This is a genomic window from Aeromonas sp. S19(2024) (genome assembly GCF_041402625.1).
In the GTDB taxonomy this organism is placed as follows: domain Bacteria; phylum Pseudomonadota; class Gammaproteobacteria; order Enterobacterales; family Aeromonadaceae; genus Aeromonas; species Aeromonas caviae.
This window is the reverse complement of the sequence record NZ_JBGLQU010000004.1, coordinates 55,897-407,759: the sequence shown is the minus strand read 5'-3', so window position 1 is coordinate 407,759 and position 351,863 is coordinate 55,897. Positions and strand designations below refer to the sequence as shown.

General features: G+C 62.3%; 344 protein-coding genes, 7 tRNA genes, 1 rRNA gene, 1 pseudogene and 1 riboswitch (1 of these 354 running past the window's edge). Of the genes and pseudogenes, 145 read left to right on the top strand and 208 right to left on the bottom strand.

Translation table 11 applies throughout. The features are described from left to right. Nucleotides 1–99: ribosomal RNA gene (locus tag ACB037_RS11520) — 16S ribosomal RNA — on the bottom strand; the annotation flags it as partial. Nucleotides 100–263: 164 nt separating this feature from the next. On the opposite strand from ACB037_RS11520, the gene ACB037_RS11515 reads away from it, so the two are divergent. The 3 genes from ACB037_RS11515 (at nt 264) to rluA (ending at nt 4,329) form a co-directional block, all read left to right on the top strand. Next, on the top strand, nt 264–644 hold the full coding sequence (locus tag ACB037_RS11515; RefSeq protein WP_371175346.1) for a hypothetical protein: 381 nt from the start codon (nt 264–266) through the stop codon (nt 642–644). 48 nt (nt 645–692) lie between these two features. After that, nucleotides 693–3,560 (top strand): RNA polymerase-associated protein RapA, encoded by a 2,868-nt coding sequence (rapA, locus tag ACB037_RS11510; RefSeq protein WP_323951055.1) that lies wholly within the window; start codon nt 693–695, stop codon nt 3,558–3,560. Nucleotides 3,561–3,672: 112 nt separating this feature from the next. After that, entirely contained in the window at nt 3,673–4,329 is a 657-nt protein-coding gene (gene rluA, locus ACB037_RS11505) for a bifunctional tRNA pseudouridine(32) synthase/23S rRNA pseudouridine(746) synthase RluA (RefSeq protein WP_371175345.1), read from the top strand. Nucleotides 4,330–4,393: 64 nt separating this feature from the next. On the opposite strand, the gene ACB037_RS11500 is transcribed toward rluA, so the two are convergent. The 5 genes from ACB037_RS11500 to ACB037_RS11480 all read right to left on the bottom strand — a co-directional run bounded on the left by ACB037_RS11500 (nt 4,394) and on the right by ACB037_RS11480 (nt 9,161). Continuing rightward, entirely contained in the window at nt 4,394–4,582 is a 189-nt protein-coding gene (locus ACB037_RS11500; RefSeq protein WP_010673139.1) for a hypothetical protein, read from the bottom strand. A gap of 58 nt (nt 4,583–4,640) precedes the next feature. Continuing rightward, nucleotides 4,641–6,572, bottom strand: a complete 1,932-nt coding sequence (locus ACB037_RS11495) for a bifunctional diguanylate cyclase/phosphodiesterase (protein ID WP_029313817.1) — start codon at nt 6,570–6,572, stop codon at nt 4,641–4,643. A gap of 25 nt (nt 6,573–6,597) precedes the next feature. Then, nucleotides 6,598–7,095, bottom strand: coding sequence for a molybdopterin-binding oxidoreductase (locus tag ACB037_RS11490; protein WP_029313815.1), 498 nt, complete (start codon nt 7,093–7,095; stop codon nt 6,598–6,600). 94 nt (nt 7,096–7,189) lie between these two features. After that, nucleotides 7,190–8,824 (bottom strand): chaperonin GroEL, encoded by a 1,635-nt coding sequence (gene groL, locus ACB037_RS11485; protein ID WP_010673136.1) that lies wholly within the window; start codon nt 8,822–8,824, stop codon nt 7,190–7,192. A 43-nt stretch (nt 8,825–8,867) separates the two neighbouring features. Then, entirely contained in the window at nt 8,868–9,161 is a 294-nt protein-coding gene (locus tag ACB037_RS11480; protein ID WP_005309514.1) for a co-chaperone GroES, read from the bottom strand. A gap of 242 nt (nt 9,162–9,403) precedes the next feature. On the opposite strand from ACB037_RS11480, the gene ACB037_RS11475 reads away from it, so the two are divergent. Then, complete coding sequence (locus ACB037_RS11475) at nt 9,404–10,738, top strand: MATE family efflux transporter (RefSeq protein WP_223919970.1); 1,335 nt, start codon at nt 9,404–9,406, stop codon at nt 10,736–10,738. 22 nt (nt 10,739–10,760) lie between these two features. Here ACB037_RS11475 and ACB037_RS11470 read toward each other — a convergent pair whose 3' ends face one another. Continuing rightward, nucleotides 10,761–11,240, bottom strand: coding sequence for an FxsA family protein (locus ACB037_RS11470; RefSeq protein WP_039040009.1), 480 nt, complete (start codon nt 11,238–11,240; stop codon nt 10,761–10,763). 449 nt (nt 11,241–11,689) lie between these two features. Between ACB037_RS11470 and aspA the strand changes: the two genes are divergently transcribed. Further along, on the top strand, nt 11,690–13,132 hold the full coding sequence (gene aspA / locus ACB037_RS11465; RefSeq protein ID WP_010673133.1) for an aspartate ammonia-lyase: 1,443 nt from the start codon (nt 11,690–11,692) through the stop codon (nt 13,130–13,132). 130 nt (nt 13,133–13,262) lie between these two features. Beyond that, complete coding sequence (locus ACB037_RS11460; protein WP_041210978.1) at nt 13,263–14,582, top strand: anaerobic C4-dicarboxylate transporter; 1,320 nt, start codon at nt 13,263–13,265, stop codon at nt 14,580–14,582. A gap of 118 nt (nt 14,583–14,700) precedes the next feature. Here ACB037_RS11460 and gshA read toward each other — a convergent pair whose 3' ends face one another. The 4 genes from gshA to ACB037_RS11440 are packed head-to-tail and all read right to left on the bottom strand — an operon-like array spanning nt 14,701 to nt 20,605. Next, nucleotides 14,701–16,299, bottom strand: a complete 1,599-nt coding sequence (gene gshA, locus ACB037_RS11455; RefSeq protein WP_371175344.1) for a glutamate--cysteine ligase — start codon at nt 16,297–16,299, stop codon at nt 14,701–14,703. Between the two features lie 58 nt (nt 16,300–16,357). Next, nucleotides 16,358–19,171, bottom strand: a complete 2,814-nt coding sequence (locus ACB037_RS11450) for a M16 family metallopeptidase (RefSeq protein WP_371175343.1) — start codon at nt 19,169–19,171, stop codon at nt 16,358–16,360. Nucleotides 19,172–19,196: 25 nt separating this feature from the next. Beyond that, nucleotides 19,197–19,634: a YqaA family protein gene (locus tag ACB037_RS11445; RefSeq protein ID WP_029313803.1), complete on the bottom strand. Its 438-nt coding sequence runs from the start codon at nt 19,632–19,634 to the stop codon at nt 19,197–19,199. Next, nucleotides 19,631–20,605 carry an NADP-dependent oxidoreductase gene (locus tag ACB037_RS11440; RefSeq protein ID WP_202044606.1) on the bottom strand — a complete coding sequence of 325 codons (975 nt, stop codon included), beginning with the start codon at nt 20,603–20,605 and terminating at the stop codon, nt 19,631–19,633. The genes ACB037_RS11445 and ACB037_RS11440 overlap by 4 nt, the downstream gene beginning before the upstream one ends. A 56-nt stretch (nt 20,606–20,661) precedes the next feature. Here ACB037_RS11440 and ACB037_RS11435 point away from each other — a divergent pair, with 56 nt between their 5' ends. Continuing rightward, nucleotides 20,662–20,829, top strand: coding sequence for a hypothetical protein (locus ACB037_RS11435; protein ID WP_005308905.1), 168 nt, complete (start codon nt 20,662–20,664; stop codon nt 20,827–20,829). A gap of 29 nt (nt 20,830–20,858) precedes the next feature. Beyond that, the gene (fos, locus tag ACB037_RS11430) at nt 20,859–21,260 is read left to right on the top strand and encodes a fosfomycin resistance glutathione transferase (protein WP_039040005.1); all 402 of its coding nucleotides are present in this window, start codon (nt 20,859–20,861) and stop codon (nt 21,258–21,260) included. 7 nt (nt 21,261–21,267) lie between these two features. Here the strand turns inward: fos and ACB037_RS11425 are convergent, their stop codons facing one another. Next, nucleotides 21,268–22,263: a hypothetical protein gene (locus ACB037_RS11425; protein WP_045523277.1), complete on the bottom strand. Its 996-nt coding sequence runs from the start codon at nt 22,261–22,263 to the stop codon at nt 21,268–21,270. Nucleotides 22,264–22,509: 246 nt separating this feature from the next. Between ACB037_RS11425 and ACB037_RS11420 the strand changes: the two genes are divergently transcribed. Both ACB037_RS11420 and ACB037_RS11415 read left to right on the top strand, forming a co-directional pair. Beyond that, on the top strand, nt 22,510–22,788 hold the full coding sequence (locus ACB037_RS11420) for a hypothetical protein (RefSeq protein ID WP_174722078.1): 279 nt from the start codon (nt 22,510–22,512) through the stop codon (nt 22,786–22,788). 25 nt (nt 22,789–22,813) lie between these two features. Next, a complete protein-coding gene (locus ACB037_RS11415; protein WP_010673122.1) occupies nt 22,814–23,158 on the top strand; it encodes a hypothetical protein in 345 nt (114 codons plus the stop codon). A 54-nt stretch (nt 23,159–23,212) separates the two neighbouring features. On the opposite strand, the gene ACB037_RS11410 is transcribed toward ACB037_RS11415, so the two are convergent. From ACB037_RS11410 to rpsF, 4 genes are all read right to left on the bottom strand, one after another. Next, nucleotides 23,213–23,956, bottom strand: coding sequence for a ferredoxin--NADP reductase (locus tag ACB037_RS11410; protein WP_041210971.1), 744 nt, complete (start codon nt 23,954–23,956; stop codon nt 23,213–23,215). 101 nt (nt 23,957–24,057) lie between these two features. Beyond that, nucleotides 24,058–24,504, bottom strand: a complete 447-nt coding sequence (gene rplI / locus ACB037_RS11405; protein WP_010673120.1) for a 50S ribosomal protein L9 — start codon at nt 24,502–24,504, stop codon at nt 24,058–24,060. Nucleotides 24,505–24,556: 52 nt separating this feature from the next. Beyond that, nucleotides 24,557–24,787 carry a 30S ribosomal protein S18 gene (rpsR, locus tag ACB037_RS11400; protein ID WP_005313392.1) on the bottom strand — a complete coding sequence of 77 codons (231 nt, stop codon included), beginning with the start codon at nt 24,785–24,787 and terminating at the stop codon, nt 24,557–24,559. Between the two features lie 32 nt (nt 24,788–24,819). Beyond that, nucleotides 24,820–25,206, bottom strand: a complete 387-nt coding sequence (gene rpsF / locus ACB037_RS11395; RefSeq protein ID WP_005331771.1) for a 30S ribosomal protein S6 — start codon at nt 25,204–25,206, stop codon at nt 24,820–24,822. Between the two features lie 236 nt (nt 25,207–25,442). On the opposite strand from rpsF, the gene ACB037_RS11390 reads away from it, so the two are divergent. Continuing rightward, the gene (locus tag ACB037_RS11390) at nt 25,443–26,666 is read left to right on the top strand and encodes an Nramp family divalent metal transporter (RefSeq protein WP_319859520.1); all 1,224 of its coding nucleotides are present in this window, start codon (nt 25,443–25,445) and stop codon (nt 26,664–26,666) included. Nucleotides 26,667–26,766: 100 nt separating this feature from the next. Continuing rightward, the gene (locus ACB037_RS11385; RefSeq protein WP_180907168.1) at nt 26,767–27,615 is read left to right on the top strand and encodes a hypothetical protein; all 849 of its coding nucleotides are present in this window, start codon (nt 26,767–26,769) and stop codon (nt 27,613–27,615) included. 188 nt (nt 27,616–27,803) lie between these two features. Here the strand turns inward: ACB037_RS11385 and ACB037_RS11380 are convergent, their stop codons facing one another. The 5 genes from ACB037_RS11380 to rnr form a co-directional block, all read right to left on the bottom strand. Further along, the gene (locus ACB037_RS11380) at nt 27,804–28,259 is read right to left on the bottom strand and encodes a GNAT family N-acetyltransferase (RefSeq protein ID WP_268451686.1); all 456 of its coding nucleotides are present in this window, start codon (nt 28,257–28,259) and stop codon (nt 27,804–27,806) included. A 67-nt stretch (nt 28,260–28,326) separates the two neighbouring features. After that, a complete protein-coding gene (locus tag ACB037_RS11375) occupies nt 28,327–29,529 on the bottom strand; it encodes a lysozyme inhibitor LprI family protein (protein WP_201969735.1) in 1,203 nt (400 codons plus the stop codon). Between the two features lie 94 nt (nt 29,530–29,623). Further along, complete coding sequence (locus ACB037_RS11370; protein WP_128271564.1) at nt 29,624–30,187, bottom strand: Crp/Fnr family transcriptional regulator; 564 nt, start codon at nt 30,185–30,187, stop codon at nt 29,624–29,626. Nucleotides 30,188–30,194: 7 nt separating this feature from the next. Then, nucleotides 30,195–30,944, bottom strand: coding sequence for a 23S rRNA (guanosine(2251)-2'-O)-methyltransferase RlmB (rlmB, locus tag ACB037_RS11365; RefSeq protein WP_010673115.1), 750 nt, complete (start codon nt 30,942–30,944; stop codon nt 30,195–30,197). Next, nucleotides 30,941–33,334, bottom strand: coding sequence for a ribonuclease R (gene rnr / locus ACB037_RS11360; protein WP_010673114.1), 2,394 nt, complete (start codon nt 33,332–33,334; stop codon nt 30,941–30,943). The genes rlmB and rnr overlap by 4 nt, the downstream gene beginning before the upstream one ends. 133 nt (nt 33,335–33,467) lie before the next feature. On the opposite strand from rnr, the gene ACB037_RS11355 reads away from it, so the two are divergent. Next, nucleotides 33,468–34,490, top strand: a complete 1,023-nt coding sequence (locus ACB037_RS11355; protein ID WP_045523267.1) for a GGDEF domain-containing protein — start codon at nt 33,468–33,470, stop codon at nt 34,488–34,490. Between the two features lie 61 nt (nt 34,491–34,551). On the opposite strand, the gene luxS is transcribed toward ACB037_RS11355, so the two are convergent. Genes luxS through ACB037_RS11335 form a run of 4 tightly spaced genes read right to left on the bottom strand, consistent with a single transcriptional unit; the run spans nt 34,552 to nt 37,699 of the window. Next, a complete protein-coding gene (luxS, locus tag ACB037_RS11350) occupies nt 34,552–35,061 on the bottom strand; it encodes an S-ribosylhomocysteine lyase (protein ID WP_010673112.1) in 510 nt (169 codons plus the stop codon). A gap of 18 nt (nt 35,062–35,079) precedes the next feature. After that, the gene (locus ACB037_RS11345) at nt 35,080–35,682 is read right to left on the bottom strand and encodes a transglycosylase SLT domain-containing protein (protein ID WP_049636455.1); all 603 of its coding nucleotides are present in this window, start codon (nt 35,680–35,682) and stop codon (nt 35,080–35,082) included. 46 nt (nt 35,683–35,728) lie between these two features. After that, complete coding sequence (gene glnB / locus ACB037_RS11340) at nt 35,729–36,067, bottom strand: nitrogen regulatory protein P-II (RefSeq protein ID WP_005308848.1); 339 nt, start codon at nt 36,065–36,067, stop codon at nt 35,729–35,731. 9 nt (nt 36,068–36,076) lie between these two features. Then, nucleotides 36,077–37,699, bottom strand: coding sequence for an NAD+ synthase (locus tag ACB037_RS11335; protein ID WP_371175342.1), 1,623 nt, complete (start codon nt 37,697–37,699; stop codon nt 36,077–36,079). Nucleotides 37,700–37,836: 137 nt separating this feature from the next. Here ACB037_RS11335 and ACB037_RS11330 point away from each other — a divergent pair, with 137 nt between their 5' ends. Then, entirely contained in the window at nt 37,837–38,340 is a 504-nt protein-coding gene (locus tag ACB037_RS11330; RefSeq protein WP_010673109.1) for a GspH/FimT family pseudopilin, read from the top strand. Nucleotides 38,341–38,353: 13 nt separating this feature from the next. On the opposite strand, the gene ACB037_RS11325 is transcribed toward ACB037_RS11330, so the two are convergent. From ACB037_RS11325 to murJ, 12 genes are all read right to left on the bottom strand, one after another. Further along, on the bottom strand, nt 38,354–38,638 hold the full coding sequence (locus ACB037_RS11325; protein WP_010673108.1) for a TapY2 family type IVa secretion system protein: 285 nt from the start codon (nt 38,636–38,638) through the stop codon (nt 38,354–38,356). Further along, the gene (locus tag ACB037_RS11320) at nt 38,635–42,156 is read right to left on the bottom strand and encodes a pilus assembly protein (protein WP_233463034.1); all 3,522 of its coding nucleotides are present in this window, start codon (nt 42,154–42,156) and stop codon (nt 38,635–38,637) included. Before ACB037_RS11320 ends, ACB037_RS11325 begins: the two co-directional genes overlap by 4 nt. 65 nt (nt 42,157–42,221) lie before the next feature. Continuing rightward, nucleotides 42,222–42,665, bottom strand: coding sequence for a type IVa pilus pseudopilin TppD (gene tppD, locus ACB037_RS11315; RefSeq protein ID WP_069652206.1), 444 nt, complete (start codon nt 42,663–42,665; stop codon nt 42,222–42,224). Beyond that, complete coding sequence (locus ACB037_RS11310) at nt 42,662–43,663, bottom strand: PilW family protein (protein ID WP_080988614.1); 1,002 nt, start codon at nt 43,661–43,663, stop codon at nt 42,662–42,664. Before ACB037_RS11310 ends, tppD begins: the two co-directional genes overlap by 4 nt. Continuing rightward, entirely contained in the window at nt 43,660–44,223 is a 564-nt protein-coding gene (pilV, locus tag ACB037_RS11305; RefSeq protein ID WP_134997696.1) for a type IV pilus modification protein PilV, read from the bottom strand. Before pilV ends, ACB037_RS11310 begins: the two co-directional genes overlap by 4 nt. A gap of 3 nt (nt 44,224–44,226) precedes the next feature. Then, nucleotides 44,227–44,634 (bottom strand): type IVa pilus pseudopilin TppA, encoded by a 408-nt coding sequence (gene tppA, locus ACB037_RS11300; protein ID WP_039039991.1) that lies wholly within the window; start codon nt 44,632–44,634, stop codon nt 44,227–44,229. A 110-nt stretch (nt 44,635–44,744) separates the two neighbouring features. Continuing rightward, nucleotides 44,745–45,680, bottom strand: a complete 936-nt coding sequence (gene ispH, locus ACB037_RS11295; protein ID WP_042878840.1) for a 4-hydroxy-3-methylbut-2-enyl diphosphate reductase — start codon at nt 45,678–45,680, stop codon at nt 44,745–44,747. Further along, nucleotides 45,680–46,132, bottom strand: a complete 453-nt coding sequence (gene fkpB / locus ACB037_RS11290; RefSeq protein WP_010673101.1) for an FKBP-type peptidyl-prolyl cis-trans isomerase — start codon at nt 46,130–46,132, stop codon at nt 45,680–45,682. Before fkpB ends, ispH begins: the two co-directional genes overlap by 1 nt. Beyond that, on the bottom strand, nt 46,129–46,632 hold the full coding sequence (gene lspA / locus ACB037_RS11285) for a signal peptidase II (RefSeq protein WP_010673100.1): 504 nt from the start codon (nt 46,630–46,632) through the stop codon (nt 46,129–46,131). The genes fkpB and lspA overlap by 4 nt, the downstream gene beginning before the upstream one ends. After that, entirely contained in the window at nt 46,632–49,493 is a 2,862-nt protein-coding gene (gene ileS / locus ACB037_RS11280; protein ID WP_346199364.1) for an isoleucine--tRNA ligase, read from the bottom strand. The genes lspA and ileS overlap by 1 nt, the downstream gene beginning before the upstream one ends. Beyond that, nucleotides 49,493–50,467, bottom strand: a complete 975-nt coding sequence (gene ribF, locus ACB037_RS11275) for a bifunctional riboflavin kinase/FAD synthetase (RefSeq protein WP_010673098.1) — start codon at nt 50,465–50,467, stop codon at nt 49,493–49,495. Before ribF ends, ileS begins: the two co-directional genes overlap by 1 nt. Nucleotides 50,468–50,677: 210 nt before the next feature. Further along, nucleotides 50,678–52,240, bottom strand: coding sequence for a murein biosynthesis integral membrane protein MurJ (gene murJ, locus ACB037_RS11270; RefSeq protein ID WP_052814606.1), 1,563 nt, complete (start codon nt 52,238–52,240; stop codon nt 50,678–50,680). Between the two features lie 191 nt (nt 52,241–52,431). Here murJ and rpsT point away from each other — a divergent pair, with 191 nt between their 5' ends. Beyond that, nucleotides 52,432–52,695: a 30S ribosomal protein S20 gene (gene rpsT, locus ACB037_RS11265; RefSeq protein WP_005308808.1), complete on the top strand. Its 264-nt coding sequence runs from the start codon at nt 52,432–52,434 to the stop codon at nt 52,693–52,695. 48 nt (nt 52,696–52,743) lie between these two features. On the opposite strand, the gene ACB037_RS11260 is transcribed toward rpsT, so the two are convergent. The 8 genes from ACB037_RS11260 to rppH form a co-directional block, all read right to left on the bottom strand. After that, the gene (locus ACB037_RS11260) at nt 52,744–53,046 is read right to left on the bottom strand and encodes a metalloregulator ArsR/SmtB family transcription factor (protein WP_042878863.1); all 303 of its coding nucleotides are present in this window, start codon (nt 53,044–53,046) and stop codon (nt 52,744–52,746) included. A 48-nt stretch (nt 53,047–53,094) separates the two neighbouring features. Then, nucleotides 53,095–54,027, bottom strand: a complete 933-nt coding sequence (gene nhaR / locus ACB037_RS11255; protein ID WP_010673095.1) for a transcriptional activator NhaR — start codon at nt 54,025–54,027, stop codon at nt 53,095–53,097. Next, the gene (locus tag ACB037_RS11250) at nt 54,014–54,394 is read right to left on the bottom strand and encodes a hypothetical protein (RefSeq protein ID WP_175429470.1); all 381 of its coding nucleotides are present in this window, start codon (nt 54,392–54,394) and stop codon (nt 54,014–54,016) included. Before ACB037_RS11250 ends, nhaR begins: the two co-directional genes overlap by 14 nt. A 20-nt stretch (nt 54,395–54,414) precedes the next feature. Next, nucleotides 54,415–55,605 carry a Na+/H+ antiporter NhaA gene (gene nhaA / locus ACB037_RS11245; RefSeq protein WP_049636461.1) on the bottom strand — a complete coding sequence of 397 codons (1,191 nt, stop codon included), beginning with the start codon at nt 55,603–55,605 and terminating at the stop codon, nt 54,415–54,417. Nucleotides 55,606–55,884: 279 nt separating this feature from the next. Continuing rightward, the gene (thyA, locus tag ACB037_RS11240; protein WP_039039983.1) at nt 55,885–56,679 is read right to left on the bottom strand and encodes a thymidylate synthase; all 795 of its coding nucleotides are present in this window, start codon (nt 56,677–56,679) and stop codon (nt 55,885–55,887) included. Further along, entirely contained in the window at nt 56,679–57,503 is an 825-nt protein-coding gene (gene lgt, locus ACB037_RS11235; protein ID WP_043153049.1) for a prolipoprotein diacylglyceryl transferase, read from the bottom strand. The genes thyA and lgt overlap by 1 nt, the downstream gene beginning before the upstream one ends. 66 nt (nt 57,504–57,569) lie before the next feature. Then, nucleotides 57,570–59,849: a phosphoenolpyruvate--protein phosphotransferase gene (gene ptsP, locus ACB037_RS11230; protein WP_069784304.1), complete on the bottom strand. Its 2,280-nt coding sequence runs from the start codon at nt 59,847–59,849 to the stop codon at nt 57,570–57,572. 13 nt (nt 59,850–59,862) lie between these two features. Continuing rightward, nucleotides 59,863–60,390, bottom strand: coding sequence for an RNA pyrophosphohydrolase (gene rppH / locus ACB037_RS11225; RefSeq protein ID WP_010673089.1), 528 nt, complete (start codon nt 60,388–60,390; stop codon nt 59,863–59,865). A 731-nt stretch (nt 60,391–61,121) separates the two neighbouring features. Between rppH and mutH the strand changes: the two genes are divergently transcribed. Together mutH and ACB037_RS11215 are read left to right on the top strand one after the other, a co-directional pair. Continuing rightward, nucleotides 61,122–61,796: a DNA mismatch repair endonuclease MutH gene (gene mutH, locus ACB037_RS11220; RefSeq protein WP_221437170.1), complete on the top strand. Its 675-nt coding sequence runs from the start codon at nt 61,122–61,124 to the stop codon at nt 61,794–61,796. An 83-nt stretch (nt 61,797–61,879) separates the two neighbouring features. Then, nucleotides 61,880–62,209, top strand: coding sequence for an isoamylase early set domain-containing protein (locus ACB037_RS11215; RefSeq protein ID WP_010673087.1), 330 nt, complete (start codon nt 61,880–61,882; stop codon nt 62,207–62,209). A 102-nt stretch (nt 62,210–62,311) separates the two neighbouring features. Here the strand turns inward: ACB037_RS11215 and rplS are convergent, their stop codons facing one another. From rplS to ffh, 5 genes are all read right to left on the bottom strand, one after another. Further along, entirely contained in the window at nt 62,312–62,659 is a 348-nt protein-coding gene (rplS, locus tag ACB037_RS11210) for a 50S ribosomal protein L19 (protein WP_005313505.1), read from the bottom strand. 32 nt (nt 62,660–62,691) lie between these two features. After that, on the bottom strand, nt 62,692–63,441 hold the full coding sequence (trmD, locus tag ACB037_RS11205; protein WP_010673086.1) for a tRNA (guanosine(37)-N1)-methyltransferase TrmD: 750 nt from the start codon (nt 63,439–63,441) through the stop codon (nt 62,692–62,694). Between the two features lie 34 nt (nt 63,442–63,475). Further along, the gene (rimM, locus tag ACB037_RS11200) at nt 63,476–63,997 is read right to left on the bottom strand and encodes a ribosome maturation factor RimM (RefSeq protein ID WP_039039979.1); all 522 of its coding nucleotides are present in this window, start codon (nt 63,995–63,997) and stop codon (nt 63,476–63,478) included. A gap of 24 nt (nt 63,998–64,021) precedes the next feature. Then, entirely contained in the window at nt 64,022–64,270 is a 249-nt protein-coding gene (gene rpsP / locus ACB037_RS11195; protein WP_010673084.1) for a 30S ribosomal protein S16, read from the bottom strand. Between the two features lie 179 nt (nt 64,271–64,449). Continuing rightward, nucleotides 64,450–65,829: a signal recognition particle protein gene (gene ffh, locus ACB037_RS11190; RefSeq protein ID WP_010673083.1), complete on the bottom strand. Its 1,380-nt coding sequence runs from the start codon at nt 65,827–65,829 to the stop codon at nt 64,450–64,452. A gap of 285 nt (nt 65,830–66,114) precedes the next feature. Here ffh and ACB037_RS11185 point away from each other — a divergent pair, with 285 nt between their 5' ends. Both ACB037_RS11185 and ACB037_RS11180 read left to right on the top strand, forming a co-directional pair. Further along, nucleotides 66,115–66,906, top strand: coding sequence for an inner membrane protein YpjD (locus ACB037_RS11185; RefSeq protein WP_039040017.1), 792 nt, complete (start codon nt 66,115–66,117; stop codon nt 66,904–66,906). A gap of 39 nt (nt 66,907–66,945) precedes the next feature. Next, nucleotides 66,946–68,226 carry an HlyC/CorC family transporter gene (locus tag ACB037_RS11180; RefSeq protein ID WP_371175341.1) on the top strand — a complete coding sequence of 427 codons (1,281 nt, stop codon included), beginning with the start codon at nt 66,946–66,948 and terminating at the stop codon, nt 68,224–68,226. Between the two features lie 30 nt (nt 68,227–68,256). Here the strand turns inward: ACB037_RS11180 and ACB037_RS11175 are convergent, their stop codons facing one another. Further along, nucleotides 68,257–68,724 carry an Rrf2 family transcriptional regulator gene (locus tag ACB037_RS11175; protein ID WP_039039978.1) on the bottom strand — a complete coding sequence of 156 codons (468 nt, stop codon included), beginning with the start codon at nt 68,722–68,724 and terminating at the stop codon, nt 68,257–68,259. Between the two features lie 111 nt (nt 68,725–68,835). Here ACB037_RS11175 and hmpA point away from each other — a divergent pair, with 111 nt between their 5' ends. Then, nucleotides 68,836–70,029, top strand: coding sequence for an NO-inducible flavohemoprotein (hmpA, locus tag ACB037_RS11170; RefSeq protein WP_371175340.1), 1,194 nt, complete (start codon nt 68,836–68,838; stop codon nt 70,027–70,029). Between the two features lie 82 nt (nt 70,030–70,111). Here hmpA and ACB037_RS11165 read toward each other — a convergent pair whose 3' ends face one another. The 6 genes from ACB037_RS11165 to ACB037_RS11140 form a co-directional block, all read right to left on the bottom strand. Next, complete coding sequence (locus tag ACB037_RS11165) at nt 70,112–70,660, bottom strand: tetratricopeptide repeat protein (protein WP_010673078.1); 549 nt, start codon at nt 70,658–70,660, stop codon at nt 70,112–70,114. Between the two features lie 438 nt (nt 70,661–71,098). Further along, nucleotides 71,099–72,034 carry a malate dehydrogenase gene (mdh, locus tag ACB037_RS11160; RefSeq protein WP_010673076.1) on the bottom strand — a complete coding sequence of 312 codons (936 nt, stop codon included), beginning with the start codon at nt 72,032–72,034 and terminating at the stop codon, nt 71,099–71,101. Nucleotides 72,035–72,276: 242 nt separating this feature from the next. Then, complete coding sequence (artM, locus tag ACB037_RS11155) at nt 72,277–72,939, bottom strand: arginine ABC transporter permease ArtM (protein ID WP_039039976.1); 663 nt, start codon at nt 72,937–72,939, stop codon at nt 72,277–72,279. A gap of 2 nt (nt 72,940–72,941) precedes the next feature. Beyond that, nucleotides 72,942–73,592: an arginine ABC transporter permease ArtQ gene (gene artQ, locus ACB037_RS11150; protein WP_042014905.1), complete on the bottom strand. Its 651-nt coding sequence runs from the start codon at nt 73,590–73,592 to the stop codon at nt 72,942–72,944. 3 nt (nt 73,593–73,595) lie between these two features. After that, on the bottom strand, nt 73,596–74,333 hold the full coding sequence (locus ACB037_RS11145) for an arginine ABC transporter substrate-binding protein (protein ID WP_010673073.1): 738 nt from the start codon (nt 74,331–74,333) through the stop codon (nt 73,596–73,598). Between the two features lie 24 nt (nt 74,334–74,357). Continuing rightward, nucleotides 74,358–75,098, bottom strand: coding sequence for an ATP-binding cassette domain-containing protein (locus tag ACB037_RS11140; RefSeq protein WP_010673072.1), 741 nt, complete (start codon nt 75,096–75,098; stop codon nt 74,358–74,360). 200 nt (nt 75,099–75,298) lie between these two features. Between ACB037_RS11140 and argR the strand changes: the two genes are divergently transcribed. Then, entirely contained in the window at nt 75,299–75,769 is a 471-nt protein-coding gene (argR, locus tag ACB037_RS11135) for a transcriptional regulator ArgR (protein ID WP_005308670.1), read from the top strand. Between the two features lie 79 nt (nt 75,770–75,848). On the opposite strand, the gene ACB037_RS11130 is transcribed toward argR, so the two are convergent. The 5 genes from ACB037_RS11130 to glnK form a co-directional block, all read right to left on the bottom strand. Beyond that, the gene (locus tag ACB037_RS11130) at nt 75,849–76,754 is read right to left on the bottom strand and encodes a Dyp-type peroxidase (protein WP_371175339.1); all 906 of its coding nucleotides are present in this window, start codon (nt 76,752–76,754) and stop codon (nt 75,849–75,851) included. A gap of 89 nt (nt 76,755–76,843) precedes the next feature. Continuing rightward, a complete protein-coding gene (locus tag ACB037_RS11125; protein ID WP_104451894.1) occupies nt 76,844–77,878 on the bottom strand; it encodes an ABC transporter ATP-binding protein in 1,035 nt (344 codons plus the stop codon). A gap of 40 nt (nt 77,879–77,918) precedes the next feature. Beyond that, nucleotides 77,919–79,544: an iron ABC transporter permease gene (locus ACB037_RS11120; RefSeq protein WP_042014910.1), complete on the bottom strand. Its 1,626-nt coding sequence runs from the start codon at nt 79,542–79,544 to the stop codon at nt 77,919–77,921. 39 nt (nt 79,545–79,583) lie between these two features. Continuing rightward, nucleotides 79,584–80,591 (bottom strand): Fe(3+) ABC transporter substrate-binding protein, encoded by a 1,008-nt coding sequence (locus tag ACB037_RS11115; protein ID WP_042864454.1) that lies wholly within the window; start codon nt 80,589–80,591, stop codon nt 79,584–79,586. A gap of 228 nt (nt 80,592–80,819) precedes the next feature. Further along, on the bottom strand, nt 80,820–81,158 hold the full coding sequence (glnK, locus tag ACB037_RS11110; protein ID WP_005332325.1) for a P-II family nitrogen regulator: 339 nt from the start codon (nt 81,156–81,158) through the stop codon (nt 80,820–80,822). Between the two features lie 201 nt (nt 81,159–81,359). On the opposite strand from glnK, the gene arfB reads away from it, so the two are divergent. Then, the gene (arfB, locus tag ACB037_RS11105; RefSeq protein WP_010673067.1) at nt 81,360–81,776 is read left to right on the top strand and encodes an alternative ribosome rescue aminoacyl-tRNA hydrolase ArfB; all 417 of its coding nucleotides are present in this window, start codon (nt 81,360–81,362) and stop codon (nt 81,774–81,776) included. A 26-nt stretch (nt 81,777–81,802) separates the two neighbouring features. After that, entirely contained in the window at nt 81,803–82,297 is a 495-nt protein-coding gene (locus ACB037_RS11100; protein ID WP_279990119.1) for a methylated-DNA--[protein]-cysteine S-methyltransferase, read from the top strand. 608 nt (nt 82,298–82,905) lie between these two features. Here ACB037_RS11100 and ACB037_RS11095 read toward each other — a convergent pair. The 7 genes from ACB037_RS11095 to ACB037_RS11065 form a co-directional block, all read right to left on the bottom strand. Beyond that, a complete protein-coding gene (locus ACB037_RS11095; RefSeq protein ID WP_041214468.1) occupies nt 82,906–84,102 on the bottom strand; it encodes a NupC/NupG family nucleoside CNT transporter in 1,197 nt (398 codons plus the stop codon). A 182-nt stretch (nt 84,103–84,284) separates the two neighbouring features. Continuing rightward, on the bottom strand, nt 84,285–85,220 hold the full coding sequence (locus ACB037_RS11090; protein ID WP_069652342.1) for a LysR family transcriptional regulator: 936 nt from the start codon (nt 85,218–85,220) through the stop codon (nt 84,285–84,287). An 82-nt stretch (nt 85,221–85,302) separates the two neighbouring features. After that, nucleotides 85,303–85,839, bottom strand: coding sequence for a glutathione peroxidase (locus ACB037_RS11085; protein ID WP_010673063.1), 537 nt, complete (start codon nt 85,837–85,839; stop codon nt 85,303–85,305). A 59-nt stretch (nt 85,840–85,898) separates the two neighbouring features. Next, nucleotides 85,899–86,462 carry an NnrU family protein gene (locus tag ACB037_RS11080; protein WP_371175338.1) on the bottom strand — a complete coding sequence of 188 codons (564 nt, stop codon included), beginning with the start codon at nt 86,460–86,462 and terminating at the stop codon, nt 85,899–85,901. 260 nt (nt 86,463–86,722) lie between these two features. Beyond that, nucleotides 86,723–87,856: a glycerate kinase gene (locus ACB037_RS11075; RefSeq protein WP_371175337.1), complete on the bottom strand. Its 1,134-nt coding sequence runs from the start codon at nt 87,854–87,856 to the stop codon at nt 86,723–86,725. A gap of 9 nt (nt 87,857–87,865) precedes the next feature. Further along, a complete protein-coding gene (locus tag ACB037_RS11070; protein WP_041214465.1) occupies nt 87,866–89,128 on the bottom strand; it encodes a GntP family permease in 1,263 nt (420 codons plus the stop codon). 119 nt (nt 89,129–89,247) lie between these two features. Further along, complete coding sequence (locus ACB037_RS11065) at nt 89,248–90,363, bottom strand: sugar diacid recognition domain-containing protein (RefSeq protein WP_039039965.1); 1,116 nt, start codon at nt 90,361–90,363, stop codon at nt 89,248–89,250. A gap of 206 nt (nt 90,364–90,569) precedes the next feature. On the opposite strand from ACB037_RS11065, the gene ACB037_RS11060 reads away from it, so the two are divergent. The 3 genes from ACB037_RS11060 to ACB037_RS11050 all read left to right on the top strand — a co-directional run bounded on the left by ACB037_RS11060 (nt 90,570) and on the right by ACB037_RS11050 (nt 92,276). After that, nucleotides 90,570–90,944, top strand: a complete 375-nt coding sequence (locus tag ACB037_RS11060) for a YacL family protein (RefSeq protein ID WP_371175336.1) — start codon at nt 90,570–90,572, stop codon at nt 90,942–90,944. 49 nt (nt 90,945–90,993) lie between these two features. Further along, nucleotides 90,994–91,284, top strand: coding sequence for a hypothetical protein (locus ACB037_RS11055; protein ID WP_039039963.1), 291 nt, complete (start codon nt 90,994–90,996; stop codon nt 91,282–91,284). A gap of 161 nt (nt 91,285–91,445) precedes the next feature. Then, nucleotides 91,446–92,276 (top strand): lysostaphin resistance A-like protein, encoded by an 831-nt coding sequence (locus tag ACB037_RS11050; RefSeq protein ID WP_371175335.1) that lies wholly within the window; start codon nt 91,446–91,448, stop codon nt 92,274–92,276. 75 nt (nt 92,277–92,351) lie between these two features. Here ACB037_RS11050 and ACB037_RS11045 read toward each other — a convergent pair whose 3' ends face one another. From ACB037_RS11045 to ACB037_RS11025, 5 genes are all read right to left on the bottom strand, one after another. Further along, nucleotides 92,352–92,771, bottom strand: a complete 420-nt coding sequence (locus tag ACB037_RS11045; protein ID WP_049636470.1) for a DUF4426 domain-containing protein — start codon at nt 92,769–92,771, stop codon at nt 92,352–92,354. A gap of 18 nt (nt 92,772–92,789) precedes the next feature. After that, nucleotides 92,790–93,089, bottom strand: coding sequence for a DUF167 family protein YggU (gene yggU, locus ACB037_RS11040; RefSeq protein ID WP_371175334.1), 300 nt, complete (start codon nt 93,087–93,089; stop codon nt 92,790–92,792). Continuing rightward, nucleotides 93,089–93,640 (bottom strand): YggT family protein, encoded by a 552-nt coding sequence (locus ACB037_RS11035; RefSeq protein WP_010673053.1) that lies wholly within the window; start codon nt 93,638–93,640, stop codon nt 93,089–93,091. The genes yggU and ACB037_RS11035 overlap by 1 nt, the downstream gene beginning before the upstream one ends. 23 nt (nt 93,641–93,663) lie before the next feature. Continuing rightward, the gene (gene proC, locus ACB037_RS11030; protein ID WP_371175333.1) at nt 93,664–94,488 is read right to left on the bottom strand and encodes a pyrroline-5-carboxylate reductase; all 825 of its coding nucleotides are present in this window, start codon (nt 94,486–94,488) and stop codon (nt 93,664–93,666) included. A gap of 123 nt (nt 94,489–94,611) precedes the next feature. Next, on the bottom strand, nt 94,612–95,313 hold the full coding sequence (locus tag ACB037_RS11025; protein WP_045523233.1) for a YggS family pyridoxal phosphate-dependent enzyme: 702 nt from the start codon (nt 95,311–95,313) through the stop codon (nt 94,612–94,614). Between the two features lie 39 nt (nt 95,314–95,352). On the opposite strand from ACB037_RS11025, the gene tapT reads away from it, so the two are divergent. Genes tapT through yaaA form a run of 3 tightly spaced genes read left to right on the top strand, consistent with a single transcriptional unit; the run spans nt 95,353 to nt 98,326 of the window. Beyond that, a complete protein-coding gene (gene tapT, locus ACB037_RS11020; protein ID WP_010673050.1) occupies nt 95,353–96,387 on the top strand; it encodes a type IVa pilus ATPase TapT in 1,035 nt (344 codons plus the stop codon). Between the two features lie 23 nt (nt 96,388–96,410). Further along, nucleotides 96,411–97,520: a PilT/PilU family type 4a pilus ATPase gene (locus ACB037_RS11015; RefSeq protein ID WP_041214461.1), complete on the top strand. Its 1,110-nt coding sequence runs from the start codon at nt 96,411–96,413 to the stop codon at nt 97,518–97,520. A 32-nt stretch (nt 97,521–97,552) separates the two neighbouring features. Then, on the top strand, nt 97,553–98,326 hold the full coding sequence (yaaA, locus tag ACB037_RS11010) for a peroxide stress protein YaaA (protein WP_128296114.1): 774 nt from the start codon (nt 97,553–97,555) through the stop codon (nt 98,324–98,326). A 188-nt stretch (nt 98,327–98,514) separates the two neighbouring features. On the opposite strand, the gene srmB is transcribed toward yaaA, so the two are convergent. Next, complete coding sequence (srmB, locus tag ACB037_RS11005; RefSeq protein ID WP_041210934.1) at nt 98,515–99,735, bottom strand: ATP-dependent RNA helicase SrmB; 1,221 nt, start codon at nt 99,733–99,735, stop codon at nt 98,515–98,517. A gap of 127 nt (nt 99,736–99,862) precedes the next feature. On the opposite strand from srmB, the gene ACB037_RS11000 reads away from it, so the two are divergent. Next, on the top strand, nt 99,863–100,573 hold the full coding sequence (locus ACB037_RS11000; RefSeq protein ID WP_371175332.1) for a tRNA1(Val) (adenine(37)-N6)-methyltransferase: 711 nt from the start codon (nt 99,863–99,865) through the stop codon (nt 100,571–100,573). A gap of 235 nt (nt 100,574–100,808) precedes the next feature. Further along, on the top strand, nt 100,809–102,071 hold the full coding sequence (gene brnQ, locus ACB037_RS10995) for a branched-chain amino acid transport system II carrier protein (RefSeq protein WP_045523295.1): 1,263 nt from the start codon (nt 100,809–100,811) through the stop codon (nt 102,069–102,071). A 90-nt stretch (nt 102,072–102,161) separates the two neighbouring features. Here the strand turns inward: brnQ and ACB037_RS10990 are convergent, their stop codons facing one another. The 3 genes from ACB037_RS10990 to zur are packed head-to-tail and all read right to left on the bottom strand — an operon-like array spanning nt 102,162 to nt 103,304. After that, nucleotides 102,162–102,389, bottom strand: a complete 228-nt coding sequence (locus ACB037_RS10990; RefSeq protein ID WP_128344179.1) for a hypothetical protein — start codon at nt 102,387–102,389, stop codon at nt 102,162–102,164. A gap of 5 nt (nt 102,390–102,394) precedes the next feature. Then, a complete protein-coding gene (locus ACB037_RS10985; RefSeq protein WP_010673043.1) occupies nt 102,395–102,856 on the bottom strand; it encodes a chemotaxis protein CheX in 462 nt (153 codons plus the stop codon). Further along, a complete protein-coding gene (zur, locus tag ACB037_RS10980) occupies nt 102,846–103,304 on the bottom strand; it encodes a zinc uptake transcriptional repressor Zur (protein WP_049636537.1) in 459 nt (152 codons plus the stop codon). Before zur ends, ACB037_RS10985 begins: the two co-directional genes overlap by 11 nt. A gap of 136 nt (nt 103,305–103,440) precedes the next feature. Here zur and dusA point away from each other — a divergent pair, with 136 nt between their 5' ends. Beyond that, a complete protein-coding gene (gene dusA, locus ACB037_RS10975) occupies nt 103,441–104,427 on the top strand; it encodes a tRNA dihydrouridine(20/20a) synthase DusA (RefSeq protein ID WP_052816269.1) in 987 nt (328 codons plus the stop codon). 2 nt (nt 104,428–104,429) lie between these two features. Further along, nucleotides 104,430–104,579, top strand: a complete 150-nt coding sequence (locus ACB037_RS10970) for a hypothetical protein (protein WP_139737104.1) — start codon at nt 104,430–104,432, stop codon at nt 104,577–104,579. 83 nt (nt 104,580–104,662) lie between these two features. Here ACB037_RS10970 and ACB037_RS10965 read toward each other — a convergent pair whose 3' ends face one another. Both ACB037_RS10965 and hupA read right to left on the bottom strand, forming a co-directional pair. After that, entirely contained in the window at nt 104,663–105,088 is a 426-nt protein-coding gene (locus tag ACB037_RS10965; RefSeq protein ID WP_371175331.1) for a hypothetical protein, read from the bottom strand. A 113-nt stretch (nt 105,089–105,201) separates the two neighbouring features. Further along, a complete protein-coding gene (gene hupA, locus ACB037_RS10960; protein ID WP_005305063.1) occupies nt 105,202–105,474 on the bottom strand; it encodes a nucleoid-associated protein HU-alpha in 273 nt (90 codons plus the stop codon). Nucleotides 105,475–105,812: 338 nt separating this feature from the next. On the opposite strand from hupA, the gene ACB037_RS10955 reads away from it, so the two are divergent. Beyond that, nucleotides 105,813–106,295, top strand: a complete 483-nt coding sequence (locus tag ACB037_RS10955) for an Rsd/AlgQ family anti-sigma factor (RefSeq protein WP_029313757.1) — start codon at nt 105,813–105,815, stop codon at nt 106,293–106,295. Nucleotides 106,296–106,397: 102 nt separating this feature from the next. Further along, nucleotides 106,398–106,784 carry a PilZ domain-containing protein gene (locus tag ACB037_RS10950; RefSeq protein WP_029313755.1) on the top strand — a complete coding sequence of 129 codons (387 nt, stop codon included), beginning with the start codon at nt 106,398–106,400 and terminating at the stop codon, nt 106,782–106,784. A gap of 53 nt (nt 106,785–106,837) precedes the next feature. Here ACB037_RS10950 and radA read toward each other — a convergent pair whose 3' ends face one another. After that, nucleotides 106,838–108,202, bottom strand: coding sequence for a DNA repair protein RadA (radA, locus tag ACB037_RS10945; protein WP_139737105.1), 1,365 nt, complete (start codon nt 108,200–108,202; stop codon nt 106,838–106,840). A gap of 100 nt (nt 108,203–108,302) precedes the next feature. On the opposite strand from radA, the gene ACB037_RS10940 reads away from it, so the two are divergent. Then, nucleotides 108,303–110,678, top strand: coding sequence for a PilZ domain-containing protein (locus ACB037_RS10940; RefSeq protein ID WP_139737106.1), 2,376 nt, complete (start codon nt 108,303–108,305; stop codon nt 110,676–110,678). Between the two features lie 56 nt (nt 110,679–110,734). Here ACB037_RS10940 and ACB037_RS10935 read toward each other — a convergent pair whose 3' ends face one another. Further along, entirely contained in the window at nt 110,735–111,640 is a 906-nt protein-coding gene (locus ACB037_RS10935; protein WP_041214455.1) for an alpha/beta fold hydrolase, read from the bottom strand. Between the two features lie 28 nt (nt 111,641–111,668). Then, complete coding sequence (gene serB / locus ACB037_RS10930; protein WP_279987027.1) at nt 111,669–112,673, bottom strand: phosphoserine phosphatase SerB; 1,005 nt, start codon at nt 112,671–112,673, stop codon at nt 111,669–111,671. A 193-nt stretch (nt 112,674–112,866) separates the two neighbouring features. Between serB and ACB037_RS10925 the strand changes: the two genes are divergently transcribed. Further along, the gene (locus ACB037_RS10925; RefSeq protein WP_010673032.1) at nt 112,867–113,475 is read left to right on the top strand and encodes an AhpA/YtjB family protein; all 609 of its coding nucleotides are present in this window, start codon (nt 112,867–112,869) and stop codon (nt 113,473–113,475) included. 65 nt (nt 113,476–113,540) lie between these two features. Then, nucleotides 113,541–115,787, top strand: coding sequence for a PAS domain S-box protein (locus ACB037_RS10920; RefSeq protein ID WP_371175330.1), 2,247 nt, complete (start codon nt 113,541–113,543; stop codon nt 115,785–115,787). Nucleotides 115,788–115,851: 64 nt separating this feature from the next. Here ACB037_RS10920 and deoD read toward each other — a convergent pair whose 3' ends face one another. The 7 genes from deoD to ACB037_RS10885 all read right to left on the bottom strand — a co-directional run bounded on the left by deoD (nt 115,852) and on the right by ACB037_RS10885 (nt 123,071). Continuing rightward, entirely contained in the window at nt 115,852–116,568 is a 717-nt protein-coding gene (deoD, locus tag ACB037_RS10915) for a purine-nucleoside phosphorylase (RefSeq protein WP_005341325.1), read from the bottom strand. Between the two features lie 133 nt (nt 116,569–116,701). Then, a complete protein-coding gene (locus tag ACB037_RS10910) occupies nt 116,702–117,910 on the bottom strand; it encodes a phosphopentomutase (protein ID WP_039039948.1) in 1,209 nt (402 codons plus the stop codon). Nucleotides 117,911–117,924: 14 nt separating this feature from the next. After that, entirely contained in the window at nt 117,925–119,256 is a 1,332-nt protein-coding gene (deoA, locus tag ACB037_RS10905; protein WP_043153005.1) for a thymidine phosphorylase, read from the bottom strand. An 82-nt stretch (nt 119,257–119,338) separates the two neighbouring features. Beyond that, complete coding sequence (deoC, locus tag ACB037_RS10900) at nt 119,339–120,112, bottom strand: deoxyribose-phosphate aldolase (protein ID WP_039039946.1); 774 nt, start codon at nt 120,110–120,112, stop codon at nt 119,339–119,341. A 388-nt stretch (nt 120,113–120,500) separates the two neighbouring features. Beyond that, a complete protein-coding gene (locus tag ACB037_RS10895; RefSeq protein ID WP_010673027.1) occupies nt 120,501–120,671 on the bottom strand; it encodes a XapX domain-containing protein in 171 nt (56 codons plus the stop codon). 123 nt (nt 120,672–120,794) lie between these two features. Next, a complete protein-coding gene (locus tag ACB037_RS10890) occupies nt 120,795–122,069 on the bottom strand; it encodes a NupC/NupG family nucleoside CNT transporter (RefSeq protein ID WP_010673026.1) in 1,275 nt (424 codons plus the stop codon). A gap of 213 nt (nt 122,070–122,282) precedes the next feature. Continuing rightward, nucleotides 122,283–123,071: a TatD family hydrolase gene (locus tag ACB037_RS10885; RefSeq protein WP_161653085.1), complete on the bottom strand. Its 789-nt coding sequence runs from the start codon at nt 123,069–123,071 to the stop codon at nt 122,283–122,285. Nucleotides 123,072–123,111: 40 nt separating this feature from the next. Here ACB037_RS10885 and tppF point away from each other — a divergent pair, with 40 nt between their 5' ends. Next, nucleotides 123,112–123,726: a type IVa pilus pseudopilin TppF gene (gene tppF / locus ACB037_RS10880; protein ID WP_371175329.1), complete on the top strand. Its 615-nt coding sequence runs from the start codon at nt 123,112–123,114 to the stop codon at nt 123,724–123,726. A gap of 220 nt (nt 123,727–123,946) precedes the next feature. On the opposite strand, the gene ACB037_RS10875 is transcribed toward tppF, so the two are convergent. From ACB037_RS10875 to amt, 3 genes are all read right to left on the bottom strand, one after another. Beyond that, nucleotides 123,947–124,456: an N-acetyltransferase family protein gene (locus ACB037_RS10875; protein WP_371175348.1), complete on the bottom strand. Its 510-nt coding sequence runs from the start codon at nt 124,454–124,456 to the stop codon at nt 123,947–123,949. A 188-nt stretch (nt 124,457–124,644) separates the two neighbouring features. Then, a complete protein-coding gene (rlmD, locus tag ACB037_RS10870; RefSeq protein ID WP_371175328.1) occupies nt 124,645–125,997 on the bottom strand; it encodes a 23S rRNA (uracil(1939)-C(5))-methyltransferase RlmD in 1,353 nt (450 codons plus the stop codon). A 232-nt stretch (nt 125,998–126,229) separates the two neighbouring features. Beyond that, the gene (amt, locus tag ACB037_RS10865; protein ID WP_010673021.1) at nt 126,230–127,657 is read right to left on the bottom strand and encodes an ammonium transporter; all 1,428 of its coding nucleotides are present in this window, start codon (nt 127,655–127,657) and stop codon (nt 126,230–126,232) included. A 533-nt stretch (nt 127,658–128,190) separates the two neighbouring features. Between amt and ACB037_RS10860 the strand changes: the two genes are divergently transcribed. Then, a complete protein-coding gene (locus ACB037_RS10860) occupies nt 128,191–128,559 on the top strand; it encodes a VOC family protein (protein WP_371175327.1) in 369 nt (122 codons plus the stop codon). Nucleotides 128,560–128,792: 233 nt separating this feature from the next. Here the strand turns inward: ACB037_RS10860 and ACB037_RS10855 are convergent. Then, nucleotides 128,793–128,877, bottom strand: a tRNA-Leu gene (locus ACB037_RS10855). 143 nt (nt 128,878–129,020) lie between these two features. On the opposite strand from ACB037_RS10855, the gene ACB037_RS10850 reads away from it, so the two are divergent. Next, complete coding sequence (locus ACB037_RS10850) at nt 129,021–129,533, top strand: RDD family protein (RefSeq protein WP_161470421.1); 513 nt, start codon at nt 129,021–129,023, stop codon at nt 129,531–129,533. Between the two features lie 144 nt (nt 129,534–129,677). Here ACB037_RS10850 and lptG read toward each other — a convergent pair whose 3' ends face one another. Then, on the bottom strand, nt 129,678–130,748 hold the full coding sequence (gene lptG / locus ACB037_RS10845) for an LPS export ABC transporter permease LptG (protein ID WP_010672962.1): 1,071 nt from the start codon (nt 130,746–130,748) through the stop codon (nt 129,678–129,680). Nucleotides 130,749–130,773: 25 nt separating this feature from the next. Further along, a complete protein-coding gene (lptF, locus tag ACB037_RS10840) occupies nt 130,774–131,886 on the bottom strand; it encodes an LPS export ABC transporter permease LptF (protein WP_029313726.1) in 1,113 nt (370 codons plus the stop codon). Between the two features lie 172 nt (nt 131,887–132,058). Between lptF and pepA the strand changes: the two genes are divergently transcribed. The 6 genes from pepA to pbpG all read left to right on the top strand — a co-directional run bounded on the left by pepA (nt 132,059) and on the right by pbpG (nt 140,261). After that, complete coding sequence (gene pepA / locus ACB037_RS10835; protein ID WP_010672960.1) at nt 132,059–133,570, top strand: leucyl aminopeptidase; 1,512 nt, start codon at nt 132,059–132,061, stop codon at nt 133,568–133,570. Between the two features lie 169 nt (nt 133,571–133,739). Further along, nucleotides 133,740–134,195: a DNA polymerase III subunit chi gene (locus ACB037_RS10830; RefSeq protein WP_010672959.1), complete on the top strand. Its 456-nt coding sequence runs from the start codon at nt 133,740–133,742 to the stop codon at nt 134,193–134,195. A 65-nt stretch (nt 134,196–134,260) separates the two neighbouring features. Further along, nucleotides 134,261–137,113, top strand: a complete 2,853-nt coding sequence (locus tag ACB037_RS10825; RefSeq protein WP_323957485.1) for a valine--tRNA ligase — start codon at nt 134,261–134,263, stop codon at nt 137,111–137,113. A gap of 207 nt (nt 137,114–137,320) precedes the next feature. Further along, nucleotides 137,321–138,613, top strand: coding sequence for a hemolysin family protein (locus ACB037_RS10820; RefSeq protein WP_029313724.1), 1,293 nt, complete (start codon nt 137,321–137,323; stop codon nt 138,611–138,613). A gap of 18 nt (nt 138,614–138,631) precedes the next feature. Next, the gene (locus ACB037_RS10815; RefSeq protein WP_010672956.1) at nt 138,632–139,297 is read left to right on the top strand and encodes a DedA family protein; all 666 of its coding nucleotides are present in this window, start codon (nt 138,632–138,634) and stop codon (nt 139,295–139,297) included. Nucleotides 139,298–139,475: 178 nt separating this feature from the next. Next, nucleotides 139,476–140,261, top strand: coding sequence for a D-alanyl-D-alanine endopeptidase (pbpG, locus tag ACB037_RS10810; RefSeq protein ID WP_371175326.1), 786 nt, complete (start codon nt 139,476–139,478; stop codon nt 140,259–140,261). Between the two features lie 329 nt (nt 140,262–140,590). On the opposite strand, the gene ACB037_RS10805 is transcribed toward pbpG, so the two are convergent. The 12 genes from ACB037_RS10805 to pncC all read right to left on the bottom strand — a co-directional run bounded on the left by ACB037_RS10805 (nt 140,591) and on the right by pncC (nt 148,092). Further along, a tRNA-Arg gene (locus ACB037_RS10805) sits at nt 140,591–140,667 on the bottom strand. 27 nt (nt 140,668–140,694) lie between these two features. After that, nucleotides 140,695–140,771 (bottom strand) — tRNA-Arg (locus tag ACB037_RS10800). Nucleotides 140,772–140,798: 27 nt separating this feature from the next. Beyond that, nucleotides 140,799–140,875: transfer RNA gene (locus ACB037_RS10795), tRNA-Arg, on the bottom strand. A 25-nt stretch (nt 140,876–140,900) separates the two neighbouring features. Further along, nucleotides 140,901–140,977 (bottom strand) — tRNA-Arg (locus tag ACB037_RS10790). A 94-nt stretch (nt 140,978–141,071) separates the two neighbouring features. Next, nucleotides 141,072–141,148: transfer RNA gene (locus ACB037_RS10785), tRNA-Arg, on the bottom strand. A gap of 4 nt (nt 141,149–141,152) precedes the next feature. Then, a tRNA-Ser gene (locus ACB037_RS10780) sits at nt 141,153–141,245 on the bottom strand. Between the two features lie 212 nt (nt 141,246–141,457). Then, complete coding sequence (csrA, locus tag ACB037_RS10775) at nt 141,458–141,646, bottom strand: carbon storage regulator CsrA (RefSeq protein WP_005315760.1); 189 nt, start codon at nt 141,644–141,646, stop codon at nt 141,458–141,460. A 93-nt stretch (nt 141,647–141,739) separates the two neighbouring features. Further along, complete coding sequence (locus ACB037_RS10770; RefSeq protein ID WP_010672822.1) at nt 141,740–142,987, bottom strand: aspartate kinase; 1,248 nt, start codon at nt 142,985–142,987, stop codon at nt 141,740–141,742. A 16-nt stretch (nt 142,988–143,003) separates the two neighbouring features. Then, complete coding sequence (gene alaS / locus ACB037_RS10765) at nt 143,004–145,628, bottom strand: alanine--tRNA ligase (RefSeq protein WP_371175325.1); 2,625 nt, start codon at nt 145,626–145,628, stop codon at nt 143,004–143,006. A gap of 279 nt (nt 145,629–145,907) precedes the next feature. After that, on the bottom strand, nt 145,908–146,414 hold the full coding sequence (locus ACB037_RS10760; RefSeq protein ID WP_049636522.1) for a regulatory protein RecX: 507 nt from the start codon (nt 146,412–146,414) through the stop codon (nt 145,908–145,910). Between the two features lie 41 nt (nt 146,415–146,455). Further along, a complete protein-coding gene (recA, locus tag ACB037_RS10755; RefSeq protein ID WP_043154135.1) occupies nt 146,456–147,520 on the bottom strand; it encodes a recombinase RecA in 1,065 nt (354 codons plus the stop codon). 80 nt (nt 147,521–147,600) lie between these two features. Next, nucleotides 147,601–148,092 carry a nicotinamide-nucleotide amidase gene (gene pncC, locus ACB037_RS10750; RefSeq protein ID WP_029313644.1) on the bottom strand — a complete coding sequence of 164 codons (492 nt, stop codon included), beginning with the start codon at nt 148,090–148,092 and terminating at the stop codon, nt 147,601–147,603. 199 nt (nt 148,093–148,291) lie between these two features. On the opposite strand from pncC, the gene ACB037_RS10745 reads away from it, so the two are divergent. Both ACB037_RS10745 and mutS read left to right on the top strand, forming a co-directional pair. Next, complete coding sequence (locus tag ACB037_RS10745) at nt 148,292–148,699, top strand: Spy/CpxP family protein refolding chaperone (RefSeq protein ID WP_010672817.1); 408 nt, start codon at nt 148,292–148,294, stop codon at nt 148,697–148,699. A 263-nt stretch (nt 148,700–148,962) separates the two neighbouring features. Then, complete coding sequence (gene mutS, locus ACB037_RS10740; protein ID WP_214003108.1) at nt 148,963–151,533, top strand: DNA mismatch repair protein MutS; 2,571 nt, start codon at nt 148,963–148,965, stop codon at nt 151,531–151,533. Between the two features lie 70 nt (nt 151,534–151,603). On the opposite strand, the gene ACB037_RS10735 is transcribed toward mutS, so the two are convergent. Beyond that, nucleotides 151,604–153,202, bottom strand: coding sequence for a BCCT family transporter (locus ACB037_RS10735; protein ID WP_223924628.1), 1,599 nt, complete (start codon nt 153,200–153,202; stop codon nt 151,604–151,606). A 9-nt stretch (nt 153,203–153,211) separates the two neighbouring features. Next, nucleotides 153,212–153,739, bottom strand: coding sequence for a hypothetical protein (locus tag ACB037_RS10730; RefSeq protein WP_010672814.1), 528 nt, complete (start codon nt 153,737–153,739; stop codon nt 153,212–153,214). Between the two features lie 163 nt (nt 153,740–153,902). Between ACB037_RS10730 and ACB037_RS10725 the strand changes: the two genes are divergently transcribed. Further along, nucleotides 153,903–154,382, top strand: a complete 480-nt coding sequence (locus tag ACB037_RS10725) for a MarR family winged helix-turn-helix transcriptional regulator (protein ID WP_010672813.1) — start codon at nt 153,903–153,905, stop codon at nt 154,380–154,382. A gap of 61 nt (nt 154,383–154,443) precedes the next feature. Here ACB037_RS10725 and ACB037_RS10720 read toward each other — a convergent pair whose 3' ends face one another. After that, nucleotides 154,444–155,025 carry a YjaG family protein gene (locus ACB037_RS10720; protein ID WP_042864483.1) on the bottom strand — a complete coding sequence of 194 codons (582 nt, stop codon included), beginning with the start codon at nt 155,023–155,025 and terminating at the stop codon, nt 154,444–154,446. A 161-nt stretch (nt 155,026–155,186) separates the two neighbouring features. Here ACB037_RS10720 and ACB037_RS10715 point away from each other — a divergent pair, with 161 nt between their 5' ends. Then, nucleotides 155,187–156,131 (top strand): D-2-hydroxyacid dehydrogenase, encoded by a 945-nt coding sequence (locus ACB037_RS10715; RefSeq protein WP_371175324.1) that lies wholly within the window; start codon nt 155,187–155,189, stop codon nt 156,129–156,131. 63 nt (nt 156,132–156,194) lie between these two features. Here ACB037_RS10715 and mepM read toward each other — a convergent pair whose 3' ends face one another. Further along, nucleotides 156,195–157,532, bottom strand: a complete 1,338-nt coding sequence (gene mepM, locus ACB037_RS10710; protein WP_041212320.1) for a murein DD-endopeptidase MepM — start codon at nt 157,530–157,532, stop codon at nt 156,195–156,197. 270 nt (nt 157,533–157,802) lie between these two features. On the opposite strand from mepM, the gene ACB037_RS10705 reads away from it, so the two are divergent. Together ACB037_RS10705 and ACB037_RS10700 are read left to right on the top strand one after the other, a co-directional pair. Continuing rightward, nucleotides 157,803–159,104, top strand: a complete 1,302-nt coding sequence (locus tag ACB037_RS10705; RefSeq protein WP_371175323.1) for a LapD/MoxY N-terminal periplasmic domain-containing protein — start codon at nt 157,803–157,805, stop codon at nt 159,102–159,104. Beyond that, the gene (locus tag ACB037_RS10700; RefSeq protein ID WP_042014953.1) at nt 159,101–160,042 is read left to right on the top strand and encodes a TAXI family TRAP transporter solute-binding subunit; all 942 of its coding nucleotides are present in this window, start codon (nt 159,101–159,103) and stop codon (nt 160,040–160,042) included. The genes ACB037_RS10705 and ACB037_RS10700 overlap by 4 nt, the downstream gene beginning before the upstream one ends. Here ACB037_RS10700 and ACB037_RS10695 read toward each other — a convergent pair. Together ACB037_RS10695 and znuA are read right to left on the bottom strand one after the other, a co-directional pair. Next, nucleotides 160,037–160,711: a transglutaminase-like cysteine peptidase gene (locus ACB037_RS10695; RefSeq protein WP_041212317.1), complete on the bottom strand. Its 675-nt coding sequence runs from the start codon at nt 160,709–160,711 to the stop codon at nt 160,037–160,039. The two genes, ACB037_RS10700 and ACB037_RS10695, sit on opposite strands and share 6 nt — an antisense overlap. A 76-nt stretch (nt 160,712–160,787) precedes the next feature. Further along, entirely contained in the window at nt 160,788–161,726 is a 939-nt protein-coding gene (gene znuA / locus ACB037_RS10690) for a zinc ABC transporter substrate-binding protein ZnuA (RefSeq protein WP_128296331.1), read from the bottom strand. A 94-nt stretch (nt 161,727–161,820) separates the two neighbouring features. On the opposite strand from znuA, the gene znuC reads away from it, so the two are divergent. Continuing rightward, entirely contained in the window at nt 161,821–162,585 is a 765-nt protein-coding gene (gene znuC, locus ACB037_RS10685) for a zinc ABC transporter ATP-binding protein ZnuC (protein WP_202044571.1), read from the top strand. Between the two features lie 9 nt (nt 162,586–162,594). Beyond that, a complete protein-coding gene (gene znuB / locus ACB037_RS10680; RefSeq protein ID WP_010672803.1) occupies nt 162,595–163,374 on the top strand; it encodes a zinc ABC transporter permease subunit ZnuB in 780 nt (259 codons plus the stop codon). 104 nt (nt 163,375–163,478) lie between these two features. Here the strand turns inward: znuB and ACB037_RS10675 are convergent, their stop codons facing one another. Beyond that, nucleotides 163,479–164,396 (bottom strand): LysR substrate-binding domain-containing protein, encoded by a 918-nt coding sequence (locus ACB037_RS10675; protein ID WP_010672802.1) that lies wholly within the window; start codon nt 164,394–164,396, stop codon nt 163,479–163,481. Nucleotides 164,397–164,487: 91 nt separating this feature from the next. On the opposite strand from ACB037_RS10675, the gene ACB037_RS10670 reads away from it, so the two are divergent. Next, nucleotides 164,488–165,345, top strand: coding sequence for a DMT family transporter (locus ACB037_RS10670; protein WP_010672801.1), 858 nt, complete (start codon nt 164,488–164,490; stop codon nt 165,343–165,345). Here ACB037_RS10670 and ACB037_RS10665 read toward each other — a convergent pair. Next, on the bottom strand, nt 165,342–165,932 hold the full coding sequence (locus ACB037_RS10665) for a uracil-DNA glycosylase family protein (protein ID WP_041214394.1): 591 nt from the start codon (nt 165,930–165,932) through the stop codon (nt 165,342–165,344). The genes ACB037_RS10670 and ACB037_RS10665 overlap by 4 nt on opposite strands. A gap of 102 nt (nt 165,933–166,034) precedes the next feature. On the opposite strand from ACB037_RS10665, the gene rarD reads away from it, so the two are divergent. Both rarD and ACB037_RS10655 read left to right on the top strand, forming a co-directional pair. Beyond that, nucleotides 166,035–166,928 carry an EamA family transporter RarD gene (rarD, locus tag ACB037_RS10660; protein WP_113069038.1) on the top strand — a complete coding sequence of 298 codons (894 nt, stop codon included), beginning with the start codon at nt 166,035–166,037 and terminating at the stop codon, nt 166,926–166,928. Beyond that, a complete protein-coding gene (locus ACB037_RS10655) occupies nt 166,925–167,260 on the top strand; it encodes a GIY-YIG nuclease family protein (protein WP_050498264.1) in 336 nt (111 codons plus the stop codon). Before rarD ends, ACB037_RS10655 begins: the two co-directional genes overlap by 4 nt. Nucleotides 167,261–167,310: 50 nt before the next feature. Here ACB037_RS10655 and pspG read toward each other — a convergent pair whose 3' ends face one another. The 4 genes from pspG to ACB037_RS10635 form a co-directional block, all read right to left on the bottom strand. Next, the gene (pspG, locus tag ACB037_RS10650) at nt 167,311–167,529 is read right to left on the bottom strand and encodes an envelope stress response protein PspG (protein WP_371175322.1); all 219 of its coding nucleotides are present in this window, start codon (nt 167,527–167,529) and stop codon (nt 167,311–167,313) included. Nucleotides 167,530–167,576: 47 nt separating this feature from the next. Further along, complete coding sequence (locus tag ACB037_RS10645; RefSeq protein ID WP_010672796.1) at nt 167,577–167,783, bottom strand: PspC domain-containing protein; 207 nt, start codon at nt 167,781–167,783, stop codon at nt 167,577–167,579. Between the two features lie 2 nt (nt 167,784–167,785). After that, entirely contained in the window at nt 167,786–168,448 is a 663-nt protein-coding gene (pspA, locus tag ACB037_RS10640; protein ID WP_202043195.1) for a phage shock protein PspA, read from the bottom strand. A 207-nt stretch (nt 168,449–168,655) separates the two neighbouring features. After that, on the bottom strand, nt 168,656–169,384 hold the full coding sequence (locus tag ACB037_RS10635; RefSeq protein WP_039039739.1) for a 1-acylglycerol-3-phosphate O-acyltransferase: 729 nt from the start codon (nt 169,382–169,384) through the stop codon (nt 168,656–168,658). A gap of 163 nt (nt 169,385–169,547) precedes the next feature. Here ACB037_RS10635 and ACB037_RS10630 point away from each other — a divergent pair, with 163 nt between their 5' ends. The 4 genes from ACB037_RS10630 to ACB037_RS10615 are packed head-to-tail and all read left to right on the top strand — an operon-like array spanning nt 169,548 to nt 173,305. Then, nucleotides 169,548–169,928 (top strand): hypothetical protein, encoded by a 381-nt coding sequence (locus tag ACB037_RS10630; RefSeq protein ID WP_045523195.1) that lies wholly within the window; start codon nt 169,548–169,550, stop codon nt 169,926–169,928. Between the two features lie 55 nt (nt 169,929–169,983). Further along, a complete protein-coding gene (locus tag ACB037_RS10625; RefSeq protein ID WP_371175321.1) occupies nt 169,984–172,026 on the top strand; it encodes a protein-disulfide reductase DsbD family protein in 2,043 nt (680 codons plus the stop codon). Between the two features lie 10 nt (nt 172,027–172,036). Next, on the top strand, nt 172,037–172,777 hold the full coding sequence (locus ACB037_RS10620; protein ID WP_042877715.1) for a DsbA family protein: 741 nt from the start codon (nt 172,037–172,039) through the stop codon (nt 172,775–172,777). Nucleotides 172,778–172,780: 3 nt separating this feature from the next. Further along, nucleotides 172,781–173,305 (top strand): protein disulfide oxidoreductase, encoded by a 525-nt coding sequence (locus ACB037_RS10615; protein WP_324040580.1) that lies wholly within the window; start codon nt 172,781–172,783, stop codon nt 173,303–173,305. A 76-nt stretch (nt 173,306–173,381) separates the two neighbouring features. On the opposite strand, the gene ACB037_RS10610 is transcribed toward ACB037_RS10615, so the two are convergent. Next, on the bottom strand, nt 173,382–173,792 hold the full coding sequence (locus ACB037_RS10610; RefSeq protein WP_010672789.1) for an EF-hand domain-containing protein: 411 nt from the start codon (nt 173,790–173,792) through the stop codon (nt 173,382–173,384). A gap of 267 nt (nt 173,793–174,059) precedes the next feature. Here ACB037_RS10610 and ACB037_RS10605 point away from each other — a divergent pair, with 267 nt between their 5' ends. From ACB037_RS10605 to ACB037_RS10590, 4 genes are read left to right on the top strand one after another with little or no spacing between them, the layout of a single operon-like run. Next, a complete protein-coding gene (locus tag ACB037_RS10605; RefSeq protein ID WP_042079392.1) occupies nt 174,060–174,344 on the top strand; it encodes a DnaJ domain-containing protein in 285 nt (94 codons plus the stop codon). Nucleotides 174,345–174,367: 23 nt separating this feature from the next. Further along, entirely contained in the window at nt 174,368–174,910 is a 543-nt protein-coding gene (locus ACB037_RS10600; RefSeq protein WP_128296340.1) for a hypothetical protein, read from the top strand. A gap of 12 nt (nt 174,911–174,922) precedes the next feature. Further along, nucleotides 174,923–175,690 (top strand): hypothetical protein, encoded by a 768-nt coding sequence (locus tag ACB037_RS10595; RefSeq protein ID WP_010672787.1) that lies wholly within the window; start codon nt 174,923–174,925, stop codon nt 175,688–175,690. An 11-nt stretch (nt 175,691–175,701) separates the two neighbouring features. Beyond that, complete coding sequence (locus tag ACB037_RS10590) at nt 175,702–176,604, top strand: hypothetical protein (protein WP_371175320.1); 903 nt, start codon at nt 175,702–175,704, stop codon at nt 176,602–176,604. An 85-nt stretch (nt 176,605–176,689) separates the two neighbouring features. Here ACB037_RS10590 and ACB037_RS10585 read toward each other — a convergent pair whose 3' ends face one another. Beyond that, nucleotides 176,690–177,013 (bottom strand): hypothetical protein, encoded by a 324-nt coding sequence (locus tag ACB037_RS10585; RefSeq protein WP_113069045.1) that lies wholly within the window; start codon nt 177,011–177,013, stop codon nt 176,690–176,692. A gap of 247 nt (nt 177,014–177,260) precedes the next feature. On the opposite strand from ACB037_RS10585, the gene ACB037_RS10580 reads away from it, so the two are divergent. From ACB037_RS10580 to ACB037_RS10565, 4 genes are all read left to right on the top strand, one after another. Continuing rightward, entirely contained in the window at nt 177,261–177,512 is a 252-nt protein-coding gene (locus ACB037_RS10580) for a hypothetical protein (RefSeq protein WP_039039818.1), read from the top strand. 148 nt (nt 177,513–177,660) lie between these two features. Beyond that, a complete protein-coding gene (locus ACB037_RS10575) occupies nt 177,661–178,035 on the top strand; it encodes a hypothetical protein (RefSeq protein WP_371175319.1) in 375 nt (124 codons plus the stop codon). Between the two features lie 109 nt (nt 178,036–178,144). After that, nucleotides 178,145–178,939: a CPBP family intramembrane glutamic endopeptidase gene (locus ACB037_RS10570; RefSeq protein WP_371175318.1), complete on the top strand. Its 795-nt coding sequence runs from the start codon at nt 178,145–178,147 to the stop codon at nt 178,937–178,939. 262 nt (nt 178,940–179,201) lie between these two features. Further along, nucleotides 179,202–180,743, top strand: coding sequence for a hypothetical protein (locus tag ACB037_RS10565; RefSeq protein WP_371175317.1), 1,542 nt, complete (start codon nt 179,202–179,204; stop codon nt 180,741–180,743). A 124-nt stretch (nt 180,744–180,867) separates the two neighbouring features. On the opposite strand, the gene parC is transcribed toward ACB037_RS10565, so the two are convergent. From parC to nudF, 11 genes and pseudogenes are all read right to left on the bottom strand, one after another. Beyond that, the gene (gene parC, locus ACB037_RS10560) at nt 180,868–183,162 is read right to left on the bottom strand and encodes a DNA topoisomerase IV subunit A (protein WP_371175316.1); all 2,295 of its coding nucleotides are present in this window, start codon (nt 183,160–183,162) and stop codon (nt 180,868–180,870) included. A 254-nt stretch (nt 183,163–183,416) separates the two neighbouring features. Further along, on the bottom strand, nt 183,417–185,327 hold the full coding sequence (parE, locus tag ACB037_RS10555) for a DNA topoisomerase IV subunit B (protein WP_042015440.1): 1,911 nt from the start codon (nt 185,325–185,327) through the stop codon (nt 183,417–183,419). A gap of 113 nt (nt 185,328–185,440) precedes the next feature. Beyond that, the gene (locus ACB037_RS10550; protein ID WP_069785437.1) at nt 185,441–187,444 is read right to left on the bottom strand and encodes an FUSC family protein; all 2,004 of its coding nucleotides are present in this window, start codon (nt 187,442–187,444) and stop codon (nt 185,441–185,443) included. A gap of 1 nt (nt 187,445) precedes the next feature. Continuing rightward, the gene (locus tag ACB037_RS10545; RefSeq protein ID WP_069651983.1) at nt 187,446–188,312 is read right to left on the bottom strand and encodes an HlyD family secretion protein; all 867 of its coding nucleotides are present in this window, start codon (nt 188,310–188,312) and stop codon (nt 187,446–187,448) included. Continuing rightward, nucleotides 188,305–188,547, bottom strand: a complete 243-nt coding sequence (locus tag ACB037_RS10540) for a DUF1656 domain-containing protein (RefSeq protein WP_039039819.1) — start codon at nt 188,545–188,547, stop codon at nt 188,305–188,307. Before ACB037_RS10540 ends, ACB037_RS10545 begins: the two co-directional genes overlap by 8 nt. Before the next feature lie 171 nt (nt 188,548–188,718). Continuing rightward, nucleotides 188,719–189,123, bottom strand: a complete 405-nt coding sequence (locus ACB037_RS10535) for a GFA family protein (RefSeq protein WP_371175315.1) — start codon at nt 189,121–189,123, stop codon at nt 188,719–188,721. A 36-nt stretch (nt 189,124–189,159) separates the two neighbouring features. Continuing rightward, nucleotides 189,160–189,782 (bottom strand): annotated as a pseudogene (locus ACB037_RS10530) (NUDIX hydrolase). Nucleotides 189,783–189,784: 2 nt separating this feature from the next. Further along, entirely contained in the window at nt 189,785–190,372 is a 588-nt protein-coding gene (locus ACB037_RS10525; protein WP_041214383.1) for a YqiA/YcfP family alpha/beta fold hydrolase, read from the bottom strand. A 9-nt stretch (nt 190,373–190,381) separates the two neighbouring features. Continuing rightward, nucleotides 190,382–191,200 carry a 3',5'-cyclic-AMP phosphodiesterase gene (gene cpdA / locus ACB037_RS10520; protein WP_039039757.1) on the bottom strand — a complete coding sequence of 273 codons (819 nt, stop codon included), beginning with the start codon at nt 191,198–191,200 and terminating at the stop codon, nt 190,382–190,384. A 27-nt stretch (nt 191,201–191,227) separates the two neighbouring features. Beyond that, nucleotides 191,228–191,674: a DUF1249 domain-containing protein gene (locus ACB037_RS10515; protein WP_039039758.1), complete on the bottom strand. Its 447-nt coding sequence runs from the start codon at nt 191,672–191,674 to the stop codon at nt 191,228–191,230. Nucleotides 191,675–191,773: 99 nt separating this feature from the next. After that, nucleotides 191,774–192,415 carry an ADP-ribose diphosphatase gene (nudF, locus tag ACB037_RS10510; RefSeq protein WP_010672772.1) on the bottom strand — a complete coding sequence of 214 codons (642 nt, stop codon included), beginning with the start codon at nt 192,413–192,415 and terminating at the stop codon, nt 191,774–191,776. Nucleotides 192,416–192,721: 306 nt separating this feature from the next. Between nudF and tolC the strand changes: the two genes are divergently transcribed. After that, the gene (gene tolC, locus ACB037_RS10505) at nt 192,722–194,047 is read left to right on the top strand and encodes an outer membrane channel protein TolC (RefSeq protein WP_029313618.1); all 1,326 of its coding nucleotides are present in this window, start codon (nt 192,722–192,724) and stop codon (nt 194,045–194,047) included. Nucleotides 194,048–194,201: 154 nt separating this feature from the next. On the opposite strand, the gene hldE is transcribed toward tolC, so the two are convergent. Next, nucleotides 194,202–195,629, bottom strand: coding sequence for a bifunctional D-glycero-beta-D-manno-heptose-7-phosphate kinase/D-glycero-beta-D-manno-heptose 1-phosphate adenylyltransferase HldE (gene hldE, locus ACB037_RS10500; RefSeq protein WP_039039759.1), 1,428 nt, complete (start codon nt 195,627–195,629; stop codon nt 194,202–194,204). 248 nt (nt 195,630–195,877) lie between these two features. Between hldE and lpxL the strand changes: the two genes are divergently transcribed. Beyond that, a complete protein-coding gene (lpxL, locus tag ACB037_RS10495) occupies nt 195,878–196,801 on the top strand; it encodes an LpxL/LpxP family Kdo(2)-lipid IV(A) lauroyl/palmitoleoyl acyltransferase (RefSeq protein ID WP_010672769.1) in 924 nt (307 codons plus the stop codon). A 114-nt stretch (nt 196,802–196,915) separates the two neighbouring features. Here lpxL and ACB037_RS10490 read toward each other — a convergent pair whose 3' ends face one another. The 3 genes from ACB037_RS10490 to ACB037_RS10480 all read right to left on the bottom strand — a co-directional run bounded on the left by ACB037_RS10490 (nt 196,916) and on the right by ACB037_RS10480 (nt 200,688). Continuing rightward, nucleotides 196,916–198,895 carry a bifunctional 2',3'-cyclic-nucleotide 2'-phosphodiesterase/3'-nucleotidase gene (locus ACB037_RS10490; RefSeq protein ID WP_371175347.1) on the bottom strand — a complete coding sequence of 660 codons (1,980 nt, stop codon included), beginning with the start codon at nt 198,893–198,895 and terminating at the stop codon, nt 196,916–196,918. Nucleotides 198,896–199,022: 127 nt separating this feature from the next. Next, nucleotides 199,023–199,643: an L-lysine exporter gene (gene lysE / locus ACB037_RS10485; protein WP_039039761.1), complete on the bottom strand. Its 621-nt coding sequence runs from the start codon at nt 199,641–199,643 to the stop codon at nt 199,023–199,025. A 262-nt stretch (nt 199,644–199,905) separates the two neighbouring features. Next, a complete protein-coding gene (locus ACB037_RS10480; protein ID WP_010672766.1) occupies nt 199,906–200,688 on the bottom strand; it encodes a LuxR family transcriptional regulator in 783 nt (260 codons plus the stop codon). Between the two features lie 64 nt (nt 200,689–200,752). Here ACB037_RS10480 and ACB037_RS10475 point away from each other — a divergent pair, with 64 nt between their 5' ends. From ACB037_RS10475 to ACB037_RS10440, 8 genes are all read left to right on the top strand, one after another. Continuing rightward, the gene (locus tag ACB037_RS10475; RefSeq protein ID WP_239052851.1) at nt 200,753–201,382 is read left to right on the top strand and encodes an acyl-homoserine-lactone synthase; all 630 of its coding nucleotides are present in this window, start codon (nt 200,753–200,755) and stop codon (nt 201,380–201,382) included. Between the two features lie 233 nt (nt 201,383–201,615). Continuing rightward, nucleotides 201,616–202,515: a LysR family transcriptional regulator ArgP gene (locus ACB037_RS10470; protein ID WP_010672764.1), complete on the top strand. Its 900-nt coding sequence runs from the start codon at nt 201,616–201,618 to the stop codon at nt 202,513–202,515. Between the two features lie 86 nt (nt 202,516–202,601). Continuing rightward, nucleotides 202,602–204,623 (top strand): exoribonuclease II, encoded by a 2,022-nt coding sequence (locus ACB037_RS10465; RefSeq protein WP_371175314.1) that lies wholly within the window; start codon nt 202,602–202,604, stop codon nt 204,621–204,623. A gap of 642 nt (nt 204,624–205,265) precedes the next feature. Next, on the top strand, nt 205,266–207,194 hold the full coding sequence (locus tag ACB037_RS10460; protein WP_128313829.1) for a PTS mannitol transporter subunit IICBA: 1,929 nt from the start codon (nt 205,266–205,268) through the stop codon (nt 207,192–207,194). A 37-nt stretch (nt 207,195–207,231) separates the two neighbouring features. Continuing rightward, nucleotides 207,232–208,377: a mannitol-1-phosphate 5-dehydrogenase gene (locus ACB037_RS10455; protein ID WP_052815685.1), complete on the top strand. Its 1,146-nt coding sequence runs from the start codon at nt 207,232–207,234 to the stop codon at nt 208,375–208,377. Between the two features lie 97 nt (nt 208,378–208,474). Beyond that, nucleotides 208,475–208,996, top strand: coding sequence for an MltR family transcriptional regulator (locus ACB037_RS10450; RefSeq protein WP_371175313.1), 522 nt, complete (start codon nt 208,475–208,477; stop codon nt 208,994–208,996). Nucleotides 208,997–209,090: 94 nt separating this feature from the next. Further along, nucleotides 209,091–210,881 carry a cation:proton antiporter gene (locus ACB037_RS10445; protein WP_371175312.1) on the top strand — a complete coding sequence of 597 codons (1,791 nt, stop codon included), beginning with the start codon at nt 209,091–209,093 and terminating at the stop codon, nt 210,879–210,881. Between the two features lie 69 nt (nt 210,882–210,950). Next, nucleotides 210,951–211,199 (top strand): hypothetical protein, encoded by a 249-nt coding sequence (locus ACB037_RS10440; RefSeq protein WP_010672757.1) that lies wholly within the window; start codon nt 210,951–210,953, stop codon nt 211,197–211,199. Between the two features lie 36 nt (nt 211,200–211,235). Here the strand turns inward: ACB037_RS10440 and ACB037_RS10435 are convergent, their stop codons facing one another. Continuing rightward, entirely contained in the window at nt 211,236–211,754 is a 519-nt protein-coding gene (locus ACB037_RS10435) for a mechanosensitive ion channel domain-containing protein (RefSeq protein WP_039039767.1), read from the bottom strand. 9 nt (nt 211,755–211,763) lie between these two features. Then, nucleotides 211,764–212,729 (bottom strand): zinc transporter ZntB, encoded by a 966-nt coding sequence (gene zntB / locus ACB037_RS10430; RefSeq protein ID WP_171865294.1) that lies wholly within the window; start codon nt 212,727–212,729, stop codon nt 211,764–211,766. 131 nt (nt 212,730–212,860) lie between these two features. Here zntB and ACB037_RS10425 point away from each other — a divergent pair, with 131 nt between their 5' ends. The 3 genes from ACB037_RS10425 to ACB037_RS10415 all read left to right on the top strand — a co-directional run bounded on the left by ACB037_RS10425 (nt 212,861) and on the right by ACB037_RS10415 (nt 214,310). After that, complete coding sequence (locus ACB037_RS10425) at nt 212,861–213,313, top strand: YaiI/YqxD family protein (protein ID WP_039039769.1); 453 nt, start codon at nt 212,861–212,863, stop codon at nt 213,311–213,313. Nucleotides 213,314–213,434: 121 nt separating this feature from the next. Beyond that, nucleotides 213,435–213,704 carry a PepSY domain-containing protein gene (locus ACB037_RS10420; protein WP_010672753.1) on the top strand — a complete coding sequence of 90 codons (270 nt, stop codon included), beginning with the start codon at nt 213,435–213,437 and terminating at the stop codon, nt 213,702–213,704. Nucleotides 213,705–213,752: 48 nt separating this feature from the next. Further along, nucleotides 213,753–214,310, top strand: a complete 558-nt coding sequence (locus tag ACB037_RS10415; RefSeq protein WP_041214375.1) for a cytochrome b/b6 domain-containing protein — start codon at nt 213,753–213,755, stop codon at nt 214,308–214,310. Between the two features lie 105 nt (nt 214,311–214,415). On the opposite strand, the gene ACB037_RS10410 is transcribed toward ACB037_RS10415, so the two are convergent. Continuing rightward, nucleotides 214,416–215,621: a NupC/NupG family nucleoside CNT transporter gene (locus ACB037_RS10410; protein WP_371175311.1), complete on the bottom strand. Its 1,206-nt coding sequence runs from the start codon at nt 215,619–215,621 to the stop codon at nt 214,416–214,418. Nucleotides 215,622–216,148: 527 nt separating this feature from the next. Here ACB037_RS10410 and dbpA point away from each other — a divergent pair. Both dbpA and ACB037_RS10400 read left to right on the top strand, forming a co-directional pair. Further along, nucleotides 216,149–217,528 (top strand): ATP-dependent RNA helicase DbpA, encoded by a 1,380-nt coding sequence (gene dbpA, locus ACB037_RS10405; RefSeq protein ID WP_039039771.1) that lies wholly within the window; start codon nt 216,149–216,151, stop codon nt 217,526–217,528. 86 nt (nt 217,529–217,614) lie between these two features. Then, entirely contained in the window at nt 217,615–217,905 is a 291-nt protein-coding gene (locus ACB037_RS10400; protein ID WP_039039772.1) for a YkgJ family cysteine cluster protein, read from the top strand. Nucleotides 217,906–217,914: 9 nt separating this feature from the next. Here the strand turns inward: ACB037_RS10400 and ACB037_RS10395 are convergent, their stop codons facing one another. After that, complete coding sequence (locus tag ACB037_RS10395) at nt 217,915–218,307, bottom strand: hypothetical protein (protein ID WP_124813004.1); 393 nt, start codon at nt 218,305–218,307, stop codon at nt 217,915–217,917. Nucleotides 218,308–218,592: 285 nt separating this feature from the next. Between ACB037_RS10395 and ACB037_RS10390 the strand changes: the two genes are divergently transcribed. Continuing rightward, nucleotides 218,593–219,987 (top strand): PepSY domain-containing protein, encoded by a 1,395-nt coding sequence (locus tag ACB037_RS10390; protein ID WP_045523081.1) that lies wholly within the window; start codon nt 218,593–218,595, stop codon nt 219,985–219,987. A gap of 203 nt (nt 219,988–220,190) precedes the next feature. On the opposite strand, the gene ACB037_RS10385 is transcribed toward ACB037_RS10390, so the two are convergent. Continuing rightward, entirely contained in the window at nt 220,191–221,096 is a 906-nt protein-coding gene (locus ACB037_RS10385; RefSeq protein WP_029313608.1) for a 1,4-dihydroxy-2-naphthoate polyprenyltransferase, read from the bottom strand. Between the two features lie 210 nt (nt 221,097–221,306). Here ACB037_RS10385 and ACB037_RS10380 point away from each other — a divergent pair, with 210 nt between their 5' ends. From ACB037_RS10380 to ACB037_RS10345, 8 genes are all read left to right on the top strand, one after another. Further along, nucleotides 221,307–222,638 (top strand): isochorismate synthase MenF, encoded by a 1,332-nt coding sequence (locus ACB037_RS10380; RefSeq protein ID WP_275873790.1) that lies wholly within the window; start codon nt 221,307–221,309, stop codon nt 222,636–222,638. Nucleotides 222,639–222,671: 33 nt separating this feature from the next. Continuing rightward, nucleotides 222,672–224,417, top strand: a complete 1,746-nt coding sequence (menD, locus tag ACB037_RS10375) for a 2-succinyl-5-enolpyruvyl-6-hydroxy-3-cyclohexene-1-carboxylic-acid synthase (RefSeq protein ID WP_275873789.1) — start codon at nt 222,672–222,674, stop codon at nt 224,415–224,417. Beyond that, a complete protein-coding gene (gene menH / locus ACB037_RS10370; protein ID WP_275873787.1) occupies nt 224,407–225,171 on the top strand; it encodes a 2-succinyl-6-hydroxy-2,4-cyclohexadiene-1-carboxylate synthase in 765 nt (254 codons plus the stop codon). The genes menD and menH overlap by 11 nt, the downstream gene beginning before the upstream one ends. Then, nucleotides 225,164–226,024 (top strand): 1,4-dihydroxy-2-naphthoyl-CoA synthase, encoded by an 861-nt coding sequence (gene menB, locus ACB037_RS10365; protein ID WP_039039779.1) that lies wholly within the window; start codon nt 225,164–225,166, stop codon nt 226,022–226,024. The genes menH and menB overlap by 8 nt, the downstream gene beginning before the upstream one ends. Next, on the top strand, nt 226,024–226,953 hold the full coding sequence (gene menC / locus ACB037_RS10360; protein WP_103858691.1) for an o-succinylbenzoate synthase: 930 nt from the start codon (nt 226,024–226,026) through the stop codon (nt 226,951–226,953). The genes menB and menC overlap by 1 nt, the downstream gene beginning before the upstream one ends. Nucleotides 226,954–226,956: 3 nt before the next feature. Next, nucleotides 226,957–228,357 carry an o-succinylbenzoate--CoA ligase gene (menE, locus tag ACB037_RS10355; RefSeq protein WP_275873785.1) on the top strand — a complete coding sequence of 467 codons (1,401 nt, stop codon included), beginning with the start codon at nt 226,957–226,959 and terminating at the stop codon, nt 228,355–228,357. Between the two features lie 176 nt (nt 228,358–228,533). Then, nucleotides 228,534–231,281 carry a collagenase gene (locus ACB037_RS10350; protein WP_275873783.1) on the top strand — a complete coding sequence of 916 codons (2,748 nt, stop codon included), beginning with the start codon at nt 228,534–228,536 and terminating at the stop codon, nt 231,279–231,281. Between the two features lie 156 nt (nt 231,282–231,437). Then, nucleotides 231,438–232,376 (top strand): vancomycin high temperature exclusion protein, encoded by a 939-nt coding sequence (locus tag ACB037_RS10345; RefSeq protein WP_111896545.1) that lies wholly within the window; start codon nt 231,438–231,440, stop codon nt 232,374–232,376. 53 nt (nt 232,377–232,429) lie between these two features. On the opposite strand, the gene ACB037_RS10340 is transcribed toward ACB037_RS10345, so the two are convergent. Then, complete coding sequence (locus tag ACB037_RS10340) at nt 232,430–233,044, bottom strand: superoxide dismutase (protein WP_111896553.1); 615 nt, start codon at nt 233,042–233,044, stop codon at nt 232,430–232,432. A gap of 23 nt (nt 233,045–233,067) precedes the next feature. Beyond that, entirely contained in the window at nt 233,068–233,493 is a 426-nt protein-coding gene (locus tag ACB037_RS10335) for a hypothetical protein (RefSeq protein WP_029313599.1), read from the bottom strand. Nucleotides 233,494–233,786: 293 nt separating this feature from the next. On the opposite strand from ACB037_RS10335, the gene ACB037_RS10330 reads away from it, so the two are divergent. Both ACB037_RS10330 and ACB037_RS10325 read left to right on the top strand, forming a co-directional pair. Then, complete coding sequence (locus ACB037_RS10330; RefSeq protein WP_039039783.1) at nt 233,787–234,698, top strand: triacylglycerol lipase; 912 nt, start codon at nt 233,787–233,789, stop codon at nt 234,696–234,698. Further along, the gene (locus ACB037_RS10325; RefSeq protein ID WP_371175310.1) at nt 234,695–235,435 is read left to right on the top strand and encodes a lipase secretion chaperone; all 741 of its coding nucleotides are present in this window, start codon (nt 234,695–234,697) and stop codon (nt 235,433–235,435) included. Before ACB037_RS10330 ends, ACB037_RS10325 begins: the two co-directional genes overlap by 4 nt. Before the next feature lie 54 nt (nt 235,436–235,489). Here the strand turns inward: ACB037_RS10325 and ACB037_RS10320 are convergent, their stop codons facing one another. From ACB037_RS10320 to sgrR, 3 genes are read right to left on the bottom strand one after another with little or no spacing between them, the layout of a single operon-like run. After that, on the bottom strand, nt 235,490–236,203 hold the full coding sequence (locus ACB037_RS10320; protein WP_128296363.1) for a hypothetical protein: 714 nt from the start codon (nt 236,201–236,203) through the stop codon (nt 235,490–235,492). A gap of 30 nt (nt 236,204–236,233) precedes the next feature. Further along, nucleotides 236,234–236,629 carry a thioesterase family protein gene (locus tag ACB037_RS10315; RefSeq protein ID WP_202044547.1) on the bottom strand — a complete coding sequence of 132 codons (396 nt, stop codon included), beginning with the start codon at nt 236,627–236,629 and terminating at the stop codon, nt 236,234–236,236. A gap of 33 nt (nt 236,630–236,662) precedes the next feature. Beyond that, entirely contained in the window at nt 236,663–238,417 is a 1,755-nt protein-coding gene (gene sgrR, locus ACB037_RS10310) for an HTH-type transcriptional regulator SgrR (RefSeq protein ID WP_371175309.1), read from the bottom strand. Between the two features lie 100 nt (nt 238,418–238,517). Here sgrR and ACB037_RS10305 point away from each other — a divergent pair, with 100 nt between their 5' ends. The 3 genes from ACB037_RS10305 (at nt 238,518) to ACB037_RS10295 (ending at nt 240,840) form a co-directional block, all read left to right on the top strand. Continuing rightward, complete coding sequence (locus tag ACB037_RS10305; protein ID WP_080767934.1) at nt 238,518–238,694, top strand: hypothetical protein; 177 nt, start codon at nt 238,518–238,520, stop codon at nt 238,692–238,694. 139 nt (nt 238,695–238,833) lie between these two features. Beyond that, the gene (locus ACB037_RS10300) at nt 238,834–240,102 is read left to right on the top strand and encodes an O-acetylhomoserine aminocarboxypropyltransferase/cysteine synthase family protein (RefSeq protein ID WP_104451963.1); all 1,269 of its coding nucleotides are present in this window, start codon (nt 238,834–238,836) and stop codon (nt 240,100–240,102) included. A gap of 108 nt (nt 240,103–240,210) precedes the next feature. Continuing rightward, a complete protein-coding gene (locus ACB037_RS10295) occupies nt 240,211–240,840 on the top strand; it encodes a glutathione S-transferase family protein (protein WP_371175308.1) in 630 nt (209 codons plus the stop codon). A gap of 77 nt (nt 240,841–240,917) precedes the next feature. Here the strand turns inward: ACB037_RS10295 and ACB037_RS10290 are convergent, their stop codons facing one another. Then, a complete protein-coding gene (locus ACB037_RS10290) occupies nt 240,918–242,093 on the bottom strand; it encodes an iron-containing alcohol dehydrogenase (RefSeq protein ID WP_371175307.1) in 1,176 nt (391 codons plus the stop codon). 185 nt (nt 242,094–242,278) lie between these two features. On the opposite strand from ACB037_RS10290, the gene ACB037_RS10285 reads away from it, so the two are divergent. Further along, on the top strand, nt 242,279–242,863 hold the full coding sequence (locus ACB037_RS10285; RefSeq protein ID WP_336592532.1) for a hypothetical protein: 585 nt from the start codon (nt 242,279–242,281) through the stop codon (nt 242,861–242,863). Nucleotides 242,864–242,944: 81 nt separating this feature from the next. Here ACB037_RS10285 and ACB037_RS10280 read toward each other — a convergent pair whose 3' ends face one another. The 4 genes from ACB037_RS10280 to ACB037_RS10265 form a co-directional block, all read right to left on the bottom strand. Further along, nucleotides 242,945–243,370: a hypothetical protein gene (locus ACB037_RS10280; RefSeq protein WP_336592533.1), complete on the bottom strand. Its 426-nt coding sequence runs from the start codon at nt 243,368–243,370 to the stop codon at nt 242,945–242,947. A gap of 224 nt (nt 243,371–243,594) precedes the next feature. Then, nucleotides 243,595–244,341 carry an SDR family oxidoreductase gene (locus tag ACB037_RS10275; protein ID WP_253584191.1) on the bottom strand — a complete coding sequence of 249 codons (747 nt, stop codon included), beginning with the start codon at nt 244,339–244,341 and terminating at the stop codon, nt 243,595–243,597. 42 nt (nt 244,342–244,383) lie between these two features. After that, the gene (locus tag ACB037_RS10270) at nt 244,384–244,620 is read right to left on the bottom strand and encodes a DUF3624 domain-containing protein (RefSeq protein WP_041212265.1); all 237 of its coding nucleotides are present in this window, start codon (nt 244,618–244,620) and stop codon (nt 244,384–244,386) included. Then, nucleotides 244,617–245,090, bottom strand: coding sequence for a GNAT family N-acetyltransferase (locus ACB037_RS10265; protein WP_371175306.1), 474 nt, complete (start codon nt 245,088–245,090; stop codon nt 244,617–244,619). The genes ACB037_RS10270 and ACB037_RS10265 overlap by 4 nt, the downstream gene beginning before the upstream one ends. 187 nt (nt 245,091–245,277) lie before the next feature. Between ACB037_RS10265 and ACB037_RS10260 the strand changes: the two genes are divergently transcribed. Next, nucleotides 245,278–246,720, top strand: coding sequence for a RimK family protein (locus ACB037_RS10260; RefSeq protein WP_048208957.1), 1,443 nt, complete (start codon nt 245,278–245,280; stop codon nt 246,718–246,720). 24 nt (nt 246,721–246,744) lie between these two features. After that, the gene (locus ACB037_RS10255) at nt 246,745–247,275 is read left to right on the top strand and encodes an MgtC/SapB family protein (RefSeq protein WP_039039793.1); all 531 of its coding nucleotides are present in this window, start codon (nt 246,745–246,747) and stop codon (nt 247,273–247,275) included. A gap of 55 nt (nt 247,276–247,330) precedes the next feature. On the opposite strand, the gene ACB037_RS10250 is transcribed toward ACB037_RS10255, so the two are convergent. Both ACB037_RS10250 and ACB037_RS10245 read right to left on the bottom strand, forming a co-directional pair. Then, nucleotides 247,331–248,947 carry an alpha-amylase family glycosyl hydrolase gene (locus tag ACB037_RS10250; RefSeq protein WP_371175305.1) on the bottom strand — a complete coding sequence of 539 codons (1,617 nt, stop codon included), beginning with the start codon at nt 248,945–248,947 and terminating at the stop codon, nt 247,331–247,333. A 117-nt stretch (nt 248,948–249,064) separates the two neighbouring features. Beyond that, nucleotides 249,065–249,343: a DUF2442 domain-containing protein gene (locus ACB037_RS10245; protein ID WP_039039795.1), complete on the bottom strand. Its 279-nt coding sequence runs from the start codon at nt 249,341–249,343 to the stop codon at nt 249,065–249,067. A gap of 258 nt (nt 249,344–249,601) precedes the next feature. Here ACB037_RS10245 and ACB037_RS10240 point away from each other — a divergent pair, with 258 nt between their 5' ends. Continuing rightward, nucleotides 249,602–251,566, top strand: coding sequence for an LTA synthase family protein (locus ACB037_RS10240; protein ID WP_103243822.1), 1,965 nt, complete (start codon nt 249,602–249,604; stop codon nt 251,564–251,566). Nucleotides 251,567–251,621: 55 nt separating this feature from the next. On the opposite strand, the gene ACB037_RS10235 is transcribed toward ACB037_RS10240, so the two are convergent. Then, nucleotides 251,622–252,092: an Lrp/AsnC family transcriptional regulator gene (locus ACB037_RS10235; RefSeq protein WP_010672715.1), complete on the bottom strand. Its 471-nt coding sequence runs from the start codon at nt 252,090–252,092 to the stop codon at nt 251,622–251,624. A 149-nt stretch (nt 252,093–252,241) separates the two neighbouring features. On the opposite strand from ACB037_RS10235, the gene ACB037_RS10230 reads away from it, so the two are divergent. Next, complete coding sequence (locus ACB037_RS10230) at nt 252,242–252,760, top strand: protein tyrosine phosphatase (protein ID WP_371175304.1); 519 nt, start codon at nt 252,242–252,244, stop codon at nt 252,758–252,760. Between the two features lie 6 nt (nt 252,761–252,766). Here the strand turns inward: ACB037_RS10230 and metA are convergent, their stop codons facing one another. Continuing rightward, complete coding sequence (gene metA, locus ACB037_RS10225; protein WP_010672713.1) at nt 252,767–253,714, bottom strand: homoserine O-succinyltransferase; 948 nt, start codon at nt 253,712–253,714, stop codon at nt 252,767–252,769. A gap of 144 nt (nt 253,715–253,858) precedes the next feature. Between metA and ACB037_RS10220 the strand changes: the two genes are divergently transcribed. Then, on the top strand, nt 253,859–255,103 hold the full coding sequence (locus ACB037_RS10220; protein WP_041212363.1) for an HD-GYP domain-containing protein: 1,245 nt from the start codon (nt 253,859–253,861) through the stop codon (nt 255,101–255,103). Nucleotides 255,104–255,131: 28 nt separating this feature from the next. After that, nucleotides 255,132–256,307: a competence/damage-inducible protein A gene (locus tag ACB037_RS10215; RefSeq protein WP_371175303.1), complete on the top strand. Its 1,176-nt coding sequence runs from the start codon at nt 255,132–255,134 to the stop codon at nt 256,305–256,307. Here the strand turns inward: ACB037_RS10215 and ACB037_RS10210 are convergent. Then, a complete protein-coding gene (locus ACB037_RS10210; protein ID WP_010672710.1) occupies nt 256,304–256,819 on the bottom strand; it encodes a metal-dependent hydrolase in 516 nt (171 codons plus the stop codon). The two genes, ACB037_RS10215 and ACB037_RS10210, sit on opposite strands and share 4 nt — an antisense overlap. Before the next feature lie 37 nt (nt 256,820–256,856). Here ACB037_RS10210 and ACB037_RS10205 point away from each other — a divergent pair, with 37 nt between their 5' ends. The 4 genes from ACB037_RS10205 (at nt 256,857) to ACB037_RS10190 (ending at nt 260,935) form a co-directional block, all read left to right on the top strand. Then, a complete protein-coding gene (locus ACB037_RS10205; RefSeq protein ID WP_371175302.1) occupies nt 256,857–257,096 on the top strand; it encodes a hypothetical protein in 240 nt (79 codons plus the stop codon). Between the two features lie 117 nt (nt 257,097–257,213). Then, a complete protein-coding gene (locus ACB037_RS10200; RefSeq protein ID WP_342041037.1) occupies nt 257,214–258,878 on the top strand; it encodes a FapA family protein in 1,665 nt (554 codons plus the stop codon). Nucleotides 258,879–258,991: 113 nt separating this feature from the next. Then, nucleotides 258,992–259,801 carry a sugar-phosphatase gene (gene yidA / locus ACB037_RS10195; RefSeq protein WP_139736936.1) on the top strand — a complete coding sequence of 270 codons (810 nt, stop codon included), beginning with the start codon at nt 258,992–258,994 and terminating at the stop codon, nt 259,799–259,801. A gap of 363 nt (nt 259,802–260,164) precedes the next feature. Next, on the top strand, nt 260,165–260,935 hold the full coding sequence (locus ACB037_RS10190) for a gamma-glutamyl-gamma-aminobutyrate hydrolase family protein (RefSeq protein ID WP_113978141.1): 771 nt from the start codon (nt 260,165–260,167) through the stop codon (nt 260,933–260,935). Nucleotides 260,936–261,086: 151 nt separating this feature from the next. Here ACB037_RS10190 and ACB037_RS10185 read toward each other — a convergent pair whose 3' ends face one another. The 7 genes from ACB037_RS10185 to ACB037_RS10155 all read right to left on the bottom strand — a co-directional run bounded on the left by ACB037_RS10185 (nt 261,087) and on the right by ACB037_RS10155 (nt 266,463). Further along, a complete protein-coding gene (locus ACB037_RS10185) occupies nt 261,087–261,491 on the bottom strand; it encodes a hypothetical protein (RefSeq protein WP_043154050.1) in 405 nt (134 codons plus the stop codon). A 71-nt stretch (nt 261,492–261,562) separates the two neighbouring features. Then, a complete protein-coding gene (locus tag ACB037_RS10180; RefSeq protein WP_371175301.1) occupies nt 261,563–262,273 on the bottom strand; it encodes an HAD-IA family hydrolase in 711 nt (236 codons plus the stop codon). A 95-nt stretch (nt 262,274–262,368) separates the two neighbouring features. Further along, a complete protein-coding gene (gene xerC, locus ACB037_RS10175; RefSeq protein ID WP_371175300.1) occupies nt 262,369–263,346 on the bottom strand; it encodes a tyrosine recombinase XerC in 978 nt (325 codons plus the stop codon). Further along, on the bottom strand, nt 263,339–264,019 hold the full coding sequence (locus ACB037_RS10170; RefSeq protein ID WP_010672702.1) for a DUF484 family protein: 681 nt from the start codon (nt 264,017–264,019) through the stop codon (nt 263,339–263,341). Before ACB037_RS10170 ends, xerC begins: the two co-directional genes overlap by 8 nt. A 79-nt stretch (nt 264,020–264,098) precedes the next feature. Further along, on the bottom strand, nt 264,099–264,929 hold the full coding sequence (gene dapF, locus ACB037_RS10165) for a diaminopimelate epimerase (protein ID WP_029313578.1): 831 nt from the start codon (nt 264,927–264,929) through the stop codon (nt 264,099–264,101). Nucleotides 264,930–264,991: 62 nt separating this feature from the next. Then, nucleotides 264,992–266,242 (bottom strand): diaminopimelate decarboxylase, encoded by a 1,251-nt coding sequence (lysA, locus tag ACB037_RS10160; RefSeq protein ID WP_010672700.1) that lies wholly within the window; start codon nt 266,240–266,242, stop codon nt 264,992–264,994. A gap of 20 nt (nt 266,243–266,262) precedes the next feature. After that, the gene (locus ACB037_RS10155; protein WP_010672699.1) at nt 266,263–266,463 is read right to left on the bottom strand and encodes a lipoprotein; all 201 of its coding nucleotides are present in this window, start codon (nt 266,461–266,463) and stop codon (nt 266,263–266,265) included. Between the two features lie 73 nt (nt 266,464–266,536). Here ACB037_RS10155 and cyaY point away from each other — a divergent pair, with 73 nt between their 5' ends. Together cyaY and ACB037_RS10145 are read left to right on the top strand one after the other, a co-directional pair. Continuing rightward, nucleotides 266,537–266,851 (top strand): iron donor protein CyaY, encoded by a 315-nt coding sequence (cyaY, locus tag ACB037_RS10150; protein ID WP_010672698.1) that lies wholly within the window; start codon nt 266,537–266,539, stop codon nt 266,849–266,851. Then, nucleotides 266,848–267,501, top strand: a complete 654-nt coding sequence (locus ACB037_RS10145) for an alpha/beta hydrolase (protein ID WP_371175299.1) — start codon at nt 266,848–266,850, stop codon at nt 267,499–267,501. Before cyaY ends, ACB037_RS10145 begins: the two co-directional genes overlap by 4 nt. 187 nt (nt 267,502–267,688) lie before the next feature. Here ACB037_RS10145 and ACB037_RS10140 read toward each other — a convergent pair whose 3' ends face one another. Further along, a complete protein-coding gene (locus tag ACB037_RS10140) occupies nt 267,689–270,208 on the bottom strand; it encodes a class I adenylate cyclase (RefSeq protein WP_042879398.1) in 2,520 nt (839 codons plus the stop codon). 322 nt (nt 270,209–270,530) lie between these two features. Here ACB037_RS10140 and hemC point away from each other — a divergent pair, with 322 nt between their 5' ends. The 4 genes from hemC to ACB037_RS10120 are packed head-to-tail and all read left to right on the top strand — an operon-like array spanning nt 270,531 to nt 274,488. Next, complete coding sequence (gene hemC, locus ACB037_RS10135; RefSeq protein ID WP_171865284.1) at nt 270,531–271,460, top strand: hydroxymethylbilane synthase; 930 nt, start codon at nt 270,531–270,533, stop codon at nt 271,458–271,460. 46 nt (nt 271,461–271,506) lie between these two features. Next, complete coding sequence (locus ACB037_RS10130) at nt 271,507–272,241, top strand: uroporphyrinogen-III synthase (RefSeq protein WP_039039810.1); 735 nt, start codon at nt 271,507–271,509, stop codon at nt 272,239–272,241. Further along, nucleotides 272,238–273,314: a uroporphyrinogen-III C-methyltransferase gene (locus tag ACB037_RS10125; protein WP_039039811.1), complete on the top strand. Its 1,077-nt coding sequence runs from the start codon at nt 272,238–272,240 to the stop codon at nt 273,312–273,314. Before ACB037_RS10130 ends, ACB037_RS10125 begins: the two co-directional genes overlap by 4 nt. Before the next feature lie 10 nt (nt 273,315–273,324). Further along, complete coding sequence (locus tag ACB037_RS10120) at nt 273,325–274,488, top strand: heme biosynthesis HemY N-terminal domain-containing protein (RefSeq protein ID WP_371175298.1); 1,164 nt, start codon at nt 273,325–273,327, stop codon at nt 274,486–274,488. A gap of 168 nt (nt 274,489–274,656) precedes the next feature. On the opposite strand, the gene ACB037_RS10115 is transcribed toward ACB037_RS10120, so the two are convergent. Both ACB037_RS10115 and glpX read right to left on the bottom strand, forming a co-directional pair. After that, nucleotides 274,657–274,908: a YkgJ family cysteine cluster protein gene (locus tag ACB037_RS10115; protein WP_010675884.1), complete on the bottom strand. Its 252-nt coding sequence runs from the start codon at nt 274,906–274,908 to the stop codon at nt 274,657–274,659. Nucleotides 274,909–275,263: 355 nt separating this feature from the next. Continuing rightward, entirely contained in the window at nt 275,264–276,274 is a 1,011-nt protein-coding gene (gene glpX / locus ACB037_RS10110; protein WP_039040467.1) for a class II fructose-bisphosphatase, read from the bottom strand. 218 nt (nt 276,275–276,492) lie between these two features. Between glpX and ACB037_RS10105 the strand changes: the two genes are divergently transcribed. Then, nucleotides 276,493–277,551, top strand: coding sequence for a porin (locus ACB037_RS10105; protein ID WP_029313567.1), 1,059 nt, complete (start codon nt 276,493–276,495; stop codon nt 277,549–277,551). Nucleotides 277,552–277,636: 85 nt separating this feature from the next. On the opposite strand, the gene ACB037_RS10100 is transcribed toward ACB037_RS10105, so the two are convergent. Further along, nucleotides 277,637–278,116, bottom strand: coding sequence for an N-acetyltransferase family protein (locus ACB037_RS10100; RefSeq protein WP_371175297.1), 480 nt, complete (start codon nt 278,114–278,116; stop codon nt 277,637–277,639). A 272-nt stretch (nt 278,117–278,388) separates the two neighbouring features. Here ACB037_RS10100 and ACB037_RS10095 point away from each other — a divergent pair, with 272 nt between their 5' ends. From ACB037_RS10095 to ACB037_RS10085, 3 genes are all read left to right on the top strand, one after another. Continuing rightward, a complete protein-coding gene (locus tag ACB037_RS10095; protein ID WP_371175296.1) occupies nt 278,389–280,431 on the top strand; it encodes a TonB-dependent receptor in 2,043 nt (680 codons plus the stop codon). A gap of 65 nt (nt 280,432–280,496) precedes the next feature. Continuing rightward, nucleotides 280,497–281,117: a PepSY-associated TM helix domain-containing protein gene (locus ACB037_RS10090; protein ID WP_042015357.1), complete on the top strand. Its 621-nt coding sequence runs from the start codon at nt 280,497–280,499 to the stop codon at nt 281,115–281,117. A gap of 176 nt (nt 281,118–281,293) precedes the next feature. Beyond that, on the top strand, nt 281,294–282,331 hold the full coding sequence (locus tag ACB037_RS10085) for an acyltransferase (protein WP_201872990.1): 1,038 nt from the start codon (nt 281,294–281,296) through the stop codon (nt 282,329–282,331). Here ACB037_RS10085 and ACB037_RS10080 read toward each other — a convergent pair. Further along, on the bottom strand, nt 282,303–282,659 hold the full coding sequence (locus tag ACB037_RS10080; protein WP_371175295.1) for a winged helix-turn-helix transcriptional regulator: 357 nt from the start codon (nt 282,657–282,659) through the stop codon (nt 282,303–282,305). The genes ACB037_RS10085 and ACB037_RS10080 overlap by 29 nt on opposite strands. Before the next feature lie 121 nt (nt 282,660–282,780). Here ACB037_RS10080 and ACB037_RS10075 point away from each other — a divergent pair, with 121 nt between their 5' ends. Continuing rightward, nucleotides 282,781–283,086, top strand: a complete 306-nt coding sequence (locus ACB037_RS10075) for a monooxygenase (protein WP_052814439.1) — start codon at nt 282,781–282,783, stop codon at nt 283,084–283,086. A 12-nt stretch (nt 283,087–283,098) separates the two neighbouring features. Here the strand turns inward: ACB037_RS10075 and ACB037_RS10070 are convergent, their stop codons facing one another. Beyond that, nucleotides 283,099–283,713 (bottom strand): outer membrane beta-barrel protein, encoded by a 615-nt coding sequence (locus ACB037_RS10070; RefSeq protein ID WP_052814438.1) that lies wholly within the window; start codon nt 283,711–283,713, stop codon nt 283,099–283,101. A 201-nt stretch (nt 283,714–283,914) separates the two neighbouring features. On the opposite strand from ACB037_RS10070, the gene ACB037_RS10065 reads away from it, so the two are divergent. Next, nucleotides 283,915–284,553 carry an exopolysaccharide biosynthesis protein gene (locus tag ACB037_RS10065; protein ID WP_010672675.1) on the top strand — a complete coding sequence of 213 codons (639 nt, stop codon included), beginning with the start codon at nt 283,915–283,917 and terminating at the stop codon, nt 284,551–284,553. Nucleotides 284,554–284,616: 63 nt separating this feature from the next. On the opposite strand, the gene ACB037_RS10060 is transcribed toward ACB037_RS10065, so the two are convergent. Together ACB037_RS10060 and ACB037_RS10055 are read right to left on the bottom strand one after the other, a co-directional pair. After that, nucleotides 284,617–285,507 (bottom strand): diguanylate cyclase, encoded by an 891-nt coding sequence (locus ACB037_RS10060; protein ID WP_371175294.1) that lies wholly within the window; start codon nt 285,505–285,507, stop codon nt 284,617–284,619. Between the two features lie 328 nt (nt 285,508–285,835). Beyond that, complete coding sequence (locus ACB037_RS10055; RefSeq protein ID WP_010672673.1) at nt 285,836–286,420, bottom strand: hypothetical protein; 585 nt, start codon at nt 286,418–286,420, stop codon at nt 285,836–285,838. Between the two features lie 222 nt (nt 286,421–286,642). On the opposite strand from ACB037_RS10055, the gene ACB037_RS10050 reads away from it, so the two are divergent. The 5 genes from ACB037_RS10050 (at nt 286,643) to ACB037_RS10030 (ending at nt 290,591) form a co-directional block, all read left to right on the top strand. Continuing rightward, nucleotides 286,643–287,275: a Vat family streptogramin A O-acetyltransferase gene (locus tag ACB037_RS10050; RefSeq protein ID WP_371175293.1), complete on the top strand. Its 633-nt coding sequence runs from the start codon at nt 286,643–286,645 to the stop codon at nt 287,273–287,275. 121 nt (nt 287,276–287,396) lie between these two features. Then, nucleotides 287,397–287,828, top strand: a complete 432-nt coding sequence (locus ACB037_RS10045; RefSeq protein WP_041997343.1) for a GNAT family N-acetyltransferase — start codon at nt 287,397–287,399, stop codon at nt 287,826–287,828. 156 nt (nt 287,829–287,984) lie between these two features. Continuing rightward, nucleotides 287,985–288,401, top strand: a complete 417-nt coding sequence (locus tag ACB037_RS10040; protein WP_371175292.1) for a GNAT family N-acetyltransferase — start codon at nt 287,985–287,987, stop codon at nt 288,399–288,401. Between the two features lie 186 nt (nt 288,402–288,587). Then, on the top strand, nt 288,588–289,901 hold the full coding sequence (locus ACB037_RS10035; RefSeq protein WP_371175291.1) for a DUF3644 domain-containing protein: 1,314 nt from the start codon (nt 288,588–288,590) through the stop codon (nt 289,899–289,901). 99 nt (nt 289,902–290,000) lie between these two features. Further along, nucleotides 290,001–290,591, top strand: coding sequence for a hypothetical protein (locus tag ACB037_RS10030; protein ID WP_371175290.1), 591 nt, complete (start codon nt 290,001–290,003; stop codon nt 290,589–290,591). 640 nt (nt 290,592–291,231) lie between these two features. Here ACB037_RS10030 and thiH read toward each other — a convergent pair. The 8 genes from thiH to ACB037_RS09990 form a co-directional block, all read right to left on the bottom strand. Continuing rightward, nucleotides 291,232–292,503, bottom strand: coding sequence for a 2-iminoacetate synthase ThiH (thiH, locus tag ACB037_RS10025; RefSeq protein ID WP_371175289.1), 1,272 nt, complete (start codon nt 292,501–292,503; stop codon nt 291,232–291,234). Then, a complete protein-coding gene (locus ACB037_RS10020) occupies nt 292,500–293,267 on the bottom strand; it encodes a thiazole synthase (protein WP_371175288.1) in 768 nt (255 codons plus the stop codon). The genes thiH and ACB037_RS10020 overlap by 4 nt, the downstream gene beginning before the upstream one ends. 85 nt (nt 293,268–293,352) lie before the next feature. Continuing rightward, entirely contained in the window at nt 293,353–293,553 is a 201-nt protein-coding gene (gene thiS / locus ACB037_RS10015) for a sulfur carrier protein ThiS (protein WP_041212233.1), read from the bottom strand. Between the two features lie 2 nt (nt 293,554–293,555). Continuing rightward, the gene (locus tag ACB037_RS10010) at nt 293,556–294,335 is read right to left on the bottom strand and encodes a ThiF family adenylyltransferase (protein WP_371175287.1); all 780 of its coding nucleotides are present in this window, start codon (nt 294,333–294,335) and stop codon (nt 293,556–293,558) included. Next, a complete protein-coding gene (thiE, locus tag ACB037_RS10005) occupies nt 294,325–295,932 on the bottom strand; it encodes a thiamine phosphate synthase (RefSeq protein WP_371175286.1) in 1,608 nt (535 codons plus the stop codon). The genes ACB037_RS10010 and thiE overlap by 11 nt, the downstream gene beginning before the upstream one ends. Next, entirely contained in the window at nt 295,929–297,920 is a 1,992-nt protein-coding gene (gene thiC / locus ACB037_RS10000) for a phosphomethylpyrimidine synthase ThiC (protein WP_128297194.1), read from the bottom strand. The genes thiE and thiC overlap by 4 nt, the downstream gene beginning before the upstream one ends. 263 nt (nt 297,921–298,183) lie before the next feature. After that, nucleotides 298,184–298,297: riboswitch (TPP riboswitch) on the bottom strand. Between the two features lie 62 nt (nt 298,298–298,359). Further along, on the bottom strand, nt 298,360–298,848 hold the full coding sequence (locus tag ACB037_RS09995; protein WP_039040448.1) for a hypothetical protein: 489 nt from the start codon (nt 298,846–298,848) through the stop codon (nt 298,360–298,362). Between the two features lie 78 nt (nt 298,849–298,926). Further along, the gene (locus ACB037_RS09990) at nt 298,927–299,355 is read right to left on the bottom strand and encodes a hypothetical protein (RefSeq protein WP_039040447.1); all 429 of its coding nucleotides are present in this window, start codon (nt 299,353–299,355) and stop codon (nt 298,927–298,929) included. A gap of 90 nt (nt 299,356–299,445) precedes the next feature. Between ACB037_RS09990 and ACB037_RS09985 the strand changes: the two genes are divergently transcribed. Next, the gene (locus ACB037_RS09985) at nt 299,446–300,114 is read left to right on the top strand and encodes a response regulator transcription factor (RefSeq protein WP_010672659.1); all 669 of its coding nucleotides are present in this window, start codon (nt 299,446–299,448) and stop codon (nt 300,112–300,114) included. Continuing rightward, nucleotides 300,111–301,367, top strand: a complete 1,257-nt coding sequence (locus ACB037_RS09980) for a HAMP domain-containing sensor histidine kinase (protein ID WP_319894490.1) — start codon at nt 300,111–300,113, stop codon at nt 301,365–301,367. The genes ACB037_RS09985 and ACB037_RS09980 overlap by 4 nt, the downstream gene beginning before the upstream one ends. Before the next feature lie 154 nt (nt 301,368–301,521). On the opposite strand, the gene rimK is transcribed toward ACB037_RS09980, so the two are convergent. From rimK to metH, 3 genes are all read right to left on the bottom strand, one after another. Next, the gene (rimK, locus tag ACB037_RS09975) at nt 301,522–302,418 is read right to left on the bottom strand and encodes a 30S ribosomal protein S6--L-glutamate ligase (protein WP_010672657.1); all 897 of its coding nucleotides are present in this window, start codon (nt 302,416–302,418) and stop codon (nt 301,522–301,524) included. A gap of 204 nt (nt 302,419–302,622) precedes the next feature. After that, entirely contained in the window at nt 302,623–303,690 is a 1,068-nt protein-coding gene (locus ACB037_RS09970) for a Gfo/Idh/MocA family oxidoreductase (RefSeq protein ID WP_371175285.1), read from the bottom strand. A gap of 67 nt (nt 303,691–303,757) precedes the next feature. Continuing rightward, nucleotides 303,758–307,453 (bottom strand): methionine synthase, encoded by a 3,696-nt coding sequence (gene metH, locus ACB037_RS09965; protein WP_371175284.1) that lies wholly within the window; start codon nt 307,451–307,453, stop codon nt 303,758–303,760. 204 nt (nt 307,454–307,657) lie between these two features. On the opposite strand from metH, the gene ACB037_RS09960 reads away from it, so the two are divergent. Both ACB037_RS09960 and ACB037_RS09955 read left to right on the top strand, forming a co-directional pair. Further along, a complete protein-coding gene (locus tag ACB037_RS09960) occupies nt 307,658–308,935 on the top strand; it encodes a sodium:proton antiporter (RefSeq protein ID WP_042880492.1) in 1,278 nt (425 codons plus the stop codon). Nucleotides 308,936–309,406: 471 nt separating this feature from the next. Further along, nucleotides 309,407–309,583 carry a hypothetical protein gene (locus tag ACB037_RS09955; RefSeq protein ID WP_010672653.1) on the top strand — a complete coding sequence of 59 codons (177 nt, stop codon included), beginning with the start codon at nt 309,407–309,409 and terminating at the stop codon, nt 309,581–309,583. A 101-nt stretch (nt 309,584–309,684) separates the two neighbouring features. On the opposite strand, the gene ACB037_RS09950 is transcribed toward ACB037_RS09955, so the two are convergent. Then, on the bottom strand, nt 309,685–310,206 hold the full coding sequence (locus ACB037_RS09950) for a GNAT family N-acetyltransferase (protein WP_151027574.1): 522 nt from the start codon (nt 310,204–310,206) through the stop codon (nt 309,685–309,687). A gap of 141 nt (nt 310,207–310,347) precedes the next feature. On the opposite strand from ACB037_RS09950, the gene ACB037_RS09945 reads away from it, so the two are divergent. Together ACB037_RS09945 and ACB037_RS09940 are read left to right on the top strand one after the other, a co-directional pair. Next, nucleotides 310,348–310,611: a hypothetical protein gene (locus ACB037_RS09945; RefSeq protein ID WP_371175283.1), complete on the top strand. Its 264-nt coding sequence runs from the start codon at nt 310,348–310,350 to the stop codon at nt 310,609–310,611. A 74-nt stretch (nt 310,612–310,685) separates the two neighbouring features. After that, the gene (locus tag ACB037_RS09940; RefSeq protein ID WP_371175282.1) at nt 310,686–311,537 is read left to right on the top strand and encodes a neutral zinc metallopeptidase; all 852 of its coding nucleotides are present in this window, start codon (nt 310,686–310,688) and stop codon (nt 311,535–311,537) included. 60 nt (nt 311,538–311,597) lie between these two features. Here the strand turns inward: ACB037_RS09940 and ACB037_RS09935 are convergent, their stop codons facing one another. After that, nucleotides 311,598–311,720, bottom strand: coding sequence for a hypothetical protein (locus ACB037_RS09935; protein ID WP_319861892.1), 123 nt, complete (start codon nt 311,718–311,720; stop codon nt 311,598–311,600). After that, nucleotides 311,684–312,076 (bottom strand): hypothetical protein, encoded by a 393-nt coding sequence (locus tag ACB037_RS09930; RefSeq protein WP_371175281.1) that lies wholly within the window; start codon nt 312,074–312,076, stop codon nt 311,684–311,686. Before ACB037_RS09930 ends, ACB037_RS09935 begins: the two co-directional genes overlap by 37 nt. A gap of 165 nt (nt 312,077–312,241) precedes the next feature. Between ACB037_RS09930 and ACB037_RS09925 the strand changes: the two genes are divergently transcribed. The 5 genes from ACB037_RS09925 to ACB037_RS09905 are packed head-to-tail and all read left to right on the top strand — an operon-like array spanning nt 312,242 to nt 318,738. Next, nucleotides 312,242–313,462 carry a PAS domain S-box protein gene (locus ACB037_RS09925; RefSeq protein WP_128297504.1) on the top strand — a complete coding sequence of 407 codons (1,221 nt, stop codon included), beginning with the start codon at nt 312,242–312,244 and terminating at the stop codon, nt 313,460–313,462. Between the two features lie 17 nt (nt 313,463–313,479). Continuing rightward, complete coding sequence (locus ACB037_RS09920) at nt 313,480–313,854, top strand: anti-anti-sigma regulatory factor (RefSeq protein WP_043154645.1); 375 nt, start codon at nt 313,480–313,482, stop codon at nt 313,852–313,854. A gap of 6 nt (nt 313,855–313,860) precedes the next feature. After that, nucleotides 313,861–314,931, top strand: coding sequence for a SpoIIE family protein phosphatase (locus ACB037_RS09915; protein ID WP_371175280.1), 1,071 nt, complete (start codon nt 313,861–313,863; stop codon nt 314,929–314,931). Beyond that, on the top strand, nt 314,932–317,598 hold the full coding sequence (locus ACB037_RS09910) for a response regulator (RefSeq protein ID WP_371175279.1): 2,667 nt from the start codon (nt 314,932–314,934) through the stop codon (nt 317,596–317,598). Nucleotides 317,599–317,607: 9 nt separating this feature from the next. Next, nucleotides 317,608–318,738 carry an HD-GYP domain-containing protein gene (locus ACB037_RS09905; protein WP_043154351.1) on the top strand — a complete coding sequence of 377 codons (1,131 nt, stop codon included), beginning with the start codon at nt 317,608–317,610 and terminating at the stop codon, nt 318,736–318,738. On the opposite strand, the gene ACB037_RS09900 is transcribed toward ACB037_RS09905, so the two are convergent. Next, complete coding sequence (locus ACB037_RS09900; protein WP_371175278.1) at nt 318,735–319,409, bottom strand: ATP-binding protein; 675 nt, start codon at nt 319,407–319,409, stop codon at nt 318,735–318,737. The genes ACB037_RS09905 and ACB037_RS09900 overlap by 4 nt on opposite strands. Nucleotides 319,410–319,563: 154 nt before the next feature. On the opposite strand from ACB037_RS09900, the gene ACB037_RS09895 reads away from it, so the two are divergent. The 7 genes from ACB037_RS09895 (at nt 319,564) to ACB037_RS09865 (ending at nt 326,631) form a co-directional block, all read left to right on the top strand. Next, nucleotides 319,564–320,880 (top strand): MFS transporter, encoded by a 1,317-nt coding sequence (locus ACB037_RS09895; protein WP_371175277.1) that lies wholly within the window; start codon nt 319,564–319,566, stop codon nt 320,878–320,880. 120 nt (nt 320,881–321,000) lie between these two features. After that, complete coding sequence (locus ACB037_RS09890) at nt 321,001–321,723, top strand: MarC family NAAT transporter (protein WP_045522936.1); 723 nt, start codon at nt 321,001–321,003, stop codon at nt 321,721–321,723. A 159-nt stretch (nt 321,724–321,882) separates the two neighbouring features. Further along, nucleotides 321,883–322,086: a hypothetical protein gene (locus ACB037_RS09885; protein WP_041212219.1), complete on the top strand. Its 204-nt coding sequence runs from the start codon at nt 321,883–321,885 to the stop codon at nt 322,084–322,086. Nucleotides 322,087–322,352: 266 nt separating this feature from the next. Then, nucleotides 322,353–323,249 (top strand): N-acetylmuramic acid 6-phosphate etherase, encoded by an 897-nt coding sequence (gene murQ, locus ACB037_RS09880; protein WP_371175276.1) that lies wholly within the window; start codon nt 322,353–322,355, stop codon nt 323,247–323,249. A gap of 98 nt (nt 323,250–323,347) precedes the next feature. Further along, entirely contained in the window at nt 323,348–324,802 is a 1,455-nt protein-coding gene (gene murP / locus ACB037_RS09875) for a PTS N-acetylmuramic acid transporter subunit IIBC (protein WP_371175275.1), read from the top strand. A 102-nt stretch (nt 324,803–324,904) separates the two neighbouring features. Continuing rightward, complete coding sequence (locus ACB037_RS09870; protein ID WP_371175274.1) at nt 324,905–325,978, top strand: porin; 1,074 nt, start codon at nt 324,905–324,907, stop codon at nt 325,976–325,978. Nucleotides 325,979–326,025: 47 nt separating this feature from the next. After that, nucleotides 326,026–326,631, top strand: a complete 606-nt coding sequence (locus ACB037_RS09865; protein WP_371175273.1) for a DUF2057 family protein — start codon at nt 326,026–326,028, stop codon at nt 326,629–326,631. 88 nt (nt 326,632–326,719) lie between these two features. Here the strand turns inward: ACB037_RS09865 and ACB037_RS09860 are convergent, their stop codons facing one another. The 21 genes from ACB037_RS09860 to ACB037_RS09760 all read right to left on the bottom strand — a co-directional run. Next, nucleotides 326,720–327,583 (bottom strand): SIS domain-containing protein, encoded by an 864-nt coding sequence (locus tag ACB037_RS09860; RefSeq protein WP_010672641.1) that lies wholly within the window; start codon nt 327,581–327,583, stop codon nt 326,720–326,722. 32 nt (nt 327,584–327,615) lie between these two features. Further along, nucleotides 327,616–329,064: a metalloprotease TldD gene (tldD, locus tag ACB037_RS09855; protein WP_323926909.1), complete on the bottom strand. Its 1,449-nt coding sequence runs from the start codon at nt 329,062–329,064 to the stop codon at nt 327,616–327,618. A 57-nt stretch (nt 329,065–329,121) separates the two neighbouring features. Continuing rightward, nucleotides 329,122–329,928 carry a carbon-nitrogen hydrolase family protein gene (locus ACB037_RS09850; RefSeq protein ID WP_371175272.1) on the bottom strand — a complete coding sequence of 269 codons (807 nt, stop codon included), beginning with the start codon at nt 329,926–329,928 and terminating at the stop codon, nt 329,122–329,124. 185 nt (nt 329,929–330,113) lie between these two features. Further along, a complete protein-coding gene (locus ACB037_RS09845; protein ID WP_371175271.1) occupies nt 330,114–334,013 on the bottom strand; it encodes a YhdP family protein in 3,900 nt (1,299 codons plus the stop codon). Continuing rightward, a complete protein-coding gene (gene rng / locus ACB037_RS09840) occupies nt 334,014–335,483 on the bottom strand; it encodes a ribonuclease G (protein ID WP_010672637.1) in 1,470 nt (489 codons plus the stop codon). Nucleotides 335,484–335,562: 79 nt separating this feature from the next. Then, the gene (locus tag ACB037_RS09835; protein WP_010672636.1) at nt 335,563–336,150 is read right to left on the bottom strand and encodes a nucleoside triphosphate pyrophosphatase; all 588 of its coding nucleotides are present in this window, start codon (nt 336,148–336,150) and stop codon (nt 335,563–335,565) included. A gap of 52 nt (nt 336,151–336,202) precedes the next feature. Continuing rightward, the gene (gene mreD, locus ACB037_RS09830; RefSeq protein ID WP_010672635.1) at nt 336,203–336,688 is read right to left on the bottom strand and encodes a rod shape-determining protein MreD; all 486 of its coding nucleotides are present in this window, start codon (nt 336,686–336,688) and stop codon (nt 336,203–336,205) included. Then, nucleotides 336,688–337,596 (bottom strand): rod shape-determining protein MreC, encoded by a 909-nt coding sequence (gene mreC, locus ACB037_RS09825; RefSeq protein ID WP_029313545.1) that lies wholly within the window; start codon nt 337,594–337,596, stop codon nt 336,688–336,690. Before mreC ends, mreD begins: the two co-directional genes overlap by 1 nt. Before the next feature lie 41 nt (nt 337,597–337,637). After that, the gene (locus ACB037_RS09820; RefSeq protein ID WP_005308111.1) at nt 337,638–338,678 is read right to left on the bottom strand and encodes a rod shape-determining protein; all 1,041 of its coding nucleotides are present in this window, start codon (nt 338,676–338,678) and stop codon (nt 337,638–337,640) included. 216 nt (nt 338,679–338,894) lie between these two features. Next, on the bottom strand, nt 338,895–343,241 hold the full coding sequence (locus tag ACB037_RS09815) for a DUF6701 domain-containing protein (RefSeq protein WP_371175270.1): 4,347 nt from the start codon (nt 343,239–343,241) through the stop codon (nt 338,895–338,897). A gap of 25 nt (nt 343,242–343,266) precedes the next feature. Next, nucleotides 343,267–343,731, bottom strand: a complete 465-nt coding sequence (locus tag ACB037_RS09810; RefSeq protein WP_069652312.1) for an MSHA biogenesis protein MshP — start codon at nt 343,729–343,731, stop codon at nt 343,267–343,269. After that, nucleotides 343,721–344,578, bottom strand: coding sequence for a type II secretion system protein (locus ACB037_RS09805; protein ID WP_336582842.1), 858 nt, complete (start codon nt 344,576–344,578; stop codon nt 343,721–343,723). Before ACB037_RS09805 ends, ACB037_RS09810 begins: the two co-directional genes overlap by 11 nt. Beyond that, nucleotides 344,578–345,150 carry a prepilin-type N-terminal cleavage/methylation domain-containing protein gene (locus ACB037_RS09800; protein ID WP_264817999.1) on the bottom strand — a complete coding sequence of 191 codons (573 nt, stop codon included), beginning with the start codon at nt 345,148–345,150 and terminating at the stop codon, nt 344,578–344,580. The genes ACB037_RS09805 and ACB037_RS09800 overlap by 1 nt, the downstream gene beginning before the upstream one ends. Further along, the gene (locus ACB037_RS09795) at nt 345,137–345,616 is read right to left on the bottom strand and encodes a Tfp pilus assembly protein FimT/FimU (protein WP_201969622.1); all 480 of its coding nucleotides are present in this window, start codon (nt 345,614–345,616) and stop codon (nt 345,137–345,139) included. The genes ACB037_RS09800 and ACB037_RS09795 overlap by 14 nt, the downstream gene beginning before the upstream one ends. Before the next feature lie 64 nt (nt 345,617–345,680). Continuing rightward, complete coding sequence (locus tag ACB037_RS09790) at nt 345,681–346,139, bottom strand: prepilin-type N-terminal cleavage/methylation domain-containing protein (protein WP_041214309.1); 459 nt, start codon at nt 346,137–346,139, stop codon at nt 345,681–345,683. 19 nt (nt 346,140–346,158) lie between these two features. Beyond that, the gene (locus ACB037_RS09785; protein WP_041212210.1) at nt 346,159–346,818 is read right to left on the bottom strand and encodes a type II secretion system protein; all 660 of its coding nucleotides are present in this window, start codon (nt 346,816–346,818) and stop codon (nt 346,159–346,161) included. A gap of 76 nt (nt 346,819–346,894) precedes the next feature. Further along, the gene (locus ACB037_RS09780; protein ID WP_041214307.1) at nt 346,895–347,353 is read right to left on the bottom strand and encodes a hypothetical protein; all 459 of its coding nucleotides are present in this window, start codon (nt 347,351–347,353) and stop codon (nt 346,895–346,897) included. Nucleotides 347,354–347,607: 254 nt separating this feature from the next. Further along, nucleotides 347,608–348,828 (bottom strand): type II secretion system F family protein, encoded by a 1,221-nt coding sequence (locus tag ACB037_RS09775; RefSeq protein ID WP_043154386.1) that lies wholly within the window; start codon nt 348,826–348,828, stop codon nt 347,608–347,610. Nucleotides 348,829–348,875: 47 nt separating this feature from the next. Continuing rightward, nucleotides 348,876–350,588 (bottom strand): MSHA fimbrial ATPase MshE, encoded by a 1,713-nt coding sequence (mshE, locus tag ACB037_RS09770; protein WP_043154387.1) that lies wholly within the window; start codon nt 350,586–350,588, stop codon nt 348,876–348,878. A 74-nt stretch (nt 350,589–350,662) separates the two neighbouring features. Continuing rightward, a complete protein-coding gene (locus tag ACB037_RS09765) occupies nt 350,663–351,799 on the bottom strand; it encodes a tetratricopeptide repeat protein (protein ID WP_103244110.1) in 1,137 nt (378 codons plus the stop codon). Beyond that, nucleotides 351,796–351,863: the end of an ExeA family protein gene (locus ACB037_RS09760; RefSeq protein ID WP_010672622.1), read on the bottom strand. 823 nt of this gene lie beyond the right edge of the window; 68 of the gene's 891 nt are visible here — the last part of the coding sequence; its start codon lies off the right edge, out of view; it ends in the stop codon at nt 351,796–351,798. The genes ACB037_RS09765 and ACB037_RS09760 overlap by 4 nt, the downstream gene beginning before the upstream one ends.

Genomic DNA, 351,863 nt, shown 5'->3' with positions numbered 1-351,863 from the left:
CGGCAAAAGTAGCAAGCTACTTTCCCGCTGCCGCTCGACTTGCATGTGTTAGGCCTGCCGCCAGCGTTCAATCTGAGCCATGATCAAACTCTTCAATTTAAGTTTGGTTGCCACTCTTTGTTACCAAGGAGTTGGCGGCTCAATGAATTGCTGAATTAACTGCTGCAACTTTCGTTGCTTTGGTCACTTCATCAGACATTGATATCAAAAATTGTTTTTGATGCTCGATGCTGCGAGTGCCCACACAGATTGCTTGATTCAAATTGTTAAAGAGCGATGCAGCTTTTGGCTGCTGCGGGAGTGGCATTCTACTCAACCGCCTTCTCGAGTCAAGCCTTATTTTTACAGGCTTTTCGAGGCTACCGACCGGCTTGTTTGCGTTGCCGCTTGCCCTGTCGATGGAGGCGCATTATAGGGAGCGAATTCGTTCTGGCAAGGAGATAATTGCAAAAAGATGGCTTTCATCGTTCAACCGATTACAAAGCGACCGCAGTGATGAATTAATGCACGAAAAGGATCTGCAGATTGGTATTCCGGATGCTGTATTGAGGCTGGCAGGTTGGCAGGTTGGCAGATCAAGCTTGTATCGATTTGGCTTTCCCCTGCTGCACAACCATGATGATCGGCTTTCCGCCTTCGGGTAACATAGCGCCCCTTTGCGATTCTCACACTCTTGGGCTTTGGAGAGTTTAATGCCTTTTGCACTTGGCCAGCGTTGGATTAGTGATACAGAGACGGATCTGGGATTGGGGACTGTCGTTGCTGTTGAAGGACGCATGGTTACCCTGTTGTTTCCGGCTACCGGTGAAAACCGCATGTATGCCAAAGAAGAGGCACCGGTCACCCGGGTCAGCTTCAATGTGGGCGATCAGATAGCCAGCCACGAAGACTGGACCATGACAGTCGATGAAGTGCAGGAGAAAGATGGCCTGCTTATATATGTAGGTGTTCGCACCGACAATGGTGAGCCGATTGCCCTCAAGGAAGTGTTTCTCAACAACTTCATCAAGTTCAACAAGCCGCAGGATCGCCTGTTCGCCGGCCAGATTGACCGGATGTCCCGCTTTACCCTGCGCTACGAAGCGCTGGTCAACCAGCACCAGCGTCGCCGCAACCCGACTCGCGGCCTGGCTGGCGGGAAAGTCAGTCTGATCCCGCACCAGCTCTACATCGCCCATGAAGTGGGTCACCGCTACGCCCCGCGCGTATTGCTGGCAGACGAGGTGGGTCTGGGCAAGACCATAGAAGCGGGCATGATCATTCACCAGCAGTTGCTCTCCGGCCGCGCCCATCGGGTGCTGATCCTGCTGCCCGAAACGCTCCAGCACCAGTGGCTGGTCGAGATGCTGCGCCGTTTCAACCTGCACTTCTCCCTGTTTGACGAGGAGCGCTGCATCGAGGCGTTCGCCGATGCGGAGAACCCCTTCGAGACCGAACAGCTGGTGATCTGCAGCCTCGACTTCCTGCGCAAGAAGCGTCGTCGCTTCGAGCAGGTACTGGAAGCCGAGTGGGATCTGCTGGTTGTCGATGAAGCGCACCATCTGGAGTGGAGCGAAGAGGCGCCGAGCCGTGCCTATGAAATGGTGGAAGCGCTGGCCGAACAGGTGCCGGGCGTGCTGCTGCTGACCGCGACCCCGGATCAGCTGGGCCACCAGAGCCACTTTGCCCGTCTGCGCCTGCTCGACCCCGAGCGTTTCTACGACTACGAGGCCTTCCTCGCCGAGGAGCAGGCCTACGGTCAGGTCGCCAGCGCGGCGCAAGAGCTGCTGGATGGCGAGACCCTGAGCAATGAAGCCAAACAAATCCTCGCCAGCCAGCTGGAAGGGCTGGACTTGAGCGATGCGACTGCCCGTAAGCAAGCGGTCGCCAAGCTGCTGGACCAACACGGCACCGGCCGGGTGCTGTTCCGCAACAGCCGCGCCAATATTCAGGGCTTCCCGGAGCGTCATCTCAACGTCTACCCCATGCCGCTGCCGGAGCAGTACAAGACCGCCATCAAGGTGATGGGCATGATGGGTGGCAATGGCGGCGATCTGCAGACCCGCGCCTTGTGCTACCTCTATCCCGAGAAGATCTTCCAACAGTTCGAAGGCGACAACGCCAGCTGGACCCAGTTCGACCCGCGCGTCGAATGGTTGCTGGAGCTGCTGCTATCAGCCCGTCAGCAGAAGGTGCTGGTGATCTGCTCCGAAGCAGCCACCGCCATCGCGCTGGAGGAGGCGCTGCGCACCCGTGAAGGGATCCGTGGCGCCGTGTTCCACGAAGGGATGTCGATCCTCGAGCGGGACAAGGCCTCCGCCTATTTCGCTCAAGCTGAGGGGGGCGCTCAGGTGCTGCTCTGCTCCGAGATCGGCTCAGAAGGCCGCAACTTCCAGTTTGCCAGCCATCTGGTGCTGTTCGATCTGCCCCTCAATCCGGATCTGCTGGAACAGCGTATCGGCCGACTGGACCGTATCGGTCAGCAGAATACCGTCGAGATCCACGTCCCCTATCTGGAAGGTACTGCCCAGCGCGCCCTGCAGCTCTGGTATCACGATGGTCTGGATGCATTCGAGCAGACCTGCCCGACGGCCCGCCCGGTGTTCGAAGCGGTACGTGACGAGCTGTTCGAGCTGCTGGCCGCCAACACCGGCGAGCAGGGCCCCCTCGACGCCCTGCTGGTCAAGACCCGCGAACTGCATGAGCCGCTCAAGGCCCGACTGGAACAGGGTCGCGATCGCCTGCTGGAAATCCACTCCAGCGGTGGCACCGCCGCCCAGCAGCTGGTCGACAAGCTCGCCGCCGAAGATGACGACACCGGCATGATCTCCTTCGCTCTCAAGATGTTCGACGAGATCGGCGTCAACCAGGATGATCGTGGTGAAAATGCGCTGGTGCTGACTCCCGGGGATCACATGCTGGTGCCGAGCTTCCCGGGCCTGCCGCAAGACGGCATGACCATCACCTTCGATCGCAACACCGCCCTGTCGCGGGATGACATGGCGCTGCTCTCCTGGGATCACCCCATGATGCGCGGCGGTATCGACCTGATCCTGGGTTCCGAGATCGGTGCCACCTCGGTGGCTCTGCTCAAGAACAAGGCGCTGCCGGTGGGGTCCATCCTGCTGGAGCTTATCTTCGTTGCCGAGTCGGCGGCTCATCCCCAGCTCTACCGCTTCATGCCGCCGACACCGATCCGCCTGCTGATGGACAAGAACGGCCAGAATCTGGGCGAGAAAGTGGCGTTTGATGCCTTCAACCGCCAGCTGACACCGGTCAACCGCCACCTTGGCAGCAAGCTGGTTACCGCATCCCAGCCGGTGATCCACGGCCTGATTGGCAAGGGCGAGGTCATTGCCGAAGAGCTGAAGGCCGGGATTGTCGACAAGGCCCGTGCCCAGATGGCGCAGACCCTGCAACAGGATCTGGACAGGCTGGAGGCACTCAAGGCGGTCAACCCGAACGTGCGCGACAGCGAGCTGGAATATCTGCGCAATCTGCAGGCAGAATTGCACCACCTGATCGACCAGACCCAGCTCAAGCTGGATGCCATCCGCTTTATTGTGGTTACCCATAACTGATAAAACGGTGAAATGGTCAAACCCAACGCGAGTTGGCTGCCATGCACTTTTATCGTGGTAATCCATAACTAATGGGGGCTTGCCCCCGCTTTGACCAAAGATGCGAGACGCTATGTTTGTATACTCACCGCCCCTGGAACCCTGGCTCGATATCCTGTTCAAGGACAAGGACATCATGGTGGTCAACAAGCCCACTGGCCTGCTGAGCGTCCCCGGACGCGGCCCCGAGAATGAAGACAGCGTGCTCCATCGGGTCAAGCAGCAGCACCCCAAAGCGGCGGCTGCCCATCGCCTCGACATGGCGACTACCGGCGTGCTGGTGATCCCGCTCACCCCCAACTCCCACCGGGAGCTGAGCCGGCAATTCCGAGAGCGGGAGACCGAGAAGCACTACCTCGCCTGGGTGTGGGGTGAACCGGCGCTGGATGCGGGTGAAGTGGATCTGCCGCTCTGCGTCGACTGGCCCAACCGGCCGAAGCAGAAGGTGGATTTTGAGGAGGGGCGTCATGCCCTGACCCTGTGGCAAAAACTGAAGGTGGAGAACGGCAACAGCCTGATCAAGCTGACCCCGATTACCGGTCGCTCCCATCAGTTGCGGGTACACATGCTGGAGCTGGGTCACCCCATCCTCGGCGACAACCTCTACGCCAACCCGGATACGCTGACGGCTGCACCGCACCTTTATCTTCATGCTGCCAGCCTGACCATCAGCCACCCCCGCAGCGGCGAGCGGATGACCTTCGAGGCACCGGCCCCTTTCCCGGTCTGAGCCTGACAGGTAACAGCCCAATAAAAAGAAAGCCCCCATCGAGAGATGGGGGCTTTTTTATCGCTCAGACGCGGATATCGATCTTGCTTCCGAGGGAAGCGCTGGCCGATGTCGGCGCTGCCGGAGCGGATTGCGCTGCTGTTTCCAGCAGTTTCAGTGCGGATTCGCCTTCCTGGGTCTGCTGCTTTTTGGCCAGGCTGGCCACCATCAGTGCAGAACCGAACGACGCATTTGCAGAACTAGAAATATCCATTGTGTACCTCCTGCCAAGAGACTATCGGCCGGGACCGGTGAGACATGAGCCATATCGTTCAACGCAGATATGCCTTGTCCGGCGAGCGCCGGGCCAACCAGCGCTCTTCCATCTCCAGCAATGTCTGATAGGCCTTTTCAGCATGCTCCGGGCGACTGAACAGATATCCCTGCCCATACAGATGTATGTCGGTCAATGAGCGCAGCACATCGAGCTGCCCCTGGGTCTCGATCCCTTCACATACCAGTTTCTTGCCAAGCATGGAGCCCATACGGCAGATGTTGGCGACCAGTTCGGCCGCCTCGATGGAGGTGTCGATACCCTGAATGAAGGACCTGTCTATCTTCACCTTGCTCACCGGCAGCTTCTGCAGATAGCTGAGGGAGGAGTAGCCGGTGCCGAAGTCGTCAAGGGCCAGATGTACCCCCTGCTGGCTGAGATCCTGCATCAACTGCAGCGAGTTCTTGACCTCGCGCATGGTGGTGTCTTCCGTCACCTCCAGCACCAGGCTGGATGCAGGGATATGGTGCTCCATCAGCGCTCTGGCCACCAGCTTCAGCAGGTTGCGCTGGTACATGCCCGGGGAGATATTCACGCACATCTGCAAGTCCACCAAACCCAGGTGCTGCCACTGATGCAGTTGTTCACATGCGGTATTCAATACCCAGCCACCCAGTTTCTCGGCCAGCTGGAACTCTTCCGCCACCTGGATCACCTCGTTGGGGGGAATAAAGCCAAGCTCGGGATGGCGCCAGCGCAGCAGCGCCTCCACGGCTTCACAGCGGCCACTCTCCAGATTGACGATGGGCTGGTAATAGAGCTCGAGAGCATTGTGCTCCAGCGCCATCACCATGTCAGACGCAAGATGCTTGCGCCTGGCCGTCTCGTTGAGCAGGGAACTGTCATAGATGACATAGGGAACATGGGTCTTGCGGCTGTGAGAGAGGGCCTGCTCCGCCCGGCTGAGCAACTCCTGGGTCTGGTTGCTGTCGGTCGGGAAGAAGGCGATACCAATACCGACCTCAAGCCGGAAAGGGTAGTTGTCGATGATGATGTCTTGCTTGATGGAGTGGAGCACTCTGGCCACGAGCTCCCTGACCTGACGAAGATCGCTCCCCTCCCGTTGCAGCATGGCAAGCTGATCTCCCCCCAAACGCGCCACCCACTCCCCGTTTTCGCACAGGGCGCGCAGCCGCTTTGCCACCTCCTGCAGCAGGAGGTCCCCTGTGTTGTAGCCAAACTTGCTGTTGATATCACGAAAGTCGTTGATGTCGACCAGCACCAGTCCGAAGGAGGTGTCACGGGTGACATAGGCATCCATCTTTTCCAGCAGCGCCAGCCGGTTGGCGAGCCCGGTGAGGGGATCGATCCTAGCGGTCCTGAAATGGCGCCTGGCTTCTCGCACCAGCAGGCCGCTGAGCAGAATGACGGACACCACCAGCCCCGACACCATGAACAACAGGGCATTGCGCAACTGGCCAAAACGCGCGTCGTTGCCCGTATAGACGTTGATGTTGTTCTGCATGACAGAAGCAAGAGAGTAAGAGAGGGGTTCCTGCAAGGGCGCCAGTGTCATCATGACTTGCTGGTAATCCGGCGTCCCCGGTTTGAGCCTGACCAAATCAGGCTCCAGCTTGCGGATACTGCTTTCGGTCAGTTTCACCAGCCGCAGCGTCTTCGGATTGTCCGCGAGGCTTTTTCTCAATTGGCCGCTCAGGAGGATGGGGGTACGACTCCAGAGAATGTCATAGCGGAGCAGCAGGGCTTCCTGGTCTATGCCACCATAGTGGTAAATCTCGACGGCATTGAGAAAGCGGCCCAGCTCGAGCTGCAACTGCATCAATGCCCAAGAGACGTCATAGGTGTACTTCTCCATCACCCGGGTCGCATTTTGTATCTGCACCAGGCAATAGAGGGTGCTACCCGTGAACAACAGAATGGATAGATAAAGAACGCCGAGTAAGGGCCAGGCCCTGGTCTTCGCTTTCACCCAGTACTCCCGTAAACCACCGTTTTTACTGCTGAATGTCGATCGCACTCAGTTGCCAGATCATCATGTCGGTGAACTCGGAACGCCTGAGTTCGGGATGCTGATCCAGTGGCAGGATAAACCAGAGCGGCCCCTTGTCACGTACCCGCATGGTCATCCCGTCATCCTGCCAGGCCAGGATAGGATCGTATTGCTTGACCTTATCCCAGTTGATCCGGATCTGGAAACTGTTCAGGGCGGTGAGCGTGATGCTCTTGCCGTTGGCCTTCACCTCAGTCAGCACGTCCGCCAGTTTCGGCCCCACATATTTGTGCGGTTTGTCCACCCAGGGATTGCTCGTCACCACCTCATGCTGCGGCAGCGCCTGGATCATGGCCATATCGAACAGCACCTCTCCATCTGCCGGGTCGGCAGGGTCCAGATTCCCCGTCACCTTGAGAATGACCGGCCCCTGCGGTGTCGCCTGCGCCATGCCCGGCAAGGCCAGGGAAAGGAGTAACGGGAGAAGCCCTAAGTATCGCATGTTCACCTCAGATCATTTCACTATCAACAACTTCAGCTTAGTAGCACTAAAAAAAACGGCCCGCAAAAGCGAGCCGTTTGATGACTTGACGGGATTACATCATACCCATACCGCCCATGCCACCCATATCAGGCATGGCAGGTGCATCTTTCTTCGGCAGCTCGGAGATCATGCACTCTGTGGTGATCATCAGGCCAGCGACGGACGAGGCGAACTGCAGGGCAGAACGGGTTACCTTGGTCGGATCCAGGATACCCATGGCCAGCATGTCGCCGTACTGTTCGGTGTAGGCGTTGTAACCGTAGTTGCCTTCACCGTTCTTCACGGCATTGGCGATGACGGAGGCTTCTTCGCCGGCGTTGATGACGATTTGACGCAGCGGGGCTTCCATGGCGCGCAGGGCAACCTTGATACCGACGTTCTGGTCTTCGTTGTCACCACGCAGGGAGGCCAGCTTGGCAGCAACGCGCACCAGCGCTACACCACCACCGGCAACCACGCCTTCTTCCACGGCTGCGCGAGTGGCGTGCAGGGCATCGTCAACACGGGCTTTCTTCTCTTTCATTTCAACTTCAGTGGCAGCACCCACCTTGATCACGGCAACACCGCCGGCCAGCTTGGCCACGCGCTCTTGCAGCTTCTCACGGTCGTAATCGGAAGAGGTCTCTTCGATCTGCTGACGGATCTGGGCCACGCGGCTTTCGATCAGGGCAGCATCACCCACGCCATCGATGATGGTGGTGTTCTCTTTGGTGATGACGATGCGCTTGGCACGGCCCAGATCTTCCAGGGTCGCTTTTTCCAGCTCCATGCCCACTTCTTCGGAGATCACGGTACCACCGGTCAGGATGGCGATATCCTGCAGCATGGCCTTGCGGCGATCACCGAAGCCCGGCGCCTTGACGGCGGCCACTTTCACGATGCCACGCATGGTGTTGACCACCAGGGTCGCCAGCGCTTCGCCTTCCACGTCTTCGGCCACGATGATCAGCGGTTTGCCCGCCTTGGCCACACCTTCCAGCACCGGCAGCATTTCGCGGATGTTGGAGACTTTCTTGTCCACCAGCAGGATGAAGGGGTCATCCAGCTCGACGGAGCCGGTTTCCGGCTTGTTCACGAAGTAAGGGGAGAGGTAGCCGCGGTCGAACTGCATGCCTTCTACCACAGCCAGTTCGTCGTCCAGGCCCTGACCGTCTTCCACGGTGATGACGCCGTCACGGCCGACCTTGTCCATGGCTTCGGCAATCAGCTTGCCGACCTTCTCGTCGGAGTTGGCGGAGATGGTGCCTACCTGGGCGATGGCATTGTTGTCGGCACAGGGAGTGGACAGAGCTTGCAGCTCGGCAACGGCAGCCACAACGGCCTTGTCGATACCACGCTTCAGATCCATGGGGTTCATGCCGGCGGCAACGGCCTTCAGGCCTTCGTTGACGATGGCTTGAGCCAGTACGGTGGCAGTGGTGGTACCGTCACCGGCGGCGTCATTGGCCTTGGAAGCGACTTCCTTGACCATCTGGGCACCCATGTTCTGGAACTTGTCTTCCAGTTCGATTTCACGGGCAACGGAGACGCCATCCTTGGTGATGGTCGGGGCGCCGAAGGACTTGTCCAGCACCACGTTGCGGCCTTTCGGGCCCAGGGTCACCTTGACGGCATCGGCCAGGATGTTGACGCCTTCCAGCATTTTGATGCGAGCTTCGTTGCCAAACTTAACTTCTTTAGCTGCCATGTTCTTCAATCCTTAAATCAATTCGGGAAAAGAGGGAGGGTGATTACTCTTCGACAATCGCCAGGATGTCGGTCTCGGACAGGATCAGTACGTCCTGGCCATCCAGCTTTTCGGTCTTCACGCCGTAGCCTTCGTTGAAGATCACCTTGTCACCCACCTTGACGGCCAGTGCTTTGACATCCCCATTGTCCAGAATTCGACCAGTCCCCACGGCAAGAACTTCACCACGGGTGGACTTCTGGGCCGCAGTGCCAGTCAAGACGATGCCGCCAGCGGATTTGGCTTCAGCTTCGATGCGCTTGATGATGACGCGGTCGTGCAGTGGACGAATTTTCATCGATAACTCTCCCAAAATGAGTCTCTGTGTTGCTTGAGGAATGGCCGCAATCGGCCAAATTTGTCATGCCCCTGATCTGGGGCAACAGGGCTAGCCCTTCAAGGGCAAATACAAAAAAAATATTTTCACGTACTATGAACACCTTCGATGGATCACCCATCCCCAATCAGGAAGGCGGATGGAGACGGCCAGCATTCAGGCCCAAAGCACCTAGAGACTCTGCCTTGAGCCGACCCAATCCCATGCTGACCGCTCCCATGACGCCCATGCTGCTGCGCATGACGGGCCCCATGATCCTGGGCATCATCGCCATCCTGGCCTTCAACCTGGTCGATACCTTCTTCATCGGCATGCTGGGTACCCAGGCGCTGGCCGCCATCAGCTTCACCTTCCCGGTCACCTTCGTGGTCACCTCCCTGACCATGGGGCTGGGCGCGGGCCTGTGCGCCCTGCTCGGTCATGCCCTGGGGCAGGGTCGCCACGACGAGGCAGCCCGCATCACCACAGACTGCCTGTTCCTCGCCGTCATCCTGGTGAGTCTGCTCGCCGGGCTGGGGGCAATGACCATTACCCCTCTGTTCACCCTGCTGGGGGCCAGCCCCGAGCTCATCTCCCTCATCCACGATTACATGCTCATCTGGTATCTGACCGTCCCCATGCTGGTCGTGCCCATGGTCGGCAATGCGGCCATCCGGACCACGGGGGATACCAAGACCCCCAGTCTGGTGATGGGGGTCGCCGGTCTGGTCAACGGCGTGCTGGATCCTCTGCTCATCTTCGGGCCGGGCCCCTTCCCCGAGTGGGGCATTCGGGGAGCCGCCATCGCCACTTCCCTCTCCTGGTTGATGGCCATGCTGGTCAGCCTCCATCTGCTGCGCAAGCGGGAGACGCTGCTGACCTGGCGCCTCTCTCCCCGCCCTCAGCTGTTGGCCCATTGGCGCGCCCTGCTCCATGTGGCTGTGCCCGCATCGTTTACCAACATGCTCAACCCACTGGCCAACGCCGTGTTGATGATCATTTTCGCCGGGCTCGGAACCGAGGTGGTCGCCGCCTACGGCGCGGCATCCCGGGTCGAGGCCTTGCTGCTCATCGTGATGATGGCGCTCTCTTCCGTGCTGGCCCCCTTCATCTCGCAGAACTGCGGCGCCGGGAATCCGGCCCGAGCCAAGGCCGCCCTGCTGCTCTGCATGCGCTTCGCCCTGCTGTTCCAGCTTGGGGTCTACGTGCTGACCTGGCTTCTCGCCCCCTTCATCGCCGATCTGTTCAGCGATCATCCGCAAGTGGTGCGACTCATCGTGCTCTATCTGCATCTGGTCCCCATTGGCTACGGTTTTCAGGGCATGGTGATGCTGCTGGCCTCGGCCCTCAACGGCGTCAGGGCATCGGCGGTGTCACTGCTGATAAACGGCATCAGACTGTTTGTCTTCTTGCTGCCAGGGGCCTGGCTGGGGGCAAAACTGGGGGGAGAACAGGGGATCTATCTGGGGATGCTGCTGGCGAACCTGGCCGCCGGATTGCTGGCATGGGGGTATGCCCGCCACAGATTCGAGCGGCTGTGCCATCAGGGGAGATCCTGACGGCACAGCCCGAGGCTCGCGATTACTCTTTGCGTTCGAACTCCCCTTCGATGGTGTTGCCACCCCCTCGCGGGGATTGTCCGGGCCTGTCATCGCCGGGACCCGGCTCGAACGGCTGCTGGCGAGCTTGGAAGCCCCCCATCTGCATCCTGAACTGATTGCTGCCAATCAGCTTGTCGGCCAGCATGTTGCGCAGCCAGGGCTGCAGCAGCAGGATGCCGACAATATCGCTCACAAATCCCGGGATAATCAGCAACAAGCCCGCCAGCGCCAGCATCATGCCACCCATCACCTCGCGGCCGGGCATCTCCCCCAGCTGCATCTTCTGCTGGGCAGTGAGCAGAGTCTTGATCCCCTCGCTGCGCACCAGCGACGATCCCAGCACGGCGGTCAGCACCAGCAAGCCAACGGTCGGCAAGGCCCCGATCACGGAGCCCACCTTGATCATGACGGTGAGCTCCAGCAATACCAGCCCGACCAACAACAGTAACAACTTGCCCATACTAACCTCGGAGCGATGAATGAATGGACCCGGGGTGTCCGGCCGGCAGCCGCACATCGCTGATGCTGACGCGCCGGGTTCAGGTCTTCTGACATTAAAATGGGGCTGGTTGATCATTTTTCAAGCCTCTCCTGCCGCAGGCCCCGGAATACTGATAAATATTTGTCCGCCCAACTGGGATTGAGGTGGTTGTTCTGTCAAAGTTAATCGCCCGATTGCAATATCTGTTTAATGACCACAAGAAATTTGAGGTTGCCTCAAATTTAGTGATCCAGGTCTAATACCGGATACCTCAATTGGGGTAACATCAACACCAGTCATTGCACAGGGAGCAACTGGCTCCCAACTGCCCCACCCGATGTGTGGTGCTTCAGGATGAAATGTGCGTAGGGAAATCGCGACCACTCGGTGAGGATCGTTTCCATTTATTTGATTTCTGAGGCATAACAATGAGCGACATCAAGAACGTCCGCATTGAAGAAGACCTGCTGGGCACCAAAGAAGTTTCCAACGACCTCTACTACGGCGTGCACACCCTGCGCGCTGTTGAAAACTTCAAGATCAGCACTCAGAAGATTTCTGACGTTCCCGAGTTTGTTCGTGGCATGGTCCTGACCAAGAAGGCGGCTGCACTGGCCAACGGTGAGCTGGGCACCATCCGTCCCGAGATCGCAGACAAGATTGTCGAAGCCTGCGACCTGATGCTGAACACCGGCAAGTGCTTCGATCAGTTCCCGGTCGATGTCTATCAGGGCGGCGCCGGTACCTCCGTCAACATGAACACCAACGAAGTGCTGGCCAACATCGCCCTCGAGCTGATGGGACTTGAAAAGGGTCGCTACGACGTCATCAACCCCAACGATCACGTCAACAAGTGCCAGTCCACCAACGATGCCTACCCCACCGGTTTCCGCGTGGCCGTGGTCAACAGCACCGACACCACCCTGCACGCTCTGGAAGCCCTCATCGCCGCCTTCGATGTCAAAGCCAAGGAATTCAAACATATCCTGAAAATGGGCCGTACCCAGTTGCAGGACGCCGTGCCCATGACCCTGGGTCAGGAGTTCCACGCCTTCGCCGTCACCCTGCGTGAAGAGATCAAATCCATCAAGCGTTGCCAGGAGCTGCTGCTGGAAGTGAACCTGGGCGCCACCGCCATCGGTACCGGTCTGAACACTCCGCCCGAGTACTCCGGTCTTGCCATCAAGCGTCTGGCCGAGATCACCGGTCGTGCCTACGTGCCGGCAGAGGACCTCATCGAAGCGACCTCCGACTGCGGCGCCTATGTGATGCTGCACGGTGCGGTCAAGCGCCTGGCCATGAAGCTCTCCAAGATCTGTAATGACCTGCGTCTGCTCTCCTCCGGCCCGCGCACCGCGCTCAAAGAGATCAACCTGCCGGAAATGCAGGCTGGCTCCTCCATCATGCCGGCCAAGGTCAACCCGGTCATTCCGGAAGTGGTCAACCAGTCCTGCTTCAAGGTATTCGGCAACGACGTCACCATCACCTTCGCCGCCGAGGCCGGTCAGCTGCAGCTGAACGTCATGGAGCCGGTGATTGGTCAGGCCATGTTCGAATCCCTGAGCCTGATGGAAAAAGCCTGCATCTCCCTGCGCGAGAAGTGCGTGGAAGGCATCACCGCCAACCCGGACATCTGCATGAACCACGTGCTGAACTCCATCGGCATCGTGACCTACCTGAACCCCTTCATCGGTCACCATGAAGGCGATATCGTCGGCAAGATCTGTGCCCAGACCGGCAAGAACGTCCGCGAAGTCGTGCTGGAACGCGGCCTGCTGACCGCCGAACAGCTGGACGAGATCCTCTCCATCGAGAACCTGATGAACCCGCAATACAAAGCCAAGCGTTACACCCGCGAAGCCACCGTATAAGCGAGCAGATGGGCCGGGGTTATCCCGGCCCATTTAAAGTCAATTCCCGAGCGGTCTCTCCACAGCCCCATCGGGAATTGGCTTTTCAGCCTAATAAAACCTAAAAAAACTGGAAAATGGAGTGTTCGCTATGATTGGAATCGAGTTACTTGTCGTGCTCGCCGCTATCTATCTGGGGGCCCGGATAGGCAGTATAGGTATCGGCTTTGCCGGTGGTCTTGGGGTACTGGTACTGACCTGGGGGCTGGGCATGCCCATCCCGAGCGATCAGCTGGTGACCTATCTCCCGTGGGACGTGATCATGATCATCGCGTCCGTCATCTGCGCCATTGCCTGTATGCAGCTGGCTGGCGGGATGGATTATCTGGTGCACCTGGCCGAAAAAGCCCTGCGCAAGAATCCCAAGCACATCACCTTCGCCGCGCCGGTCGTCACCTACCTGATGACCATGCTGGCCGGTACCGGTCACACCGCCTTCTCCACCCTGCCGGTGATCGCCGAAGTGGCCAAGGAGCAGGGCATTCGCCCCTCCCGTCCGCTCTCCATCGCGGTCGTTGCCTCCCAGATTGCCATCACCGCCTCCCCCATCTCGGCGGCCGTGGTCGCCTTCTCCGGCATGCTGGAGCCGCTTGGCGTCGACTACCTGACCCTGCTGGCCATCTGCATCCCGTCCAGCTTCATCGCCTGTCTGCTGGGGGCCTTCATCGCCAACCTGCTGGGCAAGCCGCTGGATCAGGACGAAGTCTATCTGGAGCGCAAAGCCAAGGGACTCATCAAGCTGCGCGGTACCAGCCAGGTTGAGATCAAGCCTTATGCCAAGCTCTCCGTCGGCATCTTCGTCGCCTCCATCGTGGCCGTGATGGCCTATGCCACCGCCATCTCCGGCAACGTCGGCCTCATCAGCAGCCCGCCGATCCCCCGCGATGGCGCCATCATGGGCATCATGCTCTCCGCCGCTACCCTGATGGTCCTGTTCTGCAAACTGGACGCGGCCCAGATCACCAACATGCCGACCTTCAAGTCCGGTATGTCCGCCTGTATCTGCGTGCTGGGCGTGGCCTGGCTGGGCAACGTCTTCGTGAAGGGCAACATGGTCGAGATCCAGGCGTTCGCCGGCGATCTGCTGAGCCAATACAGCTGGCTGCTGGCCGTGGTGCTGTTCTTCTCCTCCATGCTGCTCTACTCGCAAGGTGCCACCACCAAGGCCCTGATGCCTGCCGCCCTGGCACTGGGTGTCAGCCCGCTGGCGGCCATCGCCTCCTTCGCCGCCGTGAGCGCCCTGTTCGTACTGCCGACCTACCCGACCCTGCTGGCCGCGGTCGAGATGGACGACACCGGCTCCACCCGCATCGGCAAGGCCGTGTTCAACCACCCCTTCTTCATCCCGGGTGTGGCCACCATCGCCATGGCAGTGGCGCTCGGCTTCTTCTTCGGTGGTCTCATCCTCTGACCGGTGAACCACCCCATGTAAAACGGCCCGAACGGGCCGTTTTTTTATGCCAGGCCACCGCCGGGCTCCCATGAAAAAGCCGCTCCCGGGAGCGGCTTTCGTCATCTTGGCGGCATCCTCAGGCCGTGGTCTGGCGGGTACCGAAATAGTCAGCCAGGAAGTCGTCGAACGACAGGCTGTCACTGCGTTCCCGCTCCCGCTGCTTGGCCAGGGAGTCCCGTGCCTCGCCAGCAAAGTAGGCCTCGTCCCAGTACTGCAGCTCGCCGGCCAGCATCTCTTCCCGGTAGCGGCTCGCCAGCGCATCGCCGAAGCAGCCGTTGTCCTGGCCGCTTGAAAGCAACTGCTTGAGCAGGCGGGCGGAGTAGGTCTGCTCGGGGTCGAGCAGCTTCTCACGGTGCATCGCCAGCGTCTCCCGGTAGCGATTGCGACCACAGCAGCGATCCAGCAGCCCGGCCACCTGCTCCAACTCGTCGAACAGCTTGAGACCGAACTCCTTGAGGCCGATGGGGTTGCCCTGCTCATCTTCAAGCGTCAGGCCGGGGCGACGCCCCTCCAGCACCACCTTGTTCTGGTTGCGGCGGTTGCGGGCAACCTCGTCATCCGAGAGCTCGGGGGACGGGCGCAACAGGCACCAGACCAGGAAGAGATCGAAGAAGCGGATCTGATCCACCTCGATACCGAACGGGGTGAAAGGATTGACGTCCACCGTGCGCAGCTCGATGTATTCGATGCCGCGCTGCTCCAGCGCATCCGAGGGCTTCTCGCCGCTGCGGGGGGTGCGCTTGGGGCGGATCGGCGCGTAGAGCTCGTTCTCCAGCTGCAGCACGTTGTCGTTGAGCTGGCGGTACTCGCCGTTCACCTTGACCCCTATCTTGGCGAAGTCGGGATCATGGGTGTTGATGGCCCGGCGCAGGCTGCTCACATAGGCGGGCAGGCTGTCATGACTGATCTTGAGCCCCGCCTGGGCGCTGTTGGTGTAACCGAGATCGGACAGGCGCAGAGCCGTGGCATAGGGCAGGTAAAGGGTGCCCTTGCCGGTCTTCTGGAACGGCAGGCTGCTCTTGCGCCCCTTGAGGAAGGAGTCGCAGATGGCCGGAGACGCGCCGAACAGATAGGGCACCAGCCAGCCGAAGCGGTAGACGTTGCGAATAAGCCCCATGTACTTGTCGGAGATGAAGCGCTGGCTGCAGCAGCCCTCTCCCACCAGATCCTGCCACTCGCACCAGAAGCTGTCCGGCATGGAGAAGTTGAAGTGCACCCCGGCGATCACCTGCATCAGGCTGCCGTAGCGGTTCTTCAGACCCTGGCGATAGAGGGTCTTCATCCGCCCGATGTTGGAACTGCCGTACTGGGCCAGGCGGATGCTCTCCTCGTCACCGACGAAGCAGGGCATGGAGAGGGGCCAGATCCGCTCCTCTCCCAGATGATGAATGGTGTGGCGGTGAATGTCGCCGAGCTGCTCGATCAGGCTCTCGATGGAGTCGGTGGCCGGCGTGATGAACTCCAGCAGGCTCTCGGAGTAATCGGTAGTGATGTTGGCATGGGTCAGGGCCGACCCCAGGCTTCTGGGGTGATCGGTCTGGGCCAGGGTCCCTTCGGGGGTGATGCGCAGACATTCGCGCTCGATCCCGCGCCGGATCCCCTTGAGGGCGGTCACCCGTTCCGGGGTGCCCAGCGCAGCCAGCAACTCGGTGAGAGACAAGCTAGTAGTGGTCATATTCACGGCTCATGTGTGGCCGCCCCACCCGGGGCGGCACTTATTGTTGCGACGCCCCTCAGGGCAGTTGCAGTGGATAGATGGGAAGATGAAGCTCGCTCAGGGTTTTTTCAAGCTTTTGCTTGTCTCCCACCACCACAATCACCATCTCGGCCGGATCCAGCCAGCGGGCTGCACTGGCCTTCAGCGTCTCGGGTGACACCGTTTTGATCAGGTTGTTCTGGGCCTGCACATAGTCCGGCTTCAGGTCGTACATGATCATCTGCAGCAGGAAGCCAGCCTTCTGCCCCAGGGTCTCGTAGGAGAGCGCATCCTGCTGGGAGACGGCGCTGCGCATGTAGGCCAGCTCCACCGGGGTAGGCCCGCTCTTGCGGTAGCCGTCCATCTCCTTGAGGAACTGGCGGATGGCATCCACGGTCGCATCGGTGCGCACGTTGGCGCCGGTCGCGAAGACACCCGCCTCGCGGTTGGCCTGGAAACCCGAGCTGGCACCATAGGTGTAGCCCTTGTCTTCCCGCAGGTTGAGGTTGATGCGGCTGTTGAAGTTGCCACCCAGGTTGAAGTTCATCAGGTTGGCGATGAAATAGTCTCCCGTGGTGTCAAACGCCATGGCGCGGCGGCCGATGCGGATCACCGACTGGGGGGCCCCCGGCTTGTCCACCAGATAGATGCCTGGCTTGGCCTGCTCTCCCCCGGGCTTGAGATCCCCGAGGGTCGGGGCGGCCCCCTGCCACTGGGTCAGGAAGGCGAGACCGGATTCCACCTGCTGGGCGGTCACATCGCCTGTCACCACCACCTTGGCATTGGTCGGATTGTAATAGGCCTCATAGAAGCGCTTCACATCCGCCAGGGTCAGCTTCTCCACGTCCGCCAGCACCCCGTCAGAGGGTTGGCCGAGGCGGTTCTGCTTGCCATAGACCAGTTCGCGGAACGCCTGACCCGCCAGCCACTCGGGTTGCTGCTCGCTCTGTTTCATGCCTTGCAGCATCTGGGTCTTGAGCCGCTCGAAGTCCGCTTCCCGCAGGCCGGGTTGCAGCAGCACTTCCCGTACCAGCGCCAGGGTTTCGGGCAGCTTGTCCGCCAGACTGCTGATGGTGATGAGGTTGTTGTACTGGGCGCTGGATACGCTGATGCTGGCGCCGAGTTTTTGCAGCTCGTCGCTCAGCTCGGCCTCGGAGAGGCGCGTCGTCCCCTGCTCCAGCATGGCGGCGGTAAGACTCGCCAGCCCCAGCTCTCCCTTGCCTTCGGCCCGGATGCCACCCGGCAGGGCGATCATGATGGACACGGCCGGGATCTCGTCGCTGTGGGTGCCGATGATCTCGATCCCCTTGCCGAGCTTGCCACGCCAGATGGCGGGCACCTTGACACTCACCGCATCGGCCGCCTTGGGCTGCACGCTGCGATCGAAGTCATCTTTCACCGGCCGCTCGGCCAGCACCTTGTCATGCTTGCTGTAATCCGGCAGCTCCCGCTTGGCGGGAGTGAAGTTCGGGGTCGCGGCCTGCCAGTCGCTCTTGCCCTTGGGCACCACGCTCAGCACCACGGCAGGCTTGTTCTGGATGAACTTGTCGTAGGCAGCCTTGACGTCAGACCCCTTGACCCGGGCGATGGCATCCAGATTCTTGAACACATAGTCGGGATCCCGGGCCAGCACCTGCCCCATGGCAAGCTGGCTGACCTTGCCCTCGATGCTGTCGAGTCCCCAGATGGCGGACGCGCGATAGCTGCTGATGGCCTTCTCCAGATCCGCGGGCTTGATGCCGCGCTGGGCGAACTCGCCGATCACCTTGTCCACCTCGCCCTTGAGGGTCTTGAGGCTGCCATCCGCCGCCGGATTGGGGTAGGCATAGACCGTCAGGGTACAGGCAAGCTCTTCGCAGGAGTGGGAGGCACCCGCCTCGATGGCCTTGCCGGTTTTCACCAGGGACTGGTAGAGCATGGAGCTGGCAGAACCCCCCAGCACATCGGCAAAGATGTCCAGCGCCGGCTCCTGCGGGTCACCCAGGGAGACGGTCGGGTAGCTGATATACAGGAGCGGCAGATGCACCTTGTCTTCCAGCGTCACGTAACGGGTTGCCGGCAGGGTGGCAGGCTGGGGCGTCGGTTCTGCCACATCCGGACCGCGCGGGATGGAACCGAAGTACTGCTCAATCCAGGCCAGCGCCTGCTTGGTATCAAAGTCGCCGCCCAGGGTCAGGGTCGCGTTGTTGGGACCGTACCAGCGCAGGAAGAACTGCTTGAGGTCGTTGACGTCGACCCGGTCGAGATCCTCCACATAACCGATGGGTTGCCAGGAATAGGGGTGGGTGCGCGGATAGAGTGCCTCCCCCACCCGCTCGCCCACCAGGCCATAAGGCTGGTTGTCGATACGCTGGGCCCGTTCGTTCTTGACGGTGGCGCGCTGGATCTCGAACTTCTTCTGGCTCACCGCATCGAGCAGGAAGCCCATGCGATCCGCCTCCAGCCAGAGCACCTTCTCCAGCTGGTTGGCCGGCACGGTTTCGTAGTAGTTGGTACGGTCCTTGTTGGTGGTGCCGTTCATGTCACCGCCCGCCTCGTTGATGATCCGCATGTGTTCCTGATCACCAACGTGCTTGGAGCCCTGGAACATCATGTGCTCGAAGAAGTGGGCAAAGCCCGACTTGCCCACGGTTTCCCGGGAGGAGCCGACGTGATAGGTGACGTCCAGATGCACCAGGGGATCGGAGTGGTCGGGGGCCAGGATCACGGTCAAACCGTTGTCCAGCTTGTACATCTGGTAGGGAATGCCGAGCTTGCCCTCCTGCTTGACCTGCTCGGACACCAGGGTCGGGGCCGCCAGCACGGGAAGGGAGAAGCCCAGCAGCATGCTTAATGGAATGAGTTTGTTCACGGGTACCTCGTGAGTGACAAAAGGGCTAGAAGATCTGACTGGCCAGTAGAAACACCAGGGCATAACGAAGCAATTTGCCGAGCCCGATCAAGATGAGTGAGCGCCAGAAGGAGAGGCGCAGCCAACCAGCCAGCAGACAGAGACCATCGCCGACCACAGGCGTCCAGGCAAGCAGCAGACACCAGTGGCCATGACGTTTGAGCCAACCAAGGGCTTTTTGTTCCCCACGGCCTTGAAAATCTTCCGGTTTTTTCTTGTGGGTGGCGAGCCAGCCGAGCCACCAGGTGGTCATGGAACCCAGGGTATTGCCCAGCGTCGCCCAGAAAAGCAGGCTGGTCATGCTCCACTCCCCCTTGACCGCCATGGCGCCCAGCAGCACTTCCGAGCTGCCGGGCAACAGGGTGGCGGAGGTGAAGGCGCTCAGAAACAACCCTCCCAGCCCCATCCCGGTGAAGTCTATCATCCGGGCTGGCCGTCTGCGGCGGACATGCGCAGCAACAGCTTGCCGCGCACATGGCCCTGCTCGATGGCCTGATGGGCCAGCGCCCCTTCTGCCAGCGTGTATTCACCAGAGACAGTGATCTTCACCTCCCCCTGGCGAAGCAGCGTCAGCATCTGGGTCAGCTGCGTTCGATCGGGATGGACCAGCATGCCGACAACCTCGACGCCAAGCTCGGCCCCCGCGTCCTTGATCTGCTGGGCCGTGATGGTGGGGACCGTCACCAGACGGCCGCCCGGCTTGACGCAGGCCAGCGCCGCCTTGCCGCTCTCGCCCCCCACCAGATCCAGCACCAGATCGAACGGACCATCGGTGATCGCTTCGGTGCACCACCCGGCCTGGTGGTAATCCACCATCCGGCTCGCCCCGAGACTATGAAGGAAGCTGTGATTGTCGCCGCTTGCCGTGGCAACCACGTGGGCACCATAGGCGGCGGCAAACTGCACCGCCAGGTGGCCGACGCCACCGGCACCGGCCAGGATCAGTACCCGTTGCCCCGACTGCAGGCCACCGTGCTCCAGCAGCCCCTGCCAGGCGGTGAGACCCGCCAGCGGTAGGGCCGCTCCCTGCCTGAGGCTCACCCCATCGAGCTTGACCAGCTCCTCCTCGCGGGCCACCACGGATTCGGCATATGCACCGGCGGCGAGGGGGAAACCCACCATGCCGCACACCTGATCCCCCTCGGCCAGGGAGGTCACGCCGGGCCCCACCTTTTCCACCACGCCGGAGACGTCATAACCCGGCGTCCAGGGCAGGTTGTCCTTGTTCTGGGCGGCCGCCCAGCCGAGACCGGCCCGGGTCTTGGCATCGATGGGGTTGACCCCCGAAAAGCAGATGCGCACCCGGACCTCTCCCTCCGCGGGCACCTTGTCCAGGGAAGGGTTGAGCCTGAGTACCGAGGGGTCGCCGAATGCGGTAATCTGTAGCTGCGTCATTGCACAATCCATCCTGTTGATTGATCAAGGGTCAACAGAATAACAGCGAGGACACCATGGCTCGAATGTTTCTTATTCCTCTGTTGCTGGCCCTGGGGTGGTGGGCGTTTCTGCTCTACTTCCGCATTCCGCTCAAACAGGGGGCCAAGGGCTTTTACTGGATCATCGGCATCGGCGGCGGGCTTGCCGCCTTCCTCAGCCTGATGATGGTGCTCACTCACTAGGGTTCGGGGACAAGGGGGAAGAAGAGAAGATGCTGCATGGACTGAACCATCTCACGCTGGCAACCGGCGATCTCGACAGCAGCGTTGCCTTTTATGTCGACTTGCTGGGATGTCGCCCCAGGGTGAGATGGGCACGGGGAGCCTATCTCACCCTCGGCGATCTCTGGCTCTGTCTCTCCTGCGATCCTCCCCAACCGGCCAGAGATTACAGCCATGTCGCGTTTGGCATCTCGCCTGAACAGTTTCCAGCCTTCTGCGCCCGTCTGCGCGCGGCGGGCGTCGTGGAGTGGAAGAAGAACAGCAGCGAAGGGGATTCACTCTATCTGCTGGATCCCGACGGGCACCGACTGGAAATCCATGCAGGCAACCTGGATAGCCGCCTCGCCTCTCTCAGACAGCAACCCTATGAGGGTCTTATCTGGTTCGACTGAGCCGGATTCACCCCTGCTCGGCACGAAGATGGTAGTGACGATTGCTGCCCTGCCCCAGCACGCCCTGCGCCAGCAGATGCTGGAACACCCGGTCCACCTCCTCCAGAGACAGTGACAATGCCTCTGCCACCTTGCGTTTGCTGCATTTGAGCTCGCCGCTCTCCAGCGCGTCGCGCACCTGGGCGACCACGGCTGGCTCGGGCATGGGTCTGCTGATGGCTGGCGGCTCCGGGGTCGGCACTGCGACCCGGGCCTCGGCTTGCGCCTTCTCCCGTTGCCACATCCATTGACGGCGGAAGCGGTTCTCCTCACCGATCAGGCTGACGAAAAAGGCACCAAACGCATCGAGCAGGATAGACAGGAAGCAGACCAGCAGGAACTGCACCTGGCCGATGCTCATGCCCACCCCGTCCGCCAGACTGCTCATCAGCCCCAGCATGGAGGACTGCTCCCCCAGCGGCTTGGCGTCCCGCTCCTGGCGCAGCTCGTCCTGACGCAGCCTGAGCTTGGTGTTGGCCTGCTGCAGACCGCTGACGCCGCTCGAGATACGCGCCATCTCGATGTATTTGCGTGCCGCCTCTTCGTTGAGCTGGATCTGCCGCTCTATGCTGGCTATCTGCTCGTCGAAACGGGCTATCTCCCGCTCGTGACGCGCCTGCTGGCTCAGGATGGTGTTGGTGGCGCTGTTGATGCCGCCGATACTGCCCCCGATGGAGATGGCGGCCAGCACGCTGTAGAACAGCAGCGACCAGAAGGCGCCGCCCAGATCCCGCCTCGCCTTGCACTCGCCGTACTCGTACCAGACGTAGAACTTGCCCAGCTCGAAGATGATGGCCAGCCCGCCGAACAGCCACTTCATCAGGGGGTTTTCGTCGATGGAGAGAAACAGCAGCAGGGAGAAGACAATGGAAGCCAGAATGGCCAGCCCGGTAAAACTGTAGACTGTCGTGAGGGCGAACCATCCCTTGGGGTAACGCAATGCGGCGCAAGCCTGTGTAGTCATGATGAAGCGGGAAACATCTGCAGGAAAAGTTGGCTGCCGATTATAGTCACCACTCCCCCGGAGAGAAGGGCAAATCCCCGAATTCCCGCCGATGGACGATCAGCTGCCCAGAGTGCGACCAAAACGTGCAAATCGGCAGCAGAAAAACACTACAATCGACCCCGCACCTGAAGGACATCTGCGGTTATGCTCGGGTTAAGCCCGCCGCATTACACTCATTTCCACCGAACACGACTCGAGGACATCATGAACAGAACGACGGCTTTGTTGCTCTCTCTTTTTCTGATCACCGGTAGCGCCCTGGCACAGGACGAAGGGAGCCAGACCTTCTCCGTGGATGCGCTGACCTTCAATCTGGACTGGAATGACACGCAGTTTGACTGGTCCCAGAGCAACTGCTTCGATCTCGGGAGCGGTGACACGGCCGCCGCCGACTGCAAGAGGATCAACCTCAGTCTGGAGGACGAGACGCAGCGCAACCAGCCCCCCAGCACCAACCAGATCAGCACGCAACCGGATCAATGATCCCCCTGACAGGAGCCTTGATGCGATGACCCACATGACCATGACTTCCCGCGGCGCACTGCTGCTCTCCCTGCTTCTGGTTCAGGGAATGGCCTTTGCTGCCCCCCCTTCCAAACACGATGACGACATCCGGATCTCCACCGACCAGGGCCGGGTAAGCCTGGATTGGGACGACAAGGAGTACGAGTGGTGGCAGCACAACTGCCTGGATGTCAGCACCCGGACCAGCCGCATCCAGCTCAACTGCGACAACATGGATGGAAAATACCGCGACCATTACAACCGCAGCATTCACAGTGGCAACAACCCGGGTCAGGGCCATGACAAGCCCAGGAACAAGCACGGCGGCAACGGCCACCAAAAACACTGACCAGCATGCCCATGGACATGGTTGAGGGGCCTGTGGCCCCTGGAGTCATGTCCCCTACCAGTAGTTTTCCATGCTGATATTGCCGGGGGCGCGACGCAGGTTCTTGGCAAGCCCCAGCCCGAGCAGGGTCTGCTGAGTCTCTTTCACCATGGCGGGGTTGCCGCAGATCATCACCTGGCTCAACTCGGGGGAGAAGTTCAGCCCCACCCTTGCCTGCAAGCTGCCATCGACGATGGCTGCCGGGATACGCCCTGCCATCGCCCCCGGCCAGGTCTCACGACTGACGAAGGGAACATAGCGAAAACGCTCGCCATGCTGCTCGGCAAAACTGGCGATAAGCGGCTGATAGCTGAGCTCTTCCCCTTTTCTCACCCCGTGTACCAGCACCAGATGCTCGAAGCGGTCGAAGACCTGTCCCTCGGCCAGCATGGCGAGGAAGGGGCCGATGGCGGTGCCGGTTGAGAGCAGCCACAGGTCCCGTCCCGGGGGAATCTCATCCAGGGTCAGAAAACCGGTGGCCTGGGACTGCACCAGCAGGCCGTCGCCCACCTGCAGGGAACCGAGAGAGGGGCTCAGTTCACCGCCGGGGATCTCCACCAGATAGAATTCGTGATAGGGCGTGCCGGGAGGATTGACGAAGGAGTAGGCACGCTGGACTCGACGCTCGCCCTGCTCCAGGGCCAGCTTGGTGAATTGACCCGCCTTGTAGGGGGCAAGTTCCGCCTCCACACGCAGGGAGAGCAGGGTGGGTGTCCACTCGATGCGCTCGATGACCCGACCTTCAACCCAGGCAGCCATAAAGGTTCTCCTCCAGAGGAACAGACCTTCACTTTACCCCTTGATCTGAAAATAAAAAACCCGCGCATATGCGCGGGTTTTTCTGCAAGAGCGGAACGCTATTACAGAGCAACAACCTGGATTTGTACGGTTGCTTTGACGTCAGCGTGCAGCTGAACAACAACTTCGTACTCACCGGTGTTACGCAGAACGTTGCCCATGCGGACTTCGCTCTTGGCAACGGCTACGCCGGCAGCAGTGATGGCTTCAGCCACGTCACGGGTACCGATGGAACCGAACAGCTTGCCTTCGTCGCCAGACTTGGAGGCGATGACAACGGCAGCCAGCTCACCCAGCTTGGCAGCGCGCTCTTCGGCAGCAGCCTTGTTGGCAGCCAGTTTGGCTTCCAGCTCAGCGCGACGAGCACCGAAGGCTTCGATGTTGGCCTTGGTGGCCATAACAGCTTTGCCTTGCGGGATCAGGTAGTTACGGGCATAACCAGCTTTTACGGAAACTTGGTCACCCAGACCGCCCAGTTTGGCGATCTTATCGAGCAGGATAACTTGCATTACCTTTCCTCTATAAATTTCGTTGAGTTAGGCGTAAGCGCCGGGCCGATTCTTACTTGTTGTGCAGATCGGTGTACGGCAGCAGAGCCAGGTAACGAGCACGCTTGATGGCGCGTGCCAGCTGACGCTGATACTTGGCGCGGGTACCGGTGATACGGCTCGGTACGATCTTGCCAGATTCAGTGACGTAGTTTTTCAGAGTAACGATATCTTTGTAGTCGATCTCGGTAACGTTCTCGGCGGTGAAGCGGCAGAACTTACGACGACGGAAATAACGTGCCATGGCCTTTATCCTCTAATGCGGTGATCTAAGAATTACTCTTCGGAAGACGCTTCAACAGCATCTTCGCGACGCTCGTCGTCACGACGGGTGAAGCGCTCTTCCTTGGCCTTGGCCATCGGAGAAACTTCAGTCACGGCGTGCTTGGTGCGCATGATCATGTTGCGGATAACGGCATCGTTGAAGCGGAAGTTGGTTTCCAGCTCATCGATAACGGCCTGTTCAGCTTCTACGTTCATCAGAACGTAGTGAGCCTTGTGCAGCTTGTCGATCGGGTAAGCCAGTTGACGACGGCCCCAATCTTCCAGGCGATGAATGGTACCACCAGCGGTGGTGATAGCGCCGGTGTAACGCTCGATCATGCCAGGTACTTGCTCGCTCTGGTCCGGATGAACCATGAAGACGATTTCGTAATGACGCATTTTAGCTCCTTACGGATTAATTCAGCCTCCGCCCAGGTGCAGCCAGACCTCGGAGGCAAGGAACATAGTGATGTTTAGACGCTGCTTTCTAGGGCGGCGTATTGTACGAAATCACCTCTCCCACTGCAACTGGCGAAGCGAGATGTTTTTCTCGATGAGCCCGATACAAAACTTTAATTGATAACAATTATCATTTAGATCCATACTCTCCTCATATCCCCACGGAGGATGACAGTATGCAACCTGCGCTCACCACGGCCATCCCGGCCCGCAAATTCAAGCTGACCCTGCTCGGCCCCGCCTTCATCGCCGCCATCGGTTATATCGACCCGGGCAATTTTGCGACCAATATCCAAGCCGGCTCCACCTTCGGCTATCAACTGCTGTGGGTAGTGGTGTGGGCCAATCTGATGGCCATGCTGGTGCAGACCCTCTCGGCCAAGCTCGGTATCGTCACTGGCAAGAACCTGGCGGAACACATTCGCGACCGGCTGCCCAAGCCGGCGGTCTGGGCCTACTGGGTACAGGCGGAGATCATCGCCATGGCCACCGATCTGGCGGAATTCATCGGCGCTGCGGTCGGCTTCAAGCTGCTGCTCGGCATCACCCTGCTGGAAGGTGCCTGCATCACCGCCGTGGTCACCTGGGGGATCCTGATGCTTCAATCCCGCGGCCAGAAGCCGCTGGAGTTCGTGGTGGGGGGCCTGCTGCTGTTCGTGGCCGCCGCCTACATCGTCGAGCTGGTGTTCTCGCGCCCCCATCTGCCGAGTCTGCTGGAAGGGGTACTCTTCCCCGGTCTCCCCAATGGTGATGCTGTCTATCTTGCTGCCGGCGTGCTTGGTGCCACCGTGATGCCCCATGTCATCTATCTCCACTCGGCCCTGACCCAGCACACCCAGGAGCAGGGCACGGTGACCCAGCGACTGCACAGCACCCGGGTCGACGTGGCCATCGCCATGACCATCGCCGGCTTCGTCAACCTGGCCATGATGGCCATGGCGGCTGCCGCCTTCCACAGCTCCGGCAACCAGCAGGTTGCCGAGCTGGAATCGGCCTACCAGACCCTCACGCCCCTGCTGGGACCGGCAGCCGCCACCCTGTTCGGCCTCTCCCTGGTCGCCTCCGGCATCTCCTCCACCGTGGTTGGAACGCTGGCAGGGCAAGTGGTGATGCAGGGCTTCGTGCGCTTCACCATTCCGCTCTGGCTGCGCCGAGCCATCACCATGGCTCCCGCCTTCGTGGTGATCGCCATGGGTCTCAACACCACTGAAATCCTGGTGTTGAGCCAGGTAGTGCTGAGCTTCGGCATCGCCCTCGCCCTTATTCCGCTGCTGATCCTGACCGGTGATCGCGCCCTGATGGGGGCACATCGCAATCACCCCGTCACCCAGGCCGTGGGGCGCCTCATCGTCGCCCTGGTGATCGGCCTCAATGCCTATCTGCTGGTCACCACCCTCTAACGCCATCTTGAGGCTCATTGACCCGGGTTGATGAGCCTTTTCGCACTTTCGCGTATGCTGCCCCTTTCCCTTCTCATCATCTCGTTGCGGGAGCCCTGCCATGGAACATACCCGAGCCAGCTTCGTACTGGGCCACCATCAGGAACAGGCCAGCGTCGTCTGTTGCAAACAGGGGGATCCGACCCTGCTGGTCACCGACCTCACCCCCTTTCATCCCCAGAGCCACCTCTGGCCCGATCAACCCGGTGACGTGGGCACTGTGCGCTGGGAAGGGGGGGAAGCGGCCGTGGGCCCCTGCCGCATGGGCGCCATCAGTCCCGAGGGCGAGCTGTTCGTGGATACGGAGATTCCGGTCAAGCGGGGGGCGGATGGGTGGGCTTTCGTGGTGGTGCATCCCCTCGCCGGTTCCCATCACCTTGCCATTGGCTCGCCTGTGGAACTGACAGTGGATGCCGAGGCTCGCCATGCCCTGAGCCTGGGCCACAGCGCCTGCCACCTGGTGGCACTGGCCCTCAATCGGGCGCTCACGCCCTATTGGCGAAAGGAGACGAGCGAGCTGGACGCTCTCGGGCAGCCGGATTTCGACCGCCTCGCCATCCAGCACTCCCGGGTCGAGCCCAGAGGATCAAAGGAGCAGTACCGGATCGGCAAGAGCCTTCGGAAAAAGGGAATCAACAGCGAGGCATTACTGGCCGACCTCGACAGGATAGCGCTCCAGGTCAACGAGCAGCTGATGCGCTGGCTCAAAGAGGGAGGCGAGATCCGCCGCAGCCGGGCCGGTGATGCCATCATCGATTCCCGCTACTGGCATGGCATGGTGGACGGTCGGGAGATCACCATTCCCTGTGGCGGCACCCATGTGAGCAGTCTGACCGAGTTGGGCCAGGTTCAGGTGACGCTGGCCTCCAGTGAAGAGGGATTTACCCTCACCACCCGGGTCACCCCCTGAACCACCCCAGCCCTCCTGATGCCGCACCGCCCTGACCGGGGCGGTGTCCCGACAGAGAGACCGCAGGCAGATCAGCGCGGCGGTATCTCACCCCGGTCTGACGACCACATGGCCACGGGGTAGCAAAAAAACCATGCGATGCACCACGGATGAGGGGCCACTTGCCCCTTTCCTGGCGCCTGACGATGTCAGGCAGGCTCCCTTCGCATCCCCATGTGAGGGATGTCATCTTCCAGATACCCTTCCCCTTCGGCCACGAAACCATGCTGGCCGTAAAAACTTTGCAGGTGGGCCTGTGCACCGAGCCAGATGCTGTGTGCAGGCCAGCGTGCCTCGCACTCTCTGACCGCTTGCGCCAGCAGGCGGTGACCCAGTCCGCCCCCCCGCGACGTGGGAGAGGTGACCACGCGGCCGATGGCAGCGCCGCTGTCATCACCAATGCCGGGCGCCATGATGCGGGCATAGGCCGCCAGGTGATCCCCCTCACGACCGAGCAGATGCAGCACGCCGTCACGGCGATCCAGCCCGTCCAGATCCTGGAAGGGACAGGTCTGCTCCACCACGAACACCTCGGCGCGCAGGGCAAGCAGCTCATACAATTCATCCGTGGTGAGCTCACACCAGGGTTTCAGGATCCAGTTCATCCGCGACTCCATGTAAGGGGGAAAGGCGCAGCATAATCGATGCACCAACCTCCTTCATTAACCATTGTTAATGTGCAACACCCTCATCCCGGTCCCATTCTTCGATAAAATCGAGGCGCTGATTCAGCCAGATGGCCACGATGTTGTTCGCGGCGATGGCAGCGTTATGGACCGACATCCCCTTATCTTCTTGCAGCCAAGTCAATGTAATCTGGCGCGCCTCCGCAATTGCCTTGAGCATGGCCTCACGCTCGGCGACTGGCCATGCCTTCGCATCCCCATTGCGTATCCGTGGTTCAGCGAACGCGATAGACCTTCCAGCCTTCTCGAAGGTAATAAAATCTTCGGGGGCAAGATTGATGTGCAGCTCGTCTATCCGCCAATCGGCGAAGGTACCGAAAACCATGGTACCAAAAGAGGACGAAATGCTTTCCACCTGTGTATTGAAGAGCTGGCGAAGATGTTGCCAGGCCGGACGCAGGAACAGATCATTGGGAAGGGTGCAGTAAGGCGCCATGTTATCGCGGCTTGATCCCCAGAGCCCGCCAAAGGCGTCATATGCAGGCCAGCCAATGCGTTTAAAGATAAAACAGTGTCGCAGTGAGTCGGGATTGGATCGCTCTTCCAGCACCAGACGCAGCAGGGTCAAGGTTGCGCTGGCCCGGGTTGCGGGCTTCTCGTATCCCAAATCTGCGGCCATAGACGCGGTGTATTCGTCATTGAATCTGGCCAGTACTTGGGCATAGCGAGCACGCGCCTGCTTGTCGCTGACCCCGCTCGCTGGCTCAAACTGATGGAGATAGAGTAGCCACGCCGAGGCCTCAGCACTGCGGTAATCATTCAGCTTGACCGCCGCGGCGGCTGGATCGACCGGGATCAGTTGCACCGTATCGGTGAACACCTTGTCTTGTTGTGCGACCTGCTCGTCAAGCACTTTGATGCGGTGCGCCATGCTGTCTCGCAAACACTCTGGCAGTTGCGATGTCATCTTACTGCAGGCGTTACGCAGTTTAAGCCACTGACGCTGTTCGGCAAGCAGTGCATCCGCTCGAGATGAATCGGCACTATCACGAGCCTGTTCATAGCGATCGGCCAGCTGGCTGTCGAGTGCGCCTAGAGCATCTTGTTGGCAAATCGTGTGTTCGATGACTGTATTGGCCACCCCGCAATCAAACGAGGCAGCCTGTGCGGTGGCCGAACCAACACACGCCCCTGCAGTAGTCAGCAACCACAACAGATAAAAAGCAGATTGGGTAACAAACCTTCTCATATGTGCACTCCAGGACTCATAACGAACCGTGCACATCATACGGAGATTCTCGAGTAGCAACAGCGCTGTATGCCTGCAATACGCCATACGATGATCAGGGTGTATTTCGCATTCTCTTGCGGATGCGGCTCAGGCTGATGGGGGTGATCCCCAGATAGGCGGCAATCTGGTGATCCGGGACCCTGGCATCCAGCGCGGGGAAGCTTCGCAGAAAATGCTGATAGCGCGCCTCTGGACCCCCGGTCAGCAGCAACAGCTCTTTCTCCTCCTTGATGCGCAGTTGCACTTCAAGGAGATGGTGATACCAGGCGGGCCAGCAAGGGAGTCGGCGCAGATCCGCCAGCGGAAGAAGCTGCAGCCGGCAAGGCTCCAGCGCCTCCACGCTGTAGCGGGCGGGCTCACCGCTGAGCAGGTGGTGGAAGTCGAGAAACTCGTCCCCCTCCCAATAGAATTCCTTGATGTACTCGCGGCCATCCGCCAGCACCACCTTGGCCCGCAACAACCCCTCCTCCACCCTGACCAGCAGTGCCGGACTGTCACCGGCATGCCAGAGGCAGGTGCGAGGGGGCAAGGTCAGGGAGCGGGCAAAAGAGAGGAGGCGCTCGGCCTCCTGCTCATCTGCAACCCGTTCCCAGACAAAGGGGGGTCTGTCGGTCATCGTCTTGTCAGACGCGGCGCTGGCGCACGGCTTCGAACAGGCAGACACCGCTCGCCACCGAGACGTTGAGGCTGGATACTGCCCCCGCCATCGGGATGCTCACCAGCTCGTCGCAGTGCTCGCGGGTCAGACGGCGCATCCCCTTGCCTTCGGCGCCCATCACCAGCGCCATGGGGCCGGTGAGTTTGGCCTGATAAAGATCGTGATCCGCCTCGCCAGCGGTACCCACGATCCAGACGCCGCGCTCCTGCAGCTCGCGCAGGCTGCGGGCCAGGTTGGTGACCTGGATGAGCGGCACCACTTCGGCGGCGCCACAGGCGACCTTGCGCACCACGGACGTGAGGCCTGTGGCCTTGTCCCGCGGCACGATCACCGCATGCACCCCGGCGGCATCGGCACTGCGCAGACAGGCGCCGAGATTGTGCGGATCGGTCACCCCGTCCAGTACCAGCAGGAAGGGCGCTGTCTCTTGCGCCGCCAGATCGTCCAGCAGGCTGGCCAGGTCGTGCTCGGCCAGCTTGGGCGCTTCAATCACCTTGGCCATGATGCCCTGGTGATTGTTGCCTTCCGCCTTGTCATCCAGCGTCTTGCGGTTCACGCTCTGCACCCTGATACCGAGGGACTCCAGCTCGGCCAGCAGGGGATGCAGCCGCTCGTCATCGCGGCCCTTGAGAGCCCACACCTCGATGAAGCGCTCGGGGGTGCGCTCCAGCAGCGCGGAGACGGCGTGAATGCCGTAGATCAGTTCAGTACTCATTTAGTGCTCTTGGCCTTGTCGCGAGCCTTTTTGCTCGGTCGTCTGTTGCTGGGCTTGGCACGGCCACCCTTGTCGGATTTACCGCTCTCCTTGCCCTCTTTGCGTTTCTCGTGGCGCTGGGCGCTCTTGGCCTTCTCTTTCTTGATCTCGGCCTGCTTGCGCGCCATCTCCTTGGCGTTCTTGCCGGTGGCCTTGAGGGGCTCTTCCACCATCACGAAGTCGATCTTGCGATCGTCCAGGTTCACGCCCATCACCTTGACCCGCACCTTGTCACCCAGACGGTAGCGACGGCGGAAGTTCTCGCCGATCAGCTGCTGGTGCAGGGGGTCGAACTGGTAGTAGTCGTTGGTGAGGGTGCTGACGTGCACCAGACCGTCGATGTGGATCTCCGCCAGACGCACGAAGAAGCCAAAACCGGTGACGCTGGCGATGACGCCGTCAAACTCGTCACCCACGTGATCCAGCATGTACTCGCACTTGAGCCAGTCTGCCACGTCGCGGGTGGCATCATCGGCACGGCGCTCCGTCATGGAGCAGTGCTCGCCCATCGGGTCCACTTCTTCCAGCTGGTAGTGGTAGCCACCGCTCGGCGTCCACTTGTGGCGCAGGTTGCCCTGCTGCTCCTTGGCGGTCTGGTACTTGATCGCCCGGTGCAGGATGAGATCCGGGTAACGACGGATTGGCGAGGTGAAGTGAGCGTAGGACTTCAGGGCCAAGCCGAAGTGACCGATGTTGTCGGCCTGATAGATGGCCTGACGCATGGAGCGCAGCAGCATGGTGGAGAGCAGTTCCGCATCCGGGCGCCCTTCGAATTTGGCGGCCAGGTCGGCAAAGTCCTTCGGCTCGGGCTCCAGGCCCCCCTTGAGCTCCAGACCCAGTTCGGCCAGGAAGTCACGGAAGCCGGTGAGACGCTCCTCGCCCGGGCGGTCGTGCACCCGGAACAGGGCGGCGGCCTCGTTCTTCTCGATGTAGCGGGCGGCTGCCACGTTCGCCTGGATCATGCACTCTTCGATGATCTTGTGGGCGTCATTGCGCACCAGCGGTACGATACGGTCGATCTTGCGCTGGGCGTTGAAGATGAAGCGGGTCTCCTCGCTTTCGAACTCCACCGCACCGCGTTGATGACGGGCATGCTTGAGCGCCTTGTAGAGGTTGCTCAGCTCCTCGATGTGGCCCACCAGCGGATCATACTGCTGACGCAGCTTGGGATCCCCGTCCAGGATCGCCGCTACCTTGGTGTAGGTCAGGCGAGCGTGGGAGTTCATTACCGCTTCGTAGAACTTGTAGCCGGACATGCGACCAGCGGCGGAGATGGTCATCTCGCACACCATGCAGAGCCGGTCGACCTGCGGGTTCAGGGAACACAGACCGTTGGAGAGCACCTCCGGCAGCATGGGCACCACGAACTCGGGGAAATAGACCGAGTTGCCGCGCTGATAGGCTTCGGTGTCGAGGGCCGTGCCCGGTTTCACATAGGCAGAAACGTCGGCGATGGCGACCCACAGGCGCCAGCCGCCTCCGCGCTTGGCTTCACAGAAGACAGCGTCATCGAAGTCACGGGCATCTTCCCCGTCGATGGTGACCAGCGGCAGGGCGCGCAGGTCGATGCGGCCCTCTTTGGCCTTCTCCGGTACCTGCTCGCCGAGACCGGCGACCTCCTTGGTCACCTCTTCCGGCCAGGTGTGCGGAATACCGTGGGTACGCAGGGCGATCTCGATCTCCATACCGGGCGCCATGTTCTCACCCAGGACTTCCAAGACGGTACCGACCGCATTGAAGCGGGCAGTGGCGCGCTGGTTGATGCGCACGACCACGACCTGGCTCTGGCGAGCCCCCTTGTTCTCCCCTTCCGGGATGATGATGTCCTGGCCGATGCGGCTGTCATCGGGTACCACAAAACCGACGCCGTTCTCGACGAAGTAACGACCGACGATGTCCGCCTCGCGGGATTTGAGCAGGCGCACCAGACGCGCTTCCTGACGACCCTTGCGATCGATCTCGGTCGGCTGCACCAGGGCATAGTCGCCATGCATCAGGCGCTGCATCTCGCGGTTGTTCAGGAAGAGATCCGCTCCACCACCCTCGGGGCGCAGAAAACCGAATCCATCTTTGTGGCCAAGCACATAGCCTTTGACCAGATTCAGGCGATCCGGCAGGGCGTAACATTGGTTGCGGGTGAACACGAGCTGCCCGTCGCGCTCCATGGCGCGCAGACGACGTCGCAAGGCTTCCAACGGCTCTTCATCGGTCAGCTTGAGGACCTTGGCCAGCTCTTCCCGGGACATGGGTTTCTCATGGCCCTTGATGAGCTCCAGCAGCATCTCGCGACTGGCGATGGGGTTTTCGTATTTTTCGGCCTCGCGTTGGAGGAAAGGATCTTTTTGAGACATAAGCAGGCCTTAGGGTAGGTAATAACGCAGACATTATATCGGAGGGGGGAGCTAATGGCATCCATCGACTGCCTTTTGGCCATTCTCTCTGTCATACTGGACACAGTTTGCAGGTATGTGAGACTCGGAACTCATGAGCAAGGACTCGTTCGCCCAATCTGCCGCCTATTTGAAACAGGCGGTTCCCCTGATGATCAAGTATCAAATTCCCACCACGCCGAACAACTATCACCTTTGGTACAGCTATGTCTCCGGCGACATGCCCGAACTCAACCATGCCGTCGATCAGGCGATAAAACAACAGGGGACCTTCTCCCTGACCACCTGTGAGCGTCTCTACCACCAGCACCTTGCGGCTCAGGACGAGCAGCAGATCGAGGCGATGAAACTCAACCTGGCGGCCATGGCCAGCGAGCTGAGTCACTCGATGCAGGATGCCATCTCCGATACCGGGCTGTTTCAGGAGATGCTCGACAAGAGTTTCGACAAGCTGAGCAAGATAGACGACGAGGGGCTCAGCCTGGAAGACACCATGGGGATCCTGCGGGATCTCGTGCGCGAGTCGCGTGACGTACGCATGTCCACCCTCCACTTTCGCAACCAGCTCAGCAGCGCCGAGAAAGAGATAAAGGAACTGAAACAGGCCCTGAACGAGACGAGGAAGCTGGCCACCGAGGACCCGCTCACGTCTCTGCTCAATCGACGCGCCTTCGATCTCGAGATGGACAGCCTCATCCGCAGCAAGCAGCCCTTCTCCCTGATCCTGACCGATATCGATCGCTTCAAGAACTTCAACGACGAATACGGACATCTGCTGGGGGACCAGGTGCTGCGCATCGTCGGCAAGCGCCTGCGAGAGGCCAGCAAGGAGGGCATAACCGCCTATCGCCTGGGGGGTGAGGAGTTTGCCCTCTTGGTGCCAAACCGCGCCCTGGCTCTGACCCGCCAGATGGCCGAGAGCCTGCGTCGCGTCATCGAGCGGATGTCGATTCTGGATCGCAAATCCGGGCGACGCATCGATCACATCACCGCCTCGTTCGGCGTGGGGGAATACACCCCTCAGGAGACGGCAGACACCCTGATCGAGCGTACCGACAAGCTGCTCTACAAGGCCAAGGAGCTGGGACGCAATCGGGTGATGCCACTGCCCTCATGATCCCACCAGATGCAAAAAGGCCGGTCATTGACCGGCCTTTTTCATGCTTCCCTTCTCGGGATCAGAGGCTTTTCAGCTTCTCTTCCGGCAGGGCCAGCTCGTCATTGTGGTTGACACCGATACCGCGCTCCAGCACATGGCGGGCGATGGCATGGGCCTCTTCCAGCGAATGCATGCTGTAAGTACCGCACTGGTATTCGTTCAGCTCGGGGATCTTGCCCTGATCCTGCACGGTCAGCACGTCGCTCATGGCGGCCTGCCAGGCAGCGCCAACACGGGCTTCATCCGGCGCACCGATCAGGCTCATGTAGAAGCCGGTGCGGCAACCCATGGGAGAGATGTCGATGATCTCCACCCCATTCCCATTGAGGTGGTCACGCATGAAGCCGGCAAACAGATGCTCCAGGGTATGGATGCCGCGCTCGGAGAGGATCTCCTCGTTCGGCACGCAGAAACGCAGGTCGAACACGGTGATGGTGTCCTTGTTCGGGGTCTGCATGGTCTTCGCCACCCGCACTGCCGGGGCGGCCATGCGGGTATGGTCGACGGTAAAACTGTCCAATAACGGCATTTCTGACTCCTGATTTGGTTACCAGAACCAGCCCCCGCTGGAGAGCTGATCCTTGCATTGTCGATACTGGGCACCGTAGCGTTGGGCACGGGCCTCCACCTTGCGGGAGACCTTCATCAGCCATCCCTTGCTGCGGTAGCTGCCACGTCGATAGCCCCCCCAGCCTTCGTGATAATTGAGATACTGGCCATAGGCATCCCACTTGGACGTGCCATTGAGCCGCTGTGCCTTGTGAGTGTACCAGCCCATGAAATCGATGGCGTCGGCAAAGTCGTCGCGATCGCTCCAGCTGTTGCCGGTTTCCCGCTGGTAGTCGGCCCAGGTTTCGTCTTTCACCTGGGCATAGCCGTAGGCTGAACTGGCCCGCCCGGTGGGGATGAAGAGGAAATACTGCATCGGCGGCTGGGCATCATGCACGAAGGAGGACTCCTGGTACATCATGGCCATCACTACCTGGACAGGTGTCCCCCACTTCTCGTTCATCTTGAGCGCCGCCTCGTGCCATTCGGGTTTCTCCCGAAAGATCTGGCACAGGTTTTCCGGCTGGGCCGGCGGCCGGGTACTGCACGCGGTGAGTGCCATCAAGCACGCCGCCACGACCCCGATACGGTACAACGACATCAGAACGACAGACTCTTGCTGTTCATCACAGGGCACATCCACCACATCAGATCGCGTCTTCGTTCTCTTCACCAGTACGAATACGAATGACGCGTTCCACCTCGCAGACGAAGATCTTGCCATCGCCGATCTTGCCGGTACGCGCTGTGTTCTGGATGGCTTCCAGGCAGGCATCGAGATCCTCGTCCTGCACCACCAGCTCCACCTTGACCTTGGGCAGGAAGTCGACCATGTACTCGGCACCGCGATAGAGCTCGGTATGGCCCTTCTGGCGGCCGAACCCCTTGACCTCGGACACTGTCATGCCGTTGATGCCGATCTCGGCCAGGGCCTCGCGTACATCGTCCAGCTTGAACGGTTTGATGATGGCTTCAATCTTCTTCATGGTGACTCCTTACCAGTTCTGTTTGCCGAACCCGGACGTGATGGGATAGCGGCGGTCCTTACCAAAGTTGCGAGCAGTGATGCGGGGGCCGACGGCGGCCTGACGGCGCTTGTATTCGTTGAGATCCACCAGGCGGATCACCTTGCGTACCACCGCCTCTTCGAAACCTTCCGCCACCATGTCGGCGACAGACGCATCCTCTTCCACGTAGCGCTTGAGGATGGCATCCAGAATGTCATAGGGGGGCAGGCTGTCCTGGTCCACCTGATCCGGTGCCAGTTCGGCCGACGGGGGACGATCGATGACCCGCTGCGGGATCACGTACTCCACGCTGTTGCGATATTCGCACAGCTTGAAGACCAGGGTCTTGGGGACGTCCTTGAGCACATCAAAGCCACCCGCCATGTCGCCATACAGCGTGGCGTATCCCACGGCCATCTCGCTCTTGTTGCCAGTGGTCAGCACGATACGGCGGCGCTTGTTGGACAGCGCCATCAAGAGCACACCGCGGCAGCGGGCCTGCAGGTTCTCTTCGGTGGTGTCGCGGGCGGTGCCTTCAAACAGAGGTGCCAGCTGGGTCATGAAGCCTTCGAACATGGGTTCGATGGAGATGATGTTGAACTCCACCCTCATCCGCTCGGCCTGCTCCTTGGCATCCTCCACGCTCATTTGGGCGGTGTAGCGGAACGGCATCATCACCGCCTGCACCTTGTTCGCCCCGATGGCGTCGGCCGCAATGGCCAGGGTCAGCGCCGAGTCGATGCCGCCGGAGAGGCCCAGCACGGCGCCCTGAAAACCGTTCTTGGTGACATAGTCGCGCACCGCCAGCACCAGGGCCTGATAGGTCTCGGCCAACGGCTCCAGCGGCGCGGCGGGTTCCCGCTCCTTCACCGGCTGACCATCGGCAAAGCGCACCAGCGCCAGCTCTTCGGCAAACGGAGCAAGCTTGTGGGTCAGCTCGCCCTGGCTGTTGAACACTTTGGAGCAGCCGTCGAAGATCAGCTCGTCCTGGCCGCATACCTGGTTGAGGTAGATGAGCGGCAGACCGGTCTGATCGCAGCGTTCCGCCATCAGTTCGCGGCGGATCCAGGGTTTTTCCTGATCATAAGGAGAGGCATTGATGGTGAGCAGCAGCTCGGCCCCCGCCGCCTTGGCGGCCAGCGCCGGACCCGGCTGCCAGAGATCTTCGCAGATGAGCAAACCCAGCTGATGGCCACGGAACGGCACCACACAGGTATCGGTCGCCGCAGTGAAGTAGCGCTTCTCGTCGAACACCCCGTAGTTGGGCAAGTCCTGTTTGAAATAACGTGCCCGCAGTTGACCGCGCTCATAGAGAGAGGCCGTATTGTAAAGCGCCCCCTCTTCGCGCCAGGGATGGCCCACCAGAATGGCACATTGTCCCTGCCATGCCGCGATGCGGGACAGAGCGGCCTCGACCCGGATCATCAGGTCGGCGCGCAACAGCAGATCCTCAGGCGGGTATCCTGTCAAGGCCAGCTCGGAGCAAACCAGCAGATCGGCCCCTTGCTGATCGGCCAGGGCTGCTGCCGCCAGTACCTTGTCACAGTTATCTTCGATGGCGCCTACCGTCAGATTTAACTGGGCAAGCATCAGAGAGAGGGCTTTTGCCATGGCGATGCATCTTGAATTCGAAAATGATGGGGAATGATAAAGAAAAGGCGCTGGCTGTGCCAGCTCAACACTTGGGCTTTGCGCTGGTGTTCTGGCTGTCTGGAGATAAGATGTAACTAATCGAGGGAGATATTGCCATGATCAAGGACGAGAAAGGATTCACCCTGCTGGAACTGATGATCGCCGTCAGTCTGGGGGTCATCTTGCTTGGTATTGGTGCACCGGCCATGTCGAGCCTGCTCAATGAGAATGCCTTGAAATTTGAATCTCGCACACTCTTGAAATATCTGCGTTTTGCTCGTAGCCAAGCCATCGACAACCAGCAATCTGTCACTGTGTGCCTTGCCAATGCCAGTGACAATTGTGTCACCGCCAATCCGACCCAATTCCTCGTGTTCGTCGACGGTAATGGCAATGACATTTTCAATAACGGTGAGCAGATTCTGGCAAGAAGCCCTCAGCTATCTGACTCGCTGACTGCTGCAAACAATCGAACTTCCACTACCTTCAGCCCTGATGGCACCAGCCTGGGTACCAATGCCACCATCACGCTGTGTCGTTCAGGAAATGCCCAGATAAATCTGGTCATCTCTCCCTCCGGCCGCACCACCCAATCTACCCAGGCAAATATCTGCCTCTGAATGAAGTCCTTCGCTATCGCAGTTGACGGGCATCCTGTTGCTGACCCTCTTTTGACTGGAAATTTTCCTCCGCAGTGCGGCATTCCAGGATTTTCTTCACAGGCTGTACCGCACCATCCACCTCGTATCCTCTTTGTTTGAATTTATCCTGCACCGCCTTTGGCGTGTTGTCTGCCACAGTACCGTGCAGGACAACCTTCTGGCCGTTAACCAGCTCGACATAACACTTGATGTCCTCTGCCAAGACGGACCCGGATAACAAGAGGCACAAACCCAACACCCCGCTGCGTGTTTTCATTGCGCCTCTCCTTCGTAGAGGTAAATTTTCTTGGGCGACATATCCATCTCAGCCTCCTCTGCCCCCTGGTTGCACTCTCCTGCTCCGGTACAACGCTCAGGCTCACCATCCCCTTCATCTTTCAGGATGACCTCTTCCCCGACACCGCCTCCAATAATGCGGATCTTGGCATCGTCTCCTGCATGCACCACCAAATCGTCGGCAACCTTGTTCTGTACTTCGACATAACGCTCAGGTGTCTGGTTGCCTTCAAGATCAACCACATAACGGAAGGAACTGCCATAATGCATGTCTACCATGTATTGGCGTGCAGCCCCGATGGATTGAATGGTGCATTGCTGGAACGACTGCACTTGCGGCAGGAACGAGGTGAAGTAAAGCTTGCCCTGAAGTACGACCCCGGCCCCCATGGATTTCTCACCCGGTTCGTTCAACCAATTGACCCACCCTTTGGCAGTGGTAATTCCCGCCTTGGTCGCCAATATTCCATCCGTGTTTGTCTGGGCAGACAAAGGATCAGAGGTCACATCATAAAGATCAGTAATCAAGATGGGGCTTCTCGCCTGCGCATTGGCGGCACGCGGCACGACATCATAATCACGCAACATGAAATAGCCATTGCGGACGGTCGCTTCCGATGAGGGGCGATTGCGGTCTCCACTCCCAATCAGCACTGCATCAAAGGGACGATCCTGATAGGAATAGACCACATTCCCCCCCACAACGGTGCGGGTGACCTGCTTGTTGATGGTACGCACCACGATAGGCTGGGTGAAGAAACGGCGATCATCTGCTTGAGTGACATCCGACCCCAGGCTGGCAAATTTGAAGACGCTCCAGTCAGATTTGTTGGTGCCTGGGAGATCCATGCGCCAGATATTGCCCCCCGTATCACCCACATAGATGCGATCGACTTTGCCATCACCATCGCTGTCAAGCGTAGCTACCGACCCGGGCATACTGTCGGTCATCCCCGTGACTCTGAGGTTGCTGGTTGAAGTCGCAGCAGGGGTCGCACTGAATATCAGCGCCCCAGTATCGGCATTGACGATGTAGATACCTCTCCCCATGCTGTCACTGGTTCCCAATCCCAGCACGCTCTTGTTCACGTCATAACCGCCAGCAAAGATAAGCACGGGATCACTGACTCCCGGCACAAACGCGACTTCCGGCACCGACCAGGTCAGCCCCAGCTCACCAAAACCAGTCGTCAGACTGTTCAGACGCCACTTCAGTGTCGGCGTATCCGGGCTGGAAACGTTGAATGCATAATAGGCTTTGCCGCCGCTCCTCAAGCCGGTAAATACCCAGACAAAATCGCTCTCCGAGGATTTCAGCACCCCGTTGCGATTGGCATCTTTGATAAGGGCCACCGGAGAAGAGTCAACACCGTAGATATGTTCGGCTGATTCCGCATTGAGACGCAGCGCCTTCTGATTGGCCATGAACTCATAAGGTATCGCCGCCCAGCTTTCGTCTATGGTGCTCCCCATGTCCTTGAACATATGCAGGAAACCGGCATTGGTCCCAAACAGAATACGCAAGTCCGGTGCATCTGTCGGGTTACCGGATTGCGGGCCATAGTTCAGCACCAGGGGACGTGAGTGCAGGGGGTCACCCATGATATGGGCGCGGATCAGGGTTGATGTATCAAAGTCCTCATCGTCGACATCCAACCCCTTAGTCCAGTTGATCAGGGAATCGAGTTCAGTCGTCGTAACAGCCTGCATGAAGGTCATGAGCGCGGCTTCACTGCCAGCCTGCGTTACCAGATTTGCCTTGGTCAGCTGATCGAGACGGTTCTGGGCATTGTTGATGACATAGAGGCTGCGGTTGCTTTTCCCCGCCAACATCTCTTGCGCCCCACCTTCGGCCACAACGTTCCCGTCACGGCCGGATGACCAGAAAGTCTGGGCACTGTCGATGATGGTGCCATCAAACTTGATAGCAGGCAGTCCCCGGCTGTCAGCCACATAACCGTCAGGAGAAAAAATCAGTTTTTTCAGATTGCCCCGCCATCTGGGACCATCATCTGGCTCAAACATGGCGTAATAGATGTTGTTGAGACTGCGAGTCCGGTCAAAGTTGTTGCTGGCAATGGCGGGGGACACCAGCGAGGTATTGATCCGCAGGATCGCTAGCAGCGATGCCTTCAACGCATCACTCAAGGCAGAGGCGTTGGTTGCCGGATAATAAACGCCGCCACCACGACGGGCAGTTTCAGCAAGCAAATTACCGGCCCCGCTTATCGCCTCGTCACCAAACCCGACGGTAAAGGTCGTGACTGTCTGGGTACCAGGGGAAACGGCATTCACATCCTTGTGTTTCATATAACCCGCCAATGCGGCCAGATAGCTGCTGGACCTGTTCCCTGACCCATAAGTAACGGTAGTGCCATAAGCCGCTTTTTCATCGCTGGACAATGTATTTATCAATCCCTGGACAAAGGTATTGGCATCCCCATCCTGAGTCGGCTCTCCATCGGTGATGTATATGACGTAACCGTTGTTTGAGCAGTTGTCATAGGGGGCTTGATAGGTACCTGTTGGGCTTTCGGCGGTCGTATCTCTCGTGCCTCCTTGCAAGCCATAAACAACGCTTCGTCCCCCGAAGAAGCGATACGCCTCACTCAACGTCTCGCATAATGGTGTGTTGGTACTGGCAGTCAGTCCTTCGACCCTGTCGAGCAGGTCTTGTTCTCCGGTCTTGCCATTCGACAACGTGATCTCGCTACCCAGAATATCCCGGACAACTCTGCCGCCATTGGTACTGCTACTGTCATTCCTGTTGAAAATAGCCAGACCAAAATCAACCCCGGGGGCAGATGATATCAATCCTTTGACTGCATCTTTGGCAATACGCAGCCGGGATTCTATAGAGTAACCCGTAGGCCCGTAATACCACCTGATATAGTTGGCAGAATAAAGCACCACGGCCGTATTGCTGGCATTAACAGAGTCTCTTGTTGCCGCTGTATAAAACCATGAGCCTTGATTATTGCTGGTTTTATTGACCGGATACCCGGTGCCAACACTCCAAGTACCTGTGTATGGGTTGGCAGGGTTATTTGCGGTCACATCCTGCTTGCAATCGACCAAGTCGATGTTGTTTTCCTGATAACCACTAATTGAATACCAGCTTCCCCTCCCTCTCCCGGGAGGGTTGCCACTTGTCACTTCATAAGTCCAGACTTGCGACTGAAAATAACCGATACTTGCAAGAGGTCCCTTGGAGGTGGCACAAGCGTTCAGTTTGTCGGAGAAACGCTTGTTGCTATTAATAGCGGGAATGCTCCCATCTGTTGAAAAATAGATATATCGTTTAGTATTGCTTGTGTCGGGATCATTGCTCAAGGCTGGATAGACAGTCGCTGGATTATAAGCTTCCTTTATCTGTTCCATGGTGTCAGCCATACTGCCGGAGTTATCAAATATCAACAGCACTTTAGGTCTGAAATCACCAGCCTTATTAAAGTCGTATATAAAAAGCTCGGTGTCATCGGCTCGTGTTGACGTCATGCCAAAAACAAGACTGCACCAGCATAAAATTGAACCGAATCGTTGTAACCACATATCCTTCGCTCCTATTTTGTGAGCAGTGGCTGTTCCACACCCGCAGTCCAGGTCAGCGGGCGAGAATATTTTCCATAATTGACACCGGCCTGTAGCTCGACGTATTTGCATACAGGAATCACATTGTTGCTGCTGGCATCCACCTTGCGTTTGCAGACGGTTTCTGTGCGATTGGTGAGGGCAACATTGGCTGAATTGTTGCTGCTATTGACACTGATGGCAGCACTCGCCCCCAGCGCAGAACCCATGCCTGCAATCACCGTCGATATGTTATTGCTCTGTACAGCCGCTTCGATGATGCCTTCCAGTCTGTGCTCTGCCTGCCTGAAATTGGCCGCAGAACCTGCCATCTTGAGATCCTGCCCGGAGGACTGCATCACCACCACGGCGATCAGCGTCAGAGGTACCAGGATGATCAGAGCGACGATCAGGGCTACGCCATGCTGTGATTTCATGAACCACCTCCAGTCATGACCACCGGGTTGCGTAGCGACACGCTGCTCTCCAGCAGCAAACGACGAAACCCATCCCCATTGCCTGATACGCTGGTACTGCCTACCTGATAGATGTTGTTGTTCACATAGCTGCTGGATGCTTGCGATGATCGCACCAGAATAAAGACACGGGCAGCAACGACACGCCCTTCACTCCATTCCTGCTCGGTCACGTTTGTAGACGCGACATAGCGATCAATAACCCCATCGGCAACAGGAGTGTCGTCAACACCAAACAACACCGTCATGCGCTCAATCCCTTCCGCCATGGGGCCTCCGATCAGAACCGAGCCCCCATTGGCTGTCAGATAACGCTTTCTCAGTTCCGGGTTGCCTGCGGCATTGGGAGCGAGATAATAGATAAAGTGCTGATATTCCCAGAGCTGACGAGCCGGCATATCTGTCATCGTGGGCACTGTTTCTCCCCCTTTGAACATCAGCGCCGCTTGCGTCGTAGTAGCAAGATAGAAGCGATTACCAGTAGCTGCGGCATCGGCCAGGGGCTGCCCAATCAATCTCTTGATGCTGATGACATCCGTATTGGCAATACGTGACGTCACGGGAATACAGGCAAAAGCCCCCCCGTTAATCGCCCTGTTGTTGTCCACCCGAGCGACCCAGACCCCCCGATTTGTTCCCACGCTGGGTGGCAAGCTGCCACGCCCCAAATTGTCCAGACAATCGTTCGCCGAAAGCACCGTAGACCCGCTGCTGAGAGTCACGCCTTGCCCCGTTGCCATGGGGGAACCGGTGTAGTCCCCCCAGAAGCCCGCCCACTTCAGGTCCTGGGTCACCAGACGCATCGCAATACGTCCATTCTCCTGCAACTCGCTCTGATCGAAAGCATCCTCCGTTGTGGCACGGGAAGCCACGAAGATGCTCAAGCCGCCACCGACCAGAAATACGCCAATCAACATGGCAATCAACCATTCAATCAGGGTGAAGCCGCGGGCATTCATAGTGTGGTCGTCAGTACGAACTGACGCCTCTGTCTGTCTGCCGCATTGCCCAGCCCACAACTGTTGCGCACCGCAGCAACTGCACCGGCACCATCGGACAAAGACTCCCGCCCCTGCCAGAAGATCCCTATGGTCAAACTGTTGTTGGCGCCACGAATCACGCAGCCGACCGGAGATTGCAGAGGTGACGCGGCACCGGATACCGCGGTTCCCAGCAGGGACTGCTGCCAGTAGAAGAGGTCCAGTGCCTGCCGCTCTGTCCTGCTGCAATCTGACATGGTGCCATTGTTGTTGGCACAGCTCGGCATATCCAGGATCGCGTTGCCGGATACCACTGTCGTTCCCTGACCAGCCCAGCTGTCTTTGTTGATCCTGGCGCGTTCCACCAGATCATTGGCCAGCCAGTTGGCGATGGTGCGCTGACGCGCTTCGTAGCTGGAAAACTTGGCGGTAACCTGCATGGCAACCAATCCCAGCAAGCCGAAAGAGAGCACCACGGCCGCAATCATCACCTCCAGCAGGCTGAATCCCCTCGTGTGTCGATGGCGCAGTGGTTTCATCGCCTAGTCCCAGCAAGCATTGTTGACGGTATCCCCGAGCCGGGTGGCACTCCGGGTGCCATCCTGGTCGATGGAGAAAATGATGCAGTCGCTGTCTGACCCCTGCGCACCAGAGGCCGTGGCAAACAGGATGTATGTATTGACCCCGGCCGAGATGACCAGGTGATAGAAGCCGGATTCGGAGTTCTCCGAGATATTCAAATCGGCTGCGGATGAGGTATACCGATTGAAGTCCATAAAATAGGTTTCTTGTCTGTTGGCGGCGTCCAACAGCATTTTTTTGGCATCAATTCGGTGGCTGGACAGCAGGTAACGCTGATAGGAGGGATAGGCAATAGTGCCAAGAATCGCCACGATTGCGACGACAATCATCAATTCAATGAGAGAAAAGCCTCGATAGAACCCAATCATAACCCATCCTTGGTGACTGGCGGTTCATATAGTCTAATGCCGGATAGGTCGCAACGACAAATCCGGCATCAGGAACATAACTCTTTATTCTCAGGCCATCCTGGCCACATTCAAATAATTCTAAGCTCGGGCGGCACTTCAAACACCACATTCTCTTCTCGGCCAGGATGCTCGGTCACTATCTTGCCTCCCAGCTCGCGCAGACGAGCAATGACATTCTGAACCAGCACATCGGGGGCTGACGCACCCGCCGTGACCCCGATACGGACAACCCCGTCCAGCCATTGCGGCTCAATCATGGAGGCATCGTCGATGAGGTAGGCCTTGGCGCCCACCTTCTCGGCCAGCTCCCGCAGACGGTTGGAGTTGGAAGAGTTGCGCGACCCCACCACCAGCATGGCGTCCACCAGCCCGGCCATCTCCCGCACCGCATCCTGGCGGTTCTGGGTGGCATAGCAGATGTCATCCTTGCGCGGCCCCTGGATCTTGGGGAAGTGCGCACGCAACGCATCGATGACATCCGAGGTCTCGTCCACGCTCAGGGTGGTCTGGGTGACGAAACAGAGATCGTCCGGGTTCTTCACTTTGAGTTTGGCCACATCTTCCGGCGTCTCCACCAGATACATGCCCCCCTCACTGTTCTCGTACTGTCCCATGGTGCCGATCACCTCGGGGTGGCCGGCATGGCCGATGAGCACGGCTTCGGAGCCCTTGCGACTGGCGCGATGGACCTCCATGTGCACCTTGGTCACCAGCGGACAGGTGGCATCGAACACCTTGAGGGCGCGGGATTTGGCCATCTCGCGCACGACCTTGGCGACACCGTGGGCAGAGAAGATGACGATGCTGTCATCCGGCACCTCATCCAGCTCCTCCACGAAGACGGCGCCCGCCTCCTTGAGCTTGTTCACCACGTAGCGGTTGTGCACCACCTCATGGCGGACATAGATGGGGGCACCGAACTTCTCCAGCGCGCTCTCGACGATGCTGATGGCCCGGTCGACACCGGCACAGAAGCCACGGGGGTTAGCCAGCAGAATATCCATCAGTGAACCTTCTCCTCGTCATCAACTCCCAGGATCTCCACCTCGAAGGTGACGGTGTGACCGGCCAGGGGGTGGTTGAAATCGACCGTAACCGACATCCCTTCCACCGCCCGGATGATCCCGGGCAGTTCGCTGCCGTTGGGCTGGTCAAACAGAATGATGGTACCCACCTTGGGCTCAACTTCGTTACCGAATTTGGCGCGATCGAGATGGTAGATGTTGTCAGGATTGGAAAGGCCGAACGCCTCTTCCGGCGCCAGGGTAAAGCTCTTGCTCTCCCCTTCGCGCAGCCCCAGCAGGCATTGCTCGAAGCTCGGCGTCAGGCTGCCGTCTCCCATCCGCAGACGGGCAGGCTTGCCGTGCAGCGCCGTGCTGTCGGCCACCGAGCCATCTTCCAGTTTGATAGAGAAATGGAACAGCACGCTGCTGTCCGCAACAATTAGCTGGCTCATGAGGTCGCGTCCTGTTTTTTCTCGCCACGGAAGCCGTCCAGCACGATCATGGCGGCACCGATGAAGATGAAGCTGTCAGCCAGGTTGAACGCCGGCCAATGGGCGCGCTGCCAATAGAAGTCGAGGAAGTCGACCACATGACCCAGCACCAGCCGGTCAAACACGTTGCCGAGCGCCCCGCCGATGATCAGGCTGTAGGCGATACCGCTCCAGCGCTGGGTGACCGACTGCTTGCGCAGCCAGTGGATCAGCAGGCCACAGATGGCGAACGCCAGCACGGCGAAGAACCAGCGCTGCCAGCCTCCCTGATCCGCCAGGAAGCTGAAAGCAGCGCCCTTGTTGTAGACATGGACCAGGTTGAAGAAGGGGGTGATCTCCACCCCCGGGTAGCCAAATGGCAGCAACTTGACCACGGCGAGCTTGCTCGCCTGGTCCAGTACGAAGGCCAGCACTGCCAGCCACAGCCAACGCAGGCCGCTTTTATGTTGAGTCATGTTCATCAGGCAAATTGACGCGTTTCGCCGTCACCCTCGACGTTGGTGACGCAGCGGCCACAGATCTCTTCGTGACCCGCAATGGTGCCCACGTCTTCCACATGGTGCCAGCAGCGGTCGCACTTGGCGGCGGCAGACTGGGCCACGCAGAGCCACAGGTCATCGCGCTCGGTCGCCACCGCGTCTGCCGGTGCGGCATCGACGCTGACCACCCTGGCCTTGGAGGTGAGCAGCACGAAGCGCAGCTCATCGGCCAGGGCATTCAGACGCGCGGCCAGCTCAGGCTTGGCGAACAGAGTCAGCTCGGCCTGCAGAGAACCGCCGATGCGCTTCTCGCCACGGGCCACTTCCAGCGCCTTGTTCACTTCACCGCGCACGGTGAGGATCTCGGCCCAGAACTCGTCGTTCAGCACTTCGCCCGCTTCCAGCCCGAACAGGCCGTCGTACCACTCCTCGGTGAACACGAACTCACCGCGCTCACCCGGCAGCAGCGCCCAGATCTCGTCGGCGGTGAAGCTCATGATCGGCGCCATCCAGCGCACCATGGCCTCTGCGATGTGATAGAGGGCGGTCTGGCAGGAGCGACGGGCCAGGCTGTCAGCCTTGGCGGTGTACTGACGGTCCTTGATGACGTCCAGATAGAAGGAACCCATCTCGATGGAGCAGAACTGCATCAGCTTCTGGGTCACACCGTGGAAGTTGTACTCATCGAACGCGGTCACGATCTCGGCCTGTACCGCCTTGGCACGACCCACGGCCCAGCGATCCACCACCACCATGTCGGCAGGCGCCACCATGTCGGTCACCGGATTGAAACCGTTCAGGTTGGCCAGCAGGAAGCGGGCGGTGTTGCGGATGCGGCGATAGGCGTCGGCAGAGCGCTTGAGGATCTCGTCGGAGACGGTCATCTCGCCGGTGTAGTCAGTGCTCGCTACCCACAGACGCAGGATGTCGGCACCCAGCTTGTTCATCACATCTTGGGGGCTGACCACGTTGCCGATGGACTTGGACATCTTGCGGCCCTGACCATCCACGGTGAAGCCGTGAGTCAGCACCTGGTTGTAGGGAGCCTTGTCTTTCATCGCCACGCCGATCATGAGCGATGACATGAACCAGCCACGGTGCTGGTCAGAGCCTTCCAGATACATGTCGGCCGGCTTGCCGTTGAACTCGGGACGGGCGTCGACCACGGAGGCGTGGGTAGAACCGGAGTCAAACCAGACGTCCAGGGTGTCGGGCACCTTCTCGTAGTTGTCGGCATCGGCGCCCAGCAGTTCGGCCTTGTCCAGATCCCACCAGGCCTGGATGCCGGACTGCTCGACCCGCTTGGCCACCTCTTCCATCAGGCGCACGGATTCCGGGTGCAGCGCCTGGGTATCCTTGTGAACGAACAGGGAGATGGGCACGCCCCAGGTACGCTGACGGGAGATACACCAGTCGGGACGGTTCTCGACCATCGCCTGGATGCGATTCTTGCCCCAGGCCGGGACCCAGCCGCTCTGGCCGTGTTCGGCAATGCCCTGAGTCTCGATACGCTCGATCTCTTCCAGGGCGCGCTTGCGCAGACCCTTCTGCTCCATGCTGATGAACCACTGGGGGGTGGCACGGAAGATGATCGGGGTCTTGTGACGCCAGCAATGCGGATAGGAGTGGTTGAATACCTTGTGATGCAGCAGGGCGCCGCGCTCGGTCAGCACCTCGACCACGGCCGCATTGGCCTTGAACACGTGCTGGCCGGCAAACAGTTCGGTATCCGGCAGATAGACGCCGTTGCTGCCAACCGGGTTGGCCACTTCCAGACCGTACTTCTGACCGACCACGAAGTCTTCCTGACCGTGACCAGGGGCGGTGTGCACCGCGCCGGTACCGGCGTCCAGGGTAACGTGGTCACCCAGCACCACAGGTACGTCGAAGCTGTAGAAGGGGTGGTTGAAGCGCAGCAGCTCGAGTGCGGCACCCTTGGCGTAACCCAGGTTGTGGAAGTGCTCGATGCCGGCGCGATCCATCACATCCTTCACCAGCTCAGCGGCCAGGATCAGACGCTCGGGATTGTTGCCCTCAACCTGCACCAGTGCGTAGTCGAGATCGGCGTGCATGGCGATGGCGCGGTTGGCCGGCAGGGTCCACGGGGTAGTGGTCCAGATCACGGCAGAGAGCGCGCCCTTGCCGGTGTGGCCTTCGGCGCAATCAAACTTGGCGGCAACGGCAGCCTCGTCGACGGCCTTGAAGCGCACGTCGATGGAGGGGGAGTTCTTGTCGTAGTACTCCACTTCCGCTTCAGCCAGCGCGGAGCCGCAATCGGTACACCAGTGCACCGGCTTGGAGCCTTTGTGCAGGTGGCCGTTTTCAACGATCTTGGCCATGGAACGGATGATGTTGGCTTCGGTCCCAAAATCCATGGTCAGGTAGGGGTGTTCCCAGTCACCCAGCACGCCCAGACGGATGAAGTCGGTCTTCTGCGCTTCGATCTGGGTTTTGGCGTATTTGCGGCACTCGGCGCGGAACTCGGCGGCGGAAACCTTCTCGCCCGGCTTGCCGACCATGCCTTCCACTTTCAGCTCGATGGGCAGACCGTGGCAATCCCAGCCCGGCACATAGGGGGAATCGAAGCCAGAGAGGCCCTTGGACTTGATGATGATGTCTTTGAGGATCTTGTTGACCGAATGACCGATGTGAATGCTGCCGTTCGCATAGGGGGGGCCATCGTGCAGAATGAAAGAAGGCTTACCCGCTTTGGCGCGGCGAATGGCGCCGTAAAGATCCTGATCGTACCAACGTTTCAACATGTTGGGTTCGCGTTTGGCCAGATCGCCACGCATCGGAAACTCGGTTTCCGGCAGATTCAGGGTGTGTTTATAGTCGCTCATCAGTCCTGGGTTCCCTTCTTTTCTAAAAGAGTGCTGGGTAAATGAAATTGTGGCAGCCCGAACCAGGCTCGGGCCGCCAGGGCATCTCGTTCGATCTGCTCTTTCAAGGCGGTGAAAGAGTCAAATTTCTGCTCTTCGCGCAGCTTGTGGCGAAGCAGCACCTTGACCTGCTGACCATATAGATCACCAGAAAAATCAAATAGATGTACTTCCAATCTGGCTTGTGTACCGCTCAAGGTAGGACGTACACCCACATTGGCGACACCGGGGAAAGTCTTGCCGGAACATATCACTTCCACCGCAAACACGCCACCGACCGGGACAACCTGGCGTTTGAGGGCCAGATTCGCGGTGGGAAAACCTATGGTGCGCCCCAGCTTGTCGCCATGGGCCACCCGGCCGCTGATGGCATAGGGGCGACCGAGCATCAGCTCCACCTCCGCCATGCGACCCGCTTTGAGGGCCTCGCGCACCAGGGTACTGCTGACCCGCTGGCGGGAAAGCTGGAAACTCTGGGTGCTGATCACCTCGAACCCGAAGCGCCGACCGGCCTCCTCCAGCAGGTGGAAGTCCCCTTCCCGCCCCTTGCCGAAGCGAAAGTCGTCGCCGACCACCAGATAGTGCACGCCGAGTTTCTCCACCAGCAGTTGCTCGATGAAGGTGCTGGCCGCCTGCTCGGCAAAACGATGGGTGAAACGCACGCAGAGCATGCGATCGATCTGCATTCCCTTGAGGGCTTCGTACTTCTCCCGCCAGCGGCTGAGGCGGGCGGGCGCGGCACTGCCCGCAAACAGCTCCAGCGGCTGGGGTTCGAACAACATGACGCAGGCCGGCAGGCCAAGTTGGGCGGCCTTCTCCTGCAAACGGGCCAACACCGCGTGATGCCCCTGATGAACCCCATCGAAGTTGCCTATGGTCAATACACAGCCCCGGTGACGGGGCTTGATATTGTGAATGCCGCGAATAAGCTCCATCAGTGCCTTGTGCGTTGCTGCCATGGAAATCGGCGGATTATATATCAGGCAGCAGGCAGGGTCAGCCCTGCCGTTGACCCGATTTAGCCATCCCGCCCGCTTCTCGGACTCGGCCAGGAGCATCGCACCTCGTTGGCGGGCCAACCCGACAGCCCCTGAGACCGCTCCCCCATCTCCCCTGTACTGTCCCCCTCCCTTGCAGCTGACTCCTTATTGCTGACCGGCTCTCAGATGCCGTGGCCGGATCCCCAATGCCAAGAGGACAATGCCATACAACGCTCCGCCCAGGCAGAGCAGCAGGGTCAACTCCAGGCTGGCCTTGCCCATACTCCAGGCACCCCATTGGGTGAGATCCGGCGACAGATAGGCCAGAAGCCCCCCCATCAAGACCGTGGCCGCCAAGAGCTTGAGGCAGAACAGCCCGGTGTTGCGGGAAGGGCGATAGACATCCTGCTGATAGAGCCCCTTGAACAGCAGTACGGCGTTCAGCGTGCCGGAGCAGGCGGTCGCCAGCGCCAGCCCGACGTAGCCGAGCGGATAGATGAAAATGAGGTTGCACACCATGTTGGCTACCATGGCCATGATGCCGATACGCACCGGCGTCCTGGTGTCCTGGCGGGCGTAATAACCGGGGGCCAGCACCTTGATGAGCATCAAGGAGAGCAGCCCCGTGGTGGAGGCCAGCAGGCTCGCACTGGACATGCTCACCTCATGCAGACCGAACTCACCGCGCATGAAAAGTACCCGCAGTATGGGCTCGCGCAGCACGGCGATGCCGACCATGGCTGGCAAGCCGAGCAGCATCACCATGCGTACCCCCCAATCCATGGTGCGAGAGAAATCAGCCGGATCCGCATCCACGTGTTTTCTGGCCAGGGCAGGCAGGATCACCGTGCTGATAGCCACCGCAAAGAGGCCGAGGGGAAACTCCAGCAACCTGTCCGAGTAATAGAGATAGCTGATGGCACCGGTAGCCAGGAACGACGCCAGCATGGTGTTGATCAGCAGGTTGATCTGGCTGACCGAGACGCCGAACAGGGCCGGGATCATCAGGGTACGGATCTTAACCACCCCGGGATGGTGCCAACCCCACTTGGGCCAGACCAGCATGTTGAGCTGGCGCAGAAAAGGATACTGGAACAAAAACTGGACCAGACCGCCGAGGAAGACACCGATCGCCAGGGATATTTCGGGGCGCTCCATCAAGGGCGCGATCCACCAGGCCGCCGCAATCATGGTGATGTTGAGGAATACCGGCGTGAAGGAGGACACGGCAAAACGGCCAAAGGTATTGAGAATGGCCCCCGCCATGGCGGTGAAGGTGATGAACCAGAGGTAGGGGAAGGTGATCTTGAGCATCAGACTGGCCAGCTCGAACTTCTCCGCCGCCGGTCCGCCATGCAGCCAATCCCAGAACCAGCCCCAGCCAAAGAGAGCCGTCAGGACACCGGAACCCAGCACCCCGAGCAGGGTGACCACGGTGACGATGCCACCCAGGGTGCCCGCCACCGCCGCTAGCAGCTCCCGAACCGCCTGCTCGTCACCATTTTTCTTGTACTCCGTCATCACGGGCACGAAGGCCTGGTTGAATGCCCCTTCGGCAAAGAGCCGGCGCAAGAAGTTGGGAATGCGATTGGCGAAGAAGAAGACGTCTGCGGCCACCCCGGCACCGAGCAAATTGGCGATGACCACATCGCGCACCAAGCCCATCACACGGGATGCCAGCGTCATTCCGGACACTATCATGCCGGATTTGATCAATTTCTTACTCAAGACGAGGCCTCTGGAACTGTCGGAAAGAAAAGAATGCTGTTAGAATCGGCCGACAGTTTAACCGTCTCCCATCTGACACACCACCGGGGGGCGGTGTTTATTTGCACAAATCATTTGACAATATGTGGTTGGGAAGGCATATTTCCGGGCCTTTTCAATACACTCGCTAAGACAGTTTTAGGAGTTTTACCTTGGCTAACATCAAATCTGCTAAGAAGCGTGCTCTTCAGTCAGAGAAACGTCGTCAGCACAACGCCAGCCGTCGTTCCATGACCCGTACCTACCTGAAGAAAGTGATCGCTGCCATCGCCTCTGGTGACAAGGCTGCTGCCACTGCCGCTTTCGCTGTTGCTCAGCCGATCATGGATCGTATGGCGACCAAAGGCCTGATCCACAAGAACAAAGCTGCTCGTCACAAGAGCCGCCTGTCTGCCCAGATCAAAGCCATGGCTTAATCAGCATCCGCTGATGAAAGCTGAAAAAACCGGCCTAGTGCCGGTTTTTTATTTGGGGTCGCTACAGTACAGTCTGTGCAACAATCCGATCATCTCGCGCACCTCATGGCTGCGCAGGGAGTAATAGACCGTCTGGGCTTCCTTCCTCGTCGCCACCAGCTCATCCCGACGCAACACCGCCAGATGCTGCGACATGGCTGACTGGCTCAATCCCAAGACCTCGTTCAGCTCGCCGACCGACAGCTCCCTATCCAGTAACTGGCACAAGATAAACAGCCGTCGCTCATTGGCCAATGCCTTGAGCAGGGTGACGGCACGCCCGGCATTCGCTTCCATCTCTTCCAATCGCATCTCACCCTCCTCTTCCAAGACTGGCATCATAGCGCCGTCACCCTCGATTTAAAACGAGAGGCTTGCCGGCTGAATGGCCGTGAAATCCTCCTGCCCCGCAAAGAGGAAGGAGAAATCACTCTCGCATACTCGCTTGACCGCAGGATGTTGGATCATCCGCTCGGCAAAGATGACGTAATACTCCTCCATCAGATCCTGGGTTTCACCCAGCAGCATCACCTCCTCCCCCTCCAGGATCTCCTCCCGATAAATGGTCGGTGCCATGAAGATGCCCTGGTTGAAGAAGCCGAACGCCTTCATCAGCGCCGCATCATCGAATTCTCCCAGAATACTGGGGGAAATCCCCTGCTGCTCGAACCACTGGGTCAGTTGACGACCCATGGCGGTACGGCGGCCCGGGATGAGCAGCTTGCGCTCTTCCAGGCAAGCAGGGAAAGGCTGGGAGGGCAGAGGCGCCTTGCAGAAGAAACTGACGCCGCATCCCCCCAGGCGCTTGGACAGCAACCCGGCATGCTGGCTGGAGTCCACCGGGCAATCAGAGAGGATCATGTCGAGCTTGTGCTCGCTCAACTGCTCCAGGAGCAGTTCATGGGTCGACTCGAAGCAGCGCAGGTGAATGGAACCATCATTGGGGATCACGGAGAGCAGTACCCGGCTGGCGAGACGCTTGGAGAGAGCGTCGGCGATGCCCACATCGAACAGGATCTGGCTCTCCTTGCGGTAGTTGACGATATCCAGCATCTCGTAGGAGAGGCTGAACATCTTGTCCGCATAGCGAAACACCAGTTGGCCAAGCTCGGTGGCCTCAAGGGAGCGTCCCTTTCTGATCAGCAACTTGCCGCCAAGACGCTGTTCGAGCAGCTTGATCTGACCGGTCACGGTCTGCGGAGTCAAAAAGAGGGCTTCCGCCGCCTGCGTGACGGAGCCCTTCTTCTGAGTCATCCAAAAATAGTAGAGATGGTTGTAGTTAAGGTGTGACATCCGATGGGGTTCCCGCGCCAGGCGGGCTCCGGTAGCAGCTGAGTTCAACCGCCAGAATGTCATACATGTCGCTGATCGAGTCAACCTTGTTCGCGTCGAACTGTGCCTGCAGATGGGCCTTGAGACGACCGGCATCCGGCATTCGCTCGGTACAATAGCGCTTGTTGGACAGCTTGACTCGCTCGCCGGCACGACTGCTCAGTGCCCGTTCGGCGAAGGTCTCTCCGAACCGGGCTTTTACCTGAGAGTCTCCCAGCATGAGTGCGCTGTCGACCACCCCGTTGAGATAGGCAGAACAACTTGCCGAGGTGGCATCCCGCTGACAATCGGCCAGACTATCTGCCCAGAGTGCGGGGCTCGCCAGCATGACTAACCATCCTAGTTTTCTCATAACCCCTCCGTACTTTGATTCGCCTCCCGATTGGGCAGCGATATCCGCAGGGCGATGTAACCGATCACGGCCGCGAGTGTGGAACCTGCCAGGATCCCGAGGCGCGAGTAGCTGCCGTAGTCCAGTCCGCCATGCTCGAATGCCAGCGATGCGATAAACATCGACATGGTGAAGCCGATGCCACACAGGATGCTGACGGCAAAGATCTGTCTGAAGTTCACTCCTTGCGGCAATTGGGCAATGCCTGATTTCACTGCCAGCCAGCTGATGGTGAAAATCCCGAGCGGCTTGCCGACGAAGAGCCCCAGGATGATCCCCATGGGGAGCGGATTGAGCAGAGCCGAGAAGTAGACCCCCTCCAGCGATACCCCGGCGTTGGCGAAAGCGAACAGCGGCAGGATCAGGAAGGCGCTCCAGGGGTGCAGCACATGCTCCAGATGCTTGAGTGGCGATGCGTAACGCTTGCCGTTGAGGGGGATCATGAAGCCCACGATGACCCCCGCCAGGGTCGCATGGACACCGGACTTGAGCACGGCAACCCAGAGCACCAGGCCGACTAGCATATAGAGTCCAATCCTGTCCTCACCACGGCGATTCATCCAGAGCAAGGTCAGGGTGGCCACCACACCTATCGCCAGCGCAGTCAGCGACAGTTGCTGGGTGTAGAAGAGGGCAATGATGATGATGACCCCCAGATCGTCCATGATGGCCAGCGCCAGCAAGAAGACCTTGAGGCTGGTCGGTACCCGCTTGCCCAGCAGCGCCATGACCCCGAGAGCGAAGGCGATGTCGGTTGCGGCCGGAATCGCCCAGCCAGCACGGGTAGCCTCGTCTCCGTAGTTGAAGAAGCTATAGATGAGGGCCGGTGCCAACATCCCACCCACGGCGGCAATGGCCGGGAAGGTTGCCTGCACCCGGGAGGAAAGCGCCCCCTCCAGCATCTCTCGCTTCACCTCGAGACCCACCAGAAGGAAGAAGATCGCCATGAAGCCATCGTTGATCCAGAGCAGCAGCGGCTTGTTGATGTCGAGCGCCGCGATGCGAACCTGCACCTCGGTATTGAGGAAGCTCTGATAGTGTTGCGCCAGTGCCGAATTGGCCAGGCCGATGGCAAGCAGGGCGGCCAGGATCAGAATGATCCCGGAAGCAGACTCCAGTTTGAGAAAACGCTTGAATACATCGCTCATATCTAACTACCCATAAGATTCCATTTTTTCAGTCTAGGGCCCGAGTAGCTCAATGAAAAATCGTTTCTAACGGCTGATAACAACGAAAAAACCGAAAGCAAAACAGATAATGCCTGCTATAAGCAGGTTATTTCCCCTTTCCAGGAGCCATCTCTCCACCCGGAATATTGCATATTAATTCACAAAAAATGCAAAAAGGCGCCCGCAGGCGCCTCTAACAGCTGAGTGTCGATTCATCGTCACCTGAGAGGCGGGACTCGCCCCAGGCTCACTACTTACTCAAATAGCGACAGGCGCCTTGATCCCAGGATGGGGATCATAGCCCTGGATCTCGAAATCCTCGAATCTGTAATCGAAGATGGAGTCAGGTTTGCGCTTGATCACCAGTTGCGGCAGGGGGCGCGGCTCGCGGGTGAGTTGCAGTGCAGTCTGCTCCATGTGGTTGGAATAGAGGTGCACATCGCCACCGGTCCAGACAAAGTCCCCCACTTCCAGATCGCACTGCTGCGCCATCATGTGGGTCAGCAGCGCATAGCTGGCAATGTTGAACGGCAGGCCAAGGAAAACATCACAACTGCGCTGGTAGAGCTGGCAGGAGAGCTTGCCATCCGCCACATAGAACTGGAAGAAGGCGTGGCAGGGTGCCAGCGCCATTTTGTCCAGCTCGCCCACGTTCCATGCGGAGACGATGATGCGGCGGGAATCCGGGTTGTGCTTGATGTCATCCACCGCTTTCTGGATCTGGTCGATGACAGATCCATCGGCCGCTGGCCAGGAGCGCCACTGGGCACCATAGACAGGCCCCAGATCACCGTGCTCGTCGGCCCACTCATCCCAGATGCTGACACCGTGCTCTTTCAGATAGGCGGTGTTGGTATCGCCATTGAGGAACCAGAGCAGCTCATGAATGATGGAGCGCAGGTGGCACTTCTTGGTGGTCACCAGCGGGAATCCTTCCGCCAGATTGAAGCGCATCTGATGACCGAACAAGGAGACTGTCCCGGTGCCGGTGCGATCGGATTTGACGGTCCCTTCATCCAGAATTTTCTGCATCAGGTCGAGATAGGCACGCATTACTTCGCCTCCTTCGGTGCATTGCCGAACAGACGGGGCTGCTTGTAGGCGGCCCAGACCATGAGCCCACCCGCCACTATCATCGGGGTAGAAAGGATCTGACCCATGCTGATCTCGTTGAAGTAGAGACCCAGCTGGCTGTCTGGTTGACGAACAAACTCCACCAGGAAGCGGAACAGGCCATAGAAGAGCAGGAACATCCCGGAAATGGCGCCACGGGGTGGGTGCTTGCGCCAGAACAGGTTCAGGATGATGAAGAGCACCACCCCTTCCAGCGCGAACTGGTAAAGCTGGGACGGGTGACGCGGCTCGGGACCAGCCTCGGGGAAGATGATGGCCCAGGGGACATCGGTGACCCGACCCCACAACTCGCCGTTCATGAAGTTGCCGATGCGGCCAACACCGAGGCCGAACGGAATGAGCGGCGCCACGAAATCCGCCACGGTGAAGAAGTGGCGCTGGGTTTTGTGGGCAAACCAGATCATGGCGGTGATCACCCCGATGAGGCCGCCGTGGAACGACATGCCACCGGTCCATATCTTGAACAGATAGGTCGGGTCGGCGAGGAAGAGATCGAAGTTGTAGAACAGCACATAGCCGATACGGCCACCCAGGATCACCCCAAGGAAGCCATAAAACAGCAGGTCGGATACCTCGTTGCGGGTCCAGCCGCTGTTGGGTGCATCGGCACGGCGACCTGCCAGCCACATGGCGAAGGCAAAACCGAACAGGTACATGAGACCATACCAGCGTACCGATAATGGTCCCAAACTGAATGCTACGGGATCAATCTGCGAGAAAACCCAATATCCGTCGTGCTGCATAGGCGGCCCCAATCATAAGAAAAGCCGCATTCTCCGATCATTCTTACGCAGTAACAAGACGGAATATCAATCGGGCAGCCTGACCTTGTGCCCAGCCCGCAGCAAGCCTCCCAGACCGTGCTCTTCCAGATAGCGGGCAAACAGGCCGCGCAGCACGTGAGGATTGTCATGCTTGAGACCATCCGCCATCAGCGTCTTCAACTCACCAAGGTCGGATTGCCGCAGCACGTATTTGATACGGGAGATGTTGTGGGTATTCATGCTGAAACGGCGATAGCCCATGGCCAAGAGCAGCAACACTCCGACCGGATCGCCAGCCAGCTCGCCACAGACAGAGACCGGCTTGTGATAGCGCCGGGAGGCATCGACCAGCAGTTGCAAAGCGCGGATCACCGCGGGATGGAAGGCATCGTAGATGCTGGCGACACGGGCATTGTTGCGATCCACCGCCAGCAGGTACTGGGTCAGGTCGTTGCTGCCCACCGACCAGAAGTCGATGAGCGGCGCCATCTCCGGCAGGATGTACAGCGCGGAGGGGACTTCGATCATCACCCCGAGACTGGGGTAGCGGATCACCGCATCGCGGCTGGCCGCTTCTTCCGACACCTCGCGCCACGCCTGATCCAGCAGACGACGGGAGGCCTTGATTTCACTGACGCTGCTGATCATCGGCAGCATGATGGCCAGATTGTCCAGCCCTTCGCTGGCCCGCAACATGGCCTTGAGCTGCACCAGGAAGAGTTCGGGGTGATCCAGGGTGAGCCGGATCCCCCGCCAACCAAGGAAGGGATTTTCCTCCACGATGGGGAAATAGGGCAGTTGCTTGTCCCCCCCCACATCCAGAGTCCGCATGCAAACCGGGCGATCCCGATAGGTTTCCAGGATCCCGCGATAGCGGGCAGTCTGCTCCCACTCCGAAGGGAAGCTGTCCTGCAGCATGAAGGGGATCTCGGTGCGATAGAGCCCCACCCCATCCGCCAGATGATTGAGGGAAATCTCGGTATCCGCACTCAGCCCTGCGTTGAGCAGCAGGGAGACCTTAGTGCCGTCGGCAGTCTCGGAGGGCTGGTTGTCGACGCTGCGCACCAGGGTGTCGAGTGCCCGCTCCTCACTCAGCAGTTGCCGGTACTCGGTCAGGATCACCTGGTTGGGTTCGATGAAGAGATCGCCGCTGTAGCCATCGATGACCAGAGTGCGCCCGCCGATGTCACCGAGGGGCAGATCCACCCCCATGATGGCCGCCACCCCCATGGCACGGGCCAGGATGGCGGCATGGGAGTTGGTCCCGCCCTTGAGCGACACCACACCGCTCAGAAATTCCCTCGGGATCTCCGCAAGGATGGTGGCCGTCACTTCATCGGCGACCAGCACCACGGGTTCGCCTATGGTGAGCTGCTCGGGTTCGTCCTGCACCAGCCGGCTGATGAGCCGCTGGGCGATATCTTTCACATCGGTGGAGCGCTCCCGCAGATAGGGATCTTTCATCCCCTTGAACTGCTCTATCAGCCGATCGCTGATGAGTTTAACCGCCGAGATCGCCGTCCAATGTTCCTTGCTGACCTTGTTGCGGATGGGCTTGATGTAGCCGGGATCGTTCAACAGGTGCAGATAGATGTCGAAGATGGCGACCGAGTCCTGGCTGTAGCTCTCGCGAAAGCGCAGTGCCAGGCTCTCCAGATCGTGGCGCACTTCCTCCACCGCCAGCTCGAGACGGGCAAGCTGCTTGGCATGATCCTCGTCCTTGCGTGGCGTGATGGTATTGAGCGCTTTGCGCGGACGCCACACCCAGGCCTTGGCGATGGCGATGCCACTCGCCCCGGCAATACCGCGCAGCGGCTTGCTCCAGTCGGTCTTCTGCAGCCACCCCTTGGCCTGGGCCTGGGCGATGCGGGCAGCCAGCTGAGCCGCCAGGGTGACCATGAAGGACTCCTCCCCCTCATCGAAGAGGCGGCTCTCCTTCTGCTGCACGACCAGAATCCCCACCACCTGACGCTGATGCATGATGGGAGCGCCGAGGAAGGAGCGAAATGCCTCTTCCGCCACATCGGGCAGGAACTTGAAACTGGGGTGAGAGGGGGCATCGGCCAGGTTGATCAGCTCTTCACGCTGACCCACCAGGCCGACGATGCCCTGCTCGAACGGCAGGGTGGCCTTGCCCACGGCCGATTCGGCCAGACCATCGGTCGCAGCCAGTCGATAGCGGCGCATGTCGGGCTCGGCCACGTAGACGGAGCAGCAGTCCACCGTCATCGCGAGCCGGGTCTGGCTCACCAATGCTTGCAAGGCCTGTTCGAGGGTGTTGGCCTCGGCCATGCTTTCCACGATGCGTCTGAGTTCCGTCAGCAACTAGTTGTGCTCCTTAACGCGAGCGGTTGCGCCGCCCATCTTTTCGGTTAGCCTGCACCACGGGGACTGGCATGGCCAGCGGGGCAAACTCCTTCATCACCCGGCGGTAAACCTCCCGCTTGAAGGAGACGACCTGACGAACCGGGTACCAGAAGCTGACCCAACGCCAATCATCAAATTCCGGGTGACCATGACAGCCAAACTGGATCCTGGACTCTTTGCCAGGATCGAGCTGCAACAAAAACCATTTCTGCTTCTGGCCAATACAGACCGGTGAACTGTCCCAGCGGACGAGTCGTTTGGGTAAGCGATACTTCAGCCAGTTGCGACTGGTCGCCAGTATGGTCACATCGTCCTGCTTGAGGCCTATCTCCTCATACAGCTCACGATACATGGCCTGTTCCGGCGATTCACCATCATCAACCCCCCCCTGCGGAAACTGCCAGGAGTGCTGCCCATAGCGCTTAGCCCACAATACTTGTCCGTCACGGTTACAGATCACGATGCCGACATTGGGACGAAATCCGTCACCATCTATCACGTGATCACCTTATAAAGGCTGAATCTATAACGAGATTGTTCCACATTCACCCCGTGGCGGCAAACAGGGACTGTCATCTTCCATTCATGAATAACTTGGCTTTTCAAGCAAAGTTATAAACAAATTGAAGGTTCATGCTAGGCAAGTTGCCCACCCAGACTGTGCATAAACCTGTGATCAAGCAGGTATATACAGTAGTTTTATACTGTGGCATTGCACGGAAGCATATCATACCCGATTCACTTAAAAACAAAATATACATTTAAATACATAAGGTTATAGTTTAATTGCTGGATCAAGATCCATGTCTTTTGCCTAAGAGGATCCAGCCTGTCAATTGTGAACAAGTTCGACTGTTCAAAGATCCACCAAGACGGATTTATCCACAGATATGGCGCATTATCTGCACCGAAATGGCGCTGAAAATCGGCGTACTCTCACATTTATTTCTGGTGCCACGCTTCCTTTCACCACTTTACGCCAGTTATCCAAGATTTCTGTGGATAACTGTGTGCAACAGCTCGCACAAACCCTTGGACAACTCGTTTATGCGGGGATCCGGCGGGCCGATATACTGGATAAAGAAAGTAAATCCCTTTAAAATCATTTGGATATGTTGAATTTGGCCATCCATGTCTCCCTGTGTATAGTCGGGCGAGGATCGGTTATAAAATCAGCGATACCATGCAAGGATCCGTATTGCGACGTCTATTATCTCCAGAGGAGCCCTCATGCCCGCCAATCCCCAGTCAGAACAAGAGCTGCTCAATCGAGCCTACGCCATGGCGGGCTTCACTCTGGCCCAGCTTGCCGCAACGGCGGGCATCCCCGTACCGCGGGATCTCAGACGTGACAAGGGCTGGACAGGGCAGTTGATCGAGTGGCAGCTGGGTGCCAGTGCAGGTAGCCGTCCCGAGCAGGATTTTCCGGATCTCGGTATCGAGCTCAAGACGATCCCCGTCGATCCTCAAGGGCGCCCGCTGGAAACCACCTTTGTCTGCGTGGCCCCCCTCATCGGGGTCAGCGGCCAGCGCTGGGAGGAGTCGAACGTGCGCAACAAGCTGTCGCGGGTGCTCTGGATCCCGGTGGAAGGCAGCCGCGACATCCCTGTCGGCGACCGTCGCGTCGGCATGCCGCTGCTATGGAGCCCGAATGAAGAGGAAGAAGGACTGCTGCGCCAGGACTGGGAAGAGCTGATGGACATGATAGTGCTGGGGGAAGTGGAGCAGATCAGCGCCCGCCACGGCCAGGTATTGCAGCTGCGCCCCAAGGCGGCCAACAGCAAGGCGCTGACCCGCGCCATCGGCCGCAATGGCCAACCCATCATGACGCTACCACGGGGCTTCTACCTCAAGATCGAGTTCACCCATCAACTCCTGCAGCGCCATTTTGCCCTCCCCCTTTGATCCTGCTTATCAACATCCTTGTCATAAAGTGATATAAAAATAACCAGCGCTACTTTCTTCGCAGCCAGTGACAAGGAGTCCATATGCCGATCAACAAGCAATTCCTCAAATCCCGTCCCGAGGTCAAGGTGACCTTTGCCGTCGAAAAGGAGGCCGCCGGTGATGCCGAGCAGGTCTTGCTGCTGGGTGAATTCAGCCAGTGGCAGCCCATTGAACTGAAGAGGATGAAAAACGGGGAGTTCAAGGCGACACTCAACCTGCCGACCGATGGCCCCAGCCATTTCGAGTATTGCTATCAGCTAGTGCAACCCGATGGTGAAACCCTTTATGACAACGACTGGGAGGCGGACGACTATGTGCCTGGCCCCTTCGGGCGTGACAACTCGGTGGTGCGGGTCAGCCAGCCCGGTTGAGCCAATACCCCGCACACGGATACAAAAAAGGCTCGCCATTGGCGAGCCTTTTCACTACCTGTCGAGCTTTTCGCCGACATACCGACACCAATTCGAATCGAATTAGTTGAGCTTCTCTTTGATACGAGCAGCTTTGCCGGACAGGTTGCGCAGGTAGTACAGTTTGGCGCGGCGAACATCACCACGACGCTTCAGTTCTACACTGTGGATCAGCGGAGAGTGAGTCTGGAATACACGCTCAACACCTTCGCCGTTGGAGATCTTGCGAACGGTGAAAGCAGAGTGCAGACCGCGGTTACGCTTGGCAATCACGATGCCTTCGAAAGCCTGCAGACGCTCTTTACCACCTTCTTTAACACGAACTTGAACACGTACGGTGTCGCCCTGGGCAAAAGCCGGGATGTCGGTACGCAGTTGCTCTTGTTCAAGCTGCTGAATAATCTTGCTCATTGTCTTTCCTTACCTAGGATAAACTGAAAACTCTACTTAACGCTGTCACGCACTTCGCGGACATACTCGGCAAGAAGTGATTCTTGCTCGTCAGTCAGAGCTAGGTTGTTAATAAGTTCCGGCCTTCTCTGCCAGGTTCGTCCGAGCGATTGCTTGAGTCGCCAGCGCCGAATCACTTCGTGATTGCCGCTTGTCAGCGCCTCGGGCACCGTCAGCCCATCCAACACCTCCGGCCGAGTATAGTGGGGATGATCCAGCAGCCCATCCGTGAAGGAGTCCTGCTCGGCACTGGCCTGATCACCCAAGACCCCCGGGACCAGACGCGAAACCGCATCGATCAGGGTCATGGCAGGCAACTCGCCACCACTTAACACGTAATCCCCGATAGACCACTCTTCGTCGACTTCGGTTTGTATCACGCGCTCATCGATACCTTCGTATCGACCGGCGACCAGAATCAGTTTCTGATTCGTCGCCAACTCGGTCACGCCCGCTTGAGTCAGCTTGCGTCCCTGAGGAGAGAGATAGATGACTTTCGCCCCGTCTCCCGCCGCTTGCTTGGCTGCATGAATGGCATCACGCAGCGGCTGAACCATCATCAACATGCCGGGCCCACCACCATAAGGACGATCATCGACCGTACGGTGTTTGTCGTGGGTGAAGTCCCGAGGGTTCCAGCACTCAATCTGCAGCAGGCCACTCTTGACGGCCCGACCCGTTACCCCGTGCTCGGTAATGGCTCGGAACATTTCCGGGAAGAGGCTAATGACCCCAATCCACATAAGAAACCTCCGGCACCCGTGTTAGCGCGGGAAACTAGAAACCAGGATCCCAATCAACTTCGATTGTTCGAGCAGTCAGATCAATATTCTTGATCACCTGCTCTTCCAGGAACGGTATCAACCGCTCCTTTGCACCAAAGGCATCTTTTACATTGGCCTCAACCACCAACACATCGTTGGAGCCGGTTTCCATCAATTCGGTCACCTTGCCCAGGTCGTATCCCTTGGTGGTTACCACGGTGCAACCAATGAGGTCACGCCAGTAGAACTCCCCTTCGGGCAACGCAGGCAACAGATCGGCGGGGACGCCAATCTCGACGTTGGTCAATGCCAGGGCATCCTCACGCACATCGATACCATCGAGTTTGCAGATCAGACCCTTGTTGTGACGCTTCCAGGATGACACCCGGATTTCACGCCACGCCCCGTTCTGATTGATCAGCCAGGGGTTGTAATCGAAAATCGCTTCGGCAACATCGGTGAAGGAGTTCACTTTAAGCCAGCCCTTGATCCCGTAAACGGTTCCCAGGGTGCCCAGAACTACAGGTTTTTCCACCTTAACTCCCTACCGTTTGGCTGATTAAGCAGCTTTGGCAGCGTCTTTGATCAGCTTGGCAACGCGGTCAGAAACAGCGGCACCAGTAGCAACCCAATGCTCGATACGAGCCAGGTCCAGGTTCAGCTTTTCAGCGTTACCAGCAGCAACCGGGTTGAAGAAACCGACGCGCTCGATGAAACGACCGTCACGGGCGTTACGGCTGTCAGCAACTACTACCTGGTAGAACGGACGCTTTTTCGCGCCACCACGTTGTAAACGAATGGTTACCATATCGTCCTCATAAACATCTAATGAACAAGGCCTGCAAATACGCAGACCCTAGCTTAAAATAAGCCGCGTAATTCTACTTGGATTCGTAATAATTGCAACCAAGCCAGCTATTTTTTGCGCAGGGATTGGCATGAAAAAGGCTCACCAGGGTGAGCCTTTCTACCTGACCAGCAGGAAAATCAGAACGGACCGCGACCGCCACCACCGAATCCGGGGGGCAGCATGTTCTTCATCTGGCCCATCATCTTGCGCATGCCGCCCTTGCCGGACATTTTCTTCATCATGCGCTGCATCTCGGTGAACTGCTTGAGCAGCTTGTTCACATCCTGGACCTGCATGCCGGAGCCCGCAGCGATGCGGCGCTTGCGGGAGCCCTTGATGAGATCGGGATGGGCACGCTCTTTCGGCGTCATGGAGCTGATGATGGCCTCCATCCGCACGGTGAGCTTGTCATCCATCTGATCCTTGATGTTGTCCGGCAGGCCGGACATGCCGGGCAGCTTGTCGAGCATCCCCATCATGCCACCCATGTTGCGCATCTGGGCCAGCTGCTCACGAAAGTCTTCCAGATCGAAGCCCTTGCCACTCTTGACCTTGCTGGCCAGCTTGGCCGCCTTCTCTTTATCGACGTTGCGCTCCACCTCTTCGATGAGAGAGAGCACATCCCCCATACCGAGGATGCGGGAGGCGAGACGATCCGGGTGGAACGGCTCCAGCGCGTCGGTCTTCTCGCCCATACCGATGAACTTGACCGGTTTGCCGGTGATGTGACGCACCGACAGTGCGGCACCACCCCGGGCATCACCGTCTGCCTTGGTAAGGATCACACCGGTGAGCGGCAGCGCCTCGTTGAAGGCCTTGGCGGTATTGGCAGCATCCTGGCCTGTCATGGCATCCACCACGAACAGGGTTTCGACCGGCTTGATGGTGGCGTGCAGATCCTGGATCTCCGCCATCATTTCGCCATCGACGTGCAGACGACCGGCAGTATCGACGATCACCACGTCATAGAACTTCTTGCGCGCCTGATCGATGGCAGCAGTGGCAATGGCGATCGGTTTCTGGCTGGCATCACTCGGGAAGAAGTCGACACCGATGTCGCCCGCAAGGGTCTCAAGCTGCTTGATCGCCGCCGGACGGTAGACGTCCGCACTGACCACCAGCACCTTCTTCTTGCTGCGCTCCTTGAGCAGTTTGGCCAGTTTGCCGACCGTAGTGGTCTTACCGGCCCCCTGAAGACCTGCCATCAGGATGATGGCCGGCGGCTGGGCAGCCAGGTTGAGCTGTTCGTTGGCCTCCCCCATCACGGTGACCAGTTCGCCATGGACTATCTTGATGAAGGCCTGGCCCGGGCTCAGGGATTTGGCCACTTCCTGGCCCACGGCTCGTTCCTTGACGCGCGCCACGAAATCGCGCACCACCGGCAGGGCGACGTCCGCCTCGAGCAACGCCATGCGGACTTCGCGCAGGGTATCCTTGATATTCTCTTCGGTCAGACGGCCGCGGCCGCTGACGTTGCGCAGGGTGCGCGAGAGTCGTTCAGTCAAATTCTCAAACATGACGCTTTCCGGTTCTTGGCGTGACACTGGGGGCATTATACCCCGGTCAGCACTCTAGGGACGATTACTCGCCGCTTGCCGCGGCGGCCTGCCATCGAACGGGCAGGTCAACAAATGGAGGGCAGTATACCCCAGTCAACGCCGGAGGACGATTATTCGCCGCACGGTGACCATCAACGCCTACTTATATGTGGGCAGTTAGCCTCTGGCACAACTGGCGAGCATATCTTGTGCAAGGTATACTGCCCCTCTTATCCATAAAGCTTGTTTGACAACGACCTGGTTATGATCGTGATCTCTGTTCTGGCCCTGGCGTTTTACCTGCTGGCCATCATCGCCTCACTGCACCTGCTGCTCAGCGCCAAGCCCGTCGGGCAAGTATCGCTGTTCGCCTGTGTCGGCCTGGCCCTGACCGCCCATGGCATGGCGGTGGGCAGCGAAGTGCTGGCCACCCATTCCGGCCAGAATCTCAGCATGTTGAACGTGGCGTCCCTGGTCAGCCTTATCATCAGTTGCTTCATGACCTGCGTCACCCGACGCTTCAACGGCTGGATCCTGCTGCCCGTCGTCTACAGTTTTTCAGCCCTGCTGCTGGCAGCCAGCGCGCTCATTCCCGGGCGCTACATCACCCATCTGGAAGCGCACCCCCAGTTACTGCTGCACATAGGCCTCGCGCTAATGGCCTATTCGGTACTGATGATCGCCTGCTTGTTTGCCCTCCAGCTTGCCTGCCTGGACAGGCAACTGAAATCCAGAAAGATCAGTCACCTGCCAGCTATGCCACCCCTGATGACGGTGGAGAAGCGTCTGTTTCAGCTCATTTCCGCAGGTCTGCTGCTGCTGACTCTCTCCATCGCATCCGGCCTGTTCTTCCTGGAAGACATGTTTGCCCAGGGCAAGTCCCACAAGGCCATCCTCTCTATCCTGGCCTGGTGCGTCTACGCTCTGCTGCTCTGGGGTCACCATACCCGTGGCTGGCGCGGCCGCAAGGTCATCATGCTGAGCCTCATCGGCAGCTTCATCCTGACACTGGCCTATTTTGGCAGCCGTTTCGTCAAGGAAGTGCTGCTTAGCTGACACACGAACATTCCCCAACCATCCTTACAGGAGCCCTTCTTGGACAGTATCTCAACGAGTACATTGCTGATTGTTCTCGTTATCTTGATCCTTTTGTCAGCCTTCTTCTCCAGTTCCGAAACAGGTCTGATGTCGCTCAACCGCTACAAGCTGCGGCATCTGGCCCAGACCAAGCACAAGGCTGCCCGCCGGGTCGAGAAGCTGCTGGCCAGGCCGGACCGCCTGCTTGGCCTCATTCTCATCGGCAACAATCTGGTCAACATCCTGGCCTCCGCCATCGCGACCATCGTCTGCATCCGGCTGTTCGGGGATCTCGGCGTCGCCATTGCCACCTTCGGGCTGACCCTGGTGGTACTGGTATTCGGGGAAGTCACCCCCAAGACACTGGCGGCCATGTTCCCCGAGCGGATAGCCTACCCTGCCTCCTGGATCCTCAAGGGGATGATGGTGCCGTTCGCCCCCCTTGTCTGGCTCATCAACAGCATCACGAACCTGCTGCTGAAACTCTTGCGTCTCGAGCACAACAAGGATGACTCCCTCAATTCCGAAGAGCTGCGCACCATCGTCAATGAGGCGGGCAATCTCATTCCCAAGCACCACCAGGAGATGCTGATAAGCATTCTGGATCTCGACAAGATGACGGTGGAGAACATCATGGTCCCGCGCAGCGAGATCTCCGCCATCGACATCAATGACGACTGGAAGATCATACTGCGCCAGCTGGCCCACTGCGCCCACACCAAGATCCTGCTCTATCGCGACAACATCGATGACGTCGTCGGCTTCCTGCACTCACGGGACGCCCTGAGACTGGTCGCCCGGGATCAGTTCAGCAAGTCCAGCCTGCTGCGGGAAGTCGACCCCATCTATTTCATCCCCCAGGGGACCCCCCTCAACGTGCAGTTGGCCAAGTTCCAGCGCAACAAGGAGCGAATTGGCCTTATCGTCGACGAATATGGCGATATTCAGGGGCTGATCACCCTGGACGACATCCTGGAAGAGATTGTCGGTGACTTCACCACCTCCATGACACCGACCCCGAGTGACGAGATCCATCCCCAGCCGGACGGCTCCTTCCTGGTCGAAGGCTCCGCCAGCATCCGCGAGCTGAACAAGGAGATGGACTGGCACCTGCCCATGGACGGCCCACGGACCCTCAATGGCGCCATCCTGGAGTACCTTGAGGAGATCCCCCAACCCAACATCAGTGTCAGGCTGGCGGGCTACCCTATCGAAATTCTCGAAGTGGAGAACAACATGGTGAAGATGGCGAGGATCATGCCTCACCTGTACCGGGACGATTCAGGGTACGAGGATTGAAAAAAGGCTGCCAATGGCAGCCTTTTTGTTTCACTCGCTCTCGTCATCCGGCTCCAGCACCAGAGTGGGGATGAGCTCACCGAACACCTGCTGCAACTCGTCACGGTTTGCCAGCAAATCCTGCAGCGTATAACCATCCATCACCGCGAGGAAGGCGTTCATCGCCTCCTTCAAGGCACTCTTGAGCAGACAGACGGAGACGATATGGCAGACCGGGGAGCTGCAGTCGATCCCGTCCAGATTGCCTTCCAACGCCCGGATCACTTGCCCGATATTGATCTCGTCGGGGGAGCGCGCCATGCGGATGCCACCATTCTTGCCGCGTTGTGACTGCAGATAGCCCAGTTTTACCAACTGGTTCACCACCTTCACCATGTGGTTGCGGGATACGTCGTACAAGGCGGATACCTTGGCCACGCTCGACAGTTCCCCCTCCGGCAGGGTGGCCAGATAGAGCAGGGCTCTCAATCCAAAATCGGTATAGCTCGTTAGTCTCATAGTGCCTGTAGCGCCTAGCGCGAAGAATTGATGATTGATCCAGATCAATTAAACATTTAGGATGCAACTTAATAAGTGACATTCCAGATGTTCAATTAGAAAGGACCTCCTATGTTAGACCAAGCCACCATCGCCGTCATCAAGAGCACCATTCCTTTGCTCGAATCGGCGGGCCCTGACCTCACACGGCACTTTTATCAGCGCATGTTCAGCCACAATCCCGAGTTGAAGGATGTCTTCAACCTGGCTCACCAGCGTAGCGGGGGACAGCCTTTGGCACTGTTCAGTGCGGTGGCGGCCTATGCCAGGAACATCGACAATCTGGGGGCACTGGCCGGAGCCGTTGAACGCATCGCCCACAAACACACGGGTTTCCTGATCCAGCCGGAACAATATCACATTGTGGGTAGTCATCTCTTGGCCACGCTCAAAGAAATGGGTGGCAACGCTGTCACGGAGGAGGTACTTACCGCCTGGGGCAAGGCTTACGGTGTGCTGGCCGACATCTTTATCGGCCGGGAGAGCGAGCTCTATCGGGAGAAGGCAAGCCAGGACGGTGGTTGGCAGGGAACCCGCCCTTTCATCATCAAGGAGAAGCGTCAGGAGAGTGAACTCATCACCTCTTTCGTCCTGGCCCCCCTCGATGGCAACCCCGTCTTGCGTTTCAAACCGGGGCAATATCTCAGTATCAAGCTGGTTCATCCCGCCCTCGAGCATCAGGAGATCCGCCAGTACTCCCTCTCGGACGCCCCCAATGGCCGCGACTACCGCATCAGCGTCAAGCGCGAACCCAGGGGTCAGGCCTCCAAACTGTTGCATGATCATCTTCACATCGGTGACACGCTCGACATCATGCCGCCGGCCGGCGACTTTTTCCTGCAAGAGGAGACAGACACGCCTGTGGTGCTGATCTCCGCCGGGGTCGGCCTCACCCCCATGCTGAGCATGCTCAACCACTTGCTGGCCGATGGCCCGGATATGGATATTCGCTGGCTTCACGCCTGCGAACATGGCGCCCACCACGCGTTCAGGGACGAGATCCGGGCAAAGAGCAGGCAACACGGGAAACTGGAGAGCCGGATCTGGTATCGGGAGCCGGGGGAGCAGGATGTCAAAGGAGAGGATTACGACTTCAGCGGCACTCTGGCACTGGAGCAGGTCACCGACCTCATTCCGGCCGACGCCCACTACTATTTCTGCGGCCCTGTCCCGTTCATGAAGGCAGTCAAAGCTCAGCTGGAGAATGTGGGCGTGCCTGCCGAGCGGATGCACTACGAGGTCTTCGGCCCCCATCAGGGCCTCTGATCCCTCCCCTGACCGGGAAAATGCACAAGGCCCACAAGCACAGCTTCGTGGGCCTTGTAATATCAAAGCGGGCTACCAGAACTCAGTGCATCGCCTTGGCACGGGCGATGGCATTGGCGGGCATCCGGTTGCCGAGCCTGCTGAGCAGGCTCGCCGCCTTCTGGTGCATGGCCTTGTCACCGATGACGGCGCCGTGCAGCCAGTGATACGCCTCCTCGTAATCCAGCGGACTCCCCATGCCCTGCAGCAACATCTCCACCCACTCCATCTGTGCCCGTAAGAAGCCGAGGCTCGCGGCTTCCCGCATCAGGGTCTCGGCCCTCACCAGATCCTTCTGGACCAGGATCCCCTTCCAGTAATAGCGGCCAAGCTGTTCCAGCGCCGGTGCCAGCCCCTGGTTGGCGGCCTCCCACATGTACTGCACTCCGATCTGGGCGTCCGGCTTGGTGCAAACCCCCCACGCCAGCATGTCCCCCCAGAGGAACTGATAGGCAGGGATCTTCATCACCGAGGCCCGCGCCTCGATATCCTGGGTGAGCTGGCACCTGTCCTGCTTCACCCGGGCCAGATGGCGCCCCTGCTCTATCCAGTTGAGCAGTTCGTCCTGGCGATAGAGCGGCACGGCCTGCAACTCTCCCGCAGCAGCGGATGCCTGCGTCGTCGCCCTGGGCAGCGGCGCAGCTGCAGGTGCGGACGGTACAGGTATGGATGCGGATGGCGCCTGGGCTAGCACTGCTGACACAGGGAGGGATGACGTGGCGACAGAAGAAGCTGGCGTCAGGGCTGGCTGGGCCGATGATGAGGCCGGTGACAAGGGTGCAGACGCCGCGGATGGCGGCGCGGCTGCAGCCGCCACCGCCTGGGGTTGCGCAGCGGCCGAGGTGGGCTCCGCACCCTGCAAAGGGAAGCTGCACACACCGATAATGGCGATGAGGGTTCTTGGTTTTATCATAGGGATCTCCTGCTGCCTTCTGTTATCGGCAGCCAGGGCCATCTCCTTAGCCCGCCACACCCAGCCCCGAAAATGACAAAGGGGAGCCTGGGCTCCCCTTGCGGTCGACGTAGAGACTTACTTGACGAAGTCGACGCCCAGCTGGATGTCGGCCTTCAGGGTGGCCAGCATGCTGTCCATCGCTTCCTGCTCGAAGGCGCTCAGCTTGCCGTAGTCCAGCACGGTTTCGACACCGTTCTTGCCGAGCAGCACCGGCTGCGCGAAGAAGGTGGCGTGCTCTCCGTTGCCTTCCACATAGGCACACTCGATGACGTTGGCTTCCCCTTGCAGACCCTTGATGAGCGACAGACCGAAACGGCAGGCTGCCTGACCCATGGAGAGAGTGGCGGAACCGCCACCGGCCTTGGCTTCCACCACTTCGGTACCGGCATTCTGGATGCGCTTGGTCATGGCAGCCACTTCCTCAGCGGTGAAGCTGGCGCCTTCAACCTGGGAGAGCAGCGGCAGAATGGTCACGCCACTGTGACCGCCGATGACGTTGACACGTACCTTGTCAACGTTCAGGCCCTTGGCTTCGGCCACGAAGGTCTCACCGCGGATCACATCCAGGGTGGTCACGCCGAACAGGCGACGCTTGTCATAGACACCGGCTTTCTTCAGCACTTCGGCGGCGATGGCGACCGTGGTGTTGACCGGGTTGGTGATGATGCCGATCAGTGCTTTCGGGCAGGAAGCAGCACACTTTTCCACCAGATTCTTGACGATACCGGCGTTGATGTTGAACAGGTCGGAACGGTCCATGCCGGGCTTGCGCGCCACGCCGGCAGAGATCAGCACGACATCGGCGCCGACCAGAGCCGGGCTCGGATCTTCACCGCAGAAACCTTTTACTTTCACGTCAGTCGGGATGTGGCTCAGGTCCGCCGCCACGCCCGGAGTGACCGGGGCAATGTCATACAGGCTCAGTTCGGAACCGGCAGGCAGGCGGTTTTTCAACAGCAGAGCGAGGGCTTGGCCGATGCCACCGGCGGCACCCAGAACGGCAACTTTCATGATCAACTCCATGTCTAAGCGTAGGTTTAAGGTTGTTTCTAGTTGGGTTAACGCTGATTCTTATTGTGCGCCTCACCTTAAAGGATCCCCTCCTAAAAAACAATCTGATAACAGTTGTAATCACGGGTTCTGTGAGCCAGGGAACAAGCGGCGATGAAAGCGGAGAGGAATATGCGATAAATGGGAGGAAAGACACAGATTTCCTGTGCTCCCCTTACCATTAAGAGGTAAATGTGACTGCTTCAGGACTGGAAAGCCAGTGCCCGACGCTCACACCAGCGGAAACCAATTGTTAACAATCCATTCATGGTCAGGTAGAGGGCCCCGGCCACGGTGAACACCGCCAGGGTGTCATAGGTCTGGGCGTTGAGACGCTGGGCCAGCCCCATGATGTCCATGATGGTGATGGTACTGGCGAGCGAACTCCCCTTGAGCACCAGGATCACCTCGTTGGAATAGGCGGGGACCAGCCGACGGGCGGCATGGCGGGTCTTCATCCACAGGGTCTGTCCGGCCGAGAAGCCGAGCGCACGGCAGGCTTCCACCTCGCCGGCGGGGATGGCGTCGAGCGCCCCCTTGAACAGCCGGGTGGAGTAGGCTGCGGTATTGAAACCGAGCGCCAGCACGGCGCAGAACCAGGGTTGCTTGAGCAGCGGCCAGAGCGGCCCCGCCTTGAGCCATTCAAACTGGCCAGGCCCGTAGTAGATGAGGAAGATCTGGATGAGCAGCGGCGTACCGGTAAAGACCAGTACCCAGAGCTGCACCAGCTGGGTCGCCACCGGAATGCGACGCTCCAGCACCCAGGTCATGCCGGCCGCCATCAGCACGCCCAGCAACAAGCTGAACACGGTGAGCTGCAAGGTGATCGCCAGCCCTCCCAGCAGGGTCATCAGGTAATCCTGCATGGTCAGCCTCCGTAACGGCGGGTATAGCGGGACGCCTGCTTCAAGCCGAATTCACTCACCAGACTGATGGCCAGATAGATGAGGGCGGCAGCGGCGTACCAGGTGAAGGGTTGATAGGTGCTGGCCGAAGCCATCTGTGCCTGACGCATCATCTCGTTCACCCCGATGAGGGAGACCAGGGCGGTGTCTTTCAGCAGCACCAGCCACTGGTTGCCGAGCCCGGGCAGGGCGTGACGCCAGGCCTGGGGCAGCACGATGCGAAAGAAGGTGTGCCCCTTGCCAAGGCCGAGCGCCTGCGCCGCCAGCCGCTGCCCAGGGGGCACCGCATTGAGGGCGGCACGCAGGGTCTGGGTGGCGTAGCTCGCAAACAGCAGGGAGAGCGCCAACACACCGCAGGCGAACGGGCTGAACTCCACATACTCCCCGGTGATGAGGAACAGCACCTGGGTCGAGCCGAAGTAGATGAAGAGCACCACCAACAACTCGGGCAGACCACGGATCAAGGTGGTCAGGGTGGCCACGGGCCACACCAACGCACGCTGCTTGCTCAACTCAGCCGCACTGAATGCCAGTGCCAGCACCATGCCACCGACCAGGGATGCCAGGGCCAGCCCGAGGGTCATCCAGGCTGCATCCAACAACAGGCTCAACATGGCTTACTGCGCGAAGTACTTGTCATAGATCTTCTGATAGGTGCCGTTGGCCTTGATCTCGGCCAGCCCCTTGTTCAGCTGGGTCAGCAGCTCCTGGTTGCCCTTGGCCACCGCGATGCCAAAACCGGTACCGAAGTACTTGGCGTCGGTCACCGGGGTACCGACCACGGCGTATTCCTTGTGCTGCTTGAGCCAGTCCGCGGCCACCGCCGTATCGGCAAACACGCCGTCAGTGCGGCCATTCATCATGTCGAGGAAGGCGCTCTGGTAGCTGGCGTAGGGCACGGTCAGCAGACCCTTGCTCACCCAGTTGTCCACCAGATAGGACTGGTGAGAGGTGCCGTTCTGCACGCCGACTGTCTTGTCCACCAGATCGTCCGGCCCCTTGAAGGTCTCTTTCTTGGCGACGAACACCGCGGAGTTCTCGTAATAGATATCGGAGAAGTCGACCTGGGCAGCCCGCTCCGGGGTCACGTCCATGGCGGCGATGACGGCATCATAGCGACGGAACTTGAGGCTGGGGATCAGGCTGTCGAAGGCCTGGTTGTGGAAGCTGCACTCCAGCTTGGCCTGCTCGCAGACCGCGCGGGCCAGATCGATGTCAAACCCCTGGAACTCGTTCTTGTCATCCAGGTATTCGAACGGCGCATAGGTTGCCTCGGTGGCGAACTTGATCTCTTTGGCCAGCACAGAAGTGCTCAGCAGACCCATGGCGGCGATCAGCAACAGACTCTTTTTCATGACAGCTTCCTTATCGACTCAATATCAATGCATCAAGAATTCGGCAAACCGGCTGGTTTGCGGGGACTGGAAGATGGCGGCGGTGCCGGATTCGATGATCCGCCCCTTCTCCAGATAGATCACCTGACTGGCCACCTTGCGGGCGAACTCCACCTCGTGGGTCACCACCACCTGGGTGATGCCGGTCTGGCTCAGGGTGCGGATGATCTCCGCCACCTCTTTGGTAATTTCGGGATCCAGGGCAGCCGTCGGTTCGTCAAACAGCAGCACCTGGGGATCCATCATCAGGGTCCGGGCAATGGCGACCCGCTGCTGCTGGCCACCGGAAAGCCGTGCGGGCCAGGCGTCCCGTTTGTCGGCCAGTTGCAGCTGGGCCAGCAGATAGGCCCCTTTCTCGATGGCCGCGTCGCGGCTCATGCCGAGCACCTTGACGGGCGCTTCAATCAGATTCTCCATCACGGTGAGGTGCGGCCACAGATTGTACTGCTGGAACACCATGCCCACCTTGCGGCGCAGCGCCTGTGCCTGACGGTTGAATTCGGCAGTAGAGAGGCTGGACGGGAAAGAAAATTCACTGTCTGCGATGCGCAACACACCGGCATCCGGCGTGTCCAGCAAGTTCATCATGCGCAGCAGAGAGCTCTTGCCTGCCCCGCTCGGGCCCAGCAATACCAAGGTCTCGCCGGGAGCAGTCCGAAAGCTCACCTGCTGCAGTACCGGCACCTTGTGCCAGGATTTTTCGATGCCGATTAATTCGATACCCATACAGCCCAATTGAATAAGTTTTCAAAATTTCGTCCTGATTCTAGCGCCAGCATAAGTTGATGCAAGCTATATTTGAATCAATATGCAGAACAAGCGCCGCTTCCTTGCCAAAACAGGCATATGAATGCAAAATAGCAGCGCTGTTCGTATCTGCCGCCTGAGCGTGACAGGCGGTCACTCCCCTCATTCGTGAGTCCAAGATGAAACATAACGACAAGCAAGAAAAACTGGCCAAGGCCTTTAAAGCCTTGCTGAAAGAGGAGCGTTTCGGCTCCCAGGCAGAGATAGTGACTGCCCTGCAAGAGATGGGCTTCGAGAACATCAACCAGTCCAAGGTCTCGCGCATGCTGAGCCGCTTCGGCGCCGTTCGCACCCGCAATGCCAAGATGGAGATGGTCTACTGTCTGCCGGTGGAACTGGGCGTACCCACCACCTCCAGCCCCCTAAAGAACCTGGTGCTGGATGTCGACCACAACGGCGCTCTGGTGGTGATCCACACCAGCCCGGGTGCAGCCCAGCTGATCGCCCGCCTGCTTGACTCCCTCGGCAAGGCCGAAGGGATCCTCGGCACCATCGCCGGTGATGACACCATCTTCATCACCCCGACCAGCGATACCGACATCGAGGAGCTCTACCTCTCCGCCCTCGAGCTGTTCGAGCAGACGCCCTGATCCGGTCGCCTTGGGCGATCCGCACAAAAATCCCGGCCTTGGCCGGGATTTTTTGTTTTGAGCGGTCGGCAGGCCGGGCTTATTTGCCCTCGGCCACCAGAAAATCGACGGAAGGGGCGAAGAAGGCCGCGCCGGTCACCGCCCGGGTGAAGCGCAGCAGGTGGTCGAAGTGGCTGCCTTCCCCTTTGTACATGCTGGCCAGCATGGCGTTGAAGTGCAGCGGCGTGCGGCAGCAGGAGATGAAGTAGAGCCCCTGCTCGCTCATCGTGCCCCAGGGCATGCTCTGGCGCAGGATCTCCATGGACTCCCCCTTCGGGGTCTTGAGGTTGACCCGCTTGATGTGGGCAGTGAGCGGCTTGTCGGCGGACTCGTATTCGATGTTGTCGACCTTGGTGCGGCCTATGATGTCTTCCTGCTCCTTCAGGGCCAGCTTCTCCCAGTCGCTCATGGCGTGGACCCAGCGCTGCACGTGGATATAGGAGCCACCGGCGAACTCGCCGCCGTCCAGCAACGCCACCTCGGCGCGGTGCTCATCCTGCGGGTTCTCGGTGCCGTCGACGAAACCGGTCAGATCCCGGCAATCCTGGTTGCGAAAACCGCGGACTTCCTCGGCCAATTCAACAAGCCCGGCCAGCAGGGCCATGACGCGATGACCGGCATGATGCAGCACGTCCACCCGATCAGCACGCAATTGTACGAAGAGATCGAACGGGGTATTGGGGGCCTCCTGACCGTTGGCGGATTGCGCCATGAAACCGCGGAACTGGGGCGGCCGAGCGGCAGGATAGAGATCATCCCAGGCGTCGGCCCCGACGGCGACCAGACCGCTGAAGGCCGCATCGGGGAAGTCGGCGCTCACCGCCTCCCAGAGTGCTGGCAGGCTGGCCAGGCGGGAGGTCAGGGCAGCGGCGTCACCGGTGCGATTGAACATCAGATAGAGGGCGTGCAGATTCGGCTCTGCGCAGATCCCGGCTTGGGCTTTCATGTCTCTCTCCAAGTGCGTTGGCTATGGGCGTGGCGCGATTATAAACCAGCGCGCTTCCAGTTCATTGATTTCACGACAATACCACGCACTCATGGCAAGGGGTCAAACAACACCAGGGCATGAGGAGCCACGGTCACCCGCGCGCGCTCCCCTTCCAGGGGCTCACCGATGCTGGCTTCCAGTTGCTGGCCGCCACACTCCACCAGTACCCGGCAGTGATGGCCCAGGAACTGTTGCTCACGCACCCGGATCTCACCGTCATCCGCCGCCGTCAGCGCCAACTGCTGGGGTCTGAGCATGAGCTGCAACCGCTCCCCCACCGCGCGGCCATGGGGCTCCTGACCGCAGATGGTTCCAAGGAGGGTCTGCACGCAGTGGCTGTCCACCACCTCGGCCGCCAGATAGTTGACCCCGCCGAGAAACTCCGCCACGAAGCGGTTCCCGGGGCGGCGATAGAGCTGCTCCGGCTCCCCCACCTGTTCGATGCGACCGGCGCGAAACAGAGCCAGCCGGTCGGCGAAGGCGAAGGCCTCTTCCTTGCTGTGGCTGACGAAGATGGCACCAATGCCTTGCTGTTTGAGCAGGGCGCGGATCTCGAGGATCAGTTTCATCCGCACCTGGGTGTCGATGTTGGAGAAGGGCTCGTCCAGCAGCATCAGGCGCGGCTTGCACACCAGGGCGCGGGCGATGGCCACCCGCTGCTGCTGGCCGCCGGAGAGCTGATGGGGATAGCGCTCCCCCAACCCCTGCAGGTTGACCAGCGCCAGCGCCTCTTCCACCTGCTGCTGGCGGCTGCCGCGATCCTGCCCGGTCAGGCCGAAGCCGACGTTCTCGGCCACCGTCAGGTGAGGAAAGAGAGCGTAATCCTGGAAGATCATGCCGATATGGCGGGCCTCCGGCGGCACACTCACTCCGGGGGCATCGAGCAGGGTCTCTCCCAGCCGGATCTCCCCCTGGGCCAGGGGCAGCAGACCGGCCACCGCCTTGAGCAGCGTGGTCTTGCCACAGCCGCTGGCCCCCAGCAGACAGACGATCTCGTTGTCGGCCACCTGCAGGGAGAGCTGCTCCAGCACGGGGCGGCCATTGTAGTGACAGCTGACCTTCTCGATATTCAGGCAGGACAAGGTTCTTTTCCTCTCGCGTAGTGATGCCGGACGGGGCCGCTCAATGGCCTGGACCATCCAGGGTACGGTTGATCCACAGCAGGGGAACCAGCCCCACCAGCACGATGACGATGGCACCGAGCGCCCCCCGCTCCAGCATCTCGTCCGAGACGAACTGATAGACGTGGGTCGCCAGGGTTTCGAAGTTGAACGGCCGCAGCAGCAGGGCGGCGGGCAGCTCCTTCATGGATTCGATGAACACCAGCATGGCGCCGGCAAAGAGGCCGCGCCGTACCAGCGGCAGGTGAATGCGACGCAGCATGCCGCCCGCCCCCTGCCCCAGAGAGCGGGCCGCCATGTCGAGGCTGGGGGAGATCTTGCTCATGCTGCTCTCCACCGACCCGATGGCGATGGCCACGAAGCGCACCAGATAGCCGAACACGATGGCGGTGAGGGTGCCGGTCAGGAGCAGACCGGGGCCCGGCATCCCGAGCCACTCGGCCAGATCGTTGATGCCAAAATCCAGGGCCGTGAGCGGCACCAGCACGCCGATGGCCAGCACGGTCCCCGGCATGGCATAGCCCATGGCGGCGAGGCGCAGGGGCAGCAGGCTGCGAGTCCCCCCATCGAGGCGACGGAAGAAGCCGAGCAGCAGGGCAATGGCCATGGCCAGCAGGGCGGTCAGGGCCGAGATGGCGAGGCTGTTGCCCGCAAAGCGCACGAATTCGGGCGTCCACGACAGCGCGAAGTAACGCACCCCATAATCGAGCAGGATGACGAACGGCAGGGCGAACCCCGCCAGCACCAGGCCCCAGCACCAGAGCCCGGCCAGCACGCCCCTCAGGCCCCCGAGGGGGTAACGCAGGGGCTGCTCGAAGCCCATGGACTTCTGGAACACCTGCTGGCGCTGGCGGGAGCGGCGTTCCAGCGCGATGAGCAGCACCACCGCCAGCAGCATCAGACAGGAGAGCTTGGCGGCGGTCGCCAGGCTGCCGTAGCCGAGCCAGGTGTCGTAGATGGCGGTGGTCAGGGTGTTGATGGCAAAGAAGTGGACGGTGGCAAAGTCCGCCAGAGTTTCCATCGCGACCAGAGATGCCCCCACCATGATGGCCGGGCGGGCCAGGGGGAGGCTCAGGCGGCGAAAGCTCTGCCAGGGGGTGCAGCCGAGCAGACGGCTGGAGTGAATGAGGCTGACCGACTGCTCCAGGAAGGAGGCCCGTGCCAGCAGATAGACATAGGGGAAGAGCACCAGCGCCAGCACCCAGGCGGCGCCCCCGAGGGAGCGAATGGCCGGGAACCAGTAGTCGGCCGGTCCCTGCCAGCCAAACAGGGCACGCAGCCCCGCCTGCAGCGGGCCCGAGTAGTCGAGCAGGTCGGTATAGACGTAGGCAACGATATAGGAGGGCATCGCCATGGGCAGCATCAGCGCCCATTGCAGGGCGCGGCGCCCCGGCACCTCGCACATGGCCACCAGCCAGGCGGTGGGCACTCCGAACAGCAGGCTGAGGCAGACCACCCCCAGCACCAGACCGGACGTGTTTCGCAGATAGTCGGGCAGTACGGTATCGGCGAGGTGGGCAAACAGTTCCCCATCAGCCGAGAAGGCGGAGAAGACCAGGGCGAGTACCGGCAAACCCAGCAGCAGGGCGGTGGCCCAGCTGCCGGCAATCCATCCAAAATGTTTCATGAGTCCACAGAAGTTGATGGGGCCGTTGGCCCCATCTGATTACAAGTCGAATTTCACTTCATCCAGCAGTTGCAAGGCGTCCTTGCGGTGCTTGGCATAATCGCTGACCGGCATGGGGTCAGACTTGAACGTGCCCCAGGACTTGACCATGGCAGAAGGCTCGACCCCCGCCTTGACCGGGTACTCGGCATTCACATCAGCATACATGTGCTGGGCGGTATCCCCGGAGAGGAACTCCATCAGCTTCTGTGCTGCTTCCTTGTTCTTGGCATACTTGGTCATGGCCACGCCGCTCACGTTGACGTGGGCACCGCGATCACCCTGGTTCGGGAAGTTGATTTCCACCGCGTCGGCCCAGGACTTCTGCGCCGGGTCCTTCAACATGGCACCCAGGTAGTAGCTGTTGCCCAGGGAGACATCACAGATGCCGTCCTTGATCGCCTTGACCTGATCACGGTCGTTGCCCTGGGGCTTGCGCGCCAGGTTGGCCTTGACCCCTTCCAGCCAGGTCTTGGTATCCGCCATGCCGTGATGGGCAATCATGGACGAAACCAGCGCCACATTGTACTCGTGCTTGCCACTACGGGTACAAATTTTTCCTTTGAATTCAGGCTTGACCAGATCTTCGTAGCGGATGGTGTCGAGCTTGCCAAGACGCTCCTTGCTGGAGTAGATGGCACGCACCCGGGTGGTCAGGGCGAACCAGCGGTTGTCCGGATCGCGATAGATGGAGGGGATGTTCTCCTGCAGCGTCTTGCTGTCCACCGGCTGCACCAGGTCCTTGTCCACCAGCTCGGTCAGACGGCTGATGTCCACGGTCAGCATCAGATCGGCCGGAGAGAGCTTGCCTTCCCGTTCCAGACGCTCGTTCAGCCCCTCTTTGGCAAACACCACATTGACCTTGATCCCGGTCTCCTTCTCGAACTGCTGGATGATGGGCTTGATCAGCTCATCCTGACGGTTCGAATAGACGTTTACCTCCTGGGCGGCGAACGCCGACTGGGCGACAAGCGTGGAGAAAGCCAGTGCCAACATCTTCATTTTCATCATCCGTTCCTTGTCTGCGTAAAGAGTGATAACCATTTTCGTTTGCATTCTGCATGAATCGGGAGGAGAGGATCAAGGCGGTTTGCTGGGTTGGAACGATCTATTTAATCAGCGGCCAAACAAAAAGACCGGATGGAATCCCATCCGGTCTTTCGACGACCACCCATTCACACTGTCGGCAGAACCTGCCCGGACCTTTGCCCGACCCGGCCGGGCAAAGGAGCGTACTCAGAGCGCCTCGTCGTCGCTCTCACCAGTACGAATACGCACCGCTTGCAGCAGGTCATAGACGAAAATCTTGCCGTCACCGATTTTGCCGGTATAGGCAGCCTTGCAGATGGCCTCGATCACCCCTTCGACGTTCTCGTCTGCGGTGGCGATCTCCAGCTTCACCTTCGGCAGAAAGTCGACCTGGTACTCGGCCCCCCGGTATAATTCGGTGTGCCCCTTCTGGCGACCAAAACCCTTCACTTCGGAGACGGTCAGGCCTTCCACCCCCAGGTTGGCGATGGCCTCGCGCACGTCGTCCAACTTGAAAGGTTTGATAATCGCAGTAATCAGCTTCATCTGGTTGCTCCCAATCCATGGTATGTCACGAATGGGTCATCAATTCTTGTGCCAAGTATTTTTATCGTTTATTTTCATATAGATAGACATGACACTCTGAGCCAGAAAGGCTCAGGATCACCAAGGAAGCGCATCTCGCCCCATAATGAGGCACCAAGCTGCACCAGACTCCCTTGATGCACCAAATGAGAGCATCACCCCATGTTAGTCATCTCCAACAGCGTGATCATCCCCTGGCATGAACTGCAATTCCAGACCATGCGGGCCCAGGGCAATGGCGGCCAGCACGTCAACAAGACCGACTCCGCCGTCTGGCTGCGCTTCGATTATCGCGACTCCCCCAGCCTGCCGCCGCTCTACAAGGAGGGACTGGAGCGGCTCAGCGACAGCCGGGTTCACGACGGCTTCATCCAGATCAGGGTCGAGACCCATCGCAGCCAGGACATGAATCGCAAGGAGGCCATGAGCCGCCTGACCGAGCTGCTGAAAAAAGCCGCGTGGCGCCCCAAGGCCCGCCACGCCACCAAGCCGACCCGCAGCTCCCAGCGCAAGCGGGTCGATGCCAAGAAACGCAAGGGAGAGATCAAATCCACCCGCGGCAAGCCCGTGCTGGAGTGACCTGCCACAACCCCGAGGACAAGAGAATGCAGTACAGCTTTTGTGAATGTGCCAAGGGGCCCCTGCTCATCGCCATCGATGGGGCCGGGCTGCGCCACGTGGAATTCATGCAAGGGGAGCGCCCCGTCCTGCCGCAACCGGAGTGGCAGCGGGATGATGTCGCCCTGGCCCCCTTTGTCGAGCAGTTTGCCGCCTACTTTGCCGGCCGCCTGCGGCGCTTCGATCTCCCCCTGGCCGCCACGGGCACACCATTCCAGCAGGCCGTGTGGCAGGCGTTGTGCGACATTCCCTACGGCGAGACCGTCAGCTACCTCCACATTGCAGAGGCCATCGGCAACCCCAGGGCCGTGCGGGCAGTAGGCGCCGCCAACGGCCGCAATCCCCTCAGCATCATAGTGCCCTGCCACAGGGTAATAGGGCGCAGCGGTGAACTGACCGGCTACGGGGGAGGCATCCCCATCAAGCGCTGGTTGCTGGCACTGGAGCAGGAGACCGCAGACCACTTCGCGCTGACCCCATGAAAGCGTGCGCCTCCTGTCAAATGCGGGTTGCGGGTGCAGGCACCACAGACCGCAGGCCACTCGCGCGGATCCTCTGACGAGCGGCATCTTCATCACATACGAGTTGCTGGGCCCAACAGCAGACCGCAGGCGGCGTTGCACTGCCCATGACGGACAGCATCTCCATCACATGCTGGTTGCTTGCCATCTGGCAGTATGGTTGCGTGATGTGTTGAGCCTGCACCGGGATAATCTGCCGCCGGATCCGCCCCATGGCAGGAGCATGCCCACCGCCCCGATTCATCTTTCCTTTGAGCCGCACGACAAAATAAATCACTGATTATTTATTTTATTTCAGCATCAATCATTTAAAAATCACATTGCAGCAGCATTTTGAAAATGAACACAGTATGAAGAATCGCCTCAGAAGCGCTTCAGAGAGTATCATGCATCATGGCTTCACACTTGGATGGGACGGCTCATCCCTCATTCAGGTGGCACCCATGTGACGCTTCCAATCTGTCTTTTCCCCGCGCCTCCCCAGAGGCGCTTTTTTTTTGCCTGCAACCGGGTGCAAAAAAGCCCGCCGAAGCGGGCAATGACCGGAAGGTGCTGACTTCCAGGGTCTATCAGAGGGCGAGGAACAAGCCTGCCAGGGAGGCGCTCATCAGGTTTGCCAGCACCCCCGCCAGGATGGCGCGCATGCCGTAGCGGGCGATGAAGGACTTGCGCTCCGGCACCATGGCCCCCAGGCCGCCGATGAGGATCGCCATGGAAGAGATATTGGCGAAACCGCACAGGGCGAAGGTGACGATGGCCTTGCTCGACTCGTTCAACGTCTGATCCTGCACCAGGGCGATGAAGGCGACGAACTCGTTGATGACGATCTTGGTGCCGATCAGGGCACCGGCCGCCTGGGCCTGATCCCAGGGGACGCCGATGAGCCAGGAGACGGGGGCAAACAGCCAGCCCAGGATGATCTGGAAGCTCAGCTCCAGCCCCACCAGGTCGCCGGCCCAGCCAAGCAGGCCGTTGAGCAGGGCGATCACGCCGACGAAGGCCAGCAGGGTCGCCCCCACGGCGACGGCGATGTTGAGACCCGCCATGGCGCCATCGGCGGCCGCTTCAATGACGTTGGTGGCGCGGGGGATCTCCACGTCTTCGTGGTGATCTTCCTCTTGCGCGGCGGGCGGCACCAGGATCTTGGCCATGGCAAGCCCGGCAGGGGCGGACATGAAGGCCGCCGCAATCAGGTATTTCAGCTCGACCCCGATGCTGGCGTAGCCCACCAGGGTGCCGCCAGCTACCGAGGCCAGTCCGCAGCTCATCACCGCAAAGAACTGGGAATCGGACATCCTGGAGAGATAGGGTTTGACCACCAGCGGCGCTTCCACCATGCCGACAAAGATGTTGGCGGTGGCAGAGAGGCTCTCGGCGCGGCCGGTGCCCAGCAATTTCTGCAGGCCGCCGCCGAGCAGGGCGATCACTTTGGGCATCAGGCCGATGTGATAGAGGATGGCGATCAGCGCGGAGAAGAAGATGATCACCGGCAGCACGTTGAAGGCGAAGATGAAGCCCAGCTTGAACTTGGCCAGATCCCCGAACAGGAAGGCAATCCCCTCCTGGCCGTAGCCGATGACGCTGCTGACGCTCTCGCTGACACCGTTCAATACCTGCTGACCGGCGGGCAGCCAGAGCACCAGGGCGGCGAAGAGCACTTGCAGGCAGAGGGCAAAGCCCACTGTTCGCAACGGGATACGACGACGATTATCAGAGCAGAGTGCGGCCAGGGCCAGGATGCTCAGGATACCAAGCAGGGCAATCATGGGGATTCCATCCAGTGAGGCTGAAGATGGGCGCGGATTCTGCTCCCCTCCCCTCACCGCCGCAACCCCGCCGGGTTACAACCCTGTTAGCAAAAACGTTTGCACGATATCGGTTGCGCCAACTGACTGATTTGACACAACTTTGAAACCGCACTCACGCCAGTGTTCTTGTATGGAAACGATTATTCCTCGGTGCAGGACAATTTCCCCCCGAGCCAGGGTGCGAGTCGCTGCGCCCAGTAGGGCCCGGGTCCGAAGCTCTCCTTGAGGAAGTCGATGAAGAGGCGGATCTTGGGATCCAGATGCTCTCGCCTGGCATAGACGGCGTGCACCGCCATCTTCTGGTTCGGTTGCCACTGGGGCAGCAGAGGGATGAGCTGACCAGATTGCAGCTCCTTGTCCAGCAGGTAGTTGGCCACGTAGGCGATGCCGAGCCCGGCCAGGGCGGCGTCCCGCACCGCTTCAGCCAGATCCACCCGATAGTTGCCCGCCACCTGCACCGTCTGGCGCTCCTTGCCCTGGCGAAATGACCACTCGTGGTAGCGCCGCTCCCGGCTCTGGTAGGTGATGCAATTGTGATGGGCCAGATCCCTGGGGTGCAGTGGCGTGCCGTGACTCAGCAGATAATCCGGCGAGGCCACCAGCACGAAACCGATGTCTGCCAGTCGCTGCCCTACCAGGGACTCGGGTTTGTCCTCGTAGGTGGTGATCCAGAGATCCAGCCCCTCATCCACCAGATTGGTGCGGTGATCGAACAGGGACACCTCCAGCTCCAGATCCGGATAACGTGCCTGAAACGCCTTGAGGCGCGGGATCACGTGCAACCGCCCGAAGGATTGACCCACCCCCAGATGGAGCACGCCGCTCACCTTGCCACGGCGCTCCGCTACCATGGACTCCGCCTCCAGCGCCACCGCCACCAGAGCGCGGCAGTGGCGGGCATACTCCTGACCCAGTTCGGTGAGCCCGAAACGGCGGGTAGTGCGCTGTACCAGCTGGGCGCCGAGCGCGGTTTCCAGCAGGGCGAGCTGCTTGCTGATGTGGGATTTGGAGACCCCGAGGCGGCGCGCAGCCGCCGAGATGCCCTGTTCACGAACCAGGGCATCGAAGATCACCATTTGGGGAAGACGTTGCAGCACGGTGTCACCGGAGTGGATGGCGGGGCCGCATTATTCCAGAGTGGCCCGCCATGGGGTAGGGTCAGTGTCCCAGGGCATCGATGATCTGCTGTTTGAGAGGATCATCCGACGGATTCTGGTTGGCACCATAGCTCGCAATCAGCTTGCCGTCCCGCCCGACCAGGTACTTGTGGAAGTTCCAGTTGGGCGCATCACCGTCGGCAGCCGCGGCCAGCCCCTTGAACAGCGGCACCGCATCCGAACCCCGCACCGCCACCCGGTTGAACATGGGGAAGGTCACCCCGTAGTCCCGGCGGCACACCTCGGCGGTTTTGTTCTCGTTGCCCGCCTCCTGCCAGAAATCGTTGGAGGGGAAGCCCAGCACCATCAGTCCCTTCTCCTTGTAGCCCTGATAGAGGGCTTCCAGATCCCGGAACTGACCGCTGTAACCGCAGTAGGAGGCGGTGTTGACCACCAGCACCACCTTGCCCTCGGTCAACTGGCAGAGGTTGTGGCGCTGGGTGCTGTTGAGCTCCCGCATCTCCACGTTGAAGTAATCGGGGCAGGCGGCGGAGACCGCCCCCGAGCCGAGCATCAGCAGCAGGGTGAACCATTTCATCGACGTGACTCCCATTGTTTTGTCCATCATACGCAAGACCCCGGAATCTGGTTCAGGGATCAGTGCAGGGGGATCCCGGTCAGCCAGCCGTGTCCCCAGAAGATAAGCAGAGCCGTGAGCGCCAGCCCCGCCCCCAGACTGATCCCCGTCCCCTGCCAGGTGGCGGCGGCACGGGGGTGACGACCCCACTCCCGCATCGAAATCCAGACGATGCTGATGAGAGCCCAGAGACCGAGCCCGCCAAACAGCACCAGAGAACGCGCCTCGCTGTTCACCGCCAGATGGGCCCCCGACCAGAGCAGCACCCCGAGCAGCTGGGGATGCACCAGCCAACGGCGGAAATGGTTCGCCCCCTGCCCCGCACACAGCAGGACAAGGGCGATCGGCATGACCCCCATGACCAGGGTGGGCCCCCAGACAGGCAGAAAATAGAGGGGCATGGGGCTGGCACTGCGCCAGCCTGCGAGGATGCCGCCGATGGCGACGAACACCAGCAGCGAGAAGAGCCCCTTGTAGCGGTTCTCCCCCAGCCGCTCCCGCAGACGGGCGCGGTGCTGTGCCGCGAAACAGGGGTAAAGATGAGTCAGGGTGAACAACACCACCCCAAGGGTCAGCAGGATCATGGCTCGCTCCTCGCATATTGCCCCCCGGAATGGGAAGCCCTCCCTCAGGCGGGCCTTGTTTTTCGTGGCTCCCTCACTGTCGGGAGATCACTATGCCGCAAAGCCCCTTGTCAGAATACAAAAACCATATGAAAGACAGCAGGATAATAAAAAAGCCGACCCAAGGATCGGCAAGTGCGTCAGAGGTGCCACGTCGGGCCGCTCACTCTGCTGCACGGGGCAGGGTCAGGCCGATGCACCGCATCGGCCAGGAGAGAGGGTCATTTGCGCAGCAGGTAGAGAGCCGCCACGTTGCGGGCCGTGAGCTGCAGGTTGGTGGTGGCGGTGGCCAGCGCCTCCGGCAGGGACATGGCCCGATTGACCACGGCGAACACCGCATCGAGCCCATGCTCATGCACCACGCCGCAGTCATCGGTGAGGCATCCGGCGATGCCGATCACCGGCTTGCCGAACTGCTTGGCGCAGCGAGCCACCCCGATGGGCGTCTTGCCATGGATGGTCTGGCTGTCGATGCGGCCCTCGCCGGTGATGACCAGATCCGCATCGGCCACCGCCTCGGCCAGGTTCAGCGCCTCGATGACGATCCGGATGCCGGGTTTGAGCTCGGCCCCGAGCAGCCCCACCAGGGCTGCCCCCATGCCGCCTGCGGCCCCCGTTCCCGGGATCTCCTTCACCTGCTTGCCAAGCGCCTGCTCGATGCAGTCCGCGTAACGGGCCAGATTGGCATCCAGCTCGGCCACCATCTCGGGAGTTGCCCCCTTCTGTGGACCGAACACGGCGGACGCCCCTTTCGGGCCGCACAGCGGATTGTCCACGTCGCAGGCCACCTCGATGGTGAGCCCGGCCAGACGGGAGTCCAGCCCGCTCAGGTCAATGGTGGAAAGCTCGGCCAGACCAGCGCCGCCCAATGCGATGGGGCTGCCATCCGCCTTCAGGAGCTTGCCGCCGAGGGCCTGGATCATGCCGGCGCCGCCGTCATTGGTGGCGCTGCCGCCGATGCCGAGGATGAGGTGGTTCACCCCCATCTCCAGCGCGGCCAGGATCAGCTCGCCGGTGCCGACGCTCGAGGTGAGCCGCGGATTGCGCAGCTCGGGCGCCACCAGATGCAGGCCGGAGGCCGCCGCCATCTCGATGACGGCGCGCTTGCCATCCCCCAGCAGGCCCACGAAGCCCTGCACCCTGTTGCCGAGGGGGGCGGTCACCTCGACCGGCAGGATGCGACCACCGGTGGCATCCACCAGAGACTGCACCGTCCCCTCGCCGCCATCGGCCATGGGCAGCTTGACGTAGGTGGCATCCGGCAGCACCTGCTTGAATCCGGCCTCGATGGCATCGGCCACCGCCATGGCGCTCAGGCTCTCCTTGAATGAATCGGGGGCGATCACAATTTTCATATCAGTTCCTTAGGCGAGGCCAAACACGCCAAACATCAGGGTAGAGACAACGGCGATGGTCAGACCGACCGCGGTTTCGTAGGGGATGAGCTTGAGTCGCTCGCCGACGCCCATGTGGACGCTGCCGCCGGTGGCATGGAAGAAGGAGCCGTGGGGCATGTGGTCAAACACGGTGGCGCCGGCGTGGATCATGGCGGCCCCTGCCAGGCTGCTGATCCCCAGTTCAATCAGAGTGGCGCTGAACACGTTGGAGGCCACCACGGTCCCGGCCGTGGTCGAGGCGGTCGCCAGCGACATCAGGGCACCGGAGATGGGGGCCAGCAGATAGGAGGGCAGACCGGAGGCGGTCAGGCCGCTGATGAGCACATCTTTCAGGCCGGAGTTGGCGATGATGCCCGCCAGGGTCCCCGTCCCCAGCAGCATGATGGCCACCGGTGCCATGCGGGCCAGGCCCGAGACGGCAAACTGGTTCACCTTGCTGAACTTGCCCATCATCAGGGCACCGACCAGGCCGCCGAGGGGCAGCGCAATGAGCGGGTCCACCACGATGCCGGCGATGGGACGCAGGGCCAGCAGCAGGATGGCGACCAGGGGCGCACTGATGGCGGCGGCAAAGCCGGGCAACTTGGCACCGTCAAAGCTCACCACCTCGTCGGCGGCCACCTTGCTGCCCCGGTTGTTGAGGCGCTTGGCGAGCCAGTAGGCCATCACCAGACCGAACAGGCCGGGAATGATGCCCGCCGCCATCACCGAGGTGAGAGGCAGGTGGAAGGCATCGGCTGCCGCAATGGCGTTGGGGTTGGGAGACATAACGTTGCCCGCCTTGCCACCGCCTATCATCGCCAGCAGGATGGCCGCCTTGGAGAGATCGGCACGGCGGGCGATGGCCAGCGCAATGGGGGCGACCGTGATGACGGCCACGTCCACGAAGACGCCGACCGCTGTCAGGATCAGGGTGGCCAGCGCCAGGGCCAGCAGGGCGCGGGTTTCGCCGAGTTTCTTGACGATGGTCTCGGCGATGGTGGTGGCGGCGCCCGATTCGATGAGCACCCCGGCCAGCACACCCGCCGCCAGGATCCGCATCACCGCCGTGGTGATCCCCTGGGCGCCGCCGATCATCAGGGCGACGGTCTGGGTCAGGTCGGCGCCACCGATCAGGCCACCGGCCAGGGCACCGACGATCATGCCGTAAGCGGGCGGCACCTTCTTCAGGATGAGGAAGATGGCGATGGAAAGCGCGGCGAGCGCGCCGAGCGCGGAGACTGGGATCATGACGGGCACCTTGTTGTTGTAATGAGTGGCGCCATTATGGGGATCCCCGCCTGGAATGCTTTGGCCATAAAACCAAAAAAAGCATTTACCGGCCTTGTATTTTTGTTGGAAAAGACAAATCAGCTATCGAGACTGAGCCCGAGATAGAGCAGAAACTTGTCATCTAACTTGTTGAAATTCAAGCCGGTTATCTGCTCTATCCGGGTCAGTCGATAACGCAGGGTGTTGGGGTGAATGAACAGGGCTTCGGCACAGGGATGCAGATCACAATCCTGCAAGAAATATTGGCGCAGCGTCTTTTGCAGCGTTCCCTTTGTGTCCTCCTGCGCCAGCTTTTGCAGCGGAGCCCGTAGCTGATCCGCCTGCCAGGAGTCCGCCAGGGTGCCGAGCAGCACTGAAAGCCGGTAATCCTCGAAGAAATAGACCTGCTTGCGGGGCGACTGGCGCATGCCACGGCGCAAGGTGTCTCGCGCCGTCTGGTAGGAGAGCGCCAGCCCGGGGATGCCGGCGAAGTAATCACCCACCCCGATGCGAACCTTGAAATGGGGAATACGGGAGAGCAGCTGCCGGATCCGGCTGCGCTCCTGCGCCGACTGCCAGACGCCGTCGCTGAGCTGGGCGGGTTTGAGCACCACTATCTCGTCCAGGCCGTTGATGGCCACCAGGTTGTCCCGCTCCGGGTTTTCCAGCAGGTGAACCAGCTCCCTCACCTGGGCGGGCTCGGCCTCCTCCAGCGCCAGCACGGCCACCACCCGGGGCTGGGCGAGATCCAGCTCGAGGAAGCGGGCCACCTGTTGCAGTTGATCGGCCCGCCCTTCGCCGCGAATGAGCTGCAACACCAGCTCCTCCTTGTGGCGCTTGTCCCACTGCAACTGCTCGGTGAGTGCCGCCTGTTCCAGGATGAGCTCGGCGGTCATGCGCACCAGCTCGGCGTAAGCACGCACGATGTCCGGATCGCCCGAGATGCCGATGACGCCGAGCAGCTCCCCCTGATAGGCGATGGGCAGGTTGATGCCAGGCCTCACCCCCTTGAGCTCCCGGGCGGTGGCCTCGCTTATCTCCACCACCCGGTTCTCGGTCAGGGCCAGCACGGCCCCCTCGTGGCGCTGGTGCAGCCGCTCCGGATTGCCGGACGCAATGATGAGTCCCCGTTCATCCATGACGTTGACCGAGAACGAGAGGATCTTCATCGCCCGGCTGACTATCTGATGCGCGAGCGCGTCGTTGAGCTGCATTGCCTCTCCATACCATTCGTTGACAGGGTCCCCGGCGTGCGCCATCACCGGGATCACCCGTTAAAGATCCCACATCATCAAGACAAGCGCGGGGGGGATCGCTAGAATAGGCCACTTTACGCTATCAGTGCCCCACCATGGATCAAGGATCCGGCATCATGCCGCTTTGCGCCGTGGTGGTTTCACCCTCCGATATGGACTCCGCTATGGATTATGAATTTCGCCGCGACCCGTTCGGTGGCTATCGCGCCCGGTTCTCCATGGGCCATGAAGCCATCGGCCAGTGGTTGATCGACGAGGTGGGCAAGGACGAGGAGAAGCTCGACGAGCTGTTCGCCATCATCGACCAGCTCTCCAGCCGGGCCCGCACCGAATACCGGCTGCTGGGGGGCGACTACTCCCTGCTGCTGACCCACGAGGAAGCCGAGGTGAAGGCCAATGTCATCAATATCGAGCAGGACGAGGATCTCGACGATCTCGCCTACTACGATGATGAACAGCTGGCCATGTGCGGGCTGGAAGATTTTGCCCAGGTACTCGGCTCCTGGCGCGCCTTTATCCGCAACGAGGATATGGGCTGATTACCCCCATTCGGGCGAGCATGCCCCTTGCAACCCAACAGGATTGACTATGTCCATTTACGATTTTGATGACGAACTGCCGGAAGACGAGCTGGATCAACCGAAGAAACCCGCCCAGCCCAAGAAGAAGGGCAAGCAGGTGCTGAACACCCAGGTCAACCTGAGCCCGCGCGATGCCAGCCGCCTGAACGGCATGCACGTCGAGGCCATCACCACTCTGGATGACGTCAGTCTGCCGAAGAACGTCATCTTCAAGGCCGGTCTCATCGCCCTGGGCGAGCTGGAAGCCAGCAAACGCGCCGACATCATCGCCCGGGTCATCGCCGAGTCCGGTCGCTGATACGGGAAGGCCATCGCCTCTCTCGGTGGCATCTTGCCGCCGCTCAAGCCGGAGCCCAGCTCCGGCTTTTCATTGCGCGTCTTCTGCCGGCCAGTCCCTTTTCCTTGAACCAGACCATGGGGATCGTTAAGGTGCGCCCTTCATTCATACAAGGAGACTCGATGTTACCACTCCCCGATATTCTCATCTGGCTCGTCCTGGGGCTCGCCGTACTCTGCTGCCTCGCCCGCCGGACCAGGCCCGGCATGCTCCTGCTGGGACTAGCCCTGCTCACCGCCCTCTGGCTTGAGCGACTCGCGCCCCTCGCCGCTCTTGTCAGCCTCGCCGGTCTGCTGCTGGCCTGGCGTACCCCCACCCTGCCCCCACCCTGGCGCGGCGTCGCACTGACGCTGGTACTGCTGTGGTCCCTCGCCCTGACGCTGCATCTGGTGCCCGGCTTTGACAATCTCAGGGTGCTCGACAAGGTACAGGCGGGCCCGGCCAGCGTGCCCTTCACCCTCTACCTCAATCTGGACAAGCCGCTCATTTTCTTCGCCCTGCTGCTGGCCGTCCCCGGCCTGCTCGGCCCGGGTGGAACGATACGCTGGCGGCCGCTGGCCCTGCTCATCCTGCCGCTCGCGGCCCTGCTCATCACCGCCTGGCAACTGGGCGCCCTCAAACCCGAAGCGGGACTGCCCCACTGGTGGTGGCTGTTCGCATTCAACAACCTGCTGTTCACCTGTGTGGCGGAAGAAGCGCTGTTCCGGGGATGCATCCAGCAAGGGGTGGCAAGCCGAAGCACGCCCTGGGCAGGTCTCCTGGTCGCCAGCCTGCTGTTCGGCGCAGCCCATCTTGCCGGTGGCCCGTCGCTGGTGTTGTTCGCTGCGCTGGCGGGGGCCTGCTATGGCCTGGCGTTCCAGCTGAGCGGGCGCCTCAGTGTCGCCATCCTGCTCCACTTCCTGTTCAACTTCGCCCACCTGGCCCTGTTTACCTATCCCCTGGCCAGCCACTGACGTCGAGCACAGGTTCACCGGGCAAAAAAATGCCCCGCCCCCGTGGGGGCAGGGCATCTGCATTCACCCTGCAATCTAGTCGACGTAGAAGGTCTGCTGGAAGGTCAGCGTCTGCTGCTGCCCCTCCCCCATGATCTTCAGGGTGAACTGGTAGGTGTCCTCATTGCGATAGGGCAGCACTGCCAGGTAATAGATGGCATTCCCCTCTTTCACCTCCTGAAAATTCAGGGGGCGAAGGGTGCCGGTCAGATTGCGGGCTTCGCCGCTGATCCCCACCGCCTGTGCCACCCCCTGCTTGTTCTGCACCGCGATATTGACGATGCCGTTATAGCGGCTGCGCTCCAGGCCATAGGTCCTGGCTACCTCGGGGGTGAGGAAGCTGGAGTTGAACGCGCTGTAGTGCACTTTCCAGGGGCCCAGCTCCTGCATCTGCTCAGCCCGCAGCGGCAGCGTCATCAGGAGTGCCAGCAGGCAACTCATCCAGGCTGTTTTCATGATGTCATCCCTCTCGTATCAACCCTGATTATCGAGCAGAGCGGCAATCTCGGCGGGGATCTGCTTTGGCGCGTCGATGGCGATCGTCTTGTGCCGACCCAGCTCCCCCCGCAGGATGCGAACCTGCCCCTTGGCCACCTTGCACTGCTTGGCCAGGTACTTGATCAGGTGACTGTTGGCCTGACCATCCACCGGCGGTGCCGTGATGGCCACTTTCAACTCGTCACCGTGCAATCCGATGATCTGATCCCGGCTCGCCTTGGGCTGGATCATCAGATGCAACACCAGCTCGTCCCCTTCCAGCAGGACGGCGGGCATCAGATCATCCACCACAACTGGCCGAACAGATCCCCCATCAGGTAGTTGATAGCCTGCAGCGCGATGAAGGCGACCAGCACGGAGAGATCCAGCCCGCCCAGTGCAGGCAGGATGCGGCGAATGGGGGCCAGGAAGGGTTCAGTGAGCTGGTGCATCACGTATTCAATGGGGTTGCGACCCTGGCTGACCCAGCTCAGGATGGCGCGGATCAGCAGGATCCAGAAGATCATGGAACCCGCCTTCTTCAACACGGTGAGCGTCGCAAACAGACAGAGAGTGAGCCAGTCCGCCTGCAGCACATTCATGCTCTTGAGCAGGACCAACTTGCCAAAGGCGATCAGCAGCGCCAGCAGCACAGAGGCCATGTCCAGCCCGCCAAAACCCGGGATGACGCGGCGCAGGGGCACCACCAGCGGGTTGGTCAGCTTGACCACCATCTGGCTCATGGGGTTGTAGAAGTCGGCCCGCGCCCACTGGAGCCAGACCCGCAGCAGCACCACCATGAGGTAGAGATCAAAGACAGTGTTAATCAAAAAGTAAGCCGTGTTCATCCGGGCTCCTTGCTAAAAGGGATTCAGAAAAGGGTTTCCATTTCGCCGGCCCGGGTAACGGCCGCCTGCATGGCTCTTGCGGTCAGCGGCATCAGCCCCTGCTCCTGGAATGTCTTGACGGCCTCGGCCGTGGTCCCGCCCTTGCTGGTCACCTGCTCGCGCAGGGTCTGCAGCGACAGCTCGGGATTTTGTTCCACCATGGCGGCCGCCCCCAGGGCGGTTTGCTGCACCAGCAGGCGAGCCTGCTCCGGCGTAAAGCCCATGGCCTCGGCCTCCTCGGCAATCGCTTGCATGAACAGGAAGAAGTAGGCCGGGGCACTGCCCGCCGCCGCGATGACGCCGTTGATGCCGACCTCCTGCTCCACCCAGAGGGTCTTGCCCACGGATTGCATCATCTGTTCGGCCACCGCCCTATCGGCCTGCCCGATGGCGGGCGGTGCATAGAGCCCGGTCATCCCCAGCCCCAGCAAGGAGGGGGTGTTGGGCATGGTGCGAATGATGCGATCGTGACCGCCTGCCATCTCCTGCAAGCGTGCGACGCGAATGCCGGCAGCGATGGAGATGAGCAACTTGCCATCCAGCGAGCCAAGCTCGGCCACCAGTGCCGTCAGCATGCCCGCCATCAGCTGGGGCTTGACCGCCAGCACGATCACCTCGGCCTCCCGGGCCGCCTCGGCGTTGTCCTGGGTGATACGGATGCCGAACTGGCTGGCCAGTTCGTCCAGCTTGGGACGGCTGGGATTGGCGGCGATGATACGCTCTGCCGGGTAACCCGCCTGGATGAGGCCGGCAATGATACTGCGGCTCATGTTGCCTGCCCCGATGAAGGCGAGGGTTCTCTGCTGCATCAAACACTCCTGTTACTGACATCGCAGCGGATGCCGACCCAGCCTGTGCGGGCTGACAGCATCACACGCGCCTGTTTACCTGAAAAAAAGCACGACCGGGATGTTTCTCGCCCCGGCTCTTGCTCATGAATAGTCACGGGCCCCGAAGATGGCGGTCCCGACCCGCACCATGGTGCTGCCATGGGCAATGGCCGGCTCAAGATCCTCGGTCATCCCCATCGAAAGGGTGTCGACGCTCGGGTATTGTTGCGCAAGTTCGGTGAACAGAGCCTGCATGCGCGCCATCTGGGCCGCCAGCACCCTCTCGTCGCGGGTATGCTCGGGGATGGCCATCAGACCGCGCAACCGCAGCCGCTCGCTTTGGGCCACCAGAGAGGCCAGGCGGAAAATCTCTTGCTCCGACGTACCGGATTTGCTGCTCTCTCCGCTAATATTGATTTGCAGACAGATATTTAGCGGCGCGAGCCCACCCGGTCTCTGATTGTTGAGGCGTTCGATGAGCTTGTCGCGATCGACACTTTGAACCCAGTCGAACCGCTCCGCCACCAGCTTGGACTTGTTCGATTGCAGCGGGCCGATAAAGTGCCACTCTATGTCTGTACAGGCGTTCTGCTCGCGCAAGGCATCAATCTTGAGCGCGGCCTCCTGGGCGTAGGATTCGCCAAAGCGCCGCTGACCGGCGGCGTAGGCAGCCTGAATGTCCCCCAGCGGCTTGGTTTTACTGACAGCAAGCAACTGGATGTGATCTGGGCTGCGGCCAACACGCCGTGCAGCCTCTACAATACGTTCCTTTACCTGAAGCAGGTGCTGGGCAATCTGGCTCATATTTCGTTCGTAATCTTGTGATGGGAGAATAACAAATCTATGGATATCACAGAGTTATTGGCATTCAGTGTAAAGCATAAGGCCTCGGATCTACACCTCTCGGCCGGGGTCCCCCCGATGATCAGGGTTGATGGGGAGGTTCGCAAGATCAATTTGCCCGCCCTGGATCACCGGGAAGTCCATGCCCTCATTTACGACATCATGAATGACCACCAGCGCAAGGAGCTGGAGGAGAACTTCGAGGTGGACTTCTCCTTCGAAGTACCCGGCATGGCACGCTTTCGGGTCAACGCCTTCCAGCAGGCGCGCGGCTCGGGCGCCGTGTTTCGTACCATCCCGAGCACCGTTCTGACCCTGGACGATCTGGGGGCGCCAGAGATATTTCGCAAGATAGCGGAGTACCCTCGCGGCCTGGTGCTGGTGACTGGGCCCACCGGCTCGGGCAAATCCACCACCCTGGCCGCCATGGTCGATTACATCAATGACAACTTCCACCACCACATCCTCACCATCGAGGACCCCATCGAATTCGTGCACGAGAACAAGCGCTGCCTGGTGAACCAGCGGGAAGTACACCGCGACACCAAGAGCTTCAGCAACGCCCTGCGCTCGGCCCTGCGGGAAGACCCGGATATCATCCTGGTAGGTGAAATGCGGGACCTCGAAACCATCCGCCTCGCCATGACCGCCGCCGAAACCGGTCACCTGGTGTTTGGCACCCTGCACACCTCCTCGGCTGCCAAGACCATCGACCGTATCATCGACGTCTTCCCCGGCTCGGAGAAGGACATGGTGCGATCCATGCTCTCCGAATCCCTGCGGGCGGTCATCTCCCAGACCCTGCTCAAGCGTATCGGTGGCGGCCGGGTGGCGGCCCACGAGATCATGCTGGGGATCCCGGCGGTGCGAAACCTCATCCGGGAAGACAAGGTGGCCCAGCTCTATTCCGTCATCCAGACCGGGATGACCCACGGCATGCAGACCATGGACCAGAGCCTCAAGCAGCTGGTCAACCGGGGGGTCGTCGCCTCCCTCGATGCCAAGGCCAAGGCGGTCGATCCCAATACCATTTAAGCTCGCACACCCAAGGAGTCGCCATGAACATGGATGTTCTGCTCGCCGCACTGGTTGAACAAAAGGGCTCGGATCTCTTCATCACGGTCGATGCCCCCCCGACCCTCAAGGTCAACGGGCGTCTGGTGTCGCTCGGGCCGGCTCCCCTCGACAAGACGACGGCGCTGGCGTTGATCAGAGAAAGCCTGGACGAGACCCACTTCGAGCGCTTCCTGCACACCCGCGAGGCCAACTACGCCATCCAGCGAGGCTCGCTGGGGCGCTTTCGGGTCAGCGCCTTCTGGCAACAGGATATGCCGGGCATGGTGCTGCGCCGCATCGAGACCCGCATCCCCACCTTTGACGAGCTGGTGCTGCCTCCCATCCTGCAGGAGGTCGCCATGGCCAAACGCGGGCTGGTGCTCTTCGTCGGCGCCACTGGCGCCGGCAAGTCCACCACCCAGGCGGCCATGATCGGCTTTCGCAACCAGCACGGTGACGGCCACATCCTGACGGTGGAGGATCCGGTGGAGTTCGTCCATCAGCACGATCGCTGTCTGGTGACCCAGCGGGAGGTGGGGATCGACACCGCATCCTTCGATGTCGCCCTCAAAAACTCCCTACGCCAGGCCCCAGATGTCATCCTCATCGGTGAAATCCGCTCCCAGGAGACCATGGAGTTCGCCATCCAGTTCGCCGAGACGGGGCACCTCTGCCTCGCCACCTTGCACGCCAACAATGCCAACCAGGCGCTGGATCGCATCCTGCATCTGGTCCCCCAGGAGAAGCACCGCCAGTTCCTGTTCGATCTCTCCTTCAACCTGCGCGCCATCGTCGCCCAGCAGCTGCTCCCCTCCGCTCACGGGCAGCGCCGGGTCGCCGCCTTCGAGATCCTGCTCAACACCCCGCTCGTCACCGACATCATCCGCAAGGGAGAGATGCACAGACTCAAGGAGGTGATGACCAAATCCGGCGAGCTCGGCATGCAGACCTTCGATCAGGCGCTGTTCGGCCTGTTCTGCGCCGGCCAAATTGGCTACAGTGAGGCCCTTGCCCATGCCGACTCCGCCAACGACCTGCGACTGCTCATCAAGCTGTCGGGTCGCGAGCAGCTGGGCGCAGGCACTCTCGACAACGTGACCCTGGATGAATGAGGGGCGTGCGTCATCGCTAGTAAAGGACAGTTATGCTGATTGTGGTTTCCCCGGCCAAGACGCTGGATTACGAGTCACCCCTGGTGACCTCCCGTTTCACCCAACCCGAACTGCTGGACCACTCCGCAGCACTGATCACCCGGGCTCGTCAACTGAGCCCGGACCAGATCGCCAGCCTGATGAAGATCAGCGACAAGCTCGCCGGCCTCAACGCCGCCCGCTTTGCCGAGTGGCGGCCTGACTTCACGCCGGCCAACGCCCGCCAGGCGCTGCTGGCCTTCAAGGGGGACGTCTACACCGGTCTGGCCGTAGAAGATTTCAGCGAGGCCGACCTCGACTTCGCCCAGGCCCACCTGCGCATGCTCTCCGGCCTTTATGGCGTGCTGCGGCCGCTTGACCTCATGATGCCCTACCGCCTGGAGATGGGGATCCGCCTCGACAACCAGCGCGGCAAGGACCTCTACCAGTTCTGGGGCGACATCATCACTGAGCACCTGAACAAGGCGCTGGCAGCCCAGGGGGACGACGTACTGATCAACCTCGCCTCCGACGAGTATTTCAAGTCGGTGCGCCCGAAAGCCCTGCAGGGGCGCATCATCACCCCGGTCTTCAAGGACGAGAAGAACGGCCAGTTCAAGATCATCAGCTTCTACGCCAAGAAGGCCCGCGGCATGATGGCACGCCATATCATCAAGCATCGGCTCACCCGGGTGGAACAGCTGACCGGCTTCAATGCCGACGGCTACTACTTTGTACCGGAAGAGTCCGACGCCAATACCCTGATGTTCAAGCGCGCTGAAAATTAATTACACATTCAAGGGAACCAAGTCGGAGATCCTCGGGTCTGACTCTGTGAATCCTCTGTTGTAAGCACTTTTTGTTGGCCGACGTCCTTGCGTCGGCTTTTTTCTGCGCCTCTCTCAGGCCACTCCCCCAGGCAGCAGACAGCAAAACGGCCATCCTGGGATGGCCGTTTCAACTGTGCTCGGGGGCATTACTTCTTTTTCTTCTTTGCCGACTTCTTGGCATCCTTCGGCTTTTTCTTCTTCACCGGCACCCGCGCTTCCTTGTGTCTGGGGCGCAGCTCATCGATCACCCGACGCTTGAGGCGCTCCTCGGTGTAGCGTTCGATCTTGGCGACCATGGCCATGTCGTGAGCTTCCACCAGGCTGATGGCGCAGCCACGGTTGCCGGCACGACCGGTACGACCGATGCGGTGCACATAGACATCCGCGCCGTAGGGCATGTCGTAGTTGATGACATGGCTGACGTTCGGCAGGTCGATGCCGCGGGCGGCCACGTCGGTGGCGATGAGGAAGGGCACCTCCCCTTCGTGGAACTTGCGGATAGACTCGATGCGCTTGGCCTGCTCCATCTCGCCACGGATCCAGGCGCAGGGCACGCCTGCCGCCTGCAACTGGCCGGAAAGCTCCGCCAGTCGCTCACGGGTCTTGACGAAGATGATGGCCTTCTGGGTTTCCGGGTTTTTCAGGATGTGCACCAGCAGAGCCAGCTTGTGGGCGGCATCATCGGCCAGGTGGATCCACTGGGTGATGGGGCGGCGCTCGCTGCGGGGCGGCTCGGCGTGCAGCTCAACCGGGTCTTTGAGGATCTCGCTCGCAAACTTCTCGAGGCCGGCCCCTTCCAGGGTGGCGGAGAAGAGCATGGTGTGCTTGCGGTAGCGCGCCTCTTCCACGATGCGGTTCACGTCCTTGATGAAGCCCATGTCCAGCATCCGGTCCGCTTCATCCAGCACCAGCACCTCGATGTCGTGGCTCTCGAACTCCTCTTTCTCGATGTACTCGAGCAGACGGCCCGGGGTGGCCACCACGATGTCGGTGGTCTTGGTCAGGGCAGGCAGCTGCTCTTCATGGCTGACACCACCGATGATGGTCTCGATGCTGAGATGGGTGTGCACCGCCAGGGCCTTGGCGTGAGCACTCACCTGCAGCGCGAGCTCGCGGGTCGGAGTCAGGATCAGCATGCGGCACGGACCCGGCTTGCGACGCGGGAAGTCCAGCAGGTGCTGCATCGCGGGCAGCAGGAAGGCGGCGGTCTTGCCGGTTCCGGTCGGCGCAGAAGCCAGAATATCGCGGCCGTCCAGGGCTGGCTCCAGCACCATCTGCTGGATGGTGGTGGGGCGGGTGAATCCCATCTCGGCCAAGGCCCGACTGAGGGCTGGATTCAGGTCGAAATCATCAAAGGACTGGCTCATGGCAATACTCGGTCATTAAGGAAGCGGCAGATTATAGGCGATTATGCCGCCGGCTCCTATGGTGACTGTGGCTTAGCCGCTATAATCGCCGGCCATTTTCCGCGGGCAGGCACAGGAGGAGGGCCGAATGGGGCGCAACAACGGTTTCACGTTCAAGCAATTTCACATCGATCACGACCGCTGCGCCATGAAGGTCGGTACGGACGGCATTCTGCTGGGAGCCTGGGCGCCGGTCGACAGCGCCCGCCGGGTGCTGGACATCGGCACCGGCAGCGGCCTCATCGCCCTGATGCTGGCCCAGCGCAGCACGAACGACTGCCACATAGACGGGGTGGAGCTGGATAAGGATGCAGCCATGCAGGCCCATGAGAATGTGACGGCCTCCCCCTGGCGTGAGCGGGTCACCATCATAGAGAGCGCCATTCAGGATCACCTCGCCCCCCCTTACGATCTCATCGTCTCCAACCCGCCCTATTTCCCGGCAGGCCAGACACTTCGCGATCCGGCCAGGGCTCTGGCCCGTCATACCGGGGGGCTCGACCCAAGGGGATTGCTGGCCGCCAGCGATCGCCTGCTGAGCCGTACCGGGCAACTGGCCCTGGTACTGCCCACGGCGATGGCGGATGAAATTTTATGCATTTCGTCGAGTTATGATCTGTATGAGCGTTGTTATCTGGCTGTTACTACCAGAGAGGGGAAAGAGGCAAATCGTGTTTTATTGCTGCTTAGCAGAGGATTAAACAAGTGCGAGAGGGGTGAAATTGTGATCCATTCTGCCACAGGAGGCTATTCCGACAGATATATCCAACTAACCAGCCCCTTCTATTTGAAGATGTAAATTTTGCCTTGAACTATTTTTTCACATCATTATGCTGACTGCTAAATGAGCGCCCGCTCAAGACCAGTTCAAACCACTGGTCGCGATGAAAAAACCAGCGGGGCTCTTTTTTTTACCCCCGGAAAGTGCCGGTCACTGACAAATAAAAAACTATAACAAGCAATAGTTTACAAGACAGACGAGGTTGAACTTGACGAAATCACTCACATTGTCCGATGTACTCGGATTGGGCTTCATGACCTTTGCGTTCTATCTGGGCGCAGGCAACATCATCTTCCCGCCCCTGGCCGGCTTCATGGCGGGTGAGCACCTCTCCCTGGCCATGCTGGGCTTCCTGGTCACCGCCGTGGGCCTGCCCCTCATCACCATCATCGCCGTCGCCAAGGCTGGCAACGGCTGGGCCGGCATGACCAAGCTGCTGCCGGCCGGCGTGGCCACCGCACTGGCCGTCGCCATCTACATCATCATCGGCCCGGCCTTCGCCGCCCCCCGTACCGGCCTGGTGGCCTACGAGATGGGCCTCAAGCCCTTCCTTGGCGACATGGGACCATCCGGTCTGGCTGCCTACACAGTACTGTTCTTCGGCGTGGCCATCCTGGTCTCCCTGAACCAGGGCAAGCTGATGGATGCCATCGGCAAGTACCTGACCCCGCTGCTGATGCTGCTGCTGCTGACCCTGGCCATCGGTGTCTTCGTCGCACCGCAAGGAAGCATGCCTGCCGCATCCGGTGACTACCAGAGCACCCCCTTCGTGAAGGGCATTCTGGAAGGCTACAACACCATGGACACCCTGGCGTCCCTGATGTTCGGCGCCCTGATCGTCGACCTGCTGCGCCAGAAAGGCATCCATGACTACCAGAGCCAGTTCAAGTACCTGGCCATCGCGGGCATCATCTCCGCCATCGGTCTCTCCGTGGTCTATGTCTCCCTGTTCCAGCTGGGCAACACCGCTGCCGGCGTCGCCACAGACGTGAGCAACGGCGGTGCCATCGTCAACGCCTACGTGCTGAGTCTGTTCGGCCAACCGGGTCAGTTCATCCTGGCAGCCATCATCACCCTGGCCTGCTTCACCACGGCCGTCGGCCTCATCTCCGCCTGCTCCGACTTCTTCCACAACCTGACCGGCATGAGCTACAAGAAGCTGGTCGTGTTGCTGGGTGTCATCTGCGGCATCGTGGCCAACGTGGGCCTGAGCCAGCTCATCAGCCTCTCCATTCCGGTGCTGGTCGCCATCTACCCGGTTGCCGTGGCGCTGGTACTGGTCACCTTCCTGAAGGGTTACTTCGGTCGCCCCCGCCTGGTGTTCCGCTCCGTGCTGCTGGTCGCCTTCCTGTTCGGCTGCCTGGACGGCCTGGGCGCCGCCGGTATGAAGATGGATGCTTTCGCCTTCCTGCCGCTGTTTGACAAAGGCCTGGCCTGGTTGCTGCCGACCCTGCTGGCCTGTGGCCTCGGTGTCATGGTGCGTGGCAATGGCAAGCTGGCTGCAGAAGCGGCCTGATAACAGATCTTGACCAAATGAAAGAGGCCAGCATTTGCTGGCCTCTTTTTTGTTGGTGCAATCTGGTTCATCCGTTGTGGAGAGCGCTCTTCAGAGGACGGTTGCTGGCTTGGGTTTGCCTGCAAGACCGTACCAGTGATGCTCAAACCGGCCCGCATGCCAGCGCAGGGTGCACCAGGGCTGGTCAGCCTGCCAGCGCGGGAAGTTGATCTCCACGCGGTTGTCTTCGTACTTGTAGAGAGAGGTGCTGATCTCGATATCCGACAGGATAAGCAGCACCACCCCACCGATGACACTCCATTTCAGCATCTTCCACATGGCGATTACTCGAAGCAGATCTCGATGGTGGCACGGCCATACTCCGATTCGAACGGCATCATGATCTTGGCGCCGTCTGCCCGGTGAGTGATGGTGTGATTGGGACCGGAGACGATGACCGGGGTCGCCATGTCGAACTCATAGCCCTTCTCCCCCAGCATGCGTTTGGCGCCGCCCGTCACCATGTTGGTGATCTCGCCCACCATGTCGGTCACTTCCTCGTTGATGGTGGCCGGCGCCTCCCCCAGCATGCGACGCATGATCTCCAATGCCAGCCCCTTCTCGAAACTGATGGAGAGGGAGCCCCGGGTCTGCGGACCCACCATGCCAATCAGGCCGGAGACATCTCCCCGAGCCAGCTCGTCCGTCTTGCGCTTGGGCGCGCCCGGTTTGAGTTCCAGCTGTGCCATGGTGGAGAGCACGTTGAGCAGGGAGAGCAGGAACGGGTTTACAAAATCAGCCTTCATCTTGACTTCCTACGGTAACGGAACAGCGGGCACATTGACCATGGGCTTCTATGGTCTTGTTGGTAATAGTAAAACCATGCTGATGAGCCTGCTCGGAAAAGGCGCCGTCGATGGCGGGATCGTGCAGCTCCACTACCTCACCGCAACGATCGCAGATCAGCAGTTGCATCGGGTGGGCATGGTCGAAGTGGCAGCAGAAGATGAAGGCGTTGAGCGACTCCACCTTGTGGGCAAAGCCCTGTTCGAGCAGGAAGTCGAGCGCCCGATAGACGGTAGGCGGTTTGGCATGAGCCTCGGTCTGCTGCAACTGGGCCAGCAAATCATAGGCACTGATGGCATTGCCGTGGGCGGCAAGCAGCCGGAACACCTGGCGCCGTGTCGGGGTGAAACGGATCCCTCGCTGCTCGCAGAGGCGTTCCGCTCGTTGTAGAAGTTGGTCTTGATTCATGTTCACGCAGATACCCTGTCAATTAGCCGGATACTATCACAGGGCCCCCAGTGCGCGGCGACAAAATTCATTTTCTGGGGCTGTCTCACGTTGTGATAGAATCCCGCCCCTTGTTTGGCCAACCCGGATGATTTTTATGCAGGCGCAGCGCTTTTCCATCGCCCCCATGCTGGACTGGACCGATCGGCATTGCCGTTATTTCCACCGTCTGATGACCCGCCAGACCCTGCTCTATACCGAGATGGTGACCACGGGCGCCATCATCCACGGCAAGGGCGACTATCTGGGCTACAGCGAGCAGGAACACCCTCTCGCCCTGCAACTGGGTGGCAGCAACCCGGCAGACCTGGCCCGCTGCGCCAGGCTCGCCGAGGAGCGCGGCTATGACGAGGTCAACCTCAACGTCGGCTGCCCTTCCGATCGGGTGCAAAACGGCCGTTTCGGCGCCTGCCTCATGGGCGAACCCGCGCTGGTGGCCGATTGCGTCAAGGCGATGCGCGACGTAGTCGACATTCCGGTCACCGTGAAGACCCGTATCGGCATCGACGAGCAAGACTCCTACGAGTTCTTGCAGGCCTTCATCGAGCAGGTTAGGGACGCCGGTTGCGATACCTTCATCGTCCATGCCCGCAAGGCCTGGCTGAGCGGCTTGAGTCCGAAAGAGAACCGCGAGATCCCGCCCCTCGATTATCCTCGCGTCTACCAGGTCAAGCAGGATTACCCGGATCTGACCATTGCCATCAACGGCGGGGTGACCAGTCTGGAACAGACTCTTGAACATCTGCAGCACCTCGACGGGGTCATGATGGGCCGCGAAGCCTACCAGAATCCCTACATTCTGGCCCAGGTGGACAATCTGGTGTTCGGCGAGAACCATGCCGTACCAAGCCGCCACGAGGTGGTGCGGATGATGCTGCCCTACATCGAACAGGAGCTGGCCAAGGGCAACTACCTCTCCCACATGACCCGCCACATGCTGGGGTTGTTCCAGAACATGCAGGGGGCGCGCGCCTGGCGTCGCCATCTGAGCGAGAATGCCTGCAAGCCGGGGGCCGACATCCAAGTGGTGCTGGACGCCATGGCCAAGGTGCCGGAGTTCGCGCCGGCCGACGCGGTGGAGTGATCATGTACCGCTTCACCGGATCCTGGCTGCACAAGGCCCTGGTGCGTCTGTGCGCCAGCCTGCTCACCATTCTCGGCATCAAGCTCAGCGCCTTCTATTTCATCGGGCTGCTGATCGTGCTGGGGCTGCACCGGGACCAGATCCTGGGCTAAGCGCCCCACGCTCCCGAACAAGAAAAAGCCGGCGCCCCTGCGCCGGCTTTTTTGTCACCACGGAGGTGACCCGACAGTCTGGCTTACTCCTCCTGAATCATGAACTGGAGTTCAGGGGGAGAAGAGGTCAGCACATCGGCACAGTAATCCCAGGTCGAGATGCGGTAGTGCTGCAAATCTTCATCCAGGTGCAGTCCATCGGATTCCTGATGGAACCAGCTGGCGAAACGGGACGGGGTGATGAGCTGGATCTGCTCCTCGATGACGTGGCTGTCACGCCCCTCCGCCAGATCGCAATCCTCCATCACCCGCACTGCGAAGATGTGGCGAAAACTCACCCGGCACAGGGGCAACGGAGGCAGATCGATGCTGCGAGCACGCCCCAGCATGACGGTCAGGGTGTCGCTCCAGATATCCTGATGCAGTTCGGCCACGACCAGGCCGGGAGGGAGTTGACGAGAGGGTGCCCAGGGGACGGCTACCTGCCGAATGGCATTTTTCTGTTCCATATCCACCTCGCTACAGCGCATGCCATATTCTGAGTGTATCTGAAACAAATTTTGACGAAGATGGCAAGAAAAAACCCGGCACAAGCCGGGTTTCATTTGATTACAAGACGATCTTATTTGACGGCGTCTTTCAGCGCCTTGCCAGCCACGAAGGACGGCACATTGGCGGCTGCAATCTGGATCTCTTTACCGGTTTGCGGGTTGCGACCGGTACGGCCCGCGCGATGGTTGACCTTGAAGGTACCAAAACCCACCAACTGAACGGCATCGCCCTCTTTCAGGCTCTGGGTAATACCATTGATGATCTCTTCCAGAGCGACTTTGGCCTGAGCTTTGCTCAGGTCTGCTTTGGCGGCAATTGCATCGACAAGTTGAGCTTTGTTCATAACATTTCCTTTATGATCGGGCATTTAGCACCGGGCCACTCTATTCAAAAAAAAACACTCAGGCAAAGGCTTTATCAGCCGGATTGGCTTGAATGCTGGGGTTTTCATCAAGATCTGCGGAAATAGTCACATATATCGCCCCCTTGTCCCCTGGATGGGCGACAGGATGCGAAGTACCGGTGGGGAGAGGCATGCAAATCCCCGCCTGATGTAACAATATCCCTACACTCCTATTGACGGTCAACTGGATTTTCCCTAGTTATAGGAGTGTCGTCAGTCGATAAGAATGACCGAAGGCATGCGACCCGAGAGCCGCATGTCATGCCCATGGAGGGACTATGTTAACTGAACTGGAAAAAACCAAGCGCGCACTGGCAGGCAAGCACAGAGCAATAGATGACTGGCTGGATGCCAGACAGGCGTTGCTGGTCGAGTACATGCGACTGGCAGGCCTCATGCCCGCCAAGTGCAAGCAACGCACCCTCCCAGGCCACGTCGAACTGCAACGTTTTTGCGAACAACTGGTCGATTACGTCAGCGCAGGCCATTTCGAGATCTACAACCATGTCGTCACCGCCTTTGAGCAAGCCAGCGGGGACAAACTGGAGCTGGCCAAGCGCATCTACCCCCATATCCGTGCCTGTACCGAATTCGCGCTGGAGTTCAACGACAAGTACAGCAACGCCGACGAAGCCCAGTTGCTGCAACTGGACGAGGATTTGAACCAGCTCGGCCCCGTGCTGGAGGACAGGTTCAAACAGGAGGATCGGCTGGTCAAGGCGCTGCAGGTGGTGGAATCCCTCAGCCATCAGCAGGTCTGATATTCAATATCGGAGCCAGTTCAATATCCTGGCGTGCCAGCTGGATTACACTCTGCAACATGAAGGATGAGCATCTTGCTCGCACGCAGACCGGAGACGACCATGGCCGAGCGCCGCCACTTTACTCGGATTTTCTATTTGACCGCCGCCAAGCTCACCCAGGGTGAACACCAGTGGCGCACCCAGCTGGTCGATGTCTCCCTGCAGGGAGCCCTGCTGCTCAGACCCGAGGATTGGGTCGCCAGCGAGGACAAGGAGTACGAAATCTGCTTCGTGCTCGGGGGCAGCGACATCGAGATCAAGATGCAGGTCGAGCTGACCCACGAAGCCAGCAAGAAGCTGGGGTTTTACTGCCACCACATCGACATCGACAGCGCCACTCACCTCAAGCGGATGATCGAGCTGAACATCGGAGAGGAGCAACTGCTCCATCGCGAGCTGGAGCAGTTGCTGCAAGAGCACCGAGACCACGTCCCCCCCGAATCCTGAGCGGGCGGGCAGAAAAACAAAGGAGCGTTCATACGCTCCTTTTTCATGGTTGGTTACAGGGCCTCGAGGGCATCGGAGAGTTTCTTCACCGGCACCACCTCCATCCCCTCGATGGGATGTTTGGGCGCATTGGCATGCGGGACGATGGCTCGGCGGAAACCGTGCTTGGCCGCCTCCTGCAGTCGCTCCTGACCCGAGGGCACGGGCCGTATCTCGCCGGAGAGTCCCACTTCGCCAAAGACCACCAGATCCTTGGGCAGGGCCTGATCCCGGAAGCTCGACACCATGGCCAGCAGCAGCGCCAGATCCGCGCTGGTCTCCTCGACTTTGACGCCACCCACCACGTTGATGAACACATCCTGATCCGCCATCTGCAACCCGCCGTGACGATGCAGCACCGCCAGCAGCATGGCGAGACGGTTGTGGTCCATCCCCACCGCCACCCGGCGCGGATTGGAGAGCTGGGAATAATCCACCAGCGCCTGCAACTCCACCAGCAGGGGGCGCGTGCCTTCCCAGATCACCATGACGATGGAGCCCGGAGCCTGCTCCTCCCCGCGGCTGAGGAAAATCGCGGAAGGGTTGCTCACCTCCTTCATTCCCTGCCCGGTCATGGCGAAGACCCCCAGTTCGTTGACCGCACCGAAGCGGTTCTTGTGGGAGCGCAGGGTGCGAAAACGCGAGTCGTGCCCGCCATCCAGCAGCACGGAGCAGTCGATGCAGTGCTCCAGCACCTTGGGGCCCGCCAGGGTGCCGTCCTTGGTGACGTGGCCCACCATGAAGATGGCCACATGATTCTGCTTGGCATAGCGTGTCAGCAGCGCCGCCGACTCCCGCACCTGGGAGACGGACCCCGGCGCAGACTGCACATCCGCCACGTGCATCACCTGGATGGAGTCGATGACCATGATCTGAGGCTGCTCCTGCTGGGCGATGAGGCAGATCTGCTCGACACTGGTCTCGGACAACATGCGCAGCTTGTCCGTGGGCAGACCCAGCCGACTGGCCCGCATCGCCACCTGTTGCAGTGACTCCTCACCGGTCACATAGAGGGTCTTCATGCGCTGCGCCAGGCCGCACATGGTCTGCAGCAACAGGGTCGATTTGCCGGCCCCGGGGTTGCCGCCGATGAGAATGGCCGAACCGGGGACCACGCCGCCACCGAGTACGCGGTCCAGCTCCTTGAAGCCCGAGCTGAAACGGGGGATCTCCGTGGTGGCGATCTCCGCCAGGGTCTGCACCTGGCTGCCGACGGCGCCCGCATAACCGGTATAGCGAGCGCCCTTGCCGGGTGTCGTCACCCCCAGTCGCACCTCGGTGATGGTGTTCCATTCCTTGCACTCGCTGCACTGGCCTTGCCAGCGGGTGAAGTCGGCTCCACATTCGGAACAAACATAGGCGGTTTTGTTTTTGGCCATGGATAACTCGGGGACAGGATGAATTCCTGCTTGATATACTTGTTTGCGACCGGCAGATCAAACCCAGAATCGGAAAAGTGACTTTCCGCGGCAGGAATACATGGATTCAGAACAACCACTACATCTGATAGAACAACTTGTCCCCCTGCTCCGGGAAAAGGACTTCGACGAAATCTTCAACCGTCTGACCCAGAACGAAAATACCAACAGTCGGTTCCTGCTGAAGATGGAACTCAAACGCAAGTGCACCCCCTGCCGGCGCGTCATCGACATGCGCAACGAGCTGGGCGCCCTCTGTCAGGTGCATGAGTTCGACGGGGTGACCCACTTCATGCCCGCCGAGGCCATCGAGCTGTTTCAATCCCAGTGCTACCTCTACCGGGACAGCTACACCCTGGGGGTCTACGAGGCGCTGCAAGCCTGGTACAAACTCAACCAGGGGCGCAGCGACAATCTGGCACTGCCCATCAGCCCGTTTCGTCCGTTCGATGTCAGCGCCATCCCCTTCGCCAGCCATTACGGGCGACAGGAAGAGCGCATGCACTTCAGCTCTCCCATGGTGCTCCAGCTCGCCAACGGCGAGAAGATCCTCGCCAAGAGCTCCGACATCTCCCTCGGCGGCATCCGGGTATCCGTGCCCTATCTGCCCGACTACCAGACAGGCGACCTGATAGCCGTCTTCTTCACCGGACTGGAACGCGATCATCCCCATCCCCTGCTGCGTGACCCGGTCAGCTACCAGATCCTGGGGGAGGAGAGAAAAGAGGACAAATTCTGGCTCAGGCTGCTCAAGAACGGCGAGCATCCGGTGTTCGACGAGTTCCTGCGCGACTTCATCGAGCGCAACCGCAGCCGCTATCGCGTCAGCGTCGACTACCTGCTCTCCGCCGCCGTCATCAAGGGGTATGAGCAGTTCTATCTGCCGCGCATGACCGGCATGCCCCTCTATTTCGGCAAGGGCAGCGTCCCCGCCCTCGAGATCGCCCTGCGCACCGAGAACAACCAGCACATTCTCGAATACTGGCGCGACGCCAAAAACCGCGACATGCTCGCCAGCCTCTTCACCGCTGCCCGCATGCCCTCGTTGCTCCCAGGCAAAGAGGGGCTGTGCGAGACGCTGATCTACAGCTTTACCCATGCGGTACGCAGCCACCTCTACTTCTTCTCCGCGACCCGGGAGGAGCTGGAACAGAGCGGACTGACCGCGCTCTTCTTCCAGATCGGCGCCCGCCGCCCCAGTTGGCGGGTGTACAAGTTCAGCATGGAAGCCTGCACCCTGCGGGAGGCCGACCTCGACAACCCCCAGGGCGGGGCGAGCCAGTTGCAGGACAGGCTGCTGCGCGAGCGCCTGGCCCAGCTCGGATACGTGGGCATGCTGCAGGAGATAAACCTGGACAACCAGCGCGACGAGTTCCAGCGAGAGACGGGTCAGGATCCGCTCAACGCCAACGCCTTGCAGCGCTTTGGCCATGACATCCATGCCGCCCCCTTCGAGATAGAGACGCTGCACTATGTGCAACTGCGCAAGGAGGCGCGCTACATGCACAAGACGGCCATCGTCTTGCATCACAAGGAGCGATCCTGGGTCGGCTGGACCCGAGACATCTCTGCCCACGGCATGCAAATCGAGCTGGAGGAGCCGTTCGACGGGGAGAAGGGAGACATTATCACTGTGGCCCTGCCCCGTTTGCAGGAGCTCGCCAGGAACATGGACCTGCAACGCCTGCCCTATCGGCTGGTCAGCCTCAACCTGAGCAGAACCGTGCTGCATCTGTGCATCGAGGGGACGGCTGAGCGCCATACCGGCCACCAGTTCTTCAGCCTGCTTATCGAAAGCAACCAGAACAAGCTCAAGACCACCCGGGAGTTCAATCGCTATCGCGGCATGGCCAGGGCGCTGCGCAACCTCTACACCCACCACCTGTTCAACACCCCCGTCTATGTGAACAAGCTCAAGGCCGCCCCGAAACTGGCCGCGGCCGGCCTCTCGCCACAGCCACGCAGCCTTTCCCGTCTGCTGCGCATCTGTGCCGAGCAGGATCAGCAGTTGAACCTGTATCCCCTGTTCCAGGGGGCACTGCTCAAGGCCCTGCTGCTCAATCCCCTGCGCGCCATCGAGCGGGAAGACAAGCCGGAAGAGGAGGAGGTCTACATCGCCGCCCTCCACTCCCAGGGGGGAACCCCCCTGTTTCGCAGCCACCTGGCCAGCAGCTTCAGCTCACCGGATCAAAAGCGCCGCTTCATCGAGCTGGCCCGGCAACAGGGAGAGTTCTATTCAGTACTGGTGGGTATTTCGCGCACTGGCCGCCCGGACACCAGCTTCATCGCGGGTGAACTGGACTATATCGCCAAGTTCGCCATTCACAAGGCCAAGAAGCTGGAAGAGGAGCTCTGGAGTGTCGTGGGCGTGGGTGAACTGACCGATACCACCGAGGCGACCCTGTTCCGCCTTGGCATACCATCCGGGTCCCGCTAGCCAGCAGGGCCGGGAGACAACAAAAAACGGGCACGCAAGTGCCCGTTTTTTGTCTATCAGGCAGCCTGGGGGTTGCGCAGCCAGGCGAGGATGTCGGGGAAGTGATCCTCCTGTGCCTGGGGGGCCGTCAACATGTTGATGTGGTCGTAATCGAGGCGGTTGCCGTTGTCCCGCCCAAGGCGGGTGTGGCGGGCGGCCGAGCCCATCTCGTCGCTGAAGCGGCGCACGTCGACGGGGTGGCCAAGGACCTTGTCCGCCTTGGCGGAGATCATCCAGAGAGGGGGCCAGTTGACCCGGCTCGCCGCCTCGTCATAGGCGAAGCCGTCAAAGGGATCCTGCCAGGGCCCGCACTTGACCCAGGGGATGGTCTCCTGCAAGTAGCGCAGAGGCTCATCATCGGCCCCTATCTTCAAACGGCGGGCGGCCAGAAACCCCCGGCGGCGCGCCAGCCAGGGGGCAAGCCGGTTCCAGATCAGATCCACCTTCAACCAGCGCTCCGGGTTCTGCACCGAGACCCCCCGCTTGGTGCCGAAGAACACCAGGCTGGCAACCTGCTCCGCCAGCTCGGGGAAGCGCACCAGGGTCGAGGCCATGATGACGCCGCCCCAGGAGTGGGCCATCCAGTGCACCCGGGCACCGGCATGGCGGGCCGATACCCAGCGCTGCAGGGCGGGCAGATCCTCGGTGATCAGCTCATGCTGACCGTGGCCGGCCCGCTCGGCGATGGTCGGTGTGCTCAGACCCCGACCACGCAGATCCGCCACATAGACCTGATACCCGTGGCGAGCCAGAAAGCAGGCAAGCCCCTTGCCCGATTCGGTGTAGAAGATGCGGCCGTTCTCGATGGCCCCGTGCACCATCAGGATGGGGTCGGCATGCACCGCGACACCGGGCTGGATATGGCGCACATGGAGTCGATGCTCACCGCAGGGGACAAACAGGGATTGCTGTAACAGTTCCATCTCGTGATCGGCTCCTCCTTGAGCGGGATCAGCACCAGCGTCGGTCGCGACAAGCCAAGGCGCCGAGCAGGCAGAGCACCCCTTCCAGATCGTGGTGATTGAGGGTCGCCGCCGCCTGGGCACGTACCAGGGGTTTGGCATGAATGGCAATACCAAGCCCCGCCACCGCCATCATCTTGAGATCGTTGGCACCATCGCCGACCGCGACCGTCTGGGATGCAACCACCCCGTACTCCGAGGCCAGCTGTTGCAGCGCCTCGGCCTTGGCGGCGGCATCGACGATGGGGCCGCTCACCTTGCCGGTCAGCAGGCCCCCTTCCACCGCCAGCTCGTTGGCGAAAATGGCATCCAGACCCAGAGCACGCTGCAACTCGCCGGCAAAGCGGGTGAAGCCACCGGAGGCGATCGCCACCTTCCAGCCAGCCTGCTTGAGGGTATCGACCATGAGTGGCAGGCCCGGCATCCAGGGCATGTCGGCCGCCACCTCGTCGAGGATGGTGACCGGCGCCCCTTCCAGCAGCGCCACCCGGGCACGCAGACTGTCGGCAAACTCCAGCTTGCCCTGCATGGCTGCCGCGGTAACGGCCGCCACCTGCTCACCGACCCCGGCCAGCCGCGCGATTTCGTCGATGCACTCTATCCTGATCGCGGTGGAATCCATGTCCATCACCAGCAGACCCGGCTCACTCAGGGTAGGCAGGGCGGCCAGATGACACAGGTCGATGTCCCACTCCTGGGCTTTGAGCGCCTGCACCAGCTCGGGGGAGAAGCGGTTGGTGCCAAGCAGCAGCAGTGGAATACCTGCCTGCTCCCCTGCGGGATAGAGGCTGGCCTCGAGCCCCAGGGCATCCAGCTGCTGGGCCAGGCGGGCCAGATGACCGGCCTCCAGCCCCTTGCCAAACAGGACAATCCAGGCGCTGTCGTGGGCGTTGGCCGCGGGCAGCAGGGCTTCGTTGGTGAGCTGCCAGCAGGGGGCACAGCTCAGGGCCCCGGACCAGTCGTGCAGGGAACGGGGAAGTTGGGACAACAACATAAGAGAGACGCCTTCCTTGGAAATCATGGGGTTCATCATGCGGGCCCAGAGTAGCGTATTGCTTTTTGTACAGGCAAGCGCCAAGATCCCGCCTGCGGTGCGGGCAGACATGGAAACAGACCACCCTGTTTCCCGCTTCGCGGCACCGGGGCACCAGCCAGCCCCGCTCATCCATTACCAGAGGCCCGGTTCTGTGCGTCATCTTCCCATCAAACGTGTTGTCAGTCTGGCGGCGGGAGTCCTGCTCGGTCTCTGGGTGCTGGTGCTGCTCATCCACATGCAGGGAGAGAGCCAGGCCGCCCTGCACGCGGCGGCACGGGACAGGGCACAGGCGCTGGTCGCCTATGCCGCCCGGGACATGCGCCGCTGGATCAAGGAGGACAAGGAGAGCGAACTGGAGAGACTGGCGCAGGATCTGGCCGCCGAGCCTGACATTCTGGACGTCACCCTCTATGACGCCCGCGGCATTCCCCTCGCCCAGTCGGACAACGCCCTGCCGCTGGACAGCCTGCTGCCCATCGGCAGCGACAACAAATCCCTGCCGGAGCAGGGCAAGGGGCGCATCCAGTTCGTCCAGGAGATCCAGGACGGAAACCTGACCCTGGGCTATCTGAGGATCACCCTGGAAGAGCAGAAACTGCTGGCCGCACAGGATACCCATCTCAAGGTCAACCAGGAGAAACAGCGCCTGATGCTGCTGGTGATGCTGCTGGCCGGCCTGCTCATCTCCTACGGGGTGCGTCGCAACTACATGCGGGTGCGCAAGCACAAGAAACAGAGCAAACCCGCCGCTCCGCAATAAGCGGGAGTGGATCACATCCTCCGGCTTGTATATAACACTGGCAAGATCACTGGCAGGAGAGCCACATGATTGCCCCCCCCTTGCCGCGGGATGAACACAGTCGACTGGAACGACTGCGCATCCTCGGCCTGCTCGACCACGAGCCCATCGATCAGCTTGATCGCCTCACCCGGCTCATCACCCGGCATTTCGCACTCCCCATCGCCATGGTCTCCCTGACCGACGTGAACAGGCAGTGGTTTCTCGCCCGCACCGGGGTCGATATGTGCGAGATCAACCGGGAACACTCCTTCTGCGGTCATGCCATTTTGCGCCCCGACATCATGCAGGTGCCGGATGCCAGACGGGATCTCCGCTTTGCCGACAATCCGCTGGTGACCGATGATCCCGGTGTGGTCTTCTACGCCGGCCGACCCCTGCGCGCCCTCGATGGCGTGGTGCTCGGCACCCTCTGCCTGGTGGACCATGTGCCGCGCCATCTCGACGAAGATGCCTGCCGGGATCTCGACGACTTCGGCCGCCTGGTGGAGAACACCCTGCACGATTTGGAGCGGCGCCACCAGGTGCGCACCCTCAACCAGGTGCTGGAAGACAAGGAGCATCTCTTCACCCTCACCTTCAACCAGTCGTCGGTGGGCATGGCCCTCTCCTCCCTCGAGGGGAAATGGCTGAGAGCCAACCCGGGGCTGGAGCGGCTACTCGGTTACAGCGAGCACGAGATGCTGAGCCGGACCTGGCTCGCCATGACCCATCCCGAAGATCTGCAACGGGAGCAGCCCCTGTTCGATGCCCTGATCGCGGGGCAACGGCAGGATTACCGGCTGGAGAAGCGGATGATCCGGGCCGATGGCACCCAGTGCTGGGTCCAGCTCAGCGTGACCCTCTGCCAGAGCCGCACCATGGCCCCCCACATGATCGCCGTGTTTGCCGACCTCACCGAGCGCAAACAGGCCGAGGCCGAACTCGTGCGGCTGCAGCAAGGGCTCGAGCAGCAGGTGCAGTCACGGACCCGGGAGCTCTCCCGCACGGTGGAACAGCTGCATCAGGAGATGCGCGAGCGCGGCGCCATGCAGCAGCAGCTGTGGCAGGAGCAGCGCCGCCTGCAGCACATGCTGGAGCACACCAGCAACGCCTTCCTCGAGCTCGATGCCGATTTCATCATCACAGGCTGGAACCCGGCCTCCACCACCCTGCTCGGCTGGCACGCCGACGAGATGCTGGGCCGTCCCCTCTTCGGGCTGCTCGGCGCCGAGCATCCCCTGCTGAGCCTGTCAGGCAACCCGCAGAGTCCGCCACGGCGGCTGGAGTGCGACATCATCACCCGCGCAGGCCGGCACATCCCGGTCGAGGTGATTGCCGAGCGTTACCAGTTCGACGGCAAGGTGCGCATCGCCCTGTTTTTGCACGACATCACGGCCCGCCGCCAGGTGCTCGCGGAGATCGAGCGTGGCCGTGCCCGACTGCGGGCCATCACCGATGGCCTGCCGGTCACCATCAGCATGGTGTCGCCCGAGGGGCGTTACCTCTTCGCCAACCAGGCCTATTGCCGCTACTTCGGGCTCGATACCGAACAGATGCGGGAAATGAGCGTGCGGGACGTCATCGGCGAGGAGGCCCACGGCAGGGCCATGGCCTATGTGGCAAAAGCCCTCGCCGGTGAGCAGGTGAGTTTCGAGCACCGTTTCGATCTCCCCATAGGCCGACGCGACCTCAGGATCACCATGATCCCGAGCCGGGGCGACGAGCCCGGGGTCTACATCCTCGGCAGCGACATCACCGAGTTCAAGGCGCTGCAAAGCCAGCTGGAACACGAGGCGGCTCACGACCCCCTCACCGGCCTGCCCAACCGGCGCGCCTTCACCCTGCGCCTCTCCCGGGAGCTGGAGCGGGTGCGTCAGAATGCCGAACCCCTGGGCCTGCTGTTCCTCGATCTCGACGGCTTCAAGGGGATCAACGACAGGCTGGGACACCACGTCGGCGATGCCCTGTTGCAACGCTTCGCCCAGGTGCTGAGTGCCGAGGTGCGCCCGGGGGACATGGTGGCGCGCCTGGCCGGCGACGAGTTCACCATCATACTGCCCGCCTTGCGCCAACCGGCGCAGGAGCTGCCCGCCCTGTGCGAGCGGCTGCTGGCGGCCATGGCGGTTCCTGGAGACGTGGCCGGTCATCGGCTGCCCCTTGCCGGCAGCATAGGGGGCGCCCTCTGCCACTCGGGCCAGTATTGTCACATCGATGATCTGCTGCACCGGGCCGATGCCGCCATGTACCAGGCCAAGCAGTCGGGCAAGGGGCGCTTCGCCCTCGATCTCTGACCGTGCTTCGCAAAAATGCAAAACGGCGGCCCGAGGGCCGCCGTTTTTTTATGCGCGAGGGGGATCAGTTGTCACCCAGCAGGACGGAGTCCAGCGCGATTTCGATCATGTCGTTGAAGGTCAGCTGACGCTCTTCGGAGGTGGTCTGCTCACCAGTACGGATATGGTCGGAGACGGTGCAGATGGTCAGCGCCTTGGCACCGTACTCGGCGGCCACGCCATAGATACCGGCGGCTTCCATCTCGACACCCAGGATGCCGTATTTTTCCATGACGTCGAACATGGAGGGGTCCGGGGTGTAGAACAGGTCGGCGGAGAAGATGTTGCCCACGCGCACGGCCACACCCTTGTTCTTGGCGGCCTGAACGGCATTGGCCACCAGGTCGAAGTCGGCGATGGCGGCGAAGTCGTGATCCTTGAAGCGCAGACGGTTCACTTTGGAGTCGGTGCAGGCTCCCATGCCGATCACCACGTCACGCAGTTTCACGTCTTCACGCACGGCACCGCAGGAGCCCACGCGGATCAGGGTCTTCACGCCGTAGTCGGTGATCAGCTCTTTTGCGTAGATGGAGCAGGACGGGATGCCCATGCCGTGACCCATGACGGAGATGCGACGACCCTTGTAGGTGCCGGTGAAACCGAACATGTTGCGCACGTCGCACACCTGCTCGACGTTCTCCAGGAAGGTTTCGGCGATGTACTTGGCACGCAGGGGGTCGCCCGGCATCAGCACGGTATCAGCAAAGGCGCCATCTTTCGCATTGATATGAGGAGTTGCCATTCTCTTTATTCCTTCACACTAGGTTGAGTTTTATTGTCTTTATGGATTGTCCGCTGCCTGCGCGGCGGCGGTACATTACAGGAAACCGGGGCCCTGTGGCACCCCGGGCAGGCGAACCGGCCCGGGGTCACCATCACAGGAAGCTGGTACCGTATTGCAGCTTGGGCAGGCCGTGGTAGGCCGCGATGCTCTGGCCGATGTCGGCGAAGGTCTCGCGACGACCGACGGAGCCCGCCTTGACCGGCTTGCCGTAGAACAGTACCGGAATGTATTCGCGGGTGTGGTCGGTACCGCTCCAGGTCGGGTCACAGCCGTGGTCGGCGGTCAGCACCACCACGTCGCCATCCTGCAGCAGGTCGAACAGCTCCGGCAGGCGGGAGTCGAAGTACTCCAGCGCATCGGCGTAGCCCTTGACGTCACGGCGGTGACCGTAGGAGGAGTCAAAGTCCACGAAGTTGGTGAAGACGATTGTCTGGTCACCGGCCGCTTTCACCTCTTCCAGAGTCCTGTCCCACAGCTCGGTCAGACCGGTCCCCTTCACCTGCTTGGTGATGCCCTGCTGGGCATAGATGTCGGCGATCTTTCCGATGGAGACCACCTGGCCACCCGCTTCCTTCATGTAGTCCAGCACGGTCGGCGCCGGCGGCAGCACGGAGTAGTCGTGGCGGTTGCCGGTGCGCTTGAAGTTGCCCTTGCCGCTGCCCACGAACGGACGCGCGATGACGCGGCCGATGTTGTAGGGCTCCAGCAGCTCGCGCACGATGTGGCACAGCTCATAGAGCTTCTCGAGGCCATAGGTCTCTTCGTGGCAGGCGATCTGGAACACGGAGTCGGCAGAGGTGTAGAGGATCGGCTTGCCGGTGCGCATGTGCTCTTCGCCCAGATCGTCCAGCACCTGGGTGCCGGAGGCGTGGCAGTTGCCCAGATACCCGGGCAGACCGGCCTTCTCGACGATGGCATCCAGCAGCTCCTGCGGGAAGCTGTTGTGATGGTCGTGGAAATAACCCCACTCGAACAAGACGGGCACGCCGGCAATCTCCCAGTGACCGGACGGGGTGTCCTTGCCGGAGGAGAGCTCCTGGGCAAAGCCGTAGGCACCGATCACCTCGACATCCTTGTTCAGTCCGGCCGGGAAGGTGCCGCTGGCGAGTTCGCCCGCGTGGCCCAGACCCAGCTTGCTGAGGTTTGGCAGGTTGAGAGCGCCACGGCCCTCGATCTCACCGGCGGCGCACGCCTTGGCGATATGGCCAAGGGTATTGGCACCCACGTCGCCGAACTTGTCGGCATCGGCGGCAGCACCAATACCGAAAGAGTCCATCATCAGAATAAAGGTACGTTTCATGGGACTTCCCCTTGTTACAAATCAGCCAGACCGATGCGACGGTAAACCTCGGGCAGCGCCTCTGGTCGGGTGTCGCCGATCTTCACGGCAGCCTGCACCATGCGGGCAGCCTCGGCAAATTGAGCTTCTGTCTGAGCGTGGATCAGGGCGAGCGGCTTGTCAGCATCGACGCTCTGACCCAGGCGGATAAAGTCGGTCAGACCGACCGCATAATCGAGTTTGTCGGCGGCGGCGCGGCGACCACCGCCCATGGCGACCACCGCCAGGCCCAGTTCACGGGTGTCCATGGCGGTGACGAATCCGCTGTGGGCCGCGTAGACGGGGCGCACGATGGCGGCTTTGGGCAGGTAGGCGTCGTAGCGCTCCATGAAGTCGGCGGGACCACCGAGGCCGGTCACCATGCGCCCGAAGATCTCGGCTGCCTTGCCATTGTCCAGCACCGCCTGCAGCTTGGTGCGGGCATCGCCGTCATCGCTGGCAAGACCGGCGGAGATCAGCATCTCGGCGCACAGGGCCATGGTCACTTCGTGGATGCGCGGGTTGCGATACTCACCGGTCAGGTAGCGCACCGCTTCGCGCACTTCCACGGCGTTGCCGGCGCTGGAGGCCAGCACCTGGTTCATGTCGGTCAGGAGTGCAGAGGTGCGGCAGCCGGCCCCGTTGGCCACGGCGACGATGCTCTTGGCCAGTTCCTCGGAGGCTTCAAAGGTCGGCATGAAGGCGCCGGAGCCCACCTTCACGTCCATCACCAGCGCTTCGAGCCCGGAGGCAAGCTTCTTGGAGAGGATGGAGCCGGTGATCATGGCAATGGACTCGACGGTGGCGGTGATATCCCGTACCGCATAGATACGCTTGTCCGCCGGGGCGAGATCGCCGGTCTGGCCGATGATGGCGACACCCGCCTCTTTCACCACTTTCAGGAAGCGGTCGTTGTCGACCGAGGTCTGGTAGCCGGGGATGGCATCCAGCTTGTCCAGGGTACCGCCGGTATGGCCGAGACCACGGCCGGAGATCATGGGCACGAAACCGCCACAGGCGGCGACCATGGGGCCAAGCATCAGGGAGACGACGTCACCCACGCCGCCGGTGGAGTGCTTGTCGACGATGGGGCCGCCCAGATTGAGGTGGTCCCAGGTCAGCACCATGCCGGAGTCGCGCATGGCGCAGGTCAGGGCGACCCGCTCATCCATGGTCATGTCCTTGAAGTAGACCGCCATCGCCAGGGCCGCGATCTGCCCCTCACCGATGGTGTTGTTGGTTATGCCCTGGACGAAGAATTGAATCTCTTGGGTACTGAGCGCTTCACCGTTGCGCTTCTTGCGAATAATTTCTTGAGGCAAAAACATCTTTCATTCCCTCCGTGCATCACGCACGAACACAGACCGAACCAGATCCGGAAGGGGGCGGCGCACCGCCCCCTGCCACCGCTTAGTAACCGCTGGTATTGGCAGGCTTGTCGCCATGCCCCAGGGTCGCCAGCAGGCTGGCCAGCAGGCTGGAGGCGCCGAAGCGGAAGGTGCGGGCGGATACCCAGTCCTTGCCCAGGATCTCTTCGGCCATGGCCAGGTACTGACCCGCCACGGCGGCGTCTTTCACGCCACCGGCCGGCTTGAAGCCCACTTTCGGGTTCTTGGCCTTGATCACTTCCATCATGATGCGGGCAGCTTCCGGGGTCGCATTGACCGGCACCTTGCCGGTGGAGGTCTTGATGAAATCGGCACCGGCGTCGATGGAGATCTCGGAGGCGCGACGGATCAGCGCCTCTTCCTTCAACTCGCCGGTCTCGATGATCACTTTCAGCAGTACCTTGGCGCCGCAGGCTTCCTTACATGCTTTGACCAGATCGAAGCCGACCTGTTCATTGCCGGCCATGAAGGCGCGGTACGGGAAGACCACGTCCACCTCGTCGGCGCCGTAGGCCACGGCGGCGCGGGTCTCGGCCACGGCGATCTCGATGTCGTCGTTGCCGTGGGGGAAGTTGGTCACGGTCGCGATGCGCACGTCGGCGGCGCCGATGTCACGCAGGGTCTTGCGTGCGATGGGGATGAAACGGGGGTAGATGCAGACGGCGGCGGTCAGGCCGGCCGGAGACTTGGCCTTGTGGCACAGGTCGATCACCTTCTGATCGGTGTCGTCATCGTTCAGGGTGGTCAGGTCCATCAGGTTCAGGGCGCGTTGGGCGGCCACTTTCAGATCAGTCATGCTATGTCTCCAAAGTCTTGTTAAGCCCCATCACCCGCGATCGGCTTCACCGAACACCAAGGGTCGGCAGAGACGTTCCCGGAGCAACGGGATATGGAATTGCAGCGCAAATGCACAGGCAATACGGCTGCAAATAAGGCAAGAGCCCTGTCACTTTCTTACAAAAGTGCGGACTTGGTTCCATGAAGACTTGAGAAAGGCCGACTACGCAGACCCGACTTCCCAATCAATTCCATTTGACCGCCAACACCCGGATTCACCGGGCATTAGTCAATGCCAGCACCCTGCTGGCATCGCCTATTTCAGCCGAGATACCCTGTGTTTGCAAGCCGGATTTGCCAATTTCAGAGGTACCTCACACCCGGCAAATCCAGCACTGTAAGGTGCTTTAGGAGAAGAAGCGGGTCAGGATCCAGGAGTAGGCAATGCCCCCCAGATAGACCCCCACGATCCCCATGACGCCGGAGAGGACGGGCGGCGCCGGTATCGGCAACTTGAGGAAAGAAAACAACACCCCAACGATAAAGCCGGCCGCCATAGCCAGTAGCACTTCATTCATAGAACCTCCGATTTGACTCACTTTATTATTAGTCTTGACAGGAAAACGGTTGTCACCACCCCAAACGAGAACGCCACAGCAAATCGCTGTGGCGTTCGTCTTTATCCTGTCAGTCAGGCGATGTTACATGCCGGACAGCGCCAGGAAGAAGCCTGCGATGGTCGCAGACATCAGGTTGGACAGGGAACCTGCCAGCACGGCCTTCAGACCGAACTTGGCGATGGTGCCGCGACGGTTCGGTGCCATGGAGCCCAGACCACCCAGCAGGATGGCGACGGAGGACAGGTTGGCGAAGCCGCACAGGGCGAAGGAGATGATCGCCTTGGTGTGCTCGGACATGGCCACACCGTTGATCAGCACTTCATCCTTCAGGTAGGGGGCAAAGTTCAGGTAAGCCACGAACTCGTTGACCACCAGCTTCTGACCGATGAAGGAACCGGCCACGACCGCTTCGCTCCAGGGCACGCCGATCAGGAAGGCCAGCGGGGAGAACAGCCAGCCCAGCAGCAGCTCCAGGGAGAGTTGCGGGTAACCGAACCAGCCGCCCACACCGGAGAAGATGCCGTTGATCATGGCGATGAGGCCGATGAAGGCCAGCAGCATGGCACCCACGTTCAGGGCCAGTTGCAGACCGGCGGAGGCACCGGCGGCAGCAGCGTCGATCACGTTGGCCGGCTTGTCGTCCAGCTCACCTTCTGCGGTGTTCTCGTCGTAGCTCGGGGTCTCGGTTTCCGGTACCAGCAACTTGGCGAACAGCAGACCACCCGGGGCAGCCATGAAGGAGGCGGCGATCAGGTATTCCATCTTGACGCCCATGGAGGCGTAACCGGCCAGCACGGAGCCGGCAACGGAAGCCAGACCACCACACATGACGGCGAACAGCTCGGAGTCAGTCATCTTGGAGATGAAGGGACGTACCACCAGCGGGGCTTCGGTCTGACCGACGAAGATGTTGGCAGTGGCGGAGAGGGATTCGGTACGGGAGGTGCCCAGCACCTTCTGCAGACCGCCGCCCAGCAGCTTGATCACCCACTGCATGATGCCGAGGTAGTAGAGTACCGCGATCAGGGAAGAGAAGAAGATGATGACGGGCAGGACGCGGAAGGCGAAGACGAAGCCACCGCCACCGAACACTTCGAACATCTTGTTGCCAACCAGACCACCGAACAGGAATTCGATGCCGTTCTGGCCATAACCGATGACGCTGGAGACGGCGTCGGACACGCCCACCAGGATGTCACGACCGACCGGCACGTAGAGCACGAAGGCCCCCAGACCGGCCTGGATGGCAAAGGCGCCACCTACGGTACGAATTTTGATTGCCTTGCGGTTGCTGGAGAACAGCACCGCAATAAGGATGAGCGTCGCCATCCCTACCAGACCCATTATCAGATTCATTATTAACACTTCCTCTTTAGTAGCACCTGCCAGCTTGTTAACGATTTGTGTATTGAAGCCGCTAATCAAGGGTGCGCATTATACTAATTACGGTGCGACAAAATAGAATACTGGTCACATTTTATAAGCCACAAACGGCCTGAACATCGTTTAATTAGACCGCAAACGATTTTTATGGGCCCTGTTTTTTATCACTCGGTCATCATTTGATAATCAAATGTTAATTTCATGATTTCCTGGGGGGAACAGCCGCCGGGTGGAGTCATGTAACACCGAAATAACATCCTCCAGCGGTTGCTGCCGCAATTGTGCCAACAAGCGGGCTATGGTCGGCAGGCTGGCCGGCGTGTTCACCTCCCCCTGCTGGCCTTGCAGCGGCATGTCGGGAGCGTCGGTTTCCAGCAGCAAGGCCTCCAGCGGCATCTGGCGTATCGCCTCCCGGGTCTTGTTGGCCCGCTCATAGCTGATGACCCCCCCGATCCCCAGCCTGAAACCCAGTTGCCAGAACACCTCCGCCTGATGCAGGGAGCCGCTGAAGGCGTGAATGACCCCCCCTTGTGGCGGAGTGAAGCGCCGCAGGATCTTGGCGACCGTGTCGTTGGCCCGCACCGAGTGGACGATGAGGGGCAGCTCATGCGCCATGGCCAGCCGCACCTGCGCCTCGAACATCTCGACCTGCCCCTCCTGCGGCACATGGGAGCGCAGATCCAACCCGCACTCCCCCACGGCCACCAGCCCACGGGGCCGACTCGCCAGCAGGGTCTCCAACCGGGTCAGTGCATCCCGAGGCTGCTTGCCCACATACCAGGGATGGATCCCCAGGCCATAGCGGATGTCGTCGTGGCGCTCGGCCAGCGCCATCACCCGCCCCCAGTTTTCCTCTCCCACGGCGGGGATGATATACTCGCCCACCCCCAGCTGGCGCCACCGGGTCAGCAGCGCCTCCCTATCGGCGTCAAAGACCGGAAAATCGAGGTGGCAGTGGGTGTCTATCAATTCCATGTCGCGCTTACCTGTCTGTCGTACTCAATGGGTTCATTCCATGCCAACACACGTTTCCCGAGGCTTTACCCTGATAGAACTGGTGCTGGTCATCATCGTGCTGGGGATCCTGGCCGTGACCGCCCTGCCCCGCTTCATCAACATCCAGGACGGCGGGCTCAAGAGCAGCGTCTCGGCCACGGCGGGCAGCTTTGCCAGTGCCGCCCGGCTCGCCCACGCCGGCTGGGCGGTCAAGGTAAAGGGGGAGCCCCTGGCACTCTACAACTTTAGCGGCATGGGCAGGCAGGATCTCGACATCAACAGCCATGGCTGGCCGGTGGGCACCAAGGAGGACCAGGGAGGTCAGGGGCCCGATACCGTCTTCCCCGGTGGCGACAGCGATCAGATCTCCGTCAGCAGCCGGGACGACTGCGAGAGCCTGTTTGGCGCCCTGCTCGATACCGATCTGACGGTGGCCGATGAGTTGCACCAGGATTCAGACAGTGACTACATCTCCCGGCTCATCCCGGCAGACGCTCAGGCTGACGGCGCCCTTCGTCACGACAACTGCCGCTATACCCTGCGCAGCTCCGTTGGCCGCTTCCCGGCATACCCCGACGGGCTCTCGTTCGACTACAACAGCGTCACTGGCGCCGTGACCCGCCAGTTCCAGTGAGGTCGTCGCCCTTCTCCGGGCGCTTCTCGTCTTCATCATGGAGAACCGGCGCGCAGCAGCGCCGGTTCTCCGGTGTGAGTCCCCACTCCTGGCACCAGGCATCGTAGCGAGCCAGCCAACGCAGCAATATCCCCTTCATGGGCGCCTCCTTGTCTTGATGGTTTCCCCACAAGCCTGCCCCAATCCAGCGCCCCAGACCAGCATCTCGGGGCCAGCGGCGTCATGGCCTGTCCAGCGGCAGCAGCAGCCCCATGGCAATCTCGTCCACATAGCCCTCGTCCAGCCGATAGGCCTGCCGTCTCACCCCCTCCTCCACGAACCCGCACTTGCGATACAAGGCGTGGGCCACCTCGTTGTGGGCCATCACTCCCAGCTCCAGCCGGTGGATACCGAGATCCCTCGCGGTCGCGATCAGGGTACGCAGCAACCGTTCCCCCCATCCCTGCCCGCGCGCCCCCGAACGCAGCCCCATCACCACCAGGGCGCAGTGGCGGTTGCGTGCCAGGCCGCCACCAAGGAGCGCGGCAAACCCTTGCACCTCCCCCGCCAGCTCCAGCAGCCACATGGCCTGATTGGGGGCCGCGGCCATGGCCTCGAGCCGCCTGCGCTGCCCCTCGATGTCCGAGGGGCGCTCTCCCGCTTCATACAGCATGAAGCGGGTCTCCCTGTCCAGTTGCCCGAAGAAGCGATCCAGCGCCGCCGCATCCTCCACCCCTGCCATACGAATCATCACGCCGACCTCCCTGCCTGGTGGTTCTGCCGACCACGACCATAAAAAAAACGACTCCCTCAGGAGTCGTTTTTATCAGGGCCATCTGGCTAACGCCACGCCCTCGGCCCGATCAGGCTTTCGCTGGCAGGCTCAGGCTGGCGACCGCTTCCACCTGCATCGCGCGAGGGGAAGATCCCGAGCGACGATCAGGCCTTCGCTGGCAGGCTCAGGCGAGCAACCGCTTCCACGTGCATGGAGTGCGGGAACATGTCCACCGGCTGCACCTCGTCCAGCACGAAGCCCTGCTTGACCAGCCAGGCGAGATCCCGGGCCAGGGTCTGGGGGTTGCAGGAGACATAGACCAGACGGCGCGGCGCCATGGCCACCAGGGTCTGCAATACCGCCTTGTCACAGCCCTTGCGGGGCGGATCCATCACCACCACGTCGGCACTCACCCCGTCGGCATGCAGGGCAGGCATCAGCTGCTCCGCCTTGCCCACGTGGAACTCGGTCTGCTCGATGCCGTTGAGGGCCGCATTGCGACGGGCGTCGCTGATGGCGCTCTCCACCGACTCGATCCCCACCACCTTGGCGGCCTTGCCTGCCAGGAACAGGGAGATGGTGCCGATGCCGCAATAGATGTCGAACACCGTCTCGCTGCCGGTCAGCTCGCAATACTCCAGCGCCTTGGAGTAGAGCACGTCGGTCTGGCTCGGGTTGTTCTGGAAGAAGGAGAGGGGCGAGATCTCGAATTCGAGCTCGTGGATCTTGTCGCGGATCACCCCGCTGCCCAGCAGCACCCGGTTCTTGTCACCCAGGATGCGGTTGGTGCGCACCTCGTTGATGTTCTGCACCAGAGTAGTGACCGGCAGATCCGCCAGGGCCGCCAGCAGCTCGACTTCGAACGGCAGCGCTTCGCCCAGGGTCACCAGCACCACCATCAGCTCGCCGCTCTTGAAGCCCTTTCGGGTCATCAGGTTGCGCACGCAGCCGGTGTGGGCCACCTCGTCATAGGCCGCGATGTCGTGCTCGCGCATCCAGTTGCGTACCCGGGCGTTGAGCTCCACGTGCAGCGAATCCTGCACCGCGCAATCATCGGCGGTGATGAGGTCATGGGAGTGCTTGCGGTAGAAGCCGATCTCGGCGCCCGCCTCGCTGCCACGCACCGCGTACTGGGCCTTGTTGCGATAGGCAAACGGCGTCTCCATGCCGAGGATGGGGTTGACCACGGCCTCACCCAGACCGACCTGCTCCAGTGCTCTCTGCACCAGGCTCTGCTTGAGGGCAAGCTGGGCCGGATAGGCCAGCGGGCGCACCTGGCAGCCACCGCATTCGGTGTTGGGGCAAAAATCGGCCACCCGATCGGCAGAGGGCTGGGTCAACTCGACCAGCTTGCCGTGCAGGTAGTTCGGTTTGACCTCGGTCAACTCGACCAGCGCCTGCTCACCGGGCAGCAGACCCTCGACAAACAGGGGGCGCTCGAACAGGCGACCCTTGCCATCCCCCTTGTCGGTCAGTTCCAGAATATCGATCTGATGTTGGTGTCCCACTAACGGCATGAGCGGCTCCGAAGGCATGAATAGAGAGGGTGACGACGGGGCAGACCCGGCGACCCCGAATAAAGGGTGGCAGAGTTTAGCGGAGATCCGCCCAAAATGCAGGCATAAAAGACCCTGCAAACACAAATAGCGACCCCGGCCACCAGCGGCCCGGTCCGGGCAGCCTGGCCAGCCCGCCCCAATAAAAAAACCGCCGGACGGGGCCGGCGGTATGACATTCATGGCAGCAGGATCAATGGCTGTAGGCTTTCTCGCCGTGGCTGGTCACGTCCAGCCCTTCGCGCTCGGCATCTTCCTTCACCCGCAGACCGATCAGCAGGTCCACCAGCTTGTAGGCCACGGCCGAGACCAGGGCGGTCCAGACCACGGTCACCCCCACGCCGATGACCTGTACCTTGACCTGGGCCAGGATGGAGTACCCCTCGGCCACCTGGTTGGTCACATAGTCCCACACCCCGGTGCCGCCCAGATCCGGGCTGGCGAACACCCCGGTCAGCACGGCACCCAGGATCCCGCACACCCCGTGCAGGCCGAACACGTCCAGGCTGTCATCGGCCCCCAGCAGACGCTTGAGACCGTGCACGCCCCACAGACCAGCCACACCGCTGAGCAGGCCGATGATGAGGGCGCCCCCCACACCGACGAAACCGGCGGCAGGGGTGATGGCGACCAGACCCGCCACCGCACCGGAGACAGCGCCAAGCAGGGAGGGACGGCCCTTCATCGCCCACTCGGCGAAGGTCCAGGAGAGGGCGGCAGCGGCCGGCGCGATCCAGGTGTTGGCGAAGGCCAGGGCCGCCGTGCCGTTGGCTTCGAGGGAGGAGCCGGCGTTGAAGCCGAACCAGCCGAACCACAGCAGGGCGGCACCGATCATGGTCATGGTCAGGCTGTGGGGGGTCATGGGGTCACGGCCATAGCCAACCCGTTTGCCCACCATGAAGGCCCCAACCAGACCGGCCACCGCGGCGTTGATGTGCACCACGGTGCCGCCGGCGAAGTCCAGAGCGCCGTGCTGGAACAGATAGCCTGCGGTGGCACCGGCCGCTTCGGCGGCGGCCGCATCCGTGTAGGCATCCGGACCCGCCCAGTACCACACCATGTGCGCCATCGGGATATAGGCGAAGGTGAACCAGATCACCGCGAACAGCAGCACCGCCGAGAACTTCATCCGCTCGGCAAAGCCGCCGACGATGAGCCCGCAGGTGATGGCGGCAAAGGCGCCCTGGAACACCACGTAGATGAACTCGCTGATCCCGACCCCCTTGCTGAAGGTGGCGGCGATGGAATCCGGCGTCACCCCCATCAACAGCACCTTGTCGAAGGAGCCGTAGAAGGCGCCGCCCTCGGTGAAGGCCAGGGAGTAGCCGTAGACCACCCAAAGGACGGTGATGAGGCAGAACAGGGTGAACACCTGCATCAGCACACTCAGCATGTTCTTGGCGCGCACCAGGCCGCCGTAGAAGAGGGCGAGGCCCGGCACGGACATCAGGATCACCAGGGCCGCCGCCACCATCAGCCAGGTATTGTCCCCCTTGTTGATGGTCACGGTCGCGGCCGCCTGTACCACATCGGCCTGCGCGGCCACCTCTTCGGCCCAGCCCGGGGCGGCCATGGTGGCGGCCAGCGCCAGCAGGCCAGTCATTACGAGTCTCTTGAACATACAGCCCTCTCCTTGTCGTCCCGGCATCCGGGTCCATTTCCTGATATGCATTTCCAACCTGGCCACCTGCCCACCGCACCTGTGTGGCTCACGGAGACATCATGGCGACATGACATGGGGAAAGCATAAAGCAGGCCAAGAAAAATAATCCTTTTATTTCATGGCGTTATGTTTTTATCATATTCAACACGCACCATCTTGGCGCACTATGCCCGGTTACAGGGGGAAAATCGCACTTTGGCTGTGCATTGCCGGGAGAATGCACCAGGATGACCCAATCGCCTCACAATGACGGGGCGAACCCGTGGTGATGTCACCCTGGCAGGCTTATCTATCCCGCTAAGGTATTTATGAAATAAATGAAATGGGCCATACCATGGTGAAATCAAATGAGGCTGACGGCCAATATCCCCCCACCCGAGGGGCACAAGCACTTTAAGAGTGCAAACGCGCGCCATTCGTCTGGCCAGCCCCGAAATGCCCGGTCATACTGGCAAGCCATCTTCCCCTGTTCCCAGCGCCGCGAGGAGCCCATGCCCAATCTCAACGTGACCGAAATCAAGGCCTTCGTGCCTGCCCGGGATTTCACGCTGTCAAAGCAGTTCTATCAGGATCTCGGCTTTACCCTGGCCTCCGATGGCGACGGCGTGGCCTATTTTCATCTCGGCAACGCAAGCTTCCTGCTGCAGGATGGCAACCCCCCGGGGCTGGCCGAGCAGCTCATGATGCACCTCCTGGTGGAGGACGTGGCCGCCTGGCAGACCCAAGTGGAGGCGAGCCAGATCGCCGCCCGCTACGGCGTCCGGGTCACGGAGCTCGTCACCCAGCCGTGGCGCATGAAGGAGTTCTGTCTGTACGATCCCGCCGGCGTGCTGTGGCGCATCGCACAGAATATCGACTGAGGGGATGGCAGTCCGAGAGGCTGATGGCCCGAGAGCCTGTGGGTCTGAATGTCTGAGGGTCTGAGGGTCTGAGGGTCTGAGGGTCTGAGGGTCTGAGGGTCTGAGGGTCTGAGGGTCTGAGGGTCTGAGGGTCTGAGGGTCTGAGGGTCTGAGGGTCTGAGGGTACACCTCTTCGCACCGCCCGGAAAAACAAAAGGCCATCCGCGAGGATGGCCTTTTGTCATGGAATCTGATGGTGCCCGGGGTCGGACTCGAACCGACACGTATTGCTACGGCGGATTTTGAATCCGCTGCGTCTACCGATTTCGCCACCCGGGCAGCTGCGAGGGATTATACGAATGGCGCTTTGCCATGCAAGGTGTTTTTCTTGCCCCCACCGTTGTTTGCTCATTTATTCAACGCCTTGCCGATGCCAGGCCAGTTACATAGAATGCCCGCATCATATTAATGGAATAATCATCATGGCCAAGCGCAAGACCCCCTCCCCTCTCCAGCCTGCTCCCCGGCATCCGTCCGCCGGTCTGCTGCGCCGTCTCGGCGCCCTGCTCTATGACTATCTGGTGGTGATTGCCCTGCTGATCATCGCCGGCTTCATCGGCATGGGGGTGGCCCACCTGCTGCTGGCCACCGGCATGGCGCACGTTCCCGAGGGCAAGGATGCCGCCTGGCTGCTCACCAGCCCCCTCTACAGCGCCTGGCTGGCCTTCGTCATCTGCGGTTTCTACACCTGGTTCTGGGTCCGCGCCGGCCAGACCATCGGCATGCGGGCCTGGCGCCTGCGCATCCAGAACCTGGACGGCAGCAACATTCGCGTCACCCAGGCCCTGATCCGGCTCGCCACCTCGGCCTTTGGCCTGGGCAACCTGCTGTGTGTGTTCAATCGCGCCCGCCCCCGCGCCTTCCAGGACATCTGGGCCGAATGCGAGGTGGTGGTACTCGGCAAGGCAGAAAACCTGGAGCAGCTCAATCGCTGATCCCAAGGCGGCAACGCAAAAGGGCACCCCGAGGTGCCCTTTTTGTTGACCAGAACTGACGGCTTGCAGCCCAGAACCTTGACGGAAACGGTGCATCGAGAGCAATGGCCGCCTTTTGTCAGCAACCCGCCGTCCTTCAGGCCGCTACTGCTTGCGGCTCAGGATATAGAAGGAGATGCCGCCAAACAGCAGGCTGGGAGCGATGGCCGCGAGGATGGGCGGGACCGCATAGACCAGGCTGACCGGGCCGAACACCCTGTCGCTCACATAGACCGCGAAGCCGGTCATGATCCCCATCAGCATCCGCGCCCCCATGCTCACCGAACGCAGCGGGCCGAAGATGAAGGAGGAGGCGAGCAGTATCATGGCCACCACGGAGAGCGGTGAGAGCAGCTTGCGCCACATCTCCAGCTTGTAGCGTCCGGCATCCTGCTTGTTGGCATCCAGATAACCGATGTAGTCCCGCAGCCCCGAGATGGGCAGGTTCTCGGGATCGATGCTGACCACCCCGAGCTGCTTGGGGGTCAGCTCGGATTGCCAGGCCATCTGGGCATGCTCTTCGTCTTGGATCCGGGTGGGATCGTCAAACCGGGTGATGTGCACCTGTTTCAGCAGCCAGTGGTGATCCTCGAACACCCCCTCCTTCGCCTGCACCACGTCGATCAGGTTGCGGGACGGAGTAAAGCGGTAGAGGGTGATGCCGGTCAGGGCGCCATCGTTGCGCACTCCGTTGATGTTGACGAAGTTGTTGCCATCCCGTGCCCAGACCCCGTAGGCCGAGACCGTAAGCCGCCCTTCCGACATGGCACCCGCCTTGATGTCATCCGCCATCCGCTTGGCGGCCGGTGCGACGTACTCTCCCATCAGCCCCACCAGCAGCATCAGGGGAATGGCGGTCTTGAGCGCCGCCATGACGATGCTGATCTTTGAGCGTCCCGCCGCCTGCATCACCACCAGCTCGGAGCTGGTCGCGAGCTGGCCCAGGCCGATGAGGCCACCGAGCAGGGCCGCCAGGGGGAAGAAGAGCACCGCCTCCTTGGGCATGGAGAGCAGCACGTAGTAGAGGGCGTTGAGCATGTCGTAGTTGCCTTCCCCGACCGCCTTCAACTGCTCCACGTACTTGATGAGCGCGGCGAGCCCGACCAGAGTCAGCTCGCACAGCAGGATCGACATGAAGATGACCCTGCCTATGTATCTATCGAGAATGCCGAACATCAGCAGAGACTCCCAGGTTGCAGCATCACGCTGACTTTCTTTTGAACAATTGCCCTTTGACCCCGTTCCACCAGCTGGTGCCCTGCAGGTTGAGAGGCAACCCTATCAGCAGCAGATAGACCAGGGGCACCAGGAACATCCCGGGCCAGTGGGGCAGACGCCCGCTGTCGATGGCCGACCGGGCGGCACTGAGCAGCAGGAAATAGGAGAGATAGAGCAGGATGGCCGGCAGCAGCTTGGCGTAACGCCCCTGACGGGGATTGACCCGCGCCATCGGCACCACCAGGAAGGTGAGCACCAGGATGGAGAGGGGCAGCGACAAGCGCCACTGCAATTCGGCCATCAGCTGGTTGTCCTGGGTGCCGAGCAATGCCAGGGTCGGCTTGGCCGCCGCCTTGCGGTTGGATCGCTCCATCTCCTGCTGGCGGATCACCAGGCTGTATTCACGAAACTCCGAGACCTGGAACTGCTTGCCGGTGAAATGCCCCTCGTAGCGCGAGCCATCCTTCAGGGTCAGCCACTGCAAGCCGTTGCTGTCGGCGGTCACCTGCCCCTCGTTGGCCACCACCACTGACGGGGGTGAGCCCCCCTCGGCCCGTTGCAGCACGAAGATTTTCTGCAACTCCGACCCCTTGTCGTTCAGATCCTGGATGTAGGCCACCAGGCGCCCCTTGTCGAGCTCCATGAAGCGGCCGGCCTGCAGGAAAGAGATACCGGGATCGGCCTTGAACTCGTCGATCACCTGGTACTCCCGCTCCTTGGCCTGGGGGGCGACCCAGCCGGTGTTGAACGCCGCGACGGCGGCGGTCAGCAAGGCCAGCACCAGAGCGCTGCCCATGATGAAACGGTGACTGAAACCCACCGCATGCATCACCGTCATCTCGCTTTCCGCGTACAAACGGCCGTGAGCAAACAGAATGGCTAAAAACAGACTGATAGGCAGCATCAACAACGCCATATTCGGCAGGTTGAGCAGCAGGAGGGTGGATACCAGGCGCGTCGGCACCTCACCATCGGCGGCATCGCCAATGATCTGGATAAATTGCTGGCTAACGAAGATAAGCAGCAGCACGAACAGCACCGCCAGCTGGGTTTTCAGGGTCTCCCTGAACAAATATCGGAAAACGATCACAGTCATTCCCAAGTAAACTTGTGTTTTTAGTCGAATGCCTGAAAAATAGGGCCCTATATTGGATTTTTACCAGTTTGAACTGCGGAGCCTGTGACTGTTCGCTCCGCCTCTGATACCCCAACAAGCACCGCATTATTCAATAAATGGTGCCTTTTGTCTTTAGGATGTAGGAGATTCCATGGAGTTCAGTGTAAAGAGTGGCAGTCCTGAGAAGCAACGCAGTGCCTGCGTCGTGGTCGGCGTTTTTGAGCCCCGCCGCCTCTCTCCGGTTGCCGAACAGCTGGACAAGATCAGCGACGGCTACCTCAGCTCGCTGCTGCGCCGTGGCGACCTGGAAGGGAAACCGGGCCAGATGCTGCTGCTGCATCAAGTACCGGGCGTGCTCAGCGAGCGCGTACTGCTGGTCGGGTGCGGCAAGGAGCGCGAACTCGACGAGCGCCAGTACAAGCAGATCATCAACAAGACCATCACCACCCTGAACGAAACCGGCTCCATGGAAGCGGTCTGCTTCCTGACCGAGCTGCACGTCAAGGGTCGGGATACCTACTGGAAGGTGCGTCAGGCGGTGGAAACCACCAAGGCGGGCCTCTACAGCTTCGATCAGTTCAAGACCAACAAGGCCGAACCGCGCCGTCCGCTGCGCAAGCTGGTCTTCAACGTGCCGACGCGTCGGGAACTGACCATAGGCGAGCGCGCCATCAACCACGGCCTGGCCGTGGCGAAAGGGGTGCGCATCTGCCGCGACGTGGCGAACATGCCGCCCAACGTCTGCAATCCCGCCTACCTCGCCTCCCAGGCCCGCCGTCTGGCGGATGCCTATGACAACATCACCACCAGGGTGGTGGGGGAGCAGGAGATGGCCGAGCTCGGCATGAACTCCTACCTCGCAGTGGCCCGCGGCTCCGAGAACGAAGCCATGATGGCCATCATCGAGTACAAGGGCAACGCCGACGCCAAGCCCATCGTGCTGGTGGGCAAGGGGCTGACCTTCGACTCCGGCGGCATCTCCATCAAGCCGGCAGACGGCATGGACGAGATGAAGTACGACATGGGTGGCGCCGCCTCCGTGCTCGGCACCATGCACGCCCTGGCCCAGTTGCAGCTGCCCATCAACGTCATCGGCGTGCTGGCGGGCTGCGAGAACATGCCGGGGGGCAACGCCTACCGCCCCGGTGACATCCTCACTACCATGTCCGGCCAGACCGTCGAGGTGCTCAACACCGACGCCGAAGGCCGCCTGGTGCTGTGCGATGCCCTCACCTATGTGGACCGCTACGATCCCGAGACCGTGATCGACGTGGCGACCCTGACCGGTGCCTGCATCATCGCCCTTGGCCACCATACCTCTGGCCTCTTGGCGAACCACAACCCCCTGGCCCACGAGCTGCTCAACGCCTCCGAACAGGCCGGCGATCGCGCCTGGCGCCTGCCCCTGTTCGACGAGTATCAGGAGCAGCTGGAAAGCCCATTCGCGGACATGGCCAACATCGGTGGCCGTCCGGCCGGTACCATCACCGCCGCCGCCTTCCTGTCGCGCTTCACCAAGAAGTACAACTGGGCCCACCTGGATATCGCAGGGACCGCCTGGAAGAGCGGCAAGGAGAAGGGCTCCACCGGCCGTCCTGTGCCCCTGCTGACCCAGTTCCTGCTCAACCGGGCCGGCGTGGCGGACGTCGAAGACAAGGAGTGATCCCCTTCCCCATCGACTCGAAGAGCGATGCGAGAAGGCGTTACCCTGTATCACAAGGAAGAGGCCTGCCTCTTCCTTGTTTCATTGAGAGAATCCGGGAAGTCCGTGCCAGACGCGGCTCCCGAAGACGGCCAATCGCTGTCCGTCACAGCCAAACGGGACCGACCTGATGAGCCAAGTGACCTTTTACCTGATGAGCCAGCCCGATGATGCGGATGCCTCCGCCGTCGAGCGCCTCGCCTGCCAGCTTGCGGCCGATGGCTGGAGCGCAGGCCACCTCTATCTGCTGTGCGAGGACGAGGCCCAGGCCCTGCGTCTGGACGAGCTGTTGTGGCAGTTGCCGCCCGATCGCTTCGTACCGCACCAGTTGCAGGGGGAGAGCGGTCAGGCCCCGGTGGAGATAGGCCATCAGCCGCCACGGCGGCGCTATGCCTGCCTCATCAACCTGGCCCGGCAGACACCTTTGTTTGCAGGACACTTCGCTCAAGTGGTAGATTTTGTCCCCACTGACGAAACGCAAAAGCAGCAAGCCCGCGAGCGCTACAAGCACTATCGCCAGGCGGGCCATACCCTCGAGATGAGGGATCAGCCCGTCCTTGCCGCACCGGATCCGGCGCAGCCCTGACTGCACCACCCTCGATCCACGACGAATCAACACCAGAATCCATCCATCCAGAATACGGCGAGACCATGGAAAAGACTTTTAATCACAACGCCATCGAACAGGCGCTCTACCAGCACTGGGAAGCCCAGGGCTACTTCAAGCCCCACGGCGACACCAGCAAAGATTCCTTCTGCATCATGATCCCGCCGCCGAACGTCACCGGCAGCCTGCACATGGGTCACGCCTTCCAGCAGACCCTGATGGACACCCTGATCCGCTACAACCGCATGCAGGGCAAGAACACCCTGTGGCAGGCGGGTACCGACCACGCCGGTATCGCTACCCAGATGGTGGTTGAGCGCAAGATCGCGGCAGAAGAGGGCAAGACCCGCCACGATTACGGCCGGGAAGCCTTCATCGACAAGATCTGGCAGTGGAAGGAAGAGTCCGGCGGCACCATCACCCGTCAGATGCGCCGTCTGGGTGACTCCGTGGACTGGGAGCGCGAGCGCTTCACCATGGATGAGGGCCTCTCCGCCGCCGTCCAGGAAGTGTTCGTGCGCCTGTACGAAGACGGCCTGATGTACCGCGGCAAGCGTCTGGTGAACTGGGATCCCAAGCTCAACACCGCCATCTCCGACCTGGAAGTGGAAAACCGCGAGATAAAGGGCCACATGTGGCACCTTCGCTACCCGCTGGCCAACGGCGCCAAGACCGCCGAAGGCAAGGATTACCTGATCGTCGCCACCACCCGTCCGGAAACCATGCTGGGTGATACCGCCGTGGCCGTGAACCCGGAAGACCCCCGCTACAAGGCGCTGATCGGCCAGCACATCCTGCTGCCGCTGGTGAACCGTCTGATACCCATCGTTGCCGACGAACATGCCGACATGGAGAAGGGCACCGGCTGCGTGAAGATCACCCCGGCCCACGACTTCAACGACAACGAAGTGGGCAAGCGCCACAACCTGCCGATGATCAACATCTTCACCCTGGACGCCCACGTGCGTGCCGAGGCCGAAGTGGTCGATACCAATGGCAACCCGAGCACCGCCTATGACGCCACCCTGCCGACCGAGTTCGCCGGGATGGAGCGCTTCGCCGCCCGCAAGGCCATCGTCGCCAAGCTGGACGAGCTGGGCCTCCTGGCCGAGATCAAGGACCACGTGCTGCAACAGCCTTACGGCGATCGCGGCGGCGTGCCCATCGAGCCCATGCTGACCGACCAGTGGTACGTGCGCGTGGCCCCCATGGCCAAGACCGCCATCGAGGCGGTGGAAGATGGCCGCATCCAGTTCGTGCCGAAGCAGTACGAAAACATGTACTTCTCCTGGATGCGCGACATTCAGGACTGGTGCGTCTCCCGTCAGCTGTGGTGGGGTCACCGCATCCCGGCATGGTATGACGATGCCGGCAACGTCTACGTGGGCCGCAACGAAGAGGAAGTGCGCGCCAAGCACAGCATCCCGTCCGTGACCGTGCTGCGTCAGGACGAAGACGTGCTCGACACCTGGTTCAGCTCCGCCCTGTGGACCTTCTCCACCCTGGGCTGGCCGAACAACACCGAGGCACTCAAGACCTTCCACCCGACCGACGTGCTGATGAGCGGCTTCGACATCATCTTCTTCTGGATTGCCCGGATGATCATGATGACCATGCACTTCATCAAGGACGAGAACGGCCAGCCGCAAGTCCCGTTCAAGACCGTCTACATCACCGGCCTCATCCGTGACGAAGAAGGCCAGAAGATGTCCAAGTCCAAGGGCAACGTGCTGGACCCCCTCGACATGATCGACGGCATCTCCCTGGAAGACCTGCTGGAGAAGCGCACCGGCAACATGATGCAGCCGCAGATGGCCGAGAAGATCGCCAAGCGCACCGCCAAGCAGTTCCCGGAAGGGATCAATGCCCACGGCACCGACGCCCTGCGCTTCACCCTGGCGGCGCTCGCCTCCACCGGTCGTGACATCAACTGGGACATGAAGCGCCTGGATGGCTACAACAACTTCTGCAACAAGCTGTGGAACGCCTCCCGCTATGTGCTGATGAACACCGAAGATCAGGATTGCGGCTTTGCCGGTGGCGAGATGCAGTTCAGCCTGGCGGATCGCTGGATCCAGTCCCAGCTGCAAGTGGCCATCCGTGACTTCCGCACCGCCCTCGATACCTACCGCTTCGACATCGCGGCAGGCGTGTTGTACGAATTTATCTGGAACCAGTTCTGTGACTGGTATCTGGAGCTGACCAAGCCGGTACTGACCAAGGGCTCCGAGGCCGAGCAGCGCGCTGCCCGCCACACCCTCGTCAGCGTCCTCGAGAACCTGTTGCGCCTGGCTCACCCGATCATCCCGTTCATCACCGAGACCATCTGGAAATCGGTCGCCCCGCTGGCTGGCGTACACGCCGACACCATCATGATTCAGGCTTTCCCGGAGTTCGACGCCGCCAAGGTGGACGACGCCGCGATGGCGGACCAGGAGTGGGTAAAGGAGTTCATCGTCAGCATCCGCAACATCCGCGCCGAGATGAACGTGGCGCCGAGCGTGCCCCTCAACGTGCTGCTCCAGTGCGATGCCAAGGATGCCCAGCGCGCCGCTGACAACGAGGCCTTCCTCAAGTCGCTGGCCCGTCTGGAATCCATCCGCGTACTGGCGGCCGGTGAAATCGCCCCGCTGTCGGTCAAAAAATTGATCGGTGCTACCGAGCTGATGATCCCGATGGCCGGTCTCATCGACAAGGATGCCGAACTGGCCCGTCTGGCCAAAGAGGTGGCCCGTCTGGTGGGCGAGTGCGGCCGCATCGAAGGCAAGCTCGGCAACGAGGCCTTCGTCGCCAAGGCGCCGGAAGCGGTCATCATCAAGGAGCGCGAGAAGCTGGAAGATTACCGTCTCCAGCTGACCAAGCTGGAAGCCCAGCAGGCCGAGATCGCCGCGCTCTAAGCCACAGCGCAACATGACAAGCCCCCGTTTATCGGGGGCTTTTTCATGTCATGGGTTCAGTGCCCCCTCTCCTGCCCCGCAGTTTTATCCCTCCCGCCGGGGCGATATTCAAAAATTCACGAGCCAAATCACCTCCTTTCACAAGCGCAGAGCCCGCAAATTCATTACACTGCCAGCGGTCTTTTCTATCGGGAGTGCTGCTGCAGTATGGAAATATTGATCCTGTTTGGATTGATTTTGCTCAATGGCGTCTTCGCCATGTCGGAAATCGCCATCGTGACGGCACGCAAGGCACGCCTCGCCAAAATGGCGAGCGAAGGGAGCCGCTCCGCCGCCATCGCCCTCAAGCTCGGGGAAGATCCGACCCATTTCCTCTCCGCCGTGCAGATCGGCATCACCAGCATCGGCCTGCTCAACGGTATCTATGGCGAGTCCCTGCTGGCCCAGCCCTTCGCCCTCTGGCTGCAGGAGTGGGGGCTCTCCCCCAAGAGCAGCAGCCTGCTCGCCACCGTCATCGTGGTTGTGCTGGTCACCTATCTCTCCATCGTGGTAGGGGAGCTCGTGCCCAAACGCCTCGGACAGCTCAGCGCCGAGCGCATTGCCTGTCTGGTAGCCCGCCCCATGCTCTGGCTGGCGACCCTGACCCGTCCCTTCGTCTGGTTGCTCTCCGCCTCCACCAACGCCAGCCTGCGGCTGCTGCGGGTCGATCAGCGCAGCAGCAACAACGTCACTCAGGAGGAGATCCACGCCATGCTGGTGGAGGGCTCCGAAGCGGGGGTGATCGAGGACCATGAGCACACTATGTTGCGCAACGTGTTCCGCCTCGACGAACGCAGCCTGGCCTCCCTGATGGTGCCGCGCAGCGACATCCGCTATCTGGACCTGTCACTGCCGCTGGAAGTGAACCTCCAACGTCTGGTGGAGTATCGCCACAGCTTCTTTCCTGTCTGTGACGGCAGCCTGTCAGATCTCGTCGGCATCCTCAACGTCAGCAAGGTGCTGCACGCCTACATCAAGGGAGAGCCCATCGATCTGGCGGCGCTGACCCAGGACGGCAGCCTGCTGCCGGAGACCCTCAATGGCCTGGAGCTGCTCAACCACTTCCGTACCCACTCCGAGCACATGGTGCTGGTGGTGGACGAATATGGCGAGCTGCAGGGGCTGGTCACCCAGCAGGATCTGCTGGAAACCCTGGCCGGCGACTTCCAGCAGGAAGATGGGGAGGACAACTGGGCCTTCCAGCGCGCCGACGGCAGCTGGCTGCTCGACGGCCTCATTCCACTGCCAGAATTGAAGGACTGTCTGGAGCTGGTTCGTCTGCCGGAAGAAGAAAAACATCACTATCACACCCTTGGAGGGCTTATCATGCTGCTCCTTGGCCGCCTTCCCCAGACCGGAGACCTGGTCACCCTGGAACAGTGGCAACTGGAAATCGTGGATATGGACGGCCTGCGCATCGACAAGGTACTTGCCATGCCCTTGACCGACCAACCCAGCTAACCTGCGGAGTTTGCATGTATGGAGCAGTTTTACCACCTGGCTCACGCCTTTATGCATCAGGATCTGGCGACACTCTCTGATCCCAAGATGGTCTTCATGGTCTATGTCGTCCTGCTGACCTTCCTGGTGCTCGAGAATGGCTTTATCCCCACCGCCTTCCTGCCAGGGGATACCCTGCTGATCCTGACCGGCGTGCTGATCTATCAGGGGGTGTTGCCGATGGCGGTGGTCCCGCTGCTGATCATGGCGACCTTCGTCGGTACCTGGCTTGGCTACATGCAGGGGCGTTTCCTCGGCCACACCCGGATGTATCACAGGCTGATGTCCCATCTCGATGACAAGCACAAGGAGAAGGTGCACTACCTGCTCAACAAGTACGGCATCATCACCCTGATCACCGCCCGCTACATCGCCTTCGTGCGTACCGCCTACCCCTATATCGTCGGCGCCAACGAGATCCCCCAGGGGCGCTTCCTGGTGGTCAACCTGATCAGCTCCATCATGTGGATCTGCCCCCTGGTCGGGCTGGGTTACTACCTGAGCCACACCAAGCTGGCCGCGCAGTATGAGTCCCAGTTTCTCAGCGTCATTCTCTACCTGCCGGTCGTGCTGCTGGTGGGCGGCCTCATCGCTCTGGTCTGGCGCTGGTGGAGCAGACGCAAGCCCGGCGTCTCCAGAGAGTGAGACAAACCACAGGGTCGCCCACAGGCGGCCCTTTTTTATGGAAAATAGTGGCGAATTCCCCCAGCTCGCTCTTGTAAAGCAGGGGCAAAAATGAGTGAATCTAGCGCCTTTTTTCGCTGTGGATGGAGTTGGTTGTATGGGGTGTTGGATTCGCGCAATCGCGCTGGTAGGTGGATTGATGGGACTGCTGGGTTCGCAGACAGCCCTGGCGACCCCCGACCCGGCCAAGCTGCAGCTCAAGTCGGGCAGTGCCCTGGTGATGGACGTCAACACCGGCAAGACCCTGTATCAGAAAAACCCCGCCCGGGTGCGCCCCATCGCCTCCCTCACCAAGCTGATGACGGCGCTGGTGGTGCTGGATGCCCGCCAGAACCTCAATCAGACCCTGACCATCGATCAGAACGACAGGGACAACATCAAGCACACCTATTCACGGGTGCGCATGGGCACCCAGGTCAGCCGCCGCGACGCCCTGCATCTGGCGCTGATGTCCTCCGAGAACCGCATGGCCTCGGCGCTTGCCCGCCACTACCCGGGGGGTCGCCAGGCCTTCATCCGCGCCATGAACAACAAGGCCAGACAGCTCGGCATGCGCAACACCCGCTACTATGACTCCACCGGTCTCTCCACCCGCAACGTCTCCACCGCCCAGGATCTGGCCAAGCTCCTCTCTGCGGCCTATCGACAGCCGCTGATCCGTGAATTCACCCAGGACACCAGCAGGGAGATGCGCTTTCACAAGCCGGCCTACAGCTTGATGTTCAACAATACCAACCCCCTGGTGAAGAACCCGGACTGGGATGTACGCCTCTCCAAAACAGGCTATACCGACGAAGCGGGCCGCTGCCTGCTGATGCGTGCCAAACCGGATCGTCAGGAGCTCGCCATCGTACTGCTCAACTCGGTGGGCAAACGCACCCCTGTCGGGGATGCCAACCGCATCCGCAAGTGGCTGAAAAGCTGATTCTCTCCACGAAGACATGAAAGGATGCCGCGGCATCCTTTTTTATTGCCAGCCAAACGCCTCAGCAGGCCGCCAGAGGGCGCCAGCCCCGTACAGCATAGATGCGCATGGTTCGGGCCCCCAGGTCGCCACAGGCACGGCCACGGGATGCGTCAGCAGCCTGCCAGGCAAGACACGTGGAGAGTGGTGACCCGGGGGCACGTGCAGCAAGGGGGAACCGTCCCCCGTGGGAGCGTCAGGGAGAAGGACACGAGAAAGGCAACCCCATGATGGGGAGGAGGATATCGCCCATAAAAAAACAGCCCCGACTGACGTCGAGGCTGTCTGTATGGTGCGCCCGAGAGGATTCGAACCTCTGACCACCTGGTTCGTAGCCAGGTACTCTATCCAGCTGAGCTACGGGCGCTCACAACTTGTTGCACTGCTTGAAATATGGTGCGCCCGAGAGGATTCGAACCTCTGACCACCTGGTTCGTAGCCAGGTACTCTATCCAGCTGAGCTACGGGCGCTCATAAATTGTTGCACTGCTTTAAACATGGTGCGCCCGAGAGGATTCGAACCTCTGACCACCTGGTTCGTAGCCAGGTACTCTATCCAGCTGAGCTACGGGCGCTCATAAATCATTGTATTGCTTGAAATGGTGCGCCCGAGAGGATTCGAACCTCTGACCACCTGGTTCGTAGCCAGGTACTCTATCCAGCTGAGCTACGGGCGCCCTGTTTTCAAACGATAAAAAAAGCTTACTCAACAGTAAGCCTTCTTTAGTGCCGACTTGCTGATGGTCAACACATGACTCCAAGAGTCAAATATGGTGCGCCCGAGAGGATTCGAACCTCTGACCACCTGGTTCGTAGCCAGGTACTCTATCCAGCTGAGCTACGGGCGCAAAATGGCGGAGAAGGGGGGATTCGAACCCCCGATGCGGGTATAAGCCGCATACTCCCTTAGCAGGGGAGCGCCTTCAGCCTCTCGGCCACCTCTCCGTTTGCGGGGCTGATAATACTTCACAGGGATTTTTAGTCAAACACTTTTTTGGAGAAAACAGAGCGTTCGCTCAGCATTTGGCCAAAGAGTGGAATATTCAAGCAATATCGACACTTACCCAGTAGTTACGCGCTCTGCAGGCCGATTTGCAGGCCCCTGAAAAACAAAAGGCGACATCCGGGATGTCGCCTTCAGGCAGCCATGAAATGGCTTAGAAATTCGGTTGGCCCGGGACTTTCTCGGCCTGTATCCGCATGTAGATCTCTTCGCGGTGTACGGAAACCTCTTTCGGTGCATTCACACCGATACGAACCTGGTTCCCTTTTACGCCCAGTACGGTAACGGTTACTTCGTCACCAATCATCAGGGTTTCCCCTACACGACGAGTCAAAATAAGCATTCGCTTGCTCCTGTATCCTGTTTTGTATTTATATCGATATGCGCCATTATCTTACAAAGATACCGATATGGTAAATGGTTGAAACTAAATCAATCAGGGATTGTTTCCCAAGGGCTGCTCATGAGGCTCTTGATCCAACCCGAACGCCGAGTGCAACGAACGCACGGCCAGCTCCAGGTACTTCTCGTCAATCACCACGGATATCTTGATTTCAGAGGTGGAGATCAGCTGCATGTTGATCCCTTCCTCACCCAATACCTTGAACATGGTGCGCGCTACACCAGGATGATTCCACATGCCGACCCCGACGATGGAGACCTTGGCGATCTCTCCGTTGCCCTGCACGCAGGCGGCCCCCAGCTCGCTGGCGGTCTCCTCCAGCAAGGCGCGGGCCCGGCGATAATCATCACGATTCACCGTGAAGGTGAAATCGGCGGTGCCATCCCCCATGGTGTTCTGCACTATCATGTCGACATCTATGTTGGCGTCGCTGATCGGATTCAGGATCTGCGCGGCCACGGTCGGCCTGTCCGGCACACCCAGAATGGTCAGGCTGGCCTCGTTGCGATTGAACGCAATGCCGGATACCAGGGGTGCTTCCATCCTCTCACCTCCATATGTGATTAAGGTTCCCTCTCCGTCGACGAAACTCGACAGCACCCTTAGCGGCACGCGGTACTTGCCCGCGAACTCGACCGAACGGATCTGCAACACCTTGGCTCCGAGACTCGCCATCTCGAGCATCTCCTCGAAGGTGATGGTATCGAGGCGACGCGCCTTGGGTTCGATGCGCGGATCCGTGGTATACACCCCGTCCACATCGGTAAAGATCTGGCACTCATCGGCCTTGATGGCCGCAGCCACGGCCACCGCGGTGGTATCCGAACCACCTCGGCCCAGGGTAGTGATGGCATTGTGCTCATCGCGCCCCTGGAAACCGGCAATCACTACCACCTTGCCGGCACCGAGTGCGGCTTCCACCTGCTCGGTGTCGATACGGGTGATGCGCGCCTTGCCATAGGCGGAATCGGTGTGGATGCGGACCTGATCACCGGTCATCGAGACTGCGGGGCAACCGCGCTTGTTGAGCGCAATCGCCAGCAGTGCAATGGTGACCTGCTCACCGGTGGAGATCAGCACATCCATCTCGCGCCGGTTGGCATCCTGGTCCAGCTGCTGGGCCATGCCCAGCAACCGGTTGGTTTCGCCCGACATGGCTGAGACCACCACCACCACGTCATGTCCCTGGGCACGGGTCAGTTGAACCCGCTCAGCAACTGCCTCGATCCGCTCCAGCGTGCCGACCGAGGTGCCACCGTACTTCTGTACATAGAGTGCCACAGATCACCTCGCCCGCTTACAGGCGCTCTTCCAGCCAGGAGTGAACGGATTGCAGCGCCGCTGGCACCGCCTCAGGCTGGGTACCACCCGCCTGTGCCATGTCGGGACGACCGCCGCCCTTGCCACCCACCTGCTGGGCCACCAGATTGACCAGCTCACCGGCCTTGACCTTGCCGGTCAGGTCATTGGTCACGCCCGCGATCAGGTTGACCTTGCCATCACTGCTGGTTGCCAACAGCACGACACCGGATTTCATCTGGTTCTTCAGCTCGTCCAGCATGCCGCGCAGGGATTTGGGGTCGACCCCTTCCAGGGCGGCAACCAGCACCTTCTGGCCATTGATGTCGATGACCTGGCTCAGCAGGTCGTTACCCGCCTGCGCCGCCAGCTTGGCCTTGAGCTGTTCCAGCTCGCGCTCCATCATCTTGGCCTTGTCCAGTACCTGGCGAACCTTGTCGGCGATGGAGAACTGATCGCCCTTCACCAGCGCGGCGGCCTCTTCGATCTGTTCACCCAGCTGGTGCATCAGATCGATGGCGCTCTTGCCGGTGACCGCTTCGATACGACGCACGCCAGCCGCGATGCCGCTCTCGGCAATGATCTTGAAGAAGCCGATGTCACCGGTGCGCTTGGCGTGAGTACCGCCGCACAGCTCGGTGGAGTAGTCGCCCATGCGTACCACGCGCACATCGTCTTCATATTTCTCGCCAAACAGCGCCATGGCACCGGCTGACTTGGCCTCTTCCAGCCCCATCAGCTGGGTGGCCACCTCGTGGTTGGCACGGATCTGGGCGTTGACGAGCTCCTCGATCCGGCGAATGGTCGCCATGGTCAGCCCTTCGAAGTGGGAGAAGTCGAAGCGCATGCGCTCGGCGCCCACCAGGGATCCTTTCTGGGTCACGTGCTCACCCAGCGCCTGGCGCAAGGCCGCGTGCAGCAGGTGAGTCACGGAGTGGTTAAGGGCGATGGCCTGACGACGGTCGCCATCGACCACGGCCTCGACCTCGGCTCCCTTCTCCAGGGTACCCAGTTCCAGATAGCCCTTGTGGATGATCGCCTTGCCCGCTTTCTGGGTGTCGGTGACGGCGAAGATGCCGTCATCCACCTTGAGGATTCCACTGTCACCCACCTGACCGCCGGACTCCGCATAGAAGGGGGTCTCCGCCAGCACGATCACTGCCTCTTCACCGGCGATGAGGCCATTGACCTCGACACCATCCTTGTAGATACCGACCACCTGGGTGTTCTGGCTCAGTTGCTTGTAACCGGTAAAGGGGGTCTCGAAATCGAGCTTCAGCACGTCGTTGTAGTTCACGCCGAAACTGGAAGCCTCTTTTGCGCGGGCGCGCTGCTTCTCCATCTCGGCCTTGAAGCCCTCTTCGTCGATGCCGATCTCGCGCTCGCGCACCACGTCGGCGGTCAGGTCGGCCGGGAAGCCGTATGTGTCATAGAGCTTGAACACCACTTCACCCGGGATCACCTTGGCATCACCGAGGTTGGCCAGGGCGTCTTCCAGCAGCAGCAGACCTCTGTCCAGCGTGCGGACGAACTGCTCCTCCTCGATGCGCAACACTCGCTCGACCAGCGGCAGCTGGGCGATCAGTTCCGCCGCCACATCCTTCATCTGCACGGCCAGCTCGGCAGCCAGCTTGTAGAAGAAGACGTCGGTAGCACCCAGCTTGCGGCCGTGACGCACGGCGCGGCGGATGATGCGGCGCAGCACGTAGCCGCGACCTTCATTGGAGGGCATGACACCGTCAGCCACCAGGAAGGCGCAGGAACGGATGTGGTCCGCGATGACGCGCAGGGACTGGTTGCTCAGATCCATGGTGCCGACAATCTCGGCCGCCTTCTTGATCAACGCCTGGAAGATGTCGATCTCATAGTTGGAGTGCACCCCCTGCATGATGGCGGAGATACGCTCCAGACCCATGCCGGTATCCACGGACGGACGGGGCAGCGGCTCCATGGTGCCGTCAGCCTGACGGTTGAACTGCATGAAGACCACGTTCCAGATCTCGATGAAGCGGTCGCCATCCTCGTCCGGTGAACCGGGAGGGCCACCCCAGATGTGATCGCCGTGGTCGTAGAAGATCTCGGTGCAGGGACCGCATGGGCCGGTATCGCCCATGGCCCAGAAGTTGTCGGATGCATAAGGAGCACCCTTGTTGTCACCGATGCGCACGATGCGATCGGCCGGCACGCCGACCTCTTTTTCCCAGATGTCGAAGGCTTCGTCATCAGTCGCGTAGACGGTCACCAGCAGGCGCTCTTTGGGCAGCTTGAGGGTACCGGTCAGGAATTCCCATGCAAACCGGATGGCGTCCTGTTTGAAGTAGTCACCGAAGCTGAAGTTGCCCAGCATCTCGAAGAAGGTATGGTGACGGGCGGTATAGCCGACGTTTTCCAGGTCATTGTGCTTGCCGCCAGCCCGCACGCAACGCTGGGCCGTGGTGGCACGGTGATAGGCACGCTTGTCGGCGCCAAGGAACACGTCCTTGAACTGGTTCATCCCTGCGTTGGTGAACAGCAGGGTCGGATCGTTGTGCGGTACCAGCGAGCTGGAAGAGACAACCTGGTGTCCCTGGGTGCGGAAATACTCGAGAAACGCAGCGCGAATCTCTGACGTGGACATGTACATGGAAAATCCTGCTTGATTCGAATACGGACTTTTAACCGCATTAATGTAAGTTTTCTGCAGGGTAAAGTAAAACGTGGGGACCCTTGGCGGGTGAAATAGCCCCCAAGGGGCCAGCGTTTGGCAGCAGCACCCGCAAGCACGTCGCAACAGGGGGGCTTCGGGATGCCTCGCTTGACCACAGGGCCACCATTGACAGACCCGGCGAAGGGCTGATATTCCCCACCAGCCGCACCGCACACCAAGGGAAATCCTGCCCATAGGTCCAGCCTCGGCGCGCCACTATTGCTCACCTTGCATGGCTGAGAGGGCGTAACGGGCTTGCTCCTGGGTAAAACCACGCCCCATCAGATATTTGAGCCACTTCATGCGCAGTTTGAAGTCGGCAAAGTCGGTCGCCTTTGCCCGACGCGACAACAACGCAAGCGCCAGTTCGAACCAGTCGAGCTCGGGTTGATCCAGGGCCGCCTCGATCTGGGTGTCATCCAGCCCCTTGCGACGCAGGTCGAAGCGGATCCTGAGCGGACCATGGCCTTTGGCCGCACCAGCCCGCACCGCCATGGCACCGTAACGATCGTCATTGACCCAGCCATAGCCACGGCAATGGTCGAGTACAACGGCGACCACCTCCTCCTCGAATCCCTTCTGACGCAGGCGTCTGGCCAGCTCGGACTCCGCACTTTCGCGGCGGGCAAGACTACGCATGGCAAAGGCGCGGGCGGCGACGACCAGCTCTTCAAAGGTCAATTCGACGGGCTCGCCCGGCTCGTTCACTGATTCATCCACCATAAACAACAAGGCCGGGTATCAACCCGGCCTTTCCTCATTCCTTATTCGAACTCTTGTTCGTTTTCGGCTTCAAACTCGGCGTATTCGGCAGCCGTGGCCTTCTCCTCCACCGGCGCGGCGCCGGAGAGCAGCAGCTCGCGCAGCTTCACTTCCACCTCGGCAGCCAGTGCCTTGTTTTCGGAGAAGAGCTTCATCACGTTGGCTTTACCCTGGCCGATCTTCTCGCCGTTGTAGCTGTACCAGGCACCCGCCTTGTCGATCAGCTTGTGCTTGACGCCCAGGTCCACCAGCTCGCCCTCCTTGGAGATGCCGGCACCATAGAAGATCTGGAATTCAGCCTGCTTGAAGGGTGGCGCCACCTTGTTCTTGACGACCTTGACGCGGGTTTCGTTGCCGACCACCTCGTCCCCTTCCTTGATGGCGCCGGTACGACGGATGTCCAGGCGCACGGAGGCGTAAAACTTCAGAGCGTTACCACCGGTGGTGGTCTCCGGGCTGCCGAACATGACACCAATCTTCATCCGGATCTGGTTGATGAAGATGCACAGGCAGTTGGCGTTCTTGATGTTGGCGGTCAATTTACGCAGCGCCTGGGACATCAGTCGGGCCTGCAGGCCGACGTGGGAGTCACCCATTTCGCCTTCGATTTCCGCTTTCGGGGTCAGGGCCGCCACGGAGTCGACGATGATGACGTCGACGGCATTGGAGCGCACCAGCATGTCGCAAATCTCCAGTGCCTGTTCACCGGTATCCGGCTGGGAGATGAGCAGGTCGTCGACGTTGACGCCCAGCTTGGCGGCATAGATAGGATCCAGTGCGTGCTCCGCATCGACGAAGGCACAGGTCTTGCCCTTCTTCTGGGCTTCGGCGATCACCTGCAGGGTCAGCGTAGTTTTACCGGACGATTCCGGACCGTAGATCTCGACGATACGACCGCACGGCAGACCACCGATCCCCAGCGCCACGTCCAGAGAGAGAGAGCCGGTGGAGATGGCTTCGATATCCATGGTCTTGCTGTCGCCCAGACGCATGATGGAGCCTTTGCCAAACTGCTTTTCGATCTGGCCCAGCGCAGCCGCCAGTGCCTTCTGTTTGTTCTGATCCATGCCAATCTCCGCTGGGAATCGTGAGTAAGAAGTGAAGTTGGGCTAAGTATACTGTTTATGCATACAGTATCAAGCCCAATTTATTTGAGCAGTGCCAGGAGTCCGGACAAGGCCTGTCTGACCGCCTGCTGGCGCACCTGATGGCGATCCCCATCGAAACGGGCGAGCAGGGAGTGGTGACGACCGGTACGATCTGCCCAGGCAAACCAGACAGTGCCGACCGGTTTCTCCTCGCTGCCACCACCAGGCCCGGCGATACCGCTGATGGCCACGCAGATACCCGCATCGGAGCGAGCCAGGCAGCCCCGGGTCATCTCCAGCACCACGGGTTCGCTGACGGCACCGTGGCGCAACAGGCTATCGATGCTGACGCCGAGCATCTGCTGTTTGGCTTCGTTGGTGTAGGTCACGAAACCGCGATCGAACCAGGCCGAGCTGCCGGCAGTATCCGTGATGGCAGTGGCAACCCCGCCGCCGGTGCAGGATTCCGCCGTGGCGGCAAGCCAGCCTCTGGCCAGCAGTGCTTCGCCCAGTTCCCGAGATAAGCGGGAGATCTCTGCTTCAAGTCCCATCATCGCGTCCTCTTCCGGCCTCTTCCAGGCGAAATATGGCGCTCATTATGCAGTTGCCCCGCTCCTCGGGCAACCGACCCCGGGGCCACTGCGTCAGCATGTTGTCGTCGCTTAAGCTCCAGTACATGGCTGCTCATTATCATGTTCCAACACCGCCATGCATGCGGTTTCCATCCCATCAGACCAAGGAGAAAGCCGGATGAAGCATCCGTTCAACGTCGCCATGACAGCCCTCGCAATGTGTATCGCCACCCATGCCTTTGCCACCGAGGGCACCGCCGAGCTGCAGAGCGAGACCACCCTGGCCCAGGAGCTGAACCTCTCCAGCGCCCAGGTGGAGCAGATCAAGGGGCTGCGCGAGCAGGCCACCAGGGAGCTGGGCTCAATCAAGCTCGACGCAATCGGCCAGGATGTCATCGTCAACATGATCAAGTCCGGCAAGTGGGATGAAGTGGCGGCGAGAAAGCAGTTGCAGACCATCAGCGACGTACAGGCCGAGGCCCGCTACCATCGCGCCCACTACCTCTTCGAGGTGAGCCGGGTGCTGACACCCGAGCAGAAAGCCAAGCTGCACGAGATGCTGAGCGGCGACGAAGCCATGTACTGAGGGCGACACTCTCCCCGCTCTCCCATCCCCGCATCCGTGCGGGGATGCTATTTCTCCTCCCCCGTGCCTCTTCTTGGCCAGGCTCCATCCCAGGCCACTCTGGCCAGCATCAGCCGGATGCACAGATCCGCGACGGGATGCCGGCTTTGCCCCCAAGACGGAGATTCCTCCTCACCATCTTGCCTCGAGCATGTAGAATGGCCCCCAGATTCAGACCCATGACGGCAGACGTTTGCCCGCAAGAGCACCTTCTGGAATAGCACATGACAGCACAATACCAAGCGCCAGGCGCCAACTTGAGCGCCCACACCCCCATGATGCAGCAGTATCTGACTCTCAAGGCCGAAAACCCGGAGATCCTGCTGTTCTATCGCATGGGTGACTTCTACGAGCTCTTCTACGACGACGCCCGCAAGGCCTCCCAGCTGCTCGACATCTCCCTGACCAAGCGCGGCCAGTCGGCCGGCAGCCCCATCCCGATGGCCGGGGTGCCCTATCACGCCATCGAGGGGTATCTCGCCAAGCTGGTACAGCTCGGCGAATCGGCCGCCATCTGCGAGCAGGTGGGGGACCCCGCCACCAGCAAGGGGCCGGTGGAGCGCAAGGTCATTCGCATCATCACCCCGGGTACCGTCTCCGACGAGGCGCTGCTCAGCGAGCGGCAGGACAACCTGATCGCCGCCGTCTACCACGATGGCCGCCGCTTCGGTTACGGCACCATGGACATCGGCTCCGGACGCTTCTTCATCAACCAGTTCGAGAAAGAAGAGACCCTGCTGGCGGAGCTGCAACGCACCAATCCGGCGGAGCTGCTCTACCCCGAATCGTTCGCCTTCCTGCACCATGTCGAGGGTCGCCGCGGTCTGCGCCGCCGCCCGGAGTGGGAGTTCGAGCTCGGCACCGCCCGCAAGCTCTTGTGCCAGCAGTTCGGCACCCAGGATCTGGTGGGCTTTGGCGTCGAGCAGAGCGAGACCGCTCTGTGCGCCGCCGGCTGCCTGATGCAGTACGTGAAAGACACCCAGCGCACCGCCCTGCCCCACATTCGCAGCGTGCGCCTGGAGCAGCCCGATCATGCGGTCATCATGGATGCTGCCACCCGCCGCAATCTGGAGCTGACCCAGAATCTGGCCGGCGGTCACGACAACACCCTCTCCGCCGTGCTCGATTGCACCGCCACGCCGATGGGCAGCCGCCTGCTCAAGCGCTGGATCCACCAGCCGATCCGCGATCGGGTGATCCTCAAAGGTCGCCAGAGCACCATCAAGGAGCTCATCGAGCAGAACCTCTATGACGAGCTGGGCGGTTTGCTGCGCCAGGTCGGCGACGTGGAGCGGGTGCTGGCGCGCCTCGCCCTGCGCTCGGCCCGCCCGCGCGATCTGACCCGGCTGCGGCAGGCTTTCGCTCAGCTGCCCGAGTTGCAGCGGCTGCTGGCGGAGAGCGAGCACGAGGCGGTGCAGCAGCTGCGCGAGCGGGCGAGCACCTTCCCCGAACTGTTCGACCTGCTGGAGCGTGCCGTGATGGAGGTGCCGCCGGTGCTCATCCGCGATGGCGGCGTCATCCGTGAAGGGTTCAATCAGGAGCTGGACGAGCTGCGGGATCTGGCCAATGGCGCCACCGCCAGCCTGGCCCGCATCGAGGAGCGGGAGAAGGCGCTCACCGGCATCAACACCCTCAAGGTGGGCTACAACAAGGTGCACGGCTTCTACATCGAGGTGAGCCGCGCCAACAGCCACCTGGTGCCGGCCCACTACATCCGCCGCCAGACGCTGAAAAACAACGAGCGCTACATCATCGATGAGCTGAAGAAGTACGAGGACAAGGTGCTCACCGCCCAGGCCCAGGCGCTGGCGCTGGAAAAACGTCTCTACGAAGAGCTGCTCGACGCCCTGCTGCCGCACCTTGGCGATCTGCAGGAGTCTGCTGCCGCACTGGCGGAGCTGGACGTGCTGGCCAACCTGGCGGAGCGGGCAGAGACCCACGACTATCGCTGCCCCACCCTCATCGACGAAGATCAGATCCTCATCGAGGCGGGCCGCCATCCCGTGGTGGAGCAGGTGATGACCGACCCCTTTATCGCCAACCCGATACGGCTGGAGCGGGAGCGGCGGATGCTGATCATCACCGGCCCCAACATGGGCGGTAAATCCACTTACATGCGCCAGACCGCGCTCATCGTGCTGCTGGCCCATATCGGCGCATTCGTGCCCGCCGACAGCGCCCGCATCGGCCCCATCGACCGCATCTTCACCCGCATCGGGGCGTCGGATGATCTCGCCTCCGGGCGCTCCACCTTTATGGTGGAGATGACCGAAACCGCCAATATCCTCAACAACGCCACCGCCCGCAGTCTGGTGCTGATGGATGAGATTGGCCGCGGCACCAGCACCTACGACGGCCTCTCGCTGGCCTGGGCCTGCGCCGAGCAGCTGGCAAGCAAGATTGGCGCCTACACCCTGTTCGCCACCCACTACTTCGAGCTGACCCGCCTGCCCGAGCTGATGAGCGGGCTAGCCAACGTCCACCTGGATGCGGTGGAGCACGGCGACACCATCGCCTTCATGCACGCAGTACAGGAAGGCGCGGCCAGCCGCTCCTACGGCCTGCAGGTTGCCGCACTGGCCGGGGTGCCGAAATCGGTGATCCACCAGGCCCGCCACAAACTGCATGAGCTGGAGAGTGCCACTCCGGTGGCCGCCGGCGAAAGCCGTCCGGCTCCGGTCACTCTCGCCCCGCAACCCCATCCTGTGGTGGAGGAGCTGGCAGCAGTACGCCCGGACGAGCTGACCCCGCGACAGGCCCTTGACCTGCTCTATCGACTCAAGCAGATGCTGTAGCTACCGACCGCCGAACAGGCATGAAAAAGGGGAACCGCGAGGTTCCCCTTTCGTTTGACCGAACCTGTCATCAGCCCGGACCGATGCGATCCATCAGGCTCAGATTGACCGACCCCGGATGGCGCTTGAGCTTCTGCCTGTATTCGAACTGGTGCTGGCTCTCCTGTTTGAGCCCCTGCATCAGGGAGTAGCACATGGCCAGCATGATGACCGAGAAGGGCAGCGCGGCGATGATGCTGGCGGCCTGCAGGGCGGCAAGCCCGCCGGAGACCAGCAGAATGGCCGCGACCAGCCCCTGCCCCAGTCCCCAGATGGCGCGGTGCAGCACGGGGGGATCCTGGTCGCCGATGGAGAGCAGCGTCGTAATCACGAGCGTGCCCGAGTCGCTGGAGGTGATGAAGTAGGTGCAGATAAGCAGGGTCAGCACCCCCTTGGCAATCCAGCCGAAGGTCTCCCAGTGCAGCAGTTCCACCGTCTTGTAGAGCGCCATGGTGACATCCTGATTGACCGCTTCCACCACGCCGCCGCCACCGAACAGCTCCAGGTTCATGGCAGTCCCGCCGAACACGGTGAGCCAGAGCATGCCGAGCAGGGAGGGCACCAGCAGGACACCGAGCACGAATTCACGAATCGTGCGTCCCTTGGAGATGCGGGCGATGAACATGCCGACAAAGGGTGCCCACGCAATCCACCAGCCCCAGTAGAACGCGGTCCAGCTAGACTGCCAGGCCGAGGTACCGTTGGCTTCGGTATTGGTCCAGAAGCTCAGCTTGACGATGTTCTGCAGGTAATCACCGATGTTCTGCACATAGGCGTTGAGGATGTAGGTGGTCGGCCCCAGCACCAGGAAGAGGCCCAGCACGAACACGCTCAACCAGATATTGAGTTCGGAGAGGATCTTCACCCCGCGCCCGACACCGGAGATGGCCGACAGGGTGGCAATCAGGCTGATGCCACCGATGAGCCAGAGCTGGTTCGCTTGTGACACGCCCATGCCAAACATCTGGTTGAGGCCGGTGTTCATCTGGGAGACGCCCAGCCCAAGGGAGGTCGCCACCCCGAACACGGTACCGAACACCGCCAGCACGTCGGCGGCATGGCCCCAGAAGCCGTAGATGCGATCGCCAAGAATGGGATAGAGCACGGAACGGATGGCCAGCGGCAACTTGCGCCGGTAGCTGAAGAAGGCCAGCGACAGGCCGACGATCACATAGATGGCCCAGGGGTGCAGACCCCAGTGGAAGAAGGTGAGGCGCATGGCGATCTGGGCCGCTTCCGGCGTCATGCCTTCGGTGATGAAGGGGTTGCTCTGCAGGTGATACATGGGCTCGGCGATGCTCCAGAACACCAGGCCTATGCCCATGCCTGCGCTGAACAGCATGGAGAACCAGGCAAAGTAGCCAAACTCCGGTACCTGGTCGTCGTCGCCCAGCCGGATGCTGCCAAAGCGGCTGAACATCAGGTAGACGGCGAAGAACAGGAACAGGGCGACCACCAGGATGTAATACCACTTGAAGCCAGCAATGATGGTGTCCTTGGCCCCGGTAAACCAGGTGCCTGCGGTATCCGGATCAAAGACGCCGAACAGCAGGAAGAGGGTCACGACGGTGAGGGCCGTCATGGCCATGGTGGGATTGAGGCCTTTCAAAAGCCCTTTGGTTGCTCGCATCGGGCCTCCTTAGTCGTTGTTGAAAAAGTCTTCACCCACGTGATCGCCGGCACCGCCGATGGCGCGATAGGCCAGACGACCTGCCACCTGCTCACGGTGATCCACCAGGGTCACCGACGGCTGGCCGTTCACTGCGTGGCGTTTGCCGAGGAAGATAGCCATGGGCACCCCCAGATTGGAGACACCGCTGGTGATCCAGAGGCGGTTGAAGTCATAGGAGCCACCGATGAACTCCAGCTGTGCCAGCCCATTGTCCAGACCCGCCAGATAAAAGTTCATGGCACTCTCGTCGGGGAAGAGGTGAACCAGCACATAGGCATAGCGCAGCTCATTGACCAACTCCTTTAGACTGAAAGAACCTGTGTTGCTGCAAGAGAGCGGCAACTCGCCATCGTAGTGGTGTACCTTGAGGTTGTTGGGGTCCTCGTCATAAGCAGGTTGATAACGCACAAATGCCGCGGTATCCGGCAGTTCATAGCGAACTCTGACCACGCGCAGATCGGCAACCAGGGACTTGATATCCAGGTCGTCATGCATGATTTCACTCCTCAAATATCGGGTTGGAATGGGGCAATTGTCCGATAACCTAACACAATATTCATTAGAGCAGAAATCATTACATCAAAAACCATATTGACCTTGTTATGGATTAGGCGGAGAATTTCGCGCCTCTCCACAGCCCTGCGATGACCCAGACCCCATGGAAAAACATGATGAAGTGCTGATCGCCCTGCGCCAGATCATCCGTGCCATCGACATGCACTCCAAGCGCTTGATCAAGGAAGCCGGCCTGACCTCGCCCCAGCTCCTGCTGCTCAAGGGTATCGACGAGCTTGGCCAGATCTCCATGCGCCAGTTGGCGGATCACACCAACATGAGCCAGGCCACCGCGACCACCATCATGGACCGACTGGAGAGCCGCCAACTGGTACAGCGCATTCGCAGCGAAACCGACAAACGCAAGGTGCATGCGACGCTCACTGACGCGGGACGCGCCCTGCTTGCCCAGGCTCCGACCCCCTTGCAGGAGAGTTTCATTCAACGCTTTCAGGCGCTGGAAAACTGGGAACAGGGGTTGTTGCTCTCTTCCCTGCAACGCATCTCCGCCATGATGAATGCCGACGGCATCGATGCCGCCCCCGTGCTGAGTGTCAGCCCCCTGACCGAAGAGCGGGCCTGAACCGCAGCCATAAAAAAAGCTCCCGACCGGGAGCTTTTTTTATGGGTAGAACGCGATGGCGTTACGCCTCCAGGCTGATGCCGATGTTGGAGACGCCGTCCTGGGCCGCGAAGGCGCGGATGGCAAGGATGCGGTCGCTGTCCCGTTCATGGGCCACCCGTTTGAGCAGTTCGACCTGGAACTCCAACTCCGCTTCCATGTACTCGTGCTCATAGAGCTCCTCATCGCTGAGATCCCGCTCTTCCAGCATCTCTATGAAGCCGGCGACCGTGCCGACAGACGCATGGCTGGCGTCGTTGGCCTCTTCCCCCACCCGGCAGATCACCGAGTTGTAGGCACAACCCAGCGCCACGCAGGCGTCCAGTGCCGGATAGGCGCCGTAGGATTCAAACTTGCGGGGATCGGGAATGTAGACTTCAAACGCTTCCAGAATGGCACCAAGATTGACGCGGGATCCCTTGACCGTCAGGTAGTTCCACATCTGATCCAGCGCGTGACGGAATGCCCTCGCATCCCCGAAACCGGAGGCCTGGGTAAAGAGCACATAGTTGGGGTACATGCGCTCTGCCAGCGCCAGGGTATAGACGGTTTGCTGCCAGGGCTGCAGCTCGGCCAGTCGCTTATAAAACTTGTCACCAAACACTGGAGTCGGATCCTTTGCAAAATGTGGGGCAGATTGTAGCCCACGAGGGCCCCGTCTAAAAATGAAAAAGCGCCCTGCTCGACTATCTTGCCCGATCAACTGGGGTAAGATGGAGACAGCATCCCTCTCGCCTTGCCATAAACACGATAAGGAACAAGAGTATGAGCCAACGTACCCTGCTGCTGTTGAGTCAGGACAACAGCCACTATGAACGCCTGCTCAAGGCGGCCCATCTTCCCCATCTGCACATTCTTCGGGCCGACAATCAGGCCGAGGCCGAACAGCTTATCGGTGACGCTCATATCCTGATGGCCGAGCCTGCCCGGGCCAAGCCGCTGCTGGCCAAGGCCGGCAAGCTCAGCTGGCTCCAGTCCACTTATGCCGGGGTCGACGTGCTGCTGGACGCCAGTTGCCGCCGCGACTACCTGCTCACCAATGTCCGCGGCATCTTCGGCCCTTTGATGAGCGAGTATGTGTTCGGCCATCTGCTCAGCCTGACCCGCCAGTTGCCACTCTATCGCGAGCAGCAGCAACAGGGCGTCTGGCAGAGCCATCCCTATCAGGGCTTGAAGGGAAAGACGCTGCTGCTGCTCGGCACCGGCAGCATAGGGCAGCATATCGCCCACACCGGCAAACATTTTGGCATGAGGGTGCTCGGCATCAGCCACAGTGGCCGTGAGCGTGCCGGGTTCGATCAGGTGTACCAGTTGCCGGCACTCAACAAAATGCTGGCCCAGGCCGATGTCATCGTCAGCGTGCTGCCCGCCACCCGCGAGACACGCCATCTCTTCACCGCCGAACGCTTCGGCCACTGCAAACCGGGCGCCATCTTCTTCAACGTCGGCAGAGGCAATGCCGTCCATGAGGGGGATCTGCTGGCGGCACTGCAAGCCGGCAAGCCCGCCATGGCGGTGCTCGATGTGTTCGAGCAGGAACCCCTGCCCGCTGACAGCCCGCTCTGGCACCAGCCCAGTCTCATCGTGACGCCCCACAACAGCGCCTACAGCTTCCCGGAAGATGTGGCCCAGATCTTCATCCGCAACTACATCCGCTTCATCGATGGTCAGCAGCTGGACGGCAGGATCGACTTTGACAAGGGTTATTGAAGCCGTTCTGCAATGAAAAGGCCCCGCCAGTTGGCGGGGCCTTTTTCGTCAGGAGGGAGCCGTTCAGCCCGCCTCCATCTCTTTGCGGTAGCTCTTCACCTTGGCGAGGAACTGACGCTTGTCCTTGCCGGAGAGCGGCTCCGCCATCGGCAGCTTGATCTTCATGGGATCCACCGGGCGGTTGTTGATGCGCACCTCGTAGTGCAGGTGAGCACCGGTGGAGCGGCCCGTGTTGCCGGAGAGGGCAATCTTGTCACCCATCTTCACCTTCTGACCCGGCTTGACCAGCAGCTTGCTCAGGTGCAGATAACGGGTCATCAGGGTACGGCCGTGCTTGATCACGACATAGGTGCCTGCCAGCGGGTGGCTGGTTGCCTTGAGGACCACACCGTCACCGGTCGCCATGATGGGCGTGCCTACCGGCAAGGCAAAGTCGGTTCCCTCATGGGGCCGGACCTGCCCGGTAATGGGATGACGGCGATTCGGGTTGAAACTGGAGCTGACCCGGTAACGGCTGTGAGTCGGATAACGGCGGAAGCCGCGCTCCAGGCTGTTTGCCTGACCGTCATAATAGTTGCCATCTTCCGACAACCAGGCTGACACGGCCTTGCCCTGGCTGAACACCTCGACCCCCAGCAACTGGGTATTGCCCGTACTCTTGCCGTCGACCGTCTCCTGACGGACCAGCACCTTGAACTTGTCACCCTTTTTCAAATCCTTGGCGAAGTTGAGGCGCCACTGGAACAGGTTGGCAATCTTCTGGATGTGGTTGGCCGGGATCCCGGCATTGCGGGCGCTGACGTAGAAGCTGCCGTTGATGACACCGTCATAGCTCTTCTGTTGCCACTCCACCTCTTCATTGAGCATGTTGGCGCTATAGGTGTCGTCGGTACGCTCCAGCACCAGGGTCTGCTTGATGTTCAGGCGGATCTTCAGCTGCTGCAGAATGTTGTCCTGATCGATCAGCAACTCGATGGTCTGACCGGGTTTGAGACGCGCCAGGTTGTTCTTGGCATCCGCATCCAGCACCTTGTAGAGGGTGGTGGTGGACAGCCCCAGGTTGTTGAAGATGGTGGTCAGGTTCTCGCCGTTGCGAACCCGGTAATCCTGCCATTGAGGCGTGGCATCCGCCGGGATGTCGTCTTCGGGAGCGGCTGACTCGACCAGCTCGTGATCCGGAATGTCGTTGAAGTCGGTGTTGTCTTCGTTGGTTGCGGTGCCCGTGGTGGCGATCGGCAACTCCAGACGCAGTGGCCGCTCCAGGATGTCACCGGGAGCTGGCAATACGGCTACCGCTGACAGCGTCATGGCCGTGAGCAATAGCATGGCATAGAAATGCTTGCGGGGAACCGGGGGTTCCCAATTGGCAGCCTGGGCTACCAAGGGACGGAGACGTTTCATCCGCTATCCTGTTATTAGATCTAAGGGTGGTGGTTGTGGGTCTGTTTTTATGAGTTTTTATTATGAAAACCGAATATCTGGCTTTTAGACCTAAATACTTACAAAAAGTTCATAGCTCCATGCACGAAACTCACATTTTATGCATAACCTTCCAGCATGGGCAGAAATGATCGTCATTTTCAGCCATTTTTTTCTATTTTTAAGAACCAAGTCCGGTTGTGGTGCTCTCCGGCCCAGAAAATGTTGCAAAAACATCTCCATGGAGTGGGTATGTCATTGGCAAAATTGTTAAATGTAATCATCCTAATCCTCTTCACTATCGGCGCCGCGCTGCTGCTCGTGCTGGAGATCACGACGGTACGACAGTCTATTCTCGACCAGATGTCGGCCAACCTTGAAACCGCCATCACCGCACTGGGGCTGGTGCTGCAGGGCACTCTGCTCAACGATGACAAGGTCCTTGCCGAGACCATAGTGAACGCCATGTTCGACGGAGGCTTCGTCAACTCCGTCGTTCTGCTGGATCCGGATGGCCAGGTGCTGTTCCAGAAGGTGTTCCACACCGCACAGCAAAATGTTCCAGGCTGGCTCCCCTCAGTTATCGACATGCCACCGGTCAAGATTGAGCAGGAGTTGACCGACGGCTGGCGCATTCTCGGTACCCTCACGCTCGAGGGACACAAGGGTTACGCCTACCAGCATCTGTGGAACGCCATCAGTCGTACCGGACTTGCGCTGCTCGCCGGCCTGCTGGTGTTCAGCCTGGTGATCACCTGGGTGTGCCGCCGCCTGCTGCGCCCCCTCGAACAGATCAGTCTGCAACTGGCCCGGATCCGCAAACGCCAGTTCAGCGGCAACCTGCCAACCCCGTGGCTTCGCGAATTGCAGGAAGTCGTTGTCTCCATCAACCAGCTGGTCTCTGAACGCAAGCGGGACCTGCTGCAACAGCGGCTCAAGATCACCCAGCTTGGCAAGCACGACGCTCTCCCGACCCACCAGAAGCTCGTTGGGCTGGTCGACACCGATGGCAACACCTATCAGCAGCATTTCTTCTCCACTCAGGGGTGTATCAGGCTCTACAGCCGCCTGCTACCCAAGCACCCCCCCACCACGGACAGTTCGCCGGATGAAATTCGGGGGCTGCTCAACGACTGGCTGACTCAGAAGGCGGAAGGGCTCCAGCTGCCTCTCAGCCTGCTCGGCCACCCAGACTGGGCGCAGTTTGCCCCCGTGCTGACCAGCGCTCGTGGTAAGACGCTGGACTGGCGCTGGGATCTGGCGATCTTCCCCCCCCTGGCCGAGGAACGACTGACCGCACTCCAGTCCCAGGGGATTGAGCTGGCATTCAGCAACATCCCGATGAACAACGACAATCTGGCCAGGCTCGACCCCATCAGACCTGTCTTCATCAGTTGCCAGCTCACCCAGTCCCCCCTTTATTGGAACCTGCTCTCCCAATGCCTCCATGCTTCCGGCTACACCTTGCTGGCGGAAGCCGGCGACGTAAGCGATGTGGACATGCTGCGCAGTTGGGGCATCGATGGTTATGCCACTCAGGAGAATGCATCATGAGGATCCCGCTGCTGCTGCTCGCCCTGCTGTGGCAACCGACCCTGCACGCGACCACCATGACCATAGGCACAGGGGGGGAGCAAGGCATCTATTATCAGGTCATCAAGGAGTTCTGCAGACTGGCCAAAAAAAGTGACCCCACGATGCCCTGCAAACTACAGGCCAGCTCCGGGTCCATCGAAAATCTCCGCCAGCTGAAAACGGGAGAGGTACCCTATGCGCTCGTCCAGTCCGACTGGCTCTATCAGGCCAGCCAGGGCACCGGGCCTTTCGCTGCCCAGCCACAACCCGAGCTGAGGGCGCTCTTTGCCACCCACGCCGAACCTTTCACCATAGTGGTGCGAGCCGATGGGGATATCACCACCCTGGAGCAGCTCAAGCTGGCCCCCATCGACATGGGCCTGAAGAGTTCAGGGACTCGTCAAACGGCATTGGCCCTGTTCAATGTTCTGGGCGCAAAGGAGCAGGATCTCGATTTGAAGAGCGTCGCCAATCTCTCCGAAGCGTTGTGCAATAAACAGATCGATGCCTATGGCCTTGTCATGGGTCATCCCAACCGCATCGTGCTGGACACCGCCAAGCGCTGCGCCGTGCGCTTCCTGGCGATCGAGGGGCCCGTAAGGGACCAGCTGCTCAAAGGGGTCAGGTATTACCAGCGCAGCCAGGTGCCGGCACGCATCTACCCGGGCAACCTCAAGGCAACCCCCACCTTCGCCATCGCCGCCACCCTGGTGACCAATGCCGCCACTCCCGATGACGAGGTCTATCGGCTGACCCGGGCCATGCTGAGCCAGCAAACCAGTTTCAACGAACAGACCTATGGCTATGCGAACCTGTTTCACAAGGCGCGCAACAAAATAGGCCCGGTGCTGAGTGTCGAACAGCATCCGGGCGCGGGAAAATATTTCGAGGAGTTGAAGGCGGCGGGCAAGTTATAGCTGGCGACGGGGGGAGCGCAAATGCTCGCTGGAGAAGCGGCTCTGCATCGAGGTCCACTGGGCCAGGCGATCGGCACTCCCCGCCAGGGTTCCCTCGCGGCGGGATTTCATGATCCAGATGCTTTTGGCATCGAAACTGTAAACCGGCTGCAGATCATTGCGCTTGCTCCCCGGCAGGATGCGGCCATTGATGTTGTCCAGTACCAGGGGATCTGACTTGATGGTCGGGAAGTACAACGTCACCATGTGGAACTGGTTGTAACGAATTGCCTTCACATAGGCCAGCCGCAGCTTCTTCTCGTCGACCCCCAGCTCCATCAGGGTATAGTACTTGGCGATGCTGTAGTCCTCGCAATCCCCGCCTCTCGCCCCGATGAACTCCAGCGGATTGGCCCAATAATCATCATCCCCCCACAGTCTGGGATCCTCGCTGTAGGTCAGGTTGTTGAAGTAGTTGTTCACCAGCTCCAGCTTCTGCTGGTCCGTCGTTCCGGCCCTTGGCGTCAGCAGACGAGAGAAGGCCTCGGACCGCTGGATCGCTCTGGCGCCATAGACCGCCTGCATTTTTGCCCTGAGTTCCGGGCTGGCGATGTGTTCGGAAAGACCGGATGCCTGTATGCCGGATCCCAGCAGGGTCAGCGTGCAGGCAGAGACGAGCAACCATTTCATGACTGACACTCCATATCAGATGCTGGAGGTCAGTATAGTTGGCCGCGCCGCCTCTATCGTCAATGTCGGGCAAGGCCTAGCGGCACTGGGCGAAGGCGTCCGCCAACTGCTGCATGAATTGCGGATAACCGTCCGGACCGAGCGGCACCTGCTCGCCGACTTCGTCCAGCAGCAGCACCTTGGCCCCGGTATTGCGGGCAACCGACTCGATCACCGCCGGGGAGAACTGCGGCTCGGCGTAGATGCAGCTCGCCTTTTTCTCTTCCAGCGCCTTGCGGATGTCAATCAGCGTCTTGGCTCCCGGGCGACGCTCCGGGCTCACGGTGAAGTGTCCCTTGGAGCTCATGCCGTAGTGACGCTCCCAGTATCCATAGGCTTCGTGGAACACGAAGTAGCCCTTCTGATCCACCGCCTTCATCTGCACGGCGATCACCTTGTCCAGGGCGTCAACCTTGCCCTCGAAGGCCGCGAGATTGGCGGCATAGCGCGCCTGGTTGGCAGGATCCAGCTTGCCCAGTTCGGTCGCGATCGCCTTGGCAATCACCTTGGCCTGGGTTGGACCCAGCCAGATGTGGGGATCCACCCCTTCGTGGTGGTGCCCTTCATGGCCCTCGTCGTGCGAGCCGTGGTCGTGGGCGGCATGGTCATGATCCTTGTCATCATGGTGATGATCGTCATGTTCCCCCTGGGTCGCATAGTTGTACAGCGGCATGCCGGGAACCTGGGTCAGGGTCAATACATGAGGATGCTGGGCCAGGGGTTTGGCCATGAAGCCTTCCAGCTCGGGACCGACCCACACCACCAGATCGGCCTCCTTGATATTGCGCATGTCGGAAGGGCGCAGGGAAAAATCGTGGGGCGACGCACCGGTGGGCAGCAGCACCCCGGGCTCGCTCACACCATCGGTGATCGCCGCCGCGATGAAGCCCAGGGGTTTGATGGTGGTCAGCACCTCGAGGGCACGGACAGGCAGACTCACCGCCATCAGGGCAGTGATCAGAGCAAGAATTCGCATAGAGGTCTCGTCAGGGTGTGTGTGTGTGATAATATAACAAACCAACGTCGCTGTTATATTATAACTCTCACAGGCTGTAAACCCCGGAGCTGTCATGACCCAACTGGTGGAGCTGAAAGAGGTCTGTCTCTCATTTGACGGACGACTCGTGCTCGACAAGGTCTCCTTTACCCTGAACAAAGGCAAAATCACCACCCTGGTCGGCCCCAACGGGGCGGGCAAGAGCACCCTGAGCAAGCTGGTGCTGGGCTTGCTCAGCCCAGATTCGGGGGACATCGTTCGCCGCCGCGATCTGCGGATCGGCTATGTACCCCAGCGCCTCTATCTGGACCCCACCCTCCCCCTGACGGTGCGCCGCTTCCTGCAACTTGGCAAGAACAGCCGCCTCTCCATCGAGGAGGCGCTCAATCGGGTCGGTGCCCAGGATCTGCTGGACAACCGGATGCAAAAGCTCTCCGGTGGCGAGATGCAGCGGGTACTGCTGGCCCGCGCCCTGCTGGTCAAACCCGAGCTGCTGGTGCTGGACGAACCGGTGCAAGGGGTAGATATCACGGGACAGATCGAGCTCTATGCCCTCATCAGCCAGTTGGCCGCCGAGTTCCACTGCGCCGTGCTGATGGTCTCCCACGATCTGCACCTGGTGATGGCCAGCACTCACGAGGTGATCTGCCTCAATCGCCACGTCTGCTGCCACGGCGAGCCACAGAGCGTGGCCCGTCACCCGGAATTTGCCCGCTTGTTCGGGCGACCGGAGCGGGAGGTGCTGGCGGTCTATACCCACCATCACCACTGCGATGGCGAACACCATCATCATGAACCGCAGGCTCCCGTCATCCGCCTGCCCTCTCGCAACAACTAGGATCTTCACGTGGACAGCTTTCTGTTATACGCCCTCGCGGCCGGACTCGGCATCGCCCTGCTGGCCGGGCCGCTTGGCAGCTTCGTGGTGTGGCGCAAGATGGCCTATTTTGGCGACACCCTCTCCCATGCCTGCCTCTTCGGCATCGCCCTCGGCATCCTGCTGCAGGTGGACCTCACCCTGGCGGTCGTGGTCTGCTGCCTCGCCATGGCAATGCTGCTGGTCATCATGAGCCGCAACCAGCAGGTCGCCACCGACACCCTGCTCGGCATTCTGGCCCACAGCGCCCTGTCGCTGGGTCTGGTCACCCTGAGCTTCATGGACAACGTGCGGGTGGATCTGATGGCCTACCTGTTTGGCGACCTGCTCTCGGTGCAGCCCATGGACCTGCTCTGGATCTACGGCGGCGGCGCCCTGGTGCTGCTCACCCTGTGGCGGCTCTGGGATCCCCTGCTCTCCATGACCATCTCGGAAGAGCTGGCCCGGGTGGAAGGGGTGCGGGTGGATGTGCTGCGCTGCGTGCTGATGCTGCTGATAGGCCTGGTCATCGCCGTGGCCATGAAGTTCGTCGGGGCGCTCATCATCACCTCCTTGCTGATCATTCCCGCCGCCACCGCCCGGCGCTTCAGCCAGACTCCGGAGCAGATGGCCGGCTTTGCCGCCCTGACGGGCTGTCTCGCCGTGCTGGGGGGCCTTGCCCTCTCCTGGTATCAGGACACCCCGGCCGGTCCCTCGGTCGTAGTCTGCGCCACCACCCTCTTTGTACTGAGCCAGTTCAAGCGCACCTGACCCGCTCCTGATGGCCCTGGTCTCGCCAGTGCCATCAGGCCCTCCGAAGCAGACCCATCCGTCGTGGGCTGTGCCGTCCATTCTGCATAGGGCGCCCAGCCCGTTCAGACGCGCCTGAGAGGCTCGTTTTCCCCGGGCCTCAGGCTCGCCTGCGACTCCTGCCACAGCCACTGACGCAACCGGCTGATGGCAGGTTCATGGGCGCGCGAGCGCTTGAAGACGAAATAGAAGTTGTCGCCGGTCTCGAGGGCGTGCAGGGGCAGCCGCACCAGACGCGGATCCTCCGGCTGCAACATGTAGTCATTGATGAGCGCCATTCCCTGGTCCCAGTTCGCCGCCTCCAGCGCGAGCAGGATATGGCTGAAATGGTGCACCCTCGCCTCGGGGGGAATGGTCAGCCCCCCCATTTCGGCCCAGCGCCGCCAATCTTCCCCCTTCTCGCGGTAGATAGCCTGGATGGAGAGCAGCGGCAACTGCCACAGGGTGGCGGGCCACTCCCCTTCCACCTGCTGCCACATCCGGCGACTGCACACCGGCATCAGCCGCTCCCGATAGAGCAGATCGTGCATGTAGCCCGGCCCTTCGGGGGAGACGGTGATGAAACCGTCCGCCACCCTGTCGGAGAGCTCGGGATCTTCCGCCACCATCTCCAGGCTGAGATCCAGCTCGGGATAGAGCTGGCGCAGCCCGGCCAGGCGCGGGATCAGCCACTTCACCGCAAAGGAGCTGTAGACCGCGAGCCGCACCCGCATCTCGCCTCCCCCGCGCAACTGCTCGCTGCTGTGGGCAATCTGGACCAGCCCGGCGGCGATCCCCTCGAAATAGATCTCCCCCTGGGGCGTCAGTGAGAGCAGCCGCCCCTGGCGCAGCAGCAGCCGCTCCCCCAGAAAATCCTCCAGCAGACGGATCTGGTGACTGACCGCACTCTGGCTGACATTGAGCTCCAGGGCGGCGCGGGAAAAACTCAGCAGGCGGGCAACCACCTCGAAATATTGAACGGCGCGCAGGGGGGGCAGCTTCATTATCCAAATTTCTCATGCGTGATGATTTTTTATCATTTTACTGGATAACAGGCCGCGGGCTACCCTCCCCTCATCTGAATCTGGAGGTGGTATGAATGCAGTCGGGATAGGCATCCTCTATCTGGTGCTCGGCAACATGGTGGCGGTCTTCTCCGATGCCCTGGTCAAGGTGCTGGAGCCGGACCAGCCCATCTTCCAATTTGTCTTTTTCCGCCAGCTCTCCGCGGCCCTGCTGCTCGCCCCCTGGCTGCTCTGGTCCTGGCGGCGCAACCCGCCGGTAGCCCTCAAGTGGCACCTGCTGCGGGCCCACATCTGGGCCGTCGGCGTCTGCCTGATGGTGGTCGCCCTCACCCGGCTGCCGCTCGCCACCGCCAACGCCCTCTTCTATGCCGCCCCGCTGCTGATGGTGCCGCTCGCGGTCTGGCTGGCGGGGGAGGCACTCTCGCGCCAGAAGGTGCTGACGGCGCTGCTCGGCTTCGTCGGGGTGCTCATCGTGCTGCGCCCGACCGAGGTAAACTGGGCCGCCCTGGCGGCGCTCGGGGTGGCGCTCTCCCTGGCGGTCAACAACCTGCTGATCAAGCGCATCCCGCTCCAGCAGCCCATCGCCCAGACCCTGTTTTTCACCAATGTGCTAAGCATGCCCTTCATCCTGGCGCTGGCCTGGTGGGAAGGGGGCGAGTGGCAATGGCAGATGTGGTGGCCCGCCTTCGGCTCCTCGGCGCTCATCATGGTCTACGCGGGGCTGTGCGTGATGGCCTATCGCAAGGCGGAGGCGAGCAAGATCGCCTCGGCGGAGTACACCGGGCTGCTGATGGCGGTCGCCATCGGGGTGTGGCTGTTTGACGAACAGCCGGGGCTGCCGCTGCTGCTGGGGTGCCTGTGCATCATACTGCCGCTGGTCGCCATGGCCCGCAGCAAGCCCAAGCCCCAGGCCGAGCCGGCGCTCTAGCCTGCCGGGTCAAGCAGGGGGGCGACCCTCTGCTGCAGATGGGGGATCACCCCCTGCTCGAACCAGGGGTTCTTCCTGAGCCAGAGGGTGTTGCGCGGGGACGGGTGCGGCAGCGGCAACCAGGCCGGGCCATAGTCCGCCCAGTGTCGCACCGTCTCGGTGAGCGATCCTTTCGCCGCCGCCCTCAGGTAGTAAGCCTGCGCATACTGGCCGATGAGCAGGGTCAGCTCGATGTTGGGCAGCAGCATTAGAACCTTGTCGTGCCAGGTGGGGGCACATTCCGGGCGCGGCGGCAGATCCCCCGACTTGCCCCTGCCGGGGTAACAGAGCCCCATGGGCATGATGGCGATGCGGGATTCATCGTAAAAGGTGGCCTTGTCCACCCCGAGCCACAAGCGCAGCCGATCGCCGGAGGGATCGTCCCAGGGGATGCCGCTGGCGTGTACCCGGGTGCCGGGGGCCTGGCCGATGATGAGCAGACGGGCGCGCTCGTTGCCGCGGATCACCGGCCTTGGGCCGAGCGGCAGGTGGGCCTCGCACAGGCGGCAGGCCCGGATCTGTTCAAACAGGGGATCGAGTCGGTTCATGGGCCCGATAGTACCAGAGTTTTCTCCCCGCTCCCGCTTGTGAAAGGGGCGGCGGATACTTATCATGCAGCCGCCATTGTTTAGTTTAATAAACGGAGAGAGATGAAGAACTGGATGGGCACCGGCAGCGCGGCCCTCTCATTCGTGCTGTGGGGCATGCTGCCCCTCTATTACCAGTTCATGCCCGAGATCAACATGTGGGAACTGCTCTCCCACCGGGTGCTCTGGTCCGTGGTGCTGCTGGGAGGCCTGCTTCTGCTCCTCGGCCAGCGGGTGCCCTGGGGGGCCCTGCGCGGCGATCCCCGGCAGCTCGGCCTCGTGCTGCTGGCAGGCCCCGTGATGTCCATCAGCTGGTGCATGTTCACCTGGTGCCTGACCACGGGCCAGGTGCTGGCCACCAGCCTCGCCTTCTTCATGACCCCGCTGTTCAACATCGCCTTTGCGGTGCTCTTCCTCAAAGAGAAGCTCACCCCGCAAAAACACCTGGCGGTGGCGCTCGCCCTGGCGGGGCTCGCCTACATGCTCTTCTCCTACGGCCAGCTGCCCTGGTTCTCCCTCGTGATGGGTGCCAACTTCGCCCTCTACGGCCTCATCAAGAAGAAGGTGAGACTGGACGCCGGTACCAGCCTCTATCTGGAGTCCCTGGTGCAGTTGCCCGTCGCCCTTCTCATCATCGGCTGGCTGACCTTGCAGGGCACCAGCCAGTTTATGGCCGGTGACTGGACCGATCGCCTGCTGCTGATGGGCAGTGCCCCCGCCACCCTGCTGCCGGTGGGGCTGTTCTGCTATGCGGTGGCGCGCACGCCCATGAGCACGGTGGGGCTGTTGCAATACATAGAGCCGAGCCTCGCCTTCCTGCTCGCCCTCTTCTGGTTTGGCGAGATCCCGGATCCGGTGAAATCCGTGGGCTTTGCCTTCGTCTGGGCCGGCCTGCTGGTGAGCCTGCTGCCCCTGCACCGGCTTGGGCGCCAGCGGGCCAGGTGGCGCACCTCGTGACCCTCGCCACCCCCACTCCCTCCCGCTGGTTTGTCTATCTGGTGCGCACTGGCGCCGGGGCACTCTATGCGGGGATCAGCACGGATCCCGAGCGGCGACTGCGTCAGCACCAGAGCGGCAAGGGGGCCAGAGCCCTGCGCGGCAAGGGCCCCCTCTCCCTGGTATGGCAGCAGGAGGTCCCTGGCAAACGCGAGGCGCTGCGCCTCGAGTACCGCCTCAAGCAGCAGAGCAAGGCGTTCAAGGAGCGCCTGGTACACGAGCCGGCGTTGTGGCACGGCTGGAGCCTTTCCTGGCTTGCCACCCCGCACACCGACCCTGTGTCGCCCCCATAAAAAGAGCCACTGCAAGCAGTGGCCAAGGAAGGATACGAAATCAGGGAGGCTTAACGGTAGGTGTTCGACTGCTTGCGCCTGTTGCTGAGGAGCCAGCACACCACCAGCACCACCAGCAACCAGGGCGCCAGCTTGATGATGAGGGCAAACATGCCGGCCAGGGCGCCAAACAGCACGAAGACCACGCTCACCAGCAGCATGGCCAGCACGGTGAATCCGGTCAGCGCCATGCCGATCAGCACCAGGATCAAGACGATAAATTCCAGCATGTTGTGCTCCTCACGGGCTTGCACTTGCCGACGGGACGATCCGGAGATCACCCCAGCCAGCGTTGAAGTTCACGGCGGGGAGGCATGACGAGCACCCCCACCAGATAGAGCGCCAGGGCCAGCGGCGGCATCAGGATCAGGGCGAGCAGGGCCACCACCCGCACCGTCACTCTGGACACCCCCAGCCCTCTGGCAAGACCGGCGCAGACCCCGGTCAGCTTGCGATGGGCGAGATCCTTGGGCCAGGGTGTCATGGTTATGCCTCCACCTTCTGACCCTTGAGCCGGGCCAGTTCCCGCTCAATCTCGTCGTTCAGCTCCAGCTCGCGGAACTGGGCCTCGAGGGACGGATTCTGCCCCAGGGTCGCCGCCTCCAGCTGGGCCTCCAGCTGATCGACCCGGTTCTGGAAGCCGTCGAAGCGGGCCACCAGCTCGTGCATGCGCTGGTTGTCCACCTGGGCACGGGCGCGGATGCGGCTGTGGGCGGTCTGCTCGCGCAGGGTCAGCATCTTCTGCTTCTCCCGCGCCTCGGTCAGCTTGGCCGCCAGTCGCTCGCTGTCGGCGGTGAGCTGGGCCAGCACCTCGGCCACCCGCGCCTTGTCCTCTTCCAGCCGCTCGCACTGCTTCATCTCCGCCAGCTTCTCGGTGAGGGCGGCACGGGCCAGATCTTCGCGGCCCTTCTGGATGGCGAGTTCGGCCTTGGCTGCCCACTCCTGGATCTGGGTGCGCAGCGCCTGCTGATGGCGCTCCAGCTGTTTCTGTTCGGCGATGACGCGGGCGGCCTGGGTTCTCATCTCGACCTGGACCTGCTCCATCTCCTCGATCATCAGCCGCAGCATCTTCTCCGGCTCTTCGCTCTTGTCGAGCAGGCTGTGCAGGTTGGCATTGATCACGTCGGTCAGGCGGCTGAATACGCTCATGGTCTGGCTCCTTGTTGATGGGGTGTCACTCTCTTTCCATGACATTACAAGAGCCGTGCCAGAATGTTTTTTTCCTTTATTTACAATTAGATGAAAGTTAACGATGGATGTTCACCGGATACAGCGTGGTGAAAAAAACCAACAAGATGGTGATTTTCACCAATAAAAAAGGGAGCCAGCGGCTCCCTCTCTTCTCTGCAACCGGGCTCAGGCCGCCGGCCGATGGCCAAGCTTGCCATCCAGCTCCGCCAGCTTGGCTTCCATCTTCTCCCGGCAGGTGTCGGAGAGCTCGCGAATGCCAGCGGCGCCGTGCTCCTTGCTGCACACCGGGGCCATCACTTCCAGCAGCACCTCGCCGTTGTCCCAGCGGTTGAGATCGACCTGACCGAAGTAGCTGGAGCAGACGATGGGCACCACGGGCACCTCGGCCTGGACGGCAGTGTGGAAGGCCCCCGCCTTGAACGGCAGCAGACCGCGCCCCTGGGAGCGGGTCCCCTCCGGGAACATCCAGATGGAGGTGCCGCGATGCTTGATGCGATCCACCACCTGGCCGATGGTGCCGATGGCGCGGGAGCGGTTGGAGCGGTCGATCAGCACGTTGCCGGAGAGCCAGAAGATAAGGCCGAAGAAGGGGAGCCACAGCAGGCTCTTCTTGCCCACCGCCACCACGCCGGGCTGCACGGCGCCGGTCACGGTGAAGATGTCGTAGTTGCTCTGGTGATTGCAGACGTAGACCGCAGGTCCCACCGATTTGACCTCGTCGGCCACCGTCACCCGGACCTTGAGGCCGATCAGCGGGCAGACCGCATGATACATGCGGGCGAAGACATAGACGTTATTCGGGTGGCGCGGGCGCACCAGACAAAGCAACAGGCCGAACAGGAACCAGAAGACGAGCAGCAGTGCCAGCAGCAGCACACGGGCAAGTTTGAGCATCGAACACCTCGGAATTTGACTCGGCGCAGTATACTGGTCCCCCTTTTAGCGAACAAGCGTTCGCCAGACAGAACCGACCAGCCCCGGACGCCACCGGCCACCCCGGCTTGCCCCACCCGCCATTGCCCGCTAGGATGTGGCCATCTTGATGAACGGGGCGAGCATGATTTTGCAACAACGCGCGGCGACACGACTCCTGCTGCTGGTCTGCCTGCTGGTGCTCAATTGCGCGGCCCAGCCGCTGGCCCGCCTCGCCCTGCTCGATCACGCCGTGAGTTGCCAGACCCAGCCCCAGTTCGCCTCGGCCGACGACCAGGCCGACAAGAGCACGCCCGCCAGTGTGCAGCCCAATAGCTGCCAGCTCAACGGCAAGTGGCTGAGCGCCGCCAGTCTGCTGTGCGTGGAGCAACTCTTCTTCGCCATCGCCTTCGTGATTGCCCTGCTGGTGCCCCTGTCACGGCGCGCACCGGCACTGCCTCCCCCCATCAATGTCTCGCCGCCGGAGCGGCGACTGCACCTCACCCTCTGCGTCTGGCGGGAATGAGTTCAGCCGCGCTTTTTCAGCCTGCTGTCACTCATTTTTTTGCGAGACCCAACACATGTCGAATCTCTTCAAGGCGGCCCTGCTACTGGGCAGCCTGCTGTGGCAATCCAGCGGATTGGCCAGCGATACGGGGTGGCTCACCCGCCCCCAGAACAGTCACGCCAAGGTCAGGCTGCAAGCCGACCGCAGCGTCCCGGATCAGACCCGCATCCTGCTCGATGTCCAGCTGGAGTCAGGCTGGAAGACCTATTGGCACAGCCCGGGTGAAGGGGGCATAGCGCCCCAGATCCTGTGGGATGAGCCGGTCGGCGACTTCCAGTGGCACTGGCCCACGCCGCGCCCCTTCGAGGTAGCCGGGCTCAGCACCCAGGGCTATCAGGAGCAGGTACGCTTCCCCCTGAGCCTGGGCTACCCGGCCGGGCAGCCGCTCAAGGGCACCTTGCGCCTCTCCACCTGCAGCAATGTCTGCATCCTGACCGACTACCCCTTCACCCTGGCGGCAGATGGGCAAGCGCCGGCTGGCTTCGACTTCGCCTGGGCCCGGGCCATGAGCTCCCTGCCACAGACGCTGCCTGCCGACACCCGGGTCGAGCTCGGCTACCAGCACAACCAGCTGCAACTGCGGGCCGAGCGGGTCGAGGGGTGGCAGGAGCCTGCGCTCTTCATCGATGCGCTGGAGGGGGCCGAGTTCGGCAAGCCCGCGCTCGAGGTAAGCAGCACCACCCTGATCGCCCGGGTGCCGGTCAGCGACGGCTGGCAGGGGGATGCCCCTGACTTGCGCGGTCAATCCCTCGGCCTGCTGCTCGGTAGCGGCGAGCAGGCCTGGCAGACCCGCGCCACCATCGCCGATCCCCTCGCCCTGCCGGCCCCCGAGCAGCCACTTCTCTGGCTGCTGGGGGCGGCGCTGCTCGGCGGTCTCATCCTCAACCTGATGCCCTGCGTGCTGCCGGTGCTGGCCCTGAAACTCGGCACCGTGTTGCAGCAGCAAGAGAGCGAACAAGGAGGCGTGCGCAAACAGTTCCTCGCCGCCAGCGCCGGGATAATCACCTCCTTCTGGGTGCTGGCAGCCATGAGCAGCCTGCTGCGCGCCACACAAGGGGCGGTCGGCTGGGGGATCCAGTTCCAGAGCGCCGGTTTCATCGGCTTCATGGTGGCGGTGACCCTGCTGTTTTGCGCCAACCTGCTGGGCTTGTTCGAGATAAGGTTGCCCAGCAACCTCAACACCCGCCTCGCCACCCGCGGCGGCGAGGGGCTCGGCGGTCACTTCCTGCAGGGGAGTTTCGCCACCCTGCTCGCGACCCCCTGCTCCGCCCCCTTCCTCGGCACCGCGGTGGCCTTTGCCCTGGCGGCGCCCCTCGGCCAGCTCTGGCTCATCTTCACGGCCCTCGGCCTTGGCATGAGCCTGCCCTGGCTGCTGGTGGCGGCCCTGCCGCGCCTCGCCCTCTGGCTGCCCAAACCGGGGAGCTGGATGGGGCGACTGCGTATCCTGCTCGGGCTGATGATGCTGGGCTCCAGCCTCTGGCTGGCGAGCCTGCTTGGCAACCATCTGGGCAGCACGGCCACTGGCTGGCTGATGGCCGCCATGGTGCTGGCGCTGCTGATGGGCATCCTCTGGCGCTATGGCCTGCGCGGTTTCACCCTGGCTCTCTCTCTCTCGGCACTCATCGGCGGCGCCCTGCTGCTGGGGGGCGCCCTCACGGTGAAAGGGAGTGGCAGCGTCGATCGCATCGCCTGGCAGCCGCTCTCCGAGCAGGCCATCGCCGACGCCCTGGCCCAGAACAAGCGGGTCTTCGTGGATGTGACCGCCGACTGGTGCGTCACCTGCAAGGCCAACAAGTACAACGTGCTGCTGCGTGACGAGGTGCAGCGCGCCCTGTCGGCCCCGGACGTGGTGGCCCTTCGCGGCGACTGGAGCCGGCCGAGCGATGCCATCTCCGCCTTCCTGCGCCAGCGCGGCGCCGCCGCCGTTCCCTTCAACCAGATCTACGGGCCCGGCCTGCCGGAAGGGGAGATCCTCTCTCCCCTGCTGGACAAGGCCGACTTGCTCGACAGCTTGCACAAGGCCGGCCTCGTTCAGGCCGATGCCACCCATTTCTAAGGAGAATGCCATGAGACTGCGAACCCTGACCCTCTGCACCGCCCTGGTAGCCGCCACCCTGGGCACCCCCACGCTGCACGCCGCCCCCTTCACCCCGGAGCAGGAGGCCCGCATCAAGGAGCTCATTCGCGAGACCCTGATCGCCAACCCCGGGATCCTCGACGAGGCAGCCGAATCCTGGGAGAAACAGAATGCCGCGACCCAGCAGGCCCAGATGGGTGACTTCATCAAGGGCAACCAGGACGTGCTGTTCAACAGCCCCACCAGCCCGCGCCTCGGCGCCAAGCATCCCAAGCTGACCCTGGTGCTGTTCACCGACTACAACTGCCCCTACTGCAAGCAGTTCGACCCGGCGGTCGCCAAGCTGCTCGCGGCCTATCCGGACGATCTGGGGCTGGTGATCAAGTTGCTGCCGTTCAAGGGACAGACCTCCGCCAAGGCAGCCCAGTACAGCCTGACCCTGTGGCAACAGGATCCTGCCCGCTTCCTCTCCCTGCACGACAAGCTCATGAGCAAGCAGGGGATGCTGACCGAGACGGACATCAACAAGGCGCTGGCCGCCACCGACAACCTGACCCTCAAGCCCGCAGGCAAGGCCACCGAAGAGCTGCGCAACAGCCTGCGCATCGGCACCCTGCTCGGCGTGCAAGGCACCCCGGCGACCCTTATCGGCAACCAGCTGGTGCCGGGTGCCATTCCCTATGACGAGCTGGAGCAGCTGGTCAAAGCCGAGCTGGCCAAGCGGAGCTAAGCCATGGCCGAGGATGCAGGCATAAAGGCCCCCCGCTGGCGCCGCTGGGGCAAGGAGGCGCTCTGGCTGCTGCTGATGGCGCTTGTCATCACCACCCTGGTGGATCTGTGGCGCAGCCCCACGCTGCCGGCGGGGGCCATGGAGGCCCCCTTCACCCTGCAGGACGGCACCACCACCACGCTGACCGAGCAGAGCCGCGGCAAGCCCCTGCTGGTCTACTACTGGGCCAGCTGGTGCGGGGTGTGCCGCTTCACCACTCCCACGGTGGAGCAGCTCTGGCAGGAGGGTGAAAATGTGCTGACGGTGGCACTGCGCTCCGGCAGCGATGAACCGTTGCGCGCCGGGATGGCGAAGAAGGGGCTGACCTTCCCCACCCACAACGACGAGTCCGGGGATCTGGCCGCCCGCTGGCAGGTGGGGGTGACGCCGACCTTCCTCGTCATCAAGGATGGGGCTCTGGTGAGCAGCACCACCGGCTGGAGCAGCGCCTGGGGGCTCAGGTTGCGGCTGCTCTGGGCAAGCTGGTAGCTCCCTTCATGCCAGAGATGCAAAGAGCCCGGTATCGCTACCGGGCTCTTTTTCATCAGAGGGCTGACAACCCGCCCTATTGGGCGGCCTCCATCGCCCGCTTCTCCAGATTGGCCTTGATGTCGAGACGCTCAGACTCCCCGATCACCCCGTCACCGTTCTTGTCCAGGCGAGAGAAGAGCGCCTCCTGCCGCGCCATGAACTGGGCCCTGGTGGTCTCCCGCGACGGCTTGAGCTGGCTCATCCGCTCCGGGACCGGCTTGCCAGCCTGTTGCATCACGCCAGCCAGCTTTGCCAGGTTGGCCTCTTTCTCGGCAACCGACAGCACGCCGTCACCGTTTTTGTCCTGCAAGGCGAAGCGCTGGGCGGCGCGCTCCATGAACTGGGCCCTGGTGACATCCCCCATCAGCGGCGAGGCGGGCAATATGTCGCTGGCAGAGGCGGCACTGCCTGCCAGCGCGAGCACGAAAAACGCGGACTTGACCATGGCGATGACTCCTTGTGACGGCAGAATCCGGATGGTTCGGACAAGAGGGGGTCGGGCAACGCCAGGGCCTGCCGCCCCCCTCTGCCAGTGTAGCCCCGCCGCCATCTCGCACCGCCCGCTCTTTTCGTACAGAAAGACCGCACTTTCATGGCAGAGGTGCCGGCTTTCCGTTAAAATCTCCGGTTTTTGCCGAGCCTGGTTTGCCGACGTTGCGCCACCAGGTCGACACAGGATGAATTCCACCATGCCAGTGAGGCAGGATCCGTCATGAACAACTACTTCCGGGTGTTGGGCGTCAAGTCCAATGCCAGTGAAAACGACATCAAAAAAGCCTATCGACGGCTGTCGAACCAGTACCACCCCGACAAGCTGCACGGGGCGAGCGAAGAAGAGAAAGAGCAGGCAGCCCTCAGGCTGCACCAGGTAAAGCAGGCTTATGAAGTGCTGTCCGATCCGAAACAGCGGGCCGCCTTTATCAAGGATTTCAACAACGTCATCGTGACCGATCCCGCTGCTGCCATGCAGGAGATGTGGGACCAGTTCTACCCCTGAGCCACCAGGCAAGAAGAGCGACTATGCAAAAAAAATGGGACCAGGCACGGCTCAAGGCCCTGCAAAGCGATGCCAGCGAGAACATCGAATCCTACCGGGATCAGGACGACCCCAAGGGGCTCGAGCAGTTCACCGACCAGATGAAGGCCCTGCTGCTGGCCGACATGAGCATGCTGGAGTTCATGCCCGAATACCTGCCGCTCGCCCTCTATGGCCGGGTGCAGTTCCCGCCCAAGGCCAAGTCGCAGTGGAACAAGTGGCTCGCCAGCGGTGAGCAACCCTCCTGGGACGAGTTCAAGGTGAGCGTCGGCTTCAACAACGCCATCCTGCCGCTGGTCAAGGCGGTGCGGGCACAGAGCGAAGATCAGCTGATGGAAGCCTGCGCCGTGCTGTTCCTCCTGGACAACCCGCTGCCCCGCGGCAGCCACCGCGGTGATGACGACTATGAGTTGCGGGACGAAGAAGAGGAAGACGGGGAAGATGCCGACGCCGACTACCACGGCGGCAGTGACCGCTATGGTGATGACGACGGCGATCAGGATATGTACGACGAAGTCCGTTTCTAATTGGGGCAAGGCATGAGCAACAGTCTGATAGAAATTACCGCCATCGAGATCAAAGAGCTTGCCGTTATCGAGCCGAAACAGGCCAGCGAGAAGTTCGAGCTGATCGCCAAGACCATGTCTGACGACCAGCTGGCAGAAGTGATTGAAAACATTGATATCGTTACCCTGACCCAGATCAACGGCCAGCACGATATCTCCTTCCCCTCCATCATCTCCGAGCTGATGACCCCGGAGCGGATCCGCGACATCGTCTGCCAGCAGCCCCTCTACTGGGAAGAGGCGATCAAGAACAACGCCGACGAGCTGCAACAGCACACCTTCGACTTCCTCAACTACTTGATCCGCACCCAGGAGAGCGAAGCCAAGCAGCGGGAGATCCTCGAGTGCGTGGCCGAGGATCCGGCCGGCCTCTTCTACCTCGCCATCCCCTTTATCGAGTTTTATCGCGGCGATCGCTATGAAGAGGACGAGGGCTATCGCGACGTGCTGCACGCCGAAGAGGAAGATCTCGAAGAGTCCCTGCGCTACAGCGAGCGCCAGCAGGCCGAAGACAGCCACGACTATGCCCTGGACGACCCGCGCAGCCTCTTGATGCTCATTCGCGAGCTGGCCCCCGAGGTGGAAAAATCTATCAAGTCGCTGCTGCGCAACGAGCACTCGACCTGGGACGGCATCATCAACAAGTTTGCCGCCGAGCTGGTGATGCAGGCCAAAGAGAAGAACAAGGTCGAGGAAGACGAGTACGGTGACGTCGACGACATGTTCAGCTTTCTGGATTAAGGAGCCCATTCATGCAGTTAGTCATTCGCGATGCCAACCAGGGCCCCTTTCTGACCCAGGTGCTGCGCTTTGGCCGCGACAATGAACGTTTGACCGAGCAACAGCTCGCCGCCATCAAGGGCAAGGCGGTGCTGATGAGCCTCAAATTCGCCGACAAGTACTACAACAAGTACAAGATGCACCTGCTGGAGCAGGCGGCCCACGACGTCATCGGCGTGGTGAGCCTCGGTCTGCAGGAGCTATCCCAACGGGATCCGGCCAAGGCCCTGACCCTGTTGCAGGCACCGGAAGGCCCCATCAAGCCGTTCCAGAAGGGCTGGTCCATGCTCATCACTGTCAGCCCCAAGCAGGCTGGCAACAGCCTCTACGGTGACGTGGATGCGCGGCTCTTGGACAAGATCTCCAGCCCCCCCGATGTGGAGGAGTGGCAAGGGTGGCAGGAGTACGAGAAGGCGCTGACCGAGCACAACAAGAGCCGCCTGATGGAGCTCATCGACCAGCACTTCTTCGCCTGCGAGAGCGACCACCCCACCATGGAGGACAAGCTGGCCGAGGCGCTGCTCTACCGCATCCTCTGCGGCAAGGGCAGTGGCGCCGCCCCCCTCAAGGTGAAGCAGGATCTCAAGCGCAAGCTGGCGCGGGAGATTGAGCTCGACGAGGGCTGGTACGACACCGACTACCTCGCCGCCCAGCTCACCCTGATGCTGAGCGCGTTGCCCGCCGACATGGCCACCGCCCTGCGTCAGGAGCTGAGCCCGGGCTTTGTGCCCAACCTGCTGCATACCCTGGGGTTTGTGCGTCAGTACCAGCAGTTGCAAAAAGAGGACGCCTCGCCGGAGAAGCTCGACAACATGGAGATGCGCGCCGGTCTCAAGCATCCATTGCTCGGCTGGCCCCTCTACCACGACTTCTGATGACGGGCTTTCCCCTTCACGCTGTTCCAACGCCCGGCTTGCCGGGCGTTGTCATTTTTGCAGCTCGCAGATGGCGGCGCCGACCCTATCGGGCAATGGTCCACATGGCGCTTTGCATCCCGGTCTCCCGAAAATCGATCACCACGGGATAGTCGTTGCCACAGCCCGTCACCGTCCAGCGCTCCTGCCAGTGGCGACTGCCCGGCTCCCCCTCGGGAAGTTGCAACACCACGGGCACGAAGCGCTCCGGCGCGTCACACCCCTTGGTGGCCACCCAGGATGCGACCCCCACCATGGCATCCCGGATCAGCTGCTGATTGGCCAGGGTACCTTCCTGCACGGGTTCACTCGGACTGGCCTTGGCCTGGCACACCAGGGGGAAAAGCAACAGCAGGGCACAGGGTCTCATCGCACCTCCAGAGGGGTCAGTCAAAAAGTGGTTCGTTCGGGGCTTTCATCATGACCCGAAACGGCGCCTGACAAAAGAGACCACCAGGGGGGAAGCAGGCGCAGGATCCGGGGCGCAGTGGCTTGCACGCAAGTCGGACTACCTCCTAAGCGTCATTGGCCCACATTTTGTCAGGGATATAATGACTCCCCCATACAAGCCGCCGGGGAGCCAGACCGTGAGCAGAAAGCCGGACCGCATGACAGCCATGCAGCAGATCATCGACGCCGTGAAGGCGGAATTTCCGCTCTATCAACCGGATACCTTCAAATGCGGGCCGGACAACACCTGCATCGGCTGCCCCAAGAAGCTGATGGAGCTGGTGGATACGGACCTCTGCTACTGGCAATATCAGATCGATCGCGGCATCCCGCCCAGCTTCGACGAGCTCAACCGCTTCGGCAAGATGTGCAAAAATATCCGCCGGGCCCTGGTGCGCAATGGCCGCATTCCCGCCTGACGAGAAGCAACATGCTGCCTTCATCGGTTTTTTATGATGGTTTTATCCACCAGAATGAATCACCACCTTATTTAATGGCTAGGCACACCTTGTTCACCGCCTATCGTGCTGATGGCCGACGCAGGTTCATTGCCCCAAGGAGCACAATATGACTCAGGAAAGCATCCAGACCCGCTACACGCTGGATCCCGCCCTTGCCAGCGCCACCGAACTGGAGCAGGTCATCGCCCGGGCCATCGAGGCCAACAAGCAGGACTTCTTCCCCCTGCTGGAGCGGCTGGTGGATGTGGGTGACAGCCGGGTCAAGCTCAGCCAGAAGGATCCCCTGCGGGTGCTGGGGGTGGAACTCGACGAGGCTAACACCGGCGGTACTGCCCGCCTCGGCTACGAATCCAACTTTTCCGAGAGCTGCCGCCTTATCGACGAATACGACCAGCACCAGACCAGCGTGGCCTTCACCCTCGACGGGGATCAGCTCGTCTTCGATCTTGAGCTGCCCATCGAGTGGAACTTCGACAACTGATTGGCGGCGGTGCCATTCCCCTGGCGTGTTGTAGCCAGCGGCGCCCCTTTCCCCCCTTTCTGGTGTAGGGTTGTCTGCACAGCAACGGATAGACATCTCGAGGATCACCATGGGTGAGCATCAACCTTCAGCAATGCCGGTATTGAATGACAGTGAGCGCCTCGGGCTCGAGCGCAAGAGCGCCGGGGATTTCCCCCTCTATCGCCAGGATCCTCACACCCCGTCTGCCCGTGGCTGGGCTCTCATCCTGCTGGGGGTCATCCTGGGGTTTGCGGCACTCTCCGCCCCCATCGACTTTTTCAAGACCACCTCAGGGGGCTTTGTGCCCGCCCTCCTGTTCCCTCTCATTCCTCTGGCCGTGCTCGCCATGGTGGCGGGAACAGGGTGGCGCTCACTGTTTCGAACGCCGACGCGGCGGGATTGTCTCTTGATGCTGGCGATTACCGGCATCAACATACTGGTCTCAATCGCCATTGCCATGATCATGCAGCACCTGTTCCAGCTGAATGCAAACCCGGTCAACGCCATGCTGGCAGAGGCGTCCAATACGGCGCGTATCCTCTTTTATCTCAAGACGGCGCCCCAGCTCTTCGGCGAGGAGGTGATCTCCATCCTGCCTTTTCTGGCCATCCTCTGGTGTTGTCACCAGAAGCTCGGCCTGACCCGCAAGTCCGCCATCCTCATCGCCTGGCTATCGACGGCTCTAATCTTCGGAGCCCTGCACCTGCCCACTTATGACTGGAATTTTCTGCAATGTTTTCTGGTGATCGGCACGGCCCGCATCGTGCTGCTCAGTGGCTACATCATCACCAAAAACATCTGGGTATCGACCGGTTCACACATCATCAATGACTGGCTGCTGTTTAGCCTGATGCTGCTGCTTGGCAGCCACACCGGCACCTGATGCACGCAATACACAGGCTGGCCATGGTATAGAGAGAGCCGTAGGCGTGCCCGCAGCATGGCGGCAGCCTGTTTTCGCGAACGTCTGATGACGCTTCGCTAATCAGACCTACGGCCCTTCTGTTCTTTTTAATACTTCACAAGTTAGGGATATGTCACATATTCTGAGTATCGCTCTTCATATAAGACCTATACAGGAATTAAACTGGGTATGAATTAAATTTAAAACTAACATGAGATTCACAAGCATGGTTCAACATAGTATGAGTGAGTTAATTTTATTCTCTGCACTCGAAGAAATGTCTAATTTTATAGATGATGGTAAAGTAAATGCAAAATTAATGGAATTCATTGAACCAATACAAAAGGTGGAAGAAGATATAAACATCGTGACATCTTCTATGAAGACATCAGGGAAAATAATGTTCATTCATGGAAGACCTGGTGTTGGCAAATCGACCTTTCTAAGGTCTCTCTCTTGGAGACCACATATTTTCATTAGAAGCATCATTGAAATTGACGCAAATAATCATCTAGTAGATGGATTAACATCACTCTTCAATACAATCTCAAGTCATAAAGATGATGCTGCATCAAAAAGAGATATGGGTCCCACCTGTTTAGTTTTAAACTATCTAGAACATTTAGATGATTTTGCAGAGGGTGATGTAAAGTCATTTTTTAGAAAGCTAAATGGGTTACTAAGAAACTCACCTATATTTATAGTGTGGCCAGTAACCAATAGAGTTGATGTTGAACACATGCTTCAATACTCTAAAGATGTTTCTGGAACTTTATTTTACCGGGGGAAAGAAGTTTTAAATTTCCCTGGCCCACCTCAAGAAAAGTTCAAAGACATCGTTTTGAGAACAATTTCAGTATTAAATGATGGCAAAGAACTTTCTGAATTTGGTATAACTTTTGATGATTTCTCCGAAGTGGAAAGGAAACTAAATAAGTTGCCACAGGAAGAAAGGACAATTAGAGAGTATATAGAGCTCACAAAAGAAATGTGGAGAGAGAACAGCTCGTATATCGAAAGCATTCGGAGTAAAATACCTAAATCCACAGAAGTATGGTTTATATTTTCATATCAGAATGCAGAGAGCATTGTATCTCAATTCGTGAGGCGAAGTAGCCGTATAGAAGATAATTGGTCAACTGTACACGATAAGTTTTTTGAATATATACCCAATAGCCAGCGTAGCGCAATGTGGACAGCTAAACGATTACAAATGGCATTGTATGGAACAATAAAAACTCGAGTTTTATATTTGCCAACCAATGCGTTGGTATCTTGTGTTGCGTCATACACAGAGAATGACGACATTATTAAAATAATCAATGAAAATAATACACCACAGGATTGGAAGGATAAATACAAAGCAAAAAGAACATTGACTAATACGCCATTATATAAACAACTTTTATCTGAGCCTATCACAATAGGAAAGAGAAAAGGTGGGCCTGCCGCAATCGCAATGGAAAAAGCATCGCCAATATTTGGTGAGCTAGTTAAATGGATTAGTGGAAAGGGGACTGGCTCAGATAAGGAAATCAATAAATGTATTGCTAAAGCAATTACTGATGCCACAGGTATAGGTGCCAAGAACGATAAAGTACACCCATGGATACCTAGAATAATCCCCGACATATTTGTTGAGCTGGATCAAAAGCAAATCTGCATTGAATTCCATCATACAAATAGAGATGAACCTGGAGTCATTGCCGATTATGTTCTTAAAAAACTGAATATTTATATGAACCAACTAGAAGAAATGGTAACAAGTGAAGGTGGCAGATAATAACATTATTATTGCCGCAGCTAAATTAATATAGTTAGCTATAGGGGCTGCAACATTTATTTTAGCGACAATTCTTATCTATTATAAATGATAAAGGGAGCATATAAATCGCTCCCTTTATTTATTACCCTTCCTGATTTTCCCCAGCTGCCGGCTCGGCGCCGGCGACGGTTTCAATCTCGATACGATCGACTCGCTGCAAGCCGCGGGGCAGCTTGGCGCCGCGGCGGCCGCGCTCGCCACGGTAGTAGTCAAGATCAGCTGGTTTGAGGGTGAGCTTGCGCTTGCCGGCAAACAGGGTGACCGACTGGCCCTGCGGGATGACGGCCGCCATCACCACAAACTCCTCCCGCGCCTTCACGCGAGCCGAGGGGATGCTGATGAGCTTGTTGCCCTTGCCCTTGCCGAGTACCGGCAGGGTATTGAGCGGGAACAGCAGCATGCGACCCTCGTTGGAGATGGCCATGCAGAGATCGGTCTCCGGCGCGCCTATCCTCTGGGGAGCCATGACGATGCCCCCTTCCGGCACGGTCAGCAGCGCCTTGCCGTTCTTGTTCTTACCGATCAGGTCATCGTACTTGCAGACGAAGCCGTAACCGGCGTCAGAACAGATGAGGTACGGCTCGCCTTCGTTGCCCATAACCAGATGGCGCACCTCTTCCCCTGCCCCCAGCGCAAAGCGACCGGTGAGCGGCTCGCCCTGACTGCGGGCAGAGGGCAGGGTGTGGGCCTCCAGCGAGTAGGTACGTCCCAGGGTAGAGAGGAACACCGCCTGCTGGTTGCTGCGGCCATGGGCGTGGGCGAGATAGTTGTCCCCCGCCTTGTAGGAGAGGCCCTCCACATCCACGTCGTGGCCCTTGGCGGCGCGTACCCAGCCCTTGTCAGAGAGGATCACGGTCACCGGCTCGCTCGGGGTGAGCTCCTTCTCGGTCAGGGCCACGGCGGTGGCGCGCTCCACCAGCGGGGTGCGGCGATCGTCGCCGTACTTCTCGGCATCCGCCAGGATCTCTTTCTTGAGCAATGTGCTGAGACGGCGCTCGGAACCCAGGATCAGTTCCAGCTTGTCGCGCTCTTCCGCCAGTTCATTCTGCTCGGCACGCAGCTTGAACTCTTCGAGCTTGGCCAGGTGGCGCAGTTTGAGCTCGAGGATCGCCTCGGCCTGGGTCTCGCTGATATTGAAACGCTCCATCATCACCCGGCCCGGCTCCTCCTCGGTGCGGATGATCTCGATCACCTCGTCGATGTTGAGGTAGGCAATGAGCAAGCCTTCGAGGATGTGCAGGCGAGCCAGCACCTTGTCGAGGCGATACTGCAGGCGGCGGCGCACCGTCTCGCGGCGAAAACTCAGCCACTCGGTGAGGATGGTCTTGAGGTCTTTCACCTGGGGCCGGTTGTCCAGACCCAGGATGTTGAGGTTGACCCGGTAGTTCTTCTCCAAGTCCGTGGTGGCGAACAGGTGGGCCATCAGCCCTTCCACGTCCACCCGGTTGGAGCGCGGCACGATCACCAGACGGGTCGGGTTCTCGTGGTCCGATTCATCCCGCAGATCGGTCACCATGGGCAGCTTCTTGGCCACCATCTGGGCGGCAATCTGCTCCATGATCTTGGCGCCGGAGGCCTGATGAGGCAGCGCCGTGATGACGATGTCGCCATCTTCCTCACTCCACACCGCCCGCTGCTTGATGGAGCCCTTGCCGGTCTCGTAGATTTTGCGGATGTCATCGCGGGGCGTGATGATCTCGGCATTGGTCGGGTAATCCGGCCCCTGCACATGGGCCATCAGGGCATCCAGGCCGGCATTGGGATTATCCAGCAGTTCCACACAGGCATGAGCCACTTCCCGCGCGTTGTGGGGCGGGATATCGGTCGCCATGCCTACCGCGATGCCGGTCACCCCGTTGAGCAGGATGTGCGGCAGGCGGGCAGGCAGCACCACCGGCTCTTTCATGGTGCCGTCGAAGTTCGGCGTCCACTCCACCGTGCCCTGGCCGAGCTCGGAGAGCAGCAGCTCGGAGAAGCGCGACAGGCGCGCCTCGGTATAACGCATGGCGGCGAAGGATTTGGGATCGTCCGGCGCACCCCAGTTGCCCTGACCGTCCACCAGCGGGTAGCGGTAGGAGAAGGGCTGGGCCATCAGCACCATGGCTTCGTAACAGGCGCTGTCGCCGTGGGGGTGATATTTACCCAGCACGTCACCCACGGTACGGGCGGACTTCTTGTGCTTGGACAGCGCCGACAGACCCAGCTCGCTCATGGCGTAGATGATGCGCCGCTGCACGGGCTTGAGGCCGTCGCCGATATGCGGCAGGGCCCGATCCATGATGACGTACATGGAGTAGTTCAAGTAAGCCTGTTCGGTAAAGGTGCGCATTGGCTGGCGCTCTACCCCGTCCAGACTGAGCTCGATAGCATCACTCATGTGATTTTCTCTTTCGGTTCGGGAGCTGGTTGGCGCTCTACTTCATCCAACAGACTGAGCTCGATAGCATCACTCATAAGGTTGTTCTCTTGCTATGGCACGCCCTCAGAGGGCACGCCGGAAATGCGGGTCAGCAGGGGGCCGACGGTGAATCACAAGACCCCCTCCCAACCTCCCTTCCATGAGGGGGAGGAGAGGCTTGGCCCCTTCCCCTTGCGAAGGGGAGGGCCGGGGTGGGGTACTTGCGACTCGCTTTAGATGATGGCGAGGTTGCCCTTCTCTTCCAGCCATTCGCGGCGATCACCGGCGCGCTTCTTGGCCAGCAGCATGTCCATCAGTTGCAGGGTCTCGTCCCCATCTTCTCCTTCTGCCCCCCCTTCCGCGCCCATGGTGAGCTGCACCAGGCGGCGGGTGTTGGGATCCATGGTGGTTTCCCGCAACTGCTTGGGGTTCATCTCACCCAGCCCCTTGAATCGGGTCACCATCACCTTGCCCTTCTTCTTCTCGGCCTCGACCCGTTGCAGCACGCCGTTCTTCTCGTCCTCGTCGAGGGCGTAGAAGACCTCCTTGCCGATGTCGATACGATAGAGGGGCGGCATGGCCACATAGACATGGCCCTTTTCCACCAGCGTGCGGAAGTGCTTCACAAAGAGGGCGCAGAGCAGGGTGGCGATGTGCAGACCGTCCGAGTCCGCATCCGCGAGGATGCACACCTTGCCGTAGCGCAGGCCACTGAGGTCGTCGGAATCCGGGTCGAGCCCGATCGCCACCGAGATGTCGTGTACTTCTTGCGAGGCGAGCACCTGACCGGCCTCCACCTCCCAGGTGTTCAGGATCTTGCCGCGCAGCGGCATGATGGCCTGAAACTCGCGATCCCGCGCCTGCTTGGCACTGCCGCCCGCGGAGTCACCCTCCACTAGGAAGAGCTCCCCCTGCATGGGATCGGCGCAGCCGCAGTCGGTGAGCTTGCCGGGCAGGGCCGGGCCCTGGGTTATCTTCTTGCGCACCACCGTCTTGGCGGCGCGCATCCGGCGCTGGGCGCTGGAGATGCAGAGCTCCGCCAGCTGTTCGGCCAGCTCGGTGTTGCTGTTCAAGTAAAGGCTGAAGGCATCCTTCACCACGCCCGACACGAAGGCCGAGCTCTGGCGGGACGACAGACGCTCCTTGGTCTGCCCTGCAAACTGCGGGTCCTGCATCTTGATGGAGAGGATGTAGGCGCAGCGATCCCAGATGTCTTCCGGGGTCAGCTTGACCCCGCGGGGCAAGAGGTTGCGGAACTCGCAGAACTCGCGCATGGCGTCGAGCAGCCCCTGGCGCAGGCCGTTGACATGGGTGCCACCGAGCGCGGTGGGAATGAGGTTCACATAGGATTCGGCGAGGCATTCGCCCCCTTCCGGCAACCAGCACAGGGCCCAGTCCACCGCCGACTGCTCGGAGCTGAAAGAGCCGACGAAGGGCTGCTCCGGCAGGCAGGTGAACTGCTTTACCGCGTCGATGAGGTAATCCTTGAGGCCGTCTTCGTAGCACCACTCAAGCTTGATGCCGGTGTTCTTGTCGAGGAACTTGATGGTGAGGCCCGGGCAGAGCACGGCCTTGGCTTTGAGCAGGTGCTCGAGCTTGGAGACCGAGAAGCGCGGCGAATCGAAGTAGCGCGCCTCTGGCCAGAAGCGCACCCGGGTGCCGGTGTTGCGACGGCCGCAGGTGCCGGTGATGGTCAGATCAGACACCTTGTCGCCCCGCTCGAAGGCGATGTCATAGACCTGGCCGTCCCGGCGCACCGTCACCTCGACCCGATCGGAGAGGGCGTTCACCACGGAGATCCCCACCCCGTGCAAGCCGCCGGAGAACTGATAGTTCTTGTTGGAGAACTTGCCCCCCGCGTGCAGCTTGCAGAGGATAAGCTCCACGCCGGAGACCCCTTCCTCCGGGTGGATGTCCACCGGCATGCCGCGACCGTCGTCGATCACCTCGAGGGACTGATCCTCGTGCAGGATCACCTCCAGATTGCGGGCGTGACCCGCCAGCGCCTCGTCGACGCTGTTGTCGATGACCTCCTGGCCGAGGTGATTGGGCCGGGTGGTGTCGGTGTACATGCCGGGGCGGCGACGCACCGGTTCAAGGCCATTGAGGACCTCAATGGCATCCGCATTGTATTGAGTGGACATGGAGGGCCTTGCGAATTGACGTTTGGGGGGAATCTTACTCGCTGGGAGGGCCCGGGACAAATGGGGCGCTCGCAAAGGGTGATCCAGAGGGGCTCCGGCCTCCCCGCCCGGGATCAGGCGGGTTCCCCGGGCAGGGCCTGCACAAGCTGGGAGAGGGAGCAGTGGAGTCGCCACACCAGCCCCGCCAGAGCCCGGGCCGCCGGGTCTGCATGTTCCCCCAGCCCCTGGCTGATGCGGTCCAGCTCCGCCAGGGTGTGCCCCAGGGTCTCGTGCTGCACGCCCCCTTCGGTCAGAATGCCTTTCAGGCAGCGCAGACAGCCGTCCCGCACCAGATAGAGGGCCGGATCCCGGCTGCGCCAAAGCCTGAGCTGCCAGACGATATGGCTGCAATTGAGCAGCACCACGCCCCAGCGCAGCACCCAGAGCCGGGCCCCCTGATCCTGACTCTGGCTGAGCTGGCTCACCGCGTGATAGACCCGGGATTCAAACTCCCCCTCGCTCTGATGCGGGGCCGGGGCCAGCTGGTCCACGAAATCCCGCCGCAGACGATGCATCAGGCGGCGGCTCTTGCGCCGATCCGAGCTGGGCCTCAGGAGCTGGAACGCCAGTCCGGCACTCATCACCCCCAATGCCTGCGCGAGGCTGCTGTTGACGAAGGCGAGGTAGTCGTAGCTCGGCGGATTGGTGATGGCGAGGAAGGAGCCGAGCAGCACGATGAGCTGGCCCCAGAGCGCCGCCCCCTGGGGTCGCTGCAATTTCAGCAGTTGCAGGGTGATGAGAGCGGGGAACAGCAGGGCGCAGAAGATCCAGAAGTCGTCGATGCGGATCATCAGCCCGAACTTGACCCCGAAGCAGATAAAGCTGAGCAGCACGATGGCCTTGAGCATGGTCTGGGCCCCCTTGGCCGGGGCCGGGGTGGCGGAATAGAGCACGCAGCAGATGGCGAGCAGGGTCAGGGCCGCAGCGCCCGCATCCCACTGGCTGTGGATCCAGAAGGTGCAGCCCAGCATCACGCAGAGGAAGGTACGCCCCCCGTTGTAGGCCGCCTCCAGGCCGTCGGTGTGGCTGGTCAGAGAGCTGTGGCGCGGCGGCGCCGGCCACTCCTGGCCATCGTGGCGGGCCAGCCTTTCCAGCCAGCGCTGACACTCCAGGTAGCTCCAGCAGAAGTGGCGCAGCCGCAGCCAGAAGGCCTGACAGCGATAATCATCCCCCGAACGGGCCACGAAGGGCGCCATCAGGCGGGCAATGCGCAGCTTGTCGCAGCCCCCCTGTCCCAGCTCCCGCAGCACGGCGGCCAGCATGGGGGCCGGGTCGACGGCGTCCTCTGGCCAGTGTTGCAGCATGCGGCGCAGCCCCGAGATGAGGCTGACCATCCTCAGCTGGCGATGGAGCAGATAGTTCAGCAACTGGTTGTGGCGGCGCAGGCGGTGGTGGCTCCAGACTGCCTGGATGCGCAGCACGTTCAGGGTGAGGATCTGACCGATCACCCCCTCGTGGGCGGTGCGCACATCGGCGCCCGTCTCCCCGAGCCAGAGCAGCTGGGCATGTTCCAGCAGCCGGGTCTGGCTCTTGCCAAGGGAGTCCAGCAGGGTCTCGCCATCGGAGAAACTCGGCAGGATCATCATCATCAGGCCGCCGCAGAGGATGCCGACGATCACCTCGCTCACCCGGGCCTGGGCGATGTCGAAGATATGCTGCGGGTCGGTCAGGTTGACGCAGGAGAAGGCGATGATGGCGGCGGTATAGCCCGCCAGGGCGAAACCGTAGGAGACGTTGTTCTGATGGTGGTTGGAGATGTAGGTGCAACCCCCCAGCCAGAGGGCGATAAGCAGGCTGAAGAGCCAGGGATCACCGATGCCAAGGCCGGTGATCATCACCGCCGCCATGGCGCCGATGAGGCTGCCCACCACCCGCCCCAGGCTCTTGCTGATGACGCCCCCCACGGTGGGAAAGCTCACCACTGCGGCGGAGGTCATGGCCCAGTAGGGAGAGTCGAGTTGCAGCACGAACGCCAGCCAGAGCGACAGGCACATGGCCAGGGCATTGCGCAGGGCGTAGCGCCACTGTCCGCCGTTGGCCTTGCCCCAGGGGGTCTGGCGCCAGAGCGAGGGGATCACTCTAGTCCCCTATGGTGATGGTACAGGTCGTGCCCGCGATCAAGACCAGATCCGGGGGAATCGCCAGCAGCCTGATCCGCACCGGCACCCGCTGGGCCAGGCGCACCCAGGGCACGTTCGGCTTGACGTCGAGCAGCAGCCCCTCGCTGCCTTCCAGGCTCTGATCGTGAATGGCGCGCCCTATGCTTTCCACCTCCCCCCTGAGTACCCGATCCCCGCTGTAGAGCACCACCTCGGCCGGTTTGCCGGGGGCGATGTGCCTGAGCTTGGTCTCTTCGAAATAGCCCTGCACATAGAAGGAGTGGGTGTCTATCAGGGCCACCAGGGGCACTCCGGCGGTGGCGTAGTTGCCGACCCTGGCCTGCAGGTTGGTGATGTAGCCGTCGCTCGCAGCATGGACCTCGGTCCGGGCAAGGGACCATCTGGCCTGCTCCAGATTGGCTTGGGCCACCTCATAGGCCGCCTTCATCGCCTGGGCATTGAGCCTGGATTCATCCACCGCCTCGGCGGAGATGACGGTGCGGGAGAGGCTCTGGCGACGGTTCGCCTCGTGCTCCGCCTTGTCGAGATCCGACTTGGCCTTGGCCAGGGCCGCGCTGGCGTTGTCCAGCGCGATGCGATAGGGCTCGGGATCCAGGGTGAAGAGCAGCTCCCCCGCCTTCACCAGCTGGTTGTCCTTGACCCCTATCCTGACGATCTTGCCCGACACCTGGGGCGTGATGCTGACCAGCTCGGCCCGCACCTTGCCATCCCGGGTCCAGGGCCCCTGCATGTAGTCGTTCCACAGCCACCAGAGCGACACCAGCGCCAGGGCAAAGACCAGCAGGGTGGAGAAGTATTTGAGGGTCGCAAGGGGTGATTTAGCCATGTAGCAATATCCATAGGGCGCCGCTGACGGCGAGGATGAAGAGGGAGAGATCCATCAGCAGGGGGTGCCAGACCTCGCCGCCGTAGAGCCAGTCCCGCAGCAGATGGTGCAGCGGCAGCCAGCCCAGCAGGCCGAGCAGCACGGCCTTGAACAGGGGCGGAAAGTAGAGCGAGGCCCCGAGGATCAGATCCGGCAGCGCTGAAGCGGTCGTCACGGGTGTGCCCCCTGTTGGCAGAGATGGAATGAAGAGAGAGGCCGGGGTCCGCCGGGAGACGGACAGGACAAGGTTAACACAGCCATGGCGGGGGCTACACCAGCAGATGACCCCCTGAGGTGTCGTCACGGGAGTGGCGCGGCAGCACCTCGCCCGTCCTCCCCGCCACCCGTCGGGGCAGTCACTTCGCGTTCAATCGGCCACGGTATCTGCCGGGTGATGCACCCCGTCGCGGGTCGGCACCTCTCCCAGATCGAACGGGTTGACCCCCTCCAGACAGGCGAGGTTGTAGCCATATTCCGCAGGATTGGATCGGCGCTGGTGATGGGTGTAGATGCCGCAGACGCTGCAGAAGTAGTGTTTCGCGGTGCGGGTGTTGAACTGGTAGCAGCGAAGCGCCGCCTCCCCTTGCAGGATGCGGATGCCGGAGAGCAGCACCGAGGCGACGATGGCCCCACGCCGCCGACAGAAGGAGCAGTCGCAGCGGCGCGGATCCACCACGCCATCCGGCAGGGTCAGCTCCAGCACCACGGCGCCGCAGTGGCAGCTCGCCTTGTGTTTCTTCTGGATGGGGGTATTGCCGATGCGTGTGATCATGCTGCCTCCTTGCCGCAGTGTCAGGCTGCGAACCGGTTAATCGAACAGGGTATCCCGCCGCCCTTGTAAAAGATGGTCATGCAGGGTGCGTAGCTGGGACGCCACCACCCGGTGGCGGGAGAGTTCGGGCAAGGCGTCGATGGGGAAGTACCCCGCCCCTTTGGTTTCATCGGTGTCGGTAAGCAGAACGCCCCCCGCCACCTCGCACAGGAAGAAGGCCTTGTGGGCGTGGGGCAGCTGCGGGGGATGGGGATGCTTGAGCTTGTCGAACAGGGCCAGCAGTTGCACCGCCCGACAGGCGAGGCCGGTCTCCTCGCTCACTTCCCGCACCACGGCGTCCGCAGGCGAATCGCCGATGTCGCACCAGCCCCCCGGCAGAGTCCAGCAACCGTCACTGCGCTCCTGCACCAGCAGCACATGGCCCGCATCGTTCTGAATGAAGGCCCGCACATCGAGCTTGGGGTGGGATAGCCGCTGTCGAGGGCAATCCAGTCGCCGATGGCGTCGGGGGCCAGCTCGCTCTGGCTGGCGATGAGCGTCACCGTGGCCGCTCGCAGCGCCTCGAAGCGGGCGATGTCGAAGGGATCGCGGGAATAGGTGAGCCCCGCCTGGGCCGTGGCCAGCACCTGTTCGAGGAAGGCGGCCAACGGCGGCTGCACGGCTAGAGCCCGAGGAAACGGACGATTTGGGCGGGGTAGCGCTCGAAGCCTGTGAAGGCGTGATCGCCGCCACACTCCAGGGAGAGACGGGCAAAGCGGTATTCGTCCAGCGCCTTGCGATAGTCGAGCACCTCGTCCTCCTGCTGTTGCAGCACCCAGAGCCGCTCGGGAGCAGTCACCGGCACCGCCAGCGCTCTCAGCTCGTCCATGTGTCCGGGCAACAGTTCATAGCGTTCGCCGCTGTAGGGGTTGGTCTGGGGGCCGAGGTAGTCGCAGAGCAGCTCGTGGGGGCGCACCGCCGGGTTGATGAGGGCGGCGCGGCAACCGTATCGCTCGCTGACCCGGGTCGCCATAAAGCCACCGAGGGAGCTGCCCACGGCGCCCAGTCGCAGGGCGCTGCCGTGGCGGGCCTTCAGGTCGGCGATGGCCTGCTCGATGGCAGCCCAGGCGGCCGCCGGGGTGTTGGGCTGGGCCGGGATCACCACCTCGATATCGGGCCTGTTCTCTGCCACCCAGGCCGCCATCTGCTGCGCCTTGGCCGAGCCGGGGGATGAATTGAAACCGTGCAGATAGAGCAGGACGGGCTTCATGGCAACGCCTCAGTAACCGGTGGCATTGGGGTCGGGCACGAACTGCCCCAGCGGCAGGCGCCACACCTGGCTCGCCACCCGGCCATCCGGGTGCAGGGTGAGATAGCGCCAGCCCGGGCCGGATTCGTCCAGTGCGAAACCGTCGGAGAGCGGCTTGAACTGGATGCAGGTAGAGGGGCTGGCGATGAGCCGCACTCCGTGGTGCACCTCGTCAAACTCCTGATGGACGTGGCCGAACAGGATGGTCTTCTGCTGCGGGTGGCGGGCCAGCACGGCGAACAGGTCGTCGGCATTCTTGAGGTTGTGCTGATCCAGCCAGGCGCAGCCCACCGGCACCGCCTGATGGTGCAGGGCGATGAGGGCATGGCGCTCGGGATGCTGGCGCAGGGCCTGATCCAGGGCCGCCAGCTGGTGATCCCCCAGCACCCCGTGGGGTTTGCCGCGCACCTGGGTATCCAGCAGGATCACCTGCCAGTGATCCCCCACCAGTTGCTTGGCCTCGCTGATGCCGGCCGCATGGAGGTATTCGGTCATCAGGGGGCCGTCGTCGTGGTTGCCGGGCAACCAGTAGATGGGGCGAGCCAGGGGCGCCATCATGGAGGCGAAGCGCTGGTAGGACTCCGGGCTGTGATCCTGGGAAAGATCCCCGGTGGCGAGGATGAGATCGAACGGGTGCTCGTTGGCCTGCACCCGCTCCAGCACGGCGGCCAGACTCTGCGCCGTGGGCACGGCCAGCAGCCGCCCCTCGGCACTGGCGAAGAGATGGGTATCGGTAATCTGTAACAGGCGCACACTGCCGTCCGGCGCCTGAGGTAGCTCTGTTTCCAAAATCACGCTTCTTTTTTATGGGTTCGACTAGAGGATGTTAATCAGGCTGGTGCCGTGTTTGAGACAAAATCTCAACCAATCGGCCAAGAATAGATTTACCTGCTCCTTTTCATCCCTGTGATGCATTTTTTGATTGGGATAATCATAACGTGGTTGCAACATTGAAATCTGTTGCGCCGCACACACTTCCGCCATTCGCACATCATGATACAAACGAATCTCTATCCGGGCTTGCAAGTAGCTCGGCAATTCGGGGTTGTGCTGGGCCAGGATCACCTGGCTGGTGAAGCGGCTCTCCTCGGTCACCGTGAGCTGGAACTGCAGGCCGTTGCCGACCTGATAGCGGCGCTCGGCACCCACGCTGCCACCGGGCGGCAACAGTTTCATCAGCGCCATGTAGTTGACCTCGCAGGTACGCTGCAAGGACATCAAATCAGGCACATAGCGCTTCATCGGGCTCTGGACTAATGACATGTCGCGGCTCCCTCAATCAGGGTCCATGAAGGCTGGACCCACTGCACAGTGTTCCAGTCGGACACAGGGCACCTGACCCGGGCCTGAACGAGCGTCACCTCAGCGCCCCGCCAGCCAGCGTGCCCGCAGCTCGCCGTGATTCAGGGCCAGCCACTGCAGGGCGATGACGGAGGCGGCATTGTCGATGCGCCCCTCTTTGAGCCAGGCATAGGCCTGCTCGCGGCTCACCACGTGGACCCGGATGTCTTCCCCCTCTTCCGCCAGACCGTGGATCCCCTTGGCCTGACTGGCATCCACCTCGCCCACGAACACCTCGATGCGCTCGGTGCTGCCACCCGGGCTCACCAGATAGCTGATGGCGTGTTCGCAGCGTCCCACCTCGATCCCTGCCTCTTCCACCGCTTCGCGCCGCACCACTGCCTCGGCGGTCTCCCCTTCATCGATGATGCCGGCCACCAGCTCCAGCAGCCAGGGGGTGGCGCTGGTCTCCATGGCGCCGATGCGAAACTGCTCCACCAGCACGATCTCGTCCCGCACCGGATCATAAGGCAGCAGGGCGGCGGCATGGCCACGTTCGAACAGTTCCCGGACGATGGGGGCGTTCCAGCCACCGGCAAACAGCCTGTGTTGCAGGCGGTAGACATTCACCTTGAAGAAGCCATTATATCCAGCTGATTTTTCAATGATTTTCACATCATCGCTGGAGTAGTGGCAGGTTTGAGGCAAGGCTTGCTGTGACATTCGAGACTCCTGCCAGCTTGACTTGGCTTGGTTTGACCATAATATTCGGGGGCATGAATGAACATTCATTCACTCGCTCTCGCCGACGATGAGGGAAGGATTTTAGCAGCCACAGGGCATTTGGCTAGGCGCGTTGCCGAGAAAACTCGCCCCGGACCTTGACGTTTCCGCAGCTGGAAAAGAGACAGTTCGCAATGAAATCTGCTTATAGTAGAGTGGTTAAGCTGAAATCAAGCTTGGTCGGTGACAATCCCCCCTTCATCCAGCGGACAGCTTTGGGTTGATACAAAAGGTTAAAACTATCATATGAAAAGAACACTCTTGTCAGTCATGGTGATGCTGGGTGTGAGCGGCGCCGCTCATGCCGAAAACCTGCTCGATATTTACCAACAGGCCCAGATCAAGGACACCCAGCTGCTGGAATCCAAGGCCAAGCGGGACCAGGCCTTCGAGAAGATCAACGAATCCCGTGCAGCCCTGCTGCCCCAGATCAACCTGGGCGCCGGCCTGAACTACCTGCAAAACAAGAACGACACCATGACCAACACGGGCGCTACCGGCTCCGTGACCCTGGATCAATCCATCTACCGTCGCAGCAACTGGGTCAACCTGGATCTGACCGAGAAGAGCGCCACCCAGTCCGACGTGGCCTACAACCTCGAGTACCAGAACCTGATGCTGCGTACCGCCCAGGCCTACTTCGACGTGCTCAAGGCCATGGATACCCTGGAATTCGTGCGTGCCAACAAGACCGCGGTCGAGCGTCAGCTTGAACAGACCCAGCAGCGCTTCGAAGTGGGCCTGACCGCCATCACCGACGTGCACGAAGCCGAGGCCGAGCGCGATCAGGCGCTGGCGGACGAGATCAATGCCGAGAACACCCTGGACAACAGCTACGAGAGCCTGCGCGAGCTGACCGGTATCGACCACCGTCAACTGGACGTACTCAACACCGATCGCTTCAGCCCGCAGAAGACCGCGTTCAACTCCGACAAGTGGCTGGAGCTGGCTCTGGACAAGAACCTGGAGCTGCACAGCGCCCGCATCGGCAAGGACATCGCCAAGGAGCAGATCGATCTGGCCAAGACCGGTCATGAACCGACCCTGGATCTGGGCGCCGGCCTGAACGCCGGTTACAACGATTACAAGGACGAGATCCGCAACCCCGAGAGCAACAGCAATCAGGGCAACATCGGCCTGAACTTCAAGCTGCCCATCTACACCGGCGGGGCCACCACCTCCCAGGTCAAGCAGGCACAGTTCAACTACGTGGCTGCCAGCGAACAGCTCGAGCGCAGCTTCCGCTCGGTGCAGAGCACGGTCCGCTCCTCCTACAACAACGTGAACGCCAGCATCGGCTCGGTCCGCGCCTACAGCCAGTCCGTCATCTCCGCCGACAGCGCCCTGAAGGCGACCGAAGCCGGTTACGAGGTGGGTACCCGCACCATCGTCGACGTGCTGGACTCCACCCGCAAGCTGTATCAGGCCAAGCAGAAGCTCTCCGAGGCCCGCTACAACTACATCCTCAGCATCCTCTCCCTCAAGCAGGCCGCCGGCATCCTGGAGCAGAAGGATCTGGAAGAGGTGAACCAGGGTCTGATGCCCGCCGCCCAGGTCACCAAGAAGTCCTGAGCCATGCGCACACCATGAGAAAAGGCGACCCCGGGGTCGCCTTTTTCATCTCTGTTCGCCGCTGGAAGTGCGTTGGTCGGGGCCTGCCAGGCAGCGGTCATGTCACCGACCCGGCAGCCCCATCAAAAAACCCGGCCTTGGCCGGGTTTTACGCTTATCCGCGTTCGCGGATGGTCTTGATGATGTCGGTGGTGGAGCAGCCGTCCTCGAAGTTCAGCACTCGCACCTCGCCGCCATTGGCGGTCACCTCGGCGTAACCGGCGATCTCTTCGGGCTTGTAGTCGCCCCCCTTGACCAGGAGGTCTGGCAGGATCTCGGCGATCAGACGCTGGGGAGTGTCTTCGCTGAAGGGGACCACCCAGTCCACGGCACCCAGGGCCGCCAGCACAGTCATACGGCGCTCGGTCGGGTTGACCGGGCGACCCGGCCCCTTGAGGCGACGCACGGACTCGTCGGTGTTCACCGCCACGATCAGGCGATCCCCCAGCTTGCCCGCATTGGCCAGATAGGAGACATGACCCGCGTGCAGAATGTCGAAGCAGCCGTTGGTCATCACCACCTTCTCGCCGCGCAGACGGGCGGCCTGGACGGCCACCTTGAGCTGGGCCTCGGACATGACGCCAAAACCGGTCTCCTGCTCGGTGTAGAGGGCGTTGGCCAGCTCCACCGGGCTCACGGTGGAGGTCCCCAGCTTGCCGACCACGATGCCGGCGGCGGTGTTGGCCAGGGCGCAGGCCTCATCCAGACTCTTGCCTGCGGCAAGGGAAGTCGCCAGGGTGGAGATGACGGTGTCACCGGCACCGGTGACGTCATAGACCTCGTGGGCCTGGGCCGGCAGGTGCAGCTCGGGCTGCCCTTCGCGGATCAGGGTCATGCCGTTCTCGGAACGGGTGACCAGCAGGGCGTCCAGCTCGAAGCGCTTGACCAGCTCCAGCCCCCTGGCGACCAAGTCTTCTTCCCCCTTCACCTTACCCACCACGGCCTCGAACTCGGACATGTTGGGGGTCAGCAGGGTGGCACCGCGGTACTTCTCGAAATCGGTCCCCTTGGGGTCGACCAGCACGGGGATACCGGCGGCGCGGGCACGCCGGATCATGCCGGGCACATCGTTGAGGGCGCCCTTGCCGTAGTCGGAGAGGATCATCACGTCCGCCTGGGGCAGCGCCTGCTCCACCTTGCCCATCAGCAGGCTGGCATCCACGTCGTGGAAGGCCTCTTCGAAGTCGAGGCGCAGCAGCTGCTGGTTGCGGGACAGCACCCGCAGCTTGGTGATGGTCGGATAGTCGGTCAGGCGCACGAAATCACAAGCCACCTTGACCCCGGCCATCTGGCTGGCGAGGGCATCGGCGGCTTCATCCTGACCGGTCAGGCCCAGCAGCACGGCCTGGGCGCCGAGGGCGGCGGAGTTGAGCGCCACGTTGGCGGCGCCACCCGGACGCTCCTCGATGTGCTCGACCTTGACCACGGGGACCGGTGCCTCGGGGGAGATCCGGCCGGTAGGGCCATGCCAGTAGCGATCCAACATGACATCGCCAACGACCAGGATGCGGGCTTTTTCAAACTCGGGCAGGGTGATTTTCATCTGTATCGGCTCTCAAAACCTGAAAAATTCAGCGGCCGATTTTATCACACTCTTTTCCGGGGCGTGAAAAAAGCACGGCCCTGCCCCCTGACGCCCCCTCTGACCAGATGACGGCGATTCGCGCCCGCCCCCGCTTTTCGGATAGAATCCTCCACATGCGAGTGACCGCATCCGCGCCGGGCCACCCCACACAGGCCCCCCGGTTCGGTCGGACTCCCCCCTTTGCCTTTGCGAACAAGAGACTCTTCATGGCCCAAGAACACGCTCCCCGCCTCGAACCCCGTCTGTTCCATCCCCGTTACTGGGGGAGCTGGCTGGGCCTCTCCCTGCTCTGGCTGCTGGTGTTGCTGCCCTGGCGCAGCCAGATGTGGCTGGGCCGCCAGCTCGGCACCCTGGCCCGCAAACTGCTGAAATCCCGCGTCAAGATTGCCCGCCGCAACCTGGAGCTGGCGATGCCCGAGCTCAGCCGGGATGAGCGCGAAGCCCTCCTGGTGCAGAACTTCGAGAGCGTGGGTTGCGCCATCTTCGAGGTGGGCATGGCCTGGTTCTGGCCAGACTGGCGGATGCGCCGCCTGATGAAGGTGGAAGGGGAAGAGCACGTCATCAACGCCATGGAGAAGGGCCAGGGGATGCTGCTGCTCTCCTGCCACTTCCTGACGCTGGAGCTCAATGCCCGCTGCTTCGGCCTGGTGCGCCCCGGGGTCGGTGTCTATCGCCCCAACACCAATCCGGTGCTGGAGTACGCCCAGTACCACGGTCGCTGCGCCTCCAACAAATACCTGGTGGACCGGATGGACGTGAAGGGGATGATCAAGGCGCTGCGCAACGGCGACGCCCTCTGGTATGCACCGGATCACGACTACGGCAGCCATGCCAGCGTCTTCGTGCCCTACTTCGCGGTGGAGCAGGCCGCCACCATCACGGGGACCGCCACCCTGGCCCGTGTGAAGAACACCGTCACCCTGCCCTGCTACAACATCCGCACCCGGGAGGGCTACACCCTGCATATCGGGGCCCCGCTCGCGGACTACCCGAGCGGTGACGACATGGCGGATGCCAGCCGCGCCAACCGCGAAATTGAAGCCGCCGTGCGCAAGGCGCCGGAGCAGTACATGTGGCTGCACCGCCGCTTCAAGACCCGCCCCAATCCGGACGATCCCGGCTACTACTGATGCCCTCCCGCCCCGTCGACCGGGCAAGTCCAGACGACAGGACAGGATGGCACCGCGCCCCATGAAAAAGCCCTCGCACTGCGAGGGCTTTTTTGTTGGCTGCCAGCGTCTGCCTTACTGGCGGATCAGGCGGTAGATGGCGTAGCCGGGGTGCTTGGCGTCATCCATCGGCAGGGTGGACTGGTACGACAGATCCGCCCCCGCCAGGGCCTTGGCCTCGTCGGTCGGCGAGGAGTAGAGGCGCACGTCCACGTTGGCGGGCAGGGGCTTCATGTGCCAGTTGTTGTTGGCCGCCGGGCTGAAGCCAGCCGGGTTGTCCGCAGACTGGGCCTTCAGGTACTGGGCGATGATCTCCCGCGTCTCGAAGGGATCTTCATGGACGATGTTGCTGCCGTCGATGCCCGGGAAGTGGCCGCCGCCGCTGGCGCGGTAGTTGTTGGTCACCACGTAGAACTTCTGGGCCGGGTCCACGGGCTGGCCGTTGAAGGTGAGGCCGCTGATGCGCTGGCCGTCGCTCACCTTGACCCCGTCCTTGCTGTAGCGGGCCGGCTGGGTGATGTCCACCTCGTAGTTGACCCCGTCAATCACATCGAAGTTGTAGGTGGGGAAGCTCTCGTTCACCAGCCACTGCACCTCTGTCTTGCCGGTGTCGATCTGGTTGAACTGGCCGGCGCTCATCTCCAGCCACTCCTTGACGGTGGCCCCGTTCACCTCGACCACCTGCAGGGTGTTCGGATAAATGTAGAGGTCGGAGACGTTGCGCAGGGAGATGTCACCCTGGGCCACGTAGGTAAAGTCGTTGATGCCGTTGCGACCGCCACGGAAGGGGGCCGCCACCGACAGGATGGGGTAGGACTCCTTGAGCAGGCCGTCTTGTTGCAACTGCTCCGCGTGGCGGCGCTGGGCATCGCTCACCAGCTGCACCGAGGGGTCGTCCTGCACCAGGGCGAAGAAGCTGTGGATGGGGGAGGTGATCTTGCCGAGCGGCTCGTCCAGCCACTGGTTGGTGGCGTCGTGATCCGCCTGCACCAGGTCCACCACCCGCTGATCCACCGCACTGCCCTCGCTGGCGTCTATCTTGCGCAGGCTGGCCTGGCTCTGCTTCACCTGCCACTTGCCGTCCACCTGTTCCAGCTTGAGGTCGATGATGCCGAGGTGGTTGCCCCAGTAGCCGGGCATCACGGTGGGGATGCCGCTCAGGGTACCGGCCTGGTTGTCCACCTCCGGCAGATCCGGGAAGTCCCCGGGGAAGTTCTTGTGGGCGTGGCCCAGCATCAGGGCGTCCACCCCCTTCACCTTGGCCAGATGCCAGGCGGAGTTCTCCATCATGGCCTCGTAGCTGCTGGCATTGATGCCGGTGTGAGCCACCACCACCACGATGTCGGCGCCCTTGGCGCGCAGCTCGGGCACATAGTGATTGGCGGTCTCGACCATGTCGGCCACCACCACCTTGCCCTCCAGATGGCGCTTGTCCCACTGCAGCACCTGGGGCGGGGTCAGACCCAGGATGCCCACCTTGACGCGCTGGCGCTGGCCCTTGTCATCGGTCACCTCGCGCTCCAGCAGCAGATAGGGGGTGAACTTGTTGCCGCTCCAGTCAATCTGTCCCTTGGCATCGCGCTTGAAGGCCCCCGCCTCGAACACGTTGGCGTTCACATAGGGGAACTCGGCCCCCGCCAGCACCTTGCCAAGGTAGTCCAGGCCGTAGTTGAACTCGTGGTTGCCCAGGTTGCCCGCGTCGTAGCCCAGCTCGTTCATCGCCTTGAACACCGGGTGCGCCTGCTTCTCGAGGTAGCCGGCACCGGACTGCTCGAAGATGTAGTCCGCCAGCGGCGTGCCCTGAATGAGGTCACCGTTGTCGAGCAGCAGGTTGTTGGGGTTCTCGGCGCGGGCGGCGCGGATCAGCAGGGCGGTGCGGGAGAGGCCGAACTTGCGATCCTCCTTGTTCTGGTAGTAGTCGTAGCCCAGCACGTTGGAGTGGATATCAGAGGTCTGGATCAGGCGCAGGGAGACGGTCCCCGGCTGCGCCTTGCTGTCATTCTCGTTGCTGCAGGCAGACAGCAGCACGATGGCGGCAATAGCCCCCAGCTTCATGGTGTTATTCACTGTTTTTTCCCTTTTATTATGAGTAACGCTTTACCAGCGCCGGGAATTTAACAGACGAATATGTCAGCAGATGGCACCGGGACTCATTTTTATGAAGCCCGGCACAAAAATAGCCTCACGAGGCCGGTATGGCACCCAATGCCAGCTTGGCCGCCAGCACCAGCATGATGAGACCTACAACAAGATCAATGGCTTGCTGCACCCGGCCCCGGGCAAGCCAGGGGGAGAGTGCCGCCGCCCCGAACGCCAGTCCGTAGAACCAGACCAGAGAAGCCAGCATGGCCCCCGCCGCGAAGGCGGGTCTGAGCTCCTCGGCAAACTGGCTGCCGAAGGAACCAAGCAGCATCAGGGTATCCAGGTAGACGTGGGGATTGAGCAGGGTCACTCCGAGGGTCATGGCCAGCACGCTCTTGACCCCCATCAACCGGGGCGAGTCCGCCAGGGCCGCCTCCTGGCCGCGCCAGGCACTGCGCAGGGAGCGCACCCCGAACCAGCCGAGGAAGAGCACGCCGCCCCAGGTCAGCAGGGCCAGGCCGATCGGGCTGGCCGCCAGCAGGTTGGCCCCGCCGAACACCCCGATGCCGATCAGCACGAGATCGCACAGGCAGCAGAGGGTCGCCGTCAGCAGGTGGTGGTTGCGGTGAATGCCCCGGCTCAGCACGAAGGCATTCTGGGCCCCGATGGGGATGATCATGGCAAGGCCGAGGGTAAAGCCTTGCAGGGTGGTGGCGAACATGGGGAGGCGTTCCTGTGAAAGAGAGAAACGCACTATAAGGGGGCGCGGGTAATCAGAGAAATTCATTCATTTTCTGATGCATTCATAAAACTGATGATAACCGGGCCGAAACCACACAAAGAAGGTTGTCAATTGCAGGATCTGACAATTGTGGGGTCACAGCCCCGCCCCGAGAATCGGCGGCAGGATGGGACGGCGCAGGACAGCGGTGATGGCGACAGAGGGGATGCCAGGCGACGAGCCGGTGCCGCCGGGCCTGTATTCACTGCAGCAGGGAGGGGAAGTTGGTGACCACCACCTGCTCCAGGTTCGGCAGCAGGATGCCGCTACTCACCCCCTTGGCGATGGCCTGGTAGCGGTTCATCGACCCCGTCTTGCGGGTGACCTGATTGAGGTGGTAGTTCACGGTGCGCTCCGTGATGCCGAGGATGCAGGCGATCTCCCCCGATGTCTTCCCTTCGCTGGCCCAGAACAGGCACTCGGTCTCCCGCTCCGTCAGGGGCTCCTGGGGATCGTCCTCCCTCATGCTCTGGCGCACGATCCGGATCGCCGCCTCGAAGATGTAGTTGGACATCCAGGAGAGGATGGGCGAGGACTCCAGCATCAGATCGCTCGACGCCCGCTCCCGGGTGATGAAAGAGAGTATGCCGTTCTCCCCCGCCGCCCCGTGCAGCGGGAACGAGATGCCGTTGCGCAACCCGAATTCCGCCGCCAGCCCCATCACATCCATGCTCCCCTCTTGCAGGAAGCGCGCCTTCTCGTCCAGCCGGTTCCAGTAGATGGGCAGGGTCTGCCTGCGGGCGAGCTGGATGATGGGATCGCAGGCCAGCATGTTGTTCAGGGTGTAGGCCTGTACCCAGGAGTCGGGGCACTGGTTGAACAGCACCACCTTGGGCCTTTGCATCGACATGGGCAGGATGAGGGCGAAGCGGTAGTAGTCGTAACCCATTCCCAGGGTGAAGCGGCCGATGAGCTCGGACAACCGGTTGCCATCGGTCACCAGCGTGAAATGTTCCAGGTACTCAAGCAGTTGGTCGCGTGTCATAGGCAAGCCTCCCCTGGCCAAGGCCTTGGATTATAGCGCCTAACCATGAAATGGAGAGACATGAATGCTTGTTTTCAAAGGAAAATTGAAAGAACACCCCAGATGGGAGGTCGAAAACGAGCTCTACCGATTTCGCAACCGCGTCTTCTCCGATCGACTCGGTTGGGACGTGGAATCCCGCCGTGGCCTGGAGCGGGACAACTTCGACAAGCCCGACACCCACTGGGTGCTGATTGAAGACAAGCAGGGGCTGTGCGGCTGCATCCGCCTGCTCAGTTGCGCCCAGGATTACATGCTGCCCAGCATCTTCCCCACCGCCCTCGCTGGCGAGGCCCCGCCGCGCGGCAACGACGTGTGGGAGCTGACCCGCCTCGCCATCGACGCCGACCGGGCCCCTCGCCTGGATAACGGCATCAGCGAACTCACCTGCGTCATCTTCCGCGAGGTGCTGGCCTTCGCCAGGGAGCAGGGGATCCGCGAGCTGGTGGCCGTGGTCAGCCTGCCGGTGGAGCGCATCTTCCGCCGCCTCGGCCTGCCCATCGAGCGCCTCGGCCATCGCCAGGCGGTGGATCTGGGGGCCGTGCGCGGAGTCGGTATCCGCTTCCACCTGGACGAGCGTTTCGACCGCGCCGTCCATCGCCCCCTGCAGGGCCATTACCGGCCGGCGGGGGATGCACTGCTCGCCGTCATCTGAGCAAAAAAAGTCCCGGGACCTGCCCGGGATTCAAGACGCTCGCTATGGTCCGTTTCCACCCCATGCAAAAACGGACCGGGTGAGTATCTTATGAATCTCACGTCAGGACTACTGTCACATCTCACAGGGGCGGCCCCGGGCACGGGCCCCCTCCATGGGGGCGGTCAGGTTGTCCTCTGGCGCTCCCTTGAGTAGCATTCTTGCTGAACTCCCTTTTTTCATAAGGAATGCTGATGAAAACGCTGGACTACAAGCTGCTGCTGGCCCTGGACGCGGTGATCCGGGAGCAAAACTTCGAGCGTGCCGCCCAGCGCCTGCACATTACCCAGTCCGCCATCTCCCAGCGCATCAAGCAGCTGGAGCAGCAGTTTGCGGAGCCGCTCATCATCCGCAGCCAGCCGCTGCAGGCCACGGGGCTCGGCCAGAAGCTGCTGGCCCACTATCGCCAGGTGCGCCAGCTGGAGCTGGAGCTGGCCGGCGAGCTCTCCCCCGACGAGCCCAGGGCCCCCATCCGGGTCAGCATCGCCGTCAATGCCGACAGCCTGGCCACCTGGTTCCTGCCCGCCCTAGCGCCGCTGCTGGAGCAATACCCCATCGAGCTGAACCTGCTGGTGGATGACGAGAGCCGCACCCTGGACCGGGTGCGCGAGGGGCAGGCGTTCGGCGCCGTCAGCCTGCAACCCCAGCCGCTGGCGGGCTGCTGCGTCGACGAACTCGGCGAGATGCGCTATCTGCTCACCGCCAGCCCCGCCTTCGTCGCCCGCCACTTCCCCAACGGCCTCACGGCGGCGGCCCTGGCCAAGGCGCCGGCGGTGGCCTTCGATCAGCGCGACGACATGCACATCAGCTACATGGCCCGTCATTTCGCCCTCCCCCCCGGTGGCTACCCCTGCCACACGGTGCGATCCTCCGAGGCCTTCGTCGCCATGGCGGAGCAGGGGCTGGCCTGCTGCCTCATCCCGGAATTGCAGATCCGCCAGCAACTGGAAGAGGGGCGCCTGCTCGATCTCAACCCGGATCACCACCTGGTCGAGCAGCTCTACTGGCACCGCTGGGTGCTGGAGCGGGGGCTGCACAAGCAGATATCCCAGCGCCTGATCCAGCAGGGGCGACGGGCACTGCAACCCCGTTGAGGGGGCCATTCACCTTGGCTTTGGGGGGGTAAAAACGTATAGTGCTGGGCGATTAACCATCAGGTCTCCACTCAGGTTCCCCATTTATGTTCCAAGACAATCCGCTGCTGGCCCAGCTCAAGCAACAAATCCGCGAAAACATCCCCAAGAAAGAGGGTGTGATCCGCGCCTCCGATCGGGGCTTCGGCTTCCTGGAGGTCGATGAGAAGACCAGCTATTTCGTGCCGCCTCCCTACATGAAGAAGGTGATGCACGGTGACCGGGTGAGCGCCCTGATCCGCACTGAAAAAGAGAAAGAGGTGGCCGAGCCGGATGCCCTGCTGGAGCAGGCCGTTACCCGCTTCGTCGGCCGCGTGAAGATGTTCCGCGACCGCCTCAACGTGGTGCCCGACCACCCCCTCATCAAGGACGCCATCAAGGCCCGCGCCAAGAAGGGTCTGGACGAGAAGTCCTTCAAGGAAGGGGACTGGGTGGTTGCCACCCTCAAGCGCCATGCCCTGGTGGACGGCAACTTCTCCGCCGAGATCACCCAGCTCATCGCCACCCAGGAAGATCACAACGTGCCCTGGTGGGTGGTGCTGGCGCGCCACAGCCTGGCCCAGATTGAACCGGCGGACCTGCCGGAGTGGAAGGTGATCGAAGAGGAAGAGCTGCCCCGCCGGGATCTGACCCAGGTTCCCTTCTTCACCATCGACGGTGCCAAGACCAAGGACATGGACGATGCCCTGGCCATCACCAAGCTGGAGAACGGCTGGGAGCTGCTGGTGGCCATCGCCGACCCGACCGCCTATGTGGCCGAGGGGAGCGAGCTGGACAAGGAGGCCGCCCAGCGCGCCTTCACCGTCTACATGCCGGGACGCAACGTACCCATGATCCCGCGCACCCTCTCCGACGAGCTCTGCTCCCTGAAAGAGGGCAAGGAGCGCAACACCCTGTGCGCCCGTCTGCTCATCGCCGAGGATGGCCTGCTGCTGGAGGAGACCGAGTTCTTCGCCGCCCGCATCGTCTCCCATGCCCGTCTCAGCTATGACGACGTCTCCGACTGGGCCGAGCACGGCAAAGCGCTGGATATCGACGCCGGCGTCCTGGCCCAGCTGCCCCTGATGAAGGCGATGACGGAGGCTCGCATCAAGTGGCGCACCGAGCACGCCCTGGTGTTCCCGGACAGACCCGACTACGACTTCGAGCTGGGTGAAGACGGCGAAGTGCTGGCTATCCACGTGGAGCCCCGCCGCATCGCCAACCGCATGGTGGAAGAGTCGATGATCGCCGCCAACATCTGCGCCGGCCGCGTGCTGGGCAAAGAGGTCGGCTACGGCATCTTCAACGTCCACACCGGCTTTGACGAGGAGTCCCTGGACGGCGCCATCGAGCTGCTCAAGACCGCCGAGGCCCCGTTCGAGAAGGAAGAGATCGCCAGCCTCTCCGGCTTCTGCGCCCTGCGCCGCTGGATAGACAACCTGGACACCCGCTGGCTGGACGGCAAGATCCGCCGCTTCCAGAGCTATGCCCTGATGTCCGCCGAGCCGGGTGCCCACTACGGCCTGGGTCTGGATGCCTACGCCACCTGGACCTCCCCCATCCGCAAATACGGCGACATGGTCAACCATCGCCTGCTCAAGGCGGTTATCGCCGGCAAGACCCCGGGTGAGCGCCCCAGCCTGGAGCTGACCGAGCACCTGACCGCCTGCCGCCGCCTGCACCGCATGGTGGAGCGCGACATCGGCGACTGGCTCTATGTGCGCTACCTCAAGGCCGATGCGGGCACCGACAAGGTGTTCAACGCCGAGATCATCGACGTGATGCGCGCCGGCCTCAAGCTGCGCCTGCAGGAGAACGGCGCCGTGGTCTTCATGCCCGCCCGCCATATCCTGGACAACAAGGATCGGCTGGAGTGCAACTGGGACAACGGCCGCGTCTATCTGGACAAGACCGAGGTGGTCTACGAGCTCGGCCAGATCATCGAGGTGAAGCTGACCGAAGCGGTAGAAGAGACCCGCTCCCTCATCGCCAAGCCGGCGGTGGAGCTGGTACCTGGCCCGGCGCCGGTGGCCCCTGCCAGCGAGGCCGATGCCGCGCCTGCCGACGAGGCCCCCAAGGCGCAGTGATCCCCCTGCTTGTCTGCTCTGCAAAAGCCCGCATCCTGCGGGCTTTTTTATGGCTGCGCTCCGCGGGCAGACGGAATGGGAGACCCGCTCGCAGGCCCCAGCCTGCGTCGCGACCGGCAGGGAGGATCGAGACGGGAGCGGATCAGGATCCGCCACCCGGGCGTCACAAGAGGCCTTGTCGGAACCGATCCTCTCGGGGAAAAACTGAAAGTGGGTTACAAAATAAATGATTCATTGGTGATTAACGATGAACTACGGCATATCCATCGTCATTACTTGCGAATACGAGGCGACAAATCATGACTCATTTGAGTGCAAAATTTGATTTTGTGACGACAGTCACGTTGACACCGTATTTGCGCAAACCACAAAACGAGACATCAATCACAAAAAATTGACACCCAGAGGCGAGAAGATCGAAATGTAGCCGAAATACAGCGACTGACTGTGATCGTCATCACTATGCCGGGAGGGGGGAGGTCGGGGTATTTGAGATCCAGGTCACAAGACACCCCGTTTTCAGCCTAATTTGATCACAAGCTGGTAGATTGAAGTTGCTTAGACGACTGGGATGGGAGTTCGGCAAAACTCGTCATCCCGACTACCACTTTTAATCACACAGGCTTAAAACGGGGTCCCGACATGTTATCACCGGATACCAAAGTCAAGATACAGAATTTTGGACGCTTCCTGTCCAATATGGTCATGCCCAACATAGGCGCCTTCATCGCCTGGGGCTTCATCACCGCCCTCTTCATCCCCACTGGCTGGCTGCCCAATGAAACCTTGGCCAAGCTGGTCGGTCCCATGATCACCTACCTGCTGCCGCTGCTCATCGGCTATACCGGCGGCAAGCTGATCGGGGGTGACCGGGGTGCCGTGGTCGGTGCCATCACCACCATGGGCGTCATCGTGGGGACCGACATCCCCATGTTCATGGGCGCCATGATGGTCGGCCCGCTGGGTGGCTGGGCCATCAAGCGCTTCGACAAGGCGATGGAAGGTCGCGTCAAGAGCGGCTTCGAGATGCTGGTGAACAACTTCTCCGCCGGCATCATCGGCATGTTGCTCGCCATTCTCGCCTTCTTCGTCATCGGTCCCTTCGTCAAGGTGCTCTCCGGCGTGCTGGCGAGCGGTGTCGGCTTCCTGGTGGACAACCACATGCTGCCCCTCACCTCCATCTTCGTCGAGCCGGCCAAGATCCTGTTCCTGAACAACGCCATCAACCACGGCATCTTCTCGCCGCTCGGGATCCAGCAAGCCACCGAACAGGGCCGCTCCATCTTCTTCCTGATCGAAGCCAACCCGGGTCCGGGCATGGGCGTGCTGCTGGCCTACATGGTGTTCGGCCGTGGCGCCGCCAAGCAGTCCGCTGCCGGTGCGTCCATCATCCACTTCTTCGGCGGCATCCACGAAATCTACTTCCCGTACGTGCTGATGAACCCGCGCCTCATCCTGGCGGTGATCGCAGGCGGCATGACCGGGGTCTTCACCCTGACCCTGTTCAACGCCGGTCTGGTCTCCCCCGCCTCCCCGGGCTCCATCTTCGCCGTGCTGCTGATGACGCCGAAAGCCTCCCTCATCGGGGTGCTGCTCTCCATCGTCGCCTCCGCCACCGTCTCCTTCCTGGTCGCCGCCGTGTTCGTCCGTGCCCAGCAGCCGGAAGCCGACGAGGCCGATGCCCTGGGTGAAGCCACCCGCAAGATGAAAGCCATGAAGGGTGCCAAGCCCGAGACCACCGCCGCCAAGAAGCCGGAAACCGAGCTGACCGCAGTGCGCAACATCGTCGTCGCCTGCGATGCGGGCATGGGCTCCAGCGCCATGGGCGCCGGCATGCTGCGCAAGCGGGTGCAGGCCGCCGGTCTCGACATCAGCGTCACCAACCGTGCCATCAACAACCTGGACGATCAGGTGGATCTGGTCATCACCCACAAGGATCTCACCGACCGTGCCCGTCGCCATGCGCCGCATGCACAGCACATTTCGCTGACCAACTTCCTCGACAACGCCCTCTATCAGGAGCTGGTGCAGAACCTCAGCCTGGCCAACGCGGCCAACGATGACGTCGCCAACCCGCAACTGCTGGTGGCGGCCAACGACGACAGCTACGAGCCGCAGGAGCCGGAAGTCTTCACCCTGAGCCTGCAGGACGTGCACCTGGGCCTCAAGGCCGAGAACAAGGAAGCGGCCATCGTGACAGCCGGCAAGCTGCTGGCCGAGCGAGGCTATGTGGCACCGGACTACGTCGACGCCATGCTGGAGCGCGAACAGCTGGTCTCCACCTACCTCGGCGAATCCATCGCCGTGCCCCACGGCACCATCGCCGCCAAGGAGCACGTGAAGCGTACCGGCATCGTCATCTGCCAGTACCCGGCCGGAGTCGCCTTCGGCGAGGGTGCCGATGAAGTGGCGCGCCTGGTCATCGGCATTGCCGCCCGCAACGATGAACACATACAGGTCATAACCCGCCTGACCAATGCACTGGATGAGCCCGGTCTCGTCGACCGTCTGGCCAGCACCCAGGATCCCCAGGAGTTCCTGGATCTGCTGGGGGCCGAGCAGGCCGCGTAATCATCCGTCATCGTCTTTGGTTGTAGAGGTTAATATCATGAAAACATTGCATTTTGGTGCCGGCAACATCGGTCGGGGCTTCATCGGCAAACTGCTGGCTGACGCCAGCCATCAGGTCACCTTCGCCGACGTCAACGAGACCCTGATCGACCAGCTCAACCACCGCCAGGAGTACAAGGTGCACGTGGTGGGCACGGATCAGAAGCTGGACGTGGTGCGCAACGTTGCCGCCGTCAGCTCGGCCGGACACGAGGTGATCGCCCGTATCATCACCGCCGATCTGGTCACCACGGCGGTCGGCCCCAACATCCTGGACAAGATTGCCAGCACCCTGGCCAAGGGGCTGCAGGCCCGCTTCGATGCCGGCAACCTGACTCCCCTCAACGTCATCGCCTGCGAGAACATGGTGCGCGGCACCAGCCACCTCAAGGAGGAGGTACTCAAGTACCTGCCGGTCGCGTATCATGCCACCCTCGAGCAGTGCGTCGGCTTCGTCGACTCGGCGGTGGATCGCATCGTTCCGCCCGCCGCGGCGAACGACGATCCCCTGGAGGTGACGGTGGAGAGCTTCAGCGAGTGGATCGTCGATCGGACCCAGTTCAAGGGGGAGCTGCCCCAGGTGGCGGGCATGGAGCCCACCGACAACCTGATGGCCTTCGTCGAGCGCAAGCTGTTCACCCTCAACACCGGCCACATCGTCACCGCCTACCTCGGCAAGCTCAGGGGCTATCGCACCGTGCGCGAGGCGATCGAGGATCCACTGATCCGCAGCAAGGTACGCCGCGCCATGGAGGAGAGCGGGGCCGTGCTGGTGAAACGTTACGGCTTCGACCCACGCCTGCACGCCGCCTACATCGAGAAGATCCTCTCCCGCTTCGCCAACCCCTATCTGGTGGACGAGATTGACCGGGTCGGTCGCCAGCCGCTGCGCAAGCTGGCGGCGGGGGACAGGCTGGTGAAGCCGCTGCTCGGCACCCTGGAGTACGGCCTGCCGAGCGATCACCTGCAGGAGGGCATCGCCGCCGCACTGCATTACCGCAATGAGGACGATCCCCAGGCGGTGGAGCTGCAGGCCATGCTGGCGGAACTTGGTCCGGCACGGACCCTGGCCCGCGTCACCGGCCTGGATGAGCACAGCGATGTGGTACGCACCATCGTCGCCCGTTACAACAACTTGAAGTGACCTGATGGGGTGGCGTCACACCGCCCGTGACGGACCCCATACGATACAAACCGGGGGAGGGCCTGCTCTCCCCCTGTCAGCCGGACCCGAAGCACTTATGACCACACACCAGGAAGATGAAGTACTGGAGCGACTGAACGAGCAGGATGGCCCCCGCGGCTTCTTTCTCGAGGTCGTGACCATCCTGGAAGAGGCGGTCGACTCCCTGATGCGGCGAGCCTTTCGTCAGGAGGAGTATGCCGTCAAATACGCCATCGAACCCCTGCTCAACCAGAGCGGCCCCCTCGGCCAGCTGGAGGTGCGCCTCAAGCTCATCTTCGCCCTCGGCCTCATCTCCCTCGAGCGCTATCAGGATCTCGAGGCATACCTGAAGATCCGCGACTTTCTGGTACGCGACCCCAAGGATTACCGCTTCAGCGACAAGCCGGTCCGCGATCTGCTCGAGCGCCTGAATACCATCCAGCAGGGCAGCATGATGCCGCAGGATCCCCCGGCCAACGAGGAGGACTGGCCCCTCTACCAGATGCAGCTCAACCGGCTCGATCAGATGGTGCGCTCCGCCCTGGTGCTGGCGGTGACCGATTGCGTCACCGAACTCCACAAAGAGAGCCCCATCTGATCTGAGCGGCTCTCTCCTGCACGCCTGGCGGGTGTCATCTTGCCCCCCTTCCCCGCTACACTAGGTCCAACCCCATCACCTGTACGAGGTTGGCATGATTGCTCTCTCCCTCGCCGGAATAGCCCTCATCTCCCTGCTCGCCCAATGGCTTGCCTGGTCCGTGCGCGTTCCCGCCATTTTGTTCCTGCTGCTGAGCGGCCTCTTGCTCGGCCCGGTGACCGGTCTGCTCGATCCCGATCAGTTGCTGGGGGATCTGCTGTTTCCCCTGGTTTCCCTCTCGGTCGCCATCATCCTGTTTGAAGGAGCGCTGACCCTGCACCTGACCGAACTCAAGGGGATCGGCAAGGTGGTACGCAACCTCTGCTCCACCGGCATGGTGACCAGCTTTGCCGTCATCGGCGCCGCCAGCTACTTCCTGCTTGGGCTGGACTGGCGGGTCGCCATGGTGCTCGGCGCCGTGCTGGTGGTGACCGGCCCCACGGTGATCGCCCCCATGCTCAACGTGATCCGCCCGGTCCGGGAGGTGGACAAGATCCTGCGCTGGGAGGGGATCGTCATCGACCCCATCGGCGCCCTGTTCGCGGTACTGGTGTTCGAGGCGGTGCGCCTCGGCAGCCAGGGAGATCTGGTCGGTCATACCCTGCTGGCCCTGGCCAAGACGGTGGGAGTGGGGTCGCTCATCGGGGTCGGTGCCGGCTGGCTCACCACCCTGCTCATCCGCAAGGACTGGCTGCCGGTCAGCCTGCACAAGTTCGGGGTACTGGCGCTGGTGCTGGTGACCTTCACCCTGTCTGACTGGCTCAGTCACGAATCCGGCCTGCTGGCGGTGACCGTGTTCGGCATCTGGCTCGCCAACCAGGAGGGGCTGGATCTGGAGGAGGTGCTGGCCTTCAAGGAGGATCTCGCCGTCATTCTCATCTCCTCCCTCTTCATCCTGCTGGCGGCCCGCCTCGATCTGGCCCAGCTCTGGCAGCTCGGCCCCATGGTGCTGGCCCTGCTGTGCGTGGTGCAGTTCGTGGCCCGCCCGCTCTGCATCCTGGTCTCGACCCGGGGGTCGGACTTGCCCTGGCGCGCCCGCGCCCTGCTCGCCTGGATAGCCCCCCGGGGCATAGTGGCGGCGGCGGTCAGCGCCTCCTTCGCCATCAGCATGCACGAGGCCGGCATCGAGGATGCCGACAAGCTGGTGCCCCTGGTGTTTGCGGTCATCATCTTCACCGTGGTGCTGCAGAGCCTGACGGCCACGCCATTGGCCAGATTGCTCGACATGCGCCAGAGCACCCCCAATGTCTGGCTGCTCATCGGCGCCAACTCGGTGGCCCGGGCCATCGGCAAGGCGCTGGCGGATCAGGGGATCCCGGTGCAGCTCTCCGATCCTGCCTGGGAACACTGCAAGCTGGCCCGCATGAGCGGCCTGCCCTGCTACTTCGGCAACCCCCAGTCGGAGCACGCCGAGCGGCACCTGCCCCTCACCAGCATCAGCACAGTGCTGGCGCTCTCTCCCAGCCGCCACAACAACGCCCTCGGGGTGCTGCACTTCGCCCACCTCTACGGGGAGGAGAAGGTCCACTCCCTGCGTTCCAGCGAACAACACGGCAAGGCCAACCGGGAGAGCGCCACCTTCCGTGCCCGCCAGAACCTGTTCGGCGCCGACATCAACTTCGCCAGGCTGAGCGGCCTGCTGAGCCGGGGCGGGCAGATCAAGGCGACCCGCCTGAGCGACACCTTCGACTGGGACCAGTATCAGGAGGCCAATCCCGGCGCCATTCCTCTGTTCGTGCTGGATGCCAAGGCCAGACCCAGGGTGGTCACCGGCCCTGTCACGCCGCTGCCCGGGGAGCTGCTGATCGCCCTGCAGCCACCCCGGGAGGGGGCGACGGTGCCCTGATCCGATGACGGCGCCACCGGGAAGGAGAACTAGACTTGAGGGTGGCGCCATGAGTCATAGGAGGATGTCATGACAGTCAGTGAATTGCGCGCGCTTCACCAGCAGCACAGGTTCAAGGAGGCGGAGATCATGCACGACATCGTCTCCCCCGGCTGGATCGTGGAGTTCAGGGGGCAGGACGGCCACCTCTACGTGATGACGGACACCCTGGGGTGCCCCATGAGCTTCTCGTCCACCGAGGAGGCACGGGACCACATCCACCTGGTGGCCGACTGCCCCGTCCAGGTCGAGCACCTCTACCGCTTCTTCGAACGCTGAACAGCCATCGAAAAAGGCTCCCGAGGGAGCCTTTTCTCATTCCGGCTGCGTGGACTCAGCCTCCTTTCCCTCCAGCCGCCTCACCGGCTTTTGCAGAATAAGGTTGGCCGGATAGGTGACCAGATCGCCGTTGTCATCCCGCACCCGCACGTAGAAGAGGCCGATCTCGGTGATGATGCCGGTGACGGAGTCATCCTTGTCGAGGATGCGGATGCGATCGCCAATCTTGTAGGGGAAGGCGAAGAAGATGGTGATGCTGGCGGTGATGTTGGAGAGGATCGACCACTGGGCCACCATGGCGACCCCCAGTACCGCGAAGAAGGAGGAGGCAAGCACCACCAGCCGGGAGAAGTCGAGCCCCCAGACCCCGGCCAGGATCAGCAGGGTGGCGCAGCCCAGCAGGAAGTGGAATACGTGCTCCACGTAGAGTACCCGGTTCTCGCTCACCTGCCGGCTCTGGCCAAGGGCCATCAGGCTCTTGTGAATGAGGCCGCGCACCAGGGTGTGCCCCAGCAACAGCAGCAGGGTCACGCCAAAAGATTCCCATGTCGTCATGTTCACTCCTTACCACCAGCGCCTGTGCTTGAGCCAGACCGCCAGTCCGGTCGCCAGCACCAACAGGAAGCCACAGAACACCCAGAAGGCGGTCGGACTCTCGGCCCCGGGGATCCCCCCCAGGTTGATGCCGAACAGGCCGGTCAGGAAGCTGGCGGGCAGGAACAGCAGCGCCATCACCGACATCTGGTAGGCGCGGCGGTTGGTCGCCTCCGCCATCAGGTTGTTGATCTCGTCCGCCAGCACGGCGGTGCGCGCCACCCCGGCATCCAGATCGTCGAGCCAGCGCCGCAAGCGGTCGGCGATGTCGAGCAGGCGTCGCCTGTCATCTTCGTCCAGCCAGCTGATCTTCTCGTTGGCCAGGCGCGCCACCAGATCCCGCTGGGGGGAGAGGTAGCGACGGATCATGATGAGCTGCTTGCGGATGCGTGCAAGCCGACCGTTGGCGGGCAGGTCGCGCATCAGCACCATCTCTTCCAGATCCAGGATCTGGTCGTGCAGCTCCTCGACGAACTCCCCGGCCCGGTCGGTCAGGGCGTCGCATATCTCCACCAGCCAGTCGGCGGGAGTGTCGGCACCGCCCCCCAGCGACAGCTGCTCGAACACATCTTTCTCGGAGAGCAGCGGACGACGTCGGCTGCTGATGATGAGATCCGGCGTGATGAAGATCCGCAGGGCCACCATCTCTTCAGGCCTGTGATCCTTGTTGTGGTTGATGCCGCGCAGGATCAGCAGCACCGTCTCCCCCATCCGCACCAGCTTGGGACGATTGCTCTGGCCGAGCAGGGCCTCCCGGGCCGCCTCCCCCAGCAGCGGCGTCTGCAGCAGCCAGCGCGCCGACTCCGGGTTGCCGTAGTCCAGATGCAGCCAGCCGGGCTGGGCACCGGGGATCTCGCTACCTTCGGCCAGCGGGGTCATGCCCCCCTTGCCGTCCAGGGTCAGGCCATAAATCACGTCACCGGGCACCCGATCCATCTCGTCTCCTTCTCGTTTCATGTGCAGGCCCCAGCTTACACCAAAGGCGGGGACGACTCAGCCCCGGGGCAGCCGCCCCGCACCAGCCATGCTAAGATGCGCCACCCGTTCCAGACACAGGAAGCCATGCCATGCCCATCTGGGTTGATGCCGATGCCTGCCCCATCCCGGTCAAGGAAATCCTCTACCGCGCCGCCCACCGCGCCCAGGTGGTGACCACGCTAGTGGCCAACCAGGGGCTCAGAGTCCCCCCCTCCCCCTTCATCAAGACCCAGCAGGTGGAGAAGGGCTTCGATGTGGCAGATCATGTCATCGCCCAGCAGGTCAAGCCCGGCGACCTGGTGATCACCGGCGACATTCCCCTCGCCTCCTGGGTCATCGACGCCGGGGGCGAGGCGCTCAATCCCCGGGGCGAGATCTACACCCGGGAGACCATCCAGGCACGACTCGGGATGCGCAACTTCATGGAGGAGCTGCGCTCTGCCGGCGTCCAGACCGGTGGCCCTGCGCCCTTCAACGCCGCCGACAAGCAGCGCTTCGCCAATGCGCTGGACAAGTGGCTGGTCAGGGGCAAGCTGAGCTGATCACCCTCTCCCCGGTCCACCGCCGGGGAGAGCCATTCATTTCCCTTTTCCCTTAATTCTTCCTTAATGCTCCTTGATTAGCCTTGCGACTGTTGACCCAACCACCCGCAAGGAGCAAGCAATGAAACTGACCCCCCTGTTGTTACTGATCCCCCTGTTGAGCGGCGCAGCCCTGGCCGACCCCCAATGCACCCAGGCCGACAAGAGCAAGTGGATGAGCGAAGCCGACGCCCAGCAGCAGATCAAGGCGATGGGATACGACATCAAGAAGTTCAAGGCCACCAAGACCGGCTGCTACGAGATCTACGGCTGGGACAAGGAGAAGCGCAAGGTCGAGATCTACTTCGACCCGACCGACCTGAAAAAGGTGAAAGAAGAGATCGACGAGTAACGCCGCCCCGGGCCGGTCTTCCCCCGGCCCCCACCATGGAGCCTTGCCATGACACCTGCCTCTGAAGTGAAAGTCTGGGATCCCCTCATCCGGGTGTTTCACTGGGCGACCGTCACCCTCTGCCTGCTCAACTTCTTCGTGCTGGAAGAGGGCAGCAAACCCCACAGATATGCTGGCTACGCGGTGGGCATCCTGCTCATCATCCGCCTGCTGTGGGGGCTGGTCGGCCCCTATTACGCCCGCTTCGGCCAGTGGTGGCCAACCCCTGCCCGGGTCCGCTACTACCTGCGTCAGCTCGCCCAGGGGCGCCACCCCTACTACCTCGGCCACAATCCGGTCGGCTCCCTGATGATCTGGTTGCTGCTGCTGTCCCTGGTCGGGACCGTCGTCACCGGCTGGCTCACCACCTGGGATGCCTTCTGGGGCGAGGAGTGGCTGGAGGAGCTGCACGGCATCATCGCCAACACCCTGATGGCCGCCGTTGGCGTCCATGCGGCAGTGGTACTCCTGACCGATCGCCTCACCCGCAGCGATTTGGTCCGCGCCATGGTGCTGGGCAAAAAGCGGGTCCCCGCCAACATCAAGGTGGAAGACCCCCGCGCTTGATGGCCGGGCTGCCGACCAGTCCCCTCCTCTGTTCACCCGCTCATCTGCCCAAAAAAGACCCCCTGCCAAGGCAGGGGGTCGTCATGAGCAGCGCGGGGGGAGGACCTAGATCATCACACCGGCGATAACGGCGGAGAGCAGGCTCACCAGGGTGGAGCCGTACACCAGCTTCAAACCGAAGCGGGAAACCATGTTGCCCTTCTCTTCGTTGAGCGCCTTCACCGCACCGGCAATGATGCCGATGGAGCTGAAGTTGGCGAACGACACCATGAAGATGGAGAGGATGCCGACGGTGCGCGGGGAGAGCTCGGCGGCAATCTTGCCCAGATCCATCATGGCCACGAACTCGTTGGTCACCAGCTTGGTCGCCATGATGGAACCGGCCTGCAGCGCGTCACTGCCCGGGATGCCCAGGATCCAGGCAACGGGATAGAAGATGTAGCCCATGACGTGCTGGAAGTTGACGCCGAACGCCGCCTCGAACAGGTAGTTGATGAGAGCGATCAGGGCGATGAAGCCCACCAGCATGGCACCGACGATCACCGCCACGGTGAAACCGGCCATGATGTACTCCCCCAGCATCTCGAAGAAGTTCTCCTTCTTCGGCGTGTGGTGCTCGTCACCCTCGGCCAGCGCCTTGGCATCGGTCACGGTGTTGTCCGGCTCGTAGGGGTTGATCAGCGACAGCACGATGAAGGTGCTGAACATGTTGAGTACCAGCGCGGCCACCACGTAGCGCGGCTCGATCAGCTGCATGTAGGCACCGACGATGGACATGGAGACGGTGGACATGGCCGTCGCCGCCAGGGTGTACATCTGCTTCTCGTTCAGGTGCGGCAGTATGTTCTTGAGGGCGATGAAGTTCTCGGACTGACCGACGATCATGGAGCTGATGGCGTTGAAGGACTCCAGCTTGCCCATGCCGTTGATCCTGGCCAGCACGGTGCCGATACCACGAATGACGATGGGCAGCAGACGGATGTACTGCAAAATGCCGATCAACACGGAGATGAAGACGATGGGCATCAGCACCATCAGGAAGAAGGAGAAGGCCCCTTCGTTGACCAGACCGCCGAACACGAAGTCGGTCCCCTGCTTGGCAAACTCCATCAGCTTGGTGAAGCCGGCGGCAAAGCCACCCACCACCGCCAGACCCACTTCGGAGTTGAGCATGAACCAGGCGAGCGCCAGCTCGACCACCAGCAGCTGGCCGATGTAACGCAGCTTGATCTGTTTCCAGTTGCGGCGGTTTGCCAGCAACGCCAATGCCAGGACCATCACGAGTCCGAGCACGAAATGAACGTATTCCATACCAGTAGCACCCATTGAATTGTTATTTTTGACCGGCGCCATCATAAAGAACTGCATATTTAAAAATCAGAGAATCATCACAATCCGCGGTAAAAATATGCATGCGAAATAATACAAACGTTTTTAAATTAATTGCCAAGACACATGATTATTAATCGTCATTGAGAAAGCTTAAAAATAAATCAAAAACAATGATTTATACTCTTTCATTAATTTTATTCCTCATTCATATATATATTTCATAACGGCCATATCCCATATGACATCCTCCGATGACTCATCATCACAAGGACATGTTTAATTAAAAACGTTTTCTCGCCATTCATCATGATCTGGCCATGACCACCCTGTTCCATTGTGATCTTTTTACATACCGCAAGCCCGTCAACGCAGACAGAAGCCTCCATCGACAACCCATGACGCCAACAGTTCAAATATTCACCGCATCCGGCGGCACATTCTGGTATGATGCGCCCCCTTGCGCACCGCGCACCCCCATTTCTGGTTTTCCGACATAGAGTCCTTTTGTGAACAACAGCGAATTTAGCAGCCTGAACCTCTCCTCCGCCCTGCAGGACAACCTCGCCAGCCTGGGCTATCTGCAGATGACCCCGATCCAGGCCCAGAGCCTGCCCCTGGTGCTCGACGGCAAAGATTTGATCGCCAAGGCGAAAACCGGCAGCGGCAAGACCGCGGCCTTCGGCCTGGGTCTGCTGGCCAAGCTGGACGTCAACCGGCTGGCCGTGCAGGCGCTGGTGCTCTGTCCGACCCGCGAGCTGGCGGATCAGGTGGCCACCGAGATCCGCCGTCTTGCCCGCACCCTGCCCAACGTCAAGCTGGTGACCCTGTGCGGCGGCACCCCGACCGCACCGCAATCCGCCACCCTGGGCTTTGGCGCCCACATCGCCGTCGGCACCCCGGGCCGGATCCTCAAGCACCTGGAGCAGGGCACCCTTGAGCTCGACGACCTCAAGACGCTGGTGCTGGACGAAGCGGATCGCATGCTGGACATGGGCTTTGGCGAAGACATCAACCGCGTCATCAGCCACGCCCCGCGGGATCGCCAGACCCTGCTGTTCTCCGCCACCTATCCGGAAGGGATCGCCCAGATGAGCCGCGGCGTGCAACGCAACCCGGTGGAGGTGAGCGTGGAGTCCCTGCACGAAGAGAGCGCCATCGAACAGAAGTTGTATGAAGTGCCGGCCGGCCAGCGCCTCGATGCCCTCACCTGGCTGCTCAGCCACTACCAACCGGGCTCCTGCGTGGTGTTCTGCAACACCAAGCGCGCCTGCAACGACGTGGCCGATCACCTGGCCGCCAAGGGCTTCTCGGCGCTGGCGCTGAACGGTGACCTGGAACAGCGTGAGCGGGATCAGGTGCTGGTGCGCTTCGCCAACGGCAGCGCCACCATACTGGTCGCCACCGACGTGGCGGCCCGCGGCCTCGACATCAAGGAGCTGGGCGCCGTCATCAACTACGAGCTGACCTACGACCCCGAGGTGCATGTGCACCGCATCGGCCGTACCGGCCGCGCCGGCCAGCAGGGCCTGGCCCTGAGCCTCTACCAGCCGAACGAGGCCCAGCGCGTCAACTTCATCGAGGAGTACCAGCAGGCCCCCATTCCCCAGGGCGACCTGGCCGGGATCGGCCGCGACATCAAGCCGATCGCGCCGCAGATGGTGACCCTCTCCATCGATGCGGGCCGCAAGAGCAAGGTACGTGCCGGTGACATCCTCGGCGCCCTGACCGGCGAAGGCGGCATTGCCGGGGCCGATGTGGGCAAAATCCAGATTTCCGAGCAGTACTCCTACGTGGCGGTGAAGCGCCAGGTGGCGAGCGCCGCCCTCAAGCGGTTGCAGGAAGGCAAGATCAAGGGGCGTAGCTACCGTGCCCGCAAACTGGGCTAAGGTATTTCACACGCCCCAGCCAGACCACAGGCGCCTGACAGGCGCCTGTTTCATATCATTCGCCGCCATGCGGCAAGACAGGTGACATGACCCAAGCAATCCAGAGCGATGTGAGCTGCCAGAACTGCGAAGCCTGCTGCTGCCGCCTCGAGGTGATGCTCTTCACCGACACCGGCGTGCCGGACCGCTATATCGAGGAACGGGAAGGAGAAGTGCCCGTGATGCACAGACTGGAAGATGGCTGGTGCGCCGCCCTCGACCGCAACACCATGATGTGTCGCATCTACGAGGTGCGGCCGCTTATCTGCCGTGAATTCGAGATGGGGGAGCCCGACTGCCTCGACGAGCGGGACAAGTGGTTCATCAGGCTGGAGTAACCGGGGTGTTCAACCCGTGCTGACGTGGTTCTCCTTGCCTTGCAGCCCCTCGAGGCGCTGTGTCAGCCAGTGGATGGCCTGCGCTTCCTCCTCGAAATAGCGCACCTCCTGAAAGGGAAGCTCGCTGAAGACGTGATCCGCCAGATAACGTTTGAAATCCCCGATCATGACCACTGCCAGAAAGGCGCAGCCATGGGTGGCGCACCAGTTGAACTGGCGACGAAAACGGGCCAGCACCTCGGGGCCGGCGGCCTCGAACTCGGTCGCGACCTCGACGATGCCCCAGGGGGCTCCCTGCAAACGGCTTATCTGTTGGCTGAACTTGCCCTCATAGGCCATGGCACCTGCCAGGTTGAAAGGGCCGCTCGGCCGACAGATCAGCAGTTGCCCTTGTCGCTGCATCTCAAAATGGCCGTGTGCTTGCACGTTCACCTCCTACCTTGAGTCCTTCGCTGCGGCTGATATGCCCTGTGTTGCCACAAAGTAAGAATTTATCCCCGAAAAGTCCATGAAGCTCCCCGCATTGTGAACGGAAAGCTCCATTCAACCCCCGTTTTTACCCCGGTGGCGGAATGTACATTTCTTCGACATGTTCTGTTGCAGTTAACAAAACGTTGCTGCTATTATCCGCGCCACTCAAAACATTCCACCTACTGAAACCTTTTGGCGTTCACCCAGGGAACAACGATGAAGCAACAAGACGCAAGTTATTACCAACGGATCTGGCGCTGGCATTTCTATGCTGGTCTCTTCGTCGCCCCCTTCCTGATCCTGCTCTCCCTCACCGGCATCGTCTACCTGTTCAAGCCGCAGCTGGACAACCTGCTCTACCCCCAGCTGATGAAGGTGACGCCCGCCACCCAGACCCTGAGTGCCGACCAGCTGCTGGCCAAGGCAACCATCGCCATGCCGGACGCCAGCCTGCGCAAATACCTGCCCCCGGTGGCAGCGGACGCGAGCGCCCAGATAGTCGTGATGCGTGAAGGGCAGGAGCTGACCCTCTTCATGGATCCCGCGAACGGCGCCCTGCTCGGTACCATGGACAACAAGTGGAACCTGCAGGCGGTGGCGCGCGCTCTCCATGCGGAGCTGATGCTTGGCACCACGGGTGATCGCCTGATCGAGCTGGCCGCAGGCTGGGGAATCGTGCTCCTCGTCAGCGGACTCTATCTCTGGTGGCCCCGCAAGGGACCGGGTGTGGGAGGCATCCTCTGGCCGAGAATGCACCAGCGCGGCCGTCTCTGGTGGCGTGATCTGCACGCCGTGGTCGGCTTCTGGGGCGCAGGTTTCCTGCTGCTGCTGCTGCTGACGGGCATGACCTGGACCGGTTTCTGGGGCGGCCAGTTCGCCGACGTCTGGAACCGCTTCCCTGCGGCCATGTGGAACGAGGTGCCCAAGTCGGCCCCCCTCACCCGCAGCCTCAACCAGGCTCACGAACAGACCGTCTCCTGGGGGGCCGAGACCCTGCCCATGCCGAGCTCCCAACCCACGGCAGAGAGCCATGATCACAGCGCCATGACCCATGGCGGCGGACACGAGGGCATGGTCATGGCCAGCCATCGCATTCCGCTGCAACAGGTGGTCGACATCGCCAGCGAGCGTGGGGTCAGCCCGGGTTACAGCATCACCCCCCCGGTCGGTGAAACCGGCGTCTATACCATCGCCATCTTTGCCGATGATCCCCGCAACGACGCCACCCTGCACATCGACCAATACAGCGGCAAGGTGCTGGTCGACGTGCGCTGGCAGGATTACGGCCCGGTCGCCAAGACGGTGGAAACCGGCGTCATGCTGCACATGGGCAAGCTCTACGGCTGGCCGCACCAGCTCGTCATGCTGCTCATCTGCCTGATGATTCTGGCAAGCTCGGTGAGCGGGCTCTGGATCTGGTGGAGCCGCCGTCCCAGTGGTCGCCTCGCCGCCCCGCCCCTGCCCGCCAAGCTGCCTCCCATGGGCGGTGCCATCGCGGTGCTGGTCGTACTCGGGATCTGCTTCCCGCTGGTGGGGGCCTCCATGGTTGCCATCTGGCTGCTGGACAGTCTCTTCTTCTCTCGCCGCACGGCCGTGGCCCAGGCAAGTTGATCCAGGGGCAAGCACGCCTCATGCACACGAGGGCTCCCTGTCGGGGGCCCTCGTCGTCTGCATCACCTGGCACCATCCTTCGCCTGGCGGCATGCTCCTCCCCTGGCGATCATCACATCGGTCTGATGAAACAACAACGCATCGACACATCAGCAAAAAGGGCTCCCGTTCGGGAGCCCTTTTCATTGCCAAACGCGTCGGCCTCAGGTGAGCGCCAGCCCGGCAGAGAGCAGCAGGCTGAACAGAAATGCGCTGATGGCGGTCTTCTTGAGGGCGCCGGTCAGCACCTCGCCATCGAAACTCTCTCGCAGGGTACGGGCGGCATCGGTGAGGGGCTTCATGGCGGGCAGGAAGATCCAGGGCCAGAGGCTCGCAGGCTGGGTCAGCAGGAAGGCGATGGTCGCCAGCAGCGCCGCCCCCAGCAAGACCCAGTGATAGGCGATGGCCCGGTTGCGGCCAAGGCGCACCGCCAGGGTGATCTTGCCGCTGGCGGCATCGGTCTCGATGTCCCGCACGTTGTTGATGTTGAGCACGGCAGTCGCCAGCAGGCCGCAGGCGGTGGCGGGCAGCAACAGGTCCCACTCCAGGCTATGGGTGAAGAGGTAGTAGGAACCGAGCACCCCCAGCAGGCCGAAGAACAGGAACACCGAGATGTCCCCGAAGCCGCGATAGCCGTAGGGGCTCTTGCCCACCGTGTAGGTGATGGCCGCGACGATGGCCGCTCCCCCCAGCAGGATGAACGTCAGGATCTGCTGCCACGCCTCCCCGAAGGCGCAGACCAGCAGGGAGAGGCCGCTCACCACGGCCGCCAGAGCGGTCAGCCCCATGGCCACACACATCTGGTGCCGGGTGATGAGGCCGGAAACCACGGCGCGCTGGGGACCGATCCGCTCCCCGTTGTCGGCACCGGAGACCGCATCGCCATAGTCGTTGGCCAGATTGGAGAGAATTTGCAGCAGGATGGCGGTCAGCAGGGAGAGCCCCATGATGGTGCCGTCGAACGCTCCCCGGCTGGCTGCCAGCCCCGAGCCCAGCAAGATGGAGGAGCACGCCAGGGGCAGTGTTCGCAAACGCGCCGCCAGCAACCAAACAGAGAAGGTATTTGTCATATTGTGATGGCCAAACAATCAGATATTGATCGTGTTAAGGGTTATCGAACCGGATTTAGGTATACTTGGCTGCGCGGGGGCGTCGGCTCCCCCGGGCAATTTACATGGACGAATGGGCAGATAATATATAGGAAATCGTCGCCCTTTGGCATCAACCTGCGCCATCCTCCCCCGGAGCGATCGCGATTATCCGGCTCAGACTAGACATCCATGTTGGCTCAGACCCACCTCAAGCAACAACTGGACGCCCTGCGTCACAGCACTGTCAGCGGTTTCGTGCGACTGCGCGTGGCCGCTCACGTCAACGTCTTTCCCGGCTGGTTGGCGGCCCAGACGCTCTACCCCCGCATCTATTGGCGCGCCAGAGGGCAACAGAGCCCCGAGTACGTGGCGCTTGGCGCCATTCACGAGCTGACCCGGCCGGAGGATATCCAGCGGGTCTGCGACCTTGCCGGCACGGCCAGTGAAGACAGCCCTCGCTACTACGGCGGTCTGGCGTTCGACCCGGATCTGCCCGGCTGGCAGGGGTTTGGCCCCTGCCGCTTCGTGCTGCCCCGCATCGAGCTGGTACGCCGGGGGGAGTGCACCAGCCTCTGCCTCAATCTCTGGCTGCCCGCCCGGGAAGAGGGTCACGCATTCGAAACCGAACTCTGCGCCGCCGAGGCGGCGCTCGATGCCCTGCAACCCGAGGCCCCCCTGCCCGCCCTGCAAAAGCGGCCATGGCAGCGCCAGGACCTGCCGGGCCCTGCCCAGTGGCAGACCCTGGTGGAGCAGGTCACGGCCCCCGACTTCCAGGCCCGCACCCCCAAGGTGGTGCTGTCGCGGGAGAGCCTGCTCCAGAGCGAGGCGCACGATGCGCCCCTCTGCCCCTGGTCCCTGCTGACACAGTGGGCCCGCCACGCCCAGGAGTGCTTCCACTTCGGCTTCCAGTTCTCCCCCGAGCAGAGCTTCATCTCCTGCTCCCCCGAGCGCCTCTACCGCCGGGAGAAGGGCCACCTCTTTACCGAGGCGCTGGCAGGCACCATTCGCCGTTCCGGGGATGAGGCGACCGACGCGGCCCTGGCCGCCGAGCTGCTGGCCGACAGCAAGAACCGGCTGGAGAACCGGCTGGTTCACGCCGACATTCTCAGCCGCCTGGCCCCCCTCACGACCGATGCCACCCTGACCGAGCCGCGCATTCTGAAATTGCGGCTGCTGCAACACCTCAAGTGCGACATCGAGGCCGAGCTCAAACCCGGCGTCTGCGACTGGCAACTGCTGGCTGCCCTGCACCCCACTCCCGCCGTGGGGGGCGCCCCCCGCGAGGCAGCGCTCGCTTTCATCCGTGAATGCGAGCCCCATGATCGCGGCTGGTATGCCGGTGCCTGCGGCATGCTGAGCCGGGAGACCTCGGAGTTCTCCGTCGCCATTCGCAGCGCCCGGATCAGGGGCCCGCGCATCAGCCTGTTCGCCGGTGCCGGCATAGTGGCGGGATCAGAGCCCGCCGCCGAATGGGCCGAACTCGACAACAAGATCGCCAACGTGCTCTCCCTGCTGGGATAGCGTTTCTCACCGACTCCTCACTGCGAGAGCTTCATGTCCGCCAGCCACGTGTCCGCGCATCACGCCTTTGCCAGCCATCACGCCACCTTCAACCATGTCTGGTCCTCCCTCTTGCTGGAAGAGCTCTTTCGCCTCGGCGTGCGCGACATCGCCCTGGCCTCCGGCTCCCGCTCGGCGCCGCTCACCATGGCCGCCGCAGCCCACCCGGGCTTTCGCCGCCACCTGCACTTCGACGAGCGGGGTCTGGGCTTCATGGCGCTGGGGCTTGCCAAGGGGAGCGGCCGCCCGGTGGCGGTGATCATGACCTCGGGCACCGCGGTGGCCAACCTCTGGCCCGCGGTGGCGGAAGCCCAGCTCACCGGGGTCCCGCTCATCATTCTCTCTGCCGACAGGCCACCCGAGCTCATCGACAACGGGGCCAACCAGGCCATCGATCAGCCGGGGATCTTCGGTCGCTACCCCGTCTATCAGCAAAATCTGCCGAGCCCCACTCCCGCCATTCCGGCGGCCTTCGTGCTGAGCTCGGTGGATCAGGCCCTGGCCCGACAGGCACACACCCCGGGGCCGGTGCACTTCAACTGCATGTACCCCGAGCCCCTCTACCCCGGCGACCACTATCTGGACTTTTCCGATTACCTGGCGCCCCTCGGCGACTGGTTGCACTCGGCCAAGCCCTGGAGCCCCTGGCTGCCGGGCGAGCCGGGCTGCCCCGCCCAACCGGACTGGGATGAGCTGAAGGGCAAGCGCGGTGTCATCGTCGCCGGACGCATCCAGGATCCGGTGCAAGGCAAGGTGGTGGCCGAGCTGGCCGACCGCCTCGGCTGGCCCCTGCTGGCGGATCTGCAAAGCCAGATCCGCTTCGATGATCGCAACCTCGTCCACACGGATCTTGCCTTGCAACACAGCGACTTCGTGGCCGAGCTGGCCCGCGCCGAGGTACTGCTGCAATTCGGTGCCCGCCTCATCTCCAAGCGCCTCGGCCAGTTCATCAAACAACACCCCTGGCAGGATTACTGGCTGGTGGACCCGCAGCCGGCACGCCTCGACCCCGACTATCGGCTGCGCCGTCGCCTGGTGTGCGACCCCGCCGCCTTTGCGGCCGCCCATCCAATCCCCCATTCGCAGCAGCCCTGGCACCAGTTGGCCGCGCGCCAGCAGGCCATCAGCCAGCAGATCCGCACCGCCTGTGATCGCTTCTCGGAGCTCGGGGTGTGCCACCGCCTGAATCAGCTCATCCAGGGTCAGTTGTTCGTCGGCAACAGCATGCCGGCCCGGCTGATGGACATGCTGGGCGAGGTGGGCAAGGGCCCCAGCCGGGTGATGACCAACCGCGGCGCCTCCGGCATCGATGGCCTTATCGCCACCGCATACGGCTTCGCACAGTCGGTCCCGCCTGACAGTCGCGAGCCCACCACCCTGCTGCTCGGGGATCTCAGCGCCCTGCACGATCTCAACAGCCTGGCGCTGCTCGGCAAGGGGAGCCGCCCCCTGGTGGTGATCCTGCTCAACAACGACGGCGGCAGCATCTTCCGCATGCTGCCTGTGCCCACCCAGGACGCCCTGCTGGAGACCTACTACTGCCTGCCCCACGGCCTGCACTTCGAGCACGCCGCCGCCATGTTCGGCCTGCACTACCGGGCCCCCACCACCCTCGACGCATTTGAGCGGGACTATGCCGCAGCCCTGAAAAACGGGGTAACCCTGATTGAAATCAAGGTACCGAGCAGTGAAGTCGCCGAGGATCTCAAGGCACTGGGAGCCGCTATCCGTGGTCTCTGATCCCGCCGCGCCGCTGGTGCTGCTGCACGGCCTGCTGGGGGACGCCGACGACTGGCGACCTGTCATCCAGGCCCTGCCCGGCGTCCCGTGCCATGCCCTGGATCTGCCGGGCCACGGCCGCAACCGGGCACTGCGGGTGAGCGGCTTTGACGAGGCCCATCGCTGGCTCTGCGACGAGCTGGCCGCTCGGGATATCGCCCACTACCGGCTGGTGGGGTATTCGCTGGGGGGGCGGCTCGCGCTTCATCACGCCAGCCACTCCCCGGCGGGGTTGCAGGCCCTGCTGCTGGAGAACTGCCACCCCGGGCTGCCTGCCGGTGAACGTCCGGCCCGCATCGCTCACGATGAAGCCTGGGCCCGGCGTTTCGAGTGCGAGCCCCTGACCCGGGTGCTTGCCGACTGGTACCACCAGGGCGTCTTCGCCGACCTGGACGACGATGCCCGCACCCGCCAGGCCGCACGCCGCCTTGGCAACGACGGCAAGGCCGTGGCCGCCATGCTGAGGGCCACGTCCCTGGGGCGACAGCCGGATCTCGCCCCCTGGCTTCGGGATACCCGGCTGCCGGTGCAGTGGGTCTCCGGCAGCCGGGATCACAAATTCCATGCCCTCGCTTGCCAGTTGGTAAAGCAAGGCTGCAATATCAAACACTTGGCTCTGGATGGCGGACACAATCTGCACACAAGCCAGCCCGATACCTTTGCCCGGCTCCTGCGGGAGTGGGCTCACCAACCAGAAGAGAAGATCCATGATTGAAGCAATGACGGAAGCCGAGCTCTATGCCCCTGTCGAGTGGCACGACTGCTCCGCCGGTTACGAGGACATCCTCTATCACAAGTCCCCAGAGGGCATTGCCAAGATCACCATCAACCGTCCCCAGGTGCGCAACGCCTTCCGCCCCCGTACCGTGAAAGAGATGCTGCAAGCCCTGGCCGATGCCCGCTACGACGACAAGGTCGGCTCCATCATCCTCACCGGCTTCGGCGAGAAGGCCTTCTGCGCCGGCGGCGACCAGAAGATCCGCGGCGACTACGGTGGCTACAAGGACGATGAAGGCACCCATCACCTCAACGTGCTCGACTTCCAGCGTGACATCCGTACCTGCCCCAAACCCGTGGTGGCCATGGTGGCTGGCTACGCCGTCGGTGGCGGCCACGTGCTGCACATGATGTGCGACCTGACCATCGCCGCCGACAACGCCCAGTTCGGCCAGACCGGCCCCAAGGTGGGCTCCTTCGACGGCGGCTGGGGCGCCTCCTACATGGCCCGCATCGTCGGCCAGAAGAAGGCTCGGGAGATCTGGTTCCTCTGCCGCCTCTACGACGCCAAACAGGCCCTCGACATGGGGCTGGTCAACACCGTCGTGCCCCTGGCCGAGCTGGAGCGTGAAACCGTGCGCTGGTGCCGCGAGATGCTGCAACACAGCCCCATGGCCCTGCGCTGCCTGAAGGCGGCCCTCAACGCCGACTGCGACGGCCAGGCCGGTTTGCAGGAGCTGGCAGGCAATGCCACCATGCTGTTCTACATGACCGAAGAGGGTCAGGAAGGGCGCAACGCATTCAACGAGAAACGCCGTCCCGACTTCTCCAAATACAAGCGGAATCCCTGATGACACTCGCCCTCTACCGCTACCAACTGCCCTTTACCCAGCCCCTGGCCTTTCACGGTCAGTTGCAGGTAGCGCGCGAGGGCCTGCTGGTACGCATCGACGATGGCTGGGGGGAGATAGCCCCCCTGCCAGGATTTTCCAAAGAGACCCTGGCCGACGCCCAGGCCGAGGCCCTCGACTGTCTGGCGCAGCTGGCGCGGGGACAGACCCCGACGCCACAGCTGCCCTCGGTGCAGTTCGGGCTCGACTGCGCCCGTCGTAGCTGGCCCGAGCAGGGTGCCCCCCTGCCCGAGCCCTATCCGCTGATCCAGGGCTCCCCCCAGGAGCTGCTCAAGAACTGGAAGCAGTGGCTGCACGAGACCCCCCTCAAGGCCAAGCTGAAGGTAGCCCGCTACCCCATGCGCGACGAGCTGGCGCTGATCCGGCTGCTGCTCGATCGGCGCCCCAATCTCAAACTGGTTCTGGACGCCAACCAGGGCTGGACCCGCGAGGAGGCCTGGGCCTTCTGCGGCCACCTGGATCCGAATCGCATCGAATACCTCGAAGATCTGTGCGCCGACTTCGAGGACATCGCCTTCGTCGCCAGCCGCACCGGCATGCCGGTGGCGCTGGATGAACTGCTGGCCCAGGGCAAGCCCTGGGAGCCCATCCCGCAACTGCGCGCCCTGGTGCTCAAGCCGACCCTGCTCGGCGCCCTCGCCAACAGCGAGGCCCTGGTGGCCCGCGCTCGCGAACTTAAGCTCAAGGTGATCGTCTCCTCCTGTTTCGAGTCCGGTCTCGGCCTCGGCCAGCTCGCCCGCCTCGCAGGGGAGTGGGCGCCGGATCAGGCCCCTGGCCTCGATACCCGCCGCTGGCTGGCCAGGGATCTGCTGGACAAGCAGGGGCAACCCGATCCGAGCAGGATGGCCCCCCTGTTTCACCGTGACTGACCCATGGTGACCCGTCAGATCCCACGGCAGGAAACCTGCCCGGTACGACGCTGGGCGGCACTGGCCCCTCATCGCATTGCCATCCATAGCGGGGAGCCTCTTAGCTACCAGCGCCTTGACCTGCGCCTCAACAGCCTGTGCAATCAGCTCGCCCGGGCCGGGCTGGAACGGGGAGATCATCTCGCCGCCGTGGTGCGCGGCGCCCTGGAGGATGTGTTGCTGGCCTGGGCCTGCGTGCGCAGCGGCATCGTCTTCTGCCCCCTCAATCCCGCCTTTCCGGCAACCAGACACAGCATACTGGCGAGCCAGCTCGAGGCCCGGGCATTCTGGTCGGCAGGCGAGATCCCGGCGGGCGACTGGCAAGCCCTCAGCCTCGACTTCACGGGCGAGCTGGCCGCAGATGGGGAGTCCCCGCTGGTACCCGACCAGCCGAACAACATGATCCTCACCTCGGGATCCAGCGGTACCCCCAAGGCGGTGGTCCACCGCCTCGCCAACCACCTCGCCTCGGCCCGGGGTTCCGCCACCCTGATCCCCCTGGACGAAGCCTGCGGCTGGCTGCTCTCCCTGCCACTGTTTCACGTCGGCGGTTACGCCATCCTGTTCCGGGTCTTCCTGGCGGGAGCCGCCCTGGTGCTGGACGATCGCACCCGGCCCCTCAAGGCGCGGCTAGAGGATCAGCCCATCACCCACCTCTCGCTGGTGCCGACCCAGCTCTGGCGCCTGCTGGCACAGGGCTTCGACCCATCCCGCACCCGGGTGCGAGAACTGCTGCTCGGGGGCGCCGCCATCCCGGCGCCCCTGGTCAACCGGCTGACCGCTCTGGGGCTGGAGCCCAAGGTGAGCTATGGCCTCTCCGAGATGGGCAGCCAGGTCTGCACCGGGCAACCCTGCGCCGCCGGCGTGGTGGGTCGCCCGCTGCCGGGGCGGGAGGTCTGCATCCGCCAGGGGGAGATCTGCGTGCGCGGTGAGACCCTGTTTGCCGGCTATTTCAGGGAGGGCGATCTGGTGCGCCCCCTCGATGAAGAGGGCTGGTTCCACACCCGGGACAAGGGCCGCCTCACTCCGGGGGGCGATCTGGTGGTGGAGGGGCGGCTCGACAACCTCTTCATCTCGGGAGGGGAGAACATCCAGCCCGAGACCATAGAACAGCGGCTGGTGGATCACCCCGCCGTGGCCCAGGCCCTGGTGGTGCCGGTGCCAAGCGACGAGTGGGGGCATAGGCCCGCCGCCTTCATCGACTGGCACGGCGAACCAGTCCCCCCTGCCGAGCTGGCCGCCTGGATCAGGCTGTCGTTACCCGGCTTCATGGTGCCGGACCAGTGGCATCCCTGGCCGGATCTCGGCGGCAATCTGAAACCCTCCCGCACCCTGCTCGCCCGCAGCTTGCGACAAGAGGAGTGACGCCTCCCCCATATGGGGCGGAGTCCTTGCTATCAACACGGCCCCCTTTGGGGCTGTTTTTATGTTGTTTGCTCCCGAATGCATCATTTCGCTGCGCCATCTGGCCAATTGATATTCCTTTGGAGCCCAATAACCTCTCTGGTCCCCACGCCTCTCCATCCACCAAAGGGATCATGATGAAGCACCTCTCTCCCCGGCTGCTGCTCCTGGCAGCCCCAGGCCTGCTCGCCACTTCGGCGCTGGCCAACTACTCCCCCTCCGACTGGCAACAGTATCAACTCAAAGGCGAATCCAGCCGTCAGCTGGGGGATCGTCTCACCGAAGTGACCTTTGAACTGAGCGCCCGCAGCGGCGACGCCCCTTATCAGCAGTTGAGGGTGTATCGCCGCTTCGACTGGCGCGATGCCAACCTGGCTGCGCTGGCAGAGCAGCAGTGCGGCGAGCCGAAGCTCAAGATCGAGCAGGGCTGGCAGATCCGCTACCTCAGCTGTGAAGAGGTGGTACCGGCCGGCAAGGCCGTCCCGGCCAGCAGCTATGACTATGGCTACGGCATGAAGCAGGGCCGCTGGGAGCCGCTGGCGGGCACCCCGACCGCGCCGCGTCAGGATCGTCTGCCGTTGGCTGAGCGGGTCATCCTGGGTCACAGCGAGCAGGAGCTGGATCGCTGCGAGCTCAACGCCGAAGGTCGCTGCGCCGAGCAGGCATGGCAGTACCAGCCGCAAAACTGGCAGCAATTGAAGGTGCTGGAAGAGACCCCCAATGAACGGGATGGTCGCCTCGAGCAGATCTTCTTCCGCCTGCAGCCCATCGCGGGCAGCCAGGCCGCCAAGCAGGTGAGCGAGCTGCACGTCTGGCGCCAGTACACCTGGTTGCTGGACGAGATCAAGGCCCAGCAGGAGTGCGATGAACCCCAGACCCGTCAGGAAGGGGACAAGACCATCAGCTACCGGGTGTGCCGTCAAACCCTGCCCGCTGGCAGCGAAGTGCAGGTGGTCTTGAAGGACACCGGCTATCAATACCCGGTGGGGGGCAGCGAATGGCAGACCCTGCCGGAGACAACCGAGTGGCAGGAGAGCCGGGTGCTCAACCGCCCCATCGTGCTGGCCAGCAAGGAAGAGCTGCTCGACTGTCGCCGTGCCGACGGCCGCGCCTGCTCCGAGCCGGATCTGCCGGGCACCGAGCTGCTGGACGCCGACGCAGCCAAGATAGTGCAGGACGCCAGTGGCCAGCCCGCCCCGGTCTGGCAGGAGAACTATGGTCACGATGACACCAAGCTGCTGGCCGTGTCCCGCGGCATCCAGCGCCTGCTGGCGGCCAATCAGCCGGCTCATCCGGCCATGAAGCTGCTGCTGGAATACGTGCGTGCCCACAACTACCACAACTACGGCAAGCACAAGGAAGACGGCCCGGCTGCCGCCGAGGCGCTGGCCGAGGCATTGACGGCACTCGGTGCCCATCCGCTGCTCTTCCCGGAGCAGGCCAGCGACGAAGTAGGCGCCGTCATGGGAGCCTGGAGCATCGCTCTGCACGGTCAGTTCAAGAGCCCGGCAGTGCAGAGCCGCTTTGGCACCCTGCTCGGCGAGTTCAACCAGATGCTGGCCTACAGCACCCGCCATGCCAGCGAGATCAACGGTCAGCACGCCTGGGCAACCGGTCTGTTCGATCTGCTCAACTTCCTCGACTTCGCCAGCGACTACAGCGACCCCTTCGCCAACGACTTCCGCCAGCAGGATGGCGAGCTGCGCAAGCAGCTGCACGCCCTCGGCATGAGCGAGCTCGCGTTGTGGCAAGGAAGGGATGGTGCCGATCTGTTCCTGCTCAACAACGTGCTGGATGCCTACACCCGTCTCTACCGGGTCGCCCGCTATACCCGCCCGGACGAGCTCGACGGCTACCGCAAGCTGCTGGATGACTCCGTCATCGCACTGGTTCGCCACCACGACCTGATCCCCGGTGGCCAGCAGAGTCAGGACCTGCTGGAAGACATGTCGCTGACCCTCTCCACCTACTACCTGACCTACACGGACCGCACCAGCGAAGCCTGCATCAGCGGTGACTTCGCCGGGCTCTGCACCCCTGTCCGGGTGGAGGACGTGCTGCCCTTCGAGCACACCTGCTCGCCGACCCTGCGCCTGCGGGCCCAGGATCTGACCATGAGCCAGGCCGAGGGCATCTGTCGTGAGCTGGGTGCCGAAGAGCAGCAGTTCCACCAGCAGATGGAGACCGGCTGGCAGCCGGTGGTGGATGATCACAACGAGGCGCTGGAACTGGTGGTCTTCAACTCCTCCGCCGACTGGAAACGCTACGGCAGTGCTCTGTTTGGCGGCGTCTCCACCGACAACGGCGGCATCTACCTCGAAGGGGATCCGGCGCGCCCCGGCAACCAGGCCCGCTTCTTCGCCTACGAGGCGGAGTGGAAACGCCCTGCGTTCCAGGTGTGGAACCTGCGCCACGAGTACGTGCACTACCTGGACGGCCGCTTCAACCAGTACGGCAGCTTCGGCCACTACCCGCTCAACCGCACCACCTGGTGGTCGGAAGGGCTGGCGGAATTCATCGCCCACGGCCAGTGCTTCACCCGTGGTCTGGACAACGTCGCCGGCCGCCCGGCCAGCGATCGTCCGGCCCTGGCCGACATCCTGCACCTGGATTACGACAAGGGCGGCGAGATGGTCTACTCCTGGTCCTACACGGTACACCGCTTCCTGAACGAAACCGGTCGCGGCGCCAGCTGGCTGGCCATGGCCCAGGCCCTGCGCAACCCGGATCGAGAGCAGGCCATGAGTGCCTTCGAAGCCGAGCTGGACCAGCTGATTGCCAATGACAGCGAGGCCTACCAGCAGTGGCTCGGCCGCGAGCTGCTGCCCTGGTGGGAAGCCAACAAGGACTCCGACGAGTGCAAGGCCAACGACTCCTCCCACTGAGGACGAGACGACGATGACAAGGGGCGGCCATGGCCGCCCCTTGTTTATGGCGCCGTTTGATATGCCCGGGATCATGGCGCACGCTGCGACAACCTCTGCCCGAGTGAGCCCCTGCGCCGCCATCAAACCTGACGCGCCACAACAACTTGTAATAGAATGGCCCCCTGTCTTCTCTTACTTCAGACCCGAACCGCACCGCGCATGAAGAAGTTTGCCAAGATCCTGCTCGCCTGCCTCTGCCTGTTGCTGGCCTCCATCGCCGCCCTGCTTGGCTACAGCGAGTGGACCGTCTCGGACGCCCGTCACTACACCTACGACGACGTCAACGCGGTGCCCTACAACCGGGTCGCCCTGGTGCTCGGCACCTCCAAATACCTGATTGGCGGGAGCCCGAACCACTACTTCAAATACCGGATCAAGGCCGCCGCCGAGCTCTACAACAACGGCAAGGTGGACTACATCCTGGTCTCCGGCGACAACGCCACCGTGCAGTACAACGAACCGCGCCAGATGCGGCGGGCCCTGATCCAGGCCGGCATTCCAGCCAGCGCCATCTATAGCGACTACGCCGGTTTTCGGACTCTGGACTCCATCGTGCGTGCCAAGGAGGTGTTCGGTCAGGCCCACTTCACCGTGGTCTCCCAGGCCTTTCACAACGAGCGTGCCATCTTCATCGCCCGCCATTTCGGCATCGAGGCGGTCGGCTTCAACGCCGTGGATCCCAGCGCCTATCAGGGCATCAAGACCCGGGTGCGCGAGGTGTTCGCCCGCCTGATGGGGCTGCTGGACCTCTACGTGCTGGACAAGGGTCCCAAGTTCCTCGGCGAGCCCATCGTCATCGGCGGCCCGGTCCCCTGCCAGGCGTTGAGCACCATAGGGGCAAGCCAGCCCTGCCTGCCCATTGCACCGCCCCCTCATCAGCCGAAAGCCAAGCAGGCCGCGGCCGTGAGCGCGGCAACCGCCACCAGTGCAGCGGCTGCAACCAGCAGTGCCTTGGCCACCAGTGCAGCCGTGCCGAGCGAAGCTACGCCCGTGGATAATCCGGCTGCCGCCAGCGCGGCGCCGGCCACTGGCAGCACACTGACTCCTCAATAGCAGAGACCCGCCAACAGGCGGGTCTCTTTCATTGGGCTCGGTATTTCCGGCGATCAGGCCAGCGCTGCCACATAACGCCGTGCCACCTCATCCCAGTCGATCACGTTGTAAAACGCGGCTATGTAGTCGGGACGCTTGTTCTGGTACTTGAGGTAGTAGGCATGCTCCCACACATCCAGCCCGAGTATGGGGGTGAGCCCCTCCATCAGGGGGCTGTCCTGGTTCGCGCTGCTCACCACCTGCAACTTGCCGCGCCCATCGACCACCAGCCAGGCCCAGCCGCTGCCAAAACGGCTCAGCGCCGCCTGAGTAAAGGCCTGCTTGAAGGCCTCCAGCCCACCCAGATCCCGCTCGATCGCTGCGGCCAGCTCGCCGTCCGGCTCGCCGCCGCCCTGCGGACTCATCACCTGCCAGAACAGGCTGTGGTTGGCGTGACCGCCGCCGTGATTGCGCACCGCCCCCTGCACCTGGGCCGGCAGGCTGTCGATACGGGCAAGCAATGCCTCCAGCGGCAGGGCAGCCAGCTCCGGCAGATCGGCCAGGGCGGCATTGAGGTTGTTGATGTAGGTCTGATGGTGACGGCTGTGATGGATCTCCATGGTCTTTGCATCGATATGGGGTTCCAGCGCGTCATAAGCGTAAGGAAGGGCTGGCAGGGTATGGCTCATGTTCATTGTCTCTCCTGTTGGGCTCAATGCAGTTGATGGGCAGAGCCGGTCTGACACAGACATTGACCCAGGCTGCGCTGGATGCCGTCGTGATGACCGTGTTTGCCCAGAAAGGCGAGCAGCTCGGTACGGGTGCTGCGGGCGTGGCGAACAGCCGCCTCCCGCAGGGCAGCGGAACTGGTAGGGGACTGGCTGGTGGCCAGCAGGCAATCATGGATGTGACACAGCAGGTCGGCGGCCCGATCTGGCAGGGTCATGGCCACCAGCAGATCCGCCAGGTTGTGATGGGCCACCACCAGGGCCGCCACCGCTTCGTCGGCATCGTGCCAGTCGGCAAACTGCTGGCGGGCAAGCCACAGCGCCTGCTGATAGCAGTCGAGCGCCCTGGCGTACTCCCCCGCATCGAAATGACGGTTGCCACTCAGGGTCTGCGCCTTCCAGTGCGCCATGCTGCTGTCCGCTCCGGTGGTACCGACCCACCCCTTCACCCAGGTTCCCGTCATGACTCGACCACTCAAATGATAATAATTATTATTTAACTTATTTAATGGGCAGACACAAGGAATAGTTGGTGCCGCCTTTTTTGCCCATATGGGTAGGGTTTTTCTGCAATCCCCGGTTTAGTGATCCCATCCACAGATACATCTGAGTTCAGCCACCATGCTGCCGGTACTGGCATGAGGCCGGTGGCTGCCCCGGTGACGACCAGAATGCAGCCGGTTTTTTCACAAGGACGGTGAAGATGAAAAGATGGCTATTGATGCTGTTGTGCGCCCTGCCCATGCTGGGTCAGGGGGCCGGTTATACCCAGACCCGCTACCCCATAGTGCTGGTGCACGGTCTGTTCGGTTTCGACAAGCTGCTCGGGGTCGATTACTTCTACGGCATCCCCCAGGCCCTGACCCGGGATGGCGCCAAGGTTTACGTGGCCCAGGTCTCCGCCACCCAGAGCTCGGAGCTGCGCGGTGAACAGCTGCTCAAGCAGGTGCAGCAGGTGCTCGCCATCACGGGGGCGGAGAAGGTGAACCTCATCGGCCACTCTCACGGTGGCCCCACCATTCGCTACGTCGCTTCGGTCGCCCCCGAGCTGGTCGCTTCCGCCACCAGCGTGGGCGGGGTCAACCATGGCTCGGAGATCGCCGACCTGGTGCGGGCCAAGGTGACGCCGGGCTCGGCGGCCGAAGGTCTGGCGGTGGCCGCCGCCTCGGCCCTGTCCGGGGTCATCTCGCTGCTCTCCGGGGGCAGCCAGCTGCCGCAGGATCCCCTCGCCGCCCTCGACGCCCTCACCAGCACCGGCGCCCAGCGCTTCAACCAGCGCTATCCGGAAGGGCTGCCGAGCCAGCATTGCGGCGAAGGGCCCATGCAGGCCGCCAACGGGGTCTACTACTTCTCCTGGAGCGGACGCGGCACCATGACCAACATCCTGGATCCGGTGGATCCGGCGCTGGCGCTGACCGGCAGCTTCTTCAAGGAGCCCAGTGACGGCCTGGTCGGGGTATGCAGCAGCCACCTCGGCAAGGTGATCGGTACCCACTACCGCATGAACCATCTGGACGAGGTGAACCAGTCGTTCGGCATTCGCCACCTGTTCGAGACCGACCCGGTCAACCTCTATCGCCAGCACGCCAACCGCCTGCAGAGGCTGGGACTATGAACAGGGCATGGCTGATGGCCGCTCCGCTGGCGGCGGCCCTGCTGCTGGGGGGCTGGCAGTATTGGCCCTCCGCTGACGCAACCGCCCCTTCGCCGCAACATGCCGGGCCCGCTTCCCCTCTGGTCAGGCAGGCTGCACCGCCATCGGATAAGTCCTCGCTGCAGGCCCGCCATGAAGCCTTTCTCGGGGCTGAGGGCAGCCTGACGGTGCCGACGGATCCGGGCCTCGCCAGCTTGCAGAAGCTGTTCGACGAGCGCGAACAGTTGCGCAGGCAGCGTTTCACCCCAGCCGAGCAGGAGCAGCTGTTTGCCGAGGACAGGCTGATGGAGCAGTGGACCCTGCGCCGCAAGGCGCTGGCGGAGGCCAGCGATGCCGACAAGCCGCTGCTGGCGAGCGAGCTGGAGCTCTGGCTGGCGGAGCAGCCCCAGTGGTTTCGGGAGGCGGAGGCCAACAGCCGCCTGCTCGGCGATCTGCAGGCTCTGGAGCAACTCCCCGCAGCAGGGCGTGACGCCGCACTGCGCGAACAGTTGGGACCGGAGGCGGCAGACCGGTTGCACCAGCTGGCAGAGAGCCAGCAGGCGTTCGAGCAGCAGCTGGCCGGCTATCTGGCCGAGATCAGGCCCCTGCCTGCCGAGGCCCGGGTCAGCCAGCAGCCGGAGATCCTGGCACGCTGGTTCGAGCCCGGTCAGTGGCGACGGGTGGAGGCCCTCACCCGGCTCACCCTGGACGAGCAGTAACCTGCATGAAAAAGGGGCCCGCAAGTGGGCCCCCATTCTTTGACGCTGCCGCCCTTACTGCGGCTTGTTGGCACCCGGCAGCGGCTGCCAGGTGAGGCGAGTCACCCGGTTGCCCTGCACCTCGCAGGTGAGGCAGAGATCCTGCCACCCCTTCTCCTGGCGCAGGGAAACCTCTCCCTTGATGCCCTCTGCACTCCTCTTGAGTTTGGCCGGCTCGAAGGTCACCTTGTCACCTCCGGCGAGCGCCATCAGCTTGCCATTGCAAAGCCACTGGGCGAGCTCCGCCCCCTTGAACTTGACGCCCCCCTTGTCAGCCTTCTCCTCGGCGGTGCTCGGTGCAAACAACCCGCCCAGCTCGGCCGCCCGTCTGGTCAGCCAGGCTTCCCGCTGCTGCATGCTCATCTTGCTGACAAACTCCGCAGGCTGCCCCTTGTCGTCCAGCCATTGGGTCAGCTTGCCACTGTCATCGAAGGCGAACTGGGCGGCGGGCTCCTTCACCCCGAACAGCTTGCCGCCCTTGAAGTAGTAACGGCTCTCCCCTTCCTGTTTGCCCTGCTCGTTCAGGATGGGCACGGCGATGATGACGGGCGTGCCGTCGACCCAGGCCTTGATGTCAACGCCATCGTGGCTGAACAAGCGGGTATCGAGGGCGCTGTCGGCCCCCTTCTCCATCAGGGTGAACTGCTCGGCCAGGGAGGCGGCGAATGAAGGCAGGGAGCAGAGTCCCAGTCCCAAGCCGAGGCTCAGGGCGATCGCGGTTGTGCGCATAAGTGTCCTGTGGTGGGCCCGAAGGCCGGATTAACTCTCTACCAGCCAGGTCCTCAGTCCCTCCCGGTGAGCCTCGCTCAAAGGGATGGACTGCCGGGTCCGGTAGTCAAAATGGATCAGGGTCGTCTCGGCGGTCACCGCCAGCTCGCCGCCCTGCCAGGCTTCCTGCCAGAGCGTGAAGGAGCTGGTACCGATACACCGCACGCCGGTCTTGATCGACACCATCTGGCCATAGAACAGCTCCCGTTTGAATTGCACCGTGTAGCCCGCGATGATCAGATGCCAGTCATGCACATCCAGCTCGGGCGAGAAGAGGCGAAACAGGGGATCACGGGCCGATTCAAACCAGACCGCCGGCACCGTGTTGTTGATGTGGCCGAGGGCGTCCGTCTCTTGAAAACGGGGTTGGATCTGCATTTCCAGCATGGATGTCGACTCCTTGTTAGGACCGCGCACAGGCTAGCGCGCCAACCCGTCCGACTCAAGCGTCCCTGCCTGGGGGTGAGAGCCACCGCCGGTTTCCGGCTCCTGCGCCACCTGCTCGGGCTTTAACCAGGCGCTGCGAAAATCGAACCAGCCAAGGGCCGTCATGCGCACACCGTGCACGCCGACCCGGCTCTCCAGCTCCAGCCAGTGGTGAAACAGCGGCACGAACCAGCTCTGGCGCTGCACCTCGGCCAGCAGGGCGCGGGGGCCGGGCTCTTCACCATGGGCGCGCCACTGCGTCAATCCCTGCCACAGGGCCTGCTGGCCGCCCCACACCCGGCGCAGCAAGGGGGTGCCCTGAAGCCAGGCGTAAGGGGCGAAGGCGTGCTCATGCTCCAGGTTGAGGGTGCCGAACCAGAGATCCACATCTTCATCCTCCCCGCTCACCCAGCGCCCGTAGTCCAGGGTACGCACCTCGAGCTGGATCCCCTGCTCTGCCAGCAGGCTGCTCATGGCGCTGGCGCACTCGTTGAACTCCAGATGCTGGTTGAAGCAGGCCAGTACCAGCCGAGCTGGCAGGTTGACCGGGCCGGGCTCGGGAAAAGGCAGACTCTCGCGCCAGTGGGGCAGGAGGCCCAATGCGCTGGTCCAGCCCCGCTGCAGCTCGGGGGCCACCCGGGCCATCAGGGCGATGGGGTTGAGCAGCCGGGTCAGCCACTGGCGCAGGGTCGGGTCCTGCAGGGGGGCCGATCTGTCGTCCTGCAGCAGGAAGTAGCAACCGGATTCCAGTTCGGACTCCCCGCGCATGGAGCCAAGCTCCGGGGTGTCGCTGCCCAGCCTGACGTGGCTCTCCAGCCGTTCCGCCAGCTCCGGCAGCATCCAGATGTCGATCTCGTCGAGCAGGGCCCGCAGCCCGAAGTAGTCGTCGAATGCTTCGAGGCACAGGTGCAGGGGATCATTGGCGCTCACCCGATAGGGGCCGGTGCCCACCGGCTGCAGGGCGAAATTCGCCTCCCCCTTGAGCTCCCGCGGCAGGATGGCCGCCACCGGCTCGGCCAGCAGGTGCGGCAGCAGAGGATCCGGGCTGTCGAGATGGATGTCCAGGGTGCGCGGCCAGCGGCTCTCCAGCCGTGCCAGATGGGCGAACAGCGGGCGATCCCGCAAGGCCTGCAGGCTCTCCATCACATCCTCCACCACCAGTTCGCGGCCATGGTGAAAACGCACCACGGGGCGCAGATAGAAGCGCCAGTGACAGGGGGCCAGACACTCCCAGTAGTGGGCGAGATCCCCCTCTATTTCCCCATTTTCCTCGTTTCGCCGGGTCAGACCGTTGAAGATCTGGCGGCTCAGGTGAATTTCGGAGCGGCGCAAGGGCGCGGTGGGCAGCAGACCGGGCAGGGGCCGGTAGTAGGGCACCCTCAGGATCTGGCGCCCCTCCCGGGTGGCCTGGCCGAGCTGCTCGATAAGCAGCGGAGTGAGCAGATCGAGGCGATCTTCGGCCAGCCGTACCGCCTGCGCCAGCTGGCCCTGGCTCAGCAGATCCCGCAATCGGCGCCGGGTCAGGCTCTCCTGGTTGTCGAGCAGGGTGAGGCGGGAGCGCCGCCCCCGCCCTGCCTCCGCCGTCCAGCACAGCCAGCCCTGCCCTTCCATGCGGCGCAGCAGCAGGCGGGCATTGCGGGGGGTGCAGCAGAGCAGGTCCGCCACCTCGGCGAGGCTGATTTCCCGCTCGTCGCAGCCAAGCTGCTGGGCGAGCCGTTGAAATTGCTGATAAAGGCGGCTAGTAGGCATAAAAGAGGAAATCCATTGGCTGAAAGTCATCAGTTTTTACTTCCGCATTTTAGCTCAATACTGCTGGCGAACGTGAGAACCACAGCACAGGAGCACCATCATGAGCCATGCCACCCCCCTCAAACCGAACCGGATCCAGCAAACCCTCCGTCGCTACTTCCTGAGGATCCTGCCCCGCCCTCTGACGCTGGTCGAAGATCCCATGGTGCAGCTCAACCGCCTGATGCAGTGGGACATGCACCAGATAGACGACAGGGAGTATCGCCGCCGTCTCTGAGGTTGCCGTCACCGACGCCATCCGGTCACCGCCATCCCCCGGCATTGCTTTGCCGGAATGGGTGGTTTACATCGGCGCCAGGACTGCTAGATTGGACGTCTATCCATCCATAATGGTGACATCCAACAAGGAGTGTGTGATGAAAGATGCGACCCTGGCCCTGCACCACGGCTTTTCCAGCGATCCCGCCACCAAGGCCGTTGCCGTGCCCATCTACCAGACGGTGGCCTACGAGTTCGAGAGCGCCCAGCACGGGGCGGATCTGTTCAATCTGGCGGTGCCAGGCAACATCTACACCCGCATCATGAACCCCACCAACGATGTGCTGGAGCAGCGGATGGCCGCCCTTGAAGGGGGCATCGCCGGCCTGGTGGTCTCGGCGGGTTCCGCCGCCATCACCTACGCCATCCAGGCGCTGACCGCCGCCGGTGACAACATCGTCTCCACCCCCCAGCTCTATGGCGGCACCTACACCCTGTTCGCCCACATGCTGCCGAGCTTCGGGGTCGAGGTGCGCTTCGCCAAGGATGACAGCGCCGAGGCCATCGCCGCCCTCATCGACGACAAGACCAAGGCGGTCTACTGCGAGAGCATCGGCAACCCGGCGGGCAACATCGTCGACATCGCCGCCCTGGCCAAGGTGGCCCACGCCCGCGGCGTGCCGCTCATCGTCGACAACACGGTCGCCACTCCGGTCTTGTGCAAACCCATCGAACACGGCGCCGATATCGTGGTGCACAGCCTGACCAAATATGTCGGCGGCCACGGCAACTCCCTGGGGGGCGTCATCGTCGACTCGGGCAAGTTCCCCTGGGCGGATCACGCCGAGCGCTTCCCCCAGCTGACCCAACCCGAGCCTTCTTATCACGGGGTGGTCTACACCGAGGCCTTCGGCCCGGCGGCCTTCATCGGCCGGGTGCGCACCGTGCCGCTGCGCAATACCGGGGCGGCGCTGGCGCCGATGAACGCCTTCCTGCTGCTGCAAGGGCTGGAAACCCTGAGCCTGCGCATGGAGCGCCACGTGGACAACGCTCTGCGGGTGGCCCACCACCTCAAGCACCACCCCAAGGTGGCCTGGGTCAGCTACGCCGGTCTGCCGGGTCACCCCCACTACCCGCTGGCGGAGAAGTACATGGCCGGTCGCCCCTCGGCCATCCTCTCCTTCGGTCTGAAGGAGGGCTACGAGGCGGGCGTGCGCTTCTACGATGCCCTCAAGATCTTCAAGCGGCTGGTCAACATCGGCGACGCCAAGTCCCTGGCCTGCCACCCCGCCTCTACCACCCATCGCCAGTTGAGCGAAGAGGAGCAGGCCAAGGCTGGAGTGAAACCTGAGATGATCCGGCTGTCGGTGGGGATCGAAGCCATCGAGGACATACTGGCGGATCTGGATCAGGCGCTGGAGGCCTGAGTCAATCGACGAAGGAGCGGGCACCACGCCCGCTCTTTTTCATCCATAAGTGAACCTGCTGCCGGGGCGCTGCGTATCACCGCCTTCCGTCACTGCGTCGAGGTTTCCATGATAGTCCTGCACCACCTGAACAAATCCCGCTCCCAGCGCATCATCTGGCTGCTTGAAGAGCTGGGCCTGCCCTATGAGATCAAGGCCTACCAGCGCGATGCCGCTACCTTTCTGGCGCCGTCCGAGCTCAAGGCCGTCCACCCTCTCGGCAAGTCGCCGGTCATCGAGTTTGACGGCCGGGTGCTGGCGGAATCCGGTGCCATCACAGAGTACCTGATCGCCCGCCACGCCCCGGACCGGCTGGCACCGGCCACCGACAGCCCGGAGTATCCCGAATACCTGCAGTGGCTCCACTTCGCCGAGAGCTCCGGCATTCTGCCGCTGCTGCTCGACATGTTCGTGCGCAAGGATGGCAGCCCGATGCGCTTCCTGCCGGACTACGCCAAAGCCGAGTGCGCCAAGGTGCTGGGCTATCTCGATGAGGTGCTGGCAAGCCGCCGCTACCTGGTGGCCGATCGCCTCACCGGCGCCGACATCCTGAACTCCTTCCTGGTGGATCTGCTGGCCCAGAGCGGCCAGCTGGCCCAGTTCCCGCATCTGCAGGCCTACTGGCAGCGCCTCAACACCCATCCGGCCCGCCAGAAGGCGGCGGCGCTGGAGCGCGAGCTGGACCGCAGCGCCGAATAAACGGCGGTGCCCTGGTGACACCCTGCAAAACGCCCCGATGATCGGGGCGTTCTCTTTTCCGGCCGTCAGCCAGATGATCAAAGCGCGTGGGAAAGGATCCTGGCTACCTTGTCGGGATCAATGTCCTGCTGCTCCCCGAGGGCGGTCAGCCCGAAACGCTTGAGGTTGGAGCAGATGGCGGGGATGCAGCTCTCGCTCAGCCCGTAGTCGGCGAGGCGGGTACCCACCCCCATCTGCTGGAAGAACTGCTCGGTGCGGATGATGGCCTCCTCGATCCGCAGTGCCTTGTCCTCGCGGCTGGAGTGCCATACTCGCTCGGCGAACTGGGCCAGCTTCTCCTGCTTCTGGGCCGATTGCTCCCGCAGCAGGGAGGGCAACACCACAGCCAGGCTCTGGGCATGATCCAGCCCGTGCAGGGCGGTGAGCTGGTGACCGATGGCGTGGGTGGACCAGTCCTGGGGCACGCCACGACCGATGAGGCCGTTGAGCGCCAGGCTGGCCGCCCACATCAGGTTGGCGCGCACCTGGTAGTTGGTGGGCTCCGCCAGCGCCCGCGGACCGTTGTCCACCAGCACCTGCAGCAGCCCCTCCGCCAGCCGGTCCTGCACCTCGCCCCCCACCGGGAAGGTGAGGTACTGCTCGAGGATGTGGACGAAGGCATCCACCACGCCATTGCCCACCTGGCGCGGCGGAAGGCTGTAGGTAGTGGCGGGATCCAGCACCGCAAACACCGGTTGCACCAGCGGATTGTAGAAGGAGAGCTTGGCCTCCCCCCGGCTCACCACGGCGGCCGGGTTGCTCTCCGAACCGGTGGCCGGCAGGGTCAGCACACAGCCGAGCGGCAGCGCCCCCTTGATGGAGGCCTTGTCCCGCAGGATCTCCCAGGGGTCGTCCCCCTCGAAGCAGGCCGCGGCGGCCACGAACTTGGTGCCATCCACCACGGAACCGCCACCCACCGCCAGCAGGAAGTCGATGCGCTCGCGCTTGACCAGGGCCACCGCCTCCATCAGCTGATCGTACTGGGGGTTGGCGCCGATGCCGGGAAACTCCAGCCACTCCCGGCCCGCCAGCGCCTGGGTCAACTGCTCATAGACCCCGTTCTGCTTGATGCTGCCACCCCCGTAGAGCACCAGCAGACGGCTGCCGGCCGGGACCAGCTCGGGCAGCCTGGCGATCTGGCCTTCACCAAAACAGATGCGGGTGGGATTGGCATATTGGAAGTTGTACACGGCAGAGCCCTCGGTTGATTGCATGCCGGGGAATTGTGCGCCTGCCGTGCCATCAGGTCAAAAACGGGAGCCTGTCGTCAAAAATACGATGCCAGCCTGCCGATGCCGGGCGCTCCTGCCCGGCTTTGCTATGGTGATAGCGGGCAGACGAGTTCGTCGCCCCCTCAAACCCCTCCCGGGGTCCCTTTCCCACTCACAGGGTCTCTATCATGAAACTGAAGCACGCCTGGATTGCGGGTGCCCTCACCCTCTGTGCCCCTCCCCTGCTCTATGCCGCAGAGGTCACCACCCATGTGGCCGTGGCCCCCGGACAAGCCAGTCTGGCCGAAGAACTGACGGCCAGGGCAACCGTCACCGCCATCGACCTGGCCACCCGCAAGGTCAGCCTGAAAAATGCCGAAGGGCAGACCCTGGATCTGATCGCCGGGGAGGAGGTGACCAACCTTCCCCAGCTCAAGGTGGGAGATGTCGTGGCCTTGAGATATCTGCAACTGCTGGACCTGACCCTGCTCAAGGGCACCGCCGGGGTGAGAAAACGGGTGGTGGAAGTAGAAGGGGGCAAGGCGGCCGCCGGAGAGAAACCCGCTGCCGGCGCCGGCATGCAGGTAACCATCTATGCCGACGTCATCGACGTGGACAAGGCGCACCAGACCATCCGGGTCAAGGGGGTCGACCATACCCTGACCCTCAAGGTGCAGGATCCGGCCCAGTTCGCCCTCATCGCCAAGGGGGACCAGATCAAAGCCGTGCAGACCACCGCCATCGCCATCGGGATCGCCCCCCAGAATCCCTGAGCCCTGACCACGGCCTGCCAGCCCCGTGGCAAGGGGGCAACCCCTTGCCTTTAACGCCCAAGGATTGCCGTTTGAATCACATCATGCCTGGGAGGCGGATTTGCCGGTGAGGCGATCCATGGCCTCCTTGAGCATGGCATCGCGCTGCGCGGCCAGGTCCTTGCTCTGCGTTTCGCGCTCCTCGGCAGAGAGCGTCTTGTCATCCGCTATCCCCTTGAGCTGATGCTCGAGATCGTCAAATTTTTTGCGATCAAAGCCCAGGGCCTTGTCCACCATCTGCTGCACCCGCGCATCCTTGACGCCACCGGTCAGGACTGTGTTCTTGCCGTTTCTGGCCAGATGCTCGTAGGTCAGCGCCTGCTGCGCCTTGCCGGTCAGCACCTGGCTGGAGAGGCTGACCTGCTGAGACCAGCCGCTCTGCTTGTCATCGCTGTCGCTGAGGGTCGCCAGGGCACGGTTCTGGGACGCGCTCTGGGCGAGTTGATGACCATAGGGTTTGATATCCATGAAGGCTCCACGCTCACTGCCGGCCTCGCCGGCTCCGGGGATGGGTTCCCCGCCATGGGCCGGAGACAGCAAAATGCAGGCCAACTTGAGTACCCCCCTCTTTCGACGGTTCAGCACGGGGTCACAGCACGCCTCCTTCTGCACTCCATGACGAGTGCGACCAGATCCATCAAAAAAGGCGCCCGAAGGCGCCTCTTGTGGACAGAAGTCGGCTCGTCATGACATCAGCGACGGCTGATGTGGAGCGGACCGAAGGTCTGGGCCACCGGCATGATCTCGATGCTGTTGATGTTGACGTGGGCGGGCTGCTCGCTGATCCAGAGTACGGTATTGGCGATGTCTTCCGGCAGGATGGCCTGCACCCCCTGATAGACGGTGGCCGCCTTGGCGTCGTCGCCGTGGAAGCGCACGTTGGAGAACTCGGTGCCGCCACACAGGCCGGGCTCCACGTTGGTGACACGCACCGCCGTGCCCGCCAGATCCGCACGCAGGTTGAGGCTGAACTGCTTCACGAACGCCTTGGTCGCGCCGTAGACGTTGCCGCCCGGATAGGGGTAGGTCCCTGCGATGGAGCCGATGTTGATGACGTGGCCGCGGTTGCGCGCCACCATGCCCGGCAACAGCAACCGGGTGATCAGAGCCAGGCCGCTGATGTTGGTGGCGATCATCTGCTCCCAGTCTTCCAGATCCGCCTTGTGGGCAGGCTCCAGCCCCAGTGCCAGGCCGGCGTTGTTGACCAGCAGGTCCACCTGTTGCCATTCGGTCGGCAGCGCCTCGATGGCGGCGCGGGTGGCAGCCTTGTCCTGGACGTCGAACACCAGAGGCAGGAACTGCTCGCCCAGTTCCTCGGACAGGGCGGCCAGCCGTTCGGCGCGGCGCCCAGTGCCGATCACCCGGTGGCCAGCGCTCACCAGCAGGCGGCTGATGGCCTCACCAAAGCCGGACGAGGCGCCCGTTACCATTGCAATCATGTGAACCTCCATTGTTATTTGTCTTCTTGAAAAATCAGCACGTTATATGTCGCGTTTGCCCAGCTTTCGCCATGCGAACACCGCCAGATGCAGCAGGAAGAGACCCGAGCCCCCCAGCGCAAACAGCAGGCCGGTCAGGGCGTTGACCGAGGTATCGGCGCCGCACCACCACCAGACCAGCCAGCCGACGACCCCGATGAGAAAGGTCTGGGCGGCACAGACCGGGCAGCGCCCGAGCTTGGCCCTGATGGCCGTAGCCAGGCAATCCTCGCAACTCATGATGGCTCCTGCCGCTCATCTCCCAGCGCCAGCACCAGGCGGTAGGCATGCTGGCCGGGCCCGTAATAATCGGGCAGCCGTACCCCAGGGCGAAACCCCAGCCCCTGATAGAGGGTTCTGGCTTCTGGGTTGGCGTCGGCGACCTCGAGGCGAATCGCCCCCCAGCCGGCCTCGCGCCCTTCCCGGATCACCTGCTCCAGCAGGCGGCGTGCCCACCCCTGACGGCGGATGGTCCAGCGGATGGCGAGGGTCTGGATGATGAGACGATCCCAGCCTTTGTGCTCCAGCACGCTCAAATAGCCCATCACCTGCGCCTTCTCGTCTTGCAGCAGCAGGGTGCGCCCCTTGGCCTGATTGAGCAGATAGTGCCAGCGGCTGCGGCCGAAGGCGACCTCGGGGGGAAAACAGTAGCGTTCCAGCTTCACGATGGCGCCCAAATCATCGGCTCGGGCGGCGCGCACGGTCAACACGGGGAGTCCTTGTTCGGTTATTTATCCTCAGCACCAGAAATGCGACTTGTATCACAAGTTACCAAGGCAGAATATTAGGCACTGTAACCTCTTGTTTCCCCTCGCGCCATTGTCGTGCTTGTCGGTGCATCGAAGCCCACTGGGGATCCTGCCGTTTCTGGCAGTCCTTTCTGTGGAGCCTGAAAAAATGAGTACCTATGTCATCGTCGAGGAGCCGGGCGACTGGCCCTGCCATGCCGACTATCTGCTGACCGCCCGCACCTACCTGCAACACGGTCTGCCCACCACAGGGGGGCGTCCGCGCATCATCAACCTCTGCCGCAGCCTGGAACACCTGGGGGCCGGTTATTACTGCTCCCTGCTGGCCCAGGCCCGCGGCCACCACTGCCTGCCGGGATTGCAGGCCATCAGCCGGCTGCAACCCCAGCAGCCTCCCGCCAAGCTGTGGCGCAAATTGCAGGGCTGGCTGGCCCAGCAGAGCGAAGACAGGATCCGGGTGCGCGCCATCTTCGGCCAGTGCGAACAGAGCGAGCTGGCGGGGCTCGCCCGCTATTACTACGGCCTGAGCCAGTTGCCGCTGCAGGAGCTGACCCTCAAGCGCGGTCGCCACGGCTGGTCGGTGCGCCAGCAGGAGAGCCTGTCACCGCTGGCGCTGAGCCCGAGCGAGAAGACGCTGATGGTGCAGCACGCCCAGGCGCTGGTGGGCACGGGGGACGAGGAACAGACGGCGCCACGCTACCAGCTCGCCATCCTGGTCGACCCCAACGACGGCCGCGCCAGCAGCGATGCCCTGGCGCTGGAGCGTTTCATCAAGGCGGCCGCTGCTCAGGGGATCCAGGCCGAGATCCTGCCTCCCTCGGCCATCGAGCGGTTGCCGGAGTTCGACACCCTCTGGCTGCGCGCCGAGACCGCGGTCGGCCACTACACCTTCGAATTTGCCCGCCGTGCCGAGCAGCTCAAGATGCCGGTCATCGACAGCTCCCGTGCCATCCTCGCCTGCAGCAACAAGCTCTATCTCTACGAGCTGATGGTGCGCAGCGGCGTGCCCATGCCCCCCACCACCGTCGTGACCCGCCGCGGCCGCCAGCATGTGGACGAACTGGTGCAGCGCCTCGGTCTGCCGCTGATGGTGAAGATCCCCGACGGCGCCCAGGGGCGCGACCTCGCCATGGCCAGCGATGACATCCAGCTCGCCCGCCTGCTGGACGAGGGGCTGGCCCGCTCCGCCCTGCTGCTGGTCCAGAGCCGGATCCCTGCCGAGTTCGACTGGCGCATCGGCTTTCTCGACGGCTCGCCGCTGTTCGCCTGCCGCCGTTACCGACCCGAACCCGGCAACCGCATCCGTCGCCGCAAACACCCCCTCGACATGAGCCGCATCGAGGCGCTGCCCCTCAGCGACGTGCCGGAGCGGGTGCTGCAAACCGCCCGCCGCGCCGTGCACCAGCTCGGCAACGGCCTGTTCGGGGTGGATCTGCGCCAGCAGGGTCAGGGCTGCGTGTTGCTGGAAATCATCGACAACCCCTGGATACGTGGCGATATTGAAGACAGGGAGGCAAAGGACCTCTACGAGCGCCTCGCCCGGGCCTTCCGCCAGCGGCTGGAGAACCGGGGGCAGAGCGCGACAGGATAACAAGCATCGCGAGCAGAGGTGGATATGATGACAATGCAGTGGTGGGACATCGCGCCCCTTGGCTGGGAGAACATCCTGGTCTGTCTGGTGTGTGGCACCCTGGTGGGGCTGGAGCGGCAGCTTCGCGGCAAGCCGGTGGGGATCCGCACCTCTTCCCTCATCGTGCTCGGCACCTACTGTTTTCTCGCCATCGGCGCCGCCGTCAGTCCTCAGGGCGCCGATCAGGCGCGGGTGCTGGGTCAGCTCATCACCGGGGTCGGCTTTCTCGGGGCCGGGGTCATGATGACCCGGGATGGTCAGGTGCTGGGGGTGACCTCCGCCGCCGCCATCTGGATGCTGGCCGCCCTCGGCGCCCTCATCGGCATGGACATGCTGCATCAGGCGCTGCTGCTCACCGTCGTCACCCTCTCCATCCTGGTGGGGGTGGACTATCTGGAAGCCAGCTTCAAGAGCCTGCGCCGCGGGGTGCACAATCGGCTGGAACACTGGCGCCACGGGGCCGAGCCCTCGGTCTCTTCCCGCCGGGACGATCTGGGCAGCGGCATTGAGAAGTAAGCCGCCACCATGAAAAAGGGCTCCATCATGGAGCCCTTTCTGTTGTCTGCCTCCCTCAGCGCACCAGCAGGAAGCGGCCGGTGAGGGGCGGCAAGTCCACCGTCACGCTGCTGCCACCGATGGCCAGGTTCTCGCCGCTCTGCAGATCCACCAGGGCGCTGCCGCTGCGCAGCTTGCCGACCGGCACGGCGTAGCTCTGGGGCGTGGTGGAGACGTTGAGCAGGTAGACTACTTGCTCGCCAGCCGTCTGCTTGATGTCGCCATAGATGCTCCCCTCGGCCACCAGCTTGACCCGCTCCCCCTGATAGAGGGCCGGGTGCCCGGCGCGCAAGGCCAGCAGATCACTCAGCCACTGCTTGAGCTCGGCCTGCTCGCTGCTCGGCACGAAGCCGGTGACACCGGGAACCTTGCCATCGCTGCGGGCCACGTGATCATCGCAGAGCCCCTGGGCCGCACAGTCGCCCCCCACCTGAGTGGCAAAGCCAGGCACCTCGTCGCCAAACTCCTCGCCATAGTAGAAGGTAATGGGACCGGAGCGGGCGGCCATGAAGCTGAAGGCCGCCTTGTGGCGCTGCCAGTAGTCCGCCCCATTGAAGTTGCCCCGCTCCAGCAGATCGCCGAAGCGCACCAGGTCGTGGTTGCCCAGCATCAGGTTGGGCATGGCGTGGTCCGGGTAGTTCTCCACCTTGTTCCAGCTGGCGTCGAGCACGCTGGCCCCCTGCCCGCCCTTGCCGGACTCTTCCACCGCCAGCGCCTGTACCAGGCCGTAGCGCAGGGGGAAGTCGAACGCCGAAGAGAGCGCCGGGTTGTCGCTCGGGCCATAAGCCTGGGCGCGGATCTCGTCGGCGCCCTTCCACACTTCCCCCACCATGTAGCCGAGGGTGCCCCACTGCTGGCCGGCGGCCTTGCGCGCCGCGCTGGCCTGGGCCACCTCGCTGCGAATGGCGCGCCAGTCATCCAGCCCCAACTGATAAGCCTGATCGAGGCGCCAGCCGTCGATGCCGTACTGCTCGACCCAGTAACGGGCCACCTCCTTGAAGTAGGCCAGACTCTCGGGCTGGCCGTAATCCACCAGCTGGCCCGGGTAGCCTGCGCCGCCGCTCTTGAGGGCTGGCAGCCGCCCCTCTGGTGAAGGCTTGCTCACCCCCACCTTGTTGACGTGGCCGAACACCCCGTCGAGGAAGACATAGAGCCCGCGCTGGTGCGCCCCGTCCACCAGTTGCTTGAGCTGGGCGTTGCTGCCGAAGTTGGGATCCACGTTGAAGAAGTCGCAGGCGAAGTAGCCGGTGGCATCCAGCCGGTCGTCCCCGGCCTGGCCGGCGCAGGAGTCAAACACCGGCGTGAGCCAGATGGCGTTGACGTTGAGGCTCTTGATGTGGTCGAGGCTGTCGATGATCCCCTGCAGATCGCCGTTGTGCCGGGAGGGGCCGTAGCCGACGCCGTAGTTGGCGCTGCCGTCGCCGTCGACGAAGGACTCCACCATCACCTGGTAGGTGCGCAGGTTGCAGGCTGGCTGATCATTGCCGTAGCAGGCGCGGCTGGCCGACGCGGGGGGCGGATTGACCACCGGAGGCTGGGGGTCACTGCTGCCACCGCCTCCCCCGCTGCCGCAAGCCGTCAGTAACAGGGCGACCCCGATGAGGCCGCCACGACGCAACGTTCCTTGTTTCATTGTTATGTTCCCGCTGTGGTGGATGGGCGCCCAAAGCGCCGCACTGGGGTCATGATAACGACCTGACCGACGCGGGTCTGTGACTGAAAACGTTACCTGACTCAACGAGTTAGCATGTCAGAAGCGATGCATGTTGCGATCGGGGAAGGCGGCGCGCTCGTCGATGGGCAGGATCAGGTGGTAGACCTCGTGGGCCGCCAGGGTGAAGCCCGAGGGCCACGCCAGTTGATGGCGATCATCGATGAAGACACGGGCGAAGCGACGCTCGGTCTCCATGGCCGCAAACAGCGGCTGGCCGCGCCAGGGGGTGAGATCCAGCACACCTGTGGTGCCGTCGGAGAGCACCACGAACAGAGACCAGCCCTGCATATATTCCACATCGATGAAGACCGGCATCCCTTCGGCTCCGATTGAGAAATCCGGCGCCATTATAGGCACGACCCTTGTCTCGATGTGCCAGCAGGATCACAGTTTCCCCAGCGTTTTATGCTCTCTTAGATCCCTGCATCCCGTCACAAAAAAATCATAAAACGTGCCAGCTTCTCCATTTATACCTCCCCCCCATGCAACCTTTGCCAGGCGCCACTGTCATACTCCTGCACCATAACAACAATGCGTCCGGGGACTGGGCGCAAACAGGTTTGCAGGAACAATATGACCACCATCAGACAATGGCTGGGACCGGTTTGGCCCATCGCCGTCTTTTCATTGATCGCGCTCATCTCCCTGACCGTCAGCCGCCTTGGCCTGGGGCTCTGGCAACTGGAACGGGTGGATGCCGTCTCTGGCTGGCAGGAGATGCTGCTGCAAGGCATTCGGGTCGACGTCGCCACCCTCTGCTGGGTCTGGGGCGTACCCGCCGTCTTGACCCAGTTGCTGGCCGGACCCCACGCGCCGGGGCGGCTCTGGATGCAGCTTATCCGGATCTGGCTCACCCTGGGGCTCTGGCTGATGCTCTTTCTCGAGATCTCCACTCCCGCCTTCGTCACCGAATACGGGGTGCGCCCCAACCGTCTCTATGTGGAGTACCTCATCTATCCGAAGGAGGTGCTCTCCATGCTGTGGGCTGGCCGCAAGGGCGAGCTGCTGCTGGCCGTGATCTTCAGCGGCGCCGTGCTGGGCGGTGGCTGGTGGCTGAGCGGCCGCCTGGTGCGTGACCTAAGCTTCCCCCGCTGGTACTGGCGCCCCGCCTTCGCCCTGCTGATCCTCGCCGTCGGCTTCCTCGGCGCCCGCTCCAGTCTCGGCCATCGCGCCCTGAATCCGGCCATGGTGGCCTTTGCCGACGATCCCCTGGTCAACGCCCTCACCGTCAACTCCGCCTACTCCCTCTTCTTTGCCATCAAGCAGATGGGGGCCGAGGAGGACGCCAGCCAGTTTTACGGCAAGATGGCTGACCATCAGGTACTCGACATAGTCCGCGAGGAGAGCGGTCGCCCTCTCGGCGATTTCACCTCTGCCGATCTGCCAAGTCAGACCTTCAACACGGCCAGCTACCAGGGCAAGCCCAAAAATCTGGTGATCCTGCTGCAAGAGAGTCTGGGGGCCCAGTTCGTCGGCTCCCTCGGCGGCCTGCCGCTCACCCCGAACATCGATGCCTTGTCGAAAGAGGGTTGGGCGTTCGAGCAGCTCTACGCCACCGGTACCCGTTCGGTACGCGGCATCGAGGCGGTGCTCACCGGCTTCACGCCGACCCCGGCCCAGGCCGTGGTCAAGCTCGGCAAGAGCCAGACCAACTTCTTCACCATCGCCGACCTGCTCAAGCAGCGAGGCTATGACACCAGCTTCATCTATGGCGGCGAGAGCCACTTCGACAACATGCGCAGCTTCTTCCTCGGCAACGGCTTCACCACCATCGTCGAGCAGAAGGACTTCAAGAACCCGGTGTTCGAGGGATCCTGGGGCGCCTCGGATGAAGATCTGATGGCCAAGGCCAACGAGACCTTCGCGGCGCTGCACAAGGAGGGCAAACCCTTCTTCAGCCTGGTGTTCAGCTCCAGCAACCACGATCCCTTCGAATTCCCCGACAACCGCATCGCCCTGTACGAGCAGCCCAAGCAGACCCGCAACAACGCCGCCAAGTACGCGGACTACGCCGTCGGCGAGTTCTTCAAGAAGGCCAGGGCATCGGACTACTGGCAGGACACCCTGTTCCTGGTCATCGCCGATCACGACAGCCGGGTCGGGGGAGCCAGCCTGGTGCCCATCCCCCGCTTCCACATCCCGGGGGTCATCCTGGGGGACGGCATAGCACCGAGAAAGGACCCTCGCATCGTCAGCCAGATCGACATGGCCCCGACCCTGCTCTCCCTCATGGGCATCAGTGCCGACTACCCCATGCTGGGCAAGGATCTCACCCGCATGCCCGCCGACTGGCCGGGGCGCGCCATCATGCAATACGACAAGAACTTCGCCCTGATGCGCGGCAAGGATGTGGTGATCCTGCAGCCCGAGCGGGCGCCGGAAGGCTTCATCTACGAGGATGCGACCGAGACGCTCACCCCGGCACCGCAACCGGGCGCCATGAAGGATGCCGCCCTGGGGCTGGTCCTGTGGGGCAGCCTGGCCTATCAGCAGGGGCTCTACCGGACGGCGCAGGACAGCCGGCTGGCTCTCAACTGAGGAACCGCCCACAAAAAAACCGCCCTCGGGCGGTTTTTTCTTGCGGCTCGCCCCGTCAGGGGTGGGGGAAGCAGGGAAGCGAGCGGCTGAACCTGTGCTCGAACACCAGGGAGGTCTCGAGGTGCACCACCTCTTCCCGGGAGGTGAAGTGATCGAAGACGAAATTGCGCAGGTGTTCGGTATCGGAGACGCACAGGTGCACCAGGAAATCATCCTTGCCGCCCATGTGAAACAGGCTGATCACCTCGGGCAGGGCCAGGATGGCGTCGCGAAACGCATCGATGATCTGGCGGCTGTGACGGGCCAGTTGCAGGGAGACCATGGCCTGGATGTGACCGCCCAGGGCCTGGTAATCCACCTCGCAGTGCGCCCCCTTGAGCACGCCATCCTGCTGCAGCTTGCGCACCCGCTCCAGACAGGTGGACGGCGCCACCCCGACCAGGGCCGCCAAATCCTTGTTGGTCATGCCCGCATCGCGAAACAGATGGGCCAGGATGTCCAAGTCCAGTTGATCCAGGTTTCTCATCTTTACTCCTTGCATCGCTCGATTTTTTTAGACTCTGCCCGTAAACCGGGCCGAACACAACGCAGATTGACATCGCCTCCGGCCCCTCTATGCTGTGCCGCACCCGCGGGATGCCGATCCCGTTGACCCCGACCACCACGAGGAACCCCATGCTCAGTGCCCATCCCTTCTGGAGCCTGGACGTTCCACGGCTCGACGGCCAGCTCCTGCTCACCCCCTGCCCCGGCAGCCAGCAGGTCCCCATGGCCGACGCCCTTGCCCAGTTGCAGCTGGCCGGTGCCGGCGGGGTGCTGACCCTGATGACGGTGGAGGAGCTGGCCCTGTGCGGGCCCCTCTCTCTCGGGCAGCTGGTGCAGGCCAGAGGCATGAGCTGGTTCCATCTGCCCATTGCGGATGACGAGGCACCGGATGCCGCCTTCGAACAGGCCTGGCCCGGGGTGCAACCCCGACTGCTCGCCCTGCTGCGCGAGGGACGGCACCTTGCCATTCACTGCCACGGAGGAAGCGGGCGTACCGGGCTGGCGGCCGCCCTGCTGCTGATGACCCAGAGGCTGCCCCAGCAGGAGGCCATGACCCTCATCCGGGCCAGACGGCCACGGGCCTTCACCCTGGCCTGCCACCGTCACTGGCTCGATACCCGTGGGCGGCGGCTGGCCGGAGCGGACTGATGGGCTCTATCCCTTGGGCTGCTGGTAGGTAAACACCTTGCCGATGTCTTCCACCTTGTAGCTGGTCAACTGGTAGACGTAATAGTTGAGCCAGTTGGAAAACAGCAGGTGACCGTGGCTGCGCCAGGTGGCGCGCGGGGTCTGGCTTGGGTCGTTGTTCGGGTAATAGTTGACCGGAATGACGGGGGTGAGCCCGGCCGCCAGATCCCGCCTATATTCCCCATCCAGGGTCAGGGCGTCATATTCCGGATGGCCGGTGACGAACACCTGGCGACAATCCTTGGTGGCGGCCAGATAGACGCCCGCCTCTTCCGACTCGGCGAAGATCTGCAGATCGGTGTGGGCGCGGATGAGATCCCCGTCGAAGGCCGCATAGCGGGAGTGGGGCGCCACGAATTCGTCATCGAAGCCGCGCAGCAGCGCCTCGTGCTCGTCGAGGCGGTGGTGGCGATAGACCCCGGAAAGCTTCTCGCCGTGGGTCTGCTTCTCCATGCCGTACAAGGCTTTCAGCGCCGCCTGCACCGCCCAGCAGAGGAAGAGGGTGGAGGTGACATGCTGATGGGACCACTCGATGATCTCGACGATGCGTGGCCAATAGACCACCTCCTCGAACTCCACCAGCCCGAGCGGCGCCCCCGTGATGATCATGCCGTCGTAGTTGTTGCCTCTCACCTGCTCGAAGTCGTGATAGAAGTTCTCCAGGTGCGCCTGGGGCGTGTTTTTCGACTCCCGATCGTCGATGCGCAACAGATCCACGTCCACCTGCAAGGGCGAGTTGGAGAGCATCCGCATCAGCTGGATCTCGGTTTCTATCTTCTTGGGCATCAGATTGAGGATGAGCACCCGCAGCGGGCGGATGTTCTGGGTGACGGCCCGGGATTCCGTCATCACGAAGATGTTCTCCTGCCCCAGCACTTCGGCGGCGGGCAACTGGTCCGGGATCTTGATCGGCATGCTGACTCCCTGTACTGCATCGGTAAATATGTCTGGACATCTAGAAGCCTATAATAAAGCGCTCCCGCTGTCATCAGATACCTTTTGTATTCACCCCGCCCTTTGACTAGCATACGGCTCAGTGTGTCCCTCGTGCCCAACCCCATGACAGGAATCAAGATCTCCGTAGAACGGCTGCAAGTCGGCAATTATGTCTCCCTGCCTTTGGGATGGCGTGAGCACCCGTTTCTGTTCTCCAGCTTCAAGCTCAAGAGCGAGGAGGAGATCGAGCTCATTCGTCGCCTTGGCCTCAAGCTGGTGACCATCATTCCCGACAAGAGCGACACGCCGCCCAAGCCCCTCGGCCAGACCCAGTCCCAGGCGGATGAGGTTGAAGGAGAGGGTCTCGTCGCCCGCCAGGAGGAGATGCAGCAGGAGAAACTGCGGCGCATCGAGCAGTTGCAGCGCTATCGCCGCGACCTGCAGCAGTGCGAGAAACAGTTCCGCCAATCCCTGGCCCAGGTGCGCAACCTGATGGGCAAGATCCAGTCCCGCCCCCTCAACGCCATCAGCGAGGCCCAGGAGCTGATCAACGCCATGACGGAGCAGCTCCTCTCGGTGGACGAGATGGTGCTGCACCTGGTCTCTGACAGCGATGATGGCAACAGCCTGCAGTTTCACTCCCTCAACGTCAGCGTGCTCAGCATGCTGCTCGCCCGGGAGTGCAAGTTGCCGGCCGAGGCAATCCGCCAGGTCGGCATGGGGGCCCTGTTCCACGACATCGGCAAGCTGAGGATCCCGAGCCAGATCCTGCGCAAGACGGAGCCGCTGACCAAGCCGGAGCAGAACCTGATGGCCCAGCATCCCCGCTACGGCCTGGAACTGCTGGGGCTGGTCAGCGATTTTCCGGAAGCGGCCAAGCAGATAGTGCAGAACCACCACGAGTACCTGGACGGCACCGGCCCCCAGGGGCTCAAGGGGGATCAGCTCGATCCCCTCACCCAGATCGTCTCCCTCATCAACGAGTACGACAACCTCTGCCACCTGGAGGCCAAGGTGCCCTACGCGGCCCTCGGCAGCCTCTACAAGCAGCGCAAGTCCCAGTTCAACGCCGATCACCTCGGCATGCTGATCCGGCTGATGGGGGTCTATCCCCCGGGCAGCGTGGTGCAGCTCTCCAACGGCCAGGTGGGGCTGGTGATGTCGGTCAACGCCTCCCGCCTGCTCTACCCCGCCGTGCTGGTATACGACCCCCGCATTCCGCGCCAGGAGGCGGCCATCATCGACCTCGACGCGGCCGGGCTGACCATCGCCAAGGTGATCCAGCCCAAACGCCTGCCCCCGGCGGTGTTCGAATACCTCAACCCCCGCACCCGGATCAGCTACTACTTCGAACACGGCAAGCCCTGAGAGGGCTGGCCCCACCCAAGGAGTCCCCATGCGCATCGAGATCATCAGCACAGGCGACGAGATAGTGACCGGCCTGGTGGTGGACACCAATGCCGCCTGGCTCAGCGCCCTCTTGCTGGAGCAGGGCTGGCAGGTGCGCCGCCGCGCCACCGTGGGGGACAACCTCGCGGATCTGACAGCCGTGCTGCAGGAGAGCGCCAACCGCGCCGAGGTGGTACTGGTGTGTGGAGGCCTCGGCCCCACGGCGGACGACCTCACCGCCCAGGCCGCGGCCGAGGCGTTTGACCAGCCCCTGACCCTGTTCCCGGACTGGCTCGCCACCATGGCCGAACGCTATGCCAGCCGGGGCCGCACCATGGCCCGGAGCAACACCAAGCAGGCCTGGCTGCCCCGGGACTGCGAGATCCTCGACAACCCGGTGGGCACCGCCTGCGGCTTTGTGGTCTGCCACCCGGCCAGCCACGGCCAGAGCCGGCTCTTCTTCACCCCGGGCGTGCCGTTCGAGTTCAAGCAGATGGTGCGCGAACAGATCATGCCCCGCCTCAAGGCGCTGGCCGGGGAAGAGACCGACACCGAGCTGCGCCGTTTCTACACCTTCGGCGTCTCGGAGTCCGCCCTCAGCGACATGCTGGATGCGGCCCCCTGGCCTGCCGGCATCGAGCTGGGCTACCGCTCCTCCATGCCCCTCATCGAGCTCAAGCTCATCGGCCACGGTGCCAGCACCGCCGACATGGACGCCGCCGAGGCGAGGCTGCTTGCGGCCATCGCCCCCTGGCTGGTGGGGCGTGGCAACGAGGCGCCTGCCAGCCAGATCCTGGCCCTGCTGGGGGAGCGGTCGCTGCACCTGCAGGAAGGGGAGAGCCGGGGCGCCCTGCTGGTCATGTGTCACGGGCACCCTGCCCTGACTGCCGGCTTCAGCCACACCCTGAGCGACGATCTGACTCAACTGGCAGTGCCCGACGCCCCCCTGAGCCTCACCATAGGCCGTGCCGGTCCTGACGGCGTGCCGCTGCTGCTCTGCGCCGACGGGCAACTGCACGGCCAGACGCTCAGGGTCAGCCACCCGGATCCCGCGAGCGGTCGCCGGATCCTCGCCTTCGCCGCCCTCGACATGCTGCGCCGCCACCTGCTGGGGCTGCCGGTGCTCGCCGACTACCTCACCCTGACCCGAACGGCCAGGTGCCAGGAGGGCGCCCGGGGCTAGAAGTGAGCCAAGCCTGCACCGCCATGGACCCAGTACCCGGCGAGCGCCAGGGTCAGCAGGCAGAAGGCCCTCTCGTAGCCCCCGCCGCTCTTGAGGGGCAGGCCGGGCAGGCGAAAGCGCCGACGCCAGGGCCAGAGCAGGGGAATGCCCATGGGGGTGAGCCAGTCCCCCAGCAGATGGCTGAGATAGCCCACGATGAGAGCATCCTTCACCGCCCCCGACAGCAACCAGGGGGCTTCCACCTGGGCCAGCCCCCAGACCCCCATCCCCACCGCCAGCAGGCTGTGGGTGAAGCCGCGATGGCCGAACAGCCGGGAGAGCGGCCCCGAGATCCAGGGCAGTTGCCGCCCGAGCAGGGAGCGGGGGTGATCGAGATCCGGCAGCAGGGCGCTCGCCAGGGCCATGGGAACGATATGCCACAGGCTGGCATCGGCCAGGGCCGGAGTCAGTTCGACCTTGTGGGCAAGCAGGACGCAGGTGACGGAAAACAGCAGGTGGCCTTGGGCGGTCATGGGGCTCGTTCGGTTGGACAGAAAAAGGGGCTGATCGATGGCGACCAGGGTCCTCGCCCTGAGGCGGCGGCAGATTAAAATCCTTCTCTTCCTGCCTGACAAGGTGATTTGCATCGCCTCCCTCAACGTGATGGACACTCTGGATAGCGAAAGCATAAAACATCAGCATATTGCGCTAAAAAACCGCAATGGAGACCATGGCATGGCCGGCTCCGCCCCTCTCCCGTCAGCCGATATTTCCTCAACCCGGCTCACCCATTTGCATTCAGATCGTTGACCCGGAAGGAAAAATACCCGAATACTGCGCGTTGGATCCGCCCCGGCGGCATTGGATGCCGGCAAGGAGAGGCCCCGGCATGGGGCAAACCGGACAGGGACAACGAAGGAGGGCCCGGTGTTAAGCAAAGCGTGGTTTCAGCTGTCGGCCGACATGAGCTATGTCTGCCTGCGCATCACTCCGGGCCTCACCGAGCCCATCCAGGAAAGCGACGTCCTGGCCCTGCTGCGACTCTCCAACTGTCGGCGCTACGAACCCCTCGGCGAGGGGATCCGTGAAGCCGTCACCCTGCTCAACGCCCTCATTGCAGAGCCGGATACCCCCGCGCATCCGCCAGTCCCCATTGCCCGGCGCCAGGATGCCAGGCTGCTCATCCAGGTGGACAAGGACCAGATGAGCGCCAGGGCGCAGATCACCGCGGACTGGGGTGGCCAGCCCCTGACCCTGGCCCGGTTGCAGGAGGCCCTGGCGGCCAGCACGGTCAAGCAGGGGGTGAGCGAGCGGCTGCTTGCCGCCGCCATCCAGGCAGCGGGTGAGGCGGCACCCGGTGCCCAGCTCAATCCCGTCATCGCCCTCGGCAAGGCCGCCAGGCACGGCCTGGATACCCGCCTGGAGCGGCTGGTGGAGACCGCAGCCGAGCGGATCCTCAAACCCCAGGAGCGGGATCACGGCAAGGTGGACATGCGCGACCTCGGCACCCTGCTCACCGTCAAGGCGGGGGCGTTGCTGATGCGCAGGCACCCCGCCACCCAGGGCATCGACGGCTTCACCGTGACGGGCCAGACCCTGACCGCCCGCCACGGCAAGGAGAGCGCCATGACGCCGGGTGACGGCACCTGCCTCTCCCCCGAGGACCCGGACCTGCTGCTGGCGACCCGCCCGGGGCTCCCCTGTCAGGAGCGTGCCGGGATGCGGGTCGACGAGGTACTCAACGTCAAGCAGGTCGACATCCGCCACGGCCACGTCGAGTTCGAGGGATCCCTGCTGGTCACCGGGGACGTCATGCCCGGCATGCGCGTCAAGACCAGCGGGGACGTGGTGATCGGCGGCTTCGTCGAGGGCGGCTACATCGAATCCGGCGGCACCATCACGGTGCGCAACGGCATCATAGGGCGCAAGCTGGCGGACGACGAATACCTCTGCCACCTCAACGCCGGGGGGGAGATCCACGCCAGCTATGCCCAGTACGCCAGGCTGGAGGCCGATGGCGACATCCATATCCTGAGCCAGCTCAGTCACTGCTATTGCCGCAGCGGCCAGGATCTCAAGGTGGGGGACAGCGCCATGCGCAAGGGGCACCTCATCGGCGGCATCAACATCGCCAACCGGCTCATCATGGCACCAGTGCTCGGAGCCTCGGCGGCCAATCGGACCCGGTTGCAGATCCTCGGCGGCTATTTCAGCCAGAAGGAGCAGGAGCTGGCGCTGCGCCAGCGCAAACAGACCTGCGCCGAGCAGATAGACAAGCTGCAGGATCTCATCCTTCGGCTGCTGCAACTGCCCCGTGACAAGCGCAATCCCGAGACCCTGCAGAAGATCAAGGCGTTGCGCACCCGCCAGTTCGACGAGAGCAAGAGCCTGGACGAACAGCTCGCCGAGGCGCAGCGGGAGCTGCAGGCACTCATGGCCAACATGGACATCATCGCCACCCAGCGCCTCTTCCCCGGCGTCGAGGTGGAGATGGCCCATCACCACAACAGGGTCGATATCGAGCACGGCCCCATCCACTTCGCCATCCGGGAAGATCAGCTGCAACTGACCCCCTACCAGGGCCAGCGCTGAGGGGCAACGTGCCCCCGCGTCGGCAGGCGGCGTGATCCCGGCGGCGATTTTCGCTACACTCGGCCTCCCCATGGCCCCATCGGGCGGGCCGGCCAGACTCAGGTAGTGAGAAGATGTACAAGCTGATCGCATTGGATATGGATGGCACCCTGCTGACCCCAGAGGGCCGAATCTCCCCCCGCACCCAGGCCGCCATCGCGGCAGCCCGCGCCAGGGGCGTGACCGTGGTGCTGGCCTCCGGCCGCCCGCTGGAAGGCATGACCGCCGCCCTGACCGAGCTGGGCCTCACCGGCAAGGATGACTACGTCATCTGCTACAACGGCGCCCTGGTGCAGCAGGTGTCCGAGCAACGCATCATCCGCAGCCAGTTGCTGACCGGCAGCGATGCCCGTGCCATCGCCCACCTGGCCTGTGAGCTGGGGGTGAACATCCACGGCTTCTCCGTCCGCCAGGGGCTCATCAGCCCAAGGATCAGCCCCTACACCGAGCACGAATCCCGCCTCATCGGTCAACCCATCAACCTGGTGGACTTCGCCACCCTGCCCGACGACGAGCAGATCATGAAGGTGATGATGATTGACCCAGAGCCCCTGCTCTCCCGTGCCATCGCCCAGCTGCCCGCCGAACTCCACGAGCGCTATACCGTGGTGCGCAGCGCCCCCTACTTCCTCGAGTTCATGAACAAGCGCAGCAACAAAGGCACCGGCGTCGCCGCCCTGGCCGAGCACCTGGGGCTGGATGCCTCCCAGGTGATCGCGGTGGGAGATGCGGGCAACGATCACCACATGATCGCCTACGCCGGACTCGGGGTCGCCATGGGCAACGCCACCGACGAGATCAAGGCGCTGGCACAGCACACCACGGGGCGCAACGATGAAGACGGGGTCGCCCAGGTGATCGAGCGTTTCATCCTGAACGCCTGAGTCGACAAGGGGCCCTGTGGGCCCCTTCTGCTATCCGGCCGCCCGGCCAGATGTTTAATATATCCACCATCAAATCTCTCGCCGCACCAGGCATCCCCCCTCAAGCCCCTTTAAATGGGACTCGCAGCCGCATCTCGACATCAACGGTTAACATAATTGCATCATTTTGTTTGACATATTGAACGGCCTTGGCAGACTGGAGGCAGGATCCAGGCTGTCGTTGCCAAGGCTGACCGACGATTCTGGCACGCTGGCGCGACCCTGATCCCACGACCATGCCTTGAGGCATGCCCTTGCGAGCCGAGGCGGCAAGGGCCTTCCCAAGGCGCAGGATGAGACCGCCAAGGATAGCCAAGGTGACCTATGCCCAACCCCAGTGCCCATAACAAACCCGTCGTGCTGATGACCATGGGGGCCCAGGCCCGCAGTGGCCACGCCTACCAGGTCATGACCCACAAATACATCAAGCCTCTGGTGGAGATCAGCGGCTGCGTGCCGCTGCTGGTGCCCACCTGCTGTGGCACCGAGGATCTGGAGCAGTATCTGGACCTCGCCGACGGGGTCTATCTGAGCGGTGCCGGATCCAACATCGATCCGGCCCTCTATGGCCAGGAGAACCTCACCCCGGAGAAGCCCCAGGACAGGGACAGGGATCTGTTCGATATTCCCCTGGTGCGCGCCGCCCTCGACCGTGGCCTGCCGATCCTCGGGATCTGCCGCGGCATGCAGGAGATCAACGTGGCCCTGGGAGGCGACATTCACCAGAAGGTCTATTGCGAGCCGGGTTATGACGATCATCGGGAGGATGCGGATGACCCGGTGGACGAGCAGTATGGCGAGAGCCATCAGGTCGAGCTGGTGCCCGGTACCTGGCTGGCCGAGCTGATGGGGCAGCCGTCGATTCCGGTCAACTCCCTCCACGGGCAGGGGATCAAGACGCTGGCCCAGGGGCTGGCCCCCCTGGCCCATGCCGAAGACGGGCTGATCGAGGCGATCCACGCTCCCGCCCTCTCCCCCTTCCTGCTGGCGGTGCAGTGGCACCCGGAGTGGAAGGCCAGCGAGAACCCCCACTCCATCAAGCTCTTCACCGCCTTTGGCGACGCCTGCCGCCGGTTCAGGCAGCAGGTCGGCTAGTCGCCGACCCCTTGCCCTTGAGCCTTGGCAGGGCCTCGTACATCGGGGGCTGCCCAGAGGCATCCGACGTGACGGGCCTGTGACCCCCCCACGCCATCAAGCTGCCCACTGCCTTCGGCGACGCCTCCTGCCCGTTCAGGCAGCAGACGGGCTAGTCGCCGAATCCCTTGCCCTTGAGCTTGGGCAGGGCCCCGCGATCAGGGCGCAGGGTTCGGCAGACATCCAGCCCCTTGAGGCCCCGCTGGATATGGTCCGGGGCCTGCCCGAGCACCATGCCGTTGCCGCGATAGAGACGGGCATCCTCCAGCTCGAACAGCTCGCCGCCGATGAGCAGTTGCTCCCGGCCATTCACCACCTTGCCCCGTTTCAGGGGCAGGGTCATGTCCACCTGGATCTCGCCGGTGGCACACCCCTCGCGCCAGCGCGCCTCGTTGGAAAACGGGGAGATGGCGATCTCCCGCCAGGATCCGTCCCTGAACTCCATCCGGTAACGGTCTTGCACCAGATCGCATCCCGCCAGCATCACGGGGATCGCCAGCCAGATGACACCCTTCATTCCCTTCACGCCCTTGCTCCCTTGTTGTTATTGCCAGATATAGATCACGGAATCTGTCCCTCATCCCCAGCTCAGAGCAGCAGGGTGGCCAGATCCTGCAACTGCCCCAGCTCCACATCCGGCAGCAGCGACAGCGACTGCCAGGACTGACCGCTCTCGTTGAGCCAGGCGGCCCGAAAGCCGCGCAGCCTGGCACCCAGCACGTCGGTCACCGGGTGATCCCCCACATGAAGGATGCGGCCGGGGGTCAGCCCCAGGGCTTCTTGCACCTGCACGAACATGTCGGGCGCCGGTTTCATTCTGGCTCCCGCTCCCGCCTTGCAGACCAGGGTGAAGTAGCCAGCCAGACCCGCCTGCTCCAGATCCAGGTTGCCGTTGGTGATCACCGCCAGCGGGTAGCGCGCCGCCAGACGAGCCAGCAGGGCGTGAGTCGCCTCGCTCACCTCTATCTTCGAGCGCTCGGCCATGAAGCCGGTGAACACCGCCCGGGCCTGCTGCTCCGCCAGCCCGGGCTCCATGCCCCCCTGCACCAGGGCCTCGCGAATGCCCCGCTGGCGCGCCAGGCTGACGTCGTGGCTCAGCGCCGGGTGGTCCAGCAGCAACTGGCGCTTGAGCGCGAGCCAGCGCGGCTTGTCCAGCATGGCGGTAGCCAGGTATTCGCTGCGCAGGTGGTCCAGCATCCACTGTTCCGCCCGCGCGATGGCGGGGCCGTTGTCATAGAGGGTGTCGTCCAGATCGAACGAGATGGCGGCCACCGGCTGCCAGCGACGGTAAAACTGCATGGCTGTTCCTCTTTACTCCTCATCCTCTGGCGTTGCGGGCTCCCGCCTGACCGGGGCGACGTGGAGATTGTCATCCCCGCAGATCGCACACCACATCACTCATCCTCCGGCGTTTCCGGATCCCGCTTCGCCCGCGGGTGGGCACTGTCATATACCTTTGCCAGATGCTGGAAGTCGAGGTGGGTATAGATCTGGGTGGTGGAGAGATCCGCATGCCCCAGCAGCTCCTGCACCGCCCGCAGGTCGCCGGAGGATTCCAGCATGTGGGTGGCGAAGCTGTGGCGCAGCTTGTGGGGATGCACGTGGGCATTGAGCGCCTGCTTGTTGCCCCAGCCGTCGAGCCGCTCCTGTACCGAGCGGGCCGAGAGCCGCTGCCTGCGCTTGGAGACGAACAATGCCTCCCCCTCGTCACCGGCCAGCAGGGGGCGTACCTTGAGCCACTTGTGCAACCACTCCACCGCCATCCGCCCGATGGGCAGCACCCGCTCCCGCGAGCCCTTGCCGATCACCCTGAGCTGGCGCTCGTCGAGCTTCACGTCCGCGAGGTTGAGCCCCACCAGCTCGGCAAGGCGCAGGCCGGAGGAGTACATCAGCTCCATGATGGCGCGATCCCGCACCGCCAGTGGATCCTGCTCGTCGGTGATGTTGAGCAGCTGGTACATCTCGTCCACGTCCAGGTTCTTGGGCAGGGGCCGCCCCTGCTTGGGGGTGACGATGCCACGCGCCGGGTTGGCGGTGAGCCGCCCCTGGCGCACCTGCCAGTCGCAGAAGCTGCGCAGGGCCGACACCTTGGTGGCAAGGGAACGGGGCGCCAGCCCCCCCTTGTGCATCCGGGTCACCAGACTGCGCACCTGGCTCGCCTCGAGCCGGGCCCAGTCGTCGACCCCGAGCTTCACCAGCTCGGCGGTCATCGCTTCCAGGTGGGCCTGATAGTTGCTGCGGGTGTGGGGGCTGAGCTGGCGCTCGACCCGCAGGTATTCGATAAAGGCGTCCAGCTCCCCCGCCAGTGCGACCGGCAGGGGGTCGGCGGCAGGGGGCGTCCTGGCAGCGGATCGGGTCGTTGCCTTAGCCACGGGCCAGCTCGGGCAGACGCAGCTGCAGCAGACGCCCCAGCTGACCCAGCAGCAGGGTGTCGTTGTGGGGGGTGAAGTGGCTGGGATCCGAGCTCGCGAAGGCCAGCACGCCGAGCTCCCCGAGCCGCATCAGGGCCACCGAGTTGACCAGCACATCATTGCCAAACAGCGCCTGCTTCTCGCTCTGGTTGAGGCGGCCGAAATAGTAGTCCGTGCCGGGCAAGCGCTGGCCCAGCAGTTGTTCGAGCTGTTTGCCCTGCGCCAGGAAACGCTGCTCGGGGCCGCTCAGCTGGAAATGCCTGGGATTGAGCCAGAGCCGCAGGCCGGTGAGTCGCAGCCGCTGGACGAAGGCCTTGCCCATCACGGCGCTCAGCTCGAACAGGGTCTGGCAGCCGTAGATCTCCCCATAGAGATCCGCATAGACCCGGAAGATCCGCTCGTTCTCGCTGGCGACCCCCATCAGTTCGGTGATCTCCTGCTCCAGCTGCTCGATGCGCTCCCGCTGACGGTCCAGCTGGCGCTCCACCAGGGAGATGGTGCCCTTTTGCGCATGGGGAATGCGGATCTTGTCCAGCATGGCCCCGTGACGCAGGAAAAACTCGGGATAACGGGCCAGGTACTCCAGCACTGTGGCTTCATCCACCAGTGATTCCTGCCGTTTGAGTTCGCTCATAACTTGGTTGATCCATCCGAAAAAGGGGCCAAGGGCCCCGATATGATCCGTTGATGGAGCGGGATCACCCGCTCCTTGTCTACAACTCTATCTGGCCGTCAAAGACGTGCTCGGCCGGCCCCGTCATGTAGACGGGCTGACCCGGTCCCTTCCAGGCGATGGTCAGCTTGCCACCCGGCAGGGTGACGGTGACCCGCTCCTTGAGCTTGCCCTGGCTGATGCCTATCACCACGGCCGCACAGGCCCCGGTACCGCAGGCCAGGGTCTCCCCCACCCCGCGCTCGAAGACCCGCAGCTTGATCTCGCTGGCGTTGACCATCTCCATGAAGCCGACGTTGACCCGCTCGGGGAAGCGCTCGTGGCGCTCCATGATGGGTCCCAGGGTCTCCACCGGCGCATCGGCCACCGAGGGCACCTCGATGACGCAGTGAGGGTTGCCCATGGAGACGGCACCGCACATCACGGTGTGATCCTGGGCCCGCAGCAGATACGTCTTCTCCGCCTTCTGGGCACGGAACGGGATCTTGCCCGGCTCAAACTGGGGCACCCCCATGTTGACCGTGACCTGATTCTCCCCTTCCAGCTGCAGGGTGATGCGGCCCCGGGCGGTACTGACCGCGATGCGATCCCGGTTGACCAGCCCCTTGAGACGCACGAAACGGGCGAAGCAACGGGCCCCGTTGCCGCACTGTTCCACCTCGCTGCCGTCGGCATTGAAGATGCGGTAATGGAAGTCGAGCTCGGGGTCATAGGGCGGCTCCACCAGCAACAGCTGGTCGAAGCCGATACCGAAGTGACGATCCGCCAGCTTCTTGATGATGTCGTTGCTGAAGAACACCTTCTGGGTGACGCCATCCACCACCATGAAGTCGTTACCGAGGCCGTGCATTTTGGAAAACTCAATCAACATCGCGCGTTCCTGTCTCACCGTTAATCACGCTCTCACATGGAGGAACGCTGAAAATCCATCCATCACGGCAGCAGGTGCTCGCCACGCCAGAGATCCGCCAACTGCTCCCGCTCACGGATGAGGTGCGCCTGGTCACCGTCCACCAGCACCTCGGCCGCACGGGGTCGGGTGTTGTAGTTGGAGGACATGGTAAAGCCGTAGGCGCCAGCGGAACGCACCGCCAGCAGGGAGCCCTCGGCAATCGCCAGGGTACGCTCCTTGCCGAGGAAGTCGCCGGTCTCGCACACCGGGCCCACCACGTCATAGAGTGCCTTCTCGTGGGTCGCGCGGCTGTCCACCTCGATGATGTTCATCCAGGCGCCGTAGAGGGAGGGGCGCAGCAGATCGTTCATGCCGGCGTCGATCAGGGCGAAGTTGCGAGTCTCGCCGGGTTTAAGGAACTCGACCCGGGTCAGCAGCACACCGGCGTTGGCGACGATGGCGCGGCCCGGTTCGAACAAGAGGGTCAGATCCCGGCCCGCCAGCTTCTGCTTGAGCGCCTCGGCATACTCGGTGGGATGCGGCGGCTGCTCGGCGCCGTAGTTGACCCCCAGACCGCCGCCCACGTCCAGGTGATGGATGTGGATGCCTTCCGCCGCCAGCTCGTCGATGAGCTTGAGCAGCTTGTCCGCCGCCTCCATAAAGGGATTCAATTCAGTGAGTTGCGAGCCGATATGGCAATCCACTCCCTTGATCTCGATGTGGGCCATGGTCGCTGCCTTGCGGTAGATGGCGGGCGCCTGTTCGATGGGGATGCCGAACTTGTTCTGCTTGAGGCCGGTGGAGATATAGGGGTGCGTGCCTGCGTCGATGTCCGGGTTGACCCGCACCGAGACCCGCGCCTTCTTGCCCATGCTGCCTGCGACCCGGTTCAGGCGCTCCAGCTCGGCTTCGGACTCCAGGTTGAAGCAGAGGATCTCTTTTTCCAGCGCAAGGCGCATCTCGGCTTCGCTCTTGGCGACGCCGGAGAAGACCACCTTGGCCGGATCACCGCCCGCCGCCAGCACCCGGGACAGCTCGCCGCCGGAGACGATGTCAAAGCCCGAACCGAGGCGTGCCAGCAGATTGAGCAGGGCCAGGTTGGAGTTGGCCTTGACCGCATAGCAGATCAGGTGGGGAATGTCGCCAGCCGCCTGGTCGAAGGCATGCCAGTGGCGTTCCAGGGTGGCGCGGGAGTAGACATAGAGCGGAGTGCCGTACTGGTCGGCAAGCTGTTGCAGGGGAAGCTGTTCGGCCTGAAGCTGACCGTCTGCGTCGTAGTTAAAGTGATCCAAGGGGGCGGTTCCTTCCTAGATTATTGCGGCGCGGCCTCTGAGGCCGGTGTAGCGGTCGCAGGCGAGGCGGCTTGCGGTGTACTCTCTGTCTTGGGCTGTGTCTGCTCTGCAGGTGCGGGCTGTTCGGCCGGCGGCATGTAGAGCGGCCCCGTCAGGCCACAGGCGGCCAACCCGAGCGACAGCGACGCGGCAAACAGGCACTTGGTGAACTGGGTAATCATAATGGTTCGCTGCGAAAAAATTTTTGGCCCTCTATAATCGCACTCACATTGTTAAAAGCAACAGGATAAACCGATGAAGGATCACGAGTATCACGCCCTGACCGACGCCTTTTTCCAGTATGTGGAAGACACCATCGACGAGGGGTATCCGGATATCGACTGCGAACGCGCAGGCGGGGTGCTGACCTTGAGCTTCGAGAACAAGACCAAGGTCATCATCAACAAGCAGGAGCCCCTGCACCAGATCTGGGTCGCTACCCGGGAGAACGGCTTCCACTTCGAGCTGCGCGGTGACAGCTGGATCGACAACCGCTTCGGCGACGAGCTCAAGGCCCTGCTGACCCGGGCCTGCACCACCCAGGCCGGCGAGCCCGTGGTCTTCTCATGACGGATCTGCATCCCGAAGGTGCCCGCCATGCGGTGATCTGGCTGCACGGGCTGGGGGACTCCGGCGCCGGCCTCGCCCCCCTGGTGGAGGCGCTGGCCCTGCCCGCCGACCTGCCCGTCCGCCATCTGCTGCCGGATGCGCCCGAGCGTCCCATCACCATCAACATGGGCTACCGGATGCGCTGCTGGTACGACATCAAGAGCTTCGAGGATCCGGCGGATCGCGCCGTGGAGTCCCATGTCAGGGAGTCAGCGGCCCGTATCGCCGCGCTGATTGAACAGTTGGTGGCCGAGGGTTTCGCCCCCGAGCGCATCGTGCTGGCCGGCTTCTCCCAGGGGGGCGTCATCGCCTCCTTCACCGCCCTGCGCCATCCGGTGCCACTGGCAGGCCTGCTCTGCATGTCCACCTATCTAGCGGTACCCGATGCCCTGCCCGACGAGATGAGCGAGGCGGCCCGCGCCCTGCCCATCTGCTACATGCACGGCATCTATGACGACGTGGTGAACCTCTCCATGGGCTGGGACGCCAAGAACCGGCTGGAAGCGGCGGGACTCAGCCCCGAGTGGCACGAGTACCCCATGCGCCACGAGATCTGCAGCCCCCAGCTGGGTGACATTCGCAGCTGGTTGCTGGCCCGCCTCGGTGCCTGATTGTCGGATCACGGGTAAGACAACGGCCTGCATCAGCAGGCCGTTTGCTTTCATCCCTGACGGCGATGCTCGACGGCTTCCCCCACTGGCCGCGGCCCCCTCCACACCAGATTCCCGCACCACGGATACGACAACGGCCTGCATCATGCAGGCCGTTTGCCATCTTGCCGGTGCGGCTATCAGCGTATCATCCTACTTCCCGCGCCGCTCCTGGGGTGTCCCGCTGCGGGCTCTGGCTGCGGTAGGGGATCACATCCAGTTTGTCACCCACCTGCACGATTTCGTAGTACTGGGGAAGGTTGAAGTTGCTGAACTGACCCGCATTGCTGAATCGCTCGTGACCCGAGGTGTAGAACCGGTTCACCCCCTGTACCAGTTCGTCCTTGTTGCCGGCGAAGTGCTGGTAGATCTCCACCCGGTTCGCCTCGTCCAGGATATAGATGTTGGTGCCTGCATCCCGGGTATCGAAGAAGAACTGCACCAGCCCTTCGCTGGCGTAGGCGTCGACGATGCCGGGCAGGTGCTGGCTGTGAGTCTTGTCGAGGCGCAGCGGCAGGTGATCCAGCTTGTTGTGGGAGATGTGGCGGTAGAAGTCGATGGCGTTCTCCAGCTTTTTGACCGACACCCCGCGCCGCTCGAAGAAGATGCCGTACTTCTCCTTGCCGAGCGCCAGCGTCTTGACCAGCTGCTGCTTGTCCCGGGCCAGGCGCAACTCGATGCATTCAGCCACAAGCTGCTGGAAGCGGGTGCGCACCAGGGAGCGGAAGTGCTGGCTGTAGCAGAACACCTCGATCATCTCGGGGGCCGCAGCGTCCTGGTGCATCTTGCCGAGGATGGTGGTGAGGGCGTCCACCACGGCTTCCTCCCCCTCGAAGTGCAGGGTGCGGATCTCGCTCCAGGAGTTGCGATAGACGAGATCCACGGATCCCACCAGACACTCCTGGTTGCGACCGAACGAGAAGACATCGGCGGCGTTGGCATCGAACTCGATCACCTGCCCCACCCAGTGGCTGGACGGGTCAGTCTCCAGGTTCAGGAAGATGGAGAGCTGGCGGATCTCGCACGGCCGGCTCAGGGCCAGGTTGGTCGCGCGGGGATACTTGACCGGGAAGGTGCCGGAGAGATCGCGACAGAACTGATGCAGGTTGTCGATGTGCAGATCGGAGCCCTGGTTGAACAGGTGCACCCGGGACTGGGGCGTCAGCAGGCCGTTGAAATAGGCCCAGGCCACCAGCTTGCTGATGTAGCCGTTATATTCGAGCGGCGCCCGGCCAATGATGTCGGCGGGTTCGAGGGAATGCTTGTAGAGATACCAGCCGGCGCGATTCAGGCGGCCGTGGGGTACCTGTACCAGGCTGAGATCCGGCTCGCCGAGATCCGGCGCAATCTTGAGGTTGATGCGCTGCACCTTGCCCGGCAGGCTCTCGAATGCGGCATAGAGCTTGCGCGACAGGATGCCGATGTCTTCCGGGTTGATGGACTCGCTGATGTTGTTGCGTCGGGCGAACTGGATGAGATTGCGGTAGCTCTGCATCAGAGCCTCCAGCAACTCGGCGTAGGCCACCTTGACGTCCTCGACCTTCCACTCCTGGCGGTGATCAAGGTGGTAAAGGCGCTCCGGACTCCAGCCCCAATAAGCCACCAGCTGGGCCATCTGCTCCCGGCGCCAGTCCGGGGAGTGATCTTCCTTGGGATGGCTCAGCCCGTCGCACACCTTCAGATAGAAGCAGCGACGCACCAGATCGAGGCGCTGCATGTCGCCGATGGACTTGAGGTAGTTGGTCACCTTGTCCAGCATCAGGCAGTAGTTGTCGAGGCGGTAGTGCATCCCCTCGTTGTGCTGGAACCAGTCGCGACTGGTCACCGACAGCAGCCGGGTGTTGGGATACTCGTGGGAGTAGGCCTCCATCAGCACCGACTTGAGCACCGCCTTGTAGGGGGAGTCGATCCCCTTGTAGAGCTGCCACAGGGCGGAGCCGAAATACTCCTCGGCAGGAATGCGATCAAAGCCGCCGAGATCGAGCCAGTCATCCTGGCTCAACTTGCCGTGGGCAAACAGGCCGTTGACGTAGTCGTCGTAGTGATCGTCATATTCGGCCGGCACCAGATACCAGAGCAGCCGCTTGCCGGCGATGTGCATGGCGCTGCGGTAGAACTCGTCGAGCAGCAGCAGGTGCTGAGCGCTGCCGCAGCTCTCCCCCTGCATCTGGGCATCGTTGCGCTGACGGAACTTGTCTTCGGGGATCAGGAAGAAGTTGAGATCGACCCCCCGCTGCTCCGCCCACATGGAGAGGTGCTGGCACTTCTGTTCCAGCAGGGCGAGGCGCTCGCTCGACAGACCGGCCACGTGACAGACCCAGATGTCGAGATCCGAGTGGCAGCACTGACCGATGGAGGAGGTGCTCCCCATGGAGTAGAGGCCCTGGATGGACTTGTCGTGGGTACTGAGACCGCCCTGGCAGTTGGCGTTCTGGCAGAGATCCTGGATGAAGGCCTGCTGGGCCTCGTTGGCGACAAAACTCCAGATACCATGAGGCACATCCCCTGCCACATAACCGGGCAACAGGGGGTGATTGAAGTGCAGCATGACAGGCAGCAAGTGGAAAACCTGCTGCCCGTAGCGACTCATGAGATCCAGCGCTCGTTGCGTCTTGAGACGATTGAGTTCGTCGTAGCGCGCCACCAGCGTGTCGAGTTTAACCAGCAATGCCCTACCTATGGGGAAGAGAAATGACGCACCAAAACGGGGAGACGTCAAAAAAGTGTGATCATGTTAACAATGCAAACAGCAGTGGTAAACAAGCCCGCACACAATCACCGGATTATTTCTGACCCCGTTCATAAAGGTATCAGCGGAAAGTAATAAAAATGCCTTTTTTCAATGAGTTAAAATCAATTATTGGCTGAATGAAAATAATTTTCAGCCCCCGTTTTTGAGCTTGGCCCCGCTTTTGCGGGCTGCGCCATGAAAGCCCCTGCAAAGGGTGGTAAGATCGTTTTCCTCTCAAAAGATGAAACAACTGATTGATATGGCAGCCCGAACCCTGAGAATTGCCACTCGAAAGAGCCCACTGGCCCTGTGGCAGGCCAATTTTGTGAAAGATCGGCTGGAGGCACTCCATCCGGATCTGCAGGTCGAACTGGTGCCCATGAGCACCCAGGGTGACAAGATCCTCGACACCCCCCTCGCCAAGGTCGGCGGCAAGGGGTTGTTCGTCAAGGAACTGGAGACTGCCATGCTGGAAGGGCGTGCCGACATCGCTGTCCACTCCATGAAAGACGTACCCGTGGAGTTCCCCGACGGACTCGGCCTGCACACCATCTGTGAGCGCGAAGACCCGCGCGATGCCTTTGTTTCCAACCATTTCAACCAGATAGACGAGCTGCCTCAAGGGGCCGTGGTCGGCACCTCCAGCCTGCGCCGTCAGTGCCAGCTGCGGGCCGCCCGTCCGGATCTGGTGATCCGCGACCTTCGGGGCAACGTCAACACCCGCCTCGCCAAGCTGGATGCCGGTGAATATGACGCCATCATCCTGGCCGCCGCCGGCCTGAAACGACTGGAGATGGCCCATCGCATCGCCGCCTTCATCGAGCCCGAGCAGAGCCTGCCCGCCAACGGCCAGGGGGCGGTCGGCATCGAATGCCGCCTCGACGATCACGAGCTGCACGCCCTGCTGGCGCCGCTCGAACACCCCGAGACCCGCATCCGGGTGCTGACCGAGCGCGCCATGAACCGCGCCCTGCAAGGGGGCTGTCAGGTGCCTATCGGGGCCTACGCCCTGGTACAGGGAGAAGAGGTATGGCTGCGCGGCCTGGTGGGCAGCCCGGATGGCAGCCGCGTCATTCGCGACGAGATCCGCGGCCCCCTGGCAGAGGGCGAGGCACTGGGCCACACCCTGGCCCAGCGCCTGCTGGCCGCCGGCGCCGACGTCATCCTGGCCGAGGTCTACCGGGCATGAGTGCAGTACGGACCGGTTCGCGGTCATCTGCCCGGAGCGCCCCCTGATGGTCCCCCTGGTGGTGCGCCCGGCCGCCCAGGCCAACCAGCTGGTGCAGATGCTGCACCAGTTGGGTCATGCACCGCTCTGCTGTCCGTTGCTGGAAACCCGGCCGGGATGCGACCTCCCTCACCTGGGTGACATGCTGCGGGAGGCGGACCTCGTTATCGCCGTCAGCATGCATGCCGTTCATTTTGCACATCATTTTCTGTTGCAAACTGGTCAGACCTGGCCACATATTGATTACTTTGCAGTCGGCCAGGCGAGTGCGGATGCCTTCGCCGAGGCGGGCATCCAGGCCCTGTGCCCGGCCGATCCCCGCAGTGAAGGGCTGCTGGCCCTGCCGGCGCTGCAAGGGGTGAGTGGCCGCCGGGTGCTGATCCTGCGCGGCAACGACGGGCGGGATCTCATCGCCCGGACGCTGGCCTCACGGGGCGCACTGGTGCACTATTGTGCCACCTACGAGCGCCACTACCCCGATCTTGACGGGGACGCATTGACCCGCCACTGGCAGGCTGCCGGGCTCGACAGCCTGCTCATCACCAGTGGCGAACTGTTGCAGCGGTTGCTGGCCCTGGTGCCCGGCCCGCAGCACCCCTGGCTTTATGACCGCCTGCTGGTGGTACCCAGTCCCCGGGTGGCCGAGATGGCAGAAGGGGCTGGTTTTACCCGTATCGTGATTGCCCAAGGTGCATCCAACCAGGCTCTGGTGGCCGCCCTGGAACTGAGGAAGATGGAATGACTGAACAGCAAGAAGTCCAGCCGAGTGCCGCGGCCACCGTGGCCGACAACAACAAGCCCGCGCCCGGAACGACAGGGAGCAAGAAGGGCAGCTCTGGCACCGTGCTTGGCGGCATCGCCATCCTGCTGGCCCTGGGGCTGGCCGGTGGTCTCTATGTGCACGGACACCAGAACGCCGTTGCCCAGCAGGCCGAACTGGTAGCCCTCAAGCAGCAACTGGCCGACGCCATGACCAGAATTGATCAGGGCAGCAGCAAGGATGCCGAACAGATCGGTGCCCTCGGCAAGAGCCAGCAGCAGTTGCAGGAGGCGCTGGACGCCTTGCAGACCAAGGTGCTGGATCTGGACGACAAGCGCCCCAATGACTGGATGCTGGCGGAATCCGAATACCTGGTGCGCATGGCGGGCCGCAAGCTGTGGCTCGAACACGACATCGTCTCCGCCATCACATTGCTCGGCAACGCCGACGAGCGCATCAAGGCGCTCAACGACCCCAGCCTGATGCCCATCCGCAAGGCGCTGGCGGAAGACATCGCCAAGCTCAAGGGGATGCCGCGAGTCGATCGCGAAGGGTTGACCCTGAAGCTGGCCGCCCTCTCGGACCAGATCGAGCTGCTGCCCCTCTCCACCGTCAGCATGCCGGAAGCCAAGAGCGAGCCCGACCAGACCGTCAGCACCAACCCGGACGAGTGGCAGAGCAACCTGAAGAAGAACTGGGTCAAGTTCACCGAAAACTTCATCACCATCCGTCGTCGCGATGGCGCCGTGGAAGCCCTGCTCTCCCCGCAGCAGGAGATCTTCCTGCGGGAGAACCTCAAGACCAAGCTGCTGCAGGCCCAGCTCGCCGTCTATCGCGAACAGCAGTCCCTCTATGTCGACAGCCTGGAGAAGGCCCAGCGCTGGCTGACCCAGTATTTCGATGCCGACAACAGCGCCACCCAGTACATGCAGTCCGAGCTCGACAAGCTCAAAGGCGAGCAGATCCAGTTTGACTACCCGGATCAGTTCAAGACCCAGACCATGCTGGAACAGGTGCTGACCGAACGCCTGCAACGCATCCTGGCCGGCAACTGAGGAGGAGACCATGATTCGTCTGATCGTCATAGTCGCCGTGATGGTGGCGGGCCTCATCTTCGGTCCCGAAGCCTCCGGCAACAAGGGCTATGTGCTCATCTCGCTGGGCAACTACACGGTGGAATCCTCGGTCACCAGCGCGGTGATCCTGGCGGTGCTGTTCTACGGCGCCCTGCTCATCGTGGAATGGGTGCTGGCCCGCCTGTTCGGCCTGCGCCGCAAAACCCAGGGCTGGTTCGGCTCCCGCCGCCGCCGCAAGGCCAACCTGCAAACCGTCAATGCCACCCTGGCCATGGCCGAGGGGCACTACAACCAGGCCGAGAAGCTCCTCATCAAGGGCGCAGACAACAGCGACACCCCGCTGCTCAACTACCTGAGCGCCGCCCGGGTGGCCCAGGCCCGGGGCGATGACGTGCGCCGGGACCACTACCTGCAGAAAGCCCTGGAAGAGAACCCCAAGGCAGAGCTGGCACTGACCCTGATCCAGACCCAGTTGCAGATTGAGCAGGGCCAGTACGACAGCGCACTCGGTCGCCTCGAGTCCATCTATGCCCTCAACCCGCGCCACCCCATGGTGCTGGATCAGCTGCGTCAGGTGTATCTGGCCCGTGAAGACTGGGCGGCCCTCATCGATCTCGCCCCTGCCCTGCGCAAGGTGGGCAAGCTGACCGCCCAGCAGGAAGAGACCCTGCTGCACCAGGCGTGGTGCGGTCGTCTGGAGGCCGCCAGCGGCTCCCTCGACACCCTGCGCACGGTCTGGCAGGGTCTGCCCCGCAAACAGCGCCAGGATCCCGTGTTGCTGGCCAGTTACGGGGATCGCCTGCGCCGATTGGGGGCCGATGCCGAAGCCGCCGATCTCTGGCTGGAGGCCCTGCGCAAGGATCCCTCCCCCGAGCTGTTCGCCCGCCTGCCCAAGCTCAAACTGGACGACTACCAGCCCATGCTGACCCTGCTCAGAAAGATCCAGGATCAGCCTGGCGCCGAAGCCGCGCTGGCCCGGGTCTGCCTGCTGGCCGGTCAGCTGGACGAAGCCCAGCGCCTGCTGGAGCAGGAAGTGGCGAAGGCGCCTGATGCCGCCCTCTACCACGCCCTCGGCCAGGTGATGGACAAGCGCCGCCTGACCAACAAGGCCAACGAGTACTACCGCCAGGCATTGCAGCTGGCCGACGTCTGACGCCAGTTCGTCACGAAACAGGAAGAGGCCGCAATTGCGGCCTCTTTTTATTGGTATTGTTTATTGCCATTGTTCCGAATGGTGGCTCTCTTCTCCCCTTGCGGGAGAAGGGGCGGAGATGAAGGGAGACAAGCAGACACCCTTTCCCCGAGGGAGAGGGTCAAGGGCTCAGGCGGTCAGCCGCTCCAGCTCGCCGATAAGCCAGATGGCCTCCTGGCGATGGGAGCCGCACACGTCCGCCATGGGGCGAAAGCCGCCGCACACCGCCGGGCGCTCCGGCTGGCCGAAGATCTTGCACCCCAGGTGCGCATCGAGCTGCACACAGGGCACACCGGCGGGCTTGCCATCCGGCATGCCGGGAATGGCACTGCTGATGCTGGGGGCGATGCAGCAGGCACCGCATCCCTGACGACATTCCATGTGATTTTTCCTCTGTGGGGCACCGCAGTGTAGCAAGGAGTCCGGTTTCTCCTAAGCCTTATCCCTGCACGGGCATCCTGGCGCCCTGCAGAGCGCAAAAAGCCCGGCAGTGCCGGGCTTTTTGCTGCGGGAGTCAGCACATCACAGGATGATGTCACGTACCACGCTGTCCTTGCGATCCAGGAAGTGGATCGACTTGATGCGACGGCATGAGAGTTCGTGACTTGCCGCCACCGCCATCCTCCTGCTTACAGGATGATGTCACGTACCACACTGTCCTTGCGATCCAGGAAGTGGATCGGCTTGATACGACGGCATGAGAGTACGTGACTTGCCGCCACCGCCATCCTCCTGCTTACAGGATGATGTCCCGTACCACGCTGTCTTTGCGATCCAGGAAGTGGATCGACTTGATACGACGGATGGTGCGCGATTTGCCGCGGATCAGCAGGGTCTCGGTGGTTGCCATGACGCCGTCGCTGGTGATCCCTTCCAGCAGATCACCCTTGGTGATGCCGGTGGCCGAGAAGATGACGTTGTCATTCTTGGCCAGATCTTCGAGCTTGAGCACCTTGCTCACGTCGATGCCCAGCTCCTCGCAGCGCGCGATCTCCTGTTCACCCAGGGCGCGAACCTCGGGGCTGTCACCCTTGACCTGGTGGCGGGGGATCAGGCGAGCCTGCATGTCGCCGTCCAGGGCGCGGATCACCGCGGCGGAGATCACCCCTTCCGGTGCGCCACCGATGCCGTAGAGCATGTCCACTTCGCTGTCCGGCAGACAGGTGAGGATGGAGGCGGCCACGTCACCGTCGGGAATGGCGAACACCCGCACCCCCAGGCCCTGCATCTCCTTGATCGCCTTGTCATGACGCGGCTTGGCCAGGGTGATGACGGTCAGACGGGAGAGGGGCTTGCCGAGCGCCTTGGCCACGGCCTTGAGGTTCAGCTCCAGGGCCTGATCGAGATCGATGGCGCCTCTCGCCTTGGGGCCCACGATCAGCTTTTCCATGTACATGTCGGGGGCCTTGAGGAAGGATCCCTTGTCGCCCACCGCCAGCACGGCCAGGGCATTGGCCTGACCCATGGCGGTCATGCGGGTCCCTTCGATGGGATCGACCGCGATGTCCACGGCGTCGCCCTGACCCGTGCCCACCTTCTCGCCGATGTAAAGCATGGGGGCTTCGTCGATCTCCCCTTCGCCGATCACAATCTCGCCATCGATCTGGATCTGATTGAGGATGTGACGCATGGCCGCCACGGCCGCGCCATCGGCGATATTCTTGTCACCACGTCCGAGCCACTTGTAGCCAGCCAGTGCAGCCGCTTCCGTCACTCGGGAAAATTCGATTGCCAGTTCACGTCTCATCGCATATCCAACCTTAGGAGCTCGAAAACGGGCGGCATTCTACCACAAGGGCAAACCTTTGCGCGTAAAAGTGGCGACCAGCCACATAAATCCCGGTTTTCATCCCGCTGACATGGAACCGACACGGTTTGTTCATTGCACGGTCACCCGACTGTCATCTGTCACTTCTAGCATGGCCCCGTCTTTTAAAACAAAAGCTTGCAACACAAGGGATCATGATGAAAAAGCTGACAGTAGTAGCATTGGCTCTTACCGCCGCCTTCCAGGCTCAAGCCGTCGAAGTGTACAAAAACGAGAGCACCCTGCTCGACCTCTACGGCCGCATCTACGCCGGCCAGTTCTTCGGCGAGAAGAAAGAGCTGGACGCCAACGGTGACATCAAGAACGAATACAGCGACAAGCAGGGGGCCAACCAGTTTGTCCGTCTGGGCGCCAAGGTAGAGAGCGAGATCAACCCGGGTCTCAAGGCGCTGGCCCAGTACGAACTGCAGATGTACATCAACGACAGCGAGAAGACCGTCAGCGAGAACTCCGACAACCTGCGTACCCGTCTGGCGTTCGCCGGTGTCGGCGCCAACTGGGGGACCGTCACCTTCGGTCGCCAGAAGGGGGCTCCTGGCTTCCTGGCGGACTGGACTGATGTCTCTCTCTCCGACGGTTACGGCAACGAGGCACTGGGCGCCAAGACCGACACCTTCGCCACCAACCGCGCCGGCTCCGTGCTGAAGTACTCCGGCCTGTTCAACGGTTTCCAGGTCGATACCAGCTACAAGTTCGATGGCGGTGACACCGAAGAGACCTCCAGCAAGGACAGCGATGCCGCCTACGGTGCCGCCGTGGCCTACACCTTCCCGTTCAACCTCTCCCTGGGGACCGCCTACAACGTGGGCATCCGCGACAAGAGCGGTGAAGAGGATGCCAAGCTGTGGCTGCTCTCCGCCAAGTACGACAACAAGGCCCTCTACGCCGCCCTGAGCTATGCCGACGGCAGCGACTTCCTGGCCACTGGCAAGGATCACACCGGCTGGGAAGGGGCGCTGGGTTACAACTTCGAGAGCGGCTTCGGCCTGATGGCCCTGTGGAACAAGCAGAAGGTGGAGCAGGCTGGCAAGTCTGACTACGACTCCATCGACTACTACACCCTGGGTGCCCAGTACAAGTTCAACAAGAACCTGCGCGTCATCGGCGAGTACCGCATCAACAACCTCGACAGCCATGACAGCGGCAAGCTCAACACCAAGGATGACTTCCAGCTGGCGGCCCGCTACGACTTCTAAGTCGACCCAGGCTGGCCCCAAAAAAACGGCGCGCAGAGCAATCTGCGCGCCGTTTTCATTTGCCGCGATCGCGGCGCTCCACCATTCAGAGCGTCTTCTGCCAGAACATGGCCCGGCCCACCTCGGGATCGAGCTCATAACCCGCAAAGCCGCTGGCACGATAGGCAGCCTGGGCCACCTTGTTCCCCTCCAGCACCTCCAGGGTCAGCTTGCAGCAACCGAGCTCCCGGGCGAGCCGCTCCGCCTCCGCCAACAGCTGCTTGCCGATGCCGTGGCCGCGATGAGCAGGGTGCACCGCCACGTCGTGGATATTGAGCAGCGGCCGACAGGCGAAGGTCGAGAAGCCCTCGAAGCAGGTGGCAACGCCAGCGGGCTCCCCATCGACCCAGGCCAGCAGCACATGGGCACCGGGTCGCGCGGCCAGGGCTTCGGCCAGATTCGCCTTCACCTCGTCCGCCAGTGCACTGCCGCCCCCCATCTCGTCCCTGGCGTATTCGTCCAGCATCGCGATCAGCGCCTCGCCGTGGCGAGGGTTGTGCAGATCCGCCCTGATGATCTCGACCATGTTTCTCTCCCTGTGTGTTCCGGATGGTGCGCCAAGGCGCGAGGCCACCATGGTAGCGTCCCCTCCGAACCGAACCAAGGTTCCCCCGGCCTTTTCCCCGAGATTCCAGCCCCCTCAGTGCCTGCCCGCCAATGATCTCTTTTTCTTGCATCTTCTCCTTGCAAGGCAAATGAAAATCAATATCATTAGCAACCTCTCGCGATGAGAGAAATCAATAATTACAAATAAATCAACAAGTTCAGGCCGATTGGTCGACAAAGAGTCACACCCAGATGAACCATTCCACCCCCCCGCGCGCCTTGCTGGGCGTCGCCTTGCTGGCGGTTTGCACCAGCCCCCGTGCCGAAGACGAAACCCTGACCGTGGTCGGCAAACGCAGCCAACATGAAGAGGTCGCCACCGCGACCCGCACCGCCACCCCGGCCAAGCTGGTGCCCCAGAGCATCGAGAGCGTCAAGGCAAGCGAGCTGACCGCCTTCGGCCAGCCCACCCTGAGTGAAGCCCTGACCGGCATCCCTGGCGTCAACGCCAGCGGCGACACCCGCTTTGACGGCGTCACCATCCGCGGTTTCAGCGCCAGCAACGACTTCTACCTCGACGGCTTGCGCGACGACATGCAATACACCCGCGACCTTGGCAACATCGAACGGGTCGAAGTGCTCAAGGGCCCCGCCGCCGTGCTCTACGGCCGTGGCAGCACGGGCGGCATCGTCAACCGGGTCAGCAAGGTTCCCCAGAAGGGGCAGGCCTCCAGCGTCAGCGCCCAGGTCGGCAGCTTCGACAGCCGACGCTTCGCCGCCGATCTCAACGGCGAGGCAGGAGAGCGGGTACAGGTGCGCCTGAACCTGGCCCAGGAAGACAAAGACAGCTTTCGCGACGACGTGACCAGCAAGCGCACCCTGCTGGCCCCCTCCGTCAACTGGGAGATCACCGACACCCTGAACTGGCTGGTGCAATACGAGCGCAACGAGCACGATCGCACCCCGGATCGCGGCATTCCCGGCGTCGATGGTCGCCCGGCGGATGTCCCCATCGAGAGCGTCTACAGCGACACCCGCCGCGACTTCATCGACGATGTGGCCCAGTCCACCCGCTCCCGCTTCACCTGGGACATCAACGATCAGTGGCAACTGCGCCAGCAGCTCGGCTACACCACCCTCGACAGCCAGTTCGACAATACCTATGTCACCAGCGTCAAGGGTGACAAGGTGACCCGCGCCCGCTGGCAGCAGGATCTCAAGGCCAGCAGCCTCACCAGCAACACCGAGGCGGAAGGCCAGCTGCAAACCGGTCCCATCGCCCATCGTCTGCTGGTGGGCCTGGAGCAGGGCTGGCAGGATCGCACCCCCAAGCTCTACCAGAACGCCAGCCCGATCCCGGCAGGCAACCTCTATGATCCGGGCTCCCTGCCCACCTACGACGGCGCCATGAAACTCTCCAGCGACGCCCATCACAGGGTGCGCGGTGTCGGCCTCTATGTGCAGGATCAACTCAGCCTGGGCGACTGGCACCTGCTGGCAGGCCTGCGCCGCGACGACTTCACCGTCACCAGCCGCCGCAACGACCTCGACAAGGAAGAGACCCTCTCGGTCACCAGCCTGAGTCCGCGCCTGGGCCTGGTGTGGAACCCCATCGAGGAGCATGCCTTCTACACCTCCTACAGCAAGACCTTCACCCCGGTGGGCGGTGAGCTTATCGGCATCACCCCGGGGGACAAGAACAACAACCTGGATCCCCAGCACACCCGGCTCTATGAAGGGGGCGTGAAGAGCGACTGGCTGAACGGCCGCCTCGCCACCACCCTCTCCCTCTACCGACTGGAGATGTACAACAAGCGCAGCAAGGATCCGCTGGATCCCACCCGGGTGATCCTCACCGGTCTGCAGCGCACCGACGGCATCGAGCTGAGCGCCCGTGCCCAGCTGACCGACGAGATCTATCTGCGCGGCGGCGTCGCCATCCAGGATGCCGAGCAGGTCAAGGCAGACGCGGACCTGCAAGGCAAGCGACCGATGAACGTCTCCCGCCAGAACGGCCAACTGTTCGTCGGCTACCAGAGCGGCAAGCAGGGCTGGTTCGGCGAGACCGGGATGACGGCGGTGGGGGATCGCTTCGCCGACAACGCCAACACCACCACCTTGCCCGGTTACGCCCGCTTCGACGCCCGTGCCGGCTACCGCTGGCCCCAGTGGGAAGCCCAGCTGAGCGTGGAGAACCTGACCGATCACGACTACTTCGTCAGCGCCACCAGCGCGGCCCAGATCATGCCGGGCATGCCCCGTCAGCTGCACCTGACCGCCGCCTACCGCTTCTGATCCTCCCTGTTTACCGATCCCTCTGGCCAGCGTTCGCTGGCCAGATTGTTATGAAGCACCGAACGATGACACGCAGAAAACTCCCCCTGCACAACAACAAGTGGGTGCGCCGCATCCACGCCTGGGCAGGCTTTGCCACCCTCACCCTGATGCTGCTCTACGGCCTCACCGGCCTCTGGCTGCAACACAGGGCCGTGCTGCCCCTGCCCGGTCCCCACACCGCCAAATCGAGCGAAGAGATAGTACTGAGCACGCCGCTGGCCAGCCCGGATGAATTGAAAGCCCTGCTGCAACAGCGTTATGCAGACATGTTCGAGGAGGGGCGACCCCAGATCACCCCGCCCCAGACCCTGCCCACACCATCCGGCTCCCTCACCCTGCCGGCCCGCTGGGAGCTGCGCGGCGTCACCCTCAGCCAGAGCGTGGCCGCCAGCTATGTGGAAGGCACTCTGCTGGTGCGCACCGAGCTGCAGCAGGCCAACTTCGCTGCCAGCCTCAACCGGCTGCACCGTGGCATGGGCACCGGCCTGCCCTGGCAACTGGTGGGAGATCTGGCGGCCCTGGCCATGCTGCTGCTGGCCCTCACCAGCCTGCTGATGTGGAACAAGCTGCACGGCCCCGCCGGTCGCGGCATCGCCCTGCTGCTGCTGGGCGCCCTGGTCACCGTGCTGGTGGCCCTGCTCTAGCTCTTTTACCGACACCAAAACGGGATCCTGCTCCCGGCGGCGGTAACCTTGCCCGCACCTCGGGTAACAAAGGGTAACCGGCCTCCGATGGGGGTCACAGTTGGCGACCAGGCGGCTGGATAGGGAACGCCTGCGGCTGATAGGGTGCGCCCAGCTCCCGAACGCCACGAGGAATCATGCGCATCTCCAGCATCGAATGCGGGCGAGTGGTGGCCATCCTGGCCGTGATGACCATCCATCTCTCCCCCTTCAGCAACCCCTTCGACCCCGCCCTGTGGGACGGCACGCCCTACCCTCTGGTCGGGGCCGTCATCAACCAGCTCTGCCGCTTCGCGGTGCCGCTGTTCTTCCTGTGCGCCGGTTACTTCTTGCAACCCGCCCTCGCCGCGGGCCACCCGCTGACGGTCGCACTGCGCTACTGCCGACCCCTGCTGGGGCTCTGGCTGGCGTGGAGCCTGCTCTACGTGCTGATACCGTTCAACCCGCTCGCGGCGGTGAGCGAGGGCTACCTGCACGCCATGGCGGGCCAGTGGCAGATGCAGCTCGGGGATCCGCTCAACGTCTGGTGGGTGGGCGGCATGATCCACCTCTGGTTCCTGCCCGCCCTGATGGTGGCGGTGCTGATCCTGGGGCTCTGCCAGCAGGTCCGCCTGCCGAGGCTGGCCCTGCTGCTGGGGGCCCTGCTCTACGCCCTGGCCCTGATCGGCGGCTCCTATGGCCCGCTGCTGCCGGGGGGCGAGTGGGCCCTGCTGACCCGCAACGGCCCTTTCTTCTCCTTGCTGTTCGTGGCGCTTGGCGCCGAGCTGCGCCTGCGTGCCTGGCAGCCGGACGCCAGGCGCTGCGCCCTGATGATGATGGCGGGGATGGGGCTCTACGCCCTGGAGGCCGCAGGGCTGCTGCGCGTTGCCGCCGTCCCCCTCGCTCGTCACGATTTCCTGCTGGGTTCGCTCCCCTGGGCGCTGGGGCTGTTCGGCCTGCTGCTGGCCAACCCGGCATGGGGCAAAGGCAGCTGGCTGGAGCGCCAGGCCCCCAAGGTGCTCGGCCTCTACTGTCTGCACATGATGCTGGTGGTGTGGCTGATGATCTTCGGCCCCCAGGGCAAGCAGGTGTGGTGGGAACTCCTCAAGGTACCCGCGCTGCTGGCGCTCACTCTGCTCGGCTACCGACTGCTGGCGGCCACCGCCCTCAGCCGCTGGTTGCTGCGGGCTCGCTAGAAACAGGACCCTGACCAGCCAGCAGATCAACGTGGTTCAGCGCAAAATCGTGCATCTGCTGAAGCAGGGGGATCAGGGCATCGCCAAGCGGGCTCAGGCTGTACTCCACCCTGGGCGGTACGTCGGGGTAGAGGGTGCGGATGATGACACCGTCGCTCTCCAGCTCCTTGAGCTGGGCGGTGAGCACCTTCTGGCTCACCTCGGGCAGGCAGCGGCGCAGGTCGCCGAAACGCAGGGTCTGTTCGCGCAGATGAAACAGAATGGCCGACTTCCATTTGCCGATCAGCAGGCGCAATACCTGATAGGCGGGACAGGGCAGTGAGGGCACGGTATGGCTCGTGAGTGGTTACTTTGCGGTAACTATGCCACGAAAATGTGCCTTCTTGCAGCCAAGATGCCGGCTTCCTATGATGCGGATTCCGTCAATCAACACCCACGAGAGGTTTATGATGCCCAGCCTGCTGCAGATCCATTTCAACTTCCCCGCCGAGATGATGGGACCGGCCCTCACTGCTGCGGCCATGCCGCTGGCCGACTCCATCACCCGGGAGCCCGGCTTCATCTCCAAGATCTGGACCGAGAACCCGCGCACCGGCGAGGCGGGCGGCATCTATCTGTTCGAGGATGAGGGGAGCGCCCTCGCCTACGCCACCATGCACGAGCAGCGGGTGCTCGCCATGGGCGCCAGCGCGGTGCAGTACAAGGTGTTCGACGTCAACGAGCCCCTGAGTCGCCTCACCAAGGGCATCGCCTAGTCCGAGCGGGGCTCAGAACCTCAGGGTCAAGCCGATATTGGCCTGCCACTGGGTGATCAGCTCCCCCCTCACCCGAAAGGCGCAGATCTCGGGGTTGCAGAGAAACTGGCTGTCGTCGTTGACCAGGGCACCATAACCGCGCACCTCGGCCCGCACAGCCAGATGTTCGGTCAGGCGCGGCTGCACCCCGAGGGCCAGGGACATGGAAGGGGCCGTCTCGCTGTCGTAGGCATCCAAGCGGGTGACCCCTATCCCGGCACCGATATAGGGGGCCATCAGGTTGTCCGAGAGAGTCAGGGCCCCGGCAAACTGCAGGGTGTCCACCGTCAGCCTGTCGGGCAGTTCGGGGGACACCCGGGTCGACTGGTGGCTGTAGAGCAGCTCCACCATGCCGGGGTCATCCACCTCCCTGCTGATGAATAGCCCCCAGCTGCCGGAGCGCTCCCCTTGCAGGGTGTCTATGTCGCTCCCGTGCGGCGTGGGGGCCGGCTCGTCCATGGCCCGAAAGTCGATGGCCGAGCTGTATCCCGCAAAGGGAGTCAGCTGCCAGCCCGTCGCCGGGGGCTCGGCTGCCCAGCCCGCCAGGGGCAGCAGCAGCCCAGGCACCATCCCCATCGCTCCTCTCATGTGCTCATCCTTTGGTGAAAAGACCTGCGCAAAGCATATCAGAGCGCCCGTCTCCCACACTGGACAGGCGCTGTACCAGCCTCATTGCCCCGCTCCCGATGGAAAAATCTGTGCTCCCCGGGGTTATTCATCCGGGATTAACCTCGCCCCCGTAAGCTGGCGGCGCCACAGCGGTGGCATCAACAGACGAGGATCTCAGGAATGGTTGCCGCGCAACTCAACGACCCCCAAAGCACGCTCTCCGATACCCTGAGGGCCACCGCCCACGCCATCGAGGAGAGCCACATCAGCCTGCGCCAGATGCTGGCCCTGGTGGGCGAACAGGGCATGCTGCTGTTTTGCGTGCTGCTCACGGTTCCCTTCCTGCTGCCGGTTTCCATTCCCGGCGTCAGCACCCCCTTTGGCCTGCTGATCCTCTTCATCGGCATCGGCATCACCCTCAACCGGGTGCCCTGGCTACCCGCCTTCCTGATGGAGCGCCGCTTCGCCGCCGAGCACCTCAAGCCGACCCTGCACAAGGGGGCGGATCTGCTGGCCCGCATCGACCGCTTCATCCGCCCGCGCCTGCTCATCCTGACCGGCAGCGTGACCATCAACCGCTGCAACGGCCTGCTCATCATGCTGGCCGCCCTGCTGCTGATGCTGCCGCTCGGCGCCATTCCCTTCACCAACGCCATGCCCGCCTGGGCCATCCTGCTGCTGGCCATCGGCATGTTGCAGCGGGACGGTCTCTTCGTCGCCCTCGGCTATGCTCTGGTCGCCGCCACCCTGGTCTGGTTCAGCGCCCTGGCCATCGGCCTGCTGATGGCGGGGCAGAATATCTCGACCCTGTTCGGCTGATCTGGCCCGGCCAAATGAAAGAGGGCGACCCCGGGTCGCCCTCTTTCCTGTTCACTGCGCCCCTCAGGGCGCCCCATCATGGGCCACCCGGTTGCGCCCGCCCCGCTTGGCCCGATAGAGCCACTCGTCCGCCCGGGCCAGCACGGTGCCAAGATCCTCTCCCGGCCGGATCAGGGTGGTGCCCAGACTCACGGTCACGGGGGCGGGATCCGGCGCCATGGCCGCCACTGCGGCGCGGATCCGCTCCGCCACCTTCAGCAATATCCCCTCGTCGATCTGCGGCAGCAGGATCAGAAACTCCTCGCCACCGCTGCGCACGAAGAGATCCTCCCCCCGCAACTGGGCAGAGACGCACTCGCAGACCCGGCACAAGACCTTGTCACCGGTCTGGTGGCCGAAGCGATCGTTGATCTGCTTGAAGTGATCGAGATCCAGCATGATGAGGCCGGTGAGATGCTGCCCCTGCACCTTATGGTGATACTGGTCGAAGAAGAAGTGGCGGTTGTAGAGGCCGGTGAGCTGATCCGTCTCCCCGAGCCGCTTGAGCCGCTGTTGCAGCTCGTGCTGGCGGGTAATGCTGCGGGTCATCCAGGCCACCGCCCGCTTCCCCTCATATAAAGAGGGCAAGGGCGCTATCTTGCCCTCGAAACGCTGCATTCCCTGGGGCCCGGCGTCGGCGTCGATGCCGTCCACCTCGGCGGGGGAGAGGTCATACTCCACCACCTGCACCTGGCCGCTGGCGAGGGCATGAGCCACCTGCGCCATCACCCACTGCGCCTTGTCCTCGGGCAGCACGTCCAGCAGTTGTCTGCCGATCAGCGGGTTGCCGTTCTGGTAGGACTGCTGCTCCATCCCGCCGATGTACTCGATGTAGTAGCCATCTTCGCTGAGGATGAAAACGGGATCCGGCAACTGGGCCATCACTTCGTAGAGTTGTGCCACTGAGAGCGCCATCCTAGCTCCTTGCTATCCGTGGGAGTGGGTCCCTGTACTCCTGTTATACAAGACTCATGGAGTATCGCACAGGGGCAGAAAGATGCCTGCCGGGCGGGAAGGATGCGGTCGGTGACGTGTTCACCGGACAAGCCTCCGGCAAAGTGAATGGTAGCAATCGGGGATGCTGTCAGAACCAGGGTTGTCAGACAGTCAGGAAGGTTTTTTTGCCTTCAGGCAGTGCGACATGCCAACCCCTGTGACGTCAGGGGCGCCACAGGGGTATTCCCGCCCCCGGACAAGGGGGGCAGGGCCGGATCCCGGTCAAGCGGGATCCGGCGAGCCGGCATCAGCGGGCAGCGGATCGACTGGCATTCCAGAGCAGTTCACCGCTCTTGAGATCCATCAGGCTCATGGCGAGCCGGTAGCGGCCCCCTTCAGAAAGGAGATCCCCGTAGAGCATGTAACCCGCCCCGGTCTGGCGACCCAGGCGCACCAGGGAGGCGGGGTTCATGCCCCCCTGCTGGTATTCGAGCTGACCCGTGATGGCCGCCACCTGGCCCGGGTCTGCGAAACGAAAGCCGCTATTGGCCTGAATGCGCTGGATCATGGCCACCGCCAGGGGCTGGGTGCTGAAGGGCTCACCTGTACCGTTCTGGGGCGCCATCAGCAGCAGTACCGGGCTGCTGCCCGCCAGTGCCTGCACATCGGCGGCCTTCAGGAAGTCATCGGCCAGGGCGACCGCCAGCCCCGTCGGTGCCACGGGTTTGGGAGCAGGCACCGGCTCGGCCTTGTCAGGCTCGGCCACGGGTTTCTCTGGTTTGGTCACCGGCTTGTCCGGCTCGCCGACCGGCGCAGGCGTCCCCCCATAGGGATTGACCGCACATCCGCCCAGCAGCAGGGCACCCACCATCAACAAGGAACGCAGCTTCATCTTTTCTCTCCGCCAGAAGTGTGCAAGGCGCACTTCGTCCATCATCCATTTTGACGGAGCCAGACTCCGCCGCCCCTCCATGCTAGAGACAAACCCGCCCCGGGTCGATGCGCACATGGGCAGGGGGCGACAGAGACTGGCGAAGCGGAGGGCACAAAAGGGTGGCAAGGCTCCACCCGATTCCGTTAGGGTAGCCAGAGCCCAGACCCCAGAGGAGCCCCCATGCACGGACCCGATCCCGCCAACCCCCACCCCATGAACGGCTTCCCCCAGGTGTGCTTTATCAAGAACACCATCAAGGGACCCAATATCGAGGTGGGTGACTACACCTATTACGACGATCCGGAGGATGCGGCGGGCTTCGAGCGCAACGTCCTCTACCACTTTCCCTTCATCGGCGACAAGCTCATCATCGGCAAGTTCTGCGCCATCGCCCGCGGGGTCAAGTTCATCATGAACGGTGCCAACCACCAGACCTCCGGCTTCTCCACCTACCCCTTCTTTATCTTCGGCAACGGCTGGGAGAGCGCCGCCCCCGCCCCTGGCAGCCTCCCCTACAAGGGGGATACCGTCATCGGCAACGATGTCTGGATAGGCTATGACGCCCTGATCATGCCGGGGGTCAAAGTCGGCAACGGCGCCATCATCGCCGCCCGCTCCGTGGTCACCGGCGATGTGCCCGCCTACGCCGTGGTCGGCGGCAACCCCGCCAAGGTGATCCGCTATCGCTTTGACGACGACACCATCGCCCGTTTGGGCGCCCTCGCCTGGTGGGACTGGCCGGTGGAGCGGATCAGCCGGAATTTGAACTTGATCGGCGGCGGGGAAATGGACGAGTTGGAGAGGGCGGGGTGATGGCTGCCCACCTGAAGGCATCGGGAGAACCTCCCCTACAGCCCTGGAGAGCACGGATCCATCACCAGATCAGTGCGTTACAAGGAATTTAAAACAATCAGGACCCACTGGAGTTATCAACATGACCACACCCGCTTTCACTGTCGTCCACTCAACACCGCCCGTCGAAACCTATCGCTATCTTCGAACCGCAGCCGGGCTCAGCCCAAAGACGCTTGAGGCCGCAGAGCGTGGTCTGCCCAATACGCTGTTTGCCGTCCAGGTGTTTTGCGGCCAGACCGCCATCGGCATGGGCCGCATCATCGGAGATGGCGGGACATTTTATCAAGTGGTTGATATTGCTGTGCTGCCTGAATATCAGGGTCAAGGGGTAGGCAAGAAGATCATGACGGAGATCGCGGACTATATCGCCCGCGAGGTACCGGAGTCAGGCTATGTCAGCTTGCTGGCAGATGGGGAGGCGTACCGACTCTATCAACAATTCGGGTTCTCGCTCACGGCGCCTGCCAGTCTTGGTATGGGGCTTAAGCGGATTGCCGCCGAAAAGTCCTGACCAATCATTCACCTCCATACCCAGGACTGTCATGTTGGGATATCCGCCTTCTTGTCTGCCCGGTGGAACAGATAAGCCCGCAGGTGACACTGAACAGCCGCAGGCAGATAGCCGTGCAGGAAGCCATCCCCCAGCCATCATCAAACAGGAAGCACCATGCAACTCACTCCACCCCAACCGCCTCAAGACGATGAGATCGAAGCGCTGCGCATTGGTCTCTCGGGCTACAACAAGGATCACGCCGGCACCCATCTGCGCGAGCGGATCGCCAGCTTTATCAAGGATGAAGAGGGCAAGGTTCACGGCGGCATCATCGCCGACATCAAGTGGGGCTGGCTGCACGTCGACTGGCTCTGGATCGATGAAAGCCTCCGCCGCGACGGCTGGGGCGCCCGCCTGCTCGGCGCCATGGAGCAGTACGCCCAAAGCAAGGGCATCACCAACTACCATCTGGAAACCACCAGTTTTCAGGCCCTCCCCTTCTACCAGAAGCAGGGTTACGAGGTCTTTGGCCAGCTGCCCGATATGCCGCCGGGGCATATCAGTTACTTTCTGAAAAAACAGGAGCGCTGATTGAAGATCCTGCCACCTGTCAAAAGGGGAGATACACAAGAACATACATTCCATCATTTCGCATCGCCGATGTAGAGGGTGCACTACCTCACAATAAAAGACTCAAATGCTTCATCCTACGATTGGTTGGAGCTACACTGCCAAAAGATGATTTTTAATATATACAATTATTATCTCGGGGTGTTTATGAAAATAAGTAAGTCTCTATCCTCATTATTTCTGTTTCTTCAAGAAAAAGAAAAAAATGGCGTTTCTTTCTCCCTAGAAGATGTTCTTTCTGCGACAGGATGGAAAGCAACAACATTCAGAACTTATTGGATAAAAGGACAACTAGCAGACTTCATCAGTGAAACCCCTGATGGTTTATATGATGCCTCTAACTGTCAGAATATATCAGAAGTAGAGTTTTCCAAATTACTATCCCAATCCAAAAACAGGAGAGGATTAGGTCACAACTGCAGATCAAAATTAGCCAAAGCATTATTATCAAAGTCTAAAGACAACATGCTCCTTGCCTTGGAGTTATACAACAGGCCATCCTTGGAGAACAAGATGGATGCTTTCTCAATGTGTTTTTGCACGGCGTGGGAACAATTTTTAAAGGCTGCGCTAATAGAACGAGATGGTGAAAAGTCTATTTTTAGAGCCAAGGCTAAAGGATTCAAGGAAACAATATCCTTACGGGAGTGCTTAGAAAGATATTACCCTACCAACTCTAGAATAAGAAAAAACATAGAGCAGGTCGCTTATTTTAGAGATCAGGCTGTTCATCTTCTTATGCCTGAGATACAAGGAATTATATCCAGAGTGTTTCAGTCTGGAGTTCTTAACTACACGTCGCAATTCGAAAGCTTCACTGAGGTCTCATTTATAAATAATAGCCACACTGGCATGATTTCTTTAGTTGGTGAGTTTAAATCACCACCCATATCTATAATGAAGTCAACTTATGGTGACATAGCTGATGACATCCTAGAATTAGCAACATCTATCGAAAATGAGGTAAATCAAAGCAATGACATTGAATTTGCCATCCCACTTAATGTAAAACTAATATTTGCTACCGACGATGCTCAAGGAAATACTATTGCGTTAACCAGAGCGGAGGATGGCATCGAAGCCCTCAGACAAGCACTGATAATAGAAAAACCAACCGACAGAGAAAAGACCCATCCGTTCTTACAGAAGGATGCAATCAATGAAATAAACTCTCGCTTACAAGATAGATATGATGAAGAAATTCTTAAAAAGCATTTATCACATGACAAGAAAACAGGGATTCCACTAATAAATAAAAATTGTTTCGATGCTGTCGCATTCAAGAATTCGTGGAAGTCATGTAACAACAAGTTTCATTACAAGAATGCAAACCCAGAACTACACTATTACTCCATTGAGCTAGTTGAAGAATTCATAAAGAAAATAATGGAACACTGTGATTATTTAAAAAATGCCAAGAGGAGTTACAACCTAGCCAGAAAGCAGAAAGTGTATAAGTAAATGTCCTGAATAGTATTTCGCCAAGCATAAAAATACACCTTATATCAGAGTGTTACAACCAATGCTCTGCACAGCTAAATTTATGAGGACTTTACCAAAATGGAATCAGCAGTTATAGCCGCGATAGCAAGTATAATTTCTGCGCTAATTGCACTCTTGGGGGTCATATTGTCACAGAAAAAAGCTGATGCAGCAAGAAGATCAAGTGAGGAGCTTTCACTTAGACTTAAACAGATAGAAGCAAACTATCAGTCTAGTTTAGCTAGCTTACACACAGATTTGGAGAGAATGACCTACATAATAAATTCAAATCATGCCAAACGGATTGATGTACTTTCTGAAGCATATTCAATGGCTGCTGATGTTAAGATCACATTGGAGCAGTATGTTGTACCTATGTTTATTGACTCTAAGACCAAGGATATAAACACCCTTTGTGATGCATCACGCAAGTTTGAAGAGCTTTATAAATATTGTTCTCAAAAGGCCATCTTTTTTAACGAAGACTCAAATATTATGACTTCAATAGGGGAATTGATGGGCTGTATTAACAGAATGCGTAACATGGCTGAAGAAAGTCAAGAGACTGTAAAACCAGAACAAGCAATGATTGTAATAGGAAGCGTAGGTCCAGTTTTATCTGCAATAAGAAAAGAAATTAGAGAAGATTTAAAACTGAACTATCAATAACTCCATAACCGAAGTGCATACCATATCCATACATCCCACACTGAACGTTGGGGGTAAATAAGGGCTTAGTCCCCCTCTAATTCGCAGAGGCGAGCCCGCTTGTCCAGGCCGCGAGACAGGATGTCGAGCGAGCGGCGCCGGGCCATGGGCCAAATCGGGCAAGGGCGAGCACAGCTCGACCCGATTTGGCGCGAGAACAGGGATGTTCGAAGCGGACTTTGGCCGAAGCCATGGATGGCGAAGGCCAAAGGCCCGTCGCCGCGTGCCGTCGGACAAGCCGGTGAGCCGAAGGAACCCGACTAAGTCGGGCGAAAAAGCGGGGGTGGCCGCTCGATTGGTGACTTTTCTTTGGCCACGCAAAGAAAAGTTACTCGCCCAAGCCCGAAGGGCGGGCGAAACCCCGTCGAGGCCAGCGGCCTCGCGTCCTGCACGGCAACGCCGTGCCATTCCCCCATCACACGGAGCGGACGATTACGCCTGACTGCTAATCGACCCTACGATGGCAATGAAATATCGCATCAAGACCCCTCCCCAGCCCTCCCCTTCGCAGGGGAGGGAGCCAAAGCGTCGCCACCAGCAAGGTGTGTGGCCACACAGCCCAACCATGCCGGATGCCACCGGCAAAGGGGCCTGGCCGCCCCTATCGGCCCAAGAAGGGCTCCCAGTCCTTGAACACCGGCTGCAACCCTGCCAGCCGCACGGCGGCGGCCACTTCCCCCACCGGGCGGTCGTCGTGGATGGCGAACTGCTCCAGCTCCTCGGCATCCCCCTCGGCATAGCCACCCGGCTGGGTGCGCGACTCGGCCGACATCTGGGTGATGCCAAGGCGCACCGCGCCGTTGCGAAACGTAGCCGACTCGCGGGTCGAGAGGGACAAGTCCAGCGTGGGCGAGAAGAGGCGCCAGGCGCAGATAAGTTGGGCCAACTGGCGATCCGACATGATGACGGCAGGCTCCAGCCCGCCGGTGCAGGGGCGCAGGCGCGGGAAGGAGAGCGAGTAGCGGCTCTGCCAGTGGTGGCGCTCAAGCCAGCTCAGGTGCTCGGCGACGAAGTAGCTGTCGGCACGCCAGTCCGCAGAGAGACCGATGAGCGCCCCCAGCCCTATCTTGTCGATACCGGCGCGGCCGAGCCGATCCGGCGTGGCGAGGCGCCATGCGATGTCCTGCTTGTTGCCGCGCAGGTGATGGCGGGCATAGGTGGGGGCGTGGTAGGTCTCCTGATAGACCATGACCGAATCGAGGCCGAGGGTTTTCAGCTCGGCGTACTCGGCTTGCGAGAGGGGCTGCACCTCCATCCCCACCGTGCTGAAGTGACGGCGGATGATGGACAACACCTGCCGAAAATAGGCGAGCCCCACCTTGTGCTCGTGCTCGCCGGTCACCAGCAGCACGCTGTCAAAACCGTGCGCCTTGATGGCCAGACACTCGCGCTCAATCTCCTCTGCATTCAGGGTCTTGCGCTTGAGGCGGTTGCTCATGGAGAAGCCGCAGTAGGTGCAGTCGTTGGCGCAGAGGTTCGACAGATAGAGGGGCACATAGAAGCCGATGGTGTTGCCAAAACGCTGGCGAGTGAGCCGTTCGGCCTCGGCTGCCATCTGCGGCAGATACGCCTCGGCGGCCGGGGAGATCAGCGCCATAAAGTCCGCCAGGGTACGGCGGGAGGTAGTCAGCGCCCGCTCTACATCGGCGGCGGTCTTGGCGCGGATCTGCATGCCGATATCGTCCCACTCCAGCTCCTGCCATCTATCGAGAAAACTCTCCGACTTTCTCTCAACCCCCTCCCGGCCTCCCCCTTCACAAGGGGGAGGTGTTAATCCGCCCCCCCGATCTCCTACTTCACAAAAGGGCGGAGTCGACACTCCCTCCCCTGGCAAGGGGAGGGTCGGGGTGGGGTCATTGGCATGCTGACTCATAACGCCCCCAGAAAATCGGTAAGCGGGCTGGAGGCTTGCGCCTGCAGGGCTCGGGCGCCGAGGCCCGCTTCATAGGCACTGCGCCCGGCGGTGCAGGCCAGCGCAAAGGCGCGGCCCATGGCGATCGGGTCGCCGCTCACCGCGATGGCGGTGTTGACCAGCACGGCATCGGCCCCCAGCTCAAAGGCGGCCGCCGCATGGCTCGGTGCACCGATGCCCGCATCCACCACCACGGGCACATTCGCCTGCTCGATGATGATGGAGAGAAACTCCCGGGTCACCAGCCCCTGATTGGAACCGATGGGGGCGCCCAGCGGCATCACGGCGGCGCAACCCACCTCTTCGAGCCGTTTGCACAGCACGGGGTCGGCACCGCAGTAGGGCAGCACCACAAAGCCCTCTTTCACCAGTTGTTCGGCGGCTTTGAGCGTCTCGATGGGGTCTGGCAGCAGGTAGCGGGGATCGGGGTGGATCTCGAGCTTGAGCCAGTTCGTCCCCAGCGCCTCGCGGGTGAGGTGGGCGGCAAATACCGCCTCGGCGGCGGTCTTGGCCCCCGAGGTGTTGGGCAGCAGCTTGACCCCGAGTTGCCGAAGGGGCGTGAGGATATCGTCGTGGGCCTTGCCCGGTTCGAGCCGCTTGATGGCCATGGTCACCAGCTGGGAGCCGCTTGCCTCGATGGCGGCGGCCATCAGTTCCGGGCGGGCAAACTTGCCGGTGCCGGTGAAGAGGCGCGAAGAGAAGGTGTGATCGGCAATCTTGAGCATGTCAGCCTCCGGCCACTGCGATAAGAAGAGATGAGGCCCCGCCGCAAGGCAGGGCGCGCGAAGATGGGACTGCGAGCATCATGGGTCAGCCTCCCGCAATGGCGGTGAAGAGGTGAAGTTCATCCCCGTCATTGAGACGGGTCTCGGCCCAGCGGCTACGGGGCAGCACGGCGCCGTTAAGGGCCACCGCTACCCCCTGAGGGGGAATCTCCTGCACCGCCAGCAGCTCAGTCAGGCGCTGGCCGGTGGGCAGCGTCAGCTCGATATCGTTCAATCGGATCTTCATGGTTAATTCTCCTGAGCCGGGTGGGTGCTGCCGCAAACCGGGCAATCGGGGTCGGGAGCCAGCGTGAGGGTCTGCCACTGATGGGTCAACGCATCGAACCGGCGCAATGTGCCCGCCACCGGGCTCGGCATCCCGAGCAGCAGTTTCAGTGCCTCCAGCGCCTGCAAAGAGCCCATCACCCCCACCAGCGGGCCGGTGACGCCGCTGGTCTCGCAGCTTTCCCTGATCTCGGTATCCAGCGGATAGAGGCAGGCGTAGCAGGCGTGATCGCTGCTGGTGCGCGCCATCAGCTGCCCCTGCCAGCCCACTGCGGCGGCACAGACCCAGGGCTTGCCCTGGGCCACGCAGGCGGCGTTGATGGCCTGGCGGGTGGCGAGGTTGTCGCAGCAGTCGATCACCAGATCCACCTCGGCCACAAACTCCGGCAGGCTGGCGGCATCGAGGCGCTGATTGATGGCGATCAGCTCCACCAGCGGGTTGTGGGCGGCCAAGCGCTCGCGGGCCAGCTCCGCCTTGGAGTGGTTGACCGCCTCGCTATCGAACAGGATCTGGCGCGGCAGGTTGCTGGAGTCCACCGTATCGCCATCGGCCAGCCACAAGGTGCCCACCCCGGCCCCGGCGAGATAGAGGGCGAGCGGCGAGCCGAGCCCGCCGAGGCCCACGATCAGCACGGACTTATCCTTGAGCCGCGCCTGACCGGCTTCCCCCACTTCCGCCAGCATCAGCTGGCGGCCGTATCGCAGGTACTCTTTGTCACTAAGAGAAGCGGCATCAGAGCGCATATTCTGCCTCCCGTATCACGCTGGCCGAGCACGGCTCATCCCCCGCCCCCACGGCGGCGAGCAGCCGCTCGGTCGCGCCCAGCCAGTCGTCGCTCGCCGTGATGGCCGAGACCAGCGCAATGCTGCCGACCCCGCTTGCCTTGACCGCCGCCACCCGCTCCTCGCTGATGCCACCGATGGCCACCGTGGGCCACTGCGCCATCAGGGCGCGGTAGTGGTGCAGCCGCGCCAGCCCCTGGGGGCGCGAAGGCATCGCCTTGGTGTTGGTCGGGAAGATATGGCCCAGCGCGATATAGGAGGGGGCCAGCTCGCGGGCCCGCATCAGCTCGAAGTAACCGTGGGTGGAGATGCCAAGACGCAGCCCCGCCGCCTGAATGGCGGCGAGATCGGCGGTCTCCATATCCTCCTGCCCCAGATGCACGCCCCAGGCGCCCGCCTCGATGGCTTGCTGCCAGTAGTCGTTGATAAAGAGCCGCGCCCCATGGCGGCGACCGAGCTCTACCGCATCACGAATGGCCGGCGCCACCTCTGTGGCGGGCAGATTCTTGATCCGCAGCTGGATCGTCTTGACCCCGGCCCCCAGCAGGCGTTTGAGCCACTTGACCGAATCCACCACCGGATAGAGACCGAGGTGGTGTTCGGTCGGCGCGAAGGGGCCCTGCGGCAGGCGGGCGCTGCTTGTCTCATACAGGCCGAAATGGCGATCGAGCGGTGAGCCTGCCAGCACGGCGCGGGGGAAGTGGGCCAGATCGGCGGGCCAGCCGAGATGGGCGATGGGCCCCGGACCTGCGCCCACTCCTTGCGCCGCCGCCAAGCCCTGTTGCAGGTAGGCCCGCGCCAGGGTGATGGCGTCCTCCACCGGATAGTCCTGCGCCACCACGGCGGCGATGGCGCTGGCGTAAGCGCAACCGGTGCCGTGACCGTGGCGGGTATCGAGGCGCGGCGCGGCGAGCCAGAATTCGCGGCTCCCATCCTGGTAGTAATCGAGGCAGAGATCCCCGCCCCATTCAAGGTGGCCCCCCTTGACCAGCACGGCGCGGGCGCCGAGTTCGCGCAGCCGCCGGGCGGCGAGGCGCACCAGCTCGGGACTGGTGGCGGGCAGGCCGGTCAGGGCTTCCAGCTCGGGACCGTTGGGGGTGATGAGCGACAGACGTGGCAGCAGGTGCTCGCGCACCGCCACCAGCATGCCGGGCTCCGCCATGGGGGTGCCGGTGCTGGCGATGGCCACCGGGTCGTAGACCACGAAGGGAGCCGGGGTGGCTGCCAGTCGGCGGGCCAGCACCTCTACGTGCAGCCGGGTCGGCAGCAGGCCTATCTTGATGGCGGCGGGTGGCAGATCCAGCCCCAGGGCATCGATCTGGGCGGCGAAGGTCTGCATCAGCACGGGGTCGACCATCTTCACCGCCACCGAGTTCTGGGCCGTGATGGCGGAGATGACGGAGCAGCCGTGCACGCCGAGGTCATGCATTGTGTGCAAGTCGGCCTGAATGCCGGCCCCGCCGCCGGAGTCGGACCCGGCGATGGTCCAGACCACGGGGCGGGCCTGCGTCACGGCGGACAGGTCGGCGGGGCTGACAGCCCCGCGCTCGCTGCTCACGCCTCCTCCCCTGCGGCCTGCTTCAGGGTCGCCGCCTGATGGTAGATCTCGCCGCCGGTCTCCTTGAAGGTTTCAGCCATGCGGGCCATGCCGCTCTCGACCTCGGCCACCACCCGCTCCTGCTGACCGTCCATGCCGACCAGCTTTATCTCCACGGCTTCCAGTTTCGCCGCATAATCGCGCACGTCCTGGGTGATCTTCATGGAGCAGAACTTGGGCCCGCACATGGAGCAGAAGTGGGCCACCTTGCCGGACTCCTGAGGCAGGGTCTCGTCGTGGTAGGCGCGGGCGGTGTCGGGATCCAGGGCCAGGTTGAACTGATCCTCCCAGCGGAACTCGAAGCGCGCCTTGGACATGGCGTTGTCGCGGATCTGGGCGCCCGGGTGGCCCTTGGCCAGATCGGCGGCGTGGGCGGCGATCTTGTAGGTAATGAGCCCCTGCTTCACGTCCTCCTTGTTGGGCAGGCCCAGGTGTTCCTTGGGGGTCACGTAGCAGAGCATGGCGCAGCCGTACCAGCCGATGAGTGCGGCGCCGATGCCGGAGGTGAAGTGATCGTACCCCGGGGCAATGTCGGTGGTGAGCGGGCCCAGGGTATAGAAGGGCGCCTCGTGGCAGTGCTCGAGCTGCTCGGTCATGTTGCGCTCGATCATGTGCATGGGCACGTGACCGGGGCCCTCGATCATCACCTGCACGTCGTATTCCCAGGCAATTTTGGTGAGCTCGCCCAGGGTGCGCAGCTCGGCGAACTGGGCCTCGTCGTTGGCGTCATAGACGGAGCCCGGACGCAGACCGTCCCCCAGCGACAAGCTCACGTCGTAGGCGGCGCAGATCTCGCAGATCTCGCGGAAGTGCTCGTAGAGGAAGTTCTCCTTGTGGTGCGACAGGCACCACTTGGCCATGATGCTGCCACCGCGCGAAACGATGCCGGTGAGGCGCTTGGCAGTCATCGGCACGAAGCGCAGCAAGACGCCGGCGTGGATGGTGAAGTAGTCCACCCCCTGCTCGGCCTGCTCCAGCAGGGTGTCGCGGAACAGCTCCCAGGTGAGGTCTTCAGCGATGCCGTTGGTCTTCTCCAGCGCCTGATAGATGGGCACGGTACCGATGGGCACCGGGCTGTTGCGCAGGATCCACTCGCGGGTCTCGTGGATGTAGCGGCCGGTGGAGAGATCCATCACGGTGTCGGCGCCCCAGCGGGTGGACCATACCAGCTTCTCCACTTCCTCTTCGATGCTGGAAGTGACCGCCGAGTTGCCGATGTTGGCGTTGATCTTCACCAGGAAGTTGCGGCCGATGATCATGGGCTCCGCTTCCGGGTGGTTGATGTTGCTGGGGATGATGGCGCGACCGGCGGCCACCTCATCGCGCACGAACTCGGGGGTGATGTTCTGGGGCAGTCTGGCGCCAAAGCCCTGACCCGGATGCTGGGTGCGCAGGAGCTCGGAGCGCACTCGCTCGCGGCCCATGTTCTCGCGGATGGCGATAAATTCCATCTCGGGGGTGACGATGCCTTGGCGGGCATAGTGCAGCTGGGTGACCCGGCGGCCCGGCTTGGCGCGGCGGGCGCTCGGCAAATGTTCGAAGCGCAGGTGATCCAGCCCCTCGTCCGCCAGCCGCTCCTGAGTGAAGGTGGAGCTCAGCCCGTCCAGCGCGTCGGTGTCAGCACGCTCCAGCACCCAGGCTTCGCGCAGGCGCGGCAGACCACGGCGCACGTCGATGGGGGCGGCCTCTTCCCCATAGGGGCCCGAGGTATCGTAAACCGGCACCGGCTCGTTGGGCTCGAACTGGGGAGCTTCCTTGGTGCCGCCGACGAAGGTGTCGGCCAGCTGGATTTCCCGCAAAGGCACCCGGATGTCAGGGCGAGAACCCTGGATAAAGATGCGGCGGGAGTTGGGGTGAGCCATCCCCTTGAGGCTGTCGATAAAGGTCTGGGCGCTGGAGCGCTGCTCGCGGCGGCTGGATTTGGTGGTATCAGATACATTGGTAGACATAGCAAAACTCACATTAACTGGTTGAAGTTATGGGTGTTTGCTTGTCTGGAGTTCGAGGAGAAGATGAACTTGCGGCGGGGTGTGCTCGGGGGAGTGAGCCGGGCATGGATCTTCCCTGCTCTGCCGTCCCGGTGTTTCCCTAGTCTGGAAACCCGGCGCCCTAAGGACAACCGGACGGGACAACCTCCCCCTGTGCGCCTGTGCCAGCCAGAGGCGGTCTGCCTCCAGCTGGCGGGAAGATGTGCCTTCCCCGGCGCGGTAACCCGCAAGTTACCCTTGTTTCCCTTCGCAGGTCTTAACCTGATCAGGTTCCACGGATCCCGAATTAACGGTCTCAGCTTAGCGTCGTTCGACGGTCAGCACTCCGACAAGATGTGCGCCAGTATAAGTGGGGAAATTTAAAGTACAAGCCATTAACAAGGGGAAAGGGAGAGAGGTCTCACTCTTCGGCGTCGAGGGGATCCTCGGGGTCAGGAATGAGGATGTCGGTGAGGCGGCCCTCTTCATCCCGGCTCAGCACCAGGCGGCGACCCGGTTGCAGATCGGCGGCGCTGCCGTTGATCCAGCGAGTGTCAGCATCAAACACCAGCACACCGAGATCCTGTAGCAGCAATGCCTGCTGATTATGGGTGAGCAGTCGATCCTCCGCCCGCCGCCAGCTGGCCCCGAGCGCCGGATCCGGCGCCCCGTCGAGCACCCGGATCGTCTCGGCGACGCCGTAGCGGCTCTGGATCGCGAGGTGCATGCCAGGCACGAGCCCGTCCGGCTGCGCCACGCCGTGCAGTTCGGCACTGCCGAGCTCCAGCTCAGCCCCCTGGAATTGCAGGCGCACCCCGTCGTTGTGCTCCAGCTCCACCAGCCAGAGCTCGGCGTCGTCGGCAAGGGTGCAGAAGGGCAACAGCAGCAGGCAGAGTGCGGTTCGGGTCATGGCAGGCGGTCCGGGGTCACGGGGTGAGGTTTAACTATGGCCCCGGACGGGCAATATTTCCCGGTCCGCCCTGACCGGTCAGTCATCCTCCCGGCACTGGCTCAGGCGCATGCCGTCAAACTTGCACTCCAGCTCCAGCCAGCGTCCCTCGAACGGGGAGAGGCTCCCATCCGAGGTGACATAACCCCAGATCCGTCCCCCTTCCACCGGCCCTTCCAGTTCCATCTCGTCCTCCTCCTCCAGCGCCTCCACCTCGCGAACGAGCCGCCGCGCCCCTGCCGCCGTCTCCTGCACGACCCCTTCCAGATCGACCCAGGTCCCGCCGAGATCGTCCTCATCCAGGCCATCCTTGAAGCGGGTGCGCTCATCGATCACGAAGGGAATGCCGTTGACCATCAACTGGCCAAGCTGCCAGGTGGTGCGGCCCGTGAGCTTGAACTCGGCCGCCTGCACCAGACCAAAAGGCAATAGAATCAATAACCAGAAGGCGCGGAGAGACTTCTTCATCGGGGATCCTCGGGGTTACACTGGCACACAGGATGACCCATCCGGTGTGAAATGGCCGTGAAATAGCGGCACAGACCAGGAGATCAGAGCATGAAAATACTGGTGGTGGAAGACAGTCCCCAGGTGGCGGAGACCATCATGGACTATCTGGCGCTGGCCGGGCACAGGGTGGATTGCGCCTATCATGGCCAGGCCGCGCTGCAACTGCTGGCCCAGGAGCGCTTCGACGTCATCATCATGGACGTCATGATGCCGCGCCTCGACGGCCTGCGTACCGTGGAGCGGCTGCGTGCGGACGGCATCGCGACCCCGGTGCTCTTTCTCACCGCCCGTGACAGCCTGGAGGACAAGCTGGCAGGCTTTCGGGCGGGGGGCGACGACTATCTGGTCAAGCCGTTCGCCATGGAGGAGCTGGAGGTGCGCCTGGAGGCCCTCAGCCTGCGTGGCCCCAGAGGGGACATGGGCGTGCTCTGCTTTGGCGATCTGACGGTGGATCCCGCCAGCGGCCGCGCCACCCGCGCCGGGGTGGAGCTCAAACTCGGCAAGATCCCGTTCCAGATCCTCACCCTGCTGGTGAAGCGCGCGCCACAGCTGGTGACGCGCCAGGAGGTGCTCGACACCGTCTGGGGCGACGAGGAGCCCGACTCCGACGCCCTGCGCAGCCACATCTATGCCCTGCGCAGCGCCCTCGACAAGCCCTTCCCCACCCCCATGCTGGAGACCCTGCACGGCCAGGGCTACCGGCTGGTGACCCCATGACGAACCCGACGCCGCCCCTTGCCTCCGGTCTGCCGAGCCTGCGCCGGCGCCTGGTGCTGGCGCTGGGAGGGGCAGGTCTGCTGCTGCTGGTGATCCTGAGCCTGCTGATGGTGGTGGCCGAGAACAAGATGGAGGAGCTGAGCCTGCGCCACTGGCTGGAGGCGGAGGCAACCCGCTATGACGACGACTGGTTGCGCCTCGGAATGGCGGCCCCCGCCCCCAGCCCGCGCCAGTTCTCCAGCTACTGGACAGAGGCGGGCCGCCTGCCCGCCTGGCTCAAGGCCTACCAGAGCCCCGGCTTCTTCGAGCATCAGCTGGGCCGGGAGGACAAGCACTTCCTGGTACGCGCCCACCCCTCGGGTCAGGGGCTGCTCTATCTGGTGTTCAACGACGATGCGGACGACTACCTGGACCCTTACGAAGCCAAGCTGCATCTGGTGACCCGCCTCATCGGCCTGGCCCTGCTGCTGGGGAGCCTCGCCTTCGGCATCTGGCTGGTGCGTCACATCACCAGGCCGCTGGAGCGGCTGCGCCAGCGGGTCGCCCACCTCACCCCGGATCAGGGGGACTTCGTGCCCGATGCCCCCTGGCAGGAGCTGCGAGAGATAGAGCAGGCGCTGCTGGCGGGCAAGCACGAGGTAGCCGCCGTGTTTGCCCGTGAACAGGAGTTCAGCCGCTTTGCCAGCCACGAGCTGCGCACCCCCAACATGGTGATCCAGGGATCCGCGGCCCTGCTCGGCAAGGTGAATGACCTGCCCGCCCCGGCAGCCCGCGCCGTCAGCCGCATCCGCGCCGCCGCCGACGAGATGGCCCTGCTCACCGAAACCTTCCTGCTGCTGGGACGCAAGGAGGCCGCGGAACGCCCGCCCCAGCAGGTGGCGCCGCTCATTCGCCGGGAGCTGACCCGCCTCGCCCCCCTGCTGCAACGGGAGACGCTGGACATTCGCCTGCAACTGGACGAGGAGAGCGAGGTGCAGGCCCCCCTCTCCCTGCTCGCCATCGCCCTCGGCAACCTCTTGAAAAACGCCCTGAGCTACGCCGAGGGGCACATCGAGATCACCCTGCACGAGCAGGTGCTCACCATCAGCAACCCCACCGCCGCCGCGCCGGATCAGATCCTCGGCTACGGCTGCGGTCTCACCATCATCCAGCGCATCTGCGAGAAGCTGGGCTGGCAGATTGAGACCCATCTGGTGGAGGGGGTCTTCAGCGCCCGGCTGGTGATGATCCCCGACGTCCCCGGGGCGGCATAGCCCCCTCATCCCCGGCCCTTCTCCCCAGCTGTTCAACACAGCGGGAGAAGGGAGACACTTCCCGGCAAGCCCACTGCCTTCCAGCCCACCCGCCAGATAGCAACAAGGCGCCCGAGGGCGCCCTGTGTTTACCTGTCTGACACTCGTTTGGGACTCATTCCGCCGGCTTGTGCTTGCGGCTCGCCTTGAGCTCGAGGAACTCGATGATCTTGCCCGCCACGTCCTTGCCGGAGGCGGCTTCCACCCCCTGCAGGCCGGGGGAGGAGTTCACCTCCAGCACCAGCGGGCCGCGGGCGCTACGCAGAATATCCACCCCGGCCACGTCCAGCCCCATGATCTTGGCGGCCTGCACGGCGGTGGCACGCTCTTCCGGCGTGATCTTGATGGCTTCGGCGGTGCCGCCCCGGTGCAGGTTGGAGCGAAACTCCCCCGGCTGGGCCTGGCGGCGCATGGCGGCCACCACCTTGCCGTTGACCACCAGGCAGCGGATATCGGCGCCGTTGGCCTCGCGGATGTACTCCTGCACCAGGATGTTGTTGTTGGTCTGGATAAAGGCCTCGATGACGCTCTCGGCGGCCTTCTGGGTCTCGCACAGCACCACGCCAATCCCCTGGGTGCCCTCCAGCAGCTTCACCACCAGAGGGGCGCCCCCCACCATGGTGATGAGATCCGGTACGTCGTGGGTGCTGTGAGCATAGCCGGTCACCGGCAGGCCGATGCCGTGACGGGAGAGCAGCTGCATGGCGCGCAGCTTGTCCCGGGAGCGGGAGATGGCCACCGAGCTGTTGAGAGCCATGGTGCTCATCATCTCGAACTGGCGCAGCACGGCGGTGCCATAGAAGGTGATGCTGGCACCGATGCGCGGGATCACGGCGTCATAGCTCTCCAGCTCCCGTCCTTCGTAATGGATGGAGGGGCTGTGGGAGGCGATGTTCATGTAGCAGCGCAGGGTGTCGAGCACCTCGACCTGGTGCCCACGGGCCCGGGCCACCTCGACCAGACGGCGGGTGGAGTAGTTGTTGGGCTCACGGGATAAAATGGCAATATTCATGGAAATGGCAGACCTGATAATCGGACTGGAGAGTATAAGGTGCCATGAACGACTGGCAACGCCAATCCTTTCCCCTCACCATGCGCGGTTCTGCAAGAACGGGCAAAAACCGAGAGTGCCGCACTCAAGACGGACCAATGCCAGAGAGCGTTCTGCAAGACGGTGCCAGCCACCAGCCCTCATGCCGGATGGCGCACAGCGACGTCAATGGGGGCCGCGCAGCCCTTGCTGCAACTCAAGCAGCAGGGCGACCTCCTGCAAACGGCGCGCCGTGGTGCCGGCCCAGCCTCCCAAAGGCACGGGGGCCAGCAGGGTCTGGGCGATGCAGTGGCGATAGAGGGGCCCCTCACGTTGCCAGCCCCGCATCCCGTCGACGTCGTGATGGTGCAGCCACTCCAGGTTGCCGCGGCGAAGCAGCTCGATGCGCCGCCCGTCTTTGAAGTGCAGGCAAAGCCCCTTCTTCTCCACCCCGGGACCGGCATACTTGTCGAGCCAGAGGGTCAGGGGCACCCCTGCCGCCTCGCCGCGCAGGCAGGCCCGCCCCTCGGCGGTCTCCAGATCCCCGCGCCGGATGGGCTGCCCCAGCCGGTCGCAGACGCCCTCCGCGCTCAGGTGCAGGCGGTCGTCTCCACCCAGGGCCACCAGCAGTTCCCGGATCATCGCCAGCAGATGGGTGCCGATGTCGAGGATGACACCGTCCGGGTGGCGCAACAGCCGCCGATCCGGCTCGCCGGTGGCGAAGTTGAGGGCATAGGGATGCCCCGCCTCGTCCAGGCCGCAGGGTTCCAGCAAAAAGCCCTCCACCGCGCTGATATCGGCGAGGGTGGCCAGCCCGACCCCGGCGCAGCCTGGTTCCCGAGGCTGCCAGCCTTCATCCAGTTTGCCGCTCAGCAGCAACTGCTGGACGGCATTGCGGGCCATCCAGTGATCCAGCGCCAGCACCCTGGCCGCGACCTCGGGGTCCGCCAGCAGGGCGCGCAGGCGATCGTGCTGGGCCAGGGTGGCCACCACGGGTTTCTCCACCAGGATGAGGGGCATGGCGCTGGCCAGTGCCTGTTCCAGCACGGGCAGATGCAGCAGGGAAGGCGTGGCGATCACCAGCCGATCCAGGGGTTCGGCCAGCAGGGCTTCCAGGGTCGAGGCAGACATGACGCCGGGCAGGGTGATGGCGGGATCAAAACCCCATATCTCGGGATTTTCCGCCAGGGCGGCAAGTGCAGGCAGATAGGCTGTCTGCACCACGGCCCCCAGACCGACAAATCCAATCTTCATGGCAACCTCGATATGGCGTGCGTACCCGGCGCCTGCCCCGCACCGCGTGAGACGGGGCAGACGGGGATCAATGCAGGTTGGGCCCCAGCCAGCGTTCGGCCTCTGCCAGGGTCATCCCCTTGCGCATGGCGTAGTCTTCCACCTGATCCTGCTGGATCTGGGCCACGGCGAAATACTTGCTCTCGGGGTGGGAGAAGTACCAGCCGGATACCGCCGCCCCCGGCCACATGGCGTAGGACTCGGTGAGCTGCATGCCGATGGCCTGCTCCACGTCCAGCAACTCCCAGATGCTCCCCTTCTCGGTGTGCTCCGGGCAGGCCGGGTAGCCCGGCGCCGGACGTATCCCCTGGTAATTTTCGCGGATAAGCTCTTCGTTGCTGAGCGCCTCGTCCGGGGCATAGCCCCAGTGCACTTTGCGCACCTGCTCGTGGAGGTATTCGGCAAAGGCCTCGGCGAGGCGATCGCACACCGCCTGGATGAGAATGGCGTTGTAGTCGTCGTGGTCCGCCTTGTAGGCCTTGGCGATGGCCTCCTCGCCGATGCCGCCGGTCACCGCGAAGGCGCCGATCCAGTCGGGCTTGCCGCTCTCTTTCGGCGCCACATAGTCCGCCAGACAGTAGTTGGGGAAGCCCTGCTTCTCGCTCTGCTGGCGCAGGTGGTGCAGCACTTTTTTCACTTCAGTGCGGGACTCGTCAGTGTAGACCTCGATGCTGTCCCCCACGGCGTTGGCGGGGAACAGGCCGACGATGCCGGCGCAGCGCACGCTCTGATCCTTCTCCAGCTGGTCCAGCATGGCGTTGGCGTCGGCGTAGAGGCGCGTCGCTTCCTCCCCCACTACTTCATCCTCCAGAATGCGGGGGAACTTGCCCGCCAGCTCCCAGCTCAGGAAAAACGGCGTCCAGTCGATGTAGGGGCGCAGCACCGAGATGGGCACGTTTTCGAAGGTCTGCACGCCGGGCTCCCGGGGCGCCGGGGGCTCATAGCCCACCCAGTCCAGCTGATGGCGGTTGGCCCGGGCATGGGCCAGGCTGACCGGCTTGGAGCGCGGCTGCTTGCGGGCATGCTGATCCCGTGCAATCTCGTACTCCTTGTCGATGCGGGCCACGAAGGCGGGCTTGAGCTCCGGGCTCAGCAGGCTCTGGGCCACCCCCACGGCGCGGGAGGCGTTGGAGACATAGACCACGGGCTCCGAGTAGTTCTGCTCTATCTTCACCGCGGTGTGGGCCTTGGAAGTGGTGGCACCGCCGATGAGCAGCGGCAGCTTGAACCCCTGACGCTCCATCTCCTTTGCTACGTGCACCATCTCGTCCAGGGACGGAGTGATGAGGCCCGACAGGCCGATGATGTCGGCGTTCACTTCCCGGGCCGTCTTGAGGATGGTCTCGCAGGAGACCATGACCCCGAGATCCACGATCTCGAAGTTGTTGCACTGGAGCACCACCCCGACGATGTTCTTGCCGATGTCGTGCACGTCGCCCTTGACGGTGGCCAGCACGATTTTGCCGTTGCTGGAACCGCCGGACTTCTCCGCCTCGATGTAGGGCTGCAGGTAGGCCACCGCCCGCTTCATCACCCGGGCCGACTTCACCACCTGGGGCAGGAACATCTTGCCGGCGCCGAACAGATCTCCCACCACGTTCATGCCATCCATCAGCGGCCCCTCGATGACGTGCAGCGGCTTCTCGGCCTGGGCGCGCGCCTCCTCGGTATCCTCCTCGATGAAATCAGTGATCCCCTTGACCAGGGCGTGTTCGAGCCGCTTGCCCACCGGCCAGCTGCGCCACTCCTGATCCCGCGGATCCTCCGCCTGGGCACCCGCGCCGCGATACTTCTCTGCGATGGCCAGCAGCGCCTCGGTGGCGTTGTCGTTGAGGTTCAGCACCACCGCCTCGACCTTCTCTTTGAGCTCGGCCGGGATGTCTTCGTAGATGGCAAGCTGGCCCGCGTTGACGATCCCCATGTCCATGCCGTTCCTGATGGCGTGGTAGAGGAAGACGGCGTGGATGGCTTCGCGCACCGGCTCGTTACCACGGAAGGAGAAGGAGACGTTGGAGACGCCGCCGGAGATCATGGCGTGGGGCAGGTGCTCCTTGATGTCCTTCACCGCTTCGATGAAGTCCACCGCGTAGTTGTTGTGCTCGTCGATGCCGGTCGCCACCGCGAAGATGTTGGGGTCGAAGATGATGTCTTCCGGCGGGAAGCCGACGCGGTCCACCAGAATGCGGTAGGCACGCTGGCAGATCTCGAACTTGCGGGCCCGAGTATCGGCCTGGCCCACCTCGTCGAACGCCATGACGATGACGGCGGCGCCGTAGCGGCGCAGCAGTTTCGCCTGCTCGATGAATTTGTCCTCCCCCTCCTTCATGGAGATGGAGTTGACCACCGGCTTGCCCTGCACGCACTTGAGGCCCGCCTCCAGCACCTCCCACTTGGAGGAGTCAATCATCACCGGCACCCGGGCGATATCCGGTTCCCCGGCGATGAGGTTCAGGAAGCGCACCATGGCCGCCTCGGCGTCCAGCATCCCCTCATCCATGTTGATGTCGATGATCTGGGCGCCGTTTTCCACCTGCTGCTTGGCGACATCCAGCGCCTCGTCGTAGAGCCCCTCTTTTATCAAGCGCTTGAACTTGGCCGAGCCGGTGACGTTGGTCCGCTCACCCACGTTCACGAACATGGAGTCCGCCGTGATGATGAGAGGCTCCAGGCCCGACAACCGGCAGGCCACCGGCAGATCCGGCAGGGCGCGGGGTTTGATGCCCGCCACGGCGTCCGCCATGGCGCGGATGTGGGTCGGGGTGGTGCCGCAGCAGCCGCCCACCAGGTTGAGAAAGCCGCTCGAAGCCCACTCGCGGATATGCTCCGCCATCTCGACCGCGTCCAGATCGTACTCGCCAAACGCATTGGGCAGACCGGCGTTGGGGTGGGCGCTGACATGGGTCTCGCTGATGCGGGACAGCTCCTCCACGTACTGGCGCAGCTCGTCCGGCCCCAGCGCACAGTTGAGGCCGAACGAGACCGGTTTGACGTGGCGAAGGGAGTGGTAGAAGGCCTCGGTGGTCTGGCCCGAGAGGGTACGACCGGAGGCGTCCGTGATGGTGCCGGAGATCATCACCGGCAGGCTGTAACCCAGCTCCTCGAACACCTGGTCCACCGCGAAGGCAGCCGCCTTGGCGTTGAGGGTGTCGAAGATGGTCTCGATCAGGATGATGTCGGCACCGCCCTCGATGAGGGCGTGGGTCGATTCGGTGTAGGCGGCCACCAGCTCGTCATAGGTGACGTTGCGCTTGCCCGGATCGTTCACGTCCGGCGAGATGGAGGCGGTACGGTTGGTGGGGCCCAGTACCCCCGCCACAAAGCGCGGTTTCGCCGGGTCCTTGGCGGTCCACTCGTCCGCCACGGCGCGGGCCAGGCGGGCCGCCTCCCGGTTTATCTCGGCCGAGAGCGCTTCCATCTCGTAGTCCGCCATGGCGATGCGGGTGGCGTTGAAGGTGTTGGTCTCGAGGATGTCGGCCCCGGCGGCACAATACTGGTCGTGGATCTCGCGAATGACGGCGGGACGGCTCAACACCAGCAGGTCGTTGTTGCCCTTGATGTCGGTATGCCAGTCGGCAAACCGCTCCCCCCGATAGTCCGCCTCACCGAGTTTGTAACCCTGGATCATGGTGCCCATGGCCCCGTCGATGATCAGGATCCGCTCCTTGAGACAGGCTTCCAGCCTGGCTGTGACATCCGCTTTCTTGTTCGACTCTCTGCTCGACACCGCTCGTACCCCTTACATCCATGCAACTGCGTGATGCCCATCCTAGCAGCAATCAAATTAAATGGAAATCTAGCCGTCTATCTGTCCGTGACAACGATTAAATATAACCATAAATAGGTAATGAGCATGATCTAACCCGGGAGTACCCTATGCCCGTCCTCAAGAGGGATACGTGCTTGCTGTTTACCAAAGAGAAAAATAACTATGAGCGTCTACTACACACTCTGCTTCCTGGCAGCCTTGGCGATCTTCATCGCCTTTGCCAACCAGTATGTTGTGAAGATCCAGACCACCATCGCCATCACTGCGGGCTCCATGCTGATCTCCGCGCTGCTGGTGCTGTTTGGCAAACTGGGTTGGTTCAATCTGGAGCCTCTCGCCATCAAGACCATGGAGAGCATCGACTTCCAGAACTTCCTGTTGAAGGGGATCCTGGGCTTCCTGCTGTTCGCTGGCGGGCTTGGCATCAACCTCAAGGCGTTGCGTAGCCAGAAGTGGGAAATCACCATTCTGGCCATAGCCGCCACCCTGCTCTCCACCTTCCTCATCGGCTACGGCTTCTGGTTCATCGCCAAGCTGCTGGGCTGGGACCTGCCGCTGGTCTACTGCATGCTGTTCGGCGCGCTGATCTCCCCCACTGACCCGATTGCCGTACTGGCCATCGTCAAGAAGATGAAGGCGCCACCCCAGATCGCCATCCAGATCGAAGGGGAATCCCTGTTCAACGACGGTGTTGGCCTCGTCATCTTCGCTACCGTGTTTGCCGTGGCCTTTGGCGGCGTGGAGCCCACCTTCGGCAGCGTGGCAGGTCTTTTCCTGCATGAGGCCCTCGGCGGCATCCTGTTCGGGGCCGTGCTGGGCCTCATCGCCCACGTGATGATCAGCGCCACCGACGACGGCTCCCTGGAGCTGCTGCTGACCCTCTGCATCCCGACCGCGGGCTTCGCCTTCGCCAACATGATCGGCGTCTCCGGCGCCCTGGCCATGGTGGTGACCGGCATCATGATCGGCAACTGGACCCGTCATTCCGGCTTCTCCGAGCAGAGCCAGCACCACCTGGATCACTTCTGGGAGTTGATGGATCAGTTCCTCAACGCCCTGCTGTTCCTGCTGATCGGTCTGGCACTGGTGCTGCTGGATCTGGCCTGGCGCGACTGGATCCTGCTGGTCATCGCGGTACCGCTCTGCCTGGCCGCCCGCTTCATCAGCGTCTCCCTGCCCTATGTGGCGTTCCGCAAGTTCCGCAGCTACAACACCTTCTCGGTGCGCATCCTCACCTGGGGAGGCCTGCGTGGCGGCCTGGCCATGGCCATGGCCCTGGCACTGCCATCCGGTGTCATGATGATCCCGGAACACAACGTCGATCTGCGCCAGGTGATCCTGGTGATGACCTACTCGGTGGTGATGTTCTCCATCGTGGTACAGGGTATGACCATTACCCCCATGATCACCGCCGCCAAGAAGGCCTGTGGCGACGCCTGAGCCCGTCCCTGACCGGCAATGAAAAGGGCTCCCTCGGGAGCCCTTTTGCCGTCCCCGTGGCAGTGAAAAACAGGGAATGACAGAGTGAGCGCACAATTAGTGTTTGCTTTTTACACATTTAGAGGCGAGAATGCGCGCCGGCTAGTTAATCAGCCCTGATTATGTTCGCAATGCTTCACCTCACGATGAATCCTGCCAGTACCCGCATAACCTTCTTCTGATTTACTCGCCTTGAGAACCGTTCAGGCTGTCTGCCTGCGTTGCCCGGCTCTCACGGTGCAGACCCGATCTGCCCACTCCCAAGTAGCATCATGCATCCGCGTGGTCCTTGGCGCCTTCCTTGAAAGTGCAGACGCCCCTGAACCGGGCTGGGTATTCCTGCGCGCTCGTCCGCCATCGTGCTGACCGCGCCCATTGACCTGACATTTGCCAATACAAGGAGCAAACACTTAATTTATATAGAGAAATACCATGATGAAACACGTACAGATCCGCAAACCCCTGCGTCGCAGCAAACCCATCAACCTGCCCGTGCAAGAGCACGACGACGATGCGTTCCTGATCCAGTTCAGCACCCGCTTCAGCGGCGGCTTCGCCATCTCCTGTGATGGCATCGCCGGCGAGTTCTCCATCGAAGAGCTCAACTGATCCTGCCTGCCCAGGCAGCGCCCGATGCAGACAGGCCGCAACTCACGGCGGCCTCCTTGCCTGACGTCATAGTCTGCATGGCCCCGCTCCCAGAGCGGTGGCTAGACCCCGCAAGTCTCCTTGTCAGGCGCCTCCAGCAGCAGGCACTCCTCCTCGCCGGCTCCCAGCCTGACCCGTTTGCCCTGACTCAGCCCCAGCTTGGCGAGTAGCCGGACCGAGCGCTCATTGCCCGGGGTGACGATGGCGACCACCCGCTCGATGCCGAGCCGTTCACGGCCATCTGCCATGGCTGCCCGCGCGGCTTCGATGGCATAGCCCTGGCCACGCCAGGCGGGCAGGAAGGCATAGCCGATGTCTTCACAGGGCAGGGTATCGCGCTTGATCAGACCGCAGATGCCGAGCCTGGCCCCGTCTTCCCGCCGCACCACCAGATAGAGTCCGTGACCGTGGCGGGCATAACTGACCGCAGGCCCCTGCTGGATGTAGTTTTCGGCATCCGCCAGGGTACGCACCCCGCGATCGCCGATGTAGCGGTAAAAATCACCATCGTTGAGCAGTTCGAGAATGAAGGGGGCATCGACAATGGTCAGTTTGCGCAGTTCCAGGCGCTCGGAGAGGATCATGACATGGGCTCGTTCGGCAGTAGAGAGTGTCCAAGACTGCTCCCGCCCCGCTTCCTTGGCAAGACCCGGAGGATATTTTCGCCCCCGGGAGCCGCGTCCCCGCTATACTGCCCACCCCATGGAACAGGCAGGAGAACGGCCATGACCGATACCCCCGAATTTTTTGATGAAGAGACACTGCTGGAGATGGTGGAGAGCCAGCTCGCCGACGGCCATCCCCTCCAGGTGAAAGCCACCCTGATGCGCCTGGTGATGAAGGGCACCCCGCGGGAAGAGGCGCTGCAATACATCGCCTGCGCCCTGGGCGCCGAACTCATGGCCATGGAAGCCGAACAGGGCCCCTTCAACCTCGTCCGTTACGGCGAGTTCCTCGACAGCCTGCCCGAGATGCCCTGGGCCGAATGACCCGGGCCGATTAGGCAAGCCCCGGCGCCAGCCATTATCATTACCGCCACCACCAATGACGGGAGTATGGGGATATGCGCTGGCAAGATCGCCGTGAGAGCAACAATGTGGAAGACCGACGCCAGCAAGGCGGCAACGGGGGCGGCGGCCTGCCCATCGGTGGCAAGGGGCGTCTGATCCTGCTGGTGGTGGTCATGGTGGCGGGGTACTACGGCGTGGACCTCGGCCCCCTGCTGCAGGATCCGGCCCCGCAGAGCCAGCCCCAGCGTCAGAACTCGTCCCAGGCTGCCAACGATCCCCTCGCCCGCTTCACCTCGGTGATGCTCGCCTCCACGGAGGACGCCTGGGGTGAGATGTTCCAGCAAAGCGGCAACCACTATCAGGCCCCCAGACTGGTGTTCTATAGCGGTGCGACCCGCACCGGCTGCGGCCAGGGGCAGTCGGTGATGGGGCCCTTCTACTGTCCGGCCGACAGCACCGTCTACATCGATCTCTCCTTCTATCAGGACATGCGCGACAAGCTGGGGGCCGACGGCGACTTCGCCCAGGGCTATGTGATCGCCCACGAAGTGGGCCACCACGTGCAGAACCTGCTCGGCATCTCCACCAAGGTGCGCCAGCAGCAACAGGGGCTGAGCCAGGTCGCCCAGAACCGGTTGTCGGTCAAGCTCGAACTCCAGGCGGACTGCTTCGCCGGGGTCTGGGGCCACTACATGGAAAAAGAGCAGGTGCTGGAGCGCGGCGATCTGGAAGAGGCGCTCAACGCCGCCCAGGCCATCGGCGACGACAGGTTGCAGCAGCAAGGTCAGGGCCGGGTCGTTCCCGACAGCTTCACCCACGGTACCTCGGCCCAGCGCCTCGCCTGGTTCAAACGCGGTTTTGACAGCGGCAAGCCCGCCACTTGCGACACCTTCGCCGCCCGCTAGACGCCCAAAAGAAGGGCCGGATCCTGACAGGATCCGGCCCTTTTTCCATTCATGGGAATCTCAGTACAGGGAGTTGACGCTCACCTCCTCCTCCCATGCGCCAGCCAGCGGCAGCGGCAAGTAGGTGGAGTTGGCCGAACGGCTGGTCACGAAGTAGATGTGATCGCCGCGCGGGAAGTGCATGGCGATGAGCGCCTTGCCACCTCTTTCGGCACGCTGAACGCGTCCCAGCCGTTGCTCATCTTCTCCCAGAAGGTCGGGTTCTTCAGGCAGCTCTCACCATTGGGGGAGAACGCCTGCTTGCCGCGATAGCCCCCCGGGCTGAAGAAGAGCAGGGTGTCATCGATGTCGAAACCCACCGCCATCGGCGGCTGCCCATCCAGGCTCCTGGCAATCTGCGTCATCGACACCCAGTGAAGGGGGGCCTGCTGGGCCAGGCTCACCGCAATGACACCAGCGGGGCTGGCCGGGATTTCGACTGCCACGGCGGGCAGGGTCAGGCTGGCGGCAACCAGGGCAAAGCGGGGCGATAAGGACATTAGTCCCGATATAAGATGTTCATGACGAACTCTCCAGGCCCAAGCCCCCCCCTACCAGCAGGCTCTTTCGGCACTTCTTGTCCCCCGCTCTCGCCCCGGTGGGCTATAACTGCTGTACGCCTTCTAATGGCATTCAAATCAATTGCACCATTTACCGGAGATGCCATGGACGTGCACACCGCAGCTGCCCATTCGAATACTGTCACTCCCGCTTCATCCCAGGCCAGACTGGAGGCCGTCGACCAGCTGATGGCCCGGCTCGAGATCGCGCCAGACGGATTGATTCTGGATGCCAACCCCCGCTTTCTCGCCATCATGGGATACCAGCTGGCCGAGCTCAAGGGTCAGCACTACAGCATGTTGTTCCCCTCGGAGGCAGAAGAATCCGCCGACGAAGCCGCCCGTTGGCAGGCGCTGCGAACGGGGCAGGCACAGGAGGGAGAGTTTCGCCGCCGGGATCGGCAGGGGCGGGACATATGGCTGCGAGGCAGTTGCAGCCCCCTGCTGGACGAACAGGGCGCGCTGGTTCAGGTCATCGAATACACCATGGACCTGACCGAACAGAAACAACTGAACGCCAACTTCGAGGGGCAGCTCAACGCCCTGAGCCGGGTCATGGGCAAGGTGGAGTTTTCACTGGATGGCATCATTCTCGATGCCAATGCCCGCTTCCTGGAGACAGTGGGCTATCAGCTGGAAGAGCTGAAGGGCCAGCACCACAGGCTGCTGGTCGATCCCGACTACGCCCAGTCGGCCGACTATCGCACCTTCTGGGAAACCCTGCGCCGCGGTGAATTCCTGGCGGGAGAGTTCTGCCGAATCGGCAAACAGGGTGAAGAGATCTGGATCCAGGGCTCCTACAACCCGGTGCTGGATCTCACCGGCAAGCCCAGCAAGATCGTCAAGTTTGCCACCGACATCACAGCCCAAGTAGAACAGCATCACCAGCTCAAGCGCGCCATGGAGGAGGCGGAAGAGGCCGCCAGGGTGCGCGAGGAGCTGCACAAGTCGCTGCAGGAGATGTCGACCCCGGTCACCCCCATCTGGGACGGGATCCTGCTGCTGCCGCTGGTGGGGATCATCGATTCCATGCGTACCGCCGACGTGATGAACAAATCGCTCACCAAGATTGCCGAGACCCGGGCCCGGGTCTTCGTACTGGACATCGCCGGAGTCGCCACCGTGGATACCGGCGTCGCCAACCAGCTGATCAAGATCACCAAGGCGACCCAGTTCATGGGGTGCGAGGCCATCATCTCCGGCGTCTCGCCCGCCATCGCCCGCACCATGGTGGAGCTGGGGGTCTCTGTCGGCGACATCCGCACCACGGCGACCCTGCGGGATGCCTTCGAGATCGCCCTCAAGCGGGTCGGATCCACCCTCTAGGCCTCCAGGAGAGATGCATGCTGCTCAACAATGATCTGGGCATCGCCGACGTGGCCGACTGCATCGTGGTCAGTATGCGCCCCGACCTCGGTGACGAGGGCATGCAGCAACTGATGCAGGCCCTCTCCCAGCGGCTGATGCTGGGCCGCCAGCACGCGGTACTGCTCGACTTCTCCGGGGTCATGCTGCTCGATCACCACGAATTCAGGCAGGTACGCAAACTGGCCGAGGTGTGCCGCCTGCTCGGTGCCGTCTGCCTGCTGGTTGGGCTCAATGCAGGGATCGCCGCCTTCCTGGCGCTGGCCGATGCCGAGCCCGGGCCGCTGCGCTGCTTTCTCGACATGGACGATGCCTTCGCCCATGTTCGCAGGACGCTCAAGGATGAGGAGTAGCGCATCATGCAGTTGGAACAGTGCCTTCAAGAAGCCAGCTACCCGCTGCGCCACGACATCGACCTGCACCTGACGGTGATGGCGGTACGCCGCCTCCCCTTCATCGCCAACCTGTCCGAGGTGGACCGTGCCATGCTCTCCACCGTGGTCTCCGAGCTTGGCAGCAACATTCTGAAATACGCCGAGCGGGGGGAGATCACCCTCACCCTCCACCATCCCAGCGGGCGTCCCTGCATCGACATCGTCGCCCGCGATCAGGGCCCCGGCATTGGGGACGTGCATCAGGCCATGCAGGATCACTACAGCACCTCGGGCACCCTGGGGCTAGGCCTGCCCGGCGTGCGCCGCATGATGTCGGAACTCACCATCAGCACCCCGCCGGAAGGGGGAACTCTGGTGCAGGCCCGCAAGTGGCTGGGCGCGGCCCCTCTGGTATCCAGGCCAATCCCCCCCCTCGCCTGTGCCGGCCAGCTGCACGCCGGCCTGCAACTGGCATGGGCCAGCGAGAACCGCCCCTGCTATCCGGAACGGGTCTCCGGTGATCTGGCCTTCATCAGACCGGGGCCGGAGGGGGTATCGCTGATCCTGATCGACGTGAGCGGCCACGGTGCCTCGGCCAACAAGCTGGTACAGGTGCTGGAGGCTGCGCTGCAGCAAACCCACGAGCAGGAACCGGCCCGCCTGTTGCAACTGCTGCACCAGCACTGCATCGGTACCCGGGGCGCCGCCGCCGGCGTGGCCCTGGTCAACGGCGAACGGGGTGAGCTGAGCTATGCCGGCATCGGCAATACCCGCATCTGCCTGCGCGGTCATGGTCCCTGGCGCGGCATCTCCCGCGATGGGGTGCTGGGAGAGCGCTTCCCCACCCCCTTGCTGCAGCGCCAGCCACTCGTCGCGGGGGACGTGGTGATGCTCTATTCGGACGGTATCAGCGAATCCCTCAACCTGCGCGACGGAGCACTGGATCTAGCCGCCGAGCCCGCCCAGCTGGCACGCCAAGTGATCGCCCACAGTGGCCGCAGCACCGACGATGCCAGCTGCATCGTGCTGCGCGTGCTGGCAGGGGAGGAGGACTAGATGCGGCAACTAATCGGCGAAACCCTGCTGTCAGGCCCGGCGGCGGCACTCACCGCCCGGCGCAAGGTGATCCAGGTACTCACCTGCCTCGATAGAAGTCCCACCTTCGTGGCACCGCTGGCGGGCGCCACTTCCGAGCTGGTACGCCAGCTGGTGGTGGACGCTGAGCCGCTGCAACTGCAGTTGTGGCTGGAGCCTCGCACACAGGAGTTGTGGCTCTCGCTCTCGGCTGACGCCCCCATCCCCCCCGAGCCGGACGGCTGCCATTCATGTGGCATCCGATTGGTCGCGCACGCGGACAACGCCATCGCCCTGGTCTACCGCCTGCCCCGCTGGCCCGATGGACTGCTGCTGCAACAGATGCAGCAGCAGTTCGCAGAACCGACCCGGGATGAGCTGTTTGCGGTGATGCAGGCCAAGAACCAGGAGCTGGAAGCAGCCTATGAGTTGGCGGAGGGCGCAACCCGGGCCAAGAGCGATTTTCTCGCCAACATGAGCCACGAGATCCGCACCCCCATGAACGCCATCCTCGGCATGTCCCATCTCGCCCTGCAGACCCGGCTCGATCCGCAGCAGTTCGACTATGTCAGCAAGATCCAGCGTTCGGCCCAGCATCTGCTCGGCATCATCAACGACATCCTCGACTTCTCCAAGATCGAGGCCGGCAAGCTGGATCTGGAGCGGATCGAATTCGATCTCGACCATGTGCTGGAGAATCTGGCCACCCTGGTGGGCGAAAAGGCGGAAGCCAAGGGCATAGAGTTGCTGTTCGAGGTCGACCACCAGCTCGACACCCTGCTCTATGGCGATCCCCTTCGCCTCGGCCAGATCCTGATCAACTACGCCAACAACGCGGTCAAGTTCACCGAGCAGGGGGAGATCCTGGTCAAGGTCAGCTGCCTGGAGAAACAACCCCATGAGGTGTTGCTGCACTGCTCGGTACAGGACACCGGGATCGGCATGAGCCAGGAGCAGCAGCAGCGGCTGTTCCAGTCATTCCAGCAGGCGGACAGCTCCACCACCCGCAAGTACGGCGGCACCGGCCTCGGCCTCGCCATCTCCCGCAAACTGGCCGAGCTGATGGGTGGCGAGGTGGGGGTACAGAGCGAACCAGGCCAGGGCAGCACCTTCTGGTTTACCGCCCGACTCGGTAGGGGCAGGCGCAGATCCCGCTATCTGCCGAGCCTGGATCTGCGCGGGCGCCGCATGCTGGTGGCCGACGACAGTGCCAGCGCCCGCACCATCATGGCCGCCCTGCTGCGCAGCATGAGCTTTGTGGTGGACACCGCCGAGTCGGGCCAGCAGGCACTACAGATGATCGCCGGCGCCGAGCAGGAGGGACAGCCTTACGAAGTGGTATTGCTGGACTGGCACATGCCGGGGCTGGATGGCATCGAGACCGGTCGCCGCCTCATCGCCCGTGGTATGGGCCCGCGACCCTATCGGGTCATGGTGACCGGCTACGGACGGGAAGAGGTCTTTCGCCAGGCCGATTCCGCCGGCTTTGATCGGGTGCTGGTCAAGCCGGTATGCGCCTCCGTGCTGTTCGATACCGTCATCGGCCTGTTTGGCCAGCAAACAAGTTCTCTCACCTTCAAACCACCGCAGGTGACCCATCGCTACCGCTTCGACGGACTCAGGATCCTGCTGGCGGAAGACAACGAGCTCAATCAGCAAGTCGCGCTGGAGCTGCTGCGGGCGGTCGGTGCCGATGTCAGCATCGCCGGCAATGGTGCCATCGCGCTGGAGATGGTGGCCCAGACCCACTACGACCTGATCCTGATGGACATGCAGATGCCGGTGATGGATGGCCTGGCTGCCACCCGGCTGTTGCGCGAGCGGGAAGACATCGGGCAACACACCCCGATCCTGGCGATGACGGCCAACGTCATGGCCGGTGACCGCGAACGCTGCCTCGCTGCCGGGATGGACGATCACATTGCCAAGCCCATCGACCCCGACAGGCTGTATGCGGCCCTGCAGCGCTGGGCAACCTCCTTCAGCCGCGAGGTCAACAGCACGCTCACTGCCTCACACGCATCACCCGCCACCGCCTTGCTGCCACAGCTGCAGGCGATCGGGCTCAACGCCGAGCCAGCCCTGCAACGATTGATGCATAACTGGGAGTGGTATCGGGATCTGCTGCAACGTTTCGCCCGCCAGGGGAGTCAGCCGATGGAAACCCTGCTGGCCGCCCTGCAGGCGAATGACCGGGAAGAAGCGCATCGACAGGCCCATACCCTCAAGGGCATAGCCGCAACGCTGGGGGCCGGGTCGCTGCAGGATGTCTCGGCCCGGCTGGAGAGCGCCCTCGCCCGGGGAGACGATGCCGCCAGCCTGCTGCCGCTGGCCGAGCTGGGGCTGCAACAGCAGCAGCAACTGGCCGCCAGCCTGCTGACACTGCTGCCGGCCCCTGCCACCCCCGGCTTGCCGGAGGCTACCCCCGCCGAGCTGGCCCCCCTGCTGCACCAGCTGACCGGGCTGCTGCTGGAAGACGATGCGGAAGCCTTCATCCTGTTCCAGCGCAATCAGGCCAGGCTCGCTCCCCTGCTGGGCGAGGCAGCACCGGCCATGCACGATGCCATGACCCGTTTTCGCTTCGCCGATGCCCTGGCATATCTGCAACAAGTCCGGGCCCTCAGACCCGATCTGTTCAACCAAGAGTGAGGCGCCATCATGCTCAACTTGCTGGATCCCGATACCAAACCCACCCTGCTGGTGGTCGATGACACACCGGAGAACCTCTCCCTGCTCAGCGCCCTGCTCAGCCCCCACTACCGGGTCAAGGTCGCCATCAGCGGCCAGCGGGCACTGGAGATCCTCTCGGCCGGCACCCGGGTGGATCTGATCCTGCTCGACGTGGTGATGCCCCAGATGGACGGCTATCAGGTAATGCAGGCGCTGCAGGAGATGCCGCAGGTGCGGGAGATCCCGGTGATCTTCCTGACCGCCAAGGTGGAGGAGAGTGCGGAGGCGCACGGCCTGGCGCTGGGAGCCGTCGACTACATCCACAAGCCGATCACCCCCGCCATCGTGCTGGCCCGGGTCAGAAACCACCTGGAGCTGAAAGCGGCGCGGGATCTGCTGCACGACCAGAACGCCTTTCTGGAGCAGGAGGTGGAGCGGCGCACCCGGGAGAACGAACTGATCCAGAACATCACCATCCACTCCCTCGCCTCTCTTGCCGAAACCCGCGACAACGAGACCGGCAACCATATCCTGCGCACCCAGCACTATGTGCGGCTGCTGGCGGAGACCCTCTGCGAGCATGCCCGCTTTCGTGCAGAGCTGACCCCCAAGACCATCGATCTGCTGTTCAAATCGGCCCCGCTGCACGACATCGGCAAGGTCGGCGTGCCAGACCGGATCCTGCTCAAGCCTGGCAAGCTGGATGCGGACGAGTTTGCCCAGATGAAGCACCACTCCATTCTCGGCAAGGAGGCCATCGTCCATGCCGAGGAGGCGCTGGGGGTAGAGGTGGAATTTCTGCGACTGGCCAAGGAGATCGCCTGCTACCACCACGAGAAGTGGGACGGCACCGGCTATCCCTATGGCCTGCACGGTGACGAGATCCCGCTCTCGGCCCGCTTGATGGCGCTGGCCGACGTGTACGACGCCCTCATCAGCAAGCGCTGCTACAAGGCTGCCATGTCCCACCAGGAGGTGGTGCCGATCATACTGGCGGGGCGGGGCAATCACTTCGACCCCGACATCACGGACGCCTTTGCCCGCATCCACCAGCAGTTCCACGAGATCGCCCTGCGTTACAACGACGACAAGGGCGAGCGGGAGTCCAATCGCGACTAGGCGGTGGCGGGCAGCAGATCGGTGAAGACGAAGCCGTCCCGCAGCACCGTCTCCCCCACCCCGATGGGCAAGGGATGCAGGAACATGGGGCCGTCCCAGGCCAGGGTGTGGAACTCCCCGTTCTCGCCGCAGGGATCCACCCCGGCGGGCAGGGCAGCCAGCAAGGCCGCGTCAAACTCATGTCCGCCGAGGGTGGCAGGCAGCTTGCCCGGATCCAGGGTACAGACCCTGGCCTTGAGCCCGGCGTCGATCATCGCCTGCGCCAGCTCGGTCGTGTCGCTGCCCCAGAGCGGGAAGAGCGGCGTGATGCCGGTCCCCGCCAGTTGCCGCTCCCGATAGGCGCGCACATCCTCAAGAAAGAGATCCCCGAACGCCATGTGGTAAATGTCCTTGGCCTGCACATCGGCGATGAAGCCCGTCATGATGCGCCCATACTCCTCGTTGCTGCAGGGCCAGGGCAGGTCGATGGTGGTCAGCGGCAAGCCCACACACTCAGCCTGTGCCAGCAGCAACTGCTTGCGCACCCCGTGCATGGCCACCCGCTCGAACGCCTGGTTGAGGGTGGTGAACAGCCCCACCACCTCGATGGCCGGATCCTGGCGCAGGCGATGCAAGGCCCAGGCGCTGTCTTTTCCGCTGCTCCAGGAGAGCAGTACCTTTTTCTTCGTCATGATCTCTCCAGCTTCTTGCCGCACCGTGCTGCAAGACAGTGTTGCGAATTGTGCGATTTACATTGCGGGACACAAAAGCATACCCTCGTGGGTGAGCGTATCCCCGCAGCACACCGGGGAGAATAACTAAAAAAACGATGGGAAACATAAGGATATGAGTAAAGTCAGCACATCGCACGACCACGGTCGCCCCCTCAATCGACAGGATTACAGGACCCTGAGCCTGGCGGCGCTGGGCGGCGCCCTCGAATTCTACGACTTCATCATCTTCGTCTTCTTCGCCGTGGTCATCGGCGAGCTCTTCTTCCCGGCCGACATTCCCGAGTGGCTGCGCCAGTTCCAGACCTTCGGCATCTTCGCCGCCGGCTACCTGGCCCGCCCCCTGGGGGGCATCATCATGGCCCACTTTGGCGATCTCATCGGCCGCAAGCGGATGTTCACCCTCAGCATCATCCTGATGGCCTTGCCGACCCTGCTGATCGGCCTGCTGCCCACCTACGCCGTGCTCGGCATCGCCGCCCCCCTCCTGCTGCTGCTGCTGCGGATCCTGCAAGGGGCCGCCATCGGCGGGGAAGTCCCCGGAGCCTGGGTCTTCGTGGCCGAACACGTGCCCGCCCGCCGGGTCGGTGTCGCCTGCGGTACCCTCACCGCGGGGCTGACCGCCGGCATCCTGCTCGGCTCCCTGGTGGCGACCGCCATCAACCGTGGCATGAGCCCGGGCGATGTGAGCGACTGGGGCTGGCGTCTGGCCTTCGTGCTCGGTGGCGTGTTCGGCATCGTCGCCATGTACCTGCGCCGCTGGCTGCACGAGACTCCGGTCTTCGCCGAGATGCAGGCCAACAAGTCCCTGGCCGAGGAGCTGCCCCTCAAGACGGTGCTGCGTGAACACAAGGGCAGCGTCGTCGTCTCCATGCTGCTGACCTGGCTGCTCTCCGCCGGCATAGTAGTGGTGATCCTGATGACCCCGACCTATCTGCAGAAGGTCCACGGCATCAGCCCGGCCGATGCCCTGACCGCCAACTCCCTGGCCATCGTCGCCCTCACCCTGGGCTGCATCGTCTATGGCCGCCTGATCGATGCCATCGGCAGCGGTCCTACCTTCATCCTGGGCTCCCTGCTGCTGGCCGGCGCCACTTATACCTTCTACCACAGCCTGGCGGCCGGCACGGATCAGCTGGTGCCCCTCTACATGCTGGCGGGCTTTGCGGTGGGGATCGTCGGCGCCGTGCCCTACGTCATGGTCAATGCCTTCCCGCCGGTGGTGCGCTTCTCCGGGCTGTCGTTCTCCTACAACGTGGCCTACGCCATCTTCGGCGGCCTCACCCCCATGCTGGTCACCCTCTGGATGAAGGAGGACGTGCTGGCCCCCTCCCACTATGTGGTCAGCCTGGCCGCCCTCGGTTTCGTGCTCGGCATCTGGCTCTGGCTGCGCCAGCGCGGCCAACGCCAGGCCACCCCGCAGGCCGCCTGATCCTTCCCAAGCAAGCCCCGCACTGTCGGGGCTTGTTCTTTGCGGATATCATCGACCGGGTGGCGGTCCGCTACGGACCTGCCAGCTCACCCCAATCCGTCCACCTGCCCGAGGTCCACTATGTTCTTCCAGGTCATCTTTCTCGCCTTGCTGGCCCTGCTGCCCATGGTCAACCCGCCCACCACGGCCACCCTGCTGCTGGGGCTGAGCAAGGGCATGTCCCGCGAGCACATTCGCCGCCAGATCAACATGGCCGCCCTCTATCTGTTCGCCACCCTGTGCGTCAGCTTCTTCATCGGATCCTCCATCCTGGATCTGTTCGGGATCTCCATTCCCGGCCTGCGCCTGGCCGGTGGCCTCATTATCGCCTTCATCGGCTTTCGCATGCTGTTCCCCTCGCCAAACCAGTCTGCCGGGGTCGAGGCCAACCAGAATATCGCCTTCGTGCCCCTGACCATGCCCAGCATGTGCGGACCCGGCACCATGGCGCTGGTGATCAGCGGCGCGGCCCAGATCGCCGAGCTGCCGGCCGAGGCCGATCGCGTCGTCATCTATGCCGCCATGGTCACCGCCTTCGCCCTGATGAGCCTGATCAGCTGGGGTGTGCTCAAGCTGGCAGATCCCGTGTGCAAGATCCTGGGTGCCACCGGCATCGACGCCATGACACGCATCATGGGTTTCCTGCTGGTGTGCATGGGTATGCAGTTCTGCATCAACGGCGTCAAGGAGGTGGCGCAGGATCCCGTCTTCCATGGTCAGGTGATGGAACAACCCGCTGCCGCCTTGCCGTCCCATGCCGGATCCACCGCCTTCGATCATCTCGCCGTGCCGCGCCAGCCCTGATTGAAAACGGTATCATTTTTCGTGCAAATCCCTCCTGATCTTGCGCCTGATCATATTGCCTTCATCTTGATGGGGTAGTCTGGTTTTTGTACAGGCAGGGTTCAGAAGGTTGCCGCTAGCGTGGCATGTGCTGAGCCCATTACTTGAGGAGATATGCAAATGGAAAAGATGCTGACCGAGATTGGAAGCTACAGCCTGTTTCATGAGTATCTGAATGTGGTCGGTGCCGCCAGCCCCGCGCTGACCCGGATCAAGACAGGATGGGAGTTCAAGCGAAAGGATCGCCTGCTCGCCCAGATAAGGGTGGATGATCACGGCCACGCCCGCTTCTTCATCGACGCCCGCGCCATTTCGGTCAACTGACCCGAGCCCTTTCCCAGCCCCGGCGCCTGCCGGGGCTTTTTATTGGCTGCCCTTCAGCCTCTCCCCCCTCTAGTGCCATCGGCATCACCCCGGTCCCACCCAACCCTCTCCGTGCAGGAATTTTCACAGCTTATAATTAGAAATAAATGGAATAATTAATTATGCGACATTGATCTCATCATCGAAATCAAAAATCGATGATCATGTTCATCATCGAGAGGGATGTTTTACGCCGGGAGTGGCGATGACCTTAAGCAGAGGAAACGATGACCATTGACCTATCAAGCATGATTACCGAGACCCGCAACCCGGCCAGCGTCGAAATCGACCAGCTGTCGACCCTGGAGATGCTGCGCGTCATCAATCAGGAGGATCAGCAGGTGGCGCTTGCGGTGGGCCAACTGCTGCCCGAAATCGCCCGGGCGGTCGATGCCATCGCGGCAGCCTTTGGCAAGGGTGGGCGCCTGGTCTATATCGGCGCCGGCACCTCGGGCCGGCTCGGCATCCTGGATGCCAGTGAATGCCCGCCCACCTATGGCGTCTCTGCCGAGCAGGTGATAGGCCTGATTGCTGGCGGCTACAAGGCCATCTTGCAGGCGGTCGAGAACGCCGAGGATGACGCAGAGCTGGGTGCCCAGGATCTGAAGAACATCCAGTTCTGCGCCAACGATGTGCTGGTGGGCATCGCCGCCAGCGGCAGAACCCCCTACGTACTGGGCGCCATGGCCCACGCCAGCGCGGTGGGTGCCACGGTCTGCAGCATCAGCTGCAACCCCAGCAGTCCGCTGGCCAGGGCGGCCGACATCAGCATGGTGGCGGTGGTCGGCCCCGAGATCGTCACCGGCTCCTCCCGCATGAAGGCGGGCACGGCGCAGAAGCTGATCCTCAACATGCTCTCCACCGGCGCCATGATCCGCACCGGCAAGGTCTACGGCAACCTGATGGTGGACGTGGAAGCCACCAACGCCAAGCTGGTGGAGCGGCAAAAACGCATCGTGATGGAGGCCACCGACTGCGAGCGCGCCGTGGCGGAGCGGGCGCTGGCGCAGGCGGACAACCACTGCAAGACAGCCATCGTGATGATCCTGGCCGGACTCACGGCCGACGAAGCCCGCACCCGTCTGCAGAGCAGCAACGGCTTCATCAGCCAATGCACCCACTGATCGGCCAACCGCACATTGGCCAGGCCAGGGATGACCATCACATAACGAGAACAGGGTGCCAGGCACCCTGCTGACACCACAGACTGACTGGGTTCTTTATGGCAAAAATAACTGACACCATGATCGGCCAGATCATCCAGGCCATCGGCGGCCGGGACAACATCACTCACTGCGGCCACTGCATGACCCGATTGCGACTGAGCCTGGCGGACAGCCTGCATGCGGATCGCGATACCATCAAGCGCATCGCCGGCGTCATGGGGGTGATTGAGAGCGACAACCAGTTCCAGATCGTGCTGGGGCCGGGCAAGGCCCAGACCGCCTGCGAGCTGATGAACGACATGCTGAGCGCAGGACTGGGGGCGCTGGAGGCTCCGGCTGCGGCCCCCACCGAGCTTGGCGACATCGCCTCGGCCAACAAGCAGGCACTCAAGCAGAAACAGAGCAGTGCGGCCCACCGCTTCCTGGCCAAGTTTGCCACCATTTTTACACCACTGATCCCCGGCTTTATCGCCGCGGGGCTGCTGCTCGGCTTGGCCACCCTGATCGAACAGACCCTGCTGCAGGACGGCGCAGCCACCGGCGGCATGCTGGTGGAGCTGGTCGGTTACATGAAACTGTTCAGCAAGGGATTGTTCAGCTTCCTCAGCATTCTCATCGGCTACAACGCCCAGAAGGCGTTCGGCGGCTCCGGGGTCAACGGTGCCATTCTGGCCTCCCTGTTTGTGATGGGCTATGACCCCCAAGCCACCAGCGGCATCTACTCAGGTATCACCGATTTCTTCGGCCACCACATTGATCCCCGTGGCAACATCATCGGGGTGCTGATCGCCTGCATCATCGGCGCCTCGGTGGAACGCCAGGTGCGTCGCTTCATGCCGGACAGCCTCGACATGATACTCACCTCCTGCATCACCCTGCTGATCATGGGGGCCGTCACCTTCGTCCTGATCATGCCCCTGGGGGTGCAGCTCTACAACGGCATGTCCTGGCTCTTCATCCACCTCAACGGCAACCCGTTCGGTACCGCCATCCTGGCCGGTCTGTTCCTCATCTCGGTGATGTTCGGCATTCACCAGGGGTTCGTGCCCGTTTACTTCGCACTGATGGATGCCCAGGGCTTCAACTCCCTGTTCCCCATCCTCGCACTGGCAGGGGCCGGCCAGGTCGGCGCCGCCCTGGCGCTTTACAGTCGCGCAGCCAAGGACTCCCTGCTGCGCACCCAGGTCAAGGGCACCATCATCCCCGGCCTGCTCGGGGTCGGTGAGCCGCTCATCTACGGCGTCACCTTGCCGCGGGTCAAACCCTTCATCACCGCCTGCTGCGGCGGATCGCTGGGGGGGTTCGTGATCGGTCTCATCTCCTGGATGGGCCTGCCGGTCGGTCTCAACACCGTGTTCGGCCCCTCCGGCATCGTCGCGCTGCCGCTGATGACCTCGGCCCAGGGGATCTTCCCCGGCATGATGGTCTATGGCCTCGGTCTGGCGGTTGCCTACTTCGGCGGTTACCTCTTCACCCTGCTCTTCGGCTGCAAGAACGTCGATCTGAGCTAACCCTCTCTCCTCTATCCAGCTGGCTATCTGGCCCCGAGCAATCGGGGTCACGGCTTCACTCACCCCGGCTCTGGCACAAGAGCCCACACAGGAAAGACAACAATGAAACAGTCCATGCTAGCCCTGGCCATTCCTGCCCTGTTTGCCGTCGGTGCGGCGCAGGCCGCCGTCATCTACCAGGCCGATGACGGATCCAACGTCGATCTCTACGGCCGCCTCGGCTTCAACGTCTCGGACAAGAAGAACGGCAACAGCCAGGGGGACTTCGACGGTCGCATCGGCTTTACCGCCCGCCAGACCGTCAACGACCAGGTGGCCGTGATCGGCATGGCCCAGTACCAGGTCAATGCCGCCGAATACGCCAACAACGTGCAGAAGAACAGCAGCGACCTCACCGCCCGTTACGTCTGGGCCGGGATCGATGGCGGCGAGTGGGGCAAGGTGACCGGTGGCCGGGTCTCTTCCGGTCTCATCATGTTCACCGACATCGGCGATGTGTTTGCCGCCTCCGATGTCTCCATGGCGCGCCAGGCCAGCAAGGTAGACTCCACTGCGGTCCAGGTGTTCCGCCAGGACGGTACCCTGCAATACCAGAACACCCTCGGCAATCTGGATGTATCGCTGGCCTACATCCTCGGCAACGGCACCTCGGATCTCGACTACGGCTACAACGGCGCCCTGCGTTACACCTTCGACCTCGGCGCGGCGGGCAAGCTGGCACCGGTCATCGCCTACCAGCAGAGCAAGGCGGCCCAGACCGATGCCAGCAAGGTGGATCCCGACGCCGACCAGTACCGCTTCAGCGGCATTGGCGCCCGCTACACCCTGGGTTCGCTGATGCTGGGCGCCCTCTACGCGAAGGATCAGGTTAGCTATCGCAACGGCCGGGCAGAAAGTGAGGACAAGGTATGGGAACTGACCGCTGTCTACGACATCAGCCAGAAGTGGGCAGCCCGCGCAGGCTATCGTCACCTCGACAACGACGGGGGAGACGGCATGATTCTACGGGATACCACCCTGGAGCTGCAGTACAAGCTCACCCCGCGATCCTCCCTCTACAGCGCCTACGTGTTCCGTGATGGCGAGGATGGCCTGGCTAACAACACCATCACCAGCTTTGGCGGCAGCAGCAACAGCGAGAGCTTCTACCACCTCGGCCTGCGCTACGAGTTCTGATCCCCTGCCGGCCTCTGGCCGGCATTTTCTTTCTGTTGGAGCTCCCCATGATCCGCCTCCTGTTCCTCTTCATCCTGCTGCTGCCCATGACCCTGTCGGTCCAGGCCGCCCGGCTGGAGCTGGCAGACACCCTCGTCCTGCTGGCCTCATCCCGGGGCCAGGTCTCCCCCTTCGAGCGAGCGCTCACCCTGCCCGCTGGCGACACCCGGCTGCTGGTACGTTTCGACAGCCCCCTCGACCCCGGCTCCACCAACGAGAGCCAGGGGCGCGTCCGCTCCGCCCCGCTGCTGCTGACCCTGACCCTGCCGGCCAGCGGCACCCTGAAACTGACCACTCCGCCGCTGGCCGGCTCCCGGGCCATTCGCCACTTTGCCACCCACCCCAGCCTGCGGCTTGAGACCCCCGAGGGTAGCCACCCCCTGTCGGCAACCACCCTCCCCCGCAGCCAGGACAGTCTGATGACGGATTATCAGGCGCTGCTGGCCCGCTACGACGCACCGGCTCGCGCGGCCATCACTCCGCCGCCCGCCACCCTCGCCCAGCCCGCAACCACCCCGGGCGCCGTGCCCGTCGACCCTGAACTGCAACGGCGCTACCTCGCCGCCGACGAGGCCCAGCGCAAGGCCTTCCTGCGCTGGGCTCTCGCCCTCTGAGCCGGCACTGGCCCATAAAAAAACCACCCGCAGGCGGGTGGTTTTTCTTTCTCGGCAGGTCTCGGCGTCTGTTGCAGCCGGGCCCGCGTCACTCCTTGTTGAGACGGTCGATGGCGTCCCGCGTACCATCGATGAGGGCCCAGGCCTGCTCGTCACGGCGCTGCACCAGACCGAGGAACAGGATGTCGGTGATGGTGTTCTGGGCGGTACGCGACGAGATGGAGGAGATGCGCAGCTCGTTCTCGTCGGCCACCGTGTCCAGCACCATGTCGGCCATCTGCCGCAGAGGGGTGTTGCGAAACGAGGTGACCGCGATCAGGGTGGCGCCGTTGCGCTTGGCCAGCTCGGCCGCCGCCAGCACATCCCGGCTGGCGCCGGAATAGGAGACCACCAGCTGCACGTCCCCCGGGCCCAGGGTCTGGGCGATGGAGATCTGTACGTGGCTGTCCTGGGCGAACAGGGTGGTGACCCCGATCTTGAGCAGCTTGTACCAGAGATCCTTGGCGGTCAGCGCCGAGCCGCCGATCCCCACCAGCTGGACCCGGCCAGCCTGGTTGATGACGTCCAGCACCCGCGCCAAAGTGGCATTGTCGAGCGCCTGGGTGGTCTCCACGATGGAGTTGATCTTCTCCTGGGCCAGCTTCTTGGCCATGGTCTCCAGATCGTCGTCCCGGCCGATGCCGTTGTAGAGATCCCCTACGTTGTCGGTCTTGATGGCGTGCTTGCGCCCCAGATCCTCGCTCACCGCCAGCTTGAAGGCGGTGAAGCCCTTGAACCCGATCTTCTGGGTGAACTTCACTATGCTCGACTGGCTGACGTCAGCCTGCTGAGCCAGCTCCTGGGAGGAGAAATGGGTCACCTGCTCCGGGCAAGCCAGGATGTAATCGGCGATCTTGAGCTCGCTGGGGGAGAGCTGACTGCGGATATTGGAAATTTTCGACAGGGTAAGCATGGGTTCTCTCTGCAGCTTGTTCTGCGGCGCCCTTACTGGGTGCCGCCCACGGTGAGCTGATCCAGCTTGAGGGTGGGCTGGCCGACACCGACCGGCACGCTCTGCCCCTCCTTGCCGCAGACCCCGACCCCGCGATCCAGCGCGAGATCACGGCCCACCATGGAAACCTGGCTCATCGCCTCGGGGCCGTTGCCGATCAGGGTCGCCCCCTTGATGGGCGCGGTGATCCTGCCATCCTCGATGAGGTAGGCCTCGGAGGCGGAGAAGACGAACTTGCCGGAGGTGATGTCCACCTGGCCGCCGCCGAAGTTGGGGGCGTAAATGCCCTTCTTCACCGAGGCGATGATCTCCGCCGGATCGTACTGACCCGCCAGCATGTAGGTGTTGGTCATGCGCGGCATCGGCAGGGCGGCGTAGGATTCGCGGCGGCCGTTGCCGGTGAGCGGCACCCCCATCAGGCGGGCATTCTGCTTGTCCTGCAGGTAACCCTTGAGGATGCCGTTCTCGATCAGCACGTTGTAGCCCCCCGGCGTCCCCTCGTCGTCGATGGAGACGGAGCCGCGCCGACCCGGCAGGGTGCCGTCATCGACGATGGTGCAGTGTTTGGAAGCCACCTGCTCGCCGATGCGCCCGGCAAAGGCGGAGGAGCCCTTGCGGTTGAAGTCCCCCTCCAGACCGTGACCCACCGCCTCGTGCAGCAGCACGCCGGGCCAGCCGGCACCGAGCACCACCGGCATGGTGCCGGCCGGGGCGTCGATGGCCTCCAGGTTGACCAGCGCCTGGCGCACCGCTTCGCGCACATAGCCAAACGCCCGGCTCTCGAGCCCGTCCAGCTCGAGGAAATGGTCGTAACCGAAGCGGCCACCGCCTCCCGCGCTGCCGCGCTCACGGCGCTCCCCCTTCTCGGCGATGACGGTCACCGAGAGGCGCACCAGCGGACGCACGTCGGCGGCCAGGGTGCCATCGGTGGCGGCCACCAGGATCTCTTCATAGACGCCGCTGATGGAGGCCATCACCTGATTGATGGCGGGATCCAGGCTTCTGGCGAACTTGTCCATCTGCTCCAGCAGGGCAATTTTCTGCTGCTTGTCGAGGGTCTGCAGCGGATCCAGCGCCGGGTAGAGCAGGTTTGCTTCGGTGCGAGCCCATGCTTTTACCTTGCCGTGAGCACCGGCGGCGGCGATGCCGCGAGCGGCAGTCACCGACTGTTGCAGCGCCAGCAGGCTCAGCTCGTCCGAGTAGGCGAAACCGGTCTTCTCGCCGCTGACGGCGCGCACCCCCACCCCCTGATCGATGTTGTAGCTGCCATCCTTGACGATGCCGTCCTCCAGCATCCAGGACTCGTGCCAGCTGCGCTGGAAATAGAGGTCGCCGAACTCCACCTGATGGCTCATCAGGCTGCCGAGCAGCTGTTGCAGCCGCCCTTCGTCGAGATCGTTCGGGGCCAACAGGGAGGCACTAACCTGGCTCAATAGACTCAAATCTTTCTCTCCACTCTCATGCGAGATGTCGTAACGGTTAAATCCACGGCCGCGGGCTCACAACAGGCGGGCGTGTTCCAGCACCGGCATGGTGCGTTTCAATTCATCGACCAGGGCCCCATCCAGCGGCGCCAGCACAGTGCCCTGCCCCGACGCCCGACAGGCCAGCACCCGGCCCCAGGGGTCGATCACCATGCTGTGGCCCCAGGTCTGGCGCCCCGTCTCGTGGGTGCCCCCCTGGTTGGCGGCCACCACGTAGCACTGGTTCTCGATGGCACGGGCCCGCAGCAGAGGCTCCCAGTGCGCCTCGCCGGTGACGGCGGTAAAAGCGGCAGGCACCAGCAGCACCCGGGCACCGGCCCGGGCCAACTGGCGGTACAGCTCGGGAAAGCGCAGATCATAACAGATAGAAAGGCCGAGGGGACCAAAGGGGGAGTCCACCAGCACAGGCTGATCACCCGGGCTGAAGGTCTCCGACTCCCGGTAACGGCCGTGATTGTCCGCCACGTCCACGTCGAACAGGTGGATCTTGTGGTAATGCCCCTTGAGCTCGCCGTCGGGATCGAACACCAGGGTACTGGTGTGGATGTGGTCGGCACCGGCGATGGCGGTGGGCATGGCCCCGGCCACCAGCCAGATGCCGTGGGATTTGGCCCAATCAGATAGTTGCTGCTGGATTGGGCCATTTCCCAATGGCTCTGCCCCGTCCAGATACCCCTGCCGCTCGCCAAAGAGGGCGAAGTTTTCCGGCAGCAGCACCAGCAAGGGGCGCTCCCCCGGCAGACTCGCCAGCTCGGCGGCGATCCGCTCCCGGTTATCCTGCCAGGTACGACCCGATATCAACTGCATGGCGGCTAGCCACATGACGCGCTCCTTCTGTTGGGCGAGCCGGTGGCAGAAGGCCTCCTCGGCTCACGGGGCAATATCCGCACTCATCTGTTGGGCGAACCGGTGACCGGTGACACAAGGCCTTCTCGGCTCGCGGGGCAATATCTGCACTATGAGGGGTTTGGCGGCCGGGGGAAAGTCCCCCAGCCCGGTGCATGCCCTCAGCGCTGACCCGAGCCCTGGTGCTTGGGATCGAGCAGGAAGGGGGTGACCTCCTTGGCGGGCAGGCCGGGCGCCACCGCATCCACCGCATCCTTCTGGTGCTGGTTGAGCTTGATGCGGGCGCGATCCCGCCCCGCCTCCACCAGCCTGGGGGCGTCCAGCGGGCCGGAGACCCGAAAATCGATGCGGGTCACCACGTCCACCACGGGCTCCAGCAGCTTGGAGAGGGCCAGCACATAGAGCCCGGTGATGGGGGTCAGGGAGAAGGCCGCCACCACCGGCAGGGTGCCTCCCAGGTTGGGGGAGAAGCTCAGATCAAAGTCGAGCCGCCAGCGCACCAGATCCGCGATGCCCTTGCCCCGCAGGTTGCCCGCGGCGCCCTTCATGTAGAAGTCGTTGTTCTCCACCACCCCCTGATTGACCTTGGCGGAGGCGGACATGGACTCGAAATAGAAGCCCTTGTCGAAGACGTCGCGAAAATCGAGGCGCAGCTTGCGCATCAGGGAGTCGAGGCTCAGCAGGGAGAGCAGTCGGGCCCCCTTGTCGTTGACCTCCCGCAGGGTGCCTCCCTCCAGCTGGTAGTCGGCACTGCCCGCCAGAGTCGGCAGGCTCAGGCGGTAGGGCACGTCACGCCAGTTCAGATCCAGCGCCAGCTTGCCCGGGGCATCCCCGATGGGCGAGGTGTAGCCGAGCCGCTTGAGCAGCAGCTCGCTGTTGCGGGTCTCGAGGTTCACCCTGGCACGGGTCTGCATCTGGCTGCCACGGGCCAGCCACTCGGCGCTGCCGCGCAGGGTGCTGCCCGCCAGGCGCATCTCCAGTCCCTTGAGATCCAGCCGGTTGGCCCCGGGCAGCAGCTCCCCCTTCACCTCACCCAGGGGCAGCTCGCCGAAGCGGCAATCCACGCAGCTGAAGGTGAGCCAGGGAATGGCATTCATGATGGCCCTGTCCTGGCGCTCATCGGGATCCGGGCTGAGATCGGTCCCCTTGCCGGACCAGTAGATGCGGGCAAACTTGGCATCGATGGGGCGCCCATCGGCCACCGGCACCCGCACCACCCCCATCACGTCGGGGCTGTCGATCATCACCTCGGTGGCCTGGTTCACCGGCCCCAGGGTGAAGTGCACCGCCTTGAGGCTGGCACTGCCGATGTCGGCACGGGCCAGCTGGCCATCCACCCACCACTCCTGGGGCAAGAAAGAGGGGCCCACCACCGCATTGTCACTCGGCGCCGAACCGACCGGCAGCCACTGCTTGAGACGAGCCAGCCAGCCGGCCACGTCCGCCTGCTGCTGGTTGATGGCGAGCAGCATGGGCTTGTCCTGCATCACCCGCGCCCCGGGCTGGCCGATGTTGACCCGCACCCGGCTGAGGTAGGGGACGCCGTCGCCGTACACCAGGCGGCTCTGCATGTCGATGTCCGCCCCCAGCACGGCGCGGATGTCGGCGCTGCCATCCCGCCCACGGGCCGTCACCTTGAGGGGCAGCCGGGTACCCGCCGCCTTGGTCAGGGGCACGGGCAGATCCAGCCCCATGCCCTGCAGGTTGGAGTCCAGCGCCAGCTGGAAGCTGAACGCCTTGTTCTCGGGCAGGGTCAGCCCCAGGGTACCCGACCAGTTGCTGCGCCCCTGGAGCATCTCGAGGGCCGGTATGTCCCGGCGCTGGCGGCGGCTGTCCCACTGCCCCTGGAACTTGAGATCGGCCTGATAGCCGTGGGGCAGTTGCCGCCCCTGATAATCCAGGGTCAACGGCTGGTTCCACAGGCTGGCCTTGAGGTTGTGAATGCGCGTCTGCTCGTTGTCATACTCGAGCGTCCCTGCGACCCCGTCGAGGGGCAGATCCAGGGAGGCGATCCTCACCTTGTTGTCCTTGAAGCTGGCTTCCCCGCTGGCCTTGACCTCCCCCTCGCCATCCAGCGGTATGTCAAGCTTCACCGTACCCTTCATGGGGCCGCGGATCTCCACCTCCCGCAGCGCCTGACCGACGGATCCCCCCAGCGGCGAGTCCTGCAAATAGTCGCTGATGGCCTTGCCCTCGCCCTCAACCTTGGCATCCACGTAGAGGTGAGCCCCCGGATAGAGGTCCGGGATCCAGGCGTGCACCGAGTCGGAGCTGGCCTTGCCGAGCTGGGTGGCGCGGCTGTTCATATCGAGGCTGGCGTTCTGGAACAGCAGATCGATCTGCAGGTCGGTCAGCGGCTGCCAGCCCGGGAAAAACTCGTAGGTGGCCTGTTGCAGCGGCACCGCCACCTGGAAGACGCCCTTGCCGTTGTCGTAGGGGAAGTCACGGAATTCGCCGTACCAGAGCAGGTCGGCCCCCTTGGCCTTGCCCCCCTTGATGGCGCCGCTCAGGTAGCTCACCAGCCCCTCATCCATCACCGCCAGGGGGTAGTAGCGATCCGCATGGGCCGCGTTCTTGACGTCGATGCGCCCGGTCAGGGCGAGGAAGGGGTGCTCGAACAGCTCGAGGCGAAACCGGCTGGCGAGGCGCAGATCCGGGTTCTCCAGAGCAATGTCCTGACCATAGAGCACCCAGCCTTGCGGCGCCCGCCACCAGTCGAGGGCCGCACTCAGGCTGTCCACCGGGATGGGTTCCTTGAAGTGGCGGGCCGGATCCACCTTGCCTTTGCCCAGGTTCAGGCGGGCGCGTCCCCCGTTCGGGGTCAGCCAGAAGTCGCCGTCCAGCTTTTGCAGACCGGGCACATCGTGCCAGGCCCGGGTCTCGAAGCCGCGCAGTTGCCCCTGCACAGAGAGCCCCTGCCAGTCCCCGTCGGCCTGCAGGACCAGCTCCTGCAACTGGCCCCTTGGCCGGGTGCGCTTGAGGGTCTCGGTCAGCTCGGGATAGAGGCCGGAGACCAGCTGGCTCAGGTTGGCAATCTGGTCGAGATCGATGGCGGGTACATAGCCCTGGATGCGGGAGCCGACCCGCTCGAGCTGCAATCGGCTCTGCAACCAGGTCGCCCCATCGAGCTTGAAGGTGACGTCGTGGCTGGCGAGCTGCCACTGCTCGCCATCCCGGCGCAGCTGGATCTTGCCGCCCCGCAGATCGAGCCGGTGCGGCTCCCCCTTGATCTCGTCTTTCCAGATCAGGTGGTTGTTGCCAAAGGCCAGCAGGGAGTTGCCGAGCCTGCCCTTCTCGAACTCGCTCCAGAGCTGGAAGTCGAGCTGGCCGCTCACCGGCGGCGCGCCGGCGTGGATCCGGGCCAGCATGGGGCTGATGTCCAGCTCGCTGGCCCCCAGATAGAGCTGGCCCTTGAGGCGGTCGAGCCGCACCTCGGGGGCATCCACATCGATGATGAGGTCCAGGGTGCTCTCCCCCACCCCGTTGATGAGATAGGCCTTGCCGACCCCCTGATGCCGCTTGCCGCGGTTCTGCCAGCGCAACTGGGCGATGTCGAGGGCGCGCACCTCCCCCAGTGCCGTGGTGAGGCTCAGGCGAGTGTCGTGAATGTCGAAGGTGGAGAGCTGGGTCAGCAGGAAGCGCAGCAGGGCCTCCTGCTGGTTCGCGCTCTTCCCGCTGACGGGGGTGGCGGGCTGGGTCATGTCCAGCGCGATGTTGCCGTCGCTCAGGATCAACTGGCCAAACACCGGTCTGAGTTCGTTGAGGGAGCGCCAGAAGTCGAGGTGGGCCCACACCTTGCCAAGGCGCAGGGAGAAACGCCCCGAATCGGGGGCGATGGCCAGTCCTTCCAGCCCGATGGCCGGGCCGCGGGGAGTCCACTCCAGCCCGACGTGATCCACGCTCACCTCGAGCTGACTCTCCCCGAGCAGGGTCCCTATCACGGCCGCCCGGTGCTGGTTGAGCAAAGGGCCGCCCAGTCGTACCACGCTGACCAGAACGGCCAGCAGCACGAAGAAGACTCCGAGGGCCAACCAGCCCCGACTCAGCCAGCGATAGACCAATTACATCATCACCACATCGAACTGTTCCTGCCCACAGAGCGGCTCGGAGACCACCCTGACCTGCTTGCCGATGAAGACTTCCAGCTCCGCCAGACTGTGGGACTCCTCCCCCCGCAGGTAATCGGCCACCGAGGGGGCCGCATAGACGGTGAACTGATCCGCGTCGTAGGCGCGGTTGACCCGGATGATCTCCCGCAGGATCTCGAAGCAGACCGACTCCACCGTCTTGACCCGGCCGCGCCCCTTGCACTCGGGGCACTCGGCGCAGAGCACGTGCTCCAGGCTCTCCCGGGTGCGCTTGCGGGTCATCTCCACCAGCCCGAGCTGGGAGAAACCGTTGACGTTGGTCTTGGCCCTGTCTTTGGCCAGCGCCAGCTCCAGGCTGTGCAGCACCCGGCGACGGTGATCCTCGGACTGCATGTCGATGAAGTCGATGATGATGATGCCACCGAGGTTGCGCAGGCGCAGGTGACGGGCGATGGCGGCAGTGGCCTCGACGTTGGTGTTGAAGATGGTCTCTTCCAGATTGCGATGGCCGACGAAGGCCCCGGTGTTGATGTCCACCGTGGTCATGGCTTCGGTCTGGTCGATGATGAGGTAGCCGCCGGATTTGAGCTCCACCTTGCGCTCCAGGGCCCGCTGGATCTCGTTCTCCACGTCGTAGAGATCGAAGATCGGCGACTCGCCAGTGTAGTACTCCAGCTTGTTGGCAAGCTCGGGCACGTACTCCTCGGTGAAGCGCTTGAGCTGATCGAAGCTCTGGCGCGAGTCGACCCGGATCTTGTCGAGCTCGGCACCGACGAAGTCACGCACCACCCTAAACGCCAGGCTGGGATCCTCGTAGAGGATCTTGCAGGGGGGATACTTCTGCTTGCGCTCGAGGATCTTGCGCCACAGGCGCTTCAAGAAGGCGGCGTCCTGCTCCAGCTCCTGCTCCCCCACCCCTTCGGCGGCGGTGCGGATGATGTAGCCGCCCAGTTCGTCCACATAGCCGGCCACGGTGCGCTTGAGGCGCTCGCGCTCCGCCTCGGATTCGATGCGCTGGGAGACCCCCACGTGGGCACTGCCCGGCATGAAGACCAGATAACGGGATGGCAGGGTGATGTCGGTGGTGAGGCGGGCTCCCTTGGTACCGAGCGGGTCTTTGACCACCTGTACCATGATGTCCTGCCCCTGGCGCACCAGTTCGGCGATGTTGCCGGCCTGGAACTGCTCCTTCTCCTTGATCGCCACGCACTCGGTATGGGGGACAATGTCGGAGGCGTGCAGGAAGGCGGCCTTGTCCATGCCGATGTCGACGAAGGCGGCCTGCATGCCGGGCAGCACGCGGCTGATCTTGCCCTTGTAGATGTTGCCCACGATGCCGCGCTTGGCCTGACGCTCCACATGCACTTCCTGCAGCAGACCGTTCTCGACCAGGGCGACCCGGGTTTCGGAGGGGGTGACGTTTACCAGCAGTTCTACCGACATAAGTTACCTTGCCTTTCTAGTTTTGAATTCTGGCACGACGAACAACGGGTAACTCAGCAGCGCACTGCTGACGAGAGGATTACCGGGTCTGCTCGAGGTGCTGCTTGATCAACAGGTCCGTCTCCAGCAGGGGCAGGCCGACCACGGCACTGTAGCTCCCCTCGAGGCGACTGACGAATTTGCCGGCAATGCCCTGGATGGCATAGGCGCCCGCCTTGTCGCACGGCTCGCCGGTGCGCCAGTAGGCTTCGATCTCGGCCTCGTCCAGCTTGCGAAACGCCACGTTAGTGGTGACCAGCCGCACATCGCACCGCTCCGGGGTGGCCAGGGCCACCGCCGTCATCACCTGATGTACCCGCCCGGAGAGGGCTTCCAGCATGTCCTTGGCGTCCAGCAGGTCGGAGGGTTTCTCCAGCACCCGCTCCCCCAGCACCACTATGGTGTCGGCCCCCAGCACAGGCAGCGCCGTGGGCGCCGCGGCCACACCGGCCATCGCCTTGTCGCGGGCCAGCCGGCAGACGTAATCCTGGGGCTTCTCACCGTCGTTGCGCAGCTCCGGCACATCCAGCTTGAGGACCTCGAAACGGTAGCCCAGGCGGGTCAGAAGCTCATGCCGGCGGGGGGAGCCCGAGGCGAGATAGAGTTGCAGTTCGTTGTGCTTGTTCATACTTCACTCAATGAGACGATGCGCAGTTACAATGCGTTGTTTTTATTCACATTCACTTGATATTGAAGCGACGCCGCACCTTGCGCAAGACCATAAAAATCCAGGGCCATATTAACATCGTCGTCAACGTCGACCAAAAGTAGGCGAAGTTGAGGCTGGCCCGGCTGAACAGATGCTCCGCCCAGAACACGGTGATCTTCCCCACCAGGGAGAGCAGACCGATGATCAGCGCCTGCTGCCAGAGGGAGAAGTTGCGGATCTTCTGGAACTGGAAGGCCGCCAGGTAGGTGGTGATGGCCATGGCCATGGCCCGCACGCCGAGGGTGCTGCCGAGCAGCACGTCCAGCAGCAGGCCCGCCACCCAGGCGGTGCCGACGTTGGTCCGGTGCGGCAGCGCCAGCGCCCAGTAGATGAGCACCATGGCGAGCCAGTCCGGACGGAAGGGTTCGAATTGAAAGGGAAGCGGCAGGATGGAGAGGCACAGGGCCAGCAGGATCGAACACCAGATCCAGATCCTGCCGCTGGCGGGTTGCAGCATCAGCGCGTCGCCCCCGCCGCCGAGGTTGCCGTGGCCGCCGAGGCGCTCGCCGCAGGCTCAAGGGCATCCTTGTCGTGTACTTCCGGTTTCTTGTCGGTCCACAGCAGCAGCAGGTAGCGCAGACGGTCCAGCGCCACCAGCGGCTTGGCCTCGATCTGGGCGAAGGGCTTGCCCTCCACGTAGTCGGAGCGGGTCACGGTCGCCACCGGATAACCTTCCGGGAAGCGGCCGCCCAGGCCCGAGGTGACCAGCAGATCGCCGACCTGGACGTCGGTGTTGCGGGGCAGGTTGCGCAGCTCCAGCTTGTCCAGCTCGCCGCTGCCGGAGGCGATGGCACGCAAGTCGTTGCGCAGCACCCGCACCGGGATGCCGTGGCTGGAGTCGGTGATGAGCAGGACGCGACTGGTGGTGGAGCCCACGTGGAGCACCTGGCCGACCACCCCCTGATCGTTGATCACCGGCTGGCCGTTGTAGACGCCATCCAGCGCCCCCTTGTTGATCAGCACCTGATGGCTGAAGGGGTCGGAATCCACCGACAGCAGCTCGGCCACCATCTTGCGGGACTCCTTGTGTACCGGCGACCCCAGCAGCTCGCGCAGACGCTGGTTCTCGTGCTCCAGCTGATCCATCTTGAGCAGGCGCGAGCGCAGGGTGAACAGTTGCTGCTCCTGCTGCTTGGTCTGCTCGATGAGATCGGCGCGGGTCTGCACCTGGGTCGACATGGTGTCGAGCAGGGTGCCGGGGGCGTTGGCGATGTATTGCAGTGGGCTCACCAGGGAGCTCAGATAAACGCGGACATGGCTGAACACACCGAAGCGGGAATCCGCGACGATGGCAGCGACGGAGATGATGACGGCGAGAAACAACCGTAACTGAAGCGAAGGGCCTCTACCGAAGATGGGTTTCATGAGTCGTCAAAAAAGAGCCGGCGCTCGGCCGGCTTTGGGTCTTATTCGTAGTGGAACAGATCGCCACCGTGCATATCGATCAGCTCCAGCGCCTTGCCACCGCCACGGGCGACACAGGTGAGGGGATCTTCAGCCACGACGACCGGGATGCCGGTCTCTTCCATCAGCAGACGGTCGATGTCCTTGAGCAGGGCACCACCACCGGTCAGCACCATGCCGCGCTCGGAGATGTCGGACGCCAGCTCGGGCGGGGACTGTTCCAGCGCCACCATGACAGCGGAGACGATGCCGGACAGCGGCTCTTGCAGCGCTTCCAGGATCTCGTTGGAGTTCAGGGTGAAGCTGCGGGGCACACCCTCGGCCAGGTTGCGACCGCGCACTTCGATCTCGCGCACCTCTTCGCCCGGGTAGGCGGAGCCGATCTCGTGCTTGATGCGCTCGGCGGTGGCTTCCCCGATCAGGCTGCCGTAGTTGCGACGGACGTAGCTGATGATGGCTTCGTCGAACTTGTCGCCACCGATACGGACGGACTGGGAGTAGACCACGCCGTTCAGGGAGATGATGGCCACTTCGGTGGTACCGCCACCGATGTCCACCACCATGGAACCGGTCGCTTCGGAGACCGGCAGGCCGGCACCGATGGCGGCAGCCATGGGTTCATCGATCAGGTAAACCTCGCGGGCGCCGGCGCCCAGAGCGGATTCCTTGATGGCGCGACGTTCCACCTGGGTGGAGCCGCAGGGTACGCACACCAGCACGCGCGGGCTGGGGCGGAAATAGTTGTTGTCGTGAACCTGTTTGATGAAGTGCTGCAGCATCTTCTCGGTCACGTAGAAATCGGCGATCACGCCGTCTTTCATCGGGCGAATGGCGGAGATGTTACCCGGGGTACGACCCAGCATCTGCTTGGCGGCATGACCGACAGCAGCGACCGATTTGGCGTTCCCGCGCTCTTGGCGAATGGCGACAACTGAGGGTTCGTTAAGGACGATCCCTTGATCTTTTACATAGATCAGGGTGTTGGCAGTTCCCAAGTCGATCGACAGATCGTTGGAAAAGACGCCTCTGAGCTTTTTGAACATGGCTACGGGAAATCCTAAGAATTTGGAGGTGCAGAAAACCGGCTAACTTTACCAATGCCCACCCCAATGGGCAAGCGCTCAAACTGTCGCCAATCAATCAGGCGCGACAAAAATGCGAGTCATCACTCACCCGCTCAGGCCGACAAACACTACGAAACAAGGAGATAAGACGCCACTGTACAGCAATGCGTCTATCTCCCCGTGTCAGCCCGGGTGTCAGGGCATCACTTCGCGGCGATAAATAATCCGATCATTGCCCCGATCCCGACCAAAAATTGCCTCCCCCTGCAGATGACCCGTCGTGGCGGGATCCGCCAACCAGACGGGTTGGGATGGCTGTTGCTCCAGCACGATCCGATAGGGAATGCGCACCGCCTGATTGGGCGGCGCGAAGTGGAACCGGGTCTCGCCTGCGTCGAAACCGACCTGAGTACCGCCCGGAGCCACATTGCCGAGACCAAGGCGAATGCGGGTACCGTCTTTGAGGATCAGATCCCCCGTCGCGGAGTCATAGCGTTGCTCCGCATCGGTAAAGACGATACCACCTCCCGCCAGGGAGATCTGGGTACAGATATCTTGCGAATTGGCTCGCCTATCTTGCGAATTGGCTCGCCACAGGCCCCCTTCGAAATATTGCACCTGCAGGGGCAGCGCCAGCGGGGCGCTATCGACCCCCTGACGGGTGCTGGCGAGCAGCCGGCCGTAGTAGGCGATCATGGTATCGTCCGATCCCTTCGGAATGGAGAGCTGTTTGGCGGTGCAGTTCACCCCGCTCTGGCAAGTGCCGCTGACGGACGGATTCATGTTCCGTCCACTGAGGAAGCTGGTCTCAGGAGTCTCACCGTCCGTCACTCTGAGCCCTAGTCGCAGGAGCGGCAAGGGCTCTTCCGGTGCGGTCAGGCTAGGGGTCAGTTCGCGCAGCCGCATAAAGCGGGTTTGACCTGACTGCTTGCCTGTTCCTTCGGTCCAGCTGGCGGCCAGTGGCGCCAGCCGAGTGGATCTGTCCACCCCGTCCTGATTGTTGGCGGCCACCAGGGTGAGGGCCCCTCTGGCAAAGGCATCACGGTAGTTCCTCGTGACACTCCCTTCCTTGTTGCGCGCCTCCACCACAGTCTGTACCCCGAATGGCTGGCTCATATAACTGAAACCACCGCAGGCCGGGGTGACGGTACCGCTCGTCATGTTGAAGTCCCAGGGTACGAAGCGCCCCAGCGGCACGCTGGTGGCGGGAGGGATGGAGTAACCGAAATAGCCCGTTGATACTGTGCTTCCCTCTGGCGACGTTGCCACCGGTGGCGTCGCCTTGATCCTGAAGACCCCGACCTCATTGAGGCTGAGGGCGGGTGTATTGAGGCTGGCACTGGCTGCAACATGGCTGTACCTGGTTGGGGTGACCTGGGCGGCCACACCACCCTGAGGGGCCACCAGCTCGCTGGTCAGGGCGATGTCGGACAACACGAAGTTGGGGGTGGTGCCATTGCCGGTGCAGATATCCCCATCGCTGTCGCTCTGCCACGCCATGGCCTGGATATTGAGCGAGAAGCTGTCTCCCGTCCTCTTGAACACAGGGCAGGTGATATCCCCTGCCGCACAGGTCCCCTGGGTGGGCGTGATGCAGAGCCCTACCGGGCGGCTGACGAACAGATCCGAGCCCGTCATCACCAGCCCTGCGGTATCCCCGCTGCCATCGTGGCGGGCATTGAGTCGCATCTGACCCGCATCCGGATAACTCACATCCTTCAGCGTGGTTTCGCCCAGCTCATTGAAATAGAGATCCATGGCAGTGGGAGCCCCCGCCGTGGTGGCTATGGCTGTCTTATCAATCCTTATCTGGCTGCCAAAGAGATTGGTCGCAGGCATGTTGTAATCACTCCAGAACGTGATTCTTTTAGTCTGCTTCTGAAAACTCGGCACGCACAGCTGGCTCGTGTTGTCCTTCCTGACCGCCGTCATCACTACCTGTTGTGGTTTGTTGGCCAGGGTATCCGGCACATTGAACAGGAAGCCGCTGTCGGCAAAGCTCAAGGTACAGGCGGCGGCGCTCAGGGCACCACTGCCGGCGCGGCACAGGGTGGTGCTCAGGGGTTTGGTGGACGGCGTCGAGCCGCTCACTCCCACTGTGATGGCCGTCGCCAGATTGTTGCGCAGCTGCAATTTGGCGGTGCCGTTGCTGAAATTGACGGTGGCGGTGTTGCCGTTGTAGCTCACCTGGCTGTCGGCTATCCAGCCGTTGCTGCCATTCTTGAGGGGGGTCAGGATGGCGCTCACCGGGTCCGTGAACAGTTGGCTGCAACTGGCGTTGGCGCAGGCCCGTATGACGAGGGTCTCCGGGTTGCAGGTCAGGGCCTGACCGGAGTGATCGAACTCGAAGTGATCGATCTGGGTGCCCACCGGATTGGATTTGAGGGCGCAGATCCGGACGTTGTCGAGCTCATGGTGGTTCGTCACAGAACCGGTGGAGCCGGTGAGCGACAGCAGGAAGTTGGCGGGCACCGCCGCCTGCCCCGTCTGGTTCACCATATTGATGGGCCCCACCAGCATGGTGTAACCCGAGCCCGTGTTCCGCTCAACCGACGCAAGTGAACTGCCGGCAGTGCGCGAGTCAATGGTGATGCGGTAACGATGGGGGCGGTTGCCATTGGTTCCGCTGTCCACTGCCGGGCTCAGGTTGCTCGCCGTTCCCGCCAGATAGCGATAGCCCGAGGTCCCCGAACTGGCACCGGAGCCACGAATGGAAACGGCCTGAGGACGAGACCCGGGATTATAGGAGCCCCCCTCGTTGGCATAGTTGCCGTATTCGTCGATACCGACACCCATCCAGCCACCGGCAAAACCGCTGATCCCGGTCTTGAAGCCATAGCCCAGCGGGCCACCGAAGGCGCCGGGCTGGGGCGTGATCGTCGCATCGGAGAGCACCACCGCCATCCCGTCCGCCCCGCTCGAGCCGGAGGTCTTGTAGGCATACTGATCAAACTCGATAGTCACCAGATTGCTGGCCCCCGGGAAGAGGCGCTGGAAGGTCGCAGAGGTGGCCTGGTTGGTCGTATTCTGGGTCAGCCGCAGGCGACCGTTTTGCAAAGAGGGCAAGGTACTGCCATTGCGTTGAGCCACCACCCAGTCGCTGCCAAGGGTGCTGGCAGAGAAGTCGTCGCTGAAACAGGTCAGTGGGTCTTCACACATGCCCGGCCAGTCGCCGTTGAAGGGCTCGTGGATCACCTGGCTGTTGTTGGTCATGGAGACGTTCACCGCCGACACGGCGCCGGTCAGCACGGCCTGGCCACTCATGGCCAGATCCCCGGCGTTCACATAGAGAATGGCGTTGAGCTTGGTATTGCCGCTCATGGTGACCTTGCCGAAGTGATACATCATCAGGTCGTTGGCCTTGCCCCCGGCATTGACCTCCATCTGGTCGCTCAGGGCCAGATCGCTCTTGATGTACAACCTCGCGGCACTGCCGCTGTCAAAGATCAGCTTGTCGTTCTGACCGAGCTCCATCTTGTCTATCCAGTGGTTGCCGCCACGAAAGTAGAAATTGATGTTGGAGGTGCTCTGGTGTTTGAACGTCTTGAGGTAGCGGGCCTGCAGATATCCGTTGAGGGTGCCGTTGCCACTCACCTCCAGGGTCTGGTGAAGCTGGAGCGTCAGGTCGCTGCGACTCCCTGCGGCGGAGATCCGGCTCTCGTTTTCCATCTTGAGCCCATAGACGGCGAGGGAGCTCTGCCCCTGGAAGGTCATGGCACTGTTGCTCTTCATCCCCAGGCTTTTGATAAACCAGTCCCCTGCCCCCATGAGCACGCTCTGGCCACTGGCAGAGACCTCCATGGTGACCTTGTCCAGGTAGTGCGGCTGGAAGACGGCAGTCCCGGTATTGCCATTGCCCGAGACCTCAAGGGTGCTGTAGACGGTGACCCTGGCGTCATTGAGCTTGCCCTGACCCGTCACCGTCAGATCGTTCACATGAAGATCTCCCGACCCGGTGACGCCACTGTTGTAACCATTCTTGATGGTCATCTTCTGGGCATAGACGGTCGCACCGTTGAGGTTGAGCATCGCCCCTTCGCTGATAGACAAGGTATCGAAGCGATAGGTCTGGCCCGATTTCAGGGTCGCCACGCAGCTGTTGCCCCCCCACGAGGCGTTCTTGTAGTCACCGGCAGCAGGAGAGGTGGTCCCGTCGCAAGCGAGATCATTTTTCCCGCTGTAGGAGGGGAAGCCCCCCGGGTTGGCCGGAAACGCGTCGGGATCGCTGATGAAGGTCACATCCTTGAGCACACTGGCAAGGGTGCCGCTGACGTTGCAATTGGAGACCCAGGTGCCGTTGTTCCAGAAACCACCGTTGTTGCAGTTGGCGTTGGGCTGGATGTTTTTGGTCAGGAAGGGGTAACTGGCCCCCACAGTGGTGCTGATGATCTTGCTTTCATTGTTCATGCTCAGCACGCCGGGGGAGGCGTGGCTCTGCACCGGGAAAAGGAAGGCTTCGGTACACTGGCTGGCGGCCTGCACCGAGGTGGATCCCAGCAAGATCCACAACAGGGCGCCGCGAAGAGGCTGGCTGGACTTCATGGGGTCTGGCTCCTTGGCAGGGGGCTCATGGCGTCACTCCATCAAAAGCTTCCGCCACCAGGGTGCGGCTGACGGCAAAATCGGGGTTCGGGCCGCTGCCGGCATCGGGTTGGCCACAGCGCCCTTCACTGCTGAATCGGTATCCGGTTTGGGTCCCGCCGGCCGCACTCACCGGCACCTTGTTGCAGGTGACGATGGCCTGACAGCCCGTCAGTCCCGCATCGGTGAAACTGAGACTGGTGCTGGCGGCGCATTGCTGCCCTTGCCACTGGCCATTGGGATAGAGTCGATAGAGGGCAATTTCCAGCCCGCTCTGGGCCGCCATCAGGGCACGCACACCGCGCACCTCCACCGTGTGCTTCTCACTGCTGTCCACCAGGAAACGCCCCATGGCCGCCGCCAGCAGGGCCATGATGACGATGACGAAGAGGGCGATCAGGATGGCGCTGCCCCGCTGAGACCTCACCATGGAGGGAGTGTCAGGGCGCATTGAGGGTCTCCAGCTTGTGGTGGAAGACGACGCGCTCGTCGCGCTGCTCGAACTCCAGCCGCAGCCCCACCTCGCTCTGGTTGAAGGCGGCGGGTTCCCGATAGAAGTAATAGGCGGCGGGACGGATATGCTCCGCCATCAACCGGGTGGTCTCGCTGCTGCTCAGGGTGTCGTCGAGGGACTTGGCCATGCGCCAGAGGTTGCCCCCTCTCACGCAATAGAGCACCTGCTGATTCGCAAAATAGATGCGCTGGCCCGGCGAGTCCTTGGCGAGCGCACCAGCCAGGGTCAGCGGCACGGCCCCGGAGACGGGAGTTCCTACCTCGGTCACTCTGGCAGTGCAACGCCCCTGCACACACCCCTTGTCCAGCGTGATGGTACTGCCAGAGGTCGTGTCAGGCAGCGGATAGATGATGGCCGTATCTTCCTTTGCCGGCATGGTGACAGGCTCGACGATGCGAAGCACGGTGCTGCTCGCCGTCTCCAGGTAGCGGCCAGCGGTAGCGATGGGCCAGAACCGCAGACAGGCCCCCTGCTCCTGGGCACCGCCCCCTTCGTCCTCGACCCGCACCGAGCCGGGGACCGCGTCGCGCACCTCGCGGTTGAGCCGCTCCAGGGCGAAACGGGCATCGCTCATCAGCTGCTCGCGGCGGCTGGCATCTCCGTAAATCTGGGTGCCGATACCGATAAACTGGCTGGAAAATGTCGCCATCACTCCGAGCAGCAGGATCACCATCACCAGCTCCACCAGGGTGAAGCCCCCCTCACGCCCGAGTCGGGCGCGGTCACGGGCGAGTCTGGCGCATGGGTATTCCCACGCGGCATCACGGGAATGTGGCTTGCCCATCAGTAGTTCCCCCGATAGAGGCCGAAGACCAGCTCACTCCCGTCCGGCAGGCGCACGGTCAGGGTGATGCGCTTGCCGATGGACTCAGCCCCCTCCCCCGCGCTGCCAAAGAGGGTATCCGGCACCACCGCGATCTTCACCTGGTAGCGCCGATACTCCTCTTCGCTGCTCGCGGCCGAGGCCTGAGTAAAGTAGCTGGCGTCCACCCAGCGGCCTGCCGTGTCGAAATCGTCCACATCGTTGAACTGGTAGGGACGGGTCTCGCCGCTGTCCGGGCCATAGCTGGCGCTGTCGGTGCAGGCCGGGTAGGCCACCGCCAGGCTTCCTGCCGTCTCGCCGCAGCGAAAACGGCCGCCGTTGTGATCGGAATGCTCGTCGAAAGACTTCTCCAGCATCTCGCCGAGGATGCGCTGGGCGAGCTGGGCGGCGCGTACCTGCTGCACCGGGTCCACCGCCTGGGGAGCCTGATTGACAAGCAGCCCCAGGATGCCGGTCAGGGCGACGGCCAGCAGCACGATGCCGACCACGAACTCGACCAGGGTGAAGCCGCGGCGCGCCTTAGGGGATCGCATGGATATAGCCTTCCGGCTCTATGCGCAGCCGGGCACTCTCCTGGCCGCTGCTGACTGCCAGTTCGCAGCCGTTGATGCAGCCAGGCCACAGGGGCCTGCCGCTGCGCTTGTCGAAATGGAATGTCCCCTGGGGGGAGAGTTGCAGGTTGCCGGACGCCTGAACCAGGCGCCCGCGACTCTGCTCATTCCCACTCCAGCCCGAAATGGGGGCAGGCGCACAGCTCGCCCCGGTCAGATGGCCAAAACGCCCCGCCTCCAGCACCAGCTGGGTGCAGCGCGCGTCCCCTTCCTGCATGTTCATGGTCTGCACCAGCCGCAGCCGGGCCACCAGCTCGTCACGCAGGGTATGGGTTTCAAAGCCGCCTTTGCCCAGCCATTTAGGCACGGCAAAGGCGGCCAGAATCCCAAGCAACAGGATCACGATCACCAGTTCAATCAGGGTGAAACCATCACTTCGTGCCGCCATGACACAGCACTCCTTGGGAGGAAGATGGAGAGAGACCCTCTCTCCATCTTGATTGAAATTGACCTTACTTACAGGCCGTCACTTCAGAGGTCGGCAGGGATACCGAAGTAGCCTGGGTATAAGTGACGAAGCAATCGGTCGCGGTGGAGGAAGAAATAGCGGCCGGGAAGATCAGAATGCTGCTTGCACCGGAAGTTTTATAGCTCCAGTCACCAGAGCTCAGCTCGAGCACTTTGGAAAGATCATCCTGGGTTGCCTTGGGGTAACCAAACGCGATCCCCACGTTGACACCATTGCCTATGTCCAGCGTTTCGGATTCGGCAGCGTCTTTACCTGCAATGACGGCTTTGCTGTACACCATGGCGCCAGCAGAATTCAGGGAGCCCTCAACGCCTTTCAGGGTAGAAGTGCGCGCATCATCCTGCAGATTCAGGAACTTGGGTGCGGCGGTGACCGCCAGAATGCCCAGAATGATGATCACGATGACCAGTTCGATCAGGGTAAAGCCCGATTGCTTTTTCATTACGTCTTTCCTCGGTTTATCAATTGATATGGGTGGTCACCTGGCCGGAGGCCGGGCGATAACTGAAACTCATGAACGCATCCGTGCTCCCTTGCGGATCCTGATAACGTCCATCACTTCCCTTGCTCAGGCTGTTGACCAGATAGTAACGGCAGACCGAATCCAGTCCATTGTTGCTCACCGTGGCATAGAACTTCAGGTCATTGCCGCTACCGCGCACCTCGTCAAAGCGGGCAGTAGCCTTGGGAGGATTCTGCAACAACCCCTCCCAAATATTGAGGCAGCGGGCCGCCGTCAGGCTGGCCGGATCCACATCGGGCGTGCCGCTTGCCGCCGTGTCCATGGGATACCCGGGAGAGAGCTCGCCATTGCTGACCTGACTGTCGGTCGGCGTGGTCAGATAGAAACGCGAGCCGTCATAGAGCACGGTGTTGAGCCCATCCTGCCTGGCGCGCCCTTCGGCCTCCCACTGGGCACGCACCAGGGACACCCCGGTGGCGAAACCGCCGGACACCCCTTCCACGCTCGCCTTCTTCGCCTCGTCGGTCACATCGAGAAAACGGGGCAAGGCGGTGACGGCCAGGATCCCCAGGATCACGATGACGATCACCAGCTCAATCAGGGAAAAACCGGCCATCCGGCCAAGCGCCCGAACGGGTCTCACTCTCTTTGCTGCCATGCTGCCTCCGTAATGGTCCGCATTATTTCATGCGGATAGAAAAAAATCATGTCAATGAAATACTTGAAGCACCCAATCAGGGGCGGGCCACCACCCGGCCATCGGTGAAGCTGTAGTGCAGCCAGTGCCCTTCCTGGCCGAATTCACACCCGCCGCCCCCTTCGCTGGCAAGGGCTTGCCAGGATGAGAGCCCCTCATCGTGCCCCAGCAGGGCGAGCCAGAGCTGACGGCAATCGGCCGATGGCGACTGGCGCGGCAACACCGCCAGAGGCCAGCCCCGCTCATCGAACTGCCAGGCTGTGCCCTCGGCATGGAGCACCGACGGACGCCGCTCGTCGAGCCAGCGTCCGTGCAGGCGCTGGGCCCGCTGTGCAAACTGCTCACCGAGCAGGCTGGCGCTGATGGCCAGCGCCTCTTCCCTGTGATTGCGATAGCTCATGACCAGGGTCGTGACGATGACCGCCAGCAGGATAAAGACGACGACCCGCCGATATCCCCCCAGCCAGTGCTCATCCTGCTCGGACTCTCTGCTCATGCTCTTTTATACCTTGTTCTCTGTACCCGGCATGGGCGGCATCCGGATGACCGTGAAGATACTGCCTACTGGCCGCGCACCGCTCTCATCATGTCCCACCATCAGAGGAGTGAAGATGCTGACCCCTGTCACTGACCGCGAACAACTCTCATCGTGTCCCACCATCAGAGGTGTGAAGATGCTGAACCCTGTCACTGGCCGCGCACCGCTCTCATCGTGTCTCACCATCAGGGGAGTAAAGATGCTGAACCCTGTCACTGGCCGCGCACCGCTCTCATCATGTCCCACATGGGAGTGAAGATACCCAGCGCCAGCACCAGTACCATGACCGCCACTATGCCGATGAGGATGGGTTCGATGCGGGCGGTGAGGCTCTTGAGGTCATAATCCACCTCACGCTCGTAATACTCGGCCGCTTCGTGCAGCAGCTCGTCCACTTGACCGGTCTCCTCCCCCACCGCGATCATCTGCATCACCAGAGGGGTGAAGAGGCCGCTGGCCCCGGCGGTGCGCAGCAGGCTCTCCCCCCGCTCGATGCCGCCCCGCATGTCGCGGATCTGCCCCGCCATCCAGGCGTTGTCCACCGCATCGGCCACCAGGGTCAGCGCTGTGTTGAGCGGCACGCCGGCCTTGAGCATCATGGAGAAGCTGCGGGCAAAACGGGCAAGCAGGGAGCGCTCTATGATGGAGCCGACGATGGGCAGCCGCAGCTGCCATCTGTGCCAGGTCAGCCTGCCTTTGGTGGTGGCAACCCAGCGTCGCCAGCCGACGACGGCGCCCACCAGGATGGCGAGCAGCAGCCACCAGTAGTGAACGAAGAAGTGGGAGGTGGCCAGCAGGATACGGGTCGCCAGCGGCAGCTCCACCCCGAACTTGGCAAACATCCCGGCAAAGACGGGGATCACCATGATGTTGAGGATCACCATGGCGACGGCGATGGCAATCAGCACGAAGGTGGGGTAGCGCATGGCGGTCTTGATCCGCTTGCGGGTCTCCAGCTCCAGATCGAAATAGTTGGCGAGCTGCAGGAAGGCCTCCTCCAGCTGACCCGTGTTCTCCCCCACGTGGATGATGGCCACGAAGAGGCTGCTGAACACCTTCGGGTGCGACTGCATCGCGCTCGACAGCGGCCGGCCGTTGGCCAGATCCTCCCCCAGGGCGTGAAGCGCCCGCTTGAGGGGCTTGCTGTGGGCGCTCTCCTCCAGCCCCGCGATGGCGCGCAGGATGGGGATGCCTGCCCGGGTCAGGGCATACATCTGGCGGCTGAAGACCACCAGCTCCTCCAGCTTGACGCTCCCTTCCAGCAGCAGCGACCAGTCGATGCTGGCAGACCTGGCCTTGCCGGCCTTCAGCTCGGTGGGCATCACCCCGCGGCGCATCAGCTGCTCGGCGGCGGCCAGTTCGCTCACCGCTTCCACCACACCGCTGACGGCCTGGCCCTGGCTGTCACGCCCCTTGTAGGCAAAACGGTTCATGGGCGACCCCGGCAGAGTGATTCAGTACGATCCAGATGCCTCATGCGTTACCCCAGGTCCTCGGCCAGCCGAAGCACCTCGTCCACCGAGGTGATCCCCTCGCGGGCATAGTCGAGCGCCGTCAGGGCCAGGGGGCGGTAGTGCTCGTGCGCCCGTGCCGCCCGGGCAAACCCCTCGGCATCGTTGCGGCGCAGGGCATCCATCATGGATTGATCCAGCTCCAGCAGCTCGTAGACCCCGATCCGGCCCGCATAGCCGGTAAAGTTGCAGCTCTGGCAGCCCCGCCCCTTGCGATAGCGATGCTGCCCCGGCGCTTCACCGGAGAGCACCGAGAGCCAGGTGGCCTGCCCCTCGTCCGGCGCCGTCTCGCAGGCGCAGTGTTCACACACCCGCCGAACTAGGCGCTGGGCCACCACGGCCCGCAGGGCGCTCGCCACCAGATAGCCGGGCGCCCCCATGTCGATGAGACGCAGAGCGCTGGTCACGGCGTCGTTGGTGTGCAAGGTGGTCAGCACCAGGTGACCCGTGATGGCGCCGCGCAGGCCGATCTCCACCGTCTCGTTGTCCCGCATCTCCCCCACCAGCAGGATGTCCGGATCCTGGCGCAGGGTGGAGCGCAGTACCTGGGAGAACGTGAGCCCTATCTTGGGGTTGACCTGCACCTGGCTGATGCGGGGCAGGCGGTACTCCACCGGGTCTTCCACCGTGATGATCTTGTGGCTGGCCTGGTTGAGCTCGGAGAGGGCACCGTAGAGCGTCGTGGTCTTGCCGCTGCCGGTCGGGCCCGTCACCAGGATCATGCCGTGAGGACGTTTGAGCTGACGACGGAAGCGGGTCAGGATGGCGGGCGGCATCCCGGTCTCGGCGAGCGACAAGATGCCGGAGGATTGATCCAGCAGCCGCATCACCACGGACTCGCCATACTGCACCGGCATGGTGGACATCCGCACATCCACGTCGCGGCCGCGCACCTTCATGTTGAAACGGCCATCCTGGGGCAGACGCTTCTCGGAGATGTCGAGCCCGGCCACCAGCTTGAGGCGCAGCACCAGCGCCTGGGCGATGCGCACCTCGTTGAGGATGTTCTCATGCAGCACGCCGTCGATACGCTGGCGAATGCGCAGCACCTTCTCGTCCGGTTCGATATGGATGTCGGAGGCACCCACCTGTACCGCGTCCTCGAACAGGGAGCGCAGCAGCTTGGCCACCGTCGCCTCCCCCTCGTCGGTTGCGGCATTGAGGCTGCCGGCCCCCAGCTCGAAGCCGGTCTCCTGGTGCTCTTCGTGCAGTTGCACCGCGAAGTTCTCTATCTCCCGGGTGCGGCGATAGAGGCGGTCGAAATACTCCAGCAGCTGGCCTTCACGGGCCACGGCCAGCACCAGCTCCCGCGGGCTGAGCAGGGCAGCGATGGCGTCGAGGGCGCTCAGATCCGCCGGATCCGACATCACCACGGTGACCTTGTCGTCGCTCAGGTTGACGGCCAGCGCCCGGTAGCGGCGCGCCTGCACCTCGGGCAACAGCGCCACGGCCGAGACGTCGATGGTGAGGTTGTTGAGATCGAAGAAGGGCACATCCAGCTGACGGGCGAGGAAGGTCAGCAGTTGCACCTCGCTGATGAAGCCGAGATCGATGAGGGTGGTCCCCAGCTTGCGGCCGGTCTGACGCTGCTGCTGCAGGGCCAGCTGCAGCTGATCATCCGAGATGATCTGTTCCTGTACCAGCAGGTCGCCTAGGCGCATTTTCAGTCTGGGTTGTGCCATTATTGCTCCGATCTCTGTTGCTTCACGCCCGCTGCCTTGTCCGATGGCATGGGCTCATCGAACTGCCGCTTTAATCAATGGGTCAGTTGGCCAATTCGTTGTTCGAGCCATTGGGTGGAGGCCTCCCCCAGATTGCCGTGCAACTGGGCATTGCGATAGGCATCCAGTGCCCGTTGACGGTGTCCCTGACCATCCTCCGCCACCCCCAGTCCCAGCCACCAGCGCCCCTGATCCGGCTGCTGGCGCAGCAGCCTGACGTACATCTCGGACGCCTGGACAGGCTGCCCCAGCTCCTGGGCAAGACCGGCCCAGGTGGCGTAATAATCCAGATTGCTGGCAATATCGGGCTGATAGCCGGTGAGCCAGTCCAGCGCCTTCTGCCGATCCCCGCCGCTGATGGCCACACGGGCCAGCAGCAGACGCAGGTCCGCCTGCGCGGGATCCAGCCTCAGCCCCTCTTCCAGCACCTGGGCGGCCTCGGTCAGCCGTCCGGCGCCATAGAGCAGGCCCGCCAGCTGTTCCCGCGCCCCCTGGTTGTGGGGATCGTGGGCCAGCACTTCGTAGTAGCCATCCTGCGCCTCCTCCATCCGTCCCTTGGCCATGGCCGTGGTCGCCTTGCGCTCGGCCAGGGTGGCCAGCTCGGCGTCGGAGAGTTCCACCGTCTCGATCTTCAGGATCCCGGGTTTGCGCGGCGCGGCGGGTGCAGGCGCCTCTTCGGCGCTCTGCTCCGCGGCCAGCTCGGCATAGAGGTCCGGCTGCAGCTCCTCGTCGCTCGGGATCGTCTCGTCCCCCAGCGCTTCCTCCGGATTGCCCTCATCGGCGAGCACGGCCTCATCGGCCGGAGCCTGCTCGGCTGCGGAGGGGGCCACTCTCGCGGCGGTCGACTCGGCACTGGCGGCGGGCACCTTTGCCACTGGCGCGGCAGAGGAGACCGCCTGCGTGGTGGCCACCACCGCCAGGGGCGCGGATGGCGCCACCGCAGGGGCGGTACGGGGGGCCTCGACCTGCGCCGCTGGCAGGGAGGCTCGCTGGCTCTGCTGCCAGAAGATCCAGGTGCGCCAGCCGAGGATCCCCAGGGCCAGGGTACACAGCAGGGTCAGCACCAGCATCCACCAGCCTTGCTGGCGCACCGGCGCCACATAGACGGCGGCTCCCTCGGCCTCTTGCTGACGCCTATCCAGATCTTTCAGCATCTGATTGATCACGCTCATGACCAGACTCCATACGCCAGGGCGGTGCCCAGCAACAACAACAGGGGCCACCAGAGGGTGAGAC

Bases quoted from the DNA above. Each gene is read 5' to 3' on its own strand.
- hupA (WP_005305063.1), bottom strand. From the start codon at position 105,474: ATGAACAAAGCTCAACTTGTCGATGCAATTGCCGCCAAAGCAGACCTG.
- ACB037_RS10565 (WP_371175317.1), top strand. From the start codon at position 179,202: ATGAGTGAGTTAATTTTATTCTCTGCACTCGAAGAAATGTCTAATTTT.
- ACB037_RS10705 (WP_371175323.1), top strand. From the start codon at position 157,803: ATGTCATTGGCAAAATTGTTAAATGTAATCATCCTAATCCTCTTCACT.
- ACB037_RS10475 (WP_239052851.1), top strand. From the start codon at position 200,753: ATGCTTGTTTTCAAAGGAAAATTGAAAGAACACCCCAGATGGGAGGTC.
- ACB037_RS11035 (WP_010673053.1), bottom strand. From the start codon at position 93,640: ATGAACACGGCTTACTTTTTGATTAACACTGTCTTTGATCTCTACCTC.
- ACB037_RS09980 (WP_319894490.1), top strand. From the start codon at position 300,111: ATGACGAACCCGACGCCGCCCCTTGCCTCCGGTCTGCCGAGCCTGCGC.
- ACB037_RS10940 (WP_139737106.1), top strand. From the start codon at position 108,303: ATGGATTCAGAACAACCACTACATCTGATAGAACAACTTGTCCCCCTG.
- glnB (WP_005308848.1), bottom strand. From the start codon at position 36,067: ATGAAGAAGATTGAAGCCATCATCAAACCGTTCAAGCTGGACGATGTA.
- ACB037_RS09795 (WP_201969622.1), bottom strand. From the start codon at position 345,616: ATGGCGGCACGAAGTGATGGTTTCACCCTGATTGAACTGGTGATCGTG.
- ACB037_RS10050 (WP_371175293.1), top strand. From the start codon at position 286,643: ATGCACGGACCCGATCCCGCCAACCCCCACCCCATGAACGGCTTCCCC.
- ACB037_RS09930 (WP_371175281.1), bottom strand. From the start codon at position 312,076: ATGTCCTTATCGCCCCGCTTTGCCCTGGTTGCCGCCAGCCTGACCCTG.
- ACB037_RS11440 (WP_202044606.1), bottom strand. From the start codon at position 20,605: ATGACGCAGCTACAGATTACCGCATTCGGCGACCCCTCGGTACTCAGG.
- glnK (WP_005332325.1), bottom strand. From the start codon at position 81,158: ATGAAGCTGATTACTGCGATTATCAAACCTTTCAAGTTGGACGACGTG.
- ACB037_RS09985 (WP_010672659.1), top strand. From the start codon at position 299,446: ATGAAAATACTGGTGGTGGAAGACAGTCCCCAGGTGGCGGAGACCATC.
- ACB037_RS10985 (WP_010673043.1), bottom strand. From the start codon at position 102,856: ATGAAGGCTGATTTTGTAAACCCGTTCCTGCTCTCCCTGCTCAACGTG.
- thyA (WP_039039983.1), bottom strand. From the start codon at position 56,679: ATGCGTGCCTATCTCGACCTGATGCAGAAAATTCTGGATGAAGGGACC.
- ACB037_RS11120 (WP_042014910.1), bottom strand. From the start codon at position 79,544: ATGAAACATTTTGGATGGATTGCCGGCAGCTGGGCCACCGCCCTGCTG.
- ACB037_RS10440 (WP_010672757.1), top strand. From the start codon at position 210,951: ATGACAGTCAGTGAATTGCGCGCGCTTCACCAGCAGCACAGGTTCAAG.
- ACB037_RS10965 (WP_371175331.1), bottom strand. From the start codon at position 105,088: ATGGAACAGAAAAATGCCATTCGGCAGGTAGCCGTCCCCTGGGCACCC.
- ACB037_RS11385 (WP_180907168.1), top strand. From the start codon at position 26,767: ATGGAACATACCCGAGCCAGCTTCGTACTGGGCCACCATCAGGAACAG.
- ACB037_RS11025 (WP_045523233.1), bottom strand. From the start codon at position 95,313: ATGAGCCAGATTGCCCAGCACCTGCTTCAGGTAAAGGAACGTATTGTA.
- ACB037_RS10580 (WP_039039818.1), top strand. From the start codon at position 177,261: ATGCAGCAGATCATCGACGCCGTGAAGGCGGAATTTCCGCTCTATCAA.
- ACB037_RS09960 (WP_042880492.1), top strand. From the start codon at position 307,658: ATGAGCGTCTACTACACACTCTGCTTCCTGGCAGCCTTGGCGATCTTC.
- ACB037_RS10350 (WP_275873783.1), top strand. From the start codon at position 228,534: ATGAAGCACCTCTCTCCCCGGCTGCTGCTCCTGGCAGCCCCAGGCCTG.
- ACB037_RS09990 (WP_039040447.1), bottom strand. From the start codon at position 299,355: ATGAAGAAGTCTCTCCGCGCCTTCTGGTTATTGATTCTATTGCCTTTT.
- ACB037_RS10830 (WP_010672959.1), top strand. From the start codon at position 133,740: ATGAGCCAAGTGACCTTTTACCTGATGAGCCAGCCCGATGATGCGGAT.
- ACB037_RS10665 (WP_041214394.1), bottom strand. From the start codon at position 165,932: ATGAACCGACTCGATCCCCTGTTTGAACAGATCCGGGCCTGCCGCCTG.
- ACB037_RS10850 (WP_161470421.1), top strand. From the start codon at position 129,021: ATGGCCAAGCGCAAGACCCCCTCCCCTCTCCAGCCTGCTCCCCGGCAT.
- rpsR (WP_005313392.1), bottom strand. From the start codon at position 24,787: ATGGCACGTTATTTCCGTCGTCGTAAGTTCTGCCGCTTCACCGCCGAG.
- ACB037_RS09945 (WP_371175283.1), top strand. From the start codon at position 310,348: ATGACCGATACCCCCGAATTTTTTGATGAAGAGACACTGCTGGAGATG.
- ACB037_RS11050 (WP_371175335.1), top strand. From the start codon at position 91,446: ATGTTACCACTCCCCGATATTCTCATCTGGCTCGTCCTGGGGCTCGCC.
- ACB037_RS11115 (WP_042864454.1), bottom strand. From the start codon at position 80,591: ATGAAAATGAAGATGTTGGCACTGGCTTTCTCCACGCTTGTCGCCCAG.
- mreC (WP_029313545.1), bottom strand. From the start codon at position 337,596: ATGAAACCCATCTTCGGTAGAGGCCCTTCGCTTCAGTTACGGTTGTTT.
- ACB037_RS11345 (WP_049636455.1), bottom strand. From the start codon at position 35,682: ATGTCGTTGTACCGTATCGGGGTCGTGGCGGCGTGCTTGATGGCACTC.
- ACB037_RS11335 (WP_371175342.1), bottom strand. From the start codon at position 37,699: ATGGCAAAAGCCCTCTCTCTGATGCTTGCCCAGTTAAATCTGACGGTA.
- ACB037_RS10675 (WP_010672802.1), bottom strand. From the start codon at position 164,396: ATGAAGCTGCCCCCCCTGCGCGCCGTTCAATATTTCGAGGTGGTTGCC.
- pncC (WP_029313644.1), bottom strand. From the start codon at position 148,092: ATGGGACTTGAAGCAGAGATCTCCCGCTTATCTCGGGAACTGGGCGAA.
- ACB037_RS11260 (WP_042878863.1), bottom strand. From the start codon at position 53,046: ATGCGATTGGAAGAGATGGAAGCGAATGCCGGGCGTGCCGTCACCCTG.
- lysE (WP_039039761.1), bottom strand. From the start codon at position 199,643: ATGTTCGCCACCACCCTGCAAGGCTTTACCCTCGGCCTTGCCATGATC.
- ACB037_RS09765 (WP_103244110.1), bottom strand. From the start codon at position 351,799: ATGAGCGTGATCAATCAGATGCTGAAAGATCTGGATAGGCGTCAGCAA.
- ACB037_RS11080 (WP_371175338.1), bottom strand. From the start codon at position 86,462: ATGATCCTGCTGACCCTTGGGGTGGTGTTGTTCACCCTGACTCATCTT.
- rpsP (WP_010673084.1), bottom strand. From the start codon at position 64,270: ATGGTAACCATTCGTTTACAACGTGGTGGCGCGAAAAAGCGTCCGTTC.
- ACB037_RS10465 (WP_371175314.1), top strand. From the start codon at position 202,602: ATGTTCCAAGACAATCCGCTGCTGGCCCAGCTCAAGCAACAAATCCGC.
- ileS (WP_346199364.1), bottom strand. From the start codon at position 49,493: ATGAGCGACTATAAACACACCCTGAATCTGCCGGAAACCGAGTTTCCG.
- ACB037_RS10990 (WP_128344179.1), bottom strand. From the start codon at position 102,389: ATGTGGAAGATGCTGAAATGGAGTGTCATCGGTGGGGTGGTGCTGCTT.
- ACB037_RS09920 (WP_043154645.1), top strand. From the start codon at position 313,480: ATGCTGCTCAACAATGATCTGGGCATCGCCGACGTGGCCGACTGCATC.
- hldE (WP_039039759.1), bottom strand. From the start codon at position 195,629: ATGAAAATCACCCTGCCCGAGTTTGAAAAAGCCCGCATCCTGGTCGTT.
- ACB037_RS10155 (WP_010672699.1), bottom strand. From the start codon at position 266,463: ATGATTACCCAGTTCACCAAGTGCCTGTTTGCCGCGTCGCTGTCGCTC.
- ACB037_RS10385 (WP_029313608.1), bottom strand. From the start codon at position 221,096: ATGACAAATACCTTCTCTGTTTGGTTGCTGGCGGCGCGTTTGCGAACA.
- ACB037_RS11330 (WP_010673109.1), top strand. From the start codon at position 37,837: ATGATCAAGGACGAGAAAGGATTCACCCTGCTGGAACTGATGATCGCC.
- menC (WP_103858691.1), top strand. From the start codon at position 226,024: ATGACACTCGCCCTCTACCGCTACCAACTGCCCTTTACCCAGCCCCTG.
- tppD (WP_069652206.1), bottom strand. From the start codon at position 42,665: ATGAAATCACAGCATGGCGTAGCCCTGATCGTCGCTCTGATCATCCTG.
- ACB037_RS10190 (WP_113978141.1), top strand. From the start codon at position 260,165: ATGCCCAACCCCAGTGCCCATAACAAACCCGTCGTGCTGATGACCATG.
- recA (WP_043154135.1), bottom strand. From the start codon at position 147,520: ATGGATCAGAACAAACAGAAGGCACTGGCGGCTGCGCTGGGCCAGATC.
- ACB037_RS11375 (WP_201969735.1), bottom strand. From the start codon at position 29,529: ATGAGAAGGTTTGTTACCCAATCTGCTTTTTATCTGTTGTGGTTGCTG.
- ACB037_RS11445 (WP_029313803.1), bottom strand. From the start codon at position 19,634: ATGATAGACTTCACCGGGATGGGGCTGGGAGGGTTGTTTCTGAGCGCC.
- ACB037_RS10045 (WP_041997343.1), top strand. From the start codon at position 287,397: ATGACCACACCCGCTTTCACTGTCGTCCACTCAACACCGCCCGTCGAA.
- ACB037_RS10395 (WP_124813004.1), bottom strand. From the start codon at position 218,307: ATGCAGCGACAAGGGCAACTGCTGATCTGTCGGCCGAGCGGCCCTTTC.
- proC (WP_371175333.1), bottom strand. From the start codon at position 94,488: ATGCAGCAGAGAACCCTCGCCTTCATCGGGGCAGGCAACATGAGCCGC.
- ACB037_RS09915 (WP_371175280.1), top strand. From the start codon at position 313,861: ATGCAGTTGGAACAGTGCCTTCAAGAAGCCAGCTACCCGCTGCGCCAC.
- ACB037_RS11460 (WP_041210978.1), top strand. From the start codon at position 13,263: ATGATTGGAATCGAGTTACTTGTCGTGCTCGCCGCTATCTATCTGGGG.
- ACB037_RS09895 (WP_371175277.1), top strand. From the start codon at position 319,564: ATGAGTAAAGTCAGCACATCGCACGACCACGGTCGCCCCCTCAATCGA.
- ACB037_RS10585 (WP_113069045.1), bottom strand. From the start codon at position 177,013: ATGAGACCCTGTGCCCTGCTGTTGCTTTTCCCCCTGGTGTGCCAGGCC.
- ACB037_RS11070 (WP_041214465.1), bottom strand. From the start codon at position 89,128: ATGATCCCAGTCTCCGCGCTCGGCGCGCTCGCCGCGCTTTCCATCGCC.
- ACB037_RS11420 (WP_174722078.1), top strand. From the start codon at position 22,510: ATGAACAGAACGACGGCTTTGTTGCTCTCTCTTTTTCTGATCACCGGT.
- ACB037_RS10270 (WP_041212265.1), bottom strand. From the start codon at position 244,620: ATGAGTTGCGAGGATTGCCTGGCTACGGCCATCAGGGCCAAGCTCGGG.
- deoA (WP_043153005.1), bottom strand. From the start codon at position 119,256: ATGTTTTTGCCTCAAGAAATTATTCGCAAGAAGCGCAACGGTGAAGCG.
- ACB037_RS09805 (WP_336582842.1), bottom strand. From the start codon at position 344,578: ATGGGCAAGCCACATTCCCGTGATGCCGCGTGGGAATACCCATGCGCC.
- tppA (WP_039039991.1), bottom strand. From the start codon at position 44,634: ATGATTGGGTTCTATCGAGGCTTTTCTCTCATTGAATTGATGATTGTC.
- ACB037_RS09940 (WP_371175282.1), top strand. From the start codon at position 310,686: ATGCGCTGGCAAGATCGCCGTGAGAGCAACAATGTGGAAGACCGACGC.
- mshE (WP_043154387.1), bottom strand. From the start codon at position 350,588: ATGGCACAACCCAGACTGAAAATGCGCCTAGGCGACCTGCTGGTACAG.
- ACB037_RS10535 (WP_371175315.1), bottom strand. From the start codon at position 189,123: ATGATCACACGCATCGGCAATACCCCCATCCAGAAGAAACACAAGGCG.
- ACB037_RS10065 (WP_010672675.1), top strand. From the start codon at position 283,915: ATGGTTGCCGCGCAACTCAACGACCCCCAAAGCACGCTCTCCGATACC.
- mutS (WP_214003108.1), top strand. From the start codon at position 148,963: ATGACAGCACAATACCAAGCGCCAGGCGCCAACTTGAGCGCCCACACC.
- ACB037_RS11055 (WP_039039963.1), top strand. From the start codon at position 90,994: ATGTCCATTTACGATTTTGATGACGAACTGCCGGAAGACGAGCTGGAT.
- artQ (WP_042014905.1), bottom strand. From the start codon at position 73,592: ATGTTGAGCCTGTTGTTGGATGCAGCCTGGATGACCCTCGGGCTGGCC.
- rluA (WP_371175345.1), top strand. From the start codon at position 3,673: ATGTTTGTATACTCACCGCCCCTGGAACCCTGGCTCGATATCCTGTTC.
- ACB037_RS10725 (WP_010672813.1), top strand. From the start codon at position 153,903: ATGGAAAAACATGATGAAGTGCTGATCGCCCTGCGCCAGATCATCCGT.
- thiS (WP_041212233.1), bottom strand. From the start codon at position 293,553: ATGAAGATCCGATTGAACGATATCGAGCTGACGCTGCCCACCGGCCAG.
- ACB037_RS09950 (WP_151027574.1), bottom strand. From the start codon at position 310,206: ATGATCCTCTCCGAGCGCCTGGAACTGCGCAAACTGACCATTGTCGAT.
- ACB037_RS10070 (WP_052814438.1), bottom strand. From the start codon at position 283,713: ATGAGAGGAGCGATGGGGATGGTGCCTGGGCTGCTGCTGCCCCTGGCG.
- ACB037_RS10425 (WP_039039769.1), top strand. From the start codon at position 212,861: ATGCCCATCTGGGTTGATGCCGATGCCTGCCCCATCCCGGTCAAGGAA.
- ACB037_RS10145 (WP_371175299.1), top strand. From the start codon at position 266,848: ATGACGGATCTGCATCCCGAAGGTGCCCGCCATGCGGTGATCTGGCTG.
- parC (WP_371175316.1), bottom strand. From the start codon at position 183,162: ATGAGTGATGCTATCGAGCTCAGTCTGGACGGGGTAGAGCGCCAGCCA.
- rplS (WP_005313505.1), bottom strand. From the start codon at position 62,659: ATGAGCAAGATTATTCAGCAGCTTGAACAAGAGCAACTGCGTACCGAC.
- ACB037_RS10600 (WP_128296340.1), top strand. From the start codon at position 174,368: ATGCAAAAAAAATGGGACCAGGCACGGCTCAAGGCCCTGCAAAGCGAT.
- pilV (WP_134997696.1), bottom strand. From the start codon at position 44,223: ATGAAACCACTGCGCCATCGACACACGAGGGGATTCAGCCTGCTGGAG.
- ACB037_RS10170 (WP_010672702.1), bottom strand. From the start codon at position 264,019: ATGAGCGAACTCAAACGGCAGGAATCACTGGTGGATGAAGCCACAGTG.
- ACB037_RS10895 (WP_010673027.1), bottom strand. From the start codon at position 120,671: ATGAATGAAGTGCTACTGGCTATGGCGGCCGGCTTTATCGTTGGGGTG.
- tppF (WP_371175329.1), top strand. From the start codon at position 123,112: ATGCCAACACACGTTTCCCGAGGCTTTACCCTGATAGAACTGGTGCTG.
- lptF (WP_029313726.1), bottom strand. From the start codon at position 131,886: ATGACTGTGATCGTTTTCCGATATTTGTTCAGGGAGACCCTGAAAACC.
- mreD (WP_010672635.1), bottom strand. From the start codon at position 336,688: ATGCTGCAACCCGCCAGCGGCAGGATCTGGATCTGGTGTTCGATCCTG.
- ACB037_RS09775 (WP_043154386.1), bottom strand. From the start codon at position 348,828: ATGAACCGTTTTGCCTACAAGGGGCGTGACAGCCAGGGCCAGGCCGTC.
- ACB037_RS10335 (WP_029313599.1), bottom strand. From the start codon at position 233,493: ATGGCGCACTGGAAGGCGCAGACCCTGAGTGGCAACCGTCATTTCGAT.
- ACB037_RS10575 (WP_371175319.1), top strand. From the start codon at position 177,661: ATGACTCAGGAAAGCATCCAGACCCGCTACACGCTGGATCCCGCCCTT.
- brnQ (WP_045523295.1), top strand. From the start codon at position 100,809: ATGACCTTTGCGTTCTATCTGGGCGCAGGCAACATCATCTTCCCGCCC.
- ACB037_RS10075 (WP_052814439.1), top strand. From the start codon at position 282,781: ATGCCCAGCCTGCTGCAGATCCATTTCAACTTCCCCGCCGAGATGATG.
- ACB037_RS10095 (WP_371175296.1), top strand. From the start codon at position 278,389: ATGAACCATTCCACCCCCCCGCGCGCCTTGCTGGGCGTCGCCTTGCTG.
- ACB037_RS11355 (WP_045523267.1), top strand. From the start codon at position 33,468: ATGAGCAAGGACTCGTTCGCCCAATCTGCCGCCTATTTGAAACAGGCG.
- dusA (WP_052816269.1), top strand. From the start codon at position 103,441: ATGCAGGCGCAGCGCTTTTCCATCGCCCCCATGCTGGACTGGACCGAT.
- deoC (WP_039039946.1), bottom strand. From the start codon at position 120,112: ATGACTGATCTGAAAGTGGCCGCCCAACGCGCCCTGAACCTGATGGAC.
- ACB037_RS10450 (WP_371175313.1), top strand. From the start codon at position 208,475: ATGACCACACACCAGGAAGATGAAGTACTGGAGCGACTGAACGAGCAG.
- ACB037_RS11325 (WP_010673108.1), bottom strand. From the start codon at position 38,638: ATGAAAACACGCAGCGGGGTGTTGGGTTTGTGCCTCTTGTTATCCGGG.
- ACB037_RS10885 (WP_161653085.1), bottom strand. From the start codon at position 123,071: ATGGAATTGATAGACACCCACTGCCACCTCGATTTTCCGGTCTTTGAC.
- zur (WP_049636537.1), bottom strand. From the start codon at position 103,304: ATGAATCAAGACCAACTTCTACAACGAGCGGAACGCCTCTGCGAGCAG.
- ACB037_RS10700 (WP_042014953.1), top strand. From the start codon at position 159,101: ATGAGGATCCCGCTGCTGCTGCTCGCCCTGCTGTGGCAACCGACCCTG.
- sgrR (WP_371175309.1), bottom strand. From the start codon at position 238,417: ATGCCTACTAGCCGCCTTTATCAGCAATTTCAACGGCTCGCCCAGCAG.
- ACB037_RS11410 (WP_041210971.1), bottom strand. From the start codon at position 23,956: ATGGCTGCCTGGGTTGAAGGTCGGGTCATCGAGCGCATCGAGTGGACA.
- ACB037_RS11015 (WP_041214461.1), top strand. From the start codon at position 96,411: ATGAACATGGATGTTCTGCTCGCCGCACTGGTTGAACAAAAGGGCTCG.
- ACB037_RS09900 (WP_371175278.1), bottom strand. From the start codon at position 319,409: ATGACGAAGAAAAAGGTACTGCTCTCCTGGAGCAGCGGAAAAGACAGC.
- ACB037_RS10210 (WP_010672710.1), bottom strand. From the start codon at position 256,819: ATGACCGCCCAAGGCCACCTGCTGTTTTCCGTCACCTGCGTCCTGCTT.
- ACB037_RS10345 (WP_111896545.1), top strand. From the start codon at position 231,438: ATGGCCCCCTGTCTTCTCTTACTTCAGACCCGAACCGCACCGCGCATG.
- ACB037_RS10645 (WP_010672796.1), bottom strand. From the start codon at position 167,783: ATGACACCCTGGCCCAAGGATCTCGCCCATCGCAAGCTGACCGGGGTC.
- ACB037_RS10615 (WP_324040580.1), top strand. From the start codon at position 172,781: ATGGCCGAGGATGCAGGCATAAAGGCCCCCCGCTGGCGCCGCTGGGGC.
- ACB037_RS10400 (WP_039039772.1), top strand. From the start codon at position 217,615: ATGACCCAAGCAATCCAGAGCGATGTGAGCTGCCAGAACTGCGAAGCC.
- zntB (WP_171865294.1), bottom strand. From the start codon at position 212,729: ATGGATCGGGTGCCCGGTGACGTGATTTATGGCCTGACCCTGGACGGC.
- ACB037_RS10240 (WP_103243822.1), top strand. From the start codon at position 249,602: ATGACCACCATCAGACAATGGCTGGGACCGGTTTGGCCCATCGCCGTC.
- ACB037_RS10715 (WP_371175324.1), top strand. From the start codon at position 155,187: ATGAGCCAACGTACCCTGCTGCTGTTGAGTCAGGACAACAGCCACTAT.
- tolC (WP_029313618.1), top strand. From the start codon at position 192,722: ATGAAAAGAACACTCTTGTCAGTCATGGTGATGCTGGGTGTGAGCGGC.
- nhaA (WP_049636461.1), bottom strand. From the start codon at position 55,605: ATGAGCGATGTATTCAAGCGTTTTCTCAAACTGGAGTCTGCTTCCGGG.
- ACB037_RS11000 (WP_371175332.1), top strand. From the start codon at position 99,863: ATGGGGCGCAACAACGGTTTCACGTTCAAGCAATTTCACATCGATCAC.
- ACB037_RS10860 (WP_371175327.1), top strand. From the start codon at position 128,191: ATGCCCAATCTCAACGTGACCGAAATCAAGGCCTTCGTGCCTGCCCGG.
- ACB037_RS11380 (WP_268451686.1), bottom strand. From the start codon at position 28,259: ATGAACTGGATCCTGAAACCCTGGTGTGAGCTCACCACGGATGAATTG.
- lgt (WP_043153049.1), bottom strand. From the start codon at position 57,503: ATGCAGCACGACGGATATTGGGTTTTCTCGCAGATTGATCCCGTAGCA.
- ACB037_RS11095 (WP_041214468.1), bottom strand. From the start codon at position 84,102: ATGATTGCCCTGCTTGGTATCCTGAGCATCCTGGCCCTGGCCGCACTC.
- ACB037_RS09885 (WP_041212219.1), top strand. From the start codon at position 321,883: ATGGAAAAGATGCTGACCGAGATTGGAAGCTACAGCCTGTTTCATGAG.
- ACB037_RS10380 (WP_275873790.1), top strand. From the start codon at position 221,307: ATGTTGGCTCAGACCCACCTCAAGCAACAACTGGACGCCCTGCGTCAC.
- lspA (WP_010673100.1), bottom strand. From the start codon at position 46,632: ATGAACATGACTCAACATAAAAGCGGCCTGCGTTGGCTGTGGCTGGCA.
- znuC (WP_202044571.1), top strand. From the start codon at position 161,821: ATGACCCAACTGGTGGAGCTGAAAGAGGTCTGTCTCTCATTTGACGGA.
- rlmB (WP_010673115.1), bottom strand. From the start codon at position 30,944: ATGAGTACTGAACTGATCTACGGCATTCACGCCGTCTCCGCGCTGCTG.
- ACB037_RS10020 (WP_371175288.1), bottom strand. From the start codon at position 293,267: ATGCTCAAGATTGCCGATCACACCTTCTCTTCGCGCCTCTTCACCGGC.
- trmD (WP_010673086.1), bottom strand. From the start codon at position 63,441: ATGTGGATTGGGGTCATTAGCCTCTTCCCGGAAATGTTCCGAGCCATT.
- ACB037_RS10315 (WP_202044547.1), bottom strand. From the start codon at position 236,629: ATGCTGGAAATGCAGATCCAACCCCGTTTTCAAGAGACGGACGCCCTC.
- ACB037_RS10290 (WP_371175307.1), bottom strand. From the start codon at position 242,093: ATGCAATCAACCGAGGGCTCTGCCGTGTACAACTTCCAATATGCCAAT.
- ACB037_RS10410 (WP_371175311.1), bottom strand. From the start codon at position 215,621: ATGGAATACGTTCATTTCGTGCTCGGACTCGTGATGGTCCTGGCATTG.
- ACB037_RS11370 (WP_128271564.1), bottom strand. From the start codon at position 30,187: ATGACCGACAGACCCCCCTTTGTCTGGGAACGGGTTGCAGATGAGCAG.
- pspA (WP_202043195.1), bottom strand. From the start codon at position 168,448: ATGAGCGTATTCAGCCGCCTGACCGACGTGATCAATGCCAACCTGCAC.
- ACB037_RS10090 (WP_042015357.1), top strand. From the start codon at position 280,497: ATGACACGCAGAAAACTCCCCCTGCACAACAACAAGTGGGTGCGCCGC.
- rapA (WP_323951055.1), top strand. From the start codon at position 693: ATGCCTTTTGCACTTGGCCAGCGTTGGATTAGTGATACAGAGACGGAT.
- artM (WP_039039976.1), bottom strand. From the start codon at position 72,939: ATGCAGGATTACCTGATGACCCTGCTGGGAGGGCTGGCGATCACCTTG.
- ACB037_RS09835 (WP_010672636.1), bottom strand. From the start codon at position 336,150: ATGAACAAGCACAACGAACTGCAACTCTATCTCGCCTCGGGCTCCCCC.
- hemC (WP_171865284.1), top strand. From the start codon at position 270,531: ATGGCAGCCCGAACCCTGAGAATTGCCACTCGAAAGAGCCCACTGGCC.
- yaaA (WP_128296114.1), top strand. From the start codon at position 97,553: ATGCTGATTGTGGTTTCCCCGGCCAAGACGCTGGATTACGAGTCACCC.
- rlmD (WP_371175328.1), bottom strand. From the start codon at position 125,997: ATGCCGTTAGTGGGACACCAACATCAGATCGATATTCTGGAACTGACC.
- ACB037_RS10435 (WP_039039767.1), bottom strand. From the start codon at position 211,754: ATGACGACATGGGAATCTTTTGGCGTGACCCTGCTGCTGTTGCTGGGG.
- ACB037_RS10105 (WP_029313567.1), top strand. From the start codon at position 276,493: ATGAAAAAGCTGACAGTAGTAGCATTGGCTCTTACCGCCGCCTTCCAG.
- cyaY (WP_010672698.1), top strand. From the start codon at position 266,537: ATGAAGGATCACGAGTATCACGCCCTGACCGACGCCTTTTTCCAGTAT.
- ACB037_RS10255 (WP_039039793.1), top strand. From the start codon at position 246,745: ATGATGACAATGCAGTGGTGGGACATCGCGCCCCTTGGCTGGGAGAAC.
- tapT (WP_010673050.1), top strand. From the start codon at position 95,353: ATGGATATCACAGAGTTATTGGCATTCAGTGTAAAGCATAAGGCCTCG.
- ACB037_RS10115 (WP_010675884.1), bottom strand. From the start codon at position 274,908: ATGGAATGTCGTCAGGGATGCGGTGCCTGCTGCATCGCCCCCAGCATC.
- ACB037_RS10820 (WP_029313724.1), top strand. From the start codon at position 137,321: ATGGAAATATTGATCCTGTTTGGATTGATTTTGCTCAATGGCGTCTTC.
- ACB037_RS09820 (WP_005308111.1), bottom strand. From the start codon at position 338,678: ATGTTCAAAAAGCTCAGAGGCGTCTTTTCCAACGATCTGTCGATCGAC.
- ACB037_RS10890 (WP_010673026.1), bottom strand. From the start codon at position 122,069: ATGAATCTGATAATGGGTCTGGTAGGGATGGCGACGCTCATCCTTATT.
- ACB037_RS10760 (WP_049636522.1), bottom strand. From the start codon at position 146,414: ATGGTGGATGAATCAGTGAACGAGCCGGGCGAGCCCGTCGAATTGACC.
- ACB037_RS10305 (WP_080767934.1), top strand. From the start codon at position 238,518: ATGAGCCATGCCACCCCCCTCAAACCGAACCGGATCCAGCAAACCCTC.
- ACB037_RS11500 (WP_010673139.1), bottom strand. From the start codon at position 4,582: ATGGATATTTCTAGTTCTGCAAATGCGTCGTTCGGTTCTGCACTGATG.
- mdh (WP_010673076.1), bottom strand. From the start codon at position 72,034: ATGAAAGTTGCCGTTCTGGGTGCCGCCGGTGGCATCGGCCAAGCCCTC.
- ACB037_RS10100 (WP_371175297.1), bottom strand. From the start codon at position 278,116: ATGGTCGAGATCATCAGGGCGGATCTGCACAACCCTCGCCACGGCGAG.
- ffh (WP_010673083.1), bottom strand. From the start codon at position 65,829: ATGTTTGAGAATTTGACTGAACGACTCTCGCGCACCCTGCGCAACGTC.
- glpX (WP_039040467.1), bottom strand. From the start codon at position 276,274: ATGAGACGTGAACTGGCAATCGAATTTTCCCGAGTGACGGAAGCGGCT.
- ACB037_RS10695 (WP_041212317.1), bottom strand. From the start codon at position 160,711: ATGAAATGGTTGCTCGTCTCTGCCTGCACGCTGACCCTGCTGGGATCC.
- ACB037_RS10055 (WP_010672673.1), bottom strand. From the start codon at position 286,420: ATGAAGCTGCGTTCCTTGTTGATGGTGGGTGCCCTGCTGCTGGGCGGA.
- ACB037_RS10445 (WP_371175312.1), top strand. From the start codon at position 209,091: ATGATTGCTCTCTCCCTCGCCGGAATAGCCCTCATCTCCCTGCTCGCC.
- ACB037_RS10620 (WP_042877715.1), top strand. From the start codon at position 172,037: ATGAGACTGCGAACCCTGACCCTCTGCACCGCCCTGGTAGCCGCCACC.
- ACB037_RS10595 (WP_010672787.1), top strand. From the start codon at position 174,923: ATGAGCAACAGTCTGATAGAAATTACCGCCATCGAGATCAAAGAGCTT.
- rimK (WP_010672657.1), bottom strand. From the start codon at position 302,418: ATGAATATTGCCATTTTATCCCGTGAGCCCAACAACTACTCCACCCGC.
- ACB037_RS09810 (WP_069652312.1), bottom strand. From the start codon at position 343,731: ATGCGCCCTGACACTCCCTCCATGGTGAGGTCTCAGCGGGGCAGCGCC.
- ACB037_RS09800 (WP_264817999.1), bottom strand. From the start codon at position 345,150: ATGCGATCCCCTAAGGCGCGCCGCGGCTTCACCCTGGTCGAGTTCGTG.
- murP (WP_371175275.1), top strand. From the start codon at position 323,348: ATGGCAAAAATAACTGACACCATGATCGGCCAGATCATCCAGGCCATC.
- rng (WP_010672637.1), bottom strand. From the start codon at position 335,483: ATGTCGGTAGAACTGCTGGTAAACGTCACCCCCTCCGAAACCCGGGTC.
- ACB037_RS11435 (WP_005308905.1), top strand. From the start codon at position 20,662: ATGGCTCGAATGTTTCTTATTCCTCTGTTGCTGGCCCTGGGGTGGTGG.
- ACB037_RS10205 (WP_371175302.1), top strand. From the start codon at position 256,857: ATGGCGACCAGGGTCCTCGCCCTGAGGCGGCGGCAGATTAAAATCCTT.
- ACB037_RS10215 (WP_371175303.1), top strand. From the start codon at position 255,132: ATGCGCATCGAGATCATCAGCACAGGCGACGAGATAGTGACCGGCCTG.
- ACB037_RS10920 (WP_371175330.1), top strand. From the start codon at position 113,541: ATGATTGCCCCCCCCTTGCCGCGGGATGAACACAGTCGACTGGAACGA.
- ACB037_RS10590 (WP_371175320.1), top strand. From the start codon at position 175,702: ATGCAGTTAGTCATTCGCGATGCCAACCAGGGCCCCTTTCTGACCCAG.
- ACB037_RS11475 (WP_223919970.1), top strand. From the start codon at position 9,404: ATGCTGACCGCTCCCATGACGCCCATGCTGCTGCGCATGACGGGCCCC.
- ACB037_RS11415 (WP_010673122.1), top strand. From the start codon at position 22,814: ATGACCCACATGACCATGACTTCCCGCGGCGCACTGCTGCTCTCCCTG.
- ACB037_RS10250 (WP_371175305.1), bottom strand. From the start codon at position 248,947: ATGAAACAAGGAACGTTGCGTCGTGGCGGCCTCATCGGGGTCGCCCTG.
- ACB037_RS10630 (WP_045523195.1), top strand. From the start codon at position 169,548: ATGATTTTGCAACAACGCGCGGCGACACGACTCCTGCTGCTGGTCTGC.
- ACB037_RS10825 (WP_323957485.1), top strand. From the start codon at position 134,261: ATGGAAAAGACTTTTAATCACAACGCCATCGAACAGGCGCTCTACCAG.
- nhaR (WP_010673095.1), bottom strand. From the start codon at position 54,027: ATGTCACACCTTAACTACAACCATCTCTACTATTTTTGGATGACTCAG.
- ACB037_RS09955 (WP_010672653.1), top strand. From the start codon at position 309,407: ATGATGAAACACGTACAGATCCGCAAACCCCTGCGTCGCAGCAAACCC.
- aspA (WP_010673133.1), top strand. From the start codon at position 11,690: ATGAGCGACATCAAGAACGTCCGCATTGAAGAAGACCTGCTGGGCACC.
- thiH (WP_371175289.1), bottom strand. From the start codon at position 292,503: ATGAGTCAGCATGCCAATGACCCCACCCCGACCCTCCCCTTGCCAGGG.
- ACB037_RS10185 (WP_043154050.1), bottom strand. From the start codon at position 261,491: ATGAAGGGTGTCATCTGGCTGGCGATCCCCGTGATGCTGGCGGGATGC.
- ACB037_RS10125 (WP_039039811.1), top strand. From the start codon at position 272,238: ATGACTGAACAGCAAGAAGTCCAGCCGAGTGCCGCGGCCACCGTGGCC.
- serB (WP_279987027.1), bottom strand. From the start codon at position 112,673: ATGTTGTTGTCCCAACTTCCCCGTTCCCTGCACGACTGGTCCGGGGCC.
- ACB037_RS10120 (WP_371175298.1), top strand. From the start codon at position 273,325: ATGATTCGTCTGATCGTCATAGTCGCCGTGATGGTGGCGGGCCTCATC.
- arfB (WP_010673067.1), top strand. From the start codon at position 81,360: ATGTTAGTCATCTCCAACAGCGTGATCATCCCCTGGCATGAACTGCAA.
- pspG (WP_371175322.1), bottom strand. From the start codon at position 167,529: ATGCTGGAATTTATCGTCTTGATCCTGGTGCTGATCGGCATGGCGCTG.
- mutH (WP_221437170.1), top strand. From the start codon at position 61,122: ATGCCCGCCAATCCCCAGTCAGAACAAGAGCTGCTCAATCGAGCCTAC.
- ACB037_RS09910 (WP_371175279.1), top strand. From the start codon at position 314,932: ATGCGGCAACTAATCGGCGAAACCCTGCTGTCAGGCCCGGCGGCGGCA.
- rpsF (WP_005331771.1), bottom strand. From the start codon at position 25,206: ATGCGTCATTACGAAATCGTCTTCATGGTTCATCCGGACCAGAGCGAG.
- lpxL (WP_010672769.1), top strand. From the start codon at position 195,878: ATGGCCCAAGAACACGCTCCCCGCCTCGAACCCCGTCTGTTCCATCCC.
- ACB037_RS10470 (WP_010672764.1), top strand. From the start codon at position 201,616: ATGAAAACGCTGGACTACAAGCTGCTGCTGGCCCTGGACGCGGTGATC.
- radA (WP_139737105.1), bottom strand. From the start codon at position 108,202: ATGGCCAAAAACAAAACCGCCTATGTTTGTTCCGAATGTGGAGCCGAC.
- ACB037_RS11065 (WP_039039965.1), bottom strand. From the start codon at position 90,363: ATGCAGCTCAACGACGCGCTCGCGCATCAGATAGTCAGCCGGGCGATG.
- ACB037_RS10570 (WP_371175318.1), top strand. From the start codon at position 178,145: ATGGGTGAGCATCAACCTTCAGCAATGCCGGTATTGAATGACAGTGAG.
- yidA (WP_139736936.1), top strand. From the start codon at position 258,992: ATGTACAAGCTGATCGCATTGGATATGGATGGCACCCTGCTGACCCCA.
- ACB037_RS09970 (WP_371175285.1), bottom strand. From the start codon at position 303,690: ATGAAGATTGGATTTGTCGGTCTGGGGGCCGTGGTGCAGACAGCCTAT.
- ACB037_RS10735 (WP_223924628.1), bottom strand. From the start codon at position 153,202: ATGCGAGCAACCAAAGGGCTTTTGAAAGGCCTCAATCCCACCATGGCC.
- ACB037_RS11145 (WP_010673073.1), bottom strand. From the start codon at position 74,333: ATGAAAAAGAGTCTGTTGCTGATCGCCGCCATGGGTCTGCTGAGCACT.
- murQ (WP_371175276.1), top strand. From the start codon at position 322,353: ATGACCATTGACCTATCAAGCATGATTACCGAGACCCGCAACCCGGCC.
- ACB037_RS09860 (WP_010672641.1), bottom strand. From the start codon at position 327,583: ATGCTTACCCTGTCGAAAATTTCCAATATCCGCAGTCAGCTCTCCCCC.
- ACB037_RS11390 (WP_319859520.1), top strand. From the start codon at position 25,443: ATGCAACCTGCGCTCACCACGGCCATCCCGGCCCGCAAATTCAAGCTG.
- ACB037_RS10635 (WP_039039739.1), bottom strand. From the start codon at position 169,384: ATGCTCAAACTTGCCCGTGTGCTGCTGCTGGCACTGCTGCTCGTCTTC.
- ACB037_RS11175 (WP_039039978.1), bottom strand. From the start codon at position 68,724: ATGAGACTAACGAGCTATACCGATTTTGGATTGAGAGCCCTGCTCTAT.
- ACB037_RS11490 (WP_029313815.1), bottom strand. From the start codon at position 7,095: ATGCGATACTTAGGGCTTCTCCCGTTACTCCTTTCCCTGGCCTTGCCG.
- ACB037_RS09785 (WP_041212210.1), bottom strand. From the start codon at position 346,818: ATGGCAGCAAAGAGAGTGAGACCCGTTCGGGCGCTTGGCCGGATGGCC.
- menB (WP_039039779.1), top strand. From the start codon at position 225,164: ATGATTGAAGCAATGACGGAAGCCGAGCTCTATGCCCCTGTCGAGTGG.
- ACB037_RS11310 (WP_080988614.1), bottom strand. From the start codon at position 43,663: ATGAATGCCCGCGGCTTCACCCTGATTGAATGGTTGATTGCCATGTTG.
- ACB037_RS10415 (WP_041214375.1), top strand. From the start codon at position 213,753: ATGACACCTGCCTCTGAAGTGAAAGTCTGGGATCCCCTCATCCGGGTG.
- ACB037_RS11130 (WP_371175339.1), bottom strand. From the start codon at position 76,754: ATGAAAGCCCAAGCCGGGATCTGCGCAGAGCCGAATCTGCACGCCCTC.
- metA (WP_010672713.1), bottom strand. From the start codon at position 253,714: ATGCCGATCAAGATCCCGGACCAGTTGCCCGCCGCCGAAGTGCTGGGG.
- ACB037_RS10295 (WP_371175308.1), top strand. From the start codon at position 240,211: ATGATAGTCCTGCACCACCTGAACAAATCCCGCTCCCAGCGCATCATC.
- srmB (WP_041210934.1), bottom strand. From the start codon at position 99,735: ATGAGCCAGTCCTTTGATGATTTCGACCTGAATCCAGCCCTCAGTCGG.
- menE (WP_275873785.1), top strand. From the start codon at position 226,957: ATGGTGACCCGTCAGATCCCACGGCAGGAAACCTGCCCGGTACGACGC.
- ACB037_RS11320 (WP_233463034.1), bottom strand. From the start codon at position 42,156: ATGACGTCAACACGAGCCGATGACACCGAGCTTTTTATATACGACTTT.
- ACB037_RS09925 (WP_128297504.1), top strand. From the start codon at position 312,242: ATGGACGTGCACACCGCAGCTGCCCATTCGAATACTGTCACTCCCGCT.
- ACB037_RS11185 (WP_039040017.1), top strand. From the start codon at position 66,115: ATGATCGTGATCTCTGTTCTGGCCCTGGCGTTTTACCTGCTGGCCATC.
- ACB037_RS09865 (WP_371175273.1), top strand. From the start codon at position 326,026: ATGATCCGCCTCCTGTTCCTCTTCATCCTGCTGCTGCCCATGACCCTG.
- ACB037_RS10455 (WP_052815685.1), top strand. From the start codon at position 207,232: ATGAAAACATTGCATTTTGGTGCCGGCAACATCGGTCGGGGCTTCATC.
- ACB037_RS11085 (WP_010673063.1), bottom strand. From the start codon at position 85,839: ATGAAATGGTTCACCCTGCTGCTGATGCTCGGCTCGGGGGCGGTCTCC.
- ACB037_RS10085 (WP_201872990.1), top strand. From the start codon at position 281,294: ATGCGCATCTCCAGCATCGAATGCGGGCGAGTGGTGGCCATCCTGGCC.
- ACB037_RS10280 (WP_336592533.1), bottom strand. From the start codon at position 243,370: ATGGATATCAAACCCTATGGTCATCAACTCGCCCAGAGCGCGTCCCAG.
- ACB037_RS10745 (WP_010672817.1), top strand. From the start codon at position 148,292: ATGAAGCATCCGTTCAACGTCGCCATGACAGCCCTCGCAATGTGTATC.
- ispH (WP_042878840.1), bottom strand. From the start codon at position 45,680: ATGGATATTCTGCTGGCTAACCCCCGTGGCTTCTGTGCCGGTGTCGAC.
- ACB037_RS10875 (WP_371175348.1), bottom strand. From the start codon at position 124,456: ATGATTCGTATGGCAGGGGTGGAGGATGCGGCGGCGCTGGATCGCTTC.
- ACB037_RS10730 (WP_010672814.1), bottom strand. From the start codon at position 153,739: ATGCATGACGACCTGGATATCAAGTCCCTGGTTGCCGATCTGCGCGTG.
- ACB037_RS09850 (WP_371175272.1), bottom strand. From the start codon at position 329,928: ATGTGGCTAGCCGCCATGCAGTTGATATCGGGTCGTACCTGGCAGGAT.
- ACB037_RS10480 (WP_010672766.1), bottom strand. From the start codon at position 200,688: ATGACACGCGACCAACTGCTTGAGTACCTGGAACATTTCACGCTGGTG.
- csrA (WP_005315760.1), bottom strand. From the start codon at position 141,646: ATGCTTATTTTGACTCGTCGTGTAGGGGAAACCCTGATGATTGGTGAC.
- ACB037_RS10180 (WP_371175301.1), bottom strand. From the start codon at position 262,273: ATGCAGTTTTACCGTCGCTGGCAGCCGGTGGCCGCCATCTCGTTCGAT.
- ACB037_RS10260 (WP_048208957.1), top strand. From the start codon at position 245,278: ATGAGTACCTATGTCATCGTCGAGGAGCCGGGCGACTGGCCCTGCCAT.
- ACB037_RS09790 (WP_041214309.1), bottom strand. From the start codon at position 346,139: ATGAAAAAGCAATCGGGCTTTACCCTGATCGAACTGGTCATCGTGATC.
- ACB037_RS10515 (WP_039039758.1), bottom strand. From the start codon at position 191,674: ATGTCATTAGTCCAGAGCCCGATGAAGCGCTATGTGCCTGATTTGATG.
- ACB037_RS11100 (WP_279990119.1), top strand. From the start codon at position 81,803: ATGCAGTACAGCTTTTGTGAATGTGCCAAGGGGCCCCTGCTCATCGCC.
- ACB037_RS10030 (WP_371175290.1), top strand. From the start codon at position 290,001: ATGGAATCAGCAGTTATAGCCGCGATAGCAAGTATAATTTCTGCGCTA.
- ACB037_RS10815 (WP_010672956.1), top strand. From the start codon at position 138,632: ATGGAGCAGTTTTACCACCTGGCTCACGCCTTTATGCATCAGGATCTG.
- ACB037_RS10950 (WP_029313755.1), top strand. From the start codon at position 106,398: ATGGCCGAGCGCCGCCACTTTACTCGGATTTTCTATTTGACCGCCGCC.
- ribF (WP_010673098.1), bottom strand. From the start codon at position 50,467: ATGGAGCTTATTCGCGGCATTCACAATATCAAGCCCCGTCACCGGGGC.
- luxS (WP_010673112.1), bottom strand. From the start codon at position 35,061: ATGCCGTTATTGGACAGTTTTACCGTCGACCATACCCGCATGGCCGCC.
- ACB037_RS10420 (WP_010672753.1), top strand. From the start codon at position 213,435: ATGAAACTGACCCCCCTGTTGTTACTGATCCCCCTGTTGAGCGGCGCA.
- ACB037_RS10035 (WP_371175291.1), top strand. From the start codon at position 288,588: ATGAAAATAAGTAAGTCTCTATCCTCATTATTTCTGTTTCTTCAAGAA.
- ACB037_RS10525 (WP_041214383.1), bottom strand. From the start codon at position 190,372: ATGAAGCCCGTCCTGCTCTATCTGCACGGTTTCAATTCATCCCCCGGC.
- mepM (WP_041212320.1), bottom strand. From the start codon at position 157,532: ATGAAACGTCTCCGTCCCTTGGTAGCCCAGGCTGCCAATTGGGAACCC.
- ACB037_RS10490 (WP_371175347.1), bottom strand. From the start codon at position 198,895: ATGAAGCTGGGGGCTATTGCCGCCATCGTGCTGCTGTCTGCCTGCAGC.
- ACB037_RS10390 (WP_045523081.1), top strand. From the start codon at position 218,593: ATGAAGCAACAAGACGCAAGTTATTACCAACGGATCTGGCGCTGGCAT.
- ACB037_RS10605 (WP_042079392.1), top strand. From the start codon at position 174,060: ATGAACAACTACTTCCGGGTGTTGGGCGTCAAGTCCAATGCCAGTGAA.
- ACB037_RS10545 (WP_069651983.1), bottom strand. From the start codon at position 188,312: ATGGCTAAATCACCCCTTGCGACCCTCAAATACTTCTCCACCCTGCTG.
- ACB037_RS09780 (WP_041214307.1), bottom strand. From the start codon at position 347,353: ATGAGCAGAGAGTCCGAGCAGGATGAGCACTGGCTGGGGGGATATCGG.
- dapF (WP_029313578.1), bottom strand. From the start codon at position 264,929: ATGTTGATTGAGTTTTCCAAAATGCACGGCCTCGGTAACGACTTCATG.
- ACB037_RS10340 (WP_111896553.1), bottom strand. From the start codon at position 233,044: ATGAGCCATACCCTGCCAGCCCTTCCTTACGCTTATGACGCGCTGGAA.
- ACB037_RS10285 (WP_336592532.1), top strand. From the start codon at position 242,279: ATGAAACTGAAGCACGCCTGGATTGCGGGTGCCCTCACCCTCTGTGCC.
- ACB037_RS09995 (WP_039040448.1), bottom strand. From the start codon at position 298,848: ATGACCCGAACCGCACTCTGCCTGCTGCTGTTGCCCTTCTGCACCCTT.
- argR (WP_005308670.1), top strand. From the start codon at position 75,299: ATGAAACATAACGACAAGCAAGAAAAACTGGCCAAGGCCTTTAAAGCC.
- ACB037_RS10230 (WP_371175304.1), top strand. From the start codon at position 252,242: ATGCTCAGTGCCCATCCCTTCTGGAGCCTGGACGTTCCACGGCTCGAC.
- pepA (WP_010672960.1), top strand. From the start codon at position 132,059: ATGGAGTTCAGTGTAAAGAGTGGCAGTCCTGAGAAGCAACGCAGTGCC.
- ACB037_RS10325 (WP_371175310.1), top strand. From the start codon at position 234,695: ATGAACAGGGCATGGCTGATGGCCGCTCCGCTGGCGGCGGCCCTGCTG.
- ACB037_RS10235 (WP_010672715.1), bottom strand. From the start codon at position 252,092: ATGAGAAACCTGGATCAACTGGACTTGGACATCCTGGCCCATCTGTTT.
- ACB037_RS11480 (WP_005309514.1), bottom strand. From the start codon at position 9,161: ATGAAAATTCGTCCACTGCACGACCGCGTCATCATCAAGCGCATCGAA.
- ACB037_RS10130 (WP_039039810.1), top strand. From the start codon at position 271,507: ATGGTCCCCCTGGTGGTGCGCCCGGCCGCCCAGGCCAACCAGCTGGTG.
- groL (WP_010673136.1), bottom strand. From the start codon at position 8,824: ATGGCAGCTAAAGAAGTTAAGTTTGGCAACGAAGCTCGCATCAAAATG.
- gshA (WP_371175344.1), bottom strand. From the start codon at position 16,299: ATGACCACTACTAGCTTGTCTCTCACCGAGTTGCTGGCTGCGCTGGGC.
- rnr (WP_010673114.1), bottom strand. From the start codon at position 33,334: ATGTCTCAAAAAGATCCTTTCCTCCAACGCGAGGCCGAAAAATACGAA.
- ACB037_RS11425 (WP_045523277.1), bottom strand. From the start codon at position 22,263: ATGACTACACAGGCTTGCGCCGCATTGCGTTACCCCAAGGGATGGTTC.
- fos (WP_039040005.1), top strand. From the start codon at position 20,859: ATGCTGCATGGACTGAACCATCTCACGCTGGCAACCGGCGATCTCGAC.
- deoD (WP_005341325.1), bottom strand. From the start codon at position 116,568: ATGGCAACTCCTCATATCAATGCGAAAGATGGCGCCTTTGCTGATACC.
- rarD (WP_113069038.1), top strand. From the start codon at position 166,035: ATGAAGAACTGGATGGGCACCGGCAGCGCGGCCCTCTCATTCGTGCTG.
- ACB037_RS10910 (WP_039039948.1), bottom strand. From the start codon at position 117,910: ATGAAACGTACCTTTATTCTGATGATGGACTCTTTCGGTATTGGTGCT.
- ACB037_RS10245 (WP_039039795.1), bottom strand. From the start codon at position 249,343: ATGCCGGTCTTCATCGATGTGGAATATATGCAGGGCTGGTCTCTGTTC.
- ACB037_RS11470 (WP_039040009.1), bottom strand. From the start codon at position 11,240: ATGGGCAAGTTGTTACTGTTGTTGGTCGGGCTGGTATTGCTGGAGCTC.
- ACB037_RS11140 (WP_010673072.1), bottom strand. From the start codon at position 75,098: ATGGGTATCGAATTAATCGGCATCGAAAAATCCTGGCACAAGGTGCCG.
- ACB037_RS11060 (WP_371175336.1), top strand. From the start codon at position 90,570: ATGGATTATGAATTTCGCCGCGACCCGTTCGGTGGCTATCGCGCCCGG.
- ACB037_RS10970 (WP_139737104.1), top strand. From the start codon at position 104,430: ATGTACCGCTTCACCGGATCCTGGCTGCACAAGGCCCTGGTGCGTCTG.
- fkpB (WP_010673101.1), bottom strand. From the start codon at position 46,132: ATGAGCCAGCTAATTGTTGCGGACAGCAGCGTGCTGTTCCATTTCTCT.
- hmpA (WP_371175340.1), top strand. From the start codon at position 68,836: ATGTTAGACCAAGCCACCATCGCCGTCATCAAGAGCACCATTCCTTTG.
- ACB037_RS11250 (WP_175429470.1), bottom strand. From the start codon at position 54,394: ATGCTGGCGAGCCCCGCACTCTGGGCAGATAGTCTGGCCGATTGTCAG.
- menD (WP_275873789.1), top strand. From the start codon at position 222,672: ATGTCCGCCAGCCACGTGTCCGCGCATCACGCCTTTGCCAGCCATCAC.
- ACB037_RS10330 (WP_039039783.1), top strand. From the start codon at position 233,787: ATGAAAAGATGGCTATTGATGCTGTTGTGCGCCCTGCCCATGCTGGGT.
- ACB037_RS10010 (WP_371175287.1), bottom strand. From the start codon at position 294,335: ATGCGCTCTGATGCCGCTTCTCTTAGTGACAAAGAGTACCTGCGATAC.
- parE (WP_042015440.1), bottom strand. From the start codon at position 185,327: ATGTCCACTCAATACAATGCGGATGCCATTGAGGTCCTCAATGGCCTT.
- ACB037_RS09870 (WP_371175274.1), top strand. From the start codon at position 324,905: ATGAAACAGTCCATGCTAGCCCTGGCCATTCCTGCCCTGTTTGCCGTC.
- ACB037_RS09935 (WP_319861892.1), bottom strand. From the start codon at position 311,720: ATGCACTTCCCGCGCGGCGATCACATCTACTTCGTGACCAGCCGTTCG.
- ACB037_RS10060 (WP_371175294.1), bottom strand. From the start codon at position 285,507: ATGGCGCTCTCAGTGGCACAACTCTACGAAGTGATGGCCCAGTTGCCG.
- ACB037_RS10040 (WP_371175292.1), top strand. From the start codon at position 287,985: ATGCAACTCACTCCACCCCAACCGCCTCAAGACGATGAGATCGAAGCG.
- ACB037_RS10275 (WP_253584191.1), bottom strand. From the start codon at position 244,341: ATGATTGCAATGGTAACGGGCGCCTCGTCCGGCTTTGGTGAGGCCATC.
- thiC (WP_128297194.1), bottom strand. From the start codon at position 297,920: ATGTCTACCAATGTATCTGATACCACCAAATCCAGCCGCCGCGAGCAG.
- ACB037_RS09890 (WP_045522936.1), top strand. From the start codon at position 321,001: ATGTTCTTCCAGGTCATCTTTCTCGCCTTGCTGGCCCTGCTGCCCATG.
- ACB037_RS10935 (WP_041214455.1), bottom strand. From the start codon at position 111,640: ATGGAACTGTTACAGCAATCCCTGTTTGTCCCCTGCGGTGAGCATCGA.
- ACB037_RS10220 (WP_041212363.1), top strand. From the start codon at position 253,859: ATGACAGGAATCAAGATCTCCGTAGAACGGCTGCAAGTCGGCAATTAT.
- nudF (WP_010672772.1), bottom strand. From the start codon at position 192,415: ATGTCACAGCAAGCCTTGCCTCAAACCTGCCACTACTCCAGCGATGAT.
- ACB037_RS10610 (WP_010672789.1), bottom strand. From the start codon at position 173,792: ATGGTCAAGTCCGCGTTTTTCGTGCTCGCGCTGGCAGGCAGTGCCGCC.
- ACB037_RS09815 (WP_371175270.1), bottom strand. From the start codon at position 343,241: ATGAAGTCCAGCCAGCCTCTTCGCGGCGCCCTGTTGTGGATCTTGCTG.
- ACB037_RS11045 (WP_049636470.1), bottom strand. From the start codon at position 92,771: ATGAAAACAGCCTGGATGAGTTGCCTGCTGGCACTCCTGATGACGCTG.
- ACB037_RS10300 (WP_104451963.1), top strand. From the start codon at position 238,834: ATGAAAGATGCGACCCTGGCCCTGCACCACGGCTTTTCCAGCGATCCC.
- ACB037_RS10625 (WP_371175321.1), top strand. From the start codon at position 169,984: ATGTCGAATCTCTTCAAGGCGGCCCTGCTACTGGGCAGCCTGCTGTGG.
- amt (WP_010673021.1), bottom strand. From the start codon at position 127,657: ATGTTCAAGAGACTCGTAATGACTGGCCTGCTGGCGCTGGCCGCCACC.
- ACB037_RS10670 (WP_010672801.1), top strand. From the start codon at position 164,488: ATGAATGCAGTCGGGATAGGCATCCTCTATCTGGTGCTCGGCAACATG.
- ACB037_RS11215 (WP_010673087.1), top strand. From the start codon at position 61,880: ATGCCGATCAACAAGCAATTCCTCAAATCCCGTCCCGAGGTCAAGGTG.
- ACB037_RS11075 (WP_371175337.1), bottom strand. From the start codon at position 87,856: ATGAAAATTGTGATCGCCCCCGATTCATTCAAGGAGAGCCTGAGCGCC.
- ACB037_RS10955 (WP_029313757.1), top strand. From the start codon at position 105,813: ATGTTAACTGAACTGGAAAAAACCAAGCGCGCACTGGCAGGCAAGCAC.
- rplI (WP_010673120.1), bottom strand. From the start codon at position 24,504: ATGCAAGTTATCCTGCTCGATAAGATCGCCAAACTGGGCGGTCTGGGT.
- alaS (WP_371175325.1), bottom strand. From the start codon at position 145,628: ATGTACATGTCCACGTCAGAGATTCGCGCTGCGTTTCTCGAGTATTTC.
- pbpG (WP_371175326.1), top strand. From the start codon at position 139,476: ATGGGACTGCTGGGTTCGCAGACAGCCCTGGCGACCCCCGACCCGGCC.
- ACB037_RS11090 (WP_069652342.1), bottom strand. From the start codon at position 85,220: ATGGTGATCTTCGATGCCCTGGTTCGTGAACAGGGCATCTCGGCGGCT.
- ACB037_RS10460 (WP_128313829.1), top strand. From the start codon at position 205,266: ATGTTATCACCGGATACCAAAGTCAAGATACAGAATTTTGGACGCTTC.
- ACB037_RS09905 (WP_043154351.1), top strand. From the start codon at position 317,608: ATGCTCAACTTGCTGGATCCCGATACCAAACCCACCCTGCTGGTGGTC.
- ACB037_RS10320 (WP_128296363.1), bottom strand. From the start codon at position 236,203: ATGCGCACAACCGCGATCGCCCTGAGCCTCGGCTTGGGACTGGGACTC.
- yggU (WP_371175334.1), bottom strand. From the start codon at position 93,089: ATGCCCGCCGTCCTGCTGGAAGGGGACGAGCTGGTGTTGCATCTGATG.
- lptG (WP_010672962.1), bottom strand. From the start codon at position 130,748: ATGTTCGGCATTCTCGATAGATACATAGGCAGGGTCATCTTCATGTCG.
- znuA (WP_128296331.1), bottom strand. From the start codon at position 161,726: ATGCGAATTCTTGCTCTGATCACTGCCCTGATGGCGGTGAGTCTGCCT.